This is a genomic window from Qipengyuania xiamenensis, from assembly GCF_019711495.1.
Taxonomy (GTDB): Bacteria; Pseudomonadota; Alphaproteobacteria; order Sphingomonadales; family Sphingomonadaceae; genus Qipengyuania; species Qipengyuania xiamenensis.
Genome location: NZ_JAIGNM010000001.1, coordinates 899,503 through 1,348,882, shown reverse-complemented (window position 1 = coordinate 1,348,882; position 449,380 = coordinate 899,503). Strand labels below are relative to the sequence as shown.

452 protein-coding genes, 12 tRNA genes, 3 rRNA genes and 1 pseudogene (2 of these 468 running past the window's edge) are annotated in these 449,380 nt (G+C 62.6%); 246 read left to right on the top strand and 222 right to left on the bottom strand.

All coding sequences use genetic code 11. The annotated features are described in order from the left end of the window. The 6 genes from K3165_RS06865 to K3165_RS06840 form a co-directional block, all read left to right on the top strand. Window positions 1-796, top strand: the 3' portion of a protein-coding gene (locus K3165_RS06865; protein WP_221548012.1) for a carbon-nitrogen hydrolase family protein. Its footprint begins 104 nt before the window's first position; only the last 796 of its 900 coding nucleotides appear in the window; its start codon lies off the left edge, out of view; the stop codon is at window positions 794-796. Window positions 797-925: 129 nt separating this feature from the next. Further along, window positions 926-3,571 carry a Z1 domain-containing protein gene (locus K3165_RS14170; RefSeq protein WP_221548011.1) on the top strand — a complete coding sequence of 882 codons (2,646 nt, stop codon included), beginning with the start codon at window positions 926-928 and terminating at the stop codon, window positions 3,569-3,571. After that, the gene (locus tag K3165_RS06855; RefSeq protein WP_221548010.1) at window positions 3,568-4,581 is read left to right on the top strand and encodes a PD-(D/E)XK motif protein; all 1,014 of its coding nucleotides are present in this window, start codon (window positions 3,568-3,570) and stop codon (window positions 4,579-4,581) included. Before K3165_RS14170 ends, K3165_RS06855 begins: the two co-directional genes overlap by 4 nt. Continuing rightward, the gene (locus tag K3165_RS06850) at window positions 4,578-6,419 is read left to right on the top strand and encodes a hypothetical protein (RefSeq protein WP_221548009.1); all 1,842 of its coding nucleotides are present in this window, start codon (window positions 4,578-4,580) and stop codon (window positions 6,417-6,419) included. Before K3165_RS06855 ends, K3165_RS06850 begins: the two co-directional genes overlap by 4 nt. Then, the gene (locus tag K3165_RS06845) at window positions 6,416-7,330 is read left to right on the top strand and encodes a hypothetical protein (protein ID WP_221548008.1); all 915 of its coding nucleotides are present in this window, start codon (window positions 6,416-6,418) and stop codon (window positions 7,328-7,330) included. Before K3165_RS06850 ends, K3165_RS06845 begins: the two co-directional genes overlap by 4 nt. After that, window positions 7,327-8,196 (top strand): DUF6339 family protein, encoded by an 870-nt coding sequence (locus tag K3165_RS06840; RefSeq protein ID WP_221548007.1) that lies wholly within the window; start codon window positions 7,327-7,329, stop codon window positions 8,194-8,196. Before K3165_RS06845 ends, K3165_RS06840 begins: the two co-directional genes overlap by 4 nt. Here the strand turns inward: K3165_RS06840 and K3165_RS06835 are convergent. After that, window positions 8,094-9,716 carry a DNA cytosine methyltransferase gene (locus tag K3165_RS06835; protein WP_221548006.1) on the bottom strand — a complete coding sequence of 541 codons (1,623 nt, stop codon included), beginning with the start codon at window positions 9,714-9,716 and terminating at the stop codon, window positions 8,094-8,096. The two genes, K3165_RS06840 and K3165_RS06835, sit on opposite strands and share 103 nt — an antisense overlap. 43 nt (window positions 9,717-9,759) lie before the next feature. Between K3165_RS06835 and K3165_RS06830 the strand changes: the two genes are divergently transcribed. The 6 genes from K3165_RS06830 (at window position 9,760) to K3165_RS06805 (ending at window position 16,319) form a co-directional block, all read left to right on the top strand. Continuing rightward, window positions 9,760-10,224, top strand: a complete 465-nt coding sequence (locus K3165_RS06830) for a very short patch repair endonuclease (protein WP_425594397.1) — start codon at window positions 9,760-9,762, stop codon at window positions 10,222-10,224. Between the two features lie 70 nt (window positions 10,225-10,294). Further along, window positions 10,295-11,368, top strand: a complete 1,074-nt coding sequence (locus K3165_RS06825) for a DNA cytosine methyltransferase (protein ID WP_221548004.1) — start codon at window positions 10,295-10,297, stop codon at window positions 11,366-11,368. 21 nt (window positions 11,369-11,389) lie between these two features. Continuing rightward, window positions 11,390-12,376, top strand: a complete 987-nt coding sequence (locus K3165_RS14165) for an HNH endonuclease (RefSeq protein ID WP_221548003.1) — start codon at window positions 11,390-11,392, stop codon at window positions 12,374-12,376. 187 nt (window positions 12,377-12,563) lie between these two features. Beyond that, entirely contained in the window at window positions 12,564-13,787 is a 1,224-nt protein-coding gene (locus K3165_RS06815) for a restriction endonuclease (RefSeq protein ID WP_221548002.1), read from the top strand. A gap of 536 nt (window positions 13,788-14,323) precedes the next feature. Then, window positions 14,324-15,901: a hypothetical protein gene (locus K3165_RS06810; RefSeq protein ID WP_221548001.1), complete on the top strand. Its 1,578-nt coding sequence runs from the start codon at window positions 14,324-14,326 to the stop codon at window positions 15,899-15,901. A 208-nt stretch (window positions 15,902-16,109) separates the two neighbouring features. Then, complete coding sequence (locus K3165_RS06805) at window positions 16,110-16,319, top strand: hypothetical protein (protein ID WP_221548000.1); 210 nt, start codon at window positions 16,110-16,112, stop codon at window positions 16,317-16,319. A gap of 49 nt (window positions 16,320-16,368) precedes the next feature. On the opposite strand, the gene K3165_RS06800 is transcribed toward K3165_RS06805, so the two are convergent. The 3 genes from K3165_RS06800 to K3165_RS06790 all read right to left on the bottom strand — a co-directional run bounded on the left by K3165_RS06800 (window position 16,369) and on the right by K3165_RS06790 (window position 18,976). Further along, window positions 16,369-16,593 carry a hypothetical protein gene (locus K3165_RS06800; protein ID WP_221547999.1) on the bottom strand — a complete coding sequence of 75 codons (225 nt, stop codon included), beginning with the start codon at window positions 16,591-16,593 and terminating at the stop codon, window positions 16,369-16,371. A 323-nt stretch (window positions 16,594-16,916) separates the two neighbouring features. Continuing rightward, window positions 16,917-17,609 (bottom strand): histidine utilization transcriptional repressor HutC, encoded by a 693-nt coding sequence (gene hutC, locus K3165_RS06795; RefSeq protein WP_221547998.1) that lies wholly within the window; start codon window positions 17,607-17,609, stop codon window positions 16,917-16,919. Next, on the bottom strand, window positions 17,606-18,976 hold the full coding sequence (locus tag K3165_RS06790; RefSeq protein WP_221547997.1) for a formimidoylglutamate deiminase: 1,371 nt from the start codon (window positions 18,974-18,976) through the stop codon (window positions 17,606-17,608). The genes hutC and K3165_RS06790 overlap by 4 nt, the downstream gene beginning before the upstream one ends. 65 nt (window positions 18,977-19,041) lie before the next feature. Between K3165_RS06790 and hutI the strand changes: the two genes are divergently transcribed. Genes hutI through hutU form a run of 4 tightly spaced genes read left to right on the top strand, consistent with a single transcriptional unit; the run spans window position 19,042 to window position 24,233 of the window. Further along, the gene (gene hutI / locus K3165_RS06785) at window positions 19,042-20,256 is read left to right on the top strand and encodes an imidazolonepropionase (RefSeq protein WP_221547996.1); all 1,215 of its coding nucleotides are present in this window, start codon (window positions 19,042-19,044) and stop codon (window positions 20,254-20,256) included. Continuing rightward, window positions 20,246-21,781 carry a histidine ammonia-lyase gene (hutH, locus tag K3165_RS06780; RefSeq protein WP_221547995.1) on the top strand — a complete coding sequence of 512 codons (1,536 nt, stop codon included), beginning with the start codon at window positions 20,246-20,248 and terminating at the stop codon, window positions 21,779-21,781. Before hutI ends, hutH begins: the two co-directional genes overlap by 11 nt. After that, the gene (gene hutG, locus K3165_RS06775) at window positions 21,778-22,566 is read left to right on the top strand and encodes an N-formylglutamate deformylase (protein ID WP_221547994.1); all 789 of its coding nucleotides are present in this window, start codon (window positions 21,778-21,780) and stop codon (window positions 22,564-22,566) included. The genes hutH and hutG overlap by 4 nt, the downstream gene beginning before the upstream one ends. Then, window positions 22,563-24,233, top strand: a complete 1,671-nt coding sequence (gene hutU, locus K3165_RS06770) for a urocanate hydratase (RefSeq protein WP_221547993.1) — start codon at window positions 22,563-22,565, stop codon at window positions 24,231-24,233. Before hutG ends, hutU begins: the two co-directional genes overlap by 4 nt. Before the next feature lie 14 nt (window positions 24,234-24,247). Here hutU and K3165_RS06765 read toward each other — a convergent pair whose 3' ends face one another. Beyond that, complete coding sequence (locus K3165_RS06765) at window positions 24,248-25,432, bottom strand: molybdopterin molybdotransferase MoeA (RefSeq protein WP_221547992.1); 1,185 nt, start codon at window positions 25,430-25,432, stop codon at window positions 24,248-24,250. Window positions 25,433-25,440: 8 nt separating this feature from the next. Next, window positions 25,441-26,466 (bottom strand): GTP 3',8-cyclase MoaA, encoded by a 1,026-nt coding sequence (gene moaA, locus K3165_RS06760; RefSeq protein ID WP_221547991.1) that lies wholly within the window; start codon window positions 26,464-26,466, stop codon window positions 25,441-25,443. A 119-nt stretch (window positions 26,467-26,585) separates the two neighbouring features. On the opposite strand from moaA, the gene K3165_RS06755 reads away from it, so the two are divergent. The 3 genes from K3165_RS06755 to K3165_RS06745 are packed head-to-tail and all read left to right on the top strand — an operon-like array spanning window position 26,586 to window position 28,368. Continuing rightward, entirely contained in the window at window positions 26,586-27,521 is a 936-nt protein-coding gene (locus K3165_RS06755) for an MBL fold metallo-hydrolase (RefSeq protein WP_221547990.1), read from the top strand. Further along, window positions 27,518-27,952, top strand: coding sequence for a YeeE/YedE family protein (locus K3165_RS06750; protein WP_221547989.1), 435 nt, complete (start codon window positions 27,518-27,520; stop codon window positions 27,950-27,952). The genes K3165_RS06755 and K3165_RS06750 overlap by 4 nt, the downstream gene beginning before the upstream one ends. Beyond that, entirely contained in the window at window positions 27,949-28,368 is a 420-nt protein-coding gene (locus K3165_RS06745; protein ID WP_221547988.1) for a DUF6691 family protein, read from the top strand. The genes K3165_RS06750 and K3165_RS06745 overlap by 4 nt, the downstream gene beginning before the upstream one ends. Before the next feature lie 6 nt (window positions 28,369-28,374). Here the strand turns inward: K3165_RS06745 and K3165_RS06740 are convergent, their stop codons facing one another. Next, the gene (locus K3165_RS06740; protein WP_247713904.1) at window positions 28,375-28,704 is read right to left on the bottom strand and encodes an ArsR/SmtB family transcription factor; all 330 of its coding nucleotides are present in this window, start codon (window positions 28,702-28,704) and stop codon (window positions 28,375-28,377) included. A 186-nt stretch (window positions 28,705-28,890) separates the two neighbouring features. Here K3165_RS06740 and K3165_RS06735 point away from each other — a divergent pair, with 186 nt between their 5' ends. The 11 genes from K3165_RS06735 to K3165_RS06685 all read left to right on the top strand — a co-directional run bounded on the left by K3165_RS06735 (window position 28,891) and on the right by K3165_RS06685 (window position 41,645). After that, window positions 28,891-31,866, top strand: a complete 2,976-nt coding sequence (locus K3165_RS06735) for a molybdopterin oxidoreductase family protein (RefSeq protein WP_221547987.1) — start codon at window positions 28,891-28,893, stop codon at window positions 31,864-31,866. Beyond that, a complete protein-coding gene (locus K3165_RS06730) occupies window positions 31,863-32,612 on the top strand; it encodes a 4Fe-4S dicluster domain-containing protein (RefSeq protein WP_221547986.1) in 750 nt (249 codons plus the stop codon). Before K3165_RS06735 ends, K3165_RS06730 begins: the two co-directional genes overlap by 4 nt. A 13-nt stretch (window positions 32,613-32,625) precedes the next feature. Then, entirely contained in the window at window positions 32,626-33,582 is a 957-nt protein-coding gene (locus K3165_RS06725) for a dimethyl sulfoxide reductase anchor subunit family protein (RefSeq protein WP_221547985.1), read from the top strand. Window position 33,583: 1 nt separating this feature from the next. Then, window positions 33,584-34,153: a molybdenum cofactor guanylyltransferase gene (mobA, locus tag K3165_RS06720; RefSeq protein ID WP_221547984.1), complete on the top strand. Its 570-nt coding sequence runs from the start codon at window positions 33,584-33,586 to the stop codon at window positions 34,151-34,153. A 69-nt stretch (window positions 34,154-34,222) separates the two neighbouring features. Beyond that, window positions 34,223-35,299 (top strand): CaiB/BaiF CoA transferase family protein, encoded by a 1,077-nt coding sequence (locus tag K3165_RS06715; protein WP_221547983.1) that lies wholly within the window; start codon window positions 34,223-34,225, stop codon window positions 35,297-35,299. Window positions 35,300-35,327: 28 nt separating this feature from the next. Further along, window positions 35,328-36,746, top strand: a complete 1,419-nt coding sequence (locus K3165_RS06710; RefSeq protein ID WP_221547982.1) for an aldehyde dehydrogenase family protein — start codon at window positions 35,328-35,330, stop codon at window positions 36,744-36,746. Continuing rightward, window positions 36,746-37,195: a MaoC family dehydratase gene (locus tag K3165_RS06705; protein WP_221547981.1), complete on the top strand. Its 450-nt coding sequence runs from the start codon at window positions 36,746-36,748 to the stop codon at window positions 37,193-37,195. Before K3165_RS06710 ends, K3165_RS06705 begins: the two co-directional genes overlap by 1 nt. A gap of 58 nt (window positions 37,196-37,253) precedes the next feature. After that, entirely contained in the window at window positions 37,254-37,922 is a 669-nt protein-coding gene (locus K3165_RS06700) for an exopolysaccharide biosynthesis protein (RefSeq protein ID WP_221547980.1), read from the top strand. Between the two features lie 41 nt (window positions 37,923-37,963). After that, window positions 37,964-39,898 (top strand): DUF3604 domain-containing protein, encoded by a 1,935-nt coding sequence (locus tag K3165_RS06695; protein ID WP_221547979.1) that lies wholly within the window; start codon window positions 37,964-37,966, stop codon window positions 39,896-39,898. Continuing rightward, window positions 39,895-40,680, top strand: a complete 786-nt coding sequence (locus K3165_RS06690; protein WP_221547978.1) for a peptidyl-prolyl cis-trans isomerase — start codon at window positions 39,895-39,897, stop codon at window positions 40,678-40,680. Before K3165_RS06695 ends, K3165_RS06690 begins: the two co-directional genes overlap by 4 nt. Continuing rightward, window positions 40,677-41,645, top strand: a complete 969-nt coding sequence (locus K3165_RS06685; protein WP_221547977.1) for a HupE/UreJ family protein — start codon at window positions 40,677-40,679, stop codon at window positions 41,643-41,645. The genes K3165_RS06690 and K3165_RS06685 overlap by 4 nt, the downstream gene beginning before the upstream one ends. Here K3165_RS06685 and K3165_RS06680 read toward each other — a convergent pair. From K3165_RS06680 to K3165_RS06665, 4 genes are read right to left on the bottom strand one after another with little or no spacing between them, the layout of a single operon-like run. Further along, a complete protein-coding gene (locus K3165_RS06680) occupies window positions 41,615-43,042 on the bottom strand; it encodes an efflux transporter outer membrane subunit (protein WP_247713903.1) in 1,428 nt (475 codons plus the stop codon). The genes K3165_RS06685 and K3165_RS06680 overlap by 31 nt on opposite strands. After that, on the bottom strand, window positions 43,039-44,031 hold the full coding sequence (locus K3165_RS06675; RefSeq protein WP_221547976.1) for an efflux RND transporter periplasmic adaptor subunit: 993 nt from the start codon (window positions 44,029-44,031) through the stop codon (window positions 43,039-43,041). Before K3165_RS06675 ends, K3165_RS06680 begins: the two co-directional genes overlap by 4 nt. Continuing rightward, window positions 44,031-44,774 (bottom strand): ABC transporter ATP-binding protein, encoded by a 744-nt coding sequence (locus K3165_RS06670; RefSeq protein WP_247713902.1) that lies wholly within the window; start codon window positions 44,772-44,774, stop codon window positions 44,031-44,033. Before K3165_RS06670 ends, K3165_RS06675 begins: the two co-directional genes overlap by 1 nt. Beyond that, window positions 44,774-45,907 carry an ABC transporter permease gene (locus tag K3165_RS06665; RefSeq protein WP_221547975.1) on the bottom strand — a complete coding sequence of 378 codons (1,134 nt, stop codon included), beginning with the start codon at window positions 45,905-45,907 and terminating at the stop codon, window positions 44,774-44,776. Before K3165_RS06665 ends, K3165_RS06670 begins: the two co-directional genes overlap by 1 nt. Before the next feature lie 95 nt (window positions 45,908-46,002). On the opposite strand from K3165_RS06665, the gene K3165_RS06660 reads away from it, so the two are divergent. From K3165_RS06660 to K3165_RS06650, 3 genes are all read left to right on the top strand, one after another. Continuing rightward, window positions 46,003-46,629: a TetR/AcrR family transcriptional regulator gene (locus K3165_RS06660; protein WP_345720590.1), complete on the top strand. Its 627-nt coding sequence runs from the start codon at window positions 46,003-46,005 to the stop codon at window positions 46,627-46,629. A gap of 83 nt (window positions 46,630-46,712) precedes the next feature. Beyond that, window positions 46,713-48,683, top strand: coding sequence for an ATP-dependent zinc metalloprotease FtsH (gene ftsH / locus K3165_RS06655; protein WP_221547973.1), 1,971 nt, complete (start codon window positions 46,713-46,715; stop codon window positions 48,681-48,683). Window positions 48,684-48,784: 101 nt separating this feature from the next. Beyond that, window positions 48,785-49,084 carry a hypothetical protein gene (locus K3165_RS06650; protein WP_221547972.1) on the top strand — a complete coding sequence of 100 codons (300 nt, stop codon included), beginning with the start codon at window positions 48,785-48,787 and terminating at the stop codon, window positions 49,082-49,084. A 1-nt stretch (window position 49,085) separates the two neighbouring features. Here K3165_RS06650 and K3165_RS06645 read toward each other — a convergent pair whose 3' ends face one another. Then, on the bottom strand, window positions 49,086-50,255 hold the full coding sequence (locus tag K3165_RS06645) for a DUF3667 domain-containing protein (protein ID WP_221547971.1): 1,170 nt from the start codon (window positions 50,253-50,255) through the stop codon (window positions 49,086-49,088). 104 nt (window positions 50,256-50,359) lie between these two features. Here K3165_RS06645 and K3165_RS06640 point away from each other — a divergent pair, with 104 nt between their 5' ends. Then, window positions 50,360-51,142: a sterol desaturase family protein gene (locus tag K3165_RS06640; protein WP_221547970.1), complete on the top strand. Its 783-nt coding sequence runs from the start codon at window positions 50,360-50,362 to the stop codon at window positions 51,140-51,142. Window positions 51,143-51,209: 67 nt separating this feature from the next. Here K3165_RS06640 and rpoZ read toward each other — a convergent pair whose 3' ends face one another. Continuing rightward, complete coding sequence (rpoZ, locus tag K3165_RS06635; protein ID WP_221547969.1) at window positions 51,210-51,554, bottom strand: DNA-directed RNA polymerase subunit omega; 345 nt, start codon at window positions 51,552-51,554, stop codon at window positions 51,210-51,212. 115 nt (window positions 51,555-51,669) lie between these two features. Between rpoZ and K3165_RS06630 the strand changes: the two genes are divergently transcribed. Further along, a complete protein-coding gene (locus K3165_RS06630) occupies window positions 51,670-52,857 on the top strand; it encodes a phospholipase D-like domain-containing protein (protein WP_221547968.1) in 1,188 nt (395 codons plus the stop codon). Window positions 52,858-52,860: 3 nt separating this feature from the next. On the opposite strand, the gene K3165_RS06625 is transcribed toward K3165_RS06630, so the two are convergent. Further along, on the bottom strand, window positions 52,861-54,384 hold the full coding sequence (locus K3165_RS06625; protein ID WP_221547967.1) for a replicative DNA helicase: 1,524 nt from the start codon (window positions 54,382-54,384) through the stop codon (window positions 52,861-52,863). A gap of 139 nt (window positions 54,385-54,523) precedes the next feature. On the opposite strand from K3165_RS06625, the gene K3165_RS06620 reads away from it, so the two are divergent. From K3165_RS06620 to K3165_RS06600, 5 genes are all read left to right on the top strand, one after another. Then, the gene (locus K3165_RS06620) at window positions 54,524-55,027 is read left to right on the top strand and encodes a UPF0262 family protein (protein ID WP_221547966.1); all 504 of its coding nucleotides are present in this window, start codon (window positions 54,524-54,526) and stop codon (window positions 55,025-55,027) included. A gap of 4 nt (window positions 55,028-55,031) precedes the next feature. Further along, entirely contained in the window at window positions 55,032-55,739 is a 708-nt protein-coding gene (locus K3165_RS06615; RefSeq protein WP_221547965.1) for a glycoside hydrolase family 25 protein, read from the top strand. Window positions 55,740-55,749: 10 nt separating this feature from the next. Beyond that, window positions 55,750-56,166, top strand: coding sequence for a cytidine deaminase (locus tag K3165_RS06610; RefSeq protein ID WP_221547964.1), 417 nt, complete (start codon window positions 55,750-55,752; stop codon window positions 56,164-56,166). 64 nt (window positions 56,167-56,230) lie between these two features. Beyond that, entirely contained in the window at window positions 56,231-56,404 is a 174-nt protein-coding gene (locus K3165_RS06605) for a hypothetical protein (protein ID WP_221547963.1), read from the top strand. Window positions 56,405-56,445: 41 nt separating this feature from the next. After that, window positions 56,446-57,450, top strand: coding sequence for a S66 peptidase family protein (locus tag K3165_RS06600; RefSeq protein ID WP_221547962.1), 1,005 nt, complete (start codon window positions 56,446-56,448; stop codon window positions 57,448-57,450). 6 nt (window positions 57,451-57,456) lie between these two features. On the opposite strand, the gene K3165_RS06595 is transcribed toward K3165_RS06600, so the two are convergent. Both K3165_RS06595 and K3165_RS06590 read right to left on the bottom strand, forming a co-directional pair. Then, a complete protein-coding gene (locus K3165_RS06595; RefSeq protein ID WP_221547961.1) occupies window positions 57,457-58,596 on the bottom strand; it encodes a M14 family metallopeptidase in 1,140 nt (379 codons plus the stop codon). After that, entirely contained in the window at window positions 58,593-59,204 is a 612-nt protein-coding gene (locus K3165_RS06590; RefSeq protein WP_345720583.1) for a DUF4136 domain-containing protein, read from the bottom strand. The genes K3165_RS06595 and K3165_RS06590 overlap by 4 nt, the downstream gene beginning before the upstream one ends. 133 nt (window positions 59,205-59,337) lie before the next feature. On the opposite strand from K3165_RS06590, the gene galE reads away from it, so the two are divergent. The 3 genes from galE to K3165_RS06575 all read left to right on the top strand — a co-directional run bounded on the left by galE (window position 59,338) and on the right by K3165_RS06575 (window position 61,276). Next, window positions 59,338-60,351: a UDP-glucose 4-epimerase GalE gene (galE, locus tag K3165_RS06585; protein ID WP_221547960.1), complete on the top strand. Its 1,014-nt coding sequence runs from the start codon at window positions 59,338-59,340 to the stop codon at window positions 60,349-60,351. 91 nt (window positions 60,352-60,442) lie between these two features. Then, the gene (gene ykgO / locus K3165_RS06580) at window positions 60,443-60,568 is read left to right on the top strand and encodes a type B 50S ribosomal protein L36 (RefSeq protein ID WP_006833921.1); all 126 of its coding nucleotides are present in this window, start codon (window positions 60,443-60,445) and stop codon (window positions 60,566-60,568) included. Window positions 60,569-60,661: 93 nt separating this feature from the next. After that, entirely contained in the window at window positions 60,662-61,276 is a 615-nt protein-coding gene (locus tag K3165_RS06575; protein ID WP_221547959.1) for an HAD family hydrolase, read from the top strand. Window positions 61,277-61,364: 88 nt separating this feature from the next. On the opposite strand, the gene K3165_RS06570 is transcribed toward K3165_RS06575, so the two are convergent. Then, window positions 61,365-61,706 (bottom strand): DUF8200 family protein, encoded by a 342-nt coding sequence (locus K3165_RS06570; RefSeq protein ID WP_221547958.1) that lies wholly within the window; start codon window positions 61,704-61,706, stop codon window positions 61,365-61,367. A 189-nt stretch (window positions 61,707-61,895) separates the two neighbouring features. Here K3165_RS06570 and K3165_RS06565 point away from each other — a divergent pair, with 189 nt between their 5' ends. The 3 genes from K3165_RS06565 (at window position 61,896) to K3165_RS13990 (ending at window position 63,338) form a co-directional block, all read left to right on the top strand. Next, window positions 61,896-62,450: a winged helix-turn-helix transcriptional regulator gene (locus K3165_RS06565; RefSeq protein ID WP_221547957.1), complete on the top strand. Its 555-nt coding sequence runs from the start codon at window positions 61,896-61,898 to the stop codon at window positions 62,448-62,450. Between the two features lie 53 nt (window positions 62,451-62,503). Then, window positions 62,504-62,767: a hypothetical protein gene (locus K3165_RS06560; protein WP_345720579.1), complete on the top strand. Its 264-nt coding sequence runs from the start codon at window positions 62,504-62,506 to the stop codon at window positions 62,765-62,767. A gap of 220 nt (window positions 62,768-62,987) precedes the next feature. Then, the gene (locus K3165_RS13990) at window positions 62,988-63,338 is read left to right on the top strand and encodes a hypothetical protein (protein ID WP_345720577.1); all 351 of its coding nucleotides are present in this window, start codon (window positions 62,988-62,990) and stop codon (window positions 63,336-63,338) included. Window positions 63,339-63,347: 9 nt separating this feature from the next. On the opposite strand, the gene K3165_RS06550 is transcribed toward K3165_RS13990, so the two are convergent. The 3 genes from K3165_RS06550 to K3165_RS06540 form a co-directional block, all read right to left on the bottom strand. After that, window positions 63,348-64,565 carry a serpin family protein gene (locus K3165_RS06550; RefSeq protein ID WP_221547956.1) on the bottom strand — a complete coding sequence of 406 codons (1,218 nt, stop codon included), beginning with the start codon at window positions 64,563-64,565 and terminating at the stop codon, window positions 63,348-63,350. A gap of 40 nt (window positions 64,566-64,605) precedes the next feature. Then, complete coding sequence (locus tag K3165_RS06545) at window positions 64,606-65,442, bottom strand: hypothetical protein (RefSeq protein ID WP_221547955.1); 837 nt, start codon at window positions 65,440-65,442, stop codon at window positions 64,606-64,608. 125 nt (window positions 65,443-65,567) lie between these two features. Next, window positions 65,568-65,939, bottom strand: a complete 372-nt coding sequence (locus tag K3165_RS06540) for an excalibur calcium-binding domain-containing protein (protein ID WP_221547954.1) — start codon at window positions 65,937-65,939, stop codon at window positions 65,568-65,570. Between the two features lie 554 nt (window positions 65,940-66,493). On the opposite strand from K3165_RS06540, the gene K3165_RS06535 reads away from it, so the two are divergent. The 7 genes from K3165_RS06535 to K3165_RS06505 all read left to right on the top strand — a co-directional run bounded on the left by K3165_RS06535 (window position 66,494) and on the right by K3165_RS06505 (window position 71,563). Beyond that, complete coding sequence (locus K3165_RS06535; RefSeq protein ID WP_221547953.1) at window positions 66,494-66,997, top strand: hypothetical protein; 504 nt, start codon at window positions 66,494-66,496, stop codon at window positions 66,995-66,997. A gap of 242 nt (window positions 66,998-67,239) precedes the next feature. Continuing rightward, a complete protein-coding gene (gene rpmH / locus K3165_RS06530; RefSeq protein WP_067468613.1) occupies window positions 67,240-67,374 on the top strand; it encodes a 50S ribosomal protein L34 in 135 nt (44 codons plus the stop codon). A gap of 88 nt (window positions 67,375-67,462) precedes the next feature. Beyond that, complete coding sequence (rnpA, locus tag K3165_RS06525; RefSeq protein WP_221547952.1) at window positions 67,463-67,858, top strand: ribonuclease P protein component; 396 nt, start codon at window positions 67,463-67,465, stop codon at window positions 67,856-67,858. Further along, window positions 67,855-68,064: a membrane protein insertion efficiency factor YidD gene (yidD, locus tag K3165_RS06520; protein ID WP_221547951.1), complete on the top strand. Its 210-nt coding sequence runs from the start codon at window positions 67,855-67,857 to the stop codon at window positions 68,062-68,064. Before rnpA ends, yidD begins: the two co-directional genes overlap by 4 nt. Before the next feature lie 69 nt (window positions 68,065-68,133). Further along, entirely contained in the window at window positions 68,134-69,894 is a 1,761-nt protein-coding gene (yidC, locus tag K3165_RS06515) for a membrane protein insertase YidC (RefSeq protein WP_221547950.1), read from the top strand. A 10-nt stretch (window positions 69,895-69,904) separates the two neighbouring features. Further along, window positions 69,905-70,558: a ribosome biogenesis GTP-binding protein YihA/YsxC gene (gene yihA / locus K3165_RS06510; protein ID WP_221547949.1), complete on the top strand. Its 654-nt coding sequence runs from the start codon at window positions 69,905-69,907 to the stop codon at window positions 70,556-70,558. A 72-nt stretch (window positions 70,559-70,630) separates the two neighbouring features. Next, on the top strand, window positions 70,631-71,563 hold the full coding sequence (locus tag K3165_RS06505) for a TraB/GumN family protein (protein ID WP_247713901.1): 933 nt from the start codon (window positions 70,631-70,633) through the stop codon (window positions 71,561-71,563). A 21-nt stretch (window positions 71,564-71,584) separates the two neighbouring features. Here the strand turns inward: K3165_RS06505 and K3165_RS06500 are convergent, their stop codons facing one another. Both K3165_RS06500 and K3165_RS06495 read right to left on the bottom strand, forming a co-directional pair. After that, window positions 71,585-72,613 (bottom strand): helix-turn-helix domain-containing protein, encoded by a 1,029-nt coding sequence (locus K3165_RS06500; protein WP_221547948.1) that lies wholly within the window; start codon window positions 72,611-72,613, stop codon window positions 71,585-71,587. Window positions 72,614-72,654: 41 nt separating this feature from the next. Then, on the bottom strand, window positions 72,655-73,071 hold the full coding sequence (locus K3165_RS06495) for a VOC family protein (RefSeq protein WP_221547947.1): 417 nt from the start codon (window positions 73,069-73,071) through the stop codon (window positions 72,655-72,657). A gap of 101 nt (window positions 73,072-73,172) precedes the next feature. Between K3165_RS06495 and K3165_RS06490 the strand changes: the two genes are divergently transcribed. After that, the gene (locus K3165_RS06490) at window positions 73,173-73,832 is read left to right on the top strand and encodes a glutathione S-transferase family protein (RefSeq protein ID WP_221547946.1); all 660 of its coding nucleotides are present in this window, start codon (window positions 73,173-73,175) and stop codon (window positions 73,830-73,832) included. Continuing rightward, window positions 73,799-74,692, top strand: a complete 894-nt coding sequence (locus tag K3165_RS06485; protein WP_221547945.1) for a S1/P1 nuclease — start codon at window positions 73,799-73,801, stop codon at window positions 74,690-74,692. Before K3165_RS06490 ends, K3165_RS06485 begins: the two co-directional genes overlap by 34 nt. On the opposite strand, the gene K3165_RS06480 is transcribed toward K3165_RS06485, so the two are convergent. After that, the gene (locus tag K3165_RS06480; protein ID WP_221547944.1) at window positions 74,689-75,156 is read right to left on the bottom strand and encodes a cupin domain-containing protein; all 468 of its coding nucleotides are present in this window, start codon (window positions 75,154-75,156) and stop codon (window positions 74,689-74,691) included. The genes K3165_RS06485 and K3165_RS06480 overlap by 4 nt on opposite strands. Window positions 75,157-75,185: 29 nt before the next feature. Here K3165_RS06480 and dapE point away from each other — a divergent pair, with 29 nt between their 5' ends. Both dapE and K3165_RS06470 read left to right on the top strand, forming a co-directional pair. Continuing rightward, the gene (dapE, locus tag K3165_RS06475) at window positions 75,186-76,319 is read left to right on the top strand and encodes a succinyl-diaminopimelate desuccinylase (protein WP_221547943.1); all 1,134 of its coding nucleotides are present in this window, start codon (window positions 75,186-75,188) and stop codon (window positions 76,317-76,319) included. Between the two features lie 25 nt (window positions 76,320-76,344). Beyond that, window positions 76,345-77,583: a dicarboxylate/amino acid:cation symporter gene (locus K3165_RS06470; protein ID WP_221547942.1), complete on the top strand. Its 1,239-nt coding sequence runs from the start codon at window positions 76,345-76,347 to the stop codon at window positions 77,581-77,583. Window positions 77,584-77,638: 55 nt separating this feature from the next. On the opposite strand, the gene K3165_RS06465 is transcribed toward K3165_RS06470, so the two are convergent. From K3165_RS06465 to dapB, 5 genes are all read right to left on the bottom strand, one after another. Continuing rightward, window positions 77,639-77,896, bottom strand: a complete 258-nt coding sequence (locus K3165_RS06465; protein ID WP_221547941.1) for a hypothetical protein — start codon at window positions 77,894-77,896, stop codon at window positions 77,639-77,641. After that, window positions 77,866-78,627 carry a DUF2189 domain-containing protein gene (locus K3165_RS06460; protein ID WP_221547940.1) on the bottom strand — a complete coding sequence of 254 codons (762 nt, stop codon included), beginning with the start codon at window positions 78,625-78,627 and terminating at the stop codon, window positions 77,866-77,868. The genes K3165_RS06465 and K3165_RS06460 overlap by 31 nt, the downstream gene beginning before the upstream one ends. Before the next feature lie 62 nt (window positions 78,628-78,689). After that, on the bottom strand, window positions 78,690-79,340 hold the full coding sequence (nth, locus tag K3165_RS06455) for an endonuclease III (RefSeq protein WP_221547939.1): 651 nt from the start codon (window positions 79,338-79,340) through the stop codon (window positions 78,690-78,692). Window positions 79,341-79,350: 10 nt separating this feature from the next. Continuing rightward, complete coding sequence (locus K3165_RS06450) at window positions 79,351-80,142, bottom strand: ion transporter (RefSeq protein WP_221547938.1); 792 nt, start codon at window positions 80,140-80,142, stop codon at window positions 79,351-79,353. Window positions 80,143-80,146: 4 nt separating this feature from the next. Beyond that, window positions 80,147-80,875, bottom strand: a complete 729-nt coding sequence (gene dapB / locus K3165_RS06445) for a 4-hydroxy-tetrahydrodipicolinate reductase (RefSeq protein WP_221547937.1) — start codon at window positions 80,873-80,875, stop codon at window positions 80,147-80,149. Between the two features lie 35 nt (window positions 80,876-80,910). Here dapB and K3165_RS06440 point away from each other — a divergent pair, with 35 nt between their 5' ends. Both K3165_RS06440 and K3165_RS06435 read left to right on the top strand, forming a co-directional pair. Beyond that, the gene (locus K3165_RS06440; protein ID WP_221547936.1) at window positions 80,911-81,609 is read left to right on the top strand and encodes an NAD-dependent deacylase; all 699 of its coding nucleotides are present in this window, start codon (window positions 80,911-80,913) and stop codon (window positions 81,607-81,609) included. After that, window positions 81,585-81,944: a GFA family protein gene (locus tag K3165_RS06435; protein WP_486659980.1), complete on the top strand. Its 360-nt coding sequence runs from the start codon at window positions 81,585-81,587 to the stop codon at window positions 81,942-81,944. The genes K3165_RS06440 and K3165_RS06435 overlap by 25 nt, the downstream gene beginning before the upstream one ends. On the opposite strand, the gene K3165_RS06430 is transcribed toward K3165_RS06435, so the two are convergent. The 4 genes from K3165_RS06430 to rpsT form a co-directional block, all read right to left on the bottom strand. Continuing rightward, window positions 81,941-82,708, bottom strand: a complete 768-nt coding sequence (locus tag K3165_RS06430; RefSeq protein WP_221547934.1) for a HesA/MoeB/ThiF family protein — start codon at window positions 82,706-82,708, stop codon at window positions 81,941-81,943. The genes K3165_RS06435 and K3165_RS06430 overlap by 4 nt on opposite strands. Next, window positions 82,705-83,136 (bottom strand): DUF983 domain-containing protein, encoded by a 432-nt coding sequence (locus tag K3165_RS06425; RefSeq protein WP_221547933.1) that lies wholly within the window; start codon window positions 83,134-83,136, stop codon window positions 82,705-82,707. Before K3165_RS06425 ends, K3165_RS06430 begins: the two co-directional genes overlap by 4 nt. Window positions 83,137-83,246: 110 nt before the next feature. After that, the gene (dnaA, locus tag K3165_RS06420; protein WP_221547932.1) at window positions 83,247-84,704 is read right to left on the bottom strand and encodes a chromosomal replication initiator protein DnaA; all 1,458 of its coding nucleotides are present in this window, start codon (window positions 84,702-84,704) and stop codon (window positions 83,247-83,249) included. Window positions 84,705-85,146: 442 nt separating this feature from the next. Further along, complete coding sequence (rpsT, locus tag K3165_RS06415; protein WP_221432024.1) at window positions 85,147-85,407, bottom strand: 30S ribosomal protein S20; 261 nt, start codon at window positions 85,405-85,407, stop codon at window positions 85,147-85,149. A gap of 201 nt (window positions 85,408-85,608) precedes the next feature. Here rpsT and msrB point away from each other — a divergent pair, with 201 nt between their 5' ends. Continuing rightward, window positions 85,609-86,013, top strand: a complete 405-nt coding sequence (gene msrB, locus K3165_RS06410; protein ID WP_247713900.1) for a peptide-methionine (R)-S-oxide reductase MsrB — start codon at window positions 85,609-85,611, stop codon at window positions 86,011-86,013. Between the two features lie 111 nt (window positions 86,014-86,124). Beyond that, the gene (locus K3165_RS06405; protein WP_221547931.1) at window positions 86,125-88,317 is read left to right on the top strand and encodes a transglycosylase domain-containing protein; all 2,193 of its coding nucleotides are present in this window, start codon (window positions 86,125-86,127) and stop codon (window positions 88,315-88,317) included. Between the two features lie 78 nt (window positions 88,318-88,395). On the opposite strand, the gene K3165_RS06400 is transcribed toward K3165_RS06405, so the two are convergent. The 3 genes from K3165_RS06400 to hflK form a co-directional block, all read right to left on the bottom strand. Further along, the gene (locus tag K3165_RS06400; RefSeq protein ID WP_221548352.1) at window positions 88,396-89,925 is read right to left on the bottom strand and encodes a Do family serine endopeptidase; all 1,530 of its coding nucleotides are present in this window, start codon (window positions 89,923-89,925) and stop codon (window positions 88,396-88,398) included. A 161-nt stretch (window positions 89,926-90,086) separates the two neighbouring features. Further along, complete coding sequence (gene hflC, locus K3165_RS06395; RefSeq protein WP_221547930.1) at window positions 90,087-90,920, bottom strand: protease modulator HflC; 834 nt, start codon at window positions 90,918-90,920, stop codon at window positions 90,087-90,089. Window position 90,921: 1 nt separating this feature from the next. Further along, entirely contained in the window at window positions 90,922-92,046 is a 1,125-nt protein-coding gene (hflK, locus tag K3165_RS06390; RefSeq protein ID WP_247713899.1) for a protease modulator HflK, read from the bottom strand. Window positions 92,047-92,163: 117 nt separating this feature from the next. On the opposite strand from hflK, the gene K3165_RS06385 reads away from it, so the two are divergent. The 4 genes from K3165_RS06385 to K3165_RS06370 are packed head-to-tail and all read left to right on the top strand — an operon-like array spanning window position 92,164 to window position 97,860. After that, complete coding sequence (locus tag K3165_RS06385) at window positions 92,164-93,129, top strand: Mrp/NBP35 family ATP-binding protein (RefSeq protein ID WP_425594396.1); 966 nt, start codon at window positions 92,164-92,166, stop codon at window positions 93,127-93,129. Then, a complete protein-coding gene (locus tag K3165_RS06380; protein ID WP_221547928.1) occupies window positions 93,108-95,408 on the top strand; it encodes a molybdopterin cofactor-binding domain-containing protein in 2,301 nt (766 codons plus the stop codon). The genes K3165_RS06385 and K3165_RS06380 overlap by 22 nt, the downstream gene beginning before the upstream one ends. Further along, the gene (hemH, locus tag K3165_RS06375) at window positions 95,405-96,433 is read left to right on the top strand and encodes a ferrochelatase (protein WP_221547927.1); all 1,029 of its coding nucleotides are present in this window, start codon (window positions 95,405-95,407) and stop codon (window positions 96,431-96,433) included. Before K3165_RS06380 ends, hemH begins: the two co-directional genes overlap by 4 nt. A 38-nt stretch (window positions 96,434-96,471) precedes the next feature. Next, window positions 96,472-97,860 (top strand): cytochrome P450, encoded by a 1,389-nt coding sequence (locus tag K3165_RS06370; protein WP_221547926.1) that lies wholly within the window; start codon window positions 96,472-96,474, stop codon window positions 97,858-97,860. Here K3165_RS06370 and K3165_RS06365 read toward each other — a convergent pair whose 3' ends face one another. Further along, a complete protein-coding gene (locus K3165_RS06365) occupies window positions 97,861-98,019 on the bottom strand; it encodes a DUF1674 domain-containing protein (RefSeq protein ID WP_247713898.1) in 159 nt (52 codons plus the stop codon). Window positions 98,020-98,076: 57 nt separating this feature from the next. Between K3165_RS06365 and K3165_RS06360 the strand changes: the two genes are divergently transcribed. Together K3165_RS06360 and K3165_RS06355 are read left to right on the top strand one after the other, a co-directional pair. Further along, the gene (locus tag K3165_RS06360) at window positions 98,077-99,315 is read left to right on the top strand and encodes an RsmB/NOP family class I SAM-dependent RNA methyltransferase (RefSeq protein ID WP_221547924.1); all 1,239 of its coding nucleotides are present in this window, start codon (window positions 98,077-98,079) and stop codon (window positions 99,313-99,315) included. Window positions 99,316-99,592: 277 nt separating this feature from the next. Further along, window positions 99,593-100,471 (top strand): OmpA family protein, encoded by an 879-nt coding sequence (locus K3165_RS06355; RefSeq protein ID WP_345720557.1) that lies wholly within the window; start codon window positions 99,593-99,595, stop codon window positions 100,469-100,471. Between the two features lie 56 nt (window positions 100,472-100,527). Here K3165_RS06355 and K3165_RS06350 read toward each other — a convergent pair whose 3' ends face one another. Both K3165_RS06350 and msrA read right to left on the bottom strand, forming a co-directional pair. Further along, window positions 100,528-101,475 (bottom strand): NAD(P)/FAD-dependent oxidoreductase, encoded by a 948-nt coding sequence (locus K3165_RS06350; protein WP_221547922.1) that lies wholly within the window; start codon window positions 101,473-101,475, stop codon window positions 100,528-100,530. Window positions 101,476-101,498: 23 nt separating this feature from the next. After that, window positions 101,499-102,035 (bottom strand): peptide-methionine (S)-S-oxide reductase MsrA, encoded by a 537-nt coding sequence (gene msrA, locus K3165_RS06345; protein WP_221547921.1) that lies wholly within the window; start codon window positions 102,033-102,035, stop codon window positions 101,499-101,501. A gap of 103 nt (window positions 102,036-102,138) precedes the next feature. Between msrA and K3165_RS06340 the strand changes: the two genes are divergently transcribed. The 4 genes from K3165_RS06340 (at window position 102,139) to K3165_RS06325 (ending at window position 105,108) form a co-directional block, all read left to right on the top strand. Continuing rightward, window positions 102,139-102,963 carry a class I SAM-dependent methyltransferase gene (locus K3165_RS06340; RefSeq protein WP_221547920.1) on the top strand — a complete coding sequence of 275 codons (825 nt, stop codon included), beginning with the start codon at window positions 102,139-102,141 and terminating at the stop codon, window positions 102,961-102,963. A gap of 74 nt (window positions 102,964-103,037) precedes the next feature. After that, window positions 103,038-103,805, top strand: coding sequence for an SIMPL domain-containing protein (locus tag K3165_RS06335; RefSeq protein WP_221547919.1), 768 nt, complete (start codon window positions 103,038-103,040; stop codon window positions 103,803-103,805). Window positions 103,806-103,817: 12 nt separating this feature from the next. Next, window positions 103,818-104,681, top strand: coding sequence for an N-carbamoylputrescine amidase (gene aguB, locus K3165_RS06330; protein WP_221547918.1), 864 nt, complete (start codon window positions 103,818-103,820; stop codon window positions 104,679-104,681). Window positions 104,682-104,685: 4 nt separating this feature from the next. Further along, window positions 104,686-105,108, top strand: a complete 423-nt coding sequence (locus K3165_RS06325) for a hypothetical protein (protein ID WP_221547917.1) — start codon at window positions 104,686-104,688, stop codon at window positions 105,106-105,108. Here the strand turns inward: K3165_RS06325 and K3165_RS06320 are convergent. Next, entirely contained in the window at window positions 105,105-106,520 is a 1,416-nt protein-coding gene (locus tag K3165_RS06320) for a M20/M25/M40 family metallo-hydrolase (RefSeq protein WP_221547916.1), read from the bottom strand. The genes K3165_RS06325 and K3165_RS06320 overlap by 4 nt on opposite strands. A 48-nt stretch (window positions 106,521-106,568) precedes the next feature. On the opposite strand from K3165_RS06320, the gene folK reads away from it, so the two are divergent. Then, complete coding sequence (folK, locus tag K3165_RS06315; RefSeq protein ID WP_221547915.1) at window positions 106,569-107,054, top strand: 2-amino-4-hydroxy-6-hydroxymethyldihydropteridine diphosphokinase; 486 nt, start codon at window positions 106,569-106,571, stop codon at window positions 107,052-107,054. Here the strand turns inward: folK and K3165_RS06310 are convergent. Further along, window positions 107,020-107,613 carry an LbetaH domain-containing protein gene (locus K3165_RS06310; protein WP_221547914.1) on the bottom strand — a complete coding sequence of 198 codons (594 nt, stop codon included), beginning with the start codon at window positions 107,611-107,613 and terminating at the stop codon, window positions 107,020-107,022. The genes folK and K3165_RS06310 overlap by 35 nt on opposite strands. A 91-nt stretch (window positions 107,614-107,704) precedes the next feature. On the opposite strand from K3165_RS06310, the gene K3165_RS06305 reads away from it, so the two are divergent. The 3 genes from K3165_RS06305 (at window position 107,705) to K3165_RS06295 (ending at window position 109,130) form a co-directional block, all read left to right on the top strand. Then, window positions 107,705-107,780: transfer RNA gene (locus K3165_RS06305), tRNA-Lys, on the top strand. 55 nt (window positions 107,781-107,835) lie between these two features. Beyond that, entirely contained in the window at window positions 107,836-108,411 is a 576-nt protein-coding gene (locus K3165_RS06300) for a TIGR04282 family arsenosugar biosynthesis glycosyltransferase (RefSeq protein ID WP_221547913.1), read from the top strand. After that, window positions 108,408-109,130, top strand: coding sequence for a glycosyltransferase (locus tag K3165_RS06295; protein WP_221547912.1), 723 nt, complete (start codon window positions 108,408-108,410; stop codon window positions 109,128-109,130). The genes K3165_RS06300 and K3165_RS06295 overlap by 4 nt, the downstream gene beginning before the upstream one ends. Before the next feature lie 9 nt (window positions 109,131-109,139). Here K3165_RS06295 and K3165_RS06290 read toward each other — a convergent pair whose 3' ends face one another. Further along, on the bottom strand, window positions 109,140-110,153 hold the full coding sequence (locus K3165_RS06290) for an SDR family oxidoreductase (protein WP_221547911.1): 1,014 nt from the start codon (window positions 110,151-110,153) through the stop codon (window positions 109,140-109,142). Window positions 110,154-110,261: 108 nt separating this feature from the next. Here K3165_RS06290 and K3165_RS06285 point away from each other — a divergent pair, with 108 nt between their 5' ends. Genes K3165_RS06285 through K3165_RS06275 form a run of 3 tightly spaced genes read left to right on the top strand, consistent with a single transcriptional unit; the run spans window position 110,262 to window position 113,211 of the window. Next, a complete protein-coding gene (locus tag K3165_RS06285) occupies window positions 110,262-111,677 on the top strand; it encodes a dihydrolipoyl dehydrogenase family protein (protein WP_221547910.1) in 1,416 nt (471 codons plus the stop codon). Continuing rightward, the gene (locus K3165_RS06280) at window positions 111,674-112,663 is read left to right on the top strand and encodes a radical SAM protein (RefSeq protein ID WP_221547909.1); all 990 of its coding nucleotides are present in this window, start codon (window positions 111,674-111,676) and stop codon (window positions 112,661-112,663) included. The genes K3165_RS06285 and K3165_RS06280 overlap by 4 nt, the downstream gene beginning before the upstream one ends. 32 nt (window positions 112,664-112,695) lie before the next feature. Continuing rightward, window positions 112,696-113,211 carry a DUF421 domain-containing protein gene (locus K3165_RS06275; RefSeq protein ID WP_221548350.1) on the top strand — a complete coding sequence of 172 codons (516 nt, stop codon included), beginning with the start codon at window positions 112,696-112,698 and terminating at the stop codon, window positions 113,209-113,211. Window positions 113,212-113,218: 7 nt separating this feature from the next. Here the strand turns inward: K3165_RS06275 and K3165_RS06270 are convergent, their stop codons facing one another. Further along, entirely contained in the window at window positions 113,219-113,911 is a 693-nt protein-coding gene (locus K3165_RS06270; protein ID WP_221547908.1) for a queuosine precursor transporter, read from the bottom strand. 135 nt (window positions 113,912-114,046) lie between these two features. Here K3165_RS06270 and K3165_RS06265 point away from each other — a divergent pair, with 135 nt between their 5' ends. The 3 genes from K3165_RS06265 (at window position 114,047) to K3165_RS06255 (ending at window position 120,004) form a co-directional block, all read left to right on the top strand. Next, the gene (locus tag K3165_RS06265; protein WP_221547907.1) at window positions 114,047-115,390 is read left to right on the top strand and encodes a NupC/NupG family nucleoside CNT transporter; all 1,344 of its coding nucleotides are present in this window, start codon (window positions 114,047-114,049) and stop codon (window positions 115,388-115,390) included. A 14-nt stretch (window positions 115,391-115,404) separates the two neighbouring features. Continuing rightward, window positions 115,405-116,346: an isopenicillin N synthase family dioxygenase gene (locus K3165_RS06260; protein WP_221547906.1), complete on the top strand. Its 942-nt coding sequence runs from the start codon at window positions 115,405-115,407 to the stop codon at window positions 116,344-116,346. Between the two features lie 250 nt (window positions 116,347-116,596). Further along, window positions 116,597-120,004, top strand: coding sequence for a TonB-dependent receptor (locus K3165_RS06255; RefSeq protein ID WP_221547905.1), 3,408 nt, complete (start codon window positions 116,597-116,599; stop codon window positions 120,002-120,004). 77 nt (window positions 120,005-120,081) lie between these two features. On the opposite strand, the gene K3165_RS06250 is transcribed toward K3165_RS06255, so the two are convergent. From K3165_RS06250 to K3165_RS06240, 4 genes and pseudogenes are all read right to left on the bottom strand, one after another. After that, the gene (locus K3165_RS06250; protein ID WP_247714013.1) at window positions 120,082-120,735 is read right to left on the bottom strand and encodes a response regulator; all 654 of its coding nucleotides are present in this window, start codon (window positions 120,733-120,735) and stop codon (window positions 120,082-120,084) included. A 5-nt stretch (window positions 120,736-120,740) separates the two neighbouring features. Beyond that, window positions 120,741-121,313, bottom strand: a complete 573-nt coding sequence (locus K3165_RS14100; RefSeq protein ID WP_345720729.1) for a sensor histidine kinase — start codon at window positions 121,311-121,313, stop codon at window positions 120,741-120,743. Further along, a pseudogene (locus K3165_RS14095) lies at window positions 121,314-121,487 on the bottom strand (histidine kinase dimerization/phospho-acceptor domain-containing protein); the annotation flags it as partial. It lies immediately after the preceding gene. Between the two features lie 24 nt (window positions 121,488-121,511). Continuing rightward, a complete protein-coding gene (locus K3165_RS06240) occupies window positions 121,512-122,942 on the bottom strand; it encodes an MASE1 domain-containing protein (RefSeq protein WP_221547902.1) in 1,431 nt (476 codons plus the stop codon). Here K3165_RS06240 and K3165_RS06235 point away from each other — a divergent pair. Genes K3165_RS06235 through K3165_RS06225 form a run of 3 tightly spaced genes read left to right on the top strand, consistent with a single transcriptional unit; the run spans window position 122,941 to window position 125,549 of the window. Further along, the gene (locus tag K3165_RS06235; protein ID WP_221547901.1) at window positions 122,941-123,666 is read left to right on the top strand and encodes a TonB family protein; all 726 of its coding nucleotides are present in this window, start codon (window positions 122,941-122,943) and stop codon (window positions 123,664-123,666) included. The genes K3165_RS06240 and K3165_RS06235 overlap by 2 nt on opposite strands. A 33-nt stretch (window positions 123,667-123,699) precedes the next feature. Continuing rightward, entirely contained in the window at window positions 123,700-124,743 is a 1,044-nt protein-coding gene (locus K3165_RS06230; protein ID WP_345720550.1) for a mannose-1-phosphate guanylyltransferase, read from the top strand. Beyond that, window positions 124,740-125,549 carry a class I mannose-6-phosphate isomerase gene (locus K3165_RS06225; RefSeq protein WP_221547900.1) on the top strand — a complete coding sequence of 270 codons (810 nt, stop codon included), beginning with the start codon at window positions 124,740-124,742 and terminating at the stop codon, window positions 125,547-125,549. The genes K3165_RS06230 and K3165_RS06225 overlap by 4 nt, the downstream gene beginning before the upstream one ends. Here K3165_RS06225 and K3165_RS06220 read toward each other — a convergent pair. From K3165_RS06220 to K3165_RS06200, 5 genes are all read right to left on the bottom strand, one after another. Beyond that, window positions 125,539-128,100 carry an HWE histidine kinase domain-containing protein gene (locus tag K3165_RS06220; RefSeq protein ID WP_221547899.1) on the bottom strand — a complete coding sequence of 854 codons (2,562 nt, stop codon included), beginning with the start codon at window positions 128,098-128,100 and terminating at the stop codon, window positions 125,539-125,541. The genes K3165_RS06225 and K3165_RS06220 overlap by 11 nt on opposite strands. Beyond that, window positions 128,097-128,615 carry a biliverdin-producing heme oxygenase gene (locus K3165_RS06215; RefSeq protein WP_221547898.1) on the bottom strand — a complete coding sequence of 173 codons (519 nt, stop codon included), beginning with the start codon at window positions 128,613-128,615 and terminating at the stop codon, window positions 128,097-128,099. The genes K3165_RS06220 and K3165_RS06215 overlap by 4 nt, the downstream gene beginning before the upstream one ends. A gap of 192 nt (window positions 128,616-128,807) precedes the next feature. Beyond that, complete coding sequence (locus K3165_RS06210; RefSeq protein ID WP_221547897.1) at window positions 128,808-129,110, bottom strand: polyhydroxyalkanoic acid system family protein; 303 nt, start codon at window positions 129,108-129,110, stop codon at window positions 128,808-128,810. After that, complete coding sequence (locus K3165_RS06205; protein ID WP_221547896.1) at window positions 129,110-129,868, bottom strand: hypothetical protein; 759 nt, start codon at window positions 129,866-129,868, stop codon at window positions 129,110-129,112. The genes K3165_RS06210 and K3165_RS06205 overlap by 1 nt, the downstream gene beginning before the upstream one ends. A 1-nt stretch (window position 129,869) precedes the next feature. Further along, window positions 129,870-131,120: a toxic anion resistance protein gene (locus K3165_RS06200; protein ID WP_247713897.1), complete on the bottom strand. Its 1,251-nt coding sequence runs from the start codon at window positions 131,118-131,120 to the stop codon at window positions 129,870-129,872. Between the two features lie 87 nt (window positions 131,121-131,207). On the opposite strand from K3165_RS06200, the gene K3165_RS06195 reads away from it, so the two are divergent. After that, entirely contained in the window at window positions 131,208-131,642 is a 435-nt protein-coding gene (locus K3165_RS06195; RefSeq protein ID WP_221547895.1) for a DUF4365 domain-containing protein, read from the top strand. On the opposite strand, the gene K3165_RS06190 is transcribed toward K3165_RS06195, so the two are convergent. Continuing rightward, entirely contained in the window at window positions 131,639-133,378 is a 1,740-nt protein-coding gene (locus K3165_RS06190) for a fatty acyl-AMP ligase (RefSeq protein ID WP_221547894.1), read from the bottom strand. The two genes, K3165_RS06195 and K3165_RS06190, sit on opposite strands and share 4 nt — an antisense overlap. Before the next feature lie 131 nt (window positions 133,379-133,509). Between K3165_RS06190 and K3165_RS06185 the strand changes: the two genes are divergently transcribed. From K3165_RS06185 to K3165_RS06170, 4 genes are all read left to right on the top strand, one after another. After that, window positions 133,510-134,088, top strand: a complete 579-nt coding sequence (locus K3165_RS06185) for a regulatory protein RecX (protein WP_221547893.1) — start codon at window positions 133,510-133,512, stop codon at window positions 134,086-134,088. Further along, window positions 134,070-134,582 (top strand): DUF192 domain-containing protein, encoded by a 513-nt coding sequence (locus tag K3165_RS06180; protein ID WP_221547892.1) that lies wholly within the window; start codon window positions 134,070-134,072, stop codon window positions 134,580-134,582. The genes K3165_RS06185 and K3165_RS06180 overlap by 19 nt, the downstream gene beginning before the upstream one ends. Before the next feature lie 63 nt (window positions 134,583-134,645). Next, window positions 134,646-135,041, top strand: coding sequence for an NADH:ubiquinone oxidoreductase subunit NDUFA12 (locus K3165_RS06175; protein ID WP_221431983.1), 396 nt, complete (start codon window positions 134,646-134,648; stop codon window positions 135,039-135,041). 2 nt (window positions 135,042-135,043) lie between these two features. Continuing rightward, window positions 135,044-135,529, top strand: a complete 486-nt coding sequence (locus K3165_RS06170) for a DUF2155 domain-containing protein (RefSeq protein ID WP_221547891.1) — start codon at window positions 135,044-135,046, stop codon at window positions 135,527-135,529. Here the strand turns inward: K3165_RS06170 and aat are convergent. Then, window positions 135,478-136,161 (bottom strand): leucyl/phenylalanyl-tRNA--protein transferase, encoded by a 684-nt coding sequence (aat, locus tag K3165_RS06165; protein ID WP_221547890.1) that lies wholly within the window; start codon window positions 136,159-136,161, stop codon window positions 135,478-135,480. The two genes, K3165_RS06170 and aat, sit on opposite strands and share 52 nt — an antisense overlap. Before the next feature lie 90 nt (window positions 136,162-136,251). On the opposite strand from aat, the gene K3165_RS06160 reads away from it, so the two are divergent. Then, window positions 136,252-136,327: transfer RNA gene (locus tag K3165_RS06160), tRNA-Trp, on the top strand. A 53-nt stretch (window positions 136,328-136,380) separates the two neighbouring features. After that, on the top strand, window positions 136,381-137,271 hold the full coding sequence (locus K3165_RS06155) for an LOG family protein (protein ID WP_221547889.1): 891 nt from the start codon (window positions 136,381-136,383) through the stop codon (window positions 137,269-137,271). Here the strand turns inward: K3165_RS06155 and thiD are convergent. From thiD to glmM, 3 genes are read right to left on the bottom strand one after another with little or no spacing between them, the layout of a single operon-like run. After that, on the bottom strand, window positions 137,268-138,089 hold the full coding sequence (thiD, locus tag K3165_RS06150; RefSeq protein ID WP_221547888.1) for a bifunctional hydroxymethylpyrimidine kinase/phosphomethylpyrimidine kinase: 822 nt from the start codon (window positions 138,087-138,089) through the stop codon (window positions 137,268-137,270). The genes K3165_RS06155 and thiD overlap by 4 nt on opposite strands. Continuing rightward, window positions 138,086-138,310, bottom strand: a complete 225-nt coding sequence (locus K3165_RS06145; RefSeq protein WP_221547887.1) for a DUF1272 domain-containing protein — start codon at window positions 138,308-138,310, stop codon at window positions 138,086-138,088. Before K3165_RS06145 ends, thiD begins: the two co-directional genes overlap by 4 nt. Continuing rightward, entirely contained in the window at window positions 138,310-139,647 is a 1,338-nt protein-coding gene (gene glmM / locus K3165_RS06140; protein ID WP_221547886.1) for a phosphoglucosamine mutase, read from the bottom strand. The genes K3165_RS06145 and glmM overlap by 1 nt, the downstream gene beginning before the upstream one ends. A 174-nt stretch (window positions 139,648-139,821) precedes the next feature. Between glmM and K3165_RS06135 the strand changes: the two genes are divergently transcribed. After that, window positions 139,822-140,433: a superoxide dismutase gene (locus tag K3165_RS06135; protein ID WP_221547885.1), complete on the top strand. Its 612-nt coding sequence runs from the start codon at window positions 139,822-139,824 to the stop codon at window positions 140,431-140,433. A gap of 57 nt (window positions 140,434-140,490) precedes the next feature. Here K3165_RS06135 and K3165_RS06130 read toward each other — a convergent pair whose 3' ends face one another. Genes K3165_RS06130 through K3165_RS06120 form a run of 3 tightly spaced genes read right to left on the bottom strand, consistent with a single transcriptional unit; the run spans window position 140,491 to window position 142,506 of the window. Continuing rightward, window positions 140,491-141,669, bottom strand: a complete 1,179-nt coding sequence (locus tag K3165_RS06130) for an AI-2E family transporter (RefSeq protein WP_221547884.1) — start codon at window positions 141,667-141,669, stop codon at window positions 140,491-140,493. Window positions 141,670-141,712: 43 nt separating this feature from the next. Continuing rightward, complete coding sequence (locus K3165_RS06125; RefSeq protein WP_221547883.1) at window positions 141,713-142,321, bottom strand: sigma-70 family RNA polymerase sigma factor; 609 nt, start codon at window positions 142,319-142,321, stop codon at window positions 141,713-141,715. Then, window positions 142,321-142,506, bottom strand: a complete 186-nt coding sequence (locus K3165_RS06120; RefSeq protein ID WP_221547882.1) for a NepR family anti-sigma factor — start codon at window positions 142,504-142,506, stop codon at window positions 142,321-142,323. Before K3165_RS06120 ends, K3165_RS06125 begins: the two co-directional genes overlap by 1 nt. A gap of 291 nt (window positions 142,507-142,797) precedes the next feature. Here K3165_RS06120 and K3165_RS06115 point away from each other — a divergent pair, with 291 nt between their 5' ends. Continuing rightward, a complete protein-coding gene (locus K3165_RS06115) occupies window positions 142,798-144,387 on the top strand; it encodes a CHASE domain-containing protein (protein ID WP_247713896.1) in 1,590 nt (529 codons plus the stop codon). 110 nt (window positions 144,388-144,497) lie between these two features. On the opposite strand, the gene K3165_RS06110 is transcribed toward K3165_RS06115, so the two are convergent. Next, the gene (locus K3165_RS06110; RefSeq protein ID WP_221547880.1) at window positions 144,498-145,289 is read right to left on the bottom strand and encodes a response regulator; all 792 of its coding nucleotides are present in this window, start codon (window positions 145,287-145,289) and stop codon (window positions 144,498-144,500) included. A 154-nt stretch (window positions 145,290-145,443) separates the two neighbouring features. On the opposite strand from K3165_RS06110, the gene K3165_RS06105 reads away from it, so the two are divergent. Continuing rightward, on the top strand, window positions 145,444-146,190 hold the full coding sequence (locus K3165_RS06105) for a Crp/Fnr family transcriptional regulator (RefSeq protein WP_221547879.1): 747 nt from the start codon (window positions 145,444-145,446) through the stop codon (window positions 146,188-146,190). 238 nt (window positions 146,191-146,428) lie between these two features. Here the strand turns inward: K3165_RS06105 and K3165_RS06100 are convergent, their stop codons facing one another. Together K3165_RS06100 and K3165_RS06095 are read right to left on the bottom strand one after the other, a co-directional pair. Further along, window positions 146,429-146,866 carry a response regulator gene (locus K3165_RS06100; RefSeq protein ID WP_221547878.1) on the bottom strand — a complete coding sequence of 146 codons (438 nt, stop codon included), beginning with the start codon at window positions 146,864-146,866 and terminating at the stop codon, window positions 146,429-146,431. Between the two features lie 139 nt (window positions 146,867-147,005). Then, window positions 147,006-148,163, bottom strand: coding sequence for a GNAT family protein (locus tag K3165_RS06095; protein WP_221547877.1), 1,158 nt, complete (start codon window positions 148,161-148,163; stop codon window positions 147,006-147,008). Window positions 148,164-148,322: 159 nt separating this feature from the next. On the opposite strand from K3165_RS06095, the gene K3165_RS06090 reads away from it, so the two are divergent. Beyond that, window positions 148,323-149,414 carry a fatty acid desaturase family protein gene (locus K3165_RS06090; RefSeq protein WP_221547876.1) on the top strand — a complete coding sequence of 364 codons (1,092 nt, stop codon included), beginning with the start codon at window positions 148,323-148,325 and terminating at the stop codon, window positions 149,412-149,414. Between the two features lie 94 nt (window positions 149,415-149,508). Here the strand turns inward: K3165_RS06090 and K3165_RS06085 are convergent, their stop codons facing one another. The 8 genes from K3165_RS06085 to K3165_RS06050 all read right to left on the bottom strand — a co-directional run bounded on the left by K3165_RS06085 (window position 149,509) and on the right by K3165_RS06050 (window position 156,643). Then, on the bottom strand, window positions 149,509-149,748 hold the full coding sequence (locus tag K3165_RS06085) for a hypothetical protein (RefSeq protein ID WP_221547875.1): 240 nt from the start codon (window positions 149,746-149,748) through the stop codon (window positions 149,509-149,511). Between the two features lie 69 nt (window positions 149,749-149,817). After that, entirely contained in the window at window positions 149,818-150,336 is a 519-nt protein-coding gene (locus K3165_RS06080; protein ID WP_221547874.1) for a GNAT family N-acetyltransferase, read from the bottom strand. Next, on the bottom strand, window positions 150,333-151,430 hold the full coding sequence (gene lptG, locus K3165_RS06075; protein ID WP_221547873.1) for an LPS export ABC transporter permease LptG: 1,098 nt from the start codon (window positions 151,428-151,430) through the stop codon (window positions 150,333-150,335). The genes K3165_RS06080 and lptG overlap by 4 nt, the downstream gene beginning before the upstream one ends. Further along, entirely contained in the window at window positions 151,430-152,650 is a 1,221-nt protein-coding gene (locus K3165_RS06070) for an LptF/LptG family permease (protein ID WP_221547872.1), read from the bottom strand. Before K3165_RS06070 ends, lptG begins: the two co-directional genes overlap by 1 nt. A 68-nt stretch (window positions 152,651-152,718) precedes the next feature. Then, a complete protein-coding gene (locus K3165_RS06065) occupies window positions 152,719-153,225 on the bottom strand; it encodes a DUF427 domain-containing protein (RefSeq protein WP_345720727.1) in 507 nt (168 codons plus the stop codon). Window positions 153,226-153,229: 4 nt separating this feature from the next. Continuing rightward, window positions 153,230-153,592, bottom strand: coding sequence for an ATP-dependent Clp protease adapter ClpS (clpS, locus tag K3165_RS06060; protein WP_221547871.1), 363 nt, complete (start codon window positions 153,590-153,592; stop codon window positions 153,230-153,232). A 223-nt stretch (window positions 153,593-153,815) separates the two neighbouring features. After that, the gene (locus K3165_RS06055; protein ID WP_221547870.1) at window positions 153,816-154,640 is read right to left on the bottom strand and encodes a phasin family protein; all 825 of its coding nucleotides are present in this window, start codon (window positions 154,638-154,640) and stop codon (window positions 153,816-153,818) included. Window positions 154,641-154,762: 122 nt separating this feature from the next. After that, complete coding sequence (locus K3165_RS06050) at window positions 154,763-156,643, bottom strand: PHA/PHB synthase family protein (protein WP_221547869.1); 1,881 nt, start codon at window positions 156,641-156,643, stop codon at window positions 154,763-154,765. 134 nt (window positions 156,644-156,777) lie between these two features. Between K3165_RS06050 and K3165_RS06045 the strand changes: the two genes are divergently transcribed. The 4 genes from K3165_RS06045 to K3165_RS14160 all read left to right on the top strand — a co-directional run bounded on the left by K3165_RS06045 (window position 156,778) and on the right by K3165_RS14160 (window position 160,464). Then, complete coding sequence (locus K3165_RS06045; RefSeq protein WP_221547868.1) at window positions 156,778-157,965, top strand: LL-diaminopimelate aminotransferase; 1,188 nt, start codon at window positions 156,778-156,780, stop codon at window positions 157,963-157,965. 142 nt (window positions 157,966-158,107) lie between these two features. Further along, on the top strand, window positions 158,108-158,638 hold the full coding sequence (locus K3165_RS06040; protein ID WP_221547867.1) for a winged helix-turn-helix domain-containing protein: 531 nt from the start codon (window positions 158,108-158,110) through the stop codon (window positions 158,636-158,638). Then, window positions 158,610-159,404 carry a crotonase/enoyl-CoA hydratase family protein gene (locus K3165_RS06035; protein ID WP_221547866.1) on the top strand — a complete coding sequence of 265 codons (795 nt, stop codon included), beginning with the start codon at window positions 158,610-158,612 and terminating at the stop codon, window positions 159,402-159,404. Before K3165_RS06040 ends, K3165_RS06035 begins: the two co-directional genes overlap by 29 nt. A gap of 268 nt (window positions 159,405-159,672) precedes the next feature. Further along, a complete protein-coding gene (locus tag K3165_RS14160; RefSeq protein ID WP_221547865.1) occupies window positions 159,673-160,464 on the top strand; it encodes a helix-turn-helix domain-containing protein in 792 nt (263 codons plus the stop codon). Between the two features lie 46 nt (window positions 160,465-160,510). On the opposite strand, the gene K3165_RS06025 is transcribed toward K3165_RS14160, so the two are convergent. Further along, the gene (locus tag K3165_RS06025) at window positions 160,511-161,218 is read right to left on the bottom strand and encodes a transglutaminase-like cysteine peptidase (RefSeq protein ID WP_221547864.1); all 708 of its coding nucleotides are present in this window, start codon (window positions 161,216-161,218) and stop codon (window positions 160,511-160,513) included. A 227-nt stretch (window positions 161,219-161,445) separates the two neighbouring features. Further along, window positions 161,446-162,225, bottom strand: coding sequence for an acyl-CoA thioesterase (locus tag K3165_RS06020; protein WP_221547863.1), 780 nt, complete (start codon window positions 162,223-162,225; stop codon window positions 161,446-161,448). Between the two features lie 114 nt (window positions 162,226-162,339). Between K3165_RS06020 and K3165_RS06015 the strand changes: the two genes are divergently transcribed. From K3165_RS06015 to K3165_RS05995, 5 genes are all read left to right on the top strand, one after another. Next, window positions 162,340-162,413, top strand: a tRNA-Cys gene (locus K3165_RS06015). Between the two features lie 26 nt (window positions 162,414-162,439). Beyond that, a tRNA-Thr gene (locus K3165_RS06010) sits at window positions 162,440-162,515 on the top strand. 308 nt (window positions 162,516-162,823) lie between these two features. Further along, entirely contained in the window at window positions 162,824-163,450 is a 627-nt protein-coding gene (locus tag K3165_RS06005; protein ID WP_221547862.1) for a hypothetical protein, read from the top strand. Window positions 163,451-163,513: 63 nt separating this feature from the next. Next, the gene (locus K3165_RS06000) at window positions 163,514-163,828 is read left to right on the top strand and encodes a hypothetical protein (protein ID WP_221547861.1); all 315 of its coding nucleotides are present in this window, start codon (window positions 163,514-163,516) and stop codon (window positions 163,826-163,828) included. 365 nt (window positions 163,829-164,193) lie between these two features. Continuing rightward, window positions 164,194-165,246: a sensor histidine kinase gene (locus K3165_RS05995; protein ID WP_221547860.1), complete on the top strand. Its 1,053-nt coding sequence runs from the start codon at window positions 164,194-164,196 to the stop codon at window positions 165,244-165,246. A gap of 132 nt (window positions 165,247-165,378) precedes the next feature. Here the strand turns inward: K3165_RS05995 and K3165_RS05990 are convergent, their stop codons facing one another. From K3165_RS05990 to infA (K3165_RS05965), 6 genes are all read right to left on the bottom strand, one after another. Then, window positions 165,379-165,567, bottom strand: coding sequence for a hypothetical protein (locus K3165_RS05990; RefSeq protein WP_221547859.1), 189 nt, complete (start codon window positions 165,565-165,567; stop codon window positions 165,379-165,381). A 12-nt stretch (window positions 165,568-165,579) separates the two neighbouring features. Then, entirely contained in the window at window positions 165,580-165,807 is a 228-nt protein-coding gene (locus K3165_RS05985) for a hypothetical protein (protein ID WP_221547858.1), read from the bottom strand. A gap of 88 nt (window positions 165,808-165,895) precedes the next feature. Beyond that, window positions 165,896-166,105, bottom strand: a complete 210-nt coding sequence (locus tag K3165_RS05980; RefSeq protein ID WP_221547857.1) for a cold-shock protein — start codon at window positions 166,103-166,105, stop codon at window positions 165,896-165,898. A gap of 193 nt (window positions 166,106-166,298) precedes the next feature. Beyond that, window positions 166,299-166,523: a hypothetical protein gene (locus K3165_RS05975; protein ID WP_221547856.1), complete on the bottom strand. Its 225-nt coding sequence runs from the start codon at window positions 166,521-166,523 to the stop codon at window positions 166,299-166,301. A 58-nt stretch (window positions 166,524-166,581) separates the two neighbouring features. Then, the gene (locus K3165_RS05970; protein ID WP_221547855.1) at window positions 166,582-166,734 is read right to left on the bottom strand and encodes a hypothetical protein; all 153 of its coding nucleotides are present in this window, start codon (window positions 166,732-166,734) and stop codon (window positions 166,582-166,584) included. A 44-nt stretch (window positions 166,735-166,778) separates the two neighbouring features. Beyond that, complete coding sequence (gene infA / locus K3165_RS05965) at window positions 166,779-167,045, bottom strand: translation initiation factor IF-1 (RefSeq protein WP_221431583.1); 267 nt, start codon at window positions 167,043-167,045, stop codon at window positions 166,779-166,781. 473 nt (window positions 167,046-167,518) lie between these two features. Between infA (K3165_RS05965) and K3165_RS05960 the strand changes: the two genes are divergently transcribed. The 3 genes from K3165_RS05960 (at window position 167,519) to K3165_RS05950 (ending at window position 169,168) form a co-directional block, all read left to right on the top strand. Continuing rightward, on the top strand, window positions 167,519-167,761 hold the full coding sequence (locus tag K3165_RS05960) for an antitoxin Xre/MbcA/ParS toxin-binding domain-containing protein (protein WP_221547854.1): 243 nt from the start codon (window positions 167,519-167,521) through the stop codon (window positions 167,759-167,761). 502 nt (window positions 167,762-168,263) lie between these two features. Further along, window positions 168,264-168,518, top strand: coding sequence for a hypothetical protein (locus K3165_RS05955; RefSeq protein ID WP_221547853.1), 255 nt, complete (start codon window positions 168,264-168,266; stop codon window positions 168,516-168,518). Window positions 168,519-168,694: 176 nt separating this feature from the next. Then, window positions 168,695-169,168: an antitoxin Xre/MbcA/ParS toxin-binding domain-containing protein gene (locus K3165_RS05950; protein ID WP_345720537.1), complete on the top strand. Its 474-nt coding sequence runs from the start codon at window positions 168,695-168,697 to the stop codon at window positions 169,166-169,168. A gap of 161 nt (window positions 169,169-169,329) precedes the next feature. Here the strand turns inward: K3165_RS05950 and K3165_RS05945 are convergent, their stop codons facing one another. From K3165_RS05945 to K3165_RS05925, 5 genes are all read right to left on the bottom strand, one after another. Then, window positions 169,330-169,695 carry a hypothetical protein gene (locus K3165_RS05945; protein WP_221547852.1) on the bottom strand — a complete coding sequence of 122 codons (366 nt, stop codon included), beginning with the start codon at window positions 169,693-169,695 and terminating at the stop codon, window positions 169,330-169,332. 304 nt (window positions 169,696-169,999) lie between these two features. Further along, window positions 170,000-170,683, bottom strand: a complete 684-nt coding sequence (locus tag K3165_RS05940) for a fimbrial biogenesis chaperone (RefSeq protein ID WP_221547851.1) — start codon at window positions 170,681-170,683, stop codon at window positions 170,000-170,002. Further along, window positions 170,683-173,106: a TcfC E-set like domain-containing protein gene (locus K3165_RS05935; protein ID WP_221547850.1), complete on the bottom strand. Its 2,424-nt coding sequence runs from the start codon at window positions 173,104-173,106 to the stop codon at window positions 170,683-170,685. The genes K3165_RS05940 and K3165_RS05935 overlap by 1 nt, the downstream gene beginning before the upstream one ends. A gap of 5 nt (window positions 173,107-173,111) precedes the next feature. Continuing rightward, window positions 173,112-173,606, bottom strand: a complete 495-nt coding sequence (locus tag K3165_RS05930; protein WP_221547849.1) for a hypothetical protein — start codon at window positions 173,604-173,606, stop codon at window positions 173,112-173,114. Between the two features lie 743 nt (window positions 173,607-174,349). Beyond that, window positions 174,350-176,101: a helix-turn-helix domain-containing protein gene (locus K3165_RS05925; protein ID WP_221547848.1), complete on the bottom strand. Its 1,752-nt coding sequence runs from the start codon at window positions 176,099-176,101 to the stop codon at window positions 174,350-174,352. Window positions 176,102-176,343: 242 nt separating this feature from the next. Here K3165_RS05925 and K3165_RS05920 point away from each other — a divergent pair, with 242 nt between their 5' ends. From K3165_RS05920 to K3165_RS05910, 3 genes are all read left to right on the top strand, one after another. Further along, window positions 176,344-176,910: a PilZ domain-containing protein gene (locus tag K3165_RS05920; RefSeq protein ID WP_221547847.1), complete on the top strand. Its 567-nt coding sequence runs from the start codon at window positions 176,344-176,346 to the stop codon at window positions 176,908-176,910. A gap of 260 nt (window positions 176,911-177,170) precedes the next feature. Beyond that, a complete protein-coding gene (locus tag K3165_RS05915) occupies window positions 177,171-177,440 on the top strand; it encodes a hypothetical protein (protein WP_221547846.1) in 270 nt (89 codons plus the stop codon). Window positions 177,441-178,067: 627 nt separating this feature from the next. Continuing rightward, the gene (locus K3165_RS05910) at window positions 178,068-178,271 is read left to right on the top strand and encodes a hypothetical protein (RefSeq protein ID WP_221547845.1); all 204 of its coding nucleotides are present in this window, start codon (window positions 178,068-178,070) and stop codon (window positions 178,269-178,271) included. 361 nt (window positions 178,272-178,632) lie between these two features. Here the strand turns inward: K3165_RS05910 and K3165_RS05905 are convergent. After that, window positions 178,633-178,724 (bottom strand) — tRNA-Ser (locus tag K3165_RS05905). A gap of 229 nt (window positions 178,725-178,953) precedes the next feature. Between K3165_RS05905 and K3165_RS05900 the strand changes: the two genes are divergently transcribed. The 3 genes from K3165_RS05900 (at window position 178,954) to K3165_RS05890 (ending at window position 181,561) form a co-directional block, all read left to right on the top strand. Then, on the top strand, window positions 178,954-179,739 hold the full coding sequence (locus tag K3165_RS05900) for a DUF1134 domain-containing protein (protein ID WP_221547844.1): 786 nt from the start codon (window positions 178,954-178,956) through the stop codon (window positions 179,737-179,739). Window positions 179,740-179,827: 88 nt separating this feature from the next. Continuing rightward, on the top strand, window positions 179,828-181,009 hold the full coding sequence (locus K3165_RS05895) for an amino acid aminotransferase (RefSeq protein ID WP_221547843.1): 1,182 nt from the start codon (window positions 179,828-179,830) through the stop codon (window positions 181,007-181,009). A 6-nt stretch (window positions 181,010-181,015) separates the two neighbouring features. Further along, window positions 181,016-181,561 carry a GNAT family N-acetyltransferase gene (locus K3165_RS05890; RefSeq protein WP_221547842.1) on the top strand — a complete coding sequence of 182 codons (546 nt, stop codon included), beginning with the start codon at window positions 181,016-181,018 and terminating at the stop codon, window positions 181,559-181,561. Window positions 181,562-181,970: 409 nt separating this feature from the next. Here K3165_RS05890 and K3165_RS05885 read toward each other — a convergent pair whose 3' ends face one another. The 6 genes from K3165_RS05885 to K3165_RS05860 are packed head-to-tail and all read right to left on the bottom strand — an operon-like array spanning window position 181,971 to window position 185,834. Beyond that, window positions 181,971-182,588 carry a riboflavin synthase gene (locus K3165_RS05885; RefSeq protein WP_221547841.1) on the bottom strand — a complete coding sequence of 206 codons (618 nt, stop codon included), beginning with the start codon at window positions 182,586-182,588 and terminating at the stop codon, window positions 181,971-181,973. A 14-nt stretch (window positions 182,589-182,602) separates the two neighbouring features. Then, window positions 182,603-183,550: a bifunctional diaminohydroxyphosphoribosylaminopyrimidine deaminase/5-amino-6-(5-phosphoribosylamino)uracil reductase RibD gene (ribD, locus tag K3165_RS05880; RefSeq protein ID WP_221547840.1), complete on the bottom strand. Its 948-nt coding sequence runs from the start codon at window positions 183,548-183,550 to the stop codon at window positions 182,603-182,605. A 10-nt stretch (window positions 183,551-183,560) separates the two neighbouring features. Beyond that, window positions 183,561-184,031: a hypothetical protein gene (locus tag K3165_RS05875; RefSeq protein WP_221547839.1), complete on the bottom strand. Its 471-nt coding sequence runs from the start codon at window positions 184,029-184,031 to the stop codon at window positions 183,561-183,563. 32 nt (window positions 184,032-184,063) lie between these two features. Then, on the bottom strand, window positions 184,064-184,786 hold the full coding sequence (locus tag K3165_RS05870; protein WP_221547838.1) for a M48 family metallopeptidase: 723 nt from the start codon (window positions 184,784-184,786) through the stop codon (window positions 184,064-184,066). Next, window positions 184,783-185,241 carry a YcgN family cysteine cluster protein gene (locus K3165_RS05865; RefSeq protein ID WP_221547837.1) on the bottom strand — a complete coding sequence of 153 codons (459 nt, stop codon included), beginning with the start codon at window positions 185,239-185,241 and terminating at the stop codon, window positions 184,783-184,785. The genes K3165_RS05870 and K3165_RS05865 overlap by 4 nt, the downstream gene beginning before the upstream one ends. Continuing rightward, window positions 185,229-185,834, bottom strand: a complete 606-nt coding sequence (locus K3165_RS05860; RefSeq protein WP_221547836.1) for an SCO family protein — start codon at window positions 185,832-185,834, stop codon at window positions 185,229-185,231. Before K3165_RS05860 ends, K3165_RS05865 begins: the two co-directional genes overlap by 13 nt. Before the next feature lie 117 nt (window positions 185,835-185,951). Here K3165_RS05860 and K3165_RS05855 point away from each other — a divergent pair, with 117 nt between their 5' ends. The 6 genes from K3165_RS05855 to K3165_RS05830 all read left to right on the top strand — a co-directional run bounded on the left by K3165_RS05855 (window position 185,952) and on the right by K3165_RS05830 (window position 190,805). Beyond that, the gene (locus K3165_RS05855) at window positions 185,952-186,533 is read left to right on the top strand and encodes an ankyrin repeat domain-containing protein (protein WP_221547835.1); all 582 of its coding nucleotides are present in this window, start codon (window positions 185,952-185,954) and stop codon (window positions 186,531-186,533) included. Then, entirely contained in the window at window positions 186,533-187,204 is a 672-nt protein-coding gene (locus K3165_RS05850; RefSeq protein WP_221547834.1) for a COQ9 family protein, read from the top strand. The genes K3165_RS05855 and K3165_RS05850 overlap by 1 nt, the downstream gene beginning before the upstream one ends. 54 nt (window positions 187,205-187,258) lie before the next feature. After that, complete coding sequence (locus K3165_RS05845; RefSeq protein ID WP_221547833.1) at window positions 187,259-187,498, top strand: FeoA family protein; 240 nt, start codon at window positions 187,259-187,261, stop codon at window positions 187,496-187,498. Further along, a complete protein-coding gene (gene feoB, locus K3165_RS05840) occupies window positions 187,495-189,342 on the top strand; it encodes a ferrous iron transporter B (protein WP_221547832.1) in 1,848 nt (615 codons plus the stop codon). Before K3165_RS05845 ends, feoB begins: the two co-directional genes overlap by 4 nt. A 93-nt stretch (window positions 189,343-189,435) precedes the next feature. Beyond that, entirely contained in the window at window positions 189,436-189,969 is a 534-nt protein-coding gene (gene ssb, locus K3165_RS05835; RefSeq protein ID WP_221547831.1) for a single-stranded DNA-binding protein, read from the top strand. Between the two features lie 5 nt (window positions 189,970-189,974). Then, a complete protein-coding gene (locus K3165_RS05830) occupies window positions 189,975-190,805 on the top strand; it encodes a hypothetical protein (protein WP_221547830.1) in 831 nt (276 codons plus the stop codon). Window position 190,806: 1 nt separating this feature from the next. Here the strand turns inward: K3165_RS05830 and K3165_RS05825 are convergent, their stop codons facing one another. Beyond that, window positions 190,807-191,340, bottom strand: coding sequence for a YceD family protein (locus K3165_RS05825; protein WP_221547829.1), 534 nt, complete (start codon window positions 191,338-191,340; stop codon window positions 190,807-190,809). Further along, window positions 191,337-191,855 carry a ubiquinol-cytochrome C chaperone family protein gene (locus tag K3165_RS05820; RefSeq protein ID WP_221547828.1) on the bottom strand — a complete coding sequence of 173 codons (519 nt, stop codon included), beginning with the start codon at window positions 191,853-191,855 and terminating at the stop codon, window positions 191,337-191,339. The genes K3165_RS05825 and K3165_RS05820 overlap by 4 nt, the downstream gene beginning before the upstream one ends. A gap of 174 nt (window positions 191,856-192,029) precedes the next feature. Between K3165_RS05820 and K3165_RS05815 the strand changes: the two genes are divergently transcribed. The 9 genes from K3165_RS05815 to K3165_RS05775 all read left to right on the top strand — a co-directional run bounded on the left by K3165_RS05815 (window position 192,030) and on the right by K3165_RS05775 (window position 198,585). Then, window positions 192,030-192,494, top strand: coding sequence for an outer membrane protein assembly factor BamE (locus K3165_RS05815; protein ID WP_221547827.1), 465 nt, complete (start codon window positions 192,030-192,032; stop codon window positions 192,492-192,494). Between the two features lie 54 nt (window positions 192,495-192,548). Next, window positions 192,549-193,109 carry an ATP-dependent protease subunit HslV gene (hslV, locus tag K3165_RS05810; protein WP_282098655.1) on the top strand — a complete coding sequence of 187 codons (561 nt, stop codon included), beginning with the start codon at window positions 192,549-192,551 and terminating at the stop codon, window positions 193,107-193,109. A 7-nt stretch (window positions 193,110-193,116) separates the two neighbouring features. Continuing rightward, entirely contained in the window at window positions 193,117-194,415 is a 1,299-nt protein-coding gene (hslU, locus tag K3165_RS05805; protein ID WP_221547826.1) for an ATP-dependent protease ATPase subunit HslU, read from the top strand. Next, the gene (locus tag K3165_RS05800) at window positions 194,416-194,823 is read left to right on the top strand and encodes an ACT domain-containing protein (RefSeq protein ID WP_221547825.1); all 408 of its coding nucleotides are present in this window, start codon (window positions 194,416-194,418) and stop codon (window positions 194,821-194,823) included. It abuts the gene before it with no gap. Between the two features lie 215 nt (window positions 194,824-195,038). Next, window positions 195,039-196,115: a PAS domain-containing protein gene (locus tag K3165_RS05795; protein ID WP_221547824.1), complete on the top strand. Its 1,077-nt coding sequence runs from the start codon at window positions 195,039-195,041 to the stop codon at window positions 196,113-196,115. Between the two features lie 8 nt (window positions 196,116-196,123). Continuing rightward, window positions 196,124-196,471, top strand: coding sequence for a response regulator (locus K3165_RS05790; RefSeq protein WP_221547823.1), 348 nt, complete (start codon window positions 196,124-196,126; stop codon window positions 196,469-196,471). Between the two features lie 96 nt (window positions 196,472-196,567). After that, window positions 196,568-196,759, top strand: coding sequence for a hypothetical protein (locus tag K3165_RS05785; protein ID WP_221547822.1), 192 nt, complete (start codon window positions 196,568-196,570; stop codon window positions 196,757-196,759). A 147-nt stretch (window positions 196,760-196,906) separates the two neighbouring features. After that, the gene (locus K3165_RS05780; RefSeq protein ID WP_221547821.1) at window positions 196,907-197,488 is read left to right on the top strand and encodes a hypothetical protein; all 582 of its coding nucleotides are present in this window, start codon (window positions 196,907-196,909) and stop codon (window positions 197,486-197,488) included. A 596-nt stretch (window positions 197,489-198,084) separates the two neighbouring features. Then, complete coding sequence (locus tag K3165_RS05775; RefSeq protein ID WP_221547820.1) at window positions 198,085-198,585, top strand: hypothetical protein; 501 nt, start codon at window positions 198,085-198,087, stop codon at window positions 198,583-198,585. Window positions 198,586-198,629: 44 nt separating this feature from the next. Here the strand turns inward: K3165_RS05775 and K3165_RS05770 are convergent, their stop codons facing one another. The 3 genes from K3165_RS05770 to K3165_RS05760 form a co-directional block, all read right to left on the bottom strand. Then, window positions 198,630-200,135 (bottom strand): SulP family inorganic anion transporter, encoded by a 1,506-nt coding sequence (locus K3165_RS05770; protein WP_221547819.1) that lies wholly within the window; start codon window positions 200,133-200,135, stop codon window positions 198,630-198,632. Between the two features lie 103 nt (window positions 200,136-200,238). Continuing rightward, complete coding sequence (locus K3165_RS05765; protein WP_221547818.1) at window positions 200,239-202,059, bottom strand: ABCB family ABC transporter ATP-binding protein/permease; 1,821 nt, start codon at window positions 202,057-202,059, stop codon at window positions 200,239-200,241. A 38-nt stretch (window positions 202,060-202,097) separates the two neighbouring features. After that, a complete protein-coding gene (locus K3165_RS05760) occupies window positions 202,098-203,090 on the bottom strand; it encodes an aspartyl protease family protein (protein WP_221547817.1) in 993 nt (330 codons plus the stop codon). A gap of 768 nt (window positions 203,091-203,858) precedes the next feature. On the opposite strand from K3165_RS05760, the gene K3165_RS05755 reads away from it, so the two are divergent. From K3165_RS05755 to K3165_RS05730, 6 genes are all read left to right on the top strand, one after another. Next, window positions 203,859-205,347, top strand: a 16S ribosomal RNA gene (locus K3165_RS05755). 183 nt (window positions 205,348-205,530) lie between these two features. Beyond that, window positions 205,531-205,607 (top strand) — tRNA-Ile (locus K3165_RS05750). A gap of 15 nt (window positions 205,608-205,622) precedes the next feature. Then, window positions 205,623-205,698: transfer RNA gene (locus K3165_RS05745), tRNA-Ala, on the top strand. Between the two features lie 272 nt (window positions 205,699-205,970). Next, window positions 205,971-208,762, top strand: a 23S ribosomal RNA gene (locus K3165_RS05740). Window positions 208,763-208,877: 115 nt separating this feature from the next. After that, window positions 208,878-208,992, top strand: a 5S ribosomal RNA gene (gene rrf, locus K3165_RS05735). Together the 16S, 23S and 5S rRNA genes with 3 tRNA genes alongside form the textbook arrangement of a ribosomal RNA operon. A 120-nt stretch (window positions 208,993-209,112) precedes the next feature. Then, window positions 209,113-209,189 (top strand) — tRNA-Met (locus tag K3165_RS05730). A 167-nt stretch (window positions 209,190-209,356) separates the two neighbouring features. On the opposite strand, the gene hemN is transcribed toward K3165_RS05730, so the two are convergent. From hemN to K3165_RS05680, 10 genes are all read right to left on the bottom strand, one after another. Beyond that, entirely contained in the window at window positions 209,357-210,670 is a 1,314-nt protein-coding gene (gene hemN, locus K3165_RS05725; RefSeq protein ID WP_221547816.1) for an oxygen-independent coproporphyrinogen III oxidase, read from the bottom strand. A 237-nt stretch (window positions 210,671-210,907) separates the two neighbouring features. Next, entirely contained in the window at window positions 210,908-211,060 is a 153-nt protein-coding gene (gene ccoS, locus K3165_RS05720) for a cbb3-type cytochrome oxidase assembly protein CcoS (RefSeq protein WP_221547815.1), read from the bottom strand. Further along, the gene (locus K3165_RS05715) at window positions 211,057-213,180 is read right to left on the bottom strand and encodes a heavy metal translocating P-type ATPase (RefSeq protein ID WP_221547814.1); all 2,124 of its coding nucleotides are present in this window, start codon (window positions 213,178-213,180) and stop codon (window positions 211,057-211,059) included. Before K3165_RS05715 ends, ccoS begins: the two co-directional genes overlap by 4 nt. Next, a complete protein-coding gene (locus tag K3165_RS05710; RefSeq protein ID WP_221547813.1) occupies window positions 213,177-213,623 on the bottom strand; it encodes a FixH family protein in 447 nt (148 codons plus the stop codon). Before K3165_RS05710 ends, K3165_RS05715 begins: the two co-directional genes overlap by 4 nt. Continuing rightward, window positions 213,623-215,206, bottom strand: a complete 1,584-nt coding sequence (ccoG, locus tag K3165_RS05705; protein WP_221547812.1) for a cytochrome c oxidase accessory protein CcoG — start codon at window positions 215,204-215,206, stop codon at window positions 213,623-213,625. Before ccoG ends, K3165_RS05710 begins: the two co-directional genes overlap by 1 nt. Beyond that, window positions 215,193-216,104: a cytochrome-c oxidase, cbb3-type subunit III gene (gene ccoP / locus K3165_RS05700; RefSeq protein WP_221547811.1), complete on the bottom strand. Its 912-nt coding sequence runs from the start codon at window positions 216,102-216,104 to the stop codon at window positions 215,193-215,195. The genes ccoG and ccoP overlap by 14 nt, the downstream gene beginning before the upstream one ends. Continuing rightward, window positions 216,094-216,258, bottom strand: coding sequence for a cbb3-type cytochrome c oxidase subunit 3 (locus K3165_RS05695; RefSeq protein ID WP_221547810.1), 165 nt, complete (start codon window positions 216,256-216,258; stop codon window positions 216,094-216,096). The genes ccoP and K3165_RS05695 overlap by 11 nt, the downstream gene beginning before the upstream one ends. Next, a complete protein-coding gene (gene ccoO, locus K3165_RS05690; RefSeq protein WP_221547809.1) occupies window positions 216,255-217,019 on the bottom strand; it encodes a cytochrome-c oxidase, cbb3-type subunit II in 765 nt (254 codons plus the stop codon). Before ccoO ends, K3165_RS05695 begins: the two co-directional genes overlap by 4 nt. An 11-nt stretch (window positions 217,020-217,030) precedes the next feature. After that, complete coding sequence (gene ccoN / locus K3165_RS05685) at window positions 217,031-218,704, bottom strand: cytochrome-c oxidase, cbb3-type subunit I (protein ID WP_221547808.1); 1,674 nt, start codon at window positions 218,702-218,704, stop codon at window positions 217,031-217,033. An 82-nt stretch (window positions 218,705-218,786) separates the two neighbouring features. After that, window positions 218,787-219,488, bottom strand: coding sequence for a helix-turn-helix domain-containing protein (locus tag K3165_RS05680; protein WP_221547807.1), 702 nt, complete (start codon window positions 219,486-219,488; stop codon window positions 218,787-218,789). Window positions 219,489-219,630: 142 nt separating this feature from the next. On the opposite strand from K3165_RS05680, the gene K3165_RS05675 reads away from it, so the two are divergent. Then, complete coding sequence (locus tag K3165_RS05675; RefSeq protein ID WP_221547806.1) at window positions 219,631-220,299, top strand: OmpW/AlkL family protein; 669 nt, start codon at window positions 219,631-219,633, stop codon at window positions 220,297-220,299. An 87-nt stretch (window positions 220,300-220,386) separates the two neighbouring features. On the opposite strand, the gene speD is transcribed toward K3165_RS05675, so the two are convergent. The 9 genes from speD to K3165_RS05630 all read right to left on the bottom strand — a co-directional run bounded on the left by speD (window position 220,387) and on the right by K3165_RS05630 (window position 229,762). Next, complete coding sequence (gene speD, locus K3165_RS05670; protein WP_221547805.1) at window positions 220,387-220,734, bottom strand: adenosylmethionine decarboxylase; 348 nt, start codon at window positions 220,732-220,734, stop codon at window positions 220,387-220,389. Further along, window positions 220,724-222,289, bottom strand: a complete 1,566-nt coding sequence (locus tag K3165_RS05665) for a polyamine aminopropyltransferase (RefSeq protein ID WP_221547804.1) — start codon at window positions 222,287-222,289, stop codon at window positions 220,724-220,726. Before K3165_RS05665 ends, speD begins: the two co-directional genes overlap by 11 nt. Further along, window positions 222,282-222,491 (bottom strand): DUF350 domain-containing protein, encoded by a 210-nt coding sequence (locus K3165_RS05660; protein WP_221547803.1) that lies wholly within the window; start codon window positions 222,489-222,491, stop codon window positions 222,282-222,284. The genes K3165_RS05665 and K3165_RS05660 overlap by 8 nt, the downstream gene beginning before the upstream one ends. A 54-nt stretch (window positions 222,492-222,545) precedes the next feature. Beyond that, window positions 222,546-222,689, bottom strand: a complete 144-nt coding sequence (locus tag K3165_RS05655; RefSeq protein WP_221547802.1) for a hypothetical protein — start codon at window positions 222,687-222,689, stop codon at window positions 222,546-222,548. 27 nt (window positions 222,690-222,716) lie between these two features. Further along, window positions 222,717-224,003 carry a DUF4178 domain-containing protein gene (locus K3165_RS05650; RefSeq protein ID WP_221547801.1) on the bottom strand — a complete coding sequence of 429 codons (1,287 nt, stop codon included), beginning with the start codon at window positions 224,001-224,003 and terminating at the stop codon, window positions 222,717-222,719. After that, window positions 224,000-224,671, bottom strand: a complete 672-nt coding sequence (locus tag K3165_RS05645) for a DUF4178 domain-containing protein (protein WP_221547800.1) — start codon at window positions 224,669-224,671, stop codon at window positions 224,000-224,002. Before K3165_RS05645 ends, K3165_RS05650 begins: the two co-directional genes overlap by 4 nt. Window positions 224,672-224,682: 11 nt before the next feature. Then, complete coding sequence (locus K3165_RS05640; protein ID WP_345720511.1) at window positions 224,683-225,699, bottom strand: SPFH domain-containing protein; 1,017 nt, start codon at window positions 225,697-225,699, stop codon at window positions 224,683-224,685. A gap of 75 nt (window positions 225,700-225,774) precedes the next feature. Then, window positions 225,775-227,661, bottom strand: a complete 1,887-nt coding sequence (gene acs / locus K3165_RS05635; protein WP_221547799.1) for an acetate--CoA ligase — start codon at window positions 227,659-227,661, stop codon at window positions 225,775-225,777. Between the two features lie 67 nt (window positions 227,662-227,728). Continuing rightward, entirely contained in the window at window positions 227,729-229,762 is a 2,034-nt protein-coding gene (locus K3165_RS05630) for a TonB-dependent receptor plug domain-containing protein (RefSeq protein WP_221547798.1), read from the bottom strand. A gap of 119 nt (window positions 229,763-229,881) precedes the next feature. On the opposite strand from K3165_RS05630, the gene K3165_RS05625 reads away from it, so the two are divergent. Further along, the gene (locus K3165_RS05625; RefSeq protein ID WP_345720508.1) at window positions 229,882-230,775 is read left to right on the top strand and encodes an HpcH/HpaI aldolase/citrate lyase family protein; all 894 of its coding nucleotides are present in this window, start codon (window positions 229,882-229,884) and stop codon (window positions 230,773-230,775) included. On the opposite strand, the gene K3165_RS05620 is transcribed toward K3165_RS05625, so the two are convergent. From K3165_RS05620 to K3165_RS05595, 6 genes are all read right to left on the bottom strand, one after another. Then, on the bottom strand, window positions 230,772-231,506 hold the full coding sequence (locus tag K3165_RS05620) for a 3'(2'),5'-bisphosphate nucleotidase CysQ (protein ID WP_221547797.1): 735 nt from the start codon (window positions 231,504-231,506) through the stop codon (window positions 230,772-230,774). The genes K3165_RS05625 and K3165_RS05620 overlap by 4 nt on opposite strands. A gap of 108 nt (window positions 231,507-231,614) precedes the next feature. Then, entirely contained in the window at window positions 231,615-233,087 is a 1,473-nt protein-coding gene (locus K3165_RS05615; protein ID WP_221547796.1) for a sugar MFS transporter, read from the bottom strand. Window positions 233,088-233,193: 106 nt separating this feature from the next. Further along, on the bottom strand, window positions 233,194-235,569 hold the full coding sequence (locus K3165_RS05610; RefSeq protein ID WP_221547795.1) for a glycoside hydrolase family 3 protein: 2,376 nt from the start codon (window positions 235,567-235,569) through the stop codon (window positions 233,194-233,196). 83 nt (window positions 235,570-235,652) lie between these two features. After that, window positions 235,653-236,852, bottom strand: a complete 1,200-nt coding sequence (locus K3165_RS05605; protein WP_221547794.1) for an MFS transporter — start codon at window positions 236,850-236,852, stop codon at window positions 235,653-235,655. After that, the gene (locus K3165_RS05600; protein ID WP_221547793.1) at window positions 236,839-237,900 is read right to left on the bottom strand and encodes a LacI family DNA-binding transcriptional regulator; all 1,062 of its coding nucleotides are present in this window, start codon (window positions 237,898-237,900) and stop codon (window positions 236,839-236,841) included. The genes K3165_RS05605 and K3165_RS05600 overlap by 14 nt, the downstream gene beginning before the upstream one ends. A gap of 152 nt (window positions 237,901-238,052) precedes the next feature. Then, the gene (locus tag K3165_RS05595) at window positions 238,053-241,379 is read right to left on the bottom strand and encodes a TonB-dependent receptor (RefSeq protein ID WP_221547792.1); all 3,327 of its coding nucleotides are present in this window, start codon (window positions 241,377-241,379) and stop codon (window positions 238,053-238,055) included. Window positions 241,380-241,535: 156 nt separating this feature from the next. On the opposite strand from K3165_RS05595, the gene K3165_RS05590 reads away from it, so the two are divergent. From K3165_RS05590 to K3165_RS05560, 7 genes are all read left to right on the top strand, one after another. Continuing rightward, complete coding sequence (locus K3165_RS05590; RefSeq protein ID WP_221547791.1) at window positions 241,536-243,047, top strand: tryptophan halogenase family protein; 1,512 nt, start codon at window positions 241,536-241,538, stop codon at window positions 243,045-243,047. Between the two features lie 41 nt (window positions 243,048-243,088). Continuing rightward, window positions 243,089-243,679 carry a flavin reductase family protein gene (locus K3165_RS05585; protein ID WP_221547790.1) on the top strand — a complete coding sequence of 197 codons (591 nt, stop codon included), beginning with the start codon at window positions 243,089-243,091 and terminating at the stop codon, window positions 243,677-243,679. Window positions 243,680-243,739: 60 nt separating this feature from the next. Continuing rightward, window positions 243,740-244,717, top strand: a complete 978-nt coding sequence (locus tag K3165_RS05580) for an NAD(P)H-dependent flavin oxidoreductase (RefSeq protein WP_221547789.1) — start codon at window positions 243,740-243,742, stop codon at window positions 244,715-244,717. A gap of 14 nt (window positions 244,718-244,731) precedes the next feature. Continuing rightward, entirely contained in the window at window positions 244,732-245,874 is a 1,143-nt protein-coding gene (locus tag K3165_RS05575) for an acyl-CoA dehydrogenase family protein (protein WP_221547788.1), read from the top strand. 10 nt (window positions 245,875-245,884) lie between these two features. Further along, window positions 245,885-246,616 (top strand): SDR family NAD(P)-dependent oxidoreductase, encoded by a 732-nt coding sequence (locus K3165_RS05570; protein WP_221547787.1) that lies wholly within the window; start codon window positions 245,885-245,887, stop codon window positions 246,614-246,616. Window positions 246,617-246,620: 4 nt separating this feature from the next. Then, entirely contained in the window at window positions 246,621-247,643 is a 1,023-nt protein-coding gene (locus K3165_RS05565) for an aldo/keto reductase (protein WP_221547786.1), read from the top strand. 93 nt (window positions 247,644-247,736) lie between these two features. Beyond that, on the top strand, window positions 247,737-248,411 hold the full coding sequence (locus K3165_RS05560) for a response regulator transcription factor (RefSeq protein WP_345720506.1): 675 nt from the start codon (window positions 247,737-247,739) through the stop codon (window positions 248,409-248,411). A gap of 74 nt (window positions 248,412-248,485) precedes the next feature. Here K3165_RS05560 and K3165_RS05555 read toward each other — a convergent pair whose 3' ends face one another. Together K3165_RS05555 and K3165_RS05550 are read right to left on the bottom strand one after the other, a co-directional pair. Beyond that, window positions 248,486-251,242, bottom strand: coding sequence for a TonB-dependent receptor domain-containing protein (locus tag K3165_RS05555; protein ID WP_221547785.1), 2,757 nt, complete (start codon window positions 251,240-251,242; stop codon window positions 248,486-248,488). A gap of 95 nt (window positions 251,243-251,337) precedes the next feature. After that, on the bottom strand, window positions 251,338-252,915 hold the full coding sequence (locus K3165_RS05550) for a hypothetical protein (RefSeq protein WP_221547784.1): 1,578 nt from the start codon (window positions 252,913-252,915) through the stop codon (window positions 251,338-251,340). Between the two features lie 239 nt (window positions 252,916-253,154). Here K3165_RS05550 and K3165_RS05545 point away from each other — a divergent pair, with 239 nt between their 5' ends. The 10 genes from K3165_RS05545 to K3165_RS05500 all read left to right on the top strand — a co-directional run bounded on the left by K3165_RS05545 (window position 253,155) and on the right by K3165_RS05500 (window position 264,548). Further along, window positions 253,155-253,538, top strand: coding sequence for a hypothetical protein (locus tag K3165_RS05545; RefSeq protein ID WP_221547783.1), 384 nt, complete (start codon window positions 253,155-253,157; stop codon window positions 253,536-253,538). Window positions 253,539-253,698: 160 nt separating this feature from the next. Next, the gene (locus K3165_RS05540; RefSeq protein ID WP_247713895.1) at window positions 253,699-254,331 is read left to right on the top strand and encodes a lytic transglycosylase domain-containing protein; all 633 of its coding nucleotides are present in this window, start codon (window positions 253,699-253,701) and stop codon (window positions 254,329-254,331) included. A gap of 4 nt (window positions 254,332-254,335) precedes the next feature. Beyond that, window positions 254,336-254,638 carry a TrbC/VirB2 family type IV secretion system protein gene (locus K3165_RS05535; RefSeq protein ID WP_247713894.1) on the top strand — a complete coding sequence of 101 codons (303 nt, stop codon included), beginning with the start codon at window positions 254,336-254,338 and terminating at the stop codon, window positions 254,636-254,638. A 1-nt stretch (window position 254,639) separates the two neighbouring features. Continuing rightward, on the top strand, window positions 254,640-254,924 hold the full coding sequence (locus K3165_RS05530; protein ID WP_221429147.1) for a VirB3 family type IV secretion system protein: 285 nt from the start codon (window positions 254,640-254,642) through the stop codon (window positions 254,922-254,924). Next, window positions 254,914-257,343, top strand: coding sequence for a VirB4 family type IV secretion/conjugal transfer ATPase (locus tag K3165_RS05525; RefSeq protein WP_221547781.1), 2,430 nt, complete (start codon window positions 254,914-254,916; stop codon window positions 257,341-257,343). The genes K3165_RS05530 and K3165_RS05525 overlap by 11 nt, the downstream gene beginning before the upstream one ends. Continuing rightward, complete coding sequence (locus tag K3165_RS05520; protein WP_221547780.1) at window positions 257,340-258,515, top strand: TrbL/VirB6 family protein; 1,176 nt, start codon at window positions 257,340-257,342, stop codon at window positions 258,513-258,515. Before K3165_RS05525 ends, K3165_RS05520 begins: the two co-directional genes overlap by 4 nt. Next, a complete protein-coding gene (locus K3165_RS05515; RefSeq protein ID WP_221547779.1) occupies window positions 258,512-259,273 on the top strand; it encodes a TrbG/VirB9 family P-type conjugative transfer protein in 762 nt (253 codons plus the stop codon). Before K3165_RS05520 ends, K3165_RS05515 begins: the two co-directional genes overlap by 4 nt. After that, window positions 259,273-260,391, top strand: a complete 1,119-nt coding sequence (locus K3165_RS05510; protein WP_247713893.1) for a TrbI/VirB10 family protein — start codon at window positions 259,273-259,275, stop codon at window positions 260,389-260,391. The genes K3165_RS05515 and K3165_RS05510 overlap by 1 nt, the downstream gene beginning before the upstream one ends. A gap of 16 nt (window positions 260,392-260,407) precedes the next feature. After that, a complete protein-coding gene (gene virB11 / locus K3165_RS05505) occupies window positions 260,408-261,433 on the top strand; it encodes a P-type DNA transfer ATPase VirB11 (protein ID WP_221547778.1) in 1,026 nt (341 codons plus the stop codon). Window positions 261,434-261,644: 211 nt separating this feature from the next. Then, complete coding sequence (locus K3165_RS05500) at window positions 261,645-264,548, top strand: TonB-dependent receptor (protein WP_221547777.1); 2,904 nt, start codon at window positions 261,645-261,647, stop codon at window positions 264,546-264,548. Between the two features lie 56 nt (window positions 264,549-264,604). Here the strand turns inward: K3165_RS05500 and K3165_RS05495 are convergent, their stop codons facing one another. After that, window positions 264,605-265,342 carry a queuosine precursor transporter gene (locus K3165_RS05495; RefSeq protein ID WP_221547776.1) on the bottom strand — a complete coding sequence of 246 codons (738 nt, stop codon included), beginning with the start codon at window positions 265,340-265,342 and terminating at the stop codon, window positions 264,605-264,607. Window positions 265,343-265,402: 60 nt separating this feature from the next. Between K3165_RS05495 and K3165_RS05490 the strand changes: the two genes are divergently transcribed. Then, a tRNA-Arg gene (locus K3165_RS05490) sits at window positions 265,403-265,479 on the top strand. Window positions 265,480-265,556: 77 nt separating this feature from the next. Here the strand turns inward: K3165_RS05490 and K3165_RS05485 are convergent. The 8 genes from K3165_RS05485 to leuC form a co-directional block, all read right to left on the bottom strand. Then, window positions 265,557-266,339, bottom strand: coding sequence for an NUDIX hydrolase (locus tag K3165_RS05485; protein ID WP_221547775.1), 783 nt, complete (start codon window positions 266,337-266,339; stop codon window positions 265,557-265,559). Window positions 266,340-266,629: 290 nt separating this feature from the next. Then, entirely contained in the window at window positions 266,630-266,962 is a 333-nt protein-coding gene (gene grxD, locus K3165_RS05480) for a Grx4 family monothiol glutaredoxin (RefSeq protein ID WP_221547774.1), read from the bottom strand. 38 nt (window positions 266,963-267,000) lie between these two features. Next, window positions 267,001-267,234, bottom strand: a complete 234-nt coding sequence (locus K3165_RS05475; RefSeq protein WP_221424472.1) for a BolA/IbaG family iron-sulfur metabolism protein — start codon at window positions 267,232-267,234, stop codon at window positions 267,001-267,003. 4 nt (window positions 267,235-267,238) lie between these two features. Continuing rightward, the gene (locus K3165_RS05470; protein ID WP_221547773.1) at window positions 267,239-267,565 is read right to left on the bottom strand and encodes a DUF1476 domain-containing protein; all 327 of its coding nucleotides are present in this window, start codon (window positions 267,563-267,565) and stop codon (window positions 267,239-267,241) included. Between the two features lie 74 nt (window positions 267,566-267,639). Further along, window positions 267,640-268,638 carry an NADPH:quinone oxidoreductase family protein gene (locus tag K3165_RS05465; protein WP_221547772.1) on the bottom strand — a complete coding sequence of 333 codons (999 nt, stop codon included), beginning with the start codon at window positions 268,636-268,638 and terminating at the stop codon, window positions 267,640-267,642. Next, window positions 268,635-269,246, bottom strand: a complete 612-nt coding sequence (gene leuD / locus K3165_RS05460; RefSeq protein ID WP_221547771.1) for a 3-isopropylmalate dehydratase small subunit — start codon at window positions 269,244-269,246, stop codon at window positions 268,635-268,637. Before leuD ends, K3165_RS05465 begins: the two co-directional genes overlap by 4 nt. After that, entirely contained in the window at window positions 269,246-269,404 is a 159-nt protein-coding gene (locus K3165_RS05455) for an isopropylmalate isomerase (RefSeq protein ID WP_221547770.1), read from the bottom strand. The genes leuD and K3165_RS05455 overlap by 1 nt, the downstream gene beginning before the upstream one ends. A gap of 39 nt (window positions 269,405-269,443) precedes the next feature. Continuing rightward, complete coding sequence (gene leuC, locus K3165_RS05450; protein WP_221547769.1) at window positions 269,444-270,880, bottom strand: 3-isopropylmalate dehydratase large subunit; 1,437 nt, start codon at window positions 270,878-270,880, stop codon at window positions 269,444-269,446. 121 nt (window positions 270,881-271,001) lie between these two features. Here leuC and K3165_RS05445 point away from each other — a divergent pair, with 121 nt between their 5' ends. Together K3165_RS05445 and K3165_RS05440 are read left to right on the top strand one after the other, a co-directional pair. Further along, window positions 271,002-271,424, top strand: a complete 423-nt coding sequence (locus K3165_RS05445) for an acyl-CoA thioesterase (protein WP_221547768.1) — start codon at window positions 271,002-271,004, stop codon at window positions 271,422-271,424. Window positions 271,425-271,466: 42 nt separating this feature from the next. Then, complete coding sequence (locus K3165_RS05440; RefSeq protein ID WP_221547767.1) at window positions 271,467-271,985, top strand: sterol desaturase family protein; 519 nt, start codon at window positions 271,467-271,469, stop codon at window positions 271,983-271,985. A 36-nt stretch (window positions 271,986-272,021) separates the two neighbouring features. Here K3165_RS05440 and K3165_RS05435 read toward each other — a convergent pair whose 3' ends face one another. Beyond that, window positions 272,022-272,180, bottom strand: a complete 159-nt coding sequence (locus K3165_RS05435; protein ID WP_221547766.1) for a YqaE/Pmp3 family membrane protein — start codon at window positions 272,178-272,180, stop codon at window positions 272,022-272,024. A gap of 150 nt (window positions 272,181-272,330) precedes the next feature. Here K3165_RS05435 and K3165_RS05430 point away from each other — a divergent pair, with 150 nt between their 5' ends. Then, window positions 272,331-274,289 (top strand): TIR domain-containing protein, encoded by a 1,959-nt coding sequence (locus K3165_RS05430; protein ID WP_221547765.1) that lies wholly within the window; start codon window positions 272,331-272,333, stop codon window positions 274,287-274,289. Window positions 274,290-274,292: 3 nt separating this feature from the next. Here the strand turns inward: K3165_RS05430 and K3165_RS05425 are convergent, their stop codons facing one another. The 12 genes from K3165_RS05425 to K3165_RS05370 all read right to left on the bottom strand — a co-directional run bounded on the left by K3165_RS05425 (window position 274,293) and on the right by K3165_RS05370 (window position 278,492). Beyond that, window positions 274,293-274,640, bottom strand: a complete 348-nt coding sequence (locus tag K3165_RS05425; protein ID WP_221547764.1) for a YbaN family protein — start codon at window positions 274,638-274,640, stop codon at window positions 274,293-274,295. A gap of 1 nt (window position 274,641) precedes the next feature. Beyond that, window positions 274,642-275,049 carry a SufE family protein gene (locus K3165_RS05420; protein WP_221547763.1) on the bottom strand — a complete coding sequence of 136 codons (408 nt, stop codon included), beginning with the start codon at window positions 275,047-275,049 and terminating at the stop codon, window positions 274,642-274,644. 42 nt (window positions 275,050-275,091) lie between these two features. Then, window positions 275,092-275,268: a hypothetical protein gene (locus K3165_RS05415; protein WP_221547762.1), complete on the bottom strand. Its 177-nt coding sequence runs from the start codon at window positions 275,266-275,268 to the stop codon at window positions 275,092-275,094. Beyond that, the gene (locus K3165_RS05410) at window positions 275,265-275,501 is read right to left on the bottom strand and encodes a hypothetical protein (RefSeq protein WP_221547761.1); all 237 of its coding nucleotides are present in this window, start codon (window positions 275,499-275,501) and stop codon (window positions 275,265-275,267) included. The genes K3165_RS05415 and K3165_RS05410 overlap by 4 nt, the downstream gene beginning before the upstream one ends. A gap of 33 nt (window positions 275,502-275,534) precedes the next feature. Then, window positions 275,535-275,828, bottom strand: a complete 294-nt coding sequence (locus K3165_RS05405; protein ID WP_221547760.1) for a hypothetical protein — start codon at window positions 275,826-275,828, stop codon at window positions 275,535-275,537. Next, a complete protein-coding gene (locus tag K3165_RS05400) occupies window positions 275,825-276,130 on the bottom strand; it encodes a hypothetical protein (protein ID WP_221547759.1) in 306 nt (101 codons plus the stop codon). Before K3165_RS05400 ends, K3165_RS05405 begins: the two co-directional genes overlap by 4 nt. Beyond that, the gene (locus K3165_RS05395; protein ID WP_221547758.1) at window positions 276,130-276,444 is read right to left on the bottom strand and encodes a hypothetical protein; all 315 of its coding nucleotides are present in this window, start codon (window positions 276,442-276,444) and stop codon (window positions 276,130-276,132) included. The genes K3165_RS05400 and K3165_RS05395 overlap by 1 nt, the downstream gene beginning before the upstream one ends. Continuing rightward, window positions 276,444-276,749 carry a hypothetical protein gene (locus K3165_RS05390; protein ID WP_221547757.1) on the bottom strand — a complete coding sequence of 102 codons (306 nt, stop codon included), beginning with the start codon at window positions 276,747-276,749 and terminating at the stop codon, window positions 276,444-276,446. The genes K3165_RS05395 and K3165_RS05390 overlap by 1 nt, the downstream gene beginning before the upstream one ends. 26 nt (window positions 276,750-276,775) lie before the next feature. Then, window positions 276,776-277,153, bottom strand: a complete 378-nt coding sequence (gene pspC / locus K3165_RS05385) for an envelope stress response membrane protein PspC (RefSeq protein ID WP_221547756.1) — start codon at window positions 277,151-277,153, stop codon at window positions 276,776-276,778. Next, entirely contained in the window at window positions 277,150-277,446 is a 297-nt protein-coding gene (pspB, locus tag K3165_RS05380; RefSeq protein ID WP_221547755.1) for an envelope stress response membrane protein PspB, read from the bottom strand. The genes pspC and pspB overlap by 4 nt, the downstream gene beginning before the upstream one ends. A 3-nt stretch (window positions 277,447-277,449) precedes the next feature. Then, window positions 277,450-278,241 carry a phage shock protein PspA gene (gene pspA / locus K3165_RS05375; RefSeq protein WP_221547754.1) on the bottom strand — a complete coding sequence of 264 codons (792 nt, stop codon included), beginning with the start codon at window positions 278,239-278,241 and terminating at the stop codon, window positions 277,450-277,452. Between the two features lie 98 nt (window positions 278,242-278,339). Then, window positions 278,340-278,492 (bottom strand): hypothetical protein, encoded by a 153-nt coding sequence (locus K3165_RS05370; protein ID WP_221431811.1) that lies wholly within the window; start codon window positions 278,490-278,492, stop codon window positions 278,340-278,342. Window positions 278,493-278,649: 157 nt separating this feature from the next. On the opposite strand from K3165_RS05370, the gene pspF reads away from it, so the two are divergent. Together pspF and K3165_RS05360 are read left to right on the top strand one after the other, a co-directional pair. Continuing rightward, the gene (pspF, locus tag K3165_RS05365; RefSeq protein ID WP_221547753.1) at window positions 278,650-279,678 is read left to right on the top strand and encodes a phage shock protein operon transcriptional activator; all 1,029 of its coding nucleotides are present in this window, start codon (window positions 278,650-278,652) and stop codon (window positions 279,676-279,678) included. 77 nt (window positions 279,679-279,755) lie between these two features. After that, window positions 279,756-280,043: a hypothetical protein gene (locus tag K3165_RS05360; protein ID WP_221547752.1), complete on the top strand. Its 288-nt coding sequence runs from the start codon at window positions 279,756-279,758 to the stop codon at window positions 280,041-280,043. A 19-nt stretch (window positions 280,044-280,062) separates the two neighbouring features. On the opposite strand, the gene K3165_RS05355 is transcribed toward K3165_RS05360, so the two are convergent. Then, entirely contained in the window at window positions 280,063-280,503 is a 441-nt protein-coding gene (locus tag K3165_RS05355; RefSeq protein WP_221547751.1) for a hypothetical protein, read from the bottom strand. Window positions 280,504-280,794: 291 nt separating this feature from the next. Between K3165_RS05355 and rimP the strand changes: the two genes are divergently transcribed. Genes rimP through rbfA form a run of 7 tightly spaced genes read left to right on the top strand, consistent with a single transcriptional unit; the run spans window position 280,795 to window position 287,540 of the window. Beyond that, complete coding sequence (gene rimP, locus K3165_RS05350; RefSeq protein WP_221547750.1) at window positions 280,795-281,373, top strand: ribosome maturation protein RimP; 579 nt, start codon at window positions 280,795-280,797, stop codon at window positions 281,371-281,373. Further along, window positions 281,373-283,040, top strand: coding sequence for a transcription termination factor NusA (nusA, locus tag K3165_RS05345; protein WP_221547749.1), 1,668 nt, complete (start codon window positions 281,373-281,375; stop codon window positions 283,038-283,040). The genes rimP and nusA overlap by 1 nt, the downstream gene beginning before the upstream one ends. Further along, window positions 283,021-283,749, top strand: a complete 729-nt coding sequence (locus K3165_RS05340; protein WP_221547748.1) for a DUF448 domain-containing protein — start codon at window positions 283,021-283,023, stop codon at window positions 283,747-283,749. Before nusA ends, K3165_RS05340 begins: the two co-directional genes overlap by 20 nt. Before the next feature lie 20 nt (window positions 283,750-283,769). Next, the gene (infB, locus tag K3165_RS05335) at window positions 283,770-286,286 is read left to right on the top strand and encodes a translation initiation factor IF-2 (protein ID WP_221547747.1); all 2,517 of its coding nucleotides are present in this window, start codon (window positions 283,770-283,772) and stop codon (window positions 286,284-286,286) included. 14 nt (window positions 286,287-286,300) lie between these two features. Further along, window positions 286,301-286,732, top strand: coding sequence for a PaaI family thioesterase (locus K3165_RS05330; RefSeq protein WP_221547746.1), 432 nt, complete (start codon window positions 286,301-286,303; stop codon window positions 286,730-286,732). After that, complete coding sequence (locus tag K3165_RS05325; RefSeq protein WP_247713891.1) at window positions 286,729-287,142, top strand: PaaI family thioesterase; 414 nt, start codon at window positions 286,729-286,731, stop codon at window positions 287,140-287,142. The genes K3165_RS05330 and K3165_RS05325 overlap by 4 nt, the downstream gene beginning before the upstream one ends. Further along, window positions 287,142-287,540 carry a 30S ribosome-binding factor RbfA gene (rbfA, locus tag K3165_RS05320; protein WP_221547745.1) on the top strand — a complete coding sequence of 133 codons (399 nt, stop codon included), beginning with the start codon at window positions 287,142-287,144 and terminating at the stop codon, window positions 287,538-287,540. Before K3165_RS05325 ends, rbfA begins: the two co-directional genes overlap by 1 nt. 3 nt (window positions 287,541-287,543) lie before the next feature. Here rbfA and K3165_RS05315 read toward each other — a convergent pair whose 3' ends face one another. After that, window positions 287,544-289,172: an AbgT family transporter gene (locus K3165_RS05315; protein ID WP_221547744.1), complete on the bottom strand. Its 1,629-nt coding sequence runs from the start codon at window positions 289,170-289,172 to the stop codon at window positions 287,544-287,546. Window positions 289,173-289,274: 102 nt separating this feature from the next. Here K3165_RS05315 and K3165_RS05310 point away from each other — a divergent pair, with 102 nt between their 5' ends. From K3165_RS05310 to K3165_RS05280, 7 genes are all read left to right on the top strand, one after another. Then, a complete protein-coding gene (locus K3165_RS05310; protein WP_221547743.1) occupies window positions 289,275-289,853 on the top strand; it encodes a thymidine kinase in 579 nt (192 codons plus the stop codon). A gap of 39 nt (window positions 289,854-289,892) precedes the next feature. Continuing rightward, complete coding sequence (locus K3165_RS05305) at window positions 289,893-290,582, top strand: site-2 protease family protein (protein WP_221547742.1); 690 nt, start codon at window positions 289,893-289,895, stop codon at window positions 290,580-290,582. After that, window positions 290,579-291,499 (top strand): tRNA pseudouridine(55) synthase TruB, encoded by a 921-nt coding sequence (truB, locus tag K3165_RS05300; protein ID WP_221547741.1) that lies wholly within the window; start codon window positions 290,579-290,581, stop codon window positions 291,497-291,499. The genes K3165_RS05305 and truB overlap by 4 nt, the downstream gene beginning before the upstream one ends. 5 nt (window positions 291,500-291,504) lie before the next feature. Continuing rightward, window positions 291,505-291,774 carry a 30S ribosomal protein S15 gene (rpsO, locus tag K3165_RS05295; protein WP_221431800.1) on the top strand — a complete coding sequence of 90 codons (270 nt, stop codon included), beginning with the start codon at window positions 291,505-291,507 and terminating at the stop codon, window positions 291,772-291,774. 176 nt (window positions 291,775-291,950) lie between these two features. Continuing rightward, window positions 291,951-294,230, top strand: coding sequence for a polyribonucleotide nucleotidyltransferase (pnp, locus tag K3165_RS05290; RefSeq protein ID WP_221547740.1), 2,280 nt, complete (start codon window positions 291,951-291,953; stop codon window positions 294,228-294,230). A gap of 174 nt (window positions 294,231-294,404) precedes the next feature. Then, complete coding sequence (locus K3165_RS05285) at window positions 294,405-295,466, top strand: class I SAM-dependent methyltransferase (RefSeq protein WP_221547739.1); 1,062 nt, start codon at window positions 294,405-294,407, stop codon at window positions 295,464-295,466. Window positions 295,467-295,526: 60 nt separating this feature from the next. Beyond that, the gene (locus K3165_RS05280) at window positions 295,527-296,207 is read left to right on the top strand and encodes a spermidine synthase family protein (protein ID WP_221547738.1); all 681 of its coding nucleotides are present in this window, start codon (window positions 295,527-295,529) and stop codon (window positions 296,205-296,207) included. A gap of 3 nt (window positions 296,208-296,210) precedes the next feature. On the opposite strand, the gene K3165_RS05275 is transcribed toward K3165_RS05280, so the two are convergent. Together K3165_RS05275 and K3165_RS05270 are read right to left on the bottom strand one after the other, a co-directional pair. Then, window positions 296,211-297,392 carry a GGDEF domain-containing protein gene (locus tag K3165_RS05275; protein WP_221547737.1) on the bottom strand — a complete coding sequence of 394 codons (1,182 nt, stop codon included), beginning with the start codon at window positions 297,390-297,392 and terminating at the stop codon, window positions 296,211-296,213. Window positions 297,393-297,652: 260 nt separating this feature from the next. Beyond that, the gene (locus tag K3165_RS05270; RefSeq protein ID WP_221547736.1) at window positions 297,653-298,330 is read right to left on the bottom strand and encodes a GcrA family cell cycle regulator; all 678 of its coding nucleotides are present in this window, start codon (window positions 298,328-298,330) and stop codon (window positions 297,653-297,655) included. 72 nt (window positions 298,331-298,402) lie between these two features. Between K3165_RS05270 and K3165_RS05265 the strand changes: the two genes are divergently transcribed. Together K3165_RS05265 and K3165_RS05260 are read left to right on the top strand one after the other, a co-directional pair. Beyond that, entirely contained in the window at window positions 298,403-299,308 is a 906-nt protein-coding gene (locus tag K3165_RS05265) for an ABC transporter permease (protein WP_425594395.1), read from the top strand. 39 nt (window positions 299,309-299,347) lie between these two features. Beyond that, window positions 299,348-299,800, top strand: coding sequence for a potassium channel family protein (locus K3165_RS05260; RefSeq protein ID WP_221547735.1), 453 nt, complete (start codon window positions 299,348-299,350; stop codon window positions 299,798-299,800). Window positions 299,801-299,807: 7 nt separating this feature from the next. Here K3165_RS05260 and K3165_RS05255 read toward each other — a convergent pair whose 3' ends face one another. The 3 genes from K3165_RS05255 to queF form a co-directional block, all read right to left on the bottom strand. Next, on the bottom strand, window positions 299,808-301,610 hold the full coding sequence (locus tag K3165_RS05255) for a hypothetical protein (RefSeq protein ID WP_221547734.1): 1,803 nt from the start codon (window positions 301,608-301,610) through the stop codon (window positions 299,808-299,810). A gap of 145 nt (window positions 301,611-301,755) precedes the next feature. Beyond that, window positions 301,756-302,625, bottom strand: a complete 870-nt coding sequence (locus K3165_RS05250) for a DUF1499 domain-containing protein (RefSeq protein WP_247713890.1) — start codon at window positions 302,623-302,625, stop codon at window positions 301,756-301,758. A gap of 1 nt (window position 302,626) precedes the next feature. Further along, window positions 302,627-303,094: a preQ(1) synthase gene (queF, locus tag K3165_RS05245; protein WP_425594394.1), complete on the bottom strand. Its 468-nt coding sequence runs from the start codon at window positions 303,092-303,094 to the stop codon at window positions 302,627-302,629. Between the two features lie 96 nt (window positions 303,095-303,190). Between queF and K3165_RS14090 the strand changes: the two genes are divergently transcribed. The 9 genes from K3165_RS14090 (at window position 303,191) to K3165_RS05200 (ending at window position 311,423) form a co-directional block, all read left to right on the top strand. Further along, window positions 303,191-304,306: a hypothetical protein gene (locus K3165_RS14090; protein WP_221547732.1), complete on the top strand. Its 1,116-nt coding sequence runs from the start codon at window positions 303,191-303,193 to the stop codon at window positions 304,304-304,306. Between the two features lie 40 nt (window positions 304,307-304,346). Next, window positions 304,347-305,180, top strand: a complete 834-nt coding sequence (locus K3165_RS05235) for a sulfurtransferase (protein WP_221547731.1) — start codon at window positions 304,347-304,349, stop codon at window positions 305,178-305,180. Window positions 305,181-305,182: 2 nt separating this feature from the next. Further along, complete coding sequence (gene metC, locus K3165_RS05230; protein WP_221547730.1) at window positions 305,183-306,394, top strand: cystathionine beta-lyase; 1,212 nt, start codon at window positions 305,183-305,185, stop codon at window positions 306,392-306,394. Window positions 306,395-306,396: 2 nt separating this feature from the next. Beyond that, on the top strand, window positions 306,397-307,452 hold the full coding sequence (locus tag K3165_RS05225; RefSeq protein ID WP_221547729.1) for a mechanosensitive ion channel family protein: 1,056 nt from the start codon (window positions 306,397-306,399) through the stop codon (window positions 307,450-307,452). A 97-nt stretch (window positions 307,453-307,549) separates the two neighbouring features. Continuing rightward, a complete protein-coding gene (gene cobA, locus K3165_RS05220) occupies window positions 307,550-308,305 on the top strand; it encodes a uroporphyrinogen-III C-methyltransferase (protein WP_221547728.1) in 756 nt (251 codons plus the stop codon). Next, window positions 308,302-308,598 (top strand): DUF2849 domain-containing protein, encoded by a 297-nt coding sequence (locus tag K3165_RS05215; RefSeq protein WP_221547727.1) that lies wholly within the window; start codon window positions 308,302-308,304, stop codon window positions 308,596-308,598. Before cobA ends, K3165_RS05215 begins: the two co-directional genes overlap by 4 nt. Continuing rightward, the gene (locus tag K3165_RS05210) at window positions 308,598-310,232 is read left to right on the top strand and encodes a nitrite/sulfite reductase (protein ID WP_221547726.1); all 1,635 of its coding nucleotides are present in this window, start codon (window positions 308,598-308,600) and stop codon (window positions 310,230-310,232) included. The genes K3165_RS05215 and K3165_RS05210 overlap by 1 nt, the downstream gene beginning before the upstream one ends. Further along, window positions 310,225-310,671, top strand: a complete 447-nt coding sequence (locus K3165_RS05205; protein WP_221547725.1) for a DUF934 domain-containing protein — start codon at window positions 310,225-310,227, stop codon at window positions 310,669-310,671. The genes K3165_RS05210 and K3165_RS05205 overlap by 8 nt, the downstream gene beginning before the upstream one ends. Continuing rightward, on the top strand, window positions 310,668-311,423 hold the full coding sequence (locus K3165_RS05200) for a phosphoadenylyl-sulfate reductase (RefSeq protein WP_221547724.1): 756 nt from the start codon (window positions 310,668-310,670) through the stop codon (window positions 311,421-311,423). Before K3165_RS05205 ends, K3165_RS05200 begins: the two co-directional genes overlap by 4 nt. A 57-nt stretch (window positions 311,424-311,480) precedes the next feature. Here the strand turns inward: K3165_RS05200 and K3165_RS05195 are convergent, their stop codons facing one another. From K3165_RS05195 to obgE, 5 genes are all read right to left on the bottom strand, one after another. Further along, on the bottom strand, window positions 311,481-311,903 hold the full coding sequence (locus tag K3165_RS05195) for a hypothetical protein (RefSeq protein ID WP_221547723.1): 423 nt from the start codon (window positions 311,901-311,903) through the stop codon (window positions 311,481-311,483). 109 nt (window positions 311,904-312,012) lie between these two features. Beyond that, window positions 312,013-313,110, bottom strand: coding sequence for a 2OG-Fe(II) oxygenase (locus K3165_RS05190; RefSeq protein ID WP_221547722.1), 1,098 nt, complete (start codon window positions 313,108-313,110; stop codon window positions 312,013-312,015). Between the two features lie 43 nt (window positions 313,111-313,153). Next, a complete protein-coding gene (locus tag K3165_RS05185) occupies window positions 313,154-314,059 on the bottom strand; it encodes an NAD-dependent epimerase/dehydratase family protein (RefSeq protein WP_221547721.1) in 906 nt (301 codons plus the stop codon). Next, window positions 314,056-315,177 (bottom strand): glutamate 5-kinase, encoded by a 1,122-nt coding sequence (gene proB / locus K3165_RS05180; protein WP_221548336.1) that lies wholly within the window; start codon window positions 315,175-315,177, stop codon window positions 314,056-314,058. The genes K3165_RS05185 and proB overlap by 4 nt, the downstream gene beginning before the upstream one ends. 5 nt (window positions 315,178-315,182) lie before the next feature. After that, complete coding sequence (gene obgE, locus K3165_RS05175; RefSeq protein ID WP_221547720.1) at window positions 315,183-316,244, bottom strand: GTPase ObgE; 1,062 nt, start codon at window positions 316,242-316,244, stop codon at window positions 315,183-315,185. Window positions 316,245-316,418: 174 nt separating this feature from the next. On the opposite strand from obgE, the gene K3165_RS05170 reads away from it, so the two are divergent. Further along, the gene (locus K3165_RS05170) at window positions 316,419-316,763 is read left to right on the top strand and encodes a hypothetical protein (RefSeq protein ID WP_221547719.1); all 345 of its coding nucleotides are present in this window, start codon (window positions 316,419-316,421) and stop codon (window positions 316,761-316,763) included. A 171-nt stretch (window positions 316,764-316,934) separates the two neighbouring features. Here the strand turns inward: K3165_RS05170 and K3165_RS05165 are convergent, their stop codons facing one another. Together K3165_RS05165 and K3165_RS05160 are read right to left on the bottom strand one after the other, a co-directional pair. Then, entirely contained in the window at window positions 316,935-317,633 is a 699-nt protein-coding gene (locus tag K3165_RS05165) for an anti-sigma factor family protein (protein WP_221547718.1), read from the bottom strand. Next, a complete protein-coding gene (locus K3165_RS05160; protein WP_247713889.1) occupies window positions 317,630-318,082 on the bottom strand; it encodes an RNA polymerase sigma factor in 453 nt (150 codons plus the stop codon). The genes K3165_RS05165 and K3165_RS05160 overlap by 4 nt, the downstream gene beginning before the upstream one ends. Before the next feature lie 120 nt (window positions 318,083-318,202). Here K3165_RS05160 and K3165_RS05155 point away from each other — a divergent pair, with 120 nt between their 5' ends. Continuing rightward, window positions 318,203-319,423 carry a S8 family serine peptidase gene (locus tag K3165_RS05155; protein WP_247713888.1) on the top strand — a complete coding sequence of 407 codons (1,221 nt, stop codon included), beginning with the start codon at window positions 318,203-318,205 and terminating at the stop codon, window positions 319,421-319,423. 110 nt (window positions 319,424-319,533) lie between these two features. After that, window positions 319,534-320,397 carry a hypothetical protein gene (locus tag K3165_RS05150; protein WP_221547716.1) on the top strand — a complete coding sequence of 288 codons (864 nt, stop codon included), beginning with the start codon at window positions 319,534-319,536 and terminating at the stop codon, window positions 320,395-320,397. 64 nt (window positions 320,398-320,461) lie between these two features. On the opposite strand, the gene K3165_RS05145 is transcribed toward K3165_RS05150, so the two are convergent. The 5 genes from K3165_RS05145 to K3165_RS05125 form a co-directional block, all read right to left on the bottom strand. Beyond that, window positions 320,462-321,688: an MFS transporter gene (locus K3165_RS05145; RefSeq protein WP_221547715.1), complete on the bottom strand. Its 1,227-nt coding sequence runs from the start codon at window positions 321,686-321,688 to the stop codon at window positions 320,462-320,464. 67 nt (window positions 321,689-321,755) lie between these two features. Beyond that, window positions 321,756-323,723 (bottom strand): tetratricopeptide repeat-containing sulfotransferase family protein, encoded by a 1,968-nt coding sequence (locus K3165_RS05140; RefSeq protein WP_221547714.1) that lies wholly within the window; start codon window positions 323,721-323,723, stop codon window positions 321,756-321,758. 85 nt (window positions 323,724-323,808) lie between these two features. Next, the gene (locus tag K3165_RS05135; protein ID WP_221547713.1) at window positions 323,809-326,463 is read right to left on the bottom strand and encodes a TonB-dependent receptor; all 2,655 of its coding nucleotides are present in this window, start codon (window positions 326,461-326,463) and stop codon (window positions 323,809-323,811) included. Between the two features lie 371 nt (window positions 326,464-326,834). Beyond that, a complete protein-coding gene (locus K3165_RS05130; protein WP_221547712.1) occupies window positions 326,835-328,517 on the bottom strand; it encodes a BCCT family transporter in 1,683 nt (560 codons plus the stop codon). Between the two features lie 62 nt (window positions 328,518-328,579). Continuing rightward, window positions 328,580-328,655 (bottom strand) — tRNA-Thr (locus tag K3165_RS05125). Between the two features lie 93 nt (window positions 328,656-328,748). On the opposite strand from K3165_RS05125, the gene K3165_RS05120 reads away from it, so the two are divergent. Next, on the top strand, window positions 328,749-329,690 hold the full coding sequence (locus K3165_RS05120; RefSeq protein ID WP_221547711.1) for a glutaminase: 942 nt from the start codon (window positions 328,749-328,751) through the stop codon (window positions 329,688-329,690). On the opposite strand, the gene K3165_RS05115 is transcribed toward K3165_RS05120, so the two are convergent. After that, window positions 329,687-330,568: a hypothetical protein gene (locus K3165_RS05115; protein ID WP_221547710.1), complete on the bottom strand. Its 882-nt coding sequence runs from the start codon at window positions 330,566-330,568 to the stop codon at window positions 329,687-329,689. The two genes, K3165_RS05120 and K3165_RS05115, sit on opposite strands and share 4 nt — an antisense overlap. Then, window positions 330,561-331,877: a replication-associated recombination protein A gene (locus K3165_RS05110; RefSeq protein ID WP_221547709.1), complete on the bottom strand. Its 1,317-nt coding sequence runs from the start codon at window positions 331,875-331,877 to the stop codon at window positions 330,561-330,563. The genes K3165_RS05115 and K3165_RS05110 overlap by 8 nt, the downstream gene beginning before the upstream one ends. 105 nt (window positions 331,878-331,982) lie before the next feature. Here K3165_RS05110 and K3165_RS05105 point away from each other — a divergent pair, with 105 nt between their 5' ends. Further along, complete coding sequence (locus tag K3165_RS05105; protein WP_247713887.1) at window positions 331,983-332,624, top strand: PadR family transcriptional regulator; 642 nt, start codon at window positions 331,983-331,985, stop codon at window positions 332,622-332,624. Window positions 332,625-332,697: 73 nt separating this feature from the next. Continuing rightward, on the top strand, window positions 332,698-333,135 hold the full coding sequence (locus tag K3165_RS05100) for a hypothetical protein (RefSeq protein ID WP_221547708.1): 438 nt from the start codon (window positions 332,698-332,700) through the stop codon (window positions 333,133-333,135). Between the two features lie 3 nt (window positions 333,136-333,138). Here the strand turns inward: K3165_RS05100 and K3165_RS05095 are convergent, their stop codons facing one another. Further along, on the bottom strand, window positions 333,139-334,311 hold the full coding sequence (locus tag K3165_RS05095; protein ID WP_221547707.1) for a glycosyltransferase family 4 protein: 1,173 nt from the start codon (window positions 334,309-334,311) through the stop codon (window positions 333,139-333,141). Between the two features lie 258 nt (window positions 334,312-334,569). On the opposite strand from K3165_RS05095, the gene K3165_RS05090 reads away from it, so the two are divergent. From K3165_RS05090 to K3165_RS05080, 3 genes are all read left to right on the top strand, one after another. Next, a complete protein-coding gene (locus K3165_RS05090) occupies window positions 334,570-335,724 on the top strand; it encodes a phosphoserine transaminase (RefSeq protein WP_221547706.1) in 1,155 nt (384 codons plus the stop codon). 89 nt (window positions 335,725-335,813) lie between these two features. Further along, window positions 335,814-337,397: a phosphoglycerate dehydrogenase gene (gene serA / locus K3165_RS05085; RefSeq protein WP_221547705.1), complete on the top strand. Its 1,584-nt coding sequence runs from the start codon at window positions 335,814-335,816 to the stop codon at window positions 337,395-337,397. A 28-nt stretch (window positions 337,398-337,425) separates the two neighbouring features. After that, window positions 337,426-338,538: an ATP phosphoribosyltransferase regulatory subunit gene (locus tag K3165_RS05080; RefSeq protein ID WP_221547704.1), complete on the top strand. Its 1,113-nt coding sequence runs from the start codon at window positions 337,426-337,428 to the stop codon at window positions 338,536-338,538. Here K3165_RS05080 and K3165_RS05075 read toward each other — a convergent pair. From K3165_RS05075 to K3165_RS05065, 3 genes are read right to left on the bottom strand one after another with little or no spacing between them, the layout of a single operon-like run. Beyond that, entirely contained in the window at window positions 338,535-339,140 is a 606-nt protein-coding gene (locus K3165_RS05075) for a glutathione S-transferase (RefSeq protein ID WP_221547703.1), read from the bottom strand. The two genes, K3165_RS05080 and K3165_RS05075, sit on opposite strands and share 4 nt — an antisense overlap. Next, window positions 339,133-340,074 carry an oxygen-dependent tRNA uridine(34) hydroxylase TrhO gene (trhO, locus tag K3165_RS05070; RefSeq protein ID WP_221547702.1) on the bottom strand — a complete coding sequence of 314 codons (942 nt, stop codon included), beginning with the start codon at window positions 340,072-340,074 and terminating at the stop codon, window positions 339,133-339,135. The genes K3165_RS05075 and trhO overlap by 8 nt, the downstream gene beginning before the upstream one ends. A 46-nt stretch (window positions 340,075-340,120) precedes the next feature. Further along, entirely contained in the window at window positions 340,121-340,939 is an 819-nt protein-coding gene (locus tag K3165_RS05065; RefSeq protein ID WP_221547701.1) for an aldo/keto reductase, read from the bottom strand. Window positions 340,940-341,064: 125 nt separating this feature from the next. Here K3165_RS05065 and K3165_RS05060 point away from each other — a divergent pair, with 125 nt between their 5' ends. Then, window positions 341,065-342,354, top strand: a complete 1,290-nt coding sequence (locus K3165_RS05060) for an adenylosuccinate synthase (RefSeq protein WP_221547700.1) — start codon at window positions 341,065-341,067, stop codon at window positions 342,352-342,354. Window positions 342,355-342,366: 12 nt separating this feature from the next. Here K3165_RS05060 and K3165_RS05055 read toward each other — a convergent pair whose 3' ends face one another. Continuing rightward, window positions 342,367-342,735: a DUF6768 family protein gene (locus tag K3165_RS05055; protein WP_221547699.1), complete on the bottom strand. Its 369-nt coding sequence runs from the start codon at window positions 342,733-342,735 to the stop codon at window positions 342,367-342,369. After that, window positions 342,732-343,286 (bottom strand): RNA polymerase sigma factor, encoded by a 555-nt coding sequence (locus tag K3165_RS05050; RefSeq protein ID WP_221547698.1) that lies wholly within the window; start codon window positions 343,284-343,286, stop codon window positions 342,732-342,734. Before K3165_RS05050 ends, K3165_RS05055 begins: the two co-directional genes overlap by 4 nt. Before the next feature lie 123 nt (window positions 343,287-343,409). On the opposite strand from K3165_RS05050, the gene K3165_RS05045 reads away from it, so the two are divergent. Beyond that, window positions 343,410-344,390: a helix-turn-helix domain-containing protein gene (locus tag K3165_RS05045; protein ID WP_221547697.1), complete on the top strand. Its 981-nt coding sequence runs from the start codon at window positions 343,410-343,412 to the stop codon at window positions 344,388-344,390. Here the strand turns inward: K3165_RS05045 and K3165_RS05040 are convergent. From K3165_RS05040 to argH, 4 genes are all read right to left on the bottom strand, one after another. Next, entirely contained in the window at window positions 344,387-345,160 is a 774-nt protein-coding gene (locus tag K3165_RS05040; protein ID WP_221547696.1) for a precorrin-2 dehydrogenase/sirohydrochlorin ferrochelatase family protein, read from the bottom strand. The genes K3165_RS05045 and K3165_RS05040 overlap by 4 nt on opposite strands. Then, window positions 345,160-346,422, bottom strand: coding sequence for a diaminopimelate decarboxylase (lysA, locus tag K3165_RS05035; protein WP_221547695.1), 1,263 nt, complete (start codon window positions 346,420-346,422; stop codon window positions 345,160-345,162). The genes K3165_RS05040 and lysA overlap by 1 nt, the downstream gene beginning before the upstream one ends. A 63-nt stretch (window positions 346,423-346,485) precedes the next feature. Continuing rightward, the gene (locus tag K3165_RS05030) at window positions 346,486-346,722 is read right to left on the bottom strand and encodes a lipoprotein (protein WP_221431754.1); all 237 of its coding nucleotides are present in this window, start codon (window positions 346,720-346,722) and stop codon (window positions 346,486-346,488) included. Between the two features lie 3 nt (window positions 346,723-346,725). Beyond that, complete coding sequence (argH, locus tag K3165_RS05025) at window positions 346,726-348,099, bottom strand: argininosuccinate lyase (protein WP_221547694.1); 1,374 nt, start codon at window positions 348,097-348,099, stop codon at window positions 346,726-346,728. Here argH and K3165_RS05020 point away from each other — a divergent pair. From K3165_RS05020 to K3165_RS05010, 3 genes are all read left to right on the top strand, one after another. Beyond that, window positions 348,098-348,673 carry a TlpA family protein disulfide reductase gene (locus tag K3165_RS05020; RefSeq protein WP_247713886.1) on the top strand — a complete coding sequence of 192 codons (576 nt, stop codon included), beginning with the start codon at window positions 348,098-348,100 and terminating at the stop codon, window positions 348,671-348,673. The genes argH and K3165_RS05020 overlap by 2 nt on opposite strands. A 67-nt stretch (window positions 348,674-348,740) precedes the next feature. After that, the gene (locus K3165_RS05015) at window positions 348,741-349,967 is read left to right on the top strand and encodes an NAD(P)/FAD-dependent oxidoreductase (RefSeq protein ID WP_221547692.1); all 1,227 of its coding nucleotides are present in this window, start codon (window positions 348,741-348,743) and stop codon (window positions 349,965-349,967) included. Next, window positions 349,937-350,740 carry a sulfite exporter TauE/SafE family protein gene (locus K3165_RS05010; RefSeq protein WP_247713885.1) on the top strand — a complete coding sequence of 268 codons (804 nt, stop codon included), beginning with the start codon at window positions 349,937-349,939 and terminating at the stop codon, window positions 350,738-350,740. The genes K3165_RS05015 and K3165_RS05010 overlap by 31 nt, the downstream gene beginning before the upstream one ends. A gap of 71 nt (window positions 350,741-350,811) precedes the next feature. Here the strand turns inward: K3165_RS05010 and K3165_RS05005 are convergent. Beyond that, a tRNA-Val gene (locus K3165_RS05005) sits at window positions 350,812-350,887 on the bottom strand. A 69-nt stretch (window positions 350,888-350,956) separates the two neighbouring features. On the opposite strand from K3165_RS05005, the gene K3165_RS05000 reads away from it, so the two are divergent. Next, window positions 350,957-351,931 (top strand): asparaginase, encoded by a 975-nt coding sequence (locus tag K3165_RS05000; RefSeq protein ID WP_221547691.1) that lies wholly within the window; start codon window positions 350,957-350,959, stop codon window positions 351,929-351,931. A 2-nt stretch (window positions 351,932-351,933) separates the two neighbouring features. On the opposite strand, the gene K3165_RS04995 is transcribed toward K3165_RS05000, so the two are convergent. The 3 genes from K3165_RS04995 to fmt all read right to left on the bottom strand — a co-directional run bounded on the left by K3165_RS04995 (window position 351,934) and on the right by fmt (window position 354,781). Then, window positions 351,934-353,043, bottom strand: a complete 1,110-nt coding sequence (locus K3165_RS04995) for a zinc-binding dehydrogenase (RefSeq protein WP_221547690.1) — start codon at window positions 353,041-353,043, stop codon at window positions 351,934-351,936. 83 nt (window positions 353,044-353,126) lie between these two features. Next, window positions 353,127-353,876 carry a tRNA pseudouridine(38-40) synthase TruA gene (gene truA, locus K3165_RS04990; protein WP_221547689.1) on the bottom strand — a complete coding sequence of 250 codons (750 nt, stop codon included), beginning with the start codon at window positions 353,874-353,876 and terminating at the stop codon, window positions 353,127-353,129. After that, window positions 353,873-354,781 carry a methionyl-tRNA formyltransferase gene (fmt, locus tag K3165_RS04985; RefSeq protein WP_221547688.1) on the bottom strand — a complete coding sequence of 303 codons (909 nt, stop codon included), beginning with the start codon at window positions 354,779-354,781 and terminating at the stop codon, window positions 353,873-353,875. The genes truA and fmt overlap by 4 nt, the downstream gene beginning before the upstream one ends. Before the next feature lie 52 nt (window positions 354,782-354,833). On the opposite strand from fmt, the gene recR reads away from it, so the two are divergent. From recR to K3165_RS04970, 3 genes are all read left to right on the top strand, one after another. Next, window positions 354,834-355,430 (top strand): recombination mediator RecR, encoded by a 597-nt coding sequence (gene recR / locus K3165_RS04980; RefSeq protein WP_221429044.1) that lies wholly within the window; start codon window positions 354,834-354,836, stop codon window positions 355,428-355,430. A 63-nt stretch (window positions 355,431-355,493) separates the two neighbouring features. After that, a complete protein-coding gene (gene def / locus K3165_RS04975; protein WP_221547687.1) occupies window positions 355,494-356,060 on the top strand; it encodes a peptide deformylase in 567 nt (188 codons plus the stop codon). Between the two features lie 69 nt (window positions 356,061-356,129). After that, a complete protein-coding gene (locus K3165_RS04970; protein WP_221547686.1) occupies window positions 356,130-357,527 on the top strand; it encodes a DNA recombination protein RmuC in 1,398 nt (465 codons plus the stop codon). A gap of 9 nt (window positions 357,528-357,536) precedes the next feature. Here K3165_RS04970 and K3165_RS04965 read toward each other — a convergent pair whose 3' ends face one another. The 8 genes from K3165_RS04965 to K3165_RS04930 form a co-directional block, all read right to left on the bottom strand. Next, on the bottom strand, window positions 357,537-359,306 hold the full coding sequence (locus K3165_RS04965) for an amidohydrolase (RefSeq protein WP_221547685.1): 1,770 nt from the start codon (window positions 359,304-359,306) through the stop codon (window positions 357,537-357,539). A gap of 54 nt (window positions 359,307-359,360) precedes the next feature. Further along, complete coding sequence (locus K3165_RS04960) at window positions 359,361-360,179, bottom strand: TrmH family RNA methyltransferase (RefSeq protein ID WP_221547684.1); 819 nt, start codon at window positions 360,177-360,179, stop codon at window positions 359,361-359,363. 1 nt (window position 360,180) lies between these two features. Continuing rightward, window positions 360,181-360,459: an HPr family phosphocarrier protein gene (locus K3165_RS04955; RefSeq protein ID WP_221547683.1), complete on the bottom strand. Its 279-nt coding sequence runs from the start codon at window positions 360,457-360,459 to the stop codon at window positions 360,181-360,183. After that, window positions 360,456-360,881, bottom strand: a complete 426-nt coding sequence (locus K3165_RS04950; protein ID WP_221431737.1) for a PTS sugar transporter subunit IIA — start codon at window positions 360,879-360,881, stop codon at window positions 360,456-360,458. The genes K3165_RS04955 and K3165_RS04950 overlap by 4 nt, the downstream gene beginning before the upstream one ends. A gap of 73 nt (window positions 360,882-360,954) precedes the next feature. Then, window positions 360,955-361,851 (bottom strand): RNase adapter RapZ, encoded by an 897-nt coding sequence (rapZ, locus tag K3165_RS04945; protein WP_221547682.1) that lies wholly within the window; start codon window positions 361,849-361,851, stop codon window positions 360,955-360,957. Further along, window positions 361,848-362,279 (bottom strand): HPr kinase/phosphorylase, encoded by a 432-nt coding sequence (locus K3165_RS04940; RefSeq protein ID WP_221547681.1) that lies wholly within the window; start codon window positions 362,277-362,279, stop codon window positions 361,848-361,850. The genes rapZ and K3165_RS04940 overlap by 4 nt, the downstream gene beginning before the upstream one ends. After that, window positions 362,276-363,841 (bottom strand): sensor histidine kinase, encoded by a 1,566-nt coding sequence (locus tag K3165_RS04935; protein WP_221547680.1) that lies wholly within the window; start codon window positions 363,839-363,841, stop codon window positions 362,276-362,278. The genes K3165_RS04940 and K3165_RS04935 overlap by 4 nt, the downstream gene beginning before the upstream one ends. Beyond that, window positions 363,834-364,580 (bottom strand): response regulator transcription factor, encoded by a 747-nt coding sequence (locus K3165_RS04930; protein WP_221547679.1) that lies wholly within the window; start codon window positions 364,578-364,580, stop codon window positions 363,834-363,836. Before K3165_RS04930 ends, K3165_RS04935 begins: the two co-directional genes overlap by 8 nt. A 187-nt stretch (window positions 364,581-364,767) precedes the next feature. On the opposite strand from K3165_RS04930, the gene K3165_RS04925 reads away from it, so the two are divergent. Together K3165_RS04925 and K3165_RS04920 are read left to right on the top strand one after the other, a co-directional pair. Next, on the top strand, window positions 364,768-366,357 hold the full coding sequence (locus K3165_RS04925; protein WP_221547678.1) for a phosphoenolpyruvate carboxykinase: 1,590 nt from the start codon (window positions 364,768-364,770) through the stop codon (window positions 366,355-366,357). A 187-nt stretch (window positions 366,358-366,544) separates the two neighbouring features. After that, a complete protein-coding gene (locus K3165_RS04920; protein ID WP_247713884.1) occupies window positions 366,545-367,471 on the top strand; it encodes a glycoside hydrolase family 16 protein in 927 nt (308 codons plus the stop codon). 19 nt (window positions 367,472-367,490) lie between these two features. Here the strand turns inward: K3165_RS04920 and K3165_RS04915 are convergent, their stop codons facing one another. Continuing rightward, window positions 367,491-369,344 carry a DUF885 domain-containing protein gene (locus K3165_RS04915; protein WP_221547677.1) on the bottom strand — a complete coding sequence of 618 codons (1,854 nt, stop codon included), beginning with the start codon at window positions 369,342-369,344 and terminating at the stop codon, window positions 367,491-367,493. Window positions 369,345-369,381: 37 nt separating this feature from the next. Next, window positions 369,382-369,759, bottom strand: a complete 378-nt coding sequence (locus K3165_RS04910; RefSeq protein WP_221547676.1) for a DUF3597 domain-containing protein — start codon at window positions 369,757-369,759, stop codon at window positions 369,382-369,384. 119 nt (window positions 369,760-369,878) lie between these two features. Here K3165_RS04910 and K3165_RS04905 point away from each other — a divergent pair, with 119 nt between their 5' ends. After that, entirely contained in the window at window positions 369,879-370,088 is a 210-nt protein-coding gene (locus K3165_RS04905; RefSeq protein ID WP_221431729.1) for a hypothetical protein, read from the top strand. Between the two features lie 18 nt (window positions 370,089-370,106). Here the strand turns inward: K3165_RS04905 and K3165_RS04900 are convergent, their stop codons facing one another. Together K3165_RS04900 and K3165_RS04895 are read right to left on the bottom strand one after the other, a co-directional pair. Further along, window positions 370,107-370,775: an energy transducer TonB gene (locus tag K3165_RS04900; RefSeq protein ID WP_221547675.1), complete on the bottom strand. Its 669-nt coding sequence runs from the start codon at window positions 370,773-370,775 to the stop codon at window positions 370,107-370,109. A gap of 160 nt (window positions 370,776-370,935) precedes the next feature. Beyond that, window positions 370,936-371,592, bottom strand: a complete 657-nt coding sequence (locus K3165_RS04895) for an alpha/beta hydrolase (RefSeq protein ID WP_221429026.1) — start codon at window positions 371,590-371,592, stop codon at window positions 370,936-370,938. Between the two features lie 127 nt (window positions 371,593-371,719). On the opposite strand from K3165_RS04895, the gene K3165_RS04890 reads away from it, so the two are divergent. The 4 genes from K3165_RS04890 to K3165_RS04875 all read left to right on the top strand — a co-directional run bounded on the left by K3165_RS04890 (window position 371,720) and on the right by K3165_RS04875 (window position 375,761). Beyond that, window positions 371,720-372,766, top strand: coding sequence for a cysteine desulfurase family protein (locus K3165_RS04890; protein WP_345720723.1), 1,047 nt, complete (start codon window positions 371,720-371,722; stop codon window positions 372,764-372,766). Further along, the gene (locus K3165_RS04885) at window positions 372,763-373,857 is read left to right on the top strand and encodes a cysteine desulfurase family protein (RefSeq protein WP_221547674.1); all 1,095 of its coding nucleotides are present in this window, start codon (window positions 372,763-372,765) and stop codon (window positions 373,855-373,857) included. Before K3165_RS04890 ends, K3165_RS04885 begins: the two co-directional genes overlap by 4 nt. Next, entirely contained in the window at window positions 373,854-374,180 is a 327-nt protein-coding gene (locus K3165_RS04880; protein WP_221547673.1) for a 2Fe-2S iron-sulfur cluster-binding protein, read from the top strand. Before K3165_RS04885 ends, K3165_RS04880 begins: the two co-directional genes overlap by 4 nt. Before the next feature lie 243 nt (window positions 374,181-374,423). Continuing rightward, a complete protein-coding gene (locus K3165_RS04875; RefSeq protein WP_221547672.1) occupies window positions 374,424-375,761 on the top strand; it encodes a tetratricopeptide repeat protein in 1,338 nt (445 codons plus the stop codon). Window positions 375,762-375,845: 84 nt separating this feature from the next. Here K3165_RS04875 and K3165_RS04870 read toward each other — a convergent pair whose 3' ends face one another. The 3 genes from K3165_RS04870 to K3165_RS04860 form a co-directional block, all read right to left on the bottom strand. Next, window positions 375,846-376,883 (bottom strand): DUF4349 domain-containing protein, encoded by a 1,038-nt coding sequence (locus K3165_RS04870; RefSeq protein WP_221547671.1) that lies wholly within the window; start codon window positions 376,881-376,883, stop codon window positions 375,846-375,848. 123 nt (window positions 376,884-377,006) lie between these two features. Next, a complete protein-coding gene (locus tag K3165_RS04865) occupies window positions 377,007-378,719 on the bottom strand; it encodes a mechanosensitive ion channel family protein (protein WP_221547670.1) in 1,713 nt (570 codons plus the stop codon). Between the two features lie 95 nt (window positions 378,720-378,814). Further along, entirely contained in the window at window positions 378,815-379,372 is a 558-nt protein-coding gene (locus K3165_RS04860; protein WP_221547669.1) for a type 1 glutamine amidotransferase domain-containing protein, read from the bottom strand. Window positions 379,373-379,470: 98 nt separating this feature from the next. Between K3165_RS04860 and parC the strand changes: the two genes are divergently transcribed. Then, window positions 379,471-381,765, top strand: coding sequence for a DNA topoisomerase IV subunit A (parC, locus tag K3165_RS04855; protein ID WP_221547668.1), 2,295 nt, complete (start codon window positions 379,471-379,473; stop codon window positions 381,763-381,765). 128 nt (window positions 381,766-381,893) lie between these two features. Here parC and K3165_RS04850 read toward each other — a convergent pair whose 3' ends face one another. The 6 genes from K3165_RS04850 to K3165_RS04825 all read right to left on the bottom strand — a co-directional run bounded on the left by K3165_RS04850 (window position 381,894) and on the right by K3165_RS04825 (window position 386,860). Beyond that, on the bottom strand, window positions 381,894-382,475 hold the full coding sequence (locus K3165_RS04850; RefSeq protein WP_221547667.1) for a hypothetical protein: 582 nt from the start codon (window positions 382,473-382,475) through the stop codon (window positions 381,894-381,896). Between the two features lie 255 nt (window positions 382,476-382,730). Continuing rightward, the gene (locus K3165_RS04845) at window positions 382,731-383,900 is read right to left on the bottom strand and encodes a CCA tRNA nucleotidyltransferase (RefSeq protein ID WP_221547666.1); all 1,170 of its coding nucleotides are present in this window, start codon (window positions 383,898-383,900) and stop codon (window positions 382,731-382,733) included. A 22-nt stretch (window positions 383,901-383,922) separates the two neighbouring features. Next, window positions 383,923-384,516, bottom strand: a complete 594-nt coding sequence (locus K3165_RS04840; protein ID WP_221547665.1) for a CoA pyrophosphatase — start codon at window positions 384,514-384,516, stop codon at window positions 383,923-383,925. Then, a complete protein-coding gene (locus tag K3165_RS04835) occupies window positions 384,513-385,061 on the bottom strand; it encodes a DUF1285 domain-containing protein (protein ID WP_221547664.1) in 549 nt (182 codons plus the stop codon). Before K3165_RS04835 ends, K3165_RS04840 begins: the two co-directional genes overlap by 4 nt. A 36-nt stretch (window positions 385,062-385,097) precedes the next feature. Beyond that, window positions 385,098-385,643 (bottom strand): GNAT family N-acetyltransferase, encoded by a 546-nt coding sequence (locus K3165_RS04830; protein WP_221547663.1) that lies wholly within the window; start codon window positions 385,641-385,643, stop codon window positions 385,098-385,100. 50 nt (window positions 385,644-385,693) lie between these two features. Then, window positions 385,694-386,860, bottom strand: a complete 1,167-nt coding sequence (locus tag K3165_RS04825; RefSeq protein ID WP_221547662.1) for a PQQ-dependent sugar dehydrogenase — start codon at window positions 386,858-386,860, stop codon at window positions 385,694-385,696. On the opposite strand from K3165_RS04825, the gene K3165_RS04820 reads away from it, so the two are divergent. The 5 genes from K3165_RS04820 (at window position 386,859) to folP (ending at window position 392,263) form a co-directional block, all read left to right on the top strand. Beyond that, window positions 386,859-387,485 (top strand): ribonuclease HII, encoded by a 627-nt coding sequence (locus K3165_RS04820; RefSeq protein WP_221547661.1) that lies wholly within the window; start codon window positions 386,859-386,861, stop codon window positions 387,483-387,485. The genes K3165_RS04825 and K3165_RS04820 overlap by 2 nt on opposite strands. 94 nt (window positions 387,486-387,579) lie before the next feature. Beyond that, window positions 387,580-388,698 (top strand): sensor histidine kinase, encoded by a 1,119-nt coding sequence (locus tag K3165_RS04815; RefSeq protein WP_221547660.1) that lies wholly within the window; start codon window positions 387,580-387,582, stop codon window positions 388,696-388,698. Between the two features lie 175 nt (window positions 388,699-388,873). Beyond that, complete coding sequence (locus K3165_RS04810) at window positions 388,874-390,016, top strand: site-specific DNA-methyltransferase (RefSeq protein WP_282098654.1); 1,143 nt, start codon at window positions 388,874-388,876, stop codon at window positions 390,014-390,016. A gap of 57 nt (window positions 390,017-390,073) precedes the next feature. Next, on the top strand, window positions 390,074-391,045 hold the full coding sequence (locus K3165_RS04805; protein ID WP_221547659.1) for a sensor histidine kinase: 972 nt from the start codon (window positions 390,074-390,076) through the stop codon (window positions 391,043-391,045). Between the two features lie 105 nt (window positions 391,046-391,150). Next, window positions 391,151-392,263, top strand: a complete 1,113-nt coding sequence (gene folP, locus K3165_RS04800) for a dihydropteroate synthase (protein WP_221547658.1) — start codon at window positions 391,151-391,153, stop codon at window positions 392,261-392,263. Here folP and K3165_RS04795 read toward each other — a convergent pair. The 3 genes from K3165_RS04795 to K3165_RS04785 form a co-directional block, all read right to left on the bottom strand. Then, the gene (locus K3165_RS04795) at window positions 392,260-393,042 is read right to left on the bottom strand and encodes an SDR family oxidoreductase (protein ID WP_221547657.1); all 783 of its coding nucleotides are present in this window, start codon (window positions 393,040-393,042) and stop codon (window positions 392,260-392,262) included. The genes folP and K3165_RS04795 overlap by 4 nt on opposite strands. A 157-nt stretch (window positions 393,043-393,199) precedes the next feature. After that, the gene (locus tag K3165_RS04790; protein ID WP_221547656.1) at window positions 393,200-393,625 is read right to left on the bottom strand and encodes a hypothetical protein; all 426 of its coding nucleotides are present in this window, start codon (window positions 393,623-393,625) and stop codon (window positions 393,200-393,202) included. Between the two features lies 1 nt (window position 393,626). Then, entirely contained in the window at window positions 393,627-395,042 is a 1,416-nt protein-coding gene (locus K3165_RS04785) for a sigma-54-dependent transcriptional regulator (RefSeq protein WP_221547655.1), read from the bottom strand. A 192-nt stretch (window positions 395,043-395,234) separates the two neighbouring features. On the opposite strand from K3165_RS04785, the gene K3165_RS04780 reads away from it, so the two are divergent. From K3165_RS04780 to K3165_RS04700, 17 genes are all read left to right on the top strand, one after another. Then, window positions 395,235-395,360: an aa3-type cytochrome c oxidase subunit IV gene (locus K3165_RS04780; RefSeq protein WP_221431707.1), complete on the top strand. Its 126-nt coding sequence runs from the start codon at window positions 395,235-395,237 to the stop codon at window positions 395,358-395,360. Window positions 395,361-395,371: 11 nt separating this feature from the next. Beyond that, complete coding sequence (locus tag K3165_RS04775; RefSeq protein ID WP_221547654.1) at window positions 395,372-396,493, top strand: NAD(P) transhydrogenase subunit alpha; 1,122 nt, start codon at window positions 395,372-395,374, stop codon at window positions 396,491-396,493. After that, complete coding sequence (locus tag K3165_RS04770; RefSeq protein ID WP_221547653.1) at window positions 396,490-397,278, top strand: hypothetical protein; 789 nt, start codon at window positions 396,490-396,492, stop codon at window positions 397,276-397,278. The genes K3165_RS04775 and K3165_RS04770 overlap by 4 nt, the downstream gene beginning before the upstream one ends. A gap of 2 nt (window positions 397,279-397,280) precedes the next feature. Continuing rightward, window positions 397,281-397,565 (top strand): proton-translocating transhydrogenase family protein, encoded by a 285-nt coding sequence (locus tag K3165_RS04765; protein ID WP_221547652.1) that lies wholly within the window; start codon window positions 397,281-397,283, stop codon window positions 397,563-397,565. Then, entirely contained in the window at window positions 397,565-399,115 is a 1,551-nt protein-coding gene (locus K3165_RS04760) for an NAD(P)(+) transhydrogenase (Re/Si-specific) subunit beta (protein WP_247713882.1), read from the top strand. Before K3165_RS04765 ends, K3165_RS04760 begins: the two co-directional genes overlap by 1 nt. 4 nt (window positions 399,116-399,119) lie before the next feature. Continuing rightward, window positions 399,120-399,461, top strand: coding sequence for a hypothetical protein (locus K3165_RS04755; RefSeq protein WP_221547651.1), 342 nt, complete (start codon window positions 399,120-399,122; stop codon window positions 399,459-399,461). Between the two features lie 77 nt (window positions 399,462-399,538). Further along, window positions 399,539-401,038, top strand: a complete 1,500-nt coding sequence (locus tag K3165_RS04750; RefSeq protein WP_221547650.1) for a tetratricopeptide repeat protein — start codon at window positions 399,539-399,541, stop codon at window positions 401,036-401,038. A 61-nt stretch (window positions 401,039-401,099) separates the two neighbouring features. Continuing rightward, entirely contained in the window at window positions 401,100-402,290 is a 1,191-nt protein-coding gene (locus K3165_RS04745; protein ID WP_221547649.1) for a parallel beta-helix domain-containing protein, read from the top strand. Further along, complete coding sequence (locus K3165_RS04740) at window positions 402,287-403,309, top strand: SO2930 family diheme c-type cytochrome (protein ID WP_221547648.1); 1,023 nt, start codon at window positions 402,287-402,289, stop codon at window positions 403,307-403,309. Before K3165_RS04745 ends, K3165_RS04740 begins: the two co-directional genes overlap by 4 nt. A 171-nt stretch (window positions 403,310-403,480) precedes the next feature. Next, on the top strand, window positions 403,481-404,482 hold the full coding sequence (locus K3165_RS04735; RefSeq protein ID WP_221547647.1) for an alpha/beta fold hydrolase: 1,002 nt from the start codon (window positions 403,481-403,483) through the stop codon (window positions 404,480-404,482). Window positions 404,483-404,535: 53 nt separating this feature from the next. Next, entirely contained in the window at window positions 404,536-405,231 is a 696-nt protein-coding gene (locus K3165_RS04730; RefSeq protein WP_221547646.1) for an aspartate/glutamate racemase family protein, read from the top strand. 151 nt (window positions 405,232-405,382) lie between these two features. Then, complete coding sequence (locus K3165_RS04725) at window positions 405,383-406,510, top strand: S8 family serine peptidase (protein ID WP_247713881.1); 1,128 nt, start codon at window positions 405,383-405,385, stop codon at window positions 406,508-406,510. Between the two features lie 155 nt (window positions 406,511-406,665). Beyond that, window positions 406,666-407,826 carry a deoxyguanosinetriphosphate triphosphohydrolase gene (locus K3165_RS04720; RefSeq protein WP_221547645.1) on the top strand — a complete coding sequence of 387 codons (1,161 nt, stop codon included), beginning with the start codon at window positions 406,666-406,668 and terminating at the stop codon, window positions 407,824-407,826. Further along, complete coding sequence (locus tag K3165_RS04715; RefSeq protein WP_221547644.1) at window positions 407,819-408,514, top strand: NAD(P)H-binding protein; 696 nt, start codon at window positions 407,819-407,821, stop codon at window positions 408,512-408,514. Before K3165_RS04720 ends, K3165_RS04715 begins: the two co-directional genes overlap by 8 nt. 11 nt (window positions 408,515-408,525) lie before the next feature. Next, complete coding sequence (locus K3165_RS04710; protein WP_221547643.1) at window positions 408,526-408,978, top strand: ABA4-like family protein; 453 nt, start codon at window positions 408,526-408,528, stop codon at window positions 408,976-408,978. Window positions 408,979-409,034: 56 nt separating this feature from the next. Then, window positions 409,035-410,585: a fatty acid--CoA ligase gene (locus K3165_RS04705; RefSeq protein ID WP_221547642.1), complete on the top strand. Its 1,551-nt coding sequence runs from the start codon at window positions 409,035-409,037 to the stop codon at window positions 410,583-410,585. Continuing rightward, window positions 410,582-411,175, top strand: coding sequence for a DUF938 domain-containing protein (locus K3165_RS04700; protein ID WP_221547641.1), 594 nt, complete (start codon window positions 410,582-410,584; stop codon window positions 411,173-411,175). Before K3165_RS04705 ends, K3165_RS04700 begins: the two co-directional genes overlap by 4 nt. Before the next feature lie 53 nt (window positions 411,176-411,228). Here K3165_RS04700 and K3165_RS04695 read toward each other — a convergent pair whose 3' ends face one another. Together K3165_RS04695 and K3165_RS04690 are read right to left on the bottom strand one after the other, a co-directional pair. Then, on the bottom strand, window positions 411,229-411,360 hold the full coding sequence (locus K3165_RS04695; protein ID WP_221428988.1) for an entericidin A/B family lipoprotein: 132 nt from the start codon (window positions 411,358-411,360) through the stop codon (window positions 411,229-411,231). 15 nt (window positions 411,361-411,375) lie between these two features. Next, window positions 411,376-411,507 (bottom strand): entericidin A/B family lipoprotein, encoded by a 132-nt coding sequence (locus K3165_RS04690; protein WP_221547640.1) that lies wholly within the window; start codon window positions 411,505-411,507, stop codon window positions 411,376-411,378. 122 nt (window positions 411,508-411,629) lie between these two features. Here K3165_RS04690 and K3165_RS04685 point away from each other — a divergent pair, with 122 nt between their 5' ends. Next, complete coding sequence (locus tag K3165_RS04685; RefSeq protein WP_221547639.1) at window positions 411,630-411,854, top strand: hypothetical protein; 225 nt, start codon at window positions 411,630-411,632, stop codon at window positions 411,852-411,854. 4 nt (window positions 411,855-411,858) lie between these two features. On the opposite strand, the gene K3165_RS04680 is transcribed toward K3165_RS04685, so the two are convergent. Beyond that, window positions 411,859-413,394, bottom strand: a complete 1,536-nt coding sequence (locus tag K3165_RS04680; protein ID WP_221547638.1) for a TadA family conjugal transfer-associated ATPase — start codon at window positions 413,392-413,394, stop codon at window positions 411,859-411,861. Between the two features lie 198 nt (window positions 413,395-413,592). Between K3165_RS04680 and K3165_RS04675 the strand changes: the two genes are divergently transcribed. Continuing rightward, the gene (locus K3165_RS04675) at window positions 413,593-415,293 is read left to right on the top strand and encodes a hypothetical protein (RefSeq protein ID WP_221547637.1); all 1,701 of its coding nucleotides are present in this window, start codon (window positions 413,593-413,595) and stop codon (window positions 415,291-415,293) included. Here the strand turns inward: K3165_RS04675 and K3165_RS04670 are convergent. Then, window positions 415,290-416,381, bottom strand: coding sequence for a glycosyltransferase family 4 protein (locus tag K3165_RS04670; protein WP_221547636.1), 1,092 nt, complete (start codon window positions 416,379-416,381; stop codon window positions 415,290-415,292). The two genes, K3165_RS04675 and K3165_RS04670, sit on opposite strands and share 4 nt — an antisense overlap. 37 nt (window positions 416,382-416,418) lie before the next feature. On the opposite strand from K3165_RS04670, the gene K3165_RS04665 reads away from it, so the two are divergent. Beyond that, window positions 416,419-417,429, top strand: coding sequence for a lysylphosphatidylglycerol synthase transmembrane domain-containing protein (locus K3165_RS04665; protein ID WP_221547635.1), 1,011 nt, complete (start codon window positions 416,419-416,421; stop codon window positions 417,427-417,429). Here K3165_RS04665 and K3165_RS04660 read toward each other — a convergent pair. Continuing rightward, window positions 417,416-418,414, bottom strand: coding sequence for a glycosyltransferase family 2 protein (locus K3165_RS04660; RefSeq protein ID WP_221548327.1), 999 nt, complete (start codon window positions 418,412-418,414; stop codon window positions 417,416-417,418). The genes K3165_RS04665 and K3165_RS04660 overlap by 14 nt on opposite strands. Before the next feature lie 176 nt (window positions 418,415-418,590). On the opposite strand from K3165_RS04660, the gene K3165_RS04655 reads away from it, so the two are divergent. The 3 genes from K3165_RS04655 to K3165_RS04645 are packed head-to-tail and all read left to right on the top strand — an operon-like array spanning window position 418,591 to window position 423,802. Beyond that, entirely contained in the window at window positions 418,591-419,493 is a 903-nt protein-coding gene (locus tag K3165_RS04655; RefSeq protein WP_221547634.1) for a DMT family transporter, read from the top strand. Window positions 419,494-419,552: 59 nt separating this feature from the next. Then, window positions 419,553-421,376, top strand: a complete 1,824-nt coding sequence (gene glmS, locus K3165_RS04650) for a glutamine--fructose-6-phosphate transaminase (isomerizing) (RefSeq protein ID WP_221547633.1) — start codon at window positions 419,553-419,555, stop codon at window positions 421,374-421,376. Between the two features lie 59 nt (window positions 421,377-421,435). Then, window positions 421,436-423,802 (top strand): putative bifunctional diguanylate cyclase/phosphodiesterase, encoded by a 2,367-nt coding sequence (locus K3165_RS04645; protein WP_221547632.1) that lies wholly within the window; start codon window positions 421,436-421,438, stop codon window positions 423,800-423,802. Between the two features lie 6 nt (window positions 423,803-423,808). Here K3165_RS04645 and purQ read toward each other — a convergent pair whose 3' ends face one another. Next, window positions 423,809-424,486 carry a phosphoribosylformylglycinamidine synthase subunit PurQ gene (purQ, locus tag K3165_RS04640; protein WP_221547631.1) on the bottom strand — a complete coding sequence of 226 codons (678 nt, stop codon included), beginning with the start codon at window positions 424,484-424,486 and terminating at the stop codon, window positions 423,809-423,811. Then, window positions 424,486-424,719: a phosphoribosylformylglycinamidine synthase subunit PurS gene (gene purS / locus K3165_RS04635; RefSeq protein WP_221547630.1), complete on the bottom strand. Its 234-nt coding sequence runs from the start codon at window positions 424,717-424,719 to the stop codon at window positions 424,486-424,488. Before purS ends, purQ begins: the two co-directional genes overlap by 1 nt. Before the next feature lie 296 nt (window positions 424,720-425,015). On the opposite strand from purS, the gene K3165_RS04630 reads away from it, so the two are divergent. Then, window positions 425,016-427,250 carry a TonB-dependent receptor gene (locus K3165_RS04630; RefSeq protein WP_221547629.1) on the top strand — a complete coding sequence of 745 codons (2,235 nt, stop codon included), beginning with the start codon at window positions 425,016-425,018 and terminating at the stop codon, window positions 427,248-427,250. Between the two features lie 60 nt (window positions 427,251-427,310). Here K3165_RS04630 and K3165_RS04625 read toward each other — a convergent pair whose 3' ends face one another. Then, a complete protein-coding gene (locus tag K3165_RS04625) occupies window positions 427,311-430,175 on the bottom strand; it encodes a M16 family metallopeptidase (RefSeq protein WP_221547628.1) in 2,865 nt (954 codons plus the stop codon). Between the two features lie 139 nt (window positions 430,176-430,314). Between K3165_RS04625 and K3165_RS04620 the strand changes: the two genes are divergently transcribed. Next, complete coding sequence (locus tag K3165_RS04620) at window positions 430,315-431,196, top strand: diacylglycerol/lipid kinase family protein (RefSeq protein ID WP_221547627.1); 882 nt, start codon at window positions 430,315-430,317, stop codon at window positions 431,194-431,196. Here the strand turns inward: K3165_RS04620 and purC are convergent, their stop codons facing one another. Further along, window positions 431,197-432,003 (bottom strand): phosphoribosylaminoimidazolesuccinocarboxamide synthase, encoded by an 807-nt coding sequence (gene purC / locus K3165_RS04615; protein WP_221547626.1) that lies wholly within the window; start codon window positions 432,001-432,003, stop codon window positions 431,197-431,199. It lies immediately after the preceding gene. A gap of 208 nt (window positions 432,004-432,211) precedes the next feature. On the opposite strand from purC, the gene K3165_RS04610 reads away from it, so the two are divergent. Continuing rightward, window positions 432,212-433,891 (top strand): hypothetical protein, encoded by a 1,680-nt coding sequence (locus K3165_RS04610; protein ID WP_221547625.1) that lies wholly within the window; start codon window positions 432,212-432,214, stop codon window positions 433,889-433,891. 37 nt (window positions 433,892-433,928) lie between these two features. On the opposite strand, the gene K3165_RS04605 is transcribed toward K3165_RS04610, so the two are convergent. Then, complete coding sequence (locus K3165_RS04605; RefSeq protein WP_221547624.1) at window positions 433,929-435,239, bottom strand: cation:proton antiporter; 1,311 nt, start codon at window positions 435,237-435,239, stop codon at window positions 433,929-433,931. Window positions 435,240-435,313: 74 nt separating this feature from the next. On the opposite strand from K3165_RS04605, the gene K3165_RS04600 reads away from it, so the two are divergent. After that, window positions 435,314-436,216 carry a phosphoenolpyruvate carboxykinase (ATP) gene (locus K3165_RS04600; RefSeq protein WP_221547623.1) on the top strand — a complete coding sequence of 301 codons (903 nt, stop codon included), beginning with the start codon at window positions 435,314-435,316 and terminating at the stop codon, window positions 436,214-436,216. 10 nt (window positions 436,217-436,226) lie between these two features. On the opposite strand, the gene K3165_RS04595 is transcribed toward K3165_RS04600, so the two are convergent. From K3165_RS04595 to infA (K3165_RS04575), 5 genes are all read right to left on the bottom strand, one after another. Next, window positions 436,227-436,302 (bottom strand) — tRNA-Phe (locus tag K3165_RS04595). A gap of 88 nt (window positions 436,303-436,390) precedes the next feature. After that, window positions 436,391-436,570 (bottom strand): DNA gyrase inhibitor YacG, encoded by a 180-nt coding sequence (gene yacG / locus K3165_RS04590; protein WP_221547622.1) that lies wholly within the window; start codon window positions 436,568-436,570, stop codon window positions 436,391-436,393. Then, complete coding sequence (locus K3165_RS04585) at window positions 436,563-437,510, bottom strand: Rne/Rng family ribonuclease (protein WP_221547621.1); 948 nt, start codon at window positions 437,508-437,510, stop codon at window positions 436,563-436,565. Before K3165_RS04585 ends, yacG begins: the two co-directional genes overlap by 8 nt. Then, the gene (locus K3165_RS04580) at window positions 437,503-438,078 is read right to left on the bottom strand and encodes a Maf family protein (RefSeq protein WP_221547620.1); all 576 of its coding nucleotides are present in this window, start codon (window positions 438,076-438,078) and stop codon (window positions 437,503-437,505) included. The genes K3165_RS04585 and K3165_RS04580 overlap by 8 nt, the downstream gene beginning before the upstream one ends. Window positions 438,079-438,096: 18 nt before the next feature. Next, on the bottom strand, window positions 438,097-438,342 hold the full coding sequence (gene infA / locus K3165_RS04575; protein WP_007163491.1) for a translation initiation factor IF-1: 246 nt from the start codon (window positions 438,340-438,342) through the stop codon (window positions 438,097-438,099). 224 nt (window positions 438,343-438,566) lie between these two features. On the opposite strand from infA (K3165_RS04575), the gene K3165_RS04570 reads away from it, so the two are divergent. Continuing rightward, complete coding sequence (locus tag K3165_RS04570; protein WP_221547619.1) at window positions 438,567-441,293, top strand: TonB-dependent receptor plug domain-containing protein; 2,727 nt, start codon at window positions 438,567-438,569, stop codon at window positions 441,291-441,293. A 6-nt stretch (window positions 441,294-441,299) separates the two neighbouring features. Here K3165_RS04570 and K3165_RS04565 read toward each other — a convergent pair whose 3' ends face one another. From K3165_RS04565 to K3165_RS04550, 4 genes are all read right to left on the bottom strand, one after another. Beyond that, window positions 441,300-442,088, bottom strand: a complete 789-nt coding sequence (locus tag K3165_RS04565; RefSeq protein ID WP_345720443.1) for an esterase/lipase family protein — start codon at window positions 442,086-442,088, stop codon at window positions 441,300-441,302. Then, a complete protein-coding gene (locus K3165_RS04560; RefSeq protein ID WP_247713880.1) occupies window positions 442,085-443,716 on the bottom strand; it encodes a WS/DGAT/MGAT family O-acyltransferase in 1,632 nt (543 codons plus the stop codon). Before K3165_RS04560 ends, K3165_RS04565 begins: the two co-directional genes overlap by 4 nt. 164 nt (window positions 443,717-443,880) lie before the next feature. Continuing rightward, window positions 443,881-445,056: a BaiN/RdsA family NAD(P)/FAD-dependent oxidoreductase gene (locus tag K3165_RS04555; RefSeq protein ID WP_221547618.1), complete on the bottom strand. Its 1,176-nt coding sequence runs from the start codon at window positions 445,054-445,056 to the stop codon at window positions 443,881-443,883. Window positions 445,057-445,078: 22 nt separating this feature from the next. Then, entirely contained in the window at window positions 445,079-446,362 is a 1,284-nt protein-coding gene (locus tag K3165_RS04550) for an APC family permease (protein ID WP_221547617.1), read from the bottom strand. An 89-nt stretch (window positions 446,363-446,451) separates the two neighbouring features. On the opposite strand from K3165_RS04550, the gene uvrC reads away from it, so the two are divergent. The 3 genes from uvrC to K3165_RS04535 form a co-directional block, all read left to right on the top strand. Continuing rightward, window positions 446,452-448,419: an excinuclease ABC subunit UvrC gene (gene uvrC / locus K3165_RS04545; protein WP_221547616.1), complete on the top strand. Its 1,968-nt coding sequence runs from the start codon at window positions 446,452-446,454 to the stop codon at window positions 448,417-448,419. After that, the gene (locus tag K3165_RS04540; protein ID WP_221547615.1) at window positions 448,406-449,071 is read left to right on the top strand and encodes a TVP38/TMEM64 family protein; all 666 of its coding nucleotides are present in this window, start codon (window positions 448,406-448,408) and stop codon (window positions 449,069-449,071) included. Before uvrC ends, K3165_RS04540 begins: the two co-directional genes overlap by 14 nt. 280 nt (window positions 449,072-449,351) lie before the next feature. Beyond that, on the top strand, window positions 449,352-449,380 hold the 5' portion of the coding sequence (locus K3165_RS04535; protein ID WP_221547614.1) for a universal stress protein. 793 nt of this gene lie beyond the right edge of the window; only the first 29 of its 822 coding nucleotides appear in the window; it begins with the start codon at window positions 449,352-449,354; its stop codon lies off the right edge, out of view.

Here is a 449,380-nt window from a genome sequence, read left to right as displayed (position 1 = left end):
GGAAGAGAGGGTCATTTCCGAAATTCAGCAGCATGTCGCTTCATTGGCTTTAGAAACACCGCGCCCGCACATTATCCTGCTTCCCGAATTGTCGGTCCCATTAGGCTTTCTAACTCGGTTGCGGCGGATCTCTGCGCAAACGAATGCCATCATTATTGCCGGTATGGACTTTCAAATTGCCCCCGGGCGGCCTGCCGCAAACGTTCTCAATCGCGCTGCGGTAATTGTCCCCAATGGGTGGGGACGCCGGGACAGATCTACAAGAACTACCGTACGCTATGTAGGAAAGACCTATCCAGCATGGCGCGAAGAACAGTTTCTTTCGGGGCTCGGTTACGAGTTTCAAAGAGTCCCCGAGGTCTGGGTCTTTGATGCTGGCGACTTCGGACGCTTTGCTGTCGCGATCTGCTACGATTTCCTCGATCTCGAAAGAGTTGCGATGTACCGCCTGCGAATACAGAACCTTTTTGTCCTCGCTTACAATCCCGACCTTTCTTCCTTCGAGCATGCAGCGGAGGCGTTGGCGCGCATGATCTACTGCAACATCGTTGTCTGCAACACAGGGCATTTCGGGGGCTCGACCGTGTTGTCTCCTTATCATCGCCCTGAAAAACGGGTTCTTTACCGCCATCAAGGTAACGGGCTCTCTACAAGCCAAGCGATTAACCTACCGATCGCCTCACTTATCGAGGCGCAATCAGGCGGTGACAAAGGCGAGTTTAAGAGCCTTCCTCCAGGGGCCGAACCGAAACCAGAATTGAAGCAGTTCGAAGTAAACCTTGGGATGGGTTCTTAGCATTGGCAAAATAGTTCCGTGCTGAACATTTGGCATTTTGGTGATTAGTTCAGGTCTGATTTTTACTAAATATATATTGGTTAGTTAATGAATGGAGGGCGTGTGCCGGGGCCGCAAGTCGAAAAGTTAGTGGATGCAATACTGAAGCAGCTCCCGGGGGTGGGGGACCTTGACCTAGCAGTCGCAGCCGTCGTCGAAAGCTTCGAAGCATTCTTCCCGGATTTCGCGGCCTCACACGCAAGTGAAATCGATGAAGCAAGGGCGATCGTCGAGAAGGAATTCGCCGATGTCGAAATCCTCCACAGACATTCCGTCATACGCAAACGCGAGCGATGGTATTTCGGTCCCCGACCGGGAGATCTTCACTGGCCCGCACTGAAAACGTTCATGCTTTCGAAGGGGTGGGCCGAAGCGGACATTGAGGGGATCGATGAGGCATCGAACGAAATTGTCTCCTTGCTCGAGAATCCAAAGAACTCCGAAAAACAACAATTTGCATGCAGAGGCCTTGTTGTCGGCCACGTGCAATCAGGCAAGACAGCAAACATGACGGCGGTTATCGCCAAGGCGCTCGACGCCGGCTACGACACGGTAATCCTGCTGGCCGGACTGACAAACAAGCTCCGCTATCAGACGCAGCTGCGGATGTTCAATGACCTGGTGAAGCGAAACGAGCTGCACTGGAATGTGCGAACCCCCAATGATGAGGCGATCGATTTCAGAGCTCCTCCTCAAGGCGGCTTCTTGTCGAACGTGGGCAAGGCGCAGATCGCAGTGGTGAAGAAGAACGTTTCTCCGCTCAAGCAGTTGAAGATTGCGGTACGGGGCACGAACGCTCAGGCACTGCGTCGGCTCAGAGTTCTCGTGATCGATGACGAATGCGACCAGGCAAGCGTCAACGCGGGGCGTGGCGAATATGACGTCACTGCCATCAATGCGCATATTCGCGAGTTTCTCGGAATGATCCCGGCCGTCTCCTATGTCGGCTATACGGCAACCCCCTTCGCCAATGTGCTCATTGATCCGTTCCGGAAGGACATGCGCGGCAAGGATGAGCTCGACGACCTCTATCCCCGCGACTTCATCACTGCGCTTCCCGCATCGCCGAATTATTTCGGTACCGAAAAGCTATTCGGACGTGTTCCGGACGATCCCGACAACATTCTGCCGGAAGAAGAAGGCTTGGACATGATCAGGGATGTCCCGCCGGAAGACGAGCAGCAGATGCAACCGGTGAGCATGGCGGAGAGGGAAACATTCGAACCGGAGGTCGCCGAAACGCTTCAGCGAGCCATCCTCTATTTTCTCGGATGCTGTGCAGCAAGACGTGCTCGCGGCGACGCGAACAAGCACATGACGATGCTTGTGCACACTTCCGCGTACGTGGTCGCACACGACCGAGTCGCTGCCTGCATGAAGGAATGGGTCGATTCCATTCGCGAGGCAGTAATGGACCCGGCTTCAGAAACAGGGCAGCGGCTCGCCGCGATCTGGGATGAAGAAAAAGGGCGTCTGCCTCGGGAAATCACGGAGGCAAGATCAATTCCCTCAGACGAGCTCTTCGATCATATCGGGGGCGTGCTGGAAGATCTCGAATTTCCGATCGAGAACGGAACGAGCGACAATCGCATCGACTATGAGAAGCCTGCCCGGACCTACATCGTCACGGGTGGATCCATTTTGGCAAGGGGCCTCACACTCGAGGGCCTGATGGTCAGCTACTTCCTCAGAAGCGCAAAGCAATACGACACGCTCCTGCAGATGGGGCGCTGGTTCGGCTATCGGCCGAACTACGAGGACCTTCCTCGCATCTGGATGCCGGAAGACCTGAAATTGAGTTTCAGGAACCTTGCGAGGGTCGAGATGGAAATCCGTGAGGACATCGAGCGCTATCACCTCGAGAACAAGGACCCAATGGATATTGCCGTTCGTATTCGGGCGATTCCCGGAATGGCAATCACGGGTGCAACCAAGATGCGCGCCGCGAGGACATGTGCGATCAGCTACTGGGGCACCCATCGCCAGACTTACCGTTTCCATTATCGGGACGCGGACGAACTTGTCGGGAATTGGGAAGCAGGTGGGGACTTGCTCAAGGCCGCTTCGCAAGGTGGTTTTCGAAGCGAAGACTGGAAGGCGCCGGTCTGGAAAAGCGTGCCTCGCGAACTGGTCGTCGAGTTTCTCCAAAGATACAGGTTTCACCCTGACCATGGCGACCTGCGTCGAGATGTCCTCCTCCCCTTTATAAATCAATCCGATGACCGGCTTCGTGACTGGAACATCGCAGTCGTTGAATCGGGCAAGGGGAAGGTTTCTGAACAGGCCCTTGGGCCTTTAGAAACTGTGCAAATGGTAAACCGCGCGAGGCTCAAGGACACCGGGCCAACAGCCGACATCAAGGCGCTTATGTCCAAGCGTGATGTCTGGATCGATTGCGAAGGCAAACCGCCAGGTGGACAAAGCTGGGACCAGCTGAAGGATCTCCGCCAACGCGATATCGGACAAAAGCCGCTTCTTCTTCTCTATCCAATCGACAGGGTGTCCCCATACACGGGACGAGGTGATGATCGAGTTTCACTCGGTGCAGCGGTCGACGTGCTCGGCGTCGGGATCGTCTTTCCGGGAAGCATCACCGAAGGAGCGCACTTCGTCTCTGTCGAACTGCCTACGCTTTCGCCCGAAGACCTCGCAAGGATGGAGGCCGAGGAAGCCGAAGACGTTGCAATGTCCGAGGCACAGGAATCGGCCTTGGCGGATGGAGCTGGTGAGCAATGAAGGAAACCGATGACCGGCGTTCCGCCACGGACGGCTGGACCATACTTCGTGCAGGCGCAGACGACAGCGGCGGTCTGGGTATTCCGACGAAGCTCTCGGGTATCGACGCGCCCGACGGTCCTATCCGCCTGGCATTGGGGGCCAAGGGCGAGCCTCGCCTCCTCATGCCGCTCGGCAAGAGAGAGAAACCCTCGCTGGTGACAGGCGCGCCCGCACTCGATGTCCGAGTATCGGAATACAGCGATCGAGGGCGCGCGACGAGATTTCTGGATCTCAGCTGCCTGGCCCAGGAACTCGAGACTGTCTTCGGCGAAGTGGCCGAGCAAATCCTTCTCAGGGTCCAAGGTGGCATGCCCTGCGTGGAGGCGGCAAGGTCCACTATCGAAGAATTCAGGTCACTCCTGATAAGATCACCCGAAGCGGTGGTATCGAGAGGGAAGATCGCCGGTCTGGTAGGCGAGCTGCTTGTGCTGAAGCGCCTGCTGGACCGCTCCCCCGAAGCATGGCGATCCTGGAACGGGCCAGCGAGTGACCGTCACGACTTCTCGAAGGAAGCGAATGCTCTCGAGGTCAAGGTCACGACGAAGAAGGGAAAAACAGAGATAACGGTCAACGGCCTCGAACAGCTGAGCGAACCAGCCGGTGGGCATCTTTACCTGCAGCATTTCGAGCTCGAAGCTGCAGCCACCGGAATGCTCTCGGTGTCCAGTCTGGGGCGCGCGGTTCTCGCGTCCGCAAGCCAGCCGGGCAAGATCAGAGAGTTGCTGGCAGCGATCGGATGCAATGACGTAGACGACGAGGACTGGAATGCAGCCGCCTTCAGGCTCGAACGAGAATCTCTCTACGAAGTCCGCGAGGGCTTTCCGCGTGTCGTGCCCTCACTGTTCGCCGGAGGGTCCGCACCGGCGGGGGTTTCAGGTTTGACCTATGTCACGGATCTGGCCGTCGCCGCACATTTCCTTCTCCCGCCCGAAAATACCGGAGCGATAGAGGAGCTGTTCCTTCCGTGATCAGATTGACCCTTCATTCGGAGCCCTACGGCACCACGGGAAACATAGGCGAAAATTTCCTGCGTCTGCTGGGTTCTCCTTCTCTCAGCAAACTGCAGACCGTTATCCGAGAGGCGGTGCAAAACATCGCTGACGCGGCCAAACTTGGTCGAGGACCGGAAATCGAAATCAGGGTGCGCAAGCTGAGCGCGGCCCAGCTGTCTTGCTTCCGGGACGAGCTTCTCGCGGAGTTGCCGGAGGAAAGGACTTCCCGAGCCAATCTGCGACGTTTCCTCGATGCGCGCGAGCCCGTTGTCCTCGAGATCTGCGACTTCGGTACTTCCGGGCTGGGCGGACCGACGAGGGCCGACAGGATCCCGGTGGGTACCGAGCGGACCGATTTCATAAATTTCCTCAGGAACATCGGTACGCCGCGAGACACGGATCATGGGGGCGGGACATACGGATTCGGAAAGTCGGCACTCTATGCCGTTAGCCGATGCAGTACGATCTTCGTGGATACGCTTGTCGGTCACGGCGACGAGAGAGAGCGCCGTCTTATCGGCTGCCATGTCGGTGCCCGTTTCGAGCTCGCGGAAGACGGCATGAAGCGACAGTTCACGGGGCGTCACTGGTGGGGTGTACCCGATGCCGGAGACGGGATCGCGGATCCGGCACGGGGAGAGGACGCGGCCGAGCTGGCAGCGATGATCGGACTCCCCGAGCGGCCGGAGGGCCGATCGGGCACCTCCATAATGATCCTGGATTTCGAGACCGAAGACGAGGACCTGCACACCATAGGAAGCCGGATCGTCGAAGGCCTTCTCTGGAGTTTCTGGCCCCGGATGATGCGTGATGCTCCCGTACAGAAGAAATTCAGCTGCAGGGTCTTCGTCGGAGATGCAGAACTGCCCATGCCGGCGCCCGAAGAATTTGCGCCACTGGACCTCTACTGCAAGGCCATGCGCGCAGCGCGATCAGCCAGCGGGAACGACGTTCGTCCGATCGCCTGCGGAAAGCCGATAAAACACCTCGGGCAACTCGCCATCGAGAAGGGCCTTAGGGGTGAGCGGAGGCCGCTGGTGGCGGAGGACAGTCTCTTTCCGCAAGTTTCGCACCACATTGCATTGATGCGACCCGTCGAGCTCGTGGTGAAGTACCTCAAGGGAGCTCCTCATCCGGACGAGCGCCTGGAATGGGCTGGTGTCTTTATCGCCGACAACGATGACGAGGTGGAGCGCGCATTCGCCTTCTCGGAACCTCCGGCGCACGATGACTGGGTGCCCAAAAACATGGAAAAAGGCCGTCAGCAGACATTCGTGAATGTCGCGCTGAAGCGCCTCGAGCAACATGCGCACGAGATGGGTGAACAAGGTCTGGGACGGCCGACCGCCAGTTCGGATGCACCTCCGCTCGCCCGGGCCGCAGGCAAACTCGGCGCAGCACTGTCGGGCGTCACGGGAGACGGCGCCGGTGAAGCTCGAGGCGGCGGGGGAGGCGGCGGCGGATCCGCAAGAAAGGCCCGAGCGACACGTCCCCTGTTCGAGCGGCTCACGAAAGAGAACGGGCAGACTCTCGCTGTGTTCTCGACGGAGCTTCGACAGGATGCTGCGCGCAGCGGCGTGCGGCTGCTGGCCGAGGCTGCAGTGGCAATGGACGGAAACGGCGCGGGCAAACTCGATGCCTCGATCGAGCCACCCCTGGTCGTGCGCATGAGGAGCGATGACGGCCAGCTCGTCAGCGACACAGGTGTCATTGCCGTCGATGGGACCGACGGTCGCTTCGAAATCTATGTCAGGGTGCCCGCGGATTGCGCCGTTATCGTCGATGCGCGACTCGAGAGCGGAGAGGCTGCATGAGTTCGCGCATCGCTTTCCCGTTCCGTACTCTCGGATCGTCCGCTGTGGAGGCTTCGCCCTGGTCAGTTGCCTTGGGTGACGGAGAGCTTCACGAAGCGGGAGACTTTGTCAGTGATTGGGATTACGCGACGCCGCTCAGGTTGAGCCGAAGGCTGAAGATCAGGCCCGACATCGCGGCCGCGGATCTGGAGATCGAAGCGGGGAGCCTCGAGCTCGCAGTCTCGCTGAGGCTCGGTACGGGGCAAGGAAGGATGCCCAGGTTCATTATCCGCCGGGAGTGGTTTCCGCTGGATAGCGCGCGTCCGGAACTGGAGCTGGACTTCTGGGTCGACGGAAATCTGCTGTCGAATGTGCTCGACCTGCAGACACAGATTGTCCTCGGGGCAAATCTGACATCGGCAGGCGAACTATCGCCGCTGCGCCAAGGAGATCGCCTGTGGCGGGACATCAAACGCGTCAGGCTGGAAGGCGAAGAGCCGCGCTTCCCGATAGAGGTGGCTGACCTGCGCTCGCTTCTAGGCGATACCGCCGCTGCTGACTCCCCATGGTATCTTCACTGGTCCCCGCGCGACTGGGCCCGCGACTTCCACGGGTCGATCAGGCTCTATCTCAATGGGCGGGACAAGGATCTGGTTGCGCGCGTGGAAAACGGCGATCCGGAGACGCTTCGTTCCCTGATGGCCGATGTAATGGGGCAGGTCTGCGAATGTCTCGTTCGTGACGATGATGCGCAGTCGATCCTCGAAACGTGCGAAACGGGATCGCTCGGTTCCCAGGCGTCCTTCTGGCTGGGCCTCGCGTTCCCCGGGTTGGGCGTCGATCATGCGAGGTCCCTCCTGGAAAACCGCCCTGGTGTGTTCAGGGCATCCTTCCAGGCCGTCGCGGTGCAGCAGGGAGAATTCGCAGAATGATACTTCTTCCCAGACTGCCGGGGCCGATCGCCGATCGCATGCTCGAACATATGCTGGGTCAAGACGAGCTCAGCTGGTCGGGCTTCTCGCCTGAAGTACTTCCGGAAGGGGTGCGATACGCGGCGACAGGCGGATCAACCGCCTCGGCTTCGCTCCTTCGAGCAATTCGTCAGGACATGCTGGACCTTGCCTCCGGATTCGGCTTCGGCGCCCCGGACCTGAAGAACGATCATGCCGCGTTCGATGCTGCCTTGGCGGGTCTGTTAGCCGATCGGGAAGAGTTCGCGTCAGGCGAGGGCCTGCGGGACGATGTTTGGTGTTTCATGGCCGTGATCCTCGCGCCTGACATCGTGCATTGGAGGTTCGGGAAATCGCGTGAAAGGTATCTCGGAGGCGTTCGCAACGCGTTTCAACGCCTGTGGATGCGCGCCAAAGTTCTGGACCGTGGATCCGGACGAGAAGATCGCTGGGCTCTCCTCGATCATCTCTCGGAAGACGCATTGGTTCAGATCACCGAACGCCCGAGTATCGGGGCCGATCCGGTGCTGGCGCGCGAACTTGCCGAAGGATGGGTGCGTTCCTCCGAGCGGATCGGCAAGAACAGAATGGAACCGGTCATGCGTCTCGCGACGCTGCGGCTCAGAATCAGAAACGAAATTCAATCCCTCTCGGATCTGCCTCGCGATCGGCTGGCCGGTCTGATCGATGAGTTCTTCGAGAAGGCCTCTCCGCCGGCCAAGGCCGAAAACGGTCATCCGATGCGTCAGCCAACAAGTTCCGCGAATTCTGCCGAGGAGGAGCTCGATCCATCCGGCGAGCCATCCAAGATCCGCAAGAGCAGCTGGGCAATCTGGCGCGCAAGGTAGGGCGGTACGGCATTGCCGACCTGTACATATTGCTGCGTCCTGTTTCCGAGGAAGTAGTAATCGTCGGGGAAGGTCTGCAGTCGAGCCGCTTCGCGAACGGTGAGACTCCGGCATTGCAGGGGATCGGGGTGGATGAAGTAGTGACCATCCTTCGATATGTGGCTCGTGATGGTCGTCGAAGGCTTTCCGGAGAGTTGCACCCGAAAGCGATCGGAGAAGATTCCCCTTTCCCAGCTGCGGTGATCCGGAGCGAGACTCTCGGGCCAGTCAGGCTTGCGAGCATTCCTCCCGCTCGCCTGGCCGAATGCGGCGATGAAGAGGTAGCGCTTGAGATCCGACGCCATGTGGCCCCGCGTGGAATGCTGAGCGAGAGCAATCAGCTCTTCGTTTTCGACCCACTGGCGAAGCGGATGATTGGATTGTCCGTAGTTCGAAGGAAGACGTCGTTCCTCCCGCCGGGAAGGTGACTTCCTGTCGATCTGATCGGCTATGCGCCCGAAAGTTCTGGCGAGTGCGCTGCTTTTTCCGCTCGCGTGAACGTCGCGCAGTGCTCTTGCCGCCTCCGCGACTACGGATTTCCATGTCGAGGCGCTGTCCTGCGTTCTGCTGAGCCCGCTCCGGAGGCCGGGCAAATCACCGATCATCTCGCCAACCGTCATTTCGTCGCCGAAAGGCAAGTCGAAGGCTGCTTGCTCCGCTCGAGCAGCAAGGTCTTTCCGAATGCCTATCACGATGACGCGTTCGCGGCTTTGCGGGACCCCGAAGTTGTTCGCCTTGACGATGAAATCGTAGGGAGAATCGATTTCGTGCAGCCGGATCCTTCCCTTTTCGAGCCTCAATGCGCGGAGCTCGTATAGCCCCGAGCCTGCGCCACCCAGGGAAGTCAGCTCGTCCATGATCTCCTCGAAGATCAATCTCGAGCCGACCTTCGAGGAGAGCACGCCCTTGACGTTCTCGAGGACAAAGGCAGCCGGTCTCAGGCGATCGAGGACACGGATATATTCCCGGAACAGAAAGTTTCGATTGTCGTCCTCCGGACGGTAGTCGCGGATGCCGCGCGTGCGCGACCGACCGACCAGCGAGTATGCCTGGCAAGGCGGCCCCCCGATCAGGATGGTGTCGGCGTGTTGCGTTGCGGTTCGATCGATACCGGCATTCAGCAATTCTGCTGCTTCGGCGGTTCCGAGTTCGAGGCAGCGCGCTTCCGTCGTCGCGTGCTCCCACGAGGCCCGGTCGACACCGCTCCAGTCCGGCTCTTCCCGGAGGCCTGCGTGAAACTCGATGTATTCGTCGGGGAGCTCGCCGTGTTTGCGGACATACTCGCGAATGAAGGCCCGCAGCGTCAGCGTACGGTGGGCCGACTTTTCCTTTTCCACGGAGAGTCCGATGACGAAAGGACGATGTCCGTTCTTGTTCAGGGACGCGAATCCTTCCCCGAGGCCGCCCGGCCCGGCAAAGAGATCGATGACTCCGAAGGTTGTAGGCAAAGGGCTCGCTCCGTATTTCACAGTCAGCACCATACCAGGTCGGGGCAAGCATTCCAGGCTGCAAATGACGGATACAGTGGACAGCAAGACGAGATCCCGGATGATGGCCGGGATCGGCGGAAAGGATACAAAGCCCGAGATGCTCGTGCGTCGTGCGCTGCACCGCAGAGGCTTCCGCTTCCGGCTGCATGCGAAAGATCTGCCGGGACGCCCCGATCTCGTATTCCCGAAGTACAGGGCGGTGGTATTCGTTCACGGCTGCTTCTGGCACCGCCACGAAGGATGCCGGTTCGCGACTGTGCCAAGTACTCGGGCGGACTTCTGGAAGAAGAAGTTCGAGGCCAACGTGGCACGCGACCAGAAGGTAATCGCAGGCATCCGGGCCAAGGGTTGGAGGACGGCCGTCGTCTGGGAGTGTACGACTAAGGGCCGGGGGAGAAGCGAGCTCGTTGTCGATGCACTGGCCGAATGGCTGACAGGAGAGAGTAGCTTCATCGAAATCGGTTCACCCGACAGCGTGGAAAATTTTCCCGGGATTTAGCCGGTTCTCCTATTGTTCCGCGCGTGGTCTGCCCTATGATCGTCCAAAATCACGCAAGGACCAGGCTCGCATGGGTTGGAAACTGATCGATCTTTTCTGCGGCGCAGGCGGCATGTCGTATGGTTTCGTAGACAAGAAGTTCTGCGGGGCCTTCGAATGCGTTGCCGCCGTCGACAACGATGCGTCGGCAGTGGCTACGCATTCCCGGAACATCGACGGCCCGGGCTATCCCAAGGACATCGACAAATGGATCGAAGAGGATGGCGTGCCTCAAGCTGACGTCGTGATCGGCGGTCCTCCATGTCAGGGGTTCAGTCTGCTCAACAAGAAGCGTGACGGTGATGCCCGGCGCGCGCTCTGGGAGCCGTTTCTGGATGTGGTTCGATTGTCCGGTGCTTCCGTCTTCGTCATGGAGAATGTCGCCGAACTGTACCGATCTCCGGAGCTTTCGGATATCAAGGCCAGGGCGGACGAGATGGGGTTCGATACGAAAGAGGAAGTACTGAACACGGCGGATTACGGTGTTGCGCAGACGAGGCGCCGCACCATCGTGATCGGCTGGCATCGCAAGTCATTCCAAAATTCGAGCCCGGTCTTTCCTCCGTTGGCGACACACAGCGATCCAGCGAGGCATTCGAACCTTCCGCGCTGGCTGACGGTAAAGGACAAGATTGCGGACCTTCCTCCGCCGGTTGCCACCGAAATAGAGGGCCACGGCACGCTCTCGCTGCATATTCGCCGGAACCCGACCGAGAAAAGCATCGCCCGTTACAAGGCCGTGCCTCCGGGAGGGAACCGCTTCGACCTTCAGCGCAATGCGCCGGAGATCACTCCTGCCTGTTGGATCCGCAAGAAGTCGGGCGGCACGGACCTTTTCGGGCGCCTGTGGTGGGACCGTCCTTCAGTCACGATCCGAACCGAGTTCTTCAAGCCGGAAAAGGGAAGGTACCTGCACCCCGACCAGCATCGACCGATCACTCATCGCGAAGCCGCGCGCCTCATGGGGTTCCCCGACGAATTCGAATTCTGCGGAAGCAAGGTCGAAATTGCGCGGCAGATCGGCAACGCCGTCCCCCCGCCCCTTGCGCACGCGCTCGGCGATATGGTCGCAGGCATGCTGCAGCCACTGAGGAAGACGGCCTGATTGGCCCGAAGGGTTCGCCTTGTGAAGGATATCGAAGCGGCCCTTGCTCGTCAGAAGGGGCAACTGGACAAGTTTTCGAACGCACTGTCCGGTCCCGATCTTCGGAAGAAGGTGCTTGCACTGATACCCGTCGTGCATGGCATCCGGGATATCGGATCGTCACTAATCTCTCGCGAGGACGCTTCTTCAGGCCGGGACCGGGTTCTCTTCTATCTGCGCGCCTATCCGCGAACACTCATCGCAGGTGACGAACTGGCGGTGATTTCCGGAATTCAGGACTGGCCTCGCAGGGTTCGCGAACTTCGAGTGGAGTTCGGATGGTGGATCTACAGCGGAGTCACCTTCCGGCAGCTTCTCAGCGAAGCGGGTGACGATTCCGGCGAGCTTGAACGTCTGACTTCCGACCTCAAGGACCTTCTTGGCGTCGAGCCAGGTCGTATCAGGACCGATCAGTATGTCCTGATGCGTGACGAGCAGGACCGGGACGCTGCCCATCGCTGGAACGTTCTGAACGGAATTCGCAGAGACAAGTCACTGACGTCGGTGAAGGCGAAGCTTCTTGCCTATTTCAGGAAAAATCCGGGGCATCCCATCACCGGTGAAGAGCTGAGATATCTTGCAAAGGACAAGAGCGAATGGGCTCGGCGTACCAGGGAGCTCAGGACGGAAGATGGTTGGCCTGTCCTGACGCGACAGCAAGGTCGACCCGACTTGCCGGTGGGAAGCTACGTACTGGAAGAGGATCGTCAGGCACCTGCCCATGACAGGAAGATCGCTGATCCGGTACGCATAGAGGTGCTCGAGCGCGACGGTTTTGCGTGCAGGGTCTGCGGTTGGACACGAGACAAGGCGAGCAGGGACGATCCGCGGCGACTGCTCGAACTCCACCACGTTCACGAGCATCGCGATGGCGGGAAGAACGAGGCCGACAATCTCGTCACGCTCTGCAATGTCGATCATGACGAAGTTCATGCCGGACGGCTCGATCTTGCCGCGAAGCTGCATTGAACCAGCTGGATTTGAGCCGAGCGGTATGATGCGGGTTTCGCAGTTGAAGATCTGCGACAGGACATGGGCCATCGATGAGGCGAGAGATATGCAGTTTGCGGTTCGCGACATTGCAGGCCGCGAGGCAGCCTGACCCCCAAGGTCGAAAGGCGGTCGGTCCGAGGCCGAGAATGCAGGAGTAGGTGGAGTGGCGGAACGGATCTGGCGGGTTGGGCAGGCATATCGGGACAAGGGCGGCCTGAGTTTCGAAGATGACGAGATTCTCCGTTGGCTGAACACTGAAGCGGGCTCGATCCCCAATTCCGGAGGTATCCGTTTCAAGGACAACGTTGTTTCTGCACCGATCGACAACGAGAGCGGCAGAAATGTTCCTGCGTACTTCGTTCTCGTCACCAGAGACATGAGTGCACAGCATCACAATCCATGGGATGACGTGGTCGACGAGGTAAGCGGAAACATCATCTACTGGGGTGACGCCAAGTTTTCCGCGCGCGAAAAGCACTACAATGATTTTCGCGGCAATGCGCGGCTCGAGGCGGCAAACAATATCCGGCTGGAAGGCCGTCTGGACGAGATGCCTCCGATCCTCCATTTTTCCAAAAGGCAATCGGGCTATCTGGTCTTCAACGGGCTCTGCGTGCTTTCCGATCTCAGACATGCCTGGTTCGAGGATCACGGTAAGCCGGTGAAGAATCTCCGTGCACTGCTCTCGATCCTCGACGTCGAAGAGGTCGATGTCGATTGGCTCAATGCCCGAGTGACAGGAGCTGACACCAATGCTGTCGACAGAAAACTTGCTCCGAAGTCATGGTTGAGGGCCCGGAAGGGAAAGATCGATCGCCGCCACGTCTGGGCTTCGAAGATTCGTCGCAAGGAACAGCAAGTCCCGCTTTCCGGATCGGAGGACGAAGCAATCCTCGAAGAGGTAAGATGCCTTTCGCCTGTCGCATTCGAGGCCTTCACCGTGGCACTGGTCAACAAGTTGCCCGAGATCATGCCCGGGCTGGAGCACAAGGTGACACGTACGCGGAGAGCCGGGGACCACGGCATCGATTTCTTCGGCATGTTCCGGTTGCCTTACCCGATTGCATACGAGATCGATTTCCTCGGCGAGGCGAAGCGCTACCGGAGCCCTATCACGCCGGATCAGGTGTCGCGGCTCGTAGCCAGGCTGGGGCGGGGTCAATACGGGCTCTACTTCACGACATCCTTCTTCAGCGAACAGGCTCAGCGCGAAATCGAGGCCGATCGTTATCCGGTGCGCCTGTTTTCCGGGCAGGACATCGTGAATATCCTGAGAGCGGGCGACTGCATCTCGGAAGGGCAAATCCGTCAGGACTGGCTGACGTTGGCCATCGAAGATGCCCCCGATCATGTCTCGGATGGACTGAAACCCGTATCCATCTGGTAGCTTTCCTTCTTCGTGCCAGAACTGGTCGAGCCTCGAAGACTTTTCCCTCACGTTACCCGGCTGTGCCATTCCCGGCATTATTATTGCCGGCCATGATCGATTTGATTACCAATCATATTGCCGAATAAAAGCCAGTATAGTACCTAAAACAGCATGTTTCATTGCCGAATAAATTGCCAATCTGGGCGTGCGGTCGAGGGCCGCCTGCATCATTCTTCTCGTCATGAAACGGAGACGAATGATGCACACAGCAGCAGCAGAAGTAATTCGGACAGAGGGGCGCGTAACGGCACATGCGAGGCTCAGGGCCCAGCAGAGAGGTATCAGAGCGGCCGAACGGGATCTGGTCTTCATGTTCGGCGACAGGGAAGAGCCAGCGGGTTGCGGATGCTACCGATTGAGCATTTCCCGCCCCGCGCTCCGGCGCCTTCAGTCCGAAGGCAGGATCTCGCCTCGCCAGGCGGAGCTGTGCGGGCGACTGACGATCGTCACCGACGGCCGAGACATAATCACCAACTACAGGAATTGAGGGCAGGATGAAGAACCAGAACCAGTCGGCCGACCTGCCGTCCCTACCGCTCCGCGGACTGAAAGCGCTGACAGATGATCCCCCGCTGGAAGGTCAGATCCGTTCATGCTCGCGTCTGAGAGCCGAGGACAAGCCGGTGTTCGCCGTAAATCTCGGAGTACTCGCGGAGCGTGTGAACCCGACCAATCCCCTCGATGGTGCAAGAGAGATCGTCGAGACATCGGGAGTCGATGGAGTGTGGGCGAAACGCAAACGCTACTTCCGCCTTCCGGGTGAGGAAGCGCCGCGCGCGGGAAAGGACAGTGCGTATGCGTCCAGTGGACCGACATTTGTCAACCTCGCGGAAGCGGCGGCCAGGCTGATCGCACCTTCTGCAAATCCCGAATTAGCCGAAGTCGAAAAGTCTAGGGCGATCAGGATTCTCGCCCAAGGCAGCTCATTTCTTCCCGTCTGGACTCCGACGGACCCCGGTGAGAAGACCGCCAAGGGTCTGCTAGACGAGTATGCTGCACGAATTGTCGAGATGGTTCGCAGGGAGACCCGTCTGGTGGAGCTCTGGTCTGTCCTCGACGATACGCCGATAGATCTCGAGGCCTTCGACCAGGAGGAGTATGACGCGGTGCTCCCGTCGGCGTTCGGCGATGCTGCCGAATATCCGGTCGATCTCCTGCGCCCCCAATTCAGGGATTTCATCGTCGCTGCCCGGTTCGTTCCTGGTGGCATCAACCGGCACTGGGCGGAACCGTCCCTAGAGCTCGGCAGGGTGACCTACGGCCGCGACCTTCGTATGCTCGTGGTGCCCGAAGACATGCGGGATCTCTTTTCCGAGAAGCGCTGGGACGACCTGCCATTTGAAGCGCTGGACTGGATGGCATCCAGCGGGTTCGGGCGGTTCTCGTTGACCGAAGGAGACGAATACGAGGAGGAATTGGCTGCCATGCTCGGCTGGCGGAAAGTCTCCTTCAGTGTTTCCCTCAATCTGTCGCTCGGTATTTCGCGTGGAGACGACCACCAGCCGAAGCTGGAGCTGCATACCTATTCTCCTGACGAGATCTTTGCCTTCGGAGATGGCGGAGTGCACTGTGGCTTTGCGGGGCAGAACCTGGCGAAAGTACTCGAAGGAAACGGCAATGCTGTTCAGCACTACAGCTGCTGGATCGGCGAAGAACATCCCGACATTCGGCCGAACACTGCAGCCTATCTCGTTTTCGCCGCGCCGGTCGATCGGAAAAGGCTGGATGGTGCGGAAGTAGTGGGCATTCTAACGGATGACTGGTTCTGGCAGCCCGGTATGAGCAAGATGCTCCACGGTGTTACCGGCTGGACTGAGGGTGCCAAGGCTGCGGAGCTTCTCGTGGGCGATGAGGCAAACTTTCACGCGGTTGTCGACCAATGCGAACCGGAAGCCGGACCTCTGAGGGAGGGGTCGGTAGGTTCTGCGCTGCTCTACAACGCGCTCAATGCTTCCGCCGAAAACCGTGTGGCAGGTCTCCTTGCGGAGCGGGCCAGGCTCACGGCCGATGCCGGTCTGCGCTTCCACGAAGCGATGGTGGAGACCTATCGGGAAGCAATCAGGAAGATCTGAAACACCGATCGCTTTGTCGTGAGGGAATTTGGTGCGGACAGATGCTCGGTGCTGTCGATCTGGTGCAGCTTCCGGCCGAAGCGAGTTTGGCGCAAAAAGGCAGTTGGCACATCAGGAGCAGGCGTTTTTCAAATGCAAGCATACTAAAGTGACTAGCCGGCTCCGATTTCATGCTCTCAATGGGAGACCTCTCAAGAAGGAGGTATACATGGCAACCTATCGCGAAATCATCGACCGGGTCCGTCAGACCGACGGTTTCGTTGCGCAGACCTGCTGGATCGCCGACGTGAAGGCCTCGCACGGCCTGACCCGTGGCCAGTCACCGAACCGCATCGATCCGGGCCGCAAGGTCAAGCCCTGTCCGCCCGAAAAGCGCGCCGCGATCGAGCGTGCTCTCATCCATTTCGAGATGGTCTGACCGGCACAGGGTTCAGGCGGGGAGGACAGGGCGTCTGGAGCCGGTTCCGTCAGCGATCCTTCCAGTTCTCGATGACGGGAGGATGAGGCTTGCCCTCGTCGCGCAGTGCCTTGGCGAGCTTGTTGAACAGGTGCGGGTTCCCGCGAGCGCTGTCTGTCTTGCCGTTGATCGTGGAGAGCCCGTGCCCCGGAATGCTCAGATGGATGTCCCCGGCCTTCTCGTCGAACCAGATCCCGATCCTGGGGTAGGCGGTCCTGCCGCTGCGTTCAGCCATGCATCACTCCGGGCTCCAGTTTCCGCACGAGCATGACCATTCGGCCGGCCCGCGGCAAGCCTGGCATGTTGACGCCTGCCGGATCAGGCATTGTCCGGAGCCGTTCGCGGGCGTACAATGCCGGTTGTCGACTCGGACATTCCGGACATCGTCGGGTGCCCTTCAGCGGGGGCGTGTGCTAGGGGCCTTGCCTCGGGGCTTCGCTTGCGCGCATTCCGGATTGAGCAAAAATATCAATGATTTGAATGAGTTATTTGGGTCCTCTTCTGGGCACCATTTTCCCGAAAATTCAGTTTCCCGAAAAGCGTCCCTCACGCGTCAGCCTAGATGGCGAAATCGAGACTGTATCCGGTTGCGTAATAGAGCTGCGTCGCGGTGACGGAGCGCTGGCCCAGCCAGGTCACGCGTTTCATGGTGAAGAGCGCCTCGCCTTGCTCGACCCCCAGAACGGAGGTCAGTTTGGCGTCGGCGCTGGTTGCGCAGAGGCTGACATCGCCGCGGGTGAAGGGCACGGTGCGGATCAGCCATTCATTGGCGCTCGTCTGATCGAGGTCGGCCTCTTCGAAATCGGGAACCGTCCCGAGATTCACCCAGCGACGTTCGAATACGAAGGGACGTTCGTCGGACAGGTGCAGCGTCTCGAGATAAGCGCAGCGGCCCTCTTGCCCCAGGCCCAGTAACTGCGCGATTTCTTCTGTCGGGGCGAGAGTTTCGCGGCGCACTATCCTGACCGAATAGGCCGCGTCGCGGCTTTCGACCTGCTCGCGGATGATCGGGATTTTCAGCTGCGCCTGCGGGGCGGGCATCGGCCGGACCCGTGTGCCGCCCTTGCGCTTGCGCTCGACGATACCCTCGTCCGCGAGCGCCTGCAGTGCGCGGTTCACGGTGGTGCGCGAACACTCGTACTCGGCGGCGAACTCCATTTCGCCGGGGATCAGTTCGCCGAGCTTCCATTCACCGGCAACGATCCGATTGCGGATGGCCTCGCGGATGCCGCCGTGGGTGACGCCGTTCACAGGGCGCTCCGCAACTCGGCCATGGTCGCGGCAAACATGCGGCGGATTTCGCCAGCGCGGACATGGTCGCCGCCGGTCACGATATGGCGGCCGGCCGACCAGACCTCGTTGACCGGATTGCCCTCTACACCGAACACCCAGCTGTCGATGCGCTGGTCGGGATCGGACCAGTCGAGGAAGGGGAGATCGTCGCGAAGGGCGACGAGGTCGGCAAGCTGGCCTGTCTCGATAGAGCCTGCCTTGCGTCCGATAGCCTGCGCGCCGCCGCTCGCCGCTCGCTCAAGCAAGTTGTGCCCGTTGGAGCGGGTCTCGTCGTTTGTCAGCACCGCGCGCTGGCGCAGGGCAAGGCGCTGCGAGACTTCAAGCATGCGCAGTTCTTCGGCCGCCGAAATGCGGATATTGGAATCCGACCCGACGCCGAACCGCCCACCTGCCTCGAGGAAATCTCGTGCAGGAAAGATGCCATCGCCCAGGTTTGCCTCGGTGGTCGGGCAAAGGCCTGCGACAGCGCCCGAGCGCGCCAGTCCCGACGTTTCGCCATCATCGGCATGCGTCGCGTGGATCAGGCACCAGCGCTCGTCGACGGGCATATTGTCGAGCAGCCAGCGGACCGGCCGTGCGCCGAGCGCGGCCTCCACCTCCTCGATTTCCTTGACCTGTTCGGCGGCATGGATGTGGATCGGTCCGTCGGGGCACAGATCGAGGCATGTTTCGAGGCCTTCGACGTCGACGGCCCTCAGCGAGTGTGGCGCGACGCCGAGGCGGAAGTCGGACGGCATGCGCCCTGCGGCGTCCGCGATGGTCGCGTAAAGCGCCTCGAACTCGGCAGGGCCGCATCCGAAGCGTGACTGGCCCTGGTTCAATGCCCGCTTGTCGAGCCCGCCATAGCTGTAGAGCACGGGTAGATGGGTCAGCCCGATGCCGCTGGTCTCGCTCGCCGCGAAGATGCGCTGCGATGTTTCGGAGGGGTCGTCGAAATGCCCGCCGCCCGGCTGGTGGTGGAGGTAGTGGAACTCTGCCGAGGCGGTGAAGCCCGCCAGCGCCATGTCCATCTGCACCTGCGCGGCGATCGCCTCGATATGGTCGGGCGTGAGGATGTCGAGGAAGCGGTACATGACCTGCCGCCAGCTCCAGAAATCGTCCGACCCTGATGGGCCGCGCGTCTCGGCAAGGCCCGCCATGGCGCGCTGGAAACTGTGCGTGTGCAAATTGGCAAGGCCCGGGATCAGCGTGCCCACGGCACTCGCGGCATCGAAGCCGTCCTCGCCGAGATAGGTGATCGTACCGGTATCGTCCCAGCGGACCACATGGTTTGCGAGCCAGCCGCCCGGGGTCAGGACCTGCCGCGCAGAGATTTCACCGGCCATAGCAGCTTGCGCCTTTCCAATATTATGTGCATACATAATCACGCATAGAGGGGAAGCGCAAGCCCATGAGTCGTAGGGTCTTCAACGGATGCGGTGCAGCGACCATGAGCGCCGGCAAGGGCTATGGCCTGATCGAGAACGCGGCCATCGCTGTCGATGGAGACCGGATCGCTTGGGTTGGCCCCGCGCAGGATTTGCCTTCCGAGTACGCTGATTTTCCCGATACCGATCTCGGCGGTGCACTGGTCACCCCGGCCCTTCTCGAATGCCATAGTCACCTCGTTTTCGGCGGCGACCGTGCGCAGGAATTCGCCATGCGGCTCGGCGGGGCGAGCTATGAGGAAATCGCGCGTGCGGGCGGCGGTATCCGCTCGACCGTGAAGGCGACACGCGAGGCGAGCGACGAGGAATTGCTGGCCGCTGCGCTGGTCCGCGTCGACGATCTGCTTGCCGACGGGGTGGCGGTGATCGAGGTCAAGTCCGGCTACGGCCTCACCATCGACCACGAAATGCGCATGCTTCGCGTCGCGCGCAGTATCGAACAGCACCGGCCGGTGCGTATCCGCACGACATGGCTGGCTGCCCATGCGCTGCCGCCCGAGTACGAAGGCCGCGCGGACGATTACGTGGACGAGGTCGCGATCGCCGGATTGCGACAGGCGCATGCGGAAGGTCTCGTCGATGCGGTCGATGCCTTCTGCGAGAACATCGGTTTCACTCCCGAACAGGTCCGCCGCGTATTTGAAGTGGCGCGCGAACTTGGCCTGCCGGTCAAGCTGCATGCAGAGCAGCTGAGCGATCTCAAGGGCGCGGTGCTCGCGTCGGAGTTCACAGCGCTCTCGGCCGATCACCTCGAATATCTTGCGCCGGAAGATGCAGCGTCGCTGGCCGCGAACGGCACGGTCGCAGTGCTGCTGCCGGGCGCCTTCTTCACTCTACGCGAAACCCAGCTGCCGCCGGTCGATGCCCTGCGCGAGCATGGAGTGGGAATAGCTGTCGCGACCGATGCCAATCCCGGGAGCTCGCCCATGTCCTCGCTCCGGCTGGCGATGGGCATGGCCTGCACGCTGTTCCGCCTGACGCCTGCCGAGGCGCTTGCGGGAGCCACGCGTCATGCCGCCACAGCGCTGGGCCTGTCGGATGAGTACGGTACCATCGAAGCGGGCAAGCGCGCCGACCTTGCCGTGTGGCAGGTGCAGCATCCCGATTACCTCGGCTACTGGCTCGGCGGCGATCTGCTGCGCGGGCGGATCGTGAACGGAGAATTCCATGAGCGTTGAGCTCTCGCCCGGCCAGGTCGGCATGGCGCAACTCGAGGCGCTGTACCGCGACGGGTCGGCCTTCCATATCTCGGGCGAGGCCATGGGCGAGGTCGCGGGCGCCGTCGAAAGGCTCGAAAAGGCCGTGTCGAAGGGCGATGCGCTTTACGGCGTGAACACCGGCTTCGGAAAGCTCGCCAGCGTGCGGATCGCGGATAGCGACCTTGCTGCTCTCCAACGCAATATCGTGCTCTCGCACAGCGCGGGCTTCGGCAAGCCGTTGCCCGCCGATGTGGTCCGCCTGATCATTGCGCTGAAGTGCATTTCGCTCGGACGCGGGGCCTCGGCGGTGCGTCCGGTGGTAATCGAACGCCTCCAGCAGATGGTCGCGAGCGATGTCATCCCGCTCGTGCCCGAAAAAGGATCGGTCGGCGCCTCGGGAGATCTCGCGCCGCTGGCCCATGTGGCCGCCACGCTCATCGGTGAGGGCGAGGCGTTCTACAAGGGCGAGCGCATGGCGGCTGGCGCTGCCTTGCAGAAGGCAGGTCTGGAGCCGGTCGAACTGCAGGCCAAGGAAGGTCTCGCGCTTCTCAACGGGACGCAGGTTTCGGCGGCCCTGGCGCTGGTCGGCCTGTTCGATGCGTGGAGCCTCGCCACCAATTCGCTGGTCACGACCGCGCTGTCGATCGATGCGGCTATGGGGTCCTCGGCGCCATTTCGCGACGAGATCCACACCCTGCGCGGTCATCGCGGCCAGATCGACGCAGCGCGGATCGTGCGCGATTTGCTTGAAGGGTCGGAAATCCGGGAAAGCCACCGCGAAGACGATCTGCGCGTGCAGGACCCCTATTGCCTGCGCTGCGCTCCGCAGGTCGTGGGCGCATGCCTCGACCAGTTGCGCCATGCAGGCCACGTCCTTCGCACCGAGGCCAATGCGGTGACCGACAATCCGCTGGTCCTGTCCGACGGCGAAGTGGTCTCGGGCGGCAATTTCCATGCCGAGCCGGTGGGGCTGGCAGCAGACGCCATTGCCCTGGCAGTCTCCGAGGTCGGAAGCATCGCGCAGCGCCGCGTCGCCCTGCTGGTCGATCCGTCGCTCAGCTTCGGCCTGCCCGCTTTCCTGTCCGCCGATCCGGGCCTGCAATCGGGCCTGATGATTGCGGAAGTCACTTCGGCTGCGCTCATGAGCGAAAACCGCGCGCTCGCCAATCCGCGTACGGTGGATTCCACCCCCACCTCGGCCAATCAGGAAGACCATGTGTCGATGGCCTGCCATGCCGGACGCCGGTTGATCGAGATGAACGAGAACCTCTCCGCGATCCTCGGTATCGAGGCAATGTCGGCAGTGCAGGGGATCGAATTCCGCGCCCCGCTCAGCACCAGCGATGCGCTCCAGTCGGTGATGGCGCGCGTCCGCGAAGCCTCGCCGACGCTGGACAGCGATCGCATGGTCGATGGCGATATTTCGGCCGCAGCTGAACTGCTTGCATCGGGTCCGCTTTGCGAGGGACTTCACGAAGCCTCGATCGGCGAGGCCTTGGGATGAACCCGGTCAGTGTCGAGACCGGTAATTCGCCGATCGTCCTTGCGCAGCCGCATTCGGGGACGTGGCTGCCGGACCATATCCTCGAGGCGCTCGAACCCGGTGCGCGAGAACTGTTCGACACAGACTGGCGTATCCCCGAGCTTTACGAAGGACTGGTCCCCGACGCGACCATCGTTCGCGCAAACTTCAATCGTTATGTCATCGATGCGAACCGTCCGCCCGACGATGCCTCGCTCTATCCGGGGCAGAACACGACCTCGCTCGTCCCGCTGACCGATTTCGATGCGAAGTCGATCTGGCGGGAGGAGCCGGAGGCCGCCGAGATCGAGCGGCGAAAGTCCGAGTTCCATGCGCCCTATCACGCGGCGCTGACCGATCAGCTCGCGCGGGTGAAAGCGCAGCACGGGTTCGCCGTCCTTTACGATTGCCATTCGATCCGCAGCCACGTGCCCTACCTGTTCGAAGGCGAATTGCCCGTGCTCAACATCGGGACCAATTCGGGTGTATCCTGCGCCCCCCAGATCGAGAGCGCAGTCGAGCAGGCCTGTGCCGCAAGCGCTTTCAGCCACGTCCTCAATGGCCGCTTCAAGGGCGGCTGGACCACGCGCCACTACGGGCAGCCTGCAGAGAACATCCACGCCGTCCAGATGGAGATCGCGCAAAGCGCCTATCTCGCGGCGGAAGAACCGCCCTTCGCCTATTTCCCCGACAAGGCCGCGAAGCTGCGCGATACGCTCGCCGCGGTCTTTGCCGGCATCGAAAGCACTTTCGGAGACCTCACATGACCATCGACCGCCGCAATGCCCGCGACGTGAAAGCGCCCACCGGCCCCGACCTAACCTGCGGCAGCTGGCAGACAGAAGCGCCGTTCCGCATGATCCAGAACAATCTCGACCGTGAAGTGGCCGAGAACCCCGACGAGCTGGTGGTCTATGGCGGCATCGGCCGTGCGGCGCGCAGCTGGAGCGATTTCGACCAGATCCTGACCAGCCTCAAGACGCTGTCGGACGACGAGACGTTGCTCGTCCAGTCGGGCAAGCCAGTAGGCGTGTTCCGCACGCATAGCGATGCTCCGCGCGTGCTCATCGCCAACTCCAACATCGTGCCGCACTGGGCGAACTGGGAGCACTTCAGCGAGCTCGATCGGAAGGGCCTGATGATGTACGGCCAGATGACCGCGGGATCGTGGATCTACATCGGCACGCAGGGCATCGTGCAGGGCACTTATGAGACTTTCGTCGAGGCGGGCCGCAAGCATTATGGCGGTGACCTCACCGGCAAGTGGATCTTCACCGGGGGGCTTGGCGGCATGGGCGGCGCGCAGCCGCTCGCTGCGGTGATGGCGGGTGCCTGCTGCCTCGCGGTCGAGTGCAATCCGGAAAGCATCGATTTCCGCCTGCGCACCCGTTACCTCGACGAGAAGACCGACAGCGTGGACGAGGCCCTCGAAATGATCGAGCGTTGGACTGCTGCGGGCGAGGCCAAGTCGGTCGGCCTGCTCGGCAATGCCGCCGAGATTTTCCCCGAACTGGTGAAGCGCGGAGTGCGGCCCGACATCGTCACCGACCAGACCAGCGCGCACGATCCGGTCAATGGCTACCTCCCCGAAGGCTGGACCATGGGCGAATGGCGCGAAAAGCGCGAAAGCGATCCCAAGGCGGTCGAAAAGGCCGCGCGCGCCTCGATGAAGAAGCAGGTCGAAGCCATGCTGGCCTTCTGGAACGCGGGCGTGCCGACGCTCGATTATGGAAACAATATCCGACAGGTCGCGCTCGAAGAGGGGCTGGAGAACGCCTTCGACTTCCCCGGCTTCGTCCCTGCCTATATCCGCCCGCTCTTCTGCCGCGGGGTCGGCCCGTTCCGCTGGGCTGCACTCTCGGGCGATCCGGAAGACATCTACAAGACCGATGCCAAGGTGAAGGAGCTGCTGCCCGACAACCACCACCTCCACAACTGGCTCGACATGGCCCGCGAGCGGATTGCCTTCCAGGGCTTACCCGCGCGTATCTGCTGGGTGGGTCTGGGCGATCGCCACCGGCTCGGCCTCGCCTTCAACGAGATGGTGGCGAATGGCGAGCTTAAGGCACCGGTCGTGATCGGACGCGACCACCTCGATTCAGGATCGGTCGCCAGCCCCAATCGCGAAACCGAGGCGATGAAGGACGGTTCGGACGCGGTCAGCGACTGGCCGTTGCTCAACGCTCTCCTCAACACAGCCAGCGGGGCTACATGGGTCAGCCTGCATCATGGTGGCGGCGTCGGCATGGGTTTTTCCCAGCATGCCGGCATGGTCATCGTCGCCGACGGGACCGAGGATGCCGCGCGGCGGCTCGAACGCGTGCTCTGGAACGACCCGGCAACCGGCGTCATGCGTCATGCCGACGCGGGCTACGAGGACGCTGCGGATTGTGCGCGCGAGAAGGGGCTGAACCTGCCGGGCATCCTCGGCTAGCGCGCCCGCGCCCGTCAGAAGGCCAGCGCCTGCACCATGCCGCCCGCTTCACACGCGGGAGTGTCCGCCGGCCTCCGGATGAGCCAGTCGGCCTCTGCCAGCGGAGCCTGCGACCCGCTCTCTTGGTTGCTGCGCGGCACCAGTCCGTCTGGCGTGCCCCGCGCGCGGACGAAGGTCTCGCGCGAGCCGGTCGGCGGCAGGGCGGCGCCCAGCGGCATCGGGAGGAACTGGAGCTGTCCGGCAACCGAGCCACCCTGCATGGCGGCCAGCAGCGGCCTTAAGAAAAGGCGCGCGGTCACCATCGCCGAAGTCGGATTGCCCGGCAGCCCGATGACCATCTTGCCACGCGATGTGCCGAGCCAGACGGGTTTTCCCGGCTTGATGGCGATCCTCGAAAAGACGAGGTCGAGGCCGGCCTCGCCGAACATCGGGCGGGCCAGATCATGGTCTCCGACCGAAGCGCCGCCAGTGACCACCACGCAGTCCGCCTTGTCGAGAGCCTGTCCCGCCAGCCCGGTCAACTCGTCCAAATCGTCGCTTCCACGCGAGCGGGAAACGATCTGCGCACCCATCTCTTCGGCCATCGCAGCGACCCCGAAACTGGCCGATTCCGGCAATGCCCCGGGTGTCTCGAAAGCGCTGCCGGGAGGAGCGAGTTCGTCGCCGGTCGCAATGATGGCGATGCGCGGGCGGGCATAAACCTCGACTGCCGCGACATCGGCTGCGGCGGCCGAGACCATGGCACGCGGCGTCAGCCTGGTGCCGCGCTTCAGGAGGATGTCGCCGGCGCGAAAATCGCTCCCGGCCTCGCGGACGTGGCGGGCAGGGCCGTAGCCTTCCGAGAAGCGGGCCCTGTCGCCATCGCGCTCCGCATATTCCTGCATGATGACGCAATCGGCACCTTCAGGGAGCGGAGCACCGGTGAAGATCCTTGCGATCTCCCCGCCAGACAGCGCGCCGGGATCGGCCGCGCCTGCCTTGATCTCATGTGCGACGGTCAGCCATTCTCCCGGGCGCGTCGACGCTTCTGCCACTGCATAGCCATCCATCGCGGAGATTGCCCTCGCCGGTGCATCGCCGCGCGCGCACAGGTCCCGGGCGAGGAAGCGGGCCGCTGCCTCGGCGAGAGGCAGTTCTTCGGTCGCCAAAGAATGGACCGCGGCTTCCAGCTTCCCGATCGCGGCATCGAAATCGAGCATGCGCGCTGTCAGCCTCCGATCGAGGCGAGATGCGGGGTCTGTCCGCTGTTCCCGTCATGCAGGCGATGCGCGCGCATCTTGGTGGGCATGGCAGCGCGGATCCGGTCCACCAGCGCATCGAGCTGGTCGTCGGATTGCAGGAGGTCGCGCAGGTCGAGGCCCTCGTCACCGAACAGGCACAGATGCAGCTTGCCACGGCTCGACAGGCGCAGGCGATTGCAGCTTTCGCAAAAGCCGGAGGCATAGGGTGAGATCAGCCCGATCGAACCGCGCCTCGCCGGGTGAAGATAGTCGTTGGAAGGACCGGCACCGGCTTGGCGGGGGCGTGCCTGCCAGCCCTCTTTGAGCAGGCGGGAGCGGATAACTTCGCCGGGCAGGGCTTCACCGCGATGGAAGCCGGCATTGTCGTTGGTGCGCATCAGCTCGATGAAGCGCCAGGTGACCGGGCGGTCGGCCACGAAGGCCAGGATGTCCTCCCAGTCACTTGCGCCCAGCGATTTCATCAGCACGCTGTTGACCTTCACCGCGTCGAAGCCTGCGTCGAGACAGGCATCGATCCCGGCAATCACCTCTTGCAGGCGGTCATGGCCCGTGATCTTTGCGAAGCCTTCCGGATCGAGCGTGTCGATGCTCACGTTGACTGCGTCGAGCCCGCTTTCCCGCCATGCCTTCGCGTTTTGCGCGAGACGGTATCCATTGGTGGTCAGGGCAATGCGTTCGGCGCCCGGAACGTCCGCGACAGCCTCGAGGATTTCGGCAAAGTCCGGCCTTACCGTGGGTTCGCCTCCGGTAAGGCGGAACTTCCAGAGGCCGAGACGTGCGAAGCCGCGCACGGCACGCAGGATTTCGTCGCGGGAAAGTTCCGGCGCCAATCCCGTTTGTTTCCTGAAGCCCTCCGGCAGGCAATAGGTGCAGCGGAAGTTGCATTTCTCGGTCAGCGATATGCGCAGGTAGGAGAAATGCCGACCGAAACCGTCCCGCAATCCGCGTGTTTCGCCATTTGGCGCGGAAGCCGGAGGGTCGAATAACGCCATGAGCGCGATTCCTAGTCGCAGTTCGGCCCCTTGGCCAGTCGCGTGATGAGGGAATCCGACAAGCCGGCATTGACTATCGCTGCAGGTATATTAGATATTGCGCATATAAAGGTGACGCCATGACCCATACCGATGACAATGTAATCGAGGCAGCCGCAGGGCAGGTCGAACGTGCTCTTGCCGACGCGGCGCTGCAGCCTGAAATCAAGGCATTTTTCGACGAGGAAACGAACACGGTCAGCTACGTGGTCCATGACCCGGAAACGCGCCAGTGTGCGATCATCGATTCGGTGCTCGACTATGACGCGGCATCGGGCCGTACCTCGCATGAATCGGCCGATCTCATCCTCGACCACGTGCGCAAGAACGACCTGACAGTCGAATGGTTGATCGAAACGCACGCGCATGCCGACCATCTTTCGGCTGCGCCCTACCTGCAGGAAAAGCTCGGCGGGAAGCTCGCCATCGGCCGTGAGATCACGCAGGTCCAGGAAGTCTTCGGCAAGCTTTTCAATGCCGGCAGCGATTTCGAGCGCGACGGATCGCAGTTCGATCATCTCTTCACGGACGGAGAGACGTTCACGCTCGGCCGGATCGAAGGCACTGCGCTCCACGTCCCGGGCCACACGCCCGCCGACTATGCCATCGTGATCGGCAATGCCGCGTTTATCGGTGACACGTTGTTCATGCCCGACTTCGGCACGGCGCGTGCCGACTTCCCCGGCGGTGATGCGCGGGTCCTGTTCCGCTCGACCCGCCGCCTTCTCTCGCTGCCCGCGCAGACGCGCCTGTTCATGTGCCACGATTACAAGGCGCCGGGCAGGGACAAATATGCCTGGGAAAGCAGCGTCGCCGAACAGCGCGAGGGCAATGTCCACGTGAAGGAAGGCACGAGCGAGGACGAATTCGTCGAAATGCGCACGGCGCGTGATCGCACTCTCGCCATGCCCAAGCTGATCATGCCGGGCGTGCAGGTGAACATGCGCGGCGGACATCTTCCCGAACCCGAGGAGAACGGTGTGAGCTACATCAAGATACCGGTGAACACGCTATGATGCTGCCCGGATTTCCAGACGCGGCGCCTGTCGACGGGCTTGCTGGCGGCGTGCTGATCGGCCTGGCCGGAGCCTTGCTGCTGCTCGGTGCCGGTCGTATCGTCGGCGTGTCGGGCATCGCCAGCCGCGCCGTCGGTCTGAGCAGTGAAGGCATGTCCAAACGATCGGCGTGGCTGTTCCTGATCGGCTTGCCGCTGGGTGCGGCCATCGTGGCCACGCTCAAGGGCGGGCTGAACCCCGAATTCGTGTCGCTGCCCTTGCTGGCAGTGGCAGGCGTCCTCGTCGGCTTCGGCGCGCGGCTCGGCAGTGGGTGCACGAGCGGGCACGGCGTTTGCGGCGTGAGCCGTCTGTCGCAGCGCTCGATCGTGGCGACGCTGACCTTCATGGCCTCCGGTATCGCTACCGTCGCCCTTTTGGGAGCAATCGGATGATCCTGCGCAATTACTTGCCCCCGCTCGCTTCGGGGCTCCTCTTCGGCGCGGGCCTCGCGCTTGGCGGGATGACCGATCCGGCGCGCATTCGCGGCTTTCTCGACATTTTCGGCGCATGGGATCCGACCCTGGCCTTCGTCATGGGCGGCGCTGTGCTGGTGATGGCCGTGGCATGGCGGTTCGTGCCGCGCATGACCAAGCCGATTTTCGCGCAGGCTTTCGCCCTGCCCGAGCGGTCGGACCTCACGCCCCAGCTGGTGTCGGGCGCGACGCTGTTCGGGATCGGGTGGGGTCTGGCGGGACTATGCCCCGGCCCGGGCTTCGCGATCCTCGCGATCGCTCCGCTCCAAGCGGTGGTTTTCCTCGCCAGCCTCATGGCGGGGATGGCGCTCCACCGGGTGATGTTCAAAGGCTGAACCCGTTCAGCAGCCCGGCAGGCCACCTTCGTCGGCAGGCGCGCAATACAGTTCGTAGAGCGTGCCGATCACGGCTTTCACCTCTTCGCTGTCGAGCGAGTAGTGGATGAACTGCGAACTGCGCCGCGTCTTCACGAGCTTCTCGCGCCGCAGGACCGACAGGTGCTGCGAGAGCGCGGATTGCGATAGCGGGACGAGCTCGGTCAGCTCACCGACCGTCATTTCCTTCTGGGAAAGCTGGCACAGGATCAGCAGGCGCCACTCGTTAGCCATCGACTTCAGCAAAGCCGTCGCACGCGAAGCGTTCTTCTGCATGTCTTCCATGGGCATTTCCATGGCCAGTCTTATTCCCCTGCTAAACCCGAAGCCTGTTTTGAAAGCTTCGTGAAATTACCCTTTGTCGGCGGATAAGGCAATCGCCGAGGGGTCTTTGCAGCGATCCGGTTGCCCTGCCGCCATTGCCCTGTAATAGCAGGGCAGGGGTGGCGAGGATTGTAGAGGCTCGCCGTCCGACGGAGGGAGATGGGCATAAATCCGTTCGAGACTGTCCGCGAGGACGTTGGCCTCTCGCCGCAAGTCGGCGACGAGGTGAAGACTTCTACCTGCTACATGTGTGCCTGCCGCTGCGGCATAAAGGTGCACCTGAAGAACGGCGCCATCCGCTATATCGAGGGCAATCCCGACCATCCGGTGAACAAGGGTGTACTGTGCGCCAAGGGCAGCGCGGGTATCATGCACCAGAAGGCGCCTGCCAAGCTGACCAAGCCGCTGCTGCGCGTCGGAGAACGCGGATCGGGCGAGTTCAGGGAAATCGAGTGGGACGAGGCGCTCGATCTTGCCACCCAATGGCTCGGCGAAGTGCGCCAGCGCGATCCGGGCAAGCTCGCCTTCTTCACCGGACGCGACCAGTCGCAATCGCTCACCGGCTGGTGGGCAAGCCAGTTCGGCACGCATAATTTCGCAGCCCATGGCGGCTTCTGTTCGGTCAACATGGCGGCTGGCGGGCTCTACACTCTCGGTGGCGCCTTCTGGGAGTTCGGCGAGCCCGACTGGGAACGCACGCTCTATCACATGATGTTCGGCGTGGCCGACGACCATGACAGCAATCCGATAAAGTTGGGGCTCGGCAATCTCAAAACGCGGCAGGGGACCAAATTCGTCTCGGTCAATCCGGTGCGCACCGGCTATTCCGCGATTGCGGACGAGTGGATCGGCATCCGGCCCGGGACAGACGGGTTGTTCGTCTTCGCGATCATCCACGAATTGCTACGCGCCGAGAAGATCGATTGGTCGAGCCTTGCGCGCTATTCGAATGCGCCGTGGCTGGTGATCCGCGAGCCGGGTGCGTCAGATGACGGGCTATTCCTGCGCGCGTCAGATGGCGGGCCGCTCGCCTGGTGCCTCGAACAGGGCAAGGCAGTCCATGCCAACGCCGTCCACCTGAAACCGGCTTTCGCGGGTGAGCGGACGGTCAACGGGCGCACTGTGGTGCCGTCCTTCCAATTGCTCGCCGAGCGGTATCTCGGCGCGGAATTCTCACCCGATGCCGTGGCAGAAACCACCGGCATTCCTGCGGAGGTCACCCGCCGTATCGCCGCAGAACTGGCTGAGACGGCTTTCGAGAAGGAAATCGTGGTCGAGGAGCCCTGGGTCGACGCCTGGGGCCGCCATCACGAAAAGTTCGTCGGCCGTCCGGTGAGTTTCCACGCAATGCGCGGCATCTCGGCGCATTCGAACGGATTCCACACCTGCCGTGCAATCCATATCCTGCAGGCGCTGCTTGGCTCGGTCGATTGCCCGGGCGGCTGGCGCTACAAGGCGCCGTTCCCCAAACCGATACCGCCTGGCATAAAGGCGGCGTGGCCCAAGGCGGAAGCGGGGCTGCCGCTCGACGGACCGCCACTGGGATTTCCGCGCTCGCCCGAAGACCTGATCGTCGATCAGCACGGCGACCCGCTGCGGATCGACAAGGCATTCAGCTGGGAGCACCCGCTCGCGCTCCACGGCATGATGCACATGGTGCTGCATAATGCGGCGAACCACGATCCCTACCGTATCGACGTGCTTTTCATGTTCATGGCCAACATGGCGTGGAACAGCTCGATGAATATCCCCGAGACGCTGGGGTACTTCACGAAGAAGCGCGAGGATGGCGAATACGTCATCCCGAAGATCATCTACTCCGATGCCTTCTATTCCGAGACGGTCCCCTATTGCGACCTGATCCTGCCCGACACGACCTATCTGGAGCGGTGGGACTGCATCTCGATGCTCGACCGGCCGATCAGCTCGGCCCATGGCGGCGGCGATGCCATCCGCCAGCCGGTCCTTCCTCTCGACCGCGATGTGCGGCCCTTCCAGACCGTGCTGCTCGATATCGGGGCAAGGCTCGGCCTGCCGGGCATGACGAACGAGGACGGTTCGCCCAAATTCCCGGGTGGCTACGAGGACTACATAGTCAATCACGAGCGCGCGCCGGGTGTCGGGCCGCTGTCGGGCTGGCGCGGCGAGGACGGGAGCAAGTCGGGCGTCGGCGCAGTCAATCCCGACCAGCTCACCCGCTACATCGAGAACGGGTGCTTCTGGCACGAGGAGCTACCGCTCTCCGCGCAGTTCATGAAGTTCGCCAATCGCGAGTACCTGCAATACGCGAAGAAGATGGCATGGCTGGGCCATGCCGATCCGATCACCTTCCAGCTATATAACGAAGACTTGCAGAAATTCCGTCTCGCGGCGCAGGGACATGGCGACATCCAACCGCCCGAGGCGCAGCGGACACGGATCGAAACCTATTTCGACCCGCTGCCGATCTGGTACCAGCCTTTTCTCGAGAGGGACGAGGGTGGCGAGGAATTCCCCGTCCACGCGCTCTCACAGCGCCCCATGCACATGTATCACAGCTGGGGCAGCCAGAACGCGTGGCTGCGCCAGATCACGAGTGCCAACAAGCTGCACATGCACCGCGATCTGGCGGCGAAGCATGACCTCGAGGACGATGACTGGGTCTGGATCGAGAACGGGCGCGGGCGGGTGAAGGCGCAGGTGCGGCTGGTGACCGGCGTGAACCCGTCGGTGGTCTGGACGTGGAACGCGATCGGCAAGCGCAAGGGCGCTTGGGGCCTCGACAAGGACAGCCCCGAATTCGAGAAGGGTTTCCTCCTCAACCACATTATCACCGAGAAGCTGCTGCCCGAGAAAGGCGTCAAGGAATATTCGAATTCCGACCCGGTGACGGGGCAGGCGGCGTGGTATGACCTCCGCGTGCGGCTGAGGAAGTGCAGCCAGGAGGAGGCGGGCGAGACCTGGCCCGTGTTCGAGGCAATAGACAAGCGCTTCGAAGGCAAGGACGGACCGCTGGAATTCGGCAAGGACCTGCAGGGCGGGGATACCGGCGGGAGGGAGCCATTGCAGGAATTCGTTGGCCAGCGCAGCGCCAATCACAGCTGGGTCGAGGGCATTCGCGATGGACGCGGTAACAGGGTGAGCGACGAGACATGACCAGCCTGCCCGAAAAAACCGACAAGAAGCTCGGGCTCGTCGTCGATCTCGATATCTGCGTCGGCTGCCATGCCTGCGCGGTGAACTGCAAGGAATGGAATGCGGGCGCCAAGTCCGCGCCGCTGACCGATTACGATCCCTACGGCAAGAAGCCCGACGGCGTGTGGTTCAACCGCGTCCACACTTACGAGACCACCGACGAGGCGGGTCACGGCCAGACGGTCCACTTCCCCCGCTCCTGCCTCCACTGCGAGGATGCGCCCTGCGTCACCGTGTGCCCGACCGGCGCCAGCTACAAGCGCGAGGAAGACGGCATCGTCCTCGTCAACGAAGACATCTGCATCGGCTGCAAGCTGTGCAGCTGGGCTTGTCCCTATGGCGCCCGCGAATATGACGAGAACGAAGGCGTGATGAAGAAGTGCACGCTCTGCATCGACAAGATCTACAACGAGAACCTTCCGCAAGAGAGCCGCGTGCCGGCCTGCGTTTCGACCTGCCCCGCAGGTGCGCGCAGCTTCGGCGATCTTGGCGATCCGGAAAGCGAGGTCTCGAAGCTGGTCGCGGCGCGCGGCGGCTATGACCTCATGCCGGAACAGGGCACCAAGCCGGTCAATAAATACCTCCCGCCACGGCCACGGCAGGACGGGCGCGAAGGTGACAAGGCGCCGCGCATGCTAGAACACGCCGATGACAGCACCGAGGGCGCGGGCCTGATTGCGCGCTGGGTCGACAAGATTCTTTCGTGAGGGGCTGAGGGACATGCATCCGGCAAAATCCGTCATCTTCTTCACCACCGCGAGCGGCGCGGGCTACGGCATGATGATCTGGCTTGGTGTGCTCGCTGCGCTAGGCGAGGTTTATCCAGATGCCTCGCTGGGCATCGTGACGCTCGGCCTTGCCTTCGCACTGATCGTCGCCGGCCTGCTGTCCTCGACCCTGCACCTCGGCCGGCCCGAACGCGCATGGCGCGCGCTGTCGCAATGGCGCTCGAGCTGGCTATCGCGCGAAGGGTTGGCGGCGATCATCGCTTTCGTCCCGCTCGGCATCTTTGCCTTCGCCTGGGTGGTGATGGGCACCAATTCCGGCGCAGCGGCAATGGCCGGTCTCGCCGGCGCGGCCCTGAGCTTGCTGACGCTTTATTGCACGGCGATGATCTATGCCTCGCTGCGGCCTATCCCCGCATGGCACAATGGCTGGACGGTGGCGGGCTATCTCGTGCTTGGACCGATGAGCGGCGCGGTGCTGCTGACCGCGATCTTCCACCTCTTCGGCCAGTCGAAACCGGCGGCCATCACCTCTCTGCTGTCGCTCGCTCTGCTGGCGACCGGCTTGCTGGTCAAGCTCGCCTACTGGAACCTCATTCGCAACGAGGCACCTGTCAGCACGGCCGGTACGGCGACCGGCCTCGGCCACCTGGGCAAGGTGGAGATGACCGGCAGCCCGCACGACAATGACAATTACCTGCTGCGCGAAATGGGCTTCCGCATTGCCCGCAAGCATGCCGAAAAACTGCGCACGATCGCAGTGGCACTGGGCTTCGTGCTGCCCTTCCTTTGCCTGCTGGCAACGATCTACCTCACCGGTGGACTTATGCCTCTTCTCCTGAGCGCGCTGGCAACGCTGTCCTGCGCCATCGGCCTCGCGGCCGAACGCTGGCTGTTCTTCGCCGAGGCCCGGCATGCGGTCACGCTATACTATGGCGAACAGGCGGTCTGACATGCTCGTCGCCATTCTCGCGGGCGGCGAGGGGCAGCGCATGGGCGGGGGGAAGCCGCAGCGAATGCTTGGAGGTGTCACGCTGCTCCAGCGGGCGATCGACCGGGCGCGGTTGTGGGAATGCGAGCCGGTCGTGGTCTCGCCGCATGACTTGGCAGCCGACTGCGCGACCATTCGCGACCGCAAGGGGATAGCGGGGCCGCTCGCCGGTCTGGCGGCAGCTTTAGACGAGGCGCGTCGGCGCGAGTGCGACCACTTGCTGCTGCTGGCCTGTGACACGCCCTTCCTCCCTGAAGACGTTCCCGTAAGGCTCGCCGCCGAGATCGGTGAGAGTGCCAATTGCGCGATGGCGCGCAGCGGAGGCCGCGACATTCCTGTCTGTTCGCTCTGGGGCGTAGCAGCGCTGGAAGAGGCGCTTCCCGACTATCTCGCGGGAGAGGACCGTTCGCTGTTCGGACTGGCTAACAGGCTCGGCTACGTCGGTGTGGAATGGGAGGGCGCGGACCCCGACCCGTTCTTCAATATCAACACGCCCGAAGACCTCGCCGAAGCCGAATTGCGGCTCTCCTGACTCTCAAACCGGTTGCAATTGCGCACCGATTTGCTTTGGTGCGCGTGAGAGAGATCTGGAGAGAGAAATATGAGCAACGGACCGCTGACCGGCCTTCGTGTCGTCGAATTCCAGGGCATCGGACCCGGCCCGCACGTGGCAATGCTGCTGGCCGACCTCGGCGCGGAGGTCGTGCGGATCGAGCGGCCCGGTCACCAGCCGATGAACACGGTGGTCGAGCGCGCTCGAAACCGCGCGGCGGTCGATCTCAAGAGCGAGGACGGGCAGGCTTTCGTGAAGAAGGCGCTCGCCAATGCCGATGTGCTGATCGAGGGCTTCCGGCCCGGCGTAATGGAGCGCCTTGGCCTTGGTCCCGATGTCGTACTCGAAGCCAATCCGCGCCTCGTCTACGCGCGCATGACCGGATGGGGTCAGGATGGACCGCTTGCACAGGCTGCGGGTCACGACCTCAACTATATCGCCATCACCGGCGCGCTCGACAGCATCGGAGCGAGGGGCGAACTGCCGATCCCGCCGCAGAACCTCGTCGGCGATTTCGGCGGCGGCTCGATGTATTGCGCCTTCGGCATTCTCGCCGCGCTTTACGAGCGTGAGCGCAGCGGAAAGGGGCAGGTGGTCGATGCGGCGATCGTCGACGGCGTAACCAGCCTGATGAGCTTCTTCTACGGCCAGCCGCACAGCGCGCTGCGCACCACAGAGCGTGGCGCGGGCCTGCTCGGCGGCGCGGCGCATTTCTACCGCTGCTACACTTGTGCAGACGGCAAGGAAGTCAGCGTCGGCGCGATCGAACCGCAATTCTATGCCGAGCTGCTCCAGCGCGCCGATGCGCCCGAAGAGCTACGCGAAGGGCAGATGGATCCCTCCAACTGGGACGATTATACCGAAAGGCTCGCCGCGCTGTTCAAGACGAAGCCGCAGGCCGAATGGGTCGAGCTGCTCGAAGGCACAGATGCATGTTTCGCGCCGGTTGTCCCGCTCGACGAGGCCAAGGACCATCCGCACATGAAGGCGCGCGGTGCATTCGTCGATCATGGTGGGCGCTCGCACACTGCTCCGGCTCCGCGCTTCGATCGCACGCCGGGCGTGATCCGCGACAGTGCACAAGACGGCGAAGAGGTGGTGGCGCGCTGGTCGCAAGGGAGCTAGAGAGCCGCGCACAAGGAGAGAATTCCCAATGCGCGATTGCACCAAGTTCTACATCGACGGCCAGTGGGTCGACCCGGTCACCAAAAACACCCAGCCGGTCGAGAACCCCGCCACCGAAGAGACGATCGGCCACATCAGCTTCGGCACCAAGGCCGATGTCGACAAGGCGGTCGCCGCTGCACGCCGTGCATTCGAAAGCTTCAGCCAGACCAGCAAGGAAGAGCGCCTTACCCTTCTGCGCGCGATCCAGGCCGAGATCGCCAACCGCAAGGACGACCTCGCATTGGCGGTCAGCGACGAAATGGGCGCGCCGATGAGCCTCGCCAACGGTCCGCACACGGGCCTGCTCGCCGGGCACTGCCAGACCGCGATCGAGGTGCTGGAGAAGTTCGAATTCGAACGCCAGAACGGCCCGACGCTGCACATCTGGGAGCCGATCGGCGTGGTCGGCATGATCACCCCGTGGAACTGGCCGCTCAACCAGATCGCCTGCAAGGTCTTCCCTGCGCTGGCGACCGGCAACACGATGATCCTCAAGCCCAGCGAGATCGCGCCCTTCGACGCCTATATCTTCGCCGAGATCATGGATGCGGCGGGCGTGCCTGCTGGCGTGTTCAACCTCGTCAACGGTGACGGGCCGGGCGTGGGCGAAGCGATGAGCGGCCATCCTGATATCGACATGATCAGCTTCACCGGCTCCACGCGCGCCGGCATCCTGATCGCCAAGAACGCTGCCGATACGGTCAAGCGCGTGGCGCAGGAACTGGGCGGCAAGAGCCCCAACATCATCTTGGACGATAGCGCCTTCACCCAGTCGGTGATGCGCGGCACCACCGCCATGATGGGCAATTCGGGCCAGACCTGCACTGCACCCAGCCGCATGCTGGTTCCGCACAAGCGCATGGAAGAAGCCAAGGCCGCGGCGAAGGAAGCTGCCGAGGGCGTGATCCCGGGCGATCCCAAGGGCAACGCCACGATCGGCCCCGTGGTCTCCAAGGCGCAGTGGGACAAGATCCAGGGCCTTATCGAAAAGGGTATCGAGGAAGGCGCAACGCTGGTCGCTGGCGGTCCCGGCAAGCCCGAGGGGCTGGAGACCGGCCATTACGTCAAGCCGACCGTATTCGCCGATGTCACCAACGACATGACCATCGCGCGCGAGGAGATCTTCGGCCCCGTCCTCGCGATGATCGGCTATGACGATTACGAAGACGCGATCCGCATCTCGAACGACACCGAATACGGTCTCGCCAGCCACATCATGGGCGAGGACATCGAGACCGCCAAGAAGCTCGCCAAGCGCATCCGTGCAGGCCGGGTCGCCATCAACGGCGGCTATGACATGAACGCGGCCTTCGGCGGCTACAAGAAGTCGGGCAACGGCCGCGAATGGGGCGAGTGGGGCTTCCACGACTTCCTCGAAGTCAAAGCCGTGATGGGGCATAGCTGATGGCGGGCAAGTTCTTCGACGAGTGGAAAATCGGCGACAAGCTGACCCACGAAATCCGCCGCACGGTGACCGAAGCGGACAATCTCTTCTTCACCGTGATGACGCACAATCCGCAGCCGCTTCACCTCGATGTCGAGGCGGCGAAGGAAAGCGAGTTCGGGCAGATTCTCGTCAACGGGACCTACACCTTCTCGCTGATGGTGGGCCTGAGCGTCGGAGACACCACGCTCGCCACGCTGGTGGCGAACCTCGGCTACGACAAGCTGGCCATGCCCAAGCCGGTCTTTATTGGCGATACGCTGCATGCCACCAGCGAGGTGATCGGCCTGCGCGAGAGCAAGTCGCGCCCCGATACGGGAATTGTGACCTTCCTCCACGAAGCGGTGAACCAGCGCGGCGAAGTCGTGTGCCGATGCGAACGCTCCGCATTGCTCAAGAAAAGCGCCTGAGCTTAGGGGGTTGTACCCATTTGCCCGCTTCGTGCGTTGATCGGCGAAGGGGAGAGCTATGCGCGAAGGCAAGTCAGGTAAGGAGCCCGAAGGCGTAGAAGACGTCATCGGAGAACTCGACGAGCTTGCTTCGCAAGGGGACAAGGTGCGTATCGGCGATGTGCTCGACGATTTCGGCGAGCGCAGCTTCGGTCCTTTCATCATGATTTTCGCGCTGGTCGAGATCACTCCCATCGGGGCGATCCCGGGTGCGCCGACGGTGCTGGCATCGATAATCGCGCTGGTCGCGGTGCAGTTGCTGCTCGGCAAGGATCATATCTGGATGCCCCAGTTCATCCAGGATCGCGCGGTTGAATCGAAGAAGCTTCACAAGGCTATCGGGAAGCTGCGCGGTGTCGCCCACTGGCTCGACGGACACAGCCGCGACCGAGTCGAATTCCTGACGAAAGGCATCTGGATCAGAATCGCCGCCCTCGCGATCCTGATCCTTTGCGCTACCGTTCCGCCGCTCGAAGTCCTGCCGTTTGCAAGTTCCGCCCCCATGCTGGCGATTGCGACCATCGGGCTTGCGCTGATCGTGCGCGACGGCCTCGTCATGCTTGCGGCATTACTGCTTGCCGCAGCGGCGGTCGCTGGCGGGACCTACTATTATTACAACTCCGATGACGAAGAGAGCAGCTCGAGCGCGTGGATCGCTCCGCTCGACGAAGGGCCGACCTTGACCTGATCGCGTCGCCCTGCGCACAGTTGCGCGGGGGAGGACAAGCGATGCAAAAACTCATCGGAGTCGCAGCTTTAAGCCTGTTGCTGGCAGGCTGTAGCGATCGATTGCCGGCGGACGCGACCGAGGCGCAATCCGGCGACGGCACCGACACGATCGAGCTCGCGGAATTTCCCGACCGTCCCTATTGGGGCGACACCCACCTCCATACCGATGTCTCTGTCGATGCCTTCGGTTTCGGCGTTCGCCTCGGACCCGAGGACGCGCTCAAGTTCGCCCGCGGGGAACAGGTCACCGCGACCACGGGCATGACGGCAAAGCTTGACCGCCCGCTCGATTTCCTTGTCATCGCCGATCATTCCGACGCGATGGGCGCGACGCGCAGGCTTTACGATGCACCGCGCATGATGGTCCGCGATCCCACACTGCGCCGCTGGTACGACATGATGCACGAAAGCCCCGAGCAATCGACGCGCGCGGTGGCAGAATTGATCACGGCAGCGGCGAATGACGAGATTCCCGAAGCGCTGCGCGATCCCGCACAGCAGGAAAAGAATACGCGCGAGCTGTGGGATCGTCATCTCGACATCCTCGACCGCTATAACGAGCCGGGCAGGTTCACCGCCTTTGCCGGCTTCGAATGGACGCTGATGCCGGGCGGCAATAATTTGCACCGCGTGGTCATGTTCCGGGACGGCAGCGCGAAGACCGGCGAGATCCTTCCCTATCCGGGGATCGACGGCGAGGTCACCGGCCTGTGGGACTATATGGACGCCTACGAGGAAAACACCGGTGGCAAGGTGCTGGCGATCCCGCACAATTCCAACTTGTCGAACGGCATGATGTTCGAGCTGACGGGTCCCGATGGCGGCGCCATGAGTGCGCAATATGCCCGCCGCCGTGCCGCGCGCGAGCCGGTGGTCGAGGCGACGCAGATCAAGGGCGACAGCGAGACGCATCCCTTCCTCTCGCCCAACGATGAATTCGCAGGCTTCGGGGTCGCCGGGTGGGAATTGGGCAATTTGCCGCTGACCGCGAAAGCTACGCCCGACATGTATGCCGGCAGCTACGTCCGCTCGGCACTGCTGCGCGGGCTGACATTGGAACAGCAGCTCGGCGTCAATCCCTATGCCTTCGGTCTCGTCGGATCGACCGACAGCCACACTGCGCTGGCCACGGGTGACGAGGACAATTTCTTCGGCAAGCACACGGGCAACGAGCCGCGCGAAGGCCGTGCGATGGAGGGCCAGAACCTCGGTACGCGGGTCGGCCGTTTTGGCTGGCATTACCTTGCCGGCGGCTATGCCGCGGCCTGGGCGAGGGGGAACACGCGCGCGGAAATCTTCGACGCCTTCATGCGGCGCGAGGTCTACGCCACGACCGGCCCGCGCATGGTTGTGCGGCTCTTCGCCGGCTTCGATTTCACCGATGGCGACTGGGACGGCGACTGGGTGCGCGCAGGCTATACACGCGGCGTGCCAATGGGCGGCGAGCTGGAAGACAGCGGCAAGGCTGCGACCTTCCTTATCAGCGCCCTGAAGGATCCCGACGGCGCCAATCTCGACCGCGTGCAGGTCGTGAAGGGATGGGTCGATGCGAGCGGCGAGGCCCGGGAAAAGGTCTATGATGTCGCGTGGAGCGCGCGCGAAATGGATGGCGCTTCGAATTCGCCGGTCCCGCCGGTCGGCGACACGGTCAACCGGAGCGAGGCGACCTACGAGAACTCAATCGGAGCTTCGGAACTTCGGGTTACCTGGACCGATCCCGACTACGCCGAAGGGCAGCGCGCCTTCTACTATGTGCGCGTGATCGAAATCCCCACGCCGAGCTGGGTGCTGTTCGATGCAAAGCGCTTCGGTCTCGACCTGCCGGCAGACGTGGTCGAGGCGAATGTCATCCAGGAACGCGCCTATTCCTCGCCCGTCTGGTTGCGTCCGCGCAGGGCACCGGGTGACGGGCCGCCGATCATGGACGAGCGATGATAAGAAGGCTGCTGCGCGATCCGCTCGCGCATTTCCTGATTGCCGGTGCCGCGATCTGGGGCTTGCTCGCGCGCGGTGGCGATCCCGTCGATCCGGCCGAACGCACGATCACCTTGAGCCGCGAGCAACAGGCCGGGCTCGCGCTCGGTTTCGAGCGCACGATGGGGCGCCCGCCGACAGATGCCGAACTCGATGCCCAGATCGATCGCTGGACTCGCGAGGAAGTGCTTTACCGCGAGGCCTTGCGGCTGGGGCTCGATCAGGGTGATCCGGTCGTCAGGCGAAGGCTGGCGGCCAAGATGGACGAACTCGCCGGAGCCGAAGTCGAACTGGCGCAGCCTTCCGAGGCCGAACTGCGCGAATGGTTGGCGGAGAACCCGGGTGCCTTCGAAACCGGCGGCCTGCTGACTTTCGAGCAGGTCTACTTTTCCAGCGAGAGCGGAGCATTGGCCGCACGCGATGGCGAGGAACCTGTCGGTCAGACGATCAGCCTGCCCCGCGCGGTCGAAGGCATGGAAGAACGTGACGTGGCGCAAGTGTTCGGGATGCAGTTCGCGGAGGAAGTCGGGCGGCTTACCGCCGGGTCGCAGTGGCAGGGCCCGATACGCTCGGGCTACGGCTGGCATCTCGTGCGCCTGAACCGGCGTGGGGAAGGGAGCGTCCCACCCTTTGCCGAGATCAGCGAAAGGGTGGAGGCGGAATGGCGTAGCCGCACCATCCAGGCGCGCCGCGAGAAGGCCTACGAGGTGCTGCGCGACGCCTACCGGATCGAGGTCGAATGATCCGTTGGTTGCTTGCGGTCCTGATGCTGTCGATGCCCGCGGTCGCTGCGGCAGACGAACTGCGGCCCGTATCGATCCAGTTCGAGCAGGTCTCGGCAACCGAGTGGTCGCTGGGCTGGCGCGAGCCGCGTGCTCCGCGAGCAAACACCGAGCCGGTACGCCCTGTCCTGCCCGGCAATTGCCAGTTCTCGAGCAACCCTGACCTGGTGATCGCGCCCGCAGTCGTGACGGGCCGCGCCGACGTGAATTGTTCGGGCGAGGTGGCAGGACAGGAGATGGGCTGGAGCTTCCCCGCGCCGGGCGAGGCTATCCTGCGCGTTGCTCCAAAGGACCGGCCCGTACAGGTCCATCGCCTGACGCCCGAAGCCCCGCTCGCGACAATTGCCGAGCGCCCGTCGAGCGCGCAGGTCTGGCAGGGCTATTTCCTGATCGGGGTAGACCACATCCTCACGGGATGGGACCATCTCCTCTTCGTCATTGCGCTCGTGCTGCTGGTGCGCGGCGGCTGGGCCGTCGTGAAAGCAGCGACTGCCTTCACAATTGCGCATTCGATCACGCTGGCAGGCACGACGCTCGGCCTGACCGGATTGCCGCAGCGTCCGGTCGAGGCGCTGATCGCCCTCTCGATCGTCTTCCTCGCGGTAGAGATCGCCCGCGGCACGCGCGAGACGCTGACCCGCCGCCTGCCGTGGCTGGTCGCGTTCGTTTTCGGCCTGCTCCACGGTTTCGGCTTTGCAGGAGCCCTGCGCGAGATCGGCTTGCCCGAAGGCGAGGTGCCCGCCGCGCTTATCAGCTTCAACCTCGGGGTGGAGGCCGGCCAGTTGATCGTCATCGCCGCCGTGCTGGCACTGGTGGAAGGGCTACGTCGTGTCAGGCCGGGTCTGGAGGCGCGGGCAATCCGGTTCGCCTCCTATCCCATCGGGATAATCGGGGCCTACTGGCTGATCGACCGCGTGATCGGCTGAGGGTCACCGCCCAGCGCCTGCCACAAGAGGACCCGGGCGCGCTTGGCACGGCCCACCGCAGCCGCGGCACGTTCGCCGCTTGCATCGGCTGCCCGCCGCGCTTCGAGCACGGTGAGGAAATCGGCAAGGCCCGCTTCCTGACGCGTTTCGGCAAGGCGCGCAGCACGCTGCAGGCTTTCTGCCTCTGCGCCAGCTGCGGCCAGTTCGCGGTCGGCTGCGGCGACGAGGCCATAGGCGGCTTCGGCGTCGCCCAGCGCGGTATAGACTGCGCCGCGATAGGCCTCGAATGCGGCACGCTTTCCGGCAGCGGCGCCGTCGATCTCGGCTTCGATCCGGCCGAAGTCGAGCAGCGGTCCGGCAATCGTGGCGGCGATCGAGCCGACGATGCTGTCCTCGTCGAACAGGTCGCCGGGACTGAAGGCGAGCAGGCCGAGTGCTGCCGACAGGTCGAAAGTCGGGAAACGGCGACGCGCGGTCGCGGCAAGCTCGGCATCGGCGGCGGCCAGCGTGGCGGAGGCCGCAAGGATGTCGGGCCGGTTCACCAGCAGCGACGAGGGCAGCGCAACAGGCGGTGCGGGAAGTTCGGTGTCCGCAGCCCCGAGCGCCATGGCGGCGCGAACCTGCATGCCGCCCTGCGCGGTCAGGGTGACGAGGCGACCAGTCAGCCGCGCACGCTCGCTGTCGAGTGCGGCAAGTCGGCTGCGCGAGGCATTGGCGGCGCTTTCCGCCCGCACGCGGTCGAAGCCCGGCGCAATCCCGGCGCGTTCGCGCACACCCGCCAGCCGCGCCAGTTCCTCGGCAGCGGCGATGTCGTCTTCGATCTCCGCCTGCCGGGCTTCGAGGGTGCGCCAGTCGATGACGCTCGCGGCAATCTCGGCCAGCAGGGCGTTGCGAACGGCGAGCGCCGATGCGTCGGCGGCGTCGACACGGGCCAGCGCGGCGCGTTCCTGCGCGCGCAGGCGGCCGAAGACATCGAGATCCCAGCGCGCCGTCAGGTTGGCGGCATAGGCTACGCGTTCGGTGTCGAAGGCAATTCCCGGCGGTAGTGAGGTGCCAAATTGCGCAGGATTGGTTCGGGTGCCCGTGACAGATGCGTTGGCACCGATAGCGGGCAAGCGCTCCGCCCCGGCTCGTGCGGCTCCGGCACGTGCCTGTTCGATCCGCGCCACGGCCTCGCCGAGGGTCGGGGACCCTGCCAGCGCTTGTGCTGCAAGCGTGTCATAAGCGGGATCGGAAGTCGGCAGGAGCGCGGCAAGCTCTGCGCCCGTTCCTGCGTCAGGTGCATGGTAGAACTGCTGCGGCAGGACCGGCGTTGGCGTAGCGACCTCGGGCGGAGGTCCGCCCGCGCAGGCCGACAGGGCCAGCGCGCTTGCGGCAAGGGTGATGGTGCGCATCATTCGCCTGCCTTCGCCGGCATATAGGCATCGACCTGCTGGCCGACACGGAACAGGCCGTCGTCGCCAACCGAGTCCGCCGGCAATTCGTAGATTACCTGCAGGACGCGCACATCGACGCGCTCGGCAGCCGAATTGGTGAGCGAGCGCTTTGGAACGACCAGCGGCTCTGCGCGAACGAAGCTGGCCTGTACCTGCTGGTCCGATGCGCCGCGCGGGCTGACGGTGGCGGGTTCGCCCATGGCGAGGCGCGGGGCCTGTTCCTCATCGATATCGATGCGCACATGCATCGGCTGGGTCTGGCCCATCTCGATGAAGGGCTGCGAGCCGCCTCCGCCCATGGTGCTGACATATTCGCCCTTGCGGATATTCACCGCGAGGATTTCGCCCGCAATCGGGGCGCGCACGGTCAGGCGGCCCAGCTCGGTGCGAGCCGAACCTGCGCGGGCCTGGGCGGCGTCAAGCCGCGCTCGTGCCAGGCGAAGGCGCTCGGCGGCGGCGCTGGCTTCGCCTTCCGCGCGGATCACCTCGCTACGGCTGACGGCGGCGGGGTCGTCGACATTGCGATAGAGCGAGAGCTGGCTCGCGGCAGTGGCCTGTGCGCTCTGCGCTTCGGCGATGGCGGCACGCGCTTCGGCAATCGCGGCATTGGCTTCGCGCAGCTGCGCGCGCACGGCGCGATCATCGACGGTGAACAGCGTCTGGCCCTCGCTCACGCGGTCGCCGGGCTGGACGTAGAGGCCGGTGACGAGACCCGACAGGGCCGAGCCGATCTGGACCAGCTCACTCGACGGTTCGACGATGCCCGAACCTGCGACACGCGCCTCGTCGGCCAGCGCTTCGGGCGTGCGCGGCGGTTCGCGGTCGGGGTCGGACAACTCGCGGTCGGGCTGGCCCGACAGGATGTAGAGGGCGGCAAAGATCAGTCCGACCACCGCGATCACCGGCAGGATCTGCCGCGAGAAGCTCAAGTTGCGAATATCGAGTGCCATTAGTGATCCTCCGGCATGTGATCGCCGTCATGCGTGACCTTCCCGTCCTCGAGCACGAGGATGCGGTCGGCCATGTCGAAAATGCGGTTGTCGTGGGTGACGATGATGCAGGCGCGGTCTTCGGCGACGGCCACTTCGCGCAGCAGGTCCATGACGCGGCGACCCGAAGCGGCATCGAGCGCGGCGGTCGGCTCGTCGCAGACCACGAGACGCGGTTCGTGCACCAGCGCGCGGGCGATGGCGACGCGCTGCTGCTGGCCGCCAGACAGCTGGTTGGGCAGCTTGTCGGCCTGATCGCCGATATTGAGTTTCTCCAGCATGGCTACGGCCTTCTCACGGGCCTCGTGCCGCTCCATGCCCTGTGCAATCAACGGGACGGCCGCGTTGCTGGCGGCATCGATCGAGGGGATCAGATTGTACTGCTGGAAAATGAAGCCGATGTTGTTGAGTCGGAATTCGACCAGCTCATCGTCGGACAGGTCGTAGATGTCGGTGCCGAAGACCTTCACCTCGCCTTGGGTCGGCCAGAGGATGCCGCACATGATCGAGATGAGCGTCGTCTTGCCCGATCCGCTTTCGCCCACGAGGAAGGTGAGCTCGCCCGCCTTTACGTCGAGATCGATCCCGTGGAGGACGGTGATCGTCTGCTGCCCGGCCTGAAAATCACGCGTGACGGCGCGCGTGCAGATCGCCGCTTCGGGATTGCAGCCGCCGATGGCCGAGGTGTCCATTTTCTTGCCCATTAGCGGAACACCGACGCAGGTTCGGTCTTGAGCACGCTGCGCAGAGCCAGCCAGCCGGTCAACGCCAGGATGATCGTGACCGCTGCCGCACTGATCAACGGGATCTGCCAGGGAATGTAGAAGCCCTTGAAGGTCGGATTGGAGGAGAAGGCCTGGATGAAGCCGACCGTGCCGAGCACGCCCAGACCGTATCCGATCAGTCCCACCAGCCCCGCCTGTGCTGCGACCATTCGGCGGATCTTGCCATTGGTGACACCGATCGCCTTCAGTGCGCCGAACTGCTTGATGTTGTCCCGGATGAAGAGGCTGAAGGTCAGGCCGACGATCGCCACGCCGACGATAAAGCCGAGCGCGACGGTGATCCCGAAGTTCAAGGGAATGCCGGTGTTATCGATGATGAACTGGACTCCGTCGCGGGCAAATTCCTCGCGCGTCTGTGCCTTGAGGCCGGTCTCTTCCTCGATCTTTTCGGAAAGAGCCTTCGCTTCCGCCGGGTTTTCCGCGCCGACGAGGACGAAGGAAAGTCGGTTACGTGTGCCGGGCACGTAGTTCAGCGCCTGACTGTACTTCGTGTAGAGGACGACCGTGCTGGTGAAGCTGGGGACGGCGTCGGCGATCCCGCGAATGACCGCGCGCTGGTCGTTCAGCTCCAGCCGCTCGCCGATAGGCGACTGGCCGGGGAACATGCGCGTCGTGCCGACATCGTCGATGATCACGCTGTCGGGCTGCGAGAGTACGTCGATCGAGCCTTCGACCATGTTCTTGGGCAGGCCGATGAGGGTCGCATCGTCCACGCCGATCACCGCGACGCCTTCGAGATCGCCGTCCTTCGTGCGGACCGAGGCCTGCGCACGGATATGCGGGACAGCCCATTCTACCCCGGGCACACCGCGCACCTTGTCGAGCGCGGTAGAGGGCATGGCATAGGCGACATCGGTGGTGCGGCTGACCGGGTCCATGACCCAGACATCGGCGCTCGAGACATTGTAGACGCCGCTCGCGCCGCGTTCGAGCAGGTTGACGAAGATCGTCAGCTGCTGGGTGATGAGCAGGGTCGAGAAGGCAATGCCGAAGACCAGCCCGAAGAACTTCTGCGGATCACCCGTCAGCATGCGGATGGCTATCCAGATCATGTCCTTGGCGACCTCTGCTTGCGTTGAACGGGCGACTCGTCCATTACTGAACGATGGCGTTCAACTGAACGGGACCGTTCACTTTGTCAAGCGACGTGAAAAAGGCCGGGAGGCCGGCCGACAAGGCCAAGCGCGAGGCGATCCTCGATGCGGCCGGTCGTGCCTTCTTCGATTCGGGATTTGCGGCGACCTCGATCGAGCAGGTCGCCGCAGATGCCGGCGTGTCCAAGGTCACCGTCTACAATCACTTCGGCGACAAGCGCGGCCTGTTTGCCGCGGCAGTGGAACTCGAATGCGAGAAGATGCGCGGGCAGTTCCAGACGACGCCAGACCTGCGCGGTTCGCTTCGCCAGCGAATGACGGCGGTGGGCGAGGCCATGATGGCCTTCCTCTCACGCCCCGAAATGGTTCAGTTCGAACGCCGTATCGCTGCGGAAACCGAGCATGAGCCGGAGATCGGCGCTGCTTTCCTGGCCTCGGGTCCGCACCGCATGAAGGCGGCCTTTGCCGGCCTGATGCGCGCGATGGTGGAGGCGGGAGAGGTCGAGATCGACGATATCGAGCTGGCGGTCGAACAGTTTGCCAGCATGTGCAAGGGGATGGGCGACCTCGAGCGGCGTTTCGGCCATCCCGTCGATCCAGTGCGCGACCGCCAGCGTATCGAGGGGGCGGTCGAGGTGTTCTGCCGGGCCTACGCAGTCGATGAGTGTGATCGCGATTAGCGCCGAAATAGCGCCTGTGCTAAACTTGTCATTCACACGCCCGCACCTACATCAGCAATTCCAGGAAAGGATTGCACCCAGCAATGCGTGACGAAAACGAAAACCAGTCGCCCGAGCCCGAAGGCAACGGCCCAAACCCGTGGATCAAGAGCCTCATGGTATGGGGCGGCGTGTTCCTCGGCCTGCTGCTGGTGGTTTCGCTGTTCGGCGGCGGTAGCCAGCCGGCTGGTACTCCGCTGCTCTACTCCGACTTCAAGGACAAGGTTGCCGAAGGCCAGATCGCATCGGTGGTGATTTCCGACGAGGCGATCGTCGGCAAGACGACCGGTGGCGAGGCGTTCAGCACGATCCCCGTTCGCAACGATCCCAAGCTGACCGAGCTGCTGGAAGAAAACGGCGTCCAGTATTCGGGCAAGGAAGCCGACAACGGCAACATGCTGATCTATGCGCTGATCCAGATCCTGCCGTTCCTGCTGATCCTCGGCATCGCCTTCTTCGCACTGCGTCAGGTCCAGAAGGGCGGCGGCGCGGGCGGCGCGATGGGCTTCGGCAAGTCCAAGGCCAAGATGCTCACCGAAAAGCAGGGCCGCGTCACCTTCGACGATGTCGCCGGCATCGACGAGGCGCGCGAGGAACTGGAAGAAATCGTCGAGTTCCTGAAGGACCCGCAGCGCTTCTCCAAGCTCGGCGGCACGATCCCCAAGGGCGCGCTGCTGGTCGGTTCGCCCGGTACCGGTAAGACGCTGCTCGCACGCGCCATCGCGGGTGAGGCAGGCGTGCCCTTCTTCACCATTTCGGGTTCTGACTTCGTCGAAATGTTCGTCGGCGTCGGCGCAAGCCGCGTGCGCGACATGTTCGAGCAGGCCAAGAAGAACGCACCCTGCATCCTCTTCATCGACGAAATCGACGCTGTCGGTCGTAGCCGTGGCCACGGCCTCGGCAATTCGAACGACGAGCGCGAGCAGACTCTGAACCAGCTGCTGGTCGAGATGGACGGCTTCGAAGCGAACGAAGGCATCATCATCATCGCGGCGACCAACCGTCCCGATGTGCTCGACCCCGCGCTACTGCGTCCGGGCCGTTTCGACCGCCAGGTCGTGGTGCCGATCCCCGACATCGACGGACGCGAGAAGATTCTCGCCGTGCACATGAAGAAGGTGCCGCTGGCACCCGACGTGAACCCGCGCACCATTGCGCGCGGTACACCGGGCTTCTCGGGTGCGGACCTTGCAAACCTCGTCAACGAAGCAGCCTTGCTTGCGGCGCGCCGCAACAAGCGCCTCGTCGCGATGCAGGAATTCGAGGACGCCAAGGACAAGGTCATGATGGGCGCAGAGCGCAAATCGATGGTCATGGACGAAGACGAGAAGAAGATGACCGCCTATCACGAGGCAGGCCACGCGCTGGTCTCCTTGAACGAGCCGGCATCGGACCCGATCCACAAGGCCACGATCATCCCGCGCGGCCGCGCGCTGGGCATGGTGATGCGCCTGCCGGAACGCGACAATTACTCGTACCACCGCGACAAGATGCACGCGAACCTCGCAGTCGCCATGGGCGGCCGCGTCGCGGAAGAAATCATCTTCGGCCACGACAAGGTCTCGAGCGGAGCGAGCGGCGACATCCAGTATGCCACCGACCTCGCCAAGAACATGGTCACGAAGTGGGGCATGTCCGACAAGCTCGGCCCGCTGATGTACGAGGAAAGCCAGGAAGGCTATCTCGGCATGGGCCAGACCGCGCGGACCATGGCCGGCGCCGAAACCAACAAGATGATCGATGCCGAGATCAAGGAACTGGTCGAAGGCGGCCTCAAGCGTGCCAAGGACGTGCTGACCGCGCAGGAGGACAAGCTCCACCTGCTCGCGCAGGCATTGCTCGAATACGAGACGCTGACCGGTGAAGAGATCGACCAGCTGATGAAGGACGGAAAGATCGACCGCCCCGATGAGCCCAAGGGCCCTGTGGTCGTGCGCCCGGCGGGCAGCTCGACCGTTCCCAAGGCGGGCAAGAAGTTCGGCGGCTCTGGTGACGGAGCCCCTGCCGGGGCCTGATTTCCGGACCAGCCAATGAAAACGGAAGGGCGCCGCGGGGAAACCCTCGGCGCCCTTCTTGCGTTGGTGGCGGGTATATCCACGATTTCGAGGGTCAGACCATGAACCGCACCTACTCTGCCATCATTGCCGTCGCCGCGTTTTCAGGCCTCGCTGCCTGCTCGCAGGAAACGCAGGAGGATGCCGCGCGCACTGCCGAGCTTGCCGGTGACGACATCGAAGCCAATGCCGCGGTGGTCGGCGAAGTGATCGAAGAAGGCGCGAAGGATGCCGCCGGTGCGGTCAGCGAGGGCGCTGCCAATCTCGAGCAGCATATCGAGGAAGGCGACAAGGAAAGCCCCGGCCCGGCACCGATCCTCGGCGACGAGCTAAACAGCGACCAGGCCAATCCGAACGACTAGCTCAGAAGGAGCCGAGCAGCAGTATTAGCTGCAGGAATATCGTCAGCACGATCGCGATGAACAGCGACAGCACGCCGAGGCGCCAGATGGCCGAGAAGCGCGAAAGGCCATAAGCGCCGCGCAGGTGCTTGTAGATGTGGATCGGCGGGATCAGCATCGATGCGAAGACGATGAAGATCTCGTGCGCCCCGGCTAGCCCCGCAAGCGTGATCGTGAGGATCAGCAGCGTCATGAAGCTCAGGGAATAGGTCACGAAGATCGCGTGGTCGTAAGCCTTGAACTTGCGCCGCCAGGCGAAGAGCAGCCACACGAACGGGATCGACAGGGGGATCAGCAGCCAGCTGAACTTGTAGAAGTTCGTCTGCAGCTTGTAGAGCATGAGCCCCGGGTTCTTGCGCCACTTGCCGATGGCTGCATCGACCCAGTCGATTCCCGAACCGTCCATTCTCATGGTCGGGCCGTCCGCGTCCTTGGTGAGCGGAATGATGGTGTTGCCGTCCTCGTCCACTTCGGGCCTTGGGGCGGTGGAGGCCTCGCCCGTGGTGATTTCTTTCAGGAAGGGGATGTTCTCGCCCGCTTCGCGCAGGTCGGAGATCTGCTGCGACAGCTCTTCCTGTTCGGCTTCGAGCCTCGTGCGCTCTGCTTCACCGAGGTCTTCGTCTTCGAGCTTCTTCTCGACAGTTGCCAGCCGTTCCTCGAGCGCCTGGAAGCCTTCGCTGGCGCGTTCGGTCAGGTCCGCGCCGGTATCTCCCTGCAGGTCGGTCGGCGCTGTGATGCCCGCGAACTGGAACACCGCGAACATCAGGAAGATCGAGAACAGGAACAGCGCCATGGGAGAAACGAAGCGCGCCCGCTCGCCATCGATATAGCGGCGGGTCAGCTCACCGGGCTTGAACGCAAGCTTGGGGAGCGTCTTCCACGTCCGCCCTTCGAAATGCAGCGCGCCGTGGAGCAGGTCGTGCAGGAAAGCGCCGAGCGTACGGTGGAGATGCGCCTGCTGGCCACATTGGTGGCAGTGCGGGCCGAGAAGCTCGGTGCCGCAATTAAGGCATGTTCCTTCGGCGAAGTGGCCCTTCTCGAGCGGGGTGCCGTTCTTGCCGCGCCCGTCGATGGCCTTGGCGAACAGGCCGCCCTCTACCGCCGTACCGATTGCATCGCCGATATCGCTCACGAAATCCCCCTTGCCGTGCCGATGCATCATAGGCCGCCATTGCGCAGACGCAAACCGCTACGATTGGACTTGCGACACCGTGGCCGCCTTGCGAAAAGCCGGACATGGACGCCATCGGCACATCGGCTGAGTTATACGCCCTTGGTGCAATGGCGGGGGTGTTCGCCCTGTTTGCGGGGATCGAGCTCGTGGCACCGGCGCGTCGCGCACCGCGCGGCAAGCGCTGGGTGACCAATCTGGCGCTCTTTGCCATCGACACGCTGGCGGTGCGCCTGCTGGTCCCGCTGCTGATGGTCGGTGCGGCGGCGCTGGCGCAGGAACGCGGCTGGGGGGTGCTCAACCAGTTCGACATACCGCAATGGGCCGGGATCATCGCTGCCATCGTGGCTATGGACCTCGCTCTCTATGTCCAGCACTGGGCGACCCACCGGATCCCCCTGCTCTGGCGCCTGCACAAGGTCCACCATTCTGACCCTGCCTTCGACGTGACGACCGCGGCGCGGTTCCACCCCATAGAGATCGTGGCGAGCATGGTTTTCAAGATGACGGTCGTGGTCGCGCTGGGGCTGCCGGTCTGGGGCGTTTTCCTGTTTGAGCTGGTCTTCAACCTCGCCACGCTCTTCACCCATGCGAACTTCGCGCTGCCCCGCGCATTGGAGGGACCGGTCCGCGCGGTACTGGTGACGCCCGACATGCACCGGATCCATCATTCCACCATCGAGCGCGAGACCAACAGCAATTACGGCACGCTGCTGTCAGGCTGGGATCGCCTTTTCGGTACTTACGTCGGCAAGGGACAGGGCGAGCTTACGATCGGGCTCGAGGAATACCAGGACAAGCGCCCCTATGCGCTGGTCTGGAGCCTGCTGCTTCCGTTTCGCAAATAATGGTTCGCCAAATGAAAAACCCGCCCGGTGAGGGGCGGGTTTTCATGTTTGCAGCAAGCCCGAAGGATCAGCCTTCGTAGTCTGCCCCGATCGAAGTCGAACGGGTCGGTGCCGATGCGGTGATGCGCAGGGCTTCGGCCGACTGGCTCAGCGAGCCGACTTCATCCATCTCGTCATCGTCGTCCGGAAGGATCTTCTGCAGGTTGGTGATTGCAGCTTCCTTGAGGTCCTTCGGCTTGACCGTCTGTTCCGCGATTTCGCGCAGGGCGACGACGGGGTTCTTGTCACGGTCACGATCGAGCGTGATTTCCGCACCGCCCGAAATTTCACGTGCCCGCTGGGCAGCCAGCAGGACGAGATCGAAACGGTTGGGAACCTTGTCTACGCAATCTTCGACGGTAACGCGCGCCATGGGCACTCCGGTGTAATAAGTTCGAGAATCTCGGAAAGAGCGGAGCAGATAGGGTCGCGGGGCGAAATAGTCAAGGATTTGCGCCTTTCGCTGCACGCGCTAAAGCATCTGGCACATGGGAGAGCCAGCCACTCAAGCCGTACCGGTCGCGTTTCGCGATCCGCCGCCCTTTTCGGTGGAGGCGCAGGGCCAGTCGCTCACCTTCTATCCGGCAGGCGATGACCGGCGCAAAGCGCTGATGGAACTGGTCCGCTCGGCAAAGCACACGCTCGATGTCTGCTTCTACATCTTTGCCGAGGACGACGTCTCGACCGAACTGCGCGATGCGCTCTGCGAGGCGGCCTCGCGCGGTGTCGACGTCACGCTGATCATCGACCGCTTCGGCGCCTCGGCTACGGAGAAATTCCTCAAGCCGCTGGTGGAGTGTGGTGGGTGCTATCTCTTCTTCAGCCCGCGCTGGTCGATGCGCTACCTCATTCGCAACCACCAGAAGATGGTCATCGCCGATGGCGAGCGGGCGATGTTCGGCGGTTTCAATATCGAGGACGATTACTTCGCGCCGCCAGAACGCAATGGCTGGAACGACCTGGCGATCCATATCGAGGGCGACGGGGTCGAGGGTCTCAACGACTGGTTCGCCAAGCTGCGTGAGTGGACCGATGACGACCGGGCGCATTTCCGCGCAATTACCAAGACGGTTCGCAACTGGGAGTGGAAGTCCGGATCGGGCCGCGCGCGCTGGCTCGTCGGCGGGCCGACCCGCGGGTTGTCGACCTGGGCGCGGCGCATATCGCAGGACATGAAGGAAGGTTCGAAGCTCGATATCTTCATGGCCTATTTCTCGCCGCCCTATACCTTGCTCAAGCGGATCGCGGGAGTGGCTAGGCAGGGCGAGACGCGCCTGCTGATGGCCGCCAAGAGCGACAATGGCGCCACCATCGGGGCGACCCGGTCACTCTATAAATACCTGCTCAAGCGCGGGGCGAAGATCTGGGAATTCTCACCCTGCAAGCTGCACACGAAGCTGCTGGTGCTGGATGATGCCGTCTACATGGGCAGCGCCAATTTCGACATGCGCAGTCTATATTTGAACCTCGAGATCATGCTGCGGATCGAGGACAAGGCGCTGGCCGACCGGATGCGCGAGTTCGTCACGCAGCACATCGAGGCATCGGAGGAAATTACGCTGGAAAAGCACCGCAAGCGCGCGACCCTGTGGAACCGCATCCGCTGGTCGCTCGGCTGGGTGCTGGTGTCCGTAATCGACTACACCGTCACCCGGCGCACCAACCTCGGCATCTAGGCCTTATTCGTAATCCTCGTAGCCGCCGCGCATTTCGGGCGAGGTGAACTTGGTGAACTCGCTCTGGAACAGCAGCGGGACATTGCCGGTCGAACCGTGACGCTGCTTGGCGACGATCAAAGTGGCGCGGTTGACCAGCTCGAGGTGGCGCGCTTCCCAGTCGGCATATTTCTGGCGCACGTCCTCGCTGCTGGTCTCGTCAGGCGTGTCGGGCTTCAGCGCGTTGTGGTAATATTCGCCGCGGAAAATGAACCAGACCATGTCGGCGTCCTGCTCGATCGAGCCGGATTCGCGCAAGTCGGACAGCTGCGGGCGCTTGTCCTCGCGCTGCTCCACCGCACGGCTGAGCTGCGAAAGCGCAATCACGGGGACGTGCAGCTCCTTGGCGAGCGTCTTGAGGCCTCGGCTGATCTCCGAGATTTCGTTCACACGATTGTCGTTCGCGCGGCCCGAACCCTGCAGCAGCTGCAAATAGTCGACGATGACGAGGCCGATGTCGTGCCGGCGCTTCAACCGTCGTGCGCGCGTGCGCAGCGAACCGATGGTGAGGCCGGGCGTGTCGTCGATGTATAGCGGGAGTTCGTTCAGTTCCTGGCTGGCGAAGGACAGGCGCTGGAATTCCTCCTTCGACAGCTTACCCGAACGCAGCTTTTCCGATGAGATCTCTGCGGTCTCGGCAAGGATACGCGTGGCCAGCTGGTCGGCGCTCATTTCCAGGCTGAAGAAGGCCGTGGCGGCGCCGGGCGAATCCTCGCCCTCGATGCCGATCTTCTTGTCGTCCATCAGGCGGCGCGCCGCGTTGAACGCGATGTTGGTGGCAAGCGAGGTCTTGCCCATGCCGGGACGCCCGGCGAGGATGATAAGGTCGGAATTGTGCAGGCCGGAGGTCTTGTCGTTGACCGTTTCGAGGCCGGTGGTCTTGCCTGAGAACTTGCCGCCCGAATTGATCGCGGCCTCGACCATCTTCAGCGCGCCGAGCGCGGCGGTGCGGAAATCCTGCGCCTCGCTACCCGTCGTTGCGCCCTCGGCGACCTTGTAGAGATCGGCCTCCGCTTGGCTGATCTTGTCCATCGGCGCGACTTCTTCGGAGGTGTCCAGTGCGCCTTCGACGAGGTTGCGGCCGACGCTGACCAGTTCGCGCAGCAGCGCAAGGTCGTAGATCTGTTCGGCCAGCTTGCCGGTCGCGAGCAGGCCCTGTCCGTCGGCGGTCAGCTGCGCGAGATAGGTCACGCCGCCGAGCTGCTTCAGGGCCTCGTCGCTTTCGAAATAGGGCTTCAGCGTCACCGGCGTCGCGACCGAATTGCGATCGATCAGCTTGTGTATCCGCTCGTAGATGCGCTGGTGCACCGGTTCGAAGAAATGATGCGGCTGGAGCGGCGTATTGAGCTCCTGCACGACCTGGTTGTCGATCAGCACCGCGCCAAGGAATGCGGCCTCTGCCTCGACGTTGCTGGGCAGGGTCTGGCCCTGCACGTCCTTGGCAGGAGTCGAATCGGTAGCGGGAAAAAGGAGATCGGTGTCGGCCATGCGCGGCACCATGTCCGAGCCGGACTCCGGCATCAAGCGGTTGGGCGTGCGGATTTGTCGCAGCCGCTTGTGGATATCGGGGATGAAAACATGCCCCCTTGCCCCGCATGCTCGCAGTTGCGAAAGCAGCCTTCGAACAATGACCGATTCCGTATCCTCATCCGGCGACCAGCGCATTGCGAAGATCGAGCTCGACGAGGAGACGATCATCTGGCGCAATGCCGATATCGAACAGGAACGGCGCATCGCCATCTTCGACCTGATCGAGGAAAATACCTTCAAGCCGGTGCGCGCGGCAGAGCGCGGCGCCAACGGGCCCTATCACCTGCGCCTCGCCGTGCGTGACGGGCGCCTTTTGCTCACGATTGCCGATACGGACGACGTGGTGATCGAGGAATTGCTCCTCGGCCTTGCGCGTTTCCGCCGTCCGATCCGCGAATATTTCGCGATCTGCGACAGCTATTACCAGGCGATCCGCAAGGCGACCCCGGGCGAGATCGAGACGATCGACATGGCCCGGCGCGGCATTCACAACCGCGCCGCCGAACTCCTGCTCGAACGGCTCGATGGCAAGGTCGAGACCGATTTCGCGACTGCGCGCCGCCTCTTCACGCTGATCTGCGTGCTCCACATCAAGGGCTGAGGCGATGGCGCGCAGGAAGAAGAAGAGCCGTCTCGGGCTGATCGTGAAGCTGGCGCTGCTGCTGGCACTGATCGGTGGTGGCTACTGGCTCTGGCTCCAATACGAACAGCGCGGCTGGCGGCCCGACGAGGCGGTCTATCCCGACCAGGGCGCGCTTGTCGGCGAGGGCGACGGCGCCGTCGATTTCGAAGTGCTCAAGGGGCTGGGTGCGGGCTTCGTCTACCTCGAGGCCAGTCGCGGCGCGCGCGGAAAGGACGCCAATTTCTCGCGCAATCTCGAAGCTGCCCGAGAAGCCGGACTGCAGGTCGGCGCGGTCCACCTGTTCGACCCTTGCGAAACCGCAGACGGGCAATCGGCCAATTACGTCACGATCGTCCCCCGCGATGCGGAACTGCTGCCGCCTGCGATCCGCCTCACGCGGACCGCCGACCAGTGCTTCGAGCGCGTGTCGGAGGCTGCGGTCCAGAGCGAGCTGCTGACGCTAGTGAACCAGATCGAATCGCATACCGAAGCGCCGGTGGTGCTTGCTCCTGGCGAAGAATTCGAACGACGCTATCGCCCGGCACGCCGGCTCGAACGCGCGCTCTGGCTCGATGGCAACATGACGGAGCCCGATTACGGCGGGCGGCCATGGACCGTGTGGACCGCCAATTCGGCCTACGCCAGCGAAGCGGCAGAGAAGCCCTTGCGCTGGCTGGTCGTGCGACCCTAGGGGTGGGCGCATGACCGATGAAGAGCTGATCGCTGCCGCACGCGGCGCCGCCGAGAACTCCTATTCGCCCTATTCCAGCTTTGCCGTGGGCAGCGCGCTGCGCTTTTCCGATGGCAGCGTGGTCACGGGCACGAATATCGAGAATGCGAGCTACGGCCTCGCGCTGTGTGCAGAGACGGTCGCGGTGTCGAAGGCGATGGCCGATGGCGTGCGCGGCGGTCTGGAAGCGGTCGCGGTCACGGGCCCGCTCGACAAGGGCGGCGATGCGCCGATCACGCCATGCGGGCGCTGCCGCCAGGTGCTCAACGAGCTGGCGCAACTGGGCGGCACCGATCCGCTCGTCCTGTGTGTCGGCCCCAAGGAAGTGCGCCGCGTTCGTCTGAGCGAATTGCTGCCCGACGCCTTCGGCCCCGCAAGCCTCGACTAAGCCTTTCTTCACTTGTTTCGGCTAGCTGGATTTCGTGGCGCAAAGTGCGTCCGGAGTGAGCCCAATGAAGTTCGTTCATCTCGAATCCCGCGGCGGCAATTACATGGTCGTCGCGAGCAATGTCGCATGGCTGCGTATCGGCGAGAATGGTCAGACTCTGGTCGGCATCATCGGGAGCCAGCCACTGCTGGTCACCGGCACCCCCGAGAGCGTAGCGCAGAAACTCGCCGCTAGCTGAGGCGCTGGCCTAGCTGCCTGCCTCCCGCTAGGACCGGTCGCATGATCGACCGGCGCGGCGCACTTGGCTCGATGGCAGCCTTCTCCTTGGCATTGGGTTCACCGGCGACTGCGCTGGCGCGAGGTCGGAGGATAGCGCGCCGCATTTCGCTCGGGGACACGGTCGGCCTGATCGCTCCGGCCAGTGCGGTTTCGGAAGGCGAGATCGCATTTGCGCAGCACAATGTCAGCGGCATGGGCCTTGTTCCGAAGGTGGGCGCCAATGTCGCACGCACCGACGGCTACCTTGCCGGAACTGATGCCGAACGCGCGGCCGACCTCAATGCCATGTTCGCCGACGACGATATCGCCGCAATCTTCGCGATCCGCGGCGGCTGGGGCGGCGCGCGCCTGCTCGAACTGCTCGACTGGGACATGATCGCGCGCAATCCCAAGCTGCTCATCGGCTATAGCGATACGACCTCGCTGCATCTCGCGATCGCTGCGCGGGCGGGATTTGCCACGCTGCATGCGCCCAATGCGAGCAGCCCGTGGCCGAAGGCGAGCTGGGAGAGCCTCTGGCGGCTAGGCTTCACCGGCGAGACACCGGTGCTGGCAGATGATGGCGAGCTCTCGACCGGACGGACGATCACTTCCGGGCGCGCCCGCGGAAGGCTGCTCGGCGGCAACCTCACCGTGCTCTCGACCTTGATGGGCACGCCGTGGACGCCCGATTTCGACGGTGCGATCCTGTTCCTCGAGGACGTGAACGAGGAGGAATACCGCATCGATCGCATGCTTCAGCAGCTTGCGCTGTCAGGCGTGCTCGGCAGGGCGTCAGGCGTGGTTTTCGGTCGCTGCCGCAACTGCGCTTCGGACGACCCCGACTATGCCGGACTGACGCTGGACGAGGTGCTCGACAGGTATCTCGCCCCGCTCGGGATTCCCGCATTCGTGGGCGCGAATATCGGCCATCACCGCGGGCAATTGAGCCTGCCGCATGGCGGCGATGTGGAGATCGATGCGGACGCGCGCACGATCGAACTCAAGAGGCCGATCGTGCGCTGAGGCGCGTCAGGCGTCCTGCGCGTCCAGCCACACGACCAGCGCCGCAAGGCAGTCGCGTGCGAGCATCTTGCAGCGTTCCGGCGACCAGCCCTGCTCGGGCTCGGGATCGGCGTGGTTGTCCTTGTAGGGCATTTCGAGGGTCATCGAGGTCGCACCGAAACGTTCGGCGACCTGCGTGGTGCTCATCGAGAGATTTGCCTTGCCCGGAGCGGCCTTGGTGTAGCCGAACTCGGTCTGGAAATCGGGGGTGCGGCGGTCGAGGATGCGCTCGTAGCTGTAGTAGCGCTCGCCATGCTCGTCGGTCCACGAGGGGATGCCTTCGTAGCCGGCAAGGAAGCTGACGGGGATCGCCTCGTCACCGTGGACGTCCATGGCGAAATCGACGCCGGTCTTGTCCATGTGGTTGCGGATCGCGAGCACTTCGGGGCTGCGTTCGGCGGTCGGGTTTTCCCACTCGCGGTTGAGGTTGGCACCTGCTGCGTTGACGCGAAGGTTGCCGCGGCGCGAGCCGTCGGGATTGCAGTTGGGCACGATGTGCAGGCGGCAACGCTGGCGCAGCTTGCGGCCGACGCTGTCTGCAGGATCGGTGAGCACTTCGAGTGCGCCTTCCATCCACCATTCCGCCTGCGTCTCGCCCGGATGCTGGCGCGCATAGAGCCACACGTTGAAGCTGCCTTCGCCCATTTCGAGGCAGTCGATCGGCTGTCCGTCGAGCGTATTGCCGAGAGCGATATGGTCGACACCTTCAGACGCAGCTGCCTCGGCGACGAGGTCGTGGTGACGTTCCATCGAATAGGGTGCGAAATAGGCGAACCAGGCGATGTCGCTGGCGGGCGTGTAGCGGATCGTCAGCGTGCCGCCCTGCTCGTCCTTGTCGTAGGATGACGAGGCGCGGCCCCAGTAATCGCGGTCTTCCGATACGCAGGCGTCATAGCCGGGCCAGCCATCGGGATAGGCGCTGTCCGAAAGCTGCGTGATCTTCAGCACCAGTTCGCGGCCCTTCGCGCCGGCGACGCGGAAGTGGAACCACTGCTTGAACTCGCTGTTCGTATCCAGCGGAATGGCGAGCGTCGCAGTTGCGCCGTCCACCGACAGGACTTCGATGTTGCCGCTGTCGAAAGCTGAATCGATCCGGATATCGCTCACTCGGAGACCTCTACTTCTATGGTTTCGCCATTGTTGCCGGGAAAATCGCTGAACAGCGCGGCGGCCACCGTCTGCGCGTTGGCGGTTGATTGCGCAAGGGGGGAATTATCTTTCACTCGGAAGTCCGCGCGGCCTTCCCACAGGCTGGCGGACGTAGCGGCATCGCGGATGGTGACGGCAAGTTCGGTGCCGACCTTGTCGCGTTCGCCGCCGCCAAGGTTGATGCCGATGCCGACACCCACGCCCGAGCCATAGGTGCCGGTGCTGCCACCGACGCCCACGCTCACCGGCGAACGGCGTCCGCCTCCTGCTTCGAGTACGTATTTCTCGAGGCTGACGGTCGCGATCTGGTCGGCGCTCTCGCGGTCGCTCTCGGCGTAGCCGAGGCGGACGAGTTCCGCCGCGACCGCTGCCTTGTAGGGTGCGAGGAACAGGCTGTCGTCGTCCTTCCCGTCCATGCTCGCGACGAAGACCGTGCCCTGGGCAAGCTGTCCGGCGGTTTCGGGCGCGACGAAGCGCGTGACCTCGACCGGGCCGGGCGCAGTCGCGCAGGCGGCGAGTGCGAGCGAGGCCATGGCGGCGGGAAGGAGGGTTGTGAGCTTCATCATGCGACCTTTCATGCGATGCGGATCCGGCGGGTGTGTCCCATTGAACGCTCAGGCGCGCCCAAGGCTCCGCAAGGCATGCGGGCGGCCTCTTAGGCAATTGCCCTTACCAAATCGTATGCTAGGCGTCGCGGCCATGGAACAAGACACAAAAGTGCCTGTGCTGGTAACCGGCGGGGCGGGATATATCGGCAGCCACGCGGTGCTCGCGCTGAAGGATGCAGGCTGGCCGGTGGCGGTCATCGACAACCTTTCGACCGGTTTCGAATTCGCCATTCCCGATGGTGTTCCCCTTTATAAGGGGGACATCGCCGATGCGGACCTGCTCGCGCGCATCTTTGCCGAGCAGGGCACCAAGGCGATCATGCATTTCGCCGGATCCATCATCGTGCCCGAATCGGTGGAGCAGCCGCTCGCCTATTACGAGAACAACACGGTAAAGAGCCGCGCGCTGATCGAGGCGGCGGTCAACGGCGGGGTGAAGCACTTCATCTTCTCCAGCACGGCTGCGACCTACGGCATTCCCGAAAGCTCGCCGATCACCGAGGATTCGCCCAAGAGCCCGATCAATCCATATGGCTGGTCGAAGCTGATGACCGAGCAGATGCTCGCCGATGCGAGCGCCGCGCATGGCTTCAATTTCTGTGCGCTGAGGTATTTCAACGTGGCGGGCGCCGATCCGCAGGCGCGGAGTGGGCAGTCGACTGCCGGGGCGACGCACCTCATCAAGGTTGCCTGCGAGGCGGCGACCGGCAAGCGTGACGGCGTGTCGGTCTTCGGCACCGATTACGACACGCCCGACGGCACCGGCGTGCGCGATTACATCCATGTCAGCGACCTCGCGAATGCCCATCTGCTCGCGCTTGAGGCGCTGATCGAACAGGATGATCGCTCGCTCACCATGAACTGCGGCTACGGCAAGGGCTTCTCGGTGCTCGAGGTTCTCGATGCCGTCGACCGCGTGACCAACACGAAGATCGAACGCCGGATGGAACCGCGCAGGGCAGGCGATCCGGCTGAGCTGGTGTCGGACCCGAGCCGTATTCGCGCCACCGTGCCCTGGCAGCCGAAACACGACGATCTGGGCGAAATCATCAGCCATGCGCTGCAATGGGAACGCAAACTCTCCGAAATTCGGGGAAATGCTTGACCAGAATCACCGCGCTCGCTAACGGGCGCGCTTGAAATTGGCGCGTCGGGGCACCATCTCCGGCGCGCATTTATTTGATCAGAGAGAAACGATGAAGATCCGCAACAGCCTCAAGTCGCTCAAGAGCCGTCACCGCGATTGCCGCGTGATCCGTCGTCGCGGCCGCACTTACGTCATCAACAAGACCAACCGTCGCTTCAAGGCCCGCCAGGGCTAAGCTTCGGCTGCGCGGAAGGCTCCTTCCGCGAATGTCTACCGACCGGCCCGACTCCGCAAGGAGTGCGGGCCGTTCGCATTTGGGAATTCAGCGATGACGGATACTCCGGTCGATGCAGTCGTCTTCGATGTGGGGCGTGTGCTCTACCACTGGCAGCTGTCTGCCCTGTTCGAAAAGATGATCGACGATCCCGCCCGCCTCGAGAAGGTACTCGGCGAGGTGGTGACCGAGGAATGGCACTTCCTGCATGATGCGGGCCGTCCGCTTTCGCAGATGGTGCCCGAACGGATCGCGCTCTTTCCCGACTATGCCGAGGAAATCCGCGCCTACGCCACGCGCTTCAACGAGACCATTCCGGGGCCGGTAGAGGGCAGTCACGCGCTGGTCGAACGGCTTGACGAACGCGGCGTGCCGCTGTTCGCGATCACCAATTTCGGAGCGGAATTCTGGGCTGGTTTCCGCCCCCAAGAGCGCATCTTCGACCGCTTCCGCGATATTGTCGTGTCGGGCGAAGAGCGGATCGCAAAGCCCGATCCGGCGATCTTCAGCCTTTCTGCCGAACGTTTCGGTCACGCGCCGGAAGCGATGCTCTTCATCGACGATAACCCGGCCAATATCGAATCGGCGCGCAAGTGCGGCTGGCAGGTGCACCACTTCACCGAGGCGGCATCGCTGGAAAACGATCTTGCCGCACGCGGGCTGATCTGAGGCGCAACAAAAAAGCCCCGGCGGGTCGCGCCGGGGCTTGAAGGTCCACCCTGATGGAGAGGGGGTGGGGGATTGGGTCGGCAAGCGCTTAGCGGTTGCACTTTTCCAGCTTGGCTTCTTCCAGCGCTTCACCCTTGGTGGTGAAGGCGACGACTTCGCCGAGGTCGCGCTGGAGTTCGCGGCAGATGCGCAGCGGGCGCGAGGTGCCCTTGCCGGCGACACAGGTCGTGTCCTGGCACTTCCAGGCGACGCCGCCAGCGATGACGGTGGTTTCTTCAGCCGGAGCTGCAAGCTGTGCGGTGTAGAACGGGCCGGTGTCGCGTGCTTCTGCAACTGCGGGCATGGCCAGCGTGCCGAAACCGACGGTGGTGTAAGCGAGGGCAGCGCCAAGGACGCCGAGCTTTGCGCGGAGGGAGAGGGAGAGGGTCATCGATCGTACCTTTCGGTTGGTGCAATTTTTACAACACCACTTGCGAAAAGAGCAATATAGGTTTCTTTTTGCAACTGGTTGCGAATCGCTACCTACTTAGATAGGTTGCATTCCACAACCCTTTTTTGCAAAAAATTTGGCAGCAGCCGAAAATCCGCTAGATAGGTTTCCGGAAGAGGACTGAAATTTATGGGCGATATCCGCGAACCTTTGCGCGAACTGACCGAATGCGGCCTGCCGCAAGCACTTGAAGTCATGGGTGAACGCTGGAGCTTTATGATCCTGCGCGCCAGCTTCAACGGGCTGCACCACTTCGAGGAATTCCTCAGCGAGCTCGGCATTGCGCGCAACATCCTGTCGAACCGGCTCGCCAAGCTGGTCGAGCACGGCATCCTGCGCCGCGACCCGTGCCCGGACGATCGGCGCAAGATCGAATATCGCCTCACCGAAAAGGGTTTCGACCTGCTTCCCGCCATGGTCGCCCTGCGCCAGTGGGGCCAGAAATACGGCCAGGAAGTCATCGAGAACCCGGTTCTGGTCGACGAGCGCGACCGTCTGCCGATCGGCCCGACCTCGATCCTCAGCCACGACGGCCGGATCCTCGGGCCGCAGGATCTACACCTCGTCGAGCGCAGCAATCTCGGCATCCGTGCAGACGGCAGCAAGGCCGAGGCCGGCGAAGCGCTGGGCAATGGCTCGGTGGTCGACCTCGAAGCGCTGCGCAAGGCGCGCGACGCCGCCTGAGCGACCCTGCAGAAAAGACGCCCGACGGCCGCTACATCATCGTACGCGGCCGCTTGTGGCGCACCAGCAATCCCGATCTCGACCCGCCCGAACGCGAGCGGCTGGTCGGCGAACTGATGGATGCGCGCCGCGCCGTGGGCTCGGCCATGAAGCACGGCGACAAGAGCGCTGAGAAGGCCGCGCGGTCGCGCGTGCACGCAGCCAAACTGGCGCTTGGAGAGCGCGGTCCTGTCTGGTGGGATGACGGTGCGCCCGACTACAACCGGCACCTGCTCAAGAACACGCCTTATGCCGGCTGCGAGCCCAAAGATGGTTAAGATGGCCCTTCGAAAACGCGCCAAAATCGCCAGAGTGACGTCACTTTTTCCAGCCGCCGAGACGCAAAGTATCACGCGAAACGCTTGAAATTCTGCGGTTTGTGTAGAAAGGCGCCAGTGATGCAGACTTCGTGACGTCATCGTTAAAACGATCGCAACACCTGTCTGGCATAAACGCGTGTGAATCGGGGGCGAAAGTCCTGCTGAGCCGGAAAATGACGTGATCGAAATCGAAGTCCAGAACGAGACGCACCAGACGCAGTTTCGCATCAAGGCGATGGCGGTGCCGCGCATTGGCGAAGGCATCCGCCTGAAGGAGCCCGACGACAGCTGGGCGAGCTACGACGTGCTCGACGTATGGTACCAGCAGGCCGATTACGGCGAAGTCTGGGTGCCGTATCTCCACGTCCGCACCACGCCGGCCGCCGGCAATGTCGACCAGGGCCCGGTGGCTGCCATGCCGACCGTGCCCGACCAATCGATGCCGATCGCCGATTTCCTCGCCAAGTTCGAAGGCGAGGAAGAGCACGAAACCGTGCACCTCAACCTCGACATCAGCGAAGAGACCTGATCCGCAGGGCTACTCGGCCACTTCGGGATCGAATGGCTGGGGATCGGATATCCGGCCGATGAACAGAACCGCATCGCGTTCGAGGTCGCGCAATACCGCGATAAAGGGCCGGTCTGCCCGGAACAGGATCGGGTCCTTGGGCAGGACGCGCCCTCCGGTCAGCACGATGCTGATTGTCGTCACCGCGGCGGCCTTGGTGCCTTCGTCATAGACCTGGAGCTTGGTCACGTGGCGAACGTCGCTGACCACGATCGGGCGCTGTCCGGGTTCTGCCAATCCGCTCAGATCGACCCTGACCTCGTCGAAGGGAAGGGTGACTCCCAGCGACATCAGCGTATCGTTGAGCGAGATGGCAAAGTCGGTTTCGAACTGGGGTATCTCCACCCGCACCAGTTCCGTCTCGTCGCCGTCCAGTTCCTGTTTGAGGCGCTCGATCAGTTCGAGCGGCGGGGCAGCCGCCATGATCTCGCGATCGCTCGGCATCAGTATGTCCATGGCATAGCGATCGTTGCGGTATGGCAGGCGCACACTCTTCCAGCCTTTCACGCGTGCATAGGGCGTCTCGAAGGTCTCGCCGACGAAGGTGAAGGGCGCTTCCCTCCCGCTACCGAAGAGGAAGGGATGCTGGCTGCTCGACATCAGCTTCGTTTCCCACAGCCCGTCGAAATAGAGCGCGTTTGCGAGGACCGCGATCATGTCGGGAGTGATCGCCGCGGGAGGGATGACCTCCGGGATAAGCCCTTCCGTGGCATCGTCCGCCCAGCTGTTGATCGTGTCGGCAGCACCCTGCTTGTCGGTAAAGTCGGTGGCGATCGCCTTGGCCTCGTACTCGCGGCGCAGCTGGGAGACATAGCTGTCGCGGAAACGGAAGCGGTCATCGAGGAACAGCGCGTTCGAGATGGCGACCTTCACGTCGTCCTTGTCAGTCTCGTAGCCCATCGGATCGGCCAGCGGCGGGAGGTATTGCTCCAGCTGCGTGCGGGTCTCGCCGCGCGCGCCGGCGTGGAGCAGGCCGAATGCAAGATCGATGCTCACCGGCGAGATGACGACGTTCTCGTCCGGCTCCGCCTCGGCATCGAGGATCGGGAAGAGCGCCAGTGCCCCTCCACCGCCACCCGTCCCCGAAGGACCCGCAGACTGCGGCCCCTCGGTCTGCGCGGAGCAGGCGGCGAGCGTGAGGCCGGCAGCGGCCAAGAACAGGTGAGAAGCGTTGCGGATCAAAGGCATAGGCGAACCCCTTTCAGCTCGCACAACGCCCAATCCGCGATTAGGTTGCGCTAGCGACTTCTCCGGCAGGCTGCGGCGTTGGCCTCTTGCCAGCCTGCCAGCCGGCCCAGGTCAGCGCGGCGCCGATGATCAGCCCCAGACCGGCCCACAGCATGGCATCGGTCCGGCCCATCGCCATGAACGCCTCGCGCCAGCCGTCGGAAAGGCGCGCCACGGCGAAGATGCCCGCCTGGCCCGCAGTAAGCAGGGCGACCCACTTCATCGGCTGCTTGCCCGCGATGGGGGCGCCGCGCCAAAGCCAGACGGCGATCGCGGTGGCGAAGACATGGGCGACGATCAACGCGGCATAGAAGATGTCGGTCACTGCCTGTGTCTCGCCGAAAGCGATGAACAGGGGAATGGCGAACAGTCTCGCCAGCATCGGGCCGATGAGCGGGAACAGCGTCCCGATCATCCAGCGCGCGTGGACGTGGACACTGCGGCGCTCCTTCAGGGCAAGGTAGTAGAAAGCGCCCATTCCCGCGACGGAGAGCAAATCGTAGGCGCCAAGCCCTTCGCCATGTGCTTCGTAGATGATGCTGTCGCCGAAAGCGGTATTGAAGGCCATCGACCACACGATCAGCAGAGCGCTGGCGAAGAATATCGGGAAGTAGAAGAGGCTGGCCCTGCCCAGTGTCCGGTGGAGCGCCAGCCGGTCCTTGCGGTGGGCGGCCCAGGCCTGCGCGGCGAGCAGCAGCATCCATCCGGTGGCGGTGAAGGCGTGGAAATGCAGCTCCCATCCGGCCTCCGATATGCGGCCGAAATAGCCCCGCCAGAATGCAGGGATCGTGAGCAGGGTCGCGAATACGACCCACATATAGGCTTTCTTGTAAGGCATAAGTCCCTCCCCGAACCGGCCTTTTATTGTGCCTTAGTCTGCATGGCAGCAAAGCGGTGGTCAATCAGGCGCGCGGAGGCTGCCTCCGATAGCTCAGCGCCTCGGCGACATGGATGCGGCGGAAGCTATTCGCAGCCAATTCCATCGTTATCTCGATCTAGGTGGCGCCCATAGCCGGGTTCTCCACGGCGAACTGGTGCGGCGCCAGCACGACGTGCAGCATCACAGTTCGCGTAATAGACTCTACCCGATCTGGAAGTGCGGTCAGGTTGACCTGCCTTTGGCCCTCTATGGCAATGCCGCCCGCCGTTCTTCCGGTCATTATGGCATCCGTCAGCCGCGAGGCCGCCCGGGTGCGCATTCGCTTTTGTTGGCAAGGCGACGCTCGCGACCAAGAGCAAAATTCCCCCGACTAGGACGAAAATCCAGAAGCCAAACTCCAGAAGGATGCCTCTATCTTCTTCGCCCTCGGTGTCCTCCCATTCCCTCAACGACATTTATGATCTCCCCAGTAGCGGTCCCATTTGGCCGCGTGCCCCCCTCGAACCATTTCACAAGATAGATCGCCGCCAACCGGAGATATGCACCAAGCGCCAGTACGTTTACCTCCCGCCGAGCCCGTAGAGAGGCAGCGCATCGTTGGGCCCTCGACAAGCACATGCCCGTGGCCATTTTTCCCGATAGGCTTGCCGACAAGCGCAACAAGCCTGTCTCTTGCCTCAAGGCCAGTTGCATCGGGGCAAGGGTGCCCCGACCGACAGCTATCGTCCCGTTCGCGCGCGGCGATACCTGCGATGCGAATCCTAGGCCCTTCTTCACACCAAACCGGACCGTCTCCGTCCCATACCGCGGTTGGCGTGCATGAAAATGTCTCGCCAGAGGGCACAATTGATGCGGCGATCAGGTATAGTAATATCATTCAGAGTTCCGACCACTTTATTGGCCGAATTGCAACACCTGTTGGTTAATAGTTTGCGCCCCTTTTGTTGAACAGAAATCCCGCTAATCAGGACGCCTCAACAGAGGGGTTTTACATCAATGAATAAGTTTGTTGTGGTCGCAACTGCTGCGGCGTCGCTTGGCCCTTGGTGGCTGTGCAACCGTGCTGAACGGTACCAACACTGACTACTCCACAAACACGCGACCTGATGGCGCGCTGGTCGAATTCAGCAATGGAGCAAGCTGCACCACGCCGTGCAATTTGGAGCTTCGTCGGAAGGACGATCTGCGCGCTGACATTAGCTTGGAAGGTTACGAGCCGACTTACATCCTGATCCAGTCGAAACTCGGCGGTTCGGCTTTCGGCAACATCCTTCTTGGTGGCGGCGTCGGGGCAGTCGTCGATGGTAGCAACGGCGCAAGCAATCGCCTGTATCCCAAGCCGCTGATCGTTCAGCTTGCTCCGCTTGGCTCTGGCGAAGAAGCCGTTCTCCTCGATAAGGACGGCAATGTCACCATGACCGTCGAGCAGCACAATAATGAAGTGCGTGTTGACGTAGCGAAGACGATCGGCCCGAAGCTGGCTGGTCTCGAAGATGACATGGACGCCGAATAATTCCTAATTGGAGGGGCTCTGGAATGACCCAGCGCCCCTCCAATGTTTTCAGGTTCAGTTTCCTACAGTCGTTCCCAGAAACAATCGTGGTTGAGCTGCTTTCGAGAAGGTAGGCTTCAGGCTTGACCTTCCAGCCCGTTTTCCTTAAGCGCGCCCCCACGAGAGCGGTCGCCCGTGCGGCGGCCCTTTTTTCGTCGGAGCGATTCGCCCGGCATAAAACGAATTTAACTGAAGGTGTTCCCATGAAGCGGACTTTCCAGCCCTCGAACCTCGTGCGCGCCCGTCGCCACGGTTTCTTCGCACGCAAGGCCACCCCGGGTGGCCGCAAGGTTCTCCGTGCACGTCGCAGCCGCGGCCGCAAGAACCTTTGCGCGTAATCGCCTGATCGGTCGCGCTCCGGCGCGGCTTCGATCGCGATAATCAAACGGGCTCCCATCGGGGGCCCGTTTTGCGTATCTGCATTCCATGCACCCGAGCCTGTCCGTCATCCGCAAGCGTAGCGATTTCGTCGCCGCCAATCGCGGTGTGCGCAATGCCAAGCCGGGTTTCGTCCTGCTGACGCGTCCGAACGAAGGTCACGGCAAGCGCTACGGCATCACGGTTACCAAGAAGATCGGCAATGCCGTCGTGCGAAACCGCATGAAGCGGCGCTTCCGTGAATTGCTGTGGGCGGCGCTTCCCGAGGGCGGCCTGCCCGACCACGACTACATCCTCATAGGCCGCGAAGGCGGGATCGAACGCGATTTCGCGGCGATGACCGAGGAGCTTGATGCCGCGCTGGCTCGTGCCGCCAGGGGCGAGGGCGACCGGCCTCGCCGTCCCCGGCACAAGCGCGATAACAAGCGATCGCACCGCGCATGAAGTATCCGCTCATCTGGATCGCGCGCCTGTGGCAGCTCGGCCCGAGCCGCATATTGCCGCCGACCTGTCGCTACACCCCGTCGTGCAGCCAGTACGCCATCGAGGCCCTTCAGAAATACGGGGCAATCAAGGGTGGATGGTTGGCCTTCAAGCGGCTATTGCGCTGCCAACCATGGGGGGGCTGCGGCCATGATCCGGTGCCCTGAAGCATCGCTGTCTTGACGTAGCAACACACCCTTCCCACCTAACGAATACAGCTTTCAACGGGATCGACCTTGGAAAATTCACGCAATTTCGTGCTCGTCCTCACCCTGTCGCTGGCCGTCCTGATCGGCTGGCAGTGGGCGATGGACTATTTCTATCCGCAGCCGGAAGAAGTCCCCGTCACTGCCGAGAAGGTCGACACGCCTGCCGAACAGGCCGAAGTCGCGCATTCGCGCACCGGCGGTTTGCAGGACGCCAACGCCATCGCGCAGGAAGCGGCCGATCTCGAAACGTCGCTCGCCTCGCCCGACCGCGTTGCGATCGATTCGCCCAAGGTCGCCGGTTCGATCAACCTGCAGGGCGCGTTCCTCGACGATGTCGTGCTCAAGGATTACGCGGCAACCGCCGATGATTCGGACGATGAGCCGGTTCGCATCTTCTCGCCGCGCGGAACGCCCGCGCAGCAGGTTTCGCAGTTCGGCTTTCTCGTTAATGGCGAGAAGCTTTCGGACGACACGGTCTGGGAAAGCTCGGGCGGTGTGCTCTCGCAGGACAACCCGGTTACGCTGACGCATGTCGCAGGCGATGGCCTCACGCTCGAACAGACCTGGTCGATCGATGAAAACTACATGCTCACCGTCGACCAGGCGGTCAGCAACACCAGCGGCGTCCCCGTGGTCGTGCAGCCCTACGGCCTCGTAAGCCGCACCAGCGACACCGCCAGCGCCGACTTTTTCATCGCGCACTCGGGCCCCATCGGCAGCTTCGACCAGAGCGTCGACTACGATTACGACTATGACGACGTGGAAGACGAGAAGACCGTCTCGCTTGCGGGCAAGACCGACTGGGTCGGCTTCACCGATATCTACTGGCTTGCAGCCATGGTCCCGCAGGAGGGTGCTGCGCCCGATGCGACCTTCCGTTCGCTCGGCGGTAACCTTTTCCGCGCCGACATGATCTACGACCCGATCACCATTCCCAACGGTCGCAAGGTCACCACCACCTCGCGCCTCTATGCAGGTGCCAAGGACAGCGAAATCCTCGATGCCTACCAGGATGCGGGCATTCCGCAGTTCGGTCTCGCGATCGACTGGGGCTGGTTCCGCTGGTTCGAAAAGCCGCTGCTGTGGCTGCTCAAGAACATTTTCGAACTGGTCGGCAATTTCGGTGTCGCGATCATCATCCTGACGATCATCGTGCGCGGCCTGATGTTCCCCATCGCGCAGAAGCAGTTTGCTTCGATGGCGGGGATGAAGGCGATCCAGCCGAAGATGAAAGCACTGCAGGAGAAGTACAAGGACGACCGCGTCAAGCAGCAGCAGGAAATGCAGAAGCTCTTCAAGGAAGAGCAGGTCAATCCGCTGGCGGGCTGCCTGCCGCTGATCCTGCAGATCCCGATCTTCTTCGCGCTCTACAAGGTACTCTACCTCGCGATCGAGATGCGCCACCAGAACTTCCTCTGGATCAGCGACCTTTCCGCCCCCGATCCGGCGACCATCCTCAACCTGTTCGGCCTGCTGCCGTTCACCCCGCCGAGCTTCCTCGCCATCGGCGTGCTCGCGGTGCTGCTGGGTGTGACGATGTGGCTGACCTTCAAGCTGAACCCGTCCGCGATGGACCCGGTGCAGCAGCAGGTCTTCGCGATCATGCCCTGGGTGCTGATGTTCATCATGGCCCCGTTCGCAGCAGGTCTGCTGCTGTACTGGGTAACCTCGAACATCCTCACGCTCGCGCAGCAGAAATATCTCTATTCGAAGCATCCGCAGTTGAAGGCGGCGGCCGAGAAGGAGAAGGCCGAGAAGGCCGCTGCGGCAGCCAAGGCCGAGAAATAGGACGAGACCAGTGACCGAAGAAGAAGCCGCCGAACTGGCCCAGCTGGAGCGGCGCGCGAACAAGCTGTTTTCGGGGCGGGTGGAGTTCCTCCTCTCGGCCCCGCAGCTCAAGTTCCTGCCCGACCCCACCGTGCCCGAGATCGCTTTCGCGGGCCGTTCGAACGTGGGCAAGAGCTCGCTCCTCAACGCACTTGTCGGCCGCAAGAAGATCGCGCGTGCTTCGGTGACGCCTGGCCGCACGCAGGAACTCAACTTCTTCGAGGTCGGCGAACCCACGCTTTTCCGCCTCGTCGACATGCCCGGCTACGGCTTCGCCAAGGCGCCGGTGAAGGTTGTCGAGAAATGGAAGAACCTCGTGCGCACCTACCTGCGCGGACGTCAGGTGCTGGTGCGCAACCTCGTGCTGGTCGACAGCCGCCACGGGCTGAAGGATGTGGACCGCGAGATGATGAAGATGCTCGACGAGGCCGCCGTCGGCTACCGCATCGTCATGACCAAGGCCGACAAGATCAAGGCGAGCGAGCTGGAAAAGACCGTCGCTGCAGTCGAGGCCGAAGCGAAGAAGCACGTCGCTGCCTTTCCGCACATCCACGTGACCTCGAGTGAGAAAGGCATGGGGATCGGCGAACTGCGCGCCGCGCTGCTGCAGGATGCGGGCGTCTGATCCGGGTCCGGATCGCCACCAGCCTGTTTCCATTCACAAACCGTCTATCCGCCGCTCGCTAGGCCGGCGCGCATGATCTCCAAGTCATTCGCCGTTGCAGGTCTTGCTGCCGTCTCGCTCTTCGCGGTCCCTGCCGCTTCGCAGGTCCCTTCTCCGCAGAACGAGATCGTCGTTACCGCGCAGCGTTCGGGCGCGCCGATGTGGACCATCGACACGCCGACCGGCACGATCATCCTCGTCGGCGAGATCGCTGCTGTCCCCAAGGCCACGCCATGGCAACCCGAGCGGCTGGAAGAAGCCACTGCCGAATCCAGCCGGGTCATCCTGCGCGCGGCACCGAAGTTCTCGCCCGGCGATGTCTTCCGGATGATCTTCAGTGGCGGCAAGATCACCAAGCTGCCCGATCGCACGACTGCCGGCGATTACCTTTCTGCCGACCAGCGTGAGAGGCTGGCGGCGCTCCAAGCCGAGTACGACATCGACTACGACCGGCGCAGCTTCCTCATGACTTCCTTCGACCTGCTCGCGAGGCGTCTCGATTTCGATGACGATACCACCAAGGACGCGACCGAAATCGTGCGCAAGGCGGCGAAGCGGGCCGATGTTCCGATCACGCGGCCCGAGCGGTTTCGCGGCGAGGACCTGCTCGACGATCTGGCCGAGGCTGAACCGGCGAGCCACATCCCGTGCCTGATGGCGGCGATGAACGCGGTCGAAGCGGGGCCGGAAGTCATCGAGGCGCGTGGCAATGCATGGCGCAAGTTCGACGTTGCAGGCGTAATGGCGAACCCGCTGGAAATCGCGCTCGGCACGTGCTGGCCGTGGACCGATGACGATCTCGGCGAGGAAATCCGCGACCAGTGGACCGGGATGATCGCGGATGCGGCTGCCGATACGGGCGTGACCCTCGCGGTCGTGCCGCTCCGCGTGCTGGCAGAAGAGGGCGGTGTCCTCGACCAGCTCGAAACGCGCGGCTTCGAGATATTCGGGCCCGACTGGCGCTGACCTTCGGGCGGTAGAGGCGCGCTACTCTTCTGCGTCGGGCGCCGGTTGGAAGGCGCGCCGCATCCACGGGCGAACGGCACCCGGCTTGATCTTTTCCAGCAGTTCCAGCCGGCGCGCCTGCCGGATTTCGAGGCTGAGTGTCAGCAGCCCCGAGCGATTTCGCTTGAAGATGCCCGGCGTCATTCCGAAGAAGGCCTTGAACTCCCTGATCCGGTGCGCCTCGTCGAAAAAGCGCAGCAGGATGTCCTCTTCCTCCTTGTCGGCGACGCCGCACAGCCGGGCGGCCAGGTCGAGAATGCGTGCGCGGCGCATGACCTGCTTGGGGTTCAGACCGAAATCCCGTTTGACCGCGCGTTCGAGCGTCCGGACCGAAACGTTATGTGCCTCGGCGAAGTCATGGATGCTTTCATTCGGGTCTTCGAATGCCTGCAATTCGAAGGCCTGCGACAAGGGGTCTGGCGGAGGCGGGTCGATTACCGCGATACGGGTGGCAAGCCAGTCCTCGAGCCGTTCGAGCCATTGTTGCGGGGTGATATCCGGCGAATACAGGCCGGTAACTTCCTCGTCGCGGATGCCGGTCGACGAGATCGTCTGGATCCGGTCGACCATGGCTGCTTCCTCCAAGCCGAAGAGCGTGTGCAAGGCGCCCGGGCGAAGCATGAGGCCGGCGACCTTGATACCGCCGCAATAGCTTAGCGGCATTGCCCGCGAGTGCTGGCCGCACAGGAAGGTCGCGTCGCGTATGGCGAGCAGTCCGTCAGCCGTTTCGACGCTCCAGTCCACGTCGACCGCGCTTCGCAGGTAGGAAGCGTCATTGCACAGCAGGCCATGCAGGGTGGTGTCGCGAGGGCCTTCCGCGACCGCGACGATCGCCCTGCCGACCCACGGTTCGAGACGCTCGACCGCCGGCCGGTTGAAGGCGAGCGGAACGCCGTCTTCGGTGGCTCCGGTCTTGGGTTCGAGAGTTGTTTGCTCGTTGTGAATCGCGTTTTGCCCCTGCGCACGCGACCACTCGCAGACGTCTTTACTCTCTTGCAGCCGGATGGGCAATTTATGCCTTGGTGCGGGCAGCGGCGCCCTTTGGTATCGGCCTAAGTTGCGAACAGCATCGCGTCGTCGGCGAAGGCCTTCATCTCCAGCGCATTGCCGCTCGGGTCGCGGAAGAACATCGTCGCCTGTTCGCCCGGCTGGCCCTTGAAGCGGATCGTGGGTTCGATCGCGAACTCCACCCCCGCAGCGGTCAGCCGGTCGGCCAGCGCCTGCCAGTCCTCCATCGTCAGGACCACGCCGAAATGCGGGACCGGGACATCGTGCCCGTCGACCGGGTTGCTCGCGCGGTCGCCGCTCTCGCCGCCGGTATGCGCGACGATCTGGTGACCGTAGAAATCGAAGTCGATCCATTCGTCCGAGGACCGCCCTTCCGCGCAGCCCATCAAGCCGCCGTAGAACGCGCGGGCTTCTGCAAGATCGCGGACGGGAAAGGCGAGGTGGAAGGGGCGCAGGGTCATGGCGCCTGACTAGCTCCATCGGCCACTCACGGAAAGTCGTGTTGTTCAGCCTCGACAGTGTAATCCTGAACCTCTAACCCGCGCATCCGAAAGGTGGGTTCATGAAGATCATCATCGGCAACAAGAACTATTCGAGCTGGTCGCTGCGCGGCTGGCTCGCGGCCAAGCAGTCGGGCCTCTCGTTCGAGGAAATCGTCGTGCCGCTGTTCGGCGAAAACTGGGAAGCCAACAAGAAGGGCGACGACATCCAGCCCAGCCACGGCAAGGTCCCGCTCCTGTGGGACGACGAGATCGTGGTGTGGGATAGCCTCGCCATGCTCGAATACCTCGCCGACAAGGTCGGGCGCGACCGCTTCTGGCCGAAAGAGGATGCGGCGCGCGGCATGGCGCGATCCATGGTTGCCGAAATGCACAGCTCCTATGCCGCTCTGCGCAGCGAATGCCCGATGAATGTGCGCAAGCGCTTCGACGGCTTCGAGCCGAGCGAGGCCTGCAAGGCCGATATCCTGCGCATCCTCGGCCTGTGGGCGGAAGCGCGTAGCCGCTTCGGCAGCGGCGGGCCCTATCTCTTCGGCACCTTCGGGGCGGCGGACATCTTCTTCGCCCCCGTCGTGTCGCGGTTCATCAGTTACCAGATCCCCGTCCCGGGCTTCGCCGCCGCCTATATGCAGGCGGTGTGGGAGCACGACTGGATGAAGGCGTGGATCGAAGCATCGGAAAACGAAGAATGGGTCATCGAGCAATACGAAACCGTTTCCTGATCGCATGTGCGGCGCTGCTCGCGCTGCTTCCGGCACAGGCGCAGGCCTGGGGCTTCTTCGCGCACCGGACGACGGCGGAAATTGCGCTGGAGAACGTGACGCCGGAAACCCGCGCCAAGATCGAGCGGCTGCTGCGTGCGGCGCCCGAACTCGGCACGCCGGAATGCGATCTCGCCAGTCTCGAGGATGCGAGCGTCTGGCCCGATTGCGTGCGCCGGACCCGCTGGCGCTGGGGCTATACTGCCGCCTGGCATTACCGCACCGCGCCCGTGTGCGAGGCCTATAACCCGCGCCGCAACTGCTCGGGCGGCAATTGCGTGACCGCGCAGATCGAGCGGAGCCAGCGCCTGCTGGCCGACGAAAGCCTGCCTGCGCATATCCGGCTCGAAGCGCTCGCTTTCATGGTCCACTTCATCGGCGATGTTCACATGCCGCTTCATTCGGGCGACCACGAGGATCGCGGCGGCAACGACATCGACACCGCCTATGGCATTGCGCCCGGTCTCAACCTGCACTGGATCTGGGACGGGCCGCTGGCAGAGCGTGCGATCACCTCATCGCCCGTGCCGATGGTGCGCCGCTATTCCGCCGATGAGCGTGCGGAACTGGGTGGCGGCAATCCCGACGAATGGGGCCGCGAAAGCTGGCAGACGAGCCGCGATTTCGTTTATCCGAACGCCTTCGACCGGCCGGCGTGCGAGGGCGAGGACCTGCCCGACGAAACCGCGCTGACGCAGGAAGACATCGAGCGTGCGATTCCCATCTCGCGCCAACGGGTCGCGCAGGCGGGTATCCGTATGGCGGAATATCTCGAACAGGCCTTCGCGCCCGGACCTCTGCCCGAACCGGAGAGCAACTAGGGAACGCGCTTGGTCGGGTAGGGCGTTCCGTCCTTCCTGAAATAGCCTTCGGGCGTGAAGACCATGTCGATATCGGGGTATTCCCCCCGGTCCGTGTCGCGGTCTCCGCCACTGATGGCGATGAATACGCAAGGGATATCGCCACGGTTGTGGAGGCGGTGACCGTTCTTCTCGCCTGCGGGCCAAGCGAGGATATCGCCCGGCCCGACCGGGATTTCGCCATCGTCCTCGATCAGGATCGCCTCGCCCTGGAGCATGATCACAAGCTCGTCCTGCCCCTCGTGCCAGTGTCGCTGCGAGGAATAGGCACCGGGGTCGAGCACGACATGGCTTGCCCCCAGCTTGGTCAGCCCGCCAACCGGCGCGAGGCGGCGATAATTGCGGCCCGTCACGTCCTCGTCATAAGGTCGCGGATATCCGGTCGCATTGGTCTGGGGGATGGCATCGAGATCGAGCTTGGGCATCTGCGCGTACTCCTGCTAGCGGAGGCAACATGACCGAAGTCCTTGATCTAGCCAAGCGCCTCATGGGTGCCGAAAGTGTCACCCCGGCAACGGGCAGCGTGTTCGACGAGATGGAGGCGTTGCTCGCCCCGCTCGGCTTCGAAGTTCACCGCTTCACTCGCGGCGATGGCGAGGAAGGCACGCCCGAAGCGCCGGTCGAGAACCTGTTCGCAATCCGCAAGGGGCCGGAAGGCTCTAAGCACTTCGCCTTTGCAGGACACCTCGACGTCGTCCCGCCGGGCGGCGGCTGGGCCTCCGACGCATTCGCCCCCGAAGTGCGCGGCGAATTGCTCTACGGACGCGGCGCGGTCGACATGAAGGGCGCGATCGCCTGCATGGTCGAGGCAGTGAAGCACGTGCCGCAGGATGCTGGCACGATCAGCTTCATCATCACCGGTGACGAGGAAGGCCCCGCGCTCCACGGCACGCGCGCGTTGATCGACTTCATGCGCGAACACGGCCACCAGCCCGACTTGTGCCTCGTGGGCGAACCCACCAGCGTGAACCGGCTGGGCGACATGATGAAGATCGGACGGCGCGGATCGGTCAATATCTGGCTCGAGGTCGAAGGGATGCAGGGCCACGTCGCCTATCCGCACCTCGCCGACAATCCGATCCCCAAGCTCGTCGCCATGCTGGCAGAGCTCGACGCGCTGGTGCTGGACGAGGGGACCGACTGGTTCCAGCCCTCCAATCTCGAGATCACCGATCTGGAAGTCGGCAACATGGCGCATAACGTCATTCCGGCGAAAGCCGAGGCGCGCATCTCGATCCGCTTCAACGACCAACATTCGGGTGCCTCGCTGTCCGAAAAGGTCGGCGCGATTGCCGAGAGGCACGGCGGCGTCGCCAAGCCGATCATCTCGGGCGAGCCCTTCCTCACCCCACCGGGAGAGTTCAGCGACATTATCGCGCGCGCGGTGAAGGCGGAAACGGGCGTCGATCCCGAACCGTCCACCACCGGCGGCACGTCGGATGCCCGCTTCCTGCGCGCCGTGTGCCCGGTGATCGAATTCGGCCTCGTCAACGCGACCATGCACAAGCGCGACGAGGCTGTAGCCATTGAGGACCTTTCCACGCTAAGCCGCATCTATACGGCGATCGCGAAAGACGCGCTGGCATAAATACAAGGGACGTGAGGGGACACACATGCTGAAGGTCTGGTTCGAAATTCCGCTGTGGCAGCGCGTGCTGACTGCGCTCATCCTCGGCGTGCTGACCGGCTATGCCTGGGGTCCCGAAGCGGAAAGCATCAAGTGGATCGGCGACTTCTTCATCAAGTCGATCAAGATGTTGGTCGTCCCGCTGATCTTCTTCAGCCTTGTTTCCGGCGTCGCGGCCATCGGCGATTTGCGCAAGCTCGGCGCAGTCGGCGGACGGGCGATGCTGCTTTTCCTCGTCACCGGCCAGATCGCCGTGTGGCTGGGTCTAGCGCTCGGTACTTTCGTCCAGCCCGGCGCGGGCGTGGACACCTCGGCGATTTCCAAGGGCGCGACGCCCGAACCCAATCCGACGACGGCAGTCGACATGATCCTGTCGATCGTGCCCGAAAGCCCGGTACAGGTGATGGCGGACGTCGCGGTGCTGCCGCTGATCGTCTTCTCCATGCTGATCGGTATCGGCATATTGATGGCGGGCAAGGACGGCGAACCGGTCCAGAAGATCTTCGATAGCGGCGCTGTCGTGATGCAGAAGGTCACCATGATCGTCATGGAGCTGACCCCCTTCGGCGTCTTCGCGCTGATGGCATGGGTGGCCGGCACGCTCGGCATGGATGCTCTGGTCAGCCTCGCCAAGCTGGTGGGCCTCAACTACCTCGGCTGCCTGCTGATCATTGCGCTGATCTACGGCAGCATGATCAAGTTCCTCGCCAAGCTCCCGGTCCGCGATTTCTTCCGCGGCATCGTGGACGCGATGGCGGTGAGCTATTCGACCGCTTCGTCCAACGCGACGCTGCCGGTGACGCTGCGCTGCGCAGAGCGCAACCTCGGCGTGTCGAATTCGGTCGCCAGCTTCGTGATCAGCCTCGGCGCGACGATCAACATGAACGGCACCGCGATGTATCTCGGCCTCGCCACGCTGTTCGGCGCGCAGATCTTCGGCGTCGATCTGACGATGGGCGACTATTTCCTGATCTCGATCCTCGCGACGCTGGGCGCAGTCGGTGCTGCAGGTATCCCGGGCGCAGGCCTGATCATGATGGCGCTGGTCTTCGGCGCGGTCGGCGTGCCGCTCGAAACGATCGCCTTCGTGGCCGGTGTCGACCGGATCATGGACATGATGCGCACCACCACCAATGTCAGCGGCGATGCTGCCGTAGCAACGACGGTGGCCGTGATGACGGGCGAGATCGATACGGCCGAGATGATCTCGGCGGACGATGTTTAGCCTCCGTCGCCACAATAGACTTGTTCTTGTGTGCGCCGCACCTGCTTGGCTTTGGTCATGCAATTCGCCGATCGCTGAGAACGCAAAAGAAGCCGAGGCTGAAGGCGAAATCATTAGCAATGAGCTGATGGTCGAAATGTACCCGCAGAGTTTCCGCCCAGGCGATCCTGAGTATCTTGAACGTGATTTTGAAGCCGGAGCGGAATTTATTTGCGACGAAATGGAGCGCAAATTTGAGCGCGACGTCTGCGCCGACCCTGATATAAACGGCGACGATAGGAGTCAGCCCACGGCCCGCCGGTACAAGTGCCATGTCGCATGGCCCAGCACCGGCAGCACCACGAACAGCCCCATGAAGAAGGGCAGGATCGCAGCGAACAGTGCCAGCGCGATCACGAAGGCCCACAGCAGCAACACGCCGAAATTGGCGCTCAGCGTCCTGAAGCTGGTGATGATCGCGGTGATGAAATCGACGTCGCGATCGACCAGCATCGGCAGGCTCATCAGCGTGATTGCGTAGAAGACGAAGGCGATCACCGCGCCAATCGCGCCGCCGACTGCGAGCATGGTCAGGCCCATCTGCGAAGTCAGGAAGGCCATGCCTTCGCCAAGCCCTGCGGCCGATGCGAAGATGGCGAAGATCATATGGGCGATGATCACCCAGAAGCTGAAACCGACGAAGATGATCCCGCCCATCAGCAACAATTGCTCGTCGCCGCGGCCGCGCAATGCGCCGAGGATCGTGCTCCAGCTGGTCGGAAGTCCCTGTTCGAGCCTGCGGCTGACTTCGTAGAGACCGACCGCCGCGAATGGCGCGAACAGCGGGAAACCGGCGACCGAGGCGATCAGCCAGCGGGTCTCGCCGCGAACCATGAGCAGGTAGTAGAGGGCCGCGCCAACCACGACATAGAATGACGCGAAGAACAGCCCGTATTGCGGCCGCGCGATGAAATCCCGCCAGCCTTGCCTGACCACTGCTATCAGGTCTCCGGCAGTCAGGTCGCCGGCGACAGGAACGCTGTGGCCATTCGCCTTGGTGTCCATACCCTCTTCCCCTCGATGACGAATTTGCCGCAGTTACGCGTGGTCATCAAGAGGCGCCGGATTTACCTGCCTTTCGGCTTTTCCATCACCTTCTTGCGATAGCTGCAAAGGTCCACCACCGGGCAGCGCCAGCATTCGGGCGTGCGCGCCTTGCAGACATAACGGCCATGCAGGATCAGCCAGTGATGTGCGCCGAGACGGAAGGGCTGGGGCACGCGCTTTTCCAGTTTCGCCTCGACCTGTTCGGGCGTCTTGCCCTTGGCGAGACCGGTGCGGTTCCCGACACGCAGGATGTGCGTGTCGACCGCGAAGGTCTCCTGACCGAACCAGCAGTTGAGCACGACATTGGCGGTCTTGCGACCCACACCGGGCAGCCGCACGAGGTCTTCGCGAGTGTCGGGCACCTGGCCGCCATATTCGTCGACGAGCAGCTGGCTCAGGAGAATCACGTTCTTGGCCTTGGAATTGAACAGGCCGATCGTCTTGATGTGTTCCTTGAGGCCATCCTCGCCCAGCTCAAGCATTTGTTGCGGCGTCTCGACCTCGCGAAACAGCGCGCGCGTGGCCTTGTTCACGCCCACATCTGTCGCCTGCGCCGATAGCGCGACGGCCACCACCAGCTGGTAGCAATTGCCATATTCCAGCTCGGTTTCGGGCGAGGGGTTGTCCTCGGCGAGCCGCCGGAAAAACTCGAAAATCTGGTCCTTGGTCATGCGAGTGCGATCAGCCGATCTCTTCCATTTCGGCAAGCGCTTTCGCCAGCGCCTCGCGCCGGCGCTGCATTGCGTCGGAAAATGCCGCGGCGAAAATGCCGGTCGGCAGCGCCACCAGCAGGACGCCTCCCACTGCGACGAGCGAGCCGACGAGCTTGCCGGCAACGGTGACGGGATAGGCATCGCCATAACCGACTGTGGTCAGCGTGATGACGGCCCACCAGAGCGCGCGCGGGATGCTGCCGAAATTGTCGGGCTGGAGATGGCCCTCAAGCCAGTAGAGTCCGCTCGCGCCGACCAGCAGGAGGCTGAAGGCGAGCGCTGCGCAGACCAGCAGGTCGTAGCTGCGTTCGCGCAAGGCGCCGAGAATCTCGCGCATGGCGGCGGAGAAATGGCCGAGCTTCGCCAGCGCAAAGACCCGCAAGAGGCGCAACAGGCGCAAGGCCGCCGCATTGGCGATGAAGAAGGGTGCGAGGCTGACGATAACGACCGCAAGGTCCACGAGACCGATCGGCGAACGGATGAACTGCCAGCGTTTGGCCCAGTCGGAACCCTCGCCCTCCGTTTCCGGAGCCGCATAGATCCGCGCAAGATACTCGATCAGGAAGAAAGCGCCGAAGGTGATTTCGGCCCAAAGGATTTCCTGGCGGTACTGGTTCAGGATCGTGGGCTCGGTCGAGATCACACCCACGATGACCGCCGCGAGGATCACCCATATCAGGAGGACGTTCATCCCCGTCAGCTTGCCGTCGGGCCACGAACCGATGGTGATCTGGTGATGGAGATATTCGCGCAAGCTCATGGTGTCAGATCCCCAGCACCTCTTCCATCGTGTACCTGCCCGGCTCCTGTTCGCGCAGCCAGCTGGCCGCGCGGACTGCCCCGCGAGCGAAGATCTCGCGGTTCTCCGCGCTGTGTGACAGGGTAATGCGTTCCTGTTCACCGGCGAGGATCACGCTGTGTTCGCCGGCAACGGTTCCTCCGCGAAGTGCGGCAAAGCCGATGGCTCCGGTCTGTCTTGGGCCGGTCTGCCCGTCGCGGCCGCTTTCCGAGTTCTCTGCAAGCTCTATCCCGCGCGCTTGGGCCGCAGCTTCGCCGAGCAGCAGCGCCGTACCCGAAGGGGCATCGACCTTGCGGCGGTGGTGCATCTCGAGAATCTCGATATCCCAGTCGTCGCCCAGTCGCGAGGCGGCTTCGCGCACCAGATGCGCCAGCAGGGTCACGCCGAGCGAGGTATTTCCAGTCTGCAGGATCGGTACCGCGCGCGACGCATCGTCGATCGCCTGGTGATGCTGCGAGCCGAGCCCGGTGGTGCCGATGACGATCGGAATCCCCGCGCCGATCGCGGCATGCAGGTTCGATTGCAGAGCAGCCGGTGCGGAGAAGTCGACCAGCACGTCGCTGACATCCGCCAGCGCACCGACATCGTCGCCCTTGTCGGCACCGCCCGCATAGTCGTGGCCCGATGCCTCGATGACGCGCCGCAGGGCCTCGCCCATTGCGCCCTTGCTGCCGATGACACCTATGTTGGCCATTGCCCCTCCTTGCATTTGTGTGGTTCATGGCTTGAATGGAGAGCATCCGCAACATCATCGTCCTGACCGGCGCAGGCATTTCGGCAGAAAGCGGGATCGACACCTTCCGCGACGCCGGCGGCCTGTGGGAACAGCATCGGGTGGAGGACGTGGCAACGCCCGAGGGCTTTGCCCGCGATCCGCAGCTGGTCCAGCGCTTTTACGATGCCCGCCGCGAGGCTGTGCAGCAGGTCGATCCGAACCCTGCGCACGATGCGCTGGCGCTGCTCGACCAGCGGTGGGAGGGCGAGCTGCTGATCGTCACGCAGAATGTCGATGACCTCCACGAAAGGGCCGGGGCGAGCCGCGTGCTCCATATGCATGGCGAATTGCTGAGCGCGCTGTGCGCGCGGTGCGAGACGCGGCACAAGTGGAGCGAGTCCCTGTTGGGACAACCGGCCTGTCCCGGATGCGGCGAAAAGGCACTGCGGCCCGACGTCGTCTGGTTCGGCGAGATGCCTTACCAGATGGACCGTATCTATGCGGCGCTTCGGCGCGCTGACCTGTTCGTCAGCATCGGTACGAGCGGGGCGGTATATCCCGCCGCAGGCTTCGTACGCGATGCGCGCGAAATGGGAGCGAAGACGCTCGAGCTCAATCTCGAACGCAGCGAGGGATCATACTGGTTCGAGGAATCGCGGCAGGGTCGGGCGAGCAAGCTGGTCCCCGAATGGGTTGCAGAGATGCTGGGATGAGCGGGCTGGACGGAAGCTGTCACTGCGGGAGAGTCCAGCTTGCCCTACACGATAACGTGCCGGAAGTGAGCGAGTGCAATTGTTCGCTCTGCCGCCGCGTGGGCGGCCTGTGGCATTACTGCGCGCCAGAAAAGCTAAAGGTGACGGGAAGCGCCGTCGCATACCGGCAGGGCGATTGCTCGCTCGATACGTGGCATTGCGAAGTCTGCGGTTGCGTCACCCACTGGACGGCAGTCGATCCCGATTACGACCGCGTCGGAGTGAACATGCGGATGTTCGAGCCGGTGGTATGGCAGGATCTGCCGCGCAAGTTCGTCGACGGCGCCAGCTTCTAGCTGCCGCAGCCCTTGCACTCAGGATCCTTGGCGATGGTGAATTGCCGCATGCCGGGCTTCATCCCGTCGAGCAGGTTCACGCGGCCCCATTGCGGGTCGCCATAAGCGCTCACACCGTCGAGCAGGATGCGCACCGCTTGAAGGGCGGCGAAGCTGCCGACCCAGCCCGCCATCGCGCCGAGCATGCCGTCTTCTGCGCAGGTGTCGCAATCCTCGGCATCGAAGGCATCGCCCACGAAACAGCGGTAGCAGGCCTCGTCGTGCAAGTGTCCGGCAAATGCGCCGACCTGTCCCTGGAAGCGGCCGACCGCGGCCGATAGCAGCGGTACACCTGCGGCAACGCAGGCATCGGACACCGCGAGGCGGGTGGCGAAATTGTCGGTCCCGTCGAGCACGAGATCCGCGCCTTCCACGAGCGAGGCTGCTCGCTCTGCATCGATCCTGCGGTCGCTGATTTCGACATCCAGCTCGGGGTCGAACAGCTTGACCCAGCGCTTGGCTGAAACCGCCTTGCCGTGACCGATGTCGCGCTCGTTATAAAGCGTCTGGCGCTGGAGGTTGCTGGCGTCGACCTTGTCGTTATCGACCAGCGTCAGCTTCCCGATCCCCGAGGCGGCGAGGTACTGCAGCGCGGGGCTGCCGATCCCGCCGAGCCCGACCAGCACGAGATGCTTGCCGGCGAGCGCGGCCTGCCCCGCACCGCCGACTTCGGGCAGGACGATATGGCGTGCGAATCGTTCGAGGCGTTCGGGGGACAGGCTCACGTGCTGCGGTCCTCGATCCGCTCTTTCCGGAAACCGTGCATGCCGTTCCACCATTGGAGCGCGATCACCGCGCCTTTCGATGGCTGGAGCAGGCCGATCAGCATGACCAGTGCCAGCGGGATGATGATGGCGAGCAGCGCGAAGGGCGACAGCGTATAGCCCGTGACCAGCGCGATAATGACCGGGGCGAGGAGATGGCCCGTGACGAAAATCCCGACATAGGCGGGCAAATCGTCCGCACGCTGGCCCGAAATGTCGAGCGAGCAGTTCGGGCAGGTGTCCACCGGCTTCAGCCAGCGCCTGAAAAGCTTCGCCTCCCCGCAGCGCGGGCATTTGCAGAGGACGCCGCGCCACAGCGCGCGCGCGAAACTGCCGGGCAGGTCATAGGCCTTCCCGGCGGTATCCGGATTGTCGGTGGGCAAGCTCATGGAGAGCCTGTTGGCATCATGTGGTCAAGCTGTCGACAGGCCTCTGCGATGAGCCTGTCGACGCGCCTCCCTCCCCAAAGGGCGATCCGAAGGGCTTGGGAATTGAGTGCTTAACTTTCGAGCTGGCGCAGCAGGCTGCGAACGTCGCCATCCATGTCCGCATCGCGCTGGCGCAGGTCCTCGATTAGGCGCACGGCATGGATGACGGTGGAGTGGTCGCGTCCGCCGAACTTGCGGCCGATTTCGGGATAGCTGCGCGGCGTGAGAACCTTGGAAAGGTACATCGCTACCTGGCGCGGGCGAACGACGGCACGCGCGCGCCGCTTGCTCGACATTTCGCTGCGGTCGATGCGGTAGAACTGGCAGACCGTACGCTGGATCTCGTCGATCGTGATGCGGCGACGGTTGGCCGAAAGGATGTCGGTCAGCTGTTCTTCGGCCAGCTGGAGCGAGACTTCCTGGCCCGTCAGCTGGGCATAGGCGATCAGCTTGTTGAGGCCGCCGACCAGTTCACGCACGTTGCGCGTGATGGTGCGGGCGAGGAAGTCGAGCACGTCTTCAGGCACGGCCAGCGGCGCGAACTTGGTGAGCTTGGAGTGAAGGATCTTCTTGCGCAGCTCGATATCGGCCGGCTGGATGTCGGCGACGAGGCCCATCGACAGGCGGCTGAGCAGGCGCGGCTCGACACCGTCGAGTGCCTGCGGTGCGCGATCGGCAGCGAAGACGAGGCGCTTGCCCTCGGCCAGCAGCGCATCGATCGTGTAGAGCAGTTCTTCCTGCGCGGAAGCCTTGCCGATGATGAACTGGATGTCGTCCACCAGCAGCAGGTCGAAGCTGCGCAGGCGGGCCTTGAATTCGATCATCCGGTTGGCCTTCAGGGCCTGGACGAATTCGACCATGAAACGCTCTGCGCTGCAATAGAAGATGCGGCTGCGGCTGTGCGTCTGGAGGAAGGTGTGGCCGATGGCGTGCAGCAGGTGCGTCTTGCCCTGGCCGGTGGCGGCCTTGAGGTAGAGCGGGCTGAACTGCGGCTTTTCGACGGCGGCCATGCGCTGCGCGGCGTTGAAGGCCAGCACGTTGGCTTCGCCGGTGACGAAGGCCGCGAAGGTGAGCGAGGCATCGAGGCCGACGCTCGAGGTGAAGCCCGAATCGCCCAGCGTGTCGGCGCCGATCGCCATCATCGAGGTGTCTGCATCATTGGCTGGACGGCGGCCGTCGGTGTGCAGCTGCAGGTCTGCGACCTGGCGGCGTCCCGGGTGGACCGAAATGGCGACCTTGCGCACTTCGCTGCGCGCGATCTTCCAGGCGAGGCTCAGGCGATCGGCGAATCGATCCTTGACCCAGTTCGCGCTGAATTCGGTCGGCAGGAAGAGGTCCAGCGTACCGGTTTCCGAGTCGATCTTGCCCAGCTGGATCGGCTTGATCCACTGGCTGTGAAGTTGGTGACCCAGATCCTTGCGGAGACCCTGGCTGATGTCGGCCCAATCTGCAGCCAGATTCACCGCATCGAGATCTTCCATATCGTCAGTCGCTTTCCGTTTACCGGCCATGTCGCCCGCTTTTGCCATCGTGCTTCAATCCCCCGAGCAGCCCGTCCAAGGGCTAATCCATATTTTGTGTAGCGCCAGGAGGTTCGGCACGGCTCCGCCGTCTCGCAGAATCGGTGTCCGCGAGTTCCCCCCTATTGCCATCGATGTGAAAACCCGGGCTGTCCCCCCCGAGAGTTCCCATTGTGTAGGTCGCGCTCGGGATGAGTCGCAAGGGGGATAACTGTAAAAAAGTCGAAATAAACTTGTTGACTCACCGCTACCCCGCAGACCTTCGTTCATGTGATTGAATTACAACGAAAAGCACTCATTTCCCGGTGCGAATCGCGAGAATTGCGTCACTTATGTGAAGGGGTAACCGGTGTTGCAGTGCAGGTGTGCAGTTGCAGCATGACAAAGGGGCCGCCGCAGGTTGCGACGACCCCTTCAATTTCGTCTCGATCCGGCACAGGCCGGATGCGAATCAGAGCGCGGCGACGCGCTTCGTCAGACGGCTCAGCTTACGCGATGCCGTGTTCTTGTGCATCACGCCGCGCGCCACGCCGCGAGCCATTTCCGGCTGGGCGTTCTTGAGCGCGGTCTGGGCAGCTTCCTTGTCGCCAGCTTCGCAGGCCGTCTCGACCTTCTTCACGAAACCGCGGATGCGGCTCATGCGGGCGCCGTTGATTTCGGCGCGGCGGTTGTTGCGACGGATGCGCTTCTTGGCTTGCGGCGTGTTGGCCATGTCTGTCCTCAATGCAGGCCGCACTAAAGAGCGGCGAAAATCTTGTTTGGTCGTGTCGAAAAGCGGCGGAAGGACCGCCGGAAAGCGGCGCACTTAGCCCCCGACTTGCGAATCGTCAAGCTAAAGCCGGAACCGTGCGCTCCGCCTCCTGTTTGCCTATATGGTAAGCGCACCGCTGCCACACAAGGGAAAGGACCTGCATTGACCGACAAGCTCGAGATGACCGACGCCGAATGGCGCGAGAAGCTGACGCCCGAGCAGTTCCATATCCTGCGGGAGAAGGGAACCGAGCGGGCCTTTACCGGCAAGTACGACAAGAACAAGGCCGAAGGGGAATATCACTGCGCCGCATGCGGCCAGCTCCTGTTCGAAAGCGACGACAAATACGACAGCGGCTGCGGCTGGCCGAGCTTCACCGCGCCTGCCGAAGGCGATGTGGTGGAAGAGCATCGCGACACCAGCCATGGCATGATCCGCACCGAAGTGGTCTGTTCCAATTGCGACGGGCATCTCGGCCACGTCTTCCCCGACGGCCCGGGCGAAACGGGTCTGCGCTATTGCATCAATTCCGCCGCGCTCGACTTCGAGCCGGAAGACGGGGAATAGTTTTCGCGGGCCGCGACGCCGCGTTCACATTCCATTACGTCTCGCCATGCGAGATTGTGGCGGATATGGGGCCAGATGCCGCTCCAAGAGAATTGAGGACATAGGGCCAGCATGACGAAACGAGGCAGCCGCCGCAAAGGGGCAACGCGCGCGGAACGCGCCGCACGCGCTGAGGCGGAAGGCAAGCGGGACTTCAGCACGCTCAAGAAGTGGAGCAAGCGGATATTCGTCTGGGGCGGCGCGGCGGCGCTGCTCGGCGCGCTGTTCCTTGCCATTGCCGTGGCATTCGCCGCGCGGTCGCTCCCCAGCTTCTACCAGCTCAAGGCGACGCAGACCGCACAGACTATTGTCGTGCGCGCGCGCGACGGCAGCGAGCTGGTCGAGCTCGGCCCGAGCTACGGTCGCTGGATTTCCTCGGAAGAGATCCCCCAGGTGATGAAGGACGCGATGATCTCGGTCGAAGACCGGCGTTACTATTCGCATCCCGGCGTCGATCCCTATGGCCTTGCGCGTGCCGTCTATGTCTGGGCAACGGGCGAAGACCGGCTGGGTGCAACCTCGACGATAACGCAGCAGCTCGCGCGCAACGTCTTCCTCAACTCCAACCGCTCGCTTGATCGCAAGGCGCGCGAGGCGGTGCTGGCGATGGCGCTCGAATGGAAGTTCTCGAAGGAACAGATCCTCGAGCTCTATCTCAACAAGGTCTATTTCGGCGGAGGCGCCTACGGCATCGATTCGGCGAGCCGTAAGTTCTTCAGCCACCCGGCGACCGAGCTTTCGACTGCCGAGGCCGCGATTATCGCCGGTCTCGTCAAGGCGCCGAGCCGTTATTCGCCGACCGCCGATGTCGATGCCGCCGTGGGCCGCGCGAGCGTCGTGCTCCGCCTCATGCGCGAGCAGGGCCGCATCACCGCCGATCAGGCCAAGGTGGATGTGTCCGCAGTGAACCTCAAGCAGGAGCAGGGCACCAACTCGGTCCGTTATTTCACCGACTGGGCGCTGCCGCAGCTCGAGCTGCTGCTGCCCGAGACATTCGAGCCGATCGAAGTCTGGACCACGCTCGATCCCGGCATGCAGAAGGCGGCGACGACAGCCGTCCAGGCCAATGCACCCGATGGAGCGCAAGGCGCGCTGGTCAGCCTCGACCGCGACGGAGCGATCCTCGCGCTGGTGGGCGGCACCGATTACGTCGAGACCAATTACAACCGTGCGACCAACGCGATGCGTCAACCCGGCTCGAGCTGGAAGCTCTTCGTCTACCTCGCTGCGCTTGAAGCCGGCTACACGCCGAACGACCGGGTGGTCGATACCGAAGTGTCCATCGGCGGATGGAGCCCGCGCAACTCGAACGGCCGCAATATCGGCGAAACGAACCTGCGCACGGCCTTTGCCTATTCGATCAACACCGTTGCAGCGCAGCTCGGTAACGAGGTCGGTTTCTCGCAGGTCGCGTCGATGGCACGGCGTTTCGGCATCAGCACGCCGATCAACACCTATCCGGCGATGGTTCTGGGTTCGAACGAGGTACGCCTGCTCGACATGACACGAGCCTTTGCGGCCGTTTCGGCTGGCGGGTCCTCGGTCGAGCCTTATGGCATCGTCAAGGTCACCACCGCCGACGGCGAGCTGCTCTACCAGCACCGCAAGGCACGCAGCACGCAGCTCGTGCCCGACCATGTCGCACGCGGCATTACCGACCTGCTGCAGACGGCCGTCCAGACGGGTACGGGCCGCGCGGCGCAGATCGGCAGGCCGGTTGCTGGCAAGACCGGCACGACCAGCTCGAACAAGGACGGCTATTTCGTTGGCTTCTCTTCGGGGATCACCACCGGCGTATGGATGGGCCGCGACGACAACCGCCGCGTCGGCGGGCTGCAGGGTGGACGCGCGCCTGCGCAGGCCTTTGCCGCCTATATGCGCTATGCAGTGAAGGATCGCCCGGTCGAGGAGTTCGACACCGAACTGCAGCTGCCCGAATGGCAGATGGATGCGGAAGACGATTACTTCTTCGGCGATCCCGACGACTATTACTACATCGACGAGCAGGGCAATTTGATCGAGCCCGGTCGCAGCGACCAGCCTGGTGGCAACCTGCCCTTCCCGGGCGAAGGCGGGGTGCAGCGCGACTTCGATGACGAGTTCAACCGTGGCGGCCGTCCGCAACGCGTGCCCGGACCGAGGCCCGAGCCGAGCCCGGGGCGCGGCGAGGATGGGGCGCCCCAAGCGATCGACGATGACTTCCTCGACAATGCGATCGGGCGTGACGAACGGCCGCAGAGACCGGAACCACGGCCCCGAATTTAGGGCGGCCTGACAGCAGGCAAAGAAAAAGGCCCTCCCGGCGCGAACCGGGAGGGCCTTTTCGTTTCGGAGTGAGCCGCCTTAGCGCATGCGCACCGCGATATACTGGGGCGAACCGCCGCGGCGCTGGATGCGCAGCAGGACCGCTTCGCGATCGTCGGCTTCGGCACCACGAATGGTCTTCTCCAGATCGGCCACCTCGACCATCGGGCGATAGTTCGCCGTCAGGATGATGTCGCCGCGCTGGAGACCCTTGCGGGCCGCGTCCGAGTTCTGGTTGACCGATGCGATCACGAGACCGCTGGTGTCGTTGCTCGCACCGAGCTGGCGCGCGATCTGCGGCGTGAGCTCGAGGACCTGGAGGCCGAGGCGTTCCTGGATGACCTCGTTGTCGCTCGGCGCCATGTCGTCTTCCGGCTCTGCATCCGGATCGAACATCTGGCGCTGGCGCAGCTCTTCTTCGCTCGGGCGCTTGCCGACCGTGACATTGAGCGTGCGGCGCTGGCCGTCGCGGATCAGCTCGACCGGGATGGTCGTGCCCGGGGCGACATTCGCTACGAGGAAGGACAGCGTCTGGTCGGGCGTGACTTCACGGTTGTTGACCGAAATCACGATATCGCCCGGCTCGATGCCGGCGCGTTCGGCAGCTTCGCCCGCCTGGACCATCTGCACGATTTCACCGCGGTTGCGGCGCAGGCCGAGCGAGGACGCGACGTCTTCGGTCACCGGCTGGATCTGGATGCCGAGATAGCCGCGTTCGATTTCCACGCCGCGGACTAGCTTGTCGACGATCGGGGCGGCGGTTTCTGCGGGAATGGCGAAGCCGATACCCACGCTGCCGCCGGTGGGCGAGATGATGGCATTGTTGATGCCGATCACATTGCCCTGCATGTCGAACAGCGGACCGCCCGAGTTGCCGCGATTGATGCTGGCGTCGGTCTGGATGTAGCGGTCATAAGCGCCGCCACCGGTCGAGCGCAGGACGCTCGATACGATACCGCTCGTCACTGTACCGCCGAGGCCGAAGGGGTTGCCGATGGCAATCACCCAGTCGCCGACGCGTGCCTGTTCGCTATCGCCGAACTTGACGAAGGGGAACGGTTCGCGGCGGGTGACCTTGAGAACGGCGAGGTCCGACTGCGCATCCGTACCGACCAGCTCGGCATCGTATTCGGTGCCGTCGGGCAGGGTGACCGTGATTTCCTGGATCGACGCGCGACCCGAAGGGCTGACGACGTGATTATTGGTCACGACATAACCGTCTGCAGAGATGATGAAGCCCGAGCCGAGCGACTGGCCTTCGCGGTACTGCGGCTCGTCATCTTCCTGCTGGCCGCGGCGCTGGTTGAACAGGCCTTCGAATGGCGTGCCCTCGAACGGGTTGGTGCTGCGCTCGATCTCGACGCGCTGGCGGGTCGAGATGTTGACGACGGCAGGCTGCAGCTGCTCGGTCAGGTCGGCAAAGCTTTCCGGTGCTCCTGCACGCGGGACCACGCGGGCCATGGTCGAATCGTCGTTCTGGGCGACCTGGGCGCCGGCGGGATAGCCGGCCAGCGAAAGGGCGGCACCACCGGCCAACAGGGCGGCGGTCACGGAATAGGCATAACGCACTGGCTTCACGTCCTCTTCTCAATCCTCTTTATTTCGGCGAACCTTGGTCCCACGCATATCCTATGCCGGACCCGGCTCGCGGTTCCGGCATCAGGACTGCAATTCGGCGCTGAATGCGCCTTGAACGGGCGCATCCGGGCGCGCCGGTCTTCGACGAACCGTCAACGGCGCCCGCGGAACTGCTGCAGATACTCATTGTCCGGCGAAAGGATGATGCTGCTCTCCGCAGTACCGTTCTCGCTGGCGAAGGTCGTATCGTAGCTCTGCATCGCGCGATAGAAGTCGTAGAAACTCGCATCCTTGCCATAGGCATTCGCATAGATACGCGCAGCTTCTGCGTCGGCATCGGCGCGGATGATGCGCGCATCGCGTCCGCCCTCTGCACGGATTGCCCGGGCTTCGCGCTCACGATCCGATTCCATCCGGCGGAAAGCAGACTGGAGCGGGGCGTCGGGAAGGTCGGTCCGCATGATCTTAACATCGACGACCTCGGCACCATATTGGCGGGCCTGGCGGTCGAGATTTGCCGTGACGTTCGACAACGCCGAGCCGCGTTCCGCGGTCAGCATCGACTGGAAGGTGCGGCGGCCAAGTTCCTGGCGCAGGACCGAGTTGAGGATCGGCTCAAGCGCGGAGCGAACCCCGTCGGTCGATCCGGCACGCTCCACCATGCGAACAGGGTCGGTAATCCGGAAGCGCGCATAGGCATTGACGAGCAGGCGCTGCTGGTCGGCCGACAGCACTTCCTCGTCGCTCATTTCGAGATCGAGCAGGCGCTTTTCGACCCGTACGACGCGGTCGACGAAGGGCATGCGCAGGTAGATGCCGGCATCGCTTTGTCCGCCCGGCGTATTGACCGTACGGATCGGTTCACCGGTTCGGATCACAACTGCCTGTTCTTCTTCCGGCACCACGTAGACGCTCATCAGCAAGCCGACGATAGCGACGGCTGCGACGATGATCGAAAGGCGATGATCTTCCCAAAGACGGTTCATCTTACTGGCCTCCCGGTGCGGTTACGGTGGTGGTCGGTTGCGCCTGTTGCGAACGTCGGCGGACCTCGGGAAGCGGCAGATAGGTTGTCACGCCATCCGTTTCGACAATGGTCTTGTCGGTCTTGCTCAGCACCCGTTCCATGGTCTCGTAATAGAGACGCTGGCGGGTGACCTCGGGGGCAAGGCGATACTGTTCGTAGACCTTGTCGAAGGCTTCTGCCTCACCTTCGGCCTGCGAGAGTACCTGCTGCGCATAACCCCGGGCCTGGTTGCGGGCGGCGTCGGCATTCTGCTCTGCGACCTGCACGTCGCGGAAGGCGTCGACCACCTGGCTGGGCGGGTCGGCCTTTTCGATTTCGACACCGAGCACGCGGATGCCGGCGCGATAGCCGTCGAGCGTTGCCTGCATGCGTTCGCGCACGTCGAGCTCGATCGCGGCACGGCCCTGGCCCGAGAAGGTCTCGTCGAGGTTCTTCTCTGCGACCGAGGCGCGCATCGCGGCTTCGGCGGCGTCGTTCACCGTTTCCTCGGGATCGACCACGCGGAACTTGTAATCGGCGAGGTCCTTGATGTTCCAGCGCACGATGTAGCTGAGGTCGACAAGGTTCTGGTCGCCCGTCAGGATGAGCTTGGCCTGGTTGTTGTTACCCGGAATGCGGATCGGGCGGACGCCTTCGACATCCTCGACGTCGACAGTCTCGAACGGGAAGGGGGCGCTGAACTGCAGGCCCGAATCCATCGTGCGGGTGTAATTGCCGAGCGTCTTGACCACGGCCTTCTGCTGCGGGCCGATCAGGTGGACGCTGGTAGCGAGCAGGCCAAGGCCGATGATGCCGACCACGAATACGGGGAACCAGCTCTTGCCGCCGGGGCGCTGCGGGAACTGGAAGCCGGGGCCACCCGGACCGCCACCCTTGCGGCGCGGACCTTCGGGGCCGCGGTTCTTGAAGATGTCTTCGATATTGGGACCACGGCGTCCATCGCCGCCGCCCGAACCGGGCGGGAGCCAGGGGTTGCGGGGACCTTTCCCCTTGTCGCCACCGCTGGAGCCTTTCGCCCCGTCACCGTCATTGCCGGAACCCGAAGAGCCATCGCCCCCCGAACCCCAAGGATTGTTTCCTGCCATTGCGAGGCGGATCCTTTGTCCTAACCCGTCAAAAATTCTCATAAGTGTCTTATAGGAACGCTTCGCAGGAAAAACAGGGGTTGCGGCGCGCTTTTCGATGCGCCAGCAGCTTCGCCCATGAGCGAAAGCCGAATTACCGACAATCTGCCGCCCGAAATCGCAACCCGCGTGACGGGGAGCGTTATCAATGAAGGCCGCGCAACGGTCGTGCTCGATGTCGCGGGGCTGGGCGAGGATGCGCGGCTGGCAATCGAGGCGGATGTGAAGCAGTCGCTGGCAGGCGTCCCGGACATCGCAGACGTGCGCGTGGTCATGACTGCAGAACGCAAGGGTCCGATGATCATTGCCGTCGGTTCGGGCAAGGGCGGTGTCGGCAAGTCGACGCTGACCGCCAATCTTGCGATCGCGCTGGCGAAGAGGGGCGTGAAGGTCGGTCTTGTCGATGCCGATATCTACGGTCCTTCGCAGCCGGTCATTTTCGGCACCCAGGGGCAGAGGCCCGATGCGCGCGACAACAAGCCGATCCCGCTGGAAAGCAAGTACGGCGTCGATCACCTGTCGATGGGCCACCTCGTCGCACCGGGCAAGGCGCTGGCGTGGCGTGGGCCGATGGCGGCAGGTGCTCTCGGCCAGCTGATCGAGGCGCACTGGAGCGAGGATACGCAGGTCCTGCTCATCGATCTTCCGCCGGGTACGGGCGATGTCCAGCTGACCATGGTCCAGAAATTCAAGCCGGCGGGCGCGGTGCTGGTATCCACTCCGCAGGATCTTGCGCTGATCGACGCGGCACGCGCCGGCCAGCTGTTCGATACGGCAGGGGTCCCGGTGATCGGGCTGGTCGAGAACATGTCCGGCTATGCCTGCCCGCATTGCGGCGAAACATCCGATCCCTTCGGTTCGGGCGGTGTCGAGGCCGCGGCCGGACGGCTCGAACTGCCGTTCCTCGGCCGCATTCCCTTGGCCATGGATATCAGGCAGGGCAGCGACGCCGGTGATCCGCCGGCAGCAGGCGACGGCGCACATGCCGAAGCCTTCCATGCGATTGCAGAAAAGCTCGCGACATGGATATCCGCGAGAAGCTGAAGGATATCGAGGTATCGCGGCGCAAGCTGCTGATCGGCGCCGCTGCCGGCGGCGGCCTGCTTGTTGCCTGGACCCTCTGGCCGCGCAGCTACCCCAGTCCCCTGCGCGCTGGTGAAGACGAGGCGCTGTTCGGCGGCTGGCTGGTGGTAGGGCGCGACGGCGTGGTGACGGTCGCCATACCCCAACTCGAAATGGGGCAGGGCATCGGCACGGTGCTGGCGCAGGTCGCGGCAACCGAGCTGGGCGCCGACTGGCGACAGATGGGGATCGAACCGACCGCGCCCGCCGGACATTTCGCCAACCTCCCGCTTGCCGCGCGGTGGTCTCCGCTGTGGTCGAGCATGCCGTCCTGGACAGAGGACCAGGACGACTGGCTGGTCGAGCGCTTCGCGCGCCGCAACGACTTCAACGCCACGGCATGCGGCACCAGCCTTGCCGCTTTCGAGATGCCGCTGCGTCAGGCCGCAGCCACCGCGCGCGACATGCTGACCCGCGCCGCTGCCGAACGCTGGGATGTCGAACCGGAGGAATGCGAGGTTGTCGAGGGTTTCGTCATCAATGGCGAGACGCGGCTTCCCTTCGGCGAACTGGTTGCAGAAGCTGCGGAGCTCGATCCGCCAGATCCGGCACCTATCCGCCCCGTCGCAGCCTTCGAGGAACCGATCCCGGGCGAGGCCGATGGGTCGACGCTCTACCCTCGGCTCGATCTTCCATCCAAGGTCGATGGCACGCATGTCTTCGCTGCCGACGTGCGCCTGCCGGGCATGGTCTATGCCTCGATCCGGCACGGCCCGGTCGGCCTGCCCGAACTGCTCCGCTTCGATGAAAGCAAGGTCGCCGGCATGCGCGGCCTGCGCACCGTAGTGCGCTCGAAACGCTGGATCGCCGCAGTTGCCGACAGCTGGTGGATTGCCGACCAGGCGCTTGCACGCATGAGGCCGCAGTTCACGGGCCCCGGAACGCTCGAACAGATCGTCCTCGATACCGAGATGGAGCGGGCGATCGAAAGTTCGGACGATCTGGCAGAGCGGATCGTCACCATCGGCGACCCTGACGGCATGATGGGTAAGCCCGATCTCGTGCGGCGCTACGGTTTTGCAGCGGCAGCCCATGCGCCTCTGGAAACGGCGAGTGCGACTGCGCGCTACGAGGACGGGCGGCTGGAGCTCTGGATCGCCTCGCAGGCTCCTGCCGCAGCGCGCGATGCGGCGGCCAAGGCGATCGGTATCTCGGCGAGCGACGTCATACTTTACCCGCTCTCAGCGGGCGGCAGCTTCGACGCGCGGCTGGAAAAGCAGCATGCAATCGAAGTCGCGCAGATTGCGGAGCAGGTAGGACGGCCGGTCCAGCTCACGTGGAGCCGCGCGCAGGATTTCCAGGCCGTGCCGCCGCGTCCGCCGGTTTCAGTCGAGGTGTCCGCGTCCAGAGGCGCGCAAGGGCAGCCGGTGGCCCTGCGTACCCGCGTCATTGCGCCCTCCGCCATGCTCGAAACGGGTGCGCGGATGTTCGACAATCTCGTTCCGGAAGCCGCCAAGGACAAGGCAAGTGGCGAGGCCGACCCCTTCATGGTTGAAGGCGCGGTACCTGCTTACGGCATCGGCAATGTGGCGGTCGAGCACGTGCCTGCCACCATCACGCTACCCGTGGGCCGGATGCGCGGCGGGGCGCATGTCTGGACGGCCTTCGCGACGGAGAGCTTCATCGACGAGATGGCGGCAGACGCAGGCCGCGATCCCTTCCTCTATCGCATGGCGATGCTGGGCGGATCGCCCCGCATGGCCGAAACGCTACGCCGCGCGACCAGGCTGGGCGATTGGGACGGCGGACGAGAAGGCTCCGGACAAGGTGTGGCGATGCTGAAGATGGGCGATGACCTGGCGACCGCCGGCTATATCACCTGTGTGGCGCAGGTCGGTGCCGGTGAAGGCCGGGTGCGGGTTTCGCGCCTCAGCGTTGCGGTCGATATCGGTCGGATCGTCAATCTCGATATCGCCCGCCAGCAGATTGAGGGCGGGCTTCTGTTCGGTATCGCCTTGGCTATGGGTAGCCCGCTTGCCTTCGCCGACGGGCACCCGGTGCCCAAGCGGTTCGAAGGGCTGGGCCTGCCGCGCCTCGCCGATTGCCCCGAGATCGTCGTCGACTTCATTTCGAGCGAAGCGGAACCGTTTGACCCCGGCGAACTTGGTGTGGCGGTGGCGGCTCCGGCCATCGCCAATGCCATTCACGCCAGCACCGGTGCGAGACCGCAGCGGCTGCCGCTGTTTTCGGAGGGATTATGACCTGGCAGGAACAAGCACTCCCGGCAGACCATCCGCCGGTGAAATCGGGCCGTATCGGCGTGCTCGTCGTCAATCTCGGCACGCCCGAGGCGCCCGAAAAAGGACCGGTAAAGCGCTATCTTGCCGAGTTCCTTTCCGACCGTCGCGTGGTCGAAATTCCGGCCATCGCTTGGCAGCCGATCCTTCGCGGCATCATCCTCAACACGCGGCCCAAGAAAAGCGCACATGCCTATAAGCAGGTCTGGACCGACGAGGGTTCGCCGCTGGCCGTGATCACGCGCCGGCAGGCAGAGGCCATGCAGGCTCGGTTGGGCGATGGCGTGCTTGTCGACTGGGCCATGCGCTACGGTGCCCCCTCGATACCCGACCAGATGCAGAAACTGATGGATGCCGGTTGCGATCGCATCCTGCTCGCCCCGCTCTACCCGCAATATTCGGGCGCGACCACGGCGACGGTGGTCGACAAGGCCGCCGACAAGCTGCGCGAGATGCGCTGGCAGGCGAGCCTGCGTACGCTGCCCCCCTATCACGACGATCCGGCTTACATCGATGCTCTGGCACAGGACCTGACACGCCAGCTCGACGCGCTCGATTTCGAGCCGGAGGTCCTGCTGCTGAGCTTCCATGGAATGCCCCAGCGGACGCTGGAACTGGGCGACCCGTACCATTGCCACTGCCAGAAGACCGCGCGCCTGTTGCAGGAGAAAATGGCAGGCAGGGTGCCGCGCTACCGCGTCACCTTCCAGTCGCGATTCGGCCCTGCAAAATGGCTCGAACCCGCAACCGATACGGTCATCTCGGAAGAAGCTGCCAAGGGCACGAAGCGCCTCGCCATCGCAGCCCCGGGCTTTTCCGCCGACTGCCTCGAAACGCTGGAGGAACTGGCGATCCAGGGCCGCGAGCAGTTCGAAGAAGAAGGGGGCGAGAAGTTCGCCGCGCTTTCCTGCCTCAACACCTCTGACGCGGGGCTCGACATGCTCGAGACGATTTTGAAGCGCGAGCTTTCGGGGTGGATTAACTTCTGACGATTACTTACACTGAAGTAAGTTGTCAGGAGCTACCTATGGCCACCCTCGCCGCACACGATCCGATCCCGACCCATTGGACCGAAGGAAATCCGAGCCCTGCCGACCTCGCGCACATTCCGGGCGAGGGCGGGCTGCCGCTGGTCGGCAATACCTTCAAGATGCTCAAGGATCCGCATGCCTTCGCGCAGCGCATGGTCGAAACCTATGGCCGTGTTTACAAGAACCGCGCCTTCGGCGGCTGGGTCGTTGCGCTGATCGGGGCCGACGCGAACGAGCTGGTGCTGTTCGACAAGGAAAAGAACTTTTCTTCCGAACAGGGCTGGGGCCCTATCCTGGACCAGCTGTTCCCGCGCGGGTTGATGCTGATGGACTTCGATCATCACCGCGCTGATCGCCGTGCGCTTTCGATTGCTTTCAAGCCGGGGCCGATGCGCCATTATTCGGGCAGCCTGAACCGCGGGATCGCGCAGACGGTAGAAAGCTGGGGCGAGGGGCAGATGCAATTCTACCCGGCGATCAAGACGCTCACTCTCGATCTTGCTGCCGACAGCTTCATCGGCATCGAATGGGGTCCTGAGGCCGACAAGATCAATACGGCCTTCATCGATATGGTGCAGGCAAGTGTCGCACCCGTACGTCATCCGCTACCGTTCACCCAGATGAAGCGGGGCGTCGATGGCCGGAAATTCCTCGTCGACTTCTTCACCAAGGAAACGCATCGCCGACGTGCCGAAGGTGGCGGGCAAGACATGTTCAGCCAGTTTGCGACAGCCGAATACGAGGATGGCAGCCTCATGCCGGTCGACGAGGTCGTCGATCACATGAATTTCCTGATGATGGCAGCGCATGACACGATCACCAGTTCGGCGACCTCGCTCGTCTGGCTGCTGGCCAAGCATCCGGAGTGGCAGGAAAAGCTGCGCCAGGAAATCGAAAGCGTGACCGGTGGCTGCGATGCGAACGGCCGTCCGCGCGACCTCGCCTACGAGGATATGGGCAAGCTCGAACTCACCGAGATGGCGTTCAAGGAAGCGCTCCGCATGGTGCCCCCGGTCCCCTCGACACCGCGCCGCGCGCTTCGCGAGTTCGAATATGGCGGCTACCGCATCCCGGCTGGCCAGCACGTGGGGATCAATGCCCATTTCGTGCATCATGAGGAAGCGCACTGGGATACCCCGCACGAATTCAATCCGATGCACTTCACGCCTGAAAAGGTGAAGGCGCGGCACAAATATGCGTGGGTTCCCTTTGGCGGCGGTGCGCACATGTGTCTCGGCCTGCACTTTGCCTATATGCAGGTGAAGGTATTGATGGCGCAGCTGCTGCCGCGCTACGAAATCAGCCTCGAGCAGCAGCCCGACTGGCAGGCCTGGCCGATCCCTAAGCCGAAGGACGGCCTGAAGATCTCGCTCAAGGCGATTTGATCAAAAGTCGATCGCGATGCCGTCCTTGACCCAGTCGCCGTAGCGCGTCGGGCTCAGCTCCTCGTCGTCGTCGCTCTTTTTCGGCTCGGGCGGCGGTTCGCTGCTCCAGTGTTCGGGCTTCTCGAATTTCTCGGGCCGCTTTGTCGCGCGTTTGGTCATGCTTTTAAAATGCGCAGGCTGGCGCGAAGTTTCAACCATCGCTAGGCGACAAAGCCAATGGCACAGCCTCCCGGAATCCACGCGCGCCGCGCCGCGCTACGCCTGCTCGATGCGGTCTTGCGCCGCGGCGAGATGCTCGACATCGCCTTCGGGCCTGCCACCAAGGATGTGCGCAAGTTCGAGGACAAGGCTCTCGCCCGCGCAATCGCCAGCGAAGTGCTGCGGTGGCTGGTCGATCTCGACGGCCTGATAGACAGCGCGACGAAGAAGCCGCTGCCGGATGATGCCAAGGCCCGCACGGTGCTGCGCATGATGCTGGCCCAGTGGCTCCGGCTCGACACGCCGCCGCATGCAGTCATCGCGACTTGCCTCCCGCTCCTGGCTGGCGGTCCGCGCAGGCTGGCGCACGGCGTCTTCTCGACCCTGACCAAGCGCGAGGTGTCGCTGCCCGCAGCGCCTACGCTGCCGGCCGATGTGGCGGAGCGCTGGGGCGAGCGGTCCGAGGCGATTGCAGGCGGTCTTGCCGAACCGCCTCCGCTCGACCTGACGCTCAAGAATCCGGACGATACCGAGGTATGGAAGGCGAAGCTTGCCGCCGACAGCCTGATGCCCGGCCACCTGCGTCTCGCGCGCGGGGAGAATATCGAGAAGCTCGCCGGTTTCGAAGAGGGGGCCTGGTGGGTGCAGGACCTTGCCGCCTCGCTGCCCGCGCGCCTGCTCGGGGCTGGCGAGGGGCGGCACGTGCTCGACCTGTGCGCGGCACCGGGCGGAAAGACGCTGCAGCTGGCAGCGCAGGGCTGGAAGGTGACCGCGCTCGACATCTCGAAGCGGCGGCTCGACCTGCTCAAGGCCAATCTCAAGCGCACCGGCCTTAAAGCGAGCACGGTGCGCGCCGATGCGCTGGAGTGGGAGCCGAAGCACATGTTCGACGCCATCCTCCTCGATGCACCCTGCACTGCGACCGGTACCGCGCGTCGCCATCCCGATGTGCTCCACCGGATCGGCGAACGACAGATAGAGGAGATGGCCGAACTTCAGGCGGCCCTGCTCGAGAAGGCATCTGGCTGGCTCAAGCCGGGTGGGCGGATCGTCTATGCAACCTGCTCTCTCGAACGCGAGGAAGGCGAGGAGCGCGCCGCGCAAAGTTCGCTGCCGACCGCACCGATTGCCGTCGACGAACTGCCCGATGGTATCCTGCCGGACGATTCCGGCTGGGTCAGGACCGACCCCGGAATGCTGGCGGAAAACGGGGGAATCGACGGATTCTTCATCGCGAGGATGCGCAGGCCCGACTAAAAAAGGGCAGAAAAAAGGCAGGATTTAAACGGTTCATCGCACCAGCGGGCCGAACCGCCCCCCTTGCGCTGCCCCCAAGCTTGCCATTCACTTTTTAGAAAGCATCAGGGCAACAATCAGCTTGTCATCGAACGAATGTGCGGCCTCCAGCGCCGCCTAACCAAGACAAGCCAACCGATTTGAACACCGACGGCCGGCATGCTCCAACCAAAGAGCGGCCGGGCAAGAAGCCGTAGTATCGCACCAGCCGACCGTCGCGGATTGAAGGAGTATGAAAGTGACTGCATTTAAGAAGACCGCAGGGATCCCCCTCCTGCTTGGCGCGCTGGCGCTTCCGATGACGCTTTCGGCGCAGGAAACTGCACCTGAAGACACCAACATCGACGTCTACGGCCAGGCCATGACCGAAGGCCCCGAAGTCGAAGGCATCATCACCGCTCGCACCGGCGACACGATGACCGTTACGCTCGAAAACGGCACCCGCACCGATATCATCATTGACGATGGTACCGAGATCAAGGCAACCGGCGGCTTCCTCGGCCTGAGCAGCAAGAAGCTGACCTCGCGCCAGCTGCTGAATGGCCTCCCGGTCGAAGTCGAAACGCTCCAATTCTCGGGTGGCCTCGTCGCCAGCCAGATCAAGCTCAAGGCAAGCGATCTCGAAACCGCAGCCATGATCCGTGGCGCAACCGCTCAGCAGTTTGCCGAGCACCGCACCGACATCGACGCCAACGCTGCTGCGGCAGAAGCACTGCGCGGCCGCATGGCGAACATCGACCAGTACAACGTCCGTGGCGTGACCAACGTCTACTTCGACAGCGGCAAGTGGAACATCTCGGCTGACGGCCAGCGCGAGATCTGCGACATCGCTTCGCAGGCCGAAGCCATGGACAACGCTCTCCTGCTCGTGGTCGGCTACACCGACTCCGATGGTGACGAAGACTACAACCAGGTCCTGTCCGAGCGCCGTGCAGGCCGCGTCGTGAACTACCTGCAGCAGAAGTGCGGCTGGCAGCCCTGGCGCATGCTGACCCCGACCGGCATGTCGGAATCGGATCCGGCAGCTGACAACAGCACGCCCGAAGGCAAGGCGCAGAACCGCCGCGTCTCGATCAACATCCTCGTCAGCAAGGCTACCGAGGAAGCTGAAGGCTAAGCCAACGGCAATTTCGAACTTTGGAACGGGGCGGGCAGCGATGTCCGCCCCGTTTTTTATGCCGGTCCGGCTTCGGCGAGGATCTCGTCGGCAAGCGCGCGGCCCGACATGAAGGCCGCCTCGACCCGCGGCGCGATCAGCCAGTCGCCGCATGCCCCGAGGCGCAAGTCTGCGTCCCACAGCTTTTCCGCGCCTGCTCGCCCCGACTTGGCGAAGCGCCAGCGGTGCGCGCTGCTGGCCGCGATGGCGGGGAGGTCCTTCCCGATCGCCGATGCGAATTCCTGCAGCAGGAGTTTCGAGACGTCGTCGGCATTGACTTCCAGATAGTCGGCGGACCAGTGCGGATCGGCCTGGATAACCCAGCGCTCGCCCTCTCCGCGTCCCGGCTTGACGCTGTCCCTTGCGGCCCAGCCGATCGGTCCGGCCTCGCGAACGGCGTCGGCTTCGTGCGCGACGCGCTGATCGAAGGCGAGCATCAGTGTCCAGCAGGGGTCGGAGACCGTTCCTTCCGCAAGTTCGCTCCATTCGGGGCGATGCGGGGCGAGCAGCGGAGCGGCCTGTTCGGCGGGAACGGCGATGATTGCCGCATCGTATGATGCTGGTTCGATGTCATCGCCCTCAAGCCGCCAGCCGCCATCATCGATCGCGATGCTCTCGATGCGGCTGGAAAAGCGTACGCCAAGTTCTTCGGCCATCCCGCGGATCGGGGCGTTCATGCCGGGTGTGCCGACCCAGGCATCCTCACCGCCGGCCTTCCACGGGGCCACGATGCCGGCCGCGTGCCATGCTCGGACCTGCTCCTTGAAGCCGGGATCACGGGCGGTGAAATATTGCGCGCCGTGATCGAAGCGCACCGTCTCGCCGTCCACTTCCATGCGGCGCGTCGACATGCGCCCGCCGGGGCCGCGCCCCTTGTCGAAGAGCGTAACGGCATGTCCGCCTTCGCGCAGGCGCATGGCGCAACTGAGGCCGGCCATGCCGGCGCCGATGATCGCGATGGTCATCAATTGGCCTGCGTACCCGACGCTCAGGCGTCTTCTTTCAGGTATTTCTGGAAGCTTTTGCGCAGCTTCATGAGCTTGGGCGGGATCACCGCCTGGCAATAGGGATTCCGCTGGCCTTCGCCTTCCCAATACTCCTGATGGTAGTCTTCTGCAGGATACCACTCGCCGGTTTCGATGGTGGTCACCGCGCTCTGGCCGGGGTGTTCCTCGTTCCACCGAGCGATGGCTGCCTCTGCCGCCCCGCGCTGATCCTCGGTCGGGAAGATTGCGCTGCGATACTGGGTGCCGACATCGTTGCCTTGGCGGTTGAGCTGGGTCGGATCATGGGTGCCCATGAAGACGTCGAGGATCTGGTCGAGCGTGATGCTCTCGCTGTCGAAAGTGACGCGCACGCCCTCGGCATGGCCGGTGCTGCCGGTGCAGACCTCCTTGTAGGTCGGGTCGGGCTTGTCGCCGCCGATATAGCCGCTTTCGACCTCGCTCACGCCGATCACGTCCTTCATCACCGCCTCGGTGCACCAGAAGCATCCGCCTGCGACGATTACCTGTTCCTGAGCCATGCAAATCTCCTTCTCGGCGCCCCATGTAGGAAGCGGTAACCACCTTGTCATCCGTGCGCTGCACGGGCAGGGACAGCTTCGCATTTCCCCGAGGAGAGAAAATATGCGTCTGTTCCTTTCTGTCGCGGCTGCCGCGATAATTGCTTCCCCGCTTGCTGCCGACGATCATGCACCCGACCTGGAAGAAGTCCTCGCCGCCGACCTGCGCGATGACGACCGTGCGCGCGACCAGTATCGCCACCCCGCGGAAACGCTCGAATTCTTCGGCGTCGAACCGACCATGACAGTTGCCGAATACGGCCCGGGCGGAGGCTGGTACAGCCGCGTCCTCGCGCCCTATATCTCGCAGGCGGGTACCTATATCGCCTTCGACCAGGACAGCGACGGCGGCACCTATCGCGACCGCGCACAGGAAGCGCGCGCAAAGGGCTGGACGGAACGGTTCTTCGAAGCCGCCACCAGCCAGGAAAGCGTCAACGGCGACAATGTGAAGGTCTTCGAGATCGACGAGATGCCTGAAGATGTCGTCGGCACGGTCGACCGCGTGCTGATCTTCCGCTCGATGCACGGCCTCAACATCGGCAATGAAGCGGACACGGTTCTCAAGGCCGCGCGCGTCATGCTCAAGGATGACGGCATGGTCGGCGTGGTCCAGCACCGCGCGCCCGAAGGCGCGAGCTATGATGACTATGGCGCGCGCCAGCGCGGCTACATGCGCACACAGGACGTGGTGGCGATCTTCGAGGCCAACGGCTTCGAACTGGCTGCCGAAAGCGAGATCAATGCCAATCCTAACGATCCGGCGAACTGGGAAGGTGGCGTATGGACGCTGCCTCCCGTGCTTCGTTACGGCGACCAGGACCGCGACCGCTATCTCGCCATCGGCGAGAGCGACCGCATGACGCTGCTCTTCAAGAAGGCAGACTGAGGGCGTCCATCCGGCGTTAATCCGAACCCTGCAATCCCTCCGATGTAATAGTGTTACATCGGAGGGATTTTCTTATGCAAAAACTAATTCTTGCCGCGGCCGCCCCGCTCGTGCTCGCCGCCTGCAGCGACCGCGCGGACGAGGCGCGCGGCGTCGATCATGGCGAAACGCTGCTCTCGGTCAGCGCCAGCGGTCAGGCCGAGAGCCGCCCCGACCGTGCGCAGTTCAATGCGGGTGTCGAAACTTTCTCGCGCAGCGCCACGGCCGCCAGCGAAGCCAATGCGGAAAAGCTGGCCGAGATCGTTGCGGCCCTGCGCGAAATGGGCGTGGCCGAAGAGGACATCCAGACGCAGAATGTCTCCGTTCGCCGGGTGGAATGGGGAGACCGCAAGGGCCAGTACCAAGCCAGCAATGTCTTCCAGGTGAAAATGGACGATCCCGATGCAGCAGGCGCTGCAGTGACCGCCGTGACCGAAGCCGGCGCCAACGTCCTCGGCGGGCCGAGCCTGACGATGAGCGATCCCGAAGCGGTGGCGAACCTTGCCTATGCGGATGCCTACAAGGCGGCGCGCACCCGTGCCGAGGCCTATGCCGAAGCCGCCGGCATGGAGATCAGCCGCGTGCTCTATATTCGCGATGCTGGCGGGCAGCAGGGGAACACCTGGCTGCGCGGTGCCGAGGTGATGAACGAGGCCATGGTCCAGCGGACCGCCCCTGTCGCGCCCCCGCCTCCGCCGCTGGCGATCAGCCCGCGTCCCGAGAGCGGATCGCCCGGCATGATGGTCGGTACCACGCGCTCCTACGTCTATATCCAGGTAGACTTCGCGCTTCGGGAGAAATAACGCATCTCTCCCATGAGAGAACTGACCGTTTCCGTCCTGCAATTGCCGCTCGCCCGACCGGACGAGGCCGACAATATCGCTGCCGTGTCCGCGCTGGTCGAAGAGGCCGCGAGCAAGGGTGCGCAGGTGATCCTGCCGCCCGAGCTTTTCGCCGGCGACTACTTCTGCCGCGAGGAGGAGGAAGAACTTTTCGCCCGCGCCAGGCCGCTGGCGGATGACCCTAGCGTCAGGGCGATGCAGGAGCTTGCGAAGAAGCTGGGCGTCGCAATCCCGACCAGCTTCTTCGAGCGCGACGGCCACCATTATTACAACACGCTCGCCATGGTCGGACCCGATGGCGAGATCATGGGCACCTACCGCAAGAGCCACATTCCCGATGGCCCGGGCTATGAGGAAAAATACTATTTCCGCCCCGGGAATGACGGGTTCAAGGTGTGGGACGTGTTCGGTGCACGCATCGGTGTCGGCGTCTGCTGGGACCAGTGGTATCCCGAATGCGCCCGCGTGATGGCACTGAAGGGCGCCGAAGTATTGTTCTACCCGACTGCTATCGGCTCCGAGCCCTATGATGCCGATCTCGACACCAGCCGCATGTGGCGTCGTGCGATGATCGGCCATGCGGTGTCGAACTGCATGCCTGTCTGTGCTGCCAACCGTATCGGCCATGAAGGTCCGGCCGACCGCCAGCAGAGCTTCTACGGGCATAGCTTCATTTCGGACGAATGGGGCGACCTGATCGAGGAATATGGCGCTTCGGACACCGGGGCTCTTGTCGCGACGCTCGACCTCGACCGCGCGGCGAAGCATCGTGCGGGCATGGGCTTCTTCCGCGATCGACGCCCGCAACTCTACGGGCGGATCTGCGAGGATATCTAGCACCGTGCAGGGTCGCGCGATTACACAGGACCAGCTCGATCACCTCTTCACCGCGGCGCTCGAAGCCGCCGTGGGGCGGATCGAAAAGGACGGTCATTTCCACCCGCTGGTCTTCGAGCTGCGCGGCAACGGCGCGATCCACAATGTCGCAGTGCTCGATACCGATACGATCGACGGGAGGCGCACCGTGATAGACCGCCTCTTCGCCATCCTGCGCCCGCGCGTGGCGGAGGGAAGGGTGAAGGCCTGTGCCATCGCGCTCGACCGGCATGATGATGCCGAGGTCGCGGTGTTGCTGCGGGCACCGAATTTCTCGGCCAATATCGCCGTGCCCTACACTGAAGAGGGCAAGGGTTTCCTCAAGCTCAAGCGTAGGCTCTCTCTGGGCGAGTTTGCCGCTCGCGAAGTGCCGAACGAGCTGTTCTAGCTGCCGGCAAGCACTTTCAGGATGATCGTCCAGTGGTCGAGGCCGGCGTAGAAGGCATCGACCCGCATCCGCTCGTCCAGCCCGTGGGCGTACACGTCCTGCGGCCTGCTGGCACCGCCGCTGATCGCCACGGTGTTGTAGCCAAGCGTGCGGTAATGCATGCCATCGGTCCCGCCCGATTCCATGTAGGGGACGATGGGAAGGGGCCGCCCGAAGCGCGTCATGAGCGACTTTTCGAGAGCGGCGCCGACATCCTCGCGCAGGGTGCTTTCGGGGCTCTCGGTCGGGTCGCCCAGCATTGTAATGCCGACATCCGGATTGCCGATCGCCTCAGCGAGGCGCTGCGCGGTCAGCTCGACGCCCTCTCCGGGAAAGACGCGGCAATTGACGGTCGCCGTTGCGGTCTGTGGCAGGGCATTCTCGGCATGACCGGCCCTGAGCATGGTCGCGATACAAGTCGTACCCGTGGTGCCGAGGAATTCGGGCACCGACCGTAGCGTGGTAACCGCTGCCGCATCCTCGGGGTTCTCCGCAAAGGTCCGCATGGCCGCGCCGAGCTCGCCGGGCACTGCCTGCCCGAGGGCTGCGAAATAGCTGCGCGTGAGCGGCGTCGCGCGAACCGGGAACTCGTAGGTGCGCACCTTTTGTAGGGCATCGGCGAGTTCGTAGATCGCGTTGTCCTTGCGCGGCCGCGAAGAATGACCGCCCTGATTGGTGACGGTCAGCTCGTAGGTAACGAAGGTCTTCTCGGCAGCCTGAACGCGCTGGGCGAGCGGCTCGAAATCGTCTCTCAGACCGATCCCCCCGGCATCGGAATTGAGTACGAAGTCCGGATCGACGTTCTCCGCAACCCACTTCGCCTGCGCGCGGGTGGATACCATGCCGGTCTCCTCGTCACCGGAGAAGACGAGGTAGAGGTCGCGATTGGGAGTCCAGCCTTCTTCCATGAGGCGGATGAAAGTGCCGGTCAGATTGGCGACCCCGTACTTGTTGTCCATCGTCCCGCGACCGTAGAAATAGCCATTGTCCTCGGTCAGCGTGAAAGGATCGCGCACCCAGTCTTCCGGCAGGGCGTCGACGACGTCCATGTGCGCGAGCAGCACGATCGGTTTTTCGCCTGAAGACCCGTTACCGCGGTATCGCACGATCAGCCCTTGGGTCGGATCACCGTCGCTGTCGTAATCTGTGACCATGATGTCTTCATCGGCAAAACCGGCCTCCGACAGGCGGGCGGTGAGGTAGGAGACCATGTCGTCCACCTGCCCGTGCCCCTTGGCGGTGCGGAAGGCGATGATGTCGCGGTAGATGTCGTAGACCCGTTGCTCGTGCTCCGACCGTTCGCGATCCTGTGCGAATGCGGGTGCTCCCGACAAGGCGACTGCGCCAGCCACCAATAATCCTGCAAGCCGCATCGCTCATCCTCCCTTTGCTTTGCTGCGGCGCAAGGCTAGGCGCGGGGCATGACGGGCGCAAGCAGCCACAGCTATGTCATCGCGCTGGGATCGAACATGCGCGTGCCGCGGATCGGCGGCCCTAGGGCAGTGCTGCGTGCAGCGCTCGACACGCTCGATGCCGAGGGCGTGGTGCTGCGTGACATTTCGCGCATACGCTCGAGCCTGCCGGTCGGCCCTTCGCAAAGGCGTTATGCCAATGGCGCCGCGCTGGTCGCCTCGAGGCACGCGCCCGGCGAGATGCTGGCACTTCTGCAAGCGGTAGAGGATGCCTTCGGCCGCCGCCGCCGGGGAGCCGAATGGCGCGCGCGTACCCTCGATCTCGATATCGTCCTGTGGAGCGGCGGGGTGTGGAACGCGCCCAACCTGACGATACCCCATCCGCAATTTCGCGGCCGCGACTTCGTCCTCGTTCCTGCGGCAGAAGTCGCGCCGCGCTGGCGCGATCCCGCGACCGGGCTTACGCTTCGTCAGCTCGCAGCACGCGGGGCTTGAGTTTCGCGGCCGGATTGCCGCGATAGATCGACCAGCTTTCCGCATCGTCGAACAGCGCGCCACGCGCTGCGAGGACCGCGCCTTCCCCCATGGTCACGCCCGGGCCGACGAAGGCCTCTGCCGCTACCCAGGACTTCGGCCCCAGCTTGATCGGCCGCAGGACCAGTTGGAAATTGCTGTCCGAGACATCATGCGTGCTGGCGCAAAGATGCGCGCGCTGCGACACCACGGCATCGCTGTCGATCGCGATACGGCCCTGATTGTAGAGGATTGCTCCCGGACCGATCAGGACGTTGTCGCCCAGTTCGAGATTGGCCGGTAGCCAAATGCGGACGCTCGCGTGCACGCGGCAGCCGTCTCCCAGCTTCGCCCCGAACATTCTCAGCACCATGGCGCGCCAGCCATGGAACGGCGGAGGGGTCCAGCGTGCGAGCACCAGCCAGGCGACCTGCCACACTACGCGGGCGATCCTGTCCGCCAGCGAAAAGGACGGCCCACCGCTGGCGCTGTCTGCGCCTTTCGCATCGAGCGGCTGCGAAATTGATCCCTTGTCAGACATCCGAAACGACCTAAGTGGCGGATGGGGCGAATGGCAAGCCAAAGCATGCTTGACCCCCATCGCTCACCTGCCTAGGGGAGCGCCCGTGGTCGGGCCGTTAGCTCAGTCGGTAGAGCAACTGACTTTTAATCAGTAGGTCGCTGGTTCGAACCCAGCACGGCTCACCACCTTTCTTCCCATCGCCTCTTTCGCCTTGCGACAAGCGCGCTATCCTGCGCTGCGATGGCTTCCCCGAAACTTTCGATATTCGCTCGCCTGCCCGTGCCGGGCAAGGTGAAGACGCGCCTCATACCGGCCGTGGGCGAAGAGGGCGCGGCGCGAATCTATGCCCGCCTGCTGGCTCATACGGTCGAGGTTGCGCGCGCGAGCGGGCTGGACTTCGAGTTGCGCGTGACCGGCGGGGAGATCGCGGCTTTCCATGACCTGTTCGGCGCCGACACCAAGGTGGTCGATCAGGGAGGGGGCGACCTCGGCGAGAAGATGGGGCGGGTCGAGGCACCCGCTTTACTGATCGGCAGCGATTGTCCGGGGATCTCAGTGCCGCTGCTGCAGGCAGCTGCAGGCGCGCTGGATGATCGCCGTGTCGTGCTCGGCCCTGCCAATGACGGCGGCTACTATCTTATCGGCTTCACCGAGCCAGTGCCCTTCCTGTTCGACGACATGGAATGGAGCACGCCGAAAGTACTGCCCGAAACGCTCGCCCGCCTGGCGGCGCATGGCTATGGCCCGGCGGTGTTGCCCGAACTGGCTGATATCGACACCGCCGAAGACCTCGCCCAGTGGCCCGAACTGCAATGAGCGTCACCCTGCTGGTCCCCGCGCTCGACGAGGCCAAGGCGCTGCCGCAGCTTGTCGCCGCGTTCGAGCGCCTCGATCCCAAGCCGCACGAGATCCTGCTGGTCGACGGCGGGAGCAGCGACGAAACCTGCGCGATTGCGCGCGAGGCAGGCTGGCGCGTGATGGCCTGCGAGAAGGGGCGGGCGCGGCAGATCAACGCGGGGGTCGAGGCGGCCGAAGGGAGACTGGCCTGCGTGGTGCATGCCGATACGTGCCCGCCTCCCGATATGGTCGCGGTGATCGAGGAGACGCTGGCGGACGAACGCATAGCGCTGGCGAGCTTTACCCCCGTCATTCGCGGGCCGGAGAAGACGCGGTGGGGCACCACGATCCATAACTGGGCGAAGACCTGGTACGCCCCGCTGCTGACGCGGCCGCACCTGTTCGTGCGCGGCGTCCGCCTCCTGTTCGGCGATCACGCGATGTTCTTCCGGCGCGAGGATTTCCTGAAAGTCGGAGGCTGCACACCCGGAGATGCGGTGATGGAAGAAGCCGACTTGTGCGTGAAATTCGCGCGACTGGGCCGCGTGAAGATGGTGCGCCGGAGGGTCTATACCTCGGATCGCCGGATCGCGGCATGGGGTCCGCTCAAGGCAAACTGGATATACTTCAAGGTCGGCATGCTCTGGGCGTTCGGCCTGCGCGGCCGCATGGAGCGGCACTATCCCGACGTGCGCTGAGCGGCAGGCTTACGCTTCGGGCAGGAATTCTGCTTCGATGCAATAATCGATGAGCCTGCGCACGTAAGATGCTCCCGTTTCGGGGCAGGCCAAACCCGTCACCGCACGCAAATTTGCGTCGCCGAAATGCGGGTCGCGCTGGAAGTAGCTCGCATAGAGCCCTGCCACCCGTTTGAAGAGGCGCCGCTCGAGCGCGGGCAGCATCGCCGGGTCGAATTGCTCTGGCGCAACCAGTTCAGGCTCGTGGAATTGGGCATAGGCGCCGATCGCGCCGGTGAATTCCTCGACCGGCAGCGGCTGGCCCGAGACAAGGTGGAAGGTACCGCCCCGTGCTTGCTCCATCGCCTGCGCGAGGGCCACGATCCCGCCCGCCACGTGATCGAGCGGGACGAAATCGAGTGTCGCCCCCTTGCGTGCCGGCATGTGCCGCACGCGGCCTTCAGCAATCAGCTTGAAGGCGGCATAGGTCGTGTCGAACTGGCGGATCCGGCCGCTTTCGTGCTCGCCGACCACGATCGAGGGGCGCGCGATAGCCCAGTTCAGGCCGCTGTCCCGCACCAGGCGCTCGCCCGCTGCCTTGCTCGCCTCGTAACCGTTCGCGAAGCCGCTTTCCGGAAGCGGATCGTCCTCCGCGATCGCGCCGTTGCGCGTGCCGCAGACATAGGCGGTCGAGATGTGGAGGAAGTCCATGTCTCCTGCTGCTGCAAGTGCGAGCGCGTTGCCGGTCCCCTCCACATTGACCGCTTGGTAGTCGGCCTCTTCCAGGTCGAAGCGGACGGTTGCCGCGCAATGGACGATCAAGTCGTGCGCGGAAGCAACCTCGGCGAATGCGGTCTCCGACCATCCGAACCGGTCGTGCGACACGTCGCCTGTCAGAGTGGCGATCTCCACCGGCTGCCCGTCATTCGCGCGAATGTCGCGATTGCGGTGGACCAGCCCGGTCACCTCGTGGCCGCCAGCGACCAGCCGCTTGCAAACTTCTCCGCCGAGAAGGCCTGCTGTTCCGGTGACGAGGATTCTCACGCTTGGGTGGCCATTGCCATGTAACCGATGGTCTCTTTCGGGCGAAATATGGGCGGTTTCTCAATCTTCCCTTTCGCCTCTCACGCATATTCAGTTACGGAGCAAGCGATGAAATTCACCCATGATGTGATTGTGATCGGTGGCGGCGCTGCCGGACTCACGGCAGCTGGCGGTTGTGCGCTGTTCGGGCTGGACGTCGCGCTGATCGAAGCGCGCAAGATGGGCGGCGAGTGCCTGAACGACGGCTGCGTACCCTCGAAGGCGCTGATTGCTGCGGCCAAGCGCGCTGCCGAAGCGAACGAGAGCGAGCGCTACGGCATCACTCTCCAGCCGCCGAAGGTAGAATGGACCGGGGTGCACAAGCACATCCACGATGCCATCGCCGCGATCGCTCCGCATGACAGCGAAGAGCGGTTCGAGGAAATGGGCTGCGAGGTCATTCGCGACTGGGCGAAAGTGACCGGCCCGCAGAGCGTCGAGGTCGCCGGACGCACGCTGCGCGCGCCGCGGATCGTGATCGCGACCGGTTCGAAAGCCGCTGTCCCGCCGATCGAGGGTATCGACGCGACGCCCTACCTCACTAACGAGAATATCTTCGACCTCGATGTCCTGCCCGATCATCTCGTGATTGTGGGCGGCGGTGTCATCGGGATGGAAATGGCGCAGAGTTTCCGTCGTCTCGGCAGCAAGGTCACCGTGCTCGAACCGGGCAAGCTCATGGGCCGCGACGATCCCGACAGCGTGGCGGTCGTGCGCGAAACGATGGAGGCGGAAGGCGTCCGCTTTGTGAAAGGGCAGGCCGACAAGGTCGAAGGCAGCGTTGGCGCGATCAAGGTCCATGCGGCCGGCGAGGTGATCGAAGGATCGCACCTGCTGATCGCGACCGGTCGCGCGCCCAATTGTCGTGGCTTCGGGCTTGAGGACATCGGTGTCGAAATTGGCCGCGGCGGGATCGTGGTCGACGAGGGTCGTCGTACTTCCGTCAAAGGCATCTACGCCATCGGCGACTGCCGCGCCGGCCCGAGGCTGACGCATGTCTCGGGATACGAAGGCTCGAACGTGGCGCTCGAAATTACGCTTGGCGTGCCGACGAAGGTCGACTGGTCGGCGCTGCCTTGGTGCACCTATACCGACCCCGAGGTCGCGCAAATCGGCATGACCGAGAAGGAAGCCCGCGAGAAGTATGGCGATAAGGTCACCGTGGTCAAAGAGACATTCCACGACAACGAACGCTCGCTGGCCGAGGGGAAGGACAAGGGCCACATGAAGATGGTGCTCAAGGGTAAGAAAGTCCTCGGCGCGAGCATTGTCGGCAAGAACGCAGGCGAGTTGCTGCTGCCGATCAGCCAGTCGATCACGGGCAAGAGCAGTACCTTCGCGCTCGGTTCGGCGATCATCGCCTATCCGACCCGCAGCGAGATCACCAAGGCCGCCGCCTTCACTGCGTGGGAGCCGACCGTCTTTGGGGCGATCCCGAAGAAATACGCTGGTTTCCTCGCCTCGATGCGGAGACGCTTCTCGTGAATGCACCGCGTACAGCCGCACGTAACGCACCGACCGGCCCGTCGCCCTTTCGGGTCGAGGCTGACGCGCTTCCGGCGGAAAAATTCAGCGATCCGCTGGTAACCGCTAAGGGCGAACAGCGCGCTTCTGTCGCGCTGACGAAGCTCGATACGCTGTGGCTCAACACCGGCACGCTGTGCAATCTTGCGTGCGCGACATGCTATATCGAAAGCAGCCCGACCAACGATGCGCTGGTCTATCTGTCGGCCGAACATGCAGCGCGTTTCCTTGGCGAAGCAGAGCAAGCGGGGACGCGCGAAATCGGGTTCACCGGCGGCGAGCCTTTCATGAATCCGGACATGATGGTGATGCTGGAAGACAGCCTCGCACGCGGGTTCGAGGCACTTGTCCTGACCAATGCGATGAAGCCGATGCGGCGTCACGAAGCGGCATTGCTCGCGCTTCGCGAGCAGTTCGGTGACAAGCTCACGCTGCGTGTCAGCCTCGATCATCACACGAAGGAAGTCCACGAGGGCGAACGCGGTCCGCGCAGCTGGGAACCGGGCCTCGACGGACTTCGCTGGCTGTCGCAAAACGGTTTTTCCATCGCAGTGGCAGGACGCCTGCTGCCCGAGGAAGGCGAAGTTGCTGCGCGTGATTGCTATGCGGCACTGTTCGAGCGCGAAGCTATCGCCATCGACGCGCATGACCCGGCGCGACTGGTCCTCTTTCCCGAGATGGACGAGGACAAGGACATCGCCGAGATCACCACCGAATGCTGGGGCATCCTCGGCAAGTCTCCGCAAGACATCATGTGCGCATCGAGCCGCATGGTCGTCCACCGCAAGGGGGAGCCCGCCCCGCGTGTCGTGGCCTGTACGCTCATTCCTTATGACGACGGTTTCGACCTCGGCGAAACCCTGGCTGAAGCGAGCGGCGATGTGCCCTTGAACCATCCGCATTGCGCGCGTTTCTGCGTACTCGGCGGAGCAAGCTGCTCGGCCTAGGAGCTTATCACGCCATAGCCCGTTAGGTGGCTATGTTCTTCGATAACACTTTCCTCGACGTCGCTGTGCGCGCGGCAGTTCTTTCCGCAATCGGGCTCGTCTGGGTCACCATGCTGATCCGCATTATCGGCCTGCGCACGCTGTCGAAGATGACGAACTTCGACTTCGTCGTCACTGTCGCGTCGGGCTCGCTTCTGGCCGGGGCGGTTCAGGCGACGGGATGGGAGGGTTTTGCGCAAGCCCTGCTTGCCACCGCAGCGCTGTTCTTCACGCAATACCTTGTCGCCAAGGGGCGCAGGGCGTCGGATGCATTCGAAGATGCGATCCAGAACGGTCCCATTTTCCTGATGTACGACGGCGAGATCATCGAAGAAGGCCTCGAGACCTCGCGCGTCGCCAAGAGCGATCTGCTTGCGAAGCTGCGCGAAGCTAACGTGCTCGAATTCGACAAGGTTCGCGCCGTCGTGCTCGAAACGACGGGCGACATATCGGTCCTGCACGGGGACCATCTCGAAGACCGGATTATCGACGGTATCGAGCGGCCCTGACGCCTGATCAGGTCTTTCGCTGGTCCAGCCAGCGAGCAAACGCGACGCCGCCGGTGATAAGGAAAGGCACCAGCACGATGCTGAGCGCGACCTTGGCGATGACCTGACCGATTAGCAGGTTGGTGATCTCGAACTGGCCGTAGAAAGCGAGCGTGATGAAGATCACCGAATCGATTGCCTGACTGAGCGCCGATGCAATCGCCCCGCGGACCATCAGCGAGAAGGTCGAGGCGCCTTCCGAATTGCCGCGCAGCCGCGAGAAGATCCAGACATTGAGCAGTAGCGACACGATATAGGCAGCGGGCCCTGCGGCCCATACTCGCCAGAGCGTCGCGTGCACGCGTTCGAAGGCGGCAAGGTCGTCGCCGCGGAACTCGACCATTTCGGTCGAAGCGGGCAAGTTGAGGACCAACTGCATCAGCAGGGACGCGATCAGCAGCGGGATAAAGCCCCACCACACGATCCTGTTCGCCAGCTTTTCGCCGTAGAGCTGCGCAAGCGTGCTTGAAATCACCACCAGCAGGAGGAAGGCGAAGATGCCGGCCTCGACAGCGAGATCGGTCGGGTAGAGCTGGACCTGCTTGAAGGCGAGCACGCCTGCAAGCACGGTCATGCCGCCATACAGCAACGTATATACGAAGAGCCCGAGAGGCATTGCTGCTGCCGCGAGGCGGGTTTCATTGGCCGGTTGGTCGGTCATGCTGGCGTTTTGCGCCCCTTATGGTCTGGTGATAGCCGAAGCTGGAATCGGCCCCGAAAATTGACTAAGCGGGCCCGCCGCGCAAGACAGCGGCTGATTTCATCCGCAACTAGTCGCGTAGCCAAAGGGGTCGGCATGCCGCCAGTAGTCATCAATATCCTCGGTATTCACGCCATCCTGGCGATCGCCTTCCTTCTTTCGACGGGCAAGAAGCGCATCAAGCTGCGCGTCGTGGGCGCGGCCTTCGCATTGCAGGCGATCATGGCGCTGCTGGTCCTGCGCACGCCTTGGGGCGTCCAGCTGATCGAGGGCATGTCTAACGGTGTCATCGCCCTGCTCGACTATTCTAAGATCGGGATCGAGGCCGTGTTCGGCCCGATGGGTTCGAACCCCTTCACCAACACCTTCGTGATCGCCGCATTGCCGGTGATCGTATTCTTCGCAGCGATCGTGTCGATCCTCTATCACTGGGGCATCATGCAGCGCCTCGTGCGCTGGGTCGGCGGTGCGATCGGCTGGATCACGGGCATCAGCAAGGTCGAGGCGCTGGGCAGCGCGGCCAATATCTTCGTCGGCCAGTCGGAAAGCCCGCTGGTGGTGCGCCCCTATCTCGCTTCGCTCACGCCGAGCCGCCTGTTCACGCTGATGGCGGTGGGCATGGCCGGTGTCGCAGGCACGATCCTTGCCGCCTATGCCAGCTTCATCGGTTCGGAAGCCGTGCCGTTCCTGCTGGCCGCTGCCTTCATGTCCGCGCCCGGCGGTATCCTGATGGCCAAGATCATCATGCCCGACGACGAAAGCGAACTCGCCCGCAGCGCGGCAGAGCTTTCGGGCACGGACGAGGAGATCAAGCTGCCCGAAGCGCGCATCAGCGCAGAAGGTCCGGCAGCACTTACCGAGAGTGGCAAGGCGCACGAAGTCGAAGTCGCCGAGACTTTCGAGGAAGGCCACAAGCCGGCCAACGTCATCGAGGCTGCTGCACAGGGTACGCAGACCGGTGTGAAGCTCGCGGTTGCAGTGGGTGCGATGGTCATGGTCTTCGTGGCGCTGGTTGCGCTTGCGAACGGCATTCTTGGCGGGATCGGCGGGCTGTTCGGCTATCCCGACGTCACCTTCCAGATGCTGCTCGGCTATATCTTCGCGCCGGTCATGTACATGATCGGCATCTCCGACTGGAGCCAGGCGCAGTTCGCGGGCGGGCTGTTCGGTACCAAGATCGTGCTCAACGAATTCGTCGCCTTCATCGACCTCGGTTCTGCCGAAGCCGGCATGCTGACAGAACGCAGCCGCGCGATCGCGACTTTCGCACTGTGCGGCTTTGCCAATTTCAGCTCGATTGCGATCCAGATGGCGGTCACCGGCGGCCTTGCGCCAAATCAAAGACCGGTCATCGCGAAGCTCGGTATACGCGCGCTCGCCGCCGGCAGCCTCGCCAACCTGATGAGTGCCGCGCTGGCAGGACTCTTCCTTCCGTACTAAAGGGCGCACCCATTATGACCGATTCGAACACCGATATCGCGGTTGTGTCGCTGGCGCAGCCGCTCGAGAACATTGCCGACGAGATCGGCCGCAGCTTCCAGGAATACGGCTTTGCCGTGATCCGCGACCACGGGATCCCGCAGGACCTGATCGACCGCGCGGAAGAGCTGTCTAAGGAATTCTTCGCGCTGCCCGACGATGTGAAGAAGGCCTACCACATTCCCGGTGGCGGCGGCGCTCGCGGTTACACGCCCTTCGGAACCGAAAAGGCCAAGGACGCCAATGTCCATGACCTGAAGGAATTCTGGCACGTCGGGCGCGAACTGCCCGAAGGTCACCCGCTGGCCGAATACATGGCGGACAATGTCTGGCCCGAAGAGGTCGAGGGGTTCCGTTCGACCTTCTCCGGCCTCTATTCCGCTTTCGAGGAAGCCGGTGGCCGCGTGCTCGAGGCGATCGCAATCCACCTCGGCCTGCCGCGCAATTTCTTCGCGTCCACGGTCGAGGACGGCAATTCGGTCATGCGCCTCCTGCGCTATCCGCCGCTCGAAGGCGAAGAAGCCGAAGGCGCTATCCGCGCCGCGGCCCATGGCGACATCAACACGATCACGCTGCTGCTCGGTGCGGAGGAAGCCGGTCTTGAACTGCTGACCAAGCAGGGCGAGTGGAAAGCCGTTGACGTCCCCGAGGGCGCGCTGGTTATCAATGTCGGCGACATGCTCGACAGGCTGACCAACGGCAAGCTGCGTTCGACCACCCACCGGGTGGTAAATCCGCGCGGCGAAGCGGCCTATCGCGCACGCTATTCGATGCCTTTCTTCCTGCACTTCCGGCCCGACTACGTGATCGAGACCCTGCCCTCGTGCATCGACCCGGAAAACCCGGGCGATCACCCCGAGCCGATCTCGAGTCATGAGTACCTGATGCAGCGCCTGCGCGAGATCAATCTCGCCTGAGCCACGCTTTGCCGCAGTCCGTTTCGTAGGGAAACGAATCTTTTCGGCGGCTGTGTGGTTTTTGCAACAGCGGTAAACGTCTGAAATACTTTATTTTTTTGTGAAAAAGTGACTCGCCCTCCACAGGGGTGGGTCCGTTGTCTTGACTCTGTCACAAAAGGATAGCTTTGCCGAAACATCGCCAGCCTAGCCGGGCGGCGCATTTCCAGTGCACGTTTTTCTATCCGATGAGACGAAGGGGTCTTCTCCGATGAAGTTCAAGTATCTCCTGGCTGCCAGCGCGGTCAGCCTCAGCGCAACGGCCGCCATGGTCGCTGCACCTGCTGCCGCTCAGCAGATCACCTCGGGCATCGAAGGCCGCGTGGTCGACGAAGCCGGTGCTCCTGTTCAGGGTGCAACCGTCACCGTAACCGACACCCGTACCGGTCAGTCGAGCGTCCTGACCTCGGGCCCCGACGGCACGTTCCGCGTCGGCTCGCTCGTCCCGGGCGGCCCCTACACCGTTACCGCACAGGCCGATGGCTACGAAGGCCAGTCGGTCGAACAGCAGTTCATCACCGTTTCGGGTAACACCAGCTTCACCTTCGAACTGACGCAGAGCGCAGACGAAAACGTGATCGTCGTCACCGGCGCACGTGCGAACGTCCAGCAGCTCGCAGTCGGCCCGGGCGCCGCATTCGGCGAAGCGACCCTCGAAGCATTCCCGAGCCTTTCGCGCGACGTCCGCGACATCATCCGCCTCGACCCGCGTGTCAGCCTCGAGCGTTCCGACGAAGTCGACCGTATCTCGTGCCTCGGCGGTAACGACCGTTCGAACACCTTCACCGTCGACGGTATCGTCCAGGCCGACGTGTTCGGTCTCAACGGCACCCCGTTCGCAGCGCGTAACTCGCTGCCGCTTCCCTACGACGTGATCCGCGAGACCTCGGTCGAATTCGCGCCGTTCGACGTCGAATACTCCGACTTCACGGGCTGCCTCGTGAACGTCGTGACCAAGTCGGGCCAGAACGAATTCCACGGCTCGGCCTTCTACACCTATTACGACGACAGCATGCTGGCCGACACGATCATCCGTCCGGATGGCGAGGAAGTCCCCCTTTCGTCGGGTAGCGAAGAGCGTTGGGGTGTCACCCTCGGCGGCCCGATCATCAAGGATCGCCTGTTCTTCTACGCAGGTTACGAAGAAACCGATCTCGGCGACGCGAACGACGAAGGCCCGCTGGGCGGCGGCTTCGCCAACCCCGAATTCGGTGTCACCCAGGCACAGTTCGATCGCTTCGCGCAGATCGCACGTGACGTCTACGGCCAGGACATCGGCGGCTATCCGCGCACCCTGGACGAAACCAGCGTCCGTTACTTCGGTCGTATCGATGCCTACATCAACGACGATCACCGTCTCGAAGCGACCTACCAGCGCCTCGAAGAATCGAACATCGAGCCCGACTTCGGCGGCGGTGAAATCACCGGCCTGAACTCGTTCGAAGACGAAGGCACGATCTCGGACTACTACTCGGTCCGCCTCTACTCGGACTGGAGCGACAAGGTTTCGACCGAGCTGCGCCTCAGCCGCGCAGAAGTTGGCGACAAGCAGGGTCCGGTCGGCTTCGGTGAAGCACAGTCGGACAACCCGACCGTGCGTCTCTCGGTCGGCACCATCGTTCCCGATGCAACCGATCCGGGTGAGTTCAACTACGGCGTGCTGAGCACCGGCCCGGGCATCTTCCGTTCGGCCAACCAGCTCGACACGAAGATCGACCAGGCCAAGTTCCAGGTCAACATCGACGCTGGCGACCACCTGTTCAAGATCGGTGCCGAAGCCAACTCGCTCGAAGTCTACAACCTGTTCGCCATCAACGCGACCGGTACGCTCTACTTCGAAAACCTCGACGACTTCGAAAACGGTGTCCTGAGCCAGGGCTTCGAGTTCTTCCCGAACGCATTCGAAATCGCCACCGGCCAGGCATACGGCGCTGACATCAACGCCACGCCGACCGGCGACATCAACGAGGCAGCTGCTACGTTCAACCGCAACATCTATTCGTTCTACGCACAGGATGAATGGCAGGCGACCGACCAGCTGAGCATCACCGCCGGCCTGCGCGTGCAGATCTATGACGGCGATGCACCGCGTGCGAACCAGTCGTTCTACGACCGCTTTGGCTTCACCAATGCCAACTCGTTCGGCAAGCTCGACCCGGTCCTGCTGCCGCGCTTCAGCGCCACCTATGAACTCGACAATGACGGGTTCTTCTCGAACTCGCGCATCACCGGCGGTGTCGGCGTGTTCTCGGGCGGCGACCCGGTCGTGTACTTCTCGAACGCTTTCTCGAACAACGGCTTCTCGACCGCTCTGGGCACCTCGGTGTTCTGTGCATCGACGCCGACCAACGTTCTTGATGCGCAGGGCCAGTTCACCGGCTTCCCGCAGTGCGTGACCGACTCCGGTTCGGCCACCGCCGCTCGCGGTGGTGGTGACGTCCAGTCGACCGATCCCGATTTCGACGTGCCGACCGTGGTGCGTGCGAACCTCGGTTTCTCGACCGACTTCGGCACCGACACCGGCTTCTTCAGCAACTGGCGCCTGAACCTCGACTACATCTACTCGCGGTTCAACGACACGCTGAACTTCGTCGACCTGGTGCAGGCTCCGAACCCGGATGAGGGCAACAACGGCTACACCATCGATGGTCGTCCGATCTACGACGCGCTCGACATCAACAATGCTGGTTGTAACGCCACGCTCGTTGGTACGGGTGGCACGCCGCCGGTATACGACAACCTCACCGGTGACTGCTTCGGTACGCGCCTGGATGACTTCATCCAGCTGACCAACGGACCGAGCTACGAAAGCCACATCGCCTCGGCGCTGCTTTCGAAGCGCTTCGACGGTGGCCTGATCACCGACGGCGGTAGCGTCAACCTCCGCTTCGGCTACGCCTTCACGGACTCGGAGAACAACCGTGACGTCGGTTCGTCGACTGCAACCTCGTCGTTCGACCGTTCGGCTGCTTTCGATCGCCAGAACCCGGCCGTTTCGACCTCGAACTACGAAACGCGTCACAACTTCACGGCTGCCATCAGCTTCCGTGAAGAGTTCTTCGGTGACTACGCGACCCAGCTCGGCCTGTACTTCCGCGCCCGCTCGGGCCGTCCGTACAGCCTCGTGTTCGACGGTGGCAGCGTGTTCAACGACAGCGCTTCGGGCTCGGACAACGCACTGCTCTACGTCCCGTCGGGCATCAACGATCCGAACCTGTCGCCGTTCTCGGACGCAACTGCGGTCCAGGAACTGATCGACTACGTTGCTGCTTCGGGCTGCGAGTACACGCCGGGCGCAAGCATCGAGCGTAACACCTGCCGTAACCCGTGGTCGTACGATCTCGACATGCGCATCAGCCAGGAACTGCCGTTCTTCGGCAAGCTGACCGGCCTCGTCGACGACCGTCTCGAAATCTTCGCCGATTTCGACAACGTCCTGAACATGATCGACGCAGAAGCAAACCGCGTGATCTTCAACTTCGACATCCCGACCTCGTTCGCGGATTACGACGATGAAGGCCGCTACATCATCGACAACTTCAACCCCGATGATGACCAGTCGATCTCGATCTCGGGTTCGGCATGGAAGATCCAGGTCGGCGCTCGCTACGAGTTCTGATCCTTCGTTCAATCGAAACAGGAAAGGGCGGCCCCTAGTGGTCGCCCTTTTCGTTTGTGCCGTGGGCTTTCTAACGCTCAGGCTAGTTCGAGCAATTCCTGGGCAAGCTTGCGGCGCACGCCGGTTTCCACGCTTGCCCGCAGCGCGCGTTCGAGCGCTGCCGCTTTCTCTCCCAGTTCAACCTCGCCGAACATGCCGGCGCTTCCGGCCAGTTTGTGTACGGTCCGGGCGAGGTCCTCGATATGGGCGCCTTGCAGCGCATCATCGCGCAGGGCGGAGCCCACCGCCTGCATCGCCTCGCCTTTCCGCTCGTTCCAGCGCTGTTCCATCGCATTGGAAGGTGTGAGCTGCGTGCGCGGGGCGGAAGCCAAGGCATCCTCATCGACAATGTGCACGGGCATCCAGCGGGCCAGCGCTTGTGCCAGTTCTTCGAATACCAGCGGCTTGGCCAGATGGGCCTGCATTCCGGCTTCGAGGGCGGCGGCGATGTCTTCGGGAAAGGCGTTGGCAGTAAGGGCCACGATCGGAAGACTGTTCGGGTCGACCCCTGCGCGCCGGATGCGACGCGCTGCAGTATAGCCATCGCATTCGGGCATCTGGATATCTATCAGCACCAGGTCGTAAGGTTCGTCACTGTCCCTTGCCGCGATTACGGCCTCGACCGCCTTGTTGCCATCATGGGCGGTTTCGACCCGCTGGCCGAGCTGTTCCAGCATGGCAGTGACCAGCATCCGGTTCACATCGTGATCTTCCGCCAGCAGGATTCGCCCCGAATTTGGAGGCGACGGGAATGGTCATCCTTGACCTCCTGCTCGATTTCGGCCGTTTCGAAGGGCAGGCGCAAGGTGAAGCGCGATCCGACACCGGGAGTGGAATTCGCATCGAGCGATCCGCCGAGCAGTTCGGCCAACTGGCGCGATATGCTGAGGCCGAGCCCGGTGCCGCCATAGCGCCGCGTGGTACTGGCCTCCTCCTGTACGAAGGGATCGAAGATATTCTTCAGCCGCTTCGGCGCGATCCCGATGCCGCTGTCCTCGACAGTCAAGACCAGTTCGCCGGGTTCGTAATCGACCTTCAAGGCTACTTCGCCGCGCTCGGTGAACTTCACCGCGTTACCGAGCAGGTTGAGGACGATCTGTCGCAATCGCAGCGGATCGCTGCGTATGGAGCGCGGCACATCGGGCAGGCAGACCGCGGTGAGACGAATCCCCTTGGCCTCGGCGCTGCTCTTGTGAAGCCGTTCGCAGTCACCGATAAGCTGTGGCAGGTCGAAACTCTCGTGGGCGACGACAAGCTGGCCGGACTCGATTTTCGAGATGTCCAGAATGTCGTTGAGCAACATCATCATCGAGCGACCGGAACGCACGATCAGGTCGGCATAGCGCGCCGCTTCGGGATCGAGTTCCATCCGGCTCAGCAGATCGGCAAAACCCAGCACGCCGTTCATGGGTGTGCGGATCTCGTGACTCATGTTCGCGAGGAACTGGGACTTTGCCCGAGCCGCATTCTACGCATGCGCCGTTGCGCGCTTGAGCTTGCGTTCCAGCTCGATACGATTGGTGACATCGCGCGCGGAGACGATAATTCCCTCGCGCTCGCCGGTCTCCGGATTGAAAGCGACTGCGCAATCGGCCTCGATAAAGACGGGGCTGCCGTCAGCGCCATCGAGATATCGGCGATAGGTGAAGCGCTCCTTGTCCTTCTTGCCTGTCAGCAATGCTTCTTCGACGTCCGAAACCGCAGCCTGCGCATCGGGATGAACGCGCTCGCTGCTCGATCGGCCCAGGAAGCGTGAGGGCGGCAGCCCGAGGACATTGCGAACAGAGGGCGAGGCATAGGTACAGCGCCCGTCGATATCGTATCGCAGGATCGCATCGGTGATGTTGTCCGCCAGCAGTGCCAATTGCTTCTTGCCCGCTGCCAATTCGCCCAGAATCCGGTCACGAGTGGCGAGCACTGCGGCTACCGGCAGGCCGACGATCATGCACGAAGCGAGAAACCCTTCCAGCACCAATATCTGGACGTCGAGTGACGCCGGAACAAGGTTGATCGGCCCCCTGCCAAGCTGGGTCAGGATCAAAGCGATCGATGCGACTTTGATGACCGAAAAAGCGGTGCCAAGCGCGCCCAGCCTGAAGGCATGGGCGACCACGACCGGGGGGATCAAGAATAACAGGGGAAATTCGGTCTGATAGAAAACCGCGAATGTGAGGGTCGTGCCGCCGACCGTCAGCAGCAGCCAATCGGAGATTTCGGGCGGGGTCGGCTTGCGGATGTTGGCTATCGCATCGTGCAGGACCAGCGCGCTGGGTGCGAGTATCAGCATCGAGAGCGCGTCGGACATTGCCCAGCGAAGGATCGGTGCAATGGCCAACCCCGCTGCACCCACGAGGGTCAGCGAGGCGATAGCGGCAGATGCGATAGGCGCTACCAGGCCCGCACAGATCATGAACCGCGCCAGGTCGTGCGTATTCGACATGTCCGGCCGATTGCCGCACCACCGCCTGACGAGGATCACCGCCAACCAGATTTCAGCCGAGTTTGCCAAAGCCAGCGAGGCCGCAGTCACGAGGCTGTCGCCGACAGCCGTATTTGCCAGCACATTTCCGACAAACATGGCTGCGAACAGTGCCGGTTCGTGCGGGGCGGTAGGTCGTAGCAGGAACGCGACGGCAAGCGCGTTCGGCAACCACACGACCGCGATCCGGCCTTCGCCGCGGGTGAGATCGATGCTGAGATAGGCGAGGGCGGCGAAGGCGAGGAATGCGGCTGCGGGATACCCCAGCCGGGCGGCAGTAGACCGGCGCGCATCCAGCCCCCTCGTGTCCGCATGGTCGATAATGACGGCGCCTGAGGCCATGAGCGTTTCTCCTGCCTTTTCGAGCTTGCCGGTCGAAGCGACGGAACGTCCCGGCGGGTTGCGCCGTTTGATCTCCATGGCCGAACCTGCGACCAATTTCAGCGCGACGAAGAAGCGTCTCAATCCGTGGCTTATCGTGCTTATACTGCTGATTCACTTGGGAATCCTCTACGTACTCGCACGTATGCTGGCGCCCACGGCGGTCGCCGATGTCGAACGCACGGTCGTGTCGGCATTCACGGTGACGGTAACGACACCCGAGGAAGAGACCCCGGTTACCGAGCCCGAACCGGACGAGGGTGCGCAAGGTGATCCGGGGCAGGAAGCCGTCCCGCAGCCGGTGACTGCCCCGACTCCCAGGCGTCAGGTCAAGGAAGACCAGCCCGTACCGCGCGCCGCATCGACCGGCAGCGCCACGACTTCGGGTGCGACACAGTCGGGTGAAGGAACCGGTGCCGAAGGAAGCGGCGTGGGCACCGGATCGGGCAGGGGCGGAAGCGGGCAGGGCGGTGTCGCTGCGACCGAGCCCGTGCTCATCCGCTCGATTACCGACAGCAGGGCCTTTCCGATCCCGCCGGGCGGCAGGCAGGCGCGCATCGGTAAGTCGGTCATCGTCAGGCTGGTGGTCTCGCCGGAGGGCAGGGTGACCTCCTGCTCGATCTACCGTGCAAGCCCCTTCCCCGAGACCGATGCGGTGGTCTGCCAGCTGTCCTACGAGCAGATCCGCTTCGAGCCAGCCCGCGATGCGCAGGGCAATCCCGTTTCGGCCCCGTTCTATTACCGGCAGCGTTTCTTCAACTGACAAGCGCGCGACCCGCCTCTATGCAGGAGGCAAGTGACCGGTCGCAGTGAGGAAGTGCAAGTGATCCAGCCCGTCGTCCTGTGCGGAGGCAGCGGTACGCGCCTGTGGCCGCTCAGCCGTGCGGACAGGCCCAAGCCGTTCCTGCCTCTGCTGGATGAGCGGACGCTGTTCCAGCAGACGCTCGACCGCCTGAATGAAGGCGGTCTCTTTGCGGAACCGCTGATTGTTGCCGGCGAAAAGCACGTGCCGCTGGTTGAGCAGCAGGCTGGGGACTATTCCCTGATCGTCGAACCGGCAGCGCGCAACACTGCGCCGGCGATTGCACTTGCCGCAGCAAGGGTCGAGCCCGACACTATCCTGCTGGTGTGTCCGAGCGATCATCATATTGCCGACAGACAGGCATTCCTCGAGGCCGTAGCCAAGGCGCAAGGCCTCGCGAGGGACGGCAAGCTGGTTTGCTTCGGGATCGAACCCGATCGCCCCGAGACAGGCTATGGCTATATCGAGAAGGGCGAGTCTCTTGGCGAAGGGCACAAGGTAGCGCGCTTCGTCGAAAAGCCCGATGAAGCCACCGCGCAGGCCTATCTCGAAAGCGGTAGGTTCGCCTGGAACAGCGGTATGTTCGTTTTCCGTGCAGGCACCTTCATGGACGAGCTGGCCCGGCACCGTCCCGAAATGGCGAAAGCAGCAAGGCAAGCGGTCGAGAACGGCAGTGAGGACGGGGCGCAGTTCCATCCCGAAAGCTCGGCATTCACCCGGATCAATGGCGAGAGCGTGGACTATGCCCTCATGGAAAATACGGCCCACGCTGCCATAGTGTCGGCCGACATCGGCTGGTCCGATATCGGCGACTGGAACTCGCTGATGAATGCCCGGGAGGCAGCCGGACTGGACCTGCTCGCCGACGGTACGCGGACGATCGATGCGGACGGCGTCATGACGGTCGGTATGGATCGACGAATTTCGGTGGTCGGTCTCGACAATGTCATCGTTGTCGTCGATGGCGAGGACGTGCTTGTCCTGTCGCGTGACGCGGCGCAGGCGGTAAAGAATCTGGCGACGGACAAGTCTGAGTGAATTCGAACAGTGCAATTGAGCCGAGGCTGCTGGTCAAGCCGTGGGGTCGCGACGACCTCTCGCCCGCGCTCGTCGGCGATTGCGAGGAAGCTGTCGGCGAGATCTGGTTCCAGCCGGACGCTCCGCTCGACAGCATCCTCACCAAATACCTGTTCACCAGCGCCAAGCTCTCGGTGCAGGTGCACCCGCGGTGCGACCTGAGCCCGACCGGTCGCGGGAAGGACGAATGCTGGCTGATCCTCAATGCTGCTCCCGGCGCGCAGCTGGCGACGGGGTTCCGCCGCGATATCGCCCCAGAGGAAATACGCGAGGCGGCACAGGACGGATCGATCGAGCACCTGCTTGCATGGCGCAACGTTGCCGCGAACGATTTTCTCTACGTGCCTGCCGGAACGGTGCATGCCATGGGGCCGGGGCTGACTCTGGTCGAAGTGCAGCAGAGCACGGATATTACCTATCGCCTCTATGACTACGGGCGCGACCGGCCGTTGCATCTGGAGGATGCGGTGAAGAGCGCGATCGGCGGCGAACACCCTGCGCATCTGCGCCGCACCATCGACCCGTCATGCACGCAAATGCTGGTCGAAGGCCCCTTGTTCAGCGTCGCGGAGATCGCGGGCGGCGAGATTGCGGGCGTACGCGAAAAATTCGAAGGCGCCGTGCAGGTCATCCCGCTCGAGGGGCATTGCTCGATCGGGTCACTGAAAATCGCCTCGGGCAGCTCCGCCCAAGCGAACAACCTGGATCAGGTCGACTTGTCGGATTGCCCGCGCTGCCTCGTCGCCGGACTTCCGATCACTCCTTGAGGATCTTTACGAGGTCGGCTTTGCCATAGGGTTTGACCAGCAGGCCCTGCGCTCCGATTTCATCGAGCCGGTCCTTCATCTCGCCATAGCCGGTCGCCAGCCAGAACGGGATGTTCTGCCGTGCCAGTTCCTCGGCCACCTTCTCGCTGCTTTCCTTGCCGAGATTGTAGTCGAGGATGGCAAGGTCCGGACGATCGCTTTCAAGCGCGCGAAGAGCGCCGGCGACGGTGCTTTCCATGATGACCGTCGAAACGCCCAGCTCCTTCAGGCAATCTTCCGTATCGAGCGCGATGATCATGCTGTCTTCGACGAGCATGACGGTTTCGGGGGCATGCACATGCACATCGGCGCGGTCTGCGGAAGCCGCCTTTTTCTCTTCAACAGGCTTTTTGCTCGGGGCCGGATTGCCCGCAGATTCCCAGGATACAAACCGTTCGGGCACGGTGAAGGTCGCCTCCACCCCTTCGAGTTTGTAATCGATGCTGGTTTCGCCGCCCAGTTCGAAGGGGATCGAGCGATCGATGATGGTCGAGCCGAAGCCCCGGCGCTTGGGCGGCTTGACCGGAGGGCCTCCGCGTTCCTTCCAGCCGATCTGGAGGAATCCATCACCTGTCTGCTTGATCGTGACCTCGAGCGTGCCCGAGCTGTCGCTCAGCGATCCGTATTTGGCAGAGTTGGTGATCATCTCGTGGATGACGAGCGCAAGCACTGTATAGGCCTCGGGCACGATGAGCACTTCCGGACCTTCGATCTCGACACGGTCGAGCTTGCCGGAAATATAGGCCTGCGCTTCGGTCTCGATCAGGCCCCTCAACGGCGCCGACGACCAGTTGCCCTTGGTGATATTGTCATGCGCGGAAGCCAGCGAGGCGATCCGGCCACCGACGATCTCGGAAAATTCCTCGATGGAGGTGGCCTCGCTGCGCGACTGGCTGATCAGTCCGCGAATGAGGTTGAGGATGTTGCGGACGCGGTGGTTGAGTTCCGCGATTAGCAGTTCCTGCTTCGCTTGCGCCTTGGCCCTTTCCTTCACGGCTTCGTCGGTCAGGCGCAGGATAATCTCGAGCAGCGTAACCCGCAGCCCCTCTGCAACCTGCCGTTCGCCCGAGGTCCAGGGCTCGCTGCGTCCCTCGACGGTTTCCTGCCATGCCTCGAAGCTCTTGCGCGGCGTAAGGCGCGCGCCATTGGGGCCATGCTCGACCGGCTTTTCCGGATTGCCTGCCCACATTACGGTCTGGCCCAGTCCCTTGCGCCAAAGCACGAGGTAATCGCGCGGCATGCGTGACACGGGAATGACGAGTGCGCCGGTCGCGCGATCTGCGAACCGTTCCGCCTTCGGGATGCGGCTTGATATCTGGTCGGTTATGAAAACGCTGCTTGTCGCGGCCCCGTTAAGCTGGCCGACGATGGCGCGGAATTCTTCCTCGTTGGGAGCCGATCCGCGCGCGACGTAGATGTCGTCCACGAACACGCTCGCACCATCATGAGGGATCACGTCCTGGATGACCGGATCGAGCGTGGGCAGGCAATCGTGAAGAGGCGTACCGGCCGCGATGTCGCGCATGAGCTGGTTATGCACTTCGCGGCCCCTTTCCCTCAGCCGTTCGCTCTCGCGGAACAGGGTTCGCTCCAGCATGAGCGAGAATGTTTCAGAGAACAGCTCGGCAGTCGTCCGCTGCGAATAGGGCAGGATCTTGGGCGAATAGTGGTGGCAGGCGAACAGGCCCCACAACTCGCCGCCGATCACGATGGAAATCGACAGCGAGGCGCCGACCCCCATGTTCTTGAGATACTCGATGTGGATCGGCGAGACCGCGCGAAGGGTGCTCATCGAAAGATCGAGGTCTTCGCCTTCGAGTGTCTGTCGGGGTGTGATGGGAACGGGATCGCTCTCGACATCGCTGATGATGCGAAACCGGTTGCGCTTGTAGAGCTCACGCGCCTGAGCGGGAATGTCGCTCTTCGGATAGCGCAGCCCGAGGAATCCCTCGAGATCGTGGCGCTTGGCTTCGGCGATCACTTCGCCCGACAGGTCGTCACGGAAGCGATAGACCATGACCCGGTCGATATCGAGCACGGCACGTAACTGGCGCGCTGCATCCGCGACCAAAGCGTCGACGTCCGACAATTTCTCCAACCGGCCCATGACCGGCCGCAGGATCGCCATCTGCCGGTTTATGTCGCCTTCGGCGTGCGGCTCTATCTCGATGATCGTGTATCGACCTGAGCAGTGGAGCGCGCAATCGAAAAGCCTGCCGTCGCCAAGCATGTCGATACCAAACAGGCGCTCGACCTGATCGCCCCGGCCAATGGCGGAGACGGCGCTGCGCAGCCTTTGAAAAGCGGAGGCGGAAAGGATGTCGGACAGCCGGGCGCCTGTCTCGACTTCATCGGAGAGCCCGAGCATCTCTTCGAGGTTGGCAGAGCGCTGGCTGACGAACCAGTCCGCATTGATGCTTATCAAGGCCCCGAAAGGCTGGATCTGGCCGAGGACGTGGATCGGCTCGCGGTCGCAATTCGTCAGATCGACCTTGTTCTCTTCGGCGTTCATGCTGCGGTCTCTAGCTGCCGTGCGGCGAAAGCGCATTCGAACAGGGCGAATGCTGCTTGGGCACCTTGTATTGCGGCTTCGACCGAAGCCCGAGTGTCGGGGGTTTCGAGGACTTCAAGCAGGGTCCTGAAAAAGGCGGGCATGGCGGGATCGGAGAGAAACCGGTCCGCGCCAGACAGTCCGGCCTTGTTACGCTGCGCCAGCATGGCTCGGTTCCCGAGCGAGGAGCCGGCGACAACCCACGCCGCACCAAGTGCCTGCGCTGAGCCGTCCAGGTGGAGAGGCGCAGCGGGCGGAGGCGGCGCGTAGCCGAGCTCTTTAAGATCGGACAAAATCAGCTGCGTCTGCCGCGGGGGTTCGCCGACTTGGCTGGGCGGATTCACAGCGAAAGTCTCTTCCATCGCCGCACGCGCGGCGAACTGCGCGCCAAGAAATAAGGCATAATCGCCTGTCGAGGATAACGGCATTGTAGCGGCAATACGGTCCAGCCGGTCATGGGCTGCACGCGTTGCCATTCTCAAATTCTGTCTCAAGCTGGAACCCCCGTCCCGATAACCAACAGGGATTGCGAGGGAAGGGTGCCCGGCTCACCGCGACCCGGGGAGCCATGCGCATGCCAAACCGACAAACCTGCTTCAGGCAGAAGCGATTGAGATCGCGGAAGGTTCCGGCATGAATATCGAAAAAATTTCCTACCCAAATAGGGCTTATTTCGCTTCGAGAAGCTTCTGACCCTTCTTGCGGATCGCACTGGCCACGATCGGCTCCACGAAGGACAGGGCCGGAGGCAGGTTGACCTCAAAAATCACCTGCGTTTCCTCGATCAGGACCTGCGCACGGGTCACATTGCCCATCGCCTTGATGTCGAGCGCCATGCAGTCCTCGTTCGGCCAGCTGGTCTCGACGTCGGCCATGCCGCCGGGGATGGCGTCGCCGATTTCGTGACTGCGTGCCTGAAGGCGGCGGCGGACCTCTTCCTTGCCGAGGTCATGGGGGAGCGGGACGCGCATCAGTTCTTGTTCTCCAGTTCCGGTGCGGTCGCAGCGCCTTCACCGAACTTGTAATCGAGATAGCGGTGCTTGATCGCCAGATCGTCGAGCGAGCCTTCGGCCAGCTGGCGCGTGATCGAGTCGATTTCGCCGCTGATCTTGCCGAGGCTGTCGGTCAGCTGTTCGTCCGGCGTGGCGCCCGCACGCTGCTCGGTGCGAAGGTGCGCGGGTATCTTGCGATAGCTGTCGATCATCTCGGGCAGCTGTTCGCCCACGAGGCTGCGGACTTCGCGCGCCTTGGGGTGGTTCTGGTCCACGCCTTCGAGCTGGAGGCCCAGCGCATCGAGCTGCACGCCCATGTCGCTGACGATCCTCGCAGCTGGCGGGGGAAGGGCCGGCGCCTGGCTTTCCAGCCAGAGTTCCGTGCGACCGACCATGTCCTTGACGTTGCCCTTGTTCAGGTTCTCGCGCCGGGGCGTCTTGAGCTTGGGGTAATTGCCCAGCACCGCGATGGCGATAACGCTTGCAACCACGAGTGCCATGACGCCCGCAAAGCCGATCCCGTCCAGGATCAGGCCGGCGACACCGGTTGCAACCCAGATCCCGAACAGCGCGATCGCGATATTGCGGATGCGCTTGACCCAGATGTCCTTCTTGATCTTGGCCGAACCGGCGCCGATCGACACTTCGCGCCGGTGGCGTCCACCGGTGCGATTGTCATCGCGCACGATCCGTGCGTTCTCGATGATGCGGTCGCTGTCGCGGGTCAGGTCGCCCATATCAGCCTTCGATGCTCAGCAGGGCCGAATCCTGGACCGACGCCTGCGCCTGCGACTGGCCCTCGGCACGCGCGATATAGCCCTTGGACTTCTCGACCTCGTCCGAAAGCACGGTGACCGTCTGCTTCATGCTGTCGAGTGCACGCAGCTTGAACTGGTCGACCTCGTCCATCGTGTCGTAGATGTTCTGGAATGCACGCTGCAGCGTTTCCAGCGGGATGGTGCTGGCCGCCGCCTGTTCGTGGATCTTGCCGGTCTGGTCGCGCAGCATGGTGGAGGTGCTGTCTATGATGCCGGCGGTCGTGTCGTTGAGGGCAGTGATCTGGCCCAGCACGAGACGCTGGTTGGTCATCGCTTCGGCCACGGTCACAGCGGTACGCAGCGCACCGACGGTGGTGGTGCTGGCGCGGTCGACGCCCTTCACCAGCTCGACATTGTTCTTCTTGACGAGGTCGAGCGCGAGATAGCCCTGCACGCTGACCGCCATCTGCGTGAGGAGGTCCTGGGTGCGCTGGCGAACGTAGAACAGCGCGGTCTCGCGCACTGCCTTGGCCTTGGCAGGGTCGGTCGCGTCGAGTTCGGCGGCCTTCTCTTCCAGCTTGGCATCGAGCGTGTTCGAGATGTGGATCATCTGCTCCAGATTGCCCATCGCTTCCCACAGCTTCTGGCGTTCCACGTCGATCGCGGCATTGTCCATGATCAGCTCGTCCTTGCCGCTGGCGAGGTTGGAGAGGATCGACTGGATGTGCGTCTGCGCGCTCTGGTAGCTGCGGAAGTAGTTCGTCAGCTTGTTGCCAAAGGGAATGATGCCGAGGAACTTGCGCGTGCCTGAAAGCTTGCCGCGTTTGCCCGGGTCGAGGTCTTCCACCACGCGGCGCAGTTCCGAGAGGTTTGCGCCGACGCCTTCGTCCTTGTCCATCGCGCGGACCGGACGGTCGAGGAAGCGGTTCGACATGCCCGCCGCCGCGAGAATTTCCTTGCGGCCCATGTTGGTCAGCTGGTCGACCTTCTTGCCGAATTCGGGCGAGTTGGCGTCCTGCGCGAGCAGGTCCTCGACGAAGCCGTCGACCTTGGTCTCGAGCTTGCTCTTCACTTCTTCCGAAACGGGGACGAGGCCCGCGGCCTTTTCGGGCGCGACGGCCGGTACCGGATCGGGCGGCGTCAGGTCGAATTCGGGCGGTGCCGCAGTCGTCGTCGGGGCAGCCTTGGCAGGTGCGGGCGCGGTTGCGGCCTTGGGCGTTTCGTCACTCATGATATTTCAGCAGACCTCCGTGAGAACCTTAGTCCTGTATTAGTTATGTATAACACGGGTTTCAAGGGTGGCTTTCGAGAGGCTATCATGGAATTTTCAAAAGCTATGAACAAGCCAAAGCTTTCTTCGAATTTGATCGAGGCCGCCAACCGAGCGGAAGTATCAGCCATTCTTATTAGAGAAGGCTACAAGGTCTATCGTCCCGAGGCGGATGATGGAGGCGAAGATCTCGTCCTGAGCAGACCCAGTGGTGATCTCGTCGCAGTTCAACTCAAGGGACGTTTACATGTCGAACGAGGCAAATACTCGGGACGTGGAATCTGGATGTTGTTCCCGTGCTCTCCGTGGAACGAGGGAGCGAGCAGAGCGTGGTTCCTTATCCCGCACGACACCTTGTTTGAATATATGGAAGAGAGGCACGGGCATGCCGCAGGCTTCGCAGAAGGCAAATGGAGCGTACGCAAGCCTTCAAAAGAGGCTCGGGAGTTTCTTGAACCCTATGAGATAAAACTTAGCGACTAGGCCGCCAACTCCAGCTCGATCGGCTGGATTTCGCCGGCGAGGTACAGGCGCTTGGCCTTGGCGCGGCTGAGCTTGCCCGAACTGGTGCGCGGGAGCGTGCGCGGCGGGACGAGTTCGACAACGCAGTTCATGCCGGTCACGCCGCGAACCTTGTCGGCGATCTGGTCGCGCAGCTTGATGCGCTCGTCATGCTCGGACACGCGGCAGTGGACGAGCACGGCGGGCGCTTCCTCGCCATTGTCGGTGTCGATCGAGAAGGCGGCGATGTCGCCGTGGTTGAAGCCCGGGAGCTGTTCGACGGCCCACTCGATATCCTGCGGCCACAGGTTCTTGCCGTTGATGATGATCATGTCCTTGGCACGGCCGACGATGAACAGGTAGCCATCGGCGAGATAGCCCATGTCTCCGGTGTCGAGCCAGCCATCGACGAGACAGTCGTTGGTCGCTTCCTCGTTGCGGAAGTAGGAGTGCATCACGCTCTTGCCGCGGCACCAGACCTTGCCGATCTGGTGGTCGCCCTTGGCATTGCCCTTCTCGTCGCGGATTTCGACATCCATGCCGGGAATCGCCTTCCCGCAATTGACGATGGCGCGATAGCGCGCGGGCTTCGACAGGTCGCGCGGACGGCCGGAAAGGCGCTCTTCCTCGACCAGCTCGACGCGGATACCTTCGCCCGGCGGCATGACGGTGACCGCCAGCGTCGCCTCGGCAAGGCCGTAGCTCGGGGTGAAGGCATTGGCCTTGAAGCCGGCATCGGCAAAAGCGTTCACGAAATTCTGCATCACGTCGGGGCGGATCATGTCAGCGCCATTGCCCGCGGTGCGCCAGCGCGAAAGGTCGAAGCGGTCGGCCACGTGGCTCTGGCTGGAAATGCGGCGCGCGCAGATATCGTAGCCGAAGGTCGGCGAATAGCTGAGCGTGGTGCCCTTGTTGCGGCTGATCAGGTCGAGCCACGCCAGGGGGCGGCGCGCGAAATGTTCGGTGCGCAGCAGGTCGACCGAAACCTGGTTGGCGATCAGCGACAGGAAGCAGCCGACAAGGCCCATGTCATGGTACCACGGCAGCCAGCTGACGACGCGGTCGTTCGTGCCGATATCCATCGACTGGGCGTGGCCGCGCAGATTGTGGAGCAGCGCCTCATGCGTGACCGCGACGCCGGTCGGGAAGCGGGTCGAACCCGAGGAATACTGCAGGTAGCTGATGTCGTCGGGTTTCGCTTCGGGAAGCTCGCACTGCGGGCCTTCGCGGCTGGCGAATTCGTCCCAGGTCTCGCCTTCGCAGCCCTGCTTGTCGGCAGCGGCCTTGGCCATTTCGGCAATGTCCGCAGGATAGAGCAGGATTCGCGGGTCGCTGCTCTGAAGCTGGACCGAAAGCTGGTCGATGTAGCTTTCCTTGCCGCCGAAGGTCGTGGGAAGCGGCAGCGGGACGGGCCATGCACCGGCATAGATGCAGGCGCAGAACATGGCGGCGAACTCGGGGCTGGTTTCTGCGACCAGTGCCACGCGCTCGTTCTTGCCGATGCCCGAAGCGATCAGCTTGTAGGCGAGTTCGTGCGCGTCGCTGCGCATCTCGGCGAAGGGATAGACACGTGAAAGATTTCCGCGCGGATCGTGGAAGTTGAGCCCCTTTTCGCTGCGGGCAGCGTAGTCGATGGCATCGTTGAAGGTCGCGAAGTCGCTCCTGCGTCGCGGCAGGTTGCAGTCGTTCGGCGTCGGCGTCAAAACGGCGTCGTTCATGGCTATGTTATGATACCTTTTGAAAATCAGTGCCTTACGGCGACCCTAATGTAGTATTATGCCGCTCTCCCTATAGCGGCCCGTCACTTGACGTTTCCCAATCGATAAGGAGTGTGGCAAGAATATGGCCGATGGTTGAAGCTTCCGCAACATCTCGTCGCACTCGCCGCCCTCCCAAACCGCTTGATCGCACGCGGCTGAACGATCTCGCGCTGCATTACGTGGCGCGTTTCGCGACCTCTACGGGCAAGTTGCGCAGCTATCTCCAGCGCAAACTGCGCGAGCGTGGCTGGGAGGATGACGGGCAGCCCGATATCGAGGCGCTGGTCGAGCGATTTGCCGAAAAAGGCTATGTCGACGACGAGGCCTATGCCCGATCGAAGGCCAACGGACTGCTCTCGCGCGGCTATGGCGCGCGGCGGGTCGAGCAGACCCTGCGCGCGGCCGGCATCGAAGAACAGCTGCGCAGCGATACCGCTCCGGAAGAAGCCGAGGCGCGCCAGGCGATCGTCGCGCTCGCCAAGCGGCGGCGGTTCGGCCCCTTTGCTGCTTCCAAGGACGACGAACCGGTGGAGGAAGCGCACAAGCGACGCGAAAAGCAGCTTGCCGCAATGATCCGCGCGGGCCATTCATTCGAGCACGCGCGCCGCGTCAGCGAGGCGCCATCGATCGAGGATCTGGAGAATTGGGCATGGGACGCACAGGATTGAAATTGCGGGGCATTGCCATCGCACTCGGGGCGACGGCGCTGGCCGCATGTTCGCCGCAACCTACGGCCGAGGCCACTCCGGCCAGCGCAGAGACCCAGGCTGAAACCAGCGTACATCCCGTCTCGGGCCTCGAGATCATTCCGGTCACCGTGACCAGCGGCGACGATGTCCATGAATTCCGCGCCGAACTGGCGGCCAGCCGCGAAGCGCAGGCGCAGGGCCTGATGTTCCGCACCGAGCTTGGCGACTGGGAAGCGATGATCTTCCCGAGCGACCAGCCGACAGCACGCAGCTTCTGGATGAAGAATACGCCGATCCCGCTCGACATCATCTTTATCGGCACGGACGGCCGCATCCTCAATATCGCCGCCATGACCGAACCCTATTCGCTCGAATCGGTCTATTCGGTCGGCTCGACCAGCGGCGTGCTCGAACTGCGCGGCGGCAGGGCGGAAGAACTGGGCATCGAGCCCGGCGACCTCGTGGAGTGGTAAAAGCGTGCTGGAACCCTCGCTAGATGCTTGGCCTGCGGGCGCGAATCAGCTAGGCGCGCGGCCATGAGTTTCCTCGGCAAGATCTTCACCTGGTGGAATGGTGCCACCATCGGAACGCTCCTGTGGAGCTGGCGCAACGGCGAAAAGGTCGGAAGCGACGCGCAGGGCAATGAATATTTCCGGTCCAAGCCCAAGAAGGGCCAGCGCGAACGCCGCTGGGTGATCTATTCCGGCAGCAACGATGCCAGCAACGTACCGAGCGAATGGCACGGCTGGCTGCACGGCTCGTTCGACGATGTCCCGGAAAGCAATTTGCCGCCTCCGCGAATCTGGGAAGCCGACTTCACGCCCAATGCCACCGGTACGGCCGCTGCCTATCGTCCGCAGGGTGCGCTGGAAAAGGGCGGCAAACGCGCCCGCGCCGTAGGCGACTACGAAGCCTGGTCGCCGGACGCCTGAGGATGCTGCGCGCGGGCGCATTGCTGGCCGGCGTAGCCTTGCTGGCCGCCTGTTCGGACGATCCGACGGCGCCGGCGCCTGTCGAAACCGAAATTCCCGAAGAACTGCAAGGCGTCGAACCGCCTGCGATCGTGGCCGAGGAAGCCGGGATCGGCACGCCGATGGAAGAGCGTACCGCCACCATCGGCCTGCTCAACAAGCGCAACAACCTCAGCCAGGATCTCGAACTCAAGCCGGGCGAACAGCAGCGCGTGGGCGATGTCATCGTCCGCGTGAGCGCCTGCGAACGCACCGCGCCCTGGGAATATGACAAGGACGAGGGCGCCTTCGTCCAGTTGCTCGTGCTCGAACGCGGCAGTGACAGCGATTTCCGCAAGGTCTTTTCCGGCTGGCTGTACAAGAACAAGCCATCCATCAACGTGGTCGAACACCCGATCTATGACGTGTGGGTCAAGGCCTGCGCGATGGAATTCCCGGGCGAAGAGTGAGCATTCGCTGCGGCGATCGCTTGCGGTATTCGCCCTGAAGGAACGCCGCGGGCCGAGTGCAGCAGCCCCAGATATTGCGATTGCGGCATGGCGACCGCACCCAGCGAGGCGAGGTGGTCGGTCATGAACTGGCAGTCTAGCAGGACGTAGCCGGACGCCCGCATTGCCGCGACCAGCCAGGCAAGGGCGACCTTGCTGGCGTTGTCGGCGCGGGAAAACATGCTTTCGCCGCAGAAAACCCGGTCGAAGGCGACACCGTAGAGGCCGCCGACCAGCCTGCCATCCTCCCAGACCTCGATGGAATGGGCATAGCCCTGTTCCTGAAGCGCGATGTAGCTCGCCTCGATCTGGTGGCTGATCCAGCTTTCGGCGTGTTCTTCGCGCGGCTCGGCGCAAGCGGAGATGACGGCGGGAAAATCCCTGTCGCAGGTCACGCGGTAGCGATCCTGCCGGATGACCTTCTTCAGGCTCTTCGACATGCGGAAAGTGTCGAGAGGAATGATCGCACGCTCGCGCGGTTCGACCCAGTAGACCTCGCGGTCGTTCCTGTGGTCGGCCATGGGGAAAATGCCGCTGCGATAGGCACGCAGCAGCAATTCTGCCGGAATCAGGTCGGGAACGGGGGCATGCATGGCGTGAGCGAACCTAACAGTTTGTGCGAGCGTGCGATACGTGTCTTGCCAAGTGCGCGCACCTCTACTAATGCGCGCGCTTCCAGCTGCAGGGGTGTAGCTCAGCTGGTAGAGCATCGGTCTCCAAAACCGAGGGCCACGGGTTCGAATCCTGTCACCCCTGCCATTTTCTTCCATTCTGCTTGTCGCCCGCGTCTGCGCGCTTTATCGCGCTGACCCATGACAGAAGAAGAAAAACGCAAGCGCGGCATTCAGGACCGCAAGTTCTACCCTGCACATAAAGAGGCCCAGTTCGAAAAGAAGGGCCTCGAAACTCACACACCGCAGACCGAACACCCCTCATACAAGCTGGCATTTCAGGACAAGGACTTCCTCCTGCGCGAGGAACTGCGCCCGGTTCGCTTCCAGCTCGAATTGCTGAAGCCCGAGATGGTCCTCGACGAAGCCGGTGTCGGCTCGACGCTGGTCATGTACGGCAGCGCCCGAATTCCCCCGCCCGAGGCGGCCGAAGCCGCGCTGGAAGGCGCGAAGGACCTGCCGGAATACGACCGCAAGGTCGTCGAGAACCTGGTCGCGAAGAGCAAGTATTACGACGAGGCCCGCAAGCTGGGCAAAATGGCGACCGAGAAATCGATCATCGAGGACGGCAAGCGCCAGTTCGTCGTGTGCTCGGGTGGCGGCCCCTCGATCATGGAGGCGGCAAACCGCGGCGCCAGCGAGGCGGGCGGGGAATCGATCGGCCTCAACATCATCCTTCCCCACGAACAGGCGCCCAACCAGTATGTGACGCCTTACCTCTCGCTCAACTTCCACTACTTTGCGCTGCGCAAGATGCACTTCCTGCTGCGCGCGCGTGCGGTGGCCGTGTTCCCGGGCGGCTTCGGCACGTTCGACGAACTGTTCGAACTGCTCACGCTGATCCAGACCGGCAAGATGAAGCCGATCCCGATCCTGCTGTTCGGCAAGGATTTCTGGACCCGCGTCGTCGATTTCGAAGCGATTGCCGAGGAAGGCACGATCTCGAAGAAGGACCTAGACCTGTTCCGCTGGTGTGAAACCGCGGAAGAAGCCTGGGCCTATCTCTGCGATTTCTACGATCTGGGCTGTTAGCCCTCGTCGGGAGTGGACAGCTTACGCACCGCATGGTGCCCGAGCGGTCCGCTCCCCTCACCGAAACCGGGCGCCTGTTCTATCGCCGCGTAGGTAAAGGCGCGTGCGATCCGCACTGCATGGGTCAGCGGCTGGCGCATGGCGAGCAGCGTGGCGAGCGCGGCGGATAGCGTGCAGCCCGTGCCATGCGTATGGCGCGTGTCGATCCGTGAATGGCCGAAGCTGGCAAGCTTGCCGCTGGCAGATACGACATAGTCGATCACCTGGTCGCCTTCGCCATGCCCGCCCTTGGCGAGTACTGTGGTGTCGTATTTGCGCGCCAGTTCGAGTGCGGCCTCGAACACTTCCTCGCTGTCGATTTCCTCGCGACCGGTAAGGATGGCGAGCTCGGGGAGGTTGGGCGTGACCACGGTCGCGATCTTCATCAGTGCGTCGAAGCCGGCGATAGTGGCATCGTCGGCAAGGACCGATCCGCTGGTTGCGACCATCACGGGGTCGAAGACGATCGGCCCGGCGAAGGTGTCGAGCCGCTCGGCAAGGCGCATCGCGATTTCGGGCGATCCGAGCATGCCGATCTTGATCGCATCGACACCGATGTCGCCGATGCAGCTGGCGACCTGCTCCATCACGAGGTCGGGATGCATCGCGCCCACTTGCTGTACCCCGCGCGTATTCTGCGCCGTGACAGCGGTGATCGCGGTCATGGCATAGCCACCGAGCATGGCGATAGTCTTGATATCGGCCTGGATACCGGCGCCGCCCGAACTGTCGGATCCGGCAATCGACAGGATGCGGGGAGGGGAGGTGAACTCGCTCATCCCTTGAACTTGCGCTCCGTGCTCGGCGGGAATTTATCCTGCAACTTGGCGGGGCGGGTGGGGCGATCCATCAGCTCACCGCCGCAATTGGGGCAGAGGTCGTCGAGCGCGTCACTGCAATCGGCGCAGAAGGTGCATTCGAAACTGCAGATGAAGGCGCCGGGCGCTTCAGCGGGAAGGTCCGTGCCGCAGCGTTCGCAATCGGGACGCATTTCGAGCATCAGACAGCCTCCCTCACGGCATCGCAAATGCGGTCGACCACCGCCTCGACCTGCGCGGCATCGTCGCCTTCCGCCATGACGCGGATGACCGGCTCGGTGCCCGATGGCCGGATCACGAGACGGCCGCAGCCTTCGAGTTCCTTTTCCGCCTCGGCGATCACGGATTTGACCGTTTCATTCTCGAGCGGCTTGCCGCCCGGGTAACGCACGTTCTTGAGTAGTTGCGGGACGGGATCGAAGACATGGAGCAGTTCGCTCGCCTTCTTTCCGGACCGCACGACGCTGGCAAGGATGCGCAGTGCCGCAACGGTGCCGTCTCCCGTGGTCCCGAAATCGGTCAGGATCATGTGGCCCGACTGCTCGCCGCCGACGTTGAAACCGCCTTCCTTCATGCGCTCGAGGACATAGCGGTCGCCCACTTTTGTCCGCTCCAGCGTGAGGCCGATGCTGTCGAGATAACGCTCGAGGCCGAGGTTGCTCATCACCGTGGCGACCACCCCGCCGCCCTTGAGATCGCCGCGCGCGTGCAGGCGGGTAGCGATCAGCGCCATGATCTGGTCGCCGTCGACCGCCTCGCCCTTCTCGTCGATGACGATCAGCCGGTCGGCATCGCCGTCGAGTGCGATACCGATATCGGCGCCTTCCTCGACCACGCGGGCCTTGATCGCATCGAGCGCGGTCGAGCCGACCCCGTCGTTGATATTCGTGCCATTGGGCGAAACGCCCATGGAGATGACTTCCGCCCCCAGTTCCCAGATCGCGCTGGGGGCGACCTGGTAGGCCGCGCCGTTGGCGCAATCGACCACGACCTTGAGGCCATCGAAGCGGATATCATTGGCGACCGACTGCTTTACGGCATGGATGTAGCGACCGGCGGCATCGTCGATCCGGCGGGCACGGCCGATCCGGTGCGGCTCTACCAGCAGCGGCTCCTGTTCGAGCAAGAGTTCGATTGCCGCCTCGGCCTCGTCCGACAGCTTGTAACCATCAGGGCCGAACAGCTTGATGCCGTTGTCCTCGAAAGGATTGTGGCTGGCGGAAATCATCACGCCGAGATCGGCGCGCATCTCGTGCGTCAGCAGCGCGATCGCGGGCGTGGGCAGCGGCCCGGTCATGATGACGTCCATGCCCACGCTGGTGAAACCCGCCACCAGCGCGCTTTCCATCATGTAGCCCGACAGGCGCGTGTCCTTGCCGATCACGACGCGGTGGCGATGACCTCCGCGAAGGAAATGCGTGCCTGCCGCCTGGCCGACCCTCATCGCTGTGGCGGCGGTCATCACGCCTTCATTGGTGCGCCCGCGAATACCGTCGGTGCCGAAAAACTTGCGCGACATCCGGATCCCCTTGTCTGTCTGCGGCGCCCTTCTGACGCGGAAAAGCCTCGAAGAAAAGACTGCTTACCCCCCTTTCCGTTCCTTTCGCCGCAGCCTAGTGCAACTTCGCGCGCTCTGGTGCGTTAGGGTCGCAACGGAATTATATTCACACCAACCCAAGAGGGGACAATTCGCATGGCTTTTGAGCTGATCGACCTTCCTTACGACGACACTGCGCTGGAACCTGCCGTGTCCGCAAAGACGCTGAGCTTCCATCACGGCAAGCATCACAAGGCGTATATCGACAAGACCAATGCCGCGATCGAAGGCACCGATCTTGCCGGCAAGAGCCTCGAAGAAGTGATCGCTTCGGCACGTGGCAGCAACCAGGGCCTGTTCAACAACTCGGCCCAGAGCTGGAACCACGGTTTCTACTGGCACTCGATGGCTGCAGAAGAAACTTCGGCTTCGGACGAACTCAAGAGCATGATCGACGATGCCTTCGGCTCGATCGACAATCTCAAGAGCAAGCTTGCCGAACGCGGCGCCGGCCACTTCGCTAGCGGCTGGGTCTGGCTCGCGGTCAAGGACGGCAAACTCACGATCGAAGAAACGCATGACGGCGATACGCTGGCCGATCAGGAAGGCGTGAACCCGCTGCTGGTCATCGACCTCTGGGAACATGCCTATTACCTCGACCACCAGAACGCGCGTCCTGCCTATCTCGACGCGGTCAACGGCAAGCTCAACTGGAGCTTCGCGAGCGAGAACCTCGTGCGCGGCACGGCATGGACCTATCCGAGCTGATAGCTGCCGACATCGGTAGATAAAGAAGGCCCGCCGCGCTCCTGCGCTGCGGGCCTTTTACGTATCCGAGGAGTCCTGGCCCATCTCGAGGACGTTGTTGGCGAACAGTGGCTCGCCGAAGATGAAGCCGACGAGGTTCGGCCGCCCGACATGGTCGAACAGGGCCGTCAGCATCAGCAGGATCGGCACCGACAACAGCGCGCCGAAAATGCCCCAGATCCAAGTGAAATAGGACAGGGCGATCAGGATCATCACCGGGTTCATGGTGAAGCGCGCACCGAGGATCGACGGCGTGATGACATTGGCCTCGACCGTATGGAGCCCCAGATAGGCCGCCGCCGGGATCAGGCCGATAAATACCGTCTCGGTCGTCGCGATGCCGAACAGGGCCAGCAATGCGATCATCAGCGTCGGGCCGATATAGGGCAGGAAGTTCAGGATCGCGGCGAGGCCGCCCCACATGATCGGCGCGTCGACGCCGAGCGCCCAGGCACCCAGCGCGACGACCACTCCCACACCCAAATTGATGAGGCCGACGGTCAGGATATAGGCCGCGACTCGGTCCTGCACTTCGCGCAGAACGCGCGCGGCCTTGATACTTGTTCCGAAACTGGTCCGCCCGAACAGCAGGCGCTGGCGCAGGCGGACGCGCGCCTCGATCATGAAGAATGCCATCAGCAGTGTGAGGATCGTCTCGATCACGAAGCTCGGTGTGGCGAAGGCGAGTTCTTCTAGCAGACTGGGCGTCGCAACGACGACTTCACGCTCCTCGCCGCGGCTCATGAGGTCGGCGAGCTGGTCGTTCATCTGCCCGATCCACGCGAAGCGGTTGCGCAGCTCGGCAAACCGGTCGGCCACATTCTGCGCCATCGTCGGCAATTCGTCGAACAGCGTCACGGCCGGTTGCAGGATCAGCGCGAGCGCCAGCAACAGGATGGCGAAGAAGAACAGCAGCGCAGTCAGCGATGCCAGGAGATTGGGTATGCCCCAGCCATTGAGCCTGTCGGCAAGCGGCGAGAGAATTACGGTTAGGATGATCGCCGTGACGACCGGCAGGAACACGACCGAACCGATCGAGAGAACGAAGGGCAGGGCAAAGAACAGCCCCAACCCGATCAGCACGACGAGTGCCGAAATCAGGCGCAGTTCCTGTTCGGCAAACGCGAGCCGCCGACCGCGAACCGGTGGGGCCGGTTCGCTGGCAGTGCTTTCGCTGATCTGGTCGCCGTCGCTCATTGCTTCCTTGTCTGCCGCGATGTCAGGGCGAGGGCAAGAACCCTCAACTGCGCGCCGCTACGCCCTGGCCGGCCGCCACATCGTCGAGTTCCTCGAGAATGGCGCGGTGGGCAGTATCGTCGTCGATCGAGCGCTTCGGGATCGAGCCGTCGGCCAACATCGTGTTGAGAGCAGAACGGGCACGGCCCACCCGGCTCTTGATGGTGCCGACTGCGCAGCCGCAGATATTCGCGGCTTCCTCGTAGGAGAACCCGCCTGCGCCGACGAGCAGCAAGGCTTCCCGGCGCTCGGGAGGGAGCGTCAACAGCGCGCGGTGCATGTCCGAAAGGTGGATCGGTTCCTCCTGTCCGGCAGGTGCGGTCAGCACACGTTCGGCAACGGTCTCGTCATATTCGCCGCGAAAGCGGTTGCGGCGCATGTCGGTGAGATAGGCGTTGCGCAGGATCACGAAAGTCCATGCGCGCATGCTGGTGCCCGGCTGGAACCGTTCCTGCGCGGCCCATGCCTTGAGCAGGGTTTCCTGCACGAGATCGTCGGCCATGTCGGCACGGCCGCACAGGCCGCGGGCGAATGCGCGCAGGTGCGGCACCACTTCGGTGAGTTCGCGTTTGAAGTCGGCCTTTTCGGAAGCCGTCCGTTCCGTAGCCTCCATCAGTCCTTGGCATCCAGTTGCGAGAGAAGATCCTTGAAGGTGTCCGGCAGAGGTTCTTCCACCACCGAATCATACAGCTTGCGCAGCCCATTGGCCCATTCGGGCTGGGCCTCCTTGGGGCGCGCGATTTTCGCGTCGTCGGAGCCCTTCTCGGGCTGATTTTCTGAAGTTTTCTCAGCGTTCATCGCGTTTGATAACGTCCTTGCCATTCCGGAGGAAGCCTCGCGCGCGATGCACGGACAAGCCCCCGGTGTTCGATCCCATGTGCACGCTGAACGCAATCGGGGCCATTCCGTTCCATTGTCGATGCAAAAGACTTGGCAGTGGCGGAACAATCTGCGCACCTGCGGATAGTAGGCGCACACAGGCAGTTCTAGTGAGTTAAAACGCTGGTCGAGAACGATCTTATGGCGAGGGGGAAGCGCAAGCGATGGCTCGTGGAATATCCGCGAGCCGCGCCGCTTGCTATTTTCGCGTTGATCGCGGCGATCACCGTCCTTGCTGTCTTTTCGATCGAGCGCGGCGAACGCGTCCGCGATGCTGCCGAACTTAACCGCAAGGCGGTTACAATGGCCGCGGCCATCGAGCGACGCGCCTATTCGAACTCGTCATTCCTCCGCGCCGGTGCCGCGCTGTTCGGGGCGCAGGACGAAGTCACGGCCGAGATGTTCCGTACCTTCGTTTCCGAACTCCGGCTGGACGCGGATTATCGAGGTGCGGAAGGCATCGGGTGGGCCCCGGCCATCGGAACTTCACAAGTCTCCGAATTCGAGCAATCCTTGAACGAAGGCCGGGTCGGCCTGACGAAGATCACGCCCTCGCTCGAACAGCAACCGCGCCGGCAACTCGTCCCGATCCTCTATCTCCAGCCCGACACGCTGCGGAATCGGCGCGCGCTGGGATTCGACATGTATTCCGAAGAGGTCCGGCGCGAAGCGATGGACGAGGCGACCCGCACCGTCAGGCCGACTGCCACCGGCCGGATCACACTGATCCAGGAGGGGGGCGGTTCGGATGCCGGTTTCCTGATCTATATGCCGGTCTTTGATGGTTTCGGTGCGTCACGCAGCTTGAAGGGCTTTATCTACAGCCCGTTCAATGCGGCCCAGTTCGTTGCATCGGCGTCCGACCTCACACAGGGCGGAGATGCAGGTATCCGGCTCTACGATATTCGCGGTAGCGAGCGCCAGCTCATGGCGCAGCTGGATGGCTGGAAGGAAGAGGGCGAAACGGTCGAGCGCGAAGTGGACCTGGCGAACCGCACGATGGTGCTGGTCGTGCAATCGCAAAGCGACGACGTCCTTTCGCCCCTGTCCATGATTACGCTCTTGTTCGGTCTCGCTGTGGCCAGCCTCCTGCTGGTTGTCGCCCGCCTGCTTACCCGGCAGGCGCAGGAAGACAGTCGCTCGCTGGAATGGTTCGCAGAGCAGAACTCGATCCGCAATTCGCTCACGCGGGAGCTCAATCACCGCGTCAAGAACACGCTCGCCAATGTGCTCTCGATTGTCTCGCTGACGCGCCGCCGCGCGGAGTCGCTCGACGAGTTCGCTACCGGTATCGACAATCGCATCCGTGCGCTTTCGGCGACGCATGATCTTTTGACCAATTCCGAGTGGGGCACGACGCCCATTGCGTCGGTCGTCCATGTCGAGCTGGCGCCTTATGCCAATGACGATGATCACACGGTCGATACCGGTGGTCCCGATGTCGAACTGGCGCCGAACGACGCCCTTTCGCTCGGCCTTGCGATCCACGAGCTTGCGACGAATGCCGCCAAATATGGCGCGCTCAGCTGCACGGGTGGAAAGGTCGAGGTGCGCTGGTCGCTCGTGAACGACAAGCTTGCGCGTATCCGCTGGGTCGAGAGCGGCGGTCCGGAAGTCTCGCAGCCCGAAAAGCGCGGTTTCGGTACGGACCTGATCGAGAAGATCGTCGCGCATGAACTGCGCCACCCGGTCGAACTCGACTTCGATCCCGAAGGTGTGCGCTGCACGCTGCTCGTCCCGGTGAGGGAGCCGAGCGAATTCGAACTGCGCAGTTCCTCACCTTCCACCAGAGGTCACTGATCCTCGCGGGGCCGGACGGGCCGCCGCGACATCAAGACATCGAGAGGCAGAAAGAAAAGGCCGCCCGGATCGTCTCCGGGCGGCCATTCCCCTTTTGACTTTTCGTCGGCTCAGCCGAGCGGACGGCTCGATCCGAAGAACAGCGCCTGGCTGATCGCAGCCCGTACGGTCTGCTCCTGGAACGGCTTCGTCACGAGATAGGTCGGCTCGGGACGATCGCCGGTAAGCAGGCGTTCGGGATAGGCAGTGATGAAGATCACCGGCACGCTGTCTATCGCGAGAATGTCGTCGACCGCATCGAGACCCGAAGAACCGTCGGCAAGCTGGATGTCCGCGAGCACGAGGCCCGGGGTCTTCTCGGCGACGACTTCCTGCGCCTGCGTCCGCGTTGCGGCGGTACCGCAGACTTCATGACCAAGCGAGGTCACGAGGTCTTCGAGCTGCATCGAGATGAGCGGCTCGTCTTCGATGATCAGCACGCTGGTCGAGCTTTCGCGGTCGATTTCGCCGACCGCTTCCTGCACGAGGCGTTCGACTTCCTCGGCCTCGAGCTCCATGATCTCGCCGGCCTGCTCGACGCTGAAATCTTCCAGCGTGGTCAGCAACAGGGCCTGGCGGTTGAGCGGAGTGATGGACTTCAAACGGTTCTGGGCGGCACCCTCGTGGCTGCCGCTTTCGCCATCGTCGCTCACATCGAGATAGGCGCTGGCCCATACTTTGTTGAAAGCGCGATACAGCGGCACGCGGCCACCTTCGAGCGAAGACTTGAGCTGCTCGTCCGCGAGCGCTGCCTCGAGGGTAGCGCGAACGAAGGCATCTCCGGTTGCCTGCGATCCGGTCAGCGCGCGCGCATAGCGGCGCAAGTAAGGCAGGTTTTTAGCAATCTGGTCACCAAGCGACATATAACCCCTTCCGTGGTTTGCGCGTGGAGAACGCCCGTGCGCGAGTTAGGTTCCGTAAGTTACTGGCAGAATACCGCGAATTGACAAAAGACATATTTGCTCCGACGAAGCGGCCCGGCGAAGAGTGGATTTCGCCTCACTTGGGGGTGCTGCGGTGTACGAAGTTTCCGATCCCTATGATTGCCTGAATTGCCCGCTTCAGGATTGCCGGGGCCTGCGCCCGCTGGAACAGAAACAGCGGGCCTACATGACCGACTTCAAGGACGGCGAGGTCCGCTGCGAGCGTGGCGACACCATCCTGTGCGAGGGCGAACATGCACGCTCTCTCTATACGGTCCTCGAAGGCGTGCTGATCCGCTACCGCTCGCTGGAAGATGGCAGGCGGCAGATCGTGAACTTCATGTTCCCGGGTGACCTCGTCGGGCTGCAGGGCGCATTCGACGAGCCGGCAAGTCACACGGTCGAGGCCCTGATCGCGGCGCGCATGTGCGTTTTTCCCAGGAGCGATTTCACCTCGCTGATCAAGGAGCACCCGCGCCTCGGCTACGATCTCACGTGGCTGGCTGCGAAAGAGGAGACCGAGCTCGAGGGGCACATCGTCTCGCTCGGCCAGCGCAGCGCGAAGGAGCGGGTCGTCTATCTTGCCACCTGGCTGCTCGACCGTGCGCTTGCGACGGGAGTAGCCGATGAAAGAAACACCCTGTCGATACCCGTCACCCAGTCGCAGATCGCGGATATGCTGGGCCTCTCGCTCGTCCACACCAATCGCACGATCCGCGCGCTCGATCGCGAAGGGTTGGTCGAATGGAGCGCGCGCGAGCTGTGCGTGCCGGACCTTGAAAAGGCTTCGGATTTTTCCGGATTCGACCGCAGCGGCCGCGGTTCACGCCCGTTTATCTGAGGGGCGCAACAGCTTTGCGAAAAAAATTGATCTGATCGGGGAACCCCATTCCTGCTGGGTCATTTAGCTTATGTCACCGCCGAGACCCCCCCTCCCGTCCAAGCGGCTGGTGATACGATCCCGAAAGGCCTTCGCTCCAAGAGAGCGGAGGCCTTTTTTCTTGCGTGGCTACTATGCCGGGCCTGGCGGGTGCGCGGGTGGCCCCGCCGCAAGAAGAGCGGCACAGGCCCCGAAGGGATTAATTGGTTGTGAGGGCGCCGCGCAGGCGCGAGAAAATACCGGTGCGCTCGGGCCTGCCGAGCAGCTCGACGAGGTCCGCGGAATCATAGGGCTTTTCGAGCACGCAACCCAGCGCGGCGATCTCTTCCGGAATGTCTTCCGGCGAACCGGTCGAGAAGATGATGCGCGGCCCGTCGGGGCCGAGAGTGCGCACGAGTTCGGCGATCGCCCAGCCGTCGTCCCGGTCGGACAGGTGGACATCGAGAACGATTGCATCGGGACGCTTGCGGCGCAGCGCCTCGAGCGCGGTCTCGGTGCTGCCGCAGAGTTCGATCTTGCCCACGCCTGCATCGGCGAGGGCATTCTCGATAGTCATCGAAAGGATGGCATCGTCTTCCACCACGAGGACGTGAGGGGGCAGCTTTTTCGCTGCTTTGTTATTGCCGCTGCGCTTCATGGTGATCCGTGAATATCGGAATGCCGCCCCATCGCGGCTCCCCAACTCCCGAACGGCGCTTGGGGCCCTGCGGTTCCCGTGTGATGCGATTGTGCAGCCGGGTGTTGCCGCGGCGCCACGAATGCGCCGGCGGGCACGTTCAAAGCTGTTTTTCGTAGATCACGTATTCGCGGTTGATCGAGCTTTCGATGGCGTCGGCGATGGCGACCATCCCCTTGTTATCATCGAGGATCCAGCCGATTTCGGCCCTCTGCGACCCGTAAATTCCGGTCGCATTGTCACGGATCTTGCTGATCATCATGAAGGCCAGCTGGCTGGCGAGACGCGAGCTCTGGAATTCCTTGAGCACGCCCATCAGCGGGACGCGCATGTCGAGCCCGGTGGGCTTGCGCAGCGCGCGCAGCAGGTGGAACCAGCCGAACGGGAACAGCTTCCCGCGAACTTTCTTCAGCACGCGGTTGAGGTCGGGCAGCACCACCATGAAGGCCACGGGGCGACCGTCCAGTTCGGCGATCATGTTGAGTTCGGGCCTCACGACCGGTTTCAGCTTCTTGGCGGCGTAGGCGATCTCGGCTTCGGTGAAGGGCACGAAACCCCAGTTGGTCGACCACGCATCGTTGAGGATTTCTAGGACCGTGCGGATTTCTTCGGCCCAGCGCGACTTGTCGACACCGCGCACGCGAATGCGCTCGTTGCGTTCGCCAGACTGGACGATGCGCTGCACGATGCGGGGGAACGGATTGCTGATGTCGAGATCGTAGGTCAGCAGGCTCTTCGCGTGCGTGTAGCCGGCGCCCTCGATCATGGGTTGGTATTCGGCAGGATCGTGACCCATCATGATCATCGGGGAATGGTCGTGGCCCTTGACCAGCAGGCCCGGCTCTTCCCAGATCGACAGCGAAATCGGGCCGATGACGCGGGTCATACCCTTCTCGCGGAGCCATTCCTCGGCCTGAGCGAGCAGCGCCTGCGCCACGACCTCGTCCTCGGCATCGAAGTACCCGAACATGCCGGTTCCCGGACCCATGCCCTGTTCCTTGGGCAGTTCGAGCGCGAGATGGTCGATATGGGCCGCAATCCGCCCCACCGGCTTGCCGCCGCGCCTGGCGAGGAACAGCTGGACGCTGGCATGGCCGAAAAAGGGGTTCTTGTCCGGATCGATCAGTTCGAGCTGTTCGGAGCGGATCTGCGGAACGGTGTGCTCCACGCGTGCGGCGAATTCGCGCCCTAGGTCGACGAAGGCGGCGCGCCCCTTCTTGCCTTCGACAGCTTCGATAACAATATTCTGGTCAGCCACGCATTGGTCCTCTGATTGGCGCTCTGTTCAGCCACGGTTAGCCCTGCGTATGGCAGTTGATCTTTGTCAAGGAATCGCGCCGCTTCGATTACTATGATCGAGAGCGGGCACTGTCCTTTTTCGTGCCTTTGCACTAAGGCCGCCCCCAGGAAAAAGACCATGAAACTCGACCAGACCCTTCCGGCCGCCGATCTCGCGCAACAGCGCGACAAGCGCGGCTGGCATTCGCAGATCGCCGACGACAAGGCGATGCTCCGTGCAGCACGCGACCTGACGAAGGATATCTCGGAGCATCGCGCCGCGATTTACTGGACCGACATGATCGCTTCGGCGCTGATCGGCTATGCTACGCTTGCGGGCGCGATCCTGATCGAAAGCACTGCGCTTGCAGTGGTGCTGGCCGTGGTGTCGGTGCTCTCGCTGTACCGCGCGCTGCTGTTCATTCACGAGATCTCGCATTTCCGTAACGGTGCGCTCCCGGGCTTCCGCACGGCCTGGAACGCGCTGGTCGGCATCCCGATGCTGACCCCGTCATTCATGTACGAGCAGGTGCACACGCTGCACCACAAGCGCACGCAATACGGGACTGTCGAAGACCCCGAATACCTGCCGCTCGCGCTAATGAATGCGTGGAGCCTGCCGCTGTTCGTGATCATTGCGATCCTTGCGCCGGTCGCGCTGCTGTTCCGCTTTGCCGTTCTGGTGCCGCTGGGTGCGATCATCCCGCCGATCCGCCAGCTCACGTGGCAGCGGGCGAGTGCGCTGGCGATCAATCCCGAATTCCGCCGTCGTCCTCCCGAAGGCGACCTGAAGCCGCGCGTGCTGTTGCAGGAAGCGGCTGGTGCGATCTGGGCCTGGCTCCTGATCGGCAGCGTGTTCGTATTCGGCTGGAAGCCGCTGCTGATCGCGCTCGGCGTTGCCTCGGCCGTGGCACTGCTCAACCAGCTGCGCACGCTCGTGGCTCATTTGTGGGAGAACGAGGGCGAGGCGATGACCGTCACCGCGCAGTTCCTCGACAGTGTGAACGTGCCTCCGCCGGGCCGTATCGCAGAGATCTGGGCCCCGGTCGGCCTGCGCTATCATGCGCTGCATCACCTGATGCCTTCGATGCCCTACCATTCGCTGCCGGAGGCGCATCGCCGCCTGGTCAGGGAACTGGGTGAAAGCTCGACCTATCACGGTGCGAACCACAAGGGCATGGGTGTGCTGGTGGCACGTATCGCACGCAGCACCATGGGGCGCCGCGCCTAAGCCAGTTTCGACCGCGCACGAAAAAGGCCGCCCCCCTCGGTGATTGGGAGCGGCCTTTCGATCACGGGTCATGCGACCCCATGAAAGTCGTGACTTAGTTGGCGTCGATTTCCGCCTGTACACCGTCTTCGCTGATCGTCGCATCGACATCGGCGCCGTCGATCGTGACGCTCGAACCTTCGTCATCGGTAGCGACCGGATCGGTCATGACGGTTTCGGTTGCAGCCGGCTCTTCGACGACAACGGTATCGCCTTCGGCTTCGGGTGCTTCTGCTTCACCGCAAGCGGCCAGAGCCATGGCGGCGGCGAGGGCGGGAATTGCAAACTTCTTCATGCCGTATCTCCTTTATGGCAGCATTGTGTCATCAATGCGCCAAAATTGAGGCGGTTCCCGTAAAGATGTTCAGGCGAGGAACTTGATCATCGCGCAGCGCCGCTCGCGCGGGAGGCCGTGTTCGACTTCCTGCTCTATGTCGGCCGCAAGGCGCGGATGGGCCTCAAGGTCGGCAATCGTCTCGAAGCCGTGCCTTGCGTAGAATGGCGCGTTCCACGGCACATCGCTGAAGGTCGTCAGCGTAATGGCCTGAAATCCGCTGTTGCTTGCATCGATGGCGATTGCGCGCAGCAGCACGCTGCCGATCCCCTTGCCCTGCGCATCGGGATGGACAGAGAATTCGCGGATATGGAGTTCGCGGCGGAAAGGCTCGGTCGAGAGGAAGCCGATAATGGTGTCCTCGCTCGTCGCCACCAGGCAGTGGCCCTTGCGGATCATGAGGCGCTGTTCGTCGGCCGGGATGGCATGCATGCCGGCGACATTCGCCAGACCTTCGACAGTCTCGAAAAGCTTTCCTGCGGCCAATTCGATCGCGGGGAGGGCATCGGCATCCTCCGCGCGCGCCAGACGGATGGCGAAATCGCTCATTCCTCTGTGCGGATCAGCACGGTCTCGCCGATGAGGGCAAACAGCAGGAACGGTGCCCAAGCCGCGAGGAAGGGCGGGTAGCCACCGAAATTGCCCATGGCGAGCGCGGCGTTGTCGACCACGAAATAGGCAAAGCCCAGCGCCATGCCGATCAGCGCGCGCACGAAGAGCTGGCCCGAACGGGCGAGGCCGAAGGCCGCGACTGCGCCGAGCAAAGGCATCAGGAAGGACGAGAGCGGTCCGGACAGCTTGTGCCACCACTTGGCGCGCATTTCGCCAGTGCGCCTGCCGGCTTCTTTGAAGGCATCGATCTGCTCGCCCAGCTCCCAGAATGGGATCGCGTCCGGGTCGATCTTGGCAAGGTCGATCTGGTCAGGGGTCAGTTCCTCGCCCACGACGACGCTGTCCTGCTCCTGCGTGGAAGCGGAACCGACATCGAAGCGCGTCACACCCTCCAGCCTCCAGCCGGGGCCGGCAAAGCTGGCCGTGTCGGCATCGATCTGCTCGATGATCGCGCCATCGGGGCTGCGGCGGTACCAGGTGACGTCGCGCATGCGGATCGTCTCGCCGCTACCGGAAAGCTGGGCGGCGGTCAGGACATTGCTGCCTTCCGCGAGATAGACGTTGGCCCTGACCGAGGATTCCTCGGGTATCGGGCCGTATTCGGCAGCCTCCCACGCCTTGAGCGTGGCCGTGGCGCGGGTCACCACCCTCTCGTTGAACGCGAAGCTGAAGACACCCACGGCCAGCGCGGTCAGCAGCAGCGGCGCGAGAACTTGGTGCGCCGACAGCCCGGCGGCCTTCATCGCGATGACTTCGCTGTTCTGGTTGAGCGTCACCAGCGAGATCAGCGTCGCAAGCAACACCGAATAAGGCAGGAAGCGCTGGATCAATTGCGGTATCCGAAGCCCTGCATAGGTGAGCAGTTCACCCTGTCCGTTGCCCTCCACCGCGAGGATCTTGCCGCTGCTCGACAGCAGGTCGAGCATCATCAGCACCAGCACCAGCATGACGAGCACGGCGAGGATACGGACGACGAACAGCTTGGCGAGGTAAAGCGTCAGCGTGCGCGAGGGGAAGAAATCGAGCTGCATCAGCTAGCCTCCTCATCGACCACCACGCGCCGGTTGCGTTTGAACAGCTTGCCGATGCGCTTGGCGATCTTGGAGAACCAGCTTTCGAGCGCGCCGATGGCCTGTCCGCCCGGCACGAAGGCAACGCGGTAATACATCCACATGATCAGCGCGGCGAAAAGGAAGAACGGCACCCATAGCGCGAGGATGGGATCGAACATCCCTATCGCGGCCAGATCCTCTCCGTACTGGTTCACCTTGTGATAGGCGACCACCATGATGATCGAGAGGAAGACGCCGAGCGCGCTGGTACTTCGTTTTGGCGGTATGCCGAGCGCGACGGCGAGTAAGGGCATCAGCGCCATCATCACCACCTCGACCAGCCTGAAATTGAAACTGGCCTGAGAGGCATCGCGCTTGGTCTCGGTCTGGTTGTCGGCCCAGCCGATACGTAACAGCTCGGGCAGGATGTACTCCCGCTCGTCCTCTCCGCGGGCGCGGAATTCCTCGATTGCGGGCAGGTCGATCGGCAGGTCGTGCCGCGTGAAAGTGAGCACACGCGGGGTCTGGCTTCCGGTGTCCTGCACGATGGTGCCTTCGGTCAGGCGCAGGATGATCGTGTCGGGATCGTCGGTCGTGGCGAGGAAAGCGCCTTCCTTGGCGCTGATAGAAAGGACCTGTCCCTTGTCATTTGCGACGCGGGCGAAAATGCCCTTGAGCTGGCGGCCCTCGTTCTCGCTCTCCTCGATACGCAAGGCCATGCGGTCGGCCAGCGTGGTGAACTCGCCCACCTTGATCGAGGCGCCCAGCGCGCCCGAGCGCAGTTCGTATTCGAGCCGTTCGTAGGTGAAGCGGCTGACCGGCTGGATGAAGAAAACCAGCGCGACATTGACCGTCATCAGCACGGCGGTGATGGCAAAGGGTACGCGCAGCAGGCGGCCATAGGACAGGCCGACGGCGCGGAAGACATCGAGTTCGCTGGTGGTCGCCAGCTTGCGGAAGGCTAGCAGAATGCCGAGCAGCAGGCCGAGCGGGATCGCAAGGCTCGCATATTCGGGCAGCAGCGTGGCGAGCATTTTGAAGACGACGCCGATCGGTCCGCCTTCCACCGCGACGAAGTCGAGCAGGCGCAGCATCTTGTCGAGCACCAGCAGCGAGGCCGCCAGCGCGAAGACCCCCAGCATGGGGACGATCACCAGCCGGAAGATGTAGCGGTCGATTGCGGGGAGGAAATTGAGCACTCGGGTTCCGGCTATTGGGTCGCGTCTGTGGCTGAGGCCCTAGCGCGAAAATCTGCGCACGTCATGCCCTACCAGAAACGGCTTCCGGGGATGCCCTTGAAGGGGCCCGCCTCGCGGCTGGTGATCCAGCCGCCGTAGAAGCCGCCCGGCTGCGGGATGACCTGTTCGCCATCGACGAGGCATTGATCGAAAGGTTCGGGGTAGAAAGCGAAAAAGCCCGCGATCGGCAGGAAGCCGCTGGTCGGGTCCTGATAGCTCCAGCACACAGCCTCGAGCTTTTCGCCGTCGACAACGGCATCCCAATAGCGCGCCTGTCCTTTCCATTCGCACAGCGAACGGCGCGGATTGGGCGCAAGATGCTGGGTCGCGACGTCCCGCGGCGGCAGGTAGTAGGTCGGCGGATGGCTGGTTTCGAGCGTGCGGTAAGCGCTCCGCGTATCGGCAAGCGTCACGCCCTGATGGCGGATCACGATATGCCGGCCTGTCTTTTCTTGGATAGCGGGGCGGGGATAGTCCCAGACGCTTTCCTGCCCTTCACGGACCGGATCGGGTTCAGGATGGCCGAAAAAGGCTATCGCCTCAGGCCTTTTCCAGCGTGCACTGGAGCGGGTGCTGGTTCTCGCGGGCGAAATCCATGACCTGGTTCACCTTGGTCTCGGCCACTTCATACGGGAAGATGCCGCAGACGCCGACGCCCTTCTGGTGGACGTGAAGCATGACGCGCGTCGCTTCTTCCATGTCCATGCGGAAGAAGCGCTTCAGCACGATCACCACGAATTCCATCGGAGTGTAATCGTCGTTCAGCAGCAGCACCTTGTACTGGCTGGGCTTCTTCGGCTTGGCGCGCGTCTTGGTGGCGAGACCGGTCTGGCCTTCGCCGTCGCGCGAATCATCATCGTCGCCTGCGGCGCGGATGGTCATGAATTGATGCGGCTGGGTCATCGAAGGCGCCAATATCGTATCCGGATCGAAAATCGCAAGCGGTGTCCTGTCCGAATTTGGAGGAGACGGGTCAAGAAAACGTCAATTCGCCGCTTTCGTGCCTGCAAAAGCAAACGGGCCGGACAACACCGAAGTGCCATCCGACCCGCCGTTTTCAACCACCGGGCAAAGGGAGAGAGGAGAGAGATGCCCGGCGGGTTGAAGCTGGTATTGTGTTTCGCGCTTAGGCGGCCTTGCGGACCTTCTCAGCGGCCAGGCTCATGCGGCTCGAGAGCGGAGCGAAAGCTTCGTTGGCGAGCTTGAGCATGGCTTCGGTGTTCTTCGAGGTGGTCGAAACCATGGCGTCGAAGTTGCGACGTGCGATTTCGCCCTGCAGCTGGAACAGCTCGGTCGGCGACTTCACGGCAGCCATCTTCTTGACGTCGCCCTGGACGGTTTCGGCAGCCGACTTGGCTTCTTCGACATAGGTGCGGCCCATGTCCTGCATGCCGCCAGCAAGGATCTTGCCGCTCTCGACGAGAGCTTCGAGGTTGCCCTTCTGGAATTCGACGACGTCCTGGGTCATTTCTGCACTCTTGTCGTAAGCAGCCTTGGCGCGGGTCTGGACGTCGGCAGCCATTTCCTTCGCCTTGGCGGTGTAGTCGGTGGTCTTAGCGTTCTTTGCGGTAGCCATGATGGTGTCCTTCAATTTCGTAATCGGGGTAACAGAGGTCTTGGCAGCAGCCTTCTTGGCGACCGGCTTCTTGGCCGGTGCAGCCTTCTTGGCGGCGACCTTCTTCGGAGCGGCCTTCTTGGCAGCTGCTTTCTTGGCCGGAGCCTTCTTCGCAGCGACCTTCTTGGCCTTCTTCGGTGCAGCCTTCTTGACCGGAGCCTTCTTCGGCTTGGCGGCAACGGCTTCAGCGACCTTGTCGGTCTTCACCGGCGCAGTCGCGTCAGCTTCGACAGCCTTCTCGACAGCCTTGGCGCTAACCTCGGCGGTCTTCTTTTCGGCAGCCTCGGCGTAAGCCTTTTCGGCAGCAGCATCGATTTTGGTCTGGCTTTCAGCCATGTCAGTAACCTCGCATTTGTTGCACTGCACAAAATAGGCACTGCAGGTGCGAAGTCAAGGATTTTTTGTGCACTGCACAATAAACCGCGACGAGGCGTGTTTTCAGCAGGTTAGGCCGGAAATCAGCGCGTGGCGACGTAGCGTCCGGGCGCGTCCTCGATCACTTTATCGCCTTTCGAGCCCGGTTTGCGCTTGCCGGTGGCAGCCACGGTTTCGCCATCCTGCGTGCGCAGCCAGTCGATCCAGTCGGGCCACCAGCTACCGGGATGTTCTTCCGCCCCTTCGCGGAATTCGGCGAGATTGCGCGGCTCGCCGTCATTGGTCCAGTACTGGTACTTGCCCGATGATGGCGGGTTGACCACGCCAGCGATATGGCCTGAGCCTGCCAATACGAACTTGATCGGGCCAGTGAAGTGTTCCTTGATGCGCCAGACGCTTTCGGCGGGCGCGATATGGTCTTCCTTGCCCGCCTGGACATAGGTCGGCGTCTTGACCTGCCCCAGATCGATCGGCGTGCCGTCGACGCTGAGCGCATCGGCCTCGACCAGGCGGTTGTCGCGGTAGAGGTCGCGCAGGTACTGCTGGTGCCACTTGGCGGGCAGGTTGGTGACGTCACCGTTCCAGTGCAGCAGGTCGAAGGCGGGGTAGTCTTCGCCAAGCAGGTAGTTGTTGACCACGTAGTTCCAGATCAGGTCCGTGCCGCGCAGCAGGTTGAAGGTCGCGGCCATGTAACGCCCGTCGAGGTACCCGTCGGGGCTGAGCGCCTTGATCGTGCCGAGCTGGCCATCGTCGATGAAGTTGAGCAGTTCGCCCGCCTTTTCGAAATCGACCTGCGCGGTGAAGAAGGTTGCGCTCTTGACCTTGCCTTCCTCGCCCCGCCGATGGAGCAGGGCAATCGTTGCGGCGAGCGTCGTGCCCGCTACGCAGTAACCGATGGCGTGGACGCTCGGCACGCCCAGCCGCTCGCGGATGTGGTCAATCGCGTCGATCTGCGCGCGGACGTAATCGTCCCAGATCACATCCTTCATGCTCGCATCGGCCGACTTCCAGCTGACCATGAAGACGGTCACACCCTGGTCGACAGCCCATTTCACGAAGCTCTTCTTCTCGTTCAGATCGAGGATGTAGAAGCGGTTGATCCACGGCGGGAAGATGACGAGCGGGGTCGCCATGACCTTGTCGGTGGTCGGGCTGTACTGGATCAGCTGGTAGAGCGGGGTCTCGTGGACGACCTTGCCCGGCGTCGTCGCGATATTTTCGCCCAGCGTGAAGGCGCTGGCATCGGTATGGCTGAGCTGCCCGCGGCGCATGTCGGAGAGCAGGTGCTCCATTCCCTTGACGAGGTTCTGCCCCTTGGTCTCGAGCGTGCGCTCCATGACGACGGGATTGGTAAGCGGGAAGTTCGCCGGGCTGGCCGCCTCGGTAATCGCCTTTGTGGTGAACTTGAGCTGTTCGCGCTGCTGCGGGTTCAGCCCCTCCATCGTGTCGGCCATCTGCTCGACCCGCTCGGCAAGGAACAGGTAGGTCTGGTGGATCAGCGCGAAGGCGGGATGCGCGCGCCACTTCTCGTCGGCAAAGCGGCGGTCCTTGCGGGGCAGTTCGACATCGCCGCCAGCGTTCTCGCCCGCCTTCGGGCCGAGGCCGTATTGGCCGAGCACTGCGTTCCAAAGCTCCATGCCTTCGTCCCACAGCGCCTTTTGCTGTTCGGGCTGCGCGATGGGCATCTGCTTGTACCAGTCGGTCGCCAGGGCCATCCAGCGCGCCGGATCGAAATAGGGGACCAGCGCCTGAGGATTGCTCATCTGCTCGGCCTGGTACTGAGCCCAGAGCGCCTGCAGCTTCGCGCCGGTTTCCGCCCAGGCCTGCGCATCTACGGGCTTCATCGGCGTGTCGCCCATCATCAGCGAAGGGTCGATCGCCCCCGTCAGCGGAGCGAACATCGCCCGCGCCAGCTTTGCCGGGTGTTCGTAGAGATTGGTGAACGGATCGGGCGTTTCGGTCATCATCGCTCCTTAGCGGGGGCAAGCGCTGTTTGTCCCGCACTTAGAATATTCCGCGCCGCGCTGCATCAATGGCGTTTGCGCATGCTGCGTGAATAGGTAATCAGTGTGACAGATCAACGCCCGGAAGAGCCTAAATGTCCGACGAATTTTACCGCATCAAACGTATGCCTCCCTATGTCATCGCCGAAGTCAACGCGATGCGGCATGCGGCGCGGCAGGCGGGGCGCGACATTATCGACCTCGGCATGGGCAATCCGGACCAGCCCCCGCCGCAGCACGTGATCGACAAGCTGTGCGAAGTGGCCTCCAAGCCCGATGCGCATGGCTATTCGCAGTCGAAGGGCATTCCCGGACTGCGCCGCGCACAGGCGAATTACTACCAGCGCCGCTTCGGGGTCGAGCTCGATCCCGAAAGCGAAGTCGTGGTCACCATGGGTTCGAAAGAGGGCCTGTCCTCGATGGCGACCGCGATCAGCGCGCCGGGAGATGTCATCCTCGCGCCGAGCCCGGCCTATCCGATCCACACCTATGGTTTCATGATTGCGGGGGCGACCATCCGCAGTGTGCCGACCACGCCTGACGAGCACTATTGGAAGGCGCTCGACAACGCGATGGCCTACACCGTGCCGCGCCCGACGGTGCTGGTCTGCAACTATCCCAGCAACCCGACGGCAGAGACCGTCGACCTCGACTTTTACGAGCGGCTGGTCGCATGGGCCAAGCGGAACGAGGTCTGGGTGCTGTCCGACCTCGCCTATTCGGAGCTCTATTACGACGGCAAGCCCACGCGCTCGATCCTCGAGGTACCGGGGGCGAAGGACGTGGCGGTCGAGTTCACCTCCATGTCCAAGACCTTCTCCATGGCCGGATGGCGGATCGGTTTTTGCGTCGGCAACAAGAAGCTGATCGCCGCGCTGACGCGGGTGAAGAGCTATCTCGACTACGGCGCCTTCACGCCCGTGCAGGCCGCCGCCTGTGCCGCTCTTAACGGACCGCAGGAGGTCGTCGAGCAGAACCGTGCGCGTTATCAGCACCGCCGCGATGTCATGGTCGAAAGCTTCACTCGCGCAGGCTGGGCAATTCCCAACCCGCCAGCGAGCATGTTCACCTGGGCCAAGCTGCCCCCCGGTTTCGAACACATGGGCAGCCTCGAGTTTTCCAAGCAACTGCTACAGCATGCCGAAGTGGCAGTCGCTGCCGGCGTTGGCTTCGGCGAGGAGGGCGAAGGCTATGTCCGAATTGCCATGGTCGAGAACGAGCAGCGCATCCGGCAGGCTGCGCGCAACATCAAGAAGTTCCTCGCCGAACATTCCAAGGCATAGGTAATCAACCGGAATTACGGAAAAATCCAAAGTCAGCCATTGGTTTGGCGACGGGTGGGCATAGGAGTTCCTTATGTCGCTCGCCGAATATTCATGGCTCTCCGTATCCCCCAGCCCTCCGGGGCGGTGGGACCTCCGGCTCATGGGCTGGACACTGCATTCCTTCTTCCGCTGCGAGGATTTGCCGCGAGGCATTCCCGCCCTGCTCAAGCTGGAAGGGCTTGCTAAAAGCATTCCGCAACAGCGCCGCGCCGGACCGCTGGTGCTCGACCTCTTCCACCGAGATGCGCGATTGAAGGACCGCTGGATCGGCCTCCATCCGCGCGAATTCGGACTGCTCTGGCGGCTGGCGGAGACCCCGCACCGACAGGTCAGTCGCAAGGAATTGCTGCAGGATGTCTGGCGTCTGCGCCACGACCCGGAGACGAATTCGCTGGAGGTTCACGTCTCCCGCCTGCGCGCCAAGCTGGCGGTCTCGCAGCTCGGCTGGCTGGTCCACACGCATCCCGATGGCGGTTACCAGCTGGGCTCGCGCCGATACGGTGATGCCGAGGCGATCCGCGTCGTTGCTGGGCGCGCGCTGGACACTCGCGGCGCGATGACGCAGGAGGAGGCTTCCGAATACCGCAGAGTGCAGGAACGCCATGACCACCGAGAACCGCGTTACGATTGACCTTGCCGACAACGGCGTTGCGCAGGTCCGCTTCAACCGTCCCGACAAGATGAACGCGCTCGACCCGGCGCAGTTCGATGCGATCATCGAGGCTGGCGAGAAGCTGCGCACGATGAAGGGGCTGCGCGTTGTGGTGCTTGCGGGCGAGGGCAAGGCATTCTGCGCCGGGCTCGACATCTCGAGCTTCACTGCCGACGGGGATCGCAAGCCGCTCGCGGAACGCACGCATGGCAATGCCAACAGGGCGCAGGAAGCGGCAATGACCTGGCGCAAGTGTCCCGTGCCGGTGATCGCAGCGGTGCACGGCGTCTGTTTCGGCGGCGGTCTGCAGATCGCGAGCGGCGCGGACATCCGCGTGGTCCATCCGGCAACGCGCATGGCGATCATGGAGCTGAAATGGGGCCTCGTCCCCGACATGGGCGGCTACAATTTGTGGCGCGGCCTTATCCGCGACGACGTGCTGCGCGAGCTGGTCTACACCAACCGCGAGTTCACCGGTGCAGAGGCAAAGGAATACGGTCTTGCTACTCACGTGACCGAAAATCCGCTGGGCAAGGCGAACGACATCGCCAACGAGATCGCCAACCGGAATCCCGAAGCCATCCGCGGCGCCAAGCGCCTCTCCGAAGCGATGTTCGAGAAAACGGGCGACGAGATCCTGATGGCCGAAAGCGTCGAGCAGGACGCAGTGATGCGCAAGCCCAACCAGATCGAAGCGGTCATGGCGGGCATGCAGAAGCGAGCGCCCAACTTTACCGACGTTTGACGCGGCATCTTCGAAGCGCTTCCGATTGCGGATCTTCGACGACGCGGTCAGTCCTCGAGTTAGGATCGTGTGCAGGACATCCGCCGCACCGTTCAACCTTCTACTGGAACTGGAGCCCCCGGCCCTGTAGCTAGTTCGGTGAACGTTAACACCCAAGGGGGGCGCAGTTCTAAATCGAACCGCCAGCGCGAACCAAGGCGTCTCGGTCAGCTACGCGCTGCCCGCTGAGCGGTTGCGCCCGTATATTTCCACCTATTCGCTGACCGTAGTGGAAAAGAACAGGCAGACGGTTTTCGATCAGGTCTATCCGGAATGGCCCAACGTTCGCATGACGGTGGGAGGCGATATGGCTGCCTGCACTGGGCCCGGCCCCTTAAAGGTCTGCAATCCGATATGTGCGATCGGTCCGACCAGTCATGCGACACGCTTCTCGCTGGCCCCGGGACGCTATTGGACGATCAGCCTGTTGCCGCTCGGCTGGGCGCGTTTCGTCGGCATCCGTGCATGCGAGTTCGCCGACCACTGGGAGATTCTCGGCCGCGATAGTCCTCTTTACAACTTTGCCCCATTGCTCTCTTGCGAGCGGGCCGGGAGGGATTTTGCCGACGTGACGGGACGGATCGACGCGCACCTGATTGGCATGCTGGGCCAGCCGGCTGCCAGGGAAGACACTATCTTCAAGGCCCATTGCGCATTGCTCGATCCCGCCGTTACCACGGTGAAGGAACTTGCCGAGAAGGTTGGGATCGGGGTTCGTGCGCTCGAGCGGCTGTCCCTATCCGCCTTCGGATTCAGCCCGAACCTCCTGCTGCGCCGGCAGCGCTTCCTGCGAAGCCTAGCCCAGTTCATGCTGGACCCCTCTCTTTCGTGGATCGACACCCTCGATTCCCAATATGTCGACCAACCGCATTTCATTCGCGATTTCCGCCGGTTCATGGATGCGACCCCGAGTGCCTTCGCGGCAGAACCCCATCCGGTGTTGTGGGCTGCAGCCAAGGCCCGGACAGAGATCGCTGGCAAACCCATGCAGGTTCTCCAAGCGCCGAGCGAGGTCGCCTGAGGCCTGTGCCAATTCGCAGGAATTCCTGCACCGCTGTCAAAGAGATTTAGCGCGCCCTCTCGCCATAGATCCACGAAAACGGCCCCGAATAGCTCATGATCGGCCGGTAATCGTGCACCAGCTCAGCTGGCAGCACCTTGTCGGTCCGGTTGTCCAGCACCATCAGGCGACCGCCGCGCTTCACCGCAAGGATCGCGTGCTCGACATCCTGCCGGTCGCGCAGGACCACGAGGTACATGTCGTGGCCCGGCACACCGAGCTTCTCCAGCAGCGCCATTTTCGCCAGCGCGAAATCCTCGCAGTCACCATAGCCGCGGGCGAGGGTGGCAGGAGCGCTCGACCATTGGTCACCATAGGCGTCGTCCTGGTAGCGCAGGTTCCAGTTGACCCAGTTGTTGACCGCCAGCAGCGGATCGCGCGAGGGGCTGGCGATCGCCTCGGCCAGCATCGCATTCCACGGGCCGGCTTGGACGGTCAGCCGCGCAAGCCTTGCTGCGTCCCACTTGCGCGTCGGCACGGTGCCGCCTCCCACGGGCAGCGCGGTCATGCTGAAGAGGCTCGGCGCTGTCGGTCGTACGGGAGGCACCGGCAGCGGCGGTGCGCAATGGTGAAGGGCGCGGGGGGCTTCCGGCTCTGTGGCTATCTCGCTTTCTTGCGATGGCAGGGTGAAGACGAAACCTGTGGTCGGCATGACGTAGGCGTCTTCGTCCGGCTCGGCGGGCGGGGCTGGCTCGGGCAGAGGATTCTCGGCCAAGCATGCAGGCGGTACCTGCAGGGCCTGCTCTGCAAACTGCGCATGGGCAAGTGGCGCACACAGCATCGCGCCTGCCGAAACAAGCGTCGCTGCAAACGCGGTCCTGATAGAAAGCCCTGTCATGCGTGTCCCGTCGCTGCGCAAACTGGCAGCCATCGGGTGATCAGGCAAGCTGGCGTTCGGTCGCTCCCGCGCGATTGCTGCACCGCGCGTCGCAGTGGTTCACATCAGCCGAAGATCGCGACCGATTGCATCCCGTCGAGGACCTGCTTTCCATCGGCATTCCACAGCCGCAGCCGTTCCGAGGAATAACCGCCCGCTGCATGCTGGCTGGCGTTTTCGGACAGCCACCAGCCATCGCGGGTCGAGGGCGCGGTTTCGAGCAGGTTGAACGACCAGTTGATCGAACTGATCGGCCCCTGCCGCTGCATTGCCCGCATGGCACCCGGCGGCAGGACGTCGCCGAGCAGGATCAGCTCGCTGACCGGATCGAGCCCTTCGCGGTCGGCCAACCGCGCCCAGCGCCGCACCACCGGATCGCCCGGTCCGCGCTGCTCCTGCGCGCGCTTGAGTTCGAAATTGTGGCGGATGAAGGCTGGCCCCTTGTCGGTCATCGTGTAGGGCGCCTCCTCGGGCGGGCCGGGCCAGTTGTCGACCGGAGCCGCTTCGTGCACCGCATTGGGCTCGCGCTCGGTGCCGAACAGCCAGAAGGCGGTGAGGGTGCATTTGCCCTCGCACCAGATTTCGCTGCGGACCTGGGCTACATTTCGGCCCTGCCGAACGATCTCGCGCTTTAGCTCCACTTCCGGCCCGGTCGGCGCGACGAAGGCTACCTGCGCAGCGCGCAGAGGAGGCAGGTCGGTGAACGCCTTGATCGCGGCCGTATAGGCGACGAGCGCGGAGGCTCCGCCATACATGGTGCGGCCCTGAAGCCAGTGTTCGAGATTTTCGAAGCGGGTATTCCCGCCCTCGGCGGTGATCGGATCGGTCAGGCTGGCGATACTCATTTGCCACTCATTGCCCGCCTTCGCCCCTTCGTCCAGACTGACGTTACGTAAGGCGATTGCAAAGCTTTCCGAGAATCGCTAGTGGGCCGCTTCCCGTTCCGAGAGGTCGGGTGAGGCCCGATGGCGGAGTGGTTACGCAGAGGACTGCAAATCCTTGCACGCCGGTTCGATTCCGGCTCGGGCCTCCACTTCTCTTCCTTTTGCAAGAGAATGTGCCGCTTTAGCTCAGTTGGTAGAGCACATCATTCGTAATGATGGGGTCACGTGTTCGAGTCACGTAAGCGGCACCACCCCTTTCAGAAGCAAAACTCGAACCTTACTGCGGAAGGGCCGTTCGGCTGGTCGCGCGCTTGGGTCCTGCTTGGGGCGCTTTGAGCACGTGAATGGCCCGGTCCCACTGAATCCCCACCAACAATCTTGGGTGCGCAGCTTTCAAACTTGAGGACCTTTGAGCGGCAGCTTTCAGGATCGTCACGTGGGAGGCTGTAAGTCTGCTACTGGGTGGCAAGCAGACGATGGACGTGACATCAGCAGGCTAGGTACCGCTTCAATACGAGCGTTCAGTGCCGAGAAACCTCCACAATGCGATGTCGGATGCATGAGTATCCGTGTTCTCATTCTGACTTCAGCAACGCTCCTGTCTGCCTCTGTCTTTGCTTCTGAAGCCAATTCAGAATGGCAAATCGGCCCTGAAATCCGAGGAAAAAACTATTCGGTGGGTATGCCCGCTGTGATGTCTGTTGCCCATGCAGGACCCGCCTTCGACTTTCCAACCAGTCGGCAAGCTAAGGTAAAATATATCACGATGCAGACGGGCCCACTCACGTACGCTCGTAGCATGACCATAACTTATCGCATCGATGCTTCACCAGGCACGCGCTTTATCCCCAACGAAAAGCCCGGGGCGCAAGCCATCCTGAGCCTGTACTTTCAGAGGGAGGGCGATAATTGGTCAGGCCGCGGAAAGTACTCCGCGTATCGGTGGTATTCGGCACCCGAGAAAACGGTACCCCTTTCGCCAGGTCAGCACACGCTCACCGTTGATTTGGCCGATGACTGGATCCCGGTGACCGGTGGTCGCATGCAAAACATGCGTGGATTTCGCGCAGCTTTGGAGAATGCGGAAAAGGTCGGGTTTGTAATGGGCTGGTCCGGCGGACGGGGGCACGGGGTTTATGCGACAGGGCCGGCTCGCTTTACGTTGCTTGATTTCCAGATCAGGTAGCCGACGTAGTGAGATTGCCACATTCGCAGTGACACCCAATTCTCTTCTCACTAGGACGCCACGATGGCAAACTGGTTCATCACCTATTCCGAGACCAAGCGTGCAATAGGCGACTACTTCGCCGCGTCTGAAGCCCTGCTACACCTTCACGCCGGCCTCTTAATCTTCTTTCTGGGGTCGTTGCTCTTCAGGCGCCGAATGAGATCGTGGGTTCCCATCGGTCTGGTCTATCTCTTTGCTTTCGCAAACGAACTGGCAGATCTCTTCACCCCTGACAAACACTTCGGCCTGTTTGCTCCCATGGTCGACGTCGCGAACACGGTCTTTTGGCCGAGCCTTCTCTTTCTCTTGGCTCGCCGACGGATTCTGAAGGCCTAGAGAGAGAGATACGAAGTTGTGCCCAATGAGTGAGTGAAAGCCGCGGCCTAATGTCTGCAAGCGCGGTCGTTAGCTGCCTGTCCGTTCCTGTCACGGCGCTAGCTCGGTGAAGCTGCCACGAACTGGGTGGGAAACGGACGTCCCCCGCTTTGAAAATTCAGAGAAGTCATTCGTAGACGCTATGTGGTGATCGGCTGAATTTTGAGCTGCGAGCCACTCTCACCTGCCGCAATACCAACACAGTCTGCATGCATATGTATTTTCTACGCAAAGAGTCCGCCATCGACTTATATTCCCAACTGGCCTAGTGTGTTAATGTCGATGGGCGGAAGGGTATCGACGCTTCGGTTGCAATTGGCCTCCGGATGCATTTTTCGCCCGGGAAGTTTGTCATGCAGCGTCTCGCGCAATTTGACGTTACCCACCAGTTCCTAACTAGGCAGGGCCAGTTCGCCGCCCAGATCACTTTCGGGGTATTGTGCTCGGCCGCAATGATCAGTCTGCGTTCGGTTTTCGATTTATGGGCTCCGACGTCGGGTCCCTTTGCCCTTATATATCCAACCTTGTTGCTAGTAACACTCTATGGTCACTGGCAGGCAGGAGTGACCGCATTCGCGGTAACGTTCGTCTGGGCATGGTATTTTGTTCTTCCCGAGACCCGCGGGTTTCAGTTTATCGATCCGGCAGACCCGCCGCGGGTGGCCCTTAATGCGGCATGCTGCCTTATCGTTGTAATTTTTGCTGAAGCGTTTCGAAGAGCGGCACGTCGGACCGTCGATGAAATTCAGGCTGCGGCGGATCGCCGCTTGATCCTGCTTGCCGACCTCGAGCATCGCACCAAGAACAATTTCGCCCTCGTTGCCAGCATGCTGGAAATACAGAAGCGAAGTGCCACCGACCCACTCATTCATGAACATCTGAACGATGCAGCGGGCCGCGTTCGAACATTCGCGGACGCATATTCGGAACTTGCACTAGAGCAATCAGAAACCATTGAGGTCGATACAAAGGTGTTCATGGACAGTCTGCTTGATCGGCTCGAAAGCGCGGCTCTACCGAAGGGTGTGCGACTCTTTCGGGAAATCGACCGATGCAAGCTGCCGCGTGAGATCGCAGCCGCCCTGGGTCTGTACATGAACGAAGCGATATCCAACGCGCTCAAGTACGCCTTCCCCGAAGGCAGAAGCGGAACGATTGGCGTGTATTTCCATGCAAAGGAAGGAGACTGGAGTCTGACGATCGAGGATGATGGGCTGGGGCTCGATTCCAAGGGCCAGAACGAGAAGGGCCTCGGGTCTAAGCTGATGGAAGCCTTTGCAATGCAGGCGGGCGCGGTTCACTCGGCCGGTCCCGCAATGGTCGGCTTCAGGTCCGAGCTGACCTGCGAGAATATTTCAGAGCAGCAAGCCGCACACTGAGTACGGTTTCTCAAGTTCGAGCTTAGCAGAATGTCCACAATCGGGTCGTTAGCCGCCCGTCAGCTCCTGGCACATTCCTAGCTCGGTGAAAGCGTCACCAGGTGGGTGGAAAGCGGACGCAGCCGTTGCCATTCAAGCTTCTGCTGATAGCAAGGCCATCACTTCATCGAAGTCTTCATGCACATTGACCTGTGCACCGCCCGCGAAGTTCAGAACGACACCGCGTTCGTTTTTCCCGACGAAAAGGATTGCCGAAACCCGGCAAGCAGCAGCCGTGCCGTCGGTTCGGCGGAACATGGCAAATCCCTTGGGCAGAGACATGGCAGCCTCGCTCTAGCTCAATTGCGAGAGTTGCAGGGCAAGCTCGGCATCTCGCTTTTCCGCCTTGGTTTGCTCGGCCTTTGCGCGGTCTGTCGCTACTTTTCGCGCAAGTTCAGCAAGCCTTGTCCACGACTTCTCGGCACGCAGGTTGCGATTTTTGACATTGTCGAGCGTCGCCGCCTCGGCTTCGAGAGCTGCTTCTTGCGCACGCGCTTCGTAAAATTCGAACGATTGGTACAATGTGCATCTCTCAAGTCTGGATCATATACGGGTGTCCCCCTCGCGTGCCGGGTCGCAAAAGCACGCGAGAGGAACTCGGGTAAGCTGATTAGTCGGCAGCCGAGATATTGACCGCGCTTGCCTTGCCGTTGCGGCCGGTTTCAACTTCGTAGTTGAGGCGCTGCTCCTTATCGAGTGTCGCCATACCTGCCGCCTGGACGGCAGAAATGTGGACGAAGCTGTCGGCCGAGCCGTCATCGGGCTGGATGAAACCGTAGCCCTTGTCGCTGTTGAAGAATTTTACGGTACCAGTAGTCATTTCGTTTCCTTTCAAGAAACGTTTGTGTCCGGTTGGCGAGATTGCGAGCCGGGTTCGTGCGTCAAGTCGTCAATTGAAAGGAGGTCGCCGTATTGAAGGCGCGCGAACCGGAGATGTCCGATTGCTTAGCCAGGCGTCGATATCCGTCGAAATTCAACGTGAGCATTTTTTTGGGCGACAGAAGTCTCACTTACTAGTGAGTTGCTTCGAAGCCTGTCGTCAGGGTTGCCGGATTGGCAAATTGCGCTTTGCTCCAGGCACAGGCTGCGGCAGCGCCCAGTCCGTGCTGGAATTCGCTTATGCGTCCGGCAATGTGTGAAGCCTTCACCAGTTTGGCGAGGCGGTCGTCATCGTTTGCAGCACGTTCGGCACTCATGAGGGCCCGTTGGTGCTGGGCGTATTGATGATTCAGGTCCATGACAGTTCTCCTGTAGTGGCGGGGATGCTGATGCATGGCCGCGAAAGTTGTTTGTGGCTCAGTCGATCATCGTTGCGACGACACGTCGCAGCTCGGCGGTTGCCATGAGGCCAGGATTGGCGTTTTCCCGCGCACCACGCTGCGCATGGATGGCGCCGAAACGGAGGGAAAGCTTGGGGCGCGAGGCATCGCGCGCGTTTAGTGTATTCATTATGTGTAATTCCGGCAGGGTCTTCCCGCCGCCTTCTTCAGATCTCAGCGCCTGTATCCGCGCTTGCGAGCACCGGCGGGCATGGGCCCTTGTGTTCGTTCACGGAAGACGATCCGGCCTTTGCTCAGATCGTATGGCGTCATTTCGACATGTACGCGGTCTCCAACGACCGATCGGATGCGATAGCGACGCATCTTGCCTGCAGTGTAGCAGATGATGCGATGCTCATTATCGAGGACGACGCCGAAGCGACCATCGGGCAGGATCTCATCGATCGCACCCTCCATCGTTATGAGCTCTTCTTTCGCCAACAAAGCATCCTAGCATACGAAAAATCACCCGCGCGGACGAGTACCGCTGCGGAGCCAAGAAGGATGAAATGGACGAGGTGCGGGTAGCACGCTTGTGCGTAGCTGGTGGCAATCAATATCCGTCGCAAACGACGTTAGGCAATTTCCATATAGCAGCGTGCAAAAAAATTACAATGACGGATATTGAAGAGTGTAAAAATTGCTGGCAGGCCCTTGCCGCCGTAAGCTCGCTGCGGGTTTATGCGATGTCGAAATTTGTTGAGTCTTGGGGTTGGATGATCCGAGCTAGCCAACAACCAGCAAATTTTTACTTCAAGACATGCCCGGTCAACTCTGATAGACACTGCATTATCGCAGTTGGTACCACTGAGCGTACTGCGACTGAGAGATACGTTGTGCTCCCGCTTTAACGAGGAGGGCAATGTGGATTTTCCATTTTATCAGTTCGAGTTCGCCGTGGAAGTCGACACCTGATGTCGGACCGCGATTGGGGAACGCGTCTAACGCCGGCTGCGGCGAAGCGACAGAGCGATACAACACGATTGGCAATGATCGTCCTAGGGCGAGAGGCTGCAATTTCCTTCATGAACGAGCCCAATCATCAGTTGGGCGGAAGACCGATCGACCTCGTCATCGAAAGCGAAGAAGGGCGCGAACGTGTCGAAGGAGAACTCGCAGGTATCGAGTATCTGCAAGCATGCGTGAAAAAGGAATAGCGACACAGCGGAATGCAGTGCGCCTGCAACGAGGCGACCCGAGGGGTGGTGCTGTTCTTGCGGCGCCGCTTCAACTTCAGGCCTCCGCTTCCCCAAGGGAGTGGAGGCCCTTTTTCGCGGCGTCCAAGCATTCGATCGAACATCGACGCCCGGCTCCGGATCATATTCCTCAATCACCCAAGCCTGGTTCTTGCGCACGTGTCCGCAATCGGGTCGTTAGCGGAATGTCCGCATTTCTTCGAGAACGCGCCAGAGTGGACGCTCTAGCTAGCTATATGTTCGCGCGCCCGCGCGTAGTGCTCCACATGCTCATGGAGCGGTAATTTCTGCAGAGACACGCGCACGCGCGTGGAGGCTTCGAAAAGGTCACCTGCCACCGATGCTCCGGCTCATGCTTGGTGAATTAACATCGAAATATAGGATTCCAGATTTTTCTAACCTAGAACGCTCGCCCGCCCCGTCTACAGCGCTGGCTTCTCGTTCTCGGGACTTTTAAGGCGGCTTGGAACGATCGGGCGAGGCGGAGGAGGAATACACTGCCGATCACGGCAGGGTGCTTAGTTGGAAGATAGGCAATGTAAGGCTTTGCGCGACTTGGCCCGAGGGCAACCTGTTCGACCGGATCGTACGCGACGCTGCACGCGATGCCAGCCTGCCTCACGAGCCATTGCCCGAGGGTATTCGCCACCGCCGCCGCGGGGTTTACGGATTCTATTTCGATTATTTGCGCGGCGAGTTCTCGGTCCATCCCGACTGAGGGGTCGTTTTCGTGGATCTATTGCGCGGGGTCCCGCTCGACGCCTGCAACATGGTTTCCGTCTGCTCCGCAATTGGGTGAAGCGCAGTTATCGCGATTGTTTCGGCTCTCCGCATGATTGATACTGGGATCGACCGAAGGACTTTCCCCTTTTTCGGGGCAGATGGAGAATAGTTGTGATTGACGAGCGGACGGCTAGAATTGGGCTGAAGGCATTTTTCAACATCGCGAAGGCCTGGGATCTTAGCGAGAGCGACGAGGCAGCCGTTTTGGGCCAGCTCGATCGCGAGACGATGCGTGCATGGAAGAAAGGAAAGGGACCGGAGGTCGGCCAGGCGACGATCCTGCGCATTTCGTATGTCCTAGGCATCTTCCGTGCCATCAACAAGCTACTGCCGCGAAAAGAGGTCGCTAATGCATGGGTGAAAAAGCCGAACAAGGCGCCCATCTTCGGCGGCCGCAGCGCGCTCGATCGTATGACAGACGGCGATATCGAGGGTCTGCAAATCGTTCGCCAGCACCTCGATGCAGAGGCGCCACCCCTAGAGAGTACTGATCGAAGGTTCGGTGCCCTCAAGAAAGAGATCGAGAAATCTGAGGATTTCGACGAACTTCCGGATGAAATTATCGCCGCAAAGGAAGGACGATAGCGTACGCCTCTGATATAGCGCGACCTCCGCAAATCAGTCGCGAACTGGGTGGGGTGGGGACCTTGGAATTGCAAAGAGCGGCAAGAAGCTGTGGTTGATAAATCTGACCCTGCGAGCGAACCTTTAGAAGATCAGTTGGCGTCAATTCTCCTACGCCCGCTTTAAATCGGACTGACCATTAACGCCAAAGGCTTGCTCTTGCTCCGATGTTCTACCTCCGTCGAATCAACTTTGCGCGAAAGGTCACAAGAAGAACTGCCTGCATTGCGAACTGCGTCTCCGTCCAATGTCACAATCTTGAATAGGTCCGAACTGGAAAGCGCTTGGCAAAGGCCAGCCCAACCCCGTTGATCGTTCACGCGCTTTGCTGCTGACCTCGATGCCGCATCTGCATCAGAAAGCACAGATACTCTTATCGACACTCGGCCTTCAGCGTGCCCGCCTGCAAATGCCGCAGATGCGCCGACAATCATTGTCGCTGTCACGCTCGCCAAAAACATACAAATCGGTTTGGCAAAGAGTTTCATTGCGCATGCTCCATTCAACTAGTGAACGAAGAATGGGCATATCTGCTACGAAATTGTAGTTTAACACAGCCTATGTAACGTTACGTAGAGATTACATGTTATTTTTCAGGGCTTTATTATTAAGGTCTGCATCAACTAGCTGCGAGCTAAACGAGGTAGTTCGTCGAAAATTGCGACGAACCATCTCTAATATCATCTGCAATGCGGGCCACAGTTGCTTGTTAGCCTCTAAGAATTCGGCGCGAGCCGCAACGACTGAGAAGTGATGGTAAGGCATATGATCGACTTGGATCCCTATGCCCGGTCAGATCTCGAACCTCTGGGCTGTGCCTTCGACGATGCGAGTAAATTGGATCTTCTCGTCAGGCAAGGCAGCGATCTCCCAAACTTCGCCTGGGTATAGACGGTTTGGCCGAAGTTCACGACAGGTCGGCAAGCGCTCGGAACATGCCTTTCCGTCGAAAAATTCGTAGGACGAGTTTGTATTGTTGCGAATCCAAACTGCATCACCTTTCCGCTGCACATCTAGCTGTCCGGTCAATGAATCGGGTCTCAACAAGACAAGAGTATCGTAACCAACCAGCAGCTTTAAGCCGTCATCCTCGCCAACCACTTCTCCGACCACTGGGCGAATTCGCACTCGAAATGTCCTCTCAATCGCCGGGCGCGCGCCAATGGCCGCGATACGAACAAGCCTCTTTTCACCGGGCTCAAGGACCAGGCGGCGTGGGGAAACAAAAAGCGTATTCTCGCTCCCTAAATCCAGCTCAATTCGTTGTTGCTCCTCTGTATCAGGATGCAAAATCTCGAATGGTTCAACAGCGACGTACATGCGCTCTTCGCCCTCGTTCGTTAACTCGATATCAGCTCGAGCTGGCTGGTCGCTTGCCATGTCTACAATAACGCGATCCAGCGCGAGGCTTGCATGAGCGGCCGAAGGTAGAGCAACCACTAGAAAAGCTAAAAAAATTGCTTTCAGAACCGACATTACATTCCTTCTTTCGATTGTTTAAAAGTAACCGGCCCAATACGGATGAAGTCCAGTGAATCGTCGAACTCAGGCATCTGGAATTCGAGATGCCCGCCTCCGATAGGATGAACATCAATTTCAGCTGATGGCGCGGTCTCGATTTGGAAATATCCGGCCTCGTCAGTGACAGCGACCTCCTTCTCCCAGCGAAGAGTAGCATTGGGTATAGGTTGACCTCCATCGGTTACGAGCTGCCCGATAACCGCCACTCGACGGGCAACGTGCCACACAATCTCGCGGACGTTCCCAGGATAGAGTGACACATTCCGAACTGAGTCCACAATGGTCATCGGCCTACTGCGAATGGGCCGAATACGCAGTTGATAGGCGCGATAGGAGGGCAAAACTATCAGCTTGCTTTCTCCCCCCTCAATTACTGTCTGAAGTTGGCCATCAACCAGTAATTCAAACTTCTCATCGGGCATCGCCCCTTCGACATTGACCAGCAGTGACCCGTCTCGAGTCCCCCGATTTCCAGCTGACACCCCTTCGCCGGAGAATATGAGCGCGGTTGAGGCACCAAGCGCATACTGTGAGGCGCTCTGATCGCCGCCGACGTCACGCAGGAAACTACCATTCAAAGCAAAGCTGCGAGCATTCATCTCTAGCGCGCCGCTGAGGCTCTCAATATTGGGCCCGACCTCATAGGTCGCCAACCCGCTCAGTTGGCCACTATCACCGACATCCACAGCGCCATTCAGACTGTGAATGCTGTAGATCCCATCAGCGTTTTCGCCTTGTCCAAAAGCGTCCGTGCTGAAGCCGACGGCCGATTCTGCTCCGTGACTGCTGGCGAACATCCTCAGCGTGACACCTACGGCCCAGGAGTCTCCAATCGAAGATTTGGAATGTTCCGCCACCAAGCTGACCAACATATTCTTCTGCCGAATTAGATCATACTGAGCGTTGGTGGCGATCGAGTAATCGGAGCGGTTGCTAAGCTTGAGCAGGTTACCGATGATAGACAGCCGGAGTTGCTCGTGAGTCCATGAGACTGTCCCATTGGCCCGGGCGTATTCACGCAGCCGGAAGATACTTCCTCTAGGCCCTTCGCTTTCGTCTCTCACGTAGCGAGCATCCATTGAGTAGTTGAAAGATTGCCAGCCAGCGGAAGCTAGAGATAAGGAAAACAGCTTACTTCCCTTCGAACCGGCTCCTCCGATAAGCTCCAGTGTGAGATTCTCGTTGAAAATTGCCGCAACGGCACGCGCTTCTAGCTCGTTTCCTCCAAATTGAGCCGCAGCGCCAACGGCTAGAGACTGATCCAATCGAACTATGGTTCCTGCTCGAGACAGAAACTGTTCATTGGCAATGCTTGAAATTTGACCCTCGAAGAGGGGCTGGTCGATGCCTGCTTCAGCAAAGAACACTGGCGCGCCGATCTGGGGCATCGTTTGGGACTTGCTGAAAAACCTTGTCTCAGTCCGAGGGGGGCGGCCGATTTCCGATACCCTCAAAGATAGTTCATAGTTCCCTTGTGGAAACGCGCTCGTATCAATCTGATTGCTACCAGCCGGCAGTGTCTGAGCAAACAGGACTCTGTCATTGAGATATACTTCGACCTTTGCACGTGTCTGAAGATAGACCGTTAGAGGCGTTCCCAAAAGTCGATCTTTGTCTAGCCGAGTGTCGACCTGTGAAGAGACGCTGAGGCCCAGCAGTCGTCGCCTCTCGTATCCGGCACCCGCACGCGACCAGAGAAGGCCGGCCGCTACCCGATATCCTTGGGCGTCAATCTCACCAACAGCTTCGTCGATCTGAAGATTGTTTTGATCAGTATAAGTGAGCGTGCTCAGGAATCTCTTATCGCCGGCGCTAATATTCGTATCGAGATCAGCCGATAGGCGCAGCCGGTCATCGACGCCTCCGCCGCTAGCCAAAAATGATCCGTAAGACACCACGTTAAGTTCCCCGGTTGGCTTTGGAAGGTAAACCGGAACAGTCGACTTCGCCCTAAGGGCGGCATTTACAAAGAGCTGAATCTCAAAGCGATCAGTGTAATGGATCACTCCCGCGATATCTGGCGCAACGTATCCGCAATTCTGGCTGGTTGCGTTACGTGGACAGGCCAAAGCTAGGTTGCGGTCCAACGGCCCCGAAAGAGCATCGCGTACCCGCTCATTGCGCAGGTCCGGCGGTAATGCTTCGACTAAAAGTGAAGCGTCGCGGAAAGTGATCGTTTCACGATCGACCGCGATCTCGAAAATACCGATCAATTGGCCTTCGAAAACGACGTCGACCAGCTGGTTTTGCACTTGGTCTAGGTCTTCAAAGCCATCTGGAACGGTCGTGACATATTGCGCGTGCACCGCACTGGCTGTGAAAATGGCGCTTAGTGCCGCAATCCACACCAAACGGAAGCAGGAAAAGACGGTAGCCATGGCATCTAGCTGGGCGAAACAATCAGGGTAACGTTGCCCGAATAGATCCCAGACGCCGCTTTGGCGATTTCGGTCTCCCGCACGCGAACGATCAAACTCGCAGTTGCAGCAGGACCGCGGTTACATTTCTGGTGTACAGCAAGTGTAGTGAATGACCGCGAAGCCACTGAGGCCTGAAGCTGATCACCAGTCTGTTGACCTGCAAATTCAGACCACATTATCTCGATAGGTAGTTCGTAGCCCGGAGTTGTCAGCGCGAATTGACCGCCATTGCCGGCGCCGATCGCTGTAACCGAATAAAGCGGCAGTGAATTTGCCGAGAAGACACAAATGGACTGGCTCGAGACGGCATCTCCCCCTTGGGGGAAACCACCGAAATTTATGTCCGAGAAGCCACTGACGCGAATCTTTCCGGAATTTTGGGCGTGGAGTGGTTCACCGGCCAGCGGCGCCGCCAGCAGGATAGAAAGGAAGAGCAAGTGGACAAGCTTATTGGCCATAGCCCTTCTATGTAGAAACATGGTTAATATGAGGTAAAGGCCAGGGACCGCGGACAACGACCGCGATCCCCAAAAACCTTATTCCGGCTGCACGAGAAGGGTCAAAGTCCCAGTGTAAGTCTGACCAGATTGCATCGTGGACAAGTCTGCGCTCGCCAGTCTCACAATCAGGCTTGCCGAGCCGGCAGGTCCGGTGTTGCAGAGCTGATGAGTAGCTGTGGAGGTGAATCCGGTCTGTACGTTTCCAGCCGTAAGAGTGCTACCACTCGTCTGACCGATACTCGGCGCCCATTCCACGGTATATGGTACGGTCGAACCACCAGCAGAGAGCGTGAAGGCATTTGCGGCGCCGCTACCGGTAGCGGTCAGAGAGTAGCCGCGCGTAGCGGTGTTCGAGAAAACGCATACATCCTGAGCATCGAACACGTTTGTCGAAAGCGGGTCGACATTTGTTAGGTTGACGTCCTGCAAACCCGAAATGCGCACTCTGTCGGGGACTGAAGCGTTGATGTTAACTGAGCCAGTAGACGTGGCCCCAAAACCGCCCTGAGTTGCAGCGAATGCGCTGCTAGCGGGTACGAGTGCGAGCACTGCCGCGGAAAGGATACCAGCGACCTTTTTATTCAAATTGGCATTCATTTCGATTCTCCGTCCTATGCACTAGGCGCAAATACGGAGGAGAGATTAATTTTCTGTAATCCGATCCTAAATCTTCGGCGTCTGCATCAGAACGAAATCGATTGTCACAAAGCCAATTCCGGGCGCCTTTGGAGTGAATTGATATGCTTAACACGGGACATGAAAAGTTCTCGTGTCGCGGAATTGAAAAGGTATGCTGGTAAAGTTTTTTCGATCTCCAGAATATCGCCTCTAGTGGCTTCTCCCGAAAGAGCTGCCTTGAGTGACAGATTGAATTGCCCGCTGGGGTCATTGGCGTCTGAAAGCGAGAACGGATCCCGAATGCTACTCACGATGTCAGGCTGTTCTGAAATTACAGCACCGAGCAGGATGTAAGTCTTGAGCAGCTTGTGAGGTTCTGGGTTCGACATTGCGACACGAGCAATTCGCTCGCCCCAGAACTTTCGAAATTCTTCGAGGCCGGTGCATCCGTAAGCATCAACCGTGACCGCCAGTTCCAACGCAGGATAAGTCCGGCCGCGCGAGAACGCGCTGCTCGCATATGGAGCAGCTTCTTCGCATTGCTGCCTCGCAATTAGGAGCTTTGCTGCCAAGGTGTTTGCGTAAGGATTGTCTGGGTTCTCGTCCAGGACAGCCGAAACCGTTCTCCATTCTGGATTATCCTTGTTCGGGAGGTCGCCTGAAACGACGCGCTGTTGAGCTTGGGCGAAAGCTTTTCGAATGCGGAGGTATGGCGTGAACTCTCCGCTTGGGTAAGCGTCGATACAGCGGTCCAACATCGACAATCTTTGATTAGCTTGCGCCCGTTCGCTCTCAAAGAGCACGAAGCACTCGAAGTCTGTAAGTGGCTCACCGTCGATCTCCGAGCCAATATGTCTAACGATATAGCCCGCAGGAGAAACTATGCTCGTGATCTCGTCGATTACTGCCTCAACAAGCTCGGATTCCGCCATTCTCGGCAGAATCGAACGCTCGGATACGATCTTTTTTGAGGAATCGGTCAAGATCAACGAGGCACCAAACGATCCTGCCTGCCCTTGCGTGATCGTGATGGTGAGTTCGTAATTTGGCCTATGGCCGGAATTTTCGTCGGCTAGACGGCTCACCATTGATTTCAGAAGCAGCTCTCTGGCTTGCCTTTCTACGCGGTCGGACAGATTGCCAGGCGCTGGGCCATTTTGCGCACCACTCGTGGCTCCAACTTCTAGGCTGACATAAGGTACGCTCGATGATTGCCGAACGGCATTTGCGCTGCGTAGCCCTTCGCTCGGAGCTGGCATGCCTACGACCAGCATAATCACCGCTAGCAAACTCGCGATTGCAACGCCCGCCATAACAGGCTGTTGCGATCGGATTTTCTCGACTGCCTCACCTTCCGCTTGTGGTTCGGCTCCCTTCGCGGCTACTGGTGCGGGAGGCTCTTGTTCTTCAGCTTTATCAGCATCTTCCGATTGCTCTGGCGCGGCCGTAGGGGCCTCCCCGATACTGGCCGTATGATTCTGTGCCGAAGCAATATCAGGATACGCAATCTCGATTCGGGCGGTCCGCAACCTGTACTCGCCGACACGGATATGGACGTACAAGCCATCCAAAGGCTGATGAGTCAGATAGTAGTCAGATAGCGCCTTCCGCAGCCGAGAAATCTGCACTCGCACTGAACTGTCAACGGTCTCGTTGAAGTCCTCCGCTTTGCCGAGCGCTTCGCGAGCGATATCATATTGTGTAGGATTGCCGTCACCGGCCAGATCCCTAGAGAGCAAATACTCCAGAATGCGGGTGAGGCTAGGTGACCTCTGAAAGAGGGGCGAGCGCAGAATTGCCCGCACTTCTCGTATGAGACTGTCGTTTCTTTCCATCGCAAAAGGCCCAAGTCTAAGTCTGCTCATATCGGAAGACGCGTTACAAGAGTCTTAAAGACCAATAGCTAAATTTGTAACGTTGGATTGGAAATTTTCGCCTCACCCTCGAAATCGCGGGGTTTCCCACGGCTTGTAACGTTACATTTGCCGCTTACATCTCCCGGTTCTTGCTCGTTTCAGCGAACCTTCAATCATTACACAGGCTTTGGTCTGTTTTTGATACGAAAGGTTCGCTTCCTATGCACAATTTGAACCCACACATCGATGAGCGCCGCACAAACTTCCGACATCTTCGCGTCTTCAAACCCGCCTTCATCGAAAGCGATGGCAAACGATATGTGGCTATGCTGCGAGATCTTTCTCCAGGCGGCGCAGGCTTCGAGCTGGAAGACGCATCGCTGGTAGAGGGGCAACCGGTCACCTATCGGTGGGGTGATAGCGACGCGATTGTTGGCAGGGTGGTCTGGGCCGATGCAGGACGTGTTGGCATTACCAATGAGACTATCGACAAAGACTTCCAGCTTCGTCTCGAGAAGTATCGCTCGGTTCGAATGGAAATGTCGGCGCCAGCCCACATTTACTCCGATGGTGCCAAAATCGCCGGCGAAACGCTCAACTTTGGTCAGCGCGGTCTTTGCGCTCTCGTAAGCGGCCAAATCCGACAGGGCGCACTCGCAACCATCGAAATCGGGCGGCGCTGTTTCCAGAATGCCACTGCGAAATGGGTCGATGGAGAACGGGTTGGCTTTGCACTTAGCGAGACGATGAACGTGAGCGAAATGAACCTGCTTCAAAAGGGGCTTTGAGCAATGAAAAAAACTTCTGCATTCCCGTCACTTGTAGACATTCGCTGCCTCGCAAACCCGGATCTCATTGGCATGGTTCGCTTTTGCCAGTCTGAAGTCAAAAGGCTGGCTCGGGTAGCAAGCAAGGCAAAGGAGATTGAGCTCCGAGAAGCAACAAATTTCCTCAGTCAGTTGGATTACGAAATGAGTGCTCGGAGCCTGTCCTGTCCCGCATAAAGGCGTGGGGCGGATAGTCGAGTTCAGATCCCTTGAGTGCATTAATGACCAATGTTTATCGTGTGAAAATTCTGGATGGCAACGAAGGTCATTGTGAAGAGGATTTAGGTCCCTTCGCTTTTGAAGCGCTCCCCGACAGGGGAGATCAGATCACTCTGCTTCACAATCATTCCTACAGATCGTTCGAACTAGTGCGCTTGGAGCATCAACCCATTTCAAAAGCAAAGCCGGCTGAAAACACGTTGGCAGAAGAGCGCAAGTCGCAACGTACCGTCCTGATGGTGCGTTTGTCTGCACGTCGTTCTACTGCTTGATGTGCTAGAAGTTGGGAGGCCGTACAAACAGGTTCTTGCTGCTGGTGCCGCAAGCGGGGTTCGGAGCGCTCAGCGTGTCGCTTCTATAATTATCTTCAGCCTCTTATTGCTCAAGCGCAAATGACGCGATCAAACACTCTGTCCGCGACTTGCCGGCCGTTAGCTGCTCGTACATTTTTCCGGCACATCGCTATCGTGCGGTCCAATCACGAACTGGGTTGGAAATGGACTCCCAGACGATTTAAGCCGGTGGTCGACTTAACGAACGGCCTATATTATCCCAGCTCAAGGACGCGAGAGCAGTAGAAGGTGCTGAAATTACTTTAGCGCCACCAAGTGCCGGTCAATCCACCTCCGCCCGCCACTTTAATGCCCAGCGCTGTGCCGATCCAAGGCTGAGTTCGAAGCTCGTTGGCGAGCTCGTTGGCGAAGGATGACTACACGCATGAGAGCCCTGTTCCATATTGAATGCGGCTAGCAGTCGAGACTTTGACCAGTTGACGCTGATGCAGAACGGCAAGTCTCAAACTCAAAATATACTGGAACCAATAAGTTGACCCGACGCTTCACCGAATAGGCGCGCCCGATTTTGGGTTCGTCTGACTTATTGTCTCGAAAGGGTCGAAAATGAAATTTTCCAAGATCGCACTGGCCGCCGCAGCAGGTTCGCTGGCGTTGGCACCAGTCGCTGTTACTGCGCAAGAAACTTACGATGATGACACTGGCAGCGACATTGTTCGTGCCGGTATTATCGCAGCCATCGCAGGCATCGGCATGGCAATACTCTTGCTAACCGATGACGACGATGACGAGATTCCCGTCAGCGTCTGATTTGAAATGGCTTCCGGATAAGTCTTCAAGAAGCGCCGGAAGCCAATTTTAATGACTGCTATCCACCCGTTTCCGGTCGTTTGGGGGCAGGACAGTCTAGTTCCTGCCATTGGAAACTTGAGAACGGTCGGAGGTGATGGCTCAACTGCAAAGACAGTTTCTCGCCAGCGTGAGGTTTCAAAAGTAGTGCAATCTCGTATCTTGCAGTTCGGAGCTAATAGGCCGAGCTAGCGCAGGCGCCGGGTTGAAAAACAATCAAGATGTATCAAGCGTTCCAGCCGTCTACAAACGCGCTTTTGGAGCGACTTCTAGAGTATCGCATTCCATGTCGGGCTGCGAAGTCACGTTATCAGGGCAGTAGTGGCGGAGACGGAGGGATTCGAACCCTCGATACCCGTTACCAGGTATGGCTCCTTAGCAGGGAGCTGGTTTCAGCCACTCACCCACGTCTCCGCGCGCGTGCCTATCGGCTGCGAGGGGCGCGCTATAGCCAGCACTTCACGGCCCTACAAGGGAAGAATTGCCCGTAACACCAATGAGCGGCCGCAAGGCAGGATCGGACTCGGCTCGGCGCAAAATGGATTCGGTTCATCGCCGTTTCATTGCGAGGCTGCTCGAATGGGATTCTGCTCATGGCGCAGCTGTTTGCGCGGATTGCGCGAGGCTCCACGAAGGGATCGATATGAATACCGCCAGGACATTTGCCGCCGCCTTATTGGCCGCATTCTCGCTTGCAGCAGCGCCGCTCGCTGCGCAGGTGGAAACGGTCGATCCGGACGCTGCCTACGACGCGCCGATCGATGGCGATCTCGAATCGGCGGAGGGCGAATTGCCGGCGGTCACGCCGGACGATGCGACATCCGTTGAACCCGGCTTTACCTATGAAGCGCCTGCCGAAGAAACTGCAGCGCCGCAGTGGTCAGAACAGGATGCCGAGGGGGCTGCTTCCGATGCCGTTTCCGGACCGCAGGTCGAAAACCCCGACACTACCTACCGCGAAGACGACCTGATCGGCGCGGCCGAAGGCGTGTTCGGCAAGGGCGCGGAAGGCGTCGCCAAGATGATCCGCAAGCTGCTTGCCGACCAGGGCGAGCCCAACGGCTACATCGTCGGCCGTGAAGCGGGCGGTGCCTTCGTGGTCGGCGCGCGCTATGGTTCGGGCACGCTCTATCACAAGGTCGAAGGCGAACGCCCTGTCTATTGGACCGGCCCCTCGATCGGACTTGACGCGGGTGCCAATGCCGGCAGCACCTTCGTCCTCGTCTACAATCTCTATGACACCGAAGAACTCTACTCGCGCTTCCCGGCAGCCGAGGGGCAGGCCTATGCCGTCGGCGGGCTCAATGCGAGCTATGTGCGCAAGGGCGATATCGTACTGATCCCTATCCGCGTCGGCGCCGGCCTGCGGCTGGGCGTCAACGCAGGTTACATGAAGTTCTCCAAGAAGCAGAAGTGGCTGCCCTTCTAAGCAGGCATACGAAATCAAGCGGTAATTGAGGGGCCGCAATCTCGTTTGAGGTTGCGGCCCCACGCATATCTGCGCAAAGAGCGCAGCCATGCTCGACAAACTTACTGCGCAAGCTCCCGACGCCCTCCTCGCCCTGATCAAGATGCATGCGGCCGACCCGCGTGAGGACAAGATAGACCTTGGCGTTGGCGTTTATCGCACCAACGAAGGCGGCACGCCTGTTTTCCGGGCGATCAAGCAGGCCGAGCAGCGGCTGATCGATACGCAGGATTCCAAGAGCTATCTCGGCCCGGAAGGCGACAGCGGCTTCGTGAAGGCCCTGATGCCCTATATTTTCGGCAAGGACTCCGTGCTCGGCAATCGCGTCGAAGGGATGCAGACCCCCGGCGGCACCGGTGCGGTGCGTCTTGCGGTCTCGCTCGCGGCGAAGGCCGGTGTGAAGCGCATCCACCTCGGCATGCCCAGCTGGCCCAACCACGCGCAGATCCTAGACGATGTCGGCGTTGAAACGGTCGCCTTCGATCACGCTAAAGCCGATGGCACTGCCGATATCGATGCCGTCCTCGGCGCGATCCGCGGTGCCGGCGAAGCCGATGCGGTGCTGCTGCATGGCTGCTGTCACAACCCGACCGGTATCGACTACACTGCAGAGGAATGGACCGCGATTGCGGAGGCGTTTGCGGAGACCGGCGTGCTGCCGATCCTCGACATCGCCTACCAGGGCCTTGGGCAAGGCATGGAAGAGGACGTCGAGGGCGTCCGCACCGTGCTGGCCAAGGTGCCAGAGGCGCTGGTCGCCTATAGCTGCGACAAGAACTTCGGCCTCTACCGTGACCGCGTGGGCGCCTTCTACATGATCGCCCGCGAGGCTGATCAGGTTTCCGCCATCGCTTCGAACGCCAATGCGCTGGCCCGCGCGAACTGGTCGATGCCGCCCGATCACGGCGGTGCTTCCGTGCGCATCCTGCTCGAGGACGAGGGCATGACCCGCGTTTGGCTCGAAGAGCTCGACGAGATGCGCACCCGCATGCGCCGGGTACGCGAGCGGCTTGCTGCTGCCGACAACGAAGCGCCCGGCCTCGGCCTTGCCGCGCTGGCCGACCAGAACGGCCTGTTCGCGATGCTTCCGCTCAGCAAGGACCAGATCGCTTCGCTGCGCGAGGACCATGCCATCTACATGGCCGGTTCGGGCCGCATCAACGTGGCGGGCCTTCATGCCGGCAATACCGAGAAGTTCATCGCCGCGCTGAGCGACGTGACCAAGGGCTGAGACGGCATGGCGCTCGACCGGCAACCGACGCTGGAAACCGAGCGGCTCGTCCTGCGCCCCTTGAGCGAAGACGATCGCGAGGCGCTTTACGAAGTTGCCTCCGATCCCGCTGTCTGGGAACAGCACCCGATCCACGACCGCTGGCGCCGCGAGGTGTTCGATGCCTTCTTCGACGAAGGGATGGCAGCTGGCGGCTCGCTTGCCATCGTTCGCAAGAGTGACGAGCGCATCGTGGGTTCTACCCGATACGGCCCTGTCGAGGAGGACGAGGGCGGCTTCGTCGAGATCGGCTGGACCTTCCTCATGCCGACCTGCTGGGGCAAGGGCCTCAACCCCGAGATGAAGCGCGTCATGCTCGCCCATGCATTCGAGGAAGTCGGCACGGTCGAGTTCCGCGTCGGCGACACCAACTACCGCTCGCGCAATGCGCTGGAAGCCATCGGCGCGGTGCGGACCGAGCGGTATGAACTGGAGCGCTACCAGGGCAAACGCGTGGTCCACCTCGTCTACGAGATTACCCGCGAGGCGTTTGAAAACGGGCCGCTCGCCTGAGATGCCGTTCAGCTCCCGGCGGTACCCCCCCTACAGGATGGAGCACATGGAACACGGTCTTGGGAAGAAATTTGCTCGTCGACATCGCGCTAGCGGGTGGCCCCGTTGAAGCCGGACAGAAGCAGAAAATGACGAGCATACATCGGCTCTGCCGCGCACCGCATAGGTGGAAAAACCCTTAATCAAAGGCCAAGGTATTCTACCGGAGAATAGATTTTTCCGGTCTCTGCAGCGCGTCGATGTCAATATCGAGTTCGCGAACGAAAAAGTCTTTGAATGTACGATTTGAGAAGTCGAGGATATAATCTTGCTCTTCACCCCTCAGAATTTCATAGACGAAGCTGAGATCGACGGACCGAAAGTCACCTAAAAGGCTTCCCCAATTTAGAAAGGATTGCGCGGGGGCGATTCACCCCGCCAAGCGCTGTATCCGTTTCAGATAGCGCGCCAGAACGTCGATTTCGAGGTTGACGCGGTCACCTTCTGCCAGCCCGCCGAGCGTCGTGACTTCGGCGGTGTGCGGAATGATGTTGAGCGCGAAGTCGCATGTACCGTCACTGCGGTCGCGCACGTCGTTCACCGTCAGCGATACGCCGTCCACGGTGATCGAGCCTTTCTCCGCGACATAGGCAGCGAAGGTGCGACTGATGCGGATGGCGATGTGGAGCGAGCCGCCTTCCTCGCGGCGCGAGACGACTTCGCCGACGGTGTCGACATGGCCGGTGACCATGTGCCCGCCAAGCTCGTCGCCAAGGCGCAGGGCGGGCTCGAGGTTGAGCTTGCGTCCCGCTTCCCACATTCCCGGAACGGTACGCGATATGGTTTCACCCGAAACGTCGAAGCCGATGCGTGCATCGCCCCTCTCGCCTTCCAGCGTGACGACGGTGAGGCAGACGCCCGAGCAGGCGATCGAAGCGCCAATGTCGATCGCGCCGGGATCGAACGGACAGGCGACCACGACGCGGTTGTCGCCGCGCGTCTCCACGCTTTCGATGTGACCGATGGCGGTAACAATGCCGGTGAACATGTGTTCGAAAACCCCTATTGCCTCGTGCGGCGATAGGCGGTGAAGACGTCGCTGCCAAGCTGGCGGTTCTCGGCAAGCGTCCAGCGCCCATGCGCATCGGCAAGGCTGGCAAGTCCGATATCGCCCAGTGCAGGCTTTCCCTTTCCGATAAGGATCGGCGCGCGATAGATTTCGAGCCGGTCGACGAGATCGGCGGCAAGGAAACTGGCCGCCGCGCCCGCACCGCCTTCGATATAGAGATTCTGAACGCCTTCTAAGCTGGCGACCTGTGCCGGATCGTTGATGACCTTCACCACGTCCGGCGGAACACCGCGTGTCAACAGGACGCGGTCGGGGCTGCGTTGTTCGAGCCCTTCGAGGCGTACGTCGAGACGGGGTTTGTCGTGCCGCCAAGTCGCACCACCCACGAGGATCGCATCGCTCATAGCGCGACGCGAGTGCACGTGTGCGCGTGCCTCTGCGCCGGTGATCCACTGGCTGGTGCCGTCCTCCATCGCGATCAGCCCGTCGAGCGAGAGGGCCAGCTTCAGCGTGATATGCGGACGAGAGAGCCGTGCGCGGGTGAGATAGCCTTCAAGGCTGGCTTCGGCGTCCTGAGATGCAAGCACTTCGACCGCGATCCCTGCGGACTTCAATCGTTCGACGCCGCTGCCCGCCGTGCGCGGGTCGGGGTCCTCCACCCCGATGACTACGCGCGCCACGCCAGCTTCGATCAACAGGTCGCTGCAGGCAGGACCGCGGCCCGACCGGTGTGCGCAGGGTTCGAGAGTGACGTAGGCCGTTGCGCCGCGGGCGGCGCCGCCTGCCTGCTTAAGGGCAACGGCCTCTGCATGCGGGCGGCCGCCCTTGAGGGTCCAGCCGCGTCCGACGACAGTTTCGTCATTCACAAGGATGCAGCCGACTGCAGGATTGGGACGCGAGATGGGCCGCCCTCGCGATGCCAGCCGCGCGGCGGCGCTCATCCAGTGAGCGTCACTCCGTGCCGGGGGCAACTGTGCTGTCCGCCTGGTTTTCTTCCTCGCCGAAGAGGCCTTCCAGCCGCTCGCGCTCGGCACGTTCTTCGGCAATGCGCTCGGCCTCTGCCTCTGCTTCCATCGAATCCACGTCGAAGCCGGTTGCAGCGCCCAGTGTCTTGTAGAATTCGCGGCGACGCTCGTCGATCGCCTCCTGTTGGGCCCGGAGTTCGTCCTGCACGCGCTGGTTCTCGACATTAGACTGGCGGATTTCCTCGTCAGTCCGACCTTCTGCGAAGGTGGTGATATAGGTCACTTCGGGCACTTCGGGCGGATAGTAATACTGCTCCTGCGTCAGCCAGAAGAAGATCGTGCCCGTGCAAAGGAAAGACGCGGCAAGGATCGGCCACCGATAGGGGTTGGGCCGTTTGAATTCATTCCAGAAGTCGGCGATGCCGCCGACCGGGTTGATCCTGTTCCTGAAGCGCATGACGGCTAGATAATAGCCTTTGCGGCTTTCCGCTAGCTGAAGCTGGCGTAAAGCGTGCGGCCGTGCTGCGAGAGCCAGCGGTTGGCATCCTCGATCTCGCCTTCGAAAATGTCGTCCAGCAGCGCATGGAAGGCGGGCGAATGGTCGAAATGCACGAGGTGTGTGACCTCGTGCGCCACGACCGAGCGGCGGACGTGGTCGGGAGCCTGCACCAGCCGCCAGTTGAGGCGCAGCATACCCTCGCTCGAACAGCTGCCCCAGCGCCGCTTTGCGCGGGTGAGGCGCACCGGTGCTGCGGGCAGTCCGGCGCGCTCGCAATAGAAGGCGGCGTCGCCGGTGAAGAGGTCGAGGGCCTCATTCTCGAGCCACCTCTGGAGGCGCCGCCCGAGCGTATCCTGCGGGCCTCCCACCTTCAATTCGTCGCCTTGTGCCATGGGCTTGCGCGGCGCGCTTTCGCACCAGTCGAGCGCGAGCGTGCGGCCGCGGTAGTCGATCCTGCCTGTCACGACCGGGTCGCGGGTCTCCGGCACTTTCGCAAGCTGTGCGGCGAGCCAGTCGGCGCGTGCATGGGCGAAGGCGATCGCCTCTTTCGAAGCGCACCAGCGGGGCAGGGTGACCTTCACCGCGCTGCCATCGGGCGCGAGGCGCAGGGTGAGTCGTTTGGCGGTCGAATGCCGGCGAAGCTCGATCGGGACCTTGCGACCGCCCAGTTCGATCTCCGGCTCGATATGTTGGTCGCGCAGGCATTCGATCATGCCGCGTCGTCCTCTCCATCGTCCCATTCGACGATGTGATGTTCGAGCGGCCCCGCCTCATCCTCGCTGATAACGCGGCCTGCCACGGAGACACCCGCCGCGATCACGGCCTCGCGATCACCCGAAATCAGGTAGTGCCAGCGCGGCAGCGGGCGACCTTCGGCGCGGCGGCGATAGGCGCAGGTTTCGGGCAGCCAGGGCACCCGGTCCACCAGCTTCAGTGTCAGGCGCAGGCAGTCGGGCACCTTGGCCTTGCGGTTGGGATAGTCGGTGCACTTCGCGGTCTGGCAATCGAGCAGGGTGCAGGCGACATTGGTCTCCTCGATCTCGCCCGTGTCCTCGTATTCGACCTTATGCAGGCAGCAGCGCCCGCACCCGTCGCACAGTGCTTCCCATTCGGTCTGGTTGAGATCGGCCAGAGGCCGTTCCCAGAAGCGCTCCCTCAGCGCACCCATTTCGCCAGCTCGTCCCGAACGGCGTCGGGCCCTTGATCGGTGGGAAGGGGGGCAAGGGGTTGCCCGTCGGGCCCGAACAGCAGCGTCAGGCCGGAATGATCGACGAGATACCCGCCGTCGCCCCGGTCTTCGGGGACCGAGAAGAAAACGCCGAACTTGCCCGCGATTTCCTCCAGCGTTTCCGGATCGCCTGTCATGCCGATCAGGCGCGGGTGGAAGGCATCGGTGAACTCGCCGAGCACCTCGGTCGTATCGCGGTCGGGATCGACGCTGACGAAGAGCGGCTGGACCTTTGCGCCGAGTTCGGGGAAGTCTTCCTCGAACCGCTTGAGGCCGGCCATCGCGCGCTGGTTGTCGGTTGGGCAGATGTCCGGGCAAAAGGCATAACCGAAGTAGATCGTGCGATACTGCCCGTCGAAATCGGAGAAGCTCACCGGCTCCCCGTCTTCGCCCGTCAGGGTGAAATCGCTTCCGATGCTGGCGCCTTCAAGCGGCGGCGGGCCGTCGGGCTCGATCAGTTGCGGACCGGCCGCTTCCTGCGAGCACGAAGCGAGGAAAAGGATGGTAAGGACAAGAGTTGGAACGCGGGGCATGACAGGATGGTTCATGGTCTGCTAACCGCGCCTATTCAAGGGCGAACGGCCCGATTACGGCGGAAAAGACAAGCGGAGTGAATAGCGGTGCGCGCACTAGGGATTAAGCAGGGTTTGATGATCGTCGCAGGACTGCTGGCAATGCTGGCGAGCCCGGTGGCCGCCCAGCAGCAGTCCGATGGCTACAAGTTCCTGAAAGCCGTGCGCGACCGTGACGGTGACATCGCGACCCAGCTGCTCGACGAGCCGGGCAATACGATCGTCAATGCCCGCGACATCACTACGGGAGAGACGGCGCTCCACGCGGTCGTGCAGCGGCGCGACCTTACCTGGGTCCGCTTCCTCCTGCAGCGCGGCGCCAATCCCAACATCGCCGACAAGAACGGCACGACCCCGCTCCAGATCGCAGCGCAGCTCGGTTTCATCGAGGGCGTCGAGCAGTTGATCAAGCGCGGCGCCGAGGTCGACGTGTCCGATTCCACCGGCGAAACCCCGTTGATCAGCGCGGTGCACCGCCGCGACCTGAAACTGGTCGAGATCCTGATCGCCAATGGCGGCAACCCGGACCGGACCGACAATTCGGGCCGTTCGGCACGCGATTACGCAATGCTGCTGGGCGCGCGCGCAGGCGTCATCGAGGCAATCGAGAAGGGCGAAAAGTCCGGCAACAAGACCGCCGAAACATACGGACCGCAATAATGACCAATGAAACGCCCGATATCGCCGACCTGACGCTCGACGAGCTGCGCCTCGCGCTGGCCCCTGCCATCGCCGATGCCGCCATCTTCGACGGCTGGAGCGAAGAGGCGCTGGTCATGGCTGCCGAGCAGATGGGTGCCGACGTCGATGTCGCGCGCCTCGCCTTCAAGGGCGGCGCGATCGAGATGGTCTCCGCCTGGATCGAGGCGGTCGATGTGGCGATGGCTGCGGCCTTCCCCGAAGATGTGATCGCAGCGATGAAGATCCGCGAGCGTATCCGCAGCCTCGTGCAGTTCCGCCTCGACGCGGTTGCCGGGCTGGAAGAGGCGCTGCGCCGCGCGCTCGCCATAATGGCCATGCCGCAGAACGCAGCAAAATCGGCGAAGCGCGGCTGGCAGACGGCCGACCTGATGTGGCGGCTCGCAGGCGATACGGCGACCGACTACAACCACTATACCAAGCGCGCGATCCTCGCCTCGATCTATGGCGCAACTCTGGCCGTGTTTGTCGACGATACTAGCGAGGACAAGGCCGAGACCCGCGCTTTCCTCGACCGGCGTATCGAAGGCGTGATGAAGTTCGAAAAGGTGAAGGCCAAGTGGCTCAATCCCGAGCGCGAAACCTTCAGCGTCACGCGTTTCCTCGGTCGGTTGCGCTATCCGGCACGCTAACTCGCTATTGATAACCAGTTGCAACAAGCTTGCCGATCTGACAGGGCGGGCGGCATGACACTGGACGGTTTCGATAGCGGGCGCACTGCGCGCATTACATCCGTAGACTGGGCGATTCTCGCCGAAGACGAGGGCAAGAGGCTCCAGGCCCTCGGCGTAGACGAAGGCGCGGAAGTGGCCATCGTCCATCGCGGCGTTTTCGGTACGCGCGATCCCATCGCCCTGCGCATCGGCAATATGACCATCGCCATCCGCCGCGCACACGCTGCGGCGATCGAGGTGGAAGGGGCATGAGCAGGAAGCACACTGCCGCGCTCGTCGGAAATCCGAATTCGGGCAAGTCCGCGCTGTTCAACGCGCTGACCGGCGCGCGCCAGAAGATCGCAAACTATGCCGGCGTCACCGTGGAGCGCAAAGCAGGCCGCCTTACCCTGCCGAGCGGCGAGCCGGTCGAGCTGCTCGACCTGCCCGGTGCCTACAGTTTCGATGCGGCAAGCCCGGACGAGGCAGTCACGCGCGACGTGGTGAAGGGCACTTTCGAAGGCGAAGCGGTCCCCGATGTACTTGTCCTCGTGCTCGATGCCGCCAATCTGGAACAGCACCTTGTCTTTGCGCAGGAAGTGCTCGAACTCGGCCGCCCGACGGTGGTCGCGCTCAACATGGTGGACCTTGCCGAACGCGACGGGCTGACGCTCGATCCCGAAGCGCTGTCGGAGGCGCTCGGCGTCCCGGTTATCCCGACCGTCGCCGTCCGCCGCCGCGGGATCACCGAACTGGCGGCAGCAGTCGCCGAAGCCGAAACGCATGCCGACGAGGAAGCACACAAGCGCTGGCACCTGACACTTCCCGAACGCCGCCTGTCGGCGAAGCACATGGCTCGCGCCGCGATCCTCTCTAAATCGACCCGCCACACGATCGAGAACGGGGTCGACCGGATCCTGCTCAATCCCTGGATCGGCCCGGTCATCCTGTTCGGATTGTTGTTCGTCATTTTCCAGGCGGTCTTCGCCTGGGCGACACCCTTTGCCGATGCGCTCGAAGGCGGTGTCGGCATCCTTTCTGCCGGGGTTACCGATACGATGGCGTCCGGCATCTTCCGGGATTTCCTGACCGAGGGGGTGCTCGCGGGCGTCGGCTCGGTCGTCGTGTTCCTGCCGCAGATCATCATCCTGTTCGCCTTCATCCTCGTGATGGAAGCGAGCGGTTACATGGCGCGTGCGGCATTCCTCATGGACCGCCTGATGGCGGGCGTCGGCCTGTCGGGCAAAAGCTTCATCCCGCTGCTGTCGAGCTTCGCCTGCGCCATTCCGGGCATCATGGCGACGCGCAGTATTGCCGATCCAAAGGACCGGCTGACCACGATCCTGATCGCCCCGCTGATGACCTGTTCGGCGCGCCTGCCGGTCTATGCCGTCATCATTTCCGCGGTCATTCCCGATACAAGCGTAGGTGCGGGTGTCGGCTTGCAGGGACTGGTGCTCTTCGCGCTTTACGTCGCGGGCATCATCGGCGCGATGGTTGTTGCGCTGGTCCTTCGCCGCACCGTGACCAAGGGTGCCGCCTCGGGCTTCATCATGGAGCTGCCGCGCTATCAGCTTCCGCGGGTCAAGGACCTCGCTATCGGCCTGTGGCAGCGCGCCTGGGTCTTCCTGCGCCGCGCGGGTACGATCATCTTCGTCGCGACCATCGCGCTGTGGGTCCTGCTGAGCTTTCCCAAGGCGGGCGAGGGCGAGAGCCAGCTCGATGCAAGCTATGCAGGCGTCGTCGCGGATGCGATCCACCCGGTGCTCGAGCCGGTCGGCTTCAACCGCGAGATGAGCCTTGCGCTGGTCCCCGCGATCGCTGCACGCGAAGTGGCGGTGTCGGCGCTTGCGACCACCTATGCGATCAACGCCGAGGACGAGGATCTTGCAGCGCAGGGTGTGACCGAAAGGATCGCCGCCCTGTGGACACTGCCCATGGCGCTCGCCTTCCTCGCTTGGTTCGTTTTTGCCCCGCAGTGCCTGTCGACCATTGCCGTCGCGCGACGCGAGACGAACGGGTGGAAATGGCCGATCGTGATGGTGGTCTACCTGTTCGCGCTGGCATGGATTGCTGCAGGCGCGACATACTGGATCGCGGTGAGCCTCGGGCTCTAGGTCCACTCTGGGGGTAATACCCCGCATCGCCCTAGAACCGACTCGCGCGGGTCGTTAGGCCCGCCTGTAACAAATTCACGAAGGGACGAATCGATGGCCGGTAGCCTCAACAAAGTCATGCTGATCGGAAACCTGGGCGCAGACCCGGAAATCCGCAGCTTCCAGAACGGCGGCAAGGTCGCCAACCTGCGTATCGCGACGAGCGAGCAGTGGAAGGACCGCAACACCGGCGAACGCCAGGAGCGGACCGAATGGCACACCGTCTCGATCTTCTCCGAAGGCCTGATCAATGTCGTCGAACGCTTCCTGCGCAAGGGTTCGAAAGTCTATGTCGAAGGCCAGCTCCAGACCCGCAAGTGGCAGGACCAGCAGGGTAACGACCGCTACTCGACCGAAGTTGTGCTGCGCGGTTTCAACGGCACGCTGACCATGCTCGACGGTCCCGGTGGCGGCCAGGGTGGCGGCTCTGGTGGTGGCTCGGGCGGCGGCTTCGGCGGCGGCCAGGGCGGTGGCGGTTATGGCGGCGGCCAGGGTGGCGGCGGCTTCGGCGGCGGCCAGTCGGGTGGCAACAACAACCAGGGCGGCGGCTCGAACTACGACGATCTCGACGACGACATTCCGTTCTGATCGTGATGCGGCCCGTTTCCCCCGCAATCGCTCTCCTGGCAGGTCTGTCGGCCTGCTCGGGGGCAGCGTCCGAACCCTACGAATATGAAATCGTGGAGCTTCCCGGGGGCGGGGCCGATATCGACAATCCGCGGGCACCATACGATGCCCTGCGCGACCTTGCGCAGGAACGGGCTGCCGAGGAAGCGGGCGACGCGGAAGCCGCCTATCGCGATTGGACCTATTTCGGCGCCGATGCCGACAGCCTTCTCGCCTATGCGATCACGCCTTCGAAAGGCGTTTTCTACTACCTGCCTCCCGGTCCCTATCCGAGAGAAGGGAATGTCATGCTGGCGCTACCGGAAGTGGTGCCGGTCTGCCGGTTCGTGGTCGAATGGGCGGAGGTGCCGGGCGCACCCCTGATCGGCAGCATGGAAGACATCGATCTCGTGTCGAAGGACTGCGTTCCCTTCGAGGCGTCCGACTACCCGCTTGATCCAGTCGATAAAGACAGCGCTCTTACCCTGATCGAGGCGGAACCGGTGGAGGGAAAGCGCGTCAGCGTAGCTGTCTCCGCCTCGCGGAATTCACGTTTCGACGATGTGCGTGCGTTGTCGCTGGCTGTAGAGGCAGGTGGAGCGCAGCTGGCCCAGACCGTCCCGCTCAATGCCAATGGCAACACGCTGCTGGCCGGCATTTCGGATCAAGGAGATGTCTCCCTGCTGATCGAAAGCAGGCGCCTGAAGCGCGGACAGCGCTGCATCGTCGCAGGCCTAGAATGGTCCGATCTCGGCGACAAATCGATGCGCATCGCTGCCGAGCGTGGCTGTGAAGCGGCCATCAAGGCCCGCAGCTAGCCTACTTCTTCAGGGCAGAGAGAGCTTCCGCCAGCGGTCCGCTGGGCTTGCGGTCCTCGTCGCTCTCGATACCCGCCTCTTCGCGCCGTTCGTCGGCATCGGGGCCTTCGCGATAGGGATCGATGGCGAGGCCCAGTTCCTGCGCGATCGCTTCGCCTAGGTCGAAGGTCTCGCCTTCGTATTCGATCTCGTCGAGATCTTCTTCGGTCAGCTCGAACTCCTCGTCTTCCTCGTAATCGCCCATGCCTGCGGCAGGCACGAAGCGGAGCGAGAAAGCCTCCGACACATCGTAGGTGAAGTCTTCCCGGGTCACGGCACAGGGCTGTTCGAGTGTGGCGGCCAGCTTGCCTTCTGCAAGTACGGCCCCGTCCTTTTCGCCGAATTCGACTTCTGCAGTAAAAGCGTGGATCGCCGAAATGCCGAAGCGCTTGGCAAGCGCGGCGCGTTCTGCCTCGTTTGCCTCGACCGTCATGGTGCCGGCGGGCAGGGCGCGGGGCTTGATCAGGCGGACGAGTTCGTTGGTCTCGGTGCTCATGCGGCGAGCTCCCCGGCGCGCAGTTGGTCTGCAGACGTACGCTCGAAGCGCTTGCGCAGGCGGATTATGCGCTCGGCCAGCGCTTCGGCCTCATCTTCCTGCGACATGGTGACATTGCGGCGCAGGGCCGTTGCAAGCTCTGCCCGGTCTTCCTTCGCCAGCGCCTGGCGGTAGCTGCCGAGCCTTCCGCCCATGCTGCTCATGAGATTTCCGATCTTCTTGCCGACCGTGGGGTCGCCGATGCCCGCTTCGCGCAGCTGGCCTTCCATGTCCTCGACGAACAGTTCGGTGACGAGCGCGGCATGGGGCGCGAGTTCTTCTTCCCTCTCCATCCGCAGCATCGTCAGGCTGAGGACGAGGGTGATCATGTCGAAGCGCCCTTCGACCGTGTCGGCCACACCGCACATCCGGTACCAGTCGGGCTCGCGCGCCTGTTCGACGATCGTGTGCCACAGCGGGCGCCACTGTTCGCGCGGGTCGGGCTGGGTGCCGAAAAGGCGGGCGAAAAAGGACATGTGGGCAAGTCTTCCTGTTTGCTCGTTCAGCGGCAATTCAAGCCGCCATCCCCACCGCTCACGCATTGCCAAGTTGCATGCACGCGCGAGGCCGTTTAGGGCGTCGGTCGCGCATATAGGGTGCAAGGCCGCACAGGCCAAGCATGCCGGAGATACGGAGTTGAAGCAGTTCCCATGAGGGTCACCAAAATCCTTGCCATTTCGGTACTGGCTACGGCCGCTTTCGGCACTGCCGCATGCTCCTCCATCCGCGAACCGCGTGGCTATGTCGTCGACAACACGCTGGTGAACACCGTCCAGCCGGGAATCGACAACCAGCGCAGCGTCGAAATGACGCTGGGCCGTCCGACCTTCACCAGCCAGTTCGGCGAACCGACCTGGTATTACGTGTCGTCGACCACGGGCCGTAAGCCTTTCGTGCGTCCGCGCGTCGAACAGCACCAGGTCCTCGCCGTGAAGTTCGACGGCGCCGGAAACGTGATTGCAGCCGACCGCAGCGGTATCGAGCAGGTCGTCTATCTCACGCCCGATGGCGACGAGACTCCGACCCTGGGCCGCGAGCGTACTTTCCTGCAGGACCTGTTCGGCAACATCGGCACGGTCAGCCAGGGCCTGCCGGGCGGCGGCGGACCGCAGTAGGTCATTTGACCGCTTCGGCTTGACCCCCCTGTTGCGCACCCCATATCGCGGAGCATGAGTGATCAGGACAATCGCCACGGGCTGACCCAGTGGCACGGAACTACCATCATCGGAGTGCGCAAAGGCGATCGTATCGTCGTTGCCGGAGACGGACAGGTCTCCATGGGCAACACGGTGATGAAGCCCAATGCCCGCAAGGTTCGCCGTATCGGCGAAGGCGGCAAGGTCGTGGCAGGCTTTGCCGGCGCGACCGCCGATGCCTTCACCCTGTTCGAGCGGCTGGAAAAGAAGCTGGAACAGTACAACGGCCAGCTGCTTCGCGCCGCGGTCGAACTGACCAAGGACTGGCGCACGGACAAGTACCTGCGCAATCTCGAAGCGCTGATGATCGTTGCGGACAAGGATAACCTCCTAGTCCTCACGGGCAATGGCGACGTGCTCGAACCCGAAGGCGGGATCACCGCTATCGGGTCGGGCGGCAATTATGCGCTCGCCGCAGCCAAGGCGATCGCCGAATATGAAGACGACCCGGAAGTGATCGCACGCAAGGCGATGCAGGTCGCCGCCGATATCTGCGTCTTCACCAATGGCAATGTGACCCTCGAAGAGGTCTGAGAACTACATGGACAATCTGACACCCAAGGCGATCGTCGCCGCTCTGGACGAACACATCATCGGCCAGAAGGATGCCAAGCGCGCGGTCGCCGTTGCGCTGCGCAACCGCTGGCGTCGCCAACGCCTCGACCGCGACCTGCGCGACGAGGTAACGCCCAAGAACATCCTGATGATCGGCCCCACCGGCTGCGGCAAGACCGAGATCAGCCGCCGCCTTGCCAAGCTGGCAGAGGCGCCCTTTGTGAAGGTCGAGGCCACCAAGTTCACCGAAGTCGGCTATGTCGGCCGCGACGTCGAACAGATCGCACGCGACCTCGCCGAAGAAGCTATCCGTCTCGAAAAGGAACGCCGCCGCGAGGCTGTGCGCGAAACCGCCAGCCAGGCCGCGATGGAGCGCCTGCTCAACGCGCTCGTCGGCGAGAATGCGAGCGAGGCGACTCGCGAGGCTTTCCGCGAGCGCATCGTCCAGAACGCGATGAACGACACCGAGGTCGAAATCGAGGTAAAGGACCAGCCGCAGGGCAACATGGAAATCCCGGGCATGCCCGCCAATGTCGGCATGATCGACCTTTCCGACATGCTCGGCAAGGCGATGGGCAAGTCGAACCTCAAGCGCCGCAAGCTGAAGGTCCCTGATGCGTGGGACCGGCTGGTGGAGGAAGAGGCCGAGAAGCGCATGGACCAGGACGACGTCAACCGCGTCGCGCTGGAGAATGCCGAGACCAACGGCATCGTGTTCCTCGACGAGATCGACAAGATCGCCGTCAGCGATGTGCGCGGCGGATCGGTCAGCCGCGAAGGCGTGCAGCGCGACTTGCTGCCGCTGATCGAAGGCACCACCGTGGCGACAAAGTACGGCCCGATGAAGACCGACCACGTGCTCTTCATTGCCTCGGGCGCGTTCCATGTCGCGAAGCCGTCGGACATGCTGCCCGAACTGCAGGGCCGCCTGCCGATCCGTGTCGAGCTGCGTGCGCTGACCGAGGAAGATTTCGTGCGCATCCTCACCGAAACGCGCGCCAACCTCGTCCAGCAGTACAAGGCGCTGATCGGGACCGAGGAAGTCACGCTCGACATTACCGATGATGCGATCGCCGAAGTTGCGAAGATCGCCGCGCGGGTGAACGAGAGCGTCGAGAACATCGGCGCCCGCCGCCTGCAGACGGTGATGGAGCGGCTGCTGGAAGACATCAGCTTCGAAGCCGAAGAGCACAAGGGCGAGACCATCACGGTCGATGCAGCTTATGTGCGCGAACGGCTTGACGATCTGTCGGGCGATACCGACCTCAGCAAGTACATCCTTTAAATGAGCGAGCCGGTGCGCGACCGTGAGGCGATGATCGCCGCCATGGAGCCCCGGCTCGATACCCAGCGCTGGCGCTTCGTCCTCGTCACCCCCGACACCGCGCCGCAGCTATTGGGCGCGGCCATCGGGACCTTCCGCGAGGACGGGGGCGTGACGGCCATCGTCCCGTCTGAATTGGCAGACGAACTGGGCATCGAAGGTCCGGACTTCGCACGCATCACGCTGATGGTGCATTCGGACCTTGAGGGCGTGGGGCTGACGGCAGCCGTGTCAGGGACGCTCGCGGATGCGGGGATAGCCTGCAATATGGTCGCTGCGTTTCACCACGACCATGCCTTCGTCCCGGCTGCGCGGGGTGATGAGTCGCTTGCCGCTTTACAGAAATTGAGCACTTCGTCGGGCTGCTAGTCCGGGAATTATCATTGTGCGAAAGCAGACAAAATCGGATGACTGCTAACGACCCGAGAGCGGCCGTTGGCTAAGCTAGCTTATGGTGTTTGCTACACTCAACTTTCTTCGTCGGACTGGAGTGGTGCGCTCAACGTGAAATACCTTGGACCCTCCCAAGGATGCGCGCGTTGGATATCTGAACTTGAAATATGACGTGCGAGGGGGCCGACGGAATGGCTGAAAGAGACGAGCGGGATGGTCTAAGATCTTCGGACCAAGCTCATCGCCCTATCTATCCAAACCAAGCTACTCGAATGGGCTTCGAAGGGGCCAGCGGCCTTCTTTTCGAGCAGGCTATGGCGCAAACCAGGATGGCTGTCTGTTTGACAGACCCTCACAGTGATGACGACCCAATCGTATTTTGCAATGAAGCTTTTGAACAACTGACCGGCTATCAAAGGGAAGAAATACTCGGTCGGAACTGTCGCTTTTTGCAAGGGCCAGATACGAACCAAGAGCAGGTTGGCAAAATTCGAGAGGCCATCAAGGGCGAGGACGTCGTTGTCGTCGAACTGCTGAACTATCGCAAAGATGGCTCAAGCTTCTGGAATACACTCCATCTAGGTCCGATCTACGATGCCGATGGTCGCCTGACCTACTTTTTTGGAAGCCAGTGGGATGTGACTGATATTCATCAGTCTCGTGCGGAAGAACGTCATGCCAAGGCGCTCGCCCGCGAAATATCACACCGAATGAAGAACGTTTTCGCCGTTATCGGAGGGATCGTTAATATCACTGGGCGATCGATGGATGCTAAAGGCGTGGCGCGCAAAATAAACGAACGTGTGCAGGCGCTTGGCCGATCGTATGAGCCAACACTCGATGAAGCAGCGTTAGGCACTATTCAGGTCGGACAGGCAATCCGTTCGGTTCTCCAGCCGTATGATCCAGAGGGAAATCGCATAATCTATTTAGGGAACGGGGTGCGAACAGAACCAAACGCCATCTCCGCAATAGGTCTGGCGCTTCATGAACTCGCTACCAACGCCACCAAATATGGCGCCCTGTCGACCGATCGAGGCACGGTCACGGTTGGCTGGGAGCATAAAAAGGACAAGCTTGGCCGTAGTTCACTTGAAATCGAATGGGTGGAAAGTGGAGGGCCAGCGGTCGATGGTGAGCCGCAATCTCGTGGCACTGGCTTCGAAATAGCCGATACTCTTCTGTCCCATTCGAGGGGAGCATTGGAGCGAGAGTGGCATCCTGAAGGCTTGCGCGCCTTCATCACCGTGCCGATTGCCAATCGATAGGCCTTGCCGTGAAGAAATTCCTTGTTCTGGAAGATGAGCCGCTGATTGCGATGGACCTGACATTTGCATTTGAGGACGCCGGCCACGAAGCTGTTACGGCCGTCAATAATGCCGAGGCTCGGGCAATAATCGAGGATGGTGGTGTGGTCGGAGCAATCCTCGACGTCAGTCTGGGAGGGGGAGAAACATGTCGAGAGACCGCAGATCGTCTTCTCCGATCCAGCATACCATTTGTCCTCCATACGGGCGACTTGAACAGAGTGGGCGAGCATCTTCGGGAAATCGATGCGCCAGTTCTAGCTAAGCCTCGCCCTGCCGAAGACGTTGTCGCAGCCTTGATCGAGCTCGTGGGCTAACACTCGAAGAGGGGGCGAAGGTATGGGAACCGACCAGTATTTCTCCAAACACTCGCGGACACTTGCGAATTGGGTCCGAATTTGTAGACTTTGGCGATGGATGAAGAAAAGCGCAATCTCCGTCATAAGCTTCAGAATGCAGAGCAGCGAGAGCTTTCATTAAAGAGATTGGTCGAGAGAGCAGCAGACGAGATCGACGATCTGGCGGAAGCGGAGTGTTCAGAAGAGGCCATTACGAGCGCCAAGGCACAAGCTGAGCGCCTTAGGAAGGTCGGCAAATCTGAATAACGAATGACTGCTTTCCACCCACTTCGTGACTGATTTGCGGGGCATAAAGCTTGCTATGAGCGGGCGGGCAGCTAACGACCCGATTGCGGACGGAAGCCCTCACTAATCTTGAATTGGCCGACCTCGTGTGAGAGTTTACTGCCAGAAATGAAGAAGTTCGCGCTTTTAGCTTCAGTACTGCTTGTCGCCGCTCTTGGTTGGCGCGCCTCGCTATCAATGACCGACGAGAATGAGCCTCCCACCGATTGGTGTCCGGCTCCTGAAGTTTGCATCCCTGCTGCTGACATAGAGCAATTCGCGGTCCCTTCGTATGCTACCAGCCAGAAAGCTCTTCCTACAGAGTTTCTAATAAGAGCAGGCGCTGATCTAGGGGTTCGGTACGCCCGTGTGGCGATTGCGATCTATCCAGAACCATCGGCAGCTATGGATACCTTTGAGGTTGTTTCGTCAACGGACAGCGACCTCTACACCCAAGTTCTCTACCATGAAAAATTCGGCAATCAGCATACTTGGAGAGCGATGGCACGCAGCCATGGCCGTCGCGGAGGAAGGTTCTACAAGGCTGAAAATATTGTCTATTATTGCAACGAGCATGACATTTGCAACGTCCTCATTCATAGAGGGAAATTCGAAGCATCAATATTCGTGGATCGTGCGAGCTTGAATAAACTACCGGCCCTGCGCGAGTTTTTCTTATCTATGTTTCAGCGCTGGAACCAGTCGGATTGAGTCGGAGCACATCAATGCGCAGGACGAAAGCAGCGTTCGTGGCAATGGGCGTAGCTTGCCTTTCAACATGGCCAAGCCATGTCGCCGCGGAAAGCATTTGGGCTGTCGAGAAATTGCATGACTACGAACGGGGGCCTGAGCTTATTGCGCAGTTTTTCAACAATGCATGGGAAGGGAATGCACACGCCCGATTTCAAAGCTTCGGCTGTACTTCGGATGATAGTCTTTACGAGCGCGAGGGCAGGCGCGATGAAAGACCAGTCGAGGTTACACGCATAAAGCTTCTTGGCGAACCAAGGGCGCAATCTCGCCCAACATACCTAGTGGCTGGAAGTCGTTCGGCTTGGTTCAAGAACCATGGGAGCTTTGTTGAGCTTCCGTGTATTTGGCTCATTTCATTCGATGGTAATCAAGTCCGTTCGGTGCGGGAAGCCGGTGAGCTTGGCCATCTGCTCCGATCTGAATCAAAAGACTGACCGAAAGTGCCAATGAAGCCTCTGGTCATCCTGATATTTTCGGGGATCCTTGTCGCCTCATGCTCTGAAGAAAAATCATCTGGTAGCGGAGCAGATTCCCGCATTGCGATAGCCCAATGCTTGAACGAAAAGCTTTCTGGCACAGTGTCTGAGCATACTGAACTGACCTCCGTGACCCTGCACGAGGGCCGCGTCGTCAGCTACGTTTTTTATGTCTTCACCGGCCAATTCTATGGTATCGATTCTGGCACGTTACTCCCCAAGAAGAATATGGTGGTCGCTGCAAAATTTTCTGAAGGATATTTTGACGCTCTCAATGCCGTCTCGCCGAAAAAGCGGGAGGATTATGAGGCGCTGCGCGACCGTTTTGGCGAGGCTGACGCCAGGCGTATCTCAGACGTTGTTCGCCATGGTGATCTCTATTTTTTCGGTCCAGAAATCGCCGCGGTGAGGAGAGACTTACACAGCATCACCCCGAAGCAGCCATATCTTCTTCGGGATGGCAGGTGGATCTACCAGATGATCAGCGATGGTCCGCCGAATGACATTCTGCGCTCGGAAACCTCAGATGTTCTTCACGGGATTGATCGCTTTAGTCCAACATGTGATCCGAACGCATAAGGGAAGGTCTTCGGCAGCTAACCACCCATAAGCAGCCCGCCCGCTCACGGATGCGGCGCCAGTCCGATCTCCACGCCCGTCTTGTCGGTCAGCGCGAACTTGTCGACCAGGTCCGAGCTCGCTCGGTTGAGCCCGCGAACCTGCACGCTACGGCCGTTGCGGCGCATGCGTTCGACGACCTTGTCGAGTGCGCCGACCGCGCTGATGTCCCAGAAGTGGGCCTTGCGGACGTCGATGATGACGTGATCCGCCGGGTCGGGCTGGGTGCTTTCGGGGCCTAGTGCGGCTTCGAAACGCTCTACGCTGGCGTAGAAGATCTGTCCCTTGGCGCGATAGATGGCGGTGTCGCCCTTACGTTCGCGGATTACCTCGAACATGGTCATCACCTTGTGGGTGAAGAACACGCCCGACAGGATCACGCCAGCAAGCACGCCAAGCGCAAGGTTGTGCGTCGCGACTACGACCACCACTGTCGAGAGCATGACGACCGACGACTGCCACGGATGCTTGCCGATATTGGGGATCGAGTTCCACGAGAAAGTACCGATCGAGACCATGATCATGATCGCCACCAGCGCCGGCATCGGCACCTGACCCACAAGATCGCCAAGCACGGCGAGCAGGATGAGCAGCGACAAGCCAGCCGTGAAGGTCGACAGGCGCCCACGCCCGCCGCTGGTCACATTGATGACCGACTGGCCGATCATCGCGCAACCGCCCATGCCGCCGAAGAACGCCGCGACGATATTGGCAATGCCCTGTCCTGCGCTCTCGCGGCGCTTGTTCGAGCCGGTATGCGTCATGTCGTCGACAATCTGCGCGGTCAGCAGCGATTCCAGGAGGCCGACGGCGGCCATGGTCGCGGCATAGGGCGCGATGATGGCGAGCGTTTCCCAAGTCAGTGGGACATTCGGCAGTGCGAAATAGGGCAGGCTTTCGGGCAGTTCGCCCATGTCGGACACGGTGTTGACCGGAGCATCGAGCCAGATGGTCAGCGCGGTCAGCACGATGATCGCGATCAGCGGGCTGGGAACGGCGGTGGTGAACTTGGGAATGATGTAGATCATCGCCAGCGCTGCGGCGACCATCGCATAGGTCATCCAGCCGATCCCTGCAGCAGTCGGGTCGAGCTGCGGCAGCTGCGCCATGAAGATGAGGATCGCGAGCGCGTTGACGAAGCCGGTGATCACCGATCGCGAGACGAACTGCATCAGCAGGTCCAGCCGCAGCAGCGCGGCGATGCCCTGGAAGACGCCCATCAGGATCGTCGCGGCGAAGAGATATTCCACCCCGTGATCACGCACCAGCGGCACGACGACCACGGCCACCGCCGCGGTCGCGGCACTGATCATGCCCGGACGCCCGCCGGTAAAGGCAATGACCATGGCAATCGCGACCGAGGCATAGAGGCCCACGCGCGGATCCACGCCTGCAATGATCGAGAAGCCGATTGCCTCCGGGATCAGCGCGAGCGCGACGACGAGGCCGGCCAGCATGTCTGCGCGGATGTTGGAGAACCAGTCGCGTTTGATCGCGCCGAGGTTGGGCATGATGTCTGTCCAGCTATATAAGGAGGGCGCGCGTTAGCACCCGGAAGGTCTGGGCGCTACTTAACGATTGTGCAGTGCAACACAACCCGCAAGGGTGGAATTGCTATGCGCCGGCCTTTTCGGTCTCGCTTTCCTCGGACTGCTGGCGCGCCCACATCTCGGCATAGAGCTCGCCCTTGCGCAGCAGCTCGGCATGCGTTCCGCTTTCCGCCAGCCGCCCGTGGTCGAGCACGAGGATACGGTCGGCATCGGCAATCGTCGATAGCCGGTGCGCGATGGCGAGCGTGGTGCGATCCTCGCTCACCTGCTTCAGCGTATTGAGGATGTCCTGCTCGGTCCGGCTGTCGAGCGCACTCGTCGCCTCGTCGAGCACGAGGATCGGCGGGTCCTTCACCAGCGTACGCGCAATGGCAACGCGCTGCTTCTCTCCTCCCGACAGCTTGAGGCCCCTTTCGCCGACCTCGGTCGCAAACCCCTGGGGCAAGCGCTCGATGAAGGGCATGATCGAAGCATCGCTTGCGGCCTTGGCGACGATCTCGTCGCTCGCATCTTCGCGGCCATAGGCAATGTTGTAGCCGATGGTGTCGTTGAACAGCACGCTGTCCTGCGGGACGATACCGATATGGGCGCGCAGGCTTTCTTGCTGAACTTCGGCGATGTCCTGGCCATCGATCAGGATGCGGCCCGATGCCGGATCGTAGAAGCGGAACAGGAGGCGGGCGATCGTGCTCTTGCCCGCGCCCGAAGGGCCGACGATTGCCACATGGCTGCCGGCGGGCACTTCGAAGGACAATCCGTGGAGGATAGTGCGCTCCGGTTCGTATCCGAATACCACGTTTTCGAAGGTGACCGAAGGCCGTTGTATAATAAGGGCAGGTGCTCCGGGCCGGTCCTCGACCTCGACCTGCGTATCGATCAGGCGGAACATCTCCGCCATGTCGACCAGCCCCTGTCGGATCGTTCGATAGACCCAGCCAAGCAGGTCCAGCGGTCGGAAGAGCTGGATGAGATAGGTGTTCACGAACACAAGGTCGCCCACGGTCAGCTCGCCGCGGCTCCAGCCCCATACGGTGTAAGCCATCGCGCCGGCCATCAGCGCATTGGTGATGAAGGCCTGCGCGATATTGAGCATGCCGAGCGACGCATCCGACTTGATGGCCGCCTCGCTATAGGCGCGTGCGGCCTTGGCGTAGCGCGCTTCCTCGCGCCGCTCCGCCCCGAAGTATTTGACCGTCTCGTAGTTGAGCAGCGAATCCACCGCGCGGCTCAGCGCCTGGCCGTCGAGATCGTTCATCTCGCGCCTCAGCTTGGTGCGCCATTCGGTGATCTGCCTCGTCACCACTATATAGGCGACGACGGTAAAGCCGGTTGCCGCTACCAGCCCCCAGCCGAAATTGAGGTAGAAGATCACGCCGACCGCAGTCAGCTCGATAATCGTGGGCGCGATGTTGAAGAGCAGGAAATAGAGCATGGAATCGATGCTCTTGGTCCCGCGCTCGATGATCTTGGTGACCTCGCCCGTGCGGCGTGACAGGTGGAAGCGCAGGCTGAGGCGATGAAGCCGGTGGAAGACATCTTCTGCAAGCGCGCGCGTCGCTTCCTGTCCCACCCGCTCGAACACGATGTTGCGAAGGTTGTCGAACGTCGTCCCGGCAAACCGCCCAAGCCCATAGGCAAGCACCAGAGCCATCGCGACCATCGCTGCTTCGTTGGCAGGGGTCGACATGGAATCGACGGCGTTCTTGTAAGCGAAGGGCAGTGCCAGCATCGTGCCCTTCGCGAGCAGGACGAGGATCAGCGCGATGGCGATGCGCCAGCGCAGCGACGTGTTATCCTTCGGCCATAGATAGGGGAGGAAGCGCTTGAGGGTCGCCCAGCTCTCGGCGTCCTGCCGCTGGTCGGAAGTGATCGTGTCTGGCGGCATGCCCCGCTATCTGGGGCGCGAAGCTTCGCGGGGCAAGGTCAGGATTTGGTGCGTGTCGCCATGAAGCCTGGCGCAACGAGATCCTGGCGCCTCACCGAACCGGGCAGATCGAACAGGACCCGGCGCGAGGCGAAGTCGATCGCCACCCGCTCGAACATCCTCAGATTGCCCATGCCGAGGATCAGGGCGGGGCGGTCCGAAAGGCCCAGCGCCTCGATGGCAGGGCTATCGGCAAATCCGATCGGGACATTGGACAGTTCCATGTCCCCGATGACCAGCCTTCTCGCCATAGCGAGTTCGCTTTCGACAATGGCCCCATTTACGTCTGTCGCGGTGAGCGTCTCGCGCGCGCGCGCGCGCAGGCGGTTGAGAAGGGCGAGGTTGCCGAGGGAATTCTGCGCCCCGGTATCGATGATGACCGCAGTGCGGATCCCGTTGAGCCGCGCGTCGGTGATGATCATCTGTCCAAGCCGCTGCCGGGCCCGCACCACGATCTCGTATCCCGTGCTCCCGCGCGAGCTGCGCGCATCGGCAATCGACATGCTGTCCTCGCGGAAGTCGATCAGCACGCGCAGGTCTTGCAGGCTGTCGAGGCCGAGGATGCCATCGGCACCGATGTTCTTGCGCTCGAGCAGGGGGGCGGTGATTCCGCTGAAGCTGCGGTCGGCGAATTCGAGCTGGTCGATGTCGATCGTGTCGACGATCTCGCTCGAACCCATTGCAACGAGGCGCGCGCGGCCGGTCGGCTCGAGTGCGAGCTCATCGGTAACCTTGCGCGTCACCACGGTCGCTTGCGCGCCGGTGTCTATAAAGAAGCGGTAGGGACCCTTGCCGGAGATGGTGACCGGCACCGTCATGCGCTCGTAGCGATCCTGGTCGAACTCCACGTCGATGATGTCGCTGTCAGCCTCTGCATCTCCAGAGGGAGAGGTCGTCGGCGCAGCTACGCCCTGATCCTGAGAGGGTGGGGGGACCGGCGTGTTGCCGCACAACAGCAAACCCGCTGCGACGAGAAGGGGGCGCTCGATCATATTGTCTCTCCGCTGGGCCAGCTCGCGAAGGCCGGCCTCTATAAGGACTCATACCACAAGGCGGCGCACCTCCCGAATCCGTCCGCAGAATCGTCTCGGCCACTCATCAGGCCCGAATCCTAGAGTCGGATTCGGCCCTGAATCGGTGAATCGGGGTGAATCGCGACCCGCCCGACCCGCGATTCATCTTTTTTTTCGAGTCACGAGGGGGCTGAATCGGCGTTTCCGAGGCCTCAGATGCCTGTTTTGCCGCCCGAGGCTTGAAACGGTCCGAGATGGCACCATCTAGGGGTGACCGAAAAATGGCGGTGAAACGGCGGAATTCTGCGGTTTTCGAAAAAAGTTCAAAAAACTTTCGAAAAGTGTGTTGACCGAATCCAACATCACCCCTAGATGGCCCTCACCGACGCGGCGCTGGCGGCTTCCACCGCCCACCGCAACGGTCGCCAACATAGAGAGACAGCCGGTCCCCCCGGTATCAATCGGGGGAACAAAAGCTGTCCCCTCTAACATTGTTGAGCGGCTCTTTGACATTGTTAGTTTTTGATGAAGGGACATGTGGGCGACGGCGCCCGGTCCGGGGACCTCAAGGCTCCGAGTACCGGTTATTTCAAGCCGATTGCCACATCCTTCCAGGCTCCACAGTCTGGTTGCGATGATGCATGTTCATTCGTATCCATTACGTTTGACAGTGCAGGTATCGGCTCCTTGATACTCTGGCTGATCGGGCTGGCGATCTTCGGATCGTGCTTGATTGGTTAGTTTCACAAACTTGAGAGTTTGATCCTGGCTCAGAACGAACGCTGGCGGCATGCCTAACACATGCAAGTCGAACGAACCCTTCGGGGTTAGTGGCGCACGGGTGCGTAACGCGTGGGAACCTGCCTTTAGGTTCGGAATAACTCAGAGAAATTTGAGCTAATACCGGATAATGTCTTCGGACCAAAGATTTATCGCCTTTAGATGGGCCCGCGTTAGATTAGATAGTTGGTGGGGTAATGGCCTACCAAGTCGACGATCTATAGCTGGTCTGAGAGGATGATCAGCCACACTGGGACTGAGACACGGCCCAGACTCCTACGGGAGGCAGCAGTGGGGAATATTGGACAATGGGCGAAAGCCTGATCCAGCAATGCCGCGTGAGTGATGAAGGCCTTAGGGTTGTAAAGCTCTTTTACCAGGGATGATAATGACAGTACCTGGAGAATAAGCTCCGGCTAACTCCGTGCCAGCAGCCGCGGTAATACGGAGGGAGCTAGCGTTGTTCGGAATTACTGGGCGTAAAGCGCGCGTAGGCGGCGATCCAAGTCAGGGGTGAAATCCCGGGGCTCAACCCCGGAACTGCCCTTGAAACTAGGTTGCTAGAATACTGGAGAGGTGAGTGGAATTCCGAGTGTAGAGGTGAAATTCGTAGATATTCGGAAGAACACCAGTGGCGAAGGCGACTCACTGGACAGTTATTGACGCTGAGGTGCGAAAGCGTGGGGAGCAAACAGGATTAGATACCCTGGTAGTCCACGCCGTAAACGATGATAACTAGCTGTCCGGGCTCATAGAGCTTGGGTGGCGCAGCTAACGCATTAAGTTATCCGCCTGGGGAGTACGGTCGCAAGATTAAAACTCAAAGGAATTGACGGGGGCCTGCACAAGCGGTGGAGCATGTGGTTTAATTCGAAGCAACGCGCAGAACCTTACCAGCCTTTGACATCCTAGGACGGTTTCTGGAGACAGATTCCTTCCCTTCGGGGACCTAGTGACAGGTGCTGCATGGCTGTCGTCAGCTCGTGTCGTGAGATGTTGGGTTAAGTCCCGCAACGAGCGCAACCCTCGTCCTTAGTTGCCATCATTTAGTTGGGCACTTTAAGGAAACTGCCGGTGATAAGCCGGAGGAAGGTGGGGATGACGTCAAGTCCTCATGGCCCTTACAGGCTGGGCTACACACGTGCTACAATGGCATCTACAGTGAGCAGCGATCCCGCGAGGGTTAGCTAATCTCCAAAAGATGTCTCAGTTCGGATTGTTCTCTGCAACTCGAGAGCATGAAGGCGGAATCGCTAGTAATCGCGGATCAGCATGCCGCGGTGAATACGTTCCCAGGCCTTGTACACACCGCCCGTCACACCATGGGAGTTGGATTCACCCGAAGGTGGTGCGCTAACCAGTTTACTGGAGGCAGCCAACCACGGTGGGTTCAGCGACTGGGGTGAAGTCGTAACAAGGTAGCCGTAGGGGAACCTGCGGCTGGATCACCTCCTTTCTAAGGATTGTCACGAAAGCGCCGGCGCTAGCCGCTGGAAGAGCTTCGTGATTTCCAAAGAACATTGCCGTCGTCCTCATGTCCTTTCATCAATCGGATACAGCCTAACGGGCTTGCTCGTTAGATGCTGTTAGCCTGAGCTGGCTTCTGCCGCCTGCGGCCTTAGGGCCTGCGCTGGCGCATAGGCCCGTAGCTCAGTTGGTTAGAGCGCACCCCTGATAAGGGTGAGGTCGGTGGTTCAAATCCACTCGGGCCTACCATATACCTGGTCTTACGGGGCCTTAGCTCAGCTGGGAGAGCACCTGCTTTGCAAGCAGGGGGTCATCGGTTCGATCCCGATAGGCTCCACCAGGTAACTGGATGCGACATCAAATCCGATTGTATGAAACGAAAACAGATACCGCATTTGGCGGTTAGGTGGTTTCGACCACCGCTCTTTGACATTGTGAATGGGTTTTTAAATCGATGCCGTGGCGCATGGATTGTACGGTTTGCCTTCGGGCAGATCTTGCGAGCTATGCATCACAACAAGATCAATCAAAATGATTATCTGGCTGAGATATTCCTCCGCACCTATCCCAACGCAGCTTTTATGCAGGCTTGTCGTTGATGGTGTGGATTCTCAAGCGTGAGGTAAGAGCATTTGGTGGATGCCTTGGCATGTGCAGGCGATGAAGGACGTGGCACGCTGCGATAAGCGTCGGGGAGATGTGAGCAATCTTTGATCCGACGATTTCCGAATGGGGAAACCCACCCTCACCATTTCCTTTCGATCGACCTTCGGGTCGGCCGGAAAGAGGTGGATAGGGTATCACCGAACTGAATATATAGGTTTGGTGAAGCGAACCCGGGGAACTGAAACATCTCAGTACCCGGAGGAAAAGACATCAACAGAGATTCCCGTAGTAGTGGCGAGCGAACCGGGACCAGGCCAGTGCTTCTTCGTTAATTAGCAGAACACTTTGGAAAGAGTGGCCATAGCGGGTGACAGCCCCGTATGCGAAAATGATCGAAGAAGACTCGAGTAGGGCGGGACACGTGAAATCCTGTCTGAACATGGGGGGACCACCCTCCAAGCCTAAATACTCGCACATGACCGATAGCGAACACAGTACCGTGAGGGAAAGGTGAAAAGCACCCCGATTAGGGGAGTGAAACAGTACCTGAAACCGGATGCTTACAAGCAGTTGGAGCCCCATAGGGGGTGACAGCGTACCTCTTGCATAATGGGTCAGTGACTTAATCTACCATGCAAGCTTAAGCCGTTAGGTGTAGGCGCAGCGAAAGCGAGTCTGAATAGGGCGACTGAGTATGATGGATTAGACCCGAACCCCGGCGATCTAGGCATGGCCAGGTTGAAGGTGCGGTAACACGCACTGGAGGACCGAACCGGTGAATGTTGAAAAATTCTCGGATGAGCTGTGTTTAGGGGTGAAAGGCCAATCAAGCCGGGAAATAGCTGGTTCTCCGCGAAATCTATTGAGGTAGAGCGTCGGATGTATGCCGATGGGGGTAGAGCACTGGATGGGCTAGGGCTGCGCGAGCGGTACCAAACCTAACCAAACTCCGAATACCATCGAGTCTTATCCGGCAGACAGACGGCGGGTGCTAAGGTCCGTCGTCAAAAGGGAAACAGCCCTAACCTACAGCTAAGGTCCCCAAGTCATATCTAAGTGGGAAAGCATGTGGGAATCCCAAAACAACCAGGAGGTTGGCTTAGAAGCAGCCATCCTTTAAAGAAAGCGTAACAGCTCACTGGTCTAAATAAGGGTTCCTGCGGCGAAGATGTAACGGGGCTAAAGATATGCACCGAAGCTTAGGGTTGCAGTTTACTGCAGCGGTAGCGGAGCGTTCCGTAAGCGAGTGAAGGAGAAGGGTAACCGACTCTGGACGTATCGGAAGTGCGAATGCTGACATGAGTAGCGACAAACAGGGTGAGATGCCCTGTCGCCGAAAGACCAAGGGTTCCTGCGCAACGCTAATCGGCGCAGGGTTAGCCGGCCCCTAAGACGAGCCCGAAGGGGGTAGTCGATGGGAACCACGTAAATATTCGTGGGCCTGAAGATGTGTGACGGATGGCGGAAGTTGTTCTCTCTTATTGGATTGAGAGGGCAGCCAAGTTGTTCCAGGAAATAGCCTCTTCATTATAGACCGTACCCGAAACCGACACAGGTGGTCAGGTAGAGTATACCAAGGCGCTTGAGAGAAGTATCCTGAAGGAACTCGGCAAATTGCCTCCGTACCTTCGGAAGAAGGAGGCCCTGGATCGAGGCAACTCTTTTCAGGGGGCACAGGCCAGGGGGTAGCGACTGTTTAGCAAAAACACAGCACTCTGCTAAGTCGGCTTCAAGACGACGTATAGGGTGTGACGCCTGCCCGGTGCTCGAAGGTTAAGAGGAGGAGTGCAAGCTCCGAATTGAAGCCCGAGTAAACGGCGGCCGTAACTATAACGGTCCTAAGGTAGCGAAATTCCTTGTCGGGTAAGTTCCGACCTGCACGAATGGCGTAACGACTTCCCCACTGTCTCCAGGATATGCTCAGCGAAATTGAATTCTCCGTGAAGATGCGGAGTACCCGCGGTTAGACGGAAAGACCCCGTGCACCTTTACTGCAGCTTTAGAGTGGCATTAGGAAAGAATTGTGTAGAATAGGTGGGAGGCTTTGAAACTTGGGCGCCAGTCCGAGTGGAGCCAACCTGTGAAATACCACCCTGTTGTTTTCTGATGTCTAACCTAGGTCCGTTATCCGGATCAGGGACCCTCTATGGCGGGTAGTTTGACTGGGGCGGTCGCCTCCTAAAGAGTAACGGAGGCGCGCGATGGTAGGCTCAGGACGGTTGGAAACCGTCTGCAAGAGTGCAATGGCATAAGCCTGCCTGACTGCGAGACTGACGAGTCGAGCAGAGACGAAAGTCGGTCATAGTGATCCGGTGGTCCCTCGTGGAAGGGCCATCGCTCAACGGATAAAAGGTACGCCGGGGATAACAGGCTGATGATTCCCAAGAGCTCATATCGACGGAATCGTTTGGCACCTCGATGTCGGCTCATCACATCCTGGGGCTGGAGCAGGTCCCAAGGGTTTGGCTGTTCGCCAATTAAAGTGGTACGTGAGCTGGGTTCAGAACGTCGCGAGACAGTTTGGTCCCTATCTGCCGTGGGCGTCGATACTTGAAAGGAGTTGCCCCTAGTACGAGAGGACCGGGGTGAACGTACCTCTGGTGTACCTGTCATCCTGCCAAGGGTGCCGCAGGGTAGCTATGTACGGACGGGATAACCGCTGAAAGCATCTAAGCGGGAAGCCTCCCTTAAGATAAGGTATCTTCGAACCGTCGTAGACCACGACGTTGATAGGCCGGGTGTGGAAGCGCAGTAATGCGTGTAGCTAACCGGTCCTAATAGTTCTTTTCGCGCTTGTAGGATCCCACCATCAACGACAGCCCTGTGCTGTCTTGGTCGGAGGAAACTTCGAAGCCGGATAAGCCCAGAAAGCTCAAAGCATCGATTTAAAACCCATGTCCGCCAGCTCTATTGCTTGGTGACCTTAGCGTCTGTGACCCACCCGATCCCATCTCGAACTCGGCCGTGAAACCGGACAGCGCCGATGGTACTAGTGCTCAAGCACTGGAAGAGTAGGTCGTCGCCAGGCATTAAAGCCGGCGGGCATGTGGTATAAACCCATTCACAGTTTCAAAAGCCGCTGCCGGTGTGAACCGAGCGGCGGCTTTTTCGTCTCTGGGCTAAATGTCCTTGGCGAAACACACGGTGCCGCGGGGTGGAGCAGTCCGGTAGCTCGTCAGGCTCATAACCTGAAGGTCGTTGGTTCAAATCCAACCCCCGCAACCACCGTCATAATCGATCATTTCGACAAGCCTCGCTTTACAAGCGGGGCTTTTTTTGTGTCTGTAGCGGACGGGATGAGCATAGCGCCTTGGTCTGGTGTCTAATGAACGCCTGAGGCACTGGAGGGCAGTGGGCCGCCTTGTCCGGTCTGCTCCCCTTCGTTTCTCTCCCTAGACTGCCGAACTTAATTTCCTGATCACGCCAGCGCGATGCTCGTCGAACAGCGCCGCGATCGTCCGGGCGTAAGGCAGTCCATCCGGGGTAATCGTCAGCCATTCCCGGTCGAGCGTCGCCAGGCCCCGGTCCAGGAAGGGCAGCAGGCTGGGAAGGGCAGTGCGCATGAGGCAGGCTCCGATCCGGGCGCGAGAATTGCATAGCAATTGCTCAATCACGGCACCGCGATAACGGTCTGATGCCGAACGCGCGATCCCGCGGTTGGCGGTCAGCTGATCTTGCGAGCACATCATCCGATAGTGACCGCTGTTCTTCGCATTCTGCGCGAGGAGCTGCGGAAAACTGCTGATTGCGGAGGCCCCCAAACCGATAAGGATGTCGCTGCGGTCATCAGTGAAGCCCTGGAAGTTGCGACGTAGGGTCCCCTCCATGGCTGCCCGAGCCAGCGGATCGCTGCCCGCCTTGGCGAAGTGATCGAACCCGACGGGCTTGTAGCCGTGTGTCGCGAAATAGCCGTAGCCCATCTTTGCCATTTCGAACCTCAGCCGTTGGTCAGGCAAATTGCTGTCATCGATCGCGCGCTGACGCGGTACGACATGCGGCACATGCGCATATCCGAACAGAGCGACACGATCCGCTCCGAGGACGCGCGTGCGTTGAAGGCTATCCTTGAGATCGCTCATGGTTTGGCCGGGAAGCCCGTACATCAGATCGAAGTTGAGCGAGGTGACGCCTGCATCCCGGATCCAGTCGACTGTCCGGACGATGCAATCTTCCGACTGCACTCTCCCGATGGCCTTCTGGCACTTGTCCGAGAATGTCTGGACGCCAAGGCTTGCTCGCTCGATGCCGACACGCGCGATGACATCGGCCCAGCCGCTGGTCATGGTGCGGGGATCGAGCTCGATCGATACAGTCGCATCCTCAATCGAGAAGTTGGCGTATAGGCTGTCGACGATGCGCTCGAAGTCTTCGGGTGCAATCGCATTCGGACTGCCACCGCCGAAAGCGATCCTTCCGACCCGTGCCGTAGATGGCAGCAGCCCGGACACACGCTCGATCTCCGAGTGGAGCGCGGCCAGATAGGAATCCAGCCGCTGCCTCCGCCCCGCTGCGGCTGTATTGCAGCCGCAGTAGAAGCAGATTTTCTCGCAGAACGGGATATGGACGTAGAGCGAGATGTCGCCCTCGGCACTTTGCAGCGCCTGACGGTAGAGGTCCGTATCGATATCGCCGAATTCGGCTGCGGTCGGATAGCTGGTGTAGCGCGGTACCGGCTTGGCCAGCAGGTCAGGATAATATGTCCACATGCCCGCCGTGTGGGGCTGGCGAAGCCTTGGGTCATTGAGCCAGATCAATTCGCTTCCGGCATGACCCTGCATGGCAAGCTTTTGCCGAACACGGCCGGTCGGACGGCTGCTCTTTCCTCAAGGGTATCTCGATCGTGCCCCCATTGCAGAGCTTGGCCGTGAGGACCTCATCGGCCTCCGGCAACGGTCCAACCGCGAGCGGAATAATGGAGGCCAGGCCCAGCCTCACTGCTTGGTTCACTGTTCGTCGTCCTCATCATCGATGAGAATGCGCTGTGCGGCGCCGTCCAGGTCTTCGAACTGCCCCTTGCGCATCGCCCAGAAGAAGGCCGCGAGGCCGAGCAGCCCCAGCCCGAGCGCAATGGGGATCAGGAAAGCCAGTCCGGTCATCGTGCCGCCTTCGCGAGCCTGAGGGAATTCCCGACCACGACTACCGAGCTCAGCGACATGGCGATTGCAGCGATGAGCGGCGTAACCAGCCCGGCGAGGGCCAGCGGCACCGCGAACACGTTGTAGATTATCGCGAAAGCGAAGTTCTGACGCACGATCTGCATCGTCTTGCGAGCGACACGCACGGCGAGGGCAACCGGCATCAACCCGCTGCCGAGAAAAACGGCGTCGGAAGCCTGCTGGCTCACGTCGCTCGCGCCACCCGGGGCGATCGACGCATGGGCGGCGGCAAGGGCGGGGCCGTCATTGATCCCGTCCCCGACCATCAGCGGCCGGCTCCCCGAAGCCTTCAGTCGATCGAGCAGCGCGAGCTTGTCCTCCGGGTGTAGTTCTGCCTTCCAGTCGATGCCGAGTTCCCGTGCCACAGCCTCGACCGGTTCGGTGAAGTCGCCGGAGACGATCGAGCTGGAAACACCGCCCTCGGCAAGCATCGCGAGAGCCTCTGGCGCATCCGGCCGGATTGGATCTTCGAAGAGGATCTTTGTCCGCTCGTCGCCAATCATCAGGCTTGTCGCGATATTCGCGCTCCCCGTCTCCGGTCGAGCGAGGGCCACTTTCCTACCGTCGAAGAGCCCTGTCAGTCCCTGGCCGCTTTCCTCGCGTACATCGGCGAGTTTGGCCGCCTGCACGCCGCGCTGTTCCAGTGCCTTGGTGATACCCTTGCTGAGCGGATGCCGGCTCGTCCGGGCCAGCGCGAGCGCGATCGAAGCCTGTTGTCCGGTCAGGTGATCGACCTGCGGCACCGGTTCGCCGAGCGTCAATGTGCCGGTCTTGTCGAACAGGGCGACGTCTATCTCCGCCAGCCGCTCCAGCGCGCTGCCGTCTTTCACCAGCAGGCCCTTCTTCGCGAGCGCGCCCGATGCCACGACTTGCGCTGCAGGCACCGCCAGCCCCATCGCGCAGGGGCAGGTTATGATGAGGACCGCAATCGCGATGACCAGGGACTGGTGCCACCCCGCGCCAGCGATCATCCAGCCGGCAAAGGCGATCAGTGCCAGCGAATGGACGGCAGGTGCGTAAAGGCGCGAGGCGCGGTCGGCGATCCGCACATAGCTGCTGCGCGACTGTCCGGCCTCGTCCATCAATCGGGCGATCTCCGCGATGGCCGTATCGGATGCGGTGGCGGTCACGCGGACCCTAACCGGATTGCCGAGGTTTATGGCCCCTGCGTAGATCGTGTCTCCCACGCTCGCAGCGTGCGGCGCGCTCTCGCCGGTAAGCATCGAATTATCGAGCGCGGTTTCGCCTTCCTCGATTTCGCCGTCGGCCGCCAAGGCGTCACCAGCTGCGACCAGCATGAGCATGCCCGGCTCCAGATCTTCAGCCGCGACAATCTTGCGGTTGCCGCCCTCGTCGAGGACGGCGGCGCTCTTGCCCATTCGCGACAGGAGCGCGCCGATACCTGCGTGCGTCTTGTTGCGCATGGTCGCATCAAGGGCGCGACCGGCCAGCAGGAAGAACAGCAGCATGACCGCGCTGTCGAAATAGGCATGGCCTCCACCGGCAAAGGTTTCGTAGACGCTAAGGCCAGTTGCGAGCAGCACGCCGATGGAGATCGGGACGTCCATGTTCGTGCGCCTGTGTCGCAGGGCCATGGCCGCGCTGCTGAAGAACGGTCGGCCCGAGTAGGCGACGACGGGCAGGGCGATCAGTGCGGAGAGCCAGTGGAACAGCTCGCGTGTGACGCCTCCGGCCCCCGACCAGACGCTGACCGACAGGAGCATGATGTTCATCATGCCGAAGCCCGCCACGGCAAGCGCGCGGAGCAACAGCTTCACTTCGCGATCGTCTTTAGCCAGCGGATTGTCCGCGACCGGCTGTGCCTCGAAACCGATCTCCGCGATGGCTTCGACCAGGCTTTCTTCATCGAGGCTGTTCGTGTGACGCACGGCTACGCGCTTGGACGAGAAGTTCACCCTCGCGGAATCGACACCCTCGATCTTGGCAAGGCCGCGCTCGATCTTCGCAATGCAACCGGCGCAGCGCATGCCGGGTACCGTGAAGCGGCTGTCGAGCAGCTTCGCGCCTTCCGGCGTTTCGAGTGTGACGGGGGCGGTCACGGGACTTCGACTTCGTCCACCCAGCGGCTTTCGCCAGCCTCGATGGACAGGCGAGCGATCCAGCGGCCCGAGGGGAGTGCGTCGGTAGACACATAGCGGCCCCCGCTGACCTGCTCGAAGGTCATGGCGCGATCGTCGGGCTGGCCGAGCGGGCGACGCAGCTCTGCGGAAAGGAGGGCGGACTGCGGAACGCTCTGGGTCGATACGAGAAGGCGCCCGTCGGCGTCGCGCTCAAGCTGTGCCGAATAGCCGAGCTTGTCCGCCTCGCGCGCTTCGCTCAGCCAGCCGTTGTACTTCTGGCTCGCCACATAGGAATTCTCGACCACCACACCGCCAAAGCCGCCCACGGCCACAGAGGCCATGTAGAAATTGACCGCGATCACTATGCCGAAGCCGGCGACGAGGATCATGGCCATGTCCTTGCCGGTAAATTCACGTCGCATCACTGGTCCTCCGGTGCATCGAAGCGGGTTTCCACGGTGTCGGTCTCGCGCTGTTCGTCGAGCGATGTAAGGCGGAAGAAAAATCCGCGCGTCGTCGCTCCTTCCGGAACAGCGACATAGGCGCGTACGGTACGGACCTGGTCAGCCGGTACGGTGACGGTCTGGGTCGGCGCAGCAGCTGTCCGATTGATGGTATCGGTCCACATGATCGCACCGGGCAGGCCCTCGACTGCGATCTCCATGTCGCGCGGCCGGCTTTCCATATTGCGCAGCTTGAGCGTATAGGAGTTGCGCACCGAACCATCGCTCAACAGCATGAAGGGCGGATTGCGATCGGGTGCCACGGTGAGATCGGTATGTGTGCGGACGCCCAGCGCGAACAGCAGCGCGCCGCCGATCCCGCCCCAGATGAGCAGGTAGGCGATATTGCGCGGGTGCATCAACGTGCGCCACGCCGGTCGCGGTGTCTCGCCAGCCGCCTCGCGCTCGCAATCCTCCAGCGTGGCATAGTCGATCAACCCGCGCGGACGACCGATGTCCTTCATCACCCTGTCGCAGGCATCGATGCACAGGGCGCAGGTGATACAGCCGATCTGCGGCCCTTCGCGAATGTCGATACCCGTCGGGCACACCTGCACGCACTGCGTGCAGTCGATGCAGTCGCCGAACTCGCCGGGCTTCTTCTGCGCTTTCTTCAGGCTGCCACGCGGTTCGCCGCGCCAGTCCTTGTAGGTCACGATCAGCGATTTTTCGTCTAGCATCGCGGTCTGGATGCGCGGCCACGGACACATGTAGATGCACACCTGTTCGCGCATGAAACCGCCCAGCGTGACCGTGGTCAGCGTTAGCACGGCGACGGTGATATAGGCGACCGGCGCGGCCTCACCGGCAAAGAAGTCGCGGAACAGCGTGGGCGCATCGGCGAAATAGAGGATCCATGCACCGCCGGTCACCAGGCCGATGAGGGCATAGATCGACCACTTGAAGGCGCGGCGCATGACCTTGCCCCATGTCCACGGCGCGGCGTCGAGGCGCAGGCGGGCATTGCGGTCGCCATCAATGAAACGGTCGACGTGCTGGAACAGGTCGGTCCAGACCGTTTGCGGGCAGGCATACCCGCACCAGGCACGGCCGACCGCGCTGGTGACGAGGAACAGCCCGATCCCTGCCATGATCAGCAGACCGGCCACGAAATAGAATTCGTGCGGCCAGATTTCGATGCCGAACATGTAGAAGCGGCGGTTGGCGAGATCGACCAGCACTGCCTGGTCGGGCGCATAGGGGCCGCGGTCCCAGCGCAGCCAGGGCGTGACGTAGTAGATCGCCAGGGTGACGACCATCACGAACCATTTGAAACGACGGAACGGGCCGTCGATGCGCTTGTTGTGCACCTGCTTGCGCGGCTCGTAGAGCTTTTCGGGTACGGTGGTGCGCGGCGGTTCGTGGGGTTCGTGCCGGCGGGTCGCCGCTTCGGGTTCGGCGACCGCGCTCGACACGGGTTCGTTGGACTTGGGCTTGCCGCCCTCGACGACGACCGACCAGTCGCGCTCGCCGCCGTCTTTCGGATCGTCAGGGTTGCTCATCGACCTCTACCTCGGGATCTTCGGCGACCTCCACGAAGTCTTCGCCTCCCCCGAGCGAATGGACGTAAGCAGCGAGCATTTTGATCGTCACCGGATCGAGCCGGCCTTCCCACTTGGGCATCATGCCCATGCGCGGCTGCAGGATCTGGCGTTTGATCGCCTCGCGGCTGCTGCCACGCAGCCAGATTGCATCGTTGAGCGTCGGCGCACCCAGTGCCCGATCGCCTTCGCCGCCGCTGCCGTGGCAAGCCGCGCAATTATCGGCATAAAGCTGCGCGCCGAGCGCATTGGCATTTGCCTTGCCGCTCAATGCGAGCACGTGATCGGTCAGCGCGTCGAGCTGTGCGCTGTCGAAAGCCCCCGCGAACGGCGGCATCACGCTGGTGCGCGTTTCGTCGTCGCCGGCCTGACGGATGCCGTGCACTAGAGTGTACTCGATCGCCTTCAGGTCGCCGCCCCACAGCCAGTCGTCGTCATTGAGGTTGGGGTAGCCGAGCTCCTGGCTGCCCGCCGCGCCCGAGCCATGGCACTGCACGCAATTCACGCGAAAGGCGGCGGCACCGCCTGCGACGGCCTGCTGCATCAGCGCGCTGTCTTCGGGCAAGCGCTCGATCGAAACACGGGCGAGCTGTTCGCGAACGCCGGAGCGTGCCATCTCGGCTGCGCTCATGTCTTCCGCCAGGTCCCCGCGGCTCGACCAGCCGAGTACGCCCGCCGTCGCGCGGTCGATCATCGGCCATGCCGGATAGGCAATCACGTAACCGATCGCGAAAATGATCGTCAGGTAGAAGGTCCACAGCCACCAGCGCGGCAGCGGGGTATCGAGCTCTTCGATACCGTCCCATTCATGGCCGACGGTTTCGGTTCCGGTCGGTTCGTCGACGCGCTTATTCGCCATCGTCCTGCCCCTCGAAAATCAGTGTTGCGGCTTCGTGGTTGCGCTTCTTGGCACCGGGCCGGAAAGGCCAGGCGCAGAGGCCCACGAAGAGAGTGAGCATGCCGACCAGCGCATAGCTGTCGGCAAAGTGGCGCAAGGTTTCGTAGAAGCTCACCGGCCTTTCTCCTCGGCCAGTTCCTCGTACGGAGCCGCGCTTTCGAAATCGACCAGCGTGCCGAGCATCTGGAGATAGGCAATGAGCGCATCCATCTCGGTCAGCTTGTCGGGATTGCCGTCGAAGTCGCGGATCTGCGTCTTGGGATAGCGCTCTGCCAGATCGCCCGCATCGAGGTCGGGATCGGCCTGCGCGAGCATGTCGGTCTCCGCCTTGGCGATATCCTCGTCGCTATAGGGCACGCCGACGCGGCGCAGCGCGGTCAGCGTGGCGGCGGGATCGCCGATCTCGAGCTCGGTTTCCTTGAGGAAGCCGTATTGCGGCATCACGCTCTCGGGCACGACGCTCTGCGGATTTTCCAGGTGCTGGACGTGCCATTCGTCGGAATAGCGTCCGCCTACGCGGGCGAGGTCCGGCCCGGTCCGCTTCGAACCCCACTGGAACGGGTGGTCGTACATGCTTTCGGCCGCGAGGCTGTAGGGGCCGTAACGCTCCACCTCATCACGGAACGGGCGGACCATCTGGCTGTGGCAGACGTAGCAGCCTTCGCGGATGTAGATGTCGCGGCCCGCCTGTTCGAGAGGCGAATAGGGGCGCACCCCGTCGACCTTCTCGATCGTGTTTTCGAGATAGAACAGCGGCGTGATCTGCACGAGGCCGCCGATGGCGACGGTGACGAATGTCCCCACGGCCAGCAGCGTGATGTTGCGTTCGAGCCTCTTGTGGCCCTTCACGGTTTCTTCGACGACGGGATCGGTCATGTCGTAGGATCCTATTCGGCCGGAACGGCGCTGGGCTGGGAAACGATCGGACGGTCCTTTTCGGGATCGTATGCGGCATCCTTGAGCGGCGCTTCCGCGCGCTGCTTGCCGGCCAGCGTCATCCAGATGTTGTAGCTCATGATGAGCGCGCCCGAGAGGTAGAGCAGGCCGCCCACGGCGCGGGTCACGTACATCGGGAACATGGCCGAGACGCTGTCCGCGAACGACCAGACGAGGTAGCCGTCGGGTCCGTATTCGCGCCACATGAGGCCCTGCATGATGCCGGCAACCCACATGCTGGCGGCGTAGAAAACGATGCCGATGGTCGCGAGCCAGAAGTGCCAGTTGATCATGCGCAGCGAATACATCCGCTCGCGCTTCCACAGGCGGGGCACGAGGAAGTAGACGCAGGCGAAGGTGATCATGCCGTTCCAGCCCAGCGCGCCGGAGTGCACATGGCCGATGGTCCAGTCGGTATAGTGGGACAGCGAGTTGACGCTCTTGATCGACAGCATCGGGCCTTCGAAGGTGCTCATGCCGTAGAAGGCCAGCGCCATCACCATCATGCGAATGATCGGGTCGGTGCGGACCTTGTCCCATGCCCCGTTGAGGGTCATCAACCCGTTGATCATGCCGCCCCAGCTCGGCATCCACAGCATGATCGAGAAGACCATGCCCAGCGTCTGTGCCCAGTCGGGCAGCGCCGTGTAGTGGAGGTGGTGCGGACCTGCCCAGATGTAGAGGAAGATCAGCGACCAGAAGTGGATGATCGACAGGCGGTAGGAATAAACCGGGCGCTCCGCCTGCTTCGGCACGAAGTAGTACATCATCGCCAGGAAGCCTGCGGTCAGGAAGAAGCCGACCGCGTTATGGCCGTACCACCACTGCGTCAGCGCATCCTGCACACCGGCGAAGGCCGAATAGCTCTTCGCTCCCAGCAGGCTGACGGGCATGGCGAGATTGTTGACGATGTGCAGCATCGCCACGGTCACGATGAAGGCGAGGTAGAACCAGTTCGCGACGTAGATGTGCGGTTCCTTACGCTTCGCCAGCGTGCCGACGAAGACGATGAAATAGGCCACCCACACGATCGTCAGCCACAGGTCGACGTACCATTCGGGCTCTGCATATTCCTTCGACTGGGTGACGCCGAGCAGGTAGCCGGTCGCGGCCAGAACGATGAAGAGCTGGTATCCCCAGAACACGAACCGCGCGAGGGTCGGGAAGGCGAGCTGCGTACGGCAGGTGCGCTGCACGACGTAGAAGCTCGTTGCGAGCAGGGCATTGCCGCCGAAGGCGAAGATCACCGCGCTGGTATGCAGCGGGCGGACCCGGCCGAAATTGAGATAGGGTTCGAAGTTCAGCTGCGGGAAGGCGAGCTGGGCGGCAATGAATACACCGGCCAGAAGGCCCGCAAGACCCCAGAACATGGTGGCAATCACGCCCCAACGGATCGGATCGTCATCATAGCGTGACGGGCCGTCGGGCATCTTGAAGAAGCCTTGCGCGCGGCCCATCGGGTCGAAACGCGAAGCGCTCATCCAGATCATCACGAAACCGAGGATCGCGATTATCCAGGCGTGCGCGGCAAAGCCGCTATCGGCTGCGGCGAGCGCGGCGCCTGCGGCGGCCAGCATGATCAGGAACCACAGGCCCACCCGGGTCAGGGCAGTTTCAGCATTCATCGGGGATCTCCGTCCATCTTTTCGCTGCGTAATCCGCAGGTGCGCCAAGCGCATTGATCTGGATCAAATAGGGGATAAGTAGTCACGCAGTGCCGGCCAGATAGCCTGCCTGTGCTCTTAACTGGCTGAGATCGTTCAGGATCACGAGGGACCGGCCGCTTGTTTGGATGGTCTTGGCATCTCGCAGGATCGTGAACTGGCGGCTGACGGTCTCGATGGTCAGGCCGAGGCTTTCGGCAATGTCTCGCCGGGACATCGGCAGGTCGAGGACGACCGCATTGCCCTTGGCGGTCCCGATACGCTCCGCCATTCCGAGCAGGAACACCGCGATCCGTTCCGACGCTGTCTTCCTGCCCAGCGCTACCGCCTTCTCGCGGCAGCGGCGGAGCGCGTCGGTCATCTGGCCTATCAGTCCGCGCAAGATGTGCGGGTCGGTTTCCGCCATCTCGAGAAAGGTGTCCGCAGGGAACAGCAGCAGTTCGCAGTCGCCCAGCGCGCACACCGAATAGGAGTAATTGTCGCTTGCCGGAATCCAGTAGGTATCGCCGGTGAAGTGGAAGGCGATGATCTGGTCCCGCGCCTCGGAGGCATGGGCGACCAGCTTGGTCGATCCGCGGGTGAGATAGACCAGTTGCGCGCCCGCATCTTCAAGTTCCAGCGAAGACCCTCCGGCCAGGTGGACGGGACGCCCGAGCTCGCAGATGCGCTGGCGCAAGGGCGAGGTCGGCTCCGCAAGCTTGACGCTGTGCGCGAAGGTTTCGAATGTGTTGGACTGGGTAGCCATGGATCGCCCCCTCGCATTCCAGGCCCGTCATTTCCTTGATCGAGATCAATGCAGCGCACAGCCCGTCGGTCCAGATGGTGACCACGCCGCAACAACCCTGGGCCGCGCGGTGCGGCCGCTGCGGCGATGAAGGATGATGGACATGAAGAAGTTGCTCGCCGCCGGCCTCGTCGGGGCCGCAATGATCGCCGTTCCCGCACAGGCGCAGGACGAAGACGGCAAGCTGCAGGTCAAGCTGCTCGGTACGCTCGTCGCTCCCGACGGCAAGATCACCGAGAAGAATACCGATATCGTGGGCCTGCCGGCTGGCACACAGACCGAGGCCAACGACAATGTGGCGCCAACTGCGGCTATCGAATATTTCTTCACGCCCAATTTCTCGATCGAGACGATCTGCTGCATGACCCAGCACGATGTCGATGCCGTATCCGGCCTGACCGGCGACGAGCTGGTATCGGACGGCAAGCTCATCCCTGCGACCTTCACCGCAAAGTACCATTTCGATCTCGAGGGCGTGAAGCCGTACATCGGGGCCGGCGCGACCTATTTCTGGTGGGTCGATGTGAAGCCGGGTGCGGACACCATTCCCCTCGGCGTGACGCGCACGACGCTGTCGGACGAACTGGGCCTCGTGCTGCAGGCCGGCACGGATATTGCGATCGGCGATGACGGCTTCGGCATCACGCTCGATGCGAAGCGCTATTTCGTCGACACGACCGCACGCTGGTACGCTGGCGATACGCTCGCCATCGAAACCGAACACAAGCTCGACCCCTGGGTCCTGAGCGCTGGCGTCAGCTACCGTTTCTGATCGATTGAGACCCCTGCTTCAGGGCAAGGGTAGCTCGCGTGAACCCCCGGCATTCCTCCTGCCGGGGGTTTATCGTGCCCGCCCGGCTCAGCCGCGGCTTTCGGAGCGTAGGTGAATCCTTGCGCCTTCGAAGCACTTGCTGATCGACTGCACCGCGGTCGAGGTCGTCGCGGCTCCGCACATGAAGATATCGAAGGCGGCGAAATCGCGTTCGGGCCAGGTGTGTACCGAGATGTGCGATTCCGCGAGCAGGAGAATTCCGGTTACGCCCTGCTTCTCGCCGAAGTGGTGGAAGTGCGAACCGATGATCGTGGCGCCCGCGGTCTCGGCCGCTTCGCGCATGAGCGCTTCGAGGAACTCGGGCTCGTCGAGGCGCTTGGCACCGTCGATATCGAGCAGCGCATGTTCGCCGACCGGTTCGATATCAGAGGCCATAACGTCGCCACTCCGCGGTAAAGGTGCGCACGAGCGCCTGGTTGTCGAGCCGATTGATCGTCTCGGCGGAAGCCAGCATATCGGGCGCGAATGAATACATCGTTTTCTCCGCTTCCGGCGTGAGGAAACGGAGGTCTTCGGGAAGCGGAGCGGCAAGCTCACCCGGCGCCTTCTTGCCGGCGAGGGTGAAACCCCAGTCGCCGAAGCTGGGGACGTAGACGTGGTAGGGGCGGGTCTCGAAGCCTGCCGCGGAGAGTGTGTCGCCGATCATCGCAAAGGCCTGCGGTGCGATGTAGGGAGCGGTGCTCTGCACGGCCACGAGACCATCCGGCGCGACGATGCGGCCTAGGTAGCGGTAGAAACCCAGCGAATAGAGCTTGCCGATCGAATAGTTCGTGGGATCGGGGAAATCGACGATGACCACGTCGAACGCCTCGCGGCTGTCGCGTACCCACGTATAGGCATCGTCGTTGATCGTGTTCACGCGTGGATCGTCGAAGGCGCTCAGGTTCATGCGCCTCAGTGCCGGAACCGTCGCGAAGAGACGCGTGATCTCAGGATCGAGATCGACCAGCGTGACCTTCTCCACCTCCGGATTGCGCAACACCTCGCGCAGCGCCAGCCCGTCACCGCCACCAAGGATCAGCACGTTCGCCGGGCGCTCTACTCTTGCAAGCGCAGGCCAGACCAGTGCCTCATGATAGCGGTATTCATCGCGCGAGGAGAACTGGAGGTTGCCATTGAGGTAGAGCCGCATGTCTCCATTGCGGCGCGTGAAGGCGATGCGCTGGTACTTGCTCGAGGTCGCGTAGACGATCGGATCGTCATAGAGCTGCGCTTCGGAAATCGACTGCAGCTTCTCGGAGAAGACGGCGCCTGCCAGCAGGATTGCCGCGACCAGTACCGCAGCCAGCCGCTCAGGGCCGAGCAGCCGGTCCTTGCGCAGGCGGAACACGAGCAGCAGCGCGACCGATATGTTGACTAGGCCGATCACGAACCCGCCGCGCACGAGACCGACGAACGGCACCAGCACCAGCGGGAAGACGAGCGATGCGGCGAGCGCGCCGATGTAGTCGTAGGTCAGGACATTGGAGACGAGGTCGCCAAAGCTGTAGCGGCCTTTCAGGATCCGGATCAGCAGCGGGATCTCGAGGCCGACGAGAAAGCCGGTCAGGAGGACCATCGAATAGAGGATCGGGCGGAAATCCTCGACCACGGTGAACAGCAGGAACAGGCTAGCCGCCGATGTCCCGCCGATAAGTGCGATCAGGATTTCGACGCGCACGAACCATTTTAGATAGTCGCGCTTCACATAGCGCGAGAACCAGCTGCCAAGCCCCATCGCGAACAGGTAGGTCCCGATAACGGTCGAGAACTGGGTGACGCTGTCCCCCAGCAAGTAGGTCGCGATCGTGCCCGCCAGCAGTTCGTAGACCAGCCCGCAGGTGGCCACGACGAAGACGGACAGCAGCAGGATGAGCGACAGGTCGGGCTGCCGCTCCTCCTTGCTCTCATCCGCCGGACTGCGTGGCAGGGCCGACGCCGTGTCAGCCATGGATGGCTGCCGCTACGATGATCGCGATGCCGATGGCGACCGCGCCAGCAAGGCTTGCCACTGCGCGGTTCTGCTTTTCGATGATCTCCTGCCACAGCTTGCCGGGCGTCAGCAGGTCGACGATCACGAAGGTCACGATGAAGACCGCGATGCCCATCAGCGAATAGGCGAGGCTGGCCAGAAAAGTGTCGGTGTTCAGCATGTAAGGCTCCCTGAAATTGTCCCTTCCGGCATGGATTGCGCCGGTGTTGATATTCTATTTGTGGCTCGGTCCGCCGCCGCGGCTGTAGGCGTCGCGCTCCTGCTTGCCGTCCCCGAAGGGCGAGTAGCCGGTCATCGCCGCAGCTCCGAAGGCGACCAGCGCGGTGCCCGCGTAGACGAGAAAAAGGCGTCGCTTCATCGAAACTCTCCCAACTGCCGCAGGCGATCAGTCATCATCGTCATGCCCGTAATCGTAATCGTCGCGCCGGACCGCCTCGAAGCTCATTGCCTTCGCCAGTACCCAGAAAGCGGGCCCGAACAGCACGACGAACAGGAGGAACAGGTTCGACCAGAAAATGCCGCCCGGTCCTGCAACGATCTCGACCGGTTTGGCCGTCGGCGTCTGCGCCACATACGCGCCGCGTTCGTCCTCTGGACGAATGACCTCGGCCTCGAGGGAGTAGCGTCCCGGGGGGACCGAGGAGAGCTTGATTGTCCCCCGGCGGTCGTCTTCTCTCCAGTTGCCTCCGAAGTAATACTCGATCGGCTGGTTGGCGACGCGGCTTTCACCGGTGTCCATGTTTGTCAGGACGTATTCGACATCGAGCCAGCTGTTGTCGCCCGGCTCGCCGCGCGTATCGATCGTGAATGGCTGTGACGATCCCGTGATGGTGAAGGGCTCGATGACCACTTGCCTGCTCTGAGGCGAATTCCCGGCAAGGAGAGATACTTCGCTGCGGGGGCTGCTGCTACCGAATACTATCGCGAAGACGAGAGCGAGAAGAAGTGCAGCTGCCCCGACCTTGAACATGTAGCCGGCAAGGCCCGCATTGGGATTGGGCTGGTGCGGGAGCGGATGCGTGCCGGTCTCGGGATACTGGCCGCTGTTCTCGATGCCGAACGCCTCGGCCACTTCGGTCGAAGAGACCCACTCTTCCATTGTCCATTCGTAGCCGTCGCCGACGATCTCGCATGACAGCATGCGGTTACCAGAGACGTAGCCGTTCACCTCGGCCTGGTCGCCCTTGCGGACCTGCCAATAGAACTCGCCGAGCACGTAATCGACCGTGTTGGTCGTCTCGCGGAAGCACTTCTTGAAGTACTCGTTGCCGATCTTCTGGGTCAGTCCGCGCGGCGATCCCGGCTGGATGAGGAAAGGCACGCCGAAGCTCCAGCCTGCGTCCTGATGGATCAGCCAGCGATAGCCTTCATACGGGTTGAACAGCAGGTATTCGCCCCAGGCGGACCAGCCGTCATTCCTCTCGAGATAGCCGATCACCGTCCAGTCGGTGCCCTTGAGGTGGCCCCTGCTGCCGATCGGCAGGACCAGTTCGGCACCTGCCTGTGCGTGCTCGGCGAGAAGCTTGACCTGCGGGTTCGTAAGATCGAGCTCGCTGCCGCAGTAAAGGCATACGATCAGTGTAGAGAAACCCGAGGCGCGCAGTTCCAGCGTGCCTCCGCAGGAGGGGCAGGTGATGGCTTTGACGGAAGGTGCGACCGCGTCTGTCGTCATCGCGCACCTGCATATCTGGGCATCGACCAGCCATCGAACTGGCGCAGTCCGGCAGGTTCAAGCTCGGCAAGGCGATAGTATCTGCCCGCCCATACTCCTGACCCATGAGCGTCGCGCTGCCAGGTGAGCGCACGGCCGTCCTTGCTGCGCAGGTCGAGCGAGCGGCGCGGGAAGTCCGCTCCGACCGGCTCCGGCAAGTGGCCTTCGCTCGCCACGCAGGACACTTTCTTGACGTCCGATACGGTGTAGCGGACCTTGTCGACCTGTATGGTCTCGCCAAGCACGCCCCAGGCCTGCCCGCCGAGATCGGAAAGCCTCTTCAGCACATCGGCGCGCGGCTGGATCGCGCTCATGATCATGTAATAGCCTGCTTCTTCGGCCACCCAGGCAATCTTGCCGCCACTGAAATCGAGCAGCCATTCATTCCAGCTGCCGTTGTCCCACGCCCAGCGTTCACGCCCGACGATCTGCCCTCGCTGCCCCTCGACCGTCAGTCGCGTACCGATCTGCAAGGGGCTGACGTCGAACGGCATGCGGCCGCTGTCGCCGACATTCCTGATGTTGTCGCCATCGACCATGAGCAGCGCATCGCAACTCGTGCAGGTGACTAGCGGCAGCCCGGGAAGCGCGGATTGCGCAGGTGCACCGCATTGGGGGCAGGACAGCATTTTTCCGGCCCTCAGCCCAGACGCGCCAGCAGTTCGGCCTTCTTGGCGGCGAACTCTTCTTCGCTCAGCGCGCCTGCCACGTGGAGCTTGTGCAGTTTCTCGATCATTTCGAGTGGATCGACCTGTTGGGGAGCCGGGCCGCCGATGGCCGGCTGGGCGGCAACTGCGCCTGCCCCCATGAGGCCCCCGTTCATGACCTGGCCAAGAGCCATTGCGGCAGCCACTCCGGCGCCGGCACCTGCCGCACCGCCCGATGCCGCCGCAGCTTCGTCGAGCGTGTCCGCGGCCTTGAACCGCGCATACTGGCCCAAATCGCCCAGCGCGCGCATCGAGGAGCCGCTGTCGATCGCTTCCTGCACCTTTTCGGGTAGCGAGAGGCTTTCGACGAACAGCGTCGGGATGGAGATACCCCACTGGTCGGTCGCATTGTCTGCGGCTTGGCGGAGCAGGCCCGACAGCTTCTGCTGGTCGGCGGCAAGGTCGAGGAAGGCCGCGTCCGACGAGCCGAGCGTCGCGGCGAGGCTGGTGGCGATGATCGAACGCATCTGCGGCTCGATGTCGTTGATCCACAGCTCGGCGAGGTTGGCGAAGGTCGTGCGGTAGAATTGTTCGACGTCACCGATGCGGAAGGAATAGGTTCCGAATGCGCGGATGCGGATCGCGCCGAATTCGGGGTCGCGCACGGTGATCGGCTGGGCAGTGCCCCACTTCAGCCCCGTAATCTCGCGGGTCGAGAAGAAAGTGACGTCCGATTTGAACGGGGATTCGAAGCCCTTGGCCCAGTTTTCCAGGCTGGTGATGATCGGCAGGTTCTGCGTGTCGAGCTTGAAAAGGCCGGGGTCGAAACTGTCGGCAAGCTTGCCGTTGTCGAGGAAGATCGCGTGCTGGCCGTCACGCACAGTCAGATGGGCGCCGTACTGGATCTCGTTGTCTTCCATGGGGACACGCCAGGCGAGCTGGCCCGGCTGTTCTTCCCATTCGATGACATCGATTAATTGCTTGGAAAACCAGCCCATAACGTCCCTCACGATAGTAATTCCGCGAGGTTAGCCGTCCGCGGGAAGAGAAACAAATCCCGCGGGGCTAAATACTGTAGAAATCGGTCAGCCGGTTACTGCGCCTGCAATTAGTGCATCGACGACAGCCGGATCGGCGAGGGTCGAGGTGTCGCCCACCTTGTCGGGTTCGCCTTCCGCGATCTTGCGCAGGATGCGGCGCATGATCTTACCGCTACGAGTCTTGGGCAAAGCGGGAGCGAACTGGATCGCGTCGGGCGAGGCGATCGGGCCGATCTCCTGACGCACGAACTGGCGCAGCTCCTTGCGCAATTCCTCGCTCTCCGGCTCGCCGGCGTTGAGCGTGACATAGGCGTAAATGCCCTGGCCTTTGACATCGTGCGGCATGCCGACCACGGCGGCTTCCGCCACCTTGGGATGGGCGACCAGCGCGCTTTCGACTTCGGCGGTGCCCATACGGTGGCCGGATACGTTGATCACGTCATCGACGCGGCCGGTGATCCAGTAATAGCCATCCTCGTCGCGCCGACAGCCGTCGCCGGTGAAATATCGCCCCGGATAGGTCGTGAAATAGGTCTGGAAGAAACGGTCCTCGTCGCCCCAGACCCCGCGCATCTGGCCCGGCCAGCTTTGCGTGATGATGAGGTTGCCCGAAGTTGCCCCTTCCAGCAGCGCACCGTCGTTGTCGACCAGCGCCGGATAGACGCCGGGCAGGGGTTTGGTTGCGCTGCCGGGCTTGGTCTTCACCGCTCCGGGCACGGGAGCGATTAACGCGCCGCCTGTCTCGGTCTGCCACCAGGTGTCGACGATCTCGCAGCGGCCATCGCCCACGACTTCGTGATACCAGTTCCACGCCTCGGGATTGATCGGTTCGCCCACGGTGCCGAGCAGGCGGATCTGCGAGCGGTCGTGCCGCTTCACCCAGTCGTCGCCCTCGCGCATCAGGGCGCGGATCGCGGTGGGAGCGGTGTAAAAGATGGTCACGCCGAGCCGGTTCGAGGTCTCCCAGAACCGACCGAAGTCGGGATAGTTGGGTACGCCATCGAACATCACCGTAGTCGCACCATTGGCGAGCGGGCCGTAGACCACGTAGCTGTGGCCGGTGACCCAGCCGACATCGGCAGTGCACCAGAAGACATCGTCTTCTTTCGCGCCGAACAGCATGTCGAAGGTGGCGGTCACCCAGTAGAGATAGCCGCCGGTCGTGTGCATCACGCCCTTGGGCTTGCCGGTCGAGCCTGAGGTGTAGAGGATGAAAAGCGGGTCTTCTGCGCTCATCTTTTCGGCCGGGCAATCGGCCGAGACTTTCTCGCGCAGAACATGCCACCAGTGGTCGCGTCCTTCGATGAAGGCGACATCGCCGCCGGTGCGGCGAACCATGATGACCGCATCGACGGGCGACTTTTCGAGCGCCTTGTCGGCATTGGCCTTCAGTGGAATGCGCTTGCCGCCCCGCGAACCCTCATCCGCCGTGATGAGCATTTTCGCCCCGCAATCCTGGATGCGGTCGGCAAGGCTGTCGGGGGAGAAGCCACCGAAGACGACAGAGTGGATCGCCCCGATCCTTGCGCAGGCGAGCATGGCGAAAGCCGCTTCGGGGATCATCGGCATGTAGATCGCCACCCGGTCGCCCTTGCCGACGCCGCAATCCTTCAGCGCATTGGCGAAGCGGCAGACTTCCTCGTGAACTTGCGCATAGGTGAGACTGTAGCCTTCGCCCGGCTCGTCGCCCTCGAAAACGATAGCCGTCTTGTCGCCGCGCTCCGCAAGATGCCGGTCGAGGCAATTGACGGTGACGTTGAGTTCGCCGTCCTCGAACCAGCGGATGCCGAAATCCGCCTCTTCGAAGGAGCTGCGATTGGCAATGGTCGGGAAGGTGTCCCAGTCGAGCCGCTTTGCCTCTTTCAGCCAGTAGCTGTCCGGATCGCGGTCAACCGCCTCGTGACGGGCGGCGAGGTCTTGCTGGGCATTCATGGAAATGGCGTCTCCTCTCTCGGCCAAGGATCATATCTGCCTGACGCGGCGACGCAATGACCGATCGCTAGCCGCCGATCCTGATGCCGATCCAGACGGTGCGCGGCGTGCCATAGTCGATCGATCCGCCCTGGTTGCGGGTAACGATATCCTCGTCGGTGAGATTCTCGCCGCGCAGGACGAGCGAGGCATCGCCCGTCACCGGTACCTGCGCAAAAAGGCCGAGGGTGGTCACGGCGGGCAGGACATCGCTTTCCAGATCGTCTTCGAACTGCCGCCCGACATGGCGTAGGTTCGCCGCGACAAGGCCGCTCTGGCCGAAACGATAGCTGACCGTGGCACCGCCGACCCATGCGGGGGTCTGTGAAGGCCTGTTCCCATCGAATTCCGCGCCATCCTGCTGCGACTCGGCATCGGTATAAGCAAGCGAGCCATCGAAACGCAGGTCGCCTAGCGCAAGGCCGAGGCTTGCCTCGATACCGCGTGCCTCGATGGCATCGATATTGCGCCGCTGGCGGGTCACCGGGTCGAGCGTGACATTGGCAATCGCGCCCTCGACGCGGTTCTGGAATGCGGTGAGCGACAGGTCGAAAGCTTCGCCGGGCGCGAAGTCTATCCCCGCCTCGAAGCCCTCGAGCCGTTCGTTTTCCAGTGCGGCATTGGCATTGGTGGTGACCGGAAACACCACGAAGGGTCGGTAGAGTTCGTTGAGCGTGGGAAGGCGCAGGCCGGTATAGGCGGCTGCGCGAAGGCTCAGCCCGCCACCTGCATCGAAGACCGCGCCGCCGCGGAAGGACTCGTCCCAGCCGGAGCGGTCAGCAAAGCGATCTTCCACCAGGACTGCGCCATCGTCGGACCGCGCGACATAGAAGCCGTCGCGGATCGTGTAGCGGTCGAGCCTCGCGCCGGCCGTGAGAGTTAGAGGGCCGAGCTGGAGATCGTCCTCGATGAAGAAACCGAGGTCGGTATTGGTGCCGCCCGCATTGCGCCGCTCGCGCACGGCGCCGGTAAAGGCGCTGATTGCAGTCTCGAAAAGCTCTCCATCGCTGCGCCGGTAGTCCATGCCGAGTCGCAGGACATTGCTGTCGCCCACCGGAGGTCGGATTTCGAATTTTCCGCCCAGACCGGTCGATGGCGTGTTGCGTTGGTCGAGGACTGGCACGAAGCGCGTGGAACTGATGACGATATTGGTGAAGTTGCGCGCCTGCACATAAGCGAGCGCGTCGAACTGCCAGTCTCCCCTGCCGACAAGGCGCAGGCTCGCATCCTGTCCGGTGCTCGAACTGTCAGCGTCGTCGAAGCGCAAGGTTCGGCGATCGTCATAGACCAGCCCGCGCGCCTGCAATTCCACGCTGTCACTGATCGGTGTGACACCGCGAGCCTGTACCGACCAGCTGTCGTAGGCCGCGCGCGCACTTGCATCGACACGGTCGGCAGGCGGCGTCGTGAAGAAGCCCTTGTCACGGTCCCAGCGCCCGGAGATGACGCCGAAACCTCCGCCGAGATCGCCCGCGACATGGGCCGCGCTCTCGGTGCCGCTGCGGTCGTTGGCGTAGAGATGCCCGCCGAAGCCGCCGAGCGTTGCCGCATCGGCGCTATCGAGCTCGATCGTGCCCGCCAGCGCGCCTGCGCCGAAAGGGCCGGAACCGCCGCCCCGCGTCACCCGGACTTCGGAAAGCCGTTCCGGTGCGATGGCAGTGAAAGGAATGAAGCCGAAGAACGGGTCGGCCATGGGCACGCCGTCGAGCAGGACGAGTGCGCGGCTGGTGGCATTGCCGCCCAGCGAACGCAGCGTCGCACCCTGCGCGCTCGGATTGGAGGAGCGGCTATCGGAGCGGCGGAACTGTTGGAAGCCCGCAACGCTGGCGAGCGCATCCTCTATCCGGCCCGAAGAGGTCGAGACGAGCTGCTCGCGGTCGATCACCTGCGTGTCGTAGGCTGGGCTGGCCGGTGTCTGGTCCAGTCCTTCGCCCGTTACGACGATCAGCGTCGCTTCTTCCTCGGCATCTGCGTCGGTTTCCTGCGCAAGCGCATTGGGCGCCCAGATGGCCGCGAGGCCTGCAATGGTAACGTAGAGCGAGCTGCGGAAAGTCTGTCTCATTGCCCTGCGTCTACAAGACATGCGGCGCGGCACAACCCGCGACCGGCATCGGTGTCCGGCTTGACTTGGAGCGGCAAGAGCGGCTCAAGGCGCGCAGGACTGAGCAGAGAGGATCATACGTGTCTCAACCAAGGGCCCTTCCGGCGCGCCACCGCAGCTGGCTGTTCGCACCGGGCGACAGCGAAAAGAAGATGACGAAGGCCACCGAAGGGGAGGCCGACATCGTCATTTTCGATCTCGAGGATGCGGTCGCAGACGACGCCAAGCCGGCCGCACGCGAAGCGATCTGCGCCTTCCTGAAGACGCGCGACAACGGCGAGCACGACCGGCTGTGGGTGCGGGTCAATCCGCTCGACGGCCCGCACACCGCCGATGATTTGGCCGCGATCATACCCGCACGCCCCGGCGGCATCATGCTGCCCAAGTCGCGCGGGCGGCACGATGTCGAGGCGCTGGACCAGATGCTCACGCCGCTGGAAATGGAACTGGGCATCGAACCCGGCTCTACGCCCGTCATCGCGCTGGTGACCGAAGTTGCCGCAGCCATGTTCACAACCGGTGACTATGCAGGCGCGCCGCGGCTGGTGGCGATGACTTGGGGTGCGGAAGACCTGGCCGATTCCATCGGCGCCATGTCCAATCGCGGCGAAGATGGCGAATACAGCTTCACCTACGAACTCGCCCGCAGCCTGACCCTGCTCGGTGCTGCAGCGGCTGGCGTGCCTGCCATCGAAACGATCGACGGCGACTTCCGCAACCTCGAAGGACTGGAGAAGCGCGCCGGGAAGGTCCGCCGCGACGGCTATCGTGGAATGCTGGCGATCCATCCCGCACAGGTTCCGGTGATCAACGAGGCATTCAGCCCGAGCGAGGAAGAAATCGCCGAGGCGCGCGAGATCGTCGCGCTATTCGAAGCCAATCCCGGTGCGGGCACCATCGGCCACAAGGGCAAGATGCTGGATCGTCCGCACCTCAGCCGGGCGCGGCAATTGCTCGCGCAGGTCGAGGCCTAGTCGGCGAGCTTTGCCACTTCGGCGAGCACGCGCTCGGCCCATTCGGGACGGCAGATCAGCAGGTCGGGCATGTAGGTGTCGGCCTGGTTGTAGGTGAGCGGGCTACCGTCGATGCGGCTGGCGTGCATGCCATGCGCAAGAGCGACCGCTGCGGGCGCTGCGCTGTCCCATTCGTACTGGCCGCCGGTGTGGAGGTAGATTTCCGCCTCGCCGCGAACCACGGCCATGGCCTTGGCGCCAGCCGAGCCCATGCCGACGAGCTCTGCGCCGATGGTTTCCGCCACCGACACCGCTTCCTTGGCGGGGCGCGTGCGGCTGACGACCATGCGGGGCTTCTGCGCGGCCGCGGGAACGTCGATCGGTGCGTCGGTCCGCAGTACGGTGTCGAGACCGGGCAGGGCGACTGCACCGGTTTCCGGCTTGCCGTTCACGCATAGCGCCACATGCACCGCCCAGTCGCTGCGGGCCTCGCCATATTCGCGCGTGCCGTCGACCGGATCGACGATCCAGACGCGCTCCTTGTCGAGCCGCGCGTGGTTGTCTTTTTCCTCTTCCGACAGCAGGCCGTCCTCGGGACGCTGCTGGCGAAGCGCGTGGCACAGAAACTGGTTCGCGGTTTCATCACCCGCCTTGCCGAGCGATTTGCCTTCGAACATGCCGCTCTCGCGAACCTGGATGAGGATCTTGCCTGCAACCTCGGCGAGGTGGGCGGCGAGTTCGGCGTCGGTCATTGGCGGTCCCTGAAGCTGGCGGATCGATAGCCCGCAAAAGAATTCGGGGGCCGCATGGCAGACCGAAGCCTCCTTGCGAACCCCCGAAAAGGTCTCTGATTTCGAATTCTACGCGGTGGCGGGACGCCTTGCGAAGATCCCGTAGCAGGCGATCACCGCGTAGCAGACGATCGGTATTGCCATTGCGAGGGCGAGGTCGCCGCCGGTTGCGTCGGCAACCACGCCGTAGAGCAGCGGGACCACTGCGCCGCCGAAGATGGCGACGTTGATGATGCCCGAACCGTCTGCTGCGCGCGGCCCCAGCTTTTCGCAAGCCAGCGAGAAGATCGTCGGGAACATGATCGAGTTCATGAGGCCGACTGCCAGCAGCGAGAAGCCTGCCAGTTCGCCCGTGCTGTTGGTCGACAGCAGGATAAGCAGGATCGCCATGGTCGCGTTGAAGGCGAGGATCTTGCCCGGCGAGAAGATGCGCAGGAAGTAGGAGCCGATGAAACGGCCAACCATCGCGCCGCCCCAGTAAAGGCCGATCATCCATTCGACTTCGTTGGATTCGAAGCCGAAGAGGCCGTTGAGGAACGACGTCACCGGACCGCCGTTCGCCATCACGCTTTCCTGCGTGAGGTAGTTGATGATGACCGAACCGATCGCGACTTCACCGCCCACGTACAGGAAGATGCACAGCGCGCCGAAACCGAAGCGCGTACGCTTGATCAGGTCGTTGTCGTAGAGCCAGACAGCAGGTGCAAGGCAGATCAGCGCAAGACCGATCAGCGGGCTGAACTGGAGCGCGGTCACGCCGCCGATTGCGGCAACCGCGAGGCCCATTCCGTAGCGCTTGTTGGTGACGAATGCGGAATCGCCCATGATCTTCGGGTCATGGGGCAGGCGGTTGCGGAACGACCAGACGGCCAGCGCCACGATGCCGATCAGTCCGGCAACGCCGAGGTAGCCCTTCCAGATCGCCTCGCTTTCAGCTTGGCGGTATTCCACCAGCGCCTGGCCGGACAGCTGGTCTGCCGTAACGGTCGCGAGGCTGCCGAGGATCACGATCGTGCCGACGATCGGGAAGATCGTGGTGCCGAGCGAGTTGAAAGCCTGCGCGAAGGTCAGGCGGCTATGGGCCGTCGACGGTGCGCCGAGCAGGCTGATGAGCGGATTGGCAACGACCTGCACGATCACCACACCGCTGGCGAGCACGAAGAGCGCCAGCAGGAAGATGCCGTAAGTCGCCGTCTGGCTGGCGGGAATGAACAGCAGGCAGCCGAGCATCATGGTCACGAGACCGGCCACGGCCCCGCGCATGTATCCCAGCTTCTTGACCAGCTTCGCGCCGGGGATGCCGACGATGAAATAGGCCATGAAGAAGCAGAACTGGATGAGCATGGCTTCGGTCCAGCTCAGCGTGAAGAGCTCCTTCAGCTTCGGGATGATCACGTCGTTGAGCGAGGTGATGCCGCCGAAGATGAAGAACAGGCCGAAGACGAAATACTGCAGGCCCGGCGCGTCTACGGGTGGGCTGTCGTCGTCGACTTCTATCGGATTCGGATCGGTGCTCGACGCAACGTCGGGTGCCAGTGCCATTTCAATTGTCCTCCCAAGTCCCGGTGCGATCCCAAGACGCCCGGTTTGTTTCTATGCCCTGTTTGCCAGCCTTTTTCCGGCGCACAAAGCGAATACGAATACGCCGTCAGAACGAGCAGTCGGTGCCTTCGGCAAATTCCTCGCGCACGACGCTACCGATGTTGATCTTGAACGGCCCTTGCGACGTGAAGGTGAGCGACGGACCAAGATCGGCGACACAGGCATCGGTGATGATCATCTCGCGATAGCCCTTGCCTTCCGCGACGGAGAGCTGCTGCGTGATGTCCAGCGGCTCGCCTGCGCCAACCTTCAGGTAGACGGCAGCGGAGGGGCGGGTCTGGACTTCGTAGATGACGCGATAGCCATATCCGTTGTCGCCGCCGCCCTGTGCCAGCTCGAGATAGGCGCCGGGGCCGAAGCTGATCGCCCGGGCATCTTCCTGCGCGTTGCGATCGAGGCCGATAGCGAAAATGCCGCCGGCTTCGCCGCGCAGATTGTCGAGCTTTCCGGTCGCAGTGTTGGCAAGCACGCCATCGGCAAGGCGGCCGTTGACATACCAGTCCTTCGCCGCGCCCTGCTGGAGCGGGGCGCAATTTTCATCGAGTGTCGGCAACGGGCTGAGATCGTCGAACGAACGGCCGTAGCCCACGGTGAAGAGCGCACCTTCGGGGCCGTTGAGCGGGCCGTAGTCGCAGGTTGCAGGCCAGCTGAAGCCCAGCTTTCCGGTAGCGGGCATCGCGCCCGTCAGAACGTCTGCAATACCCGCGCCTTCGCCGCCCGGCAGCCAGCTGGCCACGAAAGCGTCAGCAGCATTGAGTTCGCGATTCACCCACATCGGCCGGCCCGAGAGGAAGACGGCGACGGTCGGCACGCCTTCGGACTTGAACTTTTGCAGGAGTTCGAGGCCTTCCTCGTCGGTGAAGCCGAGATGCTTCCGGTCGCCGGCGAATTCCGCATAAGGTTCCTCGCCGAAGACGACGATGGCGACATCGGGCTTGTCCGAATAGCTGCCATCGGCCGACAGCGTGGCGCTGCCGCCACTTTCCTCGACCGCGGTCTTGAGGCCGCTCCAGATCGAGGTTGCGCCGGGGAAGTAGCTGTTGTCGAGATCGCCGCCACCCTGCCAGGTCAGCGTCCAGCCGCCTGCAGCCTGCGCGATATCGTCGGCCGCGCCGCCTGCCACGAGAACACTCGCGCCCTCCTTTAGGGGCAGGACGCCGTTGTTCTTGAGGAGGACCTGCGACTTGGCGACGGCCTCGCGCGCGATGGCACGGTGTTCTGCCGAACCGATCAGGTCGTAATTGCCGGCATTGGGGCGATCGGAAGGTTTCACGAATTCGTCGAGCAGGCCTGCACGCATCTTGAGGCGCAGCACGCGGCTCACCGCCTCGTCGAGTTTGGCCATCGGGATGGTGCCGTCCTCGACCTGCGAGACCAGCGTCTCAAGCAGGCCCTTCCAGTCGTCGGGGACCATGTAGATGTCGAGCCCCGCCAGCAGCGACTGCGGGCAATCGGTGTTGGTACAGCCGGCAACCTGGCCGTGGCCGTTCCAGTCACCGACGACGAGGCCGTCGAAGCCGAGTTCGCCTCGGAGCACATCGGTCAGCATGTCCTTGTTGCCATGCATCTTGCGGCCGTTGATCGAATTGAAGCTGGCCATGATGGTTTCCACCCCGGCCTCGATGGTCGCGGGGTAGGGCGCGGCGTGGACCGCCTTCAATTCTTCGATGTCGCCGTTCACATCGCCCTGGTCGACACCCTGGTCGGTACCGCCGTCACCGAAGAAGTGCTTGGCAGTGGCGATAACATGGCCTGCGCCGAGGCGGTTTGCATCGCCCTTGCGGCCCTGCAGGCCTTCGACGAGTGCAGCGCCGAGCGGTGCGACGATGGCGGGGTCTTCCGAATAGCTTTCGTAGGTGCGGCCCCAACGGTCGTCACGCGCGACGGCCACGGTGGGCGAGAAGTTCCAGTCGATGCCGGTCACTTCGATCTCGACCGCGGTCGCTGCACCGATCCGGCGGATGAGATCGGCATCGCGCGTCGCGCCCAGTCCGATATTATGCGGGAAGATCGTTGCACGGATGATGTTGGTGTGTCCGTGGACCGCATCGGTGCCCCACATGGTCGGAATGACGGGCTCGTCGCCTTCCATGGGTTCGACCGAGGCGAGATACATCTCGTCGGCATAGCGCAGCCATTCGCTGGCTTCGGCGTACTCGTCGCCATAGGGGCCGCCATTGCCGCCGTTGAGATAGCTGCCGAAACGGTAACGGCGCATGTCTTCCGGCGTGAAGCTGTTGATCTGCGGCTGGATGAGCTGGGCGACCTTGCGTTCGAGGCTCATGCGCGAAACGAGGTCGGCAACCCGTGCATCTTCGCTCGTGCTGGCGCTTGCTACCGGCGTACTTTCGACTTCTGCCGGAACGGTGTTGCAACCTGCCAGGGCCACTGCTGCAGCCGACACCAACCAAAACGCTTTCATGTCTCTCATCCCTCCGCGTCCTCTCCCGATTGAGAACGTTATCAAAGTGAAAACTGCCATGCGTTCGGTTCAAAAGCAAGCGGCTAGTTGAGGCGGGGCATGGTCGCCAGAAGGAGTGTTGCAAGGACGGTCAACACGGCGAGGACGATAAACAGGCCGCTGAAGCCGAATACCGGGACGAGCGCGAGCGTGAGCCACGGCATGATGAGGCTGGGAACCGTGTTGGTCAGATTGAAGATGCCAAGGTCGCGGCCCCTCGTCGAAGGCTTGGGCAGGACGCGCAGGGTCTGGCTCGAATGCAGGGCGAGGAAGACGCTGGTGGACAGGCCGAAGACGAGATATCCGGCAATCGCTTCCTCGATGCCCTCGACCGATGCCATGACGAGCAGGCCGGCAGCGCCCAGCGCGGCGCCCAGCACCAGCGGGAGTATCGGCCGGTCCTTGAGGTCCGACCAGCGCCCGGCAAGCATGGCCAGCGGGACCGAGAGTGCGAGAACCAGCGCGAAGATGCGCGCCGTGTCGTTGTCGGTGAAAGCCGGATCGACCGAAAGAAACCAGATCAGCAGGTAGGCGAAGAGGGCGGCCTCGGCGATCTGGACCAGCAACCGCGCAAGCCACATTCGGGCAACGGCACCGCGAGCTGCGATCCGGACCTCGGGTGCCTTTTCCGGAACGTCTTCGGCAAGGTGGGGCATGGGGCGCGGCTTGCCGAACAGCAGCACCGGCAGGACCATGAGCGCTACGAGGCAGGCGACAATGGTCAATCTTGCGTCCGGTCCGGCGAGGTCCGGAACAGTCACCAGCGCGCCTGAAGCGGCACCAAGCGCGGGTGCGAAGGCCAGCAAGCCGCCCAGCATGCCCTTCTGCCCGTCGGGAACGACATCGCCGGCCCATGCCGCCAGCGGTCCCAGCATCATGTTCAGGCCGATCTGCCACAAGACGATGAGCCCTACCAATTGCAGCGGATCCTTGGCGACGGGGAGCGAGACAAGAAGTGCGCAGGACCACACCAGCCCGCCGAGGATCCACGGCTTGCGGGTACCTGTGCGGTCGCTAGCCCAACCGAAACCGATATTGGCGAGGCTGGCCGCGCTCGCTCCGGCAAAAGCACAATAGGCGAGCAGGTCGATTGTGCTTGCGCCTGTCATGCTTTCGGCGCGAACCGGCAGCAGAAGCGTCAGGAACGGGACGTAGGATACCGCTCCGCCTGCAGCAGCAAGCGCGTAGAGCCACAGAAAGCGAAGCGACTGGCGCTGCTCCGGACGAGCGTCAGTTTCCTGCATCTACCCTGGCCGACGCCGTCGATCCGCGCACCACCAGTTCGCCCTGGATTTGCACGGGCTTGATCGGAGCGGGTTTCTTGCGGGCATCGATGAGCAGTTCTACCGCACGCGCCGCAGTGGCGGCGATCGGCTGGTCGATTGCCGTCAGCGGAGGCTGGGTGAAGCGCACGATGGGCGAATTGTCGAAGCTGACCAGCGAGAGATCCTTCGGCACGTTCAAGCCGCGACGGCGCGCGACTTCCAGCACGGCAAGCGCCATCTGGTCGCTGCTGGCGATAATCGCCGTGGGGGCAGGGTCGCGGTCGAGCAGTCGTTCGGCTGCCTTCGCGCCGCTTTCGAACCCGAAATCACCGCGTTCGCACAAGCCTTCGGAGGAAAAGCCTGCATCGTCGAGCGCGGAGGCCCAGCCTTCCATACGCCAACCCGACAGGCTGAAATCTTCCGGACCGGCGATGAAGCCGATCCGCTCGTGTCCAAGCTCGATCAAATGGTCGGTCGCCAGCCGCGCATTGTGGCTGTCGCCCATGGTCATCGCGATGCCCGGGCCTTCCTGTTTCGAGCCGATGCGCGCGAACGGGATGCCCTTTTCGGCAAGCAGGCCGGTGATGAGCGCATTTTCGGAGTGGGGCGGGGTCAGGATGACGCCGTCCGGTTGCAGCGCAGCGATCGCCGCACTAAGCTCACGTTCCACGTGATCGCTATGCGTGTCGACCAGTTCGATCAGCATGCGGTAGCCATGTTCGGCACAGGTCAGCATGCCGCCGAGCAGCATCTGGTCGACCCAGTCGCGGCCTTCGCGTGCCTTCCAGTCGGCGATGGTCAGGTCGCGGTCGTTGATCGCAAGGATCAGGTAGGAACGCGATCCGCTCATGCGCTGGGCGGCGATCGAGGGGACGTATCCCAGCTTGTCGATACTCGCCTGGACCCGCTCTTTCATTGCGGGGCGCACGTTCGGTTCGTTGTTGATGACGCGGCTCACCGTCTGGAGCGAAACCCCAGCATCGGCTGCCACGTGCTTGATTGTCACCGACTGGCGCCGCCGACCCATATTCACATCCCCCATCCCATGCGAAAATGGCGTGCGCATGATCCCGTAACATCACGCAGGCACCCGCCAGCAGGGCATCTTGGTGTTTTACAATAAAGAACGGGCCCCGGTCTTGCAACCGAGGCCCGTCCCAAATCACACTATCGAAGGCTTCAGAAGTTGAAGCGAGCGATGAAGGTGTAGCGGCGGTCGTTACGGAATGCTGCGCTGTTCACGCGCGTTCCGTCGTAGTCGACCACGGTCGAGAGCTGCGTAACTTCGTCGAGAAGGTTCACGCCCTGGACACCCAGTTTGATGTTGTCGGTCACGCTGTAGAAGATCGACGCATCAAGCTGTCCACCCGATTCCTGGTAGATCGGCGAGAACGGGAAGAGGTCGTCCCTGACGGTGACCACGAACTCGCTACGCCAGTTGTAGGCGGCACGAGCCGAGATCGGTCCCTTCTCGTAGAACACCGTAGCGTTGACGGTGTGCTCCGAAATGCCGGCCAGCGGCAGCTGGCTGACGAACGGACCCGCGTTGATCGGGGCGCCGTCGGAATTGACCGAGGGAGAACCGATGCTCGAGATGTTCGGGTTCGGGAAGTCGCCGCCATCCACATAGGTGTAGGAGAACTGCGAACCCAGTCCGCTCAGCAGGCCGGGAAGGAAATCATAGGTCTGCTGGTAGGCGAGTTCGACGCCCTTCAGCGTACCATCGATATCGTTCGCCGGACCGTTGATGATGACATCCTGCGAAAGGCCGCTGGGTGCCGTGTAGTTCACCAGGCCGAGGCCGTTCTGCACGATACCGTCGATGTCCTTGATGAAGAACGCAGCGGTAAGCGAGCCGACGTCGTCGAAATACCATTCGGCGCTCAGATCGTAGTTCCACGATTCGATAGGCCGGATATTCCGGTTACCCGTGCGGATCGACAGCAGCGGACCGCTATCGACATTGCCACTGAAGCCGAGCGTACCGCCTGCATTGAACAGGTTGAGGTCGGGACGCGAAATCGCCTTCGATACCGCACCGCGGATGACCCAGCCCGTTCCGCTGTCGAGGCGGATATTGAACGCCGGCAGGAAGTGATCGAACGTGATGTCCTGCGTATCCGGCACGAACTCACCGGTGAACAGCGAGGCGTATTCGGCCAGGCGCGCACCCGTCAGCTGACAGTAGAGGATGTCCGGCGCGAAGCCTCCCGGAGGCGTGGGCGGACAGGAGTCGGTGATCTCCGAAACCTGCACGACGCCGTCGCCGTTGCCGCCGTTGGCGACAGCGTCGAACTGCTCGGGATCAGGGAACCGGACCAGCGAGTCGTTGCTGACTTCGGTCTGCACGTAGCGCAGGCCGATGTTACCAGCGAGCGTCCAGCCGCCAGCCATGTCCAGACCGTAGTCGACACGAGCATACGCTGCCTTGGTGATTTCGGTAACGTCCGAAATCTCGTTCGGGCAGAAGACACCGTCGATGTCGCATCCGGTACGGCCGTTAACGCCGAGATTGAAGCGCTCGGGCGACTGGCCGAAGGTCGAAATGTCGTCCCACTGCTGGTCGGTTACGCCGTCGAGATATTCCTGAAGGAAATCGTCACCGCCGTAGAACCAGGCCGAACCACCTGCGATCGGGGTCGAGGCGTTGCCGCGCTGGAAGTTGTCGGCAAACGGGCTGACGAACTGCGAAGCATTGGGGAATTCGTCGACGTAGGCGCCGCCTGCGATCGCGAATTCCTGGCCCGGCAGGCCGGTGTAGAACCGACCCGGCGTGAAGCCGGCCCAGTCGGGAACATAGGGTCCCGGGCCCGAGAAGCAGCCCGGACCTTCGCCCCAGGGCGCACAGCCGCCACGACCGGCCCAAGGAGCCGAGAGGTTACCCCAGGTGCTGAAGTTGGTGTTGCGGTTCACGCGATCGCGCGCAGCCCAGCGAGCACCGAACTTGGCCGTCTTGAAGAAGCCGTCGTCGCTGATGTCGTATTCGAAATCACCGGCAAGGCTGAAGAGCTCGCCTTCGTTCTTCTCGCGGCTGTCGAGACCGAACCAATAGTAGGTGTAGAAGCCCGAGCTGAAGTAGTCAGCCGGGGCGCCCGGAGGAGCCAGGAACTGGATATCCGGGATGTCACCGCTGAGATCGATGGCGATATCCGACCAGGTGCTCATCGCACCGAATACGGAATCGCGGGTCAGCTTGGAATTGACATACTGCATGTCCACGCTGCCGCGGAAACGCTCGGTGAATTCCATGTCGACGTCGAGCGAGAGATCCTGCGTGACCGAATTGGTGCCACGAAGGAAGCGCAGCGTATCGGTCGGGACACCGCCCAGGCCGAACGGCGTTGCATAGGCATCGCCTTCGCCGAAGGTCAGGATACCGCTTTCGAAGTTACCGTTCTCGTCGAAGGTCCAGGTCGAACCGGAACGCGGGACCGGCGAAGTGACGCCGTCGTCGATACGGCCGAGGATGGCATATTCTTCGGTGAAGAAGTCGGTTTCCGAACGCAGGTATTCCAGCGTCATCAGCAGGCCGCCATCGGCGGATTCGAACTGCGCTACGCCCGAGATCGCTTCGCGGTCGCGGTCGAGCGTGGTCGAGCGGACGTTGGCGAACTGGGGCACGATGCCCGTTCCTGCAACCGGGAATTCATCCGGGCCGAGCAGGATATCGCCCTGGAAACCGCCCGAATTGACGACCTGGGCACGGACGCAGCCGCTGGTGAGGTCGGTGGTCGAACGATAGCAGGGATCAACGATCTGCGATGCGTCGGTACGGCTCTTGAGCGACGAGTTCGAGTAGCTCAGCTGCAGGCCGAAGGTGCCGGCGGCGGAATCGAACGTGTCGGAAGCAAGGATGTTGAAAGTGGGCGACCACTTTTCGCGCAGATCGCCGTAATTGGCTTCGATCGAGCCGGCGAGATTAAGACCGGGATTGTCGAGCGGCTTGCGCGTGACGAGGTTCACCATGCCCGAGATATGACCTTCGATCATATCGGCGGTGCTGTTCTTGTAGACTTCGACACGGCCCACGAGTTCGGGCGAAACGTCTTCGAAGCTCAGGACACGGCCGCCATTGGCCGAGAAGATGTCGCGTCCGTTGAGTTCCGAGCGCGTGTAGGGAAGGCCGCGGATGATTACGCCGGTACCTTCGACCGAGAAACGGGTCGGATCCGAGGTCTTTTCGAAGCGACCGATGTTCACACCGGGGACGCGCTGCAGCGTTTCCGCCACGGAGCGGTCGGGCAGTGCGCCGATGTCTTCGGCCGTGATGACGTCGACTACGGTGTCGGCGCGTTCCTTGAAGTCCTGCGCGGTGCGGAGCGACTCGCGGAAGCCCGAAACGATGATGACGTTTTCTTCATCGACCTCTTCGGCAGCCGGTTCTTCGGCCGTGTCGGCATCCTGCGCCCAAGCAGGCTGCGCGGCCACGAGTGCGAGACCGGATGCAGTGGTCAACGCTGCAATGCGACGCGAAAATGGCGCGACGCCGGTGGTTTTCTGAGACATTGTTCCTCCCTATCCCAAGCGTAATTGTCAGGACGAATCCCGCAATCTGACTGTAACATATCGAGGGTTGTGAGCGTTCACAAGTTAGAATATTCCCCTACCACAGGACCGTTGCGGTCTGGCAACAGGACGGAATTGCTGGCATAGGTTTTCGGGATGGCTATCGAACATATTGTAATCGTGGGCGGGGGTACTGCAGGCTGGATGGCAGCGGCGGCGCTGTCCCGTATCCGTGACGGGCGCAATCTCGCGATCACGGTGGTGGAATCGGAACAGATCGGCACTGTCGGTGTCGGCGAGGCAACCATCCCGCCCTTCGTCGAATTCAACCAGGCGCTGAACATCAGCGAGCGCGATTTCCTGTCCTTTACGCAGGGCAGCTTCAAGCTCGGCATCCAGTTCGAGAACTGGGGCCAGGTGGGCGAGAGCTACATCCACCCCTTCGGTGCCTATGGCTACGACATCGGCGGGATCGGCTTCCACCAGGTCTGGCACAAGATGCACGAGCGCGGCGACAAGCGCCCGCTGCAGCTGTTCAACCTCGAGACGATGGCGGCCTATTACGGCAAGTTCTCGCGCACAGAAGATTATGCGCGCGACGACCTGCCGCCGATCAACTACGCCTACCACATCAACGCGACCGCCTATGCGCAATACCTGCGCAAATATGCCGAGCAGCGCGGCGTCGTGCGGCACGAGGGGATCGTCAAGGACGTCGCCCTCGACGGCGAGAGCGGTTACGTCACCAAGCTGACGCTCGACAGCGGCAAGGAAATCGCGGCCGACTTCTTCATCGATTGCACCGGCTTCCGCGGCCTTCTCATCGAGCAGGCGCTCGAGACCGGCTATGAAGACTGGACCCACTACCTGCCGTGCGATCGCGCGGTTGCCCTTCCATGCAATCGCGACGACGGCTCGCCGCCGCCGCCGTTCACCAAGGCGACCGCACACAAGGCCGGCTGGCAGTGGCAGGTGCCGCTGCAGCACCGCAACGGTAACGGCCATGTCTATTGCAGCCAGTTCATGGAAGCCGACGAGGCGACCGATATCCTGATCGCCAACATGGCGGGCAAGCCCACTGCCGATCCGAACCACCTGCGTTTCGTGACCGGTCGCCGGAAGAAGTTCTGGAACAAGAACGTAGTCGCGCTTGGTCTGGCCTCGGGCTTCATGGAGCCGCTCGAGAGCACTTCGATCCACCTGATCAACACCGGCGTGAACAAGCTGATCGCTACCCTGTCGCTCGACGGTGTCACGGAAGCGCAGGCGAGTACTTTCAACCGCCTTACGGTCCGCGAGTACGAGCGCATTCGCGACTTCCTGATCCTGCACTACAAGGCCACGCGCCGCGACGATTCCGAATTCTGGAATTACTGCCGCACGATGGACGTGCCCGACAGCCTCACCGAGAAGATCGAGGTGTTCAAGGCGAACGGACAGGTGTTCCGCGAGGAAGACGAACTCTTCACCACCACCAGCTGGGCCGCGGTAATGCTCGGCCAGGGCATCACGATGGACGGCACCAGCCCGATGGCGGATGGCGTCGCCGACGCTTCGGCCAAGGAAATCGACGAAATGGCCAAGTCGATCCAGTGGCTCGTCCAGCGCATGCCGGGGCACAAGGAATACCTCGAGCGCTACTGCCCGGCGCCCAAGGTCGCTGCCTGACGCTTGCCCTTCGCACACAGGCGTTCTAGCGGACTGCGAAGATGTTCGATCCCCTCGCTTTCCGCAACGCGCTCGGCTCATTCGCCACCGGCGTGACCATCGTCACCGCGCGCGATGCGTCGGGCGCGCCGGTGGGCCTTACCGCAAACAGCTTCAATTCGGTCAGCCTGGATCCGCCGATGGTGCTGTGGAGCCTGTCGCTTCATTCCGGCAGCCTCCCGGTCTTCCGCGATGCGGAGAACTGGGCGGTCCACGTGCTTGCTGCCGATCAGCAGCCGATGTCCGACCGTTTTGCCACGCCCGGTGTCGACAAGTTCGATGGTCTTGCATTGGCCGACGGCCCCGAGGGCGCTCCGCTTATCGAAGGCTGTGCTGCGCGCTTCGGTTGCCGCGCGCGCTTCGAATACGAGGGCGGCGATCACGCCATCTTCCTCGGCGAGGTCATCGATTTCGACCGGCGCGAGGCAGAGCCGCTGATCTACCACGGCGGCCAGTACGGTCGCATCATGCGCGCACCGACCGGCGCCGATCTGGAGCGCGAAGGACTGGCCGAAGAAGCGGGCGAAAAGCTTTCCCTTACGGAACGGGGGCAGCAGTTGCTCGAGGCGCTGGAGCGGGTCGCGAAGCGCTAGACTCTCCCCTCTCCCCCCGATACCGGTTGCAAAACGCAATCAGACTTGAGGAGAGGCCCCATGAAAACCCGCATCACCGAAATGTTCGGCATCAAGCACCCGATCATCCAGGGCGGCATGCACTATGTCGGCTTTGCGGAAATGGCGGCAGCGGTATCCAATGCGGGCGGACTCGGCATCATCACCGGCCTCACGCAGGGCACGCCCGAAAAGCTCGCCAACGAGATCGCGCGCTGCAAGGACATGACCGACAAGCCCTTCGGCGTGAACCTCACCTTCCTGCCCACAGTCAATGCGCCCGATTACCCGGGCCTCGTGCGCACCATCATCGAAGGCGGCGTGAAAATCGTCGAGACTGCGGGCAACAACCCGGCGCAGGTCATGCCCTTCTTCAAGGATGCGGGCGTCAAGGTGATCCACAAGTGCACCAGCGTTCGCCACAGCCTGAAGGCGCAGTCGATCGGCTGCGACGCGGTCTCGGTCGATGGCTTCGAATGCGGCGGTCACCCGGGCGAGGACGATATTCCGAACATGATCCTGCTCCCGCGCGCTGCGGACGAGCTGGAAATCCCCTTCGTCGCCAGCGGCGGCATGGCCGACGGGCGGAGCCTCGTGGCATCGCTCGCCATGGGTGCGGACGGCATGAACATGGGCACGCGCTTCATCGCGACAAAGGAAGCGCCGGTTCACGAGAACGTGAAGAAGGCCATCGTCGCGGCTTCCGAACTCGACACCCGCCTCGTCATGCGCCCGCTGCGCAATACCGAGCGCGTAATGACCAATGACGCGGTCGAGGAACTGCTCAAGATCGAGAAGGACAAGGGCGACGACCTCAAGTTCGAAGACATCATCGAACAGGTCGCAGGCGTCTATCCGCGCATCATGACCGAAGGCGATATGGATGCAGGCGCATGGTCTTGCGGCATGGTGGCAGGCCTCATCAACGATATCCCGACCTGCCAGGAACTGATCGACAGGATCATGGCTCAGGCGGAGGAAATCATCACCCAGCGCCTTGCCGGCATGCAGAAAGCCTGAGGGAGCCGCCACCGATGCTCGATACAAGCAAGCGCTTCGCCTATAACGATGACCACGAGGCTTTCCGCGACACGGTGCGCAAGGTCTTTGCCGAACACATGGTCCCCTATCTCGACAAGCACGAGGAAGAGGGCATCGTCGGGCGCGAGGCGTGGAAGGCGCTCGGCGAAGCGGGCATGCTCTGCCCGACCGTTGCCGAGGAGAACGGCGGCTTGGGCCTCGACTTCGGCTTCAACTGCGTGATTGCCGAGGAACTCAGCTACATGGGCTCGTCTGCCGGCTTCACCCTGCAGAACGACATCACGGTCAACTACTTCGAACGCCTCGGCACCGAAGAGCAGAAGCAGAAGTATTTGCCGGGCATGGTGTCGGGCGACATCATCACCGCAATTGCCATGACCGAACCGGGCGCAGGCTCGGACCTGCAGGGCGTGCGCACAACGGCGAAGCTCGATGGTGACGAATGGGTCATCAACGGCTCGAAGACTTACATCACCAACGGGCAGAATGCCGATTGCGTGATCGTGGTCTGCAAGACTGATCCATCGCAAGGTGCGAAAGGTACATCGCTGATCCTCGTCGATGCAGGCACTCCGGGCTTCGAGCGCGGGCGCAATCTCGACAAGATCGGCCAGCACGCCGCCGATACGTCGGAGTTGTTCTTCAATGACTGCCGCGTGCCTAAGGAGAACCTGCTGGGCGGCGAAGGGCGTGGCTTCATCCACCTGATGGAAGAATTGCCGCAGGAGCGCCTGTCGATTGCCGTCGGTGCGCAGGCCGGGGCGCAGCGTGCTTTCGACGAGGCGGTGAATTTCACCAAGGACCGCAAGGCTTTCGGCAAGACCGTATTCGAGTTCCAGAACACCAAGTTCACGCTCGCCGATCTTGCCGCCAAGCTGCAGGTCGGCTGGGCGCATCTCGACTGGGCGATCCAGCGTCACTTGAAGGGCGAACTGACCACGGACGAGGCCAGCGCTGCCAAGCTCTGGCACACCGACCTTCAGTGGGAGTGCTGCGACGCCGCGCTCCAGTTGCATGGCGGTGCGGGGTACATGAACGAATATCCCATCGCGCGGCTTTGGCGCGATGCCCGCGTCCAGCGCATCTACGGCGGCACGAACGAGATCATGAAAGAAGTCGTCAGCCGCTCAATCTGAGGAGAGTATTATGACCGATCCGCTCGATTATTCCGGCAAGACCGTCCTCGTGGTGGGGGGCACGAGCGGGATCGGGAACGGCATCGCGCAGGGGTTCCGCAAGGCTGGTTCGACCGTCCACGTGACGGGTACACGCGGCTCTGCCGAGGACTATCCCGATAGCGATATGGAAGGCCTTTCCTTCCACTCGCTCGATGTGTCGGACCGCGACGCGGTCGATGCTTTCGACTGGCCCGATACGCTCGACGTGGTGGTGCTGTGTCAGGGCATTGCGCGCTATGGCCGCGAAGAGTTCACCCGCGAGGGCTGGGACGCGGTGATGGAGGTCAATCTCGACAGCCTGCTCGACTGCGCGAATGCGACGCGCCAGAAGTTGGCGGATACCGGCGGTTCACTGATTATCGTGAGCTCGATCGGCGGCTATCGCGGCCTTATCGGCAACCCGGCCTATGGTGCGAGCAAGGCGGGCGCGATCAGCATGGTGAAGTCCCTCGGCGTTGCCTTCGGCGCGGAAGGCATCAGGGTGAATGGCATCGCCCCGGGCTACGTCCATACCAAAATCAATGACGTGTTCCTGAAGGACGAGAAGTTCCAGAAGCAGACCATCGCTGCCACGCCGCGCGGACGGCTGGGCCTGCCAGAGGACATGGCAGGGGCTGCGCTGTTCCTTGCCTCGCCGCTTGCCGACTTCGTCGTCGGTCAGACGATCAGCGTCGACGGCGGCCTGAGCGTGGGGAACTGAGGCGGTGGAATACGTCAACTTAGGACCCAGCGGCCTCAAGGTATCGCGCCTGTGCCTCGGCTGCATGAGCTATGGCGATACGACCAGGGGCTGGCATGGCGACTGGGTGCTGGGCGAAGACGAAAGCCGTCCCTTCATCCGCGAGGCTGTCGAGGCGGGTATCAACTTCTTCGACACCGCCAACATGTATTCGAAAGGGGCTTCGGAAGAAGTCGTCGGCAAGCTGCTGCCCGAATTCACACATCGCGACGAGATCGTGCTCGCCACCAAGGCTTTCCTGCCATGGCGCAATACGCCCAATGCGGGAGGTAATTCGAGAAAGAGCCTGTTCCAGGCGATCGACGACAGCCTCGGCCGTCTCAAGATGGATTATGTCGACCTGTTCCAGATTCACCGCTGGGATCCCTCGACCCCGATCGAAGAGACGATTGAGGCGCTTCATGACATCGTGAAGTCCGGCAAGGCGCGCTACATAGGCGCATCCTCCATGGCCGCGTGGCAGTTCGCCAAGGCGCAGGAAGTGGCGCGCAGCATGGGATGGACGTCTTTCATCTCGATGCAGAACCACGTGAACCTGCTTTACCGCGAAGAAGAACGCGAGATGATCCCGCTCTGCGAAGACCAGGGCGTTGCGATCATTCCCTGGTCGCCGCTCGCCCGCGGAAAGCTCGCCCGCGCATGGGATGAAAGCACGGTTCGCAGCGAGACGGATGGTTTCGGCAAGACGCTATACACGCAGAATGTCGATGCCGATCGCGAAGTGATCGAGGCAGTCGGGGCGATTGCAGAAGAGCGCGGTACGTCCCGTGCAACCGTTGCGCTGGCGTGGCATTTCGCCAAGGGCATTACCGCCCCGATTATCGGAGCGACCAAGCCCGGACACATCGGTGCGGCGGTCGATGCGATGTCGCTCGACCTGACCGACGAAGAGGTCGAACGGCTCGAAAAACCCTACCTTCCCAAGAAGCCTGTCGGCGTTGTCTCCACAGCTCCGTCGTTCGGCAAGGTGACGCTGAAAAACGGCTGAACTTCGGAGTATTACAAAGCCCGCGAGAGGGTCACAAACCAGTCACATGAATAGGCCAACGCTGCTCCTGTAACAGGGGACAAGGACACAGGCGTGGCCGTGATCAATATTCTGATGACTGCCGAAGAGGTCGACGCATTCGACGACTTCGACAATGGCGAGGTGCGCTATACATTCGGCCACCTCACTTCGGCAGGACCGCAGCGCCTGATCGAAGGATCCGTCTGCGCATTCGTGGACTGGGTCCTCGACGACCTGTCGGGCCTCGAGATGTGCCGTCGTTTGCGCGCCGATCCGCGGACAACGGACGCGCATGTCACCATGGTCCTCGAAAGCTGCGATGCCGAAGACAAGCGGCGCGCACTGGCTGCCGGTGCAGACGATTACGTGGTCGGCCCGGTCGATCGTACACTTGTTCTCGACCGCGTCCTTGCGCTCGGCACAGGCCGTATCGCGCAGGTCGGATCGAGGCCCTTCAAGCTGGGCGATCTCGAGATCGATTTGCCAGCCCTGCAGGCGCGTTGGGACGACAAGCCCATCACGCTGCGGCCCAATGAATTCCGCTTGCTGCGTTTCTTCGCCGAAAACGCGGACCGCGTGCTCAGTCGCAACGAGCTGATCGACGGTTTGGGCAAGCAGGATCCGCCGATCGACGAACGCACCGTCGATGTGTGGATCGGACGCCTGCGTCGCGCCTTGCGCAATGTCGGGGCCGGCGAACCAATCCGGACCGTGCGCTCGCTCGGCTACGTCTACGACAGCCACTGACTTTCTGAACTGAGCACAAAAAAGGGGCCGCTTCTTGCTGAAGCGGCCCCCTTTAGTCGTCCGAGGAGGGTTCCTCAGAACTTGATCGATGCGCCCAGGCTAATGCTGCGGCCCACATCGTAGCTGTTGATGTCGATCCGGTTGGTGCCGTTGCTCTGGAATTCCTCGTGGTCGCGACCGGTCAGGTTCCGGGCCTCGAATTTCAGTTCCAGTTCCTTGTCACCGAACACCTCGAAGCCCTGGCGGACCACGAAATCGAGCGTGAGGCCCGGTTCTTCGATGATGTCGGGCAGGGGGCCTGCGCCGCGGCTGGTCACACGTTCGCTGGCGTATTTGAGCAGCACGGTGAACTGGCTCAGGCGATCGAGATCCTCGAGGCCGAGCTGGAGGTTCACCAGGTGGTCGGACTGGCCGGTCAGCGGAACGCCGTCATCGAAGAAGTTGGTCGCCGGCTGGTCGGCAAAGGGGAAGACGCTGGCGATGTCGTCAGGTCCGACTTTGATTTCCGACTGGGTGTAGGTGTAGTTCGCGATCAACACGAGCTGCTGGCTGTCGAACCAGCCGCCAAGGTCCATGAGATCGTAATTGTACTGCAGCTCTGCCTCGCCGCCGAACAGCTCGGCACTCGGGGCATTGGCGAAGCCGCTGATGATCTCGTTGTCCGAGAAGCTGGTGAAGACCTCGATCGGGTTTTCGATTTCCTTGTAGAAACCGGCCACGCTCGCACGGCTGCCGCCGCCGATGTAATATTCGAGACGCGCTTCGTAGTTCGTCAACTCGCTGTCGACGAGGCGCGGGTTGCCGTTGAACTGGCGGTTGGTTTCCGGATCGAAATAGGTCTGGAAGATCAGTTCGCGGAACTGCGGGCGAGCGATGGTCTTCGAGGCGCTGGCGCGGAACTGGAGGCTGTCGGTCAGCTCCCAGGTCAGCGTACCGCCGGGCAGCCAGTAATCGTTCTCTAGCAGCGTGCCGCTGGTCGAACCGAGAGGCTCTGCAAAGACCTCGACTGCCTCGACCGACTGGACCGCATCCTCGTAACGCACGCCGACATCGATGGAGAGCGTGTCGAAGGGGCGGATATTGACCTTGCCGTAAGCGGCATGGATTTCCAGCGCCGCGGCAAAGGCCGGGTCCGACTGCGTGGTTTCGAAGATGGTCAAATTATAGGGGCCGATGCCGCCTGCCGCCTGCGCGTCGGGATCGAATGCAAAGTCGATCAGCGCATCACCGAGAAGGTTGTCAGGGCGGAACGCGCCGAAGGCATCGGGGAAGCCCGAGGAAGCACGAATGTCGAATTCGCGGCGGGTCGAGAAGCGGTCGGTGTCGGTATAGGCATAGCCGACGGTGGCATTGAGCCAGTCGTTCACGATGTAGCCGACGTCGATCCCGCCGTACCACAGGTCTTCCTTGAGGTCGGAGAAGGAGACGATCGCACCGCCACGCTGCGGATCGAGCGTGTTGAGATAGACGTCGCCGAACGGATCGTTGGCATTGTTGGTGCGGACGTATTCGAAGGTCCATTCGAAAGGCGCTTCACGCTTGGTCTGCGCATAGCCGCCGCGAAGGTCCACCGAGAGGTCGCCGAATTCGAGCTCGCCGACGAACTGGCTGTTGAACAGCTGGCGTTCGAACCACGAGGTGTCCTGGATCAGCGAATCGTCGCCGTCCTGAAAGTCGGTTCCCTCTTCCAGCGAGGCGCGCTTGAGCGTGTCGTGGATGTAGAGGTTGGTGAGGCGGAACTTGTGTTCACCAATTTCGAGACCGAAGCCGAGCAGGCTGTTCACCAGCACGCGGTTGTCGGTGACGAACTCGTTGAAGTCGGTGTCGAGATCGAGATCGGCATTCACGGCGGTCTGCTTCGTGATGAAGCGGTTGCGCCACTTGTTGCTGATCGAACCGGTGGCAATGATGCCCAGCAGCCCGTCGGAACCGACGTCGAACGAGGTGCCTGCAGTTACGCCTGCGGAGAAATTCGCCGGAAGGTCGCCGATCTTCTGCACGAGGTAGAGGTTCGGATCGTTCAGGTCCTGCAGGATGGCGCGCGTATCGACGCTATCGTCATTGATGCGGGCGCCGCTGTCGAAGAAGCCCTGCAGAGCACTGTAATTGCCGACGTCGCGGCGGCCCTGGTCGAAACCGGTCCAGTCCCAGTCGCCGCCGAAATAGGTGTAGCCGGGGCCGAAGGTGGTCTCGCTGTCGCCCGAGAGCGAGCCGCTGACGGTGAGGAAGCTTTCGGTCGGGATCGCGCGGGTGGTGAGGTTGATCACACCGCCGCCGAATTCGCCCGGGAAGTTGGCCGAATAGGTCTTCTGCACTAGGCTCGATGCGACCACGCTGGTCGGGAAGATGTCGAGCGGGACCACGCGGCTAAGCGGCTGCGGCGAGGGGAGCGGCAGGCCGTTGAGGAGCGCCAGTGAATAACGGTCGCCGAGGCCGCGGACGTAGACGAGGCCGTTGCCCTGCTGCGAAAGGCCGGTGACGCGACCCAGTGCGCCGGCGATGTCGCCTTCACCGGTACGCGCGATGCTGGCCGTATCGAGCACGGTGACAACTTGCGGCGAGGCGCGGGTGACGTCGCGGGTGCGGCGTCCGGTGACGACGATGGTGCCGCCCGGGATCGAGATATCCGGTTCGGCCTGCCCTTCTTCCGCGACATCGCCGGGAACGGTTTCATTGGCCGTTTCTACGTCATCGGTCAGTTCCTGGTCGGGAACTTCCTCTTCGGTCGGCGGCGGCCCCTCCGCCCCGGTGCTCTGCGCGATGGCGGCAGCGGGAAAGGTCAGGGCGGTGGAGAGCAGGAGCAGCCCTGCAAGCTGCTTGCCAGTGGACATCGTGTTGACCCCCTCAATTCAGGTCGAAATTCGGTACAATTCGAAAAAAGGCGGGAGGGCGCGATACTGCGCCCCCCCGCCCCGGATTTGGTCGATCAGTTGTAGACCGGCAGGCTGGTGCAATCGCTGACGTTGCTGTCGAACGTCACCGTGCTCGAGTTGCAGGTCCAGCCGTTCACCCAGTCTGCGTTCTCGGTGAAGACGGCACCGATGCGGGCGGGAAGCTCGAAGAAGCTGGCCCATGCGGTCACGTCGAATACCGGTACAGCGTCTTCGTTGCTTCCGTTGAGGAAGAGCGAAGCCAGCGTGTTGGTGAATGCCGAGTTGGTGTTGGTGCCGGCGTTGAAGCGGGTTTCGATTTCCGCTGCCGTAACGCCCGAGCTGTCGCGGAAGGGCGACGAGGCACAGTCGAGAACCAGCGAGTCGAAGGCGACCGGGCCGGCTTCGTCGATGCCGGCATTAGCGGCGCGGTTCAGCTCTTCCGGACCGTCGATGCGAAGGCAGGGCGTGCCCTGGTTCGATACGATGACCGAGTTGGCGATCGAGTAGTCGGCGAAGCCGCGGATACGAACGACCTGGTCGTCGGCCTTCTGGTGGACGAAGGTGGCGTTCGAGATGCGCGTGTTCTGGCGCGGCGTGCTGTCGTTGAAGGCGTTGTCGCTGTCGGCCTCGATGATCGTGTCACCGGCGCCGGGGCGTTGGATCGCGATGAGGTACTGGATGTTGGCCTTCACGCCGGTGTCGGTGTCGATGCTGTCATCCTCTGCACCAACCACGATCATGTTCTTCACATTCACGCGGCCGCCGAAGAATTCGACCCCGTCATCCGAGCTGTTGTAGCTCATGATGTTGTTGAGGACGGTGCCCGAACCGGTGCCGCCGGTGGTCAGCGACTGGAGTTCGCTGTCGCCCGACAGGACGAAGCCCGAGTAGCGGATCTGGACGTAGCTCATCGTGCCCGAGCTGTCGCCCGGCGTCGCGCCGCCGAAGATGGCGGGCTGGGCCGCGCCTTCGACCTGGCGTTCGCAGTTCACCGTACCCGGCGTTGCGCCGGATGCGATGCAGTCGGTGACCGGTGCGCGGCCCGAAAGGACGACGCCGCCCCACTGGCCCGACGAACTGTCGTTATTGAGGCCGAGGACGTTGTCGCGGCTGGTGAAGATGATCGGGCGGTCGGCGGTGCCGACGGCGTTGATCGTGTTGCCGCGGTTGACGTTGAGGAAGCTCGAACCCGATGCGTAGATGATGACGCCAGGTTCGATGGTCAGTTCGACATCGGTGTCGTCGAGACCGTCCGAGTTGGTCGGCGACGGGCCACCGTCGGTGCCGACATCGACGCGGCCGTTCATGCGGTAAAGCAGGCCTTCGATATAGGGCAGCGTGGCGCTGGCGTTGAAGCGTGCCGGCATGGTGCAGACACGGTATTCCCCGGTCGGACCTGAGATCGTGCCGTCGTCGGTAAGGCCTTGCGGGTCGCTGATGGTGGGGCAGCCGGCCGCCGGGGTCACCATGGTGCCTGCAGTCGGGGTGGGAGTAGGCGTGCTGCCTCCGCCACCGCCATTGTTGATGGTGACGTTGCCGCCGGTGCCGGGCGAGACGATTTCGTCTGCGCCGCAGCCGGCCAGGGCAATGGCGGAAGCGCCGAGAATAAGCGAACGGTGAAAATTGGTCACGGAAACGGTCCCCTCAAAAACCGGGAAAGAATCGGAATTTCGAATGCGAATTCGTTGATCGCGACTCGCCCGCTAAGGGTGCCGTGTGACAGTTTGTGTTGGTTCGTGACCGTTGTGTTGCAGTTTCAACAGCTTTCGTGCGCCAAACCTAACATTTCAGAAATATGACAATGTTACGGTTTTGTTGCAGCCGGTCCGGCGCGGCGATATCCACTCCCCATAAGTTTGGGAGAAGAGAGATGTCCCTGATTGCTGCCGCTACCCTTCTGGTGTTCGCAAACGAGGCTGCACTTGTCGTGACCGCACCCGATACCGAATACGATATCGGATATGAGGAGCTCGTCGCCGGTCACGACCGCGAAGCGCTCAAGGCTATCGAAGAATGCGAAAAACTTTCGGACCACGATCCTGCCCGTCAGATCAATCACGCGGTCGCCCTCGCGCGCGTGGGCGAATATGACGAGGCCCGCGCACGCTTCGCTGCCGCTGCCCGGAATGCCGACCGCTACGAACTCGAGACTGCCACCGGCGATTGGGTCGATTCCCGCGTGCTGGCGCGTCGCGGTCTTGCGATGATCGATCGCGGCGAGTTCAGCCAGTACGTGGCGCTGGCCAACCGCTGAGCTTGTCACACAGTAGGGGGACGCCCCCAAGTAGAGCCCGTTTCCTTTAGTGAAATGGGCTCTTTTTTTGCTCGTTTAGGCGCAATTTAACCATATTCATGCTTACGTCACCCTTCTGTCATGTATGAGGGCCATTGGGGCCGCACGGAGGGTGTACGATATGATTCGCACACACCCGGCGTTGGTGACGGGATTGATTTGCACCGCGCTGGCCGCCTTCCCGGCGAAGGCGGATGTAATGGAGATCGATGGTGACGGTGCGCGCTGGAAAGCCGGCGGGGGCACTGCCTTACCTGCTGCGCAAAGCGTAAACGCTGCATTTGCCGCGCCTGTCGAAGAGGTGCCGGCAGAGATTTTCGTGCCGGATATCGTCGTTGCCGACCCTGTCGCGCATGCCAGCGGTGTCCCGGAAGTATACCGCGCCAAGGTGGCCGAGCTGTCGGCCAAGTATGACCTCAGCGAATCGCTGATCGAGGCGATGGTCTGGCAGGAAAGCCGCTGGCGGCACGATGCCGTTTCGCCGGTCGGTGCGCAGGGCCTCGCGCAGTTGATGCCCGGTACTGCCCGCGACCTCGGTGTCGACCCCAAGGATCCGTTTGCGAACCTCGAAGGCGGCGCACGCTATCTGCGCGAGCAGCTCGACCGGTTCGACGGCGATTTGGAGAAAGCCCTTGCCGCCTATAATGCCGGGCCGGGACGGGTCGAACGTGCCGACGGCATTCCGCGCATTCGCGAAACCCAGAATTATGTCGCCTCGATCATGGGGCGGCTTGCAGATCACTCACGGGAGTAGAAGTTTGAAATCGATTATCGCCAAGCTGGCCGTTCTGGCCGCTCTGTTCAGCCCTTCGGCTGCACTCGCGCAGGTCCAGCAGGATCCGGCCGGTTCGGGTCCGATCGTCAATGCTCTGGGCTGGCTGCAGGGTACGCTCCTCGGCAATGTCGCGACCGCCGTTGCTGTGATGGCCGTTGCTGCCGTCGGCTTCATGATGCTGACCGGCCGCCTCAACTGGCGCTTCGGTGCGACCGTGATCATCGGCGTTTTCATTCTCTTCGGCGCAGCCTCGATCGTTGCCGGTATCCAGGGCGTCGCTGCGTAAGATGACCGCTCTCGTCCGCCACCCCGTCCACAGAGCGCTCACGCGTCCGCAGATGTTTGCGGGCGTGACGTTCAACTATTTCATCATCAACGGGGTGGTGACGACCGAGATATTCCTGATCACCGGCAGTTTCTGGGCGCTGTTCGCAGCGCTCGTGATGCATGGTGTCGGTTACTTCGCCTGTTTGCGCGAGCCGCGCATCTTCGACCTGTGGATCACCAAGGTTTCGAAGTGCCCGCGGGTGAAGAACTACAAGCACTGGGGGTGCAACAGCTATGCCGCGTAACGGCAAATGGATCGGCCCTGCCTCGTGGAGCGCCAAGGAAGCCCGTGCCGGCGACCGCCTGCCCTATGCGCGGCTGGTCGACGAAAGCACCGTCCTGCTGCGCGACGGCAGCGTGATGACCGCGATTCAGGTCCCCGGGCTGCTGTTCGAGACCGAGGATAGCGACGCACTCAACGCTCATGCGGCAACGCGCGAGGTGATGCTGCGCAGCACGCTCGACGCGCGCTTCGTGCTTTATCACCACGTCATCCGCCGCCGTGTCTCGGTTGAACTCGATGCCGAGTTCCCCGATCCGATCAGCCGCCATATCGATGCGCGCTGGAAGGAACGGCTCGGTTCGGGCCAGCTGTTCGTGAACGACCAGTTCATCACGCTCATCCGCCGTCCGGCTCGGGGCAAGGCTGGTTTGGTCGAGCGCGTCGGCAAGAAGATGCGCGGCCGCAAGGACCGTCTCGAAGCCGATCCCAAGGACCTGCGATCGCTGCGTGCGGCAGCGCAAGGTCTCGTCGCCTCGCTTCAGTCCTACGGCGCCAGCGTGCTCGGCGAATACACAGGCCCGCAGGGCAATGTGAACTCGGAAATGCTCGAGCTCCTCTCGGCGCTCTACAACGGCGAGATGCGCCCCGTGCGCAAGCCGAGCGAAGACGTCGATCTCGGCATGATGCTGCCCTATCGCCGCGTAAGCTTCGGCCTCGACGCAATCGAGCAGCGCGGGTCGGGCTCGCCCGATTTCGCCTCGATCCTCGGCCTTAAGGACTATCCCGAAGCGACCAGCCCGGGCCTGCTTGACGGCCTGCTGCGCCTGCCTTTCGAAATGGTCGTGTCCGAAAGTTACGCACCGACCGAGCGCCAGACTGCACGTGAGCGCATGGACCTCGCCATCCGCCGCCTGAAGAGTGCGGACGAGGAAGCCGCCGCAGAACGCGCAGACATGATGGCCGCGCGTGACGAGCTGGGTGCGGGTGCCGTCGGTTTCGGCGACCACCACCTGACCGTCATGGTCAAGGAACGTGACCTCGGCCGCCTCGACGATGCAACTGCCGCCTGTGCCGCCGCTCTCGCCGACACAGGCGCGATCGCCGTGCGCGAGGACACCAATCTCGAGCCTGCATTCTGGGGCCAGTTCCCCGGCAACGAAGGCTATCTCGTGCGCCGCGCGCTGATCTCCAGCGCCAATATGGCGAGCTTCGGAAGCCTGCACGGCTTCGCGCTTGGCCAGGCATACGACAATCACTGGGGCGATGCAGTCACGCTGCTGGAGACCACCAGCGCGACGCCGTTCTTCTTCAATTTCCACCACGGCGACCTCGGCAACTTCTCGGTCATCGGGCCTTCTGGTTCGGGCAAGACCGTGGTGATGAACTTCCTCGCCGCGCAGGCGCAGAAGTTCGCGCCCCGCACGATCTTGTTCGACAAGGATCGCGGTGCCGAGCTATTCGTGCGTGGTATCGGCGGGCGCTATGACAGCATCCGCGCAGGCCATCCGACCGGCTTCAACCCGATGTCGCTCGAAGACACGCCGACCAACCGGGCCTTCCTGCGCGACTGGCTGGGCGTCCTGCTGAAGGCCGAAGGTCCCGAGGAAGAAGCAACGATCGCAGCCGCAGTCGATGCCGCCTATGCGAACGATGCTTCGCTGCGCCGCCTGCGTCACTTCAAGGAACTGCTTTCGGGCAGCCGCCGCCCGCTTCCGGGCGACCTTGCAGACAGGCTGGGTGCATGGATCGGCGAGGGCGAGCACGCTTGGCTGTTCGACAATGCCGAGGACCGTCTCGACATGTCGGCCCGCGTGCTCGGCTTCGACATGACCGCGCTGCTGGAAAATCCCAAGCTGCGTACCGCGACCATGATGTATCTCTTCCACCGCATCGAGGAGCGTCTGGACGGCAAGCCGACCATGATCCTCATCGACGAGGGGTGGAAGGCGCTCGACGACGATGTCTTTGCTGCGCGCATCCGCGATTGGCTCAAGACGCTGCGTAAGCGCAACGCCCTCGTCGGCTTCGCGACCCAGAGCGCACGCGATGCGCTCGAAAGCCGCATTTCGACCGCGCTGGTCGAGCAGACCGCGACGATGGTCTTCATGCCCAATTCGCGCGCGCGTCCGGAAGACTATTGCGACGGCTTCGGCCTCACTACGCACGAACTCGCGCTGATCCGCACGTTGCCTGCGCACAGCCGCTGCTTCCTCGTGCGCCAGCCAGATGCGAGCGTGGTCGTACGTCTCGATCTCTCTGGTGCGCCCGAAGTCCTGACGCTGCTGTCGGGCCGCGAAAGCTCGGTGCGCCGTCTCGACAGCTTGCGCGAAGCGATGGGCGATGCGCCTGCAGACTGGTTCCCCGCGCTTACCGGTTCGGCATGGCCGGGCGGGGCGAACGACACCAACGACGATATCGAAATCGGACAGGCTGCCGAATGACCAGCGCAGCGTGTCAGGAAGTCGCCGGACAGGTAGGCAACGGCGTCGCAGCAGCACTGCGCGGCGTCGATTGCGTTGCCGGTGAAGCGAGCGCGGCAGCTTTCGGAAAGCTGTTCGCGCCCGGCGGCGCGCTTGGCACGACGCTTACGATCGTCCTGACGATCTATGTGGCGATCTTCGGCTACCTGCTGCTGACCGGTCGAACCAATATCGGTGTGCGTGCGCTGATCCCGCGCATGATGACGCTGGGCCTCGTGCTGACCTTCGCCACCAGCTGGGTCGCCTACCAGAGCGTTGTCTGGAACCTGTTCGTCGGCACGCCCGACTATCTCGCGGGAGTGCTCACCGGCACTCAGGGCTCTGCCACCGATGTCTTCGCGCAAAAGATCGACGTGGTCTTCATCGCGATCCAGGAAGCGAGCGGCAACAACCAGGATTTCTCGGCCTTCAGCCCGCACGGCATGATGTGGCTCGGCGCCATGCTGTTCATGCTCGGCACCGTCGGTCTGCTGGTCACGACCAAGATCGCGCTCGGAATCCTCGTGGCGCTGGGACCGATTTTCGTCGTCCTCGCGCTGTTCAACGGCACGCGCGGGCTCTTCACCGGCTGGCTCAAAGGTCTCGTGATGTGCGCGCTCGCGCCGCTCTTCGCGGTGCTGGGAGGATCGATCATGCTCGAGCTTTCGGTACCGATCCTTTCCGCTCTGACCGAACAGCCGGGCGTCGTCCCCGCGCAGGCAGGCATGGCCTTCTTCATGATCGGCGCAGTCCACGTCGCGCTGATGGTCATGGTCTTCAAGGTCGCGGCCGCGATGGTATCGGGCTGGACCGTATTCGGCCTCGTTCCCTCCAAGGAAGATGGCGGCACCGATACCAAGAGCACGCCCGCTCCCGCGCCGGTCGTGACGCAGCCGCTGGCGCAGGCGCAGGCCGCAACGCAAGCGAGCGATCAGGCGCGCCGGATCGACGTGTCCGCCATTTCCACCGGCGTTGCAGCGAACGACAGCAGCGCGGGCGGATCATCTCGCACTACCAAGGTTTACGCCACCGCTTCAGGTGGCGCTCAGGTCTCTCCCGCTACGGCGGGACCAAGTCGCACATCGGGCATCGGCAGCCGGTTCAAGTCGGCTCCGCCGCGCAGCCTCGACAGTTCTACGGAGAAGAAGTCATGAATCGCGCGCTTATTCCGGCGCTCGCGCTCGCAGTCCTTGCAACGCCCGCCGTGGCGGATTCGCGCCTGCAGGAAGTCATGTATGACGAGTTCTCCGTCGTCACCCTGCCGGGTCGCGTCAACGTGCAGGCCAGCATCGTCTTCGGCGATGACGAGGTGATCGAGAATGTCGCAATCGGCAATTCGCAGACGTGGCAGGTCACGCCCAATAAGCGCGCCAACATCCTCTTCGTCAAACCGCTCGAGCCGCGTGCCGCGACCAATCTGACGGTCGTCACCAGCAAGCGCACCTATCTGTTCGACCTCGTCGCCAGCCCGAATGCGAAGCCGGTCTACGTGCTGCGCTTCGACTATCCGGTCGATCTGGAAGAGGAAGCGCGCAAGGCAGAGATGGCCCAGGCTGCTGCAGAGGCTCAGCCGGAAGATCCGTTCTCGTCGGTCGACCCGGCCGATCTCAATTTTGCCTGGAGCGGCGAGGGCGATGCGAGCCTCCTGCCCGACCGCGCCTTCGACGATGGCGAAGCCACCTTCCTGACCTGGCCTGCGGGGCGCGATGTCCCGGCCATTCTGGTCGCCAATGCCAAGGGCACCGAGGGTCCCGTCAACTACACCGTGCGCGGCGATACGATCGTCATCGATGGCGTGCCGCGCTCGCTCATCCTGCGTTCGGGCGATGACAGCGCGACGCTGGTCAACACCGGGCCGCAGCGCAGCACGAATACGGCCGAGACCGCACTTGCCCAGAGGGGGAACAGCTGATGCGCAACACGCTGAAGATGCCGACAAAGGGTGGCGGCGCGAATATCGCGAACGACATCGATCCGCGCGATGAAAGCGATGCGGAAGTCATCGATCTTGCGCAGCGCAATGCCTTTCCCGCCGTGGCGCGACAGGGCGGGAAGAGCGATGCCATGGGCATGGTGGCAGGTATTGCCATCGTCGCCGGTCTGGGTGCGATCACGTTGTGGAGCATGAATGCTGCACGCACGCCCGAACCGCAGGGCATCGGCAATCCGCAAGTGGCGGCTCCTGCACCTGCGCAAGTCGTTGCGCCTGCTACCGTGCCCGCTGCCGTGCCGCCGGCGCAGGACGATGCGGGCGCCGTGCCTGCACCCGCACCTGTCCTCTCCGCGCCGCCAGAGAGCGTTCCGGTGGGCAATCCGTTCAACAACCCGACCGTCGTATTCGACGGAACGGCCCCGATCAGCCTTGCAGTCGATCCGACGGCTGACGGTGCGGTTGCTTCCGGCGCGCCTGCCGAGGGCAATTCCGCTTCCGATTTCGCAAGCCGCGTCGGCGGTGTCGGCGGCGCTCCGGCGCAGGCCAAGGCGATGACCAATCCGTCGACCACTGTCACGCAGGGGACGCTGATCCCCGCCATTCTCGAGACTGCGATCGACACCAACGTGCCGGGTTACGTCCGCGCCGTGGTCAGCCAGGACGTGCGCAGCTTCGATGGCAGCCGCGTGCTCGTCCCGCGTTCGAGCCGCCTGATCGGCCAGTACCAGTCGGGCATGCAGAACGGCCAGAAGCGTGCCTATGTGATTTGGACGCGTCTGATCCGTCCGGATGGCGCATCGGTCAGCCTCGCTTCGCCGGCGGTCGGTTTCGACGGCACGACCGGCCTCCAGGGCAAGGTCTCGGGCAATGGCTTCTTCAACCGCTTCGGCTCGGCCATGCTGCTCTCGGTCGTTGGCGGCCTAGGCACGCTGGCCACTGGCGGTGCAGGCGGTATCGTGCTCGGCGGAGCGAGCCAGTCGGCAGCCGCGACCGCTGCCGAACAGGACGGTTCGCGCAGCCCCACCGTGCGGGTGAAGATCGGCGAACCGATCCGTATCTTCACTGCCCGCGACCTCGATTTCTCGCGCGTCAACTGATCAGGGTCGATAAGAGGTGAGCGCCGACATCCATCCTTTCCTGCCGGACGATCATCCGGAAGAGGATGCGCCCAATGTCGACCTGCAGGGCGAGCGCAGCGTCTATCTCGAAGCCTATCTGAAGCCCTTTGCCGAATGGCTGGGCCGCGACACAGTCACCGAAATTCTCGTGAACCGGCCGGGCGAGGTATGGGTCGAGGATGCGGCTGCGGGCGGCATGCAGAAAGTGCTGCGTCCGGAGATCGACGATCGCCTGATCCAGCGCCTTGCAGAGCAGGTCGCCCGGGTCAGTCACCAGGGGATCAACCGCGAACACCCGCTGCTCGGTGCGACGCTTCCCGACGGTGCCCGTATCCAGTTCTGCGGCCCGCCCGCTGCGCGCAAGCACTGGGCCATGGCGATCCGTCGCCACCGCCGTCTCGACCTGCCGCTCGATGCCTATGATTCCGGCCCGCTCGCAAAGGCGGAGCAGGGCGCAATGCCCGATCCGCAGGCAGAACCGGTCGCATTCCTGCGCGAAGCGGTCCGCCAGCGGCGCACCATCCTCGTGTCCGGCGGCACCAGCACCGGCAAGACGACATTCCTCAACGCCATGCTCGGCGAGATTCCGCGCCACGAACGCGTAGTGCTGGTCGAGGATACGCCCGAACTGAAACTGCCGGGTGAAAACGGCGTCGGCCTTGTCGCGGTGAAGGGCGAGCTTGGCGAGGCCAAGGTCACTGCCAACGAGCTGCTCCAGGCAGCGCTGCGCCTGCGTCCGGACCGGATCGTCCTTGGCGAACTGCGCGGTGCGGAGAGCGTGTCCTTCCTGCGTGCGATCAACACCGGTCACCCGGGTAGTTTCTCGACGATCCACGCCAACTCTTTGCGCGGTGCGCTCGAACAGCTTTCGCTCATGGTCATGCAGACCGGCATCGGCCTGACGCGCAGCGATACGATCGCCTATGCCGCCAGCGTGATCGATGTCGTGGTGCAGTTGAACCGCGATTCGAGCGGCAAACGCGGCATTTCGCAGATCGCGCAAAGTTCGGACCTCATCTGAGCCAATCTCGGTCGCCGTAACGTCACCCACCGGCTGTTCCGCCATGCCGTAGCGTCAATTGCATTTGATGAAATTGCTGCGCTGCAACAAGAAAACCCAAATCCGTCTTCTTGCGCAAGAATCCTGCGCAAAAACTTGCGTGCATACGATTGTATGATAGCCTGCGCGGCAGGTCTCCTGAGAGAAGACCAAAGGGATGAGGAGAGGGTTTATGAGGATCAGGGCTACCCTGATGGCCGGAATCTGTGCCGGCGCATTCGCAGTTCCCGCGTATGCACAAGATGTTACCGGCGATAGCGAAGAGTCCGGTATCGCGGAAGAAACCACCAACGAACGCATCATCATCGTGACCGCACAGCGCCAGGCGCAGAGCCTGCAGGAAGTGCCGATCGCGGTGAGTGCCTTCGATAGCGAAGCGCTCGAAGCGCAGCAGATCGAAAACGCCAGCGACCTTCAGCTGACGTTGCCCAACGTCTCCTTCACCAAGTCGAACTTCACGTCGTCGAGCTTCACCATCCGCGGCATCGGCGACCTTTGCGTGGGCGTATCGTGCGACAGTGCGACGGCAATCCACCTCAACTCCGCGCCGCTGTTCGGCACGCGCCTGTTCGAAACAGAGTATTTCGATCTCGAACGCGTCGAGGTGCTTCGCGGTCCGCAGGGCACGCTGTTCGGTCGCAACGCGACGTCGGGCGTGGTCAACGTCGTTACCGCGAAGCCCGATCTGTCCGGCTTCAGTGCGGCCGCCGACTTCGAGTACGGCAACTTCAACTCGATCAAGGCGAAAGCCATGGTCAACCTGCCGATCGGGGAATCGATCGGCCTGCGTGTCGCTGGCTTCTGGCTGGACCGTGATGGCTATACCGAGAACCTGTTCGACGGGAACGACATCGACGACCGCGAAATGTACGCGGTGCGCGGTTCGCTTCGTTTCGAGCCGGGTCCGGATACGACGATCGACCTCATGGGGTATTACTTCGAGGAAGACGACAACCGCATGCGTATCCAGAAGCAGCTGTGTCAGCGCGACCCCACGGGTGTGCTAGGCTGCCTCAACAACCGCCTCGATTTCGACAAGACCAATTCGAACTCGACCTTCACCGGTACGCTGGGTTCGTCCGAATTCCTCGCCATCAACGGCATTCCGGCGACGTTCGGTCTGAACAGCCTCTATGGCCCGGATGCTTACGCCAATTTCAACGAGCCGGCCGACTTCCGGAAGGTGAACACCCAGTTCACCCCCGAATACTTCGCCGACGAGCTTCAGTTGCAGGCGCATATCGAGCATAGCTTCGGCGATATCCAGCTGGGCATCACCGGCACCTATCAGGAAACCAGTGTCGACTCGCGCCAAGACTACAACAATGGCGTGGGCGAAATTCCGAATGCGGCATTGGCATTCGGGACGCTCAACACTTTCGCCGACCCGCTCGCGGTCGGTCCGGTGGTCGCGTCCTACTTCCAGCCGATCGTCGATGCCCTGTTCGATGGCACGAACCTGTGCGTTTCGGACACCAACCTCGACAACACCGGCGCATACGAAGGGTCGCGCGTCTGTACACCTAACGGCACGCAGTTCGACCGCTCGAACCAGGAAAACGAGAGCTACTCTGTTGAAGCGATCATTTCCTCGGACTTCGATGGCCCGATCAACTTCCTCGTCGGCGGTATCTACGCGAACTCGAAGGTGCTGGAGAACAGCTACTACGTGAACGCCTTCGCGATCGACTACATCACCGGCGTGCTGGGCTCGTTCACCTCGCTGGGCGCCGGTCTTGAGCCGTCCTATCTGGGCACGTCGTTCTTCCGCAACAACACCCGCGATTTCGAACTGGAGAGCTACGGCATCTTCGGTGAAGTCTATTTCGACATTACCGATCGCCTGAAGTTCACCGGCGGCCTGCGCTACAATGACGACAGCAAGTCGATCACCGCGCGCTCGACGCTGGCAAGCTTCCTCAACCCCTACAGCAACAACGGCGATCCTTTCGACTCGCCGTTCGTGGGAAGCTACGATGCCGACCCGGGCACTGCGGGCAACCAGCTCGTCCAGGAACGTTCGGTTAGCTTCAACGAGATCACGGGGCGCGCGGTCATCGATTACGAGATCTCACCCGACAACCACGTCTATGTGTCCTATTCGCGTGGTTACAAGTCGGGCGGTATCAACCCGCCGCTGCAGCCGATCTTCGAGGTTTCGGACAGCTTCGGTTCGGAAAGCATCGATGCTTTCGAAATCGGTTCGAAGAACTCGTTCCTCGACGGCAACCTGCAGTTCAACGCCACTGCGTTCTACTACAAGTACAAGGATCTGCAGCTCAGCCGCATCATCGCGCGTACTTCGGTCAACGATACGATCGATGCAAATATCTGGGGCCTGGAATTCGAGACGATCCTTCGTCCGGACTACAACTGGCTGGTCAACATGAACCTCTCGTTCCTCAACGCAGAGGTTGCCGGTGACCAGTTCTTCTCGAACCCGCGTGACCCGGGTGGTGGCGATCCCGATGCGGTGATCATCAAGGATATCACCAACGGTGCGCTGTGTGCGGTGACCGGGGCTGGTGCCAATGCCTTCGTGTCTGCGGTCAATGGCGGACTCGGTCTTCAGGGACCCTCGGCCTTCCCGAGCGATGGCGGAATCGCCTCGAACGGCGCCTTCAGTATCTGTAGCGTCCTCGATGCGCAGGCTACGGCCATCGGTGCAGCCTTTGGCGGCGTCGAGGTTCTCAGCCCCGGCGTCGAGGTCAACCTGAAGGGCAACAAGCTGCCCCAGGCACCGGAAATGAAGGCGTCGGCAGGTGTCCAGTACACTGCCGAATTCGGCAACGGCATGACGCTGGTTCCGCGTTTCGACATCGCTTTCACCGGCGAACAGTACGGTAACGTGTTCAACGGCCGCGTGAACCGGATTGCTCCGTTCGTGCAGGCGAATGCGCAGATCCAGCTGAACAGTTCCGAACAGAACTGGTATGTCCGCGCCTTCGTGCAGAACATCTTCGACTCCGACTCGGTAACCGGTCTCTACGTGACCGATGCCAGCTCGGGTCTGTTCACCAACGTCTTCACGCTCGATCCGCGCCGCTACGGTGTGGCCATCGGCGCGAAGTTCTAAAACCCTCGGTCTTCAACAAGGGGAAATCGGGGCGGCCCTCGCGGGTCGCCCCTTTTTTATGCCTTGGTGTTGGACGATGCGAAGGGGGAGAAGTCGGTCTGGGTGTCGAAAATCTCGACACCCTCCGCCTGCTTAAGCTTGTTCACTGCCAAGTAGGTGAAGGGCGTCAGCAGGGCCTCCCATGCGGTCTTGATCAGCCACTGCGACAGCACGACCTGCCAGAGGAGTTCGACCGGCCAGCCGGCAAGGCCCCAGAAGGCGAGCGGGTAGAAGATCAGGCTGTCGAGACCCTGGCCGACGACTGTCGAACCGATCGTGCGCATCCAGAGGTGGCGTCCCTCTGTCCAGACTTTCATCTTGGCAAGCACATAGCTGTTGGCGAATTCGCCTGCCCAGAAGGCGACCATCGATGCCAGCACGATGCGCCAGCTGTTGCCGAAAACGAACTCGTAGGATTCCTGCCCCGGCCAGCCTTCTGCCGGCGGCAGCTGCACGACCACCCATGCCATGAACGCCATGAAGAGAAGCGCGGCGAAACCGGTCCAGATGACCCGCCTTGCGCGGGCGTAGCCATAGACCTCGGTCAGGATGTCGCCGATGATATAGCTCACCGGGAAAAACAGGACGCCGGCACCGAAAGACCACTGCCCGATCACCGGCAGGTTAACGTAACTGGGCTTCGATGCACCGATCAGGTTCGACAACAGCAGGATCGTGACGAAGGCCGCCATCACCAGATCGTAGTAGCGAAAGCGCGGGGCAGCGTCGGGCGTTGCGGGCTGGGTCTTTTCCATAGCGCGCTGCCTATCGCCGATTGGCGCTAAGGCAAAGCCGCGTTATGGCGTCCACGGTGCGCGCCCGTAGCTCATCTGGATAGAGCGCGAGACTTCTAATCTTGAGGCAGCAGGTTCGAGTCCTGCCGGGCGCGCCATTCTTTTTCGGCCTACCGCTTCTCTACTTGAGGGCCGCTTTCGCTCTACTGTTTTGCTGCATGAGGGCGGCCGGGTCCTATCCCCGCGCAACGGTATCCAGCGGTTCGCCGGTCACCGGATAGCCAAGGTCTTCGCCAATCTCGAGCCAGCTCTTGCCTTCGCGCTCGCCCATGTAGGGTGTGATCGTGCGTACGGGGATGCGGTCTGCCTGTTCCTTTGCTGCGCTGAAATCGTCGAAGAGTGCGAGCCGTTCGAGGTTTCGCCGCGTCGGGAAGATGACCTTGATCTCACCGCGCTCCGCTGCATCCAGCGCGCCTTGCGCGGTCGTCCAGAACAGGTGGGTGTTCTCCGAAAGGTCGGCCTCGATCTCGACGGCCCCCGTTCCGAGGTCGGCGATGTAAAACCGGGTATCGTAGACGCGCGGAATACGCTCGTTCTTCGGATACCAGCGCGCGAAAGGTGTCAGCTGGTCGAGGTCGAGCGACCAGTCGAAGTGGTCGAGCACGCTGGCGAGATCGCCCGTCTCGAGAAGATAGGCGCGGGCGGCCCTTGCGCGATCGGCATCGATATCGCCCGAGAGACCGATCACGAGCCCCGTCTCCTCGAGTGTTTCCCTGACCACGGCAATCTGGTGGGCTGCTTCGTCCGGTTCGAGCGGCCCGCCCATCATGGCGCCAAGTTCGAAATCGGCGGGATCGACCCGGCCTCCGGGGAATACAGCCATGCCGCCGGCGAAGACCATCTCGCGCGAGCGGATGGTCATCAGGATCTCGGGCGGGCCTTCTTCGGCACCCTTGCGGAAGATGACTACGGTTGCTGCGGGGATGCCTTCGGGAGAGGCGTCAGGGTTGATGCTCATGCCTGACTGTGTGCCGATCTCCGGCGGGATTGCCAAGCCGCGAAGGTTAATACGACCCGTCGGAAATTTTGACACTCGGGCAATGCCGCAATTCGGCGTTAACTATCGTTCTGCCTGAAAGTCTTCGAGAAAAGGTTTTTGGCACGCACCATGCATAGAATGCCGTGTCCCAATGGTCTTCGAGAGGCGGACCGTCCCGGTCTCCTGTGTCCGCCTCCCCGAACGAACAAAAAAAGGCCCGCCCGGTAGTCCCCCGGGCGGGCCTTTCCCGTTTCTGGTTAGGTCAGGCTTCAGCCTTCGGCTTTGGCGACCTGCTTTTCTTCCATGAGCTGCTGCAGTTCGCCGGCCTCGAACATCTCCATCATGATGTCGCTGCCACCGAGGAATTCGCCCTTTACGTAAAGCTGAGGGATCGTCGGCCAGTCGGAATAGGCCTTGATGCCCTGGCGGATTTCCATGTCCTGCAACACGTCGACGCTGTCATAGGCGACACCGCAATGGTCGAGGATGGCCACCGCGCGGCTGGAGAAGCCGCATTGCGGGAAGAGCGGGGTGCCCTTCATGAAGAGAATGACGTCGTTGCCTTTGACGATGTCGGAAATGCGCGAGTTTACGTCGGACATGGGTGCCCTGCCTTTGAATTAGCGAAAATGTCTGGCTGTCAGTTGGGTGCTTGGGTGGTCAGTTGCAAGGCGTGGAGTTCACCGCCCATGCGTTCACCCAGCGCTTCGTAGACCAGCTTGTGCTGGGCGACGCGGGTTTTGCCTGCAAATTGAGGCGCAGTGACCTTGGCCGCCCAGTGATCGTTGTCGCCCGCAAGGTCGCGCATTTCGACGACCGCGCCCGGAAGCGCGGCCTCGATCAGCGCGACGATGTCTTCGGCTGGCATCGGCATGGGATTACTTCTGGTCGCTCATGAACTGGCGGCGCGCTTCGACCGAGCATTCTTCCAGCTTGGCGCGGATGTCGGCTTCGCTGACATCGCATTCGGCAGCGGTCAGGTCGCCCAGCAGCTTGCGGATGACGTCTTCATCGCCGGCTTCTTCGAAATCGGCCTGTACGACAGCCTTCTTGTAAGCGTCGGTTTCCTCTTCGGTCAGGCCCATCAGGCCCGCTGCCCATTCGCCCAGCAGGCGGTTGCGACGCGCAGCGATCTTGAATTCGGTTTCCTGGTCGAAGGCGAACTTGGATTCTTCGCCGCGTTCACGATCCTTGAAGTCGGTCATGTCTTTCCCCTTGGGTGTATCTTGCCTTGCCGAATAGGCATCGCATCACAAGGCGGCAAGGGTGTGGCGGTCGATTAATCCATCGTCACGACGAGTTTTCCGATCGCCCCGCGGTTTTCCAGCTTGGCGATGGCCTCGTGTGCGCGTTCGATCGGATAGGTCTCGCTGACGAGAGGATTGATCTTGCCGGCTTTCCACAGGTCGAACAGCTCGGCGATATTGGCATTGTTGCGCTCCGGCTCGCGCGCAGTGAATGCGCCCCAGAAGACGCCGCGGATGTCGCAGCTCTTGAGCAGGGTCAGGTTGAGCGGCATCTTGGCGATCCCGGCGGGGAAACCGATCACGAGAAAGCGGCCTTCCCATGCAATCGAGCGCAGGGCAGGTTCGGAATAATCGCCGCCGACGATGTCGTAGACGATGTCGGCACCGTTCGGCCCGACGGCATCCTTGAAGGCCTGCGCCAGCGCCTTGGACTGGTCCTTGTCGAAGGGAGCGCGCGGATAGATCACGACTTCGTCCGCACCGGCCTTTTTCGCGACCTCGCCCTTTTCCTCGGTAGAGACGGCGGCAACTACGCGGCAGCCATAGGCCTTGGCCAGTTCGACTGCCGAGAGGCCCACGCCGCCTGCAGCGCCCAATACGAGGACGGTTTCGCCTTCCTTGATATCGCCGCGATCCTTCAGGCCGTGGATCGTGGTGCCATAGGTCATCAGCAGGGCCGATGCCTGCACCAGGTCGATGCCGTCCGGGACCTTGAACAGGCGGGCAGCGGCGACCGCTACCTTCTCCTGCAGGCCGCCATTGCCCACGCCGCAGATGACCTTGTCACCAATGGCAAAGCCTTCGACGCCTTCGCCCAAAGCCTCGATGGTGCCGGAGATCTCGCCACCCGGCGCAAAGGGGCGCGGCGGCTTGAACTGGTACATGTCCCGGATGATCAGCGTGTCTGGAAAGTTGATCGCACAGGCCGCCACATCGATCAGCACCTCGCCCTTGCCGGGAGTGGGGACTTCAATGTCTTCGACTACCAGGGTCTCGGGGCCGCCGGTCTCTTTCGACAGGACTGCTTTCATGCGGGCTCTCTCCGTTTTTTATGAGGCGCGTCGAGCCAGGGCAGGCTCGCGGCGCGGGTCTCTTCGTACTTTGCAATCGAGGCATCGCGCTCCAGCGTCAGGCCGATTTCATCGAGGCCGTTGAGGAGGCAATGCTTGCGGAAGGGATCGACTTCGAAAGCGAAGCGATCCTGGAATGGTGTAGTGACGACCTGGTTTTCAAGGTCGATGGTGATCGGGTGATCCTTCGCCACTTCGAGCAGGCGGTCGACCTGTTCCTGCGGAAGTTCGACGGCCAGAATGCCGTTCTTGAAGGCGTTCCCCGAGAAGATATCCGAGAAGCTGGGCGCAATGACCGCAGTCAGGCCCATGTCGAGCATGGCCCATGCCGCGTGTTCACGGCTTGAGCCGCAACCGAAGTTGTCGCCCGCGATCAGGATCGGGGCGCCGGCGAAATCCTCCACGTCGAAGGGGTTGCCGGGCGTCTGGCGGATCGATTCGAACGCGCCCTTGCCAAGCCCTTCACGGCTGACCGTTTTCAACCAGTGCGCGGGGATGATGACGTCGGTGTCGACATTCTTGAGGCCAAGCGGAATAGCGCGGCCCGAAATGGTCGACACCTGTTTCATCAATCGGTCTCCGGATTCTCGCCCGAGGGGATCGGCCCCGGCTGGCTGGGCTTGTTTTTCTTTTCACGGCGCTTGTTCGCGTAGAGCAGCGCTGCGGCGATGGCGGCGGAACCGATCGCACCTGCGATGGCGGTCTTGCCTTTGGGGAGCTTTGTCATGCTCCCCTCATGGTATTTGCGAATGCGAAGGGCAAGGGGTCACTCGCCCATAAGCTTGCGTACGTCGGTGAGCCGACCCGTCACGGCAGCGGCAGCGGCCATGGCCGGGCTGAGGAGGTGGGTGCGCGATCCGGGACCTTGCCGGCCGACGAAATTACGATTGCTGGTCGAGGCGCAGCGTTCGCCCGGCGGCACCTTGTCGGGGTTCATCGCAAGACACGCCGAACAGCCCGGTTCGCGCCATTCGAACCCGGCGTCGGTAAAGATACGGTCGAGACCCTCTTCCTCCGCCTGACGCTTTACGAGGCCGGAGCCGGGCACCGCGATGGCCCAGCGCACATTCGCAGCCTTCTTGCGCCCCTCGAGCACGGCGGCGGCGGCGCGCAGATCCTCGATCCGGCTGTTGGTGCACGAACCAATGAAAATGTTCTCGACCTCGACCTCCTCCAGCGGCGTTCCCGGAGCAAGACCCATGTAGTCGAGGCTCTTGCGGGCAGCTTCCTGCTTGGACGGATCGGCAAAGCTGTCGGGCGAGGGCACCGCGCCCCCGATGGCGACGACATCTTCGGGGCTCGTGCCCCAGCTGACGGTCGGCTCCACATCCGCGGCATCGATGAAGACAGACTTGTCGAAGCTGGCACCTTCGTCGGTGGCGAGCGAGCGCCACCATTCGACCGCGTCGGTCCATGCCTCACCTGACGGCGCGTAGGGGCGGCCCTTGAGATACTCGAACACGGTTTCGTCAGGCGCGATGAGGCCGGCGCGGGCGCCGCCTTCGATGCTCATGTTGCAGACGGTCAGGCGGCCTTCGACGCTCATCTGCTCGAACACTGGGCCGCGATATTCGATGACGTGACCGGTGCCGCCGGCCGTGCCGATGACGCCGATGATGTGCAGGATCAGGTCCTTGGGCGTCACGCCAGGCCCCAGTTCTCCTTCGACCCGCACTTCCATTGTTTTGCTGGGCCGAAGCAGCAAGGTCTGGGTGGCGAGCACATGCTCGACCTCGCTGGTTCCGATGCCGAATGCGAGTGCGCCGATGCCGCCATGGGCTGCGGTATGGCTGTCACCGCAGACGATCGTTGTGCCGGGAAGGGAGAAGCCCTGTTCCGGCCCGACCACGTGGACGATGCCCTGCTCTGGCGCGACGGCATCGATATAGTCGATCCCGAAGGCCGGAGCGTTTGCCTCGAGCGCGGCAAGCTGGGCGGCGCTCTGCTTGTCGGCGATTGGCAGGCGGGAGCCATCGCTCGCGAGACGCGGCGTGGTCGGGAGGTTGTGATCGGGGACCGCCAGCGTCAGGTCGGGACGGCGGACTGTGCGCCCGGCGATGCGCAGGGCCTCGAAAGCCTGCGGGCTGGTGACTTCGTGGACCAGGTGCCGGTCGATATAGACGAGGCAGGTGCCATCGTCCTGCCGTTCGACCACATGGGCGTCCCAGATCTTCTCGTAGAGTGTGCGCGGTTTGCTCGCCATGCATGTGGTTTGGCCTCACTTTGGGACATGCGCAAAAAGGCAAAACCAAAGGCGGGCCAAGATTGCCTTTTATCTCAAGAGAATCATGGAACAGTCATAATTAGTCTGCTAACTTACACTCATGTCAGCAAAACCATTCTCCTTTCCGATCAAAGTCATTCCCGCAGATATCGATTTCATGGGGCACGTGAACAATGCGCGCTACCTGAACTGGGTGCAGGACACAGTGCTGGCGCACTGGCAGAAACTCGCGCCTGCAGAGGAAGTGGCCAGCAAGGCGTGGGTCGCGCTCAAGCACGAGATCACCTATCGCAAGCCCGCATTCCTGCATGACGATGTCATTGCCGAGACCGTGCTCGAAAAGATCAAGGGAGCGCGCAGCTTCTACAACACCGTGATTCGTCGCGGCGAAGACGTGCTGGCCGAAGTGAAGAGCATGTGGTGCTGCCTCGATGCAGAAAGTCACATGCCCGCGCGGATAAGCCGCGAGGTGGCACGCGATTATTTCGGCATCGACACCCGCAAGGCATCGCCCGACGCGTAGTCAGTCTTTGCGCTGCCCCTGTGCAGCGCCTATATTGCGACCATGGAAATCATCGCACCGATCCTGATTGTCCTTGCGACCGTCGCTGCCATGGAATGGGTGGCGTGGGCGAGCCACAAGTACATCATGCATGGTTTCGGCTGGGCATGGCACCGCGACCACCACGTACCGCATGACAACGTGCTGGAGAAAAACGATCTCTACGCGATCGTGGGGGCTGCGATGAGCATTTCAATGTTTGCGCTCGGCAGCGAATGGGTGCTCGGCGCTAATGCCTGGTGGCCGGCGACCTGGATCGGGCTCGGCATCCTCTTTTACGGCATCATCTATACGCTGGTGCACGACGGGCTGGTCCACCAGCGCTATTTCAAATGGGTCCCGAAGAAGGGCTATGCCAAGCGCCTGGTGCAGGCACACAAGCTGCATCACGCCACCATCGGCAAGGAAGGCGGCGTGAGCTTCGGCTTCGTCTTCGCGCAGGACCCGACCAAGCTGAAGGCCGAACTCAGGCGCCAGCGGGAAGCGGGCGAGGCTGTCGTACGCGAAAGCGCCGGAGCGTAGACCGCCCCGGCGCTTCGATAATCCAGGTTCTTGATCCTACCTTGCGTAATTCACGTAAAGGCCGTGGATCAGGCCCGGAATGAATCCGAGCAGCGTCAGCACGAGATTGAGAAGGAAGGTGCCGCCCAGACCATGCTTCGCGGCAACGCCGAGCGGGGGAAGCAGGATGGTGGCGATAAGAATGAGAATGGCCATTGAGTATTCCTTGTGTCTACCCTCCCGCCATCTGAAAAACTAACGTCCTGGGATAATTGCGGTTCCTGAATTCTCTCGGTTTTCCCGTAATTCGCCCGTCGAAGCGGATGAAAGTGGACATGCGCTGAAATACTGGCAGAATTGCCGGTCATGGGGGACATCTTCCTATCCTATGCCCGCGCCGACCGCGAAAGTGCGGAGCGGCTGGCGGCCGAGCTTGAGGCTGCCGGTTATTCGGTCTGGTGGGACCGCCACATCGATGGCGGCTCGGAATTCGCCAAGGAAATAGAACGAAGGCTGGAAGAAGCACAGGTCGTCCTAGTTCTGTGGTCCAAGGACGGCGTCACCTCTCACTGGGTGCGTGACGAGGCCGGGATAGGACTTGAAACCGGAAAGCTGGTGGCGACCAGTCTCGACGGCACACCTCCACCGATCGGTTTCAAACAGATTCACGCAATCGACATGACCGACCAGAACGGACGCGGCGATCTGCTGCGTGCGCTGGGTCATCGGCTGGGCAGTCTTCCTGCCTGGTCCAGTGCAGATCAGGCCGCGCCTTCTCGCAGCCTTGTAGGTATCTTCGCTGCAGTCGGCGCCGTCCTGCTTCTCGCAGGGCTGGGCGCGTGGTGGTTTGCCGGCCGCTCGGCGGACCCTGCCGAGGCAGTGACCGAGGACGAGCTCACGTCAGTCGCCGTCCTGCCGTTCCGCTCGCTCTCGCAGGACGAAGAAGACCGATATTTCGCCGAGGGCGTGGCGGAGGAAATCCTCAACCGCCTAGGCGCTCTATCCGAACTGCGCGTCACGGCACGCACGGCCAGCTTCCGCTTTGCCGATACCGACCAGCCGGCCAGTTCGATTGCCGACACCCTCGGAGTGGAATATTTCGTGGAGGGGACAGTCCGGCGTAGCGGCGAGGATTGGCGGGTCACCGCGCAGCTCGTCCGCGCCGAAGATGACAGCCAGCTCTGGAGCGACACTTACGACGTCACCGGCTCCGACATTCTTCGCGTGCAATCGGAAATCGCCGAGCGCGCGGCCGAGGCGCTGGGGGTGCTGCTCGACGACGAAAAACGCGAGCGCATGGGCGAGGCGGGTATCGACAATCCGGAAGCCTATGCACTGTTTGCGCGAGGCCTCGAACTGTTCGGCACCGAGCACAATCGCGGTGCGACCTACGAGAACCTCGCCGAAGCCAATTCCTATTTCGACCGTGCCTTCGAACTCGAGCCGCGTTTCTGGAACGCGCAGCTTGCGGCCATCGATCGCTACAGCCACCTGCTGACCGATCACAGCATCGGCTTCCCCGTTGGGGGCCCCGAAGTGGCCGAGGAGGCGCGCCTCGAGATCCAGCGCCGCCTGTCGGAAGCGCGACAGCATGCGCCGCGCTCAGCCTACCCGACGATCGACCAGCAGGCGATCCAATATTCGAACGACTGGTCCAATGCGCGGGAGGTCGTGAAGCGCATGCTGACGGAGGACCAGAGCTGCGCCGTATCGACCAGCTATAACGACTGGTTGGTCATCAGACTGGGACTGATGGAAGAGTATATCGACTATTCCAGGCGCCTCCAGCGTTGCGACCCGTTTTCGAGCCAGACGCCGCTGGCAGCCATCCTTCTCTACATGGGCCGCGCAGATGAAGCGCTGGATGTCATCGAAGCTTCCGGCGATCTGTCGGAGGCGATGCTGCGCATCCATGTCCTTGCACTGATAGCGGCTGACCGGATCGAGGATGCTCGCGAGGTTCTCGACCGCATGGATCCGCAGGCATATTATCACGGACAGGCCTTGACCTGGATCCTGGCGGCGGAAGGGGACCGCGAGGGATTGCAGGCCCAGCTGGACAGCTACGAGCAGCAGGGCGCTCCGGATGTGGCCAAACTCCACGTTGCGACCCTGATGGGGAATCGTGAGCTGGCCAATAGCTACGCTGCGAAGATCGATGCGCGGCCTGCTGGGCCGATCTGGTTCGCCAATAGCGGGATCGTCACTTGCCATTGCGGCAATGGCTTCGACCTCGATGCCACGCCCCGGTTCAAGGCTCGCCTGATCGAAGCAGGCGCTTCGCTGGACCTGCCGTCACCGGTCGACTGGCCTTTGCAGAAATAGGAACTACTCGTTGCGTGTCGCGATCCAGCTGCCCGCGATGACGAGGATTGCCAGCGACACCCAGTACCACGGGTGTCCCAGCGTGAAGTAGGTCACCACGGCGCCCGTCGACATGGCGCCGATCGCCATTGTCTTTGCCCTGCGGCTGATCGCACGCCGTTCGCGCCAGTCGAGGACTTGCGGCCCCCAATGCGGGTGGTCGAGGATCTTCTGCTCCAGCTCGGGGCTCGACCGGGCGAAGAAATAGACCGCGAGCAACAGGAACGGGACTGTCGGCATGATCGGCAGGAACGCGCCGATCGCTCCGAGAGCTACCGCAATATAGCCGAGGACGCGGTAGATCGTGCGCATGTCAGCCCGCTGCGATCCGCGCAGCGTGCTCCTTCACCAGGGCGATCATGTTGGGCACGCCCTGCGTGCGGTTGCTCGACAGCTGGTTCTTCAGGTCGAATGGGGCGAGGGCGGCGTGAATGTCCATGTCGGCGACCTCGCTAGCAGGCCGATCCTGAACGGCGGAGATCACCAGCGCGACGATGCCCTTGGTGATCGCGGCATTGCTATCCGCGAGGAAGTGGAGCTTTCCGGCATCGCCGGTGGGATAGACCCACACACTCGCCGAACAGCCGCGCACCAAGGTGGCATCGGTCTTCAACGCGTCCGGCATCTCGTCCAGCTCGCGTCCGAGTTCGATCAGGAGGCGATAACGCTCGTCACCTTCGAGGAACTCGTACTCTTCTTCGATATCGGTAAGGGATCGCATGGCGGCGGCCTCTAGCCTGCGAGCGCGCATGCGTCCATCATCTCAGCCCATCAGGCCGCCCGGGCGGGTAAAGGCATGGTAGATCACGTAGATCCAGCTGATGAAGCCGTGAAAGATGGCCCACAGGATCGACTGGTTCTTGGTCCAGGAGATCGCGATGGCGAGCGCGCTGCCGATCCCGATGCCGACCTTGGCGACTTCTCCGCCCCGCTCGATCACAGGTCCACTCCGCTGGCGATGGCCTCGAGCTTCTTGATGCGCTCTTTCAGGTCGGCGAGTTCGATACGGGCCGCGCCCATCGAAGAGCCTTCCTCTGCCCGCGGGCCGTGATGCCCTTCGAGCTCGCTACGCTTGAGCTCCAGCCAGCCCTGCCAGCCGCGCAGCAAGGCCGCTGCGACAATGACAAGACCAGTCAGGCTGGCTGCCGCGATAATCAATGTAGGTTCGAACATTTCCCCATGTCCTCCTTGAACCAGTGCCTCTTCCTATTCGCCTTTGCCGGGCTGCTTGTCGCGCAGCGCTTCGATCTCGGCGGCAATTCTCTTGGTTTCCTGCGCGTCGAGCGAATTGCCGTCGGTGGCGATCCTCTCGAGTACCTTGATCCGTTCGCGCAGGTCCTCGATTTCCTGTTCTGTCTCCGCATCGCGGGCCTGACCGAAGCTTTCGTTACCGCGCTCGTCGGTGACGATGCCGCGCTCTGCACGGTGGCGAGCCTTGCCCATCTGGACGATGCCCCACACCACGATCGCGACGACAGCTACGATGGCCCATCCACTCACGAAGCAGTCTCCCGCTTGTCTTCGACCGCATCCAGCGCGCGCAATTCATCGATCTGCGCGGCGAGTGCATGGTTGCTGTCGGTAGCGATGCGTTCGAGCACGCGGACGCGCTCCTCCATCTTGCTGTAATCGCCATTGCCGAAGCGAGCCTGGTCGGCCTTTGCCTGCTCGACCTGTGCCTGGAGTTCGAGCTTGCGCTCATCGGCACGGATCTGGCTGCGGTGGATGACGATACCGGTCAGCATGCCAAGGCTGGCGATGGTCAGGATGAAACCGAAAATGAGTATCAGGTCGGCGTCCATCAGTTTGCCTCCGACTTGTCACGCAGGCGATCGATTTCGCTGGTGAGGTGATAACCGCTGTCGGTCACGATGCGCTCGACATTGCCGAGACGATCCTTGAGCGAACCGAGCTCTGCGCGCAGTTCGGCGTTCTCCTGGGTGAGCAGCTTCACGCGCTCCACCGCCTGGTCGTTCCGTGGATACACCGCCTTGCCCCAGCTGTTTTCGAGCGGATAGCCATGCTTCACGCGGATCCAGGTGTTGGCGACCCAGCCGAGCGCGATGAGGGCCGAGGGAATGGCGAGCATCGCTACGGGGATTTCCGACAGGTCCATTATGCTCTCTCCGAATTCTTGATGTCGAGCGGGACGCCCGCTCCCTGTTCCTCTACCCGACGCTCGTCGCGCAGGGCTTCGATCTGCGTCGCTACGTCGTACCCTTCGTCGGTGACGATGCGTTCAAGCACCCGCACGCGGTCTTCGAGCTGCTGGACGCGGCTGGCATATTGTGCCGCCTTTTCCGAGCTGGCTTCCGCCGTTGCGGTGATGCGCTTTTCCTCGAGCTTGCGCTGGTTCACCAGGTAGATGATGCCGAGCACCATGATGAATGGCGCAAGCGGGATCAAAATAGCGAGATCCATCGTCTTTCCTCCCCTTACTCTCGGCCTTAGCGAAGGCGTTCGATTTCGGCCGTGAGGCGCGGGTTGTTGCTGACGTAGAAGGTCTCGACGTCGGCGAGGCGGCGATCGATGTCCTTCATCCGGCTACGGATCTCGCGAGCCGTGCGCTTCGGGTTCTGGCGCACGCCCTGCCAGTACTTCTGCTCGGCAGGCTCCGAATAGAGATGCGCGGGCTTCTTGTTCAGCAGCAGGCCGGCCAGGAAGTAGAAGGGGATCGTCGATCCACCGGTCATGAAGGTCAGGCCGAGGAAGCCGAGGCGAACCCAGAAGGCATCGACGCCCGTGTAGTCCGCGATGCCCGAGCACACGCCCATCAGCTTCGCATTGCTCTTGTCGCGATAGAGGGTTGTACGGGGGCTATTCACTTTGCTGCTCCTTTTTTCTCGGCGATCAGCTGTTCGAGTTCGCGCAGCTGCTGGTTGTCCTCTTCGCTGTCATGGACGAGGCGGGCGGGACGGAAATCGGGGTTGTCGGAAGCCACCAGGCGTTCAACGGTGTCCATGCGGTCATCGAGGCGCTTGGCGAGGTTGTAGAGCTCTTCGAGCAGGGCCTCGTCATCGGTGGTGATGGTGGCGGAAGTCTTCCATTTCGTGATGTAGTGGAGGATGATCCACGGCAGCGCGATGAAGATCGATACGATTGCAAAAATCTCGTCCACGGGTCAGTCCTCTTTCTTTGCGCCGTCCTTGCCGAGCGCCTTTTTCATCTGTTCAAGTTCATCATCGATTGCGTCGGCGCCTTCGAGCGCGGCAATCTCGTCGGAAAGGCTGGGCTGGCCCTTGCCTTCGATCGACAGCGCATCGGCGCGGCCTTCGGCGTAGTCGACACGGCGTTCGAGCTGGTCGAAGCGGCTGAGTGCATCGTCGACGCGATCTTCGGTCATCAGGCTGCGCAGCTTGACGCGGTTCTCTGCGCTTTCGAGGCGAGCCGCGATGGCGGTCTGGCGGCTGCGAGCTTCGCGCAGGCGGTTCTGCAGCTTGGCGATGTCCTTTTCGTAGGCACGCAGGGCATCGTCGAGCACCGAGATTTCCTGCTTGAGCTGGTCGGCCATGTCGCCGGCCTTCTTCTTCTCGACCAGGGCTGCACGTGCGAGGTCTTCACGGTCTTTCGACAGTGCAAGCGCTGCCTTTTCGCCCCAGTCGGTCTGGAGCCGTTCGAGCTTTACCGAGTGACGGTGCATTTCCTTCTGGTCGGCGATGGTGCGTGCGGCGCTTGCGCGAACCTCGACCAGCGTTTCCTCCATTTCGAGGATGATCATGCGGATCATCTTCTGAGGATCGTCCGCCTGGTCGAGCATGTCGTTGAAGTTGGCCGCGATGATGTCGCGGGTACGGCTGAAGATTCCCATCAAAGGTGCTCCACTGGAAAAAAACTGTGCAGTGCGCTTGCTGGTGTCCTGCGTCGGAGTGGGTGAGCGGCGAAGCCGTTCTACCTCACTATCGAGCCGCGACAAGCGAACTGTATTGGGGCGGGCCGAAGCGTTCTTGTGCGCAGTTTTGCGCGGGGGACTACCGGGATTGGAACGCTCCGGCCCGAGGGGATCGAAATTGCTCACGCGATTTCCACATGCTGGATCGATGCCACCAGCGGCATCGGGGTGGTGACCGTGATCTGCGAGCTCAGGGCTACGAATGCCGTCATCATTGCGATGCTGGCGATGGCGGCCTTGCCGAGCTGGGTGCTGAAGAACTTGCGGTCGTACATGGTGTCCTCCCTTGGACGTAATCAGTTGTTGTCCCATGTTCAGCAAGGGGTGTGCCAAACTTGAAAAACGGGAGAAATCCGCAGCCTGTAAGTAGGTAAGTGAAAATCGACATAGCGGGGATTGCCAAGCCTTGGCGAAAATCCCTATATATTGGTCATGGAGCGGGAAAATCAGTATATCGGCCAGTCCGGGGCCTTTCTCGACGCGGTCGAGCGGACCAGTCGTGCGGCCCCCATGCGCAGGCCCGTTCTGGTTATCGGCGAGCGCGGTACCGGCAAGGAACTGATTGCCGAACGTCTCCACCGTCTGTCCACCCGCTGGGACGAGCCGCTCGTCACGATGAACTGCGCGGCGCTTCCCGAGACACTGCTCGAGGCCGAACTGTTCGGCCATGAAGCAGGTGCGTTCACCGGTGCTACCAAACAACGGGCCGGAAGGTTCGAGGAAGCCGACAAGGGCACATTATTCCTCGACGAACTGGGCACTTTGTCGATGGGCGCACAAGAGCGCCTGTTGCGCGCCGTCGAATATGGCGAGGTGACCCGTATCGGTTCCTCGCGCCCGATCAGGGTCGATGTGCGGATCGTGGCTGCAACGAACGAGGACCTGCCGGCCAAGGCGGCGCGCGGCGAATTCAGGGCCGACCTTCTCGACCGGCTGAGCTTCGAGGTCATCACCTTGCCGCCCCTGCGCGTGCGCGAGGGTGATATCGAAGTGCTGGCCGATTATTTCGGGCGCCGCATGGGTGCGGAACTCGGCTGGGAAGCCTGGCCCGGTTTCGCCGATCATGTCGCCGAAGAACTCGAGAACCATCCCTGGCCGGGCAATGTGCGCGAATTGCGCAACGTGGTCGAGCGCGCCGTCTATCGCTGGGATGACTGGGAAAGGCCGATCGCCCATGTCCAGTTCGATCCCTTCGACAGCCCGTGGAAGCCGGCTTCACCGACACCCGCCAAACAGGCTCCTGCCGAAGTGCCCGGGCAACAGCCCGCTGCGCCGGCGGTGGATTTCGAGCATGTCGACGATCTCAAGGCGGCGGTCGACGAGCACGAGCGCGCCATCATCGAACACGCGCTTGGCAAGCACCGCTGGAACCAGCGGCAGACCGCCAAGGCACTTGGCCTGAGCTACGACCAGCTACGCCATGCCATCAAGAAACACGGGCTAATGGAAGAAACCGAGTAATCAAACCGCTATTAATTAGGCCTTTTTTCAGTTTCGCGGGTTAACCCACCCTCTGTCTTGCTACAGGGGAAGCACCGATGGGATTTTCGTTACTCGATCTGCATGATGCGTACGAAATGGCGCGCGACGCGTCGGAATCCGACGAACAGCGTGCCGAGCGTGAACGGCACGAGCGAAAGACCTTTCTTCCCCGGCTTATCGTTGCCGGGGTGCTCGCCGGCATTTTCCTTATCGGCATGTTCAGCATGGTCTCCTCGATGGACGCAGAACGTGCGAAGCCGAAGGCCGAAGCGGCCCCGGCTGCCGTCAAAGCCCAGCCGGCGGTCGACTGTGACAAGAACCCCTGGGGTCTTGGCTGCCCCTGAGAGGTGGGGGCCGGCGGCGCTAGGCTTCCGCCTCGTCGCGCCGGCAGGTGAGTTCGTCCGCTCCTATATATAGGACCACGTTCTCACCGACGGGTTCGATCCACAGATCGTCCATCCCCTGGCGTACGGCCACGATCGGGCGCGAATGCATGAAGGCGGACTCGATAAAGCCCTTACCGCGCCGGTGCTCCAGCGTGTCGCGCGGAGTATAGAGGTCCAGATTGCCGCTCCAGGCGGTCAGCACATATTCCTGCGGGCGGTCCTGCGGTGCTTTTTCCGTAAAGTTGCAGGCTTCGCTTTCCTGCGGGTCCAGCCGGTTCATCCACGACCCGACACCGGGGTTGGGGTCCTGCCGGTCGGCGAAATCGGGCAGTCCTTCTTCCGGGGTCCAGGCCGCATCGCGATCGCGCGGTCCCTCGGGTGCCTCGTCATCGGTGGTACCGCCGCAGGCTGACAGCATCAAAAAGGCGGCGATGGTTGTACAAGCATACTTCATCTCGCATCCCCTTCTTCGGGGCTCTCCCGGCCAATCAGGCGAAACGGGACGGCCGGGCGAGCACGGCGCGGCCATGATGGTCGCGCTTCGATCATACCACGAACCGTGACGAAATGCAGAACCTATTGCTTTTCTCGGGACTCGCGCCTATCTCGCCACCCATCCCGACATTGTCGCGACACTGAAGGGGCTGGCGCCGCAAGGGGCCGGCACAAGACCCCGTTGTCGTGATCCATGTCCTGAACCGGAGTATGAATGGCTGATCTTGCACGCTTGAACGAAGTGATCGAACCCGAAGCAAAGGCGCTGGGTTTCGAGCTCGTGCGCGTGAAGATGATGCCGTCGGAAGCCGGCGACGGCGGCGAAGCGCTCCAGATCATGGCCGAAGACCCCGCAACGGGCCAGCTGGTAATCGAACAGTGCGCCGCGCTCTCGCGCCGCGTATCCGACCGGATCGACGAGCTGGAAGAGCAGGGCGAAGTGCTGATCGAAGGCGCCTATCACCTCGAAGTCAGCTCGCCCGGCATCGACCGTCCGCTCACCCGCGCCAAGGATTTCGCAAACTGGGCCGGCCACGAAGCCAAGATTTCCATGGCCAAGGGCTATGACGGGCAGCGCAATTACAAGGGCGAATTGAAGGGCCTCGAGGGCGACCTCGTGGTGATCGAAGACGCCAAGGCGGGCGAGGCGAAACTTCCCCGCGACCAGATTCACTCGGCAAAGCTCGTCTTGACCGACGCGCTTATTGCCGCCACCCAGCCGCTCGACGCTTCCGGAGCAGAGGAAGTGATTGGCGGTGCCGACGACACCGAAGAAGAAAAGGCAGACGACTGATGGCCAGTGCCATTTCCGCCAACAAGGCTGAACTCCTCGCGATTGCAAACGCCGTCGCATCGGAAAAGATGATCGACAAGTCCATCGTGATCGAAGCGATGGAAGAGGCGATCCAGAAGTCCGCCCGCAACCGCTACGGCGCGGAGAACGACATCCGTGCAAAGCTCGACCCGCAGACCGGCGACCTTCGCCTGTGGCGTGTCGTCGAGGTCGTCGAGGAAGTCGAAGACTACTTCAAGCAGGTCGATCTCAAGCAGGCCCAGAAGCTGCAGGACGATGCCAAGATCGGCGACTTCATCGTCGATCCGCTGCCCCCGGTCGATCTCGGTCGTATCGACGCGCAGTCGGCCAAGCAGGTGATCTTCCAGAAGGTCCGCGACGCAGAGCGCGAGCGCCAATACGAAGAATTCAAGGACCGCGCAGGCGAAGTCATCACCGGTGTGATCAAGTCGGTCGAATTCGGCCACGTGATCGTCAACCTCGGCCGTGCCGAAGGCGTCATCCGCCGCGACCAGCAGATCCCGCGCGAAGCCGCGCGTGTCGGCGAGCGTGTCCGCGCGCTGATCACCAAGGTGGAACGCAACAACCGCGGCCCGCAGATCTTCCTCAGCCGCGCGCACCCCGATTTCATGCGCAAGCTGTTCGCGCAGGAAGTACCCGAAATCTACGACGGCATCATCGAGATCAAGGCAGCCGCCCGCGACCCGGGTAGCCGCGCCAAGATCGGCGTCATCAGCCACGACAGCAGCATCGACCCTGTCGGCGCCTGCGTCGGCATGAAGGGTAGCCGCGTCCAGGCCGTCGTGCAGGAACTGCAGGGCGAGAAGATCGACATCATCCCCTGGTCGGATGACGGCGCGACCTTCATTGTGAACGCGCTCCAGCCGGCAACCGTCAGCCGCGTCGTCCTCGACGAGGAAGACGGTCGCATCGAAGTCGTCGTTCCCGACGACCAGCTGTCGCTCGCCATCGGCCGCCGCGGGCAGAACGTGCGTCTCGCCAGCCAGCTGACCGGCAACCAGATCGACATCATGACCGAGGAAGAAGCCTCGGAGAAGCGCCAGAAGGAATTCGCCGAGCGCTCGAAGATGTTCGAAGAGGAACTGGACGTCGACGAAACGCTCTCGCAGCTGCTCGTGGCCGAAGGCTTCGCCGATCTGGAAGAAGTTGCCTATGTCGAGCTGGAAGAACTCGCCGGCATCGAAGGCTTCGACGAGGAACTGGGTGAAGAGCTCCAGAACCGCGCCAAGGAAGCGCTCGACCGCCAGGAAGCAGCGCATCGCGAGGCGCGCCGCGAACTGGGCGTCGAAGACGATCTCGCCGAACTGCCGCACCTGACCGAAGCGATGCTCGTCACGCTCGGCAAGGCAGGTCTCAAGACGCTCGACGACGTGGCCGACCTCGCCACCGACGAACTCATTGCCAAGCGCCGCGAGGCACCGCGCCGTCGCAACAACAATGCCGACGGCCCGCCGATGCGCCGCGATCGTCCGATGCGCGAGCAGGACAAGGGTGGCGTGCTGGGCGAATACGGCCTGACCGAAGAGCAGGGCAACGAGATCATCATGGCTGCCCGCGCACACTGGTTCGAAGACGAAGAGGAAGCTCCGGCAGCCGCCGACGCGACCGAAACGCAGGAGGCCGCCGATGCGGACTCCACCCAATGAGCGCCTGAGCCCCGACATCGCTGAAGCCCCCAAGGCACGGAAAGCTTCCGAGCCCGAAAGGCGCTGCATCCTTACCGGAGAGACGGACTCGCGCGATGCGCTGGTCCGTCTTGCCGTCTCTCCGTCCGGACTGGTCCTGCCCGATGCGCAGGAAAAGGCCCCAGGACGGGGCGCATGGGTATGTTCCTCGCGCATGGCCATCGAAGAGGCATTGGCGAACGGCAAGCTGAAGGCTGGCCTTTCGCGTGCCTTCAAGACCGGCGATCTGGAGATTCCGGAAAATCTCCCCGAAAAGATCGAGGCCGCGCTGACCCGCGTATTTCTTGACCGGCTGGGTCTCGAAATGCGCGTCGGAGCCCTTATCTTGGGCACGCAGCGCATTGCCGAAACGGCACGGGCCGGCGGTGTAGCGCTGCTTCTCCACGCGAGCGACGCCAGCGAGGACGGGCGCAAGAAGCTCGACCAGGCCTGGCGCGTCGGGCGCGATGCGGAGGGGTCGGGCGAACGTGGCTGGACACTGCCACTGGACCGCGACGCTTTGTCTGTGGCATTGGGCCGCGACAATGTCGTCCACCTCGGTCTGACACACGATGCTTCTGCTGCGCGGGTTCTCAAGCCCTTGATGCGACTGGAGCATTATCTGGGACGGGATATCCCTGAGGAATTCGGGCGCGCCAATGCGCACGCCGGTGACGATACGAACGATTGAACGAAGAGAAACGAGCTAGAATGAGCGACGACGACAAGAAACCTGCCCGCAAACCGCTTTCCCTGAAAGGCGCGCAGTCGGGTGAGGTCAAGCAGACCTTCAGCCACGGCCGCACCAACAAGGTCGAGGTCGAGGTGAAGCGCCGCCGCAAGCTCGTGAAGCCGGGCGAGGCGCCGCCGCCTCCCCCGCCGCCTGCGCCCGAGCCCAAGGCTGCTCCGGCTCCCGCACCTGCGCCCGCAGCCAAGAAGCCTGCGCCCAAGAAGCCTGCTGCCGATGCGGAAACTCCGCAGGAGCGTGTCGCGCGTCTCCAGCGCGAGGCCGAGGAAGAGCGCCTGAGGCTGGCCGAAGAAGCGCGCAAGCGCGACGAGGAAAACGCCAAGAAGGCTGCCGCGGACGAGAAGAAGCGCGCGGAAGAGAACAAGAAGGCCGAAGCCGAAGCTGCCAAGAAGGCCAAGGAAGAAGCCAAGAAGCCGAAGAAGGCCGAAACGGTCGAGGAGGCTCCCGCAGAGGAGGCTCCGGCCGAAAAGGGCACTCCGACGCCTGCCGCGCGCAAATTCACGCCGGTCAAGCGTCCGGAAATCAAGAAGCCTGAACGCAAGAAGAAGGACGACAAGCCCGAGCGCAGTGCGGAAAAGCCGGACAAGCGCCGTTCGGGCAAGCTTTCGGTCAAGAAGGCTCTCAACGAGGACGAAGGCCGCCGTGCACGCAGCCTCGCAGCGCTCAAGCGTGCGCGCGAGAAGGAGCGCCGCCTGCAGGGTGGTGGCTCCAACAAGCCGCGCGAAAAGCAGGTCCGCGACGTGGTCGTGCCTGAAGCCATCACGGTTGGCGAACTCGCCAAGCGCATGGGCGAGAAGGGCGCCGACCTCGTGAAGGAGCTCTTCAACCTCGACATGATGGTCACCGTCAACCAGACCATCGACCAGGATACTGCGGAACTGCTCGTCGAACAGTTCGGTCACAACATCCAGAAGGTCTCCGAGGCCGACGTCGACATCACCAATGAAAAGGATGTCGATCCGGAAGAAACCCTCAAGCCGCGTCCGCCGGTCGTTACGATCATGGGCCATGTCGACCACGGCAAGACCTCGCTGCTCGACGCGCTCCGCGGTGCAAATGTCACCAAGGGCGAAGCTGGCGGCATCACGCAGCATATCGGCAGCTATCAGGTGAAGACCAAGGGTGGTGACGAGATCACCTTCCTCGACACGCCGGGCCACGCTGCCTTCACCCAGATGCGCCAGCGCGGTGCCAATATCACCGATATCGTGGTGCTGGTGGTCGCGGCCGATGACGGCATCATGCCGCAGACCATCGAGGCCATCAATCACACCAAGGCCGCGGGCGTTCCGATGATTGTCGCCATCAACAAGATGGACAAGCCGGAAGCGAACCCGGACAACGTACGGACCCGCCTGCTCGAACACGAAGTCATCGTGGAATCGATGTCGGGTGACGTGCAGGATGTCGAAATCTCGGCCAAGGCCAAGACCGGTCTCGACGAACTGCTCGAGAAGATCGCGCTTCAGGCCGAACTGCTCGAACTCAAGGCGAACCCCGACCGCATGGCCGAGGCGACTGTCATCGAAGCACAGCTCGACAAGGGTCGCGGCCCCGTTGCCACCGTGCTCGTCACGCGCGGTACGCTGGAGCGTGGCAACACCTTCGTCGTCGGTACCGAAAGCGGCCGTGTCCGTGCGATCGTCGACGATCAGGGCAAGCAGATCAAGAAGGCCGGCCCGTCGATGCCGGTCGAGGTCCTCGGCCTCGGCGGTGTGCCCAGCGCCGGCGACGTTCTGACGGTTGTCGAAAACGAACAGCGTGCGCGCGAAGTCGCGGCCTATCGCCAGGAAAAGGCGACCGAAAAGCGCACCGCGCTTGCCCCGACCAGCTTCGACACGATGTTCAACAACCTCGCATCGAACGTGATCGAATTCCCCGTACTGGTGAAGGCCGACGTGCAGGGTTCGGTCGAAGCGATCACCACCGCGCTCCACAATCTCTCGAACGACGAGATCAAGGTCCGCGTGCTCCACGCAGGCGTTGGCGCGATCACCGAGAGCGACGTGACGCTGGCTTCGGCCTCGAACGCGCCGATCATCGGCTTCAACGTGCGTCCCAATGCGAAGGCACGCGAGCTGGTTAAGCGCGATGGCGTGGAGATGAAGTATTACGACGTCATCTACCACCTGACCGAGGAAATCGCGAAGGAAATGGCGGGCGAGCTGGGTCCGGAGCGGATCGAGAACGTCGTCGGTCGTGCCGCCGTCAAGGAAGTGTTCCGTTCGGGCAAGAAGGACAAGGCCGCCGGCCTGCTGGTCGAGGAAGGCGTCATCCGCAAGGGGCTGCATGCACGTCTCACGCGCGAAGACGTCATCGTTTCGGCCACGACCATCGCCTCGCTGCGCCGCTTCAAGGACGACGTGGACGAAGTCCGCGCCGGTCTCGAATGCGGTGTGGTCCTTGCCGACACCAACGACATCCAGCCGGGCGACCAGCTCGAGGTGTTCGAGGTCGAGGAGCGTGAACGCACGCTGTGATGGGGCTCGGGTGAATGGCTAGGATCTACGAAAGCCAGCGCTCGCCATCTGCCGAACTGATGGGTTCCGAGTTCGTCTCTTTCGATGAGGAAAGGGGCGAACTCACCACGCGCTATACGCCGCCGCCGAGCTTCGCATCTCCGCGCGGCGCGGTGCAGGGCGGTCTGATCGCAGGCTTCCTCGACGAGGTCATGGGCGGCGCGCTGCTTGCCGTGACCGAGACGAGGTTCGGCGAAGAAGGTATTCGTCTCCCACTCAATCTCGACATGAAGCTGACGTTCGTGCGCATGGTCTCGCTCGACACGATCACCGCCAAGGGGCGTGTGGTGCGGGTGGGCAAGCGCGTCGCTTTCCTCGAGGGCGAGCTCTTCGACCGCGAGGGCAATCTGCTCGCGAGGGCCACATCGACGGCATTGCCGACACCTGTTCCGGGGAAAGCCGAATGAATCCGAAGGAACACGCGCTGGGCGCAGCGCATGCCGACCTGATGGGCGTGAAATTCGACAGCTTCGACAAGGAGCGCGAGGAGATCACCCTGCGCTTCCATGCGCCAGACAGCTTCATTACCCCGCGCGGCAGCGTGCAGGGCGGATTGGTTGCGGGCTTCCTCGACGAGGTCATGGGCTGGGCGCATGTCTGGGCAACCGACCATGTCGAGGCCCCGCTCAATCTGGAAATCAACATGACCCTTCTCCGGCCGGTGATGGCCGGGCCGGTGATCGGCAAAGGCCGCGTGGTCCGGCGCGGACGGCGAGTGATCTTCCTCGAAGGCGAATTGTTCGACGAACAGGGCAATTTGCTCGCGCGTTCGACCAGCACCGCCATTCCCACACCACGTCCGGCAGGAGACACCTGATGGCCCGCAACCAGTCCACCCCCGAACAGCAGTCCGTCCGCGTCCTGAAGGTGGGCGAGCGGGTCCGGCACATCCTCTCCGAATTGCTCGCCCGCGGCGAGGCGCATGACGATGTCCTCAGCGCGTCCAATATCGCCGTGACCGAGGTTCGGATGACGCCCGACCTTCGCAATGCGAAAGCCTATGTGAAACCCTTGCTGGGTCAGGACGAGGCGGCTGTGCTCAAGGCCCTGCGGACGAATACTGCCTTCTTCCAGAAGGAAGTCGCCAAGCGTCTGGGGCTGAAGTTTGCACCCAAATTGAGCTTCCAGCCGGATGAAAGCTTCGACGAGGCCGACCGGATCGAACAGCTGCTCTCCGACCCCAAGGTCGCACGCGACCTCGAGGACGAAGAATAACTCTTAGCCCGCACCGCCCGGCAGGGTGTAGGCCACCGGTGCGTCCGGCCCCAGCGGGATGCCGAGATAGAACCAGCCCACGATCAGCAGCACGCCCGAAATGAGCAGCCATACCGAATAGGGCAGCATCATCGCGGTCAGGCTGCCGAGGCCGAAGTCCTTCACCCAGCGTTGCGCGAACACCAGGATCAGCGGGAAATAGACCATCAGCGGTGTGATGATGTTCGTCGCACTGTCACCGACGCGATAGGCGGCGGTCGCACCTTCCGGGCTGATGCCGAGCAGCATGAGCATCGGCACGAGGATCGGGGCAAGCAACGCCCACTTTGCGGACGCCGAACCCACGAACAGGTTCAGCAGGCCGGCGAAAATCACCATCAGGCCGAGGACCAGCGGCAGGGGCAGGCCGGTGCTTTCGATACCGGCGGCACCATGGACCGCGGTGATGAGGCCGAGGTTCGACCAGCCGAACATCGCCACGAAATGCGCCGCAGCGAAGGCGAGGACGAGGTAATAGCCCATGTCCTTCATGCTCTCGGCCATCATGTTCACGAGATCGCGGTGGTTCTTTATCGTGCCGGTCGCGCGGCCATAGGCCCAGCCGGTCAGCAGGAAGAGCAGGAAGAAGCCCGCCACCAGCGACTGGTATAGCGGGCGTAGCTGCGCGTGGATCGAGCAGTCGGCAGCCGGCACTGCATCGCAGGCAGCCTCGTCGATCAGCGGAGTGCCGGGGGCGAATACCATCAGCGTCCACAGGCCGACCACGAACAAAGCTGCAAGGCCTGCATGACGCAGGCCCTTGGAGGCCAGCGCTTCGTCGTTCGCGGCCGGATCGGCAGGCGTGTCACCGGCTTCGACGCCGGCTGTTGCACCGCCCGTCCATGCGCCGAGGCGAGGCTCGATGATCTTGTCGGTCACGTACCAGATGATCGGCAGGTAGAGGAACGTCATCGCGGCAATGAAGTACCAGTTGCCCGCGATGTTCGCGGTCCAGCTCGGGTCGAGCGCGCTGGCGCCAACGGCTTCCTCGGTAATGCCGAAGAGCAGGGCGTCGAGCTGGCCGGGCGAGATATTGGCCGAGAAACCGCCGGACACACCGGCAAAGGCGGCCGCGATACCGGCAAGCGGATGGCGCCCGGCAGCGGCGAAGAGGATGCCTGCGAGCGGGATGAGCACCACGTATCCGGCGTCGGCTGCATGGTTGCCGATCATGGCGACCAGCGCGACCACAGGGGTAAGCAGGGCGGTCGGTGCGCTCTTCACGGCCTTGGACATGCCAGCCGCGAAGAAACCGGAGCGTTCCGCAATACCGGCCCCCAGCATCACGACCAGCACGTATCCCAGCGGGTGGAAGTGGGTGAAAGTCTTGGGCATTTCGACCCAGAGCCGCTGGATATTGTCGGGTGAGAGAAGGCTGACGGCATCGATGCGCAGGGCCGCGCCGGTGCTTTCGTCGATAGCGGTAGGATGAAGTGCGGAAACGCCGGTCATTGCGGCGATGATCGAAACGATCATCAGCGCGATGATCAGGTAGAAGAAGATGAAGACGGGATCGGGCAATTTGTTACCCGTCCGTTCTACCCAACCGAGAATGCCGGTCTGCGCGCCGGGCGCCGTGTTTGCCTCTGCCATGGATCGTCCCTGTATAATCGTACTGCTTTTGTTGGGGCGTCATCCCCAATCCTGTCTGTCACTCTCCTTAACAGCCCCTGCAGCACAGGCTAGGCCCTGCCCATGGCCAAGCTGTATTTCTACTATGCCAGCATGAATGCGGGGAAGAGTTCGACGCTCCTGCAGACCGCGTTCAACTATGGCGAGCGCGGGATGAAGGTGTCGCTCTGGACGGCGGCGCTGGACGATCGGCCCGGCTTCGGGGCGATTTCGAGCCGTATCGGCCTGGCCAGCGATGCGCATCGCTATGAGCAGGATACGGATATCGAGGCGCATGTGCTGCGTGAACACGCAGATAGCGAACTGGCCTGCGTGCTGGTGGACGAAGCGCAGTTCCTGACGCAAGAGCAGGTCTGGCAGCTGGCTCGCCTTGCGGACAAGGCGGGTATCCCCGTCCTTTGTTATGGCCTCAGGACCGATTTCCAGGGCGAGCTTTTCCCGGGATCCGCCGCGCTGCTCGGGATTGCCGATGCGCTGGTCGAGATGAAGGCCGTGTGCGACTGCGGTCGCAAGGCGACGATGAACCTGCGCGTCGATGCCAATGGCAAGGCGGTCAGCGAAGGTGCCCAGACCGAGATCGGCGGCAACGACCGCTATGTCGCCATGTGTCGCAGGCATTTCTGCGAGGCGCTGGAAGGCTAGAGGGGTGCGCACGCCCCAAGCCGTCCCTACATAGCTGCGATGCTCGATACGCTAACCTTTGCCCTGATCCTCGTGCCGTGCCTGATTGTGGCGATCGTGTTCCACGAGGTTGCGCATGGCTGGACCGCGCTCGCGCTGGGTGACACCACGGCGCGCGACAAGGGGCGTCTGTCGCTCAATCCCATCAAGCATGTCGATCCTGTCGGTACGCTGCTGGTGCCCGGTGCCTTGGCCTTGCTGGGAGGACCGATCTTCGGCTGGGCCAAACCGGTACCTGTCATCGCCAAGGAGCTTCGCAATCCGCGCTTCGGGATGATGGCCGTTGCCGCCGCCGGGCCGGGCACGAATATCGTTCTCTCGCTCTTGGGAGCGGTCGGCTTCGGCATCGTCGCAGGGCTGGCGATCACTTGGGGAGTCGCCATGCCGGATTGGCTGGTGACTGCGTTTTCGATGTTCATCGTGATCAACGCGTTTCTCGCCCTGTTCAACCTGCTGCCGATCCCGCCGTTCGACGGTTCGCATATCGTAGGCGGGCTCCTGCCGCGGAGCTGGGCTGCGCATTGGCAACGCCTTCAGGCATTGGGCATGCTGGTGTTCCTGGTGCTGATCGCCGCGACATGGGCCTTCCCCGACGCAGGCTGGATCGAGAAGACCGTCTATCCGCCGGTCCAGTGGCTTTCCGGCGTGTTCTATTCGCTTGCTGACAGCATCGCGCGCTTCATCGCATGACCGAACGAAGCAAACCCGCACCCCACGGCTGGCTGCTGCTCGACAAGCCGCGCGGGCTCGGTTCGACGCAGGCGGTTGGCATGGTGAAGCGCGTGCTCAGGCAGGGTGGCTACAAGAAGACCAAGGTAGGCCATGGCGGCACACTCGATCCGCTGGCCGAGGGGGTGCTGCCCATCGCGCTGGGGGAAGCGACCAAGCTTGCAGGCCGCATGCTCGATGCGAGCAAGATCTACGCCTTCACGATCAAGTTCGGTGAGGAGACCGATACGCTCGATACCGAGGGCGAGGTGATCGAGCGGTCGAACCACCTGCCCACCAGAGAGCAGGTCGAGGCTGTCCTTCCGCAATTCACCGGCGCAATCGAACAGGCGCCACCTGCCTATTCGGCCATCAAGATCGACGGCAAGCGCGCCTACGACCGTGCACGGGCGGGCGAGCAGGTCGAAATGAAGCTGCGCGCGACGACCATTCACTCGCTCGAGATCGAGAGCGCAGACGAAGGTAGCGTGACCCTCGTCGCCCATGTCTCGAAGGGCACATACATCCGTTCGCTTGCACGGGATATCGCACGCGCGCTTGGAAGCCTTGGGCACGTTACCTATCTCAGGCGCATCAAGGCCGGCCCTTTCCTCGAAAATCAGGCGATTTCGCTGGACAAGTGCGAGGAAATCGCTAAGGGCGCGGCCATCGAAAACCTTCTCCTGCCGCTAGAGGCCGGACTGGACGACATCCCGGTCCTTCACCTCGAACCCGACAGCGCGCAGGCGGTCCGCCAGGGCCGGGTACTGTCGGAACTGCCCCAAACCGATGGGCTTCATCTGGCCAAGCTGGGAAATACCCCGGTGGCAGTGATGGAACTCGAAGGTGGGACGGCCAAGGTCGTCAGGGGTTTCAACCTACCGGATGTCGCGGAGTAGAATGAATGTCGGTTACCACCGAGCGTAAAGCTGAAATCATGAAGGATCACGCACAGGGCAAGGGCGACACCGGTTCGCCGGAAGTCCAGGTCGCGATCCTGACCGAGCGTATTCGCAACCTCACCGATCACTTCAAGGCCAACCACAAGGACAACCACTCGCGCCGTGGTCTCCTCATGATGGTCAATAAGCGCCGTAACCTGCTCGCCTATCTCAAGAAGAAAGATGTCGAGCGTTACAACGCCCTGATCGCGAAGCTGGGTCTTCGTAAGTAAGAGTTTCTCGGAGGGGCGGCCAAAAGGTCGCCCCTCTTGCTATTTGGCACCTCGCGCAATCCGGCGCGGGAGTTTCAAGGGGGCAGATGGAATGCCCCGAACCGGACCGGGACGGTACACCCGGCACTGTAGGCCCCGCACCGCAATGAGGCCGTGCGGGTTCATAAGGAAAATACATGTTCGACAAGAAAACCGTATCGATTGAATGGGGCGGAAAAACCCTCACTCTCGAAACCGGTCAGATCGCCCGTCAGGCTGACGGCGCCGTACTGGCCACCTATGGCGAAACCGTGGTGCTCTGCGCCGTGACCGCCGCCAAGAGCGTCAAGGAAGGACAGGACTTCTTCCCGCTGACCGTTCACTACCAGGAAAAATTCTCCGCCGCGGGCCGTATCCCGGGTGGCTTCTTCAAGCGCGAAGGCCGCGCCACGGAGAAGGAAACGCTGACTTCGCGCCTGATCGACCGCCCCGTGCGTCCGCTCTTCCCCGAAGGCTTCTACAACGAAATCAACGTCATCTGCCAGGTTCTCTCGTTTGACGGCGAGACCGAACCCGATATCGTTGCAATGATCGCCGCTTCGGCTGCACTGACCATCTCGGGCGTGCCCTTCATGGGCCCGATCGGCGCCGCACGCGTCGGCTTCCGCAATGGCGAATACGAACTCAACCCGAGCCTTGCCAACGCGCTCGACGAAGAAGGTCGCCTCGACCTCGTCGTCGCCGCAACGCAGGACGCGGTGATGATGGTCGAATCCGAAGCCAAGGAACTGACCGAAGAGGAAATGCTCGGCGCCGTCATGTTCGCGCATGAGGAAAGCCGCAAGGTCATCGGTGCGATCATCGACCTGGCTGAGCAGGCTGCCAAGGATCCGTGGGAAATGGATACCTCGGACGACACCTCGGCGATCAAGGAAAAGCTTCGCGGCATCATCGGCGACGATATCGCCGCTGCCTACAAGCTGACCGACAAGTCGGCCCGCTCGGACGCGCTCAACGCAGCACGTGCCAAGGGCAAGGAAGCCTTCGCAGACGAAGAAGCGCAGACGCAGCTCGTCGCCAACAAGGCAGTGAAGAAGCTCGAAGCGGAAATCGTTCGCGGCGCCATCATCAAGGACGGCACCCGCATCGACGGCCGCAAGCTCGACCAGGTTCGCCCGATCGAAGCCATGGTCGGCCTGCTTCCGCGTACGCATGGTTCGGCGCTGTTCACCCGCGGTGAAACGCAGGCGATCTGCACCACCACGCTGGGCACCAAGGATGCAGAGCAGATGATCGACGGTCTCGAAGGCCTATCTTACAATCACTTCATGCTGCACTATAACTTCCCGCCGTACTCGGTCGGCGAAGTTGGCCGCTTCGGCTTCACCGGTCGCCGCGAAACGGGTCACGGCAAGCTCGCATGGCGCGCTCTGCACCCCGTGCTGCCCGACCACGAAGACTTCCCCTACACGATCCGCGTCCTGTCGGACATCACCGAGTCGAACGGCTCGAGCTCGATGGCGACCGTTTGCGGTGGCTGTCTGTCGATGATGGACGCAGGCGTTCCGATCGAACGTCCGGTCTCCGGCATCGCCATGGGCCTGATCCTCGAAGGCGACGACTTCGCGGTCCTGTCGGACATCCTGGGTGACGAAGATCACCTCGGCGACATGGACTTCAAGGTTGCGGGTTCGGAAGCTGGTATCACCACCATGCAGATGGACATCAAGGTTGCCGGCATTACGCAGGAAATCATGGCCAAGGCGCTGGAACAGGCGAAAGCCGGCCGCCAGCACATCCTCGGCGAGATGGCCAAGGCTCTCGGTTCGGCACGTACGGGCGTTTCGAAGCACGCTCCGCGTATCGAGACCATGCAGATCGACAAGTCGAAGATCCGCGACGTGATCGGTACGGGCGGCAAGGTGATCCGCGAGATCGTCGCCGAAACCGGTGCCAAGGTCGACATCGACGACGAAGGCGTGATCAAGATCAGCTCGTCGAACGCCGATGAAATCGAAGCCGCGAAGAAGTGGATCGAAGGCATCGTCGAAGAGGCGGAAGTCGGCAAGATCTACACCGGCAAGGTCGTCAACATCGTCGACTTCGGCGCATTCGTGAACTTCATGGGCGGCAAGGACGGTCTCGTCCACGTCAGCGAAATGAAGAACGAGCGCGTCGAGAAGCCGACCGACGTCGTGTCGGAAGGCCAGGAAGTGAAGGTCAAGGTCCTCGAGATCGACCAGCGCGGCAAGGTCCGCCTGTCGATGCGCGTGGTCGACCAGGAAACCGGCGAAGAGCTGGAAGACACCCGTCCGCCGCGCGAACCGCGCGGTGACCGTGGCCCGCGTGGCGGCGGTGATCGTCGCGGTGGCCGTGGCGGCGACCGTGGTGGCCGTGGTCCGCGTCGTGACCGTGACGGTGGCGGCAAGAAGGACGGGGGCGGTGAAGCCCACGTGCCGGACTTCCTGAAGGACTAAGCCTTTCGGACCAAACACATGAAGAGGGGCCGCGGGATTACCTGCGGCCCCTTTTTCATGCGCGTCGCGCATGTGCTATGAAAGTCGAGCCATGCAGGCTCGCCGCCCAAGAGCGAGTCGCTCCGGCCCGCCCGGATCGCACGGGGTCGCTTATCCATGTGATGGAGAGCGAAAATGATCCAGCAGATCGACATGACGAAAGTAGAGGCGCACGCCGGCAAGGTAATCGGCGATGTGGCAGGCGCTTTGAGCCTGTTCATGGCCTATATCGGCGACCAGGCAGGCCTGTTCGACGCACTCGACGGCGAGGGACGCATGAGCCTCGAGCAATTGTCCGCGAAAACGGGCTACAATCCGAAATACCTTCATGAATGGCTCGGTTCGGTCAGCGCCGCCGGCTACATAACCTTCCATCCGGAGAACGAGACATTCTCGATTTCCCCCGAGCAGGCACTCGTCATGGGACGGGAAGGTCAGCCTGCCTGCATGCAGGGCTTCATCCAGGCAGTCGTTTCGCAATATGAAGAGCACGAGAAATCGGTCGAGACTTTCAAATCCGGACAGGGAAGGGCGTGGGGGGAGCATTCGCAATGCCTGTTCTGCGGCACCGATCGATTCTTCCGCCCCGGCTACCAGGCGCACCTGGTCGACGAATGGATACCCTCGCTCAAGGATGTCGAGGCAAAGCTGAAGGAAGGCGCGAAAGTCGCCGATATCGGCTGTGGCCATGGGTCATCGACCGTCCTGATGGCCAAGGCCTATCCGAACTCGACAATCCACGGCTTCGACTTCCATGAGCCCTCGATCGAGGAAGCCCGCCAGAAGGCGAAGGCCGCGGGAGTGTCTAATGTCGAGTTCCACGTGGCGACGGCGCAGGACTTCGAGGGCGACGGATACGACTTCGCCTGCATCTTCGATGCCTTGCACGACATGGGCGATCCCGTCGGCGCGGCGCGGCATATCCGCGAAGCCTTGAAGGAGGATGGGACCCTGATGTTGGTCGAACCGATGGCGGGAGATTCCATGGCGGAAAACATGCATCCGCTCGGCCAGATCTTCTACGCCTTCTCCACCACCGTCTGCACGCCCGCATCGCTTTCGCAGCCAGTCGGCCTGGGACTTGGTGCGCAGGCAGGACAGAAGCGGCTCACCGAAGTGCTCGAAGAAGCAGGCTTCGGCAATGTGCGCCGGTCCGCCGAAACACCGACCAACATGGTACTCGAAGTAACGGGCTGACTATCGCGCGGGGGCAGGGACGGCTAACGGAGCTACCGAAACCGTAATTTAGGAACGTCCATGCTCCCGCGCGAAGAAATTGCCACTGCAGAAATACCCGGAGGCGACACGCTGACACTGGTCAGCCACGGCCGCGATTTCATCATCATGCTCGGGCGCGACGAGTTGATGGGCACGCGCATGCAATTCAGCGAGGAGCAGCTGGCCGAACTGACGCTGGCCGAGCTGCGTACATCCGCACCGCGGGTCCTGATCGGCGGCTACGGGATGGGCTTCACCTTCCGCAAGGCGCTGGAGAAGGGCGGGGTAAAGGCCGACATCGTCGTTGCCGAGGTCGTGCCCGAAATCCTCGAATGGGCGGAGGGGCCGCTAGCCCACCTGACCGGCGATACGCTCAGCGATCCGCGCGGCAAAGTGGTGCTGTGCGATGTCGCGGCACTGATCGACGATGCGAACGATGGCACCTGCGCGAAGTGGGATGCGATCCTGCTCGACGTCGATAACGGGCCGGATGGCATCGTGCGCGATGGCAACGAACGGCTCTATTCGCGCACAGGACTCGGCAAGGCGCGCGATGCCCTGAATTCGGGAGGCGTGCTGGCCGTCTGGTCGGCCGCGCCAGATCACCGCTTCCGTATCCGCCTCAAGGAAGCGGGCTTCGATGTCGAAGAGCGTACCGTCCGCGCCCGACCGAACAACAAGGGGCCGCGCCACACGATCTGGTTTGCCCGGAAACCCTGAGCTTCAGGCGACTTCGCTGATCTCCGACGGCGGGCGGAACTCGGTGAGCGAAAGGCTGCGATTGCGGCCGCTTTCCTTGGCAGCATAGAGCGCCTTGTCCGCGCGTTTCATTGCCCCCGTCAGCGTATCGCTCTCGCTGATCGAGGTAAGACCCGCGCTCGCGGTGACGGGATAGGGCAGGTCCGGCACATAGGCCCGCACCGCCAGGGTTATGCATCGGCGCGCCTGTTCCGCACGTTCCTGCCAATCGTCGCCGTAGATCAGGACGACGAACTCTTCGCCGCCCAGCCGCGCGACAAAGGTATTGTCGATCTTCAGCCCCTGCGCGATGCCGACAAGGACCCTGTCTCCGGTCTCGTGACCGAACTGGTCATTGATCCGCTTGAAGTGATCGCAGTCGATCAGCGCAAGGCCCGAGAGGCGGGACCGGTCCGCGTCTGCAAAATGCTGGTCGAGCCCGCGGCGATTGGCGATTTCGGTCAGGGGATCGGTTACGGTCATGAGCTCTGCAGCCTTCATGTCCGCCATCGCGCGATCGCGCTCCTTTTGGATGATGACGAAGCCGTCGACGATACCGGTCGCCGAAACCACGAAATCGATCACCAGGCCAGCCAGCAGCAGGTAAGGCCAGTATGGCAGGTCGCCCTGTGTCACCAGTTCATAGCTGAAGGCCACAAGGCCGATCAGGATCAGGGGCCCCCAGCCGATCAACTGGAAGCGTGCCGCCCTGCTTCCGGCCCTGATTGCTGTATAGAGGCCGGTGGCCAGCAAGACGGTACAGGCCAGCAAGGCGAGGTCATGCAGCTGGTTGTAGAGCGGCACTTCCTGGCCGATTGCGCTCGCCGCGGCGGCGAACAGGCCGAGGGGAAGCATCCAGTAAAGCAGGCGCCGTGCCCGCCCGAGCTGGACGTGCGGCTCGACATAATTGGCAAGGAACGGGCCGGTCATCGCCGCGCCAAGTGCAAGCGCAGCTTCCGCGAGCGACAAGTTGGTGCCGGCGACCGGTTCGCCATTGGAGAGCTCGATCGGGAAGAGTGCGATCACCATGCAGGTGAAGAAGATCGCCCGTGCAACGCCCCAGAGCAGGTAGCTGCGGCGGACGAGCGGGTAGATCGCTGCGGCCGTAAGACCGAAGACGCCTGCAATCCCCAAAAATGCGCCGAAGGTGACGCTCTCCAAGTCCATGACAGTCTCTTGCTCTCTCTACTTTGCTGTTCGCCTTGAGGGCATGGCAGCAGCCTCTCTTATCGCCTCAAGGCATGACAGCTTGGTCAACCGAAATGGTAACCAACAGGAAAAGATTTCGTCCAATATCGATCTAATTCAGGTGGTTGCGCGAGTTAAGACTTGGCTCGGGAAAAGTAAACGTGCGTTCCGGATGGGCAAAAACAAAGGCCCCCGGAAGTCTCCCGAGGGCCGCTGGTTTTTCGGTGCCTGCGGTGAGGTCAGCGTACGCGCGGACCGCCGAACGGCAGGGGCGGAGGGGGACGGCGCGCACCACGGGGGAGCTGTGCCTGATAGGCCCTGCCGCAATGTTCGACGCAATAGGGGAAACCCGGGTTCACCGCTTCGCCGCAGAAATGGAAATCGGGTTCGCCGGGGTGGCCCATCGGCCAGCGGCAGACCTTGTCGGACAGGTCGAGCAGGCTGGTCTTGTCCGCGATCTCGGGGCTGGGCTTCGCCGGTACGAGGCGGCGCGGCGGTGCCGGCGGGATCGGTGCCTGCTGGTCGCCGGGCCCCTGACGCTGGAAGCCGCCCGGTCCGATCGAAACGATCTTGGGCAGGTCGGCGGTCTTGTTGGGCAGCGGCTGCGAAGGAATGGCGGCATCGGCCTTCGGTGCCGGCTTGGCCGCTACTGCTGCCGGAGCAGGCGCGGGCTTGGGCGCGGGGCGAGGTGCCGCCTTCTTGGCTGCGGGCTTGGGAGCCGGCTTGGGCTTGGGGGCAGCCTTCTTCTTTTCGGCGGCCTTCACCGGCGATGGGCGCGATTTCAGGCCGAGCCTGTGTGCCTTGCCGATGACTGCGTTACGGCTGACGCCGCCCAGTTCGTCGGCGATCTGGCTGGCGGTCGAGCCGCCTTCCCACATCTTTTTCAGCGTCGCGATCCGTTCGTCGGTCCAGCTCATGCGAATTCCGTATCCTTCGTGTCACCACCGGCCATCTTGCCAGAGGAAGTGCTTGGCCCTAGGCGCACGCCTATGGCCGATCAAGTCAAACCCGCTCCTGCCGCCGGTCCTGACGGCGAAGATGCCTCTTTTACCGATAATACGGGCAAGGGGATGGGCAGTTTCCCGAAGCGCGGAGAGCCGGTGATCACCGGGATCAACCGCGTGGGACTATGGAGCCTCTATATTAAGGAGGTTCGCCGTTTTCTCAAGGTCCAGACGCAGACGATCTGGGCTCCGGCGGTCACGACCCTGCTGTTTCTGGTAATCTTCACCGTCGCGCTGGGCCGCGAGGGTCGCGAAGTGCTGGGCGTGAACTTCGCCACCTTCGTCGCGCCGGGCCTGATCGTGATGGGCATGATGCAAAATGCCTTCGCCAATTCCAGCTTCTCGCTCCTCGCCGGCAAGATCCAGGGGACGATCATCGACCTGCTGATGCCGCCGCTGTCGACCGGCGAACTGATGACCGGGATCGTGGCCGCAGCGATCACGCGCGCGATTGCCGTGGGCGGCGCGGTGGCACTCGCCATGCTCTTCTATCCGGGCGTGAACCTTTCGATGGCTCATCCATGGGCGGTGGCCTGGTTCGGCCTGATGGGGGCGACAATGCTCGCCCTGATGGGCCTGCTCGCTTCGATCTGGGCGGAAAAGTTCGACCACAATGCTGCCGTCTCCAATTTCCTGATCGCACCGCTCAGCCTGCTGTCGGGCACATTCTACGTGATCGACAACCTCGCGCCCGCATTCCAGGCGATCAGCCGCGCGAACCCGTTCTTCTACGTGATCAGCGGCTTCCGCTTCGGTTTCCTTGGCGAAAGCGACATCGGCGACACCAATGCGGCACTTTTCCAGAGCGCAGTCGGACTTGCCGTTTTCAACCTGCTGCTGGCCTTCGTGGTTTACCGCATCCTCGCGTCAGGCTGGAAGATTCGCAGCTAGGCACTTGCCCCGCGCGGGGACGCTTGCGATGCTTGCGCGATGCAGACGGCTGTCATCTCGCTGATCCTCCTCGCCGCGACCATCGCAATCCATTACGAGGTCCTGCGCTTTACCTCGCAGCGTCTGACGCATGTGCACGTGCCGCCGCGCATGCGCATCATCCTGATGCTGGTCGCCGCGCTCGTTTCCCACATAACGCATGTGATGCTTTATGCCGGAGCGTTTCTCCTTCTTGAGGATGTAGGTGGTTTCGGATCGATCGACGGCGAACGCGGGCATTCGCTGGAGGATGCCTTCTACTTCTCGATCACCAGCTACACCACGCTCGGCATCGGCGACCTTTATCCCACGGGCGCCCTGCGCATCATTAGCGGGATCGAGGCACTGAACGGGCTCGTGATGGTCGGCTGGACCGCATCGATGACCTATCTCTACATGGAGAAGTTCTGGCACCTGCAGGGGCAGGCTGGACGACCGCCGAAGAAGAAATGACTCAGGACTAGCCCGGCAGGCTCATCGGGCGTGTCTCGAAATGAAGCTGCCACTGCTGGACATCGACCAGCAGGATCTCGCTGAGGCGGCGCGAGCGTTCGACCAGCCTGTCGTAGCGAAGCGGGTCGGCCTCGAGCGCCACCTTCAAGCCTTCCAGCATTCGCGCGATCAGCGCCGACCGCTCGCTGGTGGCGGCAAAATCGCCCTGCATCCTGATCCCGTAAAGCGCGGCTGCGAGCGCGGGGAACAGCGCGGTGAGCAGGGTCACGATCTCGGCCATGCCGAAGCCCATCAGGCCTGCATCTTTGCCCATGGTGAAGGATACGAAGAGATAGGTCAGGCAGGCCGCAATCGTGCCGGCAAAGAAGCAATCGCCGATGAGGTGCAAGCGGTGGTTGGCGCGGTGCATCGCATGCTGGTTGGCCCGGTGATACCCGGCTTGGTCGTCTATCAGGTCGAGCATCGTCTGCCGCAGGCGGGAGAGATAGGCTTCGTCCATCTTGGCGCCCACGAGTCCCAGCTCACGCGCGCTGGCGCGGGCATACCAACTTGCCCAACCCGGTTCGTGGGTCCCGTTTTCGACCTCGCGGAGCCCCAACCGCCCGAGGATCGAGGTGATCATCAATTGCCTCAGCCGCTCGGCAAGATGCCTTCGGTCGATCCAGCGCCGGTGGAAATCGATCCGCGAGGCCCGTCTCGTGTTCACGATAATGATGAGGATCACGAGCAATTCCGCCGTGATCAGGATCTTCTTGAATTCCGGGAACAGCAGGCCCGAGAGAGCGAGCAGGACCGCGAGGCCCGACAGCGCGAAATTGACGACGAAGCTTGACCTGAAGCGCAGCGCGAAAAGGCTCGCCTGGGCATCGGCGCGGGCATAGCGTTCGAGCAGGTCGGTGTTGAGGAACTTGCCGAAATGGCCGACCTCGGAAAACGGCCTCACCAGCCCCTTCGCCTGCTGGGCGGAATCTTCGGCCAGTTGTGACGACAGGCTCAGCTTGGAGAGCTTCTTGGCACCGGTCACCCACAGGAGCAGCGGCCAGGCGATGGCATGGCTGCGGCGCTTCACACGGGGGTGCAGGAAATGCAGCAATGCCTCGCGTTGGCCTTCCTTGGGCGGCGCACACAGCGCCTCGACCAGCGCGGGCAGGGCCTCGCTGGCGTTGGCACGTTCCACGCCGTCGATGGTCGGGCGATCGGGGATGGCGGCGTGCAGACCGCTCCAGAGCAGTTGCGGCGGTTTCTCGCCGGTGGCGTCGATATGGATCACCGGCTGGTGCCGGGCGACTGCCTCGGCGATAACGTGGGTCGTCCCCCCGCGACCACCGGCCGCCTCGCCATCCCATATGGCGAAGAGGATATCACATTGGCTGAGGACGATCTGCCCGGCCATTTCGTAGGCTGCCTCCGAGCCGCTGGGGTAATCGGCAAGCACCATGGTGGAGGTCGCGCGCTCGATCAGTCGGGCGCTGCGTTCCCAATTGGCGGGCTTGAAATCCTTGGCATAGACGTCGGGAGTGAAGGGCAGGCACGCCGACAGGCTCGCGTCGCTTTCCAGCGCTGCTTCTGCGGCGATGACATCGGCTCCCTCGGCGAGCGATGAGAGCAATTTCACCGTCGGGGTGTCATCGCTGAAACAGTCCGGGTGGGTGCGCTGCAAGTCTTTCAGGCGATTGCCCGCAATGCGCAGGAGGCCGGAGATCTCCTCGCGAATGCGGCTTTCGTGGCGGGTGTCGAGGCGAGGGGGGCGGTGTCCGGTTACCCCGAACCGGAGGGCAAGACGCGGTTCAAAGACCCGGCTTTCCGTCAAACCCCTGTTCCTCCCCACAAGCAATCAGGTTGCAGACCACCATATTCAAGCGGCCTTGCCAAGCGTGTATTCGCCGGCACCAATCTGCTCGCTGGTCTCATATCGAAGCGGGGCATTACTTTCCCCGCTTCGACAAGGAGGTGGTTTACTTGTTGAGACGGTCTTCGATCGCTTCGGCGAGTTCTTCCAAGCGGGCCGCATTATAGCCGAGGTCGGATACGCCGACGCGGCTGACGGAGCGCAGGTCGATCTGACCATCTTCTACCCTTGCGACCACGTCGTCCTTGAAGCCGAATGCGAAGGTCTCGGCGACGCCCTCGACCGTGTTCGAGCCCTCGACGCGGTGGACATCCTGCAGGCCGATCTCTCCCATAGCGGCGACGATGGCATCGAACGCCTGGTCCTCGGTTGCGCCGCCGATGATGACCGGTTTCAGGTCTTCATATTCTTCGGAGATGATGTCGGCGTGGTTCTTGGCCTTCAGTTCGGCATCCTCCGAACCGGCCCACATTTCGAGCTGCCCCAGCGGAATGCCGTAATCGTTGATCGGATTGGCGCCCAGTTCCTCGCGGATCGCCATGGTTTCGGCGGAGAAGGTCGGGGGATCGCGCAGGTCGGTCGATACGTCATGGATCGGCGGAACGGCCTCGGCCTGGGCGCGCATGGTGAGCAGGCCAAGGAACAGGATGACCGGGATGGCGAGGGCTAGGGCCGCCTTCCACCACGGTCCGCGCGGGGTCTTGAGGAAAGCGAAGATCAGTGCGACCAGCGCGAATACGGCTGCGATCCCGATCAGGATCAGGCCCGACTGCATGATCATGAAGCCGAGGCCCGTTCGCCAGCCGATGAGGCCGATCTTGGGGCCGAACACGGCGATGGCGAACCAGGCGAGTACCGCGAGCGACACCCAGAGCGACCACTTGGGCAGGCTCTTGCGCCAGACGAGAGGTTTGTTCTCAGTTTCGGCAGTAGCCGCTTCCGCAGGAGTTTCCTGCTGGTTGTCCATATCGGTCATCTTACCCTCTCCCTCTGTATGATGAGACACCCTGGTCGGGCACCCACAGTCCTTCCGGCACAGCGCCGCTCTGCCAGAACACGTCGATCGGAATGCCCCCGCGCGGATACCAGTATCCGCCGATGCGCAGCCATTGCGGCTTCATTTCATCGAACAGGCGCTTACCGATGCCCACGGTAACGTCTTCATGGAAACCGCAGTGGTTGCGGAAACTGCCGAGGAATAGCTTGAGGCTCTTGGATTCCACGATCGTTTCGCCGGGCGCGTAGTCGATGACGAGATGCGCAAAATCGGGCTGACCGGTCACCGGGCAAAGCGAGGTGAACTCGGGCGCTGCGAATCGCACCATGTAGAGTTGCCCGGCACGCGGATTGGGCACGTAGTCGAGTTCGGCCTCTTCCGGCGAGGCGGGAAGCGGGCTGTTTTCGCCCAGAAACTTGGGTGTCACTGTGTCGCTCATGCCGCGCATCTGCCGTGAATGTTGTTCTTGCGCAAGGCGAGGCTTGGAAGGAGGCGCTTCAGTGCCTATTCAGCGCGCCTTCTCCAGTGAGCTGATCTTTACCCAATGCCCAAGCGTATTCGCCTACCCCTTGCCGCGCTGTTCCTTGCCGCGCCGACCGCTCTTTCCGCGCAAAGCACGCGTGATTTCCAGCTGCCGCCGGCGCCGACGCCGACAGCCAGCCCGCAGGTTCAGGGACCGGTCGATAGCGAAGGCTCGAGTGTGCCGGCCCGTCCGCGGGTCATCCCGACCGCGACCCCGACGCCGACCCCGACACCCGTTCCCACGGCGACCGCCAATCCTGCGGCCACGGTCCAGCCGCTTCCGACACCGACGCCGAGGCCGTCTGCGGCCGTTCCTACGGCAACCACGCCGCGCACAGCAGCGCCGAGTGCTGTACCGACGAGCCGTCCCACGACCGTCCCCGTCCAGCCGCCCGCGTCCTTGCCGGATAGCGAAGCGGTCTTGCCCGAAACCGGTCTCGAGCAGGCGTCCCCTCAAGTAGACCTGCCTGCACCTGCGGCTGATGTGGCTCCGCAGGCACAGGCGGAAGCGTCCGAACAGCCGGAATGGCTGTGGCCTGCAGTGGGTGGGGGCATCCTGGCCCTGCTTGGTCTCGGCTACCTCGTTTCGCGCCGCCGGAAGAATGCCGAACCCCCGCAAATCGAACGCCCCGTGGTGGCTGCGGCCGGTGCAGGCACAGTCGGCGCGGCGGATCTCCAGCTGCGGGCCGAGGCGATCAAGCTGACGCGCTCGGTGATGAACGCGACGCTCCACTATCGCGTCACGCTCCTCAACCGGTCCGGCAGCGCGCTGTCGAATGTGGCGCTGGGGGCAGACGTCGTATCGGCCCATGGCGGGGTGCCGGTCGAACAGCAGGTCGCAAGCTCGTCGCAACTTCTCGAGAAGCGTCACACTTTCGATCGCATCGCGCCCGGCCAGAGCGTCCGCTACGAAGGCACGGTCATGATCCCTCTCTCGCAGGCCCGGATCATCCGGCAAGGCAATGCGGCGCTGTTCGTCCCGCTTCTGCGCGTGCGTATCGATGGTGCGGGCGAAGAGGTGCTGGTGAAGACCTTCGTGATCGGCCAGGGCGTGCCCGATGGCGGGCGGGTCAGCCCCTTCCGCCTCGACGATGGTCCGCGCAGCTACGAGCCGATTGCCGCGCGCGCACTCGACTGATTGTCGACAGCACCTTCCCGGCAAGCTAGCACGTCGGGAGATGGAAAAGCTCGTTTCGACCGAATGGCTTGCCGCGCGTCTCGACGCGGAGGATCTCGTTATCCTCGATGCGACGATGCATTTGCCCGACAGCCCCCGCAATGCGCGCAGGGAATTCGATGCCGGGCACATACCCGGCGCACGGTTTCTCGACCTGGCGAGCTTCATCGACACCGGATCCGACGTCCCCAAGGCCGTGCCGAGCGCGGACCAGTTTGCGCAGCGGATGCGCGAGCTTGGCGTCGCGCCGGGCAGCCGCATCGTCCTGTACGATGACAGCGATATCGCCTCTTCCGCGCGCGCCTGGTTCATCCTCTCGCGTTATGGTGAGAAGAAGGTTGCGATACTCGATGGCGGGATCGCGAAATGGCGCATGGAAGGACGCGGGCTTTCAGACCACGTAGTCGGTCATGCGCCGCGCGACAGGGCGGCTCACGAGCCGGTCCGCATGGTCCGCAGCAAGGACGAGATCGCGGCCAATGTCGACAGCGAGGATTGGCAGGTCGTCGATGCCCGCGATGTGGCGCGTTTCGAAGGTCGCGCGGGTAGCGGCTCGGAGGGCCATATTCCGGGCGCGCGCAACCTTCACTTCAAGCGGCTCCTTCGCGAAGACGGTACTTACCGTTCGCCCGATGCGATCCGCACGGAATTCCAAGACGCGGGCGTCGATCTCGACCGACCGATCGTCACCAGCTGCAACAGCGGGATGACGGCAAGCGTGCTGCTATTCGGCCTTGCGCTGATCGATAAACTGGATGCCGACCTCTACGACGGGAGCTGGCTGGAATGGGGCGCGGATCCCGAAACTCCCAAGGAAAGCGGGGCAGCGCGCTGATCATGGCCGGAGGCAATAAGGACAAGCTCGGCAAAGGCACCCGCCTCGTGACAGGCGGGCGCTCCGGCGATTTCGCCGGATACGTCGTCAATCCGCCTGTCTGGCGGGCAAGTACGCATCTCTACGAGAATTGCGCGGCCCTGCGCGAGGGTGTGAAGGGCAATGAAGACGGCGCGTTCTTCTACGGCCGTCGCGGCGCACCGACGCAGTGGAGCCTGTCGGAAGCGCTGACCGAACTGGAGCCCGGTGCACACGGCACCGTCCTCTATCCTAGCGGTGTCGCTGCAATCGTCGGTGCGCTCATGGCGGTCTTGCGTGCCGGTGACGTCTTGCTGGTGACCGACAACGCCTACGATCCGACGCGCAATGCGGCGATGGGCATTCTCAAGCGATACGGCGTGGAGCATCGCTTCTTCGACCCACTCGACCTTGACCGTTTCGAAGAGGCATTTTGCGAGCGGACCAAGGCGGTCATGCTCGAATGTCCGGGAAGCCTGACGTTGGAAGTCTGCGACATCCCGGCTCTCGCCAGGATCGCGCGCGACAAGGGCGCGGTCAGCCTTATGGACAATACCTGGGCGACTTCGCTGGGCTTTGCCGCGCTCGAGCATGGCTGCGATATCGCGATCACCGCGCTGACCAAGCATGTCGGCGGACATTCGGACCTCATGATGGGAGCCGCGACCGCAGGAGAGCGCTGGTACAGGCGCCTTCGCCAGACCTCGCAGCAGCTGGGCCACGTGGTCTCGCCTGACGATGCAGCGCTCGCCCTTCGTGGCCTCAGGACCATGGGTGTTCGCCTTGAACGCGAAACCGCAACCGCGCTCGAAATCGCGAAGTGGCTGGAGCAGCGACCCGAAGTCGCGCACGTACTCTGCCCAATGCTTCCCGGCAGTATCGGCCATGATCTGTGGTTGCGCGACTTTACCGGAGGGTGCGGCCTCTTCAGCTTCGTCCTCAGGGACCGCGACGATGCAGCGCGGTGCCGTCTGATCGACGCGCTCGACCTGTTCGGCATCGGATACAGCTGGGGCGGTTTCGAAAGCCTCGCCCTCCCGTTCGACGTGGCGCCGGTACGATCGCGAATGGCGTGGCCAAAACAGGGCTGGGGGGTTGAGGATAGTTGCGGCATTCGCTTATCCATCGGCCTTGAAGATCCCGCGGACCTGATCGCGGACCTCGAGCAGGCCATGGCCGTGATGGACGAAGGATAGACGTGCAAGGCGAAGCAGCACCCACCGAGGCTCCCGAGGCCGCGAACGCTCCTGTCGAGCAGGCTTGGTTGCAAGCCGAAGATGCTCCTGCCGAAACGCCTGTTGCCGCGGCGGAAGGTATTCGCGAGGCTGTGAGCGAGAAGAACGAGACCGTCGGTTCGATGCTCGACGGGCTGGACGCGGTTGCGCTCAGCATGGGCGATATGCGGATATCGCTGTTCGACGTGCTGATCGTCGCCTCGATCGTCGTTGGCGTTATCGCCTTTGCCTGGTTCGTCAGCAAGCTGGTTCGCCGCGGGGTGCGCCGCTTCACCAAGCTCGACGATACGCAGCAGCTGCTGGCGGAAAAGATCCTCACGATCGCCGTCTGGGCGGCCGCCTTCTTCCTCGGTATCGACCTGCTCGGCATCGACCTCACTGCATTGGCAGTGTTCTCCGGTGCCTTCGGCCTCGCGATCGGTTTCGGTCTTCAAAAGACCTTCGGTAACCTGATCGCCGGGATCATCCTGCTGATGGACAAGTCGATCAAGCCGGGCGACGTGATCGCGGTGACCGACATGGCCGGCAACGAAAGCTTCGGCCAGATCCGCAAGATCGGCGTGCGTGCAGTATCCGTGACCACGCGCGACCAGCGCGAATATTTGATCCCGAACGAAAACCTGATGATCAACCAGGTCGAAAACTGGTCCTACTCATCCAAGAACGTCCGCATGCAGGTGCCCGTGGGCGTCAGCTACGAGGCGGACATGGACCTTGCTGAAAAGCTGATGCTGGAAGCCGCCAAGAGCTGCGACCGCATTCTCAAGGCTCCGCCGCCGACCGTGTGGATGAGCGAATATGGCGACAATTCGGTCAACTTCATGATCCACTGCTGGATCAAGGATCCCGAAGACGGCGTGGGCAATGTCCGCAGCGCCGTGCTGAAGAAGCTGTGGTGGCTGTTCAAGGACAACGGGATCGAAATTCCCTTCCCGCAGCGCGACATCCATATCCGCTCGTCCGACCAGCTGGAACGCTGGTTCGAGGCGATGGCCGAAGGAAAAGTTACAAAAGAATAGGTTCACGCCCGGACAGCGTGGATTTCAAAATTTCCGCTTCGTCGCTGGACACGCATTCTGATTGGCGGAAATCGGCCGGTCACCGCATTTTTGCGGAATGGCAAATAGTGGAACCATCTATCTCGTCGGAGCAGGGCCGGGCGATCCCGATCTCCTGACGCTGCGCGCCGCGCGGCTGATCGGCAATGCGCGCGTGATCGTCCATGACGGTCTCGTCGATCCTTCGATCCTCGAATTCGCCCACCCCAAGGCGGAGCTGATTTCCGTCGCCAAGCGCCGTTCGAAGCACACCATGCCGCAGGAAGATATCTGCACCCTGCTGGTGGCTTATGCCCGCTCGGGACAGGACGTTGTCCGGCTGAAGGGAGGCGATCCTTTCATCTTCGGTCGAGGCGGCGAAGAGGCCGAGGCTGCCAATGCGGCCGGCGTGAAGGTCGAGGTCGTCCCCGGCATCAGCGCCGCCAATGGCGCGGCTGCGGCAGCGCAGATTGCGCTGACCCACCGCGATGCTTCCTCAATCGTCAGTTTCGTTGCCGGACAGTGCAAGGGCCTGTCCGACCAGGATTGGGCGGGCCTCGCCGGCAAGGGACGCACGCTTGTGATCTACATGGGCGTGAAGACAGCGCCGCAGATCGCCGAAAAGCTGATGGCCGACGGTCTTGCCCCCGAAATGCCGATTGCGGTGATTGAAAACGGCGCCCGGCCCGAAATGCGCGTCCTGCGCAGCTCGCTCGCCGGGCTTCCGCAGCTCGTCGAGAGCGAGAATGTCGTCAGCCCCTCGCTTATCGTGATCGGTGAAGTGACCGCACGCGACAACGCGCTAGTCGAACTCGCCCGGGAGGCAGCAGCATGAGAATTCTGACCGGAAACGACCTGAAGAGCGGCAGCGTGACCTGGTGGACCGGGTCCGACTGGTCGCTCCACGTCGAGGATGCCGTCGATGTCGCAGGATCCGAAGACGAGATCGCCCGCCGCGAAGAGGCTTCGCGCCGCGTCAACGCGCCCTATGCGATCGATGCGGAAATATACGAAGGCCGTCCGCGGCCCTCGCATATCAAGGATCGCATCCGCGCCCTCGGCCCCACCGTGCGGCCCGACCTCACCCTCAAACCGACCGATCCCGATATCGGCACCTGGGTTATCTGATGTATCTTTACGACCAATACGACCAGGCGATGGTCGATGCGCGCGTCGCGGAATTCCGCGACCAGGCGCAGCGCCGCCTCGAAGGCAAGCTGACCGAAGACCAGTTCAAACCGCTGCGGCTGATGAACGGCCTGTACCTGCAGCTGCACGCCTACATGCTGCGCGTCGCCATTCCCTATGGGACGCTTAACAGCCGCCAGATGCACGCGCTCGCCGATATCGCGGAAAAGTACGACCGCGGTTACGGGCACTTCACGACGCGCCAGAACATTCAGTACAATTGGATCAAGCTGGAAGATGCAGGCGATATCCTCGCCGATCTCGCCGAGGTCGAAATGCATGCCATCCAGACCAGCGGGAATTGCATCCGCAATATCTCTTCGGACCATTTCGCAGGTGCCGCTGCCGACGAGCTTGTCGATCCGCGTCCCTATGCAGAACTGCTGCGCCAGTGGTCGAGCTTCCATCCCGAATTCAGCTACTTGCCGCGCAAGTTCAAGATCGCGGTGATTGCCAGCGATACCGACCGTGCGGCGATGCGCCTGCATGATATCGGCATCCAGATCGTGAAGAACGATGCAGGCGAACTGGGCGCTGCTTTCTATGTCGGCGGTGGCATGGGCCGTACCCCGATGATCGCGCCCTGCATCAAGGAATTCGTGCCGCTCGACCGGCTGGTCACCTATGCCGAGGCGTGCCTGCGTGTCTACAATCGCCACGGCCGCCGCGACAACAAGTACAAGGCGCGTATCAAGATCCTCGTCCACGAAATGGGCGCGGAAGAATACACGCGCCAGGTCGATGCCGAATTCGATCACATGCTTTCGCAGGGCATCGAACCGCCCTTTGCCGAACTCGAGCGTATCCGGACATTCTTCGAAGACCCGCTGTTCGAGGAAGGCGCGAGCGCGGAAATCGACCGCTCAGATCCCGATTTCGCCCTGTGGGTCGACCGCAACACCCACGCGCACAAGGCTGACGGCTATGTTTCGGCGGTCATCAGCCTCAAGCCCGTCGGCGGCATTCCCGGCGATGCCACCTCCGAACAGATGCGCCTGATGGCCGATCTGGCGAAGGATTACAGCTTCGACGAACTGCGCGTCATGCACACGCAGAACATCGTCCTGCCGCACGTCCGTGTGGCTGACCTCCATGCCTTGTGGACCGCGCTGGAAGAGGCAGGGCTGGGCAGCTCGAACCTCGACACGATCGAGGACATCATCGCCTGCCCGGGTCTCGACTATTGCAGCCTTGCCAATGCGCGTTCGATCCCCGTGGCGCAGAAAATCTCAGAGCGGTTCGCTGCCAATGGCAAGACCGAGGCGCTGGGCAAGCTGAAGCTCAAGATTTCGGGCTGCATCAACGCCTGCGGCCACCACCACGCGGGCCACATCGGCATCCTCGGTGTCGATAAGAAGGGCGTCGAGAACTACCAGCTACTGCTCGGCGGCAGCGAGGCGGAAGATGTCAGCCTCGCCAAGATCACCGGTCCCGGATTCGACGAGGCCGGCATCGTAGATGCGGTCGAAACGGCTGCGGACGTCTACCTGCGCGAGCGCGAAGATGGCGAGCGCTTCCTCGATACCTACCGCCGCATCGGCATGGCCCCGTTCAAAGAGGCGCTTTATGGATAATCTTTCCTCCGAAAACGACACGCTCATTCGCTATCGTGACGACGAGCCGGTCGATCACGCCGCTGTCACCGTGGATTCCTTCCTCGACCAGTCGTCGGCCAGCGCCGTGCGCGTCGAGCCGGGTGACGATGCGCGCGAACTGCTTCCGCATCTCGAACGCCTTTCGCTGGTCGAGGTGAACTTTCCTGCCTTTGGCGACGGACGGGGCTATTCCTCGGCGCAAATCCTGCGCGAAGCGGGCTACCAGGGCGAACTGCGCGCGGTGGGCGACGTGCTGGTCGACCAGGTCGCGTACATGCGCCGCTGCGGCTTCGATGCCTTCGATCCCGACGCCCCCTTGAACGAGGCCGATCTCGAAACGGCGCTCTCGCGCTGGCCCGAGGTATATCAGGGGGCTGCCGACAAGCGCACGCCGATCTGGAGCAAGAGGCACGCGTGAACGACGCGCGCGCCATCGACCGGCTCGATACAGGGCCGCGCTTTACGGAGCATGATGCCATCCGGCTGAACCGCATGTTCCGTGGAAGCGATACCGAGGAATGGCTGCGCGCCGTGCTCGAGGGCAACCTCGCGGGCGATATCGCGATGGTTTCCAGCTTCGGTGCCGAAAGCGCCGCACTTCTCCACCTGGTTTCGCAGATCGATCCGTCGGTGCCGGTGCTCTTTCTCGAAACCGGCAAGCATTTCCCCGAAACGCTCGCCTATCGCGACCTTTTGACCGAGCGTTTCGGCCTCAACCTCGTCAATCTCTATCCCGATCTCGACGATCTGGCGAAGCGTGACGAGACGGGGCTACGCTGGTCGTACGATCCCGACGGTTGCTGCGAGCTGCGCAAGGTGCGGCCGCTCGAAAAGGCGCTGGCCCGCTACGATGCTAGCTTCACCGGTCGCAAGGCATTCCAGTCCACTACGCGGGCAACGCTTCCGCGGTTCGAACTCGACACGTCGGATGCGCAGGGGAGGCTCAAGATCAATCCGCTGATCGACTGGGATGCGGACCGGATCTCGGCCTATTTCGACGAACACGACTTGCCGCGGCACCCGCTGATCGAGCGCGGCTTCGCGTCGATCGGCTGTTCCCCATGCACGCGAGCGGTGAAGCCGGGCGAAGACCCGCGCGCGGGACGATGGGCGGGCTGGGACAAGGTCGAGTGCGGAATTCACAAGCCGGGCGAGGAACCCTTCCTCTAGAAACGGGAAAGGCACCGCGGCGCCATGCCGACGGTGCCTTCCTTAGCTCGTGCGAATTCAGCCTTCGACGCGTTCGACCGTTGCGGTCTCGCCCTTGTCGTTGACCGAGGTCCAGACGCCGTCCTCACCGATCTGTTCGGTGTTGCACTTCATCGTGCCGTCGTCATCTTCATCGATATAGGCTTCATCGACAGCCGAGCAGTACTGGTCGGGAGATGGCTGTTCCCAGCGACCGGTCTGGTAGAGTTCGCCGTCCTTGGTGGTCACATAGGTTCCGTCAGCCTTGACCTCTTCCATGTAGACGACACCTTCGCCGTCGGTGACCTTGTACATGCCCGGTGACGGCATGCCGTCTGCGGCGGTCGGACCGGCCTCTTCGGCTACGGCGACCTCTTCTTCGGCTTCCATCGTGTCGGCTTCTTCGGCCTGTGAACAGCCTGCAAGGGCCAGCACGCTCACGGCAAAGATCAGTTTCCTCATGGTACTCTCCTGATGCGACCCATGAGTGAATTGCGGGGATTCCCGCTTGCGATTCGCGACCAGTGAGCCGGAGAGTAGGCCTTACGCGGCAGAACGCAACGCAAGCCGGTCAGGCGGTGCCGTCCTGCTTGACGGCCTGGCCCGCTTCGGCCGCCAGCTTGTCAAGATTGGCCTCGCGGATTGCCTTGGCTTCCTCGTCGTAAAGGAACGGCAGGAAGGCGTACCGCTTGCCCTTGGTCACAGGGAGCGCCTCGTGGAGCAGCGAGCAGGAGAACACCACCGCACCGCCGGTCGGCGCGCGGTAGGTGCGTCCTCCGAATTCGGGGAAGCGCAGGTCGCCGCCTTCGTATTCGTCGGCATTGAGATTGATCGTGACGGCGAACCGCCGATGCGCGGTACCGAAGGTGGTGTTGTCGCGGTGCGGGCGGAAATGACCTTTTCCGGCCTCGTAACAGGCGACGATATGTCGTTCGATGCGGGTTGCCTTGAAGTGGGTCGCGCGCTCGATCGCGGGGGCAATGCGGCGGGCGATGCGCTGGGACAGCATCTGGATGAGCTTCGGGTCCGTGATCGAAGTGTCGCGTCGGCGCTTGAAGTTGTCATCGAGAATGTGGGTCGTCTTGCCGTTCACGTCGCGCATGAAGCCAGAGGCCGTGCCGCCGTCACTTTCATACAGGTCGATCAGCATCCGGCAGGTTTCCGCATCGAATACGTCGGGCACCGTCAGCACTGGGGCGCCCCCGTCGGTAACGTCGGCGGTGCGGCTCTTGAGTTCCTCGATCGCCGCCTCGCCCGCGTCGATCCGGTAGCGCTGGATCACCCGCAGTTCGCGATCGAGCAGGACCCAGAAAGGCTCATAGCGATTGGCGTCGTTGGCCGCGCCGAACTGGCGGCTGACCGCGCGGTCATAGTCGAGGAAATACCGGATGCCGGGAAGGTCCTGCGCGATCCTGTCCTGCGCGACATCGGTGGGGTCGACGGTTACACCGAAGAACACCGCATGTTCGTCATCGAAGACAGCGCGATGTCTTGCCACCACCTCAAGCGCTGCCTTTGCCCCGGGCTGGCTGGCGGTGCCGAAGAACAGCATCAGCACGTGCCGCCCGCCGACCGAGTGGAAGGCGTAGCGATCCGATCCCGAAAGGGCTTTCGCATGGAACCAGGGAGCATAGTCGCCGGCTACCGGCGGGGCAGGCTGGGTGGTCATGTGGAGGTGTCTAAACCGCTTGGCAGCGGGCGACAATCACCTGTCAGAGCCAGCCTTCGCGCTTGTACCAGTCTGCTGTCGCCGCGAGGCCATCCTCGCCCGGAATGCGCGGCGTCCAGATGCCCTCGGGGACGGCGCGGTCGGGACGGCAGACCCAGTCGTCATGGACCATGTAGCCGACGCGGTCGTGAGTGAGTTTGGCATCGTCACCACGAAGCAGGCGGTCGGCCTTCGCGCCGATGCGGAGCAATGCGGCGGGAAGGTGAGGGGCGAGGACCCTTTTCCCCATCGCCCGACCGATCAGGCGGGCGAGCTCGCCGTGTTCGTAGCCCCGGTGCTGCCCGTCATCCGGCTCGAGTGTCGCTCCCGCAGCAGTTCCTGAAGGCGAAAGCGCCAGCAGGCATTCGGCCAGGTCGTCGACATGGATTATCGAGGTCCGGCCCTTCGGTGGAACTGGCACCACGCCGAACTTCGCCGAACGGAAGAGTTCGAACATGTCCTTGTCGCGAGGTCCGTAAACGGCAGGCGGACGCACGATGGTGAAGTCCAGCCCGCTCGTTTCGACAAAGGCCTCCGCATTGGCCTTGGAGGCGCCGTAGAGCGACAGCGAAGGCTCGCGCGCGGACAGCGAACTTGTGAAGACGAAGCGCCCGGCGCCTTGCGACTTCGCGGCGTGCAGCAATTTGCGCGTGCCGATGACATTGGCCTCTTCGAATTCCGCCGGGTCGGGCGTGTTCGTAAGGCCCGCGACATGCACGACGCAGTCGGCGCCCTCGCAAAGCACAGCGAGAGATTTCGAATCCGAGAGACTGCCCTCGACCCAGGTGACGCCGTCGCGAGGTGCCTGCGTCCGGCGGGTCAGTGCGCGGACTGCGATGCCTTTGCTCGCGGCGGCATCGAGGACGGCCTGCCCGACAAATCCCGTGGCTCCTGTCAGCGCAACGGTCATGCGCGCACCATGTGATCGCGGTGGACGACTGCAGCGCGCGGCGCATAGCCGAGCTTTTCCGCCTGCATGTCTTCACGAAGGCCGAGGATCGCGCGGCATTCTTCGCTCGTGTACTCGACCAGGCCCTGGCCCAGCCGCTCGCCCTTCGCGCCGTGGATTGCAACGAGATCGCCGCGCCGGAAATCACCTTCGATCTCGGTCAGTCCCGCTGCCAGCAGGCTGGCTCCGTCGGCGAGTGCTTCGGTGCAGCCGGCATCGACCGTGAGAACCCCGGAAGGAGCAAGCCGGCCCGAGAGCCAGGCCTTGCGGGCACTTTCGTCACCCTGCGGCAGGAAAAGCGTACCGCGTCCGGCATCGAGCGCGCGCGAAATGGGCGCTTCATGGATGCCGTTGATGATGGCGAGCGCGATACCTGCACGCTCGGCGATGCGGGCGGCCTGCAGTTTTGCCAGCATGCCTCCGGAGCCGAGACCCGATGTGGAACCGCCGGTCGCCATGGCGATGATCTCGGGCGTCACACCTTCGACCGTTTCGATCAGCGCGGCCCCGTTCTGCGCCGGATCGCGATCATAGAGCCCGTCGACATCGGAGAGCAGTAACACGCCCTGTGCCTGCGCGGCCTGTGCCACGCGCGCGGCAAGGCGATCGTTGTCGCCGAAGCGGATTTCTTCTGTCGCTACGCTGTCGTTCTCGTTGACCACGGGGATCGCACCCGCAACGAGCAGGCGTTCCAGTGTGGCCGAAGCATTGAGATAGCGGCGGCGGTCTTCGAGATCGTCGATCGTGACCAGCATCTGGGCGGCGACGAGACCGTGCGTCTCGAAGGCATCCGACCAAAGGCGCGCCAGTTCCACCTGTCCGACCGATGCGGCGGCCTGCGCATCGGCAAGACTGCCACGCCCTCCCTTGGGCAGGCCGAGCTTGGCAGCGCCAAGCGCGATGGCACCCGAAGAGACCACGATGACCTCGGTCCCGCGCTTCCGCAGCGCGGCAAGTTCCTGTGCCAGCGTGGCCAGCCAGTTTGCGCGGGGCTTGCCTTGCTCGATCAGCAGGGCCGAGCCGACCTTCACGACGAGTCGTTTTGCCTCACCCAGTCCTGAAAGCGTCGTGATCGCCATGGGCGTCAGATGGGCGACCACTCGCCGGTGCCGTCTTCCTCGGTGCTTTCCACCTCGGCGGCCTTGGTTTCGGTCGAAGTGCGATCGGGCAGGTAGCCGAGCACTGCGTCGAGCAGTTCCTCAATGCCCTCGCCGGTCGCACCCGAGATCGAGAAGACCTTGTCCGCGCCCGCTTCGAGCAATTCCTTGGCAAAAGCTTCGCCCAGTTCCTCGTCGGCAAGGTCGAGCTTGTTGAGCGCTACCAGCTGCGGCTTGTCGGACAGGCCGGCACCATAGGCCTCGAGCTCGGCATTCACCGTGCGATAGGCGTCTGCCGGATCCTGGCCGGCGATATCGATCAGGTGGATCAGCACACGGCAGCGCTCGATATGGCCGAGGAAGCGATCGCCGATTCCTGCGCCTTCCGCGGCGCCCTCGATAAGGCCGGGAATGTCGGCGATTACGAACTCGCGCGCCTTGTGCCGGACTACGCCCAGCTTCGGCACCAGCGTGGTGAAGGCATAATGCCCCACCTTCGCATTGGCGTTGGTGACCTGGTTGATGAAGGTGCTCTTGCCGGCGTTTGGCAGACCGAGCAGCCCGACATCGGCCAGCAGCTTCAGGCGCAGCCAGACCCACATCTCCTCGCCCGGCATGCCCGGCTGGTGCTGGCGCGGTGCGCGGTTGGTGCTGGACTTGTAGCTGGCATTGCCGCGACCACCCATCCCGCCTTCGAGGAAGACGACTTCCTGACCGACCTCGGTGAAGTCGGCGAGCACTTCTTCCTTGTCTTCCGACAGGATCTGCGTGCCGACGGGCACGTCGATAATCAGGTCGGGCGCGCCCGCACCCGTCTTGTCCTTGCCCTGTCCATGGCTGCCGCGCTTCGCCTTGAAGTGCTGCGCATAGCGGAAGTCGATGAGCGTATTGAGACCCTGCACGGCGCGGAAGATGATGTCGCCGCCCTTGCCGCCATTGCCCCCGTCTGGGCCGCCGTACTCAATGTATTTTTCGCGCCGGAAACTGACAGCGCCGGGACCACCCGCGCCGGATTTCAGATAGATCTTGGCCTGATCGAGGAAATGCATTGCGCGCCCCTAGACGGTTTTGAGGGGCATGGCGAGAACTACGAATGCTTCTGCGAAGGTCGAAATTTCCGAAGCCGTCAAAAAATTTGCCCGCATCGTGAATTAAACCCGCGACGCGATCCGTTCTCCTTGCAAGCCGGTCGCAATGGCGCCCGGTCACAAAAGGAGAAAGACATGAAATTCACCGCAACCCTGCCGATGCTCGCCCTCGGCCTCGCCACTGCAGCGACCGCAGCGATCCCGATGCTTCACGAGGAAGCCTATGCCCGGGATCAGGAAGCGCGGATCATTTCCAGCCCGATCGCCGGGATCGAGAACCGCTTCTGGTTCGACTACCGGATCGACATCACCGAGGCCCAGAAGGAACTGACCAGCGACCTGCGCCGCGCGTCCGATGTCGAGGACTTGCGCGATGCCTGGGAAGAATACGGCCACGAGCTCAAGGAAGAGCGCGAACACTACATCAAGGAAATGGCCGAGCGTGGCTATCGCTACGGCGAGGTGATCGTCGTCGAATAATCGCGAGGGATGTCCCCCCGGCCTGCATGTCCCAGGCAGGCCGATCTCCCAGGAAGGACCGGATGACCCCCCGGTCCTTCCAATTTTTGTGCCCGCGAAGGGCGACCAAAGAAAAGGCCGCAAACCCGAGATGAGGTTTGCGGCCCTTGTTTTTTGTGGCGCTGTTGGGGCTTAACGCCAGCCTGCCTCGCGCGCTTTCCTTTCGGCTTCGGCATCGAGTGCGGGACCTTGGGCGAGTTCCTGTGCGATCGCGAGGATATCGGCGTCTCCAGCTCCCGCCATGCGATAATCGGTGCTGGCAGCTTCGCTCCCTTCGCCCAAAGCCTCGAGCTGCCAGCCTTTGTCGTCGCGGCAGGCGATGCCGCCGCCGTCGGGAGCACTGAAGGCGCGGCAGAACTCGGCGTCGTCGTTCTGGAAACTCAGCAGTATGCGGGTGTCGGCGCTGCCGGTCTGTTCGGCAACCAGCGTCTGGTCGAGCACGGATGCAAGCTGCGCATCTGCGTAGCCGTCTGGCGTGTCGGACCCTCGCGGCAGGAAAATCGCGATGGCAAGCGAAGCGGCCAGTGCCGGACCTGCGACCCAACCCCAGCTCGGCAGCTTGCGCTTCTCCTCGCGCCGCTCCTTCGCCGCTGCAAAATCTACGACTTCCGGCTGCGGTTCGGGACGAAGCAGCGCGGCCATGTGTTCGGGCACCGGCTCTTCCGCGATCGGCGCGAAATGGCCTTGCAGCATCGCTTTGAGGGCGCGGTGCTTTGCGACTTCCTCTGCAAGGGCAGGATCGCTGGCGACTGCGGCGGCGACTTCGGCCTCGCGCTCGGGCGAAAGCTGACCGTCGGCAAAGGCGGCGATTTCCTCGCGGGTGATGCTCATTGTGCTTCTCCCAGCATTCCCATCAAAGCGTCTCGCCCCCGTACCAGGCGCGAATTCAGCGTGCCTACGGGGCAACCGACGATCTCGGCCGCTTCCTTGTAGGCATAGCCTTCAACCATCACGAGCAGCACGGCTTCGCGCTGGTCTTCGGGCAGTTTCTGCATGGCGCGGTCGACATTGGAAAGTTCCACCGCAGATTCCTGTGCGCCGTCGCCGCCGACGCCTGCGCCTGCTTCCTCGGCGACGAAGGTCTCGTGCCTGCGGGTGGTCTTGCGGCCCTCGTCGATCCAGATGTTGCGCATGATCCGATAGGTCCAGCTGTCGAGCCGCGTCCCCTCCGTCCACTTCGAACGGTTGGTGAGCGCACGCTCGATGGTCATCTGGCAAAGATCGTCACCGTCGGCCGGATTGCCGGCAAGCCCGACCGCGAAACGCCGCAGCCGGGGCATCAAAGCCAGCATATCGGTTTCGAACGATGTGCTCAGTGTCTTTGCCTTCCACGGATTAAACGGATGACTGCATGCGTTTCATCCATGCTTAATGCGTTTTAGTGGAGTAACGACAGACCGATGCGATTGTTTTCCCTGATTTCCGCGCTTCTGGCGATGGTTGCCGCCCCTTTGGCTGCGCAGATCGCGCTGCCTCGCGTGGGCGTTCCCGATGTCGGGAGCGTGGTCGACCAGATCGACGACAGGCTCGATCGGACCACGCGCGAAATAGAGCGGGAAACGCAGCGTCTTGCGAACGATCGCCTTCGCCGGATCGACCGGCTGGTCAGGCGCAATCGGGATGCGATCGAATTCGATGCGAACGGCGCTCCTGCCCGCAAGGGCGAACTGCTGGTCATGGACGCTTCGCAATCCGCTCTCGAAATTGCTGGCGAGCGTGGCTTTACCGTCCTCTCGCGCGAAAGCGTCGAAGGGCTGGATCTCCAGCTTGTGCGGCTCTCTGTGCCGGAAGGGATGAAACTCGCCGAGGCGCAGAAGCAGCTGGAGGCTATCGTGCCCGATGCCGTAGTTTCTGCCGATACGCTGCACTTCCAGGCCGGAGGCGCGGATGCTGCGAACCTTGTATTGGCGGCAGACGCGCCGAACTCGATTGGTGCGCCGGTAGGAATGATCGACGGTGCGACAGGCTCCTCGGTCAAAGTCGCCGAACAACGCGGCTTTGCAAAAGGCGCTCCTTACCCGAGCAATCATGGCAGCGCGGTGGCTTCGCTCCTCGCCTATGCTGGTGCGGGGACGATCCGTGTGGCGGACGTCTATGGCACCGACAAAGCCGGCGGCAATGCGCTTGCGATGGCCAAGGGGCTCGGCTGGCTGGTGACACGGGGCAGCAAGGTGGTGACCATCAGCCTCGTCGGGCCGCGCAATCCTGTGCTCGGCAGAGCCATCGCTTCGGCACAGCGCAAGGGCGTCGTCATCGTGGCCGCGGTCGGGAATGACGGACCGGCCTCACCGCCGTCATTTCCCGCTTCCTACGAGGGCGTGGTCGCGGTTACCGCTGTCGATGGCAAGCGCCGTGCCCTGATCGAGGCGGGGCGCGCGCTCCATCTCGATTATGCCGCCCCCGGCGCCGACATTTATGGCCGCAATGCAAAGGGGCGGCGCATGAGGCTGCGCGGCACGTCATTTGCCACCCCGCTGGTCGCGGCACGCGCCGCTCAGGCAATCGGGCAGGGAAGCGACTGGCGGAGCGCACTCGACCGCGAGGCGGAAGACCTTGGCAAGAAAGGCCATGACGACGTGTACGGGCGCGGCCTTGTTTGCGGGCGCTGCGACGGGCGCTAGAAAAGTTTTTCCAGAAAAGATGGATTAAGCGGCGAACCCCGCCCGTTTTCCTTTCAAGCGGATGCACCAACCACTCTTCGCATCCGTAAACGATGAAAGGGAAAACCATCATGAAACATCTTATTCTCGCAGCTTCGGCTCTCACCCTGATTTCGGCTCCGGCGCATGCTCAGCTCCTGGGTAGTGGCGGCGGCCTCGGCGGGGTGACCGGAACTGTCAGGGGCACTGTCGATACCACCCTGCGCGGTTCGACCGACCGGATCAGCACGATCACCCGCGGCACCGCACGTGGCAATGCTTCGACCGACGGCGACCAGAATGTCGACCGCGATACCGGCGAGGTTTCTGTGACGCGTTCGCTCGATGCGGGCCTCGAAGGTACCACCAGTCAGCTGATCGATAGCCCGCTGGGTTCCGCCTCGGGCGATGCCTCGGGCTCGGGCAGTGCATCGGGTTCGGGCAATGCCAATGCCCAGCTGATCGGCACGGATGCCGTTCGTAGCACAGCTGGCGACGCAGTGGGCCGTGCCCGTGACGGCGTTTCGACCGTTCGCAACCTCGCCACTCCGGCTGTCGGTGCCGTACGTGAGCGCGCCACCGGTCTTGCAGGCCAGGCAGGCAATGCTGCCGGTTCGGCCAACGGCGCGGCTTCGGGTGCGGGCTCGCTCGGTAACGGCATGCTGGCCGTGGCAGGCAGTGGCGATGCCGAGGGCGAAGGCGCCTTTGCAGTGGCACCGGGAATGCCGGTCAACCTTCCCTCGGGCCAGCAGCTCGGAAATGTTCGCGACATCGTCGCCACGCGTAGCGGCCAGGTTCGCGAAGTGGTCGTCGAGAGCCGCGAAGGACTTACCACCATTCCGGCAGCCAACCTCAGGGGTAGCGGCAACGCCTTGATCGCTGGCGAAGGCAGCGGCTCGGCATCGAGCGGCAATGATGAACGGCCCGAGCCGGTCAGCGAAGACATGGCTGAATAACAACAGGGTCGCAGAACCGCGAAGGGGCCGGATCGTCGAAAGGCGGTCCGGCCTTTTCGTATGTCTATTCGGGCAAATCCTCGCTTTCGAGAACCGCTGCCATCGGCGTGGTACGCGGCAGGCTCTGAAAGGCCTGCTGCTCTTCTGCAGGGACAGAGGCACGCGCTAAGGTCCGCCACAGGCCGAACATGGCGCCCATAATAGCCATGGTGCCGATCACGCCGAACAGGCCATCGGGGCCGAGTAGCCCCATCCCGAGCGAACCGATCATCGGGCCCGCGACGGCTCCTACCGAGTAGGTCAGGACGAGCCCGCTGCTCGCGCCGACACGCTCCTCTTCGGTAAGGTGGTCGTTCGAATGGGCGACGCACAGCGGATAGAGTGCGAAGGCGAAGCCTCCGAACAGGCTGCCGAGGACGATCGTGCCGAAGGAGGGCATCGGAACCAAGGCCATGACCGCGCAGATCGCTCCGACTATGAGGAAGCAGGCGTTGACCACTTGCCTGCGGTCGAAGCGGTCCGACAGGATGCCGAGCGGATATTGCAACACCACACCACCCGCGATCACGCAGAAGGTGAACAGGGCGACCTGCGAAAGCGGCATTCCGATCCGCTGCACGTAGACCGCGCCCAATGCGTAGAACGCGCCGAGCATGGCACCGGTTGCCAGCGTACCTACGATCCCGAGAGGCGAGGCTTTGTAGAGCTTCTTCAGAGAGAAGGGGACCGTCTTCTCGATCACAGGTTGCTGCATCTTCGTGAGCAGGATCGGAAGGAGGGCGATCGACAGCAGGATCGCCGACACCATGAAGGGCAGGTCGGGCGCATTGTCGCCGAGGTTAAGCAGGAACTGCCCTCCTGCCTGACCGCAATAGAGCGCAATCATGTACGCCGCGAGGATCGAACTGCGGTTGGCCGGGCTCGCCTGCTGGTTGAGCCAGCTTTCAAGGCATACGAACACGCCGGCCATCGCAAAACCGTCGATCAGGCGCAGGACAAGCCAGACCGCGGGCAGGTCTATGATCGCATAGGTCAGGCTGCTCGCCGAATAGACTGTCACGAAGGCCGCGAATCCGCGAATATGGCCGATATTGGCAATCAGCCGCTCGACCCGCATCGATCCGATCATCAGGCCCGCGAAGTAGCTGGTGGCAACCAGGCCGATGATGGCCGCCGACTGCCCGTCCTGCTCCAGCCGGATGGCGATCAGGGTCGACAGGAAGCCGCTGCCTGCCATGAGGACGAAGATCGCTGCCAGGATGGCGCGTACGGGAAGAGCGGACGTCAGCATTCCGGCGCTGCGTATCACTCATTGTGCGCACTTCAAGCCATGACGGCCCGACAATGCCCCGCGTGGCCTATGGTGCGAGCGGTCCGAGAGCCTTTTTCAGCGGATCGAGCCATGGTTCGAAAGGCTTCCATGCGTCCTGTCCGCTGCGGTTTATCGGGCGGCGGACCTGTTCGCTGCTGGCGGTACGCACTGCGCGGTCGGACTTGTGGAAGTCGAGGCAGGCTTCCTCGAAGGGCAGGCCGCAATATTCGAGCATCCGGCGGGTCTGACCCTCGAGATCGTCGAGCACGTCCTCGTGATCCACCCGCAAGACCTTGCCCGGCAGCACGCGGTCCCAGTGGTCCATGAGCGCGACGTAGTCGGAATAGTAGCGGCCGACTTCCTCCAGCCCGTAAGTGAACTCTTGCCCTTCGGCGAAGAGCTGTTTGAAGCCGGAGAAACAGCAGTCCATCGGGGCGCGGCGGGCATCGATGATCTTTGCATTGGGCAGGATCAGGTGGATGAGGCCGATGTGCCGGAAATTGTTCGGCATCTTGTCGATGAAGAAAGGCGCGCCTTGCCGGTGGACGCGGGTGTCCTCGATGAACTTTTCGCCGAACTGCGTGAGCTGTTCGCGGGTGAGATCATGGAGGATCTGCGGATATCGCGACTGGCCGGCCTTCCGGCCTCGCAGTCGGTGCGCCAGTGCAAGGATATTGGGCAGTTCCAGCGTCCCGTCGACCTGGCTGTGGCTGGCAAGGATCTGTTCGAGCAGGGTCGAGCCTGCACGGGGAAGGCCGAGGATGAAGATCGGGTCGGGCGCGGAATGGCCCGAACCTGCGTGCGTATCGAAGAGTTCCGGCGTGCAGAACTCGGCCTGTTTCGCCAGTTCCTCGCTCATGGCATCGGCGCTGTAGCGGGTTTGCGCGCGCTTCAGCGCATTGCCTTCCTCGTAGTGCCCGAATGACGCTTCGTATTCGCCGCGATCCTCGAACGCCTTGCCGAGCGCAAAGGAGAGGTGGACGCGGTCCATGAATGCGAGGCCGGGGCGAGCGGCCTGTTCGCGCATTGCAGCGATTTCGTCGTCGGTGAAGCTGTAGGTCTTGAGATTGGCGAGCGCGTAATAGGCGTCGCCGTGGTCGGGCTTGGCAGCGAAGGCGGCGCGATAGCTTTCGACCGCATCCTCCTGCCTGCCGGTTGTCTTCAAGGCATGGCCGCGGCTGGTCAGCGTGGCAGGATCATCGGGCAGCCTGGCAAGCACGGCATCGAACAGTTCGAACGCCTTGTCATAGTCGCCCGTCTGCATGCTCTCGATCGCGAGGTGAGACTGGAACAGCGGGTTTTCGGGGTCCTGCCGGTAGAGCGCCTCGGCTTCTTCACGCGCCCTTTCGAACTTCTGGCGGCGGCGCAGCGCGTCGATATAGTCGAGCCGCACCTGGACGTTGTGCGGCTCGAAGGCGGCGGCGCTGTCGAGCAGGAACTCCGCATCTTCGACTACGCCCAGCTGCATGCCGATCTTGGCGAGCAGGCGCATGCCTTCTACGTTCTTCGGATGGCTGCGAAGGTAATGGCGGCAAATTTCCTCGGCGCGCAGCAGGCGGCCTTCGTGGAAATGATGGGTAACCGCGACGAGTTCCTTCGGCAGGCCGTCGATCCGGTCGGCCTGCGCGATGGCATTCCGGGCTTCCGCTACTCGGCCCGCCTCTGTGAGGAGCGGTGCCATCGCGCGCCAGCTGGCTTCCAGCGCAGGGTTGAAGCGCGTGGCGTTGGCATAGGCGGAGATGGCGTCGGCCGTCTGGCCGCGAGCCTTTGCCAGATGTCCGGCCTCCTGCCACGCGCGGCCATATTCCGGCATGACGCCATGGAGCGCGGCGAGGTAGCCTTCGGCATCGTCAAACTGCTTGAGATAGCGCGCGGCGACCGCGGCCATGTACAGCGCTTCGCCGTCCTTGCCGTCTTCGGCCAGCAGGCTGTCGGCAAGCTCGCGTCCGCGTGCGAAATCGCCCGCCTGCAGGGCCTTTTGCGCTGCCGAAAGAGTGTCTTCGCGGGTGGTCATGATTATCGCCTAACAAACAGAAGCGGCGGAAGCGATGGCCTTTGCCCGCTCCCGCCGCCTCGTTTCCCGGTGAAGGGTGTCGGTCCTAGTAGTCGAAGCCGACGCGCAGGCCGACCGTCAGCGGACGGTTGGTCGCGATCCGCGGGCGGTCGTTGACGTAATTGCCCGAGATCTGTGCGCGTTCGTCGAACAGGTTCTCGCCAAACAGTTCGACGCTCCACTGCTCGCCCTTAACGCCTGCCGACAGGTCGACGACGGTGTAGCTGTCGAGTTCGAGCTTGTTGATCTCGATCACGTCGGTGAACTTCGATGCCGAATGCGTGACCTGGGGCTGGATGAAAGCTTCCCAGTCATTCGACAGCGACCATTCGTACCGTGCACGCAGATTGCCCTGGAACGACGGTGCGAAGGCCAGTTCGTTGCCCACGATCACGTCGCTCGTCGGGATGAGCACTTCGGTGATCTCGGTGTCGAGGATCGAGAAGGCACCCGAGAGCGTCAGGCCCGGCATCGAATAGGGTGCCACGGTGAAGTCTGCTTCCACACCGCGGATTTCCGCATTCGCAGCATTTGCCGAGAAGAACAGGTTCGTGATCGACGGGTCGAAGATCGTCGTCTGGAGGCGGCTGATGTCGACGTAGAACGCGCTGCCGTTGAAGCGCATCTGGCCGTCGAGCAGTTCGGTCTTCCAGCCGAATTCGTAGTTCTTCACTTCGTCGGTATCGAGTTCGAACGGAACCACGAAGCCCGCGCCATTGGTGGCGCCGCCCGGACGGTTGAGCAGTCCGGGACGGAAGCCTTCCGAATAGGTCGCGTAGAACAGCAGGTCCGGCGTCGGGGTGAGGGTCAGCGTACCCTTGTAGATCACGCCTTCGGCCTTCGCTTCGTCCGGTGCGCGAACGGCGTTGAATACCGCGCGGGCCTGCGAAACGCTCAGGCCGGCTGCGCGAATGTCGGCAAAGGTGTCGTTGATCGTGAAGGTCTGGCGCAGGGCCGAGTTGCACGAACCGATGAAGGTGAACGAACCGTCACCGTCATACAGGTCGTTGAGGTCGGTGCCGAACGCGTTCGCGTCCTGCGCTGCGCCGCTGTTGCAGAAGCTGCCGTTGGCGCTGCCTTCGAAGTCGACCCGGATGTTGTAGTAACGGATGCCGCCGGTGATGGTCAGCAGGTCCGGGATGATGTCGATGCTGGTTTCACCGAAGATGCCGAACTGCTCGTCGGTACGGCGGATATCGTTCCGGAAGATCGTTTCTGCCGGGAACGGGCCGTCGAGCGAGGTATAGCCCGCCTGCGGGAAGTTCGGTGCGAAAGCGCCGAACGGCTGAGCGATGACATTGCCCGGATAGGCGAAGTCGTTGCGTTCTTTCAGCTCCAGGTCGGAGAAGAACACACCGCCCGTGGTGCGGATCCAGTTGTCGTCCGGCGTGCTGAAGCGGAATTCATTGGTGAAGACTTCCGTTTCGCTGAACGAGGTGACGTAGAGGTTGGGTGCCTGGCAGGTGCCGCTGGGTGCAGCTGCGCCGGGATAGGTAACCGAGCCGTCACAGATGTAATACGGCAGATACTGACCGACGAACAGGTAGTCGGTGTAGTCGACGCGCTGGTCGGTCGTGCGGTCGGTGAACGCGCCCGTGTAGACCAGGTCGAGCATGCCGAGGCGGCCCTCGACGGTCCAGGCGGTGTTCGAGAACTCGTCTTCCAGCGTGTCTTCTTCGAAACGCTGGATTTCCAGATCGTCGAGACCGTCGAGTTCGGGATCGGCGAAGAACACGCCGTCGCTTTCGACTTCCTGGCGGCTGTGGGCCACGGTCACGGTCCAGTCGGGGGTGACTTCCCACAGCGCGGTGGCGCGGAAACCGGCATAGCTGGTGTCGTTGAAATCATCTTCGACCAGTGCCGCATTGTCGGCTTCGAGGAAGGTCACGTTCGACAGGTCGGCGCCGGCCTGGAAACCGCCGCGCAGCGCGTTCACCGGAACGCCGTTCGAACGGACCGTACCGGCGGGGCGGAAGCGGGCGCTTTCGCTCAGGTCGCGCGTACCGGCGACATTGTCGATGTAGCCGCCTTGGTGATCGTAATAGGCAACGCCGCGCAGCGCGATCGTGTTGGTCACCGGCAGGTTGACCATGACCTCGCCCTTGTAGCTCATCTCGCCGCCCTTGGTGAACGAGAGACCAGCATCGGCGCTCATGTCGAAGCCGGACAGGTCGGGCTTTGCAGTGATAAGGCGGACGACGCCTGCCTGCGAGCTTGCACCGAACAGCGTGCCCTGCGGGCCCGAGAGGACTTCGATACGCTCCATGTCGGCGGCGTAGACGTCGAGGTTACGACCCGGCTGTGCCAGCGGCTGTTCGTCGAGATAGAGCGCCACGTTGGGGGCGAGACCGGCAACGCCGGCAGTCGTCAGGTTCGGCGTGGTCGAGGCGAGGCCGCGAATGTAGATCGTGCTCTGACCCGGGCCGCTGCCACCTGCGGTGACCGTGGGAAGCTGGTCGAGATAATCCTCGAAGGTGTCGACTGCGAGTTCGTCGAGTTCCTCGGCGCCGATGGCGGCGACGGAAACGGGCACGTCCTGCAGGTCTTCGCTGCGCTTCTGCGCGGTGACAACGATGGTCTGGACGCCGCCTGCGCGCGGCTGTGCTTCAGGTTGTGCTTCCGTGGTTTCCTGCGCGAGTGCAGGCGATGCGACTGCGATGGCGAGCGCGCTAACGGACGCGCCGCTGATGATTTTCTTCATGGCTGGAAGTTTCCCCCGTGTGGATCGATATCTGTCGCCCTGCACCCGGTTATCCGGACGGACCAATATTCGTGAGCGTGTGAAAATCACAATCCCGCTCGACGAGACCAATAAGGAAGGGTGGGGGGCGCGACCACCGGTGCGACTTCAAATTACCGAATGAATTGAGTCCTGTTGCAATGAGACAACACAGGAAAGAACTCGGACAAATATTTCAAATAAGAAAACCGATATCGGAATATGAACGTTATCAGGACTTAGTTGCGTAATATTTTACTATCTCTAGATTATATATTTGTGGAAGTAGTTTCAAATAGAAATCGAGATATACTGAAAAATCACGCTGAGGACTGTAACCTATTGTCAGGAAACTACTTCGTGGCGGCGAGGTCGGCGCAGCCGGCCGCAGTAGTCGGCACGCCGTGCTTCTTGCGCCTGAGGTCGTAGATAACCGCCTTCACGATCGAAATCGCCATCAGGGCGACGACCACGGAGAAGGGAAGTGCGCCGATGATCATGGTGATCCGGATCGCATCGATCCCGCCAAGGATGAGCATCGATCCCACCACAAAGGCGAGGGCGGCACCCCAGAAGACGATGTGGCGGCGGCGCTGGCCGCTGGTATCGCCCGCTCCGTTGATCGTGTTCACGATCAGGATGGCGCTGTCGGCCGAGGTGACCAGATAGGTCATGAGCAGCAGCACCACGAGGCCCGAGACCACCGAAGCTACGCCGGGCGACAGGAGGACGGCGAGCGTGGCGAAAAGCTGGTCCGAAATGCCGGCACCGACAATGCTGCCCCCCGCTACGCCGCTGAGTTCCAGGTCGATCGCGGTCCCGCCGACGATGGTCATCCAGGTGAAGCACATCAGCGATGGCACGAGGATCACTCCCAGCACGTATTCGCGAATGCTGCGGCCGCGCGAGATGCGGGCGATGAACATTCCCACGAATGGGGCGAAGGCGATCCACCATGCCCAATAGAATACCGACCAGTCGAGCTGCCACTGGACGAGTTCCGCTCCGTTCGGGCCCGCTTCGTCGAACAGGGTCAGCGAATTGGGTGCGATCGTGCGCATGTAATCCCACAACCCGACGCCGAGCAGTTCCAGGCCGAGCAGGCCCGACCCCACGACGAGGAACAGGGCGAGCAGGGCGAAGGACAGCCCCATGTTGAGGTTGGACAGCCACTTGATGCCGCGTCCGACCCCCGAAAGCGCGCTGATGGTCGAGGCGCCGACCAGCACGACCAGCGAAACGATGACCGCGGCGGCCGAGGACGACCCATCCGGATCGAGTAACCAGTCTCCAAGGCCGAGGCGGGCGAGGCCGGCAACGAACTGTTCGACCCCGAAGCCCATGGTGACCGCCACGCCGAGGATCGTCGCGACCACGGCAACGATGTCGATGACATGCCCCCAGATACCGGACATTTTCAGGCCGAACAGCGGCGCGAGGCCGGAACGGATCGTCAGCGGCAGGCCGCGCCGGTAGGCGACATAGCCGATCGCAAGGCCCACCAGCGCATAGGTCGCCCATGCGGCGAGGCCCCAGTGCAGGAAGGTATAGGAATAGGCCGGCCGGACCGCTCCGGCGGAGAGCGGCTCGATGGTTCCGCGGATGATGTCCGGATTGTTTGCGAAATGCGCCAGTGGCTCGCCCGTGGAATAGGTCAGCATGCCGATGCCGATGCCTGCACCGAAGAGCATGGCGAACCAGCTGAACCGTCCGAACTCGGGCTCGTCGTCGGGGGCTCCGATCTTCAGGCTACCGGCCGACGGCCACAGTGCGAGGAGGAAACACACGACCACCAGCGCGGCAACGAGGTAGACATACCAGCCCGCGAAACTCGAGATGATGGTGGAATTCGCCGCGCTCAGCGTTTCGCTGGCGCTGACGGGAAAGAAGATCGCCCACATGATCAGCAACGACACGATGATCTTGGACGGGATCGTCACCGCGCGGCTGAAGCCGTCGTAGAAACCGCGGTCGTGTGTGTTGATCGGAAGCTCCACCAGAGGCGGGGCGATGGGCGCATCACTTTCGGAAGACATGTCGCCCAGTCATAGGGAAGCGACAGCAGGATGCAAATGTGCAGGGCCGATAAGGGCGGGAGTGGTGCCGGCTAGAGGAGTCGAACCCCTGACCTGATGATTACAAATCAACTGCTCTACCAACTGAGCTAAGCCGGCACACCGAGCGAGAGCGCGAGCGCCTCTGGCGCAATTTGCGCGCCGCGTCCAGTATCATTGCGCCTCCATGGCATCGCGCCTATCGGGTCTGCGATGGATCTAGGCGCAATCGTTTCCGAGACTTACGCCGAACTGGCCGACGAGCGCGGCAGCGGCACTCCTGCGAGCTATATTCCGGCGCTGGCACTGGTCGATCCGAACAAGTTCGGTATCGCGCTCGCCACGCGTGACGGCGAGGTCGCGTGCGCGGGCGATGCGGACGAGCGATTCTCGATCCAGTCGATATCGAAAGTGTTCGCGCTTGCGCTTGCGCTGGAGCGGGAAGGGGCTTCCCTGTGGGACGCTGTTGGCCGCGAGCCTTCGGGCAATGCTTTCAACTCGATCGTCCAGCTGGAGCGCGAAAAAGGCATCCCGCGCAATCCGTTCATCAATTCGGGTGCGATCGTCACCACCGATCGCTTCATTGGCGACCGATCACCCGACCAGGCGGTGGAGGACCTGCTGACCCGCCTGCGCCGGATGGGACGCGACGAAAGCATCACTTTCGACGAGGAAGTGGCACGAAGCGAAAGCGAGACCGGTTCCCGCAATCGCAGCCTTGCATGGTTCCTTGCCGACTTCGGGCGGCTCTTGAATCCGGTCGAAGACGTGCTGTCGGTCTATTTCCGCCAGTGCGCGCTCGCGATGAGCTGTCGCCAGCTTGCCGAAAGTGCGCTCTTCCTCGCTTTCGACGGGACCGATCCCGTCACCGGCCAGCGCATGTGCAGCGCCAGCCGTGCGCGGCGGATCAACGCACTGATGCTGCTGTGTGGCCATTACGACAATTCGGGCCAGTTCGCTTTCGAAGTCGGCTTTCCCGGCAAGTCGGGGGTCGGCGGCGGCATTCTTGCGTGCGTACCGGGCAGGGCTGCGATTGCGGTGTGGTCCCCCGGCCTCAACCGTGCAGGTACGAGCTTGCTTGGGGCCAAGGCCTTGTCGAAGATCGCGCTAAAGACCGGCTGGTCGGTTTTCAGCGGGCGGCTACCTGAAATCTAGAGCGCGCCGAAGGTCCAGCCTTCGGTCCGGGCGATGTGCGGCGTAAGACCTTTCGGAGACCATCGCGCCTGATCGTCAGCAACGTGCCTTAGCCATGCGGCGGTGAGCAGCGCGTCGGTCGCGTGATCATCGATCGTTCCCGCTCCGGCGACTGCTGGTGATCCCAAGGCGCCCAACGCCTCGTTTAGATCTTCGAAGGTCCGCATCTTGGCCCTGGAAGAACTGCGGCCGGCCTCCAGTGCTGCGAGGCTGGTGTATATCTCGACCACCACCGAACCGCTCTGGGCCATCGGATCGACCGGCCAGACCGGCACGTGCCCGCGAAGTCGGTGCAGCATCCTCATGCCCGTGAGGCTTGATTTGCCCACCTGCGCTGCGCCGACGAGGTTGAAGTTCGAATAGGGCTTGCACCCCATCGCCGCCTGCGCTTGCTCGGTCACCCTGAAGCGCCCGCGGCCGTGGTCCGCCCCGTCGCAGCCGAAATGCGTGCCGGTGTCGCTGCCGTCGCGGAAATAGGCGCGGTAGTCGGGATGCGCGACAAAGCTGTTCGCACCCAGATTGGGTTCGTCCCGGCAGATGTCGTCGATCAGGGCCCACAATGCGGGGGCATCGGGAAGCTGGACGCGGTTGCGCGGAAAATACGCTCCGCAGTCGTAATGGGGTAGGGCAATCCCGAGGTCGAGGCCGACCAGCGTATCTTCCGGCAGGTCGTCGCGCAGCAGTGACAGCACATCTTCGCGCGACCAGCCTCTGCCTGCATCGACCAGAACCGGCGGGCCGCCTGCGCCATCGGCTATCGCCAGCGCGATCCCCTTTTGCCGCGGGCCCTTGGCGCCGGACCAGTCGATCGCAAGGAAGTGGCCGAAGCGCCTAGCCACGTTCGCGCCTGAGCTTGTCCCAATAGTCGAGCCGCTTCTTCACTTCGCGTTCGAAACCGCGTTCGACCGGCTGGTAGTAGGCCTGAGGCTCCATCTCTTCGGGCCAGTAATTGTCGCCCGAGAACCCGTCTTCGGCATCGTGGTCGTAGCTGTAGCCTGCGCCGTAGCCGATATCCTTCATCAGCTTGGTCGGCGCGTTGAGGATGTTCTGCGGCGGCATCAGGCTGCCGGTCTCCTTCGCGCTCTTGAACGAGGATTTCTGCGCCTTGTAGACAGCGTTCGATTTGGGTGCGGTGGCGAGATAGGTGCAGGCCTGAACCAGCGCGAGTTCGCCCTCCGGACTGCCGAGAAACTCGTAAGCGTCCTTGGCCGCCATGCACTGAACCAGCGCCTGCGGGTCGGCCATGCCGATATCCTCGACCGCCATTCGCACGAGGCGGCGGGCGAGGAAGCGCGGCTCTTCGCCAGCGGTCAGCATACGCGCGAGATAGTAGAGGCTCGCCTGCACATCGCTGCCGCGCACGGCTTTGTGCAGGGCGGAGATGAGATTGTAGTGCCCCTCGCGATCCTTGTCGTAGACCGCGACCCGTCGTTGGAGGAACTTGCCGAGCCCTGCCGGATCGAGCGGCTCGTCGATCTTGGCGTTGTACAGCGTTTCGGCCTGGTTGAGCAGGAAGCGCCCATCACCATCGGCACTGGCGACGAGTGCATCTCGGGCCTCTGCGGTCAGGGGAAGGGGGCCTTCGAGTTTCTCGGCGCGGTCGAGCAGCTCGCCAAGGGCATCGTGATCGAGCCGCTGGAGGATCAGCACCTGCGCGCGGCTGAGCAGTGCGGCATTGAGCGCGAAGCTGGGATTTTCCGTGGTCGCGCCGACCAGCGTCACCGTGCCGCGCTCAACGAAGGGCAGGAAGCCGTCCTGCTGCGCGCGGTTGAAGCGGTGGATCTCGTCCACGAACAGCAAGGTGCGCTGGCCTGCTTCAGCCGCCTTGTCTGCCGCTGCAAAGGCTTTCTTGAGGTCGGCCACGCCGCTGAACACCGCGCTCACGCTTTCGAACCGCATACCCACGCTGTCTGCCAGCAGGCGGGCGATCGTGGTCTTGCCCGTGCCCGGTGGTCCCCACAGGATCATGCTGGAAAGCCGCCCGGCGGCAACCATGCGCCCGATCGCTCCTTCGGGGCCGGTCAGGTGGTCCTGCCCGATGACCTCGGCAAGGGTTTCGGGACGCAGGCGATCGGCGAGCGGCGCGTCTTCGCGCAACGGCTCGCGCTTAGGCTCCTGCGGGAGCTGGTCGGGAAAGAGATCGGACATTGGTCGGTTCACATAGGACGTTCGCCGAGGATTTGCAGTGCCCGCTTGCAGAAGGCTAACTAAGATATATCTTAGAGCTATCGAAGATTGATTAAGGAGCGAGCGATGCACAAGGCTCGGAAAATTCGCAAACTGCGCAAGTTACGCAAGATGGGCATGATGGGTGCCTGGCCCCGCATGGAAATGATGGGCGGCTGGGACGATGCCTTCGGGCCCGATGGTCCGTTCGGTCCGGGCGGGCCTTTCGGACCGGGTGGCCCTTTCGGCAAGCGGGGCGGAGGACGGCGCCGCCGCATGTTCGGTTCGGGTGAACTCCGGCTGGTCCTGCTCAAGCTTCTCGGCGACGAACCGCGCCACGGCTATGAATTGATCAAGGCGGTCGAGGATCTGACCGGCGGCAGCTATGCCCCCAGTCCCGGCACGGTCTACCCCACGCTATCCCTGCTCGAAGACGAGGGCGCGATTGCCCCCGCCAAGGGCGACGAGACGCGCAAGGCCTACGAGATCACCGATGCGGGCCGCGAAGAATTGGAGGAACGCGCAGAGGAGGTCGAGCAGCTGATGGAGCGGCTGGCGGGCCATGGCGAACGCCGCCGTGCCTATGCCACCCCCGAGATGTTCCGCGCGGCGGGCAATCTTGCAGGCGTGCTCAAAAACAAGGCGCGCAGCGGACAGCTCGACCAGAAGACGATGGAAGAGATCGTCGACCTGATCGACGAGCTTGCGAAAAAGATCGAACGCCTCTGATCCGTCTCACGCTTGCGTCCCCTCGTGTGCACGCTAGTCTGTGCGACGAGGGACGCGAGAGGGGAGATTTCGCATGGATACGACCACGAGGACGCCTTGGCACCTTTGGGTGATCGGGGTGGTTTCGCTGCTCTGGAACTCGATCGGGGCAGCGGATTACATATTCTCCAGCCTGCGCAGCGAAGCGTGGTTCAAGATGATGCAATATCCCGAAGCGGGTATCGCATATCTGGACCAGTTTCCGGCCTGGGCACATGGCGGATGGGCACTGGGCACACTTGGTGCCTTCGTAGGGTCGATCCTGCTCCTGGCGCGCAGCCGCCACGCCTTCGTCGCCTTTGCGATTTCGCTGCTCGGGATCGCCATTACCACGGTTTATGAAGCTGGCGCGGAAATGCCGCCGGAGCTCGCCGAAGTGCAGCCGGCCTGGTTCCCGGTTGTCCTGTGGGCAATCGCCATCCTCCTGTTCTTGTACAGTTGGATGATGAAAAAGCGCGGCGTACTGAAGTAGAGTTTAGTCTGCGGCTGTGCGCTGGCCGTGCAGCCGCAGGTAGGTATCGACAACCGCCTGGTTGATCGCGTCCCACGAATAGGCGCGGGCAGCCTTCTCGCCTGCCGCACCGTGGGCAAGGCGAAGATCGTCATCCGTGCAATAGGGCGCGAGTGCCTCGGCGCAGCCTTTCGAGAAGGCATCGGTCTTGCTTGGCGGGACAAGCTGCCCGGTCTCGCCCGGAGTCACGAGGCTTGCCGCGCCGGTAGCACCGGCTGCGACGACAGGCAGGCCGCAAGCCATCGCCTCGAGCGTCACGTTGCCGAAGGTCTCGGTAATCGAGGGGTTGAAGAAGATATCGCCGCTCGCCAGCGCACGGCCCAGATCCTTGCCGGTCTGGAAGCCGACGAAGGTGCCTCCCGGCAGCGCCTTTTCGAACCACCCGCGGGCAGGCCCGTCGCCGATCACCAGCACCTTGTGCGGCACCTGCCGCTTGCGCAGTTCGACGATCGTGTCCGAGAAGACGTCGAGGCCCTTTTCCATGACCAGCCGGCCAAGGAATACGATCGCGACATCGTCATCTGCCAAACCATTGGCACGGCGCCATTCCAGATCGCGACGCGAAGGATCGAAGACGGTGCGATCCACGCCGCGCGACCAGATCGAGATATCCTCGTGCATGCCCTGCGCACGAAGTTCGTCGATCTGGCTCTGCGAGGGGGCAACCAGCGCGTCGCAGCGATTGTAGAAGCGGCGCAGCAGGCTCTCGATTGCCGGTTCGAGGAAGGCCAGACCGTAATAGCGCGGATAGGTCTCGAAGCGCGTGTGTACACTCGCCAGCACCGGTACGTCGTTCTGCCGCGCCCATTTCAGCGCGGCATGGCCGGTCGGATCGGGCGAGGAAACATGCACCAGGTTCGGCGCGAAATCTTCAAGGTCGCGGCGCGCTTCGGAATTGAGGCCCAGCGGCAGGCGATATTCGCCGCGCCCTTTCACGGGCATGCGGACATTCGGCACGTCGACGAGGTCGCCGGTCGCCTCGAAGTCCGGTTCGGCCACAACAGGGGAGTAGACGCGCAGCTGTGCGCCCTGCCGCAGCAGGTACTCTGCGAGCCGGTTCAGGGCCTGGTTCGCGCCGTCGCGGGTGTAGTTGTAGTTCCCGCTGAACAGCGCAATGCGAAGGTCGGACACATCCATCGCGCGGGGCCATAGGAAATGCTCGCGCATTTGGCGAGTGGAGAGTTCGGGACACGCCGGATCGCCCGCAGAACTCGCCCCGTCGCGCTTGCACGATCCAGCTCGGAACTCCCGGGCGGCGTCGCGACTTGATAGGGCGAAACCCAGAATGCGTGGACGCATACCTATTTCACGTTGACTCCCGGGAACGTAACTTTATTGCCGCCAGCGGGCCACGCGGTCCCAACGCCGCGCGTGCTCTCTGCAAGGAGAGAATACATGACTGAACCGACGCTCAAGCCTGAGCGCCCCTTCTTCTCGTCGGGGCCGACTGCCAAACACAAAGGCTGGTCTGCCGCCAATCTCAGAACCGAATCGCTCGGACGCTCGCATCGCAGCGCCCTTGGCAAGTCGCGGCTGAAATATGCCATCGACCTGTCGAAGGAGATGCTCGGCGTGCCCGAGGATTACCTTGTCGGCATCATGCCGGCCTCGGACACGGGCGCGCTCGAATGCGCGATGTGGACGATGCTGCGCCCCGACCGCCCGGCAACCGTCGCGGCGTGGGAAAGCTTCGGCAACGTCTGGATCCAGGACGCAGTCAAGCAGCTCAAGCTGCCCAAGCTGACCACGCTCGACGCCGATTACGGCGAAATTCCCGATCTCGCCTCGATCCCGCAGGACAATGACGTCGTCTTCACCTGGAACGGCACGACCTCCGGTGCGAAGATCCCGAATACCGACTGGCTTGCACCGGGCCGCGAAGGCGTGACGATCAACGATGCCACCAGCGCCGTCTTCGCGATGGAGATGGACTGGGCGAAGCTCGATGCCACGACTTACAGTTGGCAGAAGGTAATGGGCAGCGAAGCGCAGCACGGCATGCTGATCCTCAGCCCCAAGGCCGTTGCCCGCATCGAGGAATACGATCCGGCATGGCCGCTGCCCAAGCTCTTCCGCCTCAAGAAGGGTGACAAGATCAACCGCGGCATCTTCGAAGGCGCGACGATCAACACGCCTTCGATGCTGGCGACCGAAGATTACATCGATGCGCTCGAATGGGCGCAGGCGATGGGCGGCCGCAAGGCGATGTTCGAACGCGCCGATGCCAATGCCAAGATCGTCCTCGACTGGATCGAGGCGACGCCGTGGCTGCGCAACATGGTCTCCGACCCTGCCAAGCGGACCAACACCGGCGTATGCTTCGTCTTCCAGGGCGACTGGTATGAAAGCCTGTCGGCAGAAGACCAGGCCGCCGTTCCCAAGAAGATCGTCAAGCTCCTCGAAGAGCGCGACGTCGGCTACGACTTCAACGGCTATCGCGATGCCCCGCCGAGCCTTCGCATCTGGTGCGGCGGCACGGTCGAGCAGGAAGACCTGAAGCGTCTCCTGCCGTGGATCGAGTGGGCCTACGAGACCGTCAAGAACGGCTGATCCGGTTGGCGGCCCCACGAGAACGGGCCGCCGCCTCCCCCCAATTACTGTCCGGCGACGCGCCGGGAAAACGACAGGAATATTCCGTCATGAGCAAACCCAAAGTCCTCATCAGCGACAAGATGGACCCCAACGCAGCGCGCATCTTCGAAGAGCGCGGCTGCGACGTCGACGTCATCACCGGTGAAACGCCGGAAGAACTCAAAGCCCGTATCGGCGATTACGATGGTCTCGCCATCCGTTCGTCGACCAAGGTGACCAAGGAAATCCTCGACGCCGCGACCAATCTCAAGGTCATCGGCCGTGCGGGCATCGGTGTCGACAATGTCGACATTCCCTACGCCAGTTCGAAGGGCGTGGTGGTGATGAACACGCCGTTCGGGAATTCGATCACCACCGCCGAACACGCCATTGCGATGATCATGGCGCTGGCCCGCCAGATTCCGGCAGCCGACCGTCGCACACAGGCAGGCGAATGGCCCAAGAACGATTTCATGGGCGTCGAAGTCACCGGCAAGACGCTGGGCCTGATCGGAGCGGGCAATATCGGTTCGATCGTGGCCAGCCGCGCACAGGGGCTGAAGATGAAAGTCATCGCCTTCGATCCCTTCCTGACCGAAGAACGCGCAGTGGAGATCGGGGTAGAGAAGGTCGATCTCGATACGCTGCTCGCACGTGCCGATTTCATCACGCTGCATACGCCGCTGACCGATGAAACCCGCAACATCCTCAGCCGCGAAAACCTTGCCAAGACCAAAAAGGGTGTGCGCATCGTAAATTGCGCGCGTGGCGGCCTGATCGACGAGGCTGCGCTGGCCGATGCGCTCGACAGCGGACAGGTGGCAGGCGCGGCGCTGGACGTGTTCCAGACCGAACCGGCCAAGGAAAGCCCGCTGTTCGGCAAACCCAACTTCATCTGTACGCCGCACCTTGGCGCCAGCACCAACGAAGCGCAGGTCAATGTCGCGCTGCAGGTGGCTGAACAGCTTGCTGATTACCTGGTCAACGGCGGCGTCACCAATGCGCTCAACATGCCTTCGCTCAGCGCAGAGGAAGCGCCCAAGCTGCGCCCCTACATGGGCCTCGCAGAAAACCTCGGCAGCCTCGTCGGACAGCTCGCGCACGGCAATCTCACCAAGATCAGCATCGAGCGCGAAGGCGCGGCAGCGCAGCTTTCGGGCAAGCCGATCGAAGGTGCAGTGCTTGCCGGCCTGATGCGCCAGTATTCGGACACGGTGAATATGGTCAACGCGCCCTTCCTCGCGAAGGAACGCGGCCTCGATATCCGTTCGATCCGCCACGAGAAGGAAGGTGCCTACAACACCCTGCTGCGCGTGACCGTGGGTACCGACAGCGGCGACCGTTCGGTTGCCGGCACGCTGTTCGGGGCAGACGCACCGCGCCTGACCGAGATCTTCGGTGTTCGCATCGAAGCCGAACTCGACGGGCACATGCTCTACATCGTCAACGAAGACGCACCGGGCTTCATCGGCCGCATCGGTTCGCTGCTCGGCGAAAACGGCATCAATATCGGTACCTTCAACCTCGGCCGCCGTGCTGCAGGGGGTGAGGCGGTGCTGTTGCTGAGCGTCGACCAGCCGATCCCGCAGGACGTCGTCGACAAGGCCTGCGCGCTTGAAGGCGTGAAGACCGTAATGCCACTGGCATTCTAAACTGCGATAGGGCAGGGGACCCCGCGCTATGACCAAGCCCGACGATCTCCTGCCCATCGGCCTCGAAGACGCGCTGCCCGCGCGCGCCGCCGCGATCACCCGCGCCATGCGCCAGGTTCTCGATGCCATGGACAGCCATGGATATGACCGTGTGCGTCCACCGCTGGTCGAATTCGAGGCTTCGCTGGCAGGCCGGATGGAAGGCGTGGCGACGCGCCGCATGGTGCGTTTCACCGATCCCGAAAGCCTGCGTACACTCGCACTGCGCAGCGACATTACCGTGCAGGTCGGGCGCATTGCAGCGACCAGTCTTGCCGAGGCTCCGCGTCCCTTGCGCCTTGCCTATGCTGGCGAGGTTGCCCTGCTGAAGGCGGACCAGCTCGATCCCGCACGCCAGCGCCTGCAGATGGGCGCCGAACTTGTCGGAAGCGATAGCGTTGCGGCTGCTATCGAAGCAGTGACCGTAGCACTCGACGCTCTCGAAGCGGCTGGACTGACCGGCCTTTCGGTCGATTTCACGCTCCCCGACCTCGTCGATACACTGGCCGAGGAAGCGCTGCCGCTGGCAGAGGAGAAGCGCGAAGCGGTCCGCCGCGAACTCGACATGAAGGATGCCGGCGGGCTCAAGGCGGCCGGGGGCGAGGACTATCTCCCGCTGCTTTATGCGACCGGCCCTTTCGATGATGCGATAGAGAAGCTGGCCGCACTCGATGTCGGCGGTGTGCTCGCATCACGCATTGCTGCCCTGCGTGAAGTAGCCGCCGCACTCGGCGACCGGGCCCGCCTCACGCTCGACCCATCCGAACGCCACGGTTTCGAATACCAGAGCTGGTTCGGCTTCACGCTGCACGCCACCGGTGCGCGCGGCGCGCTGGGCCGCGGCGGTACCTATGCGATCAAGGGCAGCGAAGAAGCCGCGACCGGCTTCTCGCTCTATATCGAGCCGCTGCTCGAAGCGCTCGGACAGACCAATGCGGGCCGGCGCGACACGCTCTTCCTGCCGCTAGGCCACGACACCGATGCGGCTTTGCGCCTGCGCGGCGAAGGCTGGCGTACGGTGGCGGCTATCGGCGAGAATGACGACGCTTCGGCGCTCGGCTGCACGCACGTGCTCGACGGCGGCGAGCCCAAGGCTCTTTAATCAGCCTGCCACTGGTCGTGCTTTGCCATGATGCCGGTGAACAGCTCCGAATTGACGAGTTCGCTCAGCCAGCGCTGCACATTGGGCAGGTCCTGCGCATCGAACCATTCGCGATCAGCATTTGCGAACTGGCGGATGAAGGGAAAGATGGCGATATCGGCGAAGCCACGTTTCTCGCCACCCAAACAGTGGCTGTTCGCCAGTCGCTCTTCCAGTGTGCGCAGGTGGTCGAGCGCCTTTTGCCCATGCTCCTCCGGATCGACGTCGTCATAGCGTGTCGAGTATTTGTATCGGTCGAGATGGTGCTTGAACGGGCCGTCGTTCGCGGCAAGCAAGTCGTTATCGTCGCGCTCGAGCCAGTCTTCGGGGTCGTTCTTGCTCAGCGCCCAGCGCATGATGTCGAGGCTTTCTTCCAGCACCGCGCCGTCTTCGGTCACCAGTACGGGCACTGTTCCCTTGGGTGAGACTTCGAGCATCTGCGGCGGCTTGTCGCGGAGCACGACTTCGCGATGATCGTATTCCGCGCCGCTGATGCTCAGCGCCATGCGGGCGCGCATCGCATATGGGCAGCGCCGGAAGCTGTAGAGGACCGGCTCAGCCATCCTCTTCCTTCCGGCCGATGTGTTCCGCCCCGCGCGCTGCGGCGAGCTGTTCCTGCCGCTGGCGCTCGCGATATCGTGCGCGCTGTTCGTCGCTGCGCTCGCCGTGGCACTGGTGGCAGGAGACGCCCTCTTCGTAATGCTCGTGTGCAAGGTCCGCTTCGCTCAAGGGGCGGCGGCATGCGCGGCACAGGCTGTGCGAGCCGACATCGAGACCGTGCTTCACGCTGACACGCTCGTCGAAGACGAAGCACTCGCCTTCCCAGCGGCTTTCCTCCTGCGGCACCTCTTCCAGATACTTCAGGATGCCGCCCTTGAGGTGGTAGACTTCGTCGAGACCCTCGGACTTCACGAAAGCGGTCGATTTCTCGCAGCGGATGCCGCCGGTGCAGAACATCGCGATCTTGGGTTTGCGGCCCTCGGCCTCGAATTCCTCGCGGCGGGCGCGGAACCACTCGGGAAACTCGCGGAAGCTCTTCGTCTCGGGATCGATCGCGCCTTCGAAGGTGCCGATGGCGACCTCGTAGTCGTTTCGCGTGTCGATCAGGATCGTGTCGGGGTCCGAAATCAGCGCGTTCCAGTCCTGCGGATCGACATATGTCCCGACGCCGCCCTTCGGATCGAGATCGGGCTGGCCCATGGTCACGATTTCGCGCTTCAGGCGGACCTTGGTGCGGTGGAAGGGCAATTCGGCGCTGCGGGATTCCTTCCAGTCGAGATCGGCGCATCCGGGAAGCTTGCGGATATAGTCCAGCACCGCCTCGATGCCCTCGTCGCTGCCGGCAATCGTGCCGTTGATCCCTTCGTTCGCGAGCAGCAACGTGCCGCGCACGCCGTTTTCCTCGGCGCAGGCGAGCAGGCCCGGCTTGAGCGCGGCAGGATCGTCGAAGCGCGTGAAGTGATAGAGCGCTGCGATGCGGATAGGCAGGTCGGTCATGGTGGCGCGCCGATAGCAGTCCGGCGCGCCGCCCGAAAGACGCTTGTCAGCCGTTGAAGTCGGCCGGGTCGGGACCCATGCGGCCGTCCGGATCGTCGAGGTCGTCGATACGCCCCATCTGCTCGTCCGACAGTTCGAAGGACAGCGCCTTGAAGTTCGCCTCGATATGATCGCGGCTCGACGCCTTGGGAATGGGGCACAGCCCGTGCTGGATGTGCCAGCGCAGGATCACGGCGGTTTCCGGCTGGCCAGTCTCTTCCGCAATCGCCTGGATGACATCGTTCGACATGCCCTTGCCCTGTCCGAGCGGCGACCAGCTTTGTGTCACGATGCCCAGTTCCTCGTGGACCTTGCGCATCTCGCGTTGCTGGAAGCTGGGGTGCAGTTCGATCTGGTTGAGTGCCGGGGTGACGCCGGTCTCGTCGATGATGCGGCGCAGGTCCTCCTCGCGGAAATTCGACACGCCGATCGACTTCGCCTTGCCCTGGTCGCGCAGCTCGATCAGCGCCTTCCACGTCTCCACGAACAGGTCCTTTTCCGGGCAGGGCCAGTGGATGAGTAGCATGTCGACATGGTCGCGGCCCAAGCGCCCGAGGCACTTGCCTGCCGCGGCGAGCGTCCGCTCGTGACCCTGGCTCTCGTTCCAGATCTTGGTCTGGAGAAAAATGTCCGACCAGTCGCCCACGCCTTTGCCGACGCCGCGTTCGTTGCCGTAGATCGCAGCGGTATCGATCAGCCAGTAGCCGACATCGATCGCGGTCGAGACGGCCTCGGGCGCGTCTTCCTCTTCCATTTGCCAGGTGCCGAAGCCGAGCTGGGGGATTTGGCGGCCGTCATTCAGGGGTAGTGTGGGGTAATCGGTCATAAGGTCTCCTTTGCAACACCAATGGAGAACTCGGCGGATGTTTCCTCAGCTGCGCCTTGCCCCGGGCCGCATATAGGCCTAGTGCCGCGCGCGTTTGAGCATCCCACATTGCAGGACTTGAAGTAATGGCCAACGTCACCGTGATCGGCGCCCAGTGGGGCGATGAGGGCAAGGGCAAGATTGTCGACTGGCTCGCCAGCCGCGCCGATGCCGTCGTGCGATTCCAGGGCGGGCACAATGCCGGCCATACGCTGGTCATCGACGGCAATGTCTACAAGCTTTCGCTACTGCCTTCGGGCATCGTGTCGGGCACGCTCTCGATCATCGGCAATGGCGTTGTGCTCGACCCCTGGGCCCTGAAGGCCGAGGTGGAAAAGCTCGAGGGCCAGGGCGTTGTGATCAACGCCGACAATCTCGCCGTGGCAGACAACTGCCCGCTCATCCTGCCGATCCACCGCGATCTCGACGGCCTTCGCGAAACGGCTGCAGGTGCCGGCAAGATCGGCACCACGGGTCGCGGCATCGGCCCTGCTTACGAAGACAAGGTCGGCCGCCGCGCGATCCGCGTGTGCGACCTTGCGCATCTCGACAGCCTCGAGCCGCAGCTCGACCGCCTGTGCGCGCACCATGACGCGCTGCGTGCCGGTTTCGACCAGCCGCCCGTCGACCGCGAAGCGCTGCTCGAGGAACTCCGCGGCATTGCCGATTTCGTCCTGCAGTACGCGCAACCTGTGTGGAAGCGCCTGAAGAAGGTCCGCAAGGCTGGCGCCAAGATCCTGTTCGAAGGTGCGCAGGGCGTGCTGCTCGACATCGACCACGGCACCTATCCCTTCGTCACCAGCTCGAACACCGTAAGCGGCACGGCAGCGTCGGGAAGCGGGCTTGGCCCCAACTCGACGGGCTACGTGCTCGGCATCGTGAAAGCCTACACCACGCGTGTCGGCAGCGGGCCGTTCCCGACCGAACTCGAAGACGAGATCGGCCAGCGCCTTGGCGAGCGCGGCCATGAATTCGGCACTGTCACCGGTCGCCAGCGCCGCGTGGGCTGGTTCGATGCGGTCATCGTGCGCCAGAGCTGCGCGATCAGCGGTGTAACTGGCATTGCGCTCACCAAGATCGACGTGCTCGACGGTCTCGACGAAGTGAAGATCTGCACCGGCTACCGTCTGCGCGGGAATGTCTACGACTACTTCCCCAGCCATGCCGCCGACCAGGCCGAGGTCGAACCGATCTACGAAACGATGGACGGCTGGAGCGAAAGCACCGCCGGTGCCCGCAGCTTCGCGGACCTGCCGGCCAATGCGGTGAAATACGTCCAGCGCATCCAGGAACTGATCGAAACGCCCGTCGCGCTGGTATCCACCAGCCCCGAGCGCGACGACACGATCCTGATGCGCGATCCCTTCATGGACTGATTACGGAGTCGCTCAGCGCTTCTCCAGCATAGAGACCTGCAATTGCAGGCGCTTCACCTCGCGTAGCACGCTCAGCATGTTCATGCGGGCGAACATCCATTCCTTCAGGAAGCCCTGCATGATCAACAGGCCGAGCGTGGTCATGCCCCAGCCGACCATCGGCTGCAGGTCATCGGCGGTGACCGCCCTGAAGAAGGAATAGGCAAGGCCGATACCGATCAGGATCGCGATCGCGAAACTGAACTTCGCCCACCCGCCAAGCGGTCCGTGCATGCTGTCGCCGATCTGGCGGAACATGCCGCGCTCTTCGTTGAGCGAGGCGAGGAAGGCCCTGTCGTCCTCGTCTAGCGCAGTGCTGATCTGGTCGTCGATTCCGGTCATTGATCGTCTCCGGTTAGAGCCGCCTTCAGTTTCTGGCGGGCATGGAAAATTCGCGATTTCGCAGTGCCGGTCGGAATGTCCTGCACCTCCGCGATTTCGGCGAGGGTCAGGCCCTCGACAAAGAACAATTGCGCGGCGAACCGCTGGTTATGGGGCAGTGCGTCGAATGCCTCGCGCAGCCCGATCGCTTCCTCGCCGGTTGGCGGCGTAGCCGCGTCGGACGGCATCTCTCCCAGTCTCGATCGCCTGGCCTGCGCCTGCCTGATGCCATCGGCGCACCTGCGTCGCAGGATGCCAAAGGCCCAGGGTGCGAAGCGCGACGGATCACGCAGCGTCGCAATGCTTCGCAGGATGGAAATCCACGTGTCTTGTACCGCGGATCGCGCCATCTCTTCGTCGCGCAGAAGGCGGTTCGCCGTACGCATGAGCCGCGGATGCCAGCGCCCCGCCAGCCGTTCAGCGGCTCGGCGATCGCCTGACTGGACATGGGTCACCAGCAGTTCGTCGAACAGCCGTGCCGTATCCGGCTGACCTGTGCCCCGCTGCGTCATGTCCCTTTAGTCGCAGCAGGAGGTCAAATGGTTCAACCCAAATCGATAACAACCTGAAATTCTTGACACGATCCGTATTTGTTCTCACTACGTTCCAAATCTCGCGGTAAGGAGAACGAGTCGATGCAAGCCGATTTCTCGTACGAGCCAGTCAATGACGGGGCCGGAATCCAACTGGCCGTCACCATCCTTGCCGATCGCGATGCGGTGCGCGTGCAGATGCGCGAGGATGCCGAGGCGGCCGGTTATCGTGTGCTCGAATGCTGCGGTCTCGATGAATATGCCAGCGGGGCAACCGGGGCCCTCGGCGATCTCGTGCTGGTCGATTGCGTAGAGCCCGATGCTGGCGCGATAGCGCTGCTCTCGCGGCTCGACATGCGAGCGGGCAAGTCCGGGGCGCAGTTGATCGTTTCGACGACGATGGCCGCGCTCGATGCGGTTTTCGGCTGCTTTTCGATGTCGGGTGCGCAAATCCTTGTCGATCCGGGGCATGCGGAACGGGTGATCGCGATCGGGCGCTCGCTCGCGCATGTGCCCAACCTGCGCCTGCGCGAACTGGCGGAGGAAGACCGGCTGATGCTGCTGCGCCTGACCGAACAGGTCGCCGGCATGGCGGAGCGGCTGGAGAAACTCTCGCCGGGCCAGCGCGAAGGGGGCGGGGCATTCCGGCTCGAAGCCTCGAGCAGTTCGTGGCGCGGGGCAGGGGACGAGTACGTCGTCAGGAACGAAAGCGCAGCCGCGCCGCGTTTGCCCGACGGGCCGGTCATCCGCGCGCTCATCGCCCGCCGCCAGGCGCGCGCCAAATTCTTCGATTCGGAGCTGTTCGCCGATCCCGCATGGGACATCCTGCTCGACCTCGCGGCATCGCGTTCGGAACGGCAGCAGGTCTGCGTCACATCGCTGTGCATTGCCGCCGGTGTTCCAGCGACCACGGCGCTGCGGTGGATCTCGCAGATGGTCGATACCGACCTGCTCGTCCGCATTCCGGACCCGCATGATCGTCGCAGGGCGCATATCGCGCTGAGCGATAATACCGCGGACATGATGGCGCGCTATTTCAGCGAGATCGGTCTCGGCGCGCAGGAGCAGGTGCTGGTGCTCTAGCCCGCGCGGCGAAGCACAATGACCTGACCTTCGTGCTCTGCCGGGTCGGCGGGCAGAGGGATGCGCATGGCGTCGGCCCGTGCACGGATCAGCACCGCTTCGGAAATAGCCTCGTCATGCAGGACGACGTCCGCCGTGCCCAAGGCGCGCGCCTGCCGGACGGTGAGATCGTCTGGATCGTCGCTGGCGATATCGAACTGCAACACCCGGTCGCCCTCGGGCTTGGCGGTATTGTCCAGCCAATCATCGATGCGATCGCTGCTGGCATGCTCGAACGGGTCAAGCTTCCCGCCCTCGCCAAGGGCTTCGTCGATGGCACGACGCCGCTCCGTCCCGTCCGGAAAGCGGTTCCTGATCCGCTCACGCGCTGTAGCAAGCCCTTCCGCGAGCGCGCCCAGACCTTGGGGTAGCAGTTTCTCGAGCCGCAGCCGCAGGTGCTTTGCGAGGCCCGCAGAAGCGCCGCCGGTACTGACCGCAATCATGACGGGACCACGCTCGAGGATGCTGGGCAGGGTGAAGTCGCACAGTTCGGGGCGGTCGGCGACATTGACCAGCAGGCCCAGTCGCTTGAGCCTGAGAGCGGCCGCTTCCGCAGCGCGCGGATCCTCAAGCGCCACGAAGCCCATCTTGGCATGATGTGCCTCCGTCTCTGCGCAGGGAATGCCGCCTGCGCGTTCGACCAGCCGCGCTTTCGCTTCCGCCATTTCTCCTTCGCCGACCACAACGACGCGCTGTCCTGCGATCCGGTGGAAGAGCGGTAGCGAATGCATCAGTCGTCGAGCCAGGCGGGCACGCGCTCGGCATCCATGATCGCACCGGCGGGGATGCGGTCCGCCACCACGGCAAACTGGTCGCCATCGACAAGCACTTCGGCAACGAAACCGCGCGAATTGTAGCTCGATGCCATGGTTGCCCCATAGGCGCCGGCAGTCCGGAAGACCGCGAGATCGCCTGCGACCAGCGTGTCGCATTCGCGGTCCATCGCGAAGGTATCGCCGGTCTCGCAGATCGGGCCGACGATGTGGGAGACCGACTTTTCGCCGGTCGGTTGGACAGCCTCGAAATCGTGCCACGCGCCATACATGGCTGGGCGGGCGAGATCGTTCATTGCCGCATCGACCACTACGAAGGGACGTTCGATACCGCGTTTCACACGGATGACGCGGGTAAGCAGGACGCCTGCATTGCCGGCAATGACGCGGCCGGGTTCGAACATGAGCTGGACGTCCCAGTCCTTCGTCACGCGTTCGACCATGGCGCCGTATTCCGCGGGCGCGGGCAGTTCCTCGCCGGTCTTGTATGGCACGCCGAGACCGCCACCCAGGTCGACATGGCTCACCTTGCAGCCCGCTTCGCGCAGCTGCGTGATCAATTCGCCAAGCTTGCCGAAAGCGGTTTCCAGCGGTTCGAGGTCGCCCAGTTGGCTGCCGATATGAACCGCGATGCCGCGCATATCGAGCCCGTCCTCCTTGGAAAGGCTGGCATAGATTTCAGCTGCACGGTCGAGCGGGACGCCGAACTTGTTCTCGCGCTTGCCGGTAGAGATTTTCTCATGCGTGCGCGCATCGACATCGGGATTGACGCGGAGCGCGCAGGCAGCGGTCTTGCCGAAACGGCGCGCAATGGAAGCCAGCTCGTAGCCTTCTTCCTCGCTCTCTATGTTGAACTGGCCGATGCCTTCCTCGAGACCCTGCTGCAATTCGGCATGTGTCTTGCCGACGCCGGAAAAGACGATGTCTTTGGGTTTCATGCCTGCAGCCAGCGCGCGGGTCAGCTCGCCGCCCGACACGACATCGGCGCCATAGCCTTCCTTCGCCAGCACACGTAGGACGGCGAGGTTGGGGTTCGCTTTCACGGCAAAGGCGATGTGCGGGTTTTTCAGCCCCGACAACGCATCGCGGAACACGCGCGCATGGCGAACCAGTGTTGCGCGCGAATAGACATAGACCGGTGTACCGACTTCTTCGGCGATGACCGGGAGGGCGACGTCTTCGGCATGGAGGATGCCGTTGCGGATCTGGAAATGGTCCATGGCGCTGCCCTGTGCCGAATGTCCCCGCGCGAGTCTAACAAACTGTGCTTTGCGGCCTGCAACTCACTCGGGCGGCAGGTCGAAGGGATCGTCCTCGCGCTCTTCCGAGCGGGTCCTGAGCTCCACCGATCGATCGGGCGCGGCCTGCGGGTCCAGCGCGAGCAGGTCCTGCGCATCGGGTTGCGTCTCGGCGCCGAAAGGCTTGGGCGGCAGGGTCTGGCCCGCGACGGGTTCGAGATCGGCCTTCTGGCCGCAGGCGCATAGCGCAGCCGAGAGGGCGAGAACGGTGATTAAGCGCATGATTTACCTGTCCTCCAGCCGCTTGCGCGCAGCTTCTACCTGCTCCCTAACACGGACCGGTGCCGTGCCGCCATAGGACGAGCGCGCAGCGACCGAAGCATCGACCGACAGGGCGTCGAACACCCGCTCGTCGATGCGGCTATCGATGGCTTTGAGGTCTTCGATCGAGAGGCCGTCGAGGGCGACCGCCTTCTCGTCGGCCAGCTTCACCGCCGCGCCGGTGATGTGGTGCGCCTCGCGGAACGGGATGTCCGCCTGCCGCACCAGCCAGTCGGCAAGGTCGGTGGCAGTCGCGTGACCGGCCTCGGCGGCCTTGCGCATCCGGGCGGTCTGGAACTGGCTGTCGGCCACCATGCCGGCCATGGCGGCAAGGCTGAGGTCGAGCAGGCCCGCCGCTTCGAACACCGGCGGTTTGTCGTCCTGCATGTCCTTGGAATAGGCGAGCGGGAGGCCCTTCATCGTGACCATCAGGCTGGTTGCGCAGCCAATGACGCGCCCGGCATGGCCGCGAACGAGTTCGGCGGCGTCGGGATTGCGCTTTTGCGGCATTATCGAACTGCCGGTCGACAGCGTGTCGGGCAGTTTGACGAAGCCGAAAGGCTGGCTGGCCCAGATGATGAACTCTTCGGCGAGGCGGCTCAAGTGAAGCGAGCATTGGCTCGCCGCCATGAGGTAATCGAGCGCGAAATCGCGGTCGGATACTGCATCGAGGCTGTTGCGGGTCGGGCGCGCGAAGCCGAGCGCCTCTGCGGTCATGTCGCGGTCGAGGTCGAAGCCGGTACCCGCCAGCGCGGCCGATCCAAGCGGGCATTCGTCCATCCGCGCCAGTGCATCGGCAAAGCGCGAACGGTCACGCATCAGCATCTCGAAATAGGCGAGCAGGTGGTGGCCGAGCGTTACCGGCTGCGCGGTCTGGAGGTGGGTGAAGCCGGGCATGATGCTGTCGGCATGCTCGTCGGCACGGTCGACAAGTGCGCCCAGCACGGCGTCGATGCCTGCGATGGCGCGGCGCATGGCGCTGCGGACCCACATGCGGAAATCGGTTGCGACCTGGTCGTTGCGACTGCGCGCCGTGTGGAGACGGCCCGCGGCCTGTCCCACGATTTCGGTCAGCCGCGCCTCCACGGTCATGTGGATGTCTTCGAGGTCCCAGTCCTCGGGTACACCGTCGCGTTCGTATTCCTGCGCGATCTGCTTCAGGCCGCCGGAGATCGTTGCCGCATCCGCCTCACTGACGATGCCCTGCTTCGCCAGCATGGCGACATGGGCGAGGCTGCCGTCGATATCCTCGCGCCAGAGCGCCTTGTCGAAGGGAATGGAGGCGTTGATTTCGCGCATGATCGCGCTAGGTCCTTCGGCGAACCTGCCTCCCCACATGCTGTTGGAGCCCGAATTGTCCCGCTTGTCGCTCACGCTCTTTACCATCCTCGGTCTTGCTGTCGCCGGCTGCGATAGTGGCGCGCCGGAGCAGGCGCAAGAAAGCGGTGCTTCAAGTGCGGCAAGCGGCGAGATCGACCGCAGCATGGCGGGCGAATTGCTGCCCGCGATGAATGTCACCGATCTGGAAGGGCGCGAACTCAACCTCGGCGCACTTCAGGGCACGCCCGTCCTGCTCAACCTGTGGGCGACGTGGTGTGCTCCGTGTGTGAAGGAAATGCCGATGCTCGACGATCTGGCGGGCGAATATGGCGAGGCCCTGCGGGTCGTGACCGTCAGCCAGGACATGGGCAGTGCGGAACGCGTTGCCGCTTTCTTCGAAGAGGGCGGATACGAAAACCTGCCATCGTGGATGGACCGGCAGGCCGAGCTCGGTTTCGCACTTGGCGGCGGGGAACTGCCCACGACTGTGCTATATGATGCGCAGGGTCAGGAAGTCTGGAGGATCCGCGGAGACTACGACTGGTCAGGCGAAGAGGCCCGCGCGGCCATCGACGCAGTCATACAGCCCTAGCTACCCTTGATTCCGAAGCAGAGACATTATATCAGGATTATCTAATATATAGATTGCGAGATAGCTCATGACCAACGGTACTTCCGAATTCGAAGTGGTAATCGTCGGCGGAGGTGCGGCTGGGATTGCCACTGCGGCCTCCCTGCACAAGCGTGAGCCCAGTCTCCGGATCGCAATCGTCGAGCCTTCAGACAAGCATTACTACCAGCCCGGCTGGACCATGGTCGGAGGCGGCATTTTCCAGGCCAAGCAGACCGAACGGGATATGGCTTCGGTCATGCCCGACTACGTGTCGTGGATACGCCAGGCAGCCACGGCTTTCGAACCCGGCAACAACACTGTCGTCCTCGCCGACGGTTCGCGCATCAAATATATCTTCCTCGTGGTCGCCGCGGGCCTGAAACTCGACTGGGACGGAGTAGAGGGGCTGTCGGACACGCTTGGCCGCAACGGTGTCACATCGAATTATCGTTACGACCTTGCGCCCTACACGTGGGAACTCGTCCAGCGCCTGCGATCGGGCCGAGCGCTTTTTACCCAGCCGCCGATGCCCATCAAATGTGCCGGTGCGCCGCAGAAGGCGATGTACCTGTCGTGCTCCGAATGGGAGCGCCGGGGCGTCCTCTCGGATATCGACGTGCATTTCCACAATGCCGGCGGCGTGTTGTTCGGCGTAGCCGACTATGTGCCGGCGCTGATGGAATATGTCGGGCGCTACGGCATTACGCTGGACCTCAACGAGCGGCTCACTGCGGTCGATGGCAGCGCGAAGACCGCGACTTTCGAGACCGCCGATGGCAGTAAGACGGTCGATTTCGACATGCTGCATGTCTGCCCACCGCAGACCGCGCCGGATTTCATCAAGTCTAGCCCGCTTGCCGGTGAAGGCGGCTGGATCGATGTCGACCAGGAGACGCTGCGCCACACGCGGTTCGACAACGTCTTCGGCCTTGGCGATTGTACGAATACCCCCAACGCAAAGACGGCTGCTGCCGCGCGCAAGCAGGCTCCGATCGTCGCGAGCAACCTTATCGCCGCTATCCTCGATAAGCCCATGCCATCCCAATATGATGGCTATGGCAGCTGTCCGCTGACCGTCGAGCGCGGCAAGATCGTGCTCGCCGAATTCGGATATGGCGGGAAGCTGCTGCCGAGCTTTCCGGACTGGGCGCTCGACGGCACGAAGCCGACGCGCCGTGCCTGGGTGCTCAAGGCCGACATACTGCCCAAGCTCTATTGGGAAGGCATGCTCAAGGGCCATGAATGGCTCGTCAAACCCGGGAAGCTTGGCTGATGGACTGGATCTACTGGCTTTCCGGCGCGCTTTCGGGTGGCGCCGTGGGCTTTGTCCTCGGGCTGATCGGCGGGGGCGGGTCGATCCTTGCCGTCCCGCTGATGGTTTATGTCGTCGGCGTTTCGAACCCGCATGTCGCGATCGGAACCAGCGCGCTGGCGGTGGCGGCCAATGCGCTTGGCGGACTGTTCAACCATGCGCGCGCAGGCACGGTCAAATGGCCATGTGGAATGACCTTTGCAGCCGCCGGTATCCTTGGCGCTCTTGGCGGATCGACGCTGGGCAAGAACATAGACGGACAGAAGCTGCTGTTCCTCTTCGCGCTGCTGATGCTGGTCGTCGGCGCGCTGATGCTGCGTGACAAGGGTCGCAAGAGCGATGCGGATGTGCGGCTGGGCAAGGACAATGCGCCAAGACTTCTCGGCACGGGATTGGGCGCCGGCGCAGTTTCCGGCTTTTTCGGGATCGGCGGCGGTTTCCTGATCGTCCCGGGCCTGCTTGCATCGACGCGAATGCCGATGATCAATGCGGTCGGCACCAGCCTGGTCGCCGTCAGCGCCTTCGGCCTGACGACTTCTGCCAACTACGCGATTTCGGGATTGGTCGACTGGGCGCTGGCCGGCATCTTCGTGGCCGGTGGCATCATTGGCAGCATGTTCGGCACCCGCATGGCACGCAAGCTGGCGAGCACGGGAGCGCTGACGAAGATCTTCGCAGGAATCATCTTCGCCGTTGCAGCCTACATGCTGTGGCAAAGCTGGATGGCGATGTAGGGGGACCCGTCGCTTGCGCTCGGGAGTTTCGATGCAAAACCATCCCCCGGATGCTTTTGACTGATCGAAACTGGTGGGCGCTGACGGGCTCGAACCGCCGACCCTCTCGGTGTAAACGAGATGCTCTACCAACTGAGCTAAGCGCCCCAACCAACGTCGGGTGAAGCGCCACATAGCGCGGCTGACACATAAATCAATTGCCGCTAACGCGCCTTTATGACGAAACTCACCGTTCTTGCCACCGGCGGCACCATTGCGGGCATCGCCGGGTCGGCCATCGCCAAGGATTATCGTGCAGGCGAAATTGGGATCGAGGACTATCTCGAGAAGGTCGGCGGATTGGGGCTGGAGGCGGAGCTGTCGGGCCGCCAGATCGCCAATATCGATTCCGCGGACATGGGACCCGAGGTCTGGAATGCGCTCCACACTGCGGTTTGCGAGGCGCTGGACGATCCCGAATGTGCGGGCGTGGTCATCACCCACGGAACCGACACGCTGGAGGAAACCGCATTCCTGCTCGACCTGACGCTACCTGCCGAAAAGCCGGTCGTCGTAGTCGGAGCGATGCGGCCTGCCGACGCGGTCGGTTATGACGGCCTCAGGAATTTCGCCAATGCCGTGCGTGTCGCGAGCGATCCCGATGCCGCCGGGCGCGGTGTGCTGGTCGTGATGGGCGACCGCGTTTTTGCCGCGCGCGACGTGCGCAAGGTCCGCACGCGCGGAACCGAGGCATTCCGGGGTTTCCCGCGCGAATCGATCGGCCTCGTTACGCCGGCCAGCCTGGAGTGGTTCGGTGCGCCGTGGCGACAGGGTGGGCCTGCCAGCTTCGACTGGTGCGACAAGCTGCCCGAGGTCGTGATCGTCTATGCCTATGCCGGGTTCGATGCTGCAGGTGTCGAGCGGCAGGTCGGAGAGAATACGCGCGGTATCGTCGTCGCTGGTGTGGGTGAGGGCAATATGCCTGAAAGCGCGAGGGCGGCGCTGGTGGCGCAGGCTAAACGCGGTCTACCAGTGGTGCGCGCCAGCCGCGCCGATGAAGGCCTTGTCGACCGCGAGCCCGAGGACACGGAAAACGGCTTCGTCGCCGCCCGTGCGCTCAATCCGCAGAAGGCGCGTATCCTGCTGCAACTGCTGTTGGCGGGCGGGATCACCGACCCCGCCGCCATCCAGAAAGCCTTCGACGGCCGCTAGGCTCAGCCGTGCGGCGTGACGAGGTACTTCTCGCCCGTCTTCATCTGGCGATAGTCGAGGATCGCATCCTTGGTCAGCATGCCTTCGAGATCGACCTTGGTCTTGTAGCTGCTGGCGAAGGTCGTGGTGAGGTTTTCGAGCACGCGGGTGCGCATCCGCATCACCGTTTCCATGCCGGCAGTCTGCAGGAACGGCGTCAGCAGCCAGCCCGATAGCGTCCAGCCGAAGCCGTAGGCCGGGGTCAGGATGGTGGGGCCGAAGTCGAGACGGCCGTAGATGAACATGCGCTTCGCCTGGTTCGAACCATAGCGCGAATATTCGGTCATCTTCGACACGGCGACCTGCTCCATCGCCTTGAAGCAGCTGTCGACCATCTGGCCGCCGCCGATGGGGTCGAAGCCGTAGAAAGCATCGGTCTCGTCGATCGCGCTCCGCAGTTGGTCCATGAAATCGTCGTCCGAGGAATTCACGACATGCTTCGCGCCCTGTGACTTGAGCAGCTCTGCCTGGTCATCCTTGCGCACGATGTTCACGAGATCGATCCCGTCTTCGAGACAGATGCGGTTGAGCATCTGGCCGAGGTTCGATGCGCCCACCGTGTGCAGGATTGCCTTCTGGCCGTCCGCCTTGGCGTTTTCGACGAAGCCGAGCGCGGTCATCGGGTTGACGAAGCTCGATGCGCCGGCTTCCGCACTGTGGTCGCCCAGCGGCAGGCACATGGCGGCGTCGGCGATGGCATACTGGCTGAAGGCGTTGCCCGGTACGCAGGCGACGCGCTGGCCCATCAGCGCCTTGGCCATGTCGCTGTCACCCGTGGCGATGACGGTGCCGGCGCCTTCGTTACCCGCGGGAAGTTTCTGCCCATGGCGCGATTTCTGTCCCGAGTTGAACGGTTCGGGCATCTTGGCGACGACCTTGCCGTCCGAATATTCGGCGTTCTCGAAATCGGCCGCGCCGGTGAGGATCGCGAGGTCCGACGGGTTGATCGGCGCCGCTTCCATCTTGACGAGGACCTGGTTGCCGGTCGGCTCGGGGAAAGTGACCTCCTCGATTGCAAGCGTAAGTGTGCCGTCGCTTTCGAGCGTGGTGAAAAGCTGTTTGCCGGTGGTCATCCAATTCCCTTTCGTTGCGTTACGAAACCTGTTTGTGGGTCTCGCTACGCCTCGTTCAAGGGCTTGGCTAGGGTGCCGTTACGTCAGATATCGTCCGGATAGGTCGCATCGACGAAGTAAAGCCCGTGCGGCGGGGCGTTGAGGCCGAGGGCCTGCCGGTCTTTCGCTTCCAGCGCTTCGGCCAGCTGCTCCTCGCGCCAGCGACCCATGCCGACCAGCGCCAGACAGCCGACCATGCTGCGGACTTGGTGATGCAGGAAGCTGCGCGCGGCAGCGCGGATGCGGACCTCGTCGCCTTCGCGCTCAACATCGAGCCGGTCGAGCGTCTTCACCGGGCTTTGCGATTGGCACTGGACCGAGCGAAAGGTCGTGAAATCGTGCAGGCCGACCAGCGCCTTGGCAGCGCGGTCCATAGCCTCGTGATCTAGTTCCTGCGGCACTTGCCACATGCGGTTGCGATCCAGCGTCAGCGGCGCGCGGCGGTTGGCGATGCGGTAGACATAGCTGCGACCGGTGCAGGAAAAGCGCGCGTGCCAGTCGTCCGGCACCACTTCGCAATGCGTGACCGCGATCGGGTCGGGTCGGACCTGCGCATTCAGCGCTTCCATCAGGCGGAAGGGCGCGATGGCCTTCTCGATATCCATGTGGCTGCGCATGGCGAGCGCATGGACACCGGTGTCTGTCCTCCCCGCGCTGAAAAGCCGGACTTCCTCGCCCGTGACGCGGAAGGCGGCGTCCTCGAGCGATTGCTGGACGCTCGGACCATTGTCCTGACGCTGGAGCCCGACAAAGGGTGTCCCGTCGAATTCTATGGTGAGCGCGAAGCGGGTCACGAGAAGTGCGCGCCCTTCGCAATCGCGTTGCCGCGCAGGAACTCGTCACGGTCCATCGCGGGTTTGCCGGCCCGCTGGAGGCGGATTGGGCGGATGGCGCCTTCACCGCAGGCAATGGCGAGGTCATCATCGATGACCGTCCCCGCTTTACCCGAGCCTTCGGCGACTTCCGCACGGAGGAATTTCACCCGCGCTCCATCCATCTCCGACCAGGCGCCGGGGAAGGGCGAGAGGCCGTGGATCTGGCGCACTACTTCGTCCGCAGAGCGCGACCAGTCGATCCGTGCCTCGGCCTTGTCGATCTTCTTGGCATAGGTCGCCGCCTCGTGGTCCTGCTCGATGGCCTGAAGCGCATCGAGATCGATCAGCGTGCCGACCATCAACTGCGCGCCCAGTTCGGCCAGTTCCTCGGTCAGTTCGCCGGTCGTCTTGTCCTCGACCGGAGTTCGCACGGTGGCGAGCATCGGGCCGGTATCGAGACCGGCTTCCATCTGCATGATGGTAACGCCCGTCACCTCGTCACCCGCCATGATCGAGCGGTGGATCGGGGCGGCCCCGCGCCAGTGCGGCAGCAGCGAGGCATGGACGTTGAGGCAGCCATGCGTCGGCGCATCGAGCACCGCCTGCGGGAGGATGAGGCCATAGGCCGCGACCACACCCACATCGGCATCGAGTGCGGCAAACTTCTCCTGCTCCTCGGCCGATTTGAGCGAGGCCGGATGGCGCACTTCGATACCCAGCCGTTCGGCCAGCTGGTGCACCGGGGTCTTGGTCAGTTCTTTCCCGCGGCGGCCGCCGGGGCGGGGCGGCTGGGTGTAGACGCACACCACCTCATGCGCGGCATCCACCAGCGCCTGCAGCGTCGGCACGGCGAAATCCGGGCTACCCATGAAGATTATGCGCATGACGTCTCTTGTGACCTTTCGTGTTCGGCTCGCGCCCCCTATCTGTGCCTCCATGGCATCGCAAGAGATCGAGACGCTGGCCGCCGCGCTGGCACGCCTTCCCGGCCTCGGCCCGCGCAGCGCGCGGCGTGCCGTGCTGTGGCTGGTGAAACGCCGCGAAAGCGCGCTTCCGGCGCTGCTGGAAGCACTAGCCACTGTGGGCGAGGCGCTGGTCGAATGCGACACCTGCGGCAATGTCGACACCACCAACCCCTGCGGTATCTGCGCCGACCCGCGCCGCGACGGCAAGGGGCTGTGCGTGGTGGAGGATGTCGCCGACCTCTGGGCGCTGGACCGCGCGAAACTCTTCACCGGCAAGTATCACGTGCTCGGCGGCAAGCTGTCCGCACTCGACGGTATCCGGCCAGAAGATTTGAACATCGCGAGCCTTCTGTCCCGCGTCGAGGAGGGCGGGATAGACGAGGTCGTGCTAGCGATGAACGCCACGCTCGAAGGCCAGACGACCGCGCATTACCTCGCCGAGCGGCTGGAGGACTTTCCGGTCCGCATCACCCAGCTCGCGCATGGTCTCCCTGTAGGCGGTGAACTCGACTATCTGGATGAAGGCACGCTGGCGCAGGCTTTGAGAGCGCGCAGGCCGCTCGGCTAGGCGATTACTCTGACCGCTCCAATTCGATTGAATTGGTCGGATTCAGCGCCTATCTGACCCTCCATGGCTATCCGTGAAATTCTCGAAGTGCCGGATCCCCGGCTCAAGGTCGTGTCCGAACCCGTAACCGAGTTCGACGACGAACTGCGCGAACTCGTCTCCGACATGTTCGAAACCATGTATGACGCACCCGGTATCGGTCTCGCGGCTATCCAGGTCGGCGTGCCGAAGCGCGTGCTGGTGATCGATCTCCAGCCCGAGGACGAGGAAGCCGAGGGCGAGGTCTGCAATCACGGCGGCCACGAACACGTCCACTATCCGACGAAGAAGGAACCGCGGGTCTTCATCAATCCCGAGATCCTCGATCCGGCGGAGGAGCTCGCGACATACCAGGAAGGTTGCCTTTCGGTCCCCGATATCTTCGCCGATGTCGACCGGCCGGCCACCTGCCGCGTGCGTTATCAGGATCTCGATGGCGAGACCCAAGAAGAAGAGCTCGACGGCCTGATGGCGACGTGCATCCAGCACGAGATGGACCATCTCGAAGGCATTCTCTTCATCGACCACCTCTCGCGCCTCAAGCGCAACATGGCGCTGAAGAAGCTGAAAAAACTGCGCGAGGCGGCGTAAGCCTCCGAAACGGTTGAAATTGGTGAAAGCGCTCTAGCGTTCCCTCTCCGTTCCGCCTAATGTGGCGGGATGGACCCAATGCTTTTCATCCTCATCGCACTGTTCGGCGGCCTCCTTGTGGGAGGCTTCGCCGGATGGTTTTTCGGCTCGCGCCCTGCGGCCGACTGGCAGGCACGCCATGCCGAACGCGATGCAGAGGCGAAAGACCTCTCCGATAAACTGTCGCGCATGGCGCCCGAGCTGGCGACCATGTCCGATCGCGCTGCGCGTGCGGACGAGCTTGCCGGGAAGCTCGATGCGGCGCGTGAGGAGAATACGGCCCTGAAAGCACAGGCCGCCGGTTTCGAGGAGCAGAAGCGCCTGCTCGAGGAGAGCCGCGAGAAGCTGCTCAAGGAATTCGAAAATACCGGCGCCAAGGTGCTCGGCGCTGCGCAGGAGAAATTCCTCGAGCGCGCGAACGAGCGGTTCGGCCATTCCGAAAAGACGTCCGAGGCGAAGATCAGGGAATTGCTCCAGCCGGTTGGCGACCGGTTGAAGAAATACGAAGATCAGGTCGCCGCGCTGGAAGAGAAACGTACCAATGCCTTCTCCTCGCTCGCCGCGCAGATCGAACAGATGCGGCTCGGGCAGGAAGAGGTCCGGCGCGAGGCGCAGCGGCTCGGCAATTCGCTCACGAACGCCCCCAAGGCGCGCGGGCGCTGGGGCGAGCGGGCGCTGCAGAACGTGCTTGAACAGGCGGGGCTTGCCGAACATACCGATTTCATCCTCGAACATTCGCTCGAGACCGACGAGGGCAGGCTGCGCCCGGACGCAATCGTCAACGTGCCGGGGCAGAAGAAGCTGGTGATCGACGCCAAGGTCTCGCTCAACGCCTATCAAGCCGCCTTCGAGGCGGAGGATGACGAGGTAAAGCGCCAGCAGCTCGCGCTGCACGCCAAGTCGATGCGCGGGCATGTCCAGACGCTCGGGACCAAGAGCTACCAGAGCCAGTTCGACGAAGCGCCCGACTATGTCGTGATGTTCGTGCCCGGCGAGCATTTCGTCGCCGCTGCGCTGGAAGCCGATCCGGACCTCTGGGACTTCGCATTCCACAACAAGGTACTGCTCGCCACCCCGACGAACCTCGTGGCCATCGCGCGCACGGTTGCGCAGGTATGGCGGCAAGACAAAATGGCCGATGAGGCGCGCGAAATTGGGCGAATGGGTTCTGAATTGTATGAGCGCCTGCGGACAGCATCAGAGCATCTGAAGCGGATGGGCGGTGGACTCGAATCCGCCGTAAAGAATTACAATAGCTTCGTCGGAAGCTTCGAACGCAATGTCCTGTCTTCCGGTAGAAGGATGGCCGATAAGGGCATCGAGATCGGGAAGGCGGAAATCCCAGACATCCCGCTGGTCGAAGGAACACCGCGCTACAATGCGGAAGATGCCGCGCAGATCGAGGACGGTCGCGAGGCTGCCGAGTAGGCCGCTCGCCTAGCGTTCGAAGACCACTTGGCCGTTCACTATCGTCATCATGATGCGGCCACCCAGAATCGCTGACGGATCGTCCTTCGCCAGCGCGAAGGGGTCGATGTCCATCACCGTGATGTCCGCCCAGCGACCGGGCGCGATTATGCCCGTCCGGTCCTCGCGGAAGGCGGCAAAGGCCGCCCAGCTGGTGTAGGCGCGCACCGCCTCCTCGATTGTTACCGCCTCTTGCCGGTACCAGCCGCCGTCGGGCAGCAGGTCCTTGCTTCGGCGGGTAATCGCCGAATGCAGGCCGTAGAAAATGCTGTGGTCGGAACCCGGATTGTCGGCGTTGAAGGTTAGCGCCGCACCGCTCCGCCGCAGGCTGCGCCATGCGTAGGCACCGCGGATGCGCTCCGGCCCGAGCCGGTCTTCGGCCCAAGCCTTGTCCTCGACCGCATGCGGCGGCTCCATCGAGGCGATCACGCCAAGCGTGGCAAAACGTCCGAGGTCCTGTGGGGCGAGTACCTGCGCGTGCTCGATCCGGTGGCGATTGGCAGCAGTTCCGGGGAACTTGCCGAAGGTCGCCTCGAGAATGTCGAGCGCTTCGCGATTGCCCGCATCGCCGATCGCGTGGATGCCGGTCTGGAAACCGGCCTTCATGGCGGCATCGTTGAGATCACGGTCGAAGCCGTAATTGCCGCCGCTCACGCCGCGATGGCCGGGGCGGTCGGAATAGTCTTCGAGCAGCCGGGCCCCGCGCGAGCCGAGCGCGCCGTCGTAATAGGCCTTCACCGCACGCGTCACGAGCATGCTTTCGGCGTCCGTATCCGGCCCACGCGCAATCCAGCGGCGCATCAGCGGTTCGTCGCGCAGCGAAAGCATGGCGTAGACGCGGATCGGAAGCGTGCCTTCCGCCTCCAGCGCTTCGAAGGTCTCCATCGATCGCCTGTCGGCACCGGCCTCGTGGATCGTAACGAACCCGTCGCGCGCCATCTGCATGAGGCCCGCGCGGGTCTGGCGCTTCATGGTCTCGAGCGGTGCCTGCGGGATGGCCGCGTCAAGCATGGTGGTCGCGCGGTTCAGGAAGAGGCCGCTGGGCGCGCCATCTGCCGCAAGCCGCATTTCACCGCCCTCCGGAACAATGCTCGACGCGGTAATCCCCGCCGCATCGAGCGCGGCCTGGTTGGCCCAGAGCCCGAACCCGTGGAGGCTGCGCATCACCACCGGATTGTCCGGTACGGCAGCACTCAGCAGCGCCTTGTCGGGATAGTCGTTCGCCCATGCGCCTTCATCCCATCCGGCACCGAAGATCCATTCGCCTTCCGCCGCGCTCTTCGCGCGCTGCGCAACAAGGGCGACGGCTTCTTCTTCCGTAGCAACATCGGTCAGGTCGACCGCGTCCAGCTTCGCGCCCAGTTCGACGATGTGCGAGTGCGAGTCGACCAGGCCTGGCAGGACCGTGGCACCATCGAGATCGACGACGCGCGTCTCATCGCCGCGCAAGGCCATCGCCTCGTCCACGCTGCCCGCGAACACGATCCGCCCGTCATCTATCGCGACGGCCTCGGCATCGGGGCTCCACCTGCCCGCGCTGAAAGGTGCGTCGGTGGCGGGAGTGCCTTCGCCATCGGGATCGCTCCATGCGAGGGTATAGACACGGCCGTTGGCGAGGATGAGGTCCACATCGGCCGATCCCGCAGTTTCGATAGCCTTGTCAGAACAGCCCGCCAGAATTCCGGCGGCAGCGATCATGGCCAGCGTTCCCGCCTTCGCCCTCGTGAAAATCTCGAACAATCCCGCCTCCCCGCATCGCTTGCTGTGACTAGGCAGCAAGTTTCCCGTGCAAGATCAAGAGGCGGCGGGATCGAGCGCGGCGAGGACCTCGTAGCCGAGCACCGCGGCAGCCACGGCAGCATTGAGGCTGTCGGCCCGTCCCTTCATCGGCATGGTGACGCGCAGGTCGCATGCCATCTCGTATTCTTCGGGAAGGCCGCGGCTCTCGTTGCCGACCATAACGAAGCAGGGCGAGGCATAGGGCGCGGAGCGATAGGGCTGGGCATCGCGCAGCGATGCGGCGACCAGTTGCCCGTCTCCGCCTCGAAGCCATGTCTCGAACTGCGACCAGTCGGCCTGCGCGATCTTCTGCGTGAAGACCGCACCCATGCTGGCGCGCACGGCTTCGACGCTGAACGGGTCGGCGCAATCGTCGATCAGGATCAGACCGCCAGCGCCGATTGCATCGCCGGTGCGCAGCATCGTGCCGAGATTGCCCGGATCGCGCAGCGCCTGGGCCACCAGCCAGATATCGGCCTTCGACCGATCAAGCGATGCCAGCGAAGTGTCGAATTCGGCGAACACGCCCGCGACTGCCTGCGGATTGTCCTTGCCGGTGATCTTGGAAAGGATGTCGGGCGAGGTTTCGATCACTTCGCCACCGCTCTGCTCCACTGCCTCTTCGAGCGCGGTCAGTAGCGGGTGGGGATCGCGCTTGTCGGCCAGCACCAGCACTTCGGGCACATGTCCGCATTCGCGCGCGTCTGTCAGCAGGCGCAGTCCTTCGGCGAGAAACTTCTTCTCGCGCTTGCGGTGCTTCTTTTCGCGCAGGGCCCTCAGGGCCTTGACCGTTGGATTGGAAAAGCCGGTGATGACGCGGCGGTGTCCGGTCATCTCAGGGCTCTCCGAAACCGTCCTCGATCATGGCGGACAGGTCGGCCATAACGGCGTCGGCATTGTCGCCGGCAACGATCAGCTCGATCGTGTCGCCCTTGGCCGCGCCGAGCATCATCAGGCCGAGGATCGAGCCGCCGGCCGCCTCGTTGGGACCCTTGGCCACGCGGACCTTGGTCGTTTCGGGCAATTCGGAAACGGCGCCGACGAATTTCGCACTGGCCCGCGCGTGCAGGCCGCGCTGGTTCACCACGGTCAGTTCTCTACGAAGCTCGCTCAACTCGCCTTCCGTGCACTGTCGAGGTCCTGGCCAAGGAATTCGCTGGCCACGGTGATGTAGTTGCGTCCGGCAGTCTGCGCGGCATGCACCGCATCGACCACGTTCATGCTCTTGCGAGCGCCGGCGAGGCGGATCAGCATGGGCAGGTTGATGCCCGCGATCACTTCCACGCGGCCCGTGTCGAGCAGCGAAATGGCAAGGTTCGACGGGGTGCCGCCGAACAGGTCGGTGAGGATGATGGCACCGTCACCCGTATCGACGCTGGCAATGGCATCGGCGATATCCTTGCGCCGCTGCTCCATATCGTCGTTCGGGCCGATGCAGATGGTGGCCACGCCTTCCTGCTTGCCGACCACATGCTCCATCGCGTCGATGAAGTGTTCGGCCAGCTTGCCGTGGGTGACGAGAATCATGCCGATCATGCGTGAAATGCGTCCGTTGCGGGTCCCGAGGGGTCTTGGCTGTGCCTGTTAGTCATAAAGCCGTGTGGGGAAATCAGCTGCGCTCGAGCGGATCGGCGGGCCGGCTTCCCAGATTGCGGTGAATGACCGTGGGCGAAAATCCGGCCTCGCGCAAGACCTCGGCGGCGCGTTCCGCACTGAATACCGAGCGGTGTCTCCCGCCGGTACAGCCGAAAGCGATGTTCAGGTAGCTCCGGTCCTGCGCGGCATAACGCGGCAAGAGCTCCGTCAAGGTCTCGGAAATACGGGCAAAAGCTGGCGCGAAGGCGGGGTCGGCTTGGATATGCGCGGCCACCGGTTCGTCGAGCCCTGTCTGCTCGCGCAATTCGGGCACCCAGTGTGGATTGTCGAGAAACCGCATGTCGAACAACAGGTCGGCAAGCGGCGGCATTCCGCGCGCGAAGCCGAAGCTGGAGATGGTGACGGTCATCTCGCGGCCGCCGCTCTTGCCGAAGCGTTCGCGCACGACCTGCTGCAGGTCGCCGGAAGTGTAATCGCTGGTGTCGAGCACGATGTCGGCCCAGCTGCGCAAGGGAGCGAGCAGTTCGCGTTCGGCCTTGATGCCGCCTGCCACCGGGCGCTCTCGCGCCATGGGGTGCGGGCGGCGGGTCTCGTTGTAGCGGCGCTCCAGCTCGGCCGCAGAACAGTCGATGAATAACGTGGTGAGCTCAATATCCTTGCGTGTGGCGAGCTGTTCGCAAAGCTCGATCGTTTCCGCAGGCACGAAGCCGCGCGTGCGCGAATCGAAGCCGATGGCGAGCGGGGCGGGGTGATCGCTATCGCCGCCCAGCAGCGATCCGAGCAGGCGCACCGGGAAATTGTCGATCGTTTCCCAGCCGAGGTCTTCGAGCACCTGCAGCGCCGTCGATTTGCCGGCGCCCGACAGGCCGGTGACGAGCAGGATGCGCTGGTGGCCGGGCGCGTCCGTCATTTGTCGAAGGTCAGCCCGTGCTTCTGAAGCGCGTACTCCGCACGCAGCGCCTGCGTCATGTCGCCGGCACGGAACATCAGGACGGGGATCGAGGTCCCGCGAATGTCGGTCGTGGGGATTTCGGTGGGATAGCGCGGCGCCTTCTTCTCGGTCAGCTGCAGGGCGAGCGAGACAGGCGCGCTGGTGGTGGGCAGCTTGACGAGGCCGACATTGCGCACCTCGATCAGGCCCTCGGTCGTCATCGGGGGATGCGCGACGGGATGGCCGTTCTCCTCGACGATGCGGATGCCGTCGTCTCCGATCAGCGTTGCGCCGCGGTCGATCAGCATGAGGGCGAGGCTCGATTTGCCGAGGCCCGGTTCGCCGGCGATCAGCAGGGCGCGGCCATCGATGGCTACGGCGGTCACATTGGGAATGACGATCTTCATTTCGCTGCCGGCAGGTCTAACACGAGACAGGCCCCTTTCTTTCCGTCTGCGCGCTCGTCTGCGTGGAGCGTGCCGTCATGCGCTTCGGCGATGGTACGTCCGATGGCAAGCCCGAGACCGGAGTGATTACCGAAATCTTCCTCTTCGGGGCGATCCGAGTGGAAACGATGGAAGACCTTCTCGCGCTTTTCGGCCGGGATGCCGGGACCTTCGTCGCATACGGTCATGATGATGCGCCCCTCGCGGCAGCGCATGATGACCTCGATCGTGCTGCCTTCGGGCGAGAAGGAGACGGCATTGTCGAGCAGGTTCTCGATCACGCGCTCGAGGCGCACGGGCACGCCGGCCACCACGAGGTCTTCCCCGATGGTTTCAACGTCGACCATGCACCCGCCGTTCTCGTCGCGCTCCTCGCGGCTGGCGACGACATTGCGGACGAGGGCGGCGAGATCGACGCGCTCGAACTCCGCGCGCGACATTTCCGCATCGATCCTGCTGGCGTCGCTGATCTCGGTGACGAGGCGATCGATCCGGCGCACGTCATGCGTCGCGATATCGAGCAATTGCGCGCGCAGTTCAGGGTCTTCGACCTTGCCGAGCGATTCCGTCGCGCTGCGCAGCGAAGCGAGCGGGTTCTTGATCTCGTGCGCCACGTCGGCCGCGAAGCTTTCCACCGCGTCGATCCGCTGGCGCAGTGCGCCGGTCATGTCGGACACCGCGCGGGCAAGCATGCCGATCTCGTCGCGCCGGTCGGGAAGGCGGGGGACCTCGACCTGTCGGTCGCGCCCCTGGCGCACGCGGACGGCGGCCTGCACCAGTTCGCGCAAGGGGCGGACGATGGTCTGCGCGAGGAACCAGCTGAGCAGCGTGGAGACAAGCAGGAACAGCAGGACGACCAGCAGGACATTGGTGCGCGCTTCGCGCACGCTCTCGGTAATATCGACCGGGTTGCGCGTCAGCAGCAGCGTATCGCCGTCGAGGCCGACCGGTGCCGCGGCGTTGATGACATGCGTCCCATCGGGCGCGTCGCGCAGGACGATCTGCGTCAGGCTTTCCTCACGGGCGCGGACCAGTTCGGGCCATGCGCTGGCATCGTCGGCCTCTGGGTCGACATAGTCGGGCAGGGCAGGGGCATCGACGACGCGGTCGAACCAGCGGTCCATGCGCAGCGCGAAATTGCCCTGGTCGACATCGCTCGCATCGGGGAGTGTGAAGCTGGGCGGGGCAAGCGCAAAGCTGTCGGATTCCAGCTTGCCGTCGGGGCCGTAGACCCTGATGCGCAGGCGCTGTTCCTTGCCGATCTGGATCAGCAGCGCTTCCTGCCGCTGCGGCGTGGCACCGGCCAGCGCCTCGGCGGTGATCTGGGCTTCGACGAGCGCGAGCTTGAAGCGTTCGTCGAGCAGCTGCTTGCGATAGCTGTCGAGATAGAGGACGCCGCCGCCCAGCAGGACCAGCGGCAGGATGTTCACGAAGAGGATACGACTGGTGAGCGTCAGGCGGCGCGACCAGCGCAGTTTGTCCAGGCTCGGGTCGCCCCTGAGCACGCTGCCGGTGTCAGCCATCGCTGAAACTGTAACCCGCGCCGTAAAGCGTCTCGATTGCAGAGAATTCGCCATCGACCTTGCGGAACTTGCGGCGCATCCGCTTGATATGGCTGTCGACCGTGCGGTCGTCGACGAAGACATCGTCGGGATAGGCGGCATCCATCAGCTGGTTGCGGCTCTTGATGACACCGGGATGCAGCGCCAGCGCTTCCAGCAGCAGGAATTCGGTTACGGTCAGCGAGACGGGCTTGTCGTCCCACGTTACGTGGTGGCGTGCCGGGTCCATGCGCAGGCGACCGCGCTCGATCACTTCGGCGGGCTTTTCGCCCGGTTCGATCGGGATCGGGCGGCGTGCATCGCTGCGCCGCAGGATCGCGCGGATACGGGCCAGCAGTAGGCGCAGGCTGAACGGCTTGGCGATATAGTCGTCGGCACCCATGAGGAAGCCAGCCTCCTCGTCCTGCTCGTCGTCCTTGCTGGTGAGGAAGATGACCGGCAGCGGCGAATGTTCGCGCAGGCGGCGCAGCAGTTCCATGCCGTCCATCTTGGGCATCTTGATGTCGAAAATGGCGAGATCGGGCGGATTGCCGAGCAATGCGTTGAGCGCCGCTTCACCGTCGGAATAGACGCGCGTGGCAAACCCTTCTGCCTGAAGCGCGATCGAGACCGTGGTCAGGATATTCCGGTCATCGTCGACAAGCGCAATTACGGTGCGATCGTCGGCGGGCGGCAGGGCATCTCCGGCGGTGTTTTCCATCGATTACGGCGATTAACGCAAGTTTCTCAGCATGACAACGCGGCAAGCCAAAGGGGTGAGGCGAATTATCCCGAAGCGCGTTTGACGTCGCGTCGCGCGGCTTATAAAGGCTCTAACGAAGCGCGGCGCATTCGTATGCGCCAGCGATTCCCCGAGTGACACCGCCTCTTTCGCGCTGGAGATTTCAGTGACTACCGCTCTTTCCCACTCGCTTGCCGCGCAGGGCATCGAGACTTCCGCCACCATCCACCCCAACCTGACGTCGGACGAACTGACCGCCGCCGCACTGGAACGAGGCGAAGGCCGCCGCGCCAAGCACGGCCCGCTAGTCGTCGAAACCGGCAAGCACACCGGTCGTAGCGCCAAGGACAAGTTCATCGTCCGCAACGCCGAGACCGAAGACACCGTCTGGTGGGACAACAATGCTTCGATGACGCCGGAACACTTCACCGCTCTGAAGGCTGACTTCATGGCTGCGGTAAAGGACAAGAGCGAGCTGTTCGTGGCCGACCTGTTCGGCGGCTCGCAGCCGGAATATCGCGTGAACGTCCGCGTCATCAACGAGCTCGCCTGGCACAACCAGTTCATCCGTACGATGCTGGTCCGTCCGACCGCGGAAGAGCTCGACGGGTTCGAGCCCGAATACACGATCATCGACCTGCCGACCTTCAAGGCAGATCCCGAACGTCACGGCACCCGCAGCGAGACCGTGATCGCGGTCAATCTCGAAGAGAAGCTGATCCTCATCGGCGGCACGAAATACGCCGGCGAAATGAAGAAGAGCGTCTTCGGCATCCTCAACTACCTGCTTCCGCCCAAGGGCGTGATGCCGATGCATTGCTCGGCAAACATCGGCCCCGACGGCAAGAGCGCGGTATTCTTCGGTCTTTCGGGCACCGGCAAGACCACGCTTTCGGCCGATGCCAGCCGCACGCTCATCGGCGATGACGAGCATGGTTGGTCGGACACCGCAGTCTTCAACTTCGAAGGCGGCTGCTACGCCAAGATGATCCGCCTCGACCCCGATAGCGAGCCGGAGATCTACGCCACCACGCGCATGGAGGGCACTGTCCTTGAAAACGTCGTGATGGACGACAATGGCGAGATCGATCTCGACGACAACACGCTCGCGGAAAATACCCGTGGCGCCTATCCGCTGTCCTCGATCCCGAACACCAGCGCCGACAACCTCGGCCCGCCGCCCTCGAACGTGATCATGCTGACCGCCGACGCGTTCGGCGTGCTGCCTCCGATCGCGCGTCTTACGCCCGAGCAGGCAATGTATCACTTCCTGTCGGGCTACACCGCAAAGGTCGCCGGCACCGAAATCGGCGTGACCGAGCCGACCGCGACCTTCAGCACCTGCTTCGGCGCGCCCTTCATGCCGCGCCACCCGAGTGTTTACGGCAACCTGCTCAAGAAGCGCATCGCGGAAGGCGGCGCGCAGTGCTGGCTGGTCAACACCGGCTGGACCGGCGGCAAGTACGGCACCGGCAACCGCATGCCGATCAAGGCGACCCGCGCGCTGCTCAACGCCGCGCTCGACGGCAGCCTGAACGATGCGGAATTCCGCAAGGACCCGAACTTCGGCTTCGAAGTGCCGGTCAGCGTTCCGGGCGTCGACAGCACCATCCTCGACCCCCGCGCGACGTGGGCCGACAAGGACGAATACGACCGCACCGCCCACAAGCTGGTGCAGCTCTTCGTCGACAATTTCGAACCCTTTGCTGCGCATGTCGATCAGGGCGTGCGCGACGCTGCTCCAGAAGCAGCCTGACGGTTCAGCCTGCGAGGTGCAGGCATAGAGTTGGAGAGGAGGCCCCCGGTCGCGAAGGAGAGAGCGCGGTCGGGGGTTTTTCGTGAATGAAAAGCTTTTCCGCCATGCGTACGAATGCGTGCCGCCAGCCGATTGCGGGGCTGCGGAGCGACTGATAGCCCTCTCGCAAGGAAGAGGGAGTAACTGCATGAACGGTCGCGCATTTTCGGCACTTGCCGCGGGAGCATTGATGCTTTCGGCGTGTGGAGGTGGCAGCGGTAACACGCCTCCGGCAACCGGCGGAACCGCCACGCCTACTCCCACTCCTACTCCGACACCCACCCCGTCACCGGCGACCTTCGATACGCTGGTGTTCGAAGAGCAGTTCGCCAGCGGTTCGCTCGATCGTTCGGTCTGGAACGTCGAGGGGCCTGCCTTCTGGGTCAATAACGAGCAGCAGGCCTACATCGATTCCGCCGACACGATCCTCTTCGGTCCCGTCACCGGTGCGGAGGACGGGCAGGCGCTCATCCTGAGGCCGCAATGGCGCGAAGGGTTCGCCACCCCGACCGGGCGCACGACCGATTTCGTCTCCGGTCGCATCAACACCGCCGACAAGTACGATGTCACCTATGCGAAGGTCTCGGCCCGTATCCGCATGCCCGACGCACGCGGCGCCTGGCCCGCATTCTGGATGCTGGGCTACGGTAGTTGGCCCGATTCCGGCGAGACCGACATCATGGAATATGTCGGCGAAAAGGACTGGACGAGTTCCGCGCTCCATGGCCCCGGCTACTCCGGCGATACGCCCATCGCCGAGCGCCAGACCTTTCCTGCGGGAGAGGATGTGACCGGCTGGCACGTCTACTCGGTCGAACGGCGCGACCTGGACCTGCGCTTCTTCGTCGACGACCGCGAATTCTATCGCGTCACCAAGGGCGAAGTAGAGCAATACGGCCCGTGGCGCTTCGATCGGGCGCAATACATCATCCTGAACTTCGCGCTCGGCGGCACCTACCCGCAAGGGGTCAACAACGTCACCACACCCTATCCCGGCCTCCCGCAGTCCACAGTCGACCGGATCAAGGCCGGCGAAATCCAGATGGAAGTCGACTGGGTCCGCGTCTGGGAGTGAGGTGAGGCCCCGGCCTGTCCTAGGCTGACGCCCCCGCGATGTAGCGCGACACGTTCTTCTCCAGCACATCCATCGGCACATTGCCGCCGAGGATAACCGCATCGTTGAACGCCTTGAGATCGTAACCCTCCCCGAGCACGGCCTGCGCACGCTGGCGCTGGTCGACGATGCGGCTGTGGCCGAGCTTGTAGCCGGTCGCCTGTCCCGGCCAGCTGCAATAGCGATCGACTTCGCTCTGCACCTCTTCCGGCTTCGAACCATTGCGCTGGATGAAGAACTGGCGGCCCTGTTCGCGGCTCCAGCCCTTGGCGTGCAGGCCCGTGTCGACGACCATACGGCAGGCACGGAAGGCGAGGCTCTGTAGATAGCCGAGCTGCCCCACTTCGAAGCCGTCATAAGCGCCAAGTTCGTCGGCCAGCTGTTCGCCGTAGAGCGCCCAGCCTTCGGAAAACGGATTGAAGGCGAGGATCGAGCGGATCAGCGGCAGGCGGTTCGAATATTCGCCCTCCCACACGTGCCCGGGAATGGTCTCGTGATAGGTGAGATCGGCGAGATCGTACTTGCGGTGCAGTTCGGTGGTGCGCAGGTTGATCCAGAAGCGGCCCGGGATCGTCCCGTCCTTGCTGCCCGCGCCGCCATAGGCACCGGGCGCGCCGGCTTCCTCGGCAACGGGGATTCGGACGACTTCGAGATTGGGATCGACCAGCGTATTGAAGGCGCGCGGCATCTGCGCCTTGATCCAGTCGATGCGTTCGGCGATGAAATCCATGATCTCCGCGCGACCCTCGTCACCGGGTGCGAATTTGTAGCGCGGGTCCTGCGAAAGCGCGGTCATGCGCGCACCGACGCTGCCCTCGGTATAGCCGATCTTGCGAAGGATCGGGTCCATGCGCGCGTGCAGCGCCTCCAGTTCCTCGAGGCCTTGCTGGTGCACCTCGTCCGGCGAAAGGCGGGTGGTCGTACTGGAGCGCAGCGCCCAGTTGTAGAATTCCTCGCCATAGGGGCGGGCCGACATGCCCGGATCCTCGGTGGCGACGGCGCGTTCGGCGCGCAATTCGGTGAGCTGGCGTTCCAGCGCCTCGGCGATAACCCCGCTTTCGAGGATCTTCGCGCGATTGGCATGGCTTTCGGGCATGCCCGCTGCATTCAGTTTGGCGCGCAAATCGTCGGCGAACAGCTCGCCCTTGCCGGCGCTGGCGATGGTCTGTTCCATCTGCACGATCGCCTTGTCGAGCAGGAAGGACGGCGGAACCACGCCCATGCCGCGCGCTTCGCGGATGCGCGCCAGTTCGCCGTCGAGCGAGGCGGGAAAGGCTTCGAGCCGTTCGATATAGGCATCCGCATCATCGCCGTTCTCGACCTTCTGCGTCGATTGCATGAAGCGCGGCATGGCGAGATATTCGCCCACGTTCTGGATCACGACGTAAGGTGCGGTGCGCCAGTTCCCGACCGGCGTATCGCCATAGGGCAGGGCAAACCCGTCGAGCGCAAGCTCATAGGCGCTCTGCACGACGTCGAGATTGGTGACCGTCTCGCTGTCGAGCCCGTCGCGCGAATAGGCGGCAACGCGAGCGAGGTCCTGCTGCAGAGTGGCGGCATAGGCATCCTGTCCGGCAGGCGACTGGTCTTCGAGCTTGCCGCGCAGATAGGCGTAACGGCCCGTGTCGACGCCAAGACTGGTGGCGCGTTCGGGTTCATGTTCGAGCAGGTTGTAGGCGACGGTTTCGAGCAGCCGTTCTGCGCCGATCTTCTGGGCGGCGGCGATGCCTTCGGGGCGCGGTGTCGGGACGCATCCGCCAAGGGTGAGGGCGGTCGTCGCGCCAAGCCCTGCAAGGACCTGGCGACGGGTGGCTTCGAAAGTGTGTGTGGTCATGCGCGCCGGTGTGTATCCGGCGCGCAAGAGTGTCAAATCAATCGAGGAATTCGGCGGGGACCTTGCCGCCGTTTGCCGACAATTCGCGCATGGTGCGCTTGTGCAGCCAGATATTGTCCTCTGCGGTGCCCGAGTAATCCTCGCGGCCGAGTTCGGTCGCGAGCGCCTTGCGGTTCTCGTAGCTGGAATCGACGCCGATCAGCTTCATCAGGTCGACAATCGAGGTGCGCCAGTTGAGCCTGTCGGCACCGGGCATGGAATCGAGGCTGTTCTCGACATCGACGACGGGCTTGGCGACGGCTTCGGTCTTGGGGGCATCTGCCCAGGCATTGCCGGTCTTCGGCTGAACAGGTGCTTCCTGCGCCTTCGCTTCCTTGCCGAAGATTGCTTCCTTGATGCTGCTGAAAATACCCATCGCTCTCGTCCTTTCGCCGGTTATGCGACCTATCGCCGCTTCGCTTTTGCAATCAACGGGATGGGATGCAGTGCGTTCCTGCGCTTTCCCGATCGCGCGACCCGGGCTAGGGAGCGGGAATGCTCGATACAGTACTCTCGATCGTCGTCCTTGCCGCCGTCGCACTGTTCGTCGGTGCATTCCTGCTGTGGAAACGGACCGGCAATGCCAAGAACGCGCTGCTCATGGTCCTGCTCGGCCTGATTGCGCTGGGCAATGTCGCCATCTGGACGATACCCGATGCAGACGGCGAAGCCCCGCTCGACAAGGTCGAACGGGGCTCGCGTTAGCAGCTTTTGCCCGGGAGGCTATTCGGGCAGCTGCCAGAGGACCGAACCGGTATAATGACCCGACACCGGTTCGCCGGTCGACCCGCGGGCCGGTTGGAATTTCGCACGCTGCTGCACCAGACGGCAGGTCGCTTCGTCGAGCTGGCTGTGGCCCGTGCTGCCGGTGATCCGGCAACCCGTTACCTTGCCGCTGGCAGCGATATCGAGACGGAAGGTGGCCACGCCCGTAAGTTCGCGCCGCGCCCAGCTTGAGCGGTAGTCACGGTCCGAAAGCCATGCACCCGGATTATTGCGCGGCTTGGCGCCGACGGGAGTGAAGGTGGCTGCCGGGCTCGGAATCTCCACTACCGGACCACTCGGCCTTGGGACCGGCGGCATTGGGGGCAGGGGAACGGTCGTCGTCACGATAGTCGGCTCGGAATTGTCGAGCTCGAACTTCGGGGTCGGCACATTGACCGGCGGCGTGGTCGGAGTGTCGGGGACATTCTCTGCCTGTTCAGGCGGAGGCGGGGCTGGGGGCGGCGGGTCCTTTTTCACATCGAAAGTGTCCACTCTGGGTGGATCGGCGATGATTGCCTGAGAGACGGTCAGGCCGGTGACGATCAGCGCACCGATGGCCGCTTGCACTATAACCGCGCTCGCCAGGCCCGTTGGCGAGGGTCCGCTCTTCTGGTCGACATATGACATGGGTCCTCTCCTTTGCGACTCCAGTTGAATGCATGTTACAACATATCAAATGAATTGCAAGAGCTTGTGGGCAAAGGGCCTACGATCGGCGTGCTGACATACGAAAAAGGGCCCGAAAATCGGACCCTTGATCGTATTCGTACTGATTTCCTGACCGCTGTCAGGTGATCGGGCAGGCCGGGTCGAGACGGAAGTCGAGATAGTTGTCGACCGACTTCATCAGTTCTTCCTGCTCGTTCTCGAAGAAGTGGTTCGCGCGCGGAATTTCTTCGTGATGCACGGTGATGTGCTTCTGCGTGCGGAGCTTCTCGACCAGCTTGGTCACGGCATTGGGCTGGACAACGGTGTCCTGCGCGCCATGGATGAAGATGCCCGAGGCCGGGCAAGGTGCGAGGAACGAGAAGTCGTACATGCTCGCTGGCGCACCAATGCTGATCCAGCCGCGGATTTCCGGGCGGCGCATGAGGAGCTGCATGCCGATGAGCGAGCCGAAGCTGACGCCGGCAACCCAGGTCACCTGCGCTTCGGGATGGACCTGCTGCACCCAGTCGAGCGCCGCAGCGGCGTCGGACAGTTCGCCGATACCGTTATCGAAGCTGCCCTGGCTGCGGCCGACGCCGCGGAAGTTGAAACGCAGGGTTGCGAAACCGCGGTTCACGAAGGTCTTGTAGAGACGCTGCGTGATCTGTTCGTTCATCGTGCCGCCGCCCTGCGGGTGCGGATGCAGGATCATCGCAACAGGTGCGCGCGGACGGGGGCCGGGAGAGAAACGGCCTTCGAGGCGGCCTTCGGGGCCGGGAAAGATCACGGTCGGCATGGGGAGAGATACCCTGGCAGAAAAATGTGGTGCGCGTTGACCCAAGGGGCTTGCGCGAGGTTGCGCTCCATATAGGGTTTCAGCGGCAATTCGCAATTATTTAAGGGCCCGTCCCGTCCCGACACGCATCTATCTCGATCACGCCGCCACCACGCCGCTGCGTCCGCAGGCCAGACAGGCGATGGAAGAAGGCTTCACGCTCTGGGCCAATCCGAGCAGTCCGCACGCCGAAGGCCGCAAGGCGAGGGCGGCGCTTGAGGATGCGCGCGAACGCGTGAAACGGACGCTCGGCTGGGAGGGAGAGGTCATCTTCACCTCTGGCGCGAGCGAGGCTGCGGCGCTGGCTCTGGGCCATGCAAAGGCGGGCGCACGGCTGGTTTCCGCGGTCGAACATGACGCGATCCTCAAGGCGGCTCCCGATGCGGAGCGATTGCCCGTGAAAGCTGACGGCGCGCTCGATCTGGAAGTCCTCGCCGAAGCCGTCCAGCGCGAGCGCCCCCTCGCCGCGGTCCAGCACATCAATTCGGAAACCGGCAACCGTCAGGACATTGCTGCCATTGTCGGGCAGGTCCATCAGGCAGGCGGCCTGTTGCTGACCGATTGTGCGCAGAGCGCAGGCAAGATCGCCATCCCGACCTGCGACATGGCGATCGTATCGGCACACAAGTTCGGCGGGCCGATCGGCATCGGCGCCTTGCTGGTGAAGGATTTCGCCATGCTCGAACCGGCCGGCGGGCAGGAGCGCGGATATCGGCGCGGCACGGAAAACCTTCCCGCCGCGATGGGTATGGCAGCTGCGCTTGAGGCAGCGTCCTCGCCCTATATCGATCCCTTCGTGCTCGAACCTCTGGATGCAATCGTCGAGCATTGCCGGGAAACCGGAGGGACGTGGTTGTCCGACCGGCTATCGGACCCCACGCCCTATGTCCGCGCCATCGCCATGCCGACAATGAGCGGCAGTGCGCAGGTGATGCGCTTCGACATGGCGGGGATCTCCGTGTCGCAAGGCTCGGCCTGCTCCTCGGGGACCATGAAGACGAGCCATGTCATGCAGGCGATGCAGATAGAACCCGAAGTCGCCGACCGCACGATCCGCGCCAGCTTCGGCTGGAACACCACTCGCGAAGAAGTGGAACGCTTCGCCGAGGTATGGCTTGAGTTGGCGAAAGCATGATTTACCTCGACTACCAGGCCACCACCCCGCTAGCTCCCGAAGCGCGCGATGCCATGATGCGCTGGCTCGACGGGCCGGGCGGCACCGGTTTCGGCAACCCGCATTCCCCACACAAGATGGGCCGCGAGGCCAAGGCCGCGATCGAGTTCGCGCGCGATCAGGTTGCGGCGCTTTTTCCTCCCGGTGGCAAGGTGATCTTCACCTCCGGTGCGACCGAGGCGCTCAATCTCGCCATTCGCGGCAGCGGCAAGGACGGCACGGTCTCCGTGTCCGCGATCGAGCATTCTGCAGTTCTCGACACTGCCAAGGATGCGGGCAAGTGCCATGTGCTGAATGTCGCGAAGGACGGGCAGTGCAACACCAAGCAGGACCTGCCGCAGGACACGCGCCTCGTCTGCCTGATGCAGGTGAATAACGAGATCGGCGTGATCCAGCCCACGGTCGAATGGCACCGCAAGGCGAAGGAGAACAACGCGCTCTACCTGTGCGATGCGGTGCAGGCCTATGGCAAGATCGAGGTCACCGGCGCCGACATGATCGCGATCAGCGCGCACAAGTTCCACGGTCCCAAGGGCGTGGGTGCACTATGGGTGCGTGACGGGGTTGATTTGCACGAGGTCCAGACCGGCGGTGGGCAGGAATTCGGCCTGCGGTCGGGCACGCTCAGCCCTGCGCTGATCGCGGGCATGGGCGCAGCTGCGGCCGAGGCCAAGGACCGGATGGAGCAGGATGCAGAACACGTCCAGAAGCTCTGGAAACGCGCCACCGAGATGTTCGAGAATTGGGAACTCAATGGCAGTGCCGAGGCGCGTTATCACGGCAACCTCAACATCCGCCCGCGCGGCCCCAACGGCGGCGGTCTGGATGTAAACCGGCTCATGAGCGATTGCCGCAACGTGATGTTCTCCGCCGGCTCTGCCTGCGCCAGCGGCTCGGGGCGCACCAGCCACGTGCTGGAAGCGATCGGCCTGCCCAAGAAGCTCGCGAAAACCTCGATCCGCCTCGGCTTCGGGCGCTACACCACGCTCGAGGAGATCGAGGAAGCGGGCCGGACGATCAACGAGGCAGCAAAGGCGCAAGGGTCCCTATGAAGATCACTTTCATCACCTCCGAAGGCGACCGCGTCGATGCGACAGGTGAGGACGGTGACACGTTGCTTCGCGCTGCCCAGGCGGCCGGAATGCCGCTGGAGGGCACTTGCGAGGGGCAGATGGCCTGCTCGACCTGTCACGTGGTGGTGGACAAGGACTGGTTCGACCGCCTGCCCGAAGCAAGCGAGGAAGAGGAAGATATGCTCGACCTCGCCGCGGGCGTCCGGCGCACCAGCCGCCTGTCCTGCCAGATCGTGCTCGGCGATGAACTGGACGGGCTGACCGTTTCCATTCCCGCCGAGAGCCACGACATGAGCCGCTAACCAGAGCGGCCGCTATTGACCTGAAAGCGCTCATTGGGGTTGGCTCCCTCCGGGATGACTATGGCGCATTTGTGAGGTAATGTGTCAGGCCACTAGTAAGAGCCCATCCAACGGAGAAGCGATATGGGCACCCCTCGACCAAACTCTGGTGGTAGAGGCACCGCCAAGCTTGGCCTGCCAATGTCAGGCTTGGCCATTTTCTCCGCAATAGTTTCCCTCAGCAGTGTCCTTCCAACCTTGGCGATGGCTGAAGAGCAGGAACCATCCGTTCAAGACATGCAGCGTGCTTGTCTCGCTGGCGAAACTGATATGTGTGTGGAGCTCGGCGAAGCCTATTACGAGGGTAAGGGTGTACCGCAGGACCTCAGCAAAGCAGTCGAGTGGTATCGCAAAGGGGCAGAACAGGGGGATGCCACCGCACAGTTCTACCTAGCCTTCTCGTACGCCAGCGGCGAGGGTGTACCGGAGGATCTCGGCAAAGCAGTTGAATGGTATCGCAAGGCGGCGGAGCAGGGTGATGCTTTTGCGCAATACGCTCTGGGGTGGTCCTACGCGAATGGTCTGGGCGTATCGCAAGACTATGTTGCTGCAGTCGAATGGTACCGCAAGGCTGCGGAACAGGGCCTTGCGGAAGCTCAGACCGAGATGGGTTGGCATTTTGCCGAGGGTGCGGGACTTCCGCAGGATTACGCCAAAGCGGTCGAGTGGACCCGCAAAGCCGCGGCTCAAGGTTCTGCGTCCGCGCAGTATAACCTGGGTCTTGCCTATGCTGGTGGGCAGGGGGTCGCCCAGGATTACGCCGCTTCTGTGGAATGGTTTCGCAAAGCGGCGGAGCAAGGCGATGCTGCGGCGCAATACGCACTCGGTCTATCTTACGCTCAAGGTTTGGGGGTTGAGGCGGATCCCGCCAAAGCCAACGAATTGTTTGGCCAGTCATGCACTGGTGGGTTCGAAGAGGCATGCGACGTTCTTGAGCCAAGCGTCGAAGACCTACTCGCCGCTCCTGCCGATGCGATAGCTCAAGGCTACCTCGTCATGGAAACGCGCTTGGCGCTGATGGCGATGATCGACGGCACCGATTTCACACTTCAGACTCCCGAAGGTGAAATCACAAAAGGAAGTGCCGACTTCTTCAGGCAAAAATTCGAAGGCCGAAAGTCGCTATACCGCCAGGCTATAGAGCAACGCGGTTACCCGGACGACTTGGCTGGTAAATACGATGTGGCATCAGTCGAGCCATCCTGTAGGCAAAGCGAGTCCCCCTTCATCAGTGAGGCGCAGCGAAAGTCCTTCAGCAAAGTCCGGATATCTCAGAATGACCATGAGATTGTCGCGACCATTCTTATCGTCGAAGCCCCGGAATACGATGGCACAGAGGAAGCCGAACTGTCCTTTGACGGGGTAGTGATCGAGAGCTCGCTGGCACTGTTCGACTCACTCAACGGCTACCACTATCTGGTCGGAAAGATTGGCTCCCAAACTATTGAGCTGAGGCCCTCGGAAGAAGAGCGAAGCCAGGCCGATCCATCTGGCGAACCAGACTTGAATAGTTGTGTAGTGATACTCGAACGCGCGCCCTGACGTCTGCTCAACCGAGCTGTCGGCACCCTGCTAAACCTGGGAAAATCGTACGGCGACGTGATTCGTCGCTTACTCCAGTCAGCACTAATCCGCCTTCGTTTCGTCCGGCTTATCCGTCGGTGGGAGCCAACCATCGTCGCCAATGCCGGTCGATAGCTTGATCCGCTTGAACAGGCGGACTGCGCCCCAGATGATCAGTCCGATGGGGATGACGACGATGCCGACGACCATCAGGAAGGCGATGAGATTGCCGAGGATCGAGGCGAGCGAACCCCATGCGTTACGGATTGGGTCGGCGAAACCGCCCTGTGATGGCGTGCCCGCCTCATATTCGAGCGTCATCGTCGAATAGGCGACCCGACCTCGCATTTCGTTCAGCCAGCTTCGCGCCTGGTCGATTTCCTCGTTCACCTTGGCGACGCCGCGTTCGGCCTCGACCAGTTCGGCGACGGTGCCCTGGCGGTTGCGCAGCACCTCCATCAGCCGGTCGCGCAGCACCGTGCGGGCGCGCAGGCGGGCTTCGGTGTCGACGATCTTCTTCGACAGGTCTTCGCCATCTATCGAGGAGGAAACGAGTTCGCCGTCCATGCCTTTCGAGGCCGCAGTCAGCGCCTTGCCGAAAGTGCGCGCTTCGCTGCTGGCGATGGCAATGCGCAGGCTACCGTAGGCATAATCGCCCTCCATCTCTTCCGAATTCATCGAGACGATGCGGCAGACCTGCGGCCCCTTGGCCTCGCACATGTCGGCATGGCGCTCCTGCAGTGGCCGGATGACGTTTGCCGGGACGCGGAAGCCGTAGGAATAGGTATAGGCGACTTGCGGCATGCTGACGGAAATCGAGGTATCTTCTCCCGGCACGGGCTGGCCGGGAACGGTGGCCGGCGCCGGAGCGGGCGGGGGAGGAGAGATACGACGGGGCTCAGGAGGAGGCGGCGAGCCAGAGAAGATTCCCTCCTCCCGCGCTTCGTAAAAGCCGAACTCGTTCGCGGGGGCGTCCGAGGCCGGCTCCTCTACGTCGACGGTCGTCACCCTTTCAGTGACGTGCTGCTCCCTTTCGGACTGCCCGCAGGAAGCAAGCGCAATCGTCGAAAGACCTACCAGCATGGCATGACGTGCTCTCATCGAAACTCTCCCCGTTCAATCACGTCCCACGAAGCTGTGTGACGTGAATGTTACAACGTATCGCAAATCAAGTCTGCGTCAAGTCACGGGAATTCTGCCATGCCGGGGCCTGCGTGGAGCCGGTCAGGATGCTTCGTCTTCGCGGGCGAGGTCCATGCGTACCTCGCGTTCGCGGGGCAGGTAGGCCGGCGTCGGCTCGTTTCCGGCTGCTGCATCGAGGCGTGATGCGGCGGCAAGCATGTGTTCGCGCAGGCGGCAATGCATGGCCCAGCCGCACTTGGGGTCCTCTGCCCGGGCCATGAAGCGGACCGTCATGGCCCGCGCGTCCTGTGCGACGACTTCGCAGACGGCGTCCTCGGGGTCGATCACGTCCTCGTCATTCTCGACGAACTCGCGGAACGGCCCGCGCAGCTTGTCGACATCGGCGCGATTATCCAGCTCGAGTTCGACATGCATCATCAGGCTGGCATCCTGCTTGGTCCAGTTCTCGAAGCTGTCGCTGGTGAAGTCGCTCACCGGGGCGATGACCCGGCGTTCGTCCCAGGTGCGCAGGCGCAGGTGGGTGAAGCCGATCTTTTCGACGAAGCACCATTGCCCGTCATAATGGATCGCATCGCCGATCCGCGCGGTCTGCGCAAAGGCGATCTGAACGCTGGCCATGATGTCGCCAAGTATCTTCCGTGCCGCAAAGACAAGCACGAGGCCGAGGACGCCGGCAGAGGCGATGATCGAGAAGCCGAGCGTGTTCGACAGATTGCTCGCCATCACCACGAAGCCGATGCCCGCGAGCAGGATCACCGCGGTCAGGATGCGGCGGATCGCGCTCATCTTGGTGTAGAAATTGCGATCCTCGTTATTGCCGGGCGCTTCGAGTTCGTCGGTGCGACGCGACGTCGCGAAGTCGAACAGGGCCTCGATCACGGAAAGCGCGATTCCGACGATGGCTGCGATGATGAGGATCAGCTGCAGCGGGTCGAGCAGGTCCTTCGCCGGACCCGAGAGCTTGAAGAATGTCGTCCGGACCAGTGCAAACGTTCCTGCAAAGGCAAGCAGCGTTGCCGGCAGGTGGATCGCCTGCAGGACCCCGAATAGCTTGGTGTCCTCGTCCTGCCGATCCCTCATGCGGTTGATCGCGAGATAGGTCAGGGCCGCAGCGAGCGCGCCGGCGAGCAGGATCAGCGGCAGTGCGATCACTTCCCACCACGCCAAGGTCCAGAAGGCCTGTTTGCGCAGCGCCGGGGGCAGGCTTTTTTCGAATTTGGTCGGACCGTATATTTCGTAGAGCGCTGGGACATTCTCGACAGTCTGACGGCTGAAAACCCATACCGGTTCGCCGTCCGGTGCCTGCACCCGTGCCAGCCTGATCGGCACTGCGCGGTTCTCGAGGTCAAGGAATCCGATCGTCAGCGAACGGCGGGCAACACCCGCCATTGGATCCTTGCTGCTGGTGTTCGTGTCGACTGCATCGGGGCGGTCCGGCAGGCTGGTCCAGCCGATTGAAAGCGAGCGGTGAAGCAGGTCGTAAAGCTGGGCGGAAAGCTGTTCGGCATCGCGTTCGGCAGGGTCGATATTGGCAAGATCCAGCGCGGCAGCAGCATCGCTCCATTCGCCTTTTTCGCCGGCGGACATGAAGCTTTCCATCAGTCCCATCGGCGTATCTAGATCGAGGGGAAGCGCGCCGGGCGGGGTGACCGTCTCCAGCTGTTCCACCTCGTAGACATAGGCTTGCGAACCTTCTGCGACTGTGCGGTCCGACTGCGCCTGTGCCTGAACGGCGAAAAGCGCAGCGAATACAGCGAGTAGCGCGGTGGCGATGTTTCTTTGAATGGTCCCCATGCCTTACCCAATGCTGTCGCGCCCTTATCGGTCCCCAAAAGCAGGAACCCCGCTGCCGGTGGGCAACGGGGTTCCGTGTTTCGATGGGATCGAATTTACGCGGATTCGAGCTCGCGTTTCTCGACGCTTTCTCCCAGCATTTCGATCAGCGCCTTGCTGAACGCGGGGATGTCGTCGGGGTTACGGCTGGTGATGAGGTTGCCATCGACTGCCGCTTCGGTGTCGACCACGTTGGCGCCTGCATTCTTCAGGTCGGTGCGGATCGAGGGCCATGCGGTGACGGTTTTGCCCTTAATGATGTCGGCCTCTGCAAGCAGCCACGGTGCATGACAGATTGCCGCGACCGGCTTGTTCGCCATATTGAATTCGCGGACGATAGCGATCGCGCGCTCGTTCATGCGGAGGATATCGGGGTTCATCTGGCCACCCGGCAGGAGCAGAGCGTCGTAGCCCGAACAATCGGATACTTCATCGACCGTCTTGTCGACCTTGACGCTGTCGCCCCAGTCCTTGTCCTTCCAACCGGTGATTTCGCCCTTTTCGAGACTCACGACGGTGGTCTCGAAACCGGCGTCTTCGAGATTGGCCTTCGGCTTCATCAGTTCCGACTGTTCGAAGCCGTTGGTGGCGAGGATCATTACGTGTTTTGTCATGAGGTAACTCCTTGATTTCGTGTTACCCATGCAACGTGTGGGGAAAGTGCACCGTTCCGCATTGGTAGGCGAGCCGTGCCTCTGGTAGGGCGAACCTCATGGCCACTACCGAGATGGACGATTCCGGCGCCGATCCCTTCGACGCCATCGTCGATGCACCCTTTGATTCCGCCCTTTCCGAGCGCTACCTCGTGTATGCGCTATCGACGATCACGGCGCGTTCGCTGCCGGACCTTCGCGACGGGTTGAAGCCGGTTCACCGGCGCCTCTTGTGGACCATGCGCCAATTGAAGCTCGACCCGGCGAGTGGGTTCAAGAAGTCTGCCCGCGTGGTCGGCGAGGTGATCGGTAAATATCACCCGCATGGCGACACTGCGGCCTATGATGCGATGGTCCGTCTCGCGCAGGATTTTGCGCTCCGCTATCCGCTGGTCGAGGGGCAGGGCAACTTCGGCAATATCGATGGCGATAACGCCGCCGCCTACCGCTACACCGAAGCGCGCCTGACCAAGACGGCGATGCGCCTGATGGAAGGCCTCGACGCGGGCACGGTCGATTTCATCCCGACCTACAATAACGAGGAAGAAGAGCCGGAGATCATGCCGGGCCTCTTCCCCAACCTGCTCGCCAATGGCGCGAGCGGGATCGCGGTGGGCATGGCGACCAATATCCCCAGCCACAACGTCGCCGAGATCGTCGACGCGACGCTCGAAGTGATCGACAATCCGCATGTCGAACACGCGCGGCTGATGGAGATTTTCAAGGGGCCGGACTTTGCCACCGGCGGCGTCGTGCCCGAGAGCGCAGAGGTGATCAGCCACGCCTATGAAACCGGGCGCGGGTCCTTCCGCGTGCGCGGGCGCTTCCACGCGGCCGAAGCGGAGAAGGACGAAGACAAGCAGGCCGGTATCGAACGGCTGGGCGGCGGCCAGTGGCAGCTGGTCATTTCCGAAATTCCCTACCAGGTCGCCAAGGGCAAGTTGATCGAACAGATCGCGCAGGCGATCGCCGACAAAAAGCTGCCGATCCTCGAAGACGTGCGCGACGAGAGCGACGAGCAGATCCGCATCGTGCTCGTCCCGCGCAGCCGCAATGTCGATCCCGAACTCCTGAAAGAGAGCATCTACAAGCTCACCGACATGGAAACGCGCTTCGGCCTCAACCTCAACGTGCTCGACCACACGCGCACGCCAATGGTGATGGGGCTGAAGGAGCTGCTCGACAACTGGATCGCCAGCCAGATCGACATCCTCCAGCGCCGCAGCCAGCACCGGCTCGACCAGATCGCCCGGCGGCTGGAGCTGGTCGAAGGCTATATCATCGCATTCCTCAACCTCGACCGCGTGATCGAGATCATCCGCACCGAGGACGAGCCCAAGCCGGTGATGATGCAGGAATTCAAGCTCACCGACAGGCAGGCCGAGGCGATCCTCAACATGCGCCTGCGCAGCTTGCGCAAGCTGGAAGAAATGCAACTACGTAACGAGAAGGACGAGCTGCTCAAGGAGCAGGACGAGCTTGAGAAGCTGCTCGGCAGTCCCGCCCGCCAGCGCACGCGTCTCAAGCGCGATCTCAATGCCCTGCGCAAAGAATATAGCGAAGACACTGCTCTCGGCGCGCGTCGCACCACCATCGAAGAGGCTGCTCCGGCGGTCGAATTCAGCATGGAGGCGATGATCGAGAAGGAACCGGTGACGGTCATCCTCAGCCAAAAGGGCTGGGTGCGCGGGGCCAAGGGCCACCTGCCGCTCGACCAGGAATTCAAGTACAAGGAAGGCGACGGGCCTGCCTTCGTGCTCCACGCCCAGACGACCGACAAGCTGCTGCTCATCGGAGACGACGGGCGCGTCTTTACGCTGGGTGCGGACAAGCTGCCGGGCGCGCGCGGTTTCGGCGAACCGGTGCGCAACACGCTCGACATCGACGGGGCGGCGCAGATCGTATCGGTTGTCGTCCACCGCGAAGGGCAGGAAGTCCTGCTCGCCGCCAGTACGGGCAAGGGCTTTGCCGTGACGACCGACCAGATGCTCGCCGAAACCCGCAAGGGACGGCAGGTGATGAATGTGAAGGACGGCGTGAAGCTCGTCGTCGCGCGTCCGATCGACAAGGCGCACGATCACGTCGCCGTGGTAGGCGAGAACCGCAAGCTGGTCGTCTTCAATCTCGAGGAACTGCCGCGCCTTGCGAAGGGGCAGGGCAACAAGCTTCAGAACTATCGCGACGGCGGCCTGTCCGATGCGACTACTTTCAAAATGGAAGATGGCCTCAGCTGGGCCATGGGCGGCAAGGGCGACCGCACCCGCACCGAAACCGAGATGTGGCAGTGGAAGGTCGCGCGCGGCGGGGCCGGACGCCTGCCGCCGCAGGGCTTCCCGCGCGACAACAAGTTCTGATCTTTGTCGAGTGCGCTATCGACCTCAGTCGATAGCCATCCGTACCCAACAAGAAAGGCCGGAAGCGCATGTGCACTTCCGGCCTCTTGCGACCCTGAAACGGTGGCTCCAGGGAACCGATGTTCGGCTTATTCGCCGGCGTCGTCGCCAGCAGCCATTTCAGCCTGCTTTGCGCGGGCCTGTGCCGGGGTGAGGATTTCCGCACCTTCGGCAACCGGCGTCATGTTCGCGGCGAGGTCGGCGTGGTTGTAAAGAACCATCAGCGCGCCTTCAGCGGTCACAGCGAAGCTGTCGCGAGCGAGGGTGACGATGCCGTCGTCGTTCTGGACGATGGCCATGCCTTCGTTGTCGACGGTGTAGATGGTGCCGAACGGGTGGCCTTCGGCGGTGACGACTGCTGCGCCTTCAACGAGGGCTGCGTCGAGCTTGGCAGCAGCTTCAGCGAGCTGCGCGTCCATCATGTCGTCGAGCTGGAGCTTGGTGACGGTGATCGTCGGGCCGGCTTCGCCCTGGCCGTACATTTCGACGCCAAGCGGAACCTTGTGCTTGCCGGTGTCGAGCACGGCCTGGCCATTCTCGACCGAAACGATCGTGCCGACTTCATTGCCTTCGGGGCCGGTGACGACGGCGCCTGCAGCAACCTGTTCGTTGGCGAGGGCCGGGGTTGCGGCGAGAGCGACGGCGGCAACGGCCAGCTTAGCGAATTTCATGTGACGAACTCCTAGATGTATTCAACTTATAGTTTCGCGACCCGCGGCAAGACGCGTCACGAACGACCAAAATGGAAAGAGCGGAGACGAGAGTGGAAGTCCCGAGATGATCCGCGTGCCCCCCTCCGGGGTAAGCGGAACGCTCTATGGCAAGCGGGACGAAAAATCGCAACCGCGCTTGGGGGCCGTTATGCTGCACTGCAGCTTAAGCAAAGCTGAAGATGCTGTTTCAGCTTTGGAAACCGAAAGTGCCGGTCAGGGCAATTCTTCGTCCAGAATGGCCAGAACACGGTCGCGATCGGGGAATCCTTCATCCACCCAGCGCCGCTCCACCGACTGGAGGATTCGCGCGACCTGCGGGCCCTTGCCCACTCCGCGCTCGACGATTTCGCCGCCCTTGAGGGGGAGCTGCGGAGCCTCCCAGCCTTCGAGCGCGCCGGGATCGGCACGGGTCAGCAAGAGGCGGTCGCGCGCGCATTCCACGCCCTCGTAATAGGCGAGGGCAAGCGGCTGCTGGCTGTCGTTGGCGTCGCGCTCGGCCACGCAGGACAGGCGTTCGCGCTGGGCGCGCGAGAGGCGCAGGCGCGCGGAGACGGCTTGCGCAAGGCTCGGCACTGGCGGGATGATCGCGGCGAGGCGGCGCATGGCATCGGGCGCAATGCCGTATTCGCGTTCCTGCCGGACGAGCTCGGCTAGCTTCTCCGCTTCGCGCGTTCCGCATTCGGGCAGCACTTCCTGCATAACGCCGAGTTCGCGCATCTTGAACACCGTGGGCGAGGGGTCGGGCAGGCCGAGCAGGTTCTGCAATTCCCAGCCCACCCGTTCGCGGCTGAGGCCCTTCAGGGTGGAGGCCAGCTCGCTCGACGCGCCGGTAGCCTCGTCATCCCATGCGTCGCCGAAGCGCGTCTGGAAGCGGAAGTAGCGTAGGATCCGCAGGTGATCTTCGCGGATGCGTTCGCGCGCATTGCCGATAAAGCGCACGCGGCCGTTCTTCAGATCCTCCACGCCGCCGAAATAGTCGCTGATCTCGAGAGTTTCGGGATGGGCATAGAGCGCGTTGATCGTGAAATCGCGGCGCGATGCGTCCTCTTTCCACTCGGTGGCGAATGACACGGTCGCGCGGCGGCCGTCGGTCGAAACATCGCGGCGCAGGGTGGTGATCTCGACCGGTCCGTCGGGCAGGATCGCGGTTACCGTGCCGTGGTCGATCCCCGTCGGCACCGTGCGGATACCTGCTTCCTTGCAGCGGTCGATCACGTCCGCAGGCAGGAGCGACGTCGCGATGTCGATATCGTGGATGTCCTTGCCCAATAGCGTATCGCGAACGGCGCCGCCGACATAGCGTGCGTTGGCAGCCTCCAGCGCAGCGACAAGCTGGGCAAGGTCTTCGCGCTTCGTCCAGGATGCTTCGGGCAGTTTGGTCATCGTGGACGGCGCTTTAACGGCGTCAGTCGAACCACGCCAGACGGCGCGAGAGATTGATGCAGATTGCGGCGGTCACGCCCCAGATGCGATAGCCTTCGTGGTCCATCTCGTAATAGCGCCGCATCGCGCCTTTCCAGAACACCTCGTTCTTGTTCCAGCGCTGGCGGTCCATCAGGTGGTCGAGCGGAGCCTCGAACCAGCTTTCCACCTCTCGCGGGTCGGGGCGGATCGCGAGGTCGGCGGGGACGGTGGCAAGCACCGGCGTGATGTCGAAGCCGGTGCCGGTCTGGTAGCGGTCGGTGGTTCCGATCACGCGGACATGGTCGCGCTCGATGCCGAGCTCTTCCCACGCCTCGCGCAGGGCTGCCTCGACGGCATCTTCGCCTCGGTCGATCTTGCCGCCGGGAAAGGCGACCTGCCCTGGGTGGTCGCGCATGGTGCGCGGGCGCTGGGTGAGGAGGACGGTCGGATTAGCCTGTTCGGTGACCGCGATCAGCACGGCGGCATCGGCTGTCCGGTCGAGATCGGCAAAGCGTGCATCGGACAAAAGGCCCTCTACCTCGCGCTCGTGACCCTGCTGGAACAGGTCGGTCAGGCGGTCGAAGAGGTCGCTCATGCAGGGACCAGCGAGAAGCTCTCGCCGCCGCTCGTCACGGTCCAGTCGTCGCCTTCTGCCAGGGCGATCTGCGCAAGCTGTTCGTAGGTCGACCGGTTGAGACGCGCTTCGCAGCCACGGCGGACGTGGAGGTAAAGCGCAGGCTGGTCGGGATCGCCTGCCGCGCGGATCGGGTTGTCGGGGCCCGCCACGACCAGTTCGTCGGTATTGAGGCGGAAGGCGAGATCGCCGTCCTTGCGGCTGACGTCGGTGGCGATGAAGCAGGCGTCTTCGACCTCGATGCTCAGCTTCTGGTAGGGCACGACCAGCCAGTAGCTGCCGTCGTCCTCGCGATTGAGGAGGCCTGCGAATGCCCGCACCATGGCGGTGCGGCTGATCGGGCTGCCGTCATGCAGCCATGTGCCGTCGGCGCGGATGACCATGTGGCTGTCGTCCACATTGTCGGGCGACCATTGTTCGACCGGGGGAAGGCGGCGCTCCGCCACCGCTTCGGCGATTTCGGCCAGCGACATGCCGGCAAGTTCGGGGGGCGGGGTATAGACCATCGTTGCGCAAACCGATGGCAGAGCCGAAGCCCTCGTTCAATCCTTGGCGGCCTGCGAGGTCTCGTTGGTCCACGGCCCCAGCATGCCCTCGGGCGGCAGGATCGCGGGATTGCCGGTGCGCAGCAACAGCCGCTCGCGCTCGAACGGGCCGGGGCAATGCCAGTTGCCGGTGTGCTCGGCGGAAAAGCCCCACTGCCCGTAATATTCGGGATCGCCGATGAGCACCTGCGGGAAGGGCGGTGCGCCCTCGTCGAAGGCGGAGTCGATCGCGCCGAGGCTGGCGGCCATCAGCGCCTTGCCGAAACCTTCGCCTTGCCTTCCGGGCATGACCGCCACCGGTCCGACCATGATCAGCGGATGAGGGCGGCCCTGCGGGTCGGTCAGTGCGACCGGCCAAAGCTGGATCGAGCCGACAAGATATTCCTCCTCGTCGAGCGCAGCAAAGCTCAGCGCATCCAGCCACGATGTACCTTCACGGATGCGATAGGCTGTGCGCGCATGCCGGTTGTCGCCGAAAGCAGCATCAAGCAATTGCTCGATCATGTCGGCATCGACTGCGGAGAGTGGGACGAGAGTCGCCATGGGCCGCGCCGATTAGTGACGCGGCCCGCAGCTGTCGAACATTTTCACGCTTAGCCGGGGCGGAGTTCGAGCAAGCGCCCGCCTTCACCGTCTTCCAGAACCCACAGTGCGCCGTCCGGACCTTCGATCACCGAGCGGATACGGTTGTCCATCGAATAGCGGCCGACCTCTGTCGCATTCTCGCCGTCGAAGCTGATGCGAACCAGTTCCTTGGGCTTCAGCGCGGAGATCACCGCATCGCCTTTCCAGTTGGGGAACAGGTCGCCATCATAGAAGATCATGTTGCCCGGCGCGATGACCGGGGTCCAGGTGATGACGGGCTTGGTGAACCCATCGTCGGCGGTATGATCGGGGATCGGCGTTCCGTTGTAATTGTCGCCATAGGACCGCGCGGGCCAGCCGTAATTGGCGCCCCGCGTGACGAGGTTGAGCTCGTCACCGCCTGCCGGACCATGCTCGACTTCCCACAGCCGTCCTTCGCTGTCGAAATCCATACCGAGGATGTTGCGGTGACCCCAAGACCAGATCTCGTCGCCATAGGGATTTCCGGCCGCCGCCGTGCCGTCGAGATTGAGCCGGACGATCGTGCCCAGCGTGTTCGAGCGGTCCTGTGCCGGGTCCTGCTTCTGCCGGTCGCCGCTGGCGACGAACATGTATCGCTCGTCCGGACTGAAGGCGATGCGGTGCGAATAATGGCCGCGCCCGGTGACCTTTGGCGCCTGGCGCCAGATCACTTCCATGCCTTCGATGCTGCATTCGTCTGTCTGTTCGCAGACAAGTTCGCCGCGGCCGACGACCGCGCCGCGCGTGTCTCCGTCACCTGCTTCGGCCCAGCTAAGGTAGATGGTGCGGTTCGACGGATCGGAGCCGGCCTCGCTTTCGAGGAAGGCGACTTCGCCAAGACCGCCCTGTCCGCCATAATCGACCATGGGCACGCCGGTAATCGTGCCGAGCCGCCCGCTGGCGGTGTCGAGAAACTTCATCGTGCCGGGCTTTTCGGTGATGACCAGCATGTCGGTGCCGGGAACGAAGGCCGAGGCCCAGGGCTGGTTAAAGGTCCCGCGCTCGGTGATCTCGAATGCCGTCTCGGTCGGCTCGACCGGGGCAGGGGTCGAGGCGGCCTCGCCCGTGTCGCTGCCGGTGGAATACCCGCTGCCGCAGCTTGCGAGCAGCACGATCGGCGATAGGGTCAGGCTGAGGATCGATAGGCGCTTCATGTTTTCTTCTACTCCCGAAAATGGTCTTGGCGACGCACCCCTTGTCATCGGGGTCGATGAGGCAGGGCGCGGACCGCTGGCCGGTCCCGTGGTGGCTGCCGCGGTGGTGCTGTGCAAACCGTGCCCCGGCGGCCTCGATGATTCCAAAAAGCTCTCTGCTGCGAAGCGTTCCAAGCTGGAGCCGCAAATCCAGCGTCGCTGCGCGTGGGGCCTGGCGATGGTGGAGCCGGAGGAAATCGACCGGCTCAACATCTTCGGCGCGACCATGCTCGCGATGACACTGGCGACGCAGCGATGCGTCGAGGCGCTGGGCGAAGAGCCGCGGGAGGTGCTGATCGACGGCAACATGACCCCGCACGGACGGCGCGAGGAATGGCGCTGGCCAGCCCGCGCAATAGTGGGGGGTGACGGAAAGGAAGCCTGCATTTCCGCTGCCTCCATCCTCGCCAAGGAATACCGCGACCGCATCATGGTGGAAGCAGCCAAGGCGCACCCGCATTATGGTTGGGAGAGCAACAAGGGCTACGGTTCGAAGGCTCATATGGAGGCCCTGCGCGTCCACGGTCCGACCCCCTTGCACCGCCGCAGTTTTGCGCCGGTCAGTCAATGCGAACTGTTTGTTTAGTCGGTGGTTTTACAAGAAAGGAAATGACATTATAAGAGGCGTCGCTGGATAGAAGGTTCGGTCTTGTCGCCTTCTCTGCAGGGAGGGAAAAATCGTGCCGGGTTCGCATTACAAAGACCATGACGGGCCACTCCCATTCGACGGCGAGAGCCTGTTCGAATTCATTCTCGACTACGATCCCAACCTTGTTTTCGTGAAGGACGAGGAAAGTCGGCTGGTTTATGCGAACCGGGCGTTTCGCGAGCTCTACGCACCTGAAGCCCGTGACCACATCATCGGCTCGACGACGGTTGAGAGCTTCTCGGAAGAAGAGGCCAAGCTCTTCCTGGCGGAAGATCGCCGCGCGATGGAGCAGGGAAACAGCGAAATTGTCGAGGAAATCATCGACTGGAAGGGCCAGAAACGAACGCTCCTGACCCGCAAATTTTCGATCCAGAAACCGGACGGCGAAAGGTTGCTTGTCGCCATTGCTACCGACATTTCCACGCTCTCCTCGCGCGAGAAGCGGCTGGTTCGCCTCAATGCGCAGCTCAAGGTCTATTCGCACTCCATTGCGCATGATTTGAAGAACCCGATGGCCAGCCTCATGGCAGGCCTCAACATCATCAAGCGTGACAAGAACAACTCGCTGAGCGAGCGTTCGGTCGCCGTGCTGGAATCGATCCAGGACAGCACGATGGGGCTAAGCGGATATATCGGCTCGATGCTGAATGCGGCCGCAGCTGAAGCGCGGGACCTCGATTTTGCCAAACATGACATCAACCTGCTGATGGAAGAGGTCCGGTTCAATCTTTCCTCCGCGATCGAGGCCGCGGGCCTCACGCTCAACGTAGCACGTATGCCGGTTTCGGTGGTCGAACCCAACCTTTTACGCCAGCTGTTCCAGAACCTGATCGAGAACGCGATCAAACACGCGAAAGTCGAAAAGCCCCGCGTGACCATCCATTACGAAGACGATGGAGAGAACCACGTATTCTTCGTGTCGGATAACGGGCAGGGCATCCCGGACGATCGCAAGGAACAGATATTCAACCAGTTCTTCCGCGAAGGCGACGCAGAGGGACTTGGTCTCGGACTGACGGTTTGCCAGCGTATCGCGCATTTGCACGACGGCTATCTGGAGGTACGTGACACCTCCACCGGCGGCGCATGTTTCGTGCTGCACATCCCCAAGGACCTTTCGAACAAGGGTTTGTCGCAAGCGAGTCTTTGAGGTCACACCCCACGATCTGGAGTCTGCGAATATGCGCCGGACTCAACATCTGGTGGGGGACTCGTTTCGTTCTCCTATGGTTAACACCATCTTTAGAGATGTGCGCTAAACAACTGTCTTGACTGGGAGTCCCTTTGGACTCACCCTGTGGATAACTACGGACAGGGGAATACACATGGCGGTCCTGGAGACCACGAAGACGCGCGCCAAACCGGCTGCGAAGGCGAAACCGAAGCAGATGTCGGTGGAACTGCCCCTGGGGCAGATCCTCGATGGCGACTGCGTGGAAGCCATGCGTTCGATCCCCAGCGGCAGCATCGATCTCGTCTTTGCCGATCCGCCGTATAACCTCCAGCTCGGCGGCGATCTCAACCGGCCCGACGGCAGCCATGTCGATGCGGTGACCGACGACTGGGACAAGTTCGACACCTTCAAGGCATATGACGATTTCACTCGCGACTGGCTGATCGAGGCCAAGCGTATCCTGAAGCCCGACGGCGCGCTGTGGGTGATCGGCAGCTACCACAATATCTACCGCGTCGGCGCGATCCTGCAGGACCTGGGCTTCTGGATCCTCAACGACATCGTGTGGCGCAAGTCCAACCCCATGCCGAATTTCCGCGGCACCCGCTTCACCAACGCGCATGAGACGCTGCTGTGGTGTTCCCAGGGCGAGAAGGCGAAGTACCACTTCAACTACCGCGCGATGAAGACGCTGAACGACGAGCTCCAGATGCGCAGCGACTGGGTCCTGCCGATCTGCAACGGCGCGGAACGCCTGAAAGAGGGCGGTCACAAGGTCCACCCGACGCAGAAGCCCGAAAGCCTGCTCTACCGCGTGCTGCTCTCCACCACGGAGAAGGGCGACGTCGTGCTCGATCCGTTCTTCGGCACCGGCACCACCGGCGCGGTCGCCAAACGCCTCGGCCGCCAGTGGATCGGCTGCGAGCGCGAGGGCGTCTATCGCAATGCCGCGCTCAAGCGCATCGAGAAGGAACTCCCGCTCGACGAAAGCGCGCTCACCACCATGCAAGCCGGCCGCAGCGCCCCCAAGGTGGCATTCGGCGCACTGGTCGAAGGCGGCTTCATCAAGCCGGGCACCAAGGTGTTCGACAAGAAGCGGCGCTGGGTAGCAACGGTGCGTGCCGATGGCTCGCTGGCACACGAGAAGCAGACCGGCAGCATCCACGGCCTCGGCAAGGAACTTCAGGGCGCCCCGAGCTGCAATGGCTGGACCTTCTGGCACTACGAGGTGGATGGTGATGTAAAACCCATCGACGCTGCGCGTCAGCTGTATCTGCTGGCGGTAGAAGACTGACGCTGAGAAGCGAATTGATGTGACAAGGGTGCCAGCTATGATAGACGCTGTACTCACATGCCAGACCTGAAGCCTTTCGAAGAGCTGAGCGCGGACCATCTGCGCCTTATCTTGGAAACCGCGCATATCGGTATCTGGGAGCTGGATATTGCGAGCGGACACGCGTCGCGCAACAGCCATCATGACACGATTTTCGGTTTCGACGAACCGCTCGAAGAGTGGACGTATGACAAATTCATCGAACACATTGTCCCCGAACAGCGGCAATGGGTCCACGATCGGCAACAGGCTGCGATCCAAGCAGGGGGAGTGTGGTCTTTCGAATGCGCTATCCGCACGGCGCGCGGCGACAAGCGCTGGATAAGCGCGGCGGGGCGGCCGCTGATCGCGGAAGACGGTAAGGTGACCAAGCTCATCGGACATGTCATCGATATCACCGATACCAAGCGGAATGAGGACAGGCTCACGCTGCTGACGGATGAATTGAACCATCGCGTGCGCAACATGCTTGCGGTAATCAGATCAATCGTTCGCCTCTCCTCTCGCAAGGCCCAGGATATCGGTAGTTTTGCCAAAGCGCTGGAAGGCCGGGTCGAAGCTCTTTCCCGAAGTCATCGGCTGCTGGTAAGCGATGCTTCCGAGACGCTGGCGCCCAGCGCCATTCTCGAGGGCGAATTCGCGGCCTTCCCCAATCTGGAAGAGCGCGTGAGCATAGAAATTATCGACGAGAGCCCGTTAACCGGCGCCGTCGGTCAGGGGCTCGCGCTCGTATTCCACGAATTGACGACCAATGCGCTCAAATACGGCGCGCTGTCCGAAGAAGATGGGCGCGTTGCGGTCCGCATCGATCGCGAAGGTGATCAGATGAACATCCAGTGGCGCGAAACCGGAGGGCCTCCTGTCCGCCCTGCCGCGGATGCGGGCTTCGGATCGAAGCTGATCAGCGATGCGATCGGCTCCAAGGGTCATGTGGAGCTGCGCTTCGCAGATCATGGGGTCGAGTGCGACATCAGCCTTCCGGCCGATTGATCCGAGATCGATGCACTCGTCTGGGCAGCCAGCGGGAAAATTTGTCCCGCAAGTCCTAGTTCAAACTGTTCCATCCTGTGAGGTGGCTGCTAGGACTGTCCAACCATGACTGATCGCGTCTACATCCGCCCCATCGGCCTCGTGCCCGGTCCGCAATCCGAACACGGGAACGCCATCCGGCTGGCCGGCGGGATGGTCTATGCCAGCCGCTTTGCCGTGATCCTGCGCCGTGACGGCCAGGTCGCCGAACGCTGGCTGGCCGCGCCCGATACGATTGCCGAGGTGATGGGGCACTTGCCCGATACGGTCGCCTCCGATGCTGAAAGTCAGTGGGCGAACCTAACGCTCGCGCACCCGCCGCTTGAACTGGGCGCGCGCACTGTCCGGCTCGACCAGCCGCAGGTGATGGGCATCCTCAACGTGACGCCCGACAGCTTCTCCGACGGCGGGGAGTTCATGGACAAGCCCGAGGTGCAGCGCGAGCAGGCTGCCAGCATGGTGGAGGCGGGTGCCTCGATCATCGATATCGGCGGCGAAAGCACGCGCCCCGGTGCTAAGCCGGTGTGGGAAGGCGACGAGATCGAGCGGGTCGTCCCTGCAGTCGAGATGTGTGCGGGCATGGGCGCCGCAGTCAGCATCGACACGCGAAAGGCGGCGGTGATGGAAGCCGCGCTCGATGCGGGCGCGACGCTCGTGAACGACGTGTCCGGCCTGACCTACGATCCGGGCAGCCCTGAAGTGGTGGCTTCGCACGGATGCCCCGTGGTGCTGATGCATGCGCCGGGCGAGGGCGACGACCTTCACGAAGGCGGCGACTATTCCAATGTCGTGTTCGACGTCTTCGACGAGCTTAGAGGCCGCCGCGACCAGGCGCTGGAGGCGGGGATCGACGCGAGCCGCATCGTGCTCGATCCGGGCATCGGTTTCGGCAAGAGCCTCGCCGACAATCTCGCGCTGGTGAACGCGTTGCCGCTGTTCCACGCGCTCGGCCACCCGCTGCTACTCGGCATGAGCCGGAAGCGGATGATCGGCGCGCTGAGCAAGGAAGAGGGTGCGGACCAGCGCCTCGGCGGCAGTATCGCGCTCGCCATGCGGGCGATGGACGCAGGCGTGCAGCTGCTCCGCGTCCACGATGTCCCCGAAACCGTGCAGGCCCGCAATGTCTGGCGCGGGCTTCGCGATGCGGCGCTGACCGATTTCGGGGACTTGCCGGGTTAGGAGCCGGGCGAGGCCGCGCTGCCAGCCAGAAGGCCACCGTCTAGCGTGAGTTCGGCGCCGGTCATGTAGCCGCTCTCGGGCGACGCGAGGTAGACGCAAAGCGCGGCGACCTCCTCCACCGTGCCGAACCGCTTGAGCGGCGTGTCCGCCACCAGCGCGGCCATCTTGGCGTCGCGGTCCGGCCCGTCGCCAAGCATCGGCTCCCAGATGTCGGTCAGGATCGCGGCCGGATGGATCGAATTGCAGCGGATGGCCCAGCCGTTCTGCGCGGCATAGAGCGCCACCGACTTGGAATGATTGCGCATCGCCGCCTTGCTCGCCGCATAGGCTGCAGCACCCGGGATGCCGACAAGGCCGGAGCGGCTGGACATGTTGATGATCGAACCCGTCCCCTTCGCCTTCATGGCGCGCAGGGCATAGCGGCAGCCGAGAAAGCACCCGTCTGTGTTCACCGCATGGACGCGGTGCCATTCCTCGAGGCTGGCATTCTCTGGGTCGTGCGGGGCAGGCCCGTCCTCGAAGCCGGTGATGCCGGCGTTGTTCACAAGCACGTCGATCGCCGGATAGGCCGAAGCGAAGGCATCCCAGTCGGCTTCGTTCGCCACGTCGAGGCGGTGGAAGGTGCAGCCAAGCTCTTCGGCCGCTCTCTTGCCTTCGTCCTCGTCGATATCGGTCAGCACGACCTCGGCACCTTCATCGATGAATGCCGCGCAAACGGCCTTGCCGATGCCGCGGGCACCGCCGGTCACCACGCAGAGCGTGTCGTTCAGTTTTTGCATAGGAAATCTTTCGGAATAATCAGGTGAGGCAGATCGGAGCGCATAACTCCGCTTGTCTATCATATCCGCCGCAGCGGTGGCCTTAGTTCACCTGAGGTACTCCCGATTGAGAAGGCGCGGTTAGTTCGGCCCCATCCGTTTGTCCAGCGACGCGGGGTCAGAAGCTACTTTCGCCCCAGCCATCGGCGGCCATCTGCTCGCGGCGCAGTTCTTCGCGCAGCTGGGCGTATTCGCCTCCTGCTTCGGCGGTTTCGCGGCGCATTTCGCGGTAGCGTGCGTTGAGCAGGGTGAGATCGTCGGGCGTCAGCGTTACCGGACCGCTCGGCGAGGAGAAGGTGAGTTTCGCACCGGGGAAGGGGCCGCTGCCAAGGCTCCCCGAGTTGCGAAGTTGTGCAAGGGCGCGCGCCATTGTCGGATCGCGGAGCGGTGCTGCCAGCCCGCCCGTCGCGAGCGGGATCTGTTCGTTTGCCACCGCATCGGGCGGGCTCACGACATTGGCGATCTTGCCGACCGTGAAGATTGTGAGGGACAGCGCAGCAATGAAGCCGAGCCGGAAACCGAGTCTGGAAAAGAAGGAAACCATGTCAGGCTGCGTTATCGATCCCTAGGTCCGAAAGCTTGCGATAAAGCGTCGAGCGCCCGATGCCGAGTCGGCGCGCGACTTCGGTCATCTTGCCCTGGTAATGCCCGATGGCGAGACGGATGATGTCGGCCTCGATCTCTTCGAGCGGGCGCAAATTACCGTCATTCTGATAGAGCAGAACGCCAAGCCCGCGCGCCCGGCTTTCGCCGCGGTCGGCATCGCCGAGCAGCTCCGAAAGGTGCGGGAAGCTGTGCGCAGTGAGCGCCTCGCGCTGTTCGTGCACGCAGGCGCGGAACAGCACGGTCTGCAGCTGGCGGACATTGCCCGGCCAATCGAAGGCTTCGAGCAGCGACAGTCCGCTGTCGGCGATCGAATGATGCGAGAAACCTTCGAGCTCGCCGATCTTGGACAGGAAATAGCGTGTCAGGGCAGGGATATCGCCAGCCCGTTCGCGCAGCGGCGGCAGGACGATGCGCGTATCCGAGATCTGCTGGTAGAGAGCCTTCGAGAACCGGCCTTCCTCGACTTCGTTCGCGAGCGGCATGTCGCTTGCGGCAAGGACGCGGATGTCGATCTTGAACCCGTGTGCGGCACCAGTCGGGCGCACGATGCCTGTGTCGAGAATGTCGGCCAGCCGGTCCTGAATGACAGGATCGACCTGGTCGATCTCGTCGAGCAGGATGGTCCCGCCGTCGCACTGCTGAAAATAGCCTTCCTGCCGGTTGAAGGCGCCCGCGAAGGCACCTTTCTCGTGGCCGAAGAGCAGCGATTCCAGCGTCTGCATGGCAACGCCTGCGCAATTGACCAGCTGCACCGGCGCTTTCGAGCGCGTCGAGGCATGCTGGATTGCGCGCAGCAGCATTTCCTTGCCGGTCCCGCTTTCGCCTTCGACCAGCACGTGGCCATGCCCGCGTGCGGCCGTCGCAGCCTTGGCAAGCGCGGTGCGGAAATGGGTATCTGTGCCGACCATGGCATCGAATTCGAGGACCGAGGGCAGCTTTTCGGCCAGCGGCTGAAGCTCGTCGCGCGGCGTCTGCACACGCGAAGCAGTGCGCAGCGCGCTGAGCAGGCGTTCGGGCGCAACCGGCTTGATCAGGTAATCGAGCGCCCCGGCGCGCATCGCTTCCACTGCAAGCAGGGGCGACGTGCTGGCGGTAAGCATGAGAACGGCGATTTCCGCACGTTCCGCCTTGATGCCGCGAATGAAGTCGCAGGCCGCATCGCCTGCCACGCGCTGGTCGAGCAGGACGGCGTCGATCTCGTGGCCTTCGGGACCTGCAAGCGCCTCGAGCGCGGCCTCGCAGCTTTCCACCGTCAGCGAACGCCATCCCTCGCGCGCAGCCAGCGTCGATACGATCCGGCTTTGCGCCGGTTCGTCGTCGATCAGCAGCAGGACACGAGTTTCTTCGGTCGCCATAATCGTTCTCGCCCTAGGCCGCGCTGCGAAATTGCACGCGTTCCGTCGGCATTGGTGTACCTGAAAGGGGTAAAGGGCGGATTAAGGCTGTCGCCGCGTCTTGTCGTGCATCGCAAAGGCGCCGCACTTGTCGCCAGGCGAAGTGCGCGATAAACCCTGCCGCAACTACACGAACAAAGAGGGTTAGATCCGATGGAATCCGCAAACGACAAGAAAGCGCACGAGAAAACCTACGCTTCCTTCATCGACATGCTTAAGTGGGCGGTGCCCCTGCTGGCGATCATCACGGCCGTAGTCGTCGTCCTGATTTCGAACTGAGCGGCCCGCGCATGCGGATCGCGGTGCTCAAGGAGCGCGCCCCCGGGGAAACCCGGGTCGCGCTGACACCTGAAACGGCGAAGAAATTCGCCGCATTGGGTGCCACGGTCGCAGTCGAGGAAGGCGCGGGGCTGACCGCCTCGATTCCCGACGAAGCCTATAGGGGGGCCGGTGCCGAAGTCGTCACCGGTCCCAAGGCCGTAGAAGGCGCCGACATCGTTCTCAGCGTACAGGCGCCCGACGTCATGACGCTGGCCGGTGCGAAACCGGGCGCATGGGTCGCGGCGACTTTCGATCCTTTCCGCAATGGCGATCTGGTCGAAGCCTATGCCAAGGGCGGTTTCGAGGCGTTGAGCATGGAGTTCATGCCGCGCATCACCCGCGCGCAGAGCATGGACGTACTCTCCAGCCAGTCGAACCTTGCCGGTTACAAGGCCGTTATTTCCAGCGCGGATGAGTATGGCCGCGCGTTCCCGATGATGATGACCGCTGCCGGCACGGTGCAGGCGGCCAAGTGCTTCGTCATGGGCGTGGGTGTTGCAGGCCTCCAGGCGATCGCGACCGCCAAGCGGCTCGGTGCGCAGGTCAGCGCGACCGACGTGCGCTCGGCCACGAAAGAGCAGATCATGTCGCTCGGCGCGAAGCCCGTCTTCGTCGAAAGCGTCGAGGGTATCGAGGGTGAAGGTTCGGGCGGCTATGCCACCGAAATGAGCGAGGAATACCAGAAGGCGCAGGCCGAACTGGTGAGCTCGCACATCGCCAAGCAGGATATCGTCATCACCACCGCGCTCATTCCGGGCCGGCCTGCACCGCGCCTGATCTCGGACGCGCAGATCGCGACCATGAAACCGGGCAGCGTGATCTTCGACCTCGCGGTCGCCCATGGCGGCAATGTCGAGGGCTCGAAGCCGGATGAGACCGTCGTTAAGCATGGTGTGAAGATCATCGGCTTTTCAAACACTTCGGCCCATCTCGCCGCGGACGCCTCGGCGCTGTTCGCGCGCAACCTCTACAATTTCCTGTCCGCCTTCTGGGATACTGAGACGGGCAAGCCCGTCCTCGACGAGGAAATCGGCGATGCCGTCCGCCTCACGCAGGGCGGCAAGATTGTGAACGAGAGGCTTCAGGCGTGATCCGCAGGGGAGGGGTAGTCACCGCAGCCGTATTCGCCGCGATCGGATCGCTGGCGATTTTTCCGCAGGACCGGGTGAGCGCCGGTGCCGGCGACGAAGTCCTGATGGTGACCGAATTTCGCCTGGCCAGCAAAGAGCCTGCGCGTGAATCCATCCAGGTTCCGAAATGGTCGCCGATCACGACCTTTTCCGCCTCAGCCACGAAAGCATTCCGGCTGAGTGAGAACGTGCTGGTTCACAAGGGCAAGCGCATTGTCCCGGCTGGTTCGAAGCTGCTGGGCAGTGTCGGGCCGGACAATATCTCCTGTCTCCAGATGAACGTCGATATCGCAAAGGAAGGTTTTCCCGAAGTCGTCGAGGGCCTGAAGCGCCAGCGGATAGGGTGCTTTGCCGACTTCGATCACGATGGACGCTTCGAACGCTTCGCGCGCAACCGGACCAACTTTTTCGGGTTCAAGCGCCGCGAGTTCCTGCCGATTGAGCCGGTCGCCTACGAAGCCATCGACCCGGCGACAATTCGCGGACTTGGCGATTTCGGGGTCTACTTCCTCAACGATACCAACCAGAACACGGTCGTATTCAGCGCCTGCGCTCTGGCCGAGAAATTCGATTCAAGCGGTTGCCTCGCCGGCGGGACGGCCATCAAGAAGGATGCGTTTCCCGGCACTTTCACAATGTTGGGTGTGACCTATCGCGTCGATGGCTATGCCAAGCAATTTGCGGACGTGAGCCAGTTGAACGAGACCCGCGATTTCCAGCTGTTGATCAGGTCGAGGAGCTACTGAGAATGGACTTCATTTCGATCCTGTCGATCTTCGTGCTGGCGTGTTTCGTCGGCTATTACGTGGTTTGGTCGGTCACGCCTGCGCTGCACACGCCGCTGATGGCGGTGACCAATGCGATTTCCTCCGTGATCATCGTCGGCGCGCTGATTGCGGCGGCGGCGGCTAGTGTGCCTGCGGCCAAGTGGCTGGGGCTGCTCGGCATCGTGCTTGCCAGCGTGAACATCTTCGGTGGGTTTGCAGTGACGGCGAGAATGCTCGCCATGTACAAGAAGAAGGAGAAGAAGTGATGCGTCGCCTTCTCCTTGCTGCGCCCTTTGCGGTGCTGGCCGCTCCTGCCCATGCCGCGACAGGCGAAGCGGTGAACCCGTGGGTTGCGCTCGCCTATCTCGTCTCGGGTGTGTTCTTCATCCTCGCGCTGCGCGGCCTGTCCTCTCCCGCCACGAGCCGGACGGGTAATCGCTTCGGCATGATCGGCATGCTGATCGCGGTGGCGACAACTCTGATCGTACACCGCCCGACGCAAACGGCTGGCTGCGATGATGTCTCGGGACCAGCCGACCTGAGTTTCTGCTATGAAACGGCGATCGACTGGGCTTCCAGTCTCGAAATCCTGATTGCCATCGCCATAGGCGCGGTCATCGGCATCACCATCGCTCGCCGTATCGCCATGACCGCCATGCCCGAGCTGGTCGCGGCCTTCCACTCGCTCGTCGGCCTTGCCGCCGTGTTGGTGGGCTGGGCGGCCTATCTCAATCCGGGCGCGTTCGGCCTGCTGGTCGACGGCGGTATCGGCGCTGTTTCCAAGGTCGAGATGGGCCTCGGTATCGCCATCGGTGCGATCACTTTCTCCGGTTCGGTCATCGCCTTTGCCAAGCTTTCGGGACGCATGAGCGGTTCGCCGATTCTGCTGCCCGCGCGCCATGTGATCAATCTCGGCACGCTCGCAGCGATCATTGTCCTCACCGCGCTTTTCGCCATGGCTGGTCCCACGGAGACCATGCCGCTGATCGTTGCGCTGACGGTTCTCGCGTTTCTGATCGGCTTCCTGCTGATTATCCCTATCGGCGGGGCGGACATGCCGGTCGTGGTCTCGATGCTGAACAGCTATTCGGGTTGGGCCGCGGCGGCGATGGGCTTCACGCTCGGCAATACGGCGATGATCATCACCGGCGCGCTGGTGGGCTCTTCGGGCGCGATCCTCAGCTACATCATGTGCCGCGCGATGAACCGCAGCTTCATCAGCGTGATCGCGGGCGGCTTCGGCGCGGATGACAGCGGCGCGGGCGGCGGCGAGGCGAAGGAGCAGCGCCCCTACAAACAGGGCAGCGCCGCCGATGCGGCCTTCATGCTCGAACAGGCGGAAAAGGTCATCATCATCCCGGGCTACGGCATGGCGGTGGCGCAGGCGCAGCATGCGCTGCGCGAAATGGCGGACCTGCTCGAGGAGAAGGGTGTGGAGGTGAAATACGCCATTCATCCCGTCGCAGGCCGCATGCCCGGCCATATGAACGTGCTGCTCGCCGAGGCCAGCGTGCCTTACGAGAACGTGTTCGAGCTGGAAGACATCAACAGCGAATTCGCACAGGCCGACGTCGCCTTCATCATCGGCGCTAACGATGTGGTGAACCCGGCTGCCAAGACCGATAAATCGTCGCCCATTTACGGCATGCCCGTGTTCGACGTGGACAAGGCCAAGCAGGTCTTCTTCATCAAGCGATCGATGGGCGGTGTCGGCTACGCGGGTGTCGACAACGACGTCTTCTACATGGACCAGACCATGATGCTGCTGTCCGATGCCAAGAAGATGGTCGAGGAAATCGTGAAGGCGCTCGACTGACCCCATGCGCAAAACTGTGATCATCCTCGTGGTGCTGGCGCTCGTCGGCATTGGATTGTGGGGCTATTTCGGCGGCTTCGAGAGAGTCACGGCGGCGCGCATCGAGAGCGCGCTTGTCGAACGCGGCGTGCCGCAGCCGGTCGCCGCCTGCATGGGCACGCGCCTGTCCGAACGCCTGACGATCGGCCAGCTACGCGAGCTCGAACGCATGCGCGTGCGCGAGAAGGAAGCGGGCCTGCCCACCAGCACGGTCGAATTCCTCGAACGGCTCCGCACGGTTGAGGATGCCGAGATCATCGAGGTGGTCGGTTCGTCCGCCGCGATCTGCGCCTTCTCCGCGGGCTGATACCACCCCCTTGCATTTCCCCCGGCGAAGCGCAGACTGCGCTTTCGAGTGGCGCAGCGCGACACGGGGGATGCATGATGATGAAACTGCTTTTTGCCGCAGGGCTTACGCTGGCGCTCCAAGGGGCGCCGCTGCTGGCGCAGGATCGCGTCGGCGCAGAATATATGGTGATGGAGCATTCGGGCGACGAAGCCGCTTCCGAGCATTTCCTGCGCGGCTTGGCCCTGCTGCACAATTTCGAATACGGGCGCGCCGCCGAGGCATTCGAACAGGCTCGTCTTGCCGACCCGGACTTCGTCATGGCCTATTGGGGCGGGGCGATGACCTACAATCACCCACTTTGGGAGAGTCAGGATCGCGAAGGTGCGCTCAAGGTGCTTGCCGACCTGGGCGCGACACCTGCAGAGCGCCGCGCCAAGGCTGCAAATGAGCGCGAAGCCATGTGGCTCGACGCGATCGAGGCACTTTACGGCGAAGGCACAAAGGAAGAGCGCGATCACAAATACCTCGCCAGGATGCGCCTGCTGCACGAGGCCGATCCGTCCGACATCGACGCGCGTGCCTTCACCGGGCTCGCCATCCTCGGCACCTCGCATGGCGGGCGTCAGGTTCCGATCTACATGCAGGCCGCAGCCGTGCTCGAGCCCGGTTTCATGACGCATGAGCGCCATCCCGGCATCCTGCATTACCTCATTCACTCATATGACGATCCAGTTCACGCACCGCTGGGTGAGCGCGCAGCGGAGCGCTATGCGCTAGTGGCGCCCGACGCAGGGCATGCCCAGCACATGGTCAGCCATATCTTCCACGCGCTGGGCGATTGGGAGGCTTCCGAGGCGGCCAACATCAATGCTGACGCGGTGGTCGACCGCCAGCGGATCGCCATGGGTCGCGAGCCGACGTTCTGCGGCCATTACAACGAGTGGCTCGCCTATGCGCTCCTCCAGCAGGGCAAGGATGCGAGCGAAATCGTCGACGGCTGCCGGGCGCAGGCGCAAGCTGCCATCGCGAGGGGATCCGACAAGCGTCTCGGCTTCGGCGAGACTTCGAGCTACTCCTCGATCGCGCTCTGGAATGGCGCGGCTACGGGCGATTGGCCGGCCCCGTTGGAGGTCGAAGGGGACGGTTTCCTTCTCGCCCGCTTCGAATTCGCCACCGCCCGTTTGCTCGCGGGTATTGGTGACGAGGCACCCATCCGCGATGCGCTTGGAGAAATGCGCCAGCTGGCAGCAGAAATCGAAAGCGTCCTTGCCGTCGAAGACCCGCTCAACACCTACGCCGTCCCCTGGATGACGCGTCAGATCGCGCAGGGCGAAGCGCTTCTCGAGATTGCCGCGGGACGAAGGGACGATGGGCTGGCAATGCTCGAGCAAGCGGCCGAAGCAGAAGTCGCACTGCCCGAAGTCTTCGGGCCCCCGCCGATGGCCATGCCGAGCTACGAACTACTCGGCAGTGCATTGATGGCTTTGGGGCGCACAGATGAAGCTGCTGACGCTTTCCGCAAATCGCTTGCCTTTGCACCAGGACGAAAGATTTCTCTTGAAGGGCTGGCGAAAGCGCAAGCAGCGTCACGCTGAGACCAGCCCCTTGCAATCGCAGGGCGCTGAGGCATCATGCTTTTCCGAGAGGGAGAGACACATGATCCGTACCGCGATTACCGCCATGCTGCTTGCCAGCGCCGCACCGGCGCTGGCCGAAATCCATTCGATCGAGCCGGGTGAGGGCGCGCAAGAGCGCCTGCAGGAAGCGCTGATCCTGGCCGAGCCGGGTGACGAGATCGTGCTGGCGGCGGGTCGATACGAACTGACCGATGGCCTCAGCCTCGATGTCGATGGTGTAACGGTGCGCGGCGCGGGCATGGACGGCACCGTGCTCGACTTCACCACGCAGGCAGGCGCGGGCGAGGGACTGCTGGTCACATCCGACAATGTCACCCTGCGCGATTTCGCGATGGAAAACCCCAAGGGCGACGGGATCAAGTCCAAGGGCGCAGACAATATCGTCTACTACCGCATCCGCGTCACCTGGACGCGCGGACCGCATCCGGAAAACGGGGCCTATGCGATCTATCCGGTCGAAAGCACCGGCGTGCTGGTCGACGGGGTGAAGGTGACGGGGGCGAGCGATGCGGGTATCTATGTTGGCCAGTCAGACCGCATTACCGTGCGCAACTCCATTGCCGAGGCGAATGTCGCAGGCATCGAGATCGAGAACAGCCGAAACGCGCTGGTCGAGCACAATATCGCCACCCGTAACACCGGCGGTATCCTGGTATTCGACCTGCCCGATCTGCCCGTGATGGGCGGGGGCAACGTGATCGTGGCGAACAACCTCGTCGTCGCCAACGACACTCCCAATTTCGCGCCTCCGGGCAATATCGTGGCGGGCGTGCGCCGCGGTACGGGCATCATGGTGATGGCGAACGAGGACGTCCTGATCGAAAACAATATCCTCTCGGGCAATCCGACCGCGCCGGTCATGGTGATCGCCTATGTCCAGCCCTATGACGACGAACGCTACAACCCGCTGCCGCGCGGCGTGGTCGTGGGCGAGAACACCTTCGACGGCGGCGGCTACGATCCGCAGCTGGAAGGCGGAGAAATGCTTAAGGCGGCATTCGGTGGCGAACTGCCTCCGGTGATGTGGGACGGTCTCGGTAGCCTTTATGTAACCGGCGAAGCGCCCGGCTGGTCGCTCAACCTGACCGAACAGGGCAAGGGTCTCGGCGCCGCGCAACCTGCGCCGCTCGCTGCACCCGCACCGGACGCCGAGTTCGACCGTGCAGGCATCGGCGCACCGGCAGAGCTGGAGGCGCGGCTTACCCGATGAAGCTCGGGACCGCCTCCCTTCTGGCTGCAAGCCTCCTACTTGCCGGGACGGTGATCGCCCGCGCGACACCGCCGCCCGAGCAATATGTGAATGATGCGGCAATCACGGAAGGCGGCCTGCCGAGGCTGCTGTCCGCCTATGGCTTCTTCGCCGACGCAGCGGCGCAGGAACCGGTTCCGCATGTCTACTCCTACAGGTTGAATACCCCGCTCTACTCGGACGGAGCGGAGAAGCTGAGGTTTATCTACCGCCCTGCTGGCTCGCAGATTGTCGCCAGCGGCGAGGGACTGCTTGACCTTCCGGTCGGCAGCGCGCTGATCAAGACCTTCGCTTTCGGCGAGGGCGAGGGCCGGCGACTGATCGAAACGCGCGTGCTGCTGCACCGCGCGGACGGGTGGCTTGCGCTGCCCTATCTCTGGAACGATGAACAGACCGATGCGCGACTAGCCGTCGCAGGAGCGCGCATCGACCTGACGACGCCGCGCGGCGAGGACATCAGCTACCGCGTGCCCAACAAGAACCAGTGCAAGGAATGCCACGGCCTCGATGGTGAGGTCGTGCCGATCGGCCCCAAGGCGCGAAACCTGTCGGGTGACTGGCTCGAACAGATGGTCGCGGCAGGGCACATCGACCGGATGCCGGAGGGCGCCGACCGGCTGCCCGTGTGGGAGCATCGCGGGAAGGCCAGCCTGGGGGATGCGGCGCGCGCCTATCTCGACGTTAATTGCGCGCATTGCCATCGCCCCGGTGCGACCGCTTCGAACAGCGGCCTCGACCTGCGCTGGGAACAGGATGACCCGAGGGCGCTCGGCATCATGAAGCGGCCGACCGCCGCCGGACGCGGGGCCGGGGACCTGTTGTTCGATGTCGTGCCGGGTGATCCTGACGCCTCGATCCTTCTGCATCGCATGATTGTGAACGAGCCCGGCGTGGCCATGCCCGAACTGGGCAAGGCTACTGTCGACAAAGAAGGTGTCGAGGCGGTGCGCAAGTGGATAGCGGACATGGAGCCGCGCTGACTTTCCTACAGTGCGCAGGGCTTGCTACCTCGGGCCCATGACCTTTCCTTATCCTCGCAAATTGGCTGAGCCGCGCGCATTTGTGGCTTCAGGAGCGGGCGTGGATTTTTTCGCTTTGAACCGTGTTCCATGTGTTCCATCCTGTTGGAAACGCTTTGCGGGAGACGGGCGATGAAATGGGTCTGGCGAATTCTGGGTATTCTGGCTGCGGTGCTCGTCATCGCCTTCTTTGCATTCCGCGTGCCCGATACCGACCCTGCAGAAATGCGCGCCAAATACGCAGGCGAGCCATCGCAATTCGTCGAGCTTGCCGATGGCCGCGAAGTCCACGTCCGCGACGAGGGACCGCGCGATGCGCCGGTCATCATGCTTCTGCATGGATCGAATGCCGACCTGCATACCTGGCAGGAATGGGCAGAGCTTTTGCGCGATGATTACCGCATCGTGCGCTACGATCAGCGCGGCCACGGCCTGACCGGCCCCGCCAGCGATGACGATTATTCGCTCGAAGGCTTCACGGCAGACGTCGATGCCGTTGCCGATGCCTTGGGCATTCGCACCTTCACGCTTGCCGGCAATTCGATGGGCGGCTGGATCGCTGCCGGTTACGCGATCGAAAACCCCGGACGCCTCGATGCACTGGTGCTCGTCGATGCAGCCGGGGCCCCGATCCGGCGCGAAGGTGGCGGCAACATTGCCTTCACGCTCGCCGGATGGCCGGTGGTCGGCGACATCATGAGCCAGCTCCTGCCGCGTTCGCTGGTGGAGAAGAGCCTGTCGCAAAGCGTGAGCAACCAGGACATCGTCACCGACGAGGCGGTCGACCGCTATTGGGAAATGGCGCGCTATCCGGGCAATCGATCGGCCACGCGCAAGCGCTTCTCCACCCCGCGCAGCAGCTTCGACGAGGAGGAGATATCGGGCATCCGGGTTCCCACGATGGTGATGTGGGGCAAGGAAGATGCCCTGATCCCGTTCGAGGCCGCGGGCTGGTACATGGATCACCTGCCCGATGCGACACTGGTGGCCTATGACGGCATCGGGCACATCCCGATGGAAGAAGCACCCGAACGCAGTGCGACCGACCTGATGGTCTGGCTTTCGGAAATGCGCATGGCACCGATGGAACAATCCATGGAACTGCCGACTGCCGAAGCCGTTCTAACCCCTTGAACATGAGGGGCCGCAACTGTGCGGCATAGAAAAGATCAGGAAGGAGCGCGGGTTTGCGCACATTGGGACTCATCGGCGGGATGAGCTGGATTTCCACCCGCGCTTTCTACGAGCGGATCAATCGGCAGGTGCAAAAGCGGGGTCAGCCAATGGCCAGCGCGCCGATGCTCATCGAGAGCCTCGACTATTCGCGGATCTACCAGGCCAAGCAGTCCGACGACTGGGACGAGGTTGCCAGCATCCTCGTCGACAGCGCGCGTAGACTGGAATCGGCCGGTGCCCAGGGCCTCGTGATTGCGGCCAATACGATGCACAAATGCTATGACCGGGTGGCAGAGGCGATCTCTATCCCTGTCCTCCACATTGCTGACAGCGTGGGCAAGGCCATGCAGGAAGCCAAGTGCGACAACGCCGCTTTGCTCGGCACGCGCTACATCATGACCGAGGGTTTCTATCGCCAGCGGCTGGTGTCTTACGGCGTCGACCTGCTTCCACCCGATCCGCAGGACGTCGAGCTGGTCGACGGCATCATCTACAAGGAACTGATGCTCGGCCGCGTGACCCGCGATGCGGAGCGCGCGCTCAAGACCATCATCACGATGAAGGAAAAGCAGGGCGCAAAAGCGATCGTCCTCGCCTGCACCGAACTGGAGCTGGTCGTCGATACCGATGCCAATGTGCTGCCGGTGTTCGATTCCACCGATATCCACTGCCGTGCAGCGGCGGATTGGGTGCTCGAAGCAACATAAATCAATCTCGGATTGCAACCCACATTGTATAATTGCGACATTTGGGTGACGGTCTGAAAGTTTCCTGCGAAAAATAGCCTTAATGCGGTTGCGTCCCCGTGCCTGCACGGCATGTTCCCAATCCTCAATTCTCTGGGAAGGGACTGCAAATATGAAATTGAATATGGGTCGCCTCGCGACCGTAAGCCTCGTTGCGCTTGCGGGAGCAGCTGTCGCTACGCCTGCCGCTGCACAGAAAATCGAAAACCAGTACGTCTGCGTGTTCAACCCCGGCCTCGTGAGCCAGGGTCAGGTCAAGGCAGAAGCCAGCCGTTCGGCGCGCGCTGCCGGCGGCAACGTCAAGTTTACCTACGAACGCACCATCCGCGGTTTCGCGGTCAACGCTTCGGCACAGGGTGTCGCCAACATGCAGGCGAAGAACCCGCGCATCGCCTATTGTGAGCAGGAACAGGTCTACAACGTCTCCGCTCCGCCTCCTGGCAAGGGCCCTGGCGGTGGTGGTGATGGTGGCGGTTCCGACCCCGCCCAGACCACGCCTTGGGGCATTGAGCGTGTTGGTGGCGGCCAGACCGGTGCGACCGGCCGTGCGCTTGTCATCGACAGCGGTGTCGACCTCGACCACCCCGATCTCAACGTGAATGCCGGCCTTTCGGTCAACTTCACGCGCGACAAGAACGCTGACGACGGCAACGGCCACGGCACGCATGTCGCCGGCACGATTGCCGCTATCGACAACGGCATCGGCGTGATCGGCGTTGCTCCGGGCGTCGAAGTGATCGGAATCAAGGTTCTCGACCGTCGCGGTTCGGGTTCGACCAGCGGTGTGATCGCAGGCATCGAATATGCCGCTTCGATCGCCAACGCGAACGACGTGGCCAACATGTCGCTCGGCGGCGGCTTCAGCCAGGCGCTGAACGATGCCGTGATCGCGGCAGCGCAGGGCGGTCTCGAGTTCGCACTTGCTGCGGGTAACGAAAGCACCAGCGCGACGACCAAGTCGCCCGCTTCGGCCAACCACCCGAACATCTACACGATCAGCTCGTTCGCACAGGGCGACAACTGGTCGAGCTTCTCGAACTACGGCAACCCGCCGGTCGACTACGCAGAGCCCGGCTCGGGCATCCTGTCGACCTACAAGGATGGCGGCTACGCCACCCTGTCGGGTACCTCGATGGCGAGCCCGCATGCCGCTGGCCTGCTGCTGCTCGGTTCGATCCGTAGCGGTGGTACCGTGAACGGCGATCCGGACGGCAACCCGGACACCATCGGCATCAACTAAGACAAGTTGGGTCGCAGTTACGAAGGGCCGCGCGTTTCAGGACGCGCGGCCCTTTACTTTGCCCGCTTGCAGCGAGCGTTCTGACGAAAAGCCCGCAAGTTCGCTTTTCGTTCACGTTGTCGGCATGAATCGCCTGACCTAAGCCTCTCTCCCGCATGGAAAGAGCCCCCTACGCTGCCGATCCCGCCGCTTCGCGCGGACGCGAGTTTGCCGAAGATCGCGACGGTGCGCGCGGTCCGCGCAGCGAATTCCAGCGCGACCGCGACCGGATCATCCACTCGATCGCCTTCCGCCGCCTGCGCTCCAAGACGCAAGTCTTCATCGCGCCCGATGGCGACCACTACCGCACGCGGCTCACGCACAGCCTCGAAGTGGCGCAGATTGGCCGGGTGATCGCGCGCGAGCTGGGCCTCGACGAGGATCTGACCGAGGCCCTGTGCCTTGCCCACGACATCGGCCATCCACCCTTCGGCCATGCGGGCGAAGAAGCGCTCGAAGAGGCGATGATGCATGCCGGTGGCTACGATCACAATGCGCACGGTATCCGCGTGCTGGCGCGGCTCGAAAGCCCCTATCCCGATCACCCCGGCCTCAATCTCACCTGGGAGATGCTGGAGGGGATGGCCAAGCACAACGGTCCGGTGAAGGCATCGAACTGGGCATTGGCCGAGATCGATGATGCATTCAGCCTCGAACTGGATCAGTGGCCATCGCTCGAAGCACAGGTGGCGGCCGTGGCCGACGATATCGCCTATGACAATCACGATATCGACGATGGCCTGAGGGCAGGCTTCCTCTCGCTCGACGACCTGATGGAGTTGGACCTCCTCGCCGACCAGTTCCGCCGGGTCGAAAAGCGCTTCCCACACGCACCCCGCGAGATCCAGTTGCGCGAGCTTGTGCGCAGCCAGATCGGGCTGATGGTCAACGACGTGCTTGAAAACACGCACGCACGGGTCAAAGGCATGGCCAGCGCCGACGAGGCGAGGGGAGCGGGCGAGCAGACTGCGGGCTTCTCGCCGGAAATGGCGGTCGAAGAAAGACGATTGAAAAAGTTCATGTACGAGCGGCTCTATTACCACCCGGAGCAGATCCAGACTTCCGAGCGCGCGCGCGATGTCGTTTCGCGGCTCTTTGCCGCCTATCGCGACGATCCGAAGATCATGCCCAACGGGTGGGCGGACCAGCTGCCGGCTGGCGACCCGCATACGAGCCGCCACATCGCCGACTTCATCGCCGGGATGACGGACCGCTTCGCCATCGACCAGTGCCGCCGTATCTACGGCAAGGCGCCCGAGGGGCTGTCCAATGTCTGACGCGCTGCGCCTGTGCCTCGTCGGTGCCACCGGCCTCATCGGCGGCGAGGTGATGCGCGAATGCGTGGGCCGCGAGGATATCCGCATACAGGGCATTGGCAGGAGCGAGGCGAAGTTTCCGCGCGGCCTGAGGATCGAATACTTCGTGGCAGAGCCGTCCAAATGGGGCGAGGTGCTTGAGGCGATCCGGCCAAAGGCGATGATCTGCGCGCTCGGCACGACGTGGAAGAAGGCCGGCGAGGACGAGGCGGCTTTCAGGGCGGTCGACGAAACGATCGTGCTCGATACGGCAAGGGCTGCGAAGGAATTCGGCGTAGAGCGTTTCGTTGCGATCAGCTCTGCCGGGGCGGACCCGGCATCGAAGACATTCTACCTGAAGGTGAAAGGCGAGGTCGAACGCGAACTGACGCGCATCCGGTTCAACCGGCTCGATATCCTTCGGCCCGGCCTGCTGCTGGGCAATCGCGAGAACGACCGGCGACCGGGAGAGCGCTTTGGTATCGCAGTCGCGCCCGTTGCAAACCTCTTCATGCACGGCAAGCTGCGCCAGTATCGCGGCATCAAGGCCGAAACCGTGGCGCAGGCCGCGCTCGCACTGTCGAAGCGGGCGGCGCGCGGGCGATTTGTCCATGACAATGACGCGATCATCCGCGCGGCGCGAACGCTCCCGCAACTCGTGAACGACTGAGGGGACACACCATGTGGTCGATAGCTTTCAGCGCAGCCAACATCCTCGCACTGGTTATGTGGGTGGCACTGATCCTGCTGCCGCGCTGGCCGGCCTTGATGGCAGCTGCCCTCTATCTCGGGGTCGGGCTGCTGTGCGGAGCCTACGCCATCGGCCTGATCGGCATCCTTACCGGCACCATCGACCAGGTCGGCGGCACCGGGGCATCGATGGACTTCGGTTCTATCGAGGGTGTCCGCGCGATCTTCGCCAGCGATGGCGGGGTGACGATCGGATGGATCCACTATCTTGCCTTCGACCTTTTCGTGGGCATCTGGATTGCGCGCGATGCGGATGCGAAGGGTTTCTCGCGCATCGTGCAGGCGCCGATCCTGCTGGCGACCTTCATGGCGGGGCCGCTAGGGTTGTTCATCTGGCTGTTGCTGCGAGAGCGGCGCGCACGCGAGGGTGGCCGCTGGCAATAGCCCGCTTGTGCTCTTTCACATGCGTGGCATGATGCACGCAGAGGAGAGAGCCAGATATGACCGAAGAGCCGAAGCTGTCATTCGATGCCTTCGTCCGCCACTGGGCGGCCGAGCGACCGGATAACATCGTTCTGGAACAGGGCGACGATGCGATAACCTTCTCGGAATTCGAGGAGCGCAGTCGCAAGATCATCGCCATGCTTGCCGCACACGGCGTGGGCAAGGGCGACCGGATCGCCTGGCTGGGCAAGAATTCGCGCCACTATTTCGAACTGTTCTATTCCGCAGCGCGCGTGGGTGCGGTCATGGTCCCGATCGGCTGGCGGCTTGCTGCGCCAGAGATCGCCTACATCCTTGGCGACACGGGAGCGAAGCTGCTGCTTTTGGGAGAAGGCTTCGAGGAGATGGCTGCCAAGGCATGCGGTCAGATGGACAATCCGCCGGAAATCCTGTCGACGCCTGCCGCCCTTGCTGAAATCGATGCGACACCGGCTGGCGATTTTACGCCGGCCGGACCCGACGATGCGGTCCTGCAGCTCTATACCTCTGGCACGACCGGCAATCCCAAGGGCGCGGTCCTGACCAATCGCAATCTCTTCTCGCTCCGCGTGCCAAGCAAGGAAGAGGGGCAGCCCTGGTCCTTCTTCGACGATGACGAGGCGATTCTCGTCTGCATGCCCTGCGCGCATATCGGCGGCACGGGGCTCGGTATCATGGCGATGGGCGCGGGCATCCGTGCGATCGTGCAGGAAGAATTTACTCCCGATGGCGTGCTCGATGCATTCGAGCAGGGGATCACGCGCCTGTTCATCGTGCCCGCCGCGCTCCAGATGGTCGTCCAGCACCCGCGCGCCAAGACGACCGATATGTCGGCTGTGAAATACGTCATGTACGGCGCTGCGCCGATCCCGCTGGACCTGCTTCGCGAAGCGGTGCGCACCATCCCCGAAGCGGGCTTCATGCAGTGCTACGGAATGACCGAGACGACCGGCACCATCGCCGCGCTTCCGCCCGAAGACCACTCGCTCGAGGGCAACCAGCGGATGAAATCGGCGGGCAAGGCCGTGCCTGGGGCAGAGCTCAAGGTTATCGGCGAAGACGGCAAGGAACTGCCGCGCGGTGAAGTGGGCGAACTGATCTGCAAGAGCCCGTCGAACATGGCCTGCTACTGGAACTTGCCGGACGCGACCCAAAGCTCGCTCAAGGACGGCTGGATGCATACCGGCGACGCCGCCTACATGGACGAAGACGGCTATGTTTTCATCCAGGACCGGATCAAGGACATGATCATCTCCGGTGGCGAAAACGTCTATCCGGCGCAGGTCGAAAGCGCGATCTACGGCCACCCCGCTATTGCCGAAGTCGCAGTGATCGGCGTGCCCGACGAAACCTGGGGGGAGGCGGTGAAGGCCTGCGTTGTCGCCAAGCCGGGCGAGGAAGTGGACGAAGCTTCGATCATCGAATGGACCAAGGAACGGCTTGCCGGCTTCAAGGTCCCCAAGAGCATCGACGTGATCGATGTCATGCCGCGCAATGCCAGCGGCAAGATCCTGCGCAAGGACCTGCGCGCACCCTATTGGGAGGGTCGTGAGAGGCAGGTGAATTGAAGCGTCACGCGCCCGCCACGGCGCGCAATTCCGAACCGATCGCCCAGGTGCTCGCGCAGGAACTGCCCGGGCGGGGTCTCGTGCTCGAGATTGCCAGCGGCAGCGGCGAACACGCGGTTTTCATGGCGCAGCGCTTTCCGCAGATCGACTGGCAGCCGAGCGATCCGGACGGGGAAGCACTGGCGTCCATCGGGGAGTGGGCACGAGAGGCCGGTCTTACGAACCTTAAGCAACCGGTCGAATTCGACACCCGCACGGCTGACTGGCCGCTGGATGCAGCCGACGCGGTGGTCTGCATAAACATGGTCCACATCAGCCCGTGGGCAGCAACCGAGGCTCTGTTTGAGGGTTCTGCCCGCCTCCTTGCGCCGGGGGCTCCGCTCGTCCTTTACGGTCCGTACTTCGAAGACGATGTGGAGCCTGCAAGTTCGAACGTCGCTTTCGACCAGAGCCTTCGGAGCCGCAATCCGGAATGGGGCATTCGCAATGTGGCGCAACTCGAGGAGTTGGCTCAGCGATCCGGGTTCGAGAAGACGGCGCGTTACGAGATGCCTGCCAACAATCTGACGCTCGTCTACCGGCGCACATAGCAAAACGCCCGCCGGGTAAGGGCGGGCGTTTCGTTGTTCGCTGCCGATAGCGATCAGTCGATCGCGCGTTCTCCGGCCTTGCCGACGGACTTCACGTCTTCGCCGAGCCCTTTGACCGTATTGCAGCCAGCGAGGCCCAGTGCGAGCACGGTTGCGGCCATGAGAATGGAAGAACGTTTCTTCATCGGCAAATCCTTGTCTTAGTCGATAGCATCTTCGCCGGATTCGCCGACAGATTCAATGTCTTCGCCAAGGCCCTGCACGGTGTTGCATGCGGCAGCGCTGAGACTCATCGTGGTGATTCCGAAAGCGATAAGCAGTTTCTTGATCATGATACTTCCTTCCCGAAGAGCCCGAGAATCGGACGTTCGCCGGGATAGAACGGGTGGATAATAGCGCGGTTCCCTTAACGCCAGCTTGGCAGGAAGGGGACTGTTACCCATATCGCCGCGCGATGCACGATTTCCTGACCTTCGCCAGCGATGCCGATGTGCTCGGCATGTGGGGCGCCGCATTCCTGCTTTTGGCCGGATTTGCGCTGCTTATGGAGCGCAGGCGCATGAATCGCGCGCGGATCGACAGCGTCGGCTGGATACCGTGGACCGGCCTGTTCCTGACATGCGCCGTGGTAGGCGGCGGCCTGCTGGCCGTCGCCGTACCGGGCATTATTCGCGGCTGATGCCTTAGAGGCAGGCTTCCAAGTATGCTTGGTCGAAGCCGAACTGGCGGGCCTTTTCCAGCGTGTAGGGACGCAGGCCGCTCGAGCGGAACTCGCCGAGGATCTTGCCGTCCTCGCTCTCGTCCAGATACTCGAACTTGAACAGGTTCTGCGTCACGATCACGTCGCCTTCCATGCCGATCACCTCGGTGATGTCGGTGGTGCGGCGCGAACCGTCGCGAAGACGCTTCACCTGCACGATCAAATCGACCGATTCGGCGATCTGGCGGCTGATGGCTTCCTTCGGGATCTTGATGTCGCCCATCAGGATCATGTTTTCCATACGGCCGAGGCATTCGCGCGGGCTGTTGGCGTGAAGCGTACACATCGAACCGTCGTGGCCCGTGTTCATGGCGGCGAGAAGGTCGAAACATTCCGCGCCACGAATTTCGCCCAGGATGATGCGGTCAGGGCGCATACGCAGGGCGTTCTTCACGAGGTCGCCGATGGTGATGGCACCTTGGCCTTCAAGGTTCGGCGGACGCGTTTCGAGCGGCAGCCAGTGCGGCTGCTGCAGACGAAGTTCGGCGGCGTCCTCGATCGTCAGAACTCGCTCGCCCGGGTCGATCATCTTCGACAGGGCGTTGAGCATGGTCGTCTTACCCGAACCCGTACCGCCCGAGATGACGATGTTCATGCGGCACGCACCGGCAATCTTGAGCGCGGTACACATCTTCTCGCTCATCGAGCCGAAGCCCTGGAGCATGTCGAGCGTGATCGGCTTCTCGGAGAACTTACGAATCGAGATGGCGGTGCCGCGCAGCGAAAGCGGCGGCACGATCACGTTCACACGTGAACCGTCTTTCAGGCGGGCGTCGGCCAGCGGCGTGGTCTGGTCGACGCGGCGGCCGACCTGGTTCACGATGCGCTGCGCGATCTGGAACAGGTGCTGTTCGTCGCGGAAGCGGATCGGGGCAATGGTAAGCTTGCCCTTCTTTTCGATGTAGGTCTGGTCGGGACCGTTGACCATGATGTCCGACACGTCGGGATCGTTCAGCAGCTCTTCCAGAGGACCGAAGCCGAGCAGTTCGTCGACGAGGACCTTCTCGAGCGCGAACTGTTCGCGGCGGTTGAGCGTGACCTTCAGTTCGGCGAGCACTTCCATGATGATCGGACGGAATTCTTCCGACAGTTCATCCTTGGTCAGCGTGGCCGCCGCTTCGGGGTCGACGCGTTCGAGCAGGCGCGGAAGCACCTGTTCCTTGATCTTGTGGACCGATGCTTCGAAGCCGCCGACTTCACCTTCGGTCTGGTGTGTGGCGTTCATGCGCTCCGAAAGGCGGGCCATGGCATCGGCATTCGCGGCCGAGCCACCTGCGCCGGGAGCGGGAGCACCATCCTGCGGGAGGGGCGGGAACTGTTCGCCGCCGTCTTTCTTCTGTTCGCCCGATTCCTCGTCCGACGAGGAACCGCCGCCGCGCATCGGGCGCGCAACGCCGAATTGCGGACGCGCACCGGCAGACATGCCCGCCGACCCGTTTTTCCGTCCGAATGCACTCATGCCCTAAACCCCCAGAAGGTATTGTTCGGTGACGAGGGATAGCTGCCAGAAAGTGGCAAACCCCGTCTTGGTAGGAATGGTGAATAAGTTGGAAACCTTGATTTTTTCCTAAAGGCGATTGCGCGTTGAATATGCGGGGGTATCGTCATGGGGAATTGGCAAGCCGGCAGCGGGAACGCCGGATCGAACGGGGTCTTGATGAGCGATAACAAGGGGTTGTACTGGAACTGGGCGCTGTCGCGCTCTGCGATAGCGATGGTCCTGGCGGGCCTTGCGATGTTGCCGATCGCCGGTATCAATTCGATTCCGAAGTTTTATCTTCGCACGCAGGACCTTCCGGTCATTCTCGCGATTGCCTCGGTCATGGGCTTGCTGATCTGGCGCCAGCCGGGCTGGAAACTGCCCGAAAAGCTGCCTTCGACGCGTACGATCTGGATCGTCGCGCTAGTCCTGATTCCGCTCCTGTGGGTCGGTACGCACCTCATCATGCTCGACTATCCGTTGACGCGTGACGAGCACATGGTCGTTTTCGACGGCGCCAATTTTGCAGCGGGGCGTCTCGGGTTTGGCCTGCCCGAAGAGTGGGCCGGTTTTGGCGAGCCGCTGGTGCCGAACTTCCTGATCACGGCCGACGGCTGGAAAGCCATGGCGTCCGCCTACCTCCCGATCAACGCGATGATGCGCACCGGATTCGGGATGTTCGCTGATCCCGCACTGATGAACCCGATCCTCGTCGCTATCGGACTGGTGGTCCTGTGGGGCCTCGCGCGGCGCATATTCCCCGACAACAATCGCGCGGTCTGGATCGTGATGCTGACTTACCTGCTGTCGGCGCAGGTCATGACCAATGCCATGACCAATTATGCGATGACCGGACACCTGGTCTTCAACATCATCTGGCTTTCGCTTTTCTTGCGCGGCGGCGCTCTGGGCCATGCAGGGGCTATCTTGGTGGGCTTCTTCGCGCTGGGCCTGCACCAGCCTGTGTTCCACCCGCTTTTCGCGGGCCCGATCCTGCTCGGCCTCCTGTGGCAGCGCCGCTTCGGCCTGTTTGCGACCTATGCGGTCATCTACGCCGCGGCCCTGCTGTTCTGGTTCTCTTACCCGGTTCTGGTGGTCGACTCGCTAGGGCTGGAGCGCGCCGCGTCGGGAAGCGCAGCCGGCGCAGGCGGTTTCTTCGCCGAACGTGTCCTGCCGCTCCTGCGCATCGACGAGATCATGATCCCGCTCATGCTGGTGAACATCCTGCGCGCCATTGCGTGGAATGCAGCCTATTTGCTGCCGCTCTTCCTGATCGCGGCGCTGGGCTGGAAGAAGCTCGACGCGCTGGGCAAGCAGTTGCTGGCGGGCGTGCTGCTGACGATCGTCGCGATTGCGATCCTGCTTCCCTATCAGGGCCATGGCTGGGGTTACCGCTATATCCATGCCTTGCTCGGCCCGCTGTGCCTGCTCGCTGGATATGGCTGGAAGCTCCTGCCCGAAGCGCAGAAGCCCGCTGCACAGGGCGGTATCATTGCACTGGCGCTGGTATCGGTACTGGCGCTGCCCTTCCAGTGGTGGAGCGCGCACCGCTTTATCGAGCCCCATGTGAAGCTCTACGAGGTGCTCAAGACGCAGGAGACCGACTTCGTACTCGTCGATTCCGAAATGCCGTCACACGCCGTGGACGATGTGAGGAACCTGCCCGACCTGTCGAACCGTCCCCTGCTGTTCTCGAGCCGCGAAATGGATGGCGCGCAAATGGCCGAGCTTTGCGAGAGGGGCAGCATCGCGGTCGTTTCGCGGGCGGATTTGAAAACTGTCGGCCTTGCCGATAATCTTCCCGACGAAAGCCCGGAATTCGATGCGAAGGCCCGCGTGCTCGAGGGCAGGGAGTGTGTCCGCCCCGTCAAGCGTTAGCGCTTGACCATAATCTTCTCGATCAGCCTCGCGTAATCGCTCGCCATGCGCTGCGCACTGTAATCGCGGATGATGCCCGCACGGTCAGGCTTGGAGGCAGCGATTGCCGACTCCAGCCCTTCGCACCATAGCCGCGCGGTCTGCTTCGGGTTTTCGACGTCGACCGGAAGCTGCGCCATCTGCCGGTCGAGCTCGGCATCGGACGCGGCTCCCTGCTGGCCGATGACCGTGGGCGCCTCGCAGGCGAGTGCTTCCAGCGCGACCAGCGGCGTTCCCTCTGTTTCGCCCGGAAGGATACAAGCCGCGCATGCCGAATAGAGCTGCGCTAGCTGGGCAGGATCGGGCCGCCAGTGACAGGTCACGTTGCTTTCCGGCCATTCGCGCGGGTTGATAGTCCCGTATCCGGCAAGGACGAACCGTCGGTCCGGCATCGAGCGGGCCATTTCGCGCACGATCTCGATGCCTTTCTTCGCGACAAACCTTCCCACGAACAGCAGCGAACCATCGCGCGGCTGGCCCGTGGGGGCGAAGACATCGGTGTCTATGCCGTTGGGAATTACGGTCGCCAGCGGTCCTGCGACGGGCTTGGAGTTTTCCAGCTTCGCCTTCGTGACAAAGGCCAGCGCATCGGTGTTGCCGAGGATGCGCGGGGCAACACGGTCGTTGAATACCGAGAACGCGAGTTGACCGAAGCGCGAGGAAAACCTTACCTCGCCCGTGTGCTTGATCACGATAGAGGGGGTCTGCCGGTGCGCACTGGCGATTGCGGCAAGATTGGAAAGGTAGACGCTGTCGTGCACCAGCATGACATCGGCCTCGCGCGCCGCCTTGTTGAGCGCGCGGACATCTGCCGGATGTGGGATCAGCAGCGGAACGCCGAGGCGCTTCTCGAACCAGTTGGTCGCCCGGATCGGCATGCGGACATAGGGCTCTTCCGAAATGTCGTCCGCCTGTGCTTCACCGGTATGAGCCGCCAGCGTGACCTTGTTTCCGGGCATGCGCGCCAGTTCGCGCGCGAGCAGGTGCGCCATATGCGCGACGCCGCCGCCTTCTTCGCGAAAAAAGCTGGAAATGCACAAAATCCGCATCGGTCCTGCAGCCCTAGCATGAAGCACCCGATTTGAAATGAGCGACAGCGTTCCATCCACCGGCGCGGCAGCCACGGTGCCGCCCAAACGCAATCTTGCGCGCCTTGCGATCGGACTGGCGCTGGCCGGGGCGCTGCTCTGGTGGCTCTTCACCAGCTTCTCCGTCCTAGAGGCGGATGTCTGGACATCGCTTGGCCGACATCCGTGGGCGATTGGCGGGATAGCTTTCGCAACCGCCTTTGCGATGGTGCTGGCCAGCACGATCAAGTGGCAGATGCTCCTGCGGCGCAGCGCGCCCGATCTTGCACGTTCGGTGGGCTTCGATCGGCTGTTTGCCTACACTGCGGCAAGCAGCGCGCTCGGACAGATCGTCCCGCCCTATATCGCCGGGCCTGCGGTGCGCGGCATGGCCATGAAGTCGCAGCACAATGCGGGTTTTGGTCGCAGCGCAATCCTTGCCGGATACGAGCAGGTATTCGATGTCGTCACGCTGGTCATCGGCGGAATTGCGGCTCTTGCCCTGCTTGTCGGCGGGTTCGGCGGCTGGGCGGGGGTACTGGCATTCGTTGTAACGCTCGCACTGGCATCGGCCGCCGTCTACCTGCTTCCGGAGCGGTTTCGCCCGGCCAGGCTGGCAGCTGTCCTGCCGCAGCGCTGGTCGACCACGCGCCGGATCAAGGAGAGTGTGGAGGCAGGATCGGCAGCCGGTCTCGACGCACCGCGCCTGCTGGGTCACCTCACGGCGCTGTCTTCGCTCCGCTACGGAGCGCTCGTGGCGCGTACCTTCGGTATCGGGATTTTCCTGCTGCCGATGATCCCGTGGCAGACCGTCGCGCTCGGCTTCGGCGCAGTGCAATTGTCCGCACTGGCGGCGCTGACACCGGGCAATCTCGGCATCACCGAACTGGGTTGGAGCGCAATGACGCTGGTCACCGATGCTGCGACCATGGGCGAGTTTGTTGCTTTTGCGCTTGCCTTGCGGGTCAGCGGCCTGATCGCCAGCGGTACACTGGCGGTGCTTTCGCTGCTCTGGCTCAGGCGGCCTTGATCAGCTTTCGCTCGTCGGCAAATTTCAGGACGCTCGGCAGCTGCAGGTAACGCAGGCGCTTTGCTTCCTTGCGGCCGCGCGTGACCGTGTCGAGGATCAAGCCGCTGAACAGGCTCAGGAAGGCAAGGATCATGACACCCGATGCCAGCAGGGCAGTGGGCAGGCGCGGCACGAGGCCGGTCTCGACATATTCGGCGATCACCGGGAAACCGAGGACCAGCGAAGCGACGAACAGGCCAAGAGCCATCATCCCGTAGAGATACAGCGGACGCTCCTGCTTGAGCAGGCCGGTGATGGTCCACAGGATGCGAAGGCCGTCCGAAATCGTGTTCAACTTGCTTTCCGAGCCCTCGGGGCGTTCGGAGAACTGCGTCGGGACTTCTGCTGCCGGCATTTCGAGCTGGAGCGCGTGGATGGTCAGTTCGGTTTCGATTTCGAAGCCCTGCGCCATCACGGGGAATGACTTCACAAAGCGGCGCGAGAATACGCGGTAGCCGCTCAGCATGTCCTTGAAGCCGTTGCCGAACATGGTGCGCACCAGCGAAGTGAGCATCCAGTTGCCGAATTTGTGGGCGGGCCGGTAGGCACCCTCCGCCGCGTTCGACCGCGAGCCGACGACCATGTCGAGCCCTTCCTCGACCAGCTTGTCGACCAGCGCGGGCGCAGCTTCGGCTTCATAGGTCTCGTCGGCGTCGCACATCAGGTAGATGTCGGCATCGATGTCCGCGAACATGCGGCGCACCACGAAACCCTTGCCCTGGCGCGGTTCGCTGCGAACGACTGCACCTGCGGCGCGTGCGATGGCAGCGGAATCGTCGGAAGAGTTGTTGTCGTAGACGTAGATGGTCGCTTGCGGCAGCGCCTTCTGGAACCGCTCGATCACCGCGCGGATCGCCAGCCCCTCGTTGTAACAGGGCAGGAGGACCGCAACGCTCGGTTCGGCGCTGGCGGCGTGGATTGCGGGCGCAAAGTCCTGCTTCAGCATATTCACGAGTGCTTCTCCGGCTGCTGATGCATGGTAATCGCGACCCCCTCGAATTTCGTCTGCGAGCACCCTTGGCGAAGTTTGGTAAACAAGCGGTAAAGCATCGTTCCGCTGGCCAAGCATGGCGAGTGCGGTTAGCGCGCGATTTCACACGATCTTGCGGGCCTTTCCTCCAGATGCACCAATCCGAACGCAGCGGCATCCTGCTGGCCCTGGCCGGTTTCGCGCTTCTCAGCATTGGCGATGCCGTGGTGAAGACGATGGCGGGCGAATTCTCACCGCTCGGTGCTGCAGCGCTGCGGTTCGTCATCGGGGCGATCGGCGTATCGCTTTTGCTGCGAATGAATGAAGGGCCTGCGGCCTTTCGCCCAAAGAGCCCGTGGCTGCAGGCCGCGAGGGGCTTCTGTCTTGCTGCTGCCTCGCTGTGTTTCTTCTCCGCTGTCTTCGTCATGCCGCTCGCGACAGTCATGGCGATTGCTTTCGTGGCGCCGATCATCGTCGCCCTGCTGAGCGGGCCGCTGCTCGGAGAGAAAGTGCGATCCGCTACATGGATCGCCAGTTTCGCGGCTCTGGGCGGCGTGGCGCTGGTCCTGCGACCGAACCTTGTCGAGCTCGGCTGGGTTGCCTTGTTGCCGCTCGGCTCCGCGCTGTTCTTCGCGCTGATGATTATCGCGAACCGGGCCAGTGCAGGGCAGGGTAGCGCTCTGTCGATGCAGGCGTTCATGCAGATCGCCGCGCTTCCGTTGCTGGCCGTTGCGGCTCTGGGCGGGCACTTTTCCGGAGCCGACAGCCTCGTGCTGACCCTGCCGGACTGGACGGTTCTAGCCCGCTGCACACTGATTGCCCTTACGGCAAGTACGGCGCACTGGCTGGTCTATCTCGGCACCCAGCGTGCCGGTGCCGCGACCATCGCCCCGATGACCTATGTGCAGATGCTCGTGGCGACACTGATGGGCTGGTGGTGGTTCGGCGATGTACCCGACCTAGCTACTCTGGCCGGTGCGGCGGTCATCATCGGGGCCGGGCTTCTCCTATGGTGGACCACGCCACGGGAACCCCTTTCCGTCCGGACCGATTGATTGGATTGCGGGAACCGCTAAGGCTGGTCCCGCAAGGTCTTCCAAGGGGTCATCCATATATGTGCGGAATTATCGGTATCGTCGGCAAGGAAGCGGTTGCGGACAGGCTCGTCGACGGTCTGAAGCGGATGGAATACCGCGGTTATGACAGTGCCGGTATCTGCACCATCGAGAACGGCGAGCTGGTCCGCCGCCGCGCCGAGGGCAAGCTCAACAATCTGGTCGCCGAACTGAAGGATCATCCCGCCGGCGGCGACATCGGTATCGCACATACGCGCTGGGCAACCCATGGCGCGCCGACGGCCAACAATGCGCATCCGCATGCGACCGACAAGGTGGCGATTGTCCACAACGGCATCATCGAGAACTACAAGGAATTGCGCGCCGAGGTGAAGGCTGCCGGTCGCACGATGGAAAGCGACACCGATAGCGAGGTCGTCGCCCACCTGCTCACGCGCCGGCTCGAAGATGGCGAGACCCCGCACGAAGCGGTCGCCAACATGCTCCCGCGCCTGCGCGGTGCCTTTGCGCTGGCCATCGCGTTCCGCGATTATCCCGACATGCTGATCGGTGCCCGTCGCGGCTCGCCGCTGGTCGTCGGATATGGCGAAGGTGAAACCTATATCGGCTCGGATGCGCTGGCACTTGCACCGCTGACGCAGCAGATTTCCTATCTCGAAGAGGGTGACTGGGTCGAAGTTACGCGCGATGGCGCAAAGATCTTCGACGAGGAGAACCAGGAGGTTACGCGCGAGGTCCGCACTTCGGGCGCATCTGCCGCAGCGACCGAAAAGGGCAATTATCGCCACTACATGCAGAAAGAGATTTTCGAGCAGCCGACGGTGGTCGCGCAGACGCTCGGCTCCTATCTGCGCCGCGACGATGTTTCGGTCGCGCTGCCCCAGTTCGACTTCGATATCTCGAGCATCAAGCGCGTTACCATCGTCGCCTGCGGGACCTCGTTCTACGCCGGGATGGTCGCGAAATACTGGTTCGAACAGTTTGCCCGCGTTCCGGTCGATATCGATGTGGCCTCCGAATTCCGTTATCGCGAGCCGGTGCTGGAGGACGGCGGGCTGGCGCTGTTCATCTCGCAGAGCGGCGAGACTGCCGACACGCTCGCGGCATTGCGCCACTGCAAGGAAAACGGGCAGACCATCGCCGTGGTGGTGAACGTACCCACCAGCACGATGGCGCGCGAAGCCGACCTGCTGTTGCCGACGCACGCCGGTCCGGAGATCGGCGTTGCATCGACCAAGGCCTTCACTTGCCAGCTCGCAGTGCTCGCAGCGCTTGCCGCACATATGGCGGTCAAGAAGGGGCTGATGAGCCGCGAAGAAGAGTACGAGGTGGTCACGCACCTGCTCGAGGCGCCTGCCTGCCTCAATTCTGCGCTCGATCACGATGACGATATTGCGGCGATGGCCCATCTCATCGCCCCGGCGCGCGACGTCCTTTATCTCGGGCGCGGTCAGGATTATCCGCTGGCGCTTGAAGGGGCGCTGAAGCTCAAGGAAATCAGCTACATCCATGCCGAGGGCTATGCCAGCGGCGAGATGAAACATGGCCCCATTGCGCTGATCGACGATGACGTTCCGGTGATCGTGCTCGCACCGTCGGGACCGCTCTTCGAAAAGAGCATCTCGAACATGGAAGAAGTCCGTGCCCGTGGCGGCAAGATCGTGCTGATTTCGGATGCCAAGGGTCTGGAAGAGGCTGGCGAAGGCTGCATGGCAACCATCGAAATGCCCAGCGTCCACCCGCTGATCGCGCCGCTGGTCTATGCCATCCCGGTCCAGCTGCTTGCCTATCACGTGGCCTGTGTGAAGGGCACCGATGTCGACCAGCCTCGCAATCTGGCAAAGTCGGTCACCGTCGAATAATTTCCCTTTCCGCTCTATCCTTTACTCGGAAATAACCTTTCCCGCGTAATTCGGCATGCGTGAGCGACTGGAATTTCAATGCGCCCGCTGAGGGCAATCCGCCGACCACGCGGCAGGTAATCGGTCTGGACGATCCAGAGACCGGTGACTGGGCGCGCGTGCACGGCAAACAGTATTCGCTCGTCGCACAACGCGCCGGGACGCGCGTCACACTGCACGCCATTGCGGCGCTCATCGTCACATGGCTGTGCAGCGGAAGTGTCGATCTTTTGTCATTGCAGGCATGGGGAGCCGCACTGGGCTTCACCGTGATGATCGCCTTCGCCAGCGATTACCGCCTGCGTGATGCCGAAGACCGGCCGTTCACGCGCTCCGAGATGCGTAACCATGCCATTGTGGCTGGCCTCAAGGGCGTCGTCTGGTCGCTCGGCCTGTGCATCCTCGTCGCCCTGGGTGCCGGCGGACAGATCGCATCGATCTGGGCGGCTATCGCCTTCCTCATCCTCGTGAGCGTCGCCAGCCGATACAGTGCTCCGCTGAGCTCGATCGCTTTCACGATCACGGCCAGCGCTGGCTCTTTCATCGCCGCGCTCGCAACCTTCAACTTCGGCCTCTCGCTGCTGATTGCACTGAGCGCCGGATTTGCCGTTTTCGGCCTGGTCGAATCTGCCCGGATGGCATTCGAAGCCCGCCTCGCGGACCTCGAAATGCAGGAGAAGAGCGAGACCGTCTCCATGCTCCTGCGCGAATTCGAGGAAGGCCAGGCCGACTGGCTGTGGCAGATCGATACCAACCGCCGCCTGCGCTCGGTCAGCCCGCGCTTCGCCTTCGCGCTCCAGCGCGACACGGCGGATATCGAGGGCAAGTCCTTCCTCCAGCTGATTTCCGGCGACGGCTGGAAGAACGGCGAATTCCCGCAGAGCCTGCATGAACTGGCCGACAAGCTGAAGGGGAAGGAGAGTTTCTCCAACCTCGTCGTCAAGGCCATGGTTCGCGGCGAAGTGCGCTGGTGGGAGCTTTCGGGCACGCCGATGTTCGACGAGGACGGCGAGTGGCACGGCTTCCGCGGTGTCGGCTCGGACGTCACGACCCAGCGCGAAAGCACCGAGAAGATCGAGTTCCTCGCACGCTACGATCCGCTGACACAGCTTCCGAACCGCCTCCAGTTGAACGAGGCGCTGGGCAAGGCGCTGACCTATGCCGAGCAGTGGCGCACGCGCTGTGCCTTCCTGATGATCGACCTCGACCGGTTCAAGGCGGTCAACGATTCGCTCGGCCATCTGGTCGGCGACCGCATGCTCGCCCAGGTCGCCTCGCGCCTGAAGCCGCTGATGGACGAAGGCGAACTCGTGGGCCGCCTCGGCGGGGACGAATTCGGCGTGGTTATCCGCGACGCAGCCGACCGCCGCCGTGTCGACACGCTGGCCAAGGCGATCATCGCCGCGCTGACGACACCGTTCTATATCGACAATCACGTGCTTTATGTCGGCACCAGTGTCGGTTCGGCCATCGGTCCGCGCGACGGCCATTCGGTCGAGGAATTGCTGCGCAATGCCGACCTCGCGCTCTATCGCGCCAAGGACGAAGGCGGCGGTACGCATTGCGAATATGAACCTTCGCTGCACTCCAATGCCGAAGAGCGTCGCCAGCTCGAAGTCGCGCTGCGCACGGCGCTGGAAAACAACGAGTTCGAACTCCACTACCAGCCGGTGGTCGATACGCTCGATGAAAGCGTTGTAAGCTTCGAGGCGCTGGTGCGCTGGAACAGCCCCGAACATGGCAATGTCAGCCCGGGCAAGTTCATTCCCATCGCCGAGGATACGCGCCTGATCGTGCCCATCGGCACCTGGGTCATGAATGAAGCATGCCGCGAAGCTGCGACAAACTGGCCCGAAGACGTGAAGGTCAATATCAACGTCTCGCCCGAACAGCTGGTCGAGCCCGATTTTGCGGGCACGGTGGTCCGCGCGCTGTCACATAGCGGGCTCGATCCCTCGCGGCTCGAAATCGAAGTTACCGAGAGCATCTTCATGCGCGATGCGGCCGTTGCGCGTAAGGCGCTGGAGCAGTGCATGGCGCTTGGCTGCTCGGTCGCGCTGGACGATTTCGGTACCGGCTATTCCTCGCTCGGCTACCTGCGCAAACTCAAGTTCACCACGATCAAGGTCGATCGTCTGTTCGTGCAGGGCGCGGCGCAGGACAGCCCCGAAAGCCTCGCGATTATCCGTGCCGTCGTCGCAATGGCCGACAGCCTCGGCATGACCACGACTGCAGAAGGCGTCGAGAACGAGGACGAGGTCGAGATGATCCGCCGTCTCGGCTGCACCAAGATCCAAGGCTATCACTTCGGCAGGCCGATGCCTGCGGACGATGCCCGTAAGGTGCTGAAACGCCGCGGTTTCGACGAGAAGCGCAAGAGCGCTTGAGGACGGTCAGGCGCTGGCGAGCGCCTTCATTGCACCTTCGAACAGAGCAAGCCCGTCGGTGCCGCCATGGGCTGCATCGACTGCACGTTCGGGGTGCGGCATCATGCCGAGGACATTGCCCGCCTTGTTGAGCACACCTGCAATATCGCGGCGCGAACCATTGAGATTGTCGGTGTAGCGGAAAGCTACGCGGCCTTCGCCCTCGATCCGGTCGAGCGTTTCCTCGTCGGCGAAGAAGTTGCCGTCGTGGTGGGCCACCGGAATGCTGATTTCCTGTCCTGCGGAATAGCCGCTGGTGAAGATCGATTGAGCGTTCTCCACCTTCAGCCCGGCATTGCGGCAGATGAAGTGCTGGCTGGCATTGCGCATCAGCGCACCCGGCAGGAGCCGCGCCTCGGTGAGGACCTGGAAGCCGTTGCAAACGCCGAGCACCGGCACGCCGCGATCGGCGGCGCGGATGACTTCGCGCATGATCGGGCTATTGGCGGCCATCGCGCCGGAGCGCAGGTAGTCGCCATAGGAAAAACCGCCGGGCAGGGCGATAAAGTCGAGGCCGTCCGGCAGATGCGCATCGCCGTGCCAGACGCGAACGGGGGTCGTGCCCGAAACCTGTTCCAGCGCCACCGCCATGTCGCGGTCGCAGTTGGAGCCGGGGAAGGTGATAACGGCGCTGCGGAAAGCCATCAGCCGAGCTTCTCGATCTTGTAGTTTTCGATCACCGTGTTCGCGAGCAGCTTCTCGCACATTTCGGTAAGGGCGGCATCGCTCGTATCGTCGGCGACGTCGAGTTCGACCGTGCGACCGATGCGGACATCGTCGACACCATTGAAGCCGAGCCCTTCGAGCGCATGGTGGACCGCGCGGCCCTGCGGGTCGAGCACGCCGGGCTTGAGGCTGACGAGAACGCGGATTTTCATGGGCGGCCTTTCAACTGGATTGCAGTGGGTCTGCTTTGCGCGCGCCTATGCCGTGAGAGGGCCGCAAGAGCAAGAGACGAGCGGGATCGCCCCACAATCAGGGACTTGCAGGGTGCGGGCGCTCGCGCGGCCTGTCACCGCAATGCAACATTTGCTCAAAACCGCGCAATTCCGCGGCTTGCCGACTCGCGTTTCGCGATATTTCGGCTACAGGGCGCGGGTCAATTCACTTCTCCCATCCCACCAACCCGCGCCGCGCATGGAATCGGCGCCGGGCCAAAAGGATTATCTCTCCCATGATTGACCGCTCCCTTACCCTCCGCCTCCTTTCCGCCAGCACGCTGGCTCTCGCCTTCGCGCAGCCTGCCCTCGCGCAGGATGTCGATAGCTCCGACACCGAAGCAACCGGTGCCGAGCAGGCCGACAACGGCGCACTCGACGTCATCGTCGTCACCGCCAACCGCCGCGAAGAAAACCTGCAGGACGTTCCCGTCTCGGCAGCGACCATCTCCTCCGACGCAGTCCAGAACATCTTCGCCGCCGGTGGTGACACCACTGCGCTGGCCGGCCGCGTCCCGGGCCTGTTCGTCGAAAGCTCGAACGGCCGCGCTGCACCGCGCTTCTATATCCGCGGTCTCGGCAACACCGACTTCGACCTTGCTGCCTCGCAGCCGGTTTCGGTCGTCATGGACGACGTCGTCCTCGAGAACGTGACGCTCAAGAGCTTCCCGATCTTCGACGTCGAGCGCATCGAAGTCCTGCGCGGCCCGCAGGGCACGCTCTTCGGCCGCAACACGCCGGCCGGTATCGTCAAGATCGACACCACCAAGCCGGGCGACGAATTCGCCGTCACCGGTTCGGCCAGCTACGGCAGCTTCAACTCGGTTGCCATCGATGGCGGCGTGACCGTTCCGATCGTGCCGGGCATCGCCTCGGTCCGCCTGTCGGGCCTGTGGCAGCAGCGCGACAACTGGGTCGACAACGGCTTCACCGGTGAAGATGACGTCTACGGCGCCTACAGCGACATCGCTGGCCGTGCGCAGCTCCTCATCACCCCGACCGACCGCCTGTCGATCCTCGGCAGCTACTCGGTCCGCGATCTCGATGGCACCTCGACGCTGTTCCGCGCCAACATCCTCGGCCCGGGCACGAACGATCTGAACGAGAACTACGATCGCGACACCGTGTTCTACGACGCAGGTGCAGGCAACCAGGCACAGTACAATGCCGAAATCGCGACCGGTAAGGTCGAGTACGAAGCCGACTTCGCGACCTTCACCAGCATCACCAGCTTCGCCAACAGCGAAGGTTCGAGCCGCGGCGACATCGACGGCGGCTTCGGTGCCAGCTTCCTTCCGATCATGGGCCCGGGCTTCATCCCGTTCCCCTCGGATACGCAGGACTCGATCACTCTCGACCAGTTCACGCAGGAAGTGCGCATCGCTTCGCCCAGCGGCGGCACCTTCGAATGGCAGGTCGGCGGTTTCTACTTCGACAGCGATTTCGACGTGACCACGGTCGGCTTCGATTTCCCGCCGTCCGTGACGGTGAACCACACGAATGAGAGCTGGGCCGTCTTCGGCCAGGCTACGACCGAAGTCACCGAAGCCCTGAAGCTGACCGGCGGCATCCGCTACACCGAAGACGAGAAGGCCTTCTTCGTACGTGACGCAGCCGATCCGCAGGCACGTTCGGTTTCGGACGAGCGCATCAGCTGGGATGTCGCTGCATTCTACGAACTGAGCCTCGATGCCAGCGTCTACGCCCGTGTCGCAAGCGGCTTCCGTGCTCCGACCATCCAGGGCCGTGACGTGGCCTTCTTCGCTGCTCCGTCGATCGCGACCAGCGAAAAGATCATGAGCTACGAAGCCGGCTTCAAGTCCGAGCTGTTCGATCGCCGCGTGCGCTTCAACCTCGCCGGTTACTACTACACGATCGACGATCCGCAGTTCTCGGCTGTCGGTGGCGCTGACAACCTTGTGCAGCTCGTCAATGCCGACAAGGGCCGTGGCTACGGCTTCGAAATGGACAGCGCGTTCCAGATCACCCCGGACTTCTTGATCACGCTGGGCGCCAGCTGGAACGACACGAAGATTCAGGACGAGAACCTTGCCGTGGGCATCTGCGCCCAGTGCACCGTGCTCGACCCGATCGTGAACATTGCCGGCACCGACCGCGCGCTGGTGGACGGCAATCCGTTCCCCAACGCTCCGGAATGGATCGGCGACGTCAGCGCGCGTTATGCGATCCCCGTCAGCTCGACCGGAGAAATCTTCGCCTACACCGACTGGACCTACCAGGGTGAGACGAGCTTCTTCCTCTACGACAGCTACGAATATGTCACCGACCCTCAGATCGAAGGCGGTCTGCGTATCGGTTACGCCAAGTTCGACGGCAGCCTCGAAGTGGCGCTCTTCGCGCGCAACATCACCGACGAGGACAATGTGAAGGGCGGCATCGACTTCAACAACAACACCGCGTTCGTGAACGATCCGCGCGTCATCGGCGTGTCGGTTCGCTTCGACTACTAAGTCGAAACGGAAAATCGAAATCCGAAGGGGCCGGGAGGGGAAACCTTCCCGGCCCCTTTTCTATTGGGCGTCCACCAGGCTCTGATGGATGATGCGGATGCGCAGGGCTTCTTCGTCGCGCAGGTACTTTGCAGCCGCCTCGCGGAGCATGCCCGGCGTTATGGCGAGCAGGCGTTCCTCGTAATCGCGATAACGGTCGAGCCGGTCTGCACGCAGCTGGGATTCGCTCAGCATTCCCAGCCAGTAACTGTTCTCGCGGCGGCTCTTCGCCAGCTGTTCCAGCATGGGCTTGCGCGCGCGTTCAAGAAGGTCGTCATCGACCGGAGCGCTGCGCAATCCTGCTGCGAGAGTGTCGATGGTCTCGAACACCGTGTCCGCATCTTCGGGCGCAATGACCACGGAGGCGGAGAAGCTTCCGAAACCGTCATAGGTATCGCTCATCGCCGAGTTTGCACCCGGCGAATAGGACGCACCGAGGTTCTCGCGGATTTCCTCGAGCAATTGAAGGCGCATGACCGTTGCGAGGAGGCGCATGGTCGCCTCTTCCTGCGCATCGTCATCGTCGGTCGTCGGCCAATAGACCTGCGCCAGCGCCTGATCCTCGGCGCCTGCGTGGGCGAGGGTCACCGGAGCCTTGCGCGACGTGAACGATACCTGCCGTTCTTCGGAGAAAGGCTGCAAGGTTTCCGCCCGCTCGGGTAGCGCCCCGAAGGTGTGCGCGACAGCAGCGATCACGGCTTCTTCGTCGATCTCGCCGACCACGGAGATCTCGATGGGGGCGGACGCGAACTGTTCGCTGGTGAGCGCGCGCGCCTGCTCCAGGGTGATGGCATTGAGCGCCGCCTCCGAGGGGATGCCAGAGCGCGGATCGCCGTCAGTGATGACCTGCGGCAGTTCGAATTGCGCGACGCCCTGCGGCGTAGCATCGGCGCGCGCGAAGAAGGGCGGCAAGAGCGCCTGCCAGCGTGTCAGCGCCTCCTCACGGAAACCAGGATCGGTGAGATAGGCTGTGGTCAGCTCCATCTGGAGCGGAAGGTCCGCCATGGTCGTCGCGCCGCCGACGCGGAACTGGTCGCTTTGCGTCGACAGGCCGTTCGACACATCGCGGCCCGCCATGATCTGGCGCAGCTCGTCATAGCTATGCTTGCCGAGCCCGCCGGAATCGAGCGAGGTCGAGATGAACATTCCGGTCCCGACCGCCTCGTCGGGGATCGAGAGCAGACCCGAACCGATGCGGATGTTGAACCGGACGCGGCCCTTCTCGAAGTCCGTCTTCTTCAAATTGAGGCGAACATTGTTACCAAAGCGGATCTGGCGGAAGCCTAGGTCTTCAACCGCCGCGTCGGCGACAATCGAGCCGGGCTTGCCGAAATCGGTATAGGCGAATTCGACGGCGTCTCCGCCCTGCGGCGCTGCGACTGCCACTGCGCGGGAGGCATCGAGCGCGCTCAGGATCGCACTCTCTCCTCCCTCGATCGCTTGCTTGGTGCTGACATGCACCAGCGGCGCGGACAGGGCGTAATCCTCGCGGAATACTGCCGCTACGGCTTCGGGCGTGACCTCGCCGATCATGTCCTGGAACAGCTGCCAGCTGGTCTGCGGCGTGACGAAGAGCCTTCCAGTCTTGGCCGTCGATAGGATACCGCCCGCAAGGGAAGCGCTGCGGCGCGTGTCCTGCTGTTCGGCTGCTGTGCGATACACGCGTGTGAAGTTGGCGACCTGCTCTGCCAGTTCGGCATCGGTGAAGCCGTGCTCGATCGCGCGGCGCCATTCCTGCTCGCCGATTTGCAGGGCGGTTTCCCATTCGCCTTCCTTGGCCTGCACGGTCATGGTCGACTGGTCGTAGAGATCGAAGAAGTCGCCGGAAGATATGCCGCCGGAAATAATCGGCGCATCGGGCGCGTTGGCGATCTTCTCCAGCCTGCGATTGACCATTGCCCGTCCGAGCGAGGACAGGAGCGAGCGCCTGAAATCGGCCTGCCTGCTCTCGCGCCGATCATAGGGCGCGAAGCGGTCGATCACCACGATATGCTCGACATCGGGATCGACGAAATTGGCCGCCGCCGTGCCGCGGCCAAGGTCGATCATGCCGCCTTCGACACGATCGATGTCCTCCGGTGCCGCCTCCCAATCGGCAAAAGTCTCGACCAGCTTTTCGCGCACCAGCGCCGGATCGACATCGCCGACGATCACCAGTGCGGCATTGTCCGGGCGATAGTAGCGCGCATAGAGATCGCGCAGCCTCTGCGCCGGGGCTGCATCGATGTTCTCGACCGTCCCTTCGGCGCGGAAACGTGCCGAAAAGCGTGTCTCGGGGGCGATGAACTGGAGATAGTCCCTCAGCCGCCTGATGGAGTAATTGTTGCGCGTGCGCGTCTCGGACTGGATAACCCCGCGCTCCCGGTCGACTGCGTCTTCCGCGATGGTCAGTTCGCTTGCTGTCTCGCGCATTAGCATTAGCGCTGTGTCGAGCAGTTCGGGATCGTTGCGCGGCAGGTCGAGCCGGTAGATCGTGTCTTCGAAGCCGGTCGAAGCATTGGTGTCCGCACCGAAAGCCAGCCCCTCTCGCTCGAGCAGCTTGATCATCTCGCCTTCGGGAATGTTGGTCGAACCATTGAAGGCCATGTGTTCGATGAAATGGGCAAGGCCGAGCTCGTCGTCCTCTTCATCGACCCAGCCGACATCGAAGCCGAAACGGATCACCACTGTTTCTTCGGGCCGCTCGTTCTGCAGGATTGCGTAGCGCAACCCGTTGTCGAGCACGCCGTATTCGACCCGTCCGTCGGGCACGATGTCGTAGATCGTGTTGCCCCAGGCCGTGGTGGCCTGCTGCTCCTGCTCCACGCCCGTCTCCGCCAGAACGGAACAGGGCAGAGTGAGTGCCAGCAAGGGCAGGGGTGCAAGCACCCGCATCATGTTTGTCATCAACAGTCCTCTCCAGCTCCAAGGCATAGCAAGGGCGGGCATGACTGCAAGCTGACCGCACGCTGCGCTCTGCCAAGCTGCGAGAGGCGTCGACGAAAGCGAATTTGTCTTTCCCGCTCCTTGCGTTAGGGCTTGGCCGATGACCGCAGTCGATCTCGTATATAATCCCGTGTCGGGCAGCTTCAGCCAGGCGCACCTCGATGCTCTCGTCGCTGCACTGGGCGAACAGGGTTTCGCCGTCACGCCCATGCCGACCACCGCCGAGGGAGCACAGCTTTCGGGCACGGCCGAGCTGGTCTGCGTTCACGGCGGCGACGGGACTCTGCGCGACACCGTGCAGGCAATGGGTGCGGCAGCCGGGAAGGTGCCGCTGGCGGTTGCGCCCTCGGGCACGATCAATCTCGTGGCACGAGAGCTCGGCTATGCGCGCAATCCTGCCGCCTTTGCGAAACAGGTGGCAGATGGTTGGGCGAAGGGCAGCGACGGCTGGGTCCGCGCGCCGCTTTACCGGCTGGGCGAGATGCCGATTGTTTCCTGCCTTTCCATCGGGCCCGACAGCCATGCGGTTGCCCGCGTTTCGGGCAAGCTGAAGAAGCGGATCGGGCGTTATGCCTATGTCGTGGCGATGGTGCAGCAGATGCGCGAATGGCCACGCAACGCGATGACCGTGCGCGGCGAGCTTGCCGATGGCGAGCCATTCGAATGCGAGGCCGAGGCGGTAATCGTATCGGGTGCGGCGCTTTATGCAGGGCCCTTCCAGCTGAGCCCCGAAGCCGCGCTCGGCGCCGACGCGGTAGAGCTGATCACACTCGAGCGCTCTACCCGGCTCAGCACTATGCTGCTGAGCCTTGCGGTCATGCTGCGACTGCCGCTGGACCGGTTCGCCAAGGCGCAGATCCGCAGCTGTCGCAGGATCGAGTTCGACCGCTGCGTCACACCCGTCCAGGTCGACGGGGACCATATGCCCGACTGCGCCTATGCCATCGCGCCGAGCGGGATGACGCTGCGCTACGTGGTGTGACTACTTTTTGACCGGCTTCGTCGGCGTGCGCAGGCGGCCGCGGTGCGCGCTCATGTCGAGCACTTCGCCCGGGCCGTTGTCCTCGTTCTGGAGGATGCCGAGACGGCGCGCGACTTCCTGATAGGCTTCGCTTTCGCCGCCGAGATCGCGGCGGAAGCGGTCCTTGTCGAGCTTTTCGCCTGTGTTGATGTCCCATAGGCGGCAGCCGTCCGGACTGATCTCGTCGGCAAGGATCGTGCGGCTGAAATCACCATCCCAGATGCGGCCGAATTCGAGCTTGAAGTCGACGAGGCGGATGTCGATCGCGGCGAACATGCCGCACAGGAAATCGTTGATGCGGATGGCCATGCTGGACATGTCCTGCATCTCTTCATGGCTGCACCAGTTGAAGCAGGCGATTTCTTCTTCGGAGACCTTCGGGTCGCCCAGTGCATCGTCCTTGAGGCAGTATTCGATCAGCGTGTGCGGCAGCACTTCGCCTTCTTCGACGCCCAGTCGCTTGGACAAGGAGCCCGCGGCTACGTTGCGCACCACGACTTCGAGAGGAATGATCTCGACCTGGCGGACCAGCTGTTCGCGCATGTTGAGGCGACGGATGAAGTGCGTCGGAATGCCGATGTGCGACAGGCGGGTGAACACATATTCGCTGATGCGATTGTTGATCACGCCCTTGCCGTTGATCGTGCCCTTCTTCTCCGCATTGAAGGCGGTCGCATCATCCTTGAAATACTGGATGATCGTGCCCGGTTCGGGACCCTCGTAAAGGATCTTGGCCTTGCCTTCGTAAATCTGGCGGCGACGTGCCATCTCTGCATTCCTTCGCGCGTAAAAGACAGCGCCCCGGTTAGCGGAATCGGGAAGGATCCGCACGGCCCGGGGCGATTGGCTGCCGCTTACCGGAAGGGCGGGCCGAAAGCAATTGTCGGCGGTTCGTACAAGTAGGACAATTTGCGCTTTCCTACCGCAATTTCGTGCCAATACCTGCCGTGCTCCTTGGAACAGTCAGGAGCATGACATGACAATCATTACGACACGCGCTGCCGCGATCGGGCAGGACTTCACCGGTTCGGACATGATCGAGACGACCGGCTTCGCAATTGCAGGCGACGGCGGGGAGGGGCGATACTGCCTCGTCGATCCTGCGACCTACTCGGGTGCGCCTGCCGATGCAGGCCCCGGCACGATCGAGTGCCTCAACGGCTGGTACCGCCTCATGGGCGGCGAGCTCTACATCGAACAGTTCGGTGCCAGCAGCAGCGGCGTGGATCAGGCGGTCGCTGACGGGACCTCGGGTCTCGACAACGGTCCGGCCATAAACGCCGCGATTGCCTTTGCATCGGCCAATGGGGCGAGCAGGATCGGTGCGCGAGGCAAGGGCCGCTTCGGGGTCGGCACCAAGATCGTGCTCGATGACGAGCGGCTTACTTTCGGCAACGGCATCTCGCCCTTCAGCCTCGATCTGGTCGCGCTGACGACCAACAGCTTCATTGGCGGCGAGGGCATCGTAGAGGTTACCAAGAACCGCGCTTCGCTGGACGGCTTCTGGCTGCGCATCCCGAGCGGTGTGTGGGATCAGGAAACGCAAAACGGCAAGCAGGTTTCGGGCGTGAAGACGATCGGGACGAGCGGGAACATCTTCCATAACCGTGTCTGGAACGTCGAAGTCATCGGCGGCTACAAGTCATTCGACCTGCAGGGGCTCGAAGGCGATTTCCGCAAGACGCGCGCCAAGGGGCCTTTCGCTTTCGGCTATCATGTGACGGGAGCCGACAACGAGTTTTCTCCCAGCTGCACCGCTGCCGATGGCGACATCGGGTTCTACAACAGCTCGGGTGCGGAAGGTGCGATGCATTGCGTGCGCAACCGGATCAATTTCCACCTCGATGGCGGGCTTCCCACCCGCATGTTCTGCTTCGACGATACGCCGCTGGAAACCGGTATCTGGGCAAGGAACCTGCGCGGCGCGCATATCCTGACCTATCACGGCAAGGTCGGGCAGCATTCCAACGCGGGAGCGACGGCTCATTACATGAGGCTCGAGCGGTGCCGCCATTGCACCTTCGAGAATGTCGGCACCTATCGCGCGCAGGATGCCGCGACGCTCGCAGTCTCGGCTGATGCCTATTTCCTCGACATCCCGTCAGAGTGGAACGGCGATCCGTGGACGAGCGTGCGCAACCGCTTCAAAGGATACCGCCTGGACGACACCGAAATTGCGCAGGATGCGGCCACTCTGGGCCGCGTGGCGCGCAACGTGTTCGAGGGCTGTGAGGGCACGCATGTCGCGCGGCTTGTCGGGGACAATCACCAGCTTGTCGGCGCGGGTGTCTCGCTCGCGGCCGGCGCAACCGCCTCGTTCGAGCGGTATCTCTCCCGCAAGCCGGGTGGGACCTATCCGCTCATCCTCCGCGTGCTGGGCAAGGCGATCGTCTCACGCAGCGATACGCAGGATGCCCTAATCGACATTTCCCTCAGGGTGCCGATCCTCGACGGCACTGCGACCAGCTTCACGGGTAGCGCCAATGTCACCGAGCGCGAGAAGGCCGGCAACGGCAATTTCGCCGTGTCGATCTCCAACGTCGTCTACGACGTGATCGACAACCGCATCAGTTTCGACCTGACGGGGCCTGCCAATTTCGACAGCAAGTGCGAAGTCGTGCTGACCGATGTCTTGTGCGACAACGGAGCGTTCTAGCGATGCGCTGGCGGGAGGGGCCGGTGGTCCCTCCCTCCTAGTGGACGGTTTCCTTCCCGCCCTCTTCCTCCACGGCGGGCGCGTGATCGTGCTTCAGCTTCTCGATCAACCGGCCCAGCGTCGCCCGCTGGACGAGCACGCTGAAGAGCACTGCGGCAAAGGTCGCGGCTAGGATCAGGTCGCGCGTTTCGCCCGGCGGGAGCGACAGCGCCAGCGCTATGGAGATACCGCCGCGCAGGCCGCCCCACCACAAAACGCGGCCCGCTCCCTTGTCCTGCAGGCGTGCCGCAGGGATCGTCTTGGTCGATACGAAGATGCCGACCGCGCGTGCGGCCAGCGTTAGCGGGATCGCGAGCAGTCCGAAAAGCAGCGTGTCGGTGCCTGCAACCAGCACGATCATCTCGAGACCGATCAGCAGGAACAGCACCGAATTGAGCAGTTCGTCGAGCAATTCCCAGAACTTGAGCAGGTAGTCGCGCGTCACGTCGCTCATCGCGTAGGTGACGCCGTGGTTGCCGATCAGCAGGCCTGCGACCGCCATCGCCAGCGGGCCGGAAATATGCAGGTAGCTGCACAGCGCATAGCCGCCCATTACAACTGCGAGCGTGATCAGCACCTCGAGCGTATACTCGTCCATCCCCGCAAGCGCGCGGTAGCCGAGATAGCCGGCGACAAGGCCAACAAGGATTCCACCGCCTGCTTCGATAGCGAACAGTTCGGCACCTTCGATGAAGGAGAAGTCGTTTCCACTCACCGCTGCGCCGAGCAGGATGATGAAGATCACGATGCCCACGCCGTCGTTGAACAGGCTCTCGCCCGCCACTGCGCTTTGCAGCGACTTGGGCACGTTCTCTTCCTTGAGGACGCCGAGCACGGAAACCGGGTCGGTCGGTGCGATCAGCGCGCCGAAAACGAAGTACCAGATCGGCGCGATCGACAGGCCGAGCAGCATGCCCACGCCCCACATGGCGAGGCCCACCAGTACGGTGGAGATCATGACGCCGACCGTGGAAAGCAAAAGCACGGGTAGCCAGGCGACCTTGAGGCGGTCGAGATCGACATGGAGAGCACCCGCGAACAGGAGGAAGCTCAGCATCCCCTGCAGCAGTGTGTCGGTGAAATTCATCTGGCGCAGCGTGTCTGCCACCCAGTCATCCAGCGTGACGCCGGGGATGAAGGCATTGGCCAGCATCAGTCCGATCGCGGCAATCGCGCCCATGACGGTGAGGCCGATGACATGAGGCAACCTGATGAAATGATGGTTGAACCACCCGAGCAGGGCGGAGGCGACAACCAGCAGTGCGGCGATGTCGAAGGCGGAGAGCGCGGTCGCGGTTTCTTCGTGCATGGCCAAGGGGATAACGCGAGCGTGGGAATTGGCAATGCTTGCGTGTTTTCATCCGCTTGGGCAGCTAGGTGCGCGTGATGCCGCTTCCCTTCCACTATCGCCATTCGGGCCTTGTCATCGCCTCGGCGCTCGAACTGCCCGAGTGGGAGGCGTTCGCCTGCGATCCGCAAGGCGACGCTGACGTGGAAATTTCGATATCGGACGAGCCTTGCCCCGACTGTCCGGCCGACGGCAGCGTTGCAGTGGGCGAGGCGCTGCGCTTCGCAGTGGAGGGAATTGGCGGATGGCAGGTCGAGGGAGGCCGCAGGATCACCCTTCACCCCGGACTGACCGCCGCTCCGCCGGAATTGCGCCTGTTCACGCTGGGGAGCGCATGGGGCGGGCTCGGTTACCAGAGGGGCTTTGCGATGTGGCATGGCAGCGCGGTGGCTCGAGCCGGGAGGGCTATCCTGTTCTGCGGTGATGCGGGGGCGGGCAAGAGCACGATGGCGGGCGCCATGCTCTCGCGCGGAGCCGGTCTGGTCGCAGACGATCTCAGCCGCATTGAGCCCTGGCAAGAGCATGCGCTGATCCATCCCTCGTCCGCACGGATCAAGCTGTGGCGCGAAGCGATCGACCGCTTCGGCTGGGACGAGCGTATCCTGCAGCGCGACTATTACCGCGAGGACAAGTACCATTGCAGCGTGGGCGACCACCTCGCAGGCGAGGCGGCATTGCCTATGATCGCCATCGTCACGCTGGAAGAAGGCGAGCAGGTGTCGCTCGACAGGCTGACCGGCGTTGAAGCGCTCGAAGCGGCGATGAAGCACACGATGTACCGGCCCGAGATGATCGAAGTGCTCGGAGCATGGGGACAGCAGGGCGCACTGGGCGCGCAAATCGCAGCCAAATGCCCGGTCTATCGCCTCAGGAGGCCGAAAGACTTCGATTCGCTGGCACGTGCGTGCGATGCCGCCGAAGGGCTATGGTCCGGTTGAGTGGGGGAAGTGGTGCCCGGGGACGGATTCGAACCGCCGACACTGCGATTTTCAGTCGCATGCTCTACCAACTGAGCTACCCGGGCTAACCTTCGCTGCGGCCTCTCGTGGGGCGCTCCAGCGGTTGGAGTGCGCGCCTATGGCGAAGCGCAGGGCGCTTGGCAAGGGGCTAATTCAATCGTCTTGTGGCTTGACCACTTCGGCGGCGATTTCTTCGGGCAGGGCAGGGCGGCCGGGCACGGCATATCCATCGCCGAACCACTGGGCCAGATCGCGGTCGCGGCAGCGGGTGGAGCAGAACGGCGCGTGTTCCTGGCTGCGCGGCTTCTTGCAGATGGGGCAGGGCTTACTCATGCCCCACGATCTGGGCAGAGGCAGCTTCGATGGCAAGGGCCGGATCGGTCTCTATCCGCAGCGGCCTGCCGGTGCGCCGCTCGACCTCGCCCAGCCATTCGGGCTTGAGCTTCGCCTTGAGCGCGGGATGCACGGTGAGCAGAGTCACGCCGGCGCCTTCAACCATCTCGGCACGGCGCAGCGCCATGCGCGCCGCCATGCCGGTGCGCGAGGTTGCGAAGCGGTGGAGGAGAGAGGGGCCTTCCAGCCGCGCGACGATCTGCACGAACCCGAACCCGTTCATTGCCGTGCGCTCGTGCGGCCAGCCGTCCAGCGCTTCCTCCAGCGCTTCGTCGACCGCCTTGCGGTCCGCTTTCGCATCCAGCGTCGGGAAGTCGATCCCGATGGACCCGCCAAGGTCGAACTGGCGGATTGCCTGCGCGAGCGGCGCGACCGAAGCCAGCGCCAGCGAGCGCGGATCGAGTTTTCCGTCTATGTCGACCAGCGTCATGGCCGGGGTCACAGCGAACAACAGCGATCCGCCATCGAAGGCGATCTCGCCCGAACTGGCGGCATGCCAGACCTCTTCCCACGTACCTGACGAAAAGCGATGCACACGCTTGCCCTTGGCGAAGACATCCTCGGCAGGTCGGGCGACAGAGGCAGGGCGCGCGGCTGGCAGTTTGTAACGGCCCCGTTCGGTCATTGCCGCACGGGTAACCGTGAGGTCGATCTGCGCACCCTCGCTGGCATCGCGCGGCAGCTTGTCTACGAGTACTTCACGCCCCTCGGCGGTCCGCGCTGTTCCGCGTGTCCCCTTTTTGGTGACGAGCTTGGCCTGGAGGCTTTGCCCTGACTGCAGTTCGCCCGGCCAGCGACATTTGGCCGCCAGCACCTCGTCACCGTCGATCAGGAGCGCGCGGATCTCGCCGACGCCTTCCTCGACCAGCCACTCAGGCAATTTGAAATCCTGCAGCCTTGAGGAGCGCGCGTGTTTCGTAGAGCGGCAGGCCGACCACGCCCGAATGGCTTCCCTGGATGCGGGAGATCAGGCCTTCTGCGATACCCTGGATTGCGTAGCCGCCAGCCTTGCCGTCCCATTCGCCGCTGGAGATATAGGCGTCGATCTCTTCGGCGGAGAGGCGCTTGAACATCACCACGGTTTCGCTCAGCCGCTCGCGGATCGACCCGTCGGGAGCGCGCAGGGCAATGGCCGACAGCACGCGGTGACGGCGGCCCGAGAGCAGTTCGAGGCACTTGCGCGCCGTCGCCTCGTCTTCCGCCTTGGGCAGGATGCGGCGACCGGCGGCAACCACCGTGTCGCCAGCAAGTACGAAGCCGTCATCGCTGGCGGCCGCTTGTGCCTTCTCGCGCGCCATGCGTTTCGCATAGTCGCGCGGAAGTTCGCCCTTGGCCGGCGTTTCGTCGATATCGGCGGGGTTGATGGCATCCGGCGTCAGTCCGAGCCGCGCGATCAGTTCGCGGCGACGCGGGCTGGCGGATGCAAGGATGAGCTTGGGCGCGGCCACGAAAGCTCGAACTTCGGCTTACTGCGGGCCGGGGCCGCCGCGACCGGGCATGAAGCGATAGGTGATGCGCGCCTTGGTCAGGTCGTAAGGCGTAAGTTCGCAAAGCACCTCGTCGCCCACCAGCACGCGAATGCGGTTCTTGCGCATCTTGCCGGCGGTGTGGCCGAGGACCTCGTGGCCGTTCTCGAGCTCGACGCGGAACATGGCGTTGGGCAGCAGTTCCACAACGCGCCCGCGCATTTCGAGAAGTTCTTCTTTGGCCATTCGATTCCTTAAATTCGTGCAGTTGGTCGATTTGTGTCGCGCGCCCATAGCGTCAGGCGGGATAAAAGGGAAGACTTGGGCATTCAGAGCCAGGCAATGCCGCTGCGACGAAATGTTACACGGCAAGTGCTTGTTAGGGACTGCTTCTTCGTCGACATGCCGGTCGAGGGGGCCATTCGCGATAGAAATCGAAAAGACCTTCCTCGATGACGTTCATCCAGAAAATGCCCCTCATTACTGCCGCCATGCTGCTCGCAACGCAGGGAACAGCCCTGCAAGCTCAGCAGGCGCCCGAGCCCGAAGACGAGGCGCCGGTCGCCGTCGATGGCGAAGCCGGATCGGCTCCGGTCACGGAAGATGGCGATATCGTGGTTTTCGGCACCCGCCTGAAAGGCCAGCTGACGATCGACGAGCCGCCGCTGGCCGAATACAACGAAGCCGATATCGCGGCCTTCGGCGCAAGTTCGATCGCGGACGTGATTGCCGCCATTGAGCCTGCGACCGGCAGCAGCTCGCGTGGGAATCGCGGCGGCGGCAGGCCGGTCTTCCTGATCAACGGTATCCGCGTGTCGAGCTGGCGAGAATTCCGCTCCTACCCGCAGGAAGCGGTCGCCAAGGTCGAGGTGTTCTCCGAAGAAGTCGCGCAGCGGTTCGGCTTCTCGCCCGACCAGCGGGTCGTGAACATCGTCCTCAAGCCCAATTTCCAGTCGCTGACGGCCGAAGTCGAATACGAACAGCCGGGCATCGGCGGCTATTCCTATAACGAACAGGAACTGACCTGGCTCAGGATCGGCGAGAAGGGCCGTCTCAATTTCGATGTCGAGGTCCAGGACCGCAGCCTGCTGACAGAGGCCGATCGTGGCCTCAGCGTGGGCGGCAATGCCGACGAGGCGGAATTCCGCAGCCTCGTGGCGGACACTTTCAGCCTGCAGGCCGAGGCGAACTATGCCCGCGCCTTCATCGACAGCGGCACCTCGCTGAGCCTCAACGGCACCTTCGCGCGTAGCGAGAGCCTCTCGCTCAATGGACTCGCGACGGACGGGATCTCGGTGCTCGAGCGGCAGACCGATACCGACAGCTATTCGCTGGGCTCGACGATCAACAAGCCGCTCGGCGACTGGAACGCGACTTTCACCACCGATGCGAACCACACGCGGTCGGAGACGGATATCGACCGCTTCGACGCCTCGGGCTTCGATACCGCTACGAGCCGCACCTACACCATCGCCAACGACCTGACGCTGACCGGCTACCCGGTCCAGCTTCCCGCTGGCGACCTGACCATGACTTTCGATGCCGGGCTCGACTGGCGGCGGATCGAGAGCGAGGATACGCGCACCGACGATCCGCTCTCGCTCACGCGTAGACGGGTGAACGGCGGGGTGAACATCAATGCCCCAGTCCTGCGTCGCGGCGGTCCGGTTGGCGGGCTCAGCGTCAATTTCTCCGGCGGGGTTGAAGACCTCTCCGATTTCGGCGCGCTCGCTAACTGGAGCCTGGGTGCTAATTGGTCGCCGACCGAGACGCTCAACCTAAGCGCAACCCGTATCTGGCGAGAGGTTGCTCCCAGCCTGACCAATCTCGGCAGCCCGCGTATCGAAGAGCTGAACCAGACCGTGTTCGACTATTCGACCGGTGAGACCGTCCTCGCCACCGTCATTAGCGGGGGCAATCCGAACCTTGTCGCAGAGACCCAGTCGGACTGGAGTTTCGGCGCCAACTGGGAATTGCCGTTCTGGGAAAACGCGCGGCTGCAGGCGAATTACGGGATCAACCGTTCGCGCGATGTGACGTCCACGCCCTCCTTCAGCTCTGCATTCGAGCAGGCTTTCCCCGACCGCGTGACGCGCGACGGGGCGGGTGAATTGCTGGCGATCGACCGGCGTCCGCTCACGCTGTACCAGACGCGCAGCCGGATCCTGTCTTTCGGTCTCAATACGCGCGGTCAGATCGGCAAGGCGCCCGAACGCCCCGAGCGCGGCGAGGGTCGCGGCGGTCCGCCGCAAGGCGCGGCGAGCGGCCAGCAAAGAGGCGGGCCCGGCGGCGGTTTCGATCCTTCGCGCATGGAGGCGATGCGCAAGGTTTTCTGCGAGACGCCGGAGGGCGAAACGCCCGACCTGTCGCAAATCCCCGAAATGTTCCGCGCACGCCTGCTCGACGACGCGGGCAACCCCGACCCCGAAAAGATCGCGGCGGCGCGCGAGCGTTTCTGCGGTGAAGAGGCCGATCAGCGCTCCGAACGCTTCGCTGCGATGCGAACTGCGCTATGTGCCGAGCCGCCCAAGCTCGACGGATTGCCCGAGCAGATGCTCGCCCGCCTCAAGGGCGAGGATGGCGAGATCGACCCCGAGAAGCTGAAGGCTGCGCGCGAACGGATGTGTTCGACCGAGGGCTCCGCCCAACAAGGCCAGGGCAGCGGCCGCGGCGGTGGGCGGATGGCGCGCATGTTCGGCGGCGGCAATCCCGGCGACACGCGCCCGCGCTATTTCCTTTCGCTCAATCACTCGATCACGCTCGAAAACGAAGTGCTGCTGTCCGAAGGCGGGCCGCTGTTCGACCAGCTTGATGGCTTCGTGATCGGCGGAGGGGCGATCCCCGAGCACTCCTCCCGCCTCGAAGGCGGTATCTTCTGGCAGGGTTACGGCATGCGCCTGTCAGGCAATTACATCGGAGAAGCGGTGCTGCGCGGCGGCGATGCGCCGGGAGCCAGCGACCTCTTCTACGGCGATCTTGCGACGGTCGACATTCGCCTATTTGCAGACCTTGGCGAGGTGACGAAATCCGAGGACGGCTGGCTCAAGGGGCTGCGCGTCGCGGTTCGCGTCGACAATGTCTTCGATGCACGCCGCAGCGTCGTCGACGGCAATGGTGACGTGCCCGAGGCGTTCGACCCGTTCCGGATCGATCCGACGGGCCGTTACCTCGGCATCGATGTCAGGAAGGCGTTCTGATCGGGCTTAGTGCAGTGCGCGCTTGGGGAAGAATAGGCTGGCGAGACCGCGGGCCTCGAAGGGCTTCCAATTGCCTTCGTCCTGAGCGAGGCGGTCCGCAATGGCATAGACCGCTGCCGGATTGACGCCGAGCCCGCAATGGCTGGCGAGAACCTCGATATTCTCGCAATCCTCGCGGCCGCAGCGTTGCACCGAACCGCGCCAGTGAACCACGCCGTCTGTCCGTGTGAGGATCGAGGTGGTGGGCACCGGCGGTGCTTCGGCAAGTGCCTGGAAATTGCCGTCCTTCATGATCTCCGGCTCCTTGCCGTTGAGATATTCGAACAGGCGGGCAGCGTTGGTGTGGCCGCGATCGTCGCAGATCGGGCTGCCGAGGCTGATCACGAGGCGAACCTTTTCCGGCGCAAGCTTGGCGAGTTCGCGGGCGAACACCCCGCCAAGGCTCCAGCCGACGATGCTGATCGGGCGGCCGCTGCGGCCATGCAGCTCGTCAACGCAATCCATCATCGCCTCGATGCGGGCCTGGTCGACCTTGATATTGCGGCCGAGGTTCCATCCGGCGCAGTCATAGCCAAGATCACACAGCAACCTGCGTAGCGGGCCGGTCGAATAGTCTGAGGCCATGAAGCCGGGCAGGACCAGCACACCATGTCCGTCGCCCTTGGGCAATTGGCCCATCAGTGGGCGCAGTGCGTAGAAGCTGGCCAGTTCGCCCATGGCGCGGCCGGGTTCGGCAAGCGTGAGCAGACGGCTCGGCGGGCGAGCGGTGGTTTGCTGTGCAGCGGCACTGGTCACGATTTGGATTTTCCTTTCCCTTTCGGGGCAGCCGATTTCTTGGAACGGCTGGCGACCCCTTTGGTGCCCCCCTTGCTCGTCGCTTTGGCGGCGGCGGGTTTTGCGGGCGTTTTCTTCTTGGGAGCAGCCCGCTTCTTGGCGGCGGGCTTGGTCGCACCCTTCTTAGGCGAAGATGGTTTCTTTTTGGTAGTTGGCGCGGGCTTTTCCGCAGTTTTCGCGGCTTCCCTAAGTTCTTCAAAGCTTTGCTGGATGCAATCGCGGTAGAATTCCGGATCGGGCATCATTTCGCGGTCGGCGGTGAAGGCGATGGTCGCCTCGTCGGTATAGCTTTGCACCACGTGAGCGAGGCCCATGCCGTCAGTGAGGCAGATGAGCCCCATCATGCTTTCGAGCCGTGCACCCGCCGAATAGATCGGCACGGGCGGCCCCGGCACATTGGTGACGACGGTGGTGAAGACCGGTCCGACGCCCCGATTAGCGAGGCTGAGCCGGCTGTAGAGCTGCGCGCCCAGCGCCATGAACAGCGCTGGGCTGGCCTTGCTCATCTCGGTCATGTTGCGCGCGCCCAAAGCATCGGTCATCGCCTTGGAGTTCGTGGTGCGGCCATGGACCCAGTCGAGCCGCTCGATCGGGTCCGCGATATGCGTGCCGAGCGGCGCGATCATCGCTGCCACCTGGTTGCCCATCGAGTTCTTCTCGTCCTTCGCACGGACCGAGATAGGCGCCATGGCGGTCAGCGTCTTCTTGGGCAGTTCGCCCTTGTCCTCGAGATAGCGTCGCATCGCGCCACCGATGATGGCGAGGAAGACATCGTTGACCTTCGCTCCTTCCGAAGCGGTGCGGATCGCCTTGATGTCGACAAGCGGGACGCTGACCCCTTCGACCACGCGGTGCGGCGAGATCTTGCGGTTGAAGCGCGTCTTGGGTGCGATCATCTCGGTCGAGACGTCGAATTCCTTCGCAGCCAACCCTTTCAGCGCCTTGGCGAGGCCCGGGGCCGCCTTGGCCGCGACCTCCAGCTGCTTGAGCGGATTGGTAATCGCGCTCATGTAGCTGCGACCAAGCAACTCTACCGGATTAGGCAACTTCTCCGGCTTCCATTCGTCCGGACCGGGAGGAGGTGGCTCGTCGGGCCGCAAGGTGTGCGTCGCCTCCATCAGATCGATCCCGCTCATCCCGTCGATGGCGGCATGATGGACCTTGGTAATGTAGGCGTAGCAGCCCTTGGGAATGCCTTCGACATTGTCGAGCCCCTCGACCACGGTGAATTCCCAAGGCGGGCGGTCGAGGTCAAGCGGGCGGGCGAAAATACGCGCGGCCTGGATGCAGAGCTGCCGCCAGTCGCCCGGTTCGGGCAGGGCCACGTGGCGGACATGGTATTCGAGATCGAAATCGGGATCCTCGATCCAGTAGGGATAGTCGAGGTCGAACGGCACGCGCACCAGCCGCTGGCGCATGGTGGTGGAAAGCTGCAGCCGGCTTTCGATGAAAGACAGGATGTCCTTGAATCTTACGAAGCCACCTGGTGCGGTCTCCGGATTGTAGATCAGGATCGACCCGATATGCATCGGCGAATTGCGCGTTTCGAGCGCGACGAAGCTGGCATCCATGCCCTGAAGCTGCTGCATCAGGCCTGTCCTTTCTGCGCTACCGCTCCGCTGCATGAGCGCAGAGGTAACCTCTCCTGCAAAGGCCCGCTTTTAGCAGGTCCACAAGCATCGGAGGCTAGCAGAGCCGGTCATCCGGTCAACTTGCCGCTCCGGTCAATCCCTGCCGTAACAGTTACAGGGGTTTAGAGCGCTTCCCCAGCCGCGACCCCGCTCGCCCAGGCCCACTGGAAGTTGTAGCCACCGAGCCAGCCGGTCACATCGACCGCCTCCCCGATGGCAAACAGGCCGGGGACTTTCTTCGCTTCCATGGTCTTGGAAGACAGTTCCGCAGTCGAGATCCCGCCCACGGTGACTTCGGCCTTGGCGAAGCCCTCCGTGCCCGAGGGACGGAAGGTCCAGCGCTTCAGCCGTTCCTGCGCGGCCCGCAGCGCCTTGTCACTAGCATTGCCGAGTTCGGTCTCGATTCCAAGCTTTTCGGCTAGGATATCGGCGAGCCGGTCGGGCAATGCCTCGCGCAGAACCGAACGCATGGTGGCGCGCGGCGTCTCGCGCTTGCGGTCGAGCAGCCAGTCGCCGGACGTGTCGGGCAGGAAATCGATTCCGACCTCCTCGCCGGGCTTCCAGTAGGATGAGATCTGCAGGATCGAAGGACCGGACAACCCGCGATGGGTGAAGAGCGCCGCTTCGGGGAAGCTGGCTTTGCCCGCGCTGGCAACGACGGGGGCGGAGACGCCCGAAATCTCGCGGAAGAGCAATTCCTCACCGCCCAGCGTCAGCGGGACGAGGGCAGGGCGCGGCTCGACAACCTTGAGGCCGAACTGGCGGGCAAGGTCATAGGCGAAGCCGGTCGCGCCCATCTTGGGGATCGAGGGGCCTCCGGTCGCGATCACGAGCGCCGGAGCCGTCACGATCTCGCCATTGGCCATGACGGCAAAGCGCTCGCCGTCGTGCTCGACCGCGGTCACCTCGGCGTTGCAGCGCACCTCGACATCGCCCTTTGCGCACTCCTCGAGCAGCATATCGACGATCTGTTTGGAGGAACCGTCGCAGAATAGCTGGCCGAGCGTCTTCTCGTGCCAGGCGATGCCGTAGCTTTCGACTAGGTCGAGGAAGTCGCGCGGCGTGTAGCGGGCCAGCGCAGACTTGGCGAAATGCGGATTGCCGGAGAGGTAGTTGGCCGGACCCGCACCGATATTGGTAAAGTTGCAGCGCCCGCCGCCTGAGATGAGAATCTTCTTGCCCGGCTTCTCCGCTTTTTCGAGCACGAGCACGCGCTTGCCCAGCTGGCCCGCACGCGCGGCGCACATCAGCCCGGCCGCGCCGGCGCCGAGGATTATCGCGTCAAAGGCGGAGGTCATGGCTGGCAGCCTGCTCGACCCATCAGTCCGTGCCGACCGAACGCTTGGCCGCACCGCGTGCGGCGATGAAATACAGCCCCGTGCCGACAAGCAAGATCAGGCCAATCATCCGGAAGGCCTCCGCACTCGCATGGCTGGCCACCCAAAATGTCGAGAGCGCGGCGATCACGGAAAGTGGTAAATGCCAAAAGGGTGAACTGGCTTCCTCGCGCCGCTCTATGACGGGAAGGGCCAATGCAGATAGCAGGTACATGACAAGCCGCGACAGCGTGCTGGCCGCAGCGAGCGCGACGAACCCGCCCCATAGACTGAAGAGGATTGCCGCTAGACCGTAAAAGAGGATCGAAACATCGGGTGTGTGGAAGCGCTTTGAAACATGCGCAAAGGCCTGCGGTAAGGTTCCTTGCTCGGCCATGGCATAGGTCATTCGGGGCGTCACGATCCCCCCGGCCAAGGTATTGGCGCCAATCGAAAAGGCGGCCGCCACCGAGATGATGACGATCCCGGCAGTACCCATCACATCGCCAGCCGCCGCGGCCAAGGCGCTTTCGTCGCCGGCCACCTGCGGAGCGATGGCCAAATAGGCCCAGATTATCAGCATGTAGAAGCCGGCAACCCCGATGAGCGTAGTGATCAGCGCCAAGGGCACATTGCGCTTGGGATCGCGCATTTCTCCGGCGGCGAAGGTGCCGTTCTCGAAAGCCATATAAGCATAGAAAGTAAGCAACACTACGCTTTCGAACTGGCTGAACTGCGGAAGGCTGAGGCCTACCGCAGGGTCCCTCGTGGCGAGGCCCACAATCACGAGCAGCAGCAGCGGGCCGATCTTGATGGCCGTCATCAAACCCAAAGTGCCTACGGAACTGCGCATGCCAACCAGATTGACCAGCGTGGTGAAAATGATGAACCCGATCACCGCCGCCGCCTTGAGTGTAGGGTCTTCGAGCACGGGAAACAGGACAGCAAGATAGGCGATGGCTACCTGCGTATTTGCCGCAACGGCTACAACGCCTGATGCATAACGTGCCCAGCCAGCCTGAAAGCCTGCAAACGGTCCGAAGGCACTGCCGGCGTAAAGGACCGGCCCACCATGTTTGTCGAACTTGCTCGAAAGGATCGAAAACACGAACACAAGGGGAAGGATCAGCAAGGCGCCGAAAAGCATCATCCAAGGGGCAAAATTGCCGACCGCAGCAACCATGATTGCTGGGAGCGCAAATATTCCCGAGCCTATCATGCCGTTGACCGGAAGCAGGGCCGCACCCCAAAATCCAACGGTGCGCGGCAATTCCTGAGTCTTTTCCATAGGTCCTCCCTGTCTCAAGCCGTCGTGCACTGTGGGATGAGAGGCTGCAAGCTTTGCCAAGTCGTGGCCTGGGTACTATCTCCACCTCCATGTCGCGCAGTAAGGCAGGTTCTCCCCACGATCCGAGAGGAAAGGAGCGTTTCAACGAGGAACGCGCGCGCCAAGTCGTGGCCAGCGCGCAGCCGGATCTCGAAACCGGGATCACGGTGATCCGCGAGACGGTGAAGACGCTGAAACCGCGCCCCGGCGTCTACCGCATGCTCGATACCCGCGGTGACGTGCTCTACGTCGGCAAGGCGCGCAGCCTGAAGGCGCGTGTCGCGAACTACACGCAGGTGAAGGGCCTATCGAACCGCCTCCAGCGCATGGTCAGCCAGTGCCGCGCGATGGAGATCGTGGTGACCAATTCGGAGGCCGAGGCGCTGCTTCTCGAAGCGCAGCTGATCAAGCGCTACCGCCCGCCGTTCAACGTGCTGCTGCGCGACGACAAGAGCTTCCCCTTCATCCTCCTGCGCGCCGATCACGCGTTCCCGCGCATCCAGAAGCATCGCGGCGCACGGCGGGCCAAGGGCAATTACTACGGCCCCTTCGCCAGCGCAGGCTCGGTCAACAAGACGCTGAACGCGCTGCAGAAACTGTTCCTGCTGCGCAGCTGCACCGACAGCTTCTTCAACAACCGCGACCGGCCCTGCCTGCTCTACCAGATCAAGCGTTGCTCGGCGCCTTGCGTCGGTCGGATCGACGAGGCGGGTTACGAGAGCCTCGTCAACGAAGCGAAAGACTTCCTGTCGGGCAAGAGCGGCGCCGTGCAGGCCAATATCGAAAAGCAGATGGCGAAGGCCGCCGAGGATCTCGACTTCGAGACAGCGGCGATCCTGCGCGACCGGCTTCGCGCGGCAACGTTCATCCAGGGCTCGCAGGCGATCAATGCAAGCGGCGTGGGCGATGCGGACGTGTTCGCGCTTGCAGCCAAGGGCGGGCAGATCGGCGTGCAGGCCTTCTTCATCCGCGGCGGGCAGAACTGGGGTCACAAGGCCTTCTTCCCGAAGAACACGGGCGATCTCGAGCATCCTGAGGTGCTGTCCGACGTGCTTTTGCAATTCTACGAGGAAGTGCCGCCGCCCAAGACCATCCTCGTCGATCGGGAACTGGCCGAGCAGGAGCTGATCGCCGAGGCGCTGGCCGAGAAGGCAGGCCACGCGGTCGTGATCTCGATCCCGCAGCGCGGCGACCGCCGCAAGTTGATGCAGCAGGCCTCGCGCAATGCCACCGAGGCGCTGGAGCGACGGCTGGCCGAAAGCGGCACCAAGGCGCAGCGCATGCGCGAGCTGGCGGAGTTCCTCGAACTCGACGAAGTGCCGCAGCGTATCGAGATCTACGACAACAGCCATATCCAGGGCGACAAGGCGCTGGGCGCGATGGTCGTTGCATCGCCCGAAGGCTTCGAGAAGGGCCAGTACCGCAAGTTCAACATCAAGCAGGCCAAGACCAACGACGATTTCGGCATGATGCGCGAAGTCATGGCCCGCCGTTTCCGCAAGCTCGCCGAAAGCGAACGCGACGACGAGAACCCGCCCAAGGGGAAAGGCCACGAGGCGATCTGGCCGGACTTGCTGCTGATCGACGGCGGCAAGGGTCAGGTTTCGAGCGTGATGGCGGTTCTCGAAGACCTCGGTATCGCGGACGACGTGCCGGTCATCGGCATAGCCAAGGGGCCGCATCATGGTCGTGAGGGGCGCGAGGTGTTCCACTTCCCCGACGGGCGAGAAAAGACGCTGCCGGTCAATTCGCAGCTGCTGTTCTATCTCCAGACCCTGCGCGACGAGGTCCACCGCTTCGCCATCGGCGCCCACCGCGCCAAGCGTAGCCGTGCGATCACCGCATCGCCGCTCGACGAGATCCCGGGCATCGGTCCTGCACGAAAGCGTGCCTTGCTGCTGCATTTCGGCACTGCCGGGAAGGTTCGTGCTGCCGCGCTTGACGATCTCAAGCGAGCGCCGGGCATAAGCGAGGGCGTGGCACAGCAGATCTACGACTTCTACCATGCAGGAGGGTGAGAAGCTCACTCCGCTGCGGCGCTGGCTCAGGATCGGCGGGATTGCGGCGGTCCTGTTCGTCCTCCCTATCCTCATCATCCTGCCCTTCGGCGACCAACTGGTCGACATCGCCCGAAATCTCGGATCGCAAAGCGCGGCGGCGGCATTCCTAGCCGTCATCATGCTCCTCGCGCTCGATAGTGTGGCGATCATACCGCATGGGCTCGTCGGGGCCCTGGCGGGCTCGGCGCTGGACTGGCCGTTGGCCGCTGCCGCGACGTGGGTGGGCATCATGGTCGCGAGCTGTATCGCCTATGCGATCGGGCGCTTTGCCGGCAGGCCGCTCGCCCGGCGCCTGCTCGGGGCGGACGACCTCGCGGCAGCCGAAGGTCGCGCCGCGCGCATATCCGCGCTCCTGCTCTTCGCGACGCGGCCGGTGCCCGTGCTGGGCGAGGTGATCCTCGTTGCCGCAGGCATCGCCCGCTATTCCTTCCGCCGTTTCCTGCTGGCGATTGGCAGCGCGAACCTCGTCCTCGCGCTGGCCTATACCGGGCTGGGCGGGGCGATCGGCGCCAGCGATCCGGAGCGGCTGATGCTCATCGCGACGCTGGGGATACCGGCGGCAGGCGGCATCGCTTACGTGCTCGTGCGGTTGATTTCGAAAAAGCGCTGAGTCGCATGCTCGGCAAGCCCCATCCCGGGGACGAGATCGACAAGAAGCGGCCCGCGTAGGGTGCGACGAAAACGAAATTGCCGTCAAAACCCAGGCCGGCACCAGTCACCCGACTGGCCGATATAACTGTCCACCGCCCACTGCCCCAGTCCGGAGTGCTGCGAGCTTTGCGGCGCCAGTTTGCGCTCGATCAAATATCGGCAGGCCCTGGAGGTGTAGGCTGCATCGCAGAAGGCTCGGGCGAGTCGTTGCCCAGCCGAACACAGCCGGGAGACCTGCCATGAAAGCGATACTCTTCAACGCCCATTC

Coding starts and splice junctions, on each gene's coding strand:
- K3165_RS06050 (WP_221547869.1), bottom strand. CDS start 156,643: ATGACCGAAACGCCCGATCCGTTCACCAATCTCTACGAACACCCGGCA.
- K3165_RS06605 (WP_221547963.1), top strand. CDS start 56,231: ATGAAGTTCGTTCATCTCGAATCCCGCGGCGGCAATTACATGGTCGTC.
- K3165_RS04670 (WP_221547636.1), bottom strand. CDS start 416,381: ATGCGGATTTTGTGCATTTCCAGCTTTTTTCGCGAAGAAGGCGGCGGC.
- K3165_RS06715 (WP_221547983.1), top strand. CDS start 34,223: ATGAGCAACGGACCGCTGACCGGCCTTCGTGTCGTCGAATTCCAGGGC.
- K3165_RS05800 (WP_221547825.1), top strand. CDS start 194,416: ATGAGCGAGCCGGTGCGCGACCGTGAGGCGATGATCGCCGCCATGGAG.
- K3165_RS04840 (WP_221547665.1), bottom strand. CDS start 384,516: ATGAGCGACCTCTTCGACCGCCTGACCGACCTGTTCCAGCAGGGTCAC.
- K3165_RS05915 (WP_221547846.1), top strand. CDS start 177,171: ATGACCAATGTTTATCGTGTGAAAATTCTGGATGGCAACGAAGGTCAT.
- folK (WP_221547915.1), top strand. CDS start 106,569: ATGACGGGCGCAAGCAGCCACAGCTATGTCATCGCGCTGGGATCGAAC.
- K3165_RS06425 (WP_221547933.1), bottom strand. CDS start 83,136: ATGAGCTTGCCCACCGACAATCCGGATACCGCCGGGAAGGCCTATGAC.
- K3165_RS06250 (WP_247714013.1), bottom strand. CDS start 120,735: ATGCTGGTCACTGCCATGCTGGAACAGCTCGGCCAGCGGGTCGAAACC.
- K3165_RS06035 (WP_221547866.1), top strand. CDS start 158,610: ATGACCACCGAGAACCGCGTTACGATTGACCTTGCCGACAACGGCGTT.
- K3165_RS04870 (WP_221547671.1), bottom strand. CDS start 376,883: ATGAGAGCACGTCATGCCATGCTGGTAGGTCTTTCGACGATTGCGCTT.
- K3165_RS06470 (WP_221547942.1), top strand. CDS start 76,345: ATGCTGAAGGTCTGGTTCGAAATTCCGCTGTGGCAGCGCGTGCTGACT.
- K3165_RS05925 (WP_221547848.1), bottom strand. CDS start 176,101: ATGGAAAGAAACGACAGTCTCATACGAGAAGTGCGGGCAATTCTGCGC.
- K3165_RS06265 (WP_221547907.1), top strand. CDS start 114,047: ATGCCGCCAGTAGTCATCAATATCCTCGGTATTCACGCCATCCTGGCG.
- K3165_RS04970 (WP_221547686.1), top strand. CDS start 356,130: ATGGACCCAATGCTTTTCATCCTCATCGCACTGTTCGGCGGCCTCCTT.
- K3165_RS06125 (WP_221547883.1), bottom strand. CDS start 142,321: ATGGAGGCTACGGAACGGACGGCTTCCGAAAAGGCCGACTTCAAACGC.
- K3165_RS05785 (WP_221547822.1), top strand. CDS start 196,568: ATGGATGAAGAAAAGCGCAATCTCCGTCATAAGCTTCAGAATGCAGAG.
- K3165_RS06490 (WP_221547946.1), top strand. CDS start 73,173: ATGAAGATCATCATCGGCAACAAGAACTATTCGAGCTGGTCGCTGCGC.
- K3165_RS05340 (WP_221547748.1), top strand. CDS start 283,021: ATGCGGACTCCACCCAATGAGCGCCTGAGCCCCGACATCGCTGAAGCC.
- hutU (WP_221547993.1), top strand. CDS start 22,563: ATGACCATCGACCGCCGCAATGCCCGCGACGTGAAAGCGCCCACCGGC.
- K3165_RS04675 (WP_221547637.1), top strand. CDS start 413,593: ATGAGCGATAACAAGGGGTTGTACTGGAACTGGGCGCTGTCGCGCTCT.
- nth (WP_221547939.1), bottom strand. CDS start 79,340: ATGACCAAGGACCAGATTTTCGAGTTTTTCCGGCGGCTCGCCGAGGAC.
- K3165_RS06835 (WP_221548006.1), bottom strand. CDS start 9,716: ATGGTGCTGACTGTGAAATACGGAGCGAGCCCTTTGCCTACAACCTTC.
- K3165_RS05410 (WP_221547761.1), bottom strand. CDS start 275,501: ATGTTCGAACCTACATTGATTATCGCGGCAGCCAGCCTGACTGGTCTT.
- K3165_RS06215 (WP_221547898.1), bottom strand. CDS start 128,615: ATGGCAACGCGTGCAGCCCATGACCGGCTGGACCGTATTGCCGCTACA.
- K3165_RS06405 (WP_221547931.1), top strand. CDS start 86,125: ATGACGAAACGAGGCAGCCGCCGCAAAGGGGCAACGCGCGCGGAACGC.
- K3165_RS04835 (WP_221547664.1), bottom strand. CDS start 385,061: ATGGTCTATACCCCGCCCCCCGAACTTGCCGGCATGTCGCTGGCCGAA.
- K3165_RS04550 (WP_221547617.1), bottom strand. CDS start 446,362: ATGGAAAAGACTCAGGAATTGCCGCGCACCGTTGGATTTTGGGGTGCG.
- K3165_RS05110 (WP_221547709.1), bottom strand. CDS start 331,877: ATGTCCGATCTCTTTCCCGACCAGCTCCCGCAGGAGCCTAAGCGCGAG.
- K3165_RS05330 (WP_221547746.1), top strand. CDS start 286,301: ATGGCTAGGATCTACGAAAGCCAGCGCTCGCCATCTGCCGAACTGATG.
- mobA (WP_221547984.1), top strand. CDS start 33,584: ATGCTCGTCGCCATTCTCGCGGGCGGCGAGGGGCAGCGCATGGGCGGG.
- K3165_RS04680 (WP_221547638.1), bottom strand. CDS start 413,394: ATGAGTGCATTCGGACGGAAAAACGGGTCGGCGGGCATGTCTGCCGGT.
- K3165_RS06710 (WP_221547982.1), top strand. CDS start 35,328: ATGCGCGATTGCACCAAGTTCTACATCGACGGCCAGTGGGTCGACCCG.
- K3165_RS04935 (WP_221547680.1), bottom strand. CDS start 363,841: ATGGCTGACACCGGCAGCGTGCTCAGGGGCGACCCGAGCCTGGACAAA.
- K3165_RS05260 (WP_221547735.1), top strand. CDS start 299,348: ATGCAGACGGCTGTCATCTCGCTGATCCTCCTCGCCGCGACCATCGCA.
- K3165_RS04950 (WP_221431737.1), bottom strand. CDS start 360,881: ATGATCGGCATGATTCTCGTCACCCACGGCAAGCTGGCCGAACACTTC.
- clpS (WP_221547871.1), bottom strand. CDS start 153,592: ATGACCCAGCCGCATCAATTCATGACCATCCGCGCCGCAGGCGACGAT.
- K3165_RS04995 (WP_221547690.1), bottom strand. CDS start 353,043: ATGACCACCGGCAAACAGCTTTTCACCACGCTCGAAAGCGACGGCACA.
- K3165_RS04920 (WP_247713884.1), top strand. CDS start 366,545: ATGAACGGTCGCGCATTTTCGGCACTTGCCGCGGGAGCATTGATGCTT.
- K3165_RS05575 (WP_221547788.1), top strand. CDS start 244,732: ATGCTCGATACAAGCAAGCGCTTCGCCTATAACGATGACCACGAGGCT.
- K3165_RS05660 (WP_221547803.1), bottom strand. CDS start 222,491: ATGCTGAACACCGACACTTTTCTGGCCAGCCTCGCCTATTCGCTGATG.
- K3165_RS06700 (WP_221547980.1), top strand. CDS start 37,254: ATGCGCGAAGGCAAGTCAGGTAAGGAGCCCGAAGGCGTAGAAGACGTC.
- K3165_RS06750 (WP_221547989.1), top strand. CDS start 27,518: ATGATGCTGCCCGGATTTCCAGACGCGGCGCCTGTCGACGGGCTTGCT.
- K3165_RS04725 (WP_247713881.1), top strand. CDS start 405,383: ATGAAATTGAATATGGGTCGCCTCGCGACCGTAAGCCTCGTTGCGCTT.
- K3165_RS05250 (WP_247713890.1), bottom strand. CDS start 302,625: ATGACCGATATGGACAACCAGCAGGAAACTCCTGCGGAAGCGGCTACT.
- K3165_RS06350 (WP_221547922.1), bottom strand. CDS start 101,475: ATGACCATCGCGATCATCGGCGCCGGCATGGCCGGCCTCAGTTGCGCC.
- K3165_RS06435 (WP_486659980.1), top strand. CDS start 81,585: ATGGGTTGCAGAGATGCTGGGATGAGCGGGCTGGACGGAAGCTGTCAC.
- K3165_RS05600 (WP_221547793.1), bottom strand. CDS start 237,900: ATGGGTCGGCGGCGCCAGTCGGTGACAATCAAGCACGTGGCAGCCGAT.
- K3165_RS06550 (WP_221547956.1), bottom strand. CDS start 64,565: ATGCCTTTGATCCGCAACGCTTCTCACCTGTTCTTGGCCGCTGCCGGC.
- K3165_RS06235 (WP_221547901.1), top strand. CDS start 122,941: ATGGCCGAACCTGCGACCAATTTCAGCGCGACGAAGAAGCGTCTCAAT.
- K3165_RS06270 (WP_221547908.1), bottom strand. CDS start 113,911: ATGACCGACCAACCGGCCAATGAAACCCGCCTCGCGGCAGCAGCAATG.
- K3165_RS06220 (WP_221547899.1), bottom strand. CDS start 128,100: ATGAACGCCGAAGAGAACAAGGTCGATCTGACGAATTGCGACCGCGAG.
- K3165_RS05865 (WP_221547837.1), bottom strand. CDS start 185,241: ATGGGTGCGCTGAGGGAGCGCTTCTGGGAACGGCCTCTGGCCGATCTC.
- K3165_RS05935 (WP_221547850.1), bottom strand. CDS start 173,106: ATGGCTACCGTCTTTTCCTGCTTCCGTTTGGTGTGGATTGCGGCACTA.
- purQ (WP_221547631.1), bottom strand. CDS start 424,486: ATGGCTTTCCGCAGCGCCGTTATCACCTTCCCCGGCTCCAACTGCGAC.
- hutG (WP_221547994.1), top strand. CDS start 21,778: ATGAACCCGGTCAGTGTCGAGACCGGTAATTCGCCGATCGTCCTTGCG.
- dapE (WP_221547943.1), top strand. CDS start 75,186: ATGACCGAAGTCCTTGATCTAGCCAAGCGCCTCATGGGTGCCGAAAGT.
- cobA (WP_221547728.1), top strand. CDS start 307,550: ATGGCAAATAGTGGAACCATCTATCTCGTCGGAGCAGGGCCGGGCGAT.
- leuC (WP_221547769.1), bottom strand. CDS start 270,880: ATGGCGAGCAAACCGCGCACACTCTACGAGAAGATCTGGGACGCCCAT.
- K3165_RS05520 (WP_221547780.1), top strand. CDS start 257,340: ATGACCAGCGCAGCGTGTCAGGAAGTCGCCGGACAGGTAGGCAACGGC.
- K3165_RS06735 (WP_221547987.1), top strand. CDS start 28,891: ATGGGCATAAATCCGTTCGAGACTGTCCGCGAGGACGTTGGCCTCTCG.
- K3165_RS05400 (WP_221547759.1), bottom strand. CDS start 276,130: ATGGACGCCGACCTGATACTCATTTTCGGTTTCATCCTGACCATCGCC.
- K3165_RS06040 (WP_221547867.1), top strand. CDS start 158,108: ATGGGCTGGACACTGCATTCCTTCTTCCGCTGCGAGGATTTGCCGCGA.
- K3165_RS06155 (WP_221547889.1), top strand. CDS start 136,381: ATGACAGAAGAAGAAAAACGCAAGCGCGGCATTCAGGACCGCAAGTTC.
- K3165_RS05370 (WP_221431811.1), bottom strand. CDS start 278,492: ATGTACGACCGCAAGTTCTTCAGCACCCAGCTCGGCAAGGCCGCCATC.
- K3165_RS05710 (WP_221547813.1), bottom strand. CDS start 213,623: ATGCGACGTGAATTTACCGGCAAGGACATGGCCATGATCCTCGTCGCC.
- K3165_RS06665 (WP_221547975.1), bottom strand. CDS start 45,907: ATGATCTGGATAGCCATCCGCATGCTGACGGGTGATCCGCAGAAGTTC.
- K3165_RS04705 (WP_221547642.1), top strand. CDS start 409,035: ATGACCGAAGAGCCGAAGCTGTCATTCGATGCCTTCGTCCGCCACTGG.
- K3165_RS05825 (WP_221547829.1), bottom strand. CDS start 191,340: ATGAGCACCGAGACCAACGAACTCGTCCGCCTGATCAAGCCCCGCGCC.
- K3165_RS05845 (WP_221547833.1), top strand. CDS start 187,259: ATGACACTGGACGGTTTCGATAGCGGGCGCACTGCGCGCATTACATCC.
- K3165_RS06545 (WP_221547955.1), bottom strand. CDS start 65,442: ATGCCTTACAAGAAAGCCTATATGTGGGTCGTATTCGCGACCCTGCTC.
- K3165_RS05100 (WP_221547708.1), top strand. CDS start 332,698: ATGGATACGACCACGAGGACGCCTTGGCACCTTTGGGTGATCGGGGTG.
- metC (WP_221547730.1), top strand. CDS start 305,183: ATGGCCGGAGGCAATAAGGACAAGCTCGGCAAAGGCACCCGCCTCGTG.
- K3165_RS06575 (WP_221547959.1), top strand. CDS start 60,662: ATGACGGATACTCCGGTCGATGCAGTCGTCTTCGATGTGGGGCGTGTG.
- K3165_RS06340 (WP_221547920.1), top strand. CDS start 102,139: ATGCGTCTGTTCCTTTCTGTCGCGGCTGCCGCGATAATTGCTTCCCCG.
- K3165_RS04610 (WP_221547625.1), top strand. CDS start 432,212: ATGACAATCATTACGACACGCGCTGCCGCGATCGGGCAGGACTTCACC.
- K3165_RS05425 (WP_221547764.1), bottom strand. CDS start 274,640: ATGCGCACGATCTACCGCGTCCTCGGCTATATTGCGGTAGCTCTCGGA.
- aguB (WP_221547918.1), top strand. CDS start 103,818: ATGAGAGAACTGACCGTTTCCGTCCTGCAATTGCCGCTCGCCCGACCG.
- K3165_RS06365 (WP_247713898.1), bottom strand. CDS start 98,019: ATGACCAAACGCGCGACAAAGCGGCCCGAGAAATTCGAGAAGCCCGAA.
- proB (WP_221548336.1), bottom strand. CDS start 315,177: ATGGCGATCACGACGCTTTCAGGACTGGGTGAGGCAAAACGACTCGTC.
- K3165_RS06440 (WP_221547936.1), top strand. CDS start 80,911: ATGGAGAGCATCCGCAACATCATCGTCCTGACCGGCGCAGGCATTTCG.
- K3165_RS06175 (WP_221431983.1), top strand. CDS start 134,646: ATGAGTTTCCTCGGCAAGATCTTCACCTGGTGGAATGGTGCCACCATC.
- rnpA (WP_221547952.1), top strand. CDS start 67,463: ATGCACCCGAGCCTGTCCGTCATCCGCAAGCGTAGCGATTTCGTCGCC.
- K3165_RS06210 (WP_221547897.1), bottom strand. CDS start 129,110: ATGCGCGTCCCGCTCCCCCATGACCTCGGCAAGGAAGAGGTCCGCCGC.
- K3165_RS06000 (WP_221547861.1), top strand. CDS start 163,514: ATGGCAAACTGGTTCATCACCTATTCCGAGACCAAGCGTGCAATAGGC.
- K3165_RS05570 (WP_221547787.1), top strand. CDS start 245,885: ATGACCGATCCGCTCGATTATTCCGGCAAGACCGTCCTCGTGGTGGGG.
- K3165_RS04830 (WP_221547663.1), bottom strand. CDS start 385,643: ATGGCGACTCTCGTCCCACTCTCCGCAGTCGATGCCGACATGATCGAG.
- K3165_RS05525 (WP_221547781.1), top strand. CDS start 254,914: ATGCCGCGTAACGGCAAATGGATCGGCCCTGCCTCGTGGAGCGCCAAG.
- K3165_RS06170 (WP_221547891.1), top strand. CDS start 135,044: ATGCTGCGCGCGGGCGCATTGCTGGCCGGCGTAGCCTTGCTGGCCGCC.
- def (WP_221547687.1), top strand. CDS start 355,494: ATGGCTATCCGTGAAATTCTCGAAGTGCCGGATCCCCGGCTCAAGGTC.
- K3165_RS05500 (WP_221547777.1), top strand. CDS start 261,645: ATGAGGATCAGGGCTACCCTGATGGCCGGAATCTGTGCCGGCGCATTC.
- K3165_RS05285 (WP_221547739.1), top strand. CDS start 294,405: ATGATCCAGCAGATCGACATGACGAAAGTAGAGGCGCACGCCGGCAAG.
- K3165_RS05495 (WP_221547776.1), bottom strand. CDS start 265,342: ATGGAAAAGACCCAGCCCGCAACGCCCGACGCTGCCCCGCGCTTTCGC.
- K3165_RS06005 (WP_221547862.1), top strand. CDS start 162,824: ATGAGTATCCGTGTTCTCATTCTGACTTCAGCAACGCTCCTGTCTGCC.
- K3165_RS06675 (WP_221547976.1), bottom strand. CDS start 44,031: ATGGCACTCGATATTCGCAACTTGAGCTTCTCGCGGCAGATCCTGCCG.
- K3165_RS05390 (WP_221547757.1), bottom strand. CDS start 276,749: ATGGATCTCGCTATTTTGATCCCGCTTGCGCCATTCATCATGGTGCTC.
- K3165_RS14090 (WP_221547732.1), top strand. CDS start 303,191: ATGCCCAAGCGTATTCGCCTACCCCTTGCCGCGCTGTTCCTTGCCGCG.
- K3165_RS04900 (WP_221547675.1), bottom strand. CDS start 370,775: ATGTCATATGTCGACCAGAAGAGCGGACCCTCGCCAACGGGCCTGGCG.
- msrA (WP_221547921.1), bottom strand. CDS start 102,035: ATGGCTCAGGAACAGGTAATCGTCGCAGGCGGATGCTTCTGGTGCACC.
- K3165_RS06130 (WP_221547884.1), bottom strand. CDS start 141,669: ATGAGCGACGGCGACCAGATCAGCGAAAGCACTGCCAGCGAACCGGCC.
- ccoP (WP_221547811.1), bottom strand. CDS start 216,104: ATGGCGAATAAGCGCGTCGACGAACCGACCGGAACCGAAACCGTCGGC.
- ribD (WP_221547840.1), bottom strand. CDS start 183,550: ATGAGCGCCGCCGCGCGGCTGGCATCGCGAGGGCGGCCCATCTCGCGT.
- K3165_RS04805 (WP_221547659.1), top strand. CDS start 390,074: ATGCCAGACCTGAAGCCTTTCGAAGAGCTGAGCGCGGACCATCTGCGC.
- K3165_RS06380 (WP_221547928.1), top strand. CDS start 93,108: ATGGATATCCGCGAGAAGCTGAAGGATATCGAGGTATCGCGGCGCAAG.
- K3165_RS04625 (WP_221547628.1), bottom strand. CDS start 430,175: ATGACAAACATGATGCGGGTGCTTGCACCCCTGCCCTTGCTGGCACTC.
- K3165_RS05540 (WP_247713895.1), top strand. CDS start 253,699: ATGATTCGCACACACCCGGCGTTGGTGACGGGATTGATTTGCACCGCG.
- ccoN (WP_221547808.1), bottom strand. CDS start 218,704: ATGAATGCTGAAACTGCCCTGACCCGGGTGGGCCTGTGGTTCCTGATC.
- K3165_RS05145 (WP_221547715.1), bottom strand. CDS start 321,688: ATGCTGACGTCCGCTCTTCCCGTACGCGCCATCCTGGCAGCGATCTTC.
- K3165_RS05215 (WP_221547727.1), top strand. CDS start 308,302: ATGAGAATTCTGACCGGAAACGACCTGAAGAGCGGCAGCGTGACCTGG.
- K3165_RS06295 (WP_221547912.1), top strand. CDS start 108,408: ATGAGCGTCACCCTGCTGGTCCCCGCGCTCGACGAGGCCAAGGCGCTG.
- K3165_RS06285 (WP_221547910.1), top strand. CDS start 110,262: ATGAAATTCACCCATGATGTGATTGTGATCGGTGGCGGCGCTGCCGGA.
- K3165_RS06765 (WP_221547992.1), bottom strand. CDS start 25,432: ATGCTCGATTTCGATGCCGCGATCGGGAAGCTGGAAGCCGCGGTCCAT.
- K3165_RS05315 (WP_221547744.1), bottom strand. CDS start 289,172: ATGGCAGAGGCAAACACGGCGCCCGGCGCGCAGACCGGCATTCTCGGT.
- K3165_RS04740 (WP_221547648.1), top strand. CDS start 402,287: ATGAAGCTCGGGACCGCCTCCCTTCTGGCTGCAAGCCTCCTACTTGCC.
- K3165_RS06370 (WP_221547926.1), top strand. CDS start 96,472: ATGGCCACCCTCGCCGCACACGATCCGATCCCGACCCATTGGACCGAA.
- K3165_RS05680 (WP_221547807.1), bottom strand. CDS start 219,488: ATGGCTACCCAGTCCAACACATTCGAAACCTTCGCGCACAGCGTCAAG.
- K3165_RS06185 (WP_221547893.1), top strand. CDS start 133,510: ATGGTTGAAGCTTCCGCAACATCTCGTCGCACTCGCCGCCCTCCCAAA.
- K3165_RS05890 (WP_221547842.1), top strand. CDS start 181,016: ATGGCGCTCGACCGGCAACCGACGCTGGAAACCGAGCGGCTCGTCCTG.
- K3165_RS04755 (WP_221547651.1), top strand. CDS start 399,120: ATGCGCAAAACTGTGATCATCCTCGTGGTGCTGGCGCTCGTCGGCATT.
- leuD (WP_221547771.1), bottom strand. CDS start 269,246: ATGAAACAGGTGTCGACCATTTCGGGCCGCGCTATTCCGCTTGGCCTC.
- K3165_RS06120 (WP_221547882.1), bottom strand. CDS start 142,506: ATGAACGCTGAGAAAACTTCAGAAAATCAGCCCGAGAAGGGCTCCGAC.
- K3165_RS04685 (WP_221547639.1), top strand. CDS start 411,630: ATGCACGATTTCCTGACCTTCGCCAGCGATGCCGATGTGCTCGGCATG.
- K3165_RS06790 (WP_221547997.1), bottom strand. CDS start 18,976: ATGGCCGGTGAAATCTCTGCGCGGCAGGTCCTGACCCCGGGCGGCTGG.
- argH (WP_221547694.1), bottom strand. CDS start 348,099: ATGTGGGGAGGCAGGTTCGCCGAAGGACCTAGCGCGATCATGCGCGAA.
- K3165_RS05510 (WP_247713893.1), top strand. CDS start 259,273: ATGCGCAACACGCTGAAGATGCCGACAAAGGGTGGCGGCGCGAATATC.
- queF (WP_425594394.1), bottom strand. CDS start 303,094: ATGCGCGGCATGAGCGACACAGTGACACCCAAGTTTCTGGGCGAAAAC.
- K3165_RS06090 (WP_221547876.1), top strand. CDS start 148,323: ATGAAACTCGACCAGACCCTTCCGGCCGCCGATCTCGCGCAACAGCGC.
- K3165_RS05920 (WP_221547847.1), top strand. CDS start 176,344: ATGCACAATTTGAACCCACACATCGATGAGCGCCGCACAAACTTCCGA.
- K3165_RS06385 (WP_425594396.1), top strand. CDS start 92,164: ATGAGCGAAAGCCGAATTACCGACAATCTGCCGCCCGAAATCGCAACC.
- infB (WP_221547747.1), top strand. CDS start 283,770: ATGAGCGACGACGACAAGAAACCTGCCCGCAAACCGCTTTCCCTGAAA.
- K3165_RS05555 (WP_221547785.1), bottom strand. CDS start 251,242: ATGTCCACTGGCAAGCAGCTTGCAGGGCTGCTCCTGCTCTCCACCGCC.
- speD (WP_221547805.1), bottom strand. CDS start 220,734: ATGGCCTCTGATATCGAACCGGTCGGCGAACATGCGCTGCTCGATATC.
- K3165_RS04715 (WP_221547644.1), top strand. CDS start 407,819: ATGTCTGACGCGCTGCGCCTGTGCCTCGTCGGTGCCACCGGCCTCATC.
- K3165_RS04540 (WP_221547615.1), top strand. CDS start 448,406: ATGCAGGAGGGTGAGAAGCTCACTCCGCTGCGGCGCTGGCTCAGGATC.
- K3165_RS04905 (WP_221431729.1), top strand. CDS start 369,879: ATGCTCGATACAGTACTCTCGATCGTCGTCCTTGCCGCCGTCGCACTG.
- K3165_RS05045 (WP_221547697.1), top strand. CDS start 343,410: ATGCAAGCCGATTTCTCGTACGAGCCAGTCAATGACGGGGCCGGAATC.
- K3165_RS05615 (WP_221547796.1), bottom strand. CDS start 233,087: ATGGCACTGGCACCCGACGTTGCGTCGAGCACCGATCCGAATCCGATA.
- K3165_RS04895 (WP_221429026.1), bottom strand. CDS start 371,592: ATGCCGACCGTGATCTTTCCCGGCCCCGAAGGCCGCCTCGAAGGCCGT.
- K3165_RS06625 (WP_221547967.1), bottom strand. CDS start 54,384: ATGGCCGACACCGATCTCCTTTTTCCCGCTACCGATTCGACTCCTGCC.
- K3165_RS05630 (WP_221547798.1), bottom strand. CDS start 229,762: ATGAGACAGACTTTCCGCAGCTCGCTCTACGTTACCATTGCAGGCCTC.
- K3165_RS04790 (WP_221547656.1), bottom strand. CDS start 393,625: ATGGTTTCCTTCTTTTCCAGACTCGGTTTCCGGCTCGGCTTCATTGCT.
- K3165_RS05895 (WP_221547843.1), top strand. CDS start 179,828: ATGCTCGACAAACTTACTGCGCAAGCTCCCGACGCCCTCCTCGCCCTG.
- K3165_RS05620 (WP_221547797.1), bottom strand. CDS start 231,506: ATGACCGACGCCGAACTCGCCGCCCACCTCGCCGAGGTTGCAGGCAAG.
- K3165_RS06020 (WP_221547863.1), bottom strand. CDS start 162,225: ATGAGTATCGCCAGCCTGACCGATCCGATCACCGCCGAGGGCGGGAAT.
- K3165_RS05160 (WP_247713889.1), bottom strand. CDS start 318,082: ATGCCCCGGCTGCGGCGTTTCGCGGTCGGGCTTGCCGGCAATCCGGCC.
- K3165_RS06840 (WP_221548007.1), top strand. CDS start 7,327: ATGATACTTCTTCCCAGACTGCCGGGGCCGATCGCCGATCGCATGCTC.
- K3165_RS05900 (WP_221547844.1), top strand. CDS start 178,954: ATGAATACCGCCAGGACATTTGCCGCCGCCTTATTGGCCGCATTCTCG.
- K3165_RS05095 (WP_221547707.1), bottom strand. CDS start 334,311: ATGGATGTGTCCGACCTTCGCATTGCGCTGTTCAGCGGGAACTACAAC.
- K3165_RS05455 (WP_221547770.1), bottom strand. CDS start 269,404: ATGACAAAGCTCCCCAAAGGCAAGACCGCCATCGCAGGTGCGATCGGT.
- K3165_RS05205 (WP_221547725.1), top strand. CDS start 310,225: ATGGATAATCTTTCCTCCGAAAACGACACGCTCATTCGCTATCGTGAC.
- K3165_RS04555 (WP_221547618.1), bottom strand. CDS start 445,056: ATGACCTCCGCCTTTGACGCGATAATCCTCGGCGCCGGCGCGGCCGGG.
- K3165_RS05105 (WP_247713887.1), top strand. CDS start 331,983: ATGCACAAGGCTCGGAAAATTCGCAAACTGCGCAAGTTACGCAAGATG.
- K3165_RS04720 (WP_221547645.1), top strand. CDS start 406,666: ATGGAAAGAGCCCCCTACGCTGCCGATCCCGCCGCTTCGCGCGGACGC.
- ccoO (WP_221547809.1), bottom strand. CDS start 217,019: ATGACCGATCCCGTCGTCGAAGAAACCGTGAAGGGCCACAAGAGGCTC.
- dapB (WP_221547937.1), bottom strand. CDS start 80,875: ATGGCCAACATAGGTGTCATCGGCAGCAAGGGCGCAATGGGCGAGGCC.
- K3165_RS05140 (WP_221547714.1), bottom strand. CDS start 323,723: ATGACCACCCGCGAAGACACTCTTTCGGCAGCGCAAAAGGCCCTGCAG.
- rpsT (WP_221432024.1), bottom strand. CDS start 85,407: ATGGCCAACACGCCGCAAGCCAAGAAGCGCATCCGTCGCAACAACCGC.
- K3165_RS05545 (WP_221547783.1), top strand. CDS start 253,155: ATGTCCCTGATTGCTGCCGCTACCCTTCTGGTGTTCGCAAACGAGGCT.
- K3165_RS06805 (WP_221548000.1), top strand. CDS start 16,110: ATGGCAACCTATCGCGAAATCATCGACCGGGTCCGTCAGACCGACGGT.
- K3165_RS04560 (WP_247713880.1), bottom strand. CDS start 443,716: ATGCAGCAGCTTCAGGGCATGGATGCCAGCTTCGTCGCGCTCGAAACG.
- K3165_RS06200 (WP_247713897.1), bottom strand. CDS start 131,120: ATGAGTGACGAAACGCCCAAGGCCGCAACCGCGCCCGCACCTGCCAAG.
- K3165_RS05990 (WP_221547859.1), bottom strand. CDS start 165,567: ATGTCTCTGCCCAAGGGATTTGCCATGTTCCGCCGAACCGACGGCACG.
- K3165_RS06740 (WP_247713904.1), bottom strand. CDS start 28,704: ATGGAAATGCCCATGGAAGACATGCAGAAGAACGCTTCGCGTGCGACG.
- K3165_RS04885 (WP_221547674.1), top strand. CDS start 372,763: ATGATTTACCTCGACTACCAGGCCACCACCCCGCTAGCTCCCGAAGCG.
- K3165_RS06275 (WP_221548350.1), top strand. CDS start 112,696: ATGTTCTTCGATAACACTTTCCTCGACGTCGCTGTGCGCGCGGCAGTT.
- lptG (WP_221547873.1), bottom strand. CDS start 151,430: ATGCAGCTCGATTTCTTCCCCTCGCGCACGCTGACGCTTTACCTCGCC.
- K3165_RS06135 (WP_221547885.1), top strand. CDS start 139,822: ATGGCTTTTGAGCTGATCGACCTTCCTTACGACGACACTGCGCTGGAA.
- K3165_RS05080 (WP_221547704.1), top strand. CDS start 337,426: ATGACCAAGCCCGACGATCTCCTGCCCATCGGCCTCGAAGACGCGCTG.
- K3165_RS06810 (WP_221548001.1), top strand. CDS start 14,324: ATGAAGAACCAGAACCAGTCGGCCGACCTGCCGTCCCTACCGCTCCGC.
- K3165_RS05060 (WP_221547700.1), top strand. CDS start 341,065: ATGGCCAACGTCACCGTGATCGGCGCCCAGTGGGGCGATGAGGGCAAG.
- K3165_RS06610 (WP_221547964.1), top strand. CDS start 55,750: ATGACCGATGAAGAGCTGATCGCTGCCGCACGCGGCGCCGCCGAGAAC.
- K3165_RS06745 (WP_221547988.1), top strand. CDS start 27,949: ATGATCCTGCGCAATTACTTGCCCCCGCTCGCTTCGGGGCTCCTCTTC.
- dnaA (WP_221547932.1), bottom strand. CDS start 84,704: ATGGCAAAAGCGGGCGACATGGCCGGTAAACGGAAAGCGACTGACGAT.
- ccoG (WP_221547812.1), bottom strand. CDS start 215,206: ATGAGCAACCCTGACGATCCGAAAGACGGCGGCGAGCGCGACTGGTCG.
- K3165_RS05325 (WP_247713891.1), top strand. CDS start 286,729: ATGAATCCGAAGGAACACGCGCTGGGCGCAGCGCATGCCGACCTGATG.
- acs (WP_221547799.1), bottom strand. CDS start 227,661: ATGAATGCCCAGCAAGACCTCGCCGCCCGTCACGAGGCGGTTGACCGC.
- parC (WP_221547668.1), top strand. CDS start 379,471: ATGGCCACTACCGAGATGGACGATTCCGGCGCCGATCCCTTCGACGCC.
- K3165_RS06800 (WP_221547999.1), bottom strand. CDS start 16,593: ATGGCTGAACGCAGCGGCAGGACCGCCTACCCCAGGATCGGGATCTGG.
- K3165_RS05265 (WP_425594395.1), top strand. CDS start 298,403: ATGGCCGATCAAGTCAAACCCGCTCCTGCCGCCGGTCCTGACGGCGAA.
- K3165_RS05975 (WP_221547856.1), bottom strand. CDS start 166,523: ATGGACCTGAATCATCAATACGCCCAGCACCAACGGGCCCTCATGAGT.
- K3165_RS06650 (WP_221547972.1), top strand. CDS start 48,785: ATGAACCGCACCTACTCTGCCATCATTGCCGTCGCCGCGTTTTCAGGC.
- K3165_RS06855 (WP_221548010.1), top strand. CDS start 3,568: ATGAAGGAAACCGATGACCGGCGTTCCGCCACGGACGGCTGGACCATA.
- rpsO (WP_221431800.1), top strand. CDS start 291,505: ATGTCGGTTACCACCGAGCGTAAAGCTGAAATCATGAAGGATCACGCA.
- K3165_RS05465 (WP_221547772.1), bottom strand. CDS start 268,638: ATGAAAGCAGTCCTGTCGAAAGAGACCGGCGGCCCCGAGACCCTGGTA.
- K3165_RS04620 (WP_221547627.1), top strand. CDS start 430,315: ATGACCGCAGTCGATCTCGTATATAATCCCGTGTCGGGCAGCTTCAGC.
- purC (WP_221547626.1), bottom strand. CDS start 432,003: ATGGCACGTCGCCGCCAGATTTACGAAGGCAAGGCCAAGATCCTTTAC.
- K3165_RS04860 (WP_221547669.1), bottom strand. CDS start 379,372: ATGACAAAACACGTAATGATCCTCGCCACCAACGGCTTCGAACAGTCG.
- K3165_RS05855 (WP_221547835.1), top strand. CDS start 185,952: ATGATCGTCGCAGGACTGCTGGCAATGCTGGCGAGCCCGGTGGCCGCC.
- pnp (WP_221547740.1), top strand. CDS start 291,951: ATGTTCGACAAGAAAACCGTATCGATTGAATGGGGCGGAAAAACCCTC.
- K3165_RS06755 (WP_221547990.1), top strand. CDS start 26,586: ATGACCCATACCGATGACAATGTAATCGAGGCAGCCGCAGGGCAGGTC.
- K3165_RS05940 (WP_221547851.1), bottom strand. CDS start 170,683: ATGTCGGTTCTGAAAGCAATTTTTTTAGCTTTTCTAGTGGTTGCTCTA.
- K3165_RS04960 (WP_221547684.1), bottom strand. CDS start 360,179: ATGACCGGACACCGCCGCGTCATCACCGGCTTTTCCAATCCAACGGTC.
- truB (WP_221547741.1), top strand. CDS start 290,579: ATGACCGAACGAAGCAAACCCGCACCCCACGGCTGGCTGCTGCTCGAC.
- K3165_RS05875 (WP_221547839.1), bottom strand. CDS start 184,031: ATGCGCTTCAGGAACAGGATCAACCCGGTCGGCGGCATCGCCGACTTC.
- K3165_RS05360 (WP_221547752.1), top strand. CDS start 279,756: ATGGGATTTTCGTTACTCGATCTGCATGATGCGTACGAAATGGCGCGC.
- K3165_RS05970 (WP_221547855.1), bottom strand. CDS start 166,734: ATGAATACACTAAACGCGCGCGATGCCTCGCGCCCCAAGCTTTCCCTC.
- pspF (WP_221547753.1), top strand. CDS start 278,650: ATGGAGCGGGAAAATCAGTATATCGGCCAGTCCGGGGCCTTTCTCGAC.
- K3165_RS05040 (WP_221547696.1), bottom strand. CDS start 345,160: ATGCATTCGCTACCGCTCTTCCACCGGATCGCAGGACAGCGCGTCGTT.
- K3165_RS05280 (WP_221547738.1), top strand. CDS start 295,527: ATGCTCCCGCGCGAAGAAATTGCCACTGCAGAAATACCCGGAGGCGAC.
- K3165_RS05910 (WP_221547845.1), top strand. CDS start 178,068: ATGAAATTTTCCAAGATCGCACTGGCCGCCGCAGCAGGTTCGCTGGCG.
- K3165_RS05655 (WP_221547802.1), bottom strand. CDS start 222,689: ATGAAGCGACGCCTTTTTCTCGTCTACGCGGGCACCGCGCTGGTCGCC.
- K3165_RS06695 (WP_221547979.1), top strand. CDS start 37,964: ATGCAAAAACTCATCGGAGTCGCAGCTTTAAGCCTGTTGCTGGCAGGC.
- uvrC (WP_221547616.1), top strand. CDS start 446,452: ATGTCGCGCAGTAAGGCAGGTTCTCCCCACGATCCGAGAGGAAAGGAG.
- K3165_RS06705 (WP_221547981.1), top strand. CDS start 36,746: ATGGCGGGCAAGTTCTTCGACGAGTGGAAAATCGGCGACAAGCTGACC.
- K3165_RS05090 (WP_221547706.1), top strand. CDS start 334,570: ATGACTGAACCGACGCTCAAGCCTGAGCGCCCCTTCTTCTCGTCGGGG.
- K3165_RS06640 (WP_221547970.1), top strand. CDS start 50,360: ATGGACGCCATCGGCACATCGGCTGAGTTATACGCCCTTGGTGCAATG.
- K3165_RS04605 (WP_221547624.1), bottom strand. CDS start 435,239: ATGCACGAAGAAACCGCGACCGCGCTCTCCGCCTTCGACATCGCCGCA.
- K3165_RS04780 (WP_221431707.1), top strand. CDS start 395,235: ATGGAATCCGCAAACGACAAGAAAGCGCACGAGAAAACCTACGCTTCC.
- folP (WP_221547658.1), top strand. CDS start 391,151: ATGACTGATCGCGTCTACATCCGCCCCATCGGCCTCGTGCCCGGTCCG.
- K3165_RS06335 (WP_221547919.1), top strand. CDS start 103,038: ATGCAAAAACTAATTCTTGCCGCGGCCGCCCCGCTCGTGCTCGCCGCC.
- K3165_RS05055 (WP_221547699.1), bottom strand. CDS start 342,735: ATGACCGGAATCGACGACCAGATCAGCACTGCGCTAGACGAGGACGAC.
- rapZ (WP_221547682.1), bottom strand. CDS start 361,851: ATGACGGACGCGCCCGGCCACCAGCGCATCCTGCTCGTCACCGGCCTG.
- K3165_RS06845 (WP_221548008.1), top strand. CDS start 6,416: ATGAGTTCGCGCATCGCTTTCCCGTTCCGTACTCTCGGATCGTCCGCT.
- K3165_RS06190 (WP_221547894.1), bottom strand. CDS start 133,378: ATGAACGACGCCGTTTTGACGCCGACGCCGAACGACTGCAACCTGCCG.
- K3165_RS05960 (WP_221547854.1), top strand. CDS start 167,519: ATGTCGGACCGCGATTGGGGAACGCGTCTAACGCCGGCTGCGGCGAAG.
- K3165_RS05870 (WP_221547838.1), bottom strand. CDS start 184,786: ATGATCGAATGCCTGCGCGACCAACATATCGAGCCGGAGATCGAACTG.
- K3165_RS06590 (WP_345720583.1), bottom strand. CDS start 59,204: ATGATGAAGCTCACAACCCTCCTTCCCGCCGCCATGGCCTCGCTCGCA.
- K3165_RS05190 (WP_221547722.1), bottom strand. CDS start 313,110: ATGACCACCCAGCCTGCCCCGCCGGTAGCCGGCGACTATGCTCCCTGG.
- K3165_RS05130 (WP_221547712.1), bottom strand. CDS start 328,517: ATGTCTTCCGAAAGTGATGCGCCCATCGCCCCGCCTCTGGTGGAGCTT.
- K3165_RS05580 (WP_221547789.1), top strand. CDS start 243,740: ATGAAAACCCGCATCACCGAAATGTTCGGCATCAAGCACCCGATCATC.
- K3165_RS04940 (WP_221547681.1), bottom strand. CDS start 362,279: ATGAAGATCGTCATTCCCAATGTGACCGCCGTAGCCATCGATGGCCGC.
- fmt (WP_221547688.1), bottom strand. CDS start 354,781: ATGCGCATAATCTTCATGGGTAGCCCGGATTTCGCCGTGCCGACGCTG.
- K3165_RS06205 (WP_221547896.1), bottom strand. CDS start 129,868: ATGGGCGACCTGACCCGCGACAGCGACCGCATCATCGAGAACGCACGG.
- K3165_RS05010 (WP_247713885.1), top strand. CDS start 349,937: ATGGCTCGTCAAACCCGGGAAGCTTGGCTGATGGACTGGATCTACTGG.
- K3165_RS04760 (WP_247713882.1), top strand. CDS start 397,565: ATGCGTCGCCTTCTCCTTGCTGCGCCCTTTGCGGTGCTGGCCGCTCCT.
- K3165_RS06360 (WP_221547924.1), top strand. CDS start 98,077: ATGGCACAGCCTCCCGGAATCCACGCGCGCCGCGCCGCGCTACGCCTG.
- K3165_RS06615 (WP_221547965.1), top strand. CDS start 55,032: ATGGCGCGCAGGAAGAAGAAGAGCCGTCTCGGGCTGATCGTGAAGCTG.
- K3165_RS06080 (WP_221547874.1), bottom strand. CDS start 150,336: ATGAGCGATTTCGCCATCCGTCTGGCGCGCGCGGAGGATGCCGATGCC.
- K3165_RS05420 (WP_221547763.1), bottom strand. CDS start 275,049: ATGCGATCCCTTACCGATATCGAAGAAGAGTACGAGTTCCTCGAAGGT.
- K3165_RS05760 (WP_221547817.1), bottom strand. CDS start 203,090: ATGATCGAGCGCCCCCTTCTCGTCGCAGCGGGTTTGCTGTTGTGCGGC.
- K3165_RS06630 (WP_221547968.1), top strand. CDS start 51,670: ATGGGAGAGCCAGCCACTCAAGCCGTACCGGTCGCGTTTCGCGATCCG.
- K3165_RS06460 (WP_221547940.1), bottom strand. CDS start 78,627: ATGGACACCAAGGCGAATGGCCACAGCGTTCCTGTCGCCGGCGACCTG.
- K3165_RS05430 (WP_221547765.1), top strand. CDS start 272,331: ATGGGGGACATCTTCCTATCCTATGCCCGCGCCGACCGCGAAAGTGCG.
- K3165_RS04820 (WP_221547661.1), top strand. CDS start 386,859: ATGTTTTCTTCTACTCCCGAAAATGGTCTTGGCGACGCACCCCTTGTC.
- K3165_RS04765 (WP_221547652.1), top strand. CDS start 397,281: ATGGACTTCATTTCGATCCTGTCGATCTTCGTGCTGGCGTGTTTCGTC.
- K3165_RS04930 (WP_221547679.1), bottom strand. CDS start 364,580: ATGGAAAACACCGCCGGAGATGCCCTGCCGCCCGCCGACGATCGCACC.
- K3165_RS05645 (WP_221547800.1), bottom strand. CDS start 224,671: ATGCTGTCCTGCCCCCAATGCGGTGCACCTGCGCAATCCGCGCTTCCC.
- K3165_RS04810 (WP_282098654.1), top strand. CDS start 388,874: ATGGCGGTCCTGGAGACCACGAAGACGCGCGCCAAACCGGCTGCGAAG.
- K3165_RS06670 (WP_247713902.1), bottom strand. CDS start 44,774: ATGGGCAAGAAAATGGACACCTCGGCCATCGGCGGCTGCAATCCCGAA.
- K3165_RS06255 (WP_221547905.1), top strand. CDS start 116,597: ATGAAGTTCAAGTATCTCCTGGCTGCCAGCGCGGTCAGCCTCAGCGCA.
- obgE (WP_221547720.1), bottom strand. CDS start 316,244: ATGCATTTCCTCGATCAGGCCAAGATCTATCTGAAATCCGGCGCGGGT.
- K3165_RS05075 (WP_221547703.1), bottom strand. CDS start 339,140: ATGGCTGAGCCGGTCCTCTACAGCTTCCGGCGCTGCCCATATGCGATG.
- rpoZ (WP_221547969.1), bottom strand. CDS start 51,554: ATGGCGCGCGTTACCGTCGAAGATTGCGTAGACAAGGTTCCCAACCGT.
- rbfA (WP_221547745.1), top strand. CDS start 287,142: ATGGCCCGCAACCAGTCCACCCCCGAACAGCAGTCCGTCCGCGTCCTG.
- K3165_RS06505 (WP_247713901.1), top strand. CDS start 70,631: ATGATCTCCAAGTCATTCGCCGTTGCAGGTCTTGCTGCCGTCTCGCTC.
- K3165_RS05795 (WP_221547824.1), top strand. CDS start 195,039: ATGGCTGAAAGAGACGAGCGGGATGGTCTAAGATCTTCGGACCAAGCT.
- K3165_RS06680 (WP_247713903.1), bottom strand. CDS start 43,042: ATGATGCGCACCATCACCCTTGCCGCAAGCGCGCTGGCCCTGTCGGCC.
- K3165_RS05765 (WP_221547818.1), bottom strand. CDS start 202,059: ATGCCGCCAGACACGATCACTTCCGACCAGCGGCAGGACGCCGAGAGC.
- hflC (WP_221547930.1), bottom strand. CDS start 90,920: ATGAACCGTCTTTGGGAAGATCATCGCCTTTCGATCATCGTCGCAGCC.
- K3165_RS06450 (WP_221547938.1), bottom strand. CDS start 80,142: ATGAGCTTGCGCGAATATCTCCATCACCAGATCACCATCGGTTCGTGG.
- K3165_RS05030 (WP_221431754.1), bottom strand. CDS start 346,722: ATGCGCTTAATCACCGTTCTCGCCCTCTCGGCTGCGCTATGCGCCTGC.
- K3165_RS05120 (WP_221547711.1), top strand. CDS start 328,749: ATGGATCTAGGCGCAATCGTTTCCGAGACTTACGCCGAACTGGCCGAC.
- K3165_RS04910 (WP_221547676.1), bottom strand. CDS start 369,759: ATGGGTATTTTCAGCAGCATCAAGGAAGCAATCTTCGGCAAGGAAGCG.
- K3165_RS05650 (WP_221547801.1), bottom strand. CDS start 224,003: ATGACGACAGACGCGGTCGCACCTTCCGTCAAAGCCATCACCTGCCCC.
- K3165_RS04690 (WP_221547640.1), bottom strand. CDS start 411,507: ATGATCAAGAAACTGCTTATCGCTTTCGGAATCACCACGATGAGTCTC.
- trhO (WP_221547702.1), bottom strand. CDS start 340,074: ATGACCGACCTGCCTATCCGCATCGCAGCGCTCTATCACTTCACGCGC.
- K3165_RS04745 (WP_221547649.1), top strand. CDS start 401,100: ATGATCCGTACCGCGATTACCGCCATGCTGCTTGCCAGCGCCGCACCG.
- K3165_RS05235 (WP_221547731.1), top strand. CDS start 304,347: ATGGAAAAGCTCGTTTCGACCGAATGGCTTGCCGCGCGTCTCGACGCG.
- K3165_RS06110 (WP_221547880.1), bottom strand. CDS start 145,289: ATGTCGCTTGGTGACCAGATTGCTAAAAACCTGCCTTACTTGCGCCGC.
- K3165_RS05165 (WP_221547718.1), bottom strand. CDS start 317,633: ATGAGCATCACCCGCGAGGAAATCGCCGCCTTTGCCGACGGTCAGCTT.
- K3165_RS04785 (WP_221547655.1), bottom strand. CDS start 395,042: ATGGCGACCGAAGAAACTCGTGTCCTGCTGCTGATCGACGACGAACCG.
- K3165_RS05435 (WP_221547766.1), bottom strand. CDS start 272,180: ATGGCCATTCTCATTCTTATCGCCACCATCCTGCTTCCCCCGCTCGGC.
- hutI (WP_221547996.1), top strand. CDS start 19,042: ATGAGTCGTAGGGTCTTCAACGGATGCGGTGCAGCGACCATGAGCGCC.
- K3165_RS06045 (WP_221547868.1), top strand. CDS start 156,778: ATGTCCGACGAATTTTACCGCATCAAACGTATGCCTCCCTATGTCATC.
- hflK (WP_247713899.1), bottom strand. CDS start 92,046: ATGGCAGGAAACAATCCTTGGGGTTCGGGGGGCGATGGCTCTTCGGGT.
- K3165_RS06085 (WP_221547875.1), bottom strand. CDS start 149,748: ATGAAGAAGTTTGCAATTCCCGCCCTCGCCGCCGCCATGGCTCTGGCC.
- feoB (WP_221547832.1), top strand. CDS start 187,495: ATGAGCAGGAAGCACACTGCCGCGCTCGTCGGAAATCCGAATTCGGGC.
- K3165_RS06565 (WP_221547957.1), top strand. CDS start 61,896: ATGGGCGATATCCGCGAACCTTTGCGCGAACTGACCGAATGCGGCCTG.
- K3165_RS05605 (WP_221547794.1), bottom strand. CDS start 236,852: ATGCAGGAAACTGACGCTCGTCCGGAGCAGCGCCAGTCGCTTCGCTTT.
- K3165_RS05590 (WP_221547791.1), top strand. CDS start 241,536: ATGGCTATCGAACATATTGTAATCGTGGGCGGGGGTACTGCAGGCTGG.
- K3165_RS05780 (WP_221547821.1), top strand. CDS start 196,907: ATGAAGAAGTTCGCGCTTTTAGCTTCAGTACTGCTTGTCGCCGCTCTT.
- rimP (WP_221547750.1), top strand. CDS start 280,795: ATGGCTGATCTTGCACGCTTGAACGAAGTGATCGAACCCGAAGCAAAG.
- K3165_RS05585 (WP_221547790.1), top strand. CDS start 243,089: ATGTTCGATCCCCTCGCTTTCCGCAACGCGCTCGGCTCATTCGCCACC.
- infA (WP_007163491.1), bottom strand. CDS start 438,342: ATGGCCAAAGAAGAACTTCTCGAAATGCGCGGGCGCGTTGTGGAACTG.
- K3165_RS05020 (WP_247713886.1), top strand. CDS start 348,098: ATGCTGTTGGAGCCCGAATTGTCCCGCTTGTCGCTCACGCTCTTTACC.
- K3165_RS04845 (WP_221547666.1), bottom strand. CDS start 383,900: ATGACCAAACTGCCCGAAGCATCCTGGACGAAGCGCGAAGACCTTGCC.
- K3165_RS06620 (WP_221547966.1), top strand. CDS start 54,524: ATGACCGATTCCGTATCCTCATCCGGCGACCAGCGCATTGCGAAGATC.
- K3165_RS04795 (WP_221547657.1), bottom strand. CDS start 393,042: ATGCAAAAACTGAACGACACGCTCTGCGTGGTGACCGGCGGTGCCCGC.
- K3165_RS05945 (WP_221547852.1), bottom strand. CDS start 169,695: ATGAAACTCTTTGCCAAACCGATTTGTATGTTTTTGGCGAGCGTGACA.
- nusA (WP_221547749.1), top strand. CDS start 281,373: ATGGCCAGTGCCATTTCCGCCAACAAGGCTGAACTCCTCGCGATTGCA.
- K3165_RS05830 (WP_221547830.1), top strand. CDS start 189,975: ATGCGGCCCGTTTCCCCCGCAATCGCTCTCCTGGCAGGTCTGTCGGCC.
- K3165_RS06480 (WP_221547944.1), bottom strand. CDS start 75,156: ATGCCCAAGCTCGATCTCGATGCCATCCCCCAGACCAATGCGACCGGA.
- K3165_RS05485 (WP_221547775.1), bottom strand. CDS start 266,339: ATGAGCATCAACCCTGACGCCTCTCCCGAAGGCATCCCCGCAGCAACC.
- K3165_RS06055 (WP_221547870.1), bottom strand. CDS start 154,640: ATGGCTGAAAGCCAGACCAAAATCGATGCTGCTGCCGAAAAGGCTTAC.
- K3165_RS05000 (WP_221547691.1), top strand. CDS start 350,957: ATGACGAAACTCACCGTTCTTGCCACCGGCGGCACCATTGCGGGCATC.
- K3165_RS04655 (WP_221547634.1), top strand. CDS start 418,591: ATGCACCAATCCGAACGCAGCGGCATCCTGCTGGCCCTGGCCGGTTTC.
- K3165_RS05665 (WP_221547804.1), bottom strand. CDS start 222,289: ATGGCTGACACGGCGTCGGCCCTGCCACGCAGTCCGGCGGATGAGAGC.
- K3165_RS05195 (WP_221547723.1), bottom strand. CDS start 311,903: ATGAGGAAACTGATCTTTGCCGTGAGCGTGCTGGCCCTTGCAGGCTGT.
- K3165_RS05150 (WP_221547716.1), top strand. CDS start 319,534: ATGAAACATCTTATTCTCGCAGCTTCGGCTCTCACCCTGATTTCGGCT.
- K3165_RS05930 (WP_221547849.1), bottom strand. CDS start 173,606: ATGGCCAATAAGCTTGTCCACTTGCTCTTCCTTTCTATCCTGCTGGCG.
- K3165_RS05995 (WP_221547860.1), top strand. CDS start 164,194: ATGCATTTTTCGCCCGGGAAGTTTGTCATGCAGCGTCTCGCGCAATTT.
- K3165_RS05170 (WP_221547719.1), top strand. CDS start 316,419: ATGAAATTCACCGCAACCCTGCCGATGCTCGCCCTCGGCCTCGCCACT.
- K3165_RS05050 (WP_221547698.1), bottom strand. CDS start 343,286: ATGACGCAGCGGGGCACAGGTCAGCCGGATACGGCACGGCTGTTCGAC.
- K3165_RS05860 (WP_221547836.1), bottom strand. CDS start 185,834: ATGCCCCGCGTTCCAACTCTTGTCCTTACCATCCTTTTCCTCGCTTCG.
- K3165_RS05270 (WP_221547736.1), bottom strand. CDS start 298,330: ATGAGCTGGACCGACGAACGGATCGCGACGCTGAAAAAGATGTGGGAA.
- K3165_RS05515 (WP_221547779.1), top strand. CDS start 258,512: ATGAATCGCGCGCTTATTCCGGCGCTCGCGCTCGCAGTCCTTGCAACG.
- K3165_RS04865 (WP_221547670.1), bottom strand. CDS start 378,719: ATGGGGACCATTCAAAGAAACATCGCCACCGCGCTACTCGCTGTATTC.
- K3165_RS05135 (WP_221547713.1), bottom strand. CDS start 326,463: ATGAAGAAAATCATCAGCGGCGCGTCCGTTAGCGCGCTCGCCATCGCA.
- K3165_RS04630 (WP_221547629.1), top strand. CDS start 425,016: ATGATTGACCGCTCCCTTACCCTCCGCCTCCTTTCCGCCAGCACGCTG.
- K3165_RS06495 (WP_221547947.1), bottom strand. CDS start 73,071: ATGACCCTGCGCCCCTTCCACCTCGCCTTTCCCGTCCGCGATCTTGCA.
- K3165_RS05815 (WP_221547827.1), top strand. CDS start 192,030: ATGAGGGTCACCAAAATCCTTGCCATTTCGGTACTGGCTACGGCCGCT.
- K3165_RS06320 (WP_221547916.1), bottom strand. CDS start 106,520: ATGCGGCTTGCAGGATTATTGGTGGCTGGCGCAGTCGCCTTGTCGGGA.
- K3165_RS04850 (WP_221547667.1), bottom strand. CDS start 382,475: ATGAAATTCGCTAAGCTGGCCGTTGCCGCCGTCGCTCTCGCCGCAACC.
- K3165_RS05675 (WP_221547806.1), top strand. CDS start 219,631: ATGAAGAAGTTGCTCGCCGCCGGCCTCGTCGGGGCCGCAATGATCGCC.
- K3165_RS05440 (WP_221547767.1), top strand. CDS start 271,467: ATGGAAATCATCGCACCGATCCTGATTGTCCTTGCGACCGTCGCTGCC.
- thiD (WP_221547888.1), bottom strand. CDS start 138,089: ATGAGCGAGTTCACCTCCCCTCCCCGCATCCTGTCGATTGCCGGATCC.
- aat (WP_221547890.1), bottom strand. CDS start 136,161: ATGCATGCCCCCGTTCCCGACCTGATTCCGGCAGAATTGCTGCTGCGT.
- K3165_RS04570 (WP_221547619.1), top strand. CDS start 438,567: ATGCCCCTCATTACTGCCGCCATGCTGCTCGCAACGCAGGGAACAGCC.
- K3165_RS05885 (WP_221547841.1), bottom strand. CDS start 182,588: ATGTTCACCGGCATTGTTACCGCCATCGGTCACATCGAAAGCGTGGAG.
- K3165_RS04825 (WP_221547662.1), bottom strand. CDS start 386,860: ATGAAGCGCCTATCGATCCTCAGCCTGACCCTATCGCCGATCGTGCTG.
- moaA (WP_221547991.1), bottom strand. CDS start 26,466: ATGGCGTTATTCGACCCTCCGGCTTCCGCGCCAAATGGCGAAACACGC.
- K3165_RS06485 (WP_221547945.1), top strand. CDS start 73,799: ATGGGTCATCGAGCAATACGAAACCGTTTCCTGATCGCATGTGCGGCG.
- grxD (WP_221547774.1), bottom strand. CDS start 266,962: ATGTCCGACGTAAACTCGCGCATTTCCGACATCGTCAAAGGCAACGAC.
- K3165_RS05275 (WP_221547737.1), bottom strand. CDS start 297,392: ATGGACTTGGAGAGCGTCACCTTCGGCGCATTTTTGGGGATTGCAGGC.
- K3165_RS05820 (WP_221547828.1), bottom strand. CDS start 191,855: ATGTCCTTTTTCGCCCGCCTTTTCGGCACCCAGCCCGACCCGCGCGAA.
- galE (WP_221547960.1), top strand. CDS start 59,338: ATGGAACAAGACACAAAAGTGCCTGTGCTGGTAACCGGCGGGGCGGGA.
- lysA (WP_221547695.1), bottom strand. CDS start 346,422: ATGGACCATTTCCAGATCCGCAACGGCATCCTCCATGCCGAAGACGTC.
- K3165_RS05395 (WP_221547758.1), bottom strand. CDS start 276,444: ATGGACCTGTCGGAAATCCCCGTAGCGATGCTCGCCATTCCCTCGGCC.
- K3165_RS05610 (WP_221547795.1), bottom strand. CDS start 235,569: ATGAAAGCGTTTTGGTTGGTGTCGGCTGCAGCAGTGGCCCTGGCAGGT.
- K3165_RS04660 (WP_221548327.1), bottom strand. CDS start 418,414: ATGCTGAAGCAGGACTTTGCGCCCGCAATCCACGCCGCCAGCGCCGAA.
- K3165_RS05015 (WP_221547692.1), top strand. CDS start 348,741: ATGACCAACGGTACTTCCGAATTCGAAGTGGTAATCGTCGGCGGAGGT.
- hutH (WP_221547995.1), top strand. CDS start 20,246: ATGAGCGTTGAGCTCTCGCCCGGCCAGGTCGGCATGGCGCAACTCGAG.
- K3165_RS06725 (WP_221547985.1), top strand. CDS start 32,626: ATGCATCCGGCAAAATCCGTCATCTTCTTCACCACCGCGAGCGGCGCG.
- yidD (WP_221547951.1), top strand. CDS start 67,855: ATGAAGTATCCGCTCATCTGGATCGCGCGCCTGTGGCAGCTCGGCCCG.
- ssb (WP_221547831.1), top strand. CDS start 189,436: ATGGCCGGTAGCCTCAACAAAGTCATGCTGATCGGAAACCTGGGCGCA.
- K3165_RS04695 (WP_221428988.1), bottom strand. CDS start 411,360: ATGAAGAAACGTTCTTCCATTCTCATGGCCGCAACCGTGCTCGCACTG.
- K3165_RS06310 (WP_221547914.1), bottom strand. CDS start 107,613: ATGTCTGACAAGGGATCAATTTCGCAGCCGCTCGATGCGAAAGGCGCA.
- K3165_RS06240 (WP_221547902.1), bottom strand. CDS start 122,942: ATGGAGATCAAACGGCGCAACCCGCCGGGACGTTCCGTCGCTTCGACC.
- K3165_RS05310 (WP_221547743.1), top strand. CDS start 289,275: ATGGCCAAGCTGTATTTCTACTATGCCAGCATGAATGCGGGGAAGAGT.
- hslV (WP_282098655.1), top strand. CDS start 192,549: ATGAGTGATCAGGACAATCGCCACGGGCTGACCCAGTGGCACGGAACT.
- K3165_RS05185 (WP_221547721.1), bottom strand. CDS start 314,059: ATGACCGTTGCGCTGACAGGAGCCACGGGATTTGTCGGGCAGGCCGTC.
- K3165_RS05850 (WP_221547834.1), top strand. CDS start 186,533: ATGACCAATGAAACGCCCGATATCGCCGACCTGACGCTCGACGAGCTG.
- K3165_RS04735 (WP_221547647.1), top strand. CDS start 403,481: ATGAAATGGGTCTGGCGAATTCTGGGTATTCTGGCTGCGGTGCTCGTC.
- recR (WP_221429044.1), top strand. CDS start 354,834: ATGGCATCGCAAGAGATCGAGACGCTGGCCGCCGCGCTGGCACGCCTT.
- K3165_RS04750 (WP_221547650.1), top strand. CDS start 399,539: ATGATGAAACTGCTTTTTGCCGCAGGGCTTACGCTGGCGCTCCAAGGG.
- hslU (WP_221547826.1), top strand. CDS start 193,117: ATGGACAATCTGACACCCAAGGCGATCGTCGCCGCTCTGGACGAACAC.
- K3165_RS06465 (WP_221547941.1), bottom strand. CDS start 77,896: ATGGCACTTGTACCGGCGGGCCGTGGGCTGACTCCTATCGTCGCCGTT.
- K3165_RS05445 (WP_221547768.1), top strand. CDS start 271,002: ATGTCAGCAAAACCATTCTCCTTTCCGATCAAAGTCATTCCCGCAGAT.
- serA (WP_221547705.1), top strand. CDS start 335,814: ATGAGCAAACCCAAAGTCCTCATCAGCGACAAGATGGACCCCAACGCA.
- K3165_RS06260 (WP_221547906.1), top strand. CDS start 115,405: ATGACCGATTCGAACACCGATATCGCGGTTGTGTCGCTGGCGCAGCCG.
- K3165_RS06600 (WP_221547962.1), top strand. CDS start 56,446: ATGATCGACCGGCGCGGCGCACTTGGCTCGATGGCAGCCTTCTCCTTG.
- K3165_RS05475 (WP_221424472.1), bottom strand. CDS start 267,234: ATGCCGATGCCAGCCGAAGACATCGTCGCGCTGATCGAGGCCGCGCTT.
- K3165_RS04875 (WP_221547672.1), top strand. CDS start 374,424: ATGGCTGAAGAGCAGGAACCATCCGTTCAAGACATGCAGCGTGCTTGT.
- hemH (WP_221547927.1), top strand. CDS start 95,405: ATGACCTGGCAGGAACAAGCACTCCCGGCAGACCATCCGCCGGTGAAA.
- K3165_RS04665 (WP_221547635.1), top strand. CDS start 416,419: ATGAGCGACAGCGTTCCATCCACCGGCGCGGCAGCCACGGTGCCGCCC.
- K3165_RS06100 (WP_221547878.1), bottom strand. CDS start 146,866: ATGAAGCGCAGCGGCAATAACAAAGCAGCGAAAAAGCTGCCCCCTCAC.
- K3165_RS06195 (WP_221547895.1), top strand. CDS start 131,208: ATGGAATTTTCAAAAGCTATGAACAAGCCAAAGCTTTCTTCGAATTTG.
- K3165_RS05770 (WP_221547819.1), bottom strand. CDS start 200,135: ATGCCCAACCTCGGCGCGATCAAACGCGACTGGTTCTCCAACATCCGC.
- ykgO (WP_006833921.1), top strand. CDS start 60,443: ATGAAGATCCGCAACAGCCTCAAGTCGCTCAAGAGCCGTCACCGCGAT.
- K3165_RS06730 (WP_221547986.1), top strand. CDS start 31,863: ATGACCAGCCTGCCCGAAAAAACCGACAAGAAGCTCGGGCTCGTCGTC.
- K3165_RS06300 (WP_221547913.1), top strand. CDS start 107,836: ATGGCTTCCCCGAAACTTTCGATATTCGCTCGCCTGCCCGTGCCGGGC.
- K3165_RS04775 (WP_221547654.1), top strand. CDS start 395,372: ATGCGGATCGCGGTGCTCAAGGAGCGCGCCCCCGGGGAAACCCGGGTC.
- purS (WP_221547630.1), bottom strand. CDS start 424,719: ATGAAAATCCGCGTTCTCGTCAGCCTCAAGCCCGGCGTGCTCGACCCG.
- K3165_RS06685 (WP_221547977.1), top strand. CDS start 40,677: ATGATCCGTTGGTTGCTTGCGGTCCTGATGCTGTCGATGCCCGCGGTC.
- K3165_RS05155 (WP_247713888.1), top strand. CDS start 318,203: ATGCGATTGTTTTCCCTGATTTCCGCGCTTCTGGCGATGGTTGCCGCC.
- K3165_RS06180 (WP_221547892.1), top strand. CDS start 134,070: ATGGGACGCACAGGATTGAAATTGCGGGGCATTGCCATCGCACTCGGG.
- ccoS (WP_221547815.1), bottom strand. CDS start 211,060: ATGACCGGACTGGCTTTCCTGATCCCCATTGCGCTCGGGCTGGGGCTG.
- K3165_RS04710 (WP_221547643.1), top strand. CDS start 408,526: ATGTGGTCGATAGCTTTCAGCGCAGCCAACATCCTCGCACTGGTTATG.
- K3165_RS05355 (WP_221547751.1), bottom strand. CDS start 280,503: ATGCTGTCAGCCTGCGGCGGTACCACCGATGACGAGGCACCCGAGGGA.
- K3165_RS06540 (WP_221547954.1), bottom strand. CDS start 65,939: ATGTCGTTGAGGGAATGGGAGGACACCGAGGGCGAAGAAGATAGAGGC.
- rpmH (WP_067468613.1), top strand. CDS start 67,240: ATGAAGCGGACTTTCCAGCCCTCGAACCTCGTGCGCGCCCGTCGCCAC.
- K3165_RS05595 (WP_221547792.1), bottom strand. CDS start 241,379: ATGTCTCAGAAAACCACCGGCGTCGCGCCATTTTCGCGTCGCATTGCA.
- K3165_RS06690 (WP_221547978.1), top strand. CDS start 39,895: ATGATAAGAAGGCTGCTGCGCGATCCGCTCGCGCATTTCCTGATTGCC.
- glmS (WP_221547633.1), top strand. CDS start 419,553: ATGTGCGGAATTATCGGTATCGTCGGCAAGGAAGCGGTTGCGGACAGG.
- K3165_RS04915 (WP_221547677.1), bottom strand. CDS start 369,344: ATGACCACACACACTTTCGAAGCCACCCGTCGCCAGGTCCTTGCAGGG.
- yacG (WP_221547622.1), bottom strand. CDS start 436,570: ATGAGTAAGCCCTGCCCCATCTGCAAGAAGCCGCGCAGCCAGGAACAC.
- ftsH (WP_221547973.1), top strand. CDS start 46,713: ATGCGTGACGAAAACGAAAACCAGTCGCCCGAGCCCGAAGGCAACGGC.
- K3165_RS05530 (WP_221429147.1), top strand. CDS start 254,640: ATGACCGCTCTCGTCCGCCACCCCGTCCACAGAGCGCTCACGCGTCCG.
- glmM (WP_221547886.1), bottom strand. CDS start 139,647: ATGTCGCGCAAGTTTTTCGGCACCGACGGTATTCGCGGGCGCACCAAT.
- hemN (WP_221547816.1), bottom strand. CDS start 210,670: ATGTGGACATATTATCCTGACCTGCTGGCCAAGCCGGTACCGCGCTAC.
- K3165_RS06145 (WP_221547887.1), bottom strand. CDS start 138,310: ATGCTCGAAATGCGTCCCGATTGCGAACGCTGCGGCACGGACCTTCCC.
- K3165_RS05305 (WP_221547742.1), top strand. CDS start 289,893: ATGCTCGATACGCTAACCTTTGCCCTGATCCTCGTGCCGTGCCTGATT.
- K3165_RS06825 (WP_221548004.1), top strand. CDS start 10,295: ATGGGTTGGAAACTGATCGATCTTTTCTGCGGCGCAGGCGGCATGTCG.
- K3165_RS05210 (WP_221547726.1), top strand. CDS start 308,598: ATGTATCTTTACGACCAATACGACCAGGCGATGGTCGATGCGCGCGTC.
- K3165_RS05065 (WP_221547701.1), bottom strand. CDS start 340,939: ATGACCGATTACCCCACACTACCCCTGAATGACGGCCGCCAAATCCCC.
- K3165_RS04880 (WP_221547673.1), top strand. CDS start 373,854: ATGAAGATCACTTTCATCACCTCCGAAGGCGACCGCGTCGATGCGACA.
- K3165_RS06570 (WP_221547958.1), bottom strand. CDS start 61,706: ATGACCCTCTCCCTCTCCCTCCGCGCAAAGCTCGGCGTCCTTGGCGCT.
- K3165_RS05470 (WP_221547773.1), bottom strand. CDS start 267,565: ATGACCGACTTCAAGGATCGTGAACGCGGCGAAGAATCCAAGTTCGCC.
- K3165_RS05980 (WP_221547857.1), bottom strand. CDS start 166,105: ATGACTACTGGTACCGTAAAATTCTTCAACAGCGACAAGGGCTACGGT.